General features: G+C 46.0%; 279 protein-coding genes, 3 tRNA genes, 3 rRNA genes, 7 pseudogenes and 1 riboswitch (1 of these 293 only partly in view). Of the genes and pseudogenes, 102 read left to right on the top strand and 190 right to left on the bottom strand.

Annotated features, from left to right (window positions below; all coding sequences use genetic code 11):
- Positions 1–567 precede the first annotated feature (567 nt).
- A complete protein-coding gene (locus Xsze_RS06365) occupies positions 568–870 on the top strand; it encodes a helix-turn-helix domain-containing protein (protein ID WP_038240680.1) in 303 nt (100 codons plus the stop codon).
- A gap of 100 nt (positions 871–970) precedes the next feature.
- On the opposite strand, the gene Xsze_RS06360 is transcribed toward Xsze_RS06365, so the two are convergent.
- A complete protein-coding gene (locus Xsze_RS06360) occupies positions 971–1,438 on the bottom strand; it encodes a helix-turn-helix domain-containing protein (protein WP_038240679.1) in 468 nt (155 codons plus the stop codon).
- Between the two features lie 22 nt (positions 1,439–1,460).
- Positions 1,461–1,610, bottom strand: a complete 150-nt coding sequence (locus Xsze_RS22085; RefSeq protein ID WP_156935903.1) for a hypothetical protein — start codon at positions 1,608–1,610, stop codon at positions 1,461–1,463.
- 42 nt (positions 1,611–1,652) lie between these two features.
- Between Xsze_RS22085 and Xsze_RS06355 the strand changes: the two genes are divergently transcribed.
- Entirely contained in the window at positions 1,653–2,840 is a 1,188-nt protein-coding gene (locus tag Xsze_RS06355; RefSeq protein ID WP_244431842.1) for an MFS transporter, read from the top strand.
- A 54-nt stretch (positions 2,841–2,894) separates the two neighbouring features.
- Here the strand turns inward: Xsze_RS06355 and Xsze_RS06350 are convergent, their stop codons facing one another.
- The 5 genes from Xsze_RS06350 to ftsY all read right to left on the bottom strand — a co-directional run bounded on the left by Xsze_RS06350 (position 2,895) and on the right by ftsY (position 8,616).
- Complete coding sequence (locus tag Xsze_RS06350) at positions 2,895–4,031, bottom strand: glycerate kinase (RefSeq protein ID WP_038240678.1); 1,137 nt, start codon at positions 4,029–4,031, stop codon at positions 2,895–2,897.
- Positions 4,032–4,207: 176 nt separating this feature from the next.
- Positions 4,208–5,065 (bottom strand): RNA polymerase sigma factor RpoH, encoded by an 858-nt coding sequence (gene rpoH, locus Xsze_RS06345; protein ID WP_038240677.1) that lies wholly within the window; start codon positions 5,063–5,065, stop codon positions 4,208–4,210.
- 202 nt (positions 5,066–5,267) lie between these two features.
- Positions 5,268–6,242 carry a permease-like cell division protein FtsX gene (gene ftsX / locus Xsze_RS06340; RefSeq protein ID WP_038240676.1) on the bottom strand — a complete coding sequence of 325 codons (975 nt, stop codon included), beginning with the start codon at positions 6,240–6,242 and terminating at the stop codon, positions 5,268–5,270.
- Positions 6,235–6,900: a cell division ATP-binding protein FtsE gene (gene ftsE / locus Xsze_RS06335; RefSeq protein ID WP_038240675.1), complete on the bottom strand. Its 666-nt coding sequence runs from the start codon at positions 6,898–6,900 to the stop codon at positions 6,235–6,237. The genes ftsX and ftsE overlap by 8 nt, the downstream gene beginning before the upstream one ends.
- A gap of 6 nt (positions 6,901–6,906) precedes the next feature.
- Positions 6,907–8,616 carry a signal recognition particle-docking protein FtsY gene (gene ftsY / locus Xsze_RS06330; protein ID WP_099138731.1) on the bottom strand — a complete coding sequence of 570 codons (1,710 nt, stop codon included), beginning with the start codon at positions 8,614–8,616 and terminating at the stop codon, positions 6,907–6,909.
- 175 nt (positions 8,617–8,791) lie between these two features.
- Between ftsY and rsmD the strand changes: the two genes are divergently transcribed.
- From rsmD to Xsze_RS06310, 4 genes are all read left to right on the top strand, one after another.
- Positions 8,792–9,382, top strand: a complete 591-nt coding sequence (gene rsmD, locus Xsze_RS06325; protein ID WP_038240730.1) for a 16S rRNA (guanine(966)-N(2))-methyltransferase — start codon at positions 8,792–8,794, stop codon at positions 9,380–9,382.
- Positions 9,383–9,411: 29 nt separating this feature from the next.
- Positions 9,412–9,690, top strand: a complete 279-nt coding sequence (locus Xsze_RS06320; RefSeq protein ID WP_038240731.1) for a DUF1145 family protein — start codon at positions 9,412–9,414, stop codon at positions 9,688–9,690.
- A gap of 217 nt (positions 9,691–9,907) precedes the next feature.
- The gene (locus Xsze_RS06315; RefSeq protein ID WP_038240732.1) at positions 9,908–10,534 is read left to right on the top strand and encodes a lysoplasmalogenase; all 627 of its coding nucleotides are present in this window, start codon (positions 9,908–9,910) and stop codon (positions 10,532–10,534) included.
- Between the two features lie 186 nt (positions 10,535–10,720).
- Entirely contained in the window at positions 10,721–13,099 is a 2,379-nt protein-coding gene (locus Xsze_RS06310) for a zinc/cadmium/mercury/lead-transporting ATPase (protein ID WP_038240733.1), read from the top strand.
- A 222-nt stretch (positions 13,100–13,321) separates the two neighbouring features.
- Here the strand turns inward: Xsze_RS06310 and tusA are convergent, their stop codons facing one another.
- Complete coding sequence (gene tusA, locus Xsze_RS06305; protein WP_038240734.1) at positions 13,322–13,567, bottom strand: sulfurtransferase TusA; 246 nt, start codon at positions 13,565–13,567, stop codon at positions 13,322–13,324.
- A gap of 172 nt (positions 13,568–13,739) precedes the next feature.
- Between tusA and Xsze_RS06300 the strand changes: the two genes are divergently transcribed.
- Both Xsze_RS06300 and Xsze_RS06295 read left to right on the top strand, forming a co-directional pair.
- Positions 13,740–14,405, top strand: a complete 666-nt coding sequence (locus tag Xsze_RS06300) for a 7-cyano-7-deazaguanine/7-aminomethyl-7-deazaguanine transporter (protein ID WP_038240735.1) — start codon at positions 13,740–13,742, stop codon at positions 14,403–14,405.
- A 278-nt stretch (positions 14,406–14,683) separates the two neighbouring features.
- Positions 14,684–15,784 carry a glycerol dehydrogenase gene (locus Xsze_RS06295; protein ID WP_038240736.1) on the top strand — a complete coding sequence of 367 codons (1,101 nt, stop codon included), beginning with the start codon at positions 14,684–14,686 and terminating at the stop codon, positions 15,782–15,784.
- 72 nt (positions 15,785–15,856) lie between these two features.
- Here the strand turns inward: Xsze_RS06295 and Xsze_RS06290 are convergent.
- The 3 genes and pseudogenes from Xsze_RS06290 to Xsze_RS06280 all read right to left on the bottom strand — a co-directional run bounded on the left by Xsze_RS06290 (position 15,857) and on the right by Xsze_RS06280 (position 20,411).
- Positions 15,857–16,791, bottom strand: a pseudogene (locus tag Xsze_RS06290) (Fic family protein).
- Between the two features lie 267 nt (positions 16,792–17,058).
- On the bottom strand, positions 17,059–17,256 hold the full coding sequence (locus Xsze_RS06285; protein WP_038240737.1) for an MbtH family NRPS accessory protein: 198 nt from the start codon (positions 17,254–17,256) through the stop codon (positions 17,059–17,061).
- Positions 17,253–20,411: a thioester reductase domain-containing protein gene (locus Xsze_RS06280; RefSeq protein WP_038240738.1), complete on the bottom strand. Its 3,159-nt coding sequence runs from the start codon at positions 20,409–20,411 to the stop codon at positions 17,253–17,255. Before Xsze_RS06280 ends, Xsze_RS06285 begins: the two co-directional genes overlap by 4 nt.
- Before the next feature lie 964 nt (positions 20,412–21,375).
- Between Xsze_RS06280 and glpT the strand changes: the two genes are divergently transcribed.
- Both glpT and glpQ read left to right on the top strand, forming a co-directional pair.
- The gene (glpT, locus tag Xsze_RS06275; RefSeq protein ID WP_038240739.1) at positions 21,376–22,731 is read left to right on the top strand and encodes a glycerol-3-phosphate transporter; all 1,356 of its coding nucleotides are present in this window, start codon (positions 21,376–21,378) and stop codon (positions 22,729–22,731) included.
- Positions 22,732–23,239: 508 nt separating this feature from the next.
- Positions 23,240–24,316, top strand: coding sequence for a glycerophosphodiester phosphodiesterase (gene glpQ / locus Xsze_RS06270; protein ID WP_038240740.1), 1,077 nt, complete (start codon positions 23,240–23,242; stop codon positions 24,314–24,316).
- 45 nt (positions 24,317–24,361) lie between these two features.
- On the opposite strand, the gene epmA is transcribed toward glpQ, so the two are convergent.
- The 4 genes from epmA to Xsze_RS06250 form a co-directional block, all read right to left on the bottom strand.
- Complete coding sequence (gene epmA / locus Xsze_RS06265) at positions 24,362–25,339, bottom strand: elongation factor P--(R)-beta-lysine ligase (RefSeq protein WP_038240741.1); 978 nt, start codon at positions 25,337–25,339, stop codon at positions 24,362–24,364.
- 421 nt (positions 25,340–25,760) lie between these two features.
- Positions 25,761–26,111, bottom strand: a complete 351-nt coding sequence (locus tag Xsze_RS06260; protein WP_038240742.1) for a hypothetical protein — start codon at positions 26,109–26,111, stop codon at positions 25,761–25,763.
- 42 nt (positions 26,112–26,153) lie between these two features.
- Entirely contained in the window at positions 26,154–26,489 is a 336-nt protein-coding gene (locus Xsze_RS06255) for a hypothetical protein (RefSeq protein ID WP_099138730.1), read from the bottom strand.
- Positions 26,490–26,609: 120 nt separating this feature from the next.
- Complete coding sequence (locus Xsze_RS06250) at positions 26,610–26,951, bottom strand: hypothetical protein (RefSeq protein WP_099138729.1); 342 nt, start codon at positions 26,949–26,951, stop codon at positions 26,610–26,612.
- Positions 26,952–27,648: 697 nt separating this feature from the next.
- Here Xsze_RS06250 and frdA point away from each other — a divergent pair.
- Genes frdA through Xsze_RS06225 form a run of 5 tightly spaced genes read left to right on the top strand, consistent with a single transcriptional unit; the run spans position 27,649 to position 31,335 of the window.
- Positions 27,649–29,445, top strand: a complete 1,797-nt coding sequence (gene frdA, locus Xsze_RS06245) for a fumarate reductase (quinol) flavoprotein subunit (protein WP_038241203.1) — start codon at positions 27,649–27,651, stop codon at positions 29,443–29,445.
- On the top strand, positions 29,438–30,172 hold the full coding sequence (locus tag Xsze_RS06240) for a succinate dehydrogenase/fumarate reductase iron-sulfur subunit (RefSeq protein ID WP_038241204.1): 735 nt from the start codon (positions 29,438–29,440) through the stop codon (positions 30,170–30,172). Before frdA ends, Xsze_RS06240 begins: the two co-directional genes overlap by 8 nt.
- 14 nt (positions 30,173–30,186) lie before the next feature.
- Entirely contained in the window at positions 30,187–30,582 is a 396-nt protein-coding gene (gene frdC, locus Xsze_RS06235) for a fumarate reductase subunit FrdC (protein ID WP_038241206.1), read from the top strand.
- A gap of 17 nt (positions 30,583–30,599) precedes the next feature.
- Positions 30,600–30,953 carry a fumarate reductase subunit FrdD gene (gene frdD / locus Xsze_RS06230; RefSeq protein ID WP_038241207.1) on the top strand — a complete coding sequence of 118 codons (354 nt, stop codon included), beginning with the start codon at positions 30,600–30,602 and terminating at the stop codon, positions 30,951–30,953.
- Positions 30,954–31,011: 58 nt separating this feature from the next.
- Positions 31,012–31,335 (top strand): MFS transporter, encoded by a 324-nt coding sequence (locus Xsze_RS06225; RefSeq protein ID WP_038241208.1) that lies wholly within the window; start codon positions 31,012–31,014, stop codon positions 31,333–31,335.
- A 266-nt stretch (positions 31,336–31,601) separates the two neighbouring features.
- On the opposite strand, the gene Xsze_RS06220 is transcribed toward Xsze_RS06225, so the two are convergent.
- The gene (locus Xsze_RS06220) at positions 31,602–33,662 is read right to left on the bottom strand and encodes a TonB-dependent receptor domain-containing protein (RefSeq protein WP_038241210.1); all 2,061 of its coding nucleotides are present in this window, start codon (positions 33,660–33,662) and stop codon (positions 31,602–31,604) included.
- Between the two features lie 295 nt (positions 33,663–33,957).
- Positions 33,958–34,277 (bottom strand): annotated as a pseudogene (locus Xsze_RS22375) (helix-turn-helix domain-containing protein); the annotation flags it as partial.
- A 77-nt stretch (positions 34,278–34,354) separates the two neighbouring features.
- Here Xsze_RS22375 and tnpA point away from each other — a divergent pair.
- A pseudogene (gene tnpA / locus Xsze_RS06205) lies at positions 34,355–34,760 on the top strand (IS200/IS605 family transposase).
- A gap of 93 nt (positions 34,761–34,853) precedes the next feature.
- On the opposite strand, the gene Xsze_RS06200 reads toward tnpA, so the two are convergent.
- Genes Xsze_RS06200 through Xsze_RS06185 form a run of 4 tightly spaced genes read right to left on the bottom strand, consistent with a single transcriptional unit; the run spans position 34,854 to position 40,364 of the window.
- Positions 34,854–36,701: an ATP-binding protein gene (locus Xsze_RS06200; RefSeq protein WP_084616370.1), complete on the bottom strand. Its 1,848-nt coding sequence runs from the start codon at positions 36,699–36,701 to the stop codon at positions 34,854–34,856.
- Positions 36,698–38,296, bottom strand: a complete 1,599-nt coding sequence (locus tag Xsze_RS06195) for a 5-oxoprolinase subunit B/C family protein (RefSeq protein WP_038241215.1) — start codon at positions 38,294–38,296, stop codon at positions 36,698–36,700. The genes Xsze_RS06200 and Xsze_RS06195 overlap by 4 nt, the downstream gene beginning before the upstream one ends.
- Before the next feature lie 18 nt (positions 38,297–38,314).
- Positions 38,315–39,103: a LamB/YcsF family protein gene (locus Xsze_RS06190; protein ID WP_038241217.1), complete on the bottom strand. Its 789-nt coding sequence runs from the start codon at positions 39,101–39,103 to the stop codon at positions 38,315–38,317.
- A gap of 10 nt (positions 39,104–39,113) precedes the next feature.
- Positions 39,114–40,364, bottom strand: coding sequence for an NRAMP family divalent metal transporter (locus tag Xsze_RS06185; protein ID WP_038241219.1), 1,251 nt, complete (start codon positions 40,362–40,364; stop codon positions 39,114–39,116).
- A 389-nt stretch (positions 40,365–40,753) separates the two neighbouring features.
- On the opposite strand from Xsze_RS06185, the gene Xsze_RS06180 reads away from it, so the two are divergent.
- Positions 40,754–41,410, top strand: coding sequence for a GntR family transcriptional regulator (locus Xsze_RS06180; RefSeq protein WP_038241222.1), 657 nt, complete (start codon positions 40,754–40,756; stop codon positions 41,408–41,410).
- A 158-nt stretch (positions 41,411–41,568) separates the two neighbouring features.
- On the opposite strand, the gene rrf is transcribed toward Xsze_RS06180, so the two are convergent.
- The 5 genes from rrf to Xsze_RS06155 form a co-directional block, all read right to left on the bottom strand.
- A 5S ribosomal RNA gene (gene rrf, locus Xsze_RS06175) occupies positions 41,569–41,684 on the bottom strand.
- An 89-nt stretch (positions 41,685–41,773) separates the two neighbouring features.
- Positions 41,774–44,683, bottom strand: a 23S ribosomal RNA gene (locus tag Xsze_RS06170).
- A 178-nt stretch (positions 44,684–44,861) separates the two neighbouring features.
- Positions 44,862–44,937 (bottom strand) — tRNA-Ala (locus Xsze_RS06165).
- 106 nt (positions 44,938–45,043) lie between these two features.
- A tRNA-Ile gene (locus Xsze_RS06160) sits at positions 45,044–45,120 on the bottom strand.
- A 73-nt stretch (positions 45,121–45,193) separates the two neighbouring features.
- Positions 45,194–46,736, bottom strand: a 16S ribosomal RNA gene (locus tag Xsze_RS06155).
- The 16S, 23S and 5S rRNA genes sit together here with 2 tRNA genes alongside, the layout of an rRNA operon.
- A 590-nt stretch (positions 46,737–47,326) precedes the next feature.
- On the opposite strand from Xsze_RS06155, the gene purH reads away from it, so the two are divergent.
- Together purH and purD are read left to right on the top strand one after the other, a co-directional pair.
- Positions 47,327–48,916, top strand: coding sequence for a bifunctional phosphoribosylaminoimidazolecarboxamide formyltransferase/IMP cyclohydrolase (purH, locus tag Xsze_RS06145; RefSeq protein ID WP_038237937.1), 1,590 nt, complete (start codon positions 47,327–47,329; stop codon positions 48,914–48,916).
- 28 nt (positions 48,917–48,944) lie between these two features.
- Positions 48,945–50,228, top strand: coding sequence for a phosphoribosylamine--glycine ligase (purD, locus tag Xsze_RS06140; RefSeq protein ID WP_038237832.1), 1,284 nt, complete (start codon positions 48,945–48,947; stop codon positions 50,226–50,228).
- A 44-nt stretch (positions 50,229–50,272) separates the two neighbouring features.
- Here purD and Xsze_RS06135 read toward each other — a convergent pair whose 3' ends face one another.
- The 5 genes from Xsze_RS06135 to hemE all read right to left on the bottom strand — a co-directional run bounded on the left by Xsze_RS06135 (position 50,273) and on the right by hemE (position 53,848).
- On the bottom strand, positions 50,273–50,932 hold the full coding sequence (locus Xsze_RS06135) for a DUF1481 domain-containing protein (RefSeq protein ID WP_244431792.1): 660 nt from the start codon (positions 50,930–50,932) through the stop codon (positions 50,273–50,275).
- A 44-nt stretch (positions 50,933–50,976) separates the two neighbouring features.
- Positions 50,977–51,249, bottom strand: coding sequence for a nucleoid-associated protein HU-alpha (hupA, locus tag Xsze_RS06130; RefSeq protein ID WP_010848914.1), 273 nt, complete (start codon positions 51,247–51,249; stop codon positions 50,977–50,979).
- A gap of 185 nt (positions 51,250–51,434) precedes the next feature.
- Positions 51,435–52,025, bottom strand: coding sequence for a YjaG family protein (locus Xsze_RS06125; RefSeq protein WP_038237835.1), 591 nt, complete (start codon positions 52,023–52,025; stop codon positions 51,435–51,437).
- 76 nt (positions 52,026–52,101) lie between these two features.
- Complete coding sequence (gene nfi, locus Xsze_RS06120) at positions 52,102–52,779, bottom strand: deoxyribonuclease V (protein WP_038237837.1); 678 nt, start codon at positions 52,777–52,779, stop codon at positions 52,102–52,104.
- A gap of 4 nt (positions 52,780–52,783) precedes the next feature.
- A complete protein-coding gene (hemE, locus tag Xsze_RS06115; protein WP_038237840.1) occupies positions 52,784–53,848 on the bottom strand; it encodes a uroporphyrinogen decarboxylase in 1,065 nt (354 codons plus the stop codon).
- A 281-nt stretch (positions 53,849–54,129) separates the two neighbouring features.
- Here hemE and dcp point away from each other — a divergent pair, with 281 nt between their 5' ends.
- Positions 54,130–56,322 (top strand): peptidyl-dipeptidase Dcp, encoded by a 2,193-nt coding sequence (gene dcp / locus Xsze_RS06110; RefSeq protein WP_038237842.1) that lies wholly within the window; start codon positions 54,130–54,132, stop codon positions 56,320–56,322.
- Between the two features lie 117 nt (positions 56,323–56,439).
- On the opposite strand, the gene nudC is transcribed toward dcp, so the two are convergent.
- Positions 56,440–57,210 carry an NAD(+) diphosphatase gene (gene nudC, locus Xsze_RS06105; RefSeq protein WP_038237844.1) on the bottom strand — a complete coding sequence of 257 codons (771 nt, stop codon included), beginning with the start codon at positions 57,208–57,210 and terminating at the stop codon, positions 56,440–56,442.
- 138 nt (positions 57,211–57,348) lie between these two features.
- Here nudC and Xsze_RS06100 point away from each other — a divergent pair, with 138 nt between their 5' ends.
- A complete protein-coding gene (locus Xsze_RS06100) occupies positions 57,349–58,062 on the top strand; it encodes an HAD family hydrolase (RefSeq protein ID WP_051462389.1) in 714 nt (237 codons plus the stop codon).
- Between the two features lie 189 nt (positions 58,063–58,251).
- Here Xsze_RS06100 and cspG read toward each other — a convergent pair whose 3' ends face one another.
- The 11 genes from cspG to Xsze_RS06045 all read right to left on the bottom strand — a co-directional run bounded on the left by cspG (position 58,252) and on the right by Xsze_RS06045 (position 67,004).
- A complete protein-coding gene (cspG, locus tag Xsze_RS06095; RefSeq protein ID WP_038237847.1) occupies positions 58,252–58,470 on the bottom strand; it encodes a cold shock protein CspG in 219 nt (72 codons plus the stop codon).
- 365 nt (positions 58,471–58,835) lie between these two features.
- Entirely contained in the window at positions 58,836–60,074 is a 1,239-nt protein-coding gene (gene bcmE, locus Xsze_RS06090) for a thiamine pyridinylase (protein ID WP_141557235.1), read from the bottom strand.
- A gap of 26 nt (positions 60,075–60,100) precedes the next feature.
- A complete protein-coding gene (locus Xsze_RS06085) occupies positions 60,101–61,084 on the bottom strand; it encodes a DMT family transporter (protein WP_051462390.1) in 984 nt (327 codons plus the stop codon).
- Positions 61,085–61,147: 63 nt separating this feature from the next.
- The gene (locus tag Xsze_RS06080) at positions 61,148–61,867 is read right to left on the bottom strand and encodes a class I SAM-dependent methyltransferase (protein WP_038237856.1); all 720 of its coding nucleotides are present in this window, start codon (positions 61,865–61,867) and stop codon (positions 61,148–61,150) included.
- Between the two features lie 56 nt (positions 61,868–61,923).
- Positions 61,924–62,889, bottom strand: a complete 966-nt coding sequence (locus Xsze_RS06075) for a thymidylate synthase (RefSeq protein ID WP_038237859.1) — start codon at positions 62,887–62,889, stop codon at positions 61,924–61,926.
- A complete protein-coding gene (locus Xsze_RS06070; RefSeq protein ID WP_038237862.1) occupies positions 62,876–63,343 on the bottom strand; it encodes a nucleoside 2-deoxyribosyltransferase in 468 nt (155 codons plus the stop codon). The genes Xsze_RS06075 and Xsze_RS06070 overlap by 14 nt, the downstream gene beginning before the upstream one ends.
- Before the next feature lie 14 nt (positions 63,344–63,357).
- Complete coding sequence (locus Xsze_RS06065; protein ID WP_038237865.1) at positions 63,358–63,819, bottom strand: NUDIX hydrolase; 462 nt, start codon at positions 63,817–63,819, stop codon at positions 63,358–63,360.
- A gap of 63 nt (positions 63,820–63,882) precedes the next feature.
- Positions 63,883–64,866, bottom strand: coding sequence for a HesA/MoeB/ThiF family protein (locus Xsze_RS06060; protein ID WP_038237868.1), 984 nt, complete (start codon positions 64,864–64,866; stop codon positions 63,883–63,885).
- Between the two features lie 168 nt (positions 64,867–65,034).
- A complete protein-coding gene (locus Xsze_RS06055; protein ID WP_038237870.1) occupies positions 65,035–65,808 on the bottom strand; it encodes a thiazole synthase in 774 nt (257 codons plus the stop codon).
- Position 65,809: 1 nt separating this feature from the next.
- On the bottom strand, positions 65,810–66,007 hold the full coding sequence (gene thiS, locus Xsze_RS06050; protein WP_038237871.1) for a sulfur carrier protein ThiS: 198 nt from the start codon (positions 66,005–66,007) through the stop codon (positions 65,810–65,812).
- On the bottom strand, positions 65,991–67,004 hold the full coding sequence (locus Xsze_RS06045; RefSeq protein WP_209435278.1) for an FAD-dependent oxidoreductase: 1,014 nt from the start codon (positions 67,002–67,004) through the stop codon (positions 65,991–65,993). Before Xsze_RS06045 ends, thiS (Xsze_RS06050) begins: the two co-directional genes overlap by 17 nt.
- Positions 67,005–68,050: 1,046 nt before the next feature.
- A riboswitch (TPP riboswitch) is annotated at positions 68,051–68,175 on the top strand.
- A gap of 115 nt (positions 68,176–68,290) precedes the next feature.
- Between Xsze_RS06045 and thiC the strand changes: the two genes are divergently transcribed.
- From thiC to thiH, 6 genes are read left to right on the top strand one after another with little or no spacing between them, the layout of a single operon-like run.
- Positions 68,291–70,348 (top strand): phosphomethylpyrimidine synthase ThiC, encoded by a 2,058-nt coding sequence (gene thiC, locus Xsze_RS06040; protein WP_051462391.1) that lies wholly within the window; start codon positions 68,291–68,293, stop codon positions 70,346–70,348.
- Positions 70,332–71,009 (top strand): thiamine phosphate synthase, encoded by a 678-nt coding sequence (thiE, locus tag Xsze_RS06035; protein ID WP_038237874.1) that lies wholly within the window; start codon positions 70,332–70,334, stop codon positions 71,007–71,009. The genes thiC and thiE overlap by 17 nt, the downstream gene beginning before the upstream one ends.
- On the top strand, positions 71,003–71,827 hold the full coding sequence (locus Xsze_RS06030) for a HesA/MoeB/ThiF family protein (RefSeq protein WP_038237876.1): 825 nt from the start codon (positions 71,003–71,005) through the stop codon (positions 71,825–71,827). Before thiE ends, Xsze_RS06030 begins: the two co-directional genes overlap by 7 nt.
- Positions 71,824–72,024, top strand: coding sequence for a sulfur carrier protein ThiS (thiS, locus tag Xsze_RS06025; RefSeq protein WP_038237883.1), 201 nt, complete (start codon positions 71,824–71,826; stop codon positions 72,022–72,024). The genes Xsze_RS06030 and thiS (Xsze_RS06025) overlap by 4 nt, the downstream gene beginning before the upstream one ends.
- Positions 72,025–72,042: 18 nt before the next feature.
- Positions 72,043–72,810, top strand: a complete 768-nt coding sequence (locus tag Xsze_RS06020; protein WP_038237886.1) for a thiazole synthase — start codon at positions 72,043–72,045, stop codon at positions 72,808–72,810.
- Positions 72,807–73,931: a 2-iminoacetate synthase ThiH gene (gene thiH, locus Xsze_RS06015; RefSeq protein WP_038237887.1), complete on the top strand. Its 1,125-nt coding sequence runs from the start codon at positions 72,807–72,809 to the stop codon at positions 73,929–73,931. Before Xsze_RS06020 ends, thiH begins: the two co-directional genes overlap by 4 nt.
- A gap of 77 nt (positions 73,932–74,008) precedes the next feature.
- Here the strand turns inward: thiH and Xsze_RS06010 are convergent, their stop codons facing one another.
- The 5 genes from Xsze_RS06010 to malT form a co-directional block, all read right to left on the bottom strand.
- Positions 74,009–74,797: an enterotoxin A family protein gene (locus tag Xsze_RS06010; RefSeq protein ID WP_038237889.1), complete on the bottom strand. Its 789-nt coding sequence runs from the start codon at positions 74,795–74,797 to the stop codon at positions 74,009–74,011.
- A 58-nt stretch (positions 74,798–74,855) separates the two neighbouring features.
- Positions 74,856–75,389, bottom strand: a complete 534-nt coding sequence (locus tag Xsze_RS06005) for a hypothetical protein (RefSeq protein WP_038237891.1) — start codon at positions 75,387–75,389, stop codon at positions 74,856–74,858.
- Between the two features lie 329 nt (positions 75,390–75,718).
- Positions 75,719–76,783, bottom strand: a complete 1,065-nt coding sequence (locus Xsze_RS06000; protein WP_038237893.1) for a hypothetical protein — start codon at positions 76,781–76,783, stop codon at positions 75,719–75,721.
- Positions 76,784–77,345: 562 nt separating this feature from the next.
- A complete protein-coding gene (locus Xsze_RS05995) occupies positions 77,346–77,945 on the bottom strand; it encodes a DUF1349 domain-containing protein (RefSeq protein WP_038237895.1) in 600 nt (199 codons plus the stop codon).
- A gap of 81 nt (positions 77,946–78,026) precedes the next feature.
- Positions 78,027–80,741, bottom strand: a complete 2,715-nt coding sequence (gene malT, locus Xsze_RS05990) for an HTH-type transcriptional regulator MalT (protein ID WP_038237898.1) — start codon at positions 80,739–80,741, stop codon at positions 78,027–78,029.
- A 355-nt stretch (positions 80,742–81,096) separates the two neighbouring features.
- Here malT and malP point away from each other — a divergent pair, with 355 nt between their 5' ends.
- Positions 81,097–83,532 carry a maltodextrin phosphorylase gene (gene malP, locus Xsze_RS05985; protein WP_038237900.1) on the top strand — a complete coding sequence of 812 codons (2,436 nt, stop codon included), beginning with the start codon at positions 81,097–81,099 and terminating at the stop codon, positions 83,530–83,532.
- 25 nt (positions 83,533–83,557) lie between these two features.
- Complete coding sequence (gene malQ, locus Xsze_RS05980; RefSeq protein ID WP_038237902.1) at positions 83,558–85,744, top strand: 4-alpha-glucanotransferase; 2,187 nt, start codon at positions 83,558–83,560, stop codon at positions 85,742–85,744.
- A 401-nt stretch (positions 85,745–86,145) separates the two neighbouring features.
- Here the strand turns inward: malQ and malG are convergent, their stop codons facing one another.
- The 3 genes from malG to malE all read right to left on the bottom strand — a co-directional run bounded on the left by malG (position 86,146) and on the right by malE (position 89,923).
- Positions 86,146–87,036, bottom strand: coding sequence for a maltose ABC transporter permease MalG (gene malG, locus Xsze_RS05975; protein WP_038237904.1), 891 nt, complete (start codon positions 87,034–87,036; stop codon positions 86,146–86,148).
- Between the two features lie 12 nt (positions 87,037–87,048).
- Positions 87,049–88,614 carry a maltose ABC transporter permease MalF gene (gene malF / locus Xsze_RS05970; RefSeq protein WP_038237906.1) on the bottom strand — a complete coding sequence of 522 codons (1,566 nt, stop codon included), beginning with the start codon at positions 88,612–88,614 and terminating at the stop codon, positions 87,049–87,051.
- 109 nt (positions 88,615–88,723) lie between these two features.
- Positions 88,724–89,923: a maltose/maltodextrin ABC transporter substrate-binding protein MalE gene (gene malE / locus Xsze_RS05965; protein WP_038237951.1), complete on the bottom strand. Its 1,200-nt coding sequence runs from the start codon at positions 89,921–89,923 to the stop codon at positions 88,724–88,726.
- 518 nt (positions 89,924–90,441) lie between these two features.
- Between malE and malK the strand changes: the two genes are divergently transcribed.
- From malK to malM, 3 genes are read left to right on the top strand one after another with little or no spacing between them, the layout of a single operon-like run.
- Complete coding sequence (gene malK / locus Xsze_RS05960; RefSeq protein WP_038237908.1) at positions 90,442–91,551, top strand: maltose/maltodextrin ABC transporter ATP-binding protein MalK; 1,110 nt, start codon at positions 90,442–90,444, stop codon at positions 91,549–91,551.
- Positions 91,552–91,585: 34 nt separating this feature from the next.
- The gene (locus Xsze_RS05955; RefSeq protein WP_038237910.1) at positions 91,586–92,848 is read left to right on the top strand and encodes a maltoporin; all 1,263 of its coding nucleotides are present in this window, start codon (positions 91,586–91,588) and stop codon (positions 92,846–92,848) included.
- Positions 92,848–93,879 carry a maltose operon protein MalM gene (gene malM / locus Xsze_RS05950; protein WP_038237912.1) on the top strand — a complete coding sequence of 344 codons (1,032 nt, stop codon included), beginning with the start codon at positions 92,848–92,850 and terminating at the stop codon, positions 93,877–93,879. Before Xsze_RS05955 ends, malM begins: the two co-directional genes overlap by 1 nt.
- A gap of 114 nt (positions 93,880–93,993) precedes the next feature.
- Here the strand turns inward: malM and Xsze_RS05945 are convergent, their stop codons facing one another.
- From Xsze_RS05945 to fkpA, 19 genes are all read right to left on the bottom strand, one after another.
- Positions 93,994–94,272 carry a hypothetical protein gene (locus tag Xsze_RS05945; protein ID WP_141557234.1) on the bottom strand — a complete coding sequence of 93 codons (279 nt, stop codon included), beginning with the start codon at positions 94,270–94,272 and terminating at the stop codon, positions 93,994–93,996.
- Positions 94,273–94,464: 192 nt separating this feature from the next.
- The gene (locus Xsze_RS05940) at positions 94,465–95,760 is read right to left on the bottom strand and encodes a polysaccharide deacetylase family protein (RefSeq protein ID WP_038237916.1); all 1,296 of its coding nucleotides are present in this window, start codon (positions 95,758–95,760) and stop codon (positions 94,465–94,467) included.
- A 90-nt stretch (positions 95,761–95,850) separates the two neighbouring features.
- The gene (gene rpoC, locus Xsze_RS05935; protein ID WP_038237918.1) at positions 95,851–100,077 is read right to left on the bottom strand and encodes a DNA-directed RNA polymerase subunit beta'; all 4,227 of its coding nucleotides are present in this window, start codon (positions 100,075–100,077) and stop codon (positions 95,851–95,853) included.
- Positions 100,078–100,229: 152 nt separating this feature from the next.
- Entirely contained in the window at positions 100,230–104,258 is a 4,029-nt protein-coding gene (rpoB, locus tag Xsze_RS05930; protein WP_038237920.1) for a DNA-directed RNA polymerase subunit beta, read from the bottom strand.
- Positions 104,259–104,665: 407 nt separating this feature from the next.
- Positions 104,666–105,031 (bottom strand): 50S ribosomal protein L7/L12, encoded by a 366-nt coding sequence (rplL, locus tag Xsze_RS05925; RefSeq protein WP_038237923.1) that lies wholly within the window; start codon positions 105,029–105,031, stop codon positions 104,666–104,668.
- A gap of 63 nt (positions 105,032–105,094) precedes the next feature.
- The gene (gene rplJ, locus Xsze_RS05920) at positions 105,095–105,592 is read right to left on the bottom strand and encodes a 50S ribosomal protein L10 (protein WP_038237926.1); all 498 of its coding nucleotides are present in this window, start codon (positions 105,590–105,592) and stop codon (positions 105,095–105,097) included.
- Between the two features lie 346 nt (positions 105,593–105,938).
- On the bottom strand, positions 105,939–106,643 hold the full coding sequence (rplA, locus tag Xsze_RS05915; RefSeq protein ID WP_038237929.1) for a 50S ribosomal protein L1: 705 nt from the start codon (positions 106,641–106,643) through the stop codon (positions 105,939–105,941).
- A 3-nt stretch (positions 106,644–106,646) separates the two neighbouring features.
- Positions 106,647–107,075 (bottom strand): 50S ribosomal protein L11, encoded by a 429-nt coding sequence (gene rplK / locus Xsze_RS05910; protein WP_038237931.1) that lies wholly within the window; start codon positions 107,073–107,075, stop codon positions 106,647–106,649.
- A gap of 264 nt (positions 107,076–107,339) precedes the next feature.
- Positions 107,340–107,885: a transcription termination/antitermination protein NusG gene (gene nusG / locus Xsze_RS05905; RefSeq protein WP_038237933.1), complete on the bottom strand. Its 546-nt coding sequence runs from the start codon at positions 107,883–107,885 to the stop codon at positions 107,340–107,342.
- 3 nt (positions 107,886–107,888) lie between these two features.
- Positions 107,889–108,272, bottom strand: a complete 384-nt coding sequence (gene secE / locus Xsze_RS05900) for a preprotein translocase subunit SecE (protein ID WP_038237935.1) — start codon at positions 108,270–108,272, stop codon at positions 107,889–107,891.
- A gap of 385 nt (positions 108,273–108,657) precedes the next feature.
- Positions 108,658–109,842, bottom strand: a complete 1,185-nt coding sequence (gene tuf, locus Xsze_RS05895; protein WP_099138574.1) for an elongation factor Tu — start codon at positions 109,840–109,842, stop codon at positions 108,658–108,660.
- Positions 109,843–109,912: 70 nt separating this feature from the next.
- Complete coding sequence (gene fusA, locus Xsze_RS05890) at positions 109,913–112,021, bottom strand: elongation factor G (protein ID WP_038238820.1); 2,109 nt, start codon at positions 112,019–112,021, stop codon at positions 109,913–109,915.
- A gap of 93 nt (positions 112,022–112,114) precedes the next feature.
- Complete coding sequence (gene rpsG, locus Xsze_RS05885; RefSeq protein ID WP_038238822.1) at positions 112,115–112,585, bottom strand: 30S ribosomal protein S7; 471 nt, start codon at positions 112,583–112,585, stop codon at positions 112,115–112,117.
- Between the two features lie 97 nt (positions 112,586–112,682).
- Positions 112,683–113,057: a 30S ribosomal protein S12 gene (gene rpsL, locus Xsze_RS05880; protein WP_010848548.1), complete on the bottom strand. Its 375-nt coding sequence runs from the start codon at positions 113,055–113,057 to the stop codon at positions 112,683–112,685.
- Between the two features lie 190 nt (positions 113,058–113,247).
- Positions 113,248–113,535, bottom strand: coding sequence for a sulfurtransferase complex subunit TusB (gene tusB / locus Xsze_RS05875; protein WP_038238824.1), 288 nt, complete (start codon positions 113,533–113,535; stop codon positions 113,248–113,250).
- A 19-nt stretch (positions 113,536–113,554) separates the two neighbouring features.
- Positions 113,555–113,914, bottom strand: a complete 360-nt coding sequence (gene tusC, locus Xsze_RS05870; RefSeq protein ID WP_038238826.1) for a sulfurtransferase complex subunit TusC — start codon at positions 113,912–113,914, stop codon at positions 113,555–113,557.
- A gap of 14 nt (positions 113,915–113,928) precedes the next feature.
- On the bottom strand, positions 113,929–114,324 hold the full coding sequence (gene tusD, locus Xsze_RS05865; RefSeq protein WP_038238828.1) for a sulfurtransferase complex subunit TusD: 396 nt from the start codon (positions 114,322–114,324) through the stop codon (positions 113,929–113,931).
- 7 nt (positions 114,325–114,331) lie between these two features.
- On the bottom strand, positions 114,332–115,054 hold the full coding sequence (locus Xsze_RS05860; RefSeq protein ID WP_038238830.1) for a helix-turn-helix transcriptional regulator: 723 nt from the start codon (positions 115,052–115,054) through the stop codon (positions 114,332–114,334).
- A gap of 559 nt (positions 115,055–115,613) precedes the next feature.
- Entirely contained in the window at positions 115,614–116,396 is a 783-nt protein-coding gene (gene fkpA / locus Xsze_RS05855) for an FKBP-type peptidyl-prolyl cis-trans isomerase (RefSeq protein WP_038238832.1), read from the bottom strand.
- Between the two features lie 252 nt (positions 116,397–116,648).
- Here fkpA and Xsze_RS05850 point away from each other — a divergent pair, with 252 nt between their 5' ends.
- A complete protein-coding gene (locus Xsze_RS05850) occupies positions 116,649–116,867 on the top strand; it encodes a SlyX family protein (RefSeq protein ID WP_038238834.1) in 219 nt (72 codons plus the stop codon).
- Positions 116,868–117,081: 214 nt separating this feature from the next.
- Here the strand turns inward: Xsze_RS05850 and slyD are convergent, their stop codons facing one another.
- The 4 genes from slyD to kefG form a co-directional block, all read right to left on the bottom strand.
- Complete coding sequence (gene slyD / locus Xsze_RS05845) at positions 117,082–117,612, bottom strand: peptidylprolyl isomerase (RefSeq protein WP_038238836.1); 531 nt, start codon at positions 117,610–117,612, stop codon at positions 117,082–117,084.
- A gap of 143 nt (positions 117,613–117,755) precedes the next feature.
- Positions 117,756–117,959 carry a YheV family putative zinc ribbon protein gene (locus Xsze_RS05840; RefSeq protein WP_038238838.1) on the bottom strand — a complete coding sequence of 68 codons (204 nt, stop codon included), beginning with the start codon at positions 117,957–117,959 and terminating at the stop codon, positions 117,756–117,758.
- Positions 117,960–118,033: 74 nt separating this feature from the next.
- Entirely contained in the window at positions 118,034–119,839 is a 1,806-nt protein-coding gene (kefB, locus tag Xsze_RS05835) for a glutathione-regulated potassium-efflux system protein KefB (RefSeq protein ID WP_038238840.1), read from the bottom strand.
- 2 nt (positions 119,840–119,841) lie between these two features.
- Positions 119,842–120,405: a glutathione-regulated potassium-efflux system ancillary protein KefG gene (gene kefG / locus Xsze_RS05830; protein WP_038238843.1), complete on the bottom strand. Its 564-nt coding sequence runs from the start codon at positions 120,403–120,405 to the stop codon at positions 119,842–119,844.
- Between the two features lie 111 nt (positions 120,406–120,516).
- Between kefG and Xsze_RS05825 the strand changes: the two genes are divergently transcribed.
- Positions 120,517–122,460: an ABC transporter ATP-binding protein gene (locus tag Xsze_RS05825; protein ID WP_038238846.1), complete on the top strand. Its 1,944-nt coding sequence runs from the start codon at positions 120,517–120,519 to the stop codon at positions 122,458–122,460.
- Positions 122,461–122,805: 345 nt separating this feature from the next.
- Here Xsze_RS05825 and Xsze_RS05820 read toward each other — a convergent pair whose 3' ends face one another.
- Complete coding sequence (locus Xsze_RS05820) at positions 122,806–123,696, bottom strand: LysR family transcriptional regulator (protein WP_038238849.1); 891 nt, start codon at positions 123,694–123,696, stop codon at positions 122,806–122,808.
- A gap of 1,102 nt (positions 123,697–124,798) precedes the next feature.
- Entirely contained in the window at positions 124,799–125,218 is a 420-nt protein-coding gene (locus Xsze_RS05815) for a hypothetical protein (protein ID WP_038238852.1), read from the bottom strand.
- A gap of 805 nt (positions 125,219–126,023) precedes the next feature.
- Here Xsze_RS05815 and murQ point away from each other — a divergent pair.
- Together murQ and murP are read left to right on the top strand one after the other, a co-directional pair.
- Complete coding sequence (gene murQ / locus Xsze_RS05810) at positions 126,024–126,929, top strand: N-acetylmuramic acid 6-phosphate etherase (protein WP_038238854.1); 906 nt, start codon at positions 126,024–126,026, stop codon at positions 126,927–126,929.
- A gap of 26 nt (positions 126,930–126,955) precedes the next feature.
- A complete protein-coding gene (gene murP, locus Xsze_RS05805; RefSeq protein ID WP_038238856.1) occupies positions 126,956–128,404 on the top strand; it encodes a PTS N-acetylmuramic acid transporter subunit IIBC in 1,449 nt (482 codons plus the stop codon).
- Between the two features lie 18 nt (positions 128,405–128,422).
- Here the strand turns inward: murP and Xsze_RS05800 are convergent, their stop codons facing one another.
- Positions 128,423–129,028 (bottom strand): LysE family translocator, encoded by a 606-nt coding sequence (locus Xsze_RS05800; protein ID WP_038238858.1) that lies wholly within the window; start codon positions 129,026–129,028, stop codon positions 128,423–128,425.
- Positions 129,029–129,128: 100 nt separating this feature from the next.
- On the opposite strand from Xsze_RS05800, the gene Xsze_RS05795 reads away from it, so the two are divergent.
- The 4 genes from Xsze_RS05795 (at position 129,129) to crp (ending at position 132,413) form a co-directional block, all read left to right on the top strand.
- The gene (locus Xsze_RS05795) at positions 129,129–130,160 is read left to right on the top strand and encodes a hydrolase (RefSeq protein ID WP_051462410.1); all 1,032 of its coding nucleotides are present in this window, start codon (positions 129,129–129,131) and stop codon (positions 130,158–130,160) included.
- 61 nt (positions 130,161–130,221) lie between these two features.
- Positions 130,222–130,440 (top strand): YheU family protein, encoded by a 219-nt coding sequence (locus tag Xsze_RS05790; RefSeq protein WP_038238861.1) that lies wholly within the window; start codon positions 130,222–130,224, stop codon positions 130,438–130,440.
- Positions 130,441–130,519: 79 nt separating this feature from the next.
- On the top strand, positions 130,520–131,389 hold the full coding sequence (locus Xsze_RS05785; protein WP_038238863.1) for a phosphoribulokinase: 870 nt from the start codon (positions 130,520–130,522) through the stop codon (positions 131,387–131,389).
- Between the two features lie 391 nt (positions 131,390–131,780).
- The gene (gene crp / locus Xsze_RS05780) at positions 131,781–132,413 is read left to right on the top strand and encodes a cAMP-activated global transcriptional regulator CRP (RefSeq protein WP_038238865.1); all 633 of its coding nucleotides are present in this window, start codon (positions 131,781–131,783) and stop codon (positions 132,411–132,413) included.
- 304 nt (positions 132,414–132,717) lie between these two features.
- Here crp and Xsze_RS05775 read toward each other — a convergent pair whose 3' ends face one another.
- The 3 genes from Xsze_RS05775 to Xsze_RS05765 form a co-directional block, all read right to left on the bottom strand.
- Positions 132,718–133,293: an aminodeoxychorismate synthase component II gene (locus Xsze_RS05775; RefSeq protein WP_038238867.1), complete on the bottom strand. Its 576-nt coding sequence runs from the start codon at positions 133,291–133,293 to the stop codon at positions 132,718–132,720.
- Positions 133,294–133,755: 462 nt separating this feature from the next.
- Positions 133,756–134,322, bottom strand: a complete 567-nt coding sequence (gene ppiA, locus Xsze_RS05770; protein WP_038238920.1) for a peptidylprolyl isomerase A — start codon at positions 134,320–134,322, stop codon at positions 133,756–133,758.
- A 259-nt stretch (positions 134,323–134,581) separates the two neighbouring features.
- A complete protein-coding gene (locus Xsze_RS05765; RefSeq protein ID WP_038238869.1) occupies positions 134,582–135,541 on the bottom strand; it encodes an AEC family transporter in 960 nt (319 codons plus the stop codon).
- A 182-nt stretch (positions 135,542–135,723) separates the two neighbouring features.
- Here Xsze_RS05765 and Xsze_RS05760 point away from each other — a divergent pair, with 182 nt between their 5' ends.
- Both Xsze_RS05760 and yihA read left to right on the top strand, forming a co-directional pair.
- Complete coding sequence (locus Xsze_RS05760) at positions 135,724–136,617, top strand: LysR family transcriptional regulator (protein ID WP_038238871.1); 894 nt, start codon at positions 135,724–135,726, stop codon at positions 136,615–136,617.
- 129 nt (positions 136,618–136,746) lie between these two features.
- Positions 136,747–137,376 carry a ribosome biogenesis GTP-binding protein YihA/YsxC gene (yihA, locus tag Xsze_RS05755; RefSeq protein ID WP_038238873.1) on the top strand — a complete coding sequence of 210 codons (630 nt, stop codon included), beginning with the start codon at positions 136,747–136,749 and terminating at the stop codon, positions 137,374–137,376.
- A 53-nt stretch (positions 137,377–137,429) separates the two neighbouring features.
- On the opposite strand, the gene spfP is transcribed toward yihA, so the two are convergent.
- The 5 genes from spfP to Xsze_RS05735 all read right to left on the bottom strand — a co-directional run bounded on the left by spfP (position 137,430) and on the right by Xsze_RS05735 (position 143,074).
- Positions 137,430–137,477, bottom strand: a complete 48-nt coding sequence (gene spfP, locus Xsze_RS23465; RefSeq protein ID WP_438361642.1) for a small protein SpfP — start codon at positions 137,475–137,477, stop codon at positions 137,430–137,432.
- Between the two features lie 429 nt (positions 137,478–137,906).
- On the bottom strand, positions 137,907–140,699 hold the full coding sequence (gene polA / locus Xsze_RS05750; RefSeq protein WP_038238874.1) for a DNA polymerase I: 2,793 nt from the start codon (positions 140,697–140,699) through the stop codon (positions 137,907–137,909).
- A gap of 441 nt (positions 140,700–141,140) precedes the next feature.
- On the bottom strand, positions 141,141–141,764 hold the full coding sequence (gene dsbA / locus Xsze_RS05745) for a thiol:disulfide interchange protein DsbA (RefSeq protein ID WP_038238877.1): 624 nt from the start codon (positions 141,762–141,764) through the stop codon (positions 141,141–141,143).
- A 17-nt stretch (positions 141,765–141,781) separates the two neighbouring features.
- The gene (locus Xsze_RS05740) at positions 141,782–142,786 is read right to left on the bottom strand and encodes a serine/threonine protein kinase (RefSeq protein WP_038238879.1); all 1,005 of its coding nucleotides are present in this window, start codon (positions 142,784–142,786) and stop codon (positions 141,782–141,784) included.
- An 18-nt stretch (positions 142,787–142,804) separates the two neighbouring features.
- Positions 142,805–143,074 carry a YihD family protein gene (locus tag Xsze_RS05735; RefSeq protein ID WP_038238882.1) on the bottom strand — a complete coding sequence of 90 codons (270 nt, stop codon included), beginning with the start codon at positions 143,072–143,074 and terminating at the stop codon, positions 142,805–142,807.
- Between the two features lie 315 nt (positions 143,075–143,389).
- On the opposite strand from Xsze_RS05735, the gene mobA reads away from it, so the two are divergent.
- The 4 genes from mobA to Xsze_RS05710 all read left to right on the top strand — a co-directional run bounded on the left by mobA (position 143,390) and on the right by Xsze_RS05710 (position 148,380).
- Entirely contained in the window at positions 143,390–143,992 is a 603-nt protein-coding gene (gene mobA, locus Xsze_RS05730) for a molybdenum cofactor guanylyltransferase MobA (protein WP_038238885.1), read from the top strand.
- The gene (gene mobB, locus Xsze_RS05725) at positions 143,989–144,552 is read left to right on the top strand and encodes a molybdopterin-guanine dinucleotide biosynthesis protein MobB (RefSeq protein WP_051462411.1); all 564 of its coding nucleotides are present in this window, start codon (positions 143,989–143,991) and stop codon (positions 144,550–144,552) included. The genes mobA and mobB overlap by 4 nt, the downstream gene beginning before the upstream one ends.
- Before the next feature lie 508 nt (positions 144,553–145,060).
- Positions 145,061–146,446 carry a pyridoxal phosphate-dependent decarboxylase family protein gene (locus tag Xsze_RS05715; RefSeq protein ID WP_038238890.1) on the top strand — a complete coding sequence of 462 codons (1,386 nt, stop codon included), beginning with the start codon at positions 145,061–145,063 and terminating at the stop codon, positions 146,444–146,446.
- A gap of 506 nt (positions 146,447–146,952) precedes the next feature.
- Entirely contained in the window at positions 146,953–148,380 is a 1,428-nt protein-coding gene (locus Xsze_RS05710) for a pyridoxal phosphate-dependent decarboxylase family protein (protein ID WP_051462412.1), read from the top strand.
- 68 nt (positions 148,381–148,448) lie between these two features.
- On the opposite strand, the gene lsrG is transcribed toward Xsze_RS05710, so the two are convergent.
- Positions 148,449–148,748: a (4S)-4-hydroxy-5-phosphonooxypentane-2,3-dione isomerase gene (gene lsrG, locus Xsze_RS05705; RefSeq protein WP_038238892.1), complete on the bottom strand. Its 300-nt coding sequence runs from the start codon at positions 148,746–148,748 to the stop codon at positions 148,449–148,451.
- A gap of 1 nt (position 148,749) precedes the next feature.
- Positions 148,750–149,637, bottom strand: coding sequence for a 3-hydroxy-5-phosphonooxypentane-2,4-dione thiolase (gene lsrF, locus Xsze_RS05700; RefSeq protein ID WP_038238894.1), 888 nt, complete (start codon positions 149,635–149,637; stop codon positions 148,750–148,752).
- A 441-nt stretch (positions 149,638–150,078) separates the two neighbouring features.
- Here lsrF and lsrR point away from each other — a divergent pair, with 441 nt between their 5' ends.
- Both lsrR and lsrK read left to right on the top strand, forming a co-directional pair.
- A complete protein-coding gene (gene lsrR, locus Xsze_RS05695) occupies positions 150,079–151,050 on the top strand; it encodes a transcriptional regulator LsrR (protein ID WP_280113406.1) in 972 nt (323 codons plus the stop codon).
- 70 nt (positions 151,051–151,120) lie between these two features.
- The gene (gene lsrK / locus Xsze_RS05690; protein WP_038238899.1) at positions 151,121–152,713 is read left to right on the top strand and encodes an autoinducer-2 kinase; all 1,593 of its coding nucleotides are present in this window, start codon (positions 151,121–151,123) and stop codon (positions 152,711–152,713) included.
- A 258-nt stretch (positions 152,714–152,971) separates the two neighbouring features.
- On the opposite strand, the gene Xsze_RS05685 is transcribed toward lsrK, so the two are convergent.
- Complete coding sequence (locus Xsze_RS05685) at positions 152,972–153,880, bottom strand: LysR family transcriptional regulator (RefSeq protein WP_038238901.1); 909 nt, start codon at positions 153,878–153,880, stop codon at positions 152,972–152,974.
- Positions 153,881–153,962: 82 nt separating this feature from the next.
- Here Xsze_RS05685 and Xsze_RS05680 point away from each other — a divergent pair, with 82 nt between their 5' ends.
- Complete coding sequence (locus Xsze_RS05680; RefSeq protein WP_143707573.1) at positions 153,963–154,277, top strand: hypothetical protein; 315 nt, start codon at positions 153,963–153,965, stop codon at positions 154,275–154,277.
- A gap of 75 nt (positions 154,278–154,352) precedes the next feature.
- Positions 154,353–155,069: a hypothetical protein gene (locus Xsze_RS05675; protein ID WP_038238903.1), complete on the top strand. Its 717-nt coding sequence runs from the start codon at positions 154,353–154,355 to the stop codon at positions 155,067–155,069.
- A 248-nt stretch (positions 155,070–155,317) separates the two neighbouring features.
- Here Xsze_RS05675 and gorA read toward each other — a convergent pair whose 3' ends face one another.
- Complete coding sequence (gene gorA, locus Xsze_RS05670) at positions 155,318–156,670, bottom strand: glutathione-disulfide reductase (RefSeq protein ID WP_038238906.1); 1,353 nt, start codon at positions 156,668–156,670, stop codon at positions 155,318–155,320.
- Between the two features lie 155 nt (positions 156,671–156,825).
- The gene (locus Xsze_RS05665) at positions 156,826–157,668 is read right to left on the bottom strand and encodes a 23S rRNA (adenine(2030)-N(6))-methyltransferase RlmJ (protein WP_038238908.1); all 843 of its coding nucleotides are present in this window, start codon (positions 157,666–157,668) and stop codon (positions 156,826–156,828) included.
- 209 nt (positions 157,669–157,877) lie between these two features.
- Between Xsze_RS05665 and Xsze_RS05660 the strand changes: the two genes are divergently transcribed.
- Positions 157,878–158,171, top strand: coding sequence for a DUF1090 family protein (locus tag Xsze_RS05660; RefSeq protein ID WP_051462414.1), 294 nt, complete (start codon positions 157,878–157,880; stop codon positions 158,169–158,171).
- Between the two features lie 111 nt (positions 158,172–158,282).
- On the opposite strand, the gene Xsze_RS05655 is transcribed toward Xsze_RS05660, so the two are convergent.
- The 9 genes and pseudogenes from Xsze_RS05655 to Xsze_RS05615 all read right to left on the bottom strand — a co-directional run bounded on the left by Xsze_RS05655 (position 158,283) and on the right by Xsze_RS05615 (position 166,922).
- Positions 158,283–158,786: a hypothetical protein gene (locus Xsze_RS05655; RefSeq protein WP_244590063.1), complete on the bottom strand. Its 504-nt coding sequence runs from the start codon at positions 158,784–158,786 to the stop codon at positions 158,283–158,285.
- Between the two features lie 827 nt (positions 158,787–159,613).
- On the bottom strand, positions 159,614–159,766 hold the full coding sequence (locus tag Xsze_RS22080) for a hypothetical protein (protein ID WP_156935887.1): 153 nt from the start codon (positions 159,764–159,766) through the stop codon (positions 159,614–159,616).
- A gap of 243 nt (positions 159,767–160,009) precedes the next feature.
- Positions 160,010–160,207: a hypothetical protein gene (locus tag Xsze_RS05645; protein WP_051462415.1), complete on the bottom strand. Its 198-nt coding sequence runs from the start codon at positions 160,205–160,207 to the stop codon at positions 160,010–160,012.
- Between the two features lie 213 nt (positions 160,208–160,420).
- On the bottom strand, positions 160,421–160,723 hold the full coding sequence (locus Xsze_RS05640; protein WP_051462416.1) for a hypothetical protein: 303 nt from the start codon (positions 160,721–160,723) through the stop codon (positions 160,421–160,423).
- A 165-nt stretch (positions 160,724–160,888) separates the two neighbouring features.
- The gene (locus tag Xsze_RS05635) at positions 160,889–161,584 is read right to left on the bottom strand and encodes a barstar family protein (RefSeq protein ID WP_038238913.1); all 696 of its coding nucleotides are present in this window, start codon (positions 161,582–161,584) and stop codon (positions 160,889–160,891) included.
- A 21-nt stretch (positions 161,585–161,605) separates the two neighbouring features.
- Entirely contained in the window at positions 161,606–162,163 is a 558-nt protein-coding gene (locus tag Xsze_RS23305; protein WP_422645795.1) for a hypothetical protein, read from the bottom strand.
- A gap of 331 nt (positions 162,164–162,494) precedes the next feature.
- Entirely contained in the window at positions 162,495–162,743 is a 249-nt protein-coding gene (locus tag Xsze_RS22370) for a hypothetical protein (RefSeq protein WP_038235221.1), read from the bottom strand.
- Between the two features lie 157 nt (positions 162,744–162,900).
- A pseudogene (gene xerC / locus Xsze_RS05620) lies at positions 162,901–163,998 on the bottom strand (site-specific tyrosine recombinase XerC).
- Between the two features lie 227 nt (positions 163,999–164,225).
- The gene (locus tag Xsze_RS05615) at positions 164,226–166,922 is read right to left on the bottom strand and encodes a CHC2 zinc finger domain-containing protein (protein ID WP_099139107.1); all 2,697 of its coding nucleotides are present in this window, start codon (positions 166,920–166,922) and stop codon (positions 164,226–164,228) included.
- A 130-nt stretch (positions 166,923–167,052) separates the two neighbouring features.
- On the opposite strand from Xsze_RS05615, the gene Xsze_RS05610 reads away from it, so the two are divergent.
- Positions 167,053–167,394, top strand: coding sequence for an RstR family transcriptional repressor (locus tag Xsze_RS05610; protein ID WP_038234427.1), 342 nt, complete (start codon positions 167,053–167,055; stop codon positions 167,392–167,394).
- Positions 167,395–167,481: 87 nt separating this feature from the next.
- Positions 167,482–167,802: a SymE family type I addiction module toxin gene (locus tag Xsze_RS05605; RefSeq protein ID WP_099139106.1), complete on the top strand. Its 321-nt coding sequence runs from the start codon at positions 167,482–167,484 to the stop codon at positions 167,800–167,802.
- A gap of 108 nt (positions 167,803–167,910) precedes the next feature.
- On the opposite strand, the gene Xsze_RS05600 is transcribed toward Xsze_RS05605, so the two are convergent.
- The 19 genes and pseudogenes from Xsze_RS05600 to tssB form a co-directional block, all read right to left on the bottom strand.
- Positions 167,911–168,366, bottom strand: a complete 456-nt coding sequence (locus Xsze_RS05600; RefSeq protein WP_038241830.1) for an SUKH-3 domain-containing protein — start codon at positions 168,364–168,366, stop codon at positions 167,911–167,913.
- A gap of 3 nt (positions 168,367–168,369) precedes the next feature.
- Positions 168,370–172,719, bottom strand: a complete 4,350-nt coding sequence (locus Xsze_RS05595; protein ID WP_244590062.1) for an RHS repeat-associated core domain-containing protein — start codon at positions 172,717–172,719, stop codon at positions 168,370–168,372.
- 12 nt (positions 172,720–172,731) lie between these two features.
- Positions 172,732–173,151: a DUF1795 domain-containing protein gene (locus tag Xsze_RS05590; protein ID WP_038241827.1), complete on the bottom strand. Its 420-nt coding sequence runs from the start codon at positions 173,149–173,151 to the stop codon at positions 172,732–172,734.
- A 97-nt stretch (positions 173,152–173,248) separates the two neighbouring features.
- On the bottom strand, positions 173,249–175,666 hold the full coding sequence (locus tag Xsze_RS05585; RefSeq protein WP_422645794.1) for a type VI secretion system Vgr family protein: 2,418 nt from the start codon (positions 175,664–175,666) through the stop codon (positions 173,249–173,251).
- 47 nt (positions 175,667–175,713) lie between these two features.
- A complete protein-coding gene (locus tag Xsze_RS05580; RefSeq protein ID WP_099139105.1) occupies positions 175,714–177,051 on the bottom strand; it encodes a VasL domain-containing protein in 1,338 nt (445 codons plus the stop codon).
- Between the two features lie 99 nt (positions 177,052–177,150).
- Positions 177,151–180,717 (bottom strand): type VI secretion system membrane subunit TssM, encoded by a 3,567-nt coding sequence (gene tssM / locus Xsze_RS05575; RefSeq protein ID WP_038241116.1) that lies wholly within the window; start codon positions 180,715–180,717, stop codon positions 177,151–177,153.
- Positions 180,714–182,165 (bottom strand): type VI secretion system protein TssA, encoded by a 1,452-nt coding sequence (tssA, locus tag Xsze_RS05570; protein WP_038241114.1) that lies wholly within the window; start codon positions 182,163–182,165, stop codon positions 180,714–180,716. Before tssA ends, tssM begins: the two co-directional genes overlap by 4 nt.
- Before the next feature lie 5 nt (positions 182,166–182,170).
- Positions 182,171–182,842, bottom strand: a complete 672-nt coding sequence (gene vasI, locus Xsze_RS05565) for a type VI secretion system-associated protein VasI (protein ID WP_038241113.1) — start codon at positions 182,840–182,842, stop codon at positions 182,171–182,173.
- Positions 182,839–183,648, bottom strand: coding sequence for a hypothetical protein (locus tag Xsze_RS05560; RefSeq protein ID WP_038241112.1), 810 nt, complete (start codon positions 183,646–183,648; stop codon positions 182,839–182,841). The genes vasI and Xsze_RS05560 overlap by 4 nt, the downstream gene beginning before the upstream one ends.
- A 5-nt stretch (positions 183,649–183,653) precedes the next feature.
- Positions 183,654–186,392 (bottom strand): annotated as a pseudogene (tssH, locus tag Xsze_RS05555) (type VI secretion system ATPase TssH); the annotation flags it as partial.
- 9 nt (positions 186,393–186,401) lie between these two features.
- The gene (icmH, locus tag Xsze_RS05550) at positions 186,402–187,169 is read right to left on the bottom strand and encodes a type IVB secretion system protein IcmH/DotU (RefSeq protein WP_038241110.1); all 768 of its coding nucleotides are present in this window, start codon (positions 187,167–187,169) and stop codon (positions 186,402–186,404) included.
- A 2-nt stretch (positions 187,170–187,171) separates the two neighbouring features.
- Complete coding sequence (gene tssK / locus Xsze_RS05545) at positions 187,172–188,524, bottom strand: type VI secretion system baseplate subunit TssK (protein WP_038241108.1); 1,353 nt, start codon at positions 188,522–188,524, stop codon at positions 187,172–187,174.
- A 2-nt stretch (positions 188,525–188,526) separates the two neighbouring features.
- The gene (gene tssJ / locus Xsze_RS05540) at positions 188,527–189,081 is read right to left on the bottom strand and encodes a type VI secretion system lipoprotein TssJ (RefSeq protein WP_038241106.1); all 555 of its coding nucleotides are present in this window, start codon (positions 189,079–189,081) and stop codon (positions 188,527–188,529) included.
- On the bottom strand, positions 189,065–190,360 hold the full coding sequence (gene tagH, locus Xsze_RS05535; protein WP_038241104.1) for a type VI secretion system-associated FHA domain protein TagH: 1,296 nt from the start codon (positions 190,358–190,360) through the stop codon (positions 189,065–189,067). Before tagH ends, tssJ begins: the two co-directional genes overlap by 17 nt.
- Before the next feature lie 6 nt (positions 190,361–190,366).
- Entirely contained in the window at positions 190,367–191,419 is a 1,053-nt protein-coding gene (gene tssG / locus Xsze_RS05530) for a type VI secretion system baseplate subunit TssG (RefSeq protein WP_038241102.1), read from the bottom strand.
- Positions 191,383–193,215 carry a type VI secretion system baseplate subunit TssF gene (gene tssF, locus Xsze_RS05525; protein ID WP_038241100.1) on the bottom strand — a complete coding sequence of 611 codons (1,833 nt, stop codon included), beginning with the start codon at positions 193,213–193,215 and terminating at the stop codon, positions 191,383–191,385. Before tssF ends, tssG begins: the two co-directional genes overlap by 37 nt.
- The gene (gene tssE, locus Xsze_RS05520) at positions 193,216–193,656 is read right to left on the bottom strand and encodes a type VI secretion system baseplate subunit TssE (protein WP_038241097.1); all 441 of its coding nucleotides are present in this window, start codon (positions 193,654–193,656) and stop codon (positions 193,216–193,218) included.
- Positions 193,657–193,658: 2 nt separating this feature from the next.
- On the bottom strand, positions 193,659–195,137 hold the full coding sequence (tssC, locus tag Xsze_RS05515; protein WP_038241094.1) for a type VI secretion system contractile sheath large subunit: 1,479 nt from the start codon (positions 195,135–195,137) through the stop codon (positions 193,659–193,661).
- A gap of 20 nt (positions 195,138–195,157) precedes the next feature.
- On the bottom strand, positions 195,158–195,655 hold the full coding sequence (tssB, locus tag Xsze_RS05510) for a type VI secretion system contractile sheath small subunit (protein WP_038241093.1): 498 nt from the start codon (positions 195,653–195,655) through the stop codon (positions 195,158–195,160).
- A 922-nt stretch (positions 195,656–196,577) separates the two neighbouring features.
- Here tssB and Xsze_RS05505 point away from each other — a divergent pair.
- From Xsze_RS05505 to alkB, 6 genes and pseudogenes are all read left to right on the top strand, one after another.
- Positions 196,578–197,096, top strand: coding sequence for an Hcp family type VI secretion system effector (locus tag Xsze_RS05505; RefSeq protein WP_038241092.1), 519 nt, complete (start codon positions 196,578–196,580; stop codon positions 197,094–197,096).
- An 839-nt stretch (positions 197,097–197,935) separates the two neighbouring features.
- Positions 197,936–199,606 (top strand): ShlB/FhaC/HecB family hemolysin secretion/activation protein, encoded by a 1,671-nt coding sequence (locus Xsze_RS05500; RefSeq protein ID WP_038241091.1) that lies wholly within the window; start codon positions 197,936–197,938, stop codon positions 199,604–199,606.
- Positions 199,607–199,727: 121 nt separating this feature from the next.
- Complete coding sequence (locus Xsze_RS05495; protein ID WP_038241088.1) at positions 199,728–204,107, top strand: hemagglutinin repeat-containing protein; 4,380 nt, start codon at positions 199,728–199,730, stop codon at positions 204,105–204,107.
- Between the two features lie 236 nt (positions 204,108–204,343).
- Positions 204,344–205,327: an inner membrane protein YhjD gene (gene yhjD, locus Xsze_RS05490; protein WP_038241086.1), complete on the top strand. Its 984-nt coding sequence runs from the start codon at positions 204,344–204,346 to the stop codon at positions 205,325–205,327.
- Between the two features lie 567 nt (positions 205,328–205,894).
- A pseudogene (locus Xsze_RS05485) lies at positions 205,895–206,554 on the top strand (methylated-DNA--[protein]-cysteine S-methyltransferase); the annotation flags it as partial.
- On the top strand, positions 206,551–207,219 hold the full coding sequence (gene alkB, locus Xsze_RS05480; protein ID WP_422645798.1) for a DNA oxidative demethylase AlkB: 669 nt from the start codon (positions 206,551–206,553) through the stop codon (positions 207,217–207,219). The pseudogene Xsze_RS05485 and the gene alkB, both read left to right, overlap by 4 nt.
- A gap of 7 nt (positions 207,220–207,226) precedes the next feature.
- Here the strand turns inward: alkB and Xsze_RS05475 are convergent, their stop codons facing one another.
- From Xsze_RS05475 to Xsze_RS05440, 8 genes are all read right to left on the bottom strand, one after another.
- On the bottom strand, positions 207,227–208,705 hold the full coding sequence (locus Xsze_RS05475; protein ID WP_038241076.1) for an insulinase family protein: 1,479 nt from the start codon (positions 208,703–208,705) through the stop codon (positions 207,227–207,229).
- A gap of 92 nt (positions 208,706–208,797) precedes the next feature.
- Positions 208,798–209,505, bottom strand: a complete 708-nt coding sequence (locus Xsze_RS05470) for a HAMP domain-containing protein (RefSeq protein ID WP_038241073.1) — start codon at positions 209,503–209,505, stop codon at positions 208,798–208,800.
- Positions 209,506–209,686: 181 nt separating this feature from the next.
- Complete coding sequence (gene dppF, locus Xsze_RS05465) at positions 209,687–210,703, bottom strand: dipeptide ABC transporter ATP-binding subunit DppF (RefSeq protein WP_038241069.1); 1,017 nt, start codon at positions 210,701–210,703, stop codon at positions 209,687–209,689.
- Positions 210,700–211,680 (bottom strand): dipeptide ABC transporter ATP-binding protein, encoded by a 981-nt coding sequence (dppD, locus tag Xsze_RS05460; protein ID WP_038241068.1) that lies wholly within the window; start codon positions 211,678–211,680, stop codon positions 210,700–210,702. Before dppD ends, dppF begins: the two co-directional genes overlap by 4 nt.
- 12 nt (positions 211,681–211,692) lie before the next feature.
- Positions 211,693–212,595: a dipeptide ABC transporter permease DppC gene (gene dppC, locus Xsze_RS05455; RefSeq protein ID WP_038241067.1), complete on the bottom strand. Its 903-nt coding sequence runs from the start codon at positions 212,593–212,595 to the stop codon at positions 211,693–211,695.
- A gap of 10 nt (positions 212,596–212,605) precedes the next feature.
- The gene (gene dppB / locus Xsze_RS05450) at positions 212,606–213,625 is read right to left on the bottom strand and encodes a dipeptide ABC transporter permease DppB (RefSeq protein WP_038241066.1); all 1,020 of its coding nucleotides are present in this window, start codon (positions 213,623–213,625) and stop codon (positions 212,606–212,608) included.
- Positions 213,626–213,769: 144 nt separating this feature from the next.
- Positions 213,770–215,380, bottom strand: a complete 1,611-nt coding sequence (gene dppA, locus Xsze_RS05445; RefSeq protein ID WP_038241065.1) for a dipeptide ABC transporter periplasmic-binding protein DppA — start codon at positions 215,378–215,380, stop codon at positions 213,770–213,772.
- 608 nt (positions 215,381–215,988) lie between these two features.
- Positions 215,989–216,065 (bottom strand) — tRNA-Pro (locus Xsze_RS05440).
- On the opposite strand from Xsze_RS05440, the gene Xsze_RS05435 reads away from it, so the two are divergent.
- The 6 genes from Xsze_RS05435 (at position 216,038) to Xsze_RS05410 (ending at position 223,134) form a co-directional block, all read left to right on the top strand.
- The gene (locus Xsze_RS05435; protein WP_071991837.1) at positions 216,038–216,286 is read left to right on the top strand and encodes a hypothetical protein; all 249 of its coding nucleotides are present in this window, start codon (positions 216,038–216,040) and stop codon (positions 216,284–216,286) included. The two genes, Xsze_RS05440 and Xsze_RS05435, sit on opposite strands and share 28 nt — an antisense overlap.
- A gap of 448 nt (positions 216,287–216,734) precedes the next feature.
- Positions 216,735–218,015, top strand: coding sequence for a type III PLP-dependent enzyme domain-containing protein (locus tag Xsze_RS05430; RefSeq protein ID WP_038241060.1), 1,281 nt, complete (start codon positions 216,735–216,737; stop codon positions 218,013–218,015).
- A gap of 148 nt (positions 218,016–218,163) precedes the next feature.
- Positions 218,164–219,195, top strand: coding sequence for a fatty acid desaturase family protein (locus Xsze_RS05425; RefSeq protein ID WP_051462543.1), 1,032 nt, complete (start codon positions 218,164–218,166; stop codon positions 219,193–219,195).
- A 149-nt stretch (positions 219,196–219,344) separates the two neighbouring features.
- The gene (asd, locus tag Xsze_RS05420) at positions 219,345–220,463 is read left to right on the top strand and encodes an aspartate-semialdehyde dehydrogenase (RefSeq protein WP_038241059.1); all 1,119 of its coding nucleotides are present in this window, start codon (positions 219,345–219,347) and stop codon (positions 220,461–220,463) included.
- A 62-nt stretch (positions 220,464–220,525) separates the two neighbouring features.
- Positions 220,526–221,431 carry a hypothetical protein gene (locus tag Xsze_RS05415; RefSeq protein ID WP_038241056.1) on the top strand — a complete coding sequence of 302 codons (906 nt, stop codon included), beginning with the start codon at positions 220,526–220,528 and terminating at the stop codon, positions 221,429–221,431.
- 122 nt (positions 221,432–221,553) lie between these two features.
- The gene (locus Xsze_RS05410) at positions 221,554–223,134 is read left to right on the top strand and encodes an MBL fold metallo-hydrolase (protein ID WP_038241052.1); all 1,581 of its coding nucleotides are present in this window, start codon (positions 221,554–221,556) and stop codon (positions 223,132–223,134) included.
- 399 nt (positions 223,135–223,533) lie between these two features.
- On the opposite strand, the gene Xsze_RS05405 is transcribed toward Xsze_RS05410, so the two are convergent.
- A complete protein-coding gene (locus Xsze_RS05405) occupies positions 223,534–224,796 on the bottom strand; it encodes an ATP-grasp domain-containing protein (RefSeq protein WP_038241051.1) in 1,263 nt (420 codons plus the stop codon).
- A 483-nt stretch (positions 224,797–225,279) separates the two neighbouring features.
- On the opposite strand from Xsze_RS05405, the gene sstT reads away from it, so the two are divergent.
- The gene (sstT, locus tag Xsze_RS05400; protein ID WP_038241153.1) at positions 225,280–226,500 is read left to right on the top strand and encodes a serine/threonine transporter SstT; all 1,221 of its coding nucleotides are present in this window, start codon (positions 225,280–225,282) and stop codon (positions 226,498–226,500) included.
- Between the two features lie 214 nt (positions 226,501–226,714).
- On the opposite strand, the gene glyS is transcribed toward sstT, so the two are convergent.
- Together glyS and glyQ are read right to left on the bottom strand one after the other, a co-directional pair.
- Positions 226,715–228,784, bottom strand: a complete 2,070-nt coding sequence (gene glyS, locus Xsze_RS05395) for a glycine--tRNA ligase subunit beta (protein WP_038241050.1) — start codon at positions 228,782–228,784, stop codon at positions 226,715–226,717.
- Positions 228,785–228,793: 9 nt separating this feature from the next.
- Complete coding sequence (gene glyQ, locus Xsze_RS05390; RefSeq protein WP_038241049.1) at positions 228,794–229,714, bottom strand: glycine--tRNA ligase subunit alpha; 921 nt, start codon at positions 229,712–229,714, stop codon at positions 228,794–228,796.
- A gap of 195 nt (positions 229,715–229,909) precedes the next feature.
- On the opposite strand from glyQ, the gene Xsze_RS05385 reads away from it, so the two are divergent.
- Together Xsze_RS05385 and Xsze_RS05380 are read left to right on the top strand one after the other, a co-directional pair.
- Positions 229,910–230,473 carry a DNA-3-methyladenine glycosylase I gene (locus Xsze_RS05385; protein WP_038241048.1) on the top strand — a complete coding sequence of 188 codons (564 nt, stop codon included), beginning with the start codon at positions 229,910–229,912 and terminating at the stop codon, positions 230,471–230,473.
- Positions 230,474–230,717: 244 nt separating this feature from the next.
- Positions 230,718–231,974: a valine--pyruvate transaminase gene (locus Xsze_RS05380; RefSeq protein ID WP_038241152.1), complete on the top strand. Its 1,257-nt coding sequence runs from the start codon at positions 230,718–230,720 to the stop codon at positions 231,972–231,974.
- A 266-nt stretch (positions 231,975–232,240) separates the two neighbouring features.
- Here Xsze_RS05380 and Xsze_RS05375 read toward each other — a convergent pair whose 3' ends face one another.
- Both Xsze_RS05375 and Xsze_RS05370 read right to left on the bottom strand, forming a co-directional pair.
- Positions 232,241–232,552, bottom strand: coding sequence for an AzlD domain-containing protein (locus Xsze_RS05375; RefSeq protein ID WP_038241047.1), 312 nt, complete (start codon positions 232,550–232,552; stop codon positions 232,241–232,243).
- Positions 232,549–233,283, bottom strand: coding sequence for an AzlC family ABC transporter permease (locus tag Xsze_RS05370; protein ID WP_038241150.1), 735 nt, complete (start codon positions 233,281–233,283; stop codon positions 232,549–232,551). Before Xsze_RS05370 ends, Xsze_RS05375 begins: the two co-directional genes overlap by 4 nt.
- 1,124 nt (positions 233,284–234,407) lie before the next feature.
- On the opposite strand from Xsze_RS05370, the gene Xsze_RS05365 reads away from it, so the two are divergent.
- The gene (locus tag Xsze_RS05365) at positions 234,408–234,776 is read left to right on the top strand and encodes a YceK/YidQ family lipoprotein (RefSeq protein WP_244431856.1); all 369 of its coding nucleotides are present in this window, start codon (positions 234,408–234,410) and stop codon (positions 234,774–234,776) included.
- Positions 234,777–234,894: 118 nt separating this feature from the next.
- Here Xsze_RS05365 and Xsze_RS05360 read toward each other — a convergent pair whose 3' ends face one another.
- Positions 234,895–236,184 (bottom strand): YidR family protein, encoded by a 1,290-nt coding sequence (locus Xsze_RS05360; protein WP_038241045.1) that lies wholly within the window; start codon positions 236,182–236,184, stop codon positions 234,895–234,897.
- 134 nt (positions 236,185–236,318) lie between these two features.
- Here Xsze_RS05360 and Xsze_RS05355 point away from each other — a divergent pair, with 134 nt between their 5' ends.
- Positions 236,319–236,936: a trimeric intracellular cation channel family protein gene (locus tag Xsze_RS05355; protein WP_038241043.1), complete on the top strand. Its 618-nt coding sequence runs from the start codon at positions 236,319–236,321 to the stop codon at positions 236,934–236,936.
- A gap of 165 nt (positions 236,937–237,101) precedes the next feature.
- Here the strand turns inward: Xsze_RS05355 and ligB are convergent, their stop codons facing one another.
- A complete protein-coding gene (gene ligB / locus Xsze_RS05350) occupies positions 237,102–238,820 on the bottom strand; it encodes an NAD-dependent DNA ligase LigB (RefSeq protein ID WP_038241041.1) in 1,719 nt (572 codons plus the stop codon).
- A gap of 306 nt (positions 238,821–239,126) precedes the next feature.
- Between ligB and gmk the strand changes: the two genes are divergently transcribed.
- The 5 genes from gmk to recG are packed head-to-tail and all read left to right on the top strand — an operon-like array spanning position 239,127 to position 245,038.
- Positions 239,127–239,750, top strand: coding sequence for a guanylate kinase (gmk, locus tag Xsze_RS05345; RefSeq protein ID WP_038241038.1), 624 nt, complete (start codon positions 239,127–239,129; stop codon positions 239,748–239,750).
- Between the two features lie 54 nt (positions 239,751–239,804).
- Positions 239,805–240,080 carry a DNA-directed RNA polymerase subunit omega gene (gene rpoZ, locus Xsze_RS05340; RefSeq protein ID WP_013185697.1) on the top strand — a complete coding sequence of 92 codons (276 nt, stop codon included), beginning with the start codon at positions 239,805–239,807 and terminating at the stop codon, positions 240,078–240,080.
- An 18-nt stretch (positions 240,081–240,098) separates the two neighbouring features.
- The gene (gene spoT, locus Xsze_RS05335; protein WP_038241036.1) at positions 240,099–242,222 is read left to right on the top strand and encodes a bifunctional GTP diphosphokinase/guanosine-3',5'-bis pyrophosphate 3'-pyrophosphohydrolase; all 2,124 of its coding nucleotides are present in this window, start codon (positions 240,099–240,101) and stop codon (positions 242,220–242,222) included.
- 5 nt (positions 242,223–242,227) lie between these two features.
- Positions 242,228–242,935, top strand: a complete 708-nt coding sequence (trmH, locus tag Xsze_RS05330) for a tRNA (guanosine(18)-2'-O)-methyltransferase TrmH (protein ID WP_038241035.1) — start codon at positions 242,228–242,230, stop codon at positions 242,933–242,935.
- A 21-nt stretch (positions 242,936–242,956) separates the two neighbouring features.
- Positions 242,957–245,038: an ATP-dependent DNA helicase RecG gene (recG, locus tag Xsze_RS05325; RefSeq protein WP_038241032.1), complete on the top strand. Its 2,082-nt coding sequence runs from the start codon at positions 242,957–242,959 to the stop codon at positions 245,036–245,038.
- 116 nt (positions 245,039–245,154) lie between these two features.
- Here the strand turns inward: recG and gltS are convergent, their stop codons facing one another.
- On the bottom strand, positions 245,155–246,369 hold the full coding sequence (gltS, locus tag Xsze_RS05320) for a sodium/glutamate symporter (RefSeq protein ID WP_038241030.1): 1,215 nt from the start codon (positions 246,367–246,369) through the stop codon (positions 245,155–245,157).
- 209 nt (positions 246,370–246,578) lie between these two features.
- Between gltS and Xsze_RS05315 the strand changes: the two genes are divergently transcribed.
- Complete coding sequence (locus tag Xsze_RS05315; protein ID WP_408673095.1) at positions 246,579–247,997, top strand: uracil-xanthine permease family protein; 1,419 nt, start codon at positions 246,579–246,581, stop codon at positions 247,995–247,997.
- Positions 247,998–248,189: 192 nt separating this feature from the next.
- Entirely contained in the window at positions 248,190–249,914 is a 1,725-nt protein-coding gene (locus tag Xsze_RS05310) for an AsmA family protein (RefSeq protein ID WP_051462542.1), read from the top strand.
- A 130-nt stretch (positions 249,915–250,044) separates the two neighbouring features.
- Here Xsze_RS05310 and fabY read toward each other — a convergent pair whose 3' ends face one another.
- The 4 genes from fabY to typA form a co-directional block, all read right to left on the bottom strand.
- A complete protein-coding gene (fabY, locus tag Xsze_RS05305) occupies positions 250,045–250,968 on the bottom strand; it encodes a fatty acid biosynthesis protein FabY (protein ID WP_038241027.1) in 924 nt (307 codons plus the stop codon).
- Positions 250,969–251,164: 196 nt separating this feature from the next.
- Complete coding sequence (dtd, locus tag Xsze_RS05300) at positions 251,165–251,602, bottom strand: D-aminoacyl-tRNA deacylase (protein ID WP_038241025.1); 438 nt, start codon at positions 251,600–251,602, stop codon at positions 251,165–251,167.
- 77 nt (positions 251,603–251,679) lie between these two features.
- The gene (gene yihX, locus Xsze_RS05295) at positions 251,680–252,297 is read right to left on the bottom strand and encodes a glucose-1-phosphatase (protein WP_038241023.1); all 618 of its coding nucleotides are present in this window, start codon (positions 252,295–252,297) and stop codon (positions 251,680–251,682) included.
- Between the two features lie 299 nt (positions 252,298–252,596).
- On the bottom strand, positions 252,597–254,420 hold the full coding sequence (typA, locus tag Xsze_RS05290) for a ribosome-dependent GTPase TypA (protein ID WP_038241021.1): 1,824 nt from the start codon (positions 254,418–254,420) through the stop codon (positions 252,597–252,599).
- Positions 254,421–255,565: 1,145 nt separating this feature from the next.
- On the opposite strand from typA, the gene Xsze_RS05285 reads away from it, so the two are divergent.
- Genes Xsze_RS05285 through Xsze_RS05260 form a run of 6 tightly spaced genes read left to right on the top strand, consistent with a single transcriptional unit; the run spans position 255,566 to position 260,870 of the window.
- The gene (locus Xsze_RS05285; protein WP_038241019.1) at positions 255,566–256,564 is read left to right on the top strand and encodes a 3-oxoacyl-[acyl-carrier-protein] synthase III C-terminal domain-containing protein; all 999 of its coding nucleotides are present in this window, start codon (positions 255,566–255,568) and stop codon (positions 256,562–256,564) included.
- The gene (locus Xsze_RS05280) at positions 256,561–257,580 is read left to right on the top strand and encodes an NAD-dependent epimerase/dehydratase family protein (RefSeq protein ID WP_038241017.1); all 1,020 of its coding nucleotides are present in this window, start codon (positions 256,561–256,563) and stop codon (positions 257,578–257,580) included. Before Xsze_RS05285 ends, Xsze_RS05280 begins: the two co-directional genes overlap by 4 nt.
- A complete protein-coding gene (locus Xsze_RS05275) occupies positions 257,573–258,379 on the top strand; it encodes an MBL fold metallo-hydrolase (RefSeq protein ID WP_038241015.1) in 807 nt (268 codons plus the stop codon). The genes Xsze_RS05280 and Xsze_RS05275 overlap by 8 nt, the downstream gene beginning before the upstream one ends.
- A complete protein-coding gene (locus Xsze_RS05270; protein ID WP_038241013.1) occupies positions 258,376–259,653 on the top strand; it encodes a F390 synthetase-related protein in 1,278 nt (425 codons plus the stop codon). Before Xsze_RS05275 ends, Xsze_RS05270 begins: the two co-directional genes overlap by 4 nt.
- 59 nt (positions 259,654–259,712) lie before the next feature.
- Positions 259,713–260,264 (top strand): cytochrome b, encoded by a 552-nt coding sequence (locus tag Xsze_RS05265; protein WP_038241012.1) that lies wholly within the window; start codon positions 259,713–259,715, stop codon positions 260,262–260,264.
- 24 nt (positions 260,265–260,288) lie between these two features.
- Positions 260,289–260,870 (top strand): YceI family protein, encoded by a 582-nt coding sequence (locus Xsze_RS05260; RefSeq protein ID WP_038241011.1) that lies wholly within the window; start codon positions 260,289–260,291, stop codon positions 260,868–260,870.
- 80 nt (positions 260,871–260,950) lie between these two features.
- Here the strand turns inward: Xsze_RS05260 and Xsze_RS05255 are convergent, their stop codons facing one another.
- The 22 genes from Xsze_RS05255 to paaA form a co-directional block, all read right to left on the bottom strand.
- Entirely contained in the window at positions 260,951–262,078 is a 1,128-nt protein-coding gene (locus Xsze_RS05255) for a DgaE family pyridoxal phosphate-dependent ammonia lyase (protein WP_038241009.1), read from the bottom strand.
- The gene (locus Xsze_RS05250; RefSeq protein WP_051462541.1) at positions 262,062–263,246 is read right to left on the bottom strand and encodes an amidohydrolase/deacetylase family metallohydrolase; all 1,185 of its coding nucleotides are present in this window, start codon (positions 263,244–263,246) and stop codon (positions 262,062–262,064) included. The genes Xsze_RS05255 and Xsze_RS05250 overlap by 17 nt, the downstream gene beginning before the upstream one ends.
- A gap of 22 nt (positions 263,247–263,268) precedes the next feature.
- Positions 263,269–263,913 carry a DUF4310 family protein gene (locus Xsze_RS05245; RefSeq protein ID WP_176553694.1) on the bottom strand — a complete coding sequence of 215 codons (645 nt, stop codon included), beginning with the start codon at positions 263,911–263,913 and terminating at the stop codon, positions 263,269–263,271.
- A gap of 8 nt (positions 263,914–263,921) precedes the next feature.
- Positions 263,922–264,713 carry a DUF4311 domain-containing protein gene (locus tag Xsze_RS05240; protein ID WP_038241005.1) on the bottom strand — a complete coding sequence of 264 codons (792 nt, stop codon included), beginning with the start codon at positions 264,711–264,713 and terminating at the stop codon, positions 263,922–263,924.
- Between the two features lie 10 nt (positions 264,714–264,723).
- On the bottom strand, positions 264,724–265,146 hold the full coding sequence (locus tag Xsze_RS22615) for a DUF4312 family protein (protein ID WP_071991835.1): 423 nt from the start codon (positions 265,144–265,146) through the stop codon (positions 264,724–264,726).
- The gene (locus Xsze_RS05230) at positions 265,143–265,520 is read right to left on the bottom strand and encodes an SFCGS family glycine-rich protein (RefSeq protein WP_038241002.1); all 378 of its coding nucleotides are present in this window, start codon (positions 265,518–265,520) and stop codon (positions 265,143–265,145) included. The genes Xsze_RS22615 and Xsze_RS05230 overlap by 4 nt, the downstream gene beginning before the upstream one ends.
- 18 nt (positions 265,521–265,538) lie before the next feature.
- Complete coding sequence (locus Xsze_RS05225; RefSeq protein WP_038240999.1) at positions 265,539–265,877, bottom strand: PRD domain-containing protein; 339 nt, start codon at positions 265,875–265,877, stop codon at positions 265,539–265,541.
- Between the two features lie 273 nt (positions 265,878–266,150).
- Complete coding sequence (locus Xsze_RS05220; RefSeq protein ID WP_038240996.1) at positions 266,151–268,076, bottom strand: BglG family transcription antiterminator; 1,926 nt, start codon at positions 268,074–268,076, stop codon at positions 266,151–266,153.
- Positions 268,077–268,093: 17 nt separating this feature from the next.
- Entirely contained in the window at positions 268,094–268,225 is a 132-nt protein-coding gene (locus tag Xsze_RS23095) for a hypothetical protein (RefSeq protein ID WP_255296601.1), read from the bottom strand.
- 1,004 nt (positions 268,226–269,229) lie between these two features.
- A complete protein-coding gene (gene paaY / locus Xsze_RS05215; RefSeq protein WP_038240993.1) occupies positions 269,230–269,826 on the bottom strand; it encodes a phenylacetic acid degradation protein PaaY in 597 nt (198 codons plus the stop codon).
- The gene (gene paaX, locus Xsze_RS05210; RefSeq protein WP_038240990.1) at positions 269,807–270,748 is read right to left on the bottom strand and encodes a phenylacetic acid degradation operon negative regulatory protein PaaX; all 942 of its coding nucleotides are present in this window, start codon (positions 270,746–270,748) and stop codon (positions 269,807–269,809) included. Before paaX ends, paaY begins: the two co-directional genes overlap by 20 nt.
- Before the next feature lie 212 nt (positions 270,749–270,960).
- Positions 270,961–272,307, bottom strand: coding sequence for a phenylacetate--CoA ligase PaaK (paaK, locus tag Xsze_RS05205; RefSeq protein ID WP_051462540.1), 1,347 nt, complete (start codon positions 272,305–272,307; stop codon positions 270,961–270,963).
- 120 nt (positions 272,308–272,427) lie between these two features.
- On the bottom strand, positions 272,428–273,642 hold the full coding sequence (pcaF, locus tag Xsze_RS05200) for a 3-oxoadipyl-CoA thiolase (protein WP_038240986.1): 1,215 nt from the start codon (positions 273,640–273,642) through the stop codon (positions 272,428–272,430).
- Positions 273,639–274,106 carry a hydroxyphenylacetyl-CoA thioesterase PaaI gene (gene paaI, locus Xsze_RS05195; protein WP_038240983.1) on the bottom strand — a complete coding sequence of 156 codons (468 nt, stop codon included), beginning with the start codon at positions 274,104–274,106 and terminating at the stop codon, positions 273,639–273,641. Before paaI ends, pcaF begins: the two co-directional genes overlap by 4 nt.
- A complete protein-coding gene (locus Xsze_RS05190; RefSeq protein WP_038240981.1) occupies positions 274,096–275,721 on the bottom strand; it encodes a 3-hydroxyacyl-CoA dehydrogenase in 1,626 nt (541 codons plus the stop codon). Before Xsze_RS05190 ends, paaI begins: the two co-directional genes overlap by 11 nt.
- Before the next feature lie 2 nt (positions 275,722–275,723).
- Positions 275,724–276,521: a 2-(1,2-epoxy-1,2-dihydrophenyl)acetyl-CoA isomerase PaaG gene (paaG, locus tag Xsze_RS05185; protein WP_038240978.1), complete on the bottom strand. Its 798-nt coding sequence runs from the start codon at positions 276,519–276,521 to the stop codon at positions 275,724–275,726.
- Positions 276,522–276,524: 3 nt separating this feature from the next.
- Complete coding sequence (gene paaF, locus Xsze_RS05180) at positions 276,525–277,298, bottom strand: 2,3-dehydroadipyl-CoA hydratase PaaF (RefSeq protein WP_038240975.1); 774 nt, start codon at positions 277,296–277,298, stop codon at positions 276,525–276,527.
- A gap of 38 nt (positions 277,299–277,336) precedes the next feature.
- Entirely contained in the window at positions 277,337–278,554 is a 1,218-nt protein-coding gene (gene paaE, locus Xsze_RS05175; RefSeq protein ID WP_244431855.1) for a 1,2-phenylacetyl-CoA epoxidase subunit PaaE, read from the bottom strand.
- Positions 278,555–278,567: 13 nt separating this feature from the next.
- Complete coding sequence (gene paaD / locus Xsze_RS05170) at positions 278,568–279,086, bottom strand: 1,2-phenylacetyl-CoA epoxidase subunit PaaD (protein ID WP_038240974.1); 519 nt, start codon at positions 279,084–279,086, stop codon at positions 278,568–278,570.
- Between the two features lie 45 nt (positions 279,087–279,131).
- The gene (paaC, locus tag Xsze_RS05165; RefSeq protein WP_038240970.1) at positions 279,132–279,908 is read right to left on the bottom strand and encodes a 1,2-phenylacetyl-CoA epoxidase subunit PaaC; all 777 of its coding nucleotides are present in this window, start codon (positions 279,906–279,908) and stop codon (positions 279,132–279,134) included.
- A gap of 11 nt (positions 279,909–279,919) precedes the next feature.
- Positions 279,920–280,207, bottom strand: coding sequence for a 1,2-phenylacetyl-CoA epoxidase subunit PaaB (gene paaB / locus Xsze_RS05160; protein WP_038240968.1), 288 nt, complete (start codon positions 280,205–280,207; stop codon positions 279,920–279,922).
- 53 nt (positions 280,208–280,260) lie between these two features.
- Positions 280,261–281,202: a 1,2-phenylacetyl-CoA epoxidase subunit PaaA gene (gene paaA / locus Xsze_RS05155; protein ID WP_038240966.1), complete on the bottom strand. Its 942-nt coding sequence runs from the start codon at positions 281,200–281,202 to the stop codon at positions 280,261–280,263.
- Between the two features lie 329 nt (positions 281,203–281,531).
- Between paaA and paaZ the strand changes: the two genes are divergently transcribed.
- A complete protein-coding gene (paaZ, locus tag Xsze_RS05150; protein ID WP_038240964.1) occupies positions 281,532–283,604 on the top strand; it encodes a phenylacetic acid degradation bifunctional protein PaaZ in 2,073 nt (690 codons plus the stop codon).
- A 239-nt stretch (positions 283,605–283,843) separates the two neighbouring features.
- Here paaZ and Xsze_RS05145 read toward each other — a convergent pair whose 3' ends face one another.
- The 8 genes from Xsze_RS05145 to yhfZ all read right to left on the bottom strand — a co-directional run bounded on the left by Xsze_RS05145 (position 283,844) and on the right by yhfZ (position 291,697).
- The gene (locus Xsze_RS05145) at positions 283,844–284,122 is read right to left on the bottom strand and encodes a gp53-like domain-containing protein (protein WP_038240962.1); all 279 of its coding nucleotides are present in this window, start codon (positions 284,120–284,122) and stop codon (positions 283,844–283,846) included.
- A gap of 899 nt (positions 284,123–285,021) precedes the next feature.
- Positions 285,022–286,104: an aminotransferase class V-fold PLP-dependent enzyme gene (locus tag Xsze_RS05140; protein ID WP_038240960.1), complete on the bottom strand. Its 1,083-nt coding sequence runs from the start codon at positions 286,102–286,104 to the stop codon at positions 285,022–285,024.
- Between the two features lie 4 nt (positions 286,105–286,108).
- Positions 286,109–287,458: a YhfT family protein gene (locus Xsze_RS05135; protein WP_038240959.1), complete on the bottom strand. Its 1,350-nt coding sequence runs from the start codon at positions 287,456–287,458 to the stop codon at positions 286,109–286,111.
- Between the two features lie 13 nt (positions 287,459–287,471).
- Positions 287,472–287,831, bottom strand: coding sequence for a DUF2620 domain-containing protein (locus tag Xsze_RS05130; RefSeq protein WP_038240957.1), 360 nt, complete (start codon positions 287,829–287,831; stop codon positions 287,472–287,474).
- A gap of 54 nt (positions 287,832–287,885) precedes the next feature.
- Positions 287,886–288,755 (bottom strand): phosphotriesterase family protein, encoded by an 870-nt coding sequence (locus tag Xsze_RS05125; RefSeq protein ID WP_244431854.1) that lies wholly within the window; start codon positions 288,753–288,755, stop codon positions 287,886–287,888.
- Positions 288,756–289,068: 313 nt separating this feature from the next.
- Entirely contained in the window at positions 289,069–290,268 is a 1,200-nt protein-coding gene (locus Xsze_RS05120; protein ID WP_038240954.1) for a YhfX family PLP-dependent enzyme, read from the bottom strand.
- 90 nt (positions 290,269–290,358) lie between these two features.
- Entirely contained in the window at positions 290,359–290,739 is a 381-nt protein-coding gene (locus Xsze_RS05115; RefSeq protein WP_038240953.1) for a hypothetical protein, read from the bottom strand.
- 52 nt (positions 290,740–290,791) lie between these two features.
- Positions 290,792–291,697 carry a GntR family transcriptional regulator YhfZ gene (gene yhfZ, locus Xsze_RS05110; RefSeq protein WP_244431857.1) on the bottom strand — a complete coding sequence of 302 codons (906 nt, stop codon included), beginning with the start codon at positions 291,695–291,697 and terminating at the stop codon, positions 290,792–290,794.
- A gap of 307 nt (positions 291,698–292,004) precedes the next feature.
- On the opposite strand from yhfZ, the gene Xsze_RS05105 reads away from it, so the two are divergent.
- Positions 292,005–292,901, top strand: coding sequence for an alpha/beta fold hydrolase (locus Xsze_RS05105; protein ID WP_038240951.1), 897 nt, complete (start codon positions 292,005–292,007; stop codon positions 292,899–292,901).
- Here the strand turns inward: Xsze_RS05105 and Xsze_RS05100 are convergent.
- The 8 genes and pseudogenes from Xsze_RS05100 to gntX all read right to left on the bottom strand — a co-directional run bounded on the left by Xsze_RS05100 (position 292,864) and on the right by gntX (position 299,188).
- The gene (locus Xsze_RS05100) at positions 292,864–293,436 is read right to left on the bottom strand and encodes a GNAT family N-acetyltransferase (protein ID WP_038240950.1); all 573 of its coding nucleotides are present in this window, start codon (positions 293,434–293,436) and stop codon (positions 292,864–292,866) included. The two genes, Xsze_RS05105 and Xsze_RS05100, sit on opposite strands and share 38 nt — an antisense overlap.
- A gap of 47 nt (positions 293,437–293,483) precedes the next feature.
- Positions 293,484–293,681: pseudogene (locus Xsze_RS05095) on the bottom strand (alpha/beta hydrolase); the annotation flags it as partial.
- A 230-nt stretch (positions 293,682–293,911) separates the two neighbouring features.
- Positions 293,912–295,408: a glycerol-3-phosphate dehydrogenase gene (glpD, locus tag Xsze_RS05090; RefSeq protein WP_038240948.1), complete on the bottom strand. Its 1,497-nt coding sequence runs from the start codon at positions 295,406–295,408 to the stop codon at positions 293,912–293,914.
- Positions 295,409–295,655: 247 nt separating this feature from the next.
- On the bottom strand, positions 295,656–296,414 hold the full coding sequence (locus Xsze_RS05085; protein ID WP_038240947.1) for a DeoR/GlpR family transcriptional regulator: 759 nt from the start codon (positions 296,412–296,414) through the stop codon (positions 295,656–295,658).
- Positions 296,415–296,452: 38 nt separating this feature from the next.
- Positions 296,453–297,274: a rhomboid family intramembrane serine protease GlpG gene (gene glpG / locus Xsze_RS05080; protein ID WP_038240946.1), complete on the bottom strand. Its 822-nt coding sequence runs from the start codon at positions 297,272–297,274 to the stop codon at positions 296,453–296,455.
- Between the two features lie 75 nt (positions 297,275–297,349).
- Entirely contained in the window at positions 297,350–297,673 is a 324-nt protein-coding gene (gene glpE, locus Xsze_RS05075; RefSeq protein ID WP_038240944.1) for a thiosulfate sulfurtransferase GlpE, read from the bottom strand.
- Between the two features lie 196 nt (positions 297,674–297,869).
- Complete coding sequence (nfuA, locus tag Xsze_RS05065) at positions 297,870–298,445, bottom strand: Fe-S biogenesis protein NfuA (RefSeq protein WP_038240942.1); 576 nt, start codon at positions 298,443–298,445, stop codon at positions 297,870–297,872.
- Between the two features lie 59 nt (positions 298,446–298,504).
- Entirely contained in the window at positions 298,505–299,188 is a 684-nt protein-coding gene (gene gntX / locus Xsze_RS05060; RefSeq protein ID WP_038240940.1) for a DNA utilization protein GntX, read from the bottom strand.
- Positions 299,189–299,226: 38 nt separating this feature from the next.
- Here gntX and bioH point away from each other — a divergent pair, with 38 nt between their 5' ends.
- Positions 299,227–300,003: a pimeloyl-ACP methyl ester esterase BioH gene (bioH, locus tag Xsze_RS05055; RefSeq protein ID WP_038240938.1), complete on the top strand. Its 777-nt coding sequence runs from the start codon at positions 299,227–299,229 to the stop codon at positions 300,001–300,003.
- 59 nt (positions 300,004–300,062) lie between these two features.
- On the opposite strand, the gene Xsze_RS05050 is transcribed toward bioH, so the two are convergent.
- A complete protein-coding gene (locus tag Xsze_RS05050) occupies positions 300,063–300,506 on the bottom strand; it encodes an OsmC family protein (RefSeq protein WP_038240937.1) in 444 nt (147 codons plus the stop codon).
- A 212-nt stretch (positions 300,507–300,718) separates the two neighbouring features.
- On the opposite strand from Xsze_RS05050, the gene Xsze_RS05045 reads away from it, so the two are divergent.
- Positions 300,719–301,894 carry an MFS transporter gene (locus Xsze_RS05045; RefSeq protein ID WP_051462539.1) on the top strand — a complete coding sequence of 392 codons (1,176 nt, stop codon included), beginning with the start codon at positions 300,719–300,721 and terminating at the stop codon, positions 301,892–301,894.
- Here the strand turns inward: Xsze_RS05045 and Xsze_RS05040 are convergent.
- The 7 genes from Xsze_RS05040 to Xsze_RS05010 all read right to left on the bottom strand — a co-directional run bounded on the left by Xsze_RS05040 (position 301,876) and on the right by Xsze_RS05010 (position 309,560).
- Positions 301,876–302,337, bottom strand: a complete 462-nt coding sequence (locus Xsze_RS05040) for an RES family NAD+ phosphorylase (protein ID WP_038240934.1) — start codon at positions 302,335–302,337, stop codon at positions 301,876–301,878. The two genes, Xsze_RS05045 and Xsze_RS05040, sit on opposite strands and share 19 nt — an antisense overlap.
- Positions 302,334–302,780, bottom strand: coding sequence for a type II RES/Xre toxin-antitoxin system antitoxin (gene parS, locus Xsze_RS05035; RefSeq protein WP_038240931.1), 447 nt, complete (start codon positions 302,778–302,780; stop codon positions 302,334–302,336). The genes Xsze_RS05040 and parS overlap by 4 nt, the downstream gene beginning before the upstream one ends.
- Positions 302,781–302,879: 99 nt before the next feature.
- Entirely contained in the window at positions 302,880–303,119 is a 240-nt protein-coding gene (locus tag Xsze_RS05030; protein ID WP_038240929.1) for a FeoC-like transcriptional regulator, read from the bottom strand.
- Positions 303,120–303,134: 15 nt separating this feature from the next.
- Positions 303,135–305,447, bottom strand: a complete 2,313-nt coding sequence (feoB, locus tag Xsze_RS05025) for a Fe(2+) transporter permease subunit FeoB (protein WP_038240927.1) — start codon at positions 305,445–305,447, stop codon at positions 303,135–303,137.
- A 52-nt stretch (positions 305,448–305,499) separates the two neighbouring features.
- Positions 305,500–305,724: a ferrous iron transporter A gene (gene feoA / locus Xsze_RS05020; RefSeq protein WP_038240925.1), complete on the bottom strand. Its 225-nt coding sequence runs from the start codon at positions 305,722–305,724 to the stop codon at positions 305,500–305,502.
- Positions 305,725–306,148: 424 nt separating this feature from the next.
- A complete protein-coding gene (locus tag Xsze_RS05015) occupies positions 306,149–306,679 on the bottom strand; it encodes a pyridoxamine 5'-phosphate oxidase family protein (protein WP_038240923.1) in 531 nt (176 codons plus the stop codon).
- Between the two features lie 517 nt (positions 306,680–307,196).
- A complete protein-coding gene (locus tag Xsze_RS05010) occupies positions 307,197–309,560 on the bottom strand; it encodes a Tex family protein (protein WP_038240921.1) in 2,364 nt (787 codons plus the stop codon).
- A 298-nt stretch (positions 309,561–309,858) separates the two neighbouring features.
- Here Xsze_RS05010 and greB point away from each other — a divergent pair, with 298 nt between their 5' ends.
- The 11 genes from greB to Xsze_RS04955 all read left to right on the top strand — a co-directional run bounded on the left by greB (position 309,859) and on the right by Xsze_RS04955 (position 319,916).
- Positions 309,859–310,341, top strand: a complete 483-nt coding sequence (greB, locus tag Xsze_RS05005; protein WP_038240919.1) for a transcription elongation factor GreB — start codon at positions 309,859–309,861, stop codon at positions 310,339–310,341.
- Positions 310,342–310,515: 174 nt separating this feature from the next.
- Positions 310,516–311,235 carry an osmolarity response regulator transcription factor OmpR gene (ompR, locus tag Xsze_RS05000; protein WP_038240918.1) on the top strand — a complete coding sequence of 240 codons (720 nt, stop codon included), beginning with the start codon at positions 310,516–310,518 and terminating at the stop codon, positions 311,233–311,235.
- On the top strand, positions 311,232–312,341 hold the full coding sequence (locus Xsze_RS04995) for an ATP-binding protein (protein WP_071991832.1): 1,110 nt from the start codon (positions 311,232–311,234) through the stop codon (positions 312,339–312,341). Before ompR ends, Xsze_RS04995 begins: the two co-directional genes overlap by 4 nt.
- Before the next feature lie 246 nt (positions 312,342–312,587).
- Positions 312,588–313,631: a phosphate ABC transporter substrate-binding protein PstS gene (gene pstS, locus Xsze_RS04990; RefSeq protein WP_038240916.1), complete on the top strand. Its 1,044-nt coding sequence runs from the start codon at positions 312,588–312,590 to the stop codon at positions 313,629–313,631.
- A 100-nt stretch (positions 313,632–313,731) separates the two neighbouring features.
- Positions 313,732–314,688, top strand: a complete 957-nt coding sequence (gene pstC, locus Xsze_RS04985) for a phosphate ABC transporter permease PstC (RefSeq protein WP_038241128.1) — start codon at positions 313,732–313,734, stop codon at positions 314,686–314,688.
- Between the two features lie 3 nt (positions 314,689–314,691).
- A complete protein-coding gene (gene pstA, locus Xsze_RS04980) occupies positions 314,692–315,597 on the top strand; it encodes a phosphate ABC transporter permease PstA (protein WP_038240914.1) in 906 nt (301 codons plus the stop codon).
- 54 nt (positions 315,598–315,651) lie between these two features.
- Positions 315,652–316,443: a phosphate ABC transporter ATP-binding protein PstB gene (pstB, locus tag Xsze_RS04975; RefSeq protein ID WP_038240912.1), complete on the top strand. Its 792-nt coding sequence runs from the start codon at positions 315,652–315,654 to the stop codon at positions 316,441–316,443.
- Positions 316,444–316,602: 159 nt separating this feature from the next.
- Positions 316,603–317,319, top strand: coding sequence for a phosphate signaling complex protein PhoU (gene phoU / locus Xsze_RS04970; protein WP_038240910.1), 717 nt, complete (start codon positions 316,603–316,605; stop codon positions 317,317–317,319).
- A gap of 155 nt (positions 317,320–317,474) precedes the next feature.
- The gene (locus Xsze_RS04965; RefSeq protein ID WP_038240908.1) at positions 317,475–318,323 is read left to right on the top strand and encodes an ABC transporter substrate-binding protein; all 849 of its coding nucleotides are present in this window, start codon (positions 317,475–317,477) and stop codon (positions 318,321–318,323) included.
- A gap of 110 nt (positions 318,324–318,433) precedes the next feature.
- A complete protein-coding gene (locus Xsze_RS04960; RefSeq protein ID WP_038240906.1) occupies positions 318,434–319,171 on the top strand; it encodes an amino acid ABC transporter permease in 738 nt (245 codons plus the stop codon).
- Position 319,172: 1 nt separating this feature from the next.
- Positions 319,173–319,916 carry an amino acid ABC transporter permease gene (locus Xsze_RS04955; RefSeq protein ID WP_038240904.1) on the top strand — a complete coding sequence of 248 codons (744 nt, stop codon included), beginning with the start codon at positions 319,173–319,175 and terminating at the stop codon, positions 319,914–319,916.
- Positions 319,917–320,187: 271 nt separating this feature from the next.
- Here Xsze_RS04955 and Xsze_RS04950 read toward each other — a convergent pair whose 3' ends face one another.
- Positions 320,188–321,669: an MFS transporter gene (locus Xsze_RS04950; protein WP_038240901.1), complete on the bottom strand. Its 1,482-nt coding sequence runs from the start codon at positions 321,667–321,669 to the stop codon at positions 320,188–320,190.
- A 106-nt stretch (positions 321,670–321,775) separates the two neighbouring features.
- On the opposite strand from Xsze_RS04950, the gene Xsze_RS04945 reads away from it, so the two are divergent.
- Both Xsze_RS04945 and Xsze_RS04940 read left to right on the top strand, forming a co-directional pair.
- Positions 321,776–322,351 carry a TetR/AcrR family transcriptional regulator gene (locus Xsze_RS04945; RefSeq protein WP_038240900.1) on the top strand — a complete coding sequence of 192 codons (576 nt, stop codon included), beginning with the start codon at positions 321,776–321,778 and terminating at the stop codon, positions 322,349–322,351.
- A 95-nt stretch (positions 322,352–322,446) separates the two neighbouring features.
- Positions 322,447–323,784 carry an NCS2 family permease gene (locus tag Xsze_RS04940; protein WP_038240898.1) on the top strand — a complete coding sequence of 446 codons (1,338 nt, stop codon included), beginning with the start codon at positions 322,447–322,449 and terminating at the stop codon, positions 323,782–323,784.
- A gap of 104 nt (positions 323,785–323,888) precedes the next feature.
- On the opposite strand, the gene Xsze_RS04935 is transcribed toward Xsze_RS04940, so the two are convergent.
- A complete protein-coding gene (locus Xsze_RS04935; RefSeq protein WP_038240896.1) occupies positions 323,889–325,358 on the bottom strand; it encodes a glycosyltransferase family 39 protein in 1,470 nt (489 codons plus the stop codon).
- A gap of 146 nt (positions 325,359–325,504) precedes the next feature.
- Here Xsze_RS04935 and yihI point away from each other — a divergent pair, with 146 nt between their 5' ends.
- On the top strand, positions 325,505–326,032 hold the full coding sequence (gene yihI / locus Xsze_RS04930) for a Der GTPase-activating protein YihI (RefSeq protein ID WP_038240894.1): 528 nt from the start codon (positions 325,505–325,507) through the stop codon (positions 326,030–326,032).
- A gap of 217 nt (positions 326,033–326,249) precedes the next feature.
- Entirely contained in the window at positions 326,250–327,623 is a 1,374-nt protein-coding gene (gene hemN / locus Xsze_RS04920) for an oxygen-independent coproporphyrinogen III oxidase (protein WP_038240892.1), read from the top strand.
- 343 nt (positions 327,624–327,966) lie between these two features.
- On the opposite strand, the gene Xsze_RS04915 is transcribed toward hemN, so the two are convergent.
- The 4 genes from Xsze_RS04915 to glnA all read right to left on the bottom strand — a co-directional run.
- Positions 327,967–328,485, bottom strand: coding sequence for a hypothetical protein (locus Xsze_RS04915; protein ID WP_038240890.1), 519 nt, complete (start codon positions 328,483–328,485; stop codon positions 327,967–327,969).
- A gap of 355 nt (positions 328,486–328,840) precedes the next feature.
- Positions 328,841–330,274 (bottom strand): nitrogen regulation protein NR(I), encoded by a 1,434-nt coding sequence (gene glnG / locus Xsze_RS04910; protein WP_209435307.1) that lies wholly within the window; start codon positions 330,272–330,274, stop codon positions 328,841–328,843.
- Between the two features lie 24 nt (positions 330,275–330,298).
- Positions 330,299–331,348, bottom strand: a complete 1,050-nt coding sequence (gene glnL, locus Xsze_RS04905; protein WP_038240885.1) for a nitrogen regulation protein NR(II) — start codon at positions 331,346–331,348, stop codon at positions 330,299–330,301.
- 222 nt (positions 331,349–331,570) lie between these two features.
- Positions 331,571–332,713 carry the 3' portion of a glutamate--ammonia ligase gene (gene glnA, locus Xsze_RS04900; RefSeq protein WP_038240883.1) on the bottom strand. 267 nt of this gene lie beyond the right edge of the window, so only the last 1,143 of its 1,410 coding nucleotides appear in the window; the start codon falls outside the window, past its right edge; its stop codon occupies positions 331,571–331,573.

The following is a 332,713-nucleotide window of genomic DNA, read 5'->3' as shown; positions in this document are numbered from 1 at the left end:
ATGTTTACAGTTTGGTATATTTTGTCCGGTTTATAACCTCAGTAAAGGGAATAGTAAGAGTAAAAATGCAAACTAATATAAGTTTAGTATATAAAATTTTTATTTCCTGCCTATTTACCTTACTTATTACAAGCAAAACCATTTAATATCAATTAATTATATGTAATTAAAATTACATAAAGCAAAAGTTAGGAGCGTGTTAGTTATCTCTTTCAAAAAGAGAGAAGAAATGCTGTCGGTATACGGCAGAAGTGCCCAGGAAGTGGCAGAGATGGTCACAAAACAGAGTCATGTCATTCATATCATGGAAGAGCACACCTTACTACGATAAGGGGCTGTTTTTTTTACAACACGTTAATAAAAAAGTCATGTCATTAAAAAACAAGGTGCATATCGGAAAACACAAGGCACATCAAATGTAACAATAGGTATACCGTGCACGGTCGTGAATCCGTCAAGGGAGGATCTATTTTACAAGTAGATGTCAGAGCGAAAATAAAACATTTTTCAGGCTCTGGGGAAACATCCTTGATGATGCCATAACTTACTGATTAAAAAGGATAAGATATGGAAGAGGCGAATCTATTAGTCGGACAGCGTATTCAGGCCAAAAGGAAAGAGTTAGGTATGACAGCGACAGCTTTGGCAAAAAAGATTGGTATTAGCCAACAACAACTTTCACGTTATGAAAGGGGGACAAACAGGATTAATCTGACTCATCTCGTTCGTATATCAAAATTATTAAATACCGATATCTCTTGGTTTTTCCAAGATTGTTTTATAGATGACGAAGAAGAAGAAAGTATCAATAAACTTACCGATCAATATATTCCCATTGCAGAAACAATTATTGGAAAAAATGGTTGTTGAATGAGGCCAAAAACGTGTCAGGAGCCTGTTGTTAAGCCGGTTTTATTCAAAAAGTTAAGGCTTCTGACGCCTTGGGTCCTATCACTGGGTTATTTCATCGTTATCGGGAATGTTCCACAGCTCCACTCACATCGGTAATAAAACGTTTGATGACCATCAGTTCTTCCTCAGAATAATTTGCCAGCACCTTCATCCACTTTTCCTCTGCCAGCTTGTGCAGTTTTTCATGTTCAGAAAAAACCTTTTTTCCTTCAATGGATAAACTAAAATGAGTCTCTTTTTGGTTACCGGACATTTTCGATTTTTCAAGAACTGAACGGAGCAACAATTTCGCACAAATTTTTGAGATAGCTCCCCTCGTCATTTGCATCCTCTGGCTAATGGCCGTGACATTTAATAATCCCGATACTCCAATATGTTGGATAACATGTAATTCAGACAGTGAGTAACCACCAAGCCCATGCTTATGAAGTGTTTTTTCATCATATCCTTGCCTGGCCCCACTTCTTAAGTGCATTAAGTGGTTAATTGCGGCAAGGAGCTCTCGTTGACGGGTTGTACTAGTCATTATTGATGGCAATTTCCGGTAGTTATTCCTTTTTCTCTTTCACTCCGCAGTCTTGCCAGAGACGCTGTAATACGAAAGATAAAAGAATGTGTTTCAACGCATTTCCATAAAAACTATTTTCAGCATATTGGCAAAAAGAAGCAAAAAAATCTTTACAAAATGCCGTAATCATTTAATCTCCTTTTGTTTCCATGGAAACAAAAGGAGATTAAATATGTTAAATATGAATAGCGCGACGCCAATCCACAACATAAAAGTGATCTTTTATTTGGTGTGCTTCAGTGCCTTTTTTGGCTCTCTGGCACAAAATATCTATGCTCCGGTTATCCCTATGATCAAAACGCTATTCAGCACTTCCTTACCTTTGGTCAATCTCACTGTCTCAGCATTTACTTTTATTTTGGCAATCATGCAGATTGTGTATGGACCACTCGCCGATAGAAAAGGTCGCAAAGCCGTCCTGTTACCCGCCCTGATTATCTCCGTTATGGGTTCAATCGGGTGTGCCATGGTTTCCGATATTTATTGGCTGATTTTTTTTCGCATTGTTCAAGCAATGGGCATTGCAGCAATTCCAGTGATTGCAGCGACAATCATTGGTGATCTGTATAGTGAACAAGAACGGGCAAAAGCTATCAGTACCTATCAAATGTTATTGACTCTCGCTCCGGCATCTGGCCCGCTGCTGGGTGGATATTTAGCTGAAATCAATGGATATGTCGCCATTTTCGTATTCATTGCCGTTATAGGCGGGTTATTGTTTATCGGAAATTGGTTTTGGTTGCCAGAAACCAAACCTGAGCCGTCAATACATCCTCAGAGAATGTCGCTTCATTTCTTCTCAATTTTGTCAGATCGTACTGCCCAATCCGTTTTTTATATCAGCTTTATGCTGTTTTACTGCTACTTCTGCTTCCTGACTTTTTTACCCATCATATTAAATCATGAATACGATTTCAGCCCTGCCGATATAGGCTGGATGTACATTCCCATGTCACTCGCCATGATTGCCGGCAGTTATTGCTATCGCCTGATCCACCCCTATTTTTCGCCCAGAAATGGCATGATTTTTAGCTGCTTACTTAATCTTGGGATAATCCTATTATTTTCCATGACATATCATCAGGGGATCGCCATATTGATTATGGTGACTGCGTTATATGGCTTTACTTTAGGGCTATCAACACCCACCCACGCAACTTTGCTGTTAACCCAATTTATGAAGGAGCGTGCAACTGTGATTGGGCTTTATAATTTCATCAGATATACCGGTATGGCCACAGGGCCCATGGTAGGTAGCATTTTGCTGTTCAATAACGATTATGGAGGCGTGTTTTGGGTGGGGGCTTTGTTATTTGCGTTGTCTATTGTCTTCACTATCATCATGACTCAACAATGCTGAGGGACAGACATCTGTTTTGTAGCGTAAGCCTCATTTTTCAGGGCCAAAAAAAAGCTAAGTGTGGGACATAGCCCAAACAGCAGCAATATTGCGGGCAGTTACTCGTAGGTTATCAGCACCATTGCCCAAGGCTTCTGACAGGGAACAAACGCCCGGCACAATGGAAAATACTGCGTCCAGCCCATGTTGGTGAACGATATCGTAGTCCTTGCTCATTCCGCCCACCAGCGCAATGGTCGGAATAGAAAATTTTTTGGCAACGCGGGCAACACCAATGGGGGTTTTTCCATGTATGGTTTGCCCATCAATGCGACCTTCTCCCGTAATGACCAGATCTGCTCCCTGAACAATTTCTTCCAAGCTCAATGTGTCAATAACAATCTCAACCCCCGATTGCAATTTAGCCCCTAAACACCCGAATAAAGAAGCCCCCATTCCTCCGGCCGCACCTGCTCCTGCTGCATTCAGAATGCTTTTGCCGGTCAAGGATTCAAGTTTCATTCCGTAGTGGCACAGTGCAGCATCCAGTATTTTAACCATCTCCGGTGTTGCCCCTTTTTGAGGGCCAAAAACAGCCGATGCCCCCCATTCACCACACAACGGGTTATTAACATCACAAGCAACAATAAAATCGAGTTCTTTAAGGCGGGGATCAAGGGCAGCCAGATCTATACTTTCCAACCGCGTTAACGCGATGCCACCAAATGGCAGAATACGACCATCACCATCCAATAAATTTGCCCCGAGTGCCTGCATCATGCCTGCACCACCATCGTTGGTCGCACTGCCTCCAATACCCAAAATGATTTTCTCGACACCCTGTTCTAACGCCGCCAGAATCAGTTCACCTGTACCATAACTTGTTGTTATCAATGGATTACGCTGCTCCATTGGCACCAAGTGCAAACCAGATGCCGCAGACATCTCAATCACGGCGGTTTTTCCATCACCCAACAGGCCAAAAAATGCTTCAACAACCTCACCCAAGGGAGAGGTAGCCTGACATGAAATACGTTTTCCTCCCGTCGCAACCACCAGTGACTCAACTGTTCCTTCTCCGCCATCGGCCATCGGCACTTTGACATAATCCGCCTGTGGGAAAATCTCCCTGAATCCCTGTTCTATCGCTTGTGCGACTTGCAGGGCATTTAAACTTTCTTTAAATGAATCAGGGGCAATGACAATTTTCATGGCAAATTTCTCCGTTCTTTGGTGCTTGCTTTTCAATGCGATCAGCTCACGAAATTCAATACACCAAAGATAAAGATTAAGGCAATAAAAAAAGCGATAAATGAATTATCGCTTTTTTATGAAGAAAACACCTGTGCCCTTTCAAGCTACTGCTTAGAATCCATTGGCAGATATAGCTATGCTTCAATAGCCAGCCGCAATTTTTTCATTGCATTTTTTTCTAGCTGTCGGACACGTTCAGCAGATACGCCATATTTATCTGCCAGTTCCTGCAAGGTGGTTTTATTGTCATCATCTAACCAACGGGCACGGATGATGTCTTGGCTACGCTCATCCAGTCCTTCCATTGCTACTGAAAGTTTTTCTGCTGCGTGATGTTCCCAATTATCTTCTTCAATACCATCGGCGAAGTCAGACGCTTTATCTTGCAAATACAGCACCGGGGCTGCTGCCTGACTATCATGATTGTCATCATCAGAAGACATATCAAATGCCATATCCTGCGCTGACATACGTGATTCCATCTCGCGGACATCTTTGCTGGTTACACCCAATTCTTGGGCAACCAGATCAACTTCGTCCTGACTGAACCACCCCAGACGTTGTTTAGCCTTACGCAAATTAAAGAACAGCTTGCGCTGGGCTTTTGTCGTTGCGACTTTCACAATTCGCCAGTTACGCAATACATATTCATGGATTTCTGCCTTAATCCAATGAACAGCAAAAGAAACCAGACGTACACCGACTTCCGGATTAAATCGACGAACCGCTTTCATCAGGCCAATATTGCCTTCCTGAATTAAATCCGCCTGTGGCAGGCCATAACCAGCATAACTGCGGGCAACATGAACAACGAAGCGCAGGTGAGAAAGAATCAGCTTTTTCGCTGCATCCAGATCTCCCTGGTAATGCAGCCTTTCTGCCAGTTCCTTTTCTTCCTCTGCGGAAAGCATAGGATAAGCGTTGGAAGCACGAATGTACCCTTCCAAACTGCCCTGTGGAACTAATGCTAAAGTTTGCATTTCTTTTGTCATTCAAATTCTCTCAAAATCAGATCCAAATTGACGGTCTTTTAAGTTTAGCTCAATCTACCGATTCAGGTTTATTCAAGCCAGAGATATGTCTACTTTAACACCGTTAAGATCATATTTAAATCGTCTAATTTGTCTGTGTGTCAATACAAATTCATAACGGTGATTTCGACTGCAATTAAGCACCAAAGTTCACTTAAATCTTTTACTCTGGCCTAAAACGCCTTAAATGCTGAATTGTCGCAAACCATGCGGCGATCCACCCAATCATACCTGCAATGAGTACCAACAATAGTGATTCATCCCACCCTAAGCCATTCAGCTCAAAACTCGTTCCAAAGACACTCGCCACTTCGGTGACAACCGTGGACAGTTTCCATACCAACAAAGCTGAGAGCAGAAGAGAAAAGAGAGCGCCCAGAAAACCGAGCAAAGCCCCGCCATTGAGGAAAGGGCGCAGAATAAAACCGTCTGTCGCCCCAATCAACTTCATGACATTAATCGTTTCACGGCGGCTAAATATACTCAGGCGGACGCTGTTGCCAATGACCAAAAGCAATGCAACCACCATCAGGATGCCAACCACCGCCACGATACGGCCAATAAGCAACGTCAATGCATTCAAACGGGCGAACCAGCTATCATCCATTCTGACTTCTTCAATGCCTTTAATCTGGGCAACCTGATCACGTAATGCCATTAAGGCTTGTTCTCCCTGAAAGCTCAATTTAGGGGAGACAATCGCCACCGCTGGCAAAGGGTTTTCTTCCAATAAATCCAGGGCACTGGAAAAACCAGACCAGGCACGAAATTCATTGACCGAATCTTCACGGGAAAGGTAGTTCACCGATTTTACGCTATCCATGCTTTTTAGCTGATAAATCACCTGATTAACGCCATTGTCACTGAGTGATTTATCCAGATAAACCGTGAGTTGTGGAATGGGGTCCCACTGAATCACTGCCTGATTGACGTTTTTCCAGACAATATAAAATACACTCGGCAAGGTGAGAGAAATAGCAATCACCATGATGGTCAACAGCGTCGCCAATGGCTGACGCAGCATATCTGACAAGGTACTTTTCCACGCATAGCGTGATTGAACGCGCCATCCGCCTTTCAGCGACCTGGATTTTGCTGATTGTGTTTTTTTCGCAGGATGACGGACATTCTTAGCCATGATGCCCTCCTTGCACACGCCCCTGATTCAGGGTCAGGATACGGTGATTTCTTCGTTCAATAAGCGCAGTATCATGGGTAGCCATAAGCACAGTGACACCAACCCGGTTAAACTCCTCGAACAGACGCATGATCCCCTCAGACAATTCGCCATCCAGATTCCCTGTGGGTTCATCTGCCAGTAAGACCGTAGGTTTATTCACCACCGCGCGGGCAATGCCCACGCGCTGTTGTTCCCCGCCAGAAAGTTGGATGGGGAAGTTTTTCGCTTTGTCCAGCAGACCGACTTTATCCAGTGCCGCAGATACTCGTCGGCGGATATCTTCAGTACTCGCCCCGGAGATAATCAATGGCATAGCAACGTTTTCATATACCGTGCGATCCAGCAGCAAATGGTGATCCTGAAAAATCATGCCGATCTGACGACGCAGAAAAGGAATTTCACGGGATTTTAACCGGCTGATGTCATGACCTGAAAACCAAATATGCCCCGCGCTCGGACGTTCAATGCCACAGATGAGTTTTAAAAGTGTACTTTTACCGGCACCTGAATGGCCGGTTAAAAATGCCATTTCTCCCGGAAGCAGGTGAAAATCCACCCCTTGCAGCGCTTGCCGCCCTCCCAGATAAGCTTTACTGACCTGTTCAAAGCGAATCATTAATGATTAATCCTCTCGGGCAAAAAGAGCTTCAATAAAATCGTCAGCCTTAAATGGACGGAGATCTTCAATGCCTTCCCCTACACCAATGTAGCGAATCGGGATTTCGAATTGGTCGGCAATCGCAAAGATAACACCGCCTTTCGCTGTACCATCCAGCTTGGTCAGTGAAATCCCCGTCAATCCTACAGCTTCATTGAATAGTTTAGCCTGACTTACTGCATTTTGACCTGTGCTGGCATCCAATGTCAGCATAATTTCATGTGGCGCTTCTTCATCCAGTTTTTTCATTACCCGGACAATTTTTTTCAACTCTTCCATCAGGTGGGATTTGTTCTGCAAGCGCCCTGCTGTATCTGCGATCAGAACATCAATGCCTTTGGCCTTCGCGGATTGAATAGCATCAAAAATCACAGATGCAGGATCAGCCCCGGAGTGTTGGGCAACAACCGGGATTTTGTTCCGTTCTCCCCAAACCTGTAACTGTTCTACTGCGGCTGCACGGAAAGTATCTCCTGCGGCCAGCATGACTGATTTACCCTGAGACTGATATTGGCGGGCCAACTTACCAATTGTTGTCGTTTTACCGACACCATTGACACCCACCATCAGAATGACGTAAGGCATTTTGCCTTCTATTTCCAGAGGCTTGTCCACTTTTGCCAGAATGTCTGACATTTCTTCTTTTAGTTTAGAATAAAGTGCTTCCGCATCTTTCAATTCCTTGCGGCTGGCATGCACAGTCAGGCTAGTGATGATTTTACGGGTAGTCTCTACTCCCACATCTGCAATCAGCAACTGTTCTTCCAGCTCTTCAAACAGCTCATCATCAATTTTTTTGCCGCGGAACAAACCCAAGAAGCCTGAGCCAAAATTCTGACGGGTTTTAACCAGACTGCGTTTCAAACGGGCAAAGAACCCTTCTTTCGCCGGACGCTCTTGTTCTTTAGGTAATGCTGTTTTTTCTTCAGCTTGGCGGGCAGCTTCTTCCGCCAGCAAACGCTGTTTTTCAACTTCCTCTTCCGCTACACGGCGGGCCGCTTCTTCCGCCAGCAAACGTTGTTTTTCAGCTTCCTCTTCCGCTGCGCGGCGGGCTGCTTCTTCTGCCAGCAAACGCTGTTTCTCAGCTTCCTCTTCCGCTGCACGGCGAGCCACTTCTTCCGCCAGCAAACGTTGTTTTTCAGCTTCCTCTTCTGCTGCGCGGCGGGCTGTTTCCTCTGCCAGCAAACGCTGTTTTTCAACTTCCTCTTCCGCTACACGGCGGGCCACTTCCTCTGCCAGCAAACGCTGTTTTTCAGCTTCCTCTTCCGCTGCACGGCGAGCCACTTCTTCCGCCAGCAAACGTTGTTTTTCAACTTCCTCTTCTGCTGCGCGGCGGGCCACTTCCTCTGCCAGCAAACGCTGTTTTTCAGCTTCCTCTTCCGCTGCACGGCGGGCGGCTTCTTCTGCCAGCAAACGCTGTTTTTCAACTTCCTCTTCCGCTGCACGGCGAGCCGCTTCTTCTGCCAGCAAACGCTGTTTTTCAACTTCCTCTTCCGCTGCACGGCGGGCCGCTTCTTCCGCCAGCAAACGCTGTTTTTCAGCTTCCTCTTCCGCTACACGGCGGGCGGCTTCCTCTGCTGCCAATTTTTCTTTTTCAGCCTGCTCTTGTTGTTGCTTATCTTGTCGGCCAAGTCCGAACCAAGATAAGAAACCTCTTTTTTTCTCTTTTGCCATCTGCCACTACACTCCTCGCGGTTAATTATGGCGTTATCAATAAATATGCCCACTGAGATAGAATCTAACGGTGATAAAATCCAGTCTAACATTTTCATCACACCACAACACATATCTATCGAGGATTTCGTGGTAAATTAATCAATGAGTTTCTCCATTTCACGTATTTTAAATTATGACAAAAAAAGCACAGCGCGCACCTTTGGGGCAAATCCGCATTATTGGCGGAAAGTGGCGCGGAAGAAAATTACCCGTTCCAGACAGTGACGGGCTACGTCCAACAACGGATCGTGTCCGTGAAACACTCTTTAACTGGCTTATGCCGATAATTCAGGAAGCACGTTGTTTGGATTGTTTTGCAGGCAGCGGCGCTCTCGGCTTTGAAGCTTTATCGCGCTATGCAGATCATGCGACCCTGATTGAATATGACCGCCATGTTGCGAAGCAGCTATCAGACAATCTGGCCTTATTGAAAGCTGAAAATGCAACAGTAGTGCAGGGCAATACCTTGCAATATCTCAATGGAACCGGAATGCCGTTTAACGTGGTCTTTCTTGATCCCCCATTTCGCAAGGGCATGTTAGCGGAAACAATCCATTTATTGGAAACCAATGGCTGGCTGGCAGAAGAAAGCTGGATTTATGTTGAAGCAGAATCAGAAACTGCGGCAACAGAAGTTCCTGCAAACTGGCAGTTACACCGGGAAAAAGTTGCCGGCCAAGTTGCTTATCGATTATATATTCGCCACCAGCCTTCTGGTATCTGACCCGCTTAATCACAATCTTGGAGTTGATGATGTTTATCCAATTAGGAAGAGTTCTCATGATTTTTGTTTGGGGGATCATGATCTTTAATTTCTTTCAGCCCTTCCCTAAGCCATTGAAGTATTTCATGGATATCGCCATGGTATTCACGGTGGTCATGCATGCATTTCAGTTACTGCTGCTGAAACATACCCAACCTAAGGGCCAGAAGCTGTCTGCTTTTCTTCAAACCAAAATTTTCTTTTTCGGCGTCTTTGAACTATTAAACTGGCAGAAAAAAGAACGGAAAAAGGAACAAGAAAAAAAATAATTTCCCCCTCCCTTTGTTCACTTCCGGTAATTAACGGGAATAAATAACGTCAATGAATGTTCAGCCCAATTACTCATTGACGTTATTTGCATTTGATAATAAAACGTTATCCATTCGTTAATAATAATTAAACGTTGTATTCTCCGCACCACCCACCATAAATAGTCATGTCTGTTCATGCAGATATTGGACGTTGAACATTAAGGAAAGGAAAAATATGAGTTGGCCATTTCTTGCTGTGTTTTTCTCCGGATGGTTATACATTGATGCAGCTTATCGTGATTTACGTTGGCAACAGTGGCTTTTCCGCCCTGTCACAATGTTGCTTTTGTTGTTGTGGGCATGCCAGGCGCCCGGGCTTGAGATTTCTGGTTACCTGATTATTGCGGGCCTTCTCACCGCCTTACTCTCTGATACAATCCGCATGCTCCCTAGTAAGTACTTACTCTTATCATTTATCACACTCTTCCTGAGCTATTTGTTGTACACAATCAGTTTTGCCTTGCACAATGGTTTCAGTTTCTTCTTCCCGCTTCCTCTGATCATACTGGCTGTGGGTGTTGCCGTCATACTCATCATCTGGACTCGTCTTGATAATATGCGTTGGCGTGTCATAGATAACTTCGTTATGGCACTGATTATGGTTTGGGTCGCTTGCGAACAATATTTTTCACTCAGCAATGAAAACCGCTTTTCTCTTATGGCTGGCGCACTCTTATTGCTTCTTGGTCACTGTATCAGAATCATTGACCATTACCGCTTCCCTTTTAAGGTTTCAAAAGCCATCGTTGCGGTTTGTGGTTTTGTCGGGCATTTTTTAATTATTCGATCACTATTTTTATAATTAATTTCGTTATCTGACGGTTATTGAAAAAATAACATTTCAAAGAGGGAAGCTTTGATAATGAGATTTCATCTCAGACAGCACAAATTATCAAAAAATCCCTCTTAATGGATTTGACTCTGGAGTTAGCTCCAGAGTGTAGAGTTAATATATTCACCTAAATTAACTCTAGTTGAGAGGTTGCCGATGTTCTCCAACACCAAACAACATAAACAATCAGAGCACAATCCATCTCCTACACACAAACAAAAGCATCATGATGATACCGATAATGTAAGTAATCACTTACATGACTTGAACAATAAAAAACACGCTCACTCCCACGGCTCTCATTGTCATGATCATGGGCACGATCACAGCCATGACCACGGACATAGCCATGATCATGGGCATAAACATGAAAAAACAGGGGCAAATTGCTTGCATGATCACGCACATGCCGTACAAGACAACGCTCCCTTAAAGTTAATCGCCAATAAACGTTTTAACTGGATTATTCAGGGAATGGATTGTCCAAGTTGCGCAGGAAAAATCGAAAACGCCGTAAAAAAACTGCCAGAAGCAAAACAAGTCAAGGTACTGTTTACAACAGAAAAATTGGTTGTCGATTCTGATATTGATATTAGAGCTTCCGTTGAACAAGCCGTAAAACAAGCAGGCTTTGAAATTAAAGAAACCGGCTCAACCACCCAGTTGCCTCCTGCCACAAGCCACTGGAAAACATTTTCTCCCATCCTGATCCTTACCGCCTTAATGCTCATCAGTTGGGGTATATCGGCAGTCAGTGCCCCCACCGGCAAAATTGCGTTCATCATCACCACGCTGTTCGGGTTATATCCGGTTGCCACTAAAGCAATCAAATTAATGCGCTCCGGTACGCCTTTTGCCATTGAAACCTTAATGAGTGTTGCCGCGATTGGGGCTTTGTTCATTGATGCCACCTCAGAAGCGGCAATGGTTATTTTACTGTTCAAGTTGGGGGAAGTTCTGGAATCCTATGCCGCCGGACGTGCTCGACGCGGTGTCAGTGCTCTGATGGCATTAGTACCTGACCAAGCTTTATTGGTTAAAGACGGCAAAAAGGAAACCGTATCAGCCGCTGAGCTACGTCCCGGCGATATCATTGAAATTGCGCCGGGCGGGCGTTTGCCCAGTGACGCTGAGTTGCTCAGCCCGTTTGCCAGTTTTGATGAAAGTGCCCTGACCGGTGAATCCATCCCAATTGAACGGCAGCAAGGTGAAAAAATTTCCGCCGGCTGTCTTTCTGTTGATAGCGCAGTGCAAATGAAGGTGATCTCTGAGCCCGGGCACAATGCCATTGACCGTATTCTCCAATTGATCGAAGAAGCAGAAGAGCGCCGTGCCCCCATTGAGCGTTTTATCGATCGCTTCAGTCGTATCTATACTCCATTGATTATTGCATTCTCCGTACTGATGGTCCTGCTCCCACCGCTGCTCTTTGGCGGCTCATGGGAAACCTGGCTTTACCGTGGGTTAACCCTGTTGCTCATTGGTTGTCCCTGCGCATTGGTTATCTCTACCCCTGCGGCAATTACTTCCGCACTGGCAGCAGCAACACGACGTGGTGCTTTGATTAAGGGAGGAGCAGCATTAGAGCAACTGGGTTCAGTCACAACCATCGCGCTGGATAAAACAGGCACGCTGACTGAAGGTAAACCACGGGTTACGGAAATTGTCCCTGTTGAACAGGTCGGAATCGATACCTTATTGGCATTGGCAGGCTCAGTAGAAAGTGGCTCTCATCATCCACTGGCAAAAGCCATTCTTAATGCGGCGGAAGAGAGAGGTGTAACCATCGTTGAGGCTGAACAACGCAAGGCATTGGCCGGGATCGGCGTCGAAGGGCAATTATCGGGGCAAAGAATTCTGGTTTCGTCCCCGGAAAGATTACCGCAGGATGTTTTGTCAGCAGAATGGCAGCAAAAGGTCGCAGAATTGGAAAACGGCGGCAAAACCGCCGTTGCTATCATGCAAGGTGAGCAATTTATGGGGCTGATTGCCATGCAGGATACTTTACGTCAGGATGCCGTTGATGCTATCCGTGCCCTGAAAAGGCAAGGTGTTGAGGCGGTCATGCTAACGGGGGACAATCCACGTGCGGCGGCTGCCATTGCAAATCAGCTAGGCATTGATTATCGCGCAAGCTTGCTGCCTGAAGATAAAGTCAGGGCAGTCACTGAGTTGAATCAAAAACACAATACCATGATGGTCGGTGACGGCATCAACGATGCTCCGGCCATGAAAGCAGCCAGCATTGGGATAGCCATGGGCAGCGGTACAGACGTGGCGCTGGAAACAGCTGATGCCGCGCTAACCCATAACCGTCTGACGGGTTTGCCTGAAATGATCGCGTTATCCCGTACAACCCATTACAACATCCGCCAAAACATCACCATTGCGTTGGGATTAAAGGCAATATTTCTCATCACCAGCCTATTGGGGATCACTGGATTGTGGATGGCGGTTCTGGCTGATTCGGGGGCGACAGCTTTAGTCACGGCAAATGCGATTCGGTTATTAAGAATAAAATCCCAGAAGTTATAGCAGGAAAGCTAAAAGCAGGAAAATACGACCAGAAAAAACAACAAATTGAAAAGGTGCAACCAACGCACCTTTTCAAAATTACCAAAACTCAAGATTGCTATTAAGGAAAAAGAAACCACAGCATTCAGCGAGGTGATAAATACATCCAAATGCCACTATTAAAGCCTAGCACGACTCTCTTTTTCTGCCACTCATTGATGCCCGAATTTTTATTTTCACCACTTATTCGCTTTTTCTGAGCAGATACCGATAAGGCGTATTTTCCGTTTCCTGAGCAATCAGAGAATGATCCATAAAACGACAAAATCCCGGAATATCGCGAGTTGTCGCGGGATCATCAGCAATGATCAGTAACGTTTGGCCCGCTGTCATATGGCGGACTGTTTTGCGGACCATCATTACCGGCTCTGGGCAACGTAATCCCAATGTATCAAGTGTTTTATCGGGATTGGCAAAAACATCGGACATAACAATCTCTGTAATTTAAAACAATCTATGGCGGTGGATTATATTACAAAATATCGACAACTGCCGTACTTTACTTTTATTGTTCAATTTGCGTATGATCCGCATTCAGTCTGATTTTTCAGGCTTATTTATTTTTTTGGGTTCCCTCACCCCACCATCAAAAAGGTACAATATGTTCCAATTAACCGCACAACAACGGATCACCGCACTGTTCTGGCTTTCGTTGTTTCATGTCCTCATCATTACTTCCAGTAACTATCTGGTGCAATTGCCAATCACTATTTTTGGATTTCATACCACTTGGGGAGCATTTACATTCCCTTTTATCTTTTTAGCGACTGATCTCACCGTGCGTATTTATGGAGCGCCTTTGGCTCGCCGGATTATCATCGCGGTCATGATGCCAGCATTACTGATCTCTTATCTGATATCGGTGCTATTTTTCCAGGGAACTTGGCAAGGGTTCGAAACATTGGGAACGTTTAATTTATTTGTCGCCCGCATTGCCGCTGCAAGTTTCATGGCTTATGCACTTGGGCAAATATTAGATGTCGGGGTATTCAACCGTCTGCGCCAGAAGCGCCGATGGTGGATAGCGCCTGCCGCAGCCATGTTTTTCGGTAATATGCTGGATACGCTGGCCTTTTTCTTCATCGCATTTTACCGCAGCACCGATGCCTTTATGGCCACACACTGGGTCGAAATTGCGTTGATCGATTATGCATTCAAGCTATTTATCTGCATGCTTTTCTTTTTGCCAGCCTACGGCATTCTGCTGAATTTAATCCTGAAATATTTTTTCACTCAAACAGACGCAAAAACGCCGGCCCAAGCCTGATATCATGGCTCCCTCCTCATATCGGAGGGAGCTTTCCACATCAAAATCACCAACGCCCAATCACGGTTCTGGAATAATTTTCCACTTTATTTCCACTTTAAATACTTCATTTCCTGTCTTTACTCATAACTTCTCTGGATATTTTGCCGTATAGTGTTGTTGGGCAGGTCAATACGCACTTTGGTAGAAGCCGTGGGCAACCCGCTCCAGACCGGTATAGTAACTCTCCATAACTCGTTCTCATTGAACTCGTTTCCAGTGAAGAAGGAATATTTCTTATGCTGAAAGTGATCCAGTCTCCATCCAAATATATTCAAGGGCCAGATGCCTTATCCCACATCGGTCAATACACCAAAATCCTGGCTGACCATGTTTTCGTGATTGCCGATAATTTCGTGATGAGTCTTATTGGGGATGCCGTCGACAATAGTCTCAAAGAACATGATGTCACCAGCCATTTTGAGCTTTTTCATGGCGAGTGCAGCCAGAACGAAATCCTACGTTTGTCTGCCATTTTAGTTGAAAATCAATGTCAGGCAGTGATTGGGATTGGCGGAGGAAAAACGCTTGATACTGCCAAAGCGGTTGCGTATGAATCCCAAATACCCGTGGTTATTTCGCCAACCCTTGTCTCTACCGATGCACCAACCAGCGCGCTTTCCGTCTTGTATACTGAATTGGGTGAGTTCGACAGATATCAGGTATATCCGCAAAATCCCAACATTGTGTTGGTGGATACCACTATCATCTCCAAAGCACCTGTTCGTCTGTTTGTTGCCGGAATGGGAGACGCTCTGGCCACCTATTTTGAAGCCCGGGCAAGTAGTGCCGCCCATAAACCAACAATGGCAGGGGGTCTGGCATCCAAAACAGGGCTGGCTCTGGCAAAACTGTGCTATGAAACTTTATTGGAAGACGGTTACAAGGCAAAACTCGCGATAGAAGCAGGGGTCAGCACACCGGCGGTTGAAAATATTATTGAGGCGAACACCTATCTCAGTGGTGTCGGTTTTGAAAGCTCAGGGCTGGCTGCCGCCCATGCCATCCACAATGGTTTCACCCTATTGGAAGAGTGCCATCATCTCTATCACGGTGAAAAAGTCGCATTTGGTACTCTAACGCAATTAGTACTGGAAAATAGCCCCAATGAAGAGTTGGAGACCGTTCTCGATTTCTGCACGCAAATGGGGCTGCCGATCACACTGGAACAGTTAGGACTGCGTGATAACGAAAAATTGCACAAAAAAATTATGCAGGTCGCTATTGCAAGCTGTGCTGAGGGTGAAACTATCCACAATATGCCTTTCACAGTGACACCTGAGCAGGTTTATGCCGCCATTCTGGCAGCAGACCGAATAGGGCAGGATTGGCTTTATTGAACGCAGCAAAAAAGAGTTGATCGTTTCAGAGCGGGCCATCCCGCTCTGAAGAAGAGTTATTTTCAGTCAGATTCAACAATGATGGATCACATAGCGTGTACTACGACCACCTGCATCTGTTTTTTTCAAGCATCCAAGTTCCATGAGGTGATTTAAATGGCGAGTCGCTGTTGCACGACTGACTTGAGCCATTTTTTGATATTGACTGCTATTAATACCCTGCTGAAAGTCATCATTGAGCATTTTGTTAAGGACCTTGGTTTGTTCCAATATTTCATAATATTGTTTACGCCGTTCGCAAATACTCACTGACATGGCATAAAACCGGATTGAACGGCTTTCTCCTTGTGCCAATACTAAGTCTGTCAACGGGTAATGCGCCCATTGCCATCTTCCATGGGATGAAATGTGACAAACCATAAATGTACGATTGCAGCCCGCAAGATTGAGTCAAGACTAGGTTCATTGCGGGATTGATTGAACCAAACGATAAATTTTGCCATTTCTCCCCGCAACCTTTCGGCAGGAGGTGCTTCAAAATGCACAACGGGCTTATCTATTCTGCCGGAGACAACTTGCATACTCCCATGCCGTAATTGCCCGCCCTTGATGGGATTAAATAAAGTATAACCGTCAGGAAACATCAAGTTATGCCATTGCAAAATACGTTCGAGCGACAACGGTTCGTCACATTTCTCTATGACATCCAAGGCAATTTCAGCCATGCCATCGGACAGCTTATTGGTGGGATAAGGATTAATGTCATTAATACCCAATCTATTTGCCAAAGATGAACGCACTGACGCTGCATTCAACTTTTCACCTTCTATTTCACAGGAATAGAGGATATTGGCCAGAAGATTATCCAGGGCCGCTTGCTCTACACTTTCAACTTCGACTCTTCCTGACAATAGCCTCTGGTTAAAATGAATCTCCCGCAATATAGGGCTCAGGATATGCACATCCCATTGGAAATTAGGCCAATGTTCCTGTTCCCAAATCCACATTTCATTCCACCCTATAGCACCAATAATTGAGGCATTCTACTCACAGAATGAGGCGAATAGCACTTCGATTTGACTCACTATTAAAATGTATTCCTCTGGATCTACCGATCACACCAGTAAACTTATCAGGCATTCTCATTTCTTGCATGGTGGGTATGTCAATCTGCCATTGACAGATTTCGCGATGTGTAAGCACCAAAAATGGGCATCCCCCTGAGGGATATGCCCATGTGATGATTAACGATAATTGATAACGATGATTAATAATTAGTTTATGGCCTGTTGCTTTGTTGGTTCAGGCCAAATTACTGCAATGTGGTTCAAACATTCTTCCTTTGAACCCATCCTGCCAATTGCCATCCATCCCATAGGAATTTCATATTCAGAAGGCCAAACTGAATACTGTTTTTTAGCATTGATGACAACCATCCAATTCATAGCGTCATTTTTAGTGAGGGATTTCATGCTACGGCCTCCTCTTTGAAACTTTCTGGGATAACAGCAGGCAAGAAGCCTGTACTAATCAGATAATTCAGTACCTGATGGACATATTCAGCTGTAATTGTCGGACAACGGATATCACTGCCATTCAATCCTGCCAACGTATTTTTCAATTCGAGTTCAGGGCGGATCTCATTGATATAAGCAGGATCCAATGCCCGATAAGGTCTTTCTGTCATATCCCTGATCAGCGGGATCAAGGGGTACAGCGGATGTGAATCTTCTAACGCAAGGATCTTTTCTTTCCCTTCATCAAACGGTACAGGACTAAGAATGTAACCAAAGTCTTGTACCCAGTCGAAAAACTGCCGGATAGAAACTTGCTCAGGATTGAACAAGTTAAAGAATTTCCCATTTGAATCCGGTTTCTTGGAAAGATGTACCAACGATGCCGCCACATAATCAACGGGGGTAATATCAAGCAATAACGCATGATCCGGATAGAAGCCCATTGCCAGATAACCTTTCAGGGATGCGACAAGATAATCATTTCCTTGTGCCGCCCCGGTACGGGTGTGACCAAGGATTAAGCCTGGCCGATAGATGCTGACTGGCATTCCCCGTTTGCGGGCGATATTAATAATGCCTTCCGACACCCATTTGCTGCCTGAATAACCGGAAGGATCACGCACCGATTCACTCATGGCACGGTCATCTTCCATGTAGGGACGAGGAGATTCGGTTGCAAACAGCGCATTGACGGAAGAAACATAGTGGAAATGTTTCAAACGTGCAGTACTGGCAAGCTCCAATGCCGTTCTGGTGCCATCCACATTGATGCTTTTCAGTGCGCTATATGGATAAATGAAATTAACCAGAGCACCATTGTGGTAAATCACATCGACATTTTCGGCAAGTAGCTCCCACACTTCCGGCAGCAAACCAAAACGGGGCTGACCCAAATCACCGATCACAAAGTCTACCCGGGCAAGCCCATTCCCCACATCAATCTGATAATTATCAAACCCTGCCTTGATCCTGTCACGTGCATGCTCAGCATCTGATGCTCGGCATAAGCAGATAATTCTGGCTGAGGTCTGCTTCAATAATTCTTCCAGCAAATGCAAGCCAAGATATCCTGTTGCACCCGTCAACAATACCGTATCAGGTTGATACCAATTTGCATGAACGAGTCCATCAGGGCGAATGCTCTCCTTCAGATAAACATCATTTCTCAGCGTTTCAGCATGCTGACGGATTAACGCTTCACTATGATAATTTCCGATGACCTGAGCCGGATTTTCCTGATTCATGGCTATCATTTCATCCAGAATGGAGGAGATTCTGGCAATCGTCGGTTCAACATAAATGCCGGAAGTGGGTATCCTCACCGAAAAGACTTTTTCAATATTCTCTACCATGCGGGCAACCAGGATGGAATGCCCGCCAATCTGGAAGAAGTCATCAGTAATGCCAAACGAATCCGTTGCCAGCAAATCCTGCCAGATGGCATAGACACGCTGTTCTGTTTCTGTTTGCGGCTGTATCGCGTTATTACTTGCATTCAAGCGTTCCGCAACGTCTTCCAGCCGTTTTTTATCTCTTTTACCACTGCTTGTCAGCGGAATAAAAGGAATGCGGAAATATTCAGTCGGTATCCACGCTTCATGCAGCACTTCACGGAGCGACACTTGAGTTTCCTGTACCCAATCCTCTGCAACAACCATATTCTGGTGGAACAGGACAAATGCTTGGATTTTGGCAAAATCCCCACTGCCCGTTACGCGGATAATGGCATCCTGCACACCTTCTTGTTTTCTTAATGCGGTTTCAATCTCCCCCAACTCAATCCGAAATCCCCGCACTTTCACCTGATCATCCTGTCTTCCCATATAGATGAGAGAACCATCTTCAAGCATGCGCGCCATGTCCCCTGTCAAATAGGCCCTTTTGCCTTTTTGGGTCATATCAGGAACGTATCTTTTGGCCGTTTCAGTCGGATTATTGCGATACCCCGCTGTTACCCCTAACCCTCCGATGAGGATTTCACCCACAGTACCTTTAGGGACCGGGCGCAGGAAGTTATCTACAATCGTAATGCTGGTTCCGGGAATAGGGCCTCCCAATTGGACCTTATCCCCTTTTTTCATGCGAAACGCTGTTGACCAAATCGTGGTTTCCGTTGGGCCATAAACGTTCCACAGTGTACCGCCGGTTGCCGTTAATTGATCAGCGAGATCTTGTGATAACGCTTCTCCACCACACAGCATGCCCATTTCAGGGCGAGGTTTCCAACCGGCATTCAATGCCATCGACCAAGTGACAGGTGTTGCCTGAGCGAAGGTAAACCGTGGGTCTGACAATGTTTCAGATAACGCCATCGCATCACGTTGAGTGTCAATTGAAGCAATATAGATACTGCCACCATGAACAACCGTCAGCAACAATTCCAGGACTGAGATATCAAAAGAGAAAGTCGTCAGTGCCAACATATGGTCACGTTGGCTGACTGAGAGCAATTTACCAAAACCACATAAACAAGCCGTCAGATTTTCATGTTGTACTTGTACTGCTTTTGGCAATCCGGTAGAGCCTGAAGTGAACATAACATAAGCCGGGTGATCCCCTAACTCCGGAACATACACAACCTCTGGTGATTCGGTTGTCTCATTGATGTTTTGTGAGATAACTTTCATCGGAATTAAGGTTGATGCCTTAAGACCTGCCGACACGGTATCATCAGAAACCAGAATACTGTCAGGCAGACTGGCAAGAATATCATTCAGACGTTTTTCCGGCATCATGGTATTCAGAGGGATATACACTGCCCCAACCCGCCAAATGGCCTGCATGGTGACAAACCATAAGATCCCCCTTTGGGCCGCAACTGCAACATTGCTTCCCATTTTGACACCGTAACTGCGCAAAATATGTGAGGCACTCTCAATCCGTTGATTTAATTCACTAAATGTCAGCATTTCATATGAATCAGAAATCGCAATGTCATTTGGTAGAATTCTGGCTAATTCAGCTAACCGAGAGGGTACATTTTTAAACCATGGTTCTAGCTCTGCTGTCATATAACTGATCTTGCCCTCCATTTCAGATGGGCCAGCAGGGGAAAATTTTTGTCCAGTAAATGCTGTGTGTAATATTGCCTTGTGTGTGTAAGTATTCATAATGATGTTCTCATTCTGAGCTCCACCGGACTCATCACTTTTTATGATGAATGGAGCATCTGTGCTGGTAGTCTTTATCTTTCAGCGTTGGCCTACACTCAGTATTTATAAACACCTCGTGTTGACGTTAACTGAATCGTAAAAAAATAAAATAAAAAAAATATTTATAATTTAATGAATATATTAATTAGTATTATTTTGTAATCTTTTATCAATTTTAAAATCAACTTATATAAGGATGGTTATTTGTCGTGAAGCAGACCGTATTACGCCTATACCGCCTGAATCACACCACCCAATGTACTGATATTGTTATAATTTACTGAAAAAACAGTTACCAAGCATTGTACGGAAACTACGACCACAAGCATGAGTAACTATTTGTAGTAATATCCATTATTTTGAATTTAAATTTCAAACTCTTTATTTGTAATCCTATGCATAAAAAACGCAAAACATGTAAATAAAAAAGAATCACAATAGACAAATAAAGATATTATTCGATTTATAGTATCCGATAAACAACAATATTTGTTAAGACGTGAAAATAACAGCCACATTAGTTTATTAAATTAAATTTATACAGTGTTATATCTCTTTGAAATATATTTAGAAAAATTGATGCTTATACTGCACACTAAATAATTCCCTTAATAATAATAGGCCTTTGTGCGATAAAGAAAAAAAACGAACTTAAAATAGACAAAAATAAAAAATAAAGCTGTTTATTGTGACTCTCATCACAATAATGCAAAAAATTTGTATTTAAAAAAGAAAATAAATCGCTCAAAATCACATTTTCACGAAATTATCCCCATGTGTTAGCGATACCTCACAATTATATAAGATTGTTTTAGCTAATATTATCTTCGATATGGAAAATAATTAGTATAAATGTTTCGTTTAATAACATCGCTGTTCAACAGTGATAAAGTGCTCATACAAAAGTCGTGTGGAGACAAACATGTTAAGTATTTTTAAACCAGCGCCTCATAAAGCCCGGGTAGCAGATCAACAGATAGATCCACTCTATCAGCGCCTACGCTGGCAAATTTTTATGGGGATTTTCTTTGGTTATGCTGCCTATTATCTGGTAAGGAAAAACTTTACCTTGGCAATGCCCTACTTAATAGAGCAAGGTTTTACCAAAGGCGAACTCGGCACAGCACTGTCAGCGATTTCAATTGCATACGGATTCTCAAAATTCATTATGGGTTCCGTTTCAGACCGTTCAAACCCAAGATATTTCTTACCTGCGGGTCTGATACTGGCCGCAGCCGTTATGCTGTTTATGGGTTTCGTTCCGTGGGCAACTTCCAGCATCGCAGTCATGTTTGTCCTGCTATTCCTCTGTGGCTGGTTCCAGGGTATGGGTTGGCCTCCTTGTGGGCGCACCATGGTTCACTGGTGGTCGCAAAAAGAGCGTGGCAAGATAGTATCTGTCTGGAACTGCGCCCATAACGTCGGAGGTGGCTTACCTCCATTGCTGTTCCTACTGGGTATGGCTTGGTTCAATGACTGGAAAGCCGCACTATATATGCCTGCATTAGCAGCTATTTTAGTCGCCCTGATAGTCTTTGCTTTGATGCGTGATACACCACAATCCTGTGGTTTACCTACTATCGAAGAATATAAAAACGATTATCCAACTGATTATACGGAAAAAGATGAAAAAGAGCTGACTGCAAAAGAAATTTTCATGCAGTATGTTCTACCTAATAAATTGCTGTGGTTGATCGCATTTGCCAACATATTCGTCTACTTGCTGCGTTACGGCATTCTTGATTGGTCACCGACTTATCTACAAGAAGTGAAGCATTTTGACGTGAAGTCATATGCTTGGGCCTATTTCTTATACGAATACGCAGGCATACCAGGTACTCTGCTGTGTGGTTGGATGTCTGACAAAGTGTTTAACGGCAACCGTGGCGCAACTGGTGTCTTCTTTATGATATTAGTGACTATCGCCACTGTCGTATTTTGGTTGAACCCAGCAGGCAACCCAATTATTGACATGGCCTGCATGATTATTATCGGTTTCCTGATTTATGGTCCGGTAATGTTAATTGGTTTGCATGCTCTTGAACTGGCACCTAAAAAAGCAGCAGGAACCGCCGCTGGTTTTACTGGTTTGTTTGGTTATTTGGGTGGTTCAGTGTCGGCCGGTGCCATCGTTGGTTTCACCGTTGACCTCGTAGGCTGGAATGGCGGCTTTATTGTCATGATTTCTGGTTGTGTTCTTTCTATTCTGCTGTTGGCAATCGTTATGTTCGGTGAGAAAAAACATAAAGAAGAAATGTCCAACGCACTCGTGAAGTAACATGCTCAACACGGATTAAGCGTTATGGTAATCGCAGCATAATCAATAAGGTTATGCTGCGATTTTAATAATCGAACGTCTTAACTTATTGAATAACGCAATCATCCTGAAAAATTTCCCACTCATCCATATACCAATATCCTATTTGCCATTGATATCAAAGATATTAAAGTCTTATCCAATTTATTGTCATTCATATAAGCTGTTCTTATTAACCACAATTAAATTAGGAATAAATAATTCGTTTCTAATCTTATCACTCTGGTTAATTGACCATAAAAAAACAAAAACGAAAAATAAACTGTACGAAAAAGAAAATTTTTCTGTCATAAAACTGTGACATGATACGGGTAAAATCAATATCACTGATTGTGTTATGAAATTATTTTCTATAAAAAGCGAACTGAGTGATTAATCTATTTTTTTGGCTGTTGACAAAAAGTCGACCATGCAAAACATAACATCATTTTTGTTTAAGATTTTTATTAAAAAATAATGGAGAATCCTGATGCAAACCCCGATCAAGACAATTATGGCTGGCATTCTGTTGGCATCGTCAATATCAGGCATTGCACATGCAGCAGATAAAATTGTCATCGCACACCGTGGTGCCAGTGGCTATTTACCTGAACACACATTGCCAGCCAAAGCCATGGCTTATGCTCAGGGTGCTGATTATCTGGAACAAGATCTGGTTATGACCAAAGATAATGAACTTATCGTACTGCACGACCATTATCTTGACCGCGTAACGGATGTCGCAGAGCGTTTTCCTGATCGTGCCCGCGCTGACGGCCGCTATTACGCCATCGACTTTACCCTGCCAGAAATCAGGTCATTGAAATTCACCGAAGGTTTTGACATTCAGGATGGCAAAAAAATCCAAAGCTATCCCAACCGTTTTCCGATGGGAAAATCTGACTTCCACATCCATACTTTTCAGGAAGAATTGGAGTTTATTCAGGGTCTGAATAAATCAACCGGCAAGAATATTGGTATCTACCCTGAAATAAAAGCACCATGGTTCCATCGTCAGGAAGGCAAGGATATCACCACCAAGGTGCTGGAAGTTCTGAAACAATATGGCTATACCAAAAAAAGCGATAACGTTTATTTGCAATGCTTTGATGCCAATGAGCTGAAACGCATCAAAAATGAGCTGGAGCCAAAACTGGGCATGGATCTGAAACTGGTTCAGCTTATCGCCTATACTGACTGGAATGAAACTTACGAACAAAAACCTGATGGCACTTGGCAAAACTATAGCTATGAGTGGATGTTTAAACCGGGAGCCATGAAAGAAGTGGCAAAATATGCCGATGGGATTGGCCCTGATTACCACATGCTTATCGACGGTAACTCAACGCCAAACAACATCAAATTAACCGGGATGGTCAAAGAGGCGCACGCCAGCCATCTGGTCGTCCACCCTTATACTATCCGCATCGACCAATTGCCAAAATATGCCGCCAGCGGCAATCAGTTGTTTGATATCGTTTTCGACAAAGCCAATGTCGACGGTGCATTCACTGATTTCCCTGATTTAGCGGTGAAATTTTTGGAAAAACAGCACGAACACAAATAATCAGAAAGCATTGTCAAGGGCAGCCCAAAGCTGCCCTGATCATCATTACGAGATCCCCACAGGAAATGCAATCACCTCACTAATCCGCTCAGCACCCAGTGCCAGCATAATCAGGCGATCCACACCGAGTGCAACACCAGAACAATCTGGCAGACCGTGTGCAAGTGCTTCCAGCAGGTATTCATCTATTGGCTGAACAGGCAGCCCCATGGCTTCACGTTTACGGTTGTCCTGATCGAAACGCAAACGCTGTTCGTGGCTATCGGTCAGTTCATGAAAACCGTTCGCCAATTCCATGCCTTTAAAATAGACTTCAAAACGTTCCGCAACACGGTGATCTTCTTTGCTGATTTTGGCCAATGCCGCCTGTGAAGCAGGAAAGTGGTAAATAAACGTCGGTTTTTCAATGCCGATTTGCGGTTCCACGCCCATCACAAAAAGCAATTGCAGCAGGGTATCCCGATCCTCTTCTTGATCTGCGATATTACTGAGATCGAGTTTCGCCGCGACTTCTCGCAATTTCTCTTTACTGGCTGTCAGCGGATCAGTATTCAGATAACGGATGAATGCTTGTTGGTAGGAAAGCGATTCGGCACTTTCACAATCCAAAACTTGTTGCAACAGATCATCAACTTCATTCATCAAGCGGTACATATCGTAATGCGGGCGATACCATTCCAGCATCGTGAACTCTGGGTTGTGATGGCGACCCGCCTCTTCATTGCGGAAACTTTTTCCCATCTGATAGATGGAGCCACTGCCCGCCGCCAATAAGCGCTTCATATGGTATTCGGGGCTAGTCATTAAGTACAAGGTCAAGCCATCTGCCGCTCCCGGCCCGACAAATTCAGTCTGGAAAGGAACCAGATGAACGTCGGTGACAGTAGCCTGACTCATCGCAGGTGTTTCAATCTCCAACACCCCACGATCTGCGAAGAAGCGCCGTATTTCTGCCAGAATTTCTGCCCTTTTCAATAAATTAGCGATAGGGGCACTTGGCTGCCAATTCGCGACTTCGTTCATGTTCCTGCGACTCCAAAATAAAACAAAACGTGCAGTTTACCCGTATCAAGGCCACCAGACAAATTTTCAACACTCAATGGGCGAACGCATTCACTCCTGCCATTTTCTGCAATGCAAGTAGACAGAGTATCCTTTATCTCTATATGGAAAATCATAAGACATAAAATATAAAGTTTTGTTAAACATTTTTCTGATTTTGTTAGAGACAAATTATTAAATGTCAGCATGAGAATAAAAAGGAATTATAAAAATTAGATTAATTTAATATTTATAGAGGGACTGTAAGAATTCCGTCGTAGTTCCATTAATTAACATGGGCCTCCGTGCCCAAGTACCAAAAGGTACGATCTGGAATCAAAGATAATAGATGTAATAAACAAGAGAAAAGCTAACCTCATCTTAAACCCAAATAAGATATTGATCACCAGGGAGGGTGTGGATCGGGTGGTGTACCTTTTACCTCAATCATAATACCTGAAATGTAACCTACTGCAGGTGTAGGTGGATTACCTCCAACTCTTAATGACGTAATATACCTATTTCTATTTTTTAGCGCTTCCAATAATGCGAGATATATTCCAGTTCCACTTATACTATAATCCGCATATGCCAAAATATATACGCGCATTCCAGAGAATGCTGGACTTGTAACTTCCACAAAAAGATTATTATTTAAATAATCAGTTCTAAGTCGGTTAATTTTTACATTACGAAGAACTGTAATCTTATTTTGTGCCATATCATTTGACATTGATTTATCATTATTGTTCATATGATTATTCCTATAATAAATAAGTGAGCTATGAACTCAAAACTAATAGATGTCAACGCCTGAAATATAGCCGACGAAGGGAGTACCTTGATAGGCATCGGCAAATAATGATACTGGTTTACCTGTGGCTAAAGAGTCCAGTAACCCTTCATATGTTGCAAGTCCCCTCATCTGCTCAGAAGGATACTTAAATTCAAAAAAAATATACCCATGTACTGAATCATTAAGAGTGACCCTAATCTGATCATTTCTAGCCTGATCCTGAATCTGATAAATCTGCAACCTGTAAATTTTTACACTGCTATAAGTTGCTTCAACTTCATTTTTATCATTTAGTTTTGATGTATCAACTAAATCTGATTTATCTTTAATATTCATATAGTCACCTGTTAAATAACAATAAACTTTAATCATTTTTTATGGTGGTAATACGCTATATAAAAAAGATATAAAAATATTTATCTGTGATTATCTTAATATATATTTTTTTAAACCCTCTTATTTATAATAGATGTCAACGCCTGAAATATAACCAACAAAGGGAGTACCATGATAGGCATCGGCAAATAATGATACTGATTTACCTGTGGCTAAAGAGTCCAGTAACCCTGCATATGTTGCAAGTCCCCTCATCTGCTCAGAAGGATACTTAAATTCAAAAAAAATATACCCATGTCTTGAATCATTAAGCGTGACCCTAATCTGATCATTCCTAGCCTGATCCTGAATCTGATAAATCTGCAACCTGTAAATTTTTACACTGTTATAAGTTACTTCAACTTCATTTTTGTCATTCAATTTTGATGTATCAACTAAATCTGATTTATCTTTAATATTCATATAGTCACCTGTTAAATAACAATAAACTTTAATCATTTTTTATGGTGGGTAATACGCTATATAAAAAAGATATAAAAACATTTATTTATGATTATCTTAAAATATATGTTTTTTTAAAACCCCCTTTATTTATTTTAGGGGAATCATACATCAAGCAGATCAAAAAATCACCAATGCCATTAATCAAAAAACAAACATATAATCAAAATATATATAATTTTTCTTGTTGTCTTTACACGCAAAAATAACCCAACCACCTGATTAATAACATCTATTAAAACCATTAAATCAAACCATTATTATATATATTGATATATTTATTCAAAAAAATTCATGCAATATATTCAACTTAAACATATCACAAAGGTATATGACATTATTAATTTAATAAGTACCTTAAATTTTATATTAATTGTGGATGTTTGCTCCAATAACATCACGTCCATTAATCACAATAATATGTTTGCATTTTACATTAAAAAATTTGATAAGTAACTTTTCACTCAAAAGGTGAAATACATAAAAACATGCCTCAGATCAACTTTTACCAGCAAAACCCTACAAAACCCACATTCAGATCAAATTTAACCGCCATATTATTAGCTACAATGAAACAATATAACCAGTAAGAGATAGTCAACTTAACATTTTATTTTTATTTATTTTTTTATCCTCACTTGAACAACGGAGAAGCGCAGTGCAAACCATCAATGTCGACCTAGCGATTATCGGAGCTGGTGGCGCAGGGCTACGAGCAGCCATTGCTGCTGCTGAAGCTAATCCCCAGCTCAAGATTGCTTTGATCTCAAAAGTGTATCCTATGCGCAGCCACACTGTGGCCGCAGAAGGCGGATCAGCCGCAGTCACCCAGTCCCAAGATTCTTATGATTTTCACTTTAACGATACCGTGTCTGGCGGGGACTGGCTGTGTGAACAAGATGTGGTTGAGTATTTCGTCAAGCATTGCCCGACCGAAATGATCCAACTGGAACAATGGGGTTGCCCATGGAGCCGCAAAGAAGATGGTTCCATCAATGTCCGTCGTTTTGGAGGCATGAAAATTGAACGCACCTGGTTTGCCGCGGATAAGACCGGCTTTCATATGCTGCATACATTGTTCCAGACTTCCCTGAAATACCCCCAGATCCAGCGTTTTGATGAACATTTTGTGCTCGATATTTTAGTTGATGAAGGGCAAGCCCGTGGTTTGGTGGCATTGAATATGATGGAAGGAACGAAAGTTCAGATCCGTGCCAATGCCGTGATTATGGCCACCGGCGGTGCCGGGCGTGTCTATCGTTACAATACCAACGGTGGTATTGTCACCGGTGATGGAATGGGCATGGCATTCCGCCACGGTGTACCATTGCGTGATATGGAATTTGTGCAATATCACCCAACCGGTCTTCCCGGCTCCGGTATTTTGATGACTGAAGGCTGCCGCGGTGAAGGCGGTATTTTGGTGAATAAAGATGGCTATCGCTATCTGCAAGATTATGGCTTAGGGCCAGAAACACCTCTCGGACACCCTGAAAACAAATACATGGAATTAGGCCCACGCGATAAAGTTTCTCAGGCTTTCTGGCATGAATGGCGCGCCGGACGTACCATCGCCACCCCACGGGGTGATGTTGTGCATCTGGATTTACGTCATTTGGGCGAGAAAAAACTCCTCGAACGCCTGCCCTTTATTTGTGAGCTGGCAAAAGCCTATGTGGGAGTTGATCCTGTCAAAGAACCCATTCCCGTCCGTCCGACCGCACATTACACCATGGGCGGAATCGAAACCGATCAGCAATGTGAAACTCGCATCAAAGGGTTATTCGCTATCGGGGAATGTTCTTCTGTCGGACTGCATGGCGCAAATCGCCTCGGTTCCAACTCTCTGGCAGAGCTGGTTGTCTTTGGTCGTCTGGCGGGTGAAGAAGCCGTCAGGCATATTCAGGAAGCTACCCCTGCCAATGATAGCACCCTGAATGCCCAAACCCGCGATATCGAGGAGAAGCTCAATAATCTCTTGAACCAGAAAGGCGGTGAAAGCTGGGCCAAAATCCGTGATGAGCTGGGAACGTCCATGGAAGAAGGCTGCGGTATTTACCGTACACCAGAACTGATGCAGAAAACCATCGACAAAATTGCCGAATTAAAAGAACGCTTCAAACATATCGGAATCAGCGACCGCTCCAGTGTATTCAATACTGACCTGCTTTACACTATTGAGCTGGGCTTTGGTTTGGATGTTGCTGAGTGTATGGCCCATTCAGCGCTCAACCGCAGAGAATCACGTGGTGCCCACCAGCGCCTTGATGAAGGTTGTACCGAACGTGACGATGAGAATTTCTTGAAGCATACACTGGCTTTTTACACGCCTGAAGGTGCCCCCCGTCTGGAATACAGTGATGTGAAGATCACTAAATCTCAACCAGCGAAGCGCGTATACGGCGGTGAAGCGGCAGCGCAAGAGAAAAAACAGAAGGAGAAAGCGAATGACTGAGATGAAAAACCTGAAAATGGAAGTCATGCGCTATAACCCCGAAGTGGATAGTGAGCCTTATTTCACCACTTATGAAGTTCCTTACGATGAGCAAACTTCACTGTTGGATGCATTGGGCTACATTAAGGATAACTTGGCGCCTGATCTTTCTTACCGCTGGTCGTGCCGAATGGCTATCTGTGGCTCCTGCGGCATGATGGTGAACCGCGTCCCTAAACTGGCCTGTAAAACCTTTCTGCGGGAATATCCACAAGGCATGAAAGTTGAAGCGCTGGGCAATTTCCCGATTGAACGGGATTTGGTTGTCGACATGACGCACTTCATTGAGAGCCTGGAAGCCATCAAGCCTTACATCATCGGCAATGATCGCAAACCGGTTGATGGCCCGAACGTGCAGACCCCTGCCCAAATGGCGAAATATCATCAATTCTCGGGGTGTATCAATTGTGGCCTCTGTTATGCCGCTTGCCCCCAATTTGGCCTGAATCCTGAATTCATCGGGCCTGCAGCGATCACTCTGGCACATCGTTACAACCTTGATAACCGCGATAATGGCAAGAAAGAGCGTATGCCACAAATCAACAGCGATAACGGGGTTTGGTCTTGTACTTTCGTGGGTTATTGCTCTGAAGTCTGCCCGAAACATGTTGACCCGGCCGGTGCCATCCAGCAAAGCAAAGCTGAAAGCGCCAAAGATTTCCTTATCTCTATGCTGAAACCACAATAAGGGAGGAAAAATCAATGACAACCAAACGCAAACCCTATGTGCGCGGCATGGAAACCAATTGGTGGCGTAAACTGGGTTTTTATCGCTTTTATATGCTGCGTGAAGGGACATCTGTTCCGACGGTGTGGTTCAGCCTGCTGGTACTTTACGGTCTGTTTGCCCTGAAAAATGGCCCTGAAAGCTGGGCGGGTTTTGTCTCTTTCCTGCAAAACCCGGCTGTACTGCTGATAAATATCATTACCCTGCTGGCGGCTTTGCTGCACACGAAAACTTGGTTTGAACTGGCACCCAAAGCACTCAATATCATTGTCAAAAATGAAAAAATGGCACCCGGGCCAATTATCAAGCTATTGTGGGCTGTCACAATTATCGCGACTGCCGCGATTCTCGGCGTTGCACTATGTCTATAACCCCCAAGGAGGATCTGATGAATCAAGTACCTAAACGTTCCGACGAACCAATTTTCTGGGGGCTGTTTGGTGCCGGTGGCATGTGGAGCGCCATTGTTGGCCCTGCCATTATTTTGTTGCTGGGAATTTTGCTGCCGCTCGGTCTGGCACCAGAAGCGCTTTCTTATGAGCGGATTTTGACATTCTGCCAAAGTTTTGTCGGCCGCATCTTTTTGTTGTTGATGATAAGCCTGCCATTATGGTGTGGATTGCACCGCATCCACCACGGGATGCACGATCTGCAAGTTCATATCCCTGCCAGTAAGTGGGTATTTTATGGTGCGGCGGCTATTTTGAGTGTTGTTGCTGTTATTGGGGTATTTACGTTGTAATTGCGGTATGCCTGCTGTCTTTCAAGATGCGGCCTTATTGGCTGCATCTTGAAAATCATTGGATATCAATATTGTTTTTGTCGCATTACCTGAAATTGGCAAAGGTCTTGGTTTTTCAGAACAAACATTACAATGGGTTGTGAGTGCATACACCGTATTTTGTGGTGGATTTCTACTTTTTGGTGGCCGGGCAACCGACCTGTTAGGCCAGAGGAGAATGTTCATTACGGCTCTCTGGCTATATGCGATTTCATCCTTGATAGGTGGGCTTGACTGGCGCCCAGAAGTCATTATTGCGGCTCAGGCAGTACAGGTGATCGGCGGTGCGTTTCTATTCCCTGCAACATTATTTTCAATAAGCACAAAAATATCATACTGTTAGAGTGAAACGCATACTGATGTTATTTCGCATCCGTAGAACGGCGTCTATCATTTCTTTCCGCCGTTTATGAACGTTTTTACCCCACAGCTCAAACTAATTTCTCTGGCAGGAGGAACAAGTATTCTTTCTTAACACGGTGGCACGCGCCGTCTGCTGAACGGAATTTGATTAAAGCAAAGTGCCGGATAAAAAAACCAGCACTTTGTCAGTAACCTGAAGTCTGCGGTCGAACCGCAGACTTTTTACTAAAAATTAAAGCAAGTTCCTTAGAATTTATAAGAAATAGTGGCTTTATAAGCGCGTCCTTTCTCTTCTTGTCCCTTATAAGTATTCAGGTAATAAGACTGCTCGTTGTAACGTTTATCAAAGATATTATCGATACCAAGCTGAATTTCTGTATTTTTCCATGAACCAGATTTCGGTGCCCAGGAAATATATGCATCACTGATGCCATAGCCAGGTTTATGTATAGTTACAATTTTACCGCTATCAGTCCCTTTTGCGTCTGTAGCGCGGATAAACCGGGAGTTCCAACCAAGTTCAATATCAATTTTATCAAATAAATAACTTCCACCGATAGTGAAGGAATCACCTATAGTCGGGGTAAATTCTCGTCTTTTGTCAAACAACTCATTACCTTTAAGGATCTTATTGTCCGCTTTGGCATAAGTCGCCCTTAAAGACAGGTTATTCAATTGATATTTGGTTGATAATTCAAACCCTTCCAATCTAGATTTAGGAATATTATGAAGTTCACTCTTGGCTAACGTGGTAGCCAGATTTTTGAAATTGGTCTGGAATACTTTACCAATGACAGTAAATGAGTCATTTTCAGCAAAAACATTAGGATATGTTCCCGCCGCACCCGTTTCTATGTTGTAACCCGTTGTGGCTGTTAAGTTGGCATTTTGGTTGCTTGGCCCCATACCAATCTCTTTACCCAATGGGCCTCTGAAAAGTTCAGTATAGTTGGTAAATAATGTTGTTGACGCACCAAGTTCGTATTTCAAACCAAGGGCTTTTGAAAAGTGGGAATATGTTCTCTCAAAAGGCTCATTCTTTTTATTAATCGTATTGTATTGGTAGTGATCCCATCTGACGCCCGGAATAATATGGAAATCAGCTAACTGAATGTCATCTTCCAGATAAATAGATGATGATTTCCCTGCTTCCACTGCTTTTTTGCGTATATTTTCTGCTTCATCAGTGTACGCCATTCGGGTATCAAAATACTCATATCCATAAGTTAAGGTATGGAAAAGCTTCTGAGTGTCAAATCTAGAAACATTGCGCGCCCTGATCCCCTGGGTTTCAACAATACTGTCAAATCCCTTACCTGGACCATTAACTTCTTTCATATGAGTGAAGCTTTGTTCTGTATGATAAGCAGAAATTTTTAAATCAATTAAGTCATTATCGACAGGTACATATCGATAAGAAATATTGTAAGCATCGCGCTCTGAAGCGTACTTCGCTTTTTTTCCTTTATTTACATCAGGGCCAAAATTCAATCTGAAATTCGTATCTGCATCATTTTTATAATGCTCTTTTGATACATTGATATATTGCTCATCAGTCAGATTAAACTTTGATTTTACTAAGTAGTTAACCAATTTCCCATCGGTAGGAATTGATTCTCTCCCGAGATTATCTCTGCCCGTTTTAGCATCACCCATATTGCGATGGTTAAAGTAACCCAATAAATCAACTGCCCCCAATCTTCCATAGGCAGCTAAAGATTGCTGGAATTCAGAGCCATTACTGACGTAGCTTAATTTGCCTTTTGCGCCAAATAATTGATCCGCTTCTAATAAATCACTGGCATCAACGGTCTCAAATTTTAATGCTCCACCAAGGGCACCAGTATCATAGGTAATACTGTTTGTACCAACATTAATATCAACTTGCTTGAGCATTTCAGGATCTATGCTGTAGTTTCCAGCATGATGGAAGTGATAACCCTCTTGTCTTGCACCATCAACTGTTACGTTGATGAATTGATCATCCATGCCCCGGATTTTGAAACGCTGTCCCAAAGCGCTAGGATGGCCGGCTTGTACGCCCGGTACATTCTTTAAAATTTCGCCGACACTTTGTGCCTGTCTGACTTTGATTTCGTTACGGCCAATTTTCCCACCATCTTGTTCTGCATTGTTACTTGCAATAACAACAATGGTGTCGCCAGTCGTATTCGATTTTTGGATTTTGTTTTCTGTGGTTGCTAGTGCGTTGCTGGAAATAAGAGCAGTCAACATAGATGCTGACATCAAAGGAGCACACAAGCCATTTTTGGCCAGCGTTGCGTAAATTTTAGTGATTTTTGTCATTTTTTTCGGAGATAGATATTATTGAGACGCATTATTATTTACATTTAGATTGTAAATGCAATTAACTTTAACGGTTCATAGCGAAAAAATTTTTCAAATCAATCTTATCAACCCAAATTCACCAGTGCTTAGTTACCTATGTCCCAAGGATTGGCTTCCCCTCTGTCACGCTGGATCTCGAAATTTCTTGGGTATAAAAACAGTACGCATTTTATTGCAAATTGGCCGATTGATACCCTTCCTTTTGTTTATCGCGTCTAAACACTTTTACCCCAACGCAATGGTAGCTCGACTGTTTACTTTTGAATGTAGGAAAACCGGCTTTCAGTTTTGGGTTGAAGAAGTAGGAAAAAGCCACATCAAGATGGATCACCGCTTGTTGCAACGCGATGGGATCATATTCTTTTAGCCACCCGTATTGGCGGGATTTTTTAACTACAGATAGCAGAGGTTTGAGATCTTTGCGGGACTTAAACTCATTCCATTGTGTTTGTAAATGTGTTTTTTAATGTGCAGAGCCTTGTTGTACGCGAAACGTACTGCACCGAACTGGGCATTCAGATATTCTGCCTGTTCCGGTGTCGGATATAGGCGTACTTTTGTGGCTCTTAACATAGTCAGCGCTCATGGGTAGAGTTCATTTATTTTAACCGGTTAAAAGGATATATCCATTGCGTCATCAACATGGATGACTGGCAGGTTTTCTCCGAAAAAAACACAGCGTCAGCAAGCGGGTTGTGCATCTGATTCTTACGGCAAAGTCCCGCAGGAAGCGCTTTGACGGACGAATGATAGCGCAATGACATGAGGCATTCGGTTCTGCTGCAGCAAAACTTGAGTGCGAAATACCGGAGATGGAGGGAGAATCAGACCCTGTACACCTTTTGGTGGCTTATCCGCCAAAGCTGGCAGTCAGGCGTGATGGTCAATAATTTAAAATCCGTCTCGTCGCGTCTGCTGCGCCAGCAACATACTCAGCTTCGGATGCAAAGCAAAACAGGTCTGTTCGGGTCGAGATCTTACTTCGTCTGTAGCGCCGGAGGAGCCACAATTGAAACGCTGAGAGCTTACGTTCAGAGTCAGTCAGTGCCTGATTGATCTTTAAAGCCCTTCGGACTTTTCACCTGATATCCCCGCCCGCACTGGACGAGGGTTTACGGCGGATTTTGCTAATTATTCAAAAAATTTTTGCTACTCAATATTAGCCAGTATGCTTTCTGCTTCCAGATAATCTCCCGCTTGCGCACAAAATGTGATTTTTCCCGAACAATGAGCGCTGATTTGTATTTCCATTTTCATCGCTTCCATCACCGCAATAACATCACCGTTATTCACTTGCTTGCCTTCATCAATTAACCATGAATGCAATATGCCGGAAATAGGTGCTTTTACCCGACGAGGATCTGTCAGTTCACCTTCCTTTGCCACTGGCTGCGTCTGGGAAAGTGAGTGCTCACTTGAAGGAACAAGCTGTGTTAACCCCGCCAATAAATCCGACGGCAACCCCAATTCATGCCTTCGGCCGTCGATCTCAATAAATGTACGGGTGATACTTTTATCTGCCGTGGCAGGCTGGCGAGGCAAGCTTTGTAGTTCATTAGCAAAATCTGTTTCTATCCAACGGGTATGGACATGAAATTCATCGCTGGAAATAAAATCATCGTGTTCCATCACAGCTTGATGAAACGGTAGCACCGATGCCACCCCCTGAATTTTGAATTCCTGCAATGCCCGACGGGCGCGGGAAATAGCTTGTTCGCGCGTTGCTCCTGTAACGATTAATTTCGCCATCAATGAGTCAAATGTAGCCGGAACAGTAGAACCCGTTATCACGCCTGAATCCAATCGAATACCAGGGCCTGAAGGCGGAATAAATTCATTGATAGTGCCAGATGTTGGTAAAAAGCCTTTACCGGCATCTTCCGCATTAATGCGGAATTCAAAGGAATGTCCCCTAGGCTTCGGTGTTTCTTGAATACTCAGCGGATAACCTTCTGCTATTCGTAATTGTTCGATCACCAAGTCAATGCCTGTGGTTTCTTCCGTGACCGGATGCTCAACTTGCAAGCGAGTATTTACTTCCAAAAAAGAGAGCGTGCCATCAGCACTTAGCAAAAATTCTACCGTGCCTGCTCCCACATAATTAGCTTCTGCGCAAATAGCTTTTGCAGACTGATAAATGCGTTCTGTTTGCTCCTGCGTTAGGAATGGAGCCGGAGCTTCTTCCACCAGTTTCTGATTGCGACGCTGCAAAGAGCAATCACGGGTTCCAAGTACAACTACGTGGCCCTGTTTATCTGCAATCACTTGTGCTTCTATGTGACGGGGTTTATCCAAAAATTGTTCAATAAAGCATTCTCCTCGCCCGAATGCTGCCGTCGCTTCGCGTACTGCCGAGTGATAAAGTTCGATAACTTCATCCTGTCGCCAAGCCACTTTCAAACCTCGGCCACCTCCGCCAAATGCGGCTTTAATGGCGATCGGCAAACCATGTTTTTCCGCAAAATCGACAACTTCCTGTACATCGTTTACAGGTTCTGCCGTGCCAACCACCAAAGGTGCACCCACTTTCTGGGCAAGTTTACGCGCCTTTACCTTATCGCCAAGCTCATCAATCGTGTCAGGATTCGGCCCAATCCAAATTATCCCCGCCTCAATGACAGCTCGGGCAAATTCTGACCTTTCAGACAGAAAACCATAGCCGGGGTGTATCATCGTTGCCCCTGACTGCTGCGCTATCGTCAGTATGCGAGGAATATTGAGGTAAGTTTCGGTGGGGCTATTTCCTCCCAAACTATACGCTTCATCAGCCAATTGCACATGCTGGGCATGAATATCAGCATCCGCATAAACGGCTATTGTCTGTATTCCATAATCACGGCAAGCACGAATAATACGGACAGCGATTTCACCACGGTTAGCGATCAACACTTTCTTGGTTTTATTTGAGGATGCCTGCTTAAGCTCATTCTTTTCTGTATCGTCTGCAATATTCGCAGTAGTGCCCGTAGAAATAGTACTTATAGGAATGGTATTCATAGGAAATATTTGCTCCCTTGAATTTCATGGAATTGGCTGATGGGATTAAAGCGAATTTTGGCGTTAACAGGGATCTGGCCTGCCAGATCAAGGTGATAATCTGCCACTGAAGCGATAACTGGGTATCCTCCCGTCAGTGGGTGGTCAGCCAAAAATAATACAGGCTGCCCGCTGGCCAGAATTTGAATTGCCCCCGCACAAGTGCCTTCGCTAGGTAGCTCCTGTGTCTTAATCCGAGAGAGTGAACACTCACCATTTAATCGAAGCCCAATGCGGTTGGATTGAGGTGTCACTTGCCAAACCTGCTTGCTCAATAATTCGATGGCTTCTTGCGTAAACCAATCAGTACGAGGCCCAAGTATCACGTCTAATTCCACAATGGCATCTTTATTCGGCATATCAAACACTGCTGTTTCAGAACAAGATACCGCAGTACTGTGCAATGGATGGCGAATTCCCAGTTTGTCATGTACCTTCAACGGCGCAGGCCCAATATTGGACAAAGTATCGAATGAATGGCTGGATAAGACAGCAGGAATAGCAAAACCGCCACGTACAGACAAATAAGAACGCATACCGGCAGCAGGAGTACCAAGTGATATTTCGTCGCCATCGTTCAAATCGATGGGTTGGTAAGTATTTACATTGATAATGTCCCCTGGTGGGGTCTTTATCTCTATTGGACAAGGCGCACCTGTTATTGCAACCAACATCTGCCCGTGCGCTTGTGTTTTGAATCCGCCCTGTACGATTTCCAGACAAGCTTGATCGGTTGGATTACCAACAATGCGATTTGCACTGCGCAAAGCACTTTTGTCCATCGCCCCAGATCCTGAAACCCCTGCTCCTGATTGCCCAATACGCCCCAAATCTTGAAATAAAGTTTGCAATCCAACAGACAAAATTTCTAAATGGCAACAATCCTCGGGCAACGAGGTTCTATTTTCGGGCGTATGTTTCGGTAAACTCACCGTTGCAGGAAGATGACCAGCATCCCGAAAATTAACGCGATAGCCTGGTTGCAATAAAGCCGGTGATGGACGCGAAAGATCCCACATTCGCTCGGTTGTTATACCGATAAGTTGCCAGCCACCAGGGCTTGCCTGCGGATAAACACTGCTAAACTCCCCAGCAAGCGCAACAGCTCCAGCCGGAATTCGTGTCCTTGGCGTTTTCCTACGGGGAATATCCCACTGAGAAGTTTCCGACACCATGTAAGCAAAACCGGGAGCAAATCCGGTAAAAGCCACGGTATATTCATTTTCGGTGTGGCAGAGGATCACTTCCTGAACAGAAATGCCTAATGTTTCAGCAACAACAGCAAGATCGTCACCATTGTAATGCACGGGGATCTCTACCTGTTTTCCCGCCACATAGCGACGTTCCTGCAAGTCACGGCTACCAATTTCTGCTGCCAATTGCTGGGCTGATATTTTTATCGGCCTAAAGCGGATCATCAGCGTCCTTGCGGCCGGGATAACTTCTTCAATCCCCAAGACTGGCTCCACATTCAATGAATCCAGCAATGCCAGTGTTTCTGCCAATCCATTTAGTTCAACCATCATGGTATTGAAGTTTACGGGTAAAAAACGCAAAGCTATCTCCCTAAGTCATCAACAATATCTATGGGATTCTTTTTCATGAATAAATGAACGGATAGTGATCCCTGCCTGCTGCAAAACAGATTTAACCTGTCTTGCCATGTCTACCGCCCCCGGGCTGTCACCATGAACACAAATAGAATCCGCTTGAATCGGCGTGAATTTACCATCAATGGATTCAACACCTCCCTCTGTCACAAGCTGCAACATGCGCTTAGCGACCAGATCAGCATCGTATAAGACTGCCCCCGCTTCACGACGGGAAACCAATTCACCCTTCGAGGTATAGGCGCGATCCGCAAATGCTTCCGCTATGGTTTTTAACCCTCTTTCCTTTGCCCACTTGAGAATGTTTGATCCCGCCAAGCCAACCAATGCAAGAGAGGGATCAATTGCCAGAATGCCTTCAATAACAGCAGTCGCCTGATATTCATCATTGGCAATTGTGTTGTACAGCGCGCCATGGGGTTTGACATAATTCAGTGTAGTTCCTGCCGCAACAGCCAATCCTTGCAAGGCACCAATCTGGTAAATGACATCTGCGCTCAGTTCATGGCTGGCAATATCCATTTTACGGCGCCCAAAACCGACTAAATCGGGATAAGAAACATGAGCACCAACCACGACATTGTTTTCTTTAGCTGATTTTAATGTTCGCAAGATCCCTACAGGATCCCCGGCATGGAAACCACACGCAACATTAGCACTACTGACAACCTCCAATATTGCATCATCGTCCCCCATGCGCCATTGCCCAAAACTTTCACCCAAGTCACTATTTAAATCGATTGTTTTTATCATGATAATTTCCTTAAGATAATTTCAAAAACTCAAAGATTGAATCGATAGACATCGCTCCCATGTACCACGTCAGCACACATGTAATCGCACCTGACCACAGCAACCAGCGGGGATAAACGTATCCTCCCATCAAATCAGCACGTTTCCAGCCAACATAAACAAAGATAGTCAAACCAAGGGGAAGAATAAGCCCATTGAAACCACCGGCAAAAACCAGTAAAGCAGCCGGAGGGGTTCCCATTAACAGATAAACAACCAACGATATGGCAATAAAGGATAACGTTGCAATATTGCGTCGACGCTCAGTCAAGTGCTGGCGGAACACACTAAAAAAAGAAATCGAGGTATAGGCAGCACCAATAATGCTGCTAATTGCCGCAGCCCAAACGATCAGGCCAAAAATACGTAATCCAAATTCGCCCGCCGCAGCCTGAAAAGCTTGTGAGGCAGGGTTGGCTGTTTTACTTGCAATATCAAGTGTCACGCCGCTGGCAACAACACCCAATATGGCAAGAAATAGTAGATATCGCATCAAACCAACAACCAGAATGCCTTTGGTTGCCGCACTGGAAACGACTTTGAGATTTTCAGGGCCAACCGCGCCTTTATCCAGCAAACGGTGAGCGCCTGCGTAACAAATGTAACCACCAACAGTTCCGCCAACAATGGTTGTGATGGTGGCGAAATTGATTTCATCCGGCAGTACTGTTTGCCGCAAAGCCTCTCCCACCGGTGGATTAGAGACTATTGCCACAAACAACGTCATAACTATCATGATAAGTCCCAATATCACAATAATGCGATCAATGGCGACGCCCGCTTTACGGGAGGCAAAAATGTAAATCGCTATCAAAGCACTCAACAACCCTCCCCATTTTGGATCCAAGCCCATCAGGGCATTAAGCCCCAACCCAGCTCCCGCGATATTTCCGATGTTAAATACCAATCCACCGAAAATGACTAATGCTGCCAGTACATAACCACTTCCCGGAATAGCGGCATTCGCAATATCAGCGGATTGCATTTTGGTTAATATGACAACCCGCCAAATATTCTGTTGCACCACAAAATCGATCAAAATAGAGGCTAAAATGCCAAAGGCAAAAGCAGCTCCCATCGTCGCAGTAAATGTAGCCGTTTGGGTTATAAACCCCGGCCCAATCGCTGATGTTGCCATAAGAAAAACAGCAGCAATCAAAGATGAACGCCGATTCGATGCAAAATTTATCGTTTCTTGTTTTACTGTTTCTTGCATAGCCATAAGCCATCTTCCCCTGTCATCAATATCTTACTTTATTCTTTCCTAAGCAATATCCATACCATTGTGGAACCAAAACTTATAATTGTTTAATTAAAGTGACTTTATTGTTGAACAATAAATAGAACTTGGCGAGAAAATAGGCAAATGAAATTGTGTTATTGATCTCCAAAGCTAGATAGAGATCACTTTATTGATTTGTGATGCTAAGACTATGATCAAAATGCACATTTTTAGTGCATAAAGTCATTTCATGTTGCCCCATATTGGTTCAAGGATGGCTACTTGCTGGCTATCAGGGAATATGTGAAGATTCACCTTGATGTAAACGTTGAAGGTGCTCTTTGAAAGTATCTACTATTGGCATTGGACATTAAATCTAACGGATGACTATGACAAAAGACCATTCTCCCCAGATTTTGAGTAAAAGGATCGCCGAAACTATAAGAAATAAGTTGGTTGTTGGGGAGTTATTGCCAGGGCAACGACTATCAGAAGCCACCTTGAGTAAACAACTTGAAATTTCACGCAATACATTACGCGAAGTGTTCCGACTTCTTACACAGGAAGGCCTGCTCAAGCATGAACCTAATCGTGGTGTATTTGTCGCTACTCCCGATATTGCTTCAATTATTGATATCTATCGAGTTCGGCAGCTGGTTGAGTGTCAGGCTCTGGCTCAGTCTTACCCAATGCACCCCAGTGTTGCCAAAATGAAACAAGCTGTTGATAGCGCGCAGCAATGTCGTGATAAACAAGATTGGATTGGTGCCGGCACAGCAAATATGCATTTTCATGCCGCGATTGTAGAGTTAACAGATAGTGAAAGATTGATCGCGTTCTATCGCAACATCTCCGCAGAACTTCGACTGGCTTTTGGTGTTTTGAACGACCCCGAGCTTTTATATGCGCCCTATATTGATAAGAATGCCCATATTCTAGAGTTGATTAATTCCGACCAAAATAAATTGGCTGCAAACAAGATGAAAGAATATTTGGAATTATCGGAAAGAACTGTATTGGCAGCTTATACGCGAAAAAGTAGTTAATTGTTACGAAAAGACCCGATAAACACTCGAATATTCAAAATACGGAGCGTTATTTTTGTCCTATTTTAAGTTTGTGCTAAAGCGTTTTGGGACTATTTTTAAAAGTGCCAGACGCAAAAAAGCCATCCGGTGAAGGATGGCTTTTCTGGCTAATTGATGTCTGGCAGTGTCCTACTCTCACATGGGGAGACCCCACACTACCATCGGCGCTACGGCGTTTCACTGCTGAGTTCGGCATGGGGTCAGGTGGGACCACCGCGCTATTGCCGCCAGACAAATCCTGTTTTCAATCCCGAACAAGCTGTTTTCTCTCATCTGAAACCCGTCTCTTCTTTATACTCCACAAAACACCTTCGGTGTTGTCAGGTTAAGCCGCACGGTTCATTAGTACTGGTTAGCTCAACGTCTCGCAACGCTTACACACCCAGCCTATCCACGTCCTCGTCTCGAACGTTCCTTTAGGACTCTCAAGGAGTCAGGGAAGACTCATCTCAAGGCAAGTTTCCCGCTTAGATGCTTTCAGCGGTTATCTCTTCCGCACGTAGCTACCGGGCAATGCCATTGGCATGACAACCCGAACACCAGTGGTGCGTCCACTCCGGTCCTCTCGTACTAGGAGCAGCCCCTTTCAATCTTCCAACGCCCACGGCAGATAGGGACCGAACTGTCTCACGACGTTCTAAACCCAGCTCGCGTACCACTTTAAACGGCGAACAGCCGTACCCTTGGGACCTACTTCAGCCCCAGGATGTGATGAGCCGACATCGAGGTGCCAAACACCGCCGTCGATATGAACTCTTGGGCGGTATCAGCCTGTTATCCCCGGAGTACCTTTTATCCGTTGAGCGATGGCCCTTCCATTCAGAACCACCGGATCACTAAGACCTACTTTCGTACCTGCTCGAGCCGTCACTCTCGCAGTCAAGCTAGCTTATGCCTTTGCACTAACCTCACGATGTCCGACCGTGATTAGCTAACCTTCGTGCTCCTCCGTTACGCTTTGGGAGGAGACCGCCCCAGTCAAACTACCCACCAGACACTGTCCGCGACCCGGATAACGGGCCGACGTTAGAACATCAAACATTCAAGGGTGGTATTTCAAGGATGGCTCCATGCAGACTGGCGTCCGCACTTCCGGGCCTCCCACCTATCCTACACATCAAGGCTCAAGGTTCAGTGTCAAGCTATAGTAAAGGTTCACGGGGTCTTTCCGTCTTGCCGCGGGTACACTGCATCTTCACAGCGAGTTCAATTTCACTGAGTCTCGGGTGGAGACAGCCTGGCCATCATTACGCCATTCGTGCAGGTCGGAACTTACCCGACAAGGAATTTCGCTACCTTAGGACCGTTATAGTTACGGCCGCCGTTTACTGGGGCTTCGATCAAGAGCGTCGCGTTGCCGCTAACCCCATCAATTAACCTTCCAGCACCGGGCAGGCGTCACACCGTATACGTCCACTTTCGTGTTTGCACAGTGCTGTGTTTTTATTAAACAGTTGCAGCCAGCTGGTATCTGCGACTGGCCTCGGCTCCGGGAGCAAGTCCCTTCACCTGACGCCAGCGTGCCTTCTCCCGAAGTTACGGCACCATTTTGCCTAGTTCCTTCACCCGAGTTCTCTCAAGCGCCTGAGTATTCTCTACCTGACCACCTGTGTCGGTTTGGGGTACGATTCAATGTTACCTGGAGCTTAGAGGCTTTTCCTGGAAGCAGGGCATCAACCACTTCAGCACCGTAGTGCCTCGTCATCACGCCTCAGTGTTATTGGCCGTCCGGATTTACCAAGACGCCCCACCTACACGCTTAAACCGGGACAAACCGTCGCCCGGCTGGCCTAGCCTTCTCCGTCCCCCCTTCGCAGTAACACCGAGTACAGGAATATTAACCTGTTTCCCATCGACTACGCCTTTCGGCCTCGCCTTAGGGGTCGACTCACCCTGCCCCGATTAACGTTGGACAGGAACCCTTGGTCTTCCGGCGAGCGGGTTTTTCACCCGCTTTATCGTTACTTATGTCAGCATTCGCACTTCTGATACCTCCAGCGGCCCTCACAGGCCACCTTCAACGGCTTACAGAACGCTCCCCTACCCAACAACACAAACGTGTCGCTGCCGCAGCTTCGGTGCATGGTTTAGCCCCGTTACATCTTCCGCGCAGGCCGACTCGACCAGTGAGCTATTACGCTTTCTTTAAATGATGGCTGCTTCTAAGCCAACATCCTGGCTGTCTGAGCCTTCCCACTTCGTTTCCCACTTAACCATGACTTGGGGACCTTAGCTGGCGGTCTGGGTTGTTTCCCTCTTCACGACGGACGTTAGCACCCGCCGTGTGTCTCCCGTGATAACATTCTTCGGTATTCGCAGTTTGCATCGGGTTGGTAAGTCGGGATGACCCCCTAGCCGAAACAGTGCTCTACCCCCGAAGATGAATTCACGAGGCGCTACCTAAATAGCTTTCGGGGAGAACCAGCTATCTCCCGGTTTGATTGGCCTTTCACCCCCAGCCACAAGTCATCCGCTAATTTTTCAACATTAGTCGGTTCGGTCCTCCAGTTAGTGTTACCCAACCTTCAACCTGCCCATGGCTAGATCACCGGGTTTCGGGTCTATACCCTGCAACTTAACGCCCAGTTAAGACTCGGTTTCCCTGCGGCTCCCCTATGCGGTTAACCTTGCTACAGAATATAAGTCGCTGACCCATTATACAAAAGGTACGCAGTCACACCCACAAGGGGTGCTCCCACTGCTTGTACGTACACGGTTTCAGGTTCTCTTTCACTCCCCTCGCCGGGGTTCTTTTCGCCTTTCCCTCACGGTACTGGTTCACTATCGGTCAGTCAGGAGTATTTAGCCTTGGAGGATGGTCCCCCCATGTTCAGACAGGATACCACGTGTCCCGCCCTACTCATCGAACTCCCGGCCTGTGCATCTTCGTGTACGGGGCTATCACCCTTTACTGCACGCCTTTCCAGGCGTTTCCACTGACACACAAGCCGTTGCTGGTTCTGGGCTCCTCCCCGTTCGCTCGCCGCTACTGGGGGAATCTCGGTTGATTTCTTTTCCTCGGGGTACTGAGATGTTTCAGTTCCCCCGGTTCGCCTCGCTTGACTATGAATTCATCAAACGATAGTGCAACGGATTGCACTGGGTTTCCCCATTCGGACATCGCCGGCTATAGCGGTTCATATCACCTTACCGGCGCTTTTCGCAGATTAGCACGTCCTTCATCGCCTCTGACTGCCTAGGCATCCACCGTGTACGCTTAGTCGCTTAACCTCACAACCCGAAGGTGTCTTCAGGTTGGAGTCTATTGAGAGACTCATCAGTCTTACCGTCGCTGACGATAAGCTGATTGTTTCAAATTTTCAGCTTGTTCCAGATTGTTAAAGAGCAAATATGTCACAACACACTCATGTCAATGTGTTCTGAGATACGTTATTGCAGACGAAGAGTATGGTGGAGCTAAGCGGGATCGAACCGCTGACCTCCTGCGTGCAAGGCAGGCGCTCTCCCAGCTGAGCTATAGCCCCATAAATTCCGTATCGTGATGCACAGCAATCTTATTTAGACCAGGCATAAACGGGCGACGCTTATTGAAATAAGCGAGTCTGTTTATAACGCCGGATAAATGAGATTTGGTAGGCCTGAGTGGACTTGAACCACCGACCTCACCCTTATCAGGGGTGCGCTCTAACCACCTGAGCTACAAGCCTATGCCGATACCGTCTCTTCATTCTTTCATCAGACAATCTGTGTGGGCACTGCACAAAATCCACTATCTTTAGGTAAGGAGGTGATCCAACCGCAGGTTCCCCTACGGTTACCTTGTTACGACTTCACCCCAGTCATGAATCACAAAGTGGTAAGCGCCCTCCCGAAGGTTAAGCTACCTACTTCTTTTGCAACCCACTCCCATGGTGTGACGGGCGGTGTGTACAAGGCCCGGGAACGTATTCACCGTAGCATTCTGATCTACGATTACTAGCGATTCCGACTTCATGGAGTCGAGTTGCAGACTCCAATCCGGACTACGACAGACTTTATGAGTTCCGCTTGCTCTCGCGAGGTCGCTTCTCTTTGTATCTGCCATTGTAGCACGTGTGTAGCCCTACTCGTAAGGGCCATGATGACTTGACGTCATCCCCACCTTCCTCCGGTTTATCACCGGCAGTCTCCCTTGAGTTCCCACCATCACGTGCTGGCAACAAAGGATAAGGGTTGCGCTCGTTGCGGGACTTAACCCAACATTTCACAACACGAGCTGACGACAGCCATGCAGCACCTGTCTCACGGTTCCCGAAGGCACTTCAGCATCTCTGCCAAATTCCGTGGATGTCAAGAGTAGGTAAGGTTCTTCGCGTTGCATCGAATTAAACCACATGCTCCACCGCTTGTGCGGGCCCCCGTCAATTCATTTGAGTTTTAATCTTGCGACCGTACTCCCCAGGCGGTCGATTTAACGCGTTAGCTCCGGAAGCCACGCCTCAGGGGCACAACCTCCAAATCGACATCGTTTACAGCGTGGACTACCAGGGTATCTAATCCTGTTTGCTCCCCACGCTTTCGCACCTGAGCGTCAGTCTTCGTCCAGGGGGCCGCCTTCGCCACCGGTATTCCTCCACATCTCTACGCATTTCACCGCTACACGTGGAATTCTACCCCCCTCTACGAGACTCTAGCCAACCAGTCTTAGATGCCGTTCCCGGGTTAAGCCCGGGGATTTCACATCTAACTTAATTGACCGCCTGCGTGCGCTTTACGCCCAGTAATTCCGATTAACGCTTGCACCCTCCGTATTACCGCGGCTGCTGGCACGGAGTTAGCCGGTGCTTCTTCTGCGGGTAACGTCAATCGTAAGCCGTATTCAGACAAACGCCTTCCTCCCCGCTGAAAGTACTTTACAACCCGAAGGCCTTCTTCATACACGCGGCATGGCTGCATCAGGCTTGCGCCCATTGTGCAATATTCCCCACTGCTGCCTCCCGTAGGAGTCTGGGCCGTGTCTCAGTCCCAGTGTGGCTGGTCATCCTCTCAGACCAGCTAGGGATCGTCGCCTAGGTGGGCCGTTACCCCGCCTACTAGCTAATCCCATCTGGGTTCATCCGATGGCGTGAGGCCCGAAGGTCCCCCACTTTGCTCCCAAGAGGTCATGCGGTATTAGCCACCGTTTCCAGTGGTTATCCCCCTCCATCGGGCAGATCCCCAGACATTACTCACCCGTCCGCCGCTCGCCGGCAAAGAAGCACGCTTCTTCCCGCTGCCGCTCGACTTGCATGTGTTAGGCCTGCCGCCAGCGTTCAATCTGAGCCATGATCAAACTCTTCAATTAAAAGTGTTTGATGCTCAAAGAATTATACTGTTAGTTCGTAATGAATTAACTGTTGTTCACTCTTCAAGACTTTAATCTTTTCGCCTTTCGGCGTTTGATAGTGTCCTGCGAGTGCCCACACAGATTGTCTGATTCAGTTGTTAAAGAGCGGGGCAACCGGGAAGGCTCTTCCGGGTTGCGAGGCTGCGTATCTTACGCTTTTCGCCTCCAGAGTCAAGCGTTTATTTTCGCTTTTCTCTCACTTCCCTCAGCGGCATGTCTCAGCTCAGCGTCGGTCAGTGGTGGCGCATTATAGGGAGTTTTACGGATGTGACAATAGTTTTTTTCAAAAAAAATTACTGTTTGCTGCATTACACAGCAAAACCCCTATTTATACCATGTTAAACACAGAGTTATTCACAATTTGATATTTCGACAAAATTTGTCGAGCATCGCGCAAACGTTTGCGCTACAATCAGCGAGGTAAAAATCACCACATGATTTTTTTAGATTGTTTTGAAATGTTATTGCAGAAGCTATTTTTTTCCTCCCAATGGGCGGTTTTTCTCAATAACACATTCTTGTTTTATGAAATTCAAGGGATCACACCAATGCAACAGCTTCGTCCAATCCGTCGTGCCCTGCTGAGTGTTTCTGACAAAGCGGGGGTTGTTGAATTTGCCAAGGCTTTATCCAGTCGTGGTGTTGAACTACTTTCAACAGGTGGCACTGCTCGCCTGCTGTCTGAAGCCGGGCTAAATGTCACCGAAGTTTCGGACCATACAGGATTCCCTGAAATGATGGATGGACGAGTGAAAACGCTGCATCCCAAAATTCATGGTGGCATTTTGGGCCGTCGTGGACTCGATGATGAAGTGATGATGCAACATCAGATTGCACCAATAGATATGGTCGTCGTTAACCTTTATCCTTTTGCCCAAACCGTCGCAAAACCAGGTTGCACTCTGGAGGATGCCATCGAGAACATTGATATCGGTGGCCCGACAATGGTTCGCTCTGCGGCAAAAAACCACAAGGACGTCACAATTGTTGTCAACAACCGGGATTACGCCAAAATCATTGAAGAGATGGATAGCCATCAAAACTCACTGACACACGCCACTCGCTTTGATCTGGCCATCAAGGCATTTGAACATACCGCAGCTTACGACAGCATGATCGCCAATTACTTTGGCAAATTGGTTGCACCTTATCATGGTGAGACGGATCAACCATCAGGGCGTTTCCCCCGCACCCTGAATTTGAACTTCATTAAAAAGCAAGATATGCGTTATGGTGAAAACAGCCATCAAGATGCCGCTTTCTATATAGAAGAAGAAATTACTGAGGCATCAGTTGCGACAGCTACTCAGTTACAAGGCAAAGCGCTTTCTTATAATAATATCGCCGATACTGATGCTGCATTGGAATGTGTAAAAGCCTTTTCTGAACCGGCCTGCGTGATTGTTAAACACGCCAACCCTTGCGGTGTTGCGGTCAGTACTGATATTCATGCAGCTTATAATCAGGCATTCAAAACCGATCCTACCTCTGCATTTGGCGGCATCATTGCGTTTAACCGTGCTCTGGATGCAGAAACGGCCAAGGCCATCATTGAGCGTCAGTTTGTTGAAGTCATTATCGCGCCTTCTATTAATGAAGCTGCCCTGCCGATTCTGGCATCCAAGCAAAATGTCCGTGTTCTGGCGTGTGGCGAATGGCATTCCCCGGTTGCAGGGCTCGACTTCAAACGTGTCAATGGTGGATTGCTGGTACAAGACCGTGATTTAGGTATGGCCGCCGAGGATGACCTACGGGTCGTAACCCAACGTCAGCCAACAGCACAGGAAATGAAGGATGCACTGTTCTGCTGGAAAGTAGCGAAGTTCGTTAAATCCAATGCTATTGTTTATGCCAAAGATAATATGACCGTAGGCATTGGTGCAGGGCAAATGAGCCGTGTTTACTCCGCCAAAATAGCAGGCATTAAAGCAGCAGATGAAGGATTAGACGTTCAGGGATGTGCCATGGCTTCCGATGCCTTCTTCCCATTCCGCGATGGTATTGATGCCGCGGCGGCGGTGGGAGTGAGTTGTGTGATCCAACCGGGAGGTTCCATTCGTGATGATGAAGTTATCGCTGCTGCTGATGAGCACGGTATTGCTATGATCTTCACAGGCATGCGCCATTTCCGCCATTAATATCTTCTGCTTTATATAGGAGTCTTAGATGAACATATTGATTATTGGCAGTGGCGGGAGAGAGCATGCATTGGCATGGAAAGCGGCACAATCCCCTCTGGCAAGTCAGGTTTATGTCGCCCCGGGTAATGCAGGCACTGCATTGGAAACAAATTTAGAAAATGTGGATATTGCCGCAACAGATATTGAGGGCTTGCTGGCATTTGCCCAGAGTCACGATATTGGGCTGACCATTGTGGGGCCTGAAGCGCCACTGGTTATCGGTGTGGTTGATGCTTTTCAGCGGGCGGGACTGACCATCTTTGGCCCGACACAAGCAGCAGCTCAATTGGAAGGCTCCAAAGCCTTCACCAAAGATTTTCTGGCTCGCCACCATATTCCTACTGCGGCCTATCAAAATTTCACTGAGATCAAACCTGCACTGGCTTATTTAGAAAAGACAGGGGTTCCCATTGTCATTAAAGCGGATGGTTTGGCTGCGGGAAAAGGTGTTGTCGTCGCAATGACAATGGAAGAAGCCCAAAGTGCCATCAGCGATATGCTGGCGGGTAATGCATTTGGTGATGCAGGGCATCGCATTGTCATTGAAGAATTTCTGGATGGCGAAGAAGCCAGCTTTATTGTCATGGTGGATGGTAAAAATGTGGTTCCCATGGCGACCAGTCAGGATCATAAACGTGTAGGCGATGGTGATACGGGGCCAAACACCGGAGGCATGGGAGCTTACTCTCCGGCTCCGGTCGTCACGGATGAGATCCACCAGCGAGTCATGGAGAAAATCATTTATCCCACTGTCGAAGGAATGGCGGCTGAAGGCCATACTTATGTTGGCTTTCTCTATGCCGGTCTAATGATTGATAAACAAGGCGAGCCCAAAGTGATCGAGTTTAACTGCCGCTTTGGTGATCCTGAAACCCAACCTATTATGATGCGTCTGCGTTCTGATTTAGTGGAGCTCTGCCTTGCCGGGGCAAAAGGCCAGCTGAACGGAAGAACATCCTCATGGGATCCCCGCCCGGCATTAGGTCTTGTACTGGCAGCGGGAGGATATCCGGCGAATTACGCCAAAGGAGACGTTATCAGGGGATTAACGCGAGAGACAGATACTGATGAAAAGGTCTTTCATGCCGGAACAACCTTTAAGGACGAAGACGTTGTTACTGCGGGCGGGCGTGTTTTATGTGTGACGGCACTGGGTAACGATATTGCGGATGCACAGAAAAAAGCATATTCCGGGGCGGAACACATCAGTTGGGAAGGATGCTTTTACCGTAAGGACATAGGCTACCGGGCAATCGCACGTTTGAAATAGCACAAACCTGAACTGACGAAAGCTAAATACTGTCATTTTCTCTATCAGAGTTTGTCTTTCGTCGGTTCCCAGCGACAAAAATCATCATTTGCGACTAACAGCAGCTGTTTTCCTTCTGGCGAATCCAGCCATGCGATAGTCAACGACCTTGTACTGTTCTTTTGCCTTTCTTTTAGCCAATTCTGGGCTTCAGGTTCAAAATTAATGGAGAGCTGTGCTCCCGCACAAGTCGTTATTTTTCCGCCATGCCACTGCCCTTGAAATAATTTAACGTGCCCGGTTATTAAGGCGCTGCTTATTTTTTCTATTTGTTTGGCATCAAACTGTAAGCGCATGACATCGTTATCCGAAAGCAACTCATTATGCGTTTTTAATTTCCGCAGTTTAAAAATGACTTCGTTATTTTGACCAAAACGTAAAGTTTCTGTCATTGAAGGGCTAACAAATACATCGCGACGAATTTGCCACAAACGGCCGTGCCGGTATTCATAGAAAGTCACTGTGGTATTGTTATTACGGTAGGGGCTGTAAACGCTCATAATAACCTGAGGCTTACTGTTTTGTGAATCCAGGCGCCACAGGCGCACAATGCCGCCATCGGTGACAAAACCACTGGCATTGAAAAGTGGCATTGTTGTTTTAGTCGAACAGGCGCTGAGCAAAGAGATAAACCCTACTGCTAACAGCCCCTGTAGAACCAACAAAAGGGGTTTTCTATTCCCCCTCTCATTTTTTTTTCGCAATTCGATTACTTAACTGCGTCTTTCAAAGCTTTACCAGCGGAGAAAGCAGGTACGTTTGCTGCTGCAATTTTAATTTCTTTACCAGTCTGTGGGTTACGACCAGTACGTTCTGCACGGTGGTTAACTTTGAAAGTACCAAAGCCGACCAACTGAACTGCATCACCATTTTTCAGAGATTCAGTGATTGCATTCAGAGTTGATTCCAAAGCAGCTTTAGCCTGAGTTTTAGTCAGATCTGCGCCTGCTGCGATTGCATCAACTAATTCTGTCTTATTCATAGATTATCCTTACAGTGTGTTTATCGTTTGCAAAGCATCGAGTGCGACGGATATGCCGATTTGACAGCACCCCTGCATACACGCACCGATAGCCACTTCTTTTCGCCCCCCAATGTAGAACAGAGTGAGGGCAAATGTGAAGACTTTAAATTCGGCAAATAAAGCATTAAGTCACGTTTTAAGCGTTACTGCTCCAAATTTATGCCGATATTGCTGACTCCCGCATCACGGAGGTCGGCTTTTAATCCTTTAATCAATTCGATATCCCGTTCTTCGCTGTTCGCCAATAAACGGAAAATTTCCCATTGAATATCCCATTCCTCTTCAATGGCTGGCAATACTTTTAACTCATCTTCAGTCATTTCCCTGCCGGCCTGTGTCATCTCCAGCATGGCGACGGTACGGATGGATATTTCACTCACGGCAATTGCATGTTCTAACGTTGAGCCGCTCAGACGAGAATGCACGACTTCACCCAATGCAATACACGCATCAATCGCTGGATACACACCATAGATATCATAATCTTCTGATGAAGGAATAATGGCTTCTAGTTTTTCCAGCTGATTATCAAAATTCACTTTCGCATCTTTGACGACCAATACTTCCCATACCAGTTCCAAGATGCGGCGATACTGCGCGGGGTCAGTAAACCCACTTTGGCGACAAAACACCTGATAATTTGGATACATCCGCTCACATAGACTAGCCATAAAAGTCAGATGTTGCCAACTTTCAAGCTTCTCCAGTCTCAGGTGGATCGGGTTTCTTAACATTGGTCGTTACTCATAATGCCTAATTTGCGCCGAAGTTTACCTGAAAATCAAGAATATCCACACATTTCCGCCGCAATTATAGAATTTTCTGCATTGTTTGCCTAAAAAACAGCCTATTTGAGGCGATAGCGTCCGCCCAACGGGTCGGTTCAGGTAACTTATAACCCCTCATGCATTGCTCAACCCAAAACAGGGCACTGCGAATACTCACCTTATGGCCCACAGAAATATAGAGTGGATTACATCTCTTTTTGCTTCGCAATACGATCCCGATTTGTTCGCCATGATCCATCAAGGGTTGATGGCTTCCTACCACCTCTCCTACAGGCTCATGCTCCCCACATAAACGACTTTTAGCCACACCAATTGTCGGAACATCCACCAGCAAGCCAAAATGGCTGGCTATCCCAAAACGTCGGGGATGTGCAATTCCCTGACCATCAACCATGAGCAAATCCGGCTGCAAGCTTAACTTTTGCCAAGCCGCCATCAAAGCAGGATATTCACGAAATGAGAGTAAGCCCGGAATATAAGGAAGGACTGTTTCCATTTTGGCAAGTTGATACTCAGCCAACTCAAGGGTGGGGTAATGCAATACAGCAATAGCGGCACGGGTTACCGTGCCACTGTTTTCAAACCCAACATCAGCACCCGCAATAAACTTTGGCGTAAAAGACGCAGGAAAAGCATCTTGGCGGATAACCTGCCCAGCTTTCTCTCTCTGTTCTTGGCGTAATGCTTTTGTATCAATCATAAAGTCACTGATGATATTTTACTGAAAGCCTATGTACCGCTTCGACGAACGCACCGGCATGTTCTGGCGGAACATCTTGGTGAATACCATGCCCGAGATTGAAGACATGCCCGCTGCCTGCACCAAAATCCTGCAAAATCGTCGAAACTTCTTGTTCAATGCGCGCCGGCTGAGCATATAGCATGGAAGGGTCCATATTACCCTGCAAAGCCACCTTATCACCAACACGACGGCGAGCATCGGCAATATTCGTTGTCCAATCCAAACCTAGTGCATCGCATCCTGTTGCTGCCATCGCTTCAAGCCATTGCCCACCGCCTTTGGTAAACAGAGTGACAGGAACACGGCGTCCTTCATGCTCACGGATCAACCCATCCACGATTTTATGCATATAATGCAAAGAGAATTCCAGATAATCGCGATGGGACAACACACCACCCCACGTGTCAAAAATCATGACAGACTGGGCACCCGCCTTTATTTGCGCATTCAAATATAGAATAACGCTGTTTGCCAATTTATCCAGCATTAGATGCAATGTGGCAGGCTCGGCATACATCATGGCCTTAATTTTGGTGAACGCTTTGCTGCTTCCGCCTTCCACCATATACGTTGCCAGTGTCCACGGGCTGCCTGAAAAACCGATCAAAGGAACCTGACCTGCCAGCGCCTTGCGAATAGCCCGGACTGCATCCATAACATATCCCAGTTCCTGTTCTGGATCAGGCACGGGTAATTTTTCCACATCTGCATGATTCAAGATTGGGGAATGGAAACGTGGCCCTTCGCCCGCTTCAAAATAAAGCCCCAATCCCATGGCGTCAGGAATGGTCAGGATATCGGAAAACAGAATGGCGGCATCCAGCGGAAAACGACGCAAAGGTTGAAGCGTCACTTCACAGGCTAATTCCGTGTTTTTGCACAACGAGATGAAATCTCCCGCCTCCTGACGTGTCGCTTTATATTCTGGTAAATATCGACCGGCCTGACGCATCATCCATACGGGCGTGATATCAACAGGCTGACGCAATAAGGCACGCAAATAGCGGTCGTTGTTCAACTCATTCATGACAAGCTCCCTTGATTATCGACAAAAATCGCGCGCATGATAACACGCCGGAAGCTGAACTTCCGTCCTGACCGCCAAGACTCCGGGAAATAAACGCTCAAGCTCCCATTCAAGCACCCATAATGAAAGGCATTGACGAAAAAAATTTATGTGTATAGTCACAAAAACCAGAACAAAATCTATGCACATTACTTCATCACTTTCATTATGCTTCACAAATGTTAATTAAGTGTTGTACTGAGACAATCACCTATCAGAGCTGCATGGAGGAATTTCAACAAATGCGTTTATCCATTTTAGTATTGTCTATTGGCTTGGCACTCGGTACTCAAGTGCAGGCCGAAGAAAATAAACTGGGATCTGACCACAAAAATACATCAAGTGGTCAAGCAAAGGAGTTAAATGTGACTGATCAAACTCAAGAACAATACAAACATAAAAATCCTTTCTTCTCGCCAAGTAAACTTCCATTTCAAGCACCACCGTTCGATAAGATAAAAGAATCGGACTATGCACCTGCCATTACTGCCGGTATTAAACAGAAGCTGGAAGAAGTGAAGAAGATCGCCAATAACCCGGCCAAACCCAGCTTTGAAAATACCTTTGTCGCGCTGGAGAAATCGGGGGCAATGCTGACACGGGTAATGAACGTATTTGGGGCAATGACGTCATCTAACTCCACTCAAAAACTGCAAGACTTGGATGAGAAAATGTCACCCAAGCTGGCAGCGATGGATGATGAAATTATGCTGAACAGTAAACTATTCAGCCGAATCAAAACGATTTATCAGCAACGCGGGACATTGAAGCTGGACCCCGAATCACTCCGATTGGTGGAAGTGACTTATCTACGTTTCGAGCTGGCGGGAGCCAACTTATCTGATGCAGATAAGGTCAAATTAAAGGCGTTGAATCAGGAAGCCGCCACACTCAGTACACAATTTTCCAACAAACTGCTGCTGGCAACCCGAAATGGTGCATTGGCGATTAAAGATAAAATCAAGCTGGATGGGCTGTCCGACAGTGAAATCGCTGCGGCTGCGCAGGCTGCCAGTGAACGTAATCTGGATAAGCAATGGTTGTTAGTCTTGCAAAACACCACCCAACAACCGAATCTGCAAGATCTGAAAGATCGTGATACACGTAAGGCGTTATTTGAAGCATCGTGGACCCGTGCTGAAAAAGGGGATGATAATGACACACGCCAAACCCTGACCCGATTAGCGCAGATCCGTGCTGAACAGGCTAAACTACTGGGTTTTCCGGATTATGCATCCTGGAAGCTGCAAAATCAGATGGCAAAAACCCCCAAAGCTGCGTTGAAATTTTTACGTGATATTGTCCCCGCAGCCACTGAACGCGCTAAACGCGAGGCCAAAGACATTCAGGCAGTGATTGACCAGCAACAAGGCGGCTTCAAGCTGGAAGCTTGGGATTGGCCGCTGTATGCCGAGCAGGTACGCAAAGCGAAATACGACTTGGATGAATCACAAATTAAGCCTTATTTCGAGCTGAATAACGTCCTGAACAATGGCGTGTTCTATGCCGCCAATTTACTGTATGGCATTACTTTCAAAGAGCGTAAAGACATTCCGGTTTATCACCCCGATGTCCACGTATATGAAATTTTCGATAACAACAAAAAACCGTTGGCGTTGTTTTATACCGATTACTTTAAGCGTGACAACAAAAGTGGTGGCGCCTGGATGAGCAATTTTGTCGATCAATCAAAGCTCACCGGCACCAAACCCGTGATCTACAACGTCACAAACTTTACTAAGCCTGCACCAGGCCAGGCCGCTCTCTTGTCATATGATGATGTGATAACCCTGTTCCATGAGTTTGGTCATGCCTTGCACGGTATGTTTGCCTCCCAGGAATACCCGAGCCTGTCCGGTACGAATACCGCCCGTGATTTTGTGGAATTCCCATCACAGTTGAATGAGTATTGGGCACAGGACACAAAAATATTTGCCCATTACGCCAAGCATTACCAAACGGGTGAACCAATGCCACAGGCATTGGTGGATAAAATCAAGAAAGCTGACAAATTCAACAAAGGGTATCAGATGACAGAACTGCTGTCCGCGGCATTGCTGGATATGCACTGGCATATGCTGGGGGCAGATCAACCGCGGCAGGACGTGGATAAATTTGAAGCCAACGCTCTGAAGCAAGATAACATTGACCTCAGCTACGTACCGCCGCGTTATCGTTCCAGCTATTTCAGCCACATTTGGGGCGGTGGTTATGCGGCAGGTTATTATGCTTACCTGTGGACTGAAATGCTGGCAGACGACGCTTTTGCCTGGTTTACCGAACATGGGGGTTTAACGCCAGAGAATGGTCAACGCTTCCGGGACAAAATACTGTCACGGGGAAACAGTGAAGACTTGGAAAAACTCTATGTTGACTGGCGCGGTAAGCCACCGAGCATCAAGCACATGCTGAAAAACCGGGGGCTGGAGGAATAAAATCAAAAAAGCCCATTGTTTTGGCTGAAAGACCATCCCTCGCCTAATGCTGGCGAGGGAACATAATATTAAGAGCCGCGCCTTAAAAAAACAGCACAACACATCAGACAATGAGCGTCACTGCTGACGGCATAATGCCACTGTATCTTCAATTAAGCGGCGGGAAATCGTATCAGAAGAGGGAATTAAAGGCAGGTTGTCGTAGTGATACCAATCAGCGCAGATAAGTTCAACCGGATCAACGACGATTTCGCCACTGTCATAATCAGCCAGAAACCCCACCATCATTGAATTCGGGAAAGGCCACGGCTGGGAAGCGACATAACGCAGGTTACGGATCTTAATTCCGCTCTCTTCCATCACTTCACGGTGCACCGCTTCTTCCAATGTTTCACCCACCTCAACAAATCCGGCAAGCACACTGTACATGCCGTTTTTATTGCGCTGGTGCTGCGCCAGCAAAATATGGTCATCGCGGCGAATGCCAACAATAATGCTGGGAGCGATCTGTGGATAGTAACGCTCTTCGCAGTGGCCGCACAAACAGGCCCATTCATACTGACTATGCTCCATTTCATGGCCACAATAACCGCAAAAATGATGTGAGCGATAAAATTCAGCCAACTGAACACCGCGTCCTACTAATTGAAACAATTTAGTATCCCGATCTGCGAGCAGACGAGGAGAAGACATCCCTGACGCCATTTTCTGACGGATCAACCAAACGGTTTCTCCCTCCCATTCGCCAATAGGTTGCGCGATATGCCCTTGCAATGACCATTGACTGGCAGTACCTAACGGCAGCTCACCTTGTGGCAGCCAAACACGATTCTCAAGACTGACAATCCACCAGCCTCGTTCTATACCGGTTAATTTCTGTTGCATCATCTGTAATCTGTTCCATCATGGGTTATGCCATCGTCTTTGTGACATCTATTCAAATTCAGCATACCCTTTTCATTATCTCCCGTCTGCCATCTGTTAAATTAACCGAATTCATAAATATTCATCGAAGGAATAGCCGATATGTCACCGCGAATTGCTGTATTTGATCTGGACGAGACTCTGATTTGTGGAGACTCCAGTCAGCTATGGACCCAATATTTATGGGAGAAAAAAATCATTACTGACCCCTGTTTCATTGAAGCCGATCAGCAGATGATGACTGATTACCATGCAGGTAAGCTGGATATGCACAAATATCTGGCATTCAGCTTACAAGCCCTGCATCAAGTTCCCCATGAACAGGTAGACATCTGGCTCAGTGATTTTGTCGACAATAAAATCCGCCCCCTGCTTTATCCCGCCGCCCGGCGGCAACTGGAAATTTACCGACAACAACACGTTCCCATCATTATTATTTCCGCCACCGTTGCATTTGTCGTGAAAAAAATTGCGGCGGCATTTGGCGTACAAACCGCGCTGGGGATTGATATGATAATGGAAAATGGTTGTTATACCGGCAAGATTCAGGGAACCCCAACCTTCCGTGACGGAAAAGTCATTCGCTTACAACAATGGCTGACAGAACAGAATTTATTGCCGCAACACATCCTTTTCTATACCGATTCCGCGAATGATTTACCGATGTGCTTATTTGCCAATGAAATCTTTACCGTAAATCCGGATAAACACCTGCAAACAATAGCCAGTACACATGGCTGGAAACAGCTAAATTGGACATTAGAACAGTCATTGTTTGAAATTGAGGGCAACCGTTCAGACAAAGTTCAGAATTGATAATGCAATCAGAGTGAAATGTTTTAGCAAATGGAAGGGATTGTGCGCTGCTGACTTATTATATTGATTTCAGTGGCCGATCGGTTTTATCCATATCGGCCACTGAAAATATTCTGACATTCCTTCACCCTGTCCACTCGGGCCGGAGGCCGTTTTCGTTATCGCAAGGGAAGGAATTCAGGAAAGATTTTACGCTGTAACAGGTACAACGTTTGCTGCTGCCGGGCCTTTGGCGCCTTTCTCGATAGTGAACTCGACTTTCTGACCTTCATCCAAAGTGCGATATTCATTACTCTGAATCGCAGAGAAGTGTACAAACACATCTTTGCTCCCGTCAGAAGGGGAAATGAAGCCAAAACCTTTATCCGCATTAAACCATTTTACTAAACCAGTCATTTTATTAGACATGTGATATTACCTTTAATTGAGCCTTTTTAGGCGAACATGGCCTGTTTTACAGAAACTACTTAGCACTTAATGGAGGTACTCAAAAGAAAGGGATATCTGGGATAACGCCTGAGGATGAGAACTGCTTTAATAAACTGCTTTGTATGAGGTCTGTCTTTCAAACCGACGCCGCTATTAACTCATGAGTTCAAATATTAATCAAGATATATTTTAGCCATCCAGATGGATATCTTGACTGAACGACATGTTCAACAGGCATTCAGAATGTGAATCAACTGCCTTACTCCCCGCATTCACAGGGAGTAAAGCACTGTCATGAACTCAATACCCGATGACGACAAAACAGGGCAACTGCGCAAGAATATCTAGGGCAATATTTCACAGGAAAAATCATTCCTTATGGCTGATGTCAGGTGTGTGTGTATTTGATTTATCCAAGTCTTACTTTGAGCATTCATGGTAAAAAGTACCGGGGAACTGTTTTCAACCAGCATTTGCATTTTGTGATAAATGGGGTATTCATTTCCCAATGCAACGAAAGTTGATTTCCGAACGGGCATCAGATATTGGGGATTGGATTCAGGGCCTTGCAACGCACCTGAAACAGGCTTTGAGGCTGACACCATATAATCTTTTGATGCCATCACATTTGCGAGTTCTTTAATTTTTGAGAGTTCGTTGTCCGTTCTGTTTTTTTTCGGGTAAATTCCGATAATATCCGCGTAAAATAGCGTGTTTCTTTCAGTATTATCTGAGAACGGCATGGCCTTGAAAGCAATATTATCCAGAGTTGAATGGCTCAGGACAGCCAGTGATTCCGTGAAACCAACAAACGCTCTGCCATGACCTTCTTCAAACCATTTACCATGCTGGTAACTCGCCGTTTTCTTGGTCGAATTCTCATGGCTGGACATTTCCATAATGGATCTTAAATTTGTTATTGCTTCAGCATGTAACTCAGCCGGGCTGGAGGGCAAATTGATCGGCATTTGATTATAGAGGCTATAAACAGCCTGTAAATACAGACTTGCATTTGTCGTTGAACTTCTCATGCTAATCATTAACCCCGTTCTGTCGGGTGGAATTTGCCCTGTATATTGGCAGGACTTTAATGCCGTTTTTAATTGGGTCAGTGTTTGAGCCTTATGTATATCGGTATCATTAACATCATAAAATAACATATGGGCACACCCCAATTGAGGAATTCCCCAATAAGATCCCGCATCTGCGACTTTAATTCCCTTTACTGCATAATCAAAGTAATCGTCGAAATCATCAATATCCGATTTTCCAAGAGGCAATAGCCAACCACGACTGGCGAAATAATTTGTATGAATTGCATCAAAAATATAAACGTCTAATTGTTCTGATGGAAGGGTATCATAACCGCCATCCCAAACTTTTTCAGAAACAAAAATGAGATGATCATCCGGATATTTTTGTTTCCAAATTTTAGTCAGTTCAGTCTGGAACTGCTCTACGCGCGGCACCCAAGGATACAAGCCGACATGAATATCTTGAGCAAATGCGGCGCCAATCATCACAAAAGAAACAAACCAAGATACAATAAAATATTTAATTTGGTTGGGTTTTAAAACATTCATATTTGTTTCCTTACAATTGAAAGTCATTAATCTTTTATGTCATTCAATGTTGTTTTTATAAGATTCACTAAAAATGGCCAGCTTGCTGACAGAACAACTAAAGCCATCCCTGAAAAATGATAATGACTGAATGGCTCTGACAATATGACAACTGCCATTACCGCTGTAGCAACAGGGCCAAATGCTCCCATGACGGCAACCTGATTAGCACCAATATAATCAATGGCTTTACTCAGGATAAAAGAAGGGGCGACAGTACAAGCTAAAGCGAGCGTCAAAGAAAGTAATAATACCTGTGGAGTTAACTTGATGTTTTTCCATTCTCCTTCTGCTAAAAAATGAATAAAAACACAAATACTTGCAGCTCCCATTGCAATACTCGTGAACATGGCACTCGGCATCTGAGATATCTGCTGTTTACTAAAAACCATATAACAGGCAAAAGCCAAAGAACTGCCTACGGCGTATGCTGAGCCAAATAAAACGCCGGAAGTGTCTCCTAAATTGAGTTCATAGGATAAAAGCAAAATTATCCCGCTATAACTTAAAGAAAGCGTTAACCACATCCCTTTTTTGAACGTTTCCTTAAATAAAAGCCAGTTTATAAAACAAACAAACATGGGATAAGTAAATGACACTAAGCCGGAAAGTTGTGCGCTGATATAATGCAGGCTTTGCAGATCAAAAAAGCTCGATAAATAGTAACCAATGACACCGATAAAACAGCATAAATACCAATTAGATTTAATGGAATGCGTCTGTTCAGACGTGAGCTTTGTATAAATCATGATTCCAATGAGGATGTAAATTGGCAATATAAAGAATATCCTGAGAGCCATGACACTGATACTATCAATACCCTGTTGGTACATGATTTTCACGAGGATGCCTTTAAGGGAATATAAACATGTTGCTATTACGGCGAGTAATAAACCGAAAACATATCGGTTGGATTTCAATTTATTTAAACTCACTAACGCCATCTTACAATTACCTTCAAAACGGATCATGTGGAATTCCTCACTGGCATTTTAATGACAAGTCAGGAATTCCATGGGCCAGATAGGGAACATCTAGCATTTTATTGCTTTGAACATGACGAAAGGCGGGTGATTTTGTGCATCACCAATATCCTTATCACTTTCATTATCACAGTGTTCAAAAAGTTCAATATTTTTGAATCCTGCCTCATTCAAAATCGCATAATAAGTCTCTTTATGCCAACATGTATCTAAAATTTTAAAAACACTTCCGCCAGGCATATTTAAATAAACAGGTTTTGATTCTCCATCACTGTACTGCTTACCTTGTTCTCCATTAATAAAAGAACTGAATTTAATTCCCGATGAGTCCGGGTTAGTGTCTAATATATAAAAAATGCCATTATTTTTCAGTGTCCGGTAAATTTCCTTGGCAATGTTTAAAAGCATCGATTTTTCAGTGACATTAATCAAAACATAACAGCTTATCGCTGCATCGAAAGTCCCATCACTGAAATCAAGGACCCCGCTTCTGATTTGATGATAAGAACTATTGCCACGATCAATGTGGCTGGAAGCCTTATCCACCATCGTTTGTGAAATATCAACCCCCGTCACTTTTCTTATTCCTTTAGCCACTAATCGGCGAGAAACTTTTCCACCTCCGCAACCGTAATCAAGAACAGATATATCTTGTCCCAGACTCTCTTTCATGTTTTCAATTAATGGAGTGTAGCCAAGTCGTTCTTCTAAGTAATCATCATATTGATCAAATAAATGTGAAACTTCCTTTTTCATCCAATTAGTATTCATTTATCACCTCTCATTAATATATATGTGTCATAATCACTAAAAAGGATAAAGCGTACCTAACTTATTTTATTCAGTAAAAAAGAACGGTGAAATGGAAGAATACTTTCAATTAATCTATCCGGAACACTCTTTTCATTTTTTAAATAATCATTCACTTTAAAAAGACGGAGGATCTCTATCCAGTATTCATCTAATGGAAGCTGATTTATATCATCCAAAGAAAATTCAGAGTGATGAATTTTCTTTTCGTATTCTAATACCTTGGAGATCACTGAAAAGTCTGACTTAGGCATGACCGGCGGTGGATAAGTTGTCTCAAATGTTTCGAATCGATTATCCAATATAGATTGAACTTTCTTTTGATTGTGCTGATATATATGAATTGAACCTACATTATGGGTATATTGGCCTACTTCACAATCGAGCATAGATGCAATGAATTCCTGGATGAATGTGAATGAAAAGATGTCACCCAACATTCCTATATAGGCATCATTGGCCCTCATATAGGCAACCATATGTAATTTTCCTGCGCGCAAGAGTAATTGCAGCCCCAAGGTGCATGAGACATCTATATTGGTTTTATAAATATCTTCGTCTGCACTGAATATTTGAAGAAAGACTCTTTTGCTATCCGCATCGTCATTTTTGATAATATCAACAGCCCTGGAAATTTGGTTAAGGTCACTCTCTCCAAAATGCAATAACTTAAGACCATAACCAGTACCAGGCAGCGTTTTTCCATCAGCAGAATACTTGGCTATAGAAGGGGCATAACGGGATATAAATTCAAGATCATTCTTCCCTGAGAGATACCATAACGCTTCAGCATAGTTGAAAATAATGTTTTGCTTTCTCATCGGGTGAAAGCAATATCTTGATAATGGATTCGTCAGTTTACAACTGAAACCAATAATTTCGCGTTCAAAATATCCACGAGGGCTATTTTCAAATTCGTAATGATGATTAACCCGCTCCAGTGTTGAGAGATATAATTCATCAAATGTATCAAACCGGCTCATGAATACCCTCGGATTCTTCAATTAACGCTTCTATTTGAGGGATATCGACGCCTGCGTTCTTATTGTAACGCAGAGTCTTAACCGAAGTGATTTCACCCAGCCCTTGCACTAAAAACGCGTATTCTTCGTTTTCTTCAAGCAAAAGTATGACAGGCTTTTTCATGCTTGATGCCCAACCCATTTCAATGTGCGTGCCTGGTGAAGCCGGGACACCAGGAAAAGCAACGAAATAGTCACACTGACTGATTTCTTCATAATCAATAAATGTGCATTCAGCCGGTGTCATAAACTCACGCCCCCATTTTTCGCGTTTATGGGCGCAGTGTACTGACCATCCTCTCTCTTCAAAGTATTCGATAATATTCTGGAATTGATTGATATATTGATGCGGCATGACATGAGTATCGGGGTCCACTAATGATTTAAATGGCCCTGCTAGAAACATTTTTTTCATCTATAAAGCCTTATTCAAAAGTTAATGGGTCTGTTTTTTATTACAGCTTCAGCTTGCTGAGCAACAGTTGCAACATGATCAATCAGAGTTTCTGACTGGTTATAAATATCGATGAAACTTATCCATCGGCATTCCAGCGCATCATCTCCGGCAACAGGTATTCCCGATAAATAACGGCAGAGAAGTGGAACTAATATGAAATGATGGTGGATACCATCACTATCAAATTCATTAACCTCAACGACAGGAAGCGTTGTTTCTACCGTAGCAACTAATTGTGTTTCTTCTTTAAGCTCTCGTAAGGCTCCGTCATGTAAACTTTCACCGGGCAGTACAGAGCCGCCAGGAAACCCCCAACCCAATCTCTGGGGTTGTTTTTTCCTTTTCACCAATAAGAGCTGGTCATCACGATATACAATGGCCAACGTAGCAACTTTAGGCTCAGAAAGCTTTTTTTGGCCTTCATTTGCTTTCATAACTAACTCCACCTTTATGGCTGTCTTTTAATGACTGTCATTATGACACTTCAGTTTTTATTCTTATTTGAGTCCGACACTTGCCAGCGCGATGAGTGCGATATCTCCATCCCAATAATTGCGAAGATTTTTTGCTGCATTCCATGCACGCAAGCCAGATCGGCATGCAAAAACAGTTCGTTTCCCTGCTGCGGGAGTGAATCTCCCATCACAGAACATATCAACTGACATCCTCAGGGCATCAGGATGAACGGGATCAGGTGCTTCATCTTCACCCCGAAGATCGATAATCACATCTTCGGAATTGAGCGATGATGCAGAAATAAAATGAAACAGGGCAGATTTTGGTTCTTCCGCATTATCAAAGCGAAAACTTGAAAATGAGTACTTTTCTAAATCAATGGAGATCATTTGCCCTAAAGGTGATGGAGATAAATGCAGTAAAACCCCGATACTCATTTGCGCTTGTAAAATTCCCATCATGGCGACAACAGGCCCCAGAATACCCGCAGTCGCACAAGTCGCCATATTATTGGGAATATCCGGAAAAACAGCCCTGAGAGAAGGAGCAGAAGCACAAAACCCGCCGACATAACCACTAAGAGCCAGTGCCGATGCAGAGATAAGCGGTTTCCCTAACTGTGAGCAAGCATCTGACAGCATATAACTTACCGCATAGTTATCAGCACAATCCAAAGCAATATCGGCTTGGCCCACTAACAAATGAGCATTGTCCGGATTTAATGTCGCCACATGTGGAATAACCTGGATATCCGCATTAAGTGCTTCCAGCACTTTTTTTGCTGCATCAACTTTTGTCAGGCCAACCAAATTCTCATTGTAAAGCGGTTGTCGATGTAAGTTGGTCAGTTCCACCGTGTCAGGATCAACGATAACTAAAGTACCAACGCCAGCACTGCATAAATATTGAAGTACCGGTGAACCAAGACCACCGGCTCCAACCACTAAAACCGTCGCGCCAGAAAGCTTTGCTTGCCCGCTTTTTCCTACTTGTGGCAATATTTGTTGCCTCTCATAACGATTCAATATGCTGCCCCCTTGTTATCGTGAGCCACGCTGATCTGATTTCGCTTTTTCTGATTTTTCCTGCCCAAGGCGTGTAAAGTCACCCCTGCCTCAATAACGATTGTCCCATCCGGCCCTCACTATCAACAGTGAAAGACAGTGCAACAATGAGGCACAATGGCGCGGGTTTCATACTAAATAAGCCTTACCGAATACCGGTGTAGAAGGTGCCGCCATATCTCTCTTCTCAATGGGTTTAGCCAGATAACAAAGCCGGCCGGCTTCAACGGCATTGGCAAAAGCCTGAGCCATCATGACTGGATCACCAGCACGCGCTACCGCTGTATTCAACAACACCATGTCATAGCCAAGTTCTATGGCCGCTGCGGCATGCGAAGGCAAGCCTATTCCCGCATCGACAACTAAAGGAATGTCAGGGAAATGCGCGCGAAGCGTTTTCAGCCCATAGATATTATTGAGCCCCCGTCCCGATCCGATAGGTGCTCCCCAAGGCATCAGAATCTCGCAACCCACTTGTAACAATTTTTCTGCAACAGAGAGATCTTCTGTACAATAGGGAAAAACTTTAAAGCCATCGGAACACAAGATCTTTGCCGCTTCAGCAAGCGCGTAAACATCAGGTTGTAACGTGTCTTCGTTAGCAATAACTTCTAACTTTATCCAATCTGTACCAAAAATTTCTCTTGCCATAGCTGCCGTTGTCACGGCTTCTTTTACGGTATGGCAGCCCGCTGTGTTGGGGAGCACCCGGACATTTAATTCCTTAATTAATGACCAAAAGCTTTGTCCGGACCGGTTTTTCCCAGATTCACGGCGAAGGGATACCGTGACAATGTCAACCTTAGAGGCCTTAACCGCTTCTGATAAGATAGCCAACGATGGGTATTGGGATGTTCCAAGCATCAAGCGGCTATTAAGTTCTGTATCGTATATTTTTAGCACATCAGCCTCCTTGCATTGGCGCTAAAACTTCAATCTTATCTGAATCTTTTATTGCAAATTCATCACGCTTTTCAGTACTTACAAAATTGCCGTTGACGGCGGTAACCAAAACCATATTGTCATACCCAAGCTCTGTAAGAATTTGCCCTAATCGGGTAGTTGATACGGAGGCTTCTAAGCCATTAACGAAGATATTCATCAATTGACTCCGGAATATGAGATCCTTCAAAAACAACGTTTGCAGCCATTTGTGCCATTGAAGGAGACAATAAAAACCCGTGACGATAGAGACCATTCACGCAAAGAACCTGATCTTTCCAATAAACACGGGGAGTGTTATCTGGGAATGCCGGTCTCGCATCGACGCCTATTTCTACAATTTCAGCTTCACTAAAACCGGGATGAAGGGCGAATGTTGAGCCAAGCAGTTCGAACACAGATCGCGCTGAAATTCGCTCGCGCTCTTCATTTTCAATCATGGTGGCACCAACCATGTAAAGCCCGTCACCACGCGGAACTAAGTACAACGGTATTCTGGGATGCAGCAGTCGAATGGATCTATTGATTTTTACGTCATTACTGTGAATCAAGAGCATTTCACCTTTGACTCCACGTAATGTTTTTAAGATATCGCGCGCTTCCAAACCCCGGCAATCGACAACTAAATCTGTGCCTTTCACATGATTAATCTTCACTTCGCTGTTGAATACAAATTCAACACCGAGCCTCTCCAATTCTTGCGATAATTGTATGATTGCCTTACGGGGGTTGAGGAAGGCTTCATCTTTAAAAAAAAGCCCCTTATGAAAATGATCGGCAAGATCTGGCTCAAGTGCTGCAATGTGTTCCGCATTAACGTGCTCGTAATTTTCAGTTTTGTTAGCAAATGTTTTCAGCTCAGAAACATCACGCCCTAAAGCAAGCACAAGAGTGCCAGATGAAATTACGGTATCGGTATGATTTTTCCACCAATCGATGGCGCGTTGCCCTAATTTTACGACCGCAGGCTCTGCACTCTCACCTTCACACCATGGCGCCAACATACCGCCTGCCCACCAAGAACATGCCTTGTCGCCTATCTTAGACCCACGTTCAAGAATTCGGACATTTGCTCCCCTTGCAACGAACTCAGCAGCGCAAGTCAGACCCGCAACCCCAGCCCCTATGATTGTAATATGCATAGCTTTCCATTCCATTAGAGGTTTCAATTAAGCGTGTATTTCTAGGTATATATACCTGTCGTCTTTCAAGTTGCCTCTTTGTTGGCTGCGTTCCTTCACTCCGGTCACCGTTTTTATAAACATACGGTTATCTATGCGCCCGGAGATGATGAGAGGCCCCTGCCTCTTGATCTTTGGCCAGCCTTTGGCTGTTCAAATTCGTTCCCGGCGAATTTGTCATTCCCTTGCCGCCGCGACGCATCTTGAAATACATAGGGTATAGTCATATCCTTAAAACGTTAGTTTCGACAAGCAACGATCCTTTCGATTCTAATTCTGGGAAACATTTTAAAACATGTTATGGAGATAAATAAAAACGAAAACAACTAATCAGATATTTTAAATACCTATTGAGTGTTTATTAATTTTATTTTCACCTGAATGGAACTGGAGTTTCTAAATGGATTTTCATAATAGTAATGCATGCAGATAATACATCCTATATATACCACCCTGCACAATATATGAAAACGAATTACATTTTTTAATATTCTTTATCACCTGAGCATACAGCAAATTGAATATAACCATGGCATAAACCAATCCATATGTATATGGGAATTGTCTATATATTGATTTCAGTCACAGTATTTATTTTTCAGCCATTACAATAACGTGTTTAACTTATTATGCGAATAAAAAACTTTCAATGTATACACCAATAATTTTTCATTCATGATCTGCCGTTGAAATTATTTCAACCTGATTACATCACTATTTTTATATATCACAAGAATCAAACAACCCGTTATTTAACGATGACAATGATGATTGCACAATACGTCAATAGTGATAGATAGATAAACTCCATTCATCAGCAGAATAATTTACAAAACTTTCTGCCAACAAAATCTGATACAGGTATGCTGACTGCCAGAATAGGCGGTAACTTCACTTTCATTGATTAATGTAAAAACAACAGGTTAATCACTCATTCAAAGAAAAACCAGACAAAAATCCCCAAAAAATCCCCCGATTTTTAATGAGAGATTTATATCGGAAAAATGGCTATACTCTGGGGTGCTTTCTTGTCGGAGTGCCTAGTGTTCAGCGTATATCAAGGTGAACACGGGCTGAGACCGTTTATTCGGGATCCGCAGAACCTGATCGGGTTAATACCCGCGAAGGGAACAAGAGTAATCACTTCGCTGCCAGTATCACGTACATCTGTAGCCAGTACAAATACTCATCAGCATCAAACATTACTCCCTGCGAGCTCCAGACAAGCAATTTTCTCAACTCATTACAGTCAGGAATTTGCTATGTCTCATGCTATTAACAAAAACCGTACTACCTCCAACAGCACCCTCTCCACTGCTGATGTCATCCCTGCCACGGATCTTTCCCCTAACGCCCATCCAGCCCGGACTCGTAAAGCCCAGCGGGATGCTGCACAAGAATTTATCAATTCGATCCAAGGTGTCGCATTTCCCAATTCACGCCGTATTTATCTGGAAGGGTCACATAAGGACATTCAGGTTCCGATGCGTGAGATCCAACTCTCTCCGACACTCATCGGTGGCACAAAAGAGAACCCTCTATTTGGGGAAAATGAACCTGTGCCTGTTTATGACACCTCCGGCCCTTATGGTGATCCTGAATCCATACTGAATATACACGTTGGCTTGCAAAAACGCCGCCAGACATGGATTGATGAGCGTAATGATACCGAACCCGTTGCCGTCCTCAGTTCTGATTTCACCCAACAGCGCCTTGCGGACGCCGGGCTGGATCACCTGCGCTTCCACCATCGTTCACACCCGCTGAAAGCCAGACAAGGCAAGCGTGTCACCCAATTGCATTATGCGCGCCAGGGCATCATCACACCAGAAATGGAATTTATTGCACTGCGCGAAAATATGGGTCGCGAACGCATTCGCAGTGAAGTCCTGCTCCAACAACATCCGGGGCAAAATTTTGGGGCCAATTTGCCGGAAAACATCACGCCAGAGTTTGTCCGCCAAGAAGTTGCCGCCGGCCGTGCGATTATCCCCGCCAATATCAACCATCCCGAATCAGAACCCATGATTATCGGCCGCAATTTTCTGGTGAAGGTGAACGCCAATATTGGTAACTCCTCCGTCACATCCTCCATTGAGGAAGAAATCGAAAAACTGATTTGGTCTACCCGCTGGGGTGCAGATACCGTCATGGATCTCTCGACCGGGCGCTACATCCACGAAACCCGTGAATGGATACTGCGCAATAGCCCGGTCCCCATCGGAACCGTCCCGATTTACCAGGCACTGGAAAAAGTCAACGGTGTAGCAGAAAACCTGACATGGGAAATGTTCCGCGATACATTACTGGAACAGGCCGAACAAGGGGTGGATTATTTCACCATCCATGCCGGCGTACTGCTGCGTTATGTTCCGATGACGGCCAGGCGCCTGACCGGGATTGTTTCCCGTGGTGGTTCCATCATGGCGAAATGGTGTCTCTCTCATCATCAGGAAAATTTCCTCTACACCCACTTCCGTGAAATCTGTGAAATCTGTGCCGCTTATGATGTTTCCCTTTCTCTGGGTGATGGCTTGCGTCCGGGCTCCATTCAGGATGCCAACGATGAAGCGCAATTTTCCGAGCTGCATACCCTCGGTGAACTGACCAAAATCGCTTGGGAATACGATGTTCAGGTTATGATTGAAGGGCCGGGACATATCCCGATGCAATTAATCCGCCGCAATATGACAGAAGAGCTGGAGCATTGCCACGAAGCCCCGTTCTATACTTTAGGGCCGCTTACGACAGATATCGCTCCCGGTTATGACCACTTCACCTCCGGCATCGGCGCTGCCATGATCGGCTGGTTTGGCTGTGCTATGCTGTGCTACGTCACTCCCAAAGAACACCTTGGCTTGCCTAACAAAGAAGATGTCAAGCAGGGGCTGATTACTTATAAGATCGCAGCCCATGCGGCAGATCTTGCCAAAGGTCATCCCGGCGCCCAAATCCGCGACAATGCCATGTCAAAAGCCCGTTTTGAGTTCCGTTGGGAAGACCAGTTCAATCTGGCACTTGATCCTGAAACAGCCCGTTCTTATCACGATGAAAGCCTGCCTCAGGAATCCGGTAAAGTCGCCCATTTCTGTTCTATGTGTGGCCCCAAATTCTGCTCCATGAAAATCACGCAAGATGTGCGGGATTACGCAGCAAAACTGGAGAAAGAAACAGGAATGGAACAGATGTCAGAAGAGTTTCGTGCACGTGGCAGTGAACTTTATCACTCTTATCCTGATGACCAAAACGATCACAGTGTCCATAACGATCACAATGCAGAAAAAAGTGCGGATGAGGTAACTCATGAAAAATCAGCCTGACGCATCAAAAACACACCAGCTTGCTCCTTTTGCCCCAACCGCACACCGATTGGGGCTTTATCCCGTCGTGGATTCCCTGATATGGATTGAGCGATTATTGGAAGCAGGCGTAAGAACCCTGCAACTGCGCATCAAAGATAAACCGGAGGAGCAGGTAGAGAAAGACATTCAATCTGCCATTGCACTCGGCCGACACTACCATGCCCGCTTGTTCATTAACGATTATTGGCGTCTGGCTATCAAGCACCACGCCTACGGTGTTCATTTAGGGCAGGAAGATTTGGATATCGCCGACCTAAATGCCATTCAGCAAGCAGGGCTGCGTCTGGGAATTTCCACCCATGACCAGAATGAACTGGCACGGGCGAAAACGTTACGCCCTTCTTATATTGCTCTGGGGCATATTTTTCCTACTACAACGAAAGAAATGCCGTCACCACCACAGGGGCTTGACTCACTCAAACATCAAGTGGAGATCACACCGGAATATCCCACTGTCGCCATTGGCGGCATCTCACTGGAGCGAGTACCGGATGTGGTTGCAACAGGTGTCGGCGGCGTGGCATTGGTCACGGCCATCACAAAAGCAAAAGACTGGCGTCAGGCCACGGCCAGATTACTTCATTTGATTGAAGGTCAAGATCGGGGGCTTTTATGTTAAGTGATCAAGAATTTATGCGTTACAGCCGCCAACTGCTATTGGAAGACATTGGCCCGGAGGGACAGAAAAAATTAAAAACCAGTCGGGTGCTGATCATCGGACTCGGTGGATTAGGCGCACCTGCGGCACTTTATCTTGCGGCAGCAGGCGTAGGAAATCTTTATCTTGCCGATGACGACGAATTACATATTTCAAATCTGCAACGCCAAATCCTCTATCGGACAGCGGATATTCCTGCCAATAAAGTGCAATTGGCGGCTAAAAAACTGGCTGATTTAAACCCGCTGGTTACGATAACAAAACTCACGGAGCGGCAAGATCACGCATCTTTGATGCACATCATCAATCAGGTCGATTTAGTGCTGGATTGCACTGATAATATGTCAACCCGCCATGCAATCAATTCAGCCTGCATCGCGGCAAACAAACCGCTCATCAGTGGCAGTGCCGTTGGTTTCAGCGGGCAACTCATGGTCATCGAACCGCCTTACCAGCATGGCTGCTATGCCTGCCTTTATCCCGACGACGAAGAACCTCAGCGCAATTGCCGGACGGCCGGAGTATTAGGCCCCATTGTGGGTGTCATTGGCACATTGCAATCATTGGAGGCAATCAAAATGCTGGCCGGGCTTCCTTCTCCTTTAAGTGGGAAACTCCGGCTATTTGATGGCAAACAGCAGAGTTGGAGCACATTGCAGCTCACCCGTTCATCACAATGCCCGATTTGCCGGTCTGTTGCCGAAAAAGCCACCGTCATACAAGACGATATCAACACGGTGGCAACCGGAATAAATAAGGCAGGAAAAGAAGTCGCATGAAGATTATTGTCAACGATCAACCGATCACACTCAGTGCGCCCCTCACCATCCAGCAGTTGCTTGAGCATATACAGCGCACGCAATCAGGCACCGCTTTGGCCGTTAATCAGACTATTATTCCGCGCTCAGAGTGGCATATCCATCAGATTAATGACGGGGACAATATTTTGCTGTTTCAGGCCATCGCGGGTGGCTGATATCGTTAAAGGCTAATTATGTTAAAGATTGCTGATACTCACTTTCACTCTCGCCTGTTCACCGGAACAGGCAAATTCGCCAATGCAGAATTAATGATCGAAGCGATCCGTGCCTCTGGCAGCCAATTAGTCACCATGGCGATGAAGCGCATCGATCTGCATGGCAATGACGATGGCATTCTTGCGCCATTGCAACAGTTAGGCGTCAGGCTACTGCCCAATACCTCTGGCGCCAAAACTGCCGAAGAAGCCATATTCGCCGCCCGCCTCGCCCGGGAAGCGCTGGGCACTAACTGGGTTAAACTTGAGATCCATCCCGACGTCAAATACCTGTTGCCCGATCCGGTTGAAACGCTGAAAGCGGCGGAGCAATTAGTGAAAGAAGGCTTTATCGTCCTGCCTTACTGCGGTGCTGACCCTGTCCTGTGCCGACGGCTGGAAGACATTGGCTGCGCGGCTGTCATGCCATTGGGAGCCCCCATCGGCTCCAATAAAGGATTGCTGACCCGGGACTTTCTGCAAATTATCATTGAACAGGCCAGTGTACCCGTTGTTATTGATGCCGGAATCGGTGCGCCGAGTCACGCATTGGCGGCCATCGAAATGGGGGCGGATGCCGTACTGGTCAACACGGCCATTGCGGTTGCCCGTCATCCGGTCAAAATGGCTCAGGCGTTCAAAGCCGCCATTGAAGCCGGAGAACTTTCACATCAGGCCGGCGTAGCAAGCCAGAAATCCTATGCAGAAGCCTCCAGTCCGCTGACCAATTTTCTGGAGGCATTATGACAAGCAACACATTTCGTCAGCACTGGGAACAACTGGATTGGGATGACATATCCTTAAGCATCAACAGCAGAACACCCCGGGATGTTGAACATGCCCTGACCCGTGATCGCCTGACACCTGACGATTTTATGGCTTTGCTCTCACCCGCTGCATTGCCTTATCTTGAACCGCTTGCACAACGCGCCCAGCAGCTGACCCGTCAACGTTTTGGTAATACCGTGGGATTTTTTATCCCACTCTACCTTTCCAATTTATGTGCCAACGACTGCACTTATTGTGGCTTCTCCATGAGTAACCACATTAAACGCAAGACACTGAATGAACAGGAAATCGAAGCGGAGTGCCTGGCACTGAAAAAACAAGGATTTGAACATATTCTGCTGGTAACCGGAGAGCACCAGAATAAAGTCGGCATGGATTACTTTCGCCGCTATTTACCCCTGATACACCGTCACTTCAGCTCCGTTTCAATGGAAGTCCAACCGCTGGCGCAAGAAGAATATGCAGAGCTGAAAACACTGGGACTGGATGGCGTGATGGTTTACCAAGAAACCTATCATCAACCCAGCTATCAATTGCATCATTTGAAAGGGAAAAAACAGGATTTTCACTGGCGGCTGGAAACACCAGAACGCCTTGGGCGAGCCGGAATTGATAAAATTGGGCTGGGTGCACTGATAGGGCTTTCCCACAATTGGCGCACCGATTGTTATATGGTGGCAGAGCATCTGCTGTTCCTGCAAAAACAGTTCTGGAAAAGCCGCTACTCCATTTCTTTCCCGCGGCTACGCCCCTGCGCGGGCGGCATTGAACCGGCTTCGATGATGAATGAAGCTGAATTGGTGCAACTGATTTGTGCTTTCCGCCTGTTGGCACCGGATGTGGAACTTTCCCTCTCCACCCGTGAGTCCCCCTTTTTCCGGGATAACGTTGTGCCCCTGGCCATCAATAACATCAGCGCAGGCTCCAAGACCCAACCGGGTGGTTATGCCGATGACCACCATGAATTAGAGCAATTTGCTCCCCATGATAATCGCTCCGTTTCTCAGGTTGCCAACGCCTTGGTTAAATCCGGCTTACAGCCGGTCTGGAAAGATTGGGATAATTATTTGGGACGGTAATCCCCCTATTTCCACCAGAATGATACTTAACCTCCCTCCACGTGTTCAATGGTAGAGAGAGGTTAAGTAGAAAATTATTAGAGATAAATTTCGTTTAAGAAAGCATTTAACAATAAGCTGTTGTGACATGCCTTTAATTCTTTCAAAAATGAATACTTATCCATTTTATCACTCATTCTGATCATCATATGGTCAAAATGGAATTTATCCAGATTAAGGGCGCAGGACGTTACAGGTTCGATAATGTGACTTGTACTTGGTGCCTGAGATACCGGTATATAAGGGTCGGGATTAACTGTTGTATCCTCCTCCTCATAATCCTGGTTTACACGAAGCTCACCTTCAACGTATCTATAAGTATTCGGATCATAAACAAACTCCCGAGCATTCACAATTTGCGTAACAGCAATACCTTCGCGTGCTGCATATTCTTCCTGCTCTTCATAAGCTCTAATTAAAGTCAAATACTCTCTATTGCCTGTTTGGTTATAAAGTGCCTGTAATGACGACATTGCATTATAAAAATTGGAAGTTGGCCGTATTTCATAAACATAAAATGTCTCTCCATGCAGAAAATCGGATCCCCAATGAATTGCAAAATCTCGGGAGGCACTCGTTGAAACAAATATTGAAGCCTCTTCGGGTGGTCCTGGGTTTGGAAAACTGGCTACCTGAACATGCTCAGCAATATTGTCATTCGTTCCAGCGGGAGAAAATCCGCCCTCTACGGGACGGAAGATAACATTTGGATTACGTGTATCCATTCGGTAAACGCGAGTAACAGCGCTTGGCGGTGTCTGGGCATAAGACTGCGCTGTGTATAAAAATAAAAGACAAAATAGGGAAAGAAGCGTTTTAATTTTCATTAAATGTTCCTTCTAAAATTTTATACATGTTCAGAGAACCCAAAAAAATGACTCTTGATTATGGAAACCAAATTTCTACCGAGTTGAATTGTGGGCCATTCATATTGTCGGATGATGTTGTCCAAATCTGACTCTTTGCACAGTGAGTAGTTTCTGTTGTTATATCAGAAAGTAATACCTCCTGCCCACTAGCTTGAGCTGCTAAAATACTTGCGTAAGCTCTTTTCCCCAACTCACTATTAGTGACTAATTCACCGTAAGCCCAGTAAATTTGAACATCCTTATTTTTCCAACTTGATCCTGTTTTTGATAACCAAACTGCCCACCCTTGCGTTGGAACATTCATGTTTGTAAATAGTCCAACCACATACCCTCTTCCACACTCATATTGAATTGTTTTTTTAGCCGTAGCGTTATTCACACTGAACTTCATATTACGTTGATTACTCTTATAATTATGGAGATCTGGTGTCTTTAAGGTATTATGTTCAGGTTTTGGAGAAACTGTTGCCTGTGTTATTTCCTTGTCACTTGAATAAGCTGAAAAACTCAGCATCATCATTATTGCTAGAAATAATTTATATTTTTTCATAATCTTTATTTCACCTCAAAAAAGATAACAATTTGCAAGAAAAATCCTTACTATCATAATTTCAAATAAAATTATTTATTTTATTATTTTTACATTCACATAAGCAGCACCTCATATTTTTTTAAAATTAAAAATAGGTATATCTACCGAACGATTTTTATTAAATAAACATATGCATTTTAATTTTTGGTAAAATTAAAAAATGAAATAATAGACCTGCCTAAATGAGATAAATAAAAAATAACTTGCTGAAACATTTAAATTTATACATGATTTTTTACTCAAAATAAAAGTTACTGATTTATTTCTTATGATAATTTGAGACTCTGTCAGTCGGATAACACCATTTGATAGACGGGTGTCATCATTTCACCAATTGGAAAAACAGTTCTAAGTTCTGAACAGTCAGGTGATTGCTCTTCAACAAAACGTGAATGATGTGGAATGGCTTGAGTCAGAACTGTTCGAGCTTGTATTCCTGAAAAAGAACACTCATCACCCAGAAAACGTGCCAATAAGCGTGTTTCATTTGGGGATGCAACAATATCTTCCCTAGTAATGAAACGGTCACGGTGCAACAACCGGAGTAAAGATAAATAATCCATTTGATCTGAAAGCATAATTGGCGCAACATTATCGTTATTCCCTCTGACTATAATGAATCGCCTGGTACGGTAAAAAACATCATAGTAAGCACCTGACTGAAGAGGTATATTATTAGCTCTAGTCCCCCACGCTATTTCTGGATGTGCTAAACCCAATGCATGCCCAAATTCATGAAGGATCATGGAGTAAGTCATATCCGCAAAAGACGTATCTAGATTATTGCCAAAAATAATACCAATACGTCTGCGAGTCTCCGGCGATATATCTCGGTTTTCTGTTATATACATACCCGGCTCAGAAAGAATATCAGGCAAAATAGTTCGGCCAGCTGCCAATCCCACTGAATTTGGAGCTGCCGTGAATGCCAGAGGAATTACTGAATCTCCAACACGTAAATGCTGTGCCTGTGTGTTTGGTATTGTACGGATAATAAAATTTGATCGCCCCCCTGTATATGCACGACGAATTTGAAAACCACGGACGCTTAAAAAGCGATTCCAATATCGAGCAGCCTCTTCAACCAAGGGAGTGACATTTACTCTATAAGTTTGTCGGTCGTAAGTATAGAATATATATAAATCATCAGGAATTTGATACAAAAGCTCAGTGCCATAATTTCTAATTGCACTATAACGCCTATTGTCTCTATCAACACCGAATACAACAAAGTTTAATATAACATTTAACTGTTCCTGAATAGGACTGGGCGTTGGGGTTTGTGCTAAAGAATAAGGAATAAAATATGCTGATAACAAAAACAACATTAACATCTTCATATAATTGTACATATATTTCCCTTCTTTTATATTATATATTTCCTATATGAATAACAATCCAAAATCATAGATTACCGCCTGACACCTCGCAGTGCGGGTGTAATAATAAGAGTAGAATATTTACCCCATTATTCAACTCATGCAAATAAAAAATAACATTAGTGCGACTCTGAATCCAAAAAATCCGTTATCATTCCAAAGAGTTGGAATGATGTTTTTAATATATAAAAAAATATGACTTTAACATTCCAAAGAATAATAACCTTGCTCCCCATTACTTCATTCTTATTGCCCATAAAAAATGCCTTAACGAAAGCATAAGGAAATATATTTCCATTTAATTTCAAAGTGCAGCCAACAAATCTGCGGCTTGAAAGACAAAAGGCATGCAGATATACAGAACCATAATTTCCTATTTTGGCAATGAAATAGGAAATAGGAAATAGGAAATAGGAAATATTTGACTCAGGGTAAGAGTATAAGTGTTTAAAAGAAGAAGAAAATTTTCCAACAACAAAACCTAGCGGGAGCGACCTGCTCCCTTTTGAGTGCTTATGTTTTAACTATTTATGTTTTAACTCAAATCATGCAGATGCTTGTTCAGAGAAGGTGTCAATCTGAAATCAGAAAATTTCACCTGCAATCCTTCACGTTCTGGTGAACAGCACATAGCCCCGATAAAAATACGCCGCTGATCGCTAACCACAAAAGGAGACAATCGCAGCAACGGCCATGTCACACCATCAACGGAATACTGCAATCTGATGGCATTATCACGATAAGTGAGACGTAACCAGAACTTATCCGGCTCGCCCGGGAAAATACCCATCGCCCAGTCAGATCCCCCGTTCGTCAATACACTATCAATCGTTGCCCGCCCGTCAGAGTGCTCAATTCCGGCTTTCAGCCAATGCTGTTCATCCACCAGCAACATGATGCCAGCCTGATCGTATAAATGCTCAAACTGCCCTTCAATACAACATTGAAAAGTAAAGCCATCCTGAAGCTGAAAATCACCGGTGTAGCCACCAAATACATGGCCACTATGACGCTGAAACCCATACCATGTATCACGCCAAAAATTGGTTTTATTATCAGTTGAGACATAAAGTTCATTTTCCTGGCACCGCCATACAGCGGGTTCATTCAACCACTGACATTCCTGTAAATTCATTGATATTTACCCTGTTATGTTTAGTCTGAATTGAGCAATCAACGCACCTTAAACAGCCCCATGCCCAGTGAACCACTGCCATTAAACTCCCAATCCCATCATTTTCAATAAGTTCTGGGCTTGCTGAATAGCATCTTGTCGATGTGTAATGCCCATTTTTTGGTACAAATTCCGTATATGCGTTTTAATCGTGGTTGCTGCTACATCCAATTCTCCAGCGATTTGATCATTGCTATAACCAGAATAAATCAAACCCAATACCTGCCATTCACGCTGGGTTAACGGACTATTGCGAATAAGCTCGGGGACATCAGGATGCGTGAGTAATTGCTCGACAAAGCTCTCATCAAAATGGGCAAACTTATGCCGGTGCTGGCGGTTAATTTCCCGCAGGATACGTTCTGCACGATACTGTTCCATTCCCGGCAAGATGTTGAGTTGAATGAGTTGGCGCAACTGCAAAGCCATCAACTCCCCTTCAATCACAAAATGGCTGATAAACCCAGTGCAATTAGCCAAACTCAGTGCTGCCATCAAAACATCCTGAGCATCAGCTTTACGCTCTAATTTCCAGTACAGTAGATTGCACAACAGAAGATTACGGTTCAAGTCACTGACCAATGCCAATTTTTTTGCATGCTCGTTTAACTTATTCAAGATCGATTCGGCCGCTTCATACTGACCTAACAAGATTTGTGCACGGGCAATATTGCGCCATTGATTTTGATTGAAGTGATTACAGAAGCTTTCTGGCCGCTCCGCCTGTAATAGCCATTGGGTTGCCGAATGACTGTCTTCTGAACTCTGCCAGATGATGACACGAAGTTTATCGATATTTGTTCGCCAATCGCGATGATAATGCCCATTGTTCAGTAAGTTCTCACAACGGGATAAATGACGGCGGGCATTGTCAATATCACCGCGGATCAACGAACATTTTGCCAATTGAGTCAGACACTGCAATTGCTGTTGGGGCTGGAAATTGGATAATACGCCCAACCCTTGGCGCGCCGCCTCCTCAGATTCATCAATACGTGCCCAGCACCACAAAAGTTGCGAACGAATCCTCAGCAAAAACTCATGCATCGGCAATTGTTCTAGATGTTGCTCACGGATCAAATTAAACGCCTGAGTTTGCGTATCATAGGCAGTCTGTAAATACCCCTGAGCCAGTAAAATCTCGCTTTGCTGCAACAATGCCCATAAAGCATAGTGGTAAACATGACAAAGCCGGGCCAGTTGTTCTGTTTGCTTCATCAGCGCCAATGCACTGACCAGCTGCCCATTGCAATGCAATACCTCCCCTTTCACTGACATCGCGACAATCCGGCCATATTGATTGTCAGGAAGCAATGTCGCCAATGCCTTTTCAGCCAACATTTCTGCCTCATCCGGTCGCCCGTCATTGATAGCCACTTGGGCCCGGAGGGCATCAAATTCCCCTGACAATTCCGGCTCAATGTCTATCTTTTTTTGCTGCAGGGATTGCTCAGCCTGATTCAATAGCGCATTCACCTCATAATGGCGATGCTGGCTCTGCGCTAACCACGCTTGTAAAAGTACCAAACGAGGGCTTTCCAACAATTGCTCATGTGGCAGAGCATTCATGCACTCTTCCAATAAGGATAATTTACTGTGATTAAACAACGCCCAAGCATGTTGCAGCAAAATATCCCGCAACAATTCCGTATCTCCGGCGGCAAGGGCATGATGAATGGCTTCCCCCGGATACCCCTGCATTAACCACCCTTTCACCGCCGCCCGGTGTAATTCTGGTAATTTTGCCGCCATTTCCCACTGGCAACGCTGGCGTAAAAATGAAGCAAATAAGGGATGAAAACAAAACCATTCGCCGGAATCATCCATGCGCTGGATAAACAACCCCTGACGCTCAATATCTTCAAGCCGGTGCTGACCATTCTCCTCTCCCGTCAGACAGACAATCAAGCCATCATTCATGGATCGAAGGATGGAACTGTGCAGCAATAAATCCCGCGTAGCCTGATCCACCTGATTTAATACTTCATCCACCAAATAATCCGCCAGATGGCCGGCATTCATCCCTGAAAGATGCTTTGCTGATATTTTAGCTTCACTGCCTGATTGCCGGGCCGAAAGTGCAATAAGCTGTAATGCCGTCGCCCAGCCAGCAACGTCTTCACACAATTGCTTGCAATTATCAACATCCAACGGATTGACTAACCGGTTGGCAAAAAATTGCTGGGTTTCCTGATAATTGAAGGCCAGTTGCTGGCTATCAATCTCCAGTAACTGCTCACGCACTCGCAAATTTGCCACTCCCAAAGAAGGCAAATGGCGCGATAAAATCAGCAATGTCAAATTTTCAGGTTGATGACGAAGAAAAAACCGCATCGCTTCATGAATAACAGGATTAGCGATCAGGTGATAATCATCAATGACCAGAAAAATCGGCTGCGACCAGTCACTGAGCTCAATAAATAGTTGGGAAAACAGTGCCAATAAATTGGCATATTGATGTTTCTGGGCCAACACTTCACTTTTTATACAATGTCTTTGTGTGGCTTGCTGAATGGCAGCAATCAAATAACTGGCAAAACGCTCAGGCTGATCATCACTTTCATCAAGGGAATACCATCCCAGATTGTCCCGATCGGCAGCCCATTGTGACATCAGTGTTGTTTTTCCATATCCAGCAGGACTGGTTACCAGCACCAGCCGATGATCCTGTGCTTCATTGAGCTTTTCTAACAAACGTTCCCGCATGACCATATTATTCAGGCGAAGGGGACGACTGAGTTTCGATGGGATAAACATGAATTTCCTTCCCTATAAGTGATACAGAAAACAAAAATCTGAGTTTTGTCTGACGCTATTGAGCCACCACGTCACCGCCATTCATCAATGTCCACCAAATTTAGAGAAACCCCGATCTTTTGCAAACAAGTTGATTGATTTCATTGTGTTAAATTGCACCTTGTCACATTCTTTGTTTGCAACCTTTCTATTTCCTGATGAAATTGCGAGAAGATTCGAAATAAATCGCTACGCCTTCACACTCCTCCCCGCGAATATTTTTACAGGATGATGTTCCTTCCCTTCCTAACCGTCAGCATATTCCCCTAAATAATCTACCGGGCTTTCTTTAAATCAGTCACAGGATAACGATGCCATGCAACTATCTGAGTTAGATTCCAATAAAAAAATCCCATTGAATAAAGCTGCCTTTCAGGCTGCCATAACACGCCAATGGCAACGCTTCGGTCTGAGCTCCGCTCAAGAAATGACATCCCGCCAATGGTGGCAGGCCATGAGTCGGGCACTTTCTGAATCATTGCCTTTTTCCACGGGAAAAAATCAGGCTGAACCACCACAAAATGGTCAACGCCACGTGAACTATATTTCAATGGAATTTCTGATAGGCCGACTAACCGCCAACAATTTATTGAATCTTGGCTGGTATGACGATGTGCAAGCTTACTTGGCAGAAGATGGCATCATTCTGAGTGACATATTGGAAGAAGAAACTGATCCCGCGTTAGGCAATGGGGGGTTAGGCAGATTAGCTGCTTGTTTTCTTGATTCGATGGCAACACTCAACCAACCTGCCACTGGGTATGGCCTGAATTATCAGTACGGTCTGTTCCGCCAATCTTTTAAAGACAACCAGCAAATTGAAACACCTGACGACTGGGCGCGCGAGTCCTACCCTTGGTTTCACCATAATGCACAGCTAAACGTCAACGTTAATTTTGGCGGTAAAATCGTAACAAACGCTGATGGTCATGAAATCTGGCATCCTTCCCTGACACTGATCGGCGAAGCATGGGATTTACCCGTAATAGGGTATAGAAATGGTGTCAGTCAGCCACTGCGCCTTTGGCAAGCAACATTCGATAAACCTTTTGATTTATCACTCTTCAATGATGGGCAGTGTTTGTATGCCGAACAGCAAGGTATTGAAGCAGCCAGCCTGACCAAAGTACTCTACCCGAATGATAATCATCATGCAGGTAAACGGCTGCGCCTGATGCAACAATACTTTCAGTGTGCCTGCGCTGTAACAGATATTTTGCGCCGCCATCAACAAGCAGGACGTAGAATAGAAGAGCTGCCGCGCTACGAAGTGATCCAACTCAACGATACTCATCCGACTATCGCCATCCCTGAAATGATGCGTCTTTTACTTGATGAACACCAGTTGGATTGGGAAACCGCATGGGAAATTACGGGAAAAACTTTCGCGTATACCAACCATACTTTACTACCAGAAGGTTTGGAACGTTGGGATGAACCACTGTTCAATGAATTGCTTCCGCGCCACCTTCACATTATTAAGGAAATCAACCGCCGTTTTAAACATACCGTGGAACAAACCTGGCCCGGTAACCAACAAATCTGGGAGAAATTGGCGGTTATTCATGATAATCAAGTCAGGATGGCCAATCTCTGCGTTGTGGCCTGTTTTGCTGTTAATGGGGTTGCTGCCCTGCATTCATCCTTGATAGTGACCGATCTATTTCCTGAATATCATCAACTATGGCCAACAAAATTCCATAACGTAACCAATGGGGTCACTCCACGCCGGTGGATAAGACAGTGCAATCCTGCACTTTCCTCATTAATTGACCAGACATTAAACGACGAATGGATTCATGATCTTAACACCCTCAAACAACTTGAGCCGTATGCCGACGATCCCGCATTTTGCAGCACTTACCGCAACATTAAACAGGACAATAAAATCCGCCTGTCCAATTATGTGAATAAGGTGATGGGGCTTAAACTTGATCCTCATGCCATCTTTGATGTGCAGATAAAACGTCTGCATGAATATAAACGTCAACATCTGAACCTGCTCCATATTTTGTCTCTTTACCGGCAAATTCAGGAAAATCCTTCTTTGGATATTCATCCACGCGTCTTCCTGTTTGGCGCTAAAGCAGCTCCCGGCTACTATTTGGCTAAAAATATCATTTCTGCCATCAACCATGCGGCCGAAAAAATCAATCATGATCCGATTGTTCGCGATCGGATAAAAATTGCCTTTATCCCTGATTATAATGTTTCCGTTGCAGAGTTGATGATCCCCGCAACCGATGTATCAGAACAAATTTCCACCGCCGGAAAAGAGGCTTCTGGAACAGGTAACATGAAACTAGCTCTAAATGGCGCACTCACCATTGGAACACTGGATGGGGCGAATGTTGAAATAGCAGAACAAGTCGGCAATGAACATATCTTTATCTTCGGGAAGACAGTCGAAGAAGCCAAGGCCTTACTCAGCAATGGATACAATCCACAAGAGATACTGCAACAAGATCCTCATCTGAAAGGCATACTGGGTTCTCTTGCCAATGGCGAATTCAGCCACGGGGATACACATGCATTTGAACTTATGTTGCACAGCCTTACCGATGGTGGTGATCCTTATTTAGTTCTGGCTGACTTTGCTTCCTACTGCCAGGCTCATGGGCAAATTGATGCCCTGTATCGTAATACTCAAAGCTGGACGCACAGCACCATACTCAATACCGCTCGAATGGGTAAATTCAGCGCTGATCGCACCATTCAAGATTACCAACAACGTATTTGGCAAGCCCAATAGAAACCGAACGATAGAGGGATTGAGTATGGAAAACAAATGTCTTGATGATTTAGCTACTGAAGCTGGTATTGCCAGCGAATATATTAACGCCTATGGTAAACCACAGGTGATCCCGGCTGAAATCAGACATCAGATATTGGAAATCATGCATACTGAAATACCGGTCAACAGACCGGTTTCTCACACACTGGCATCCTCTGTACCCAACGTTAAAGTGATTATTCAAGGACAGGCAATAACATTGCCTCTTGATGATTCAGACAATTATCAATGGCAGTTACACACTGAACAAGGGGAAATCTTTCAGGGCCAATGCCAATACCAGCTCACGCTGCCTTCGCACCTCCCCTTGGGGTATCACACACTGACGCTAAGCCGTACAACATGTCGCCCAGCATGTTGTACAACAAGAGAAAACATCTCTGCTCAACAACAATCTATGCAACTCATTGTTGCTCCTGAACGTTGCTATGAACCAGAAATGTTAATAAATGGCGAAAAACTCTGGGGCGCTTGCATTCAGCTTTATACCCTGCGCTCAGAAAATAATTGGGGGATAGGTGATTTCGGTGATCTGAAATACATGCTGCAAGAACTGGCTCTGCGGGGCGGCGCGTTTGTTGGTTTGAATCCCCTGCATGCCATTTACCCTGCAATGCCGGAAAATGCCAGTCCTTATAGCCCATCTTCCCGCCACTGGCTTAATGTTATTTATATTGCAGTCAATCAAGTGGAAGATTTTAAGCACAGTGTGGCAGCACAAACATGGTGGCAGTTACCAGAGACACAACGAAAACTCCGGCAAGCCCGTGAAGCTGAATGGGTTGATTACACCACTGTAATGGCACTCAAAATAGTTGCATTACGTATGGCACATACACAGTTTCAGCTCCGCTCTGATAATGATCCCCAATACATTGCGTTCCAGCAGTTCGTGAACAATGGAGGTAAAAACCTTTACTCTCAGGCTGCCTACGACGCACTCCACAATGAGCTACATGGCGAAAATAACACTTATTGGGGCTGGCCTGTATGGCCGGAGGAATACCGTGCATTTGATAGTGATGCAGTTAAAGAGTTTTGCCTCTCACATCCACAGGACATCGATTTTTTCCTGTGGTTGCAATGGTTGGCGGATATTCAACTCGCCGAATGTTTCACTGTCAGTCAAACCAACCCTATGCCAATTGGTATTTACCGTGACCTCGCTGTCGGTGTAGCACAAGGAGGGTCAGAAACATGGTGTAACCGACACATTTATTGCACCAAAGCATCGGTAGGAGCCCCCCCTGATATTCTTGGGCCTTTGGGGCAGAATTGGGGGCTTCCGCCAATAAATCCCCATGAATTAAAAGCTCAAGCCTATCAGCCTTTCATTGAATTACTGCGCAGCAATATGCGCCATTGCGGAGCATTGCGCATTGATCATGTCATGTCTCTACTCAGGCTTTGGTGGATACCACAGGGCAAAACTGCGGATAAAGGTGTCTATGTCCACTATCCGGTTGATGATTTACTGGCAATACTGGCATTGGAAAGTCAACGCAATCAGTGTTTGGTCATTGGCGAAGATTTAGGAATTGTACCGGCGGAAATTGTCGATAAATTACGGACCCGGGGTGTTTATTCCTACAAGGTATTTTATTTTGAACGCAATGAGCGAAGCGAATATCGTTCCCCAACTGAATACCCCATACAAGCTATGGCAACTATTACTACTCATGATTTGCCTACGTTACGCGGTTTCTGGCAAAACAGGGACCTGGCATTAGGTGAATCCATCGGCTTGTATCCTGATAAAACGCTGCTGAGGGAATTATATGCTGAGCGAGAACGCTGTCGACAAGCCTTAACCGCTAGTTTAATCCGCCATAATTATTTAAGTTCGGAAATAAGCCTGACCGAGGATACTCAGCTTTTATTGCCGCAAATAACACAACAGGCAGCCGTGCCAGATCAATCTGAATTAACCATGCCATCCTCTGTGAATCACGCAGTTCACCGCTATATAGCCCATAGCAACTGTGCCTTATTAGGATTACAACCTGAAGACTGGCTTGATATGCTACAACCTGTCAATATTCCAGGGACAACCGAGGAATATCCCAATTGGCGACGTAAACTCACCATGACTTTGGAGGTGATGTTTGCGGATAACCATATCAACGAACTGCTACAAACTGTAAGCGAATACCGGAAACAAAGTTTATAGCTGATCGTATCTAATCCACAGAACCGGCTCCCTGAATTCTCCCCGTTCACATTGACGAGCGGGGGTCTTATGACGTGCAGGATAAAATCACTCACAATAAAAAATATTGTGAGTGATTTTCTTTACGACTAGCTTTGCTGGTCTTCCCTCATACAGTCGTCCATATTCCATATATAGCCAACCCTATAATTCATATAATCGAAGCCAAACTTCACTCCCAGCATGTCAGTCTAAGATTTGCCCCAATAGAATAATGATGGTTTTTGTAAACTTCGTCGCGGCACTGTAATAGGGATATTGTAGTGACGACATAGTAGTGACGACATAGTAATAGCAATCTTGTAGTCACGATATTGTAACAGTGTGCCGGGATATCTTGCCGCAACGAAGTTCGCCAATCATTATCCTTTCACTCCCCCTGATGTTAACCCCCCAACTAACCAACGTTGGGCCAGTAAGAAAACGACAGTGATGGGAATGGCTGAAAGCACAGCCGCTGCGGCAAAATCCCCCCAAAGATAATTTTGCGGATGAAGGTATTGCTGCATTCCAACAGCCAGCGTGTAATTATCTACGTCCCGCAGCAGCAAAGAAGCAATCGGTACTTCGGTAATCACACCAATAAAAGATAGGATAAATACAACAGCCAGTATTGGCACAGAAAGCGGCAACAATATCAGACGGAAAACTTGCCACGGTGTTGCTCCATCCAGCATGGCGGCTTCTTCCAGCGAGCGATCTATCGTTTCAAAATAACCTTTGATAGTCCATACATGCAGGGCGATCCCTCCCAAATAGGCAAAAACCACTCCACCGTGGGTATTAAGGCCAAGGAAAGGAATGTATTCTCCAAGCCGATCAAATAAGGCATATAATGCCACCAATGAAAGTACCGCTGGAAACATCTGAAAAATCAGCATGCTTTTAAGCAAAATACTTTTTCCGCGAAAACGCATACGGGCAAAAGCATAGGCACAGGTTGTTGATAGCACGACGATCCCCGTGGCCGTTATCAGTGCGATTTTTACGGAATTCCATAACCACAACAACACAGGGAACGGTGGTACGGTGATCCGCCCATCCGGGGATTCGATGCTGTAACCCAATGCCAACTTCCAGTGTTCCCACGAAATAGTATCCGGAATTAAACTACCAGTAGCAAAGTTTCCCGGCCGTAAAGAAATGGCAACCACCATTAGCATCGGAAACAGAATCAAGGCAATAAAACTCAGAATCAAAGCATGCGTTGCCCATACTCGCCACCGCTGCGATTTGGATTGCACCATCGCCATATCCTTATCTCCTCAGTCAAATTTAATGCGGGTCGTTTTCAGGTTAATGATGGCTAATGCTCCCACGAGCAAGAAAATCAGCGTCGCAATGGCCGCAGCCAATCCAAAATCCTGCCCACCTCCTCCTTCAAAAGCGATGCGGTAGGTATAACTGACCAACAGATCGGTATAACCCGCCGGAGTTGTCGTACCAATGTAGTCAGGCCGTCCAGCAGTGAGTAATTGAATTAAAACGAAGTTATTGAAGTTAAAAGCAAAGCTGGCAATCATCAACGGAGTTAATGGCTTAATCAGCAATGGAAAGGTAATTTTAATAAAGTTCTGCCATGGCCCAGCACCATCAATTGCCGATGCCTCATAAAGATCATCCGGGATTGCTTTTAACAACCCCATACAAAGGATCATCATATAAGGATAACCCAGCCATGTATTCACGATAATCAGCATGGTGCGCGCTAATGTGGGGTCTGTAAACCACTCTGGCTTCAGGCCAAACAGCCCATTAAGCACTAAATTAATTTCACCAAAACTCTGGTTAAACAAGCCCTTAAAAATCAGAATGGAGATAAATGCAGGAACTGCGTAAGGTAGAATTAACAGCATCCGGTAAATGGCTCTTCCTTTAATGGCTTCCCACTGCACAATACAAGCAAGCACCATACCTAATACAACGGTCAAGATCACTGTCAACAGCGAAAACACCACCGTCCAGACAAAAATCGACAAAAAGGGTTTTTGAATCCCCTCATCTTGTATCACCCGCAAAAAGTTTTTCCAGCCAATGGAAACGGTAAAACCCGGGCTTAATGTTTCCTTAGTCCATTCCCCTGCGGCATTAATGGATTGATAGAACCCTATCTCCATATTCGGTCGGTAGTGTATTCCGGTTTGTTCATTCGTCAGCGTGACCCCATCTTCCCCGAGTGAATAAAGAGGATGTATAGCCGAAAACTGCCGCAGAGAGCTCATTCTCAATTTACTGCCATCGGGAAGCATTGCCACCAATTGGCCTAGCGCCTGTCTGTGTTGGGTAATAGTACGTAATGTCGCAGCATCACTTTCAATATTTTCGTTCTGCACCTGCAAAGGCAGAATAATGTCTTCTTTAACAGCCTGTTCAGGAAAAGCAAAAGGTTCTGAAACCAATAGTTGATCACTCTCGGTAGTATTCAACACCAACATCCATTTTTCAGAAACAGGATAAAGCTTGAAATTAACAGGCTGCCCTGCCTGATATTGCCGGCTCATTAACACGGTTTGGGCTCGTTCAAACGTTAACTGATTAGTATTGCTATAGTTCGTAAAAGCAATGGCAATAGTACAAATCAACGGAAACAGTATAAATAACCCTATCCCGGCCATTCCCGGATAGGTATAGCGCCAAACATAGGCATTTCGGTTGGCAAAAACATAAATACCGCTTCCCAGTAATACCAGCGTCAACATAGCAAACAGGTATTCTCCCTGTGCATACATCAACACAACCAGATAACCGGTAAAAAGCAGGCATAAACCTACAGCAAACCATTTCAGGGCAGGATGTTGCCACCATGCGGTTTTTTCTAATGTCGCGGACATCTTGTACTTCCTGTTATGATTTCTCGTGATGAAATTCCCGTGATTCAATTTTCGTACTTCAATTCCCGTACTATTGAGGCTTCTTTAAATTCAGAAGCCTGTCATTCAATTATTTCGTCATCCTCGTTTCAGCATCATTAAGAGCGGCATCTACCGTCTGACGACCACTGATAGTATTGAGAACAGCACTGCGCATGGCATACCAGAAACTGCTCATTTGAGATATATTTGGCATAATTTCTCCTTTCTGAGCGTTCTCCATCGTGGCAGCAATACGAGGATCTTTTGCCAGTATCTCTTGGTAGGATTTCAATGCCACCGCTCCCAATGGCTTGTCTTTATCCATCATGGCCAGACCGTCATTAGTCAGCAGATAGTTTTCCAGAAACTCCTTCGCCAATTCTTTATTGGGACTGGCAGCATTAATGCCCGCAGTTAAGATACCGACAAAAGGCTTGGAGGGTTTTCCTTTGAAGGTGGGCAATGATGTAACCGCATAGTTAATGTTGCTTTTATCGATATTTGCCCATGCCCACGGGCCGTTGATTGTCATTGCTGTTTTACCTTTATTAAAAGCCGCTTCAGCAATGGAGTAATCAATGTCTGCACTAAGGTGTTTATTTTTGACTAAATCGACCAAAAACTGCATCCCGGCTTTGGAACCCACATTATTAACTCCGCTGTCTTTAACGTTATAAGTCCCATTTTCTGCCTTAAAGGCATAACCGCCGTCAGCTGCAATCAACGGCCAAGTAAAATACGGCTCCTGCAAATTGAACATGATCGCGTTTTTATTTTGCTTTTTCAGTTCATTATCCAACGCCGGAATTTCCTCCCATGTCTTTGGAGGAGATTTAATCAGATCTTTATTGTAGATAAGGGAAAGAGCTTCAACTGCAACGGGATAGCCCATTAATTTCCCATCATAGCTCACCGCCTCCCACGTAAAGGGGAACAACTTATCAATGAAAGCGTTATCGGGTGTGATTTCAGCAACCAGCCCTGATTGGGCATAACCACCAAAACGATCATGTGCCCAGAAAATAATATCCGGCCCATCTCCGGTCGCCGCGATTTGGGTATATTTCTCTTCCAGTTTATCTGGATGCTCAACAACTACAGGAATGCCCGTTTCTTTTGCAAATTTCTCACCAACCTGAGCAAGCCCGTTGTAACCTTTATCCCCATTGATCCAAATCACCAGCTTACCTTCCTCCAGCTTTGCAAAAGCGGGGGCAGATAATATTCCTGCCGTTAAAACGGAAAGCATCAAGGTACAGCTACCTATTTTCAAAAATTTTTTTGTCATCATTCCGCCCTTTTTATCATTTGTCAGTCCAGGATGCGTTTCTTCACGACCAATTTCTTCGCCATCAATTTTTCCACTATCAACTTCTTCACTATCAATTTTTTTCACTATCAATTTTTTCACTACATCAGCTCAATAATAAGAAATAAGCTAAATAGCGAGAAATAGTTCCCAGTGTGCAATCAACATGAAAAAGACTCATCATCCCCCGTTCTACGCCTCAGCTAAAATGAATGTGAACTAGTTTACAAAAATAATTAAAATCATAGCGTTAACTTCAATATGACATCTTTTTTTGTGACTTAATTCACATCTTATCTGACCATTTATCCCTCCTTTCCCTAACCGCTTTAATCTCGTCATCCTAATTCCTCCCCCATAAAAAACTCTGGGATGGAGGATTTTTATACCTGTTGTTTTGTACACAATCCTGCCATCAGTTTTTCACACAGCTTCTCATTGCAATGAATTAGGGAGCGAACAGAAAGCTGAGGCGACAAATCCGAGGGAGGGAATAAATGTCCAGTGTCACATTCCGCAATATATCTAAATCATACGGTGAAACCGTCATCTCCAAAGATCTTAATCTTGATATTCAGGAAGGAGAGTTCGTCGTATTCGTTGGCCCGTCAGGATGCGGGAAATCAACGCTATTGAGGATGATTGCGGGATTGGAAGACATTACTTCTGGTGAGTTACTGATGGCAGGAAAACGCATGAATGAAGTTCCGCCAGCAAAACGCAGTGTTGGAATGGTTTTTCAATCTTATGCACTGTATCCCCACCTTTCTGTTGCAGACAATATGTCATTCGGCATGAAGCTGGCAGGCGTAAAAAAAAGTGATACCCAAAAGCGAGTGAAGCAGGTTGCAGAAACACTCCAGCTTGCTCATTTACTGGAACGGCGTCCCAAAGCATTATCCGGTGGTCAACGCCAACGTGTCGCAATTGGCCGGACTCTCGTTGCCGAACCCAATATTTTTCTGCTGGATGAGCCTCTTTCCAATCTGGATGCAGCACTTAGGGTACAGATGCGAATCGAAATTTCACGTCTGCACAAGCGGCTTCAACGCACAATGATCTATGTGACCCATGATCAAACCGAAGCCATGACATTGGCAGATAAAATTGTTGTGCTTGATGCCGGCAATATTGCTCAAGTCGGTAAGCCATTGGAGATTTATCACTATCCCGCCAACCGTTTTGTTGCAGGTTTCATTGGCTCACCAAAAATGAATTTCCTGCCTGTCAAAGTATCCGCAACCGCTGTCGACCAAGTACAAATTATCTTACCCAATGGGCAACGTGTCTGGTTACCTGTTGAAAGCAAAGGCGTCGCTGTTGGCAGCAATGTTTCTTTAGGGATCCGTCCTGAGCACCTTTTGCCTAATGACGTAGCGGATGTTACGTTAGAGGGGACAGTACAGATAGTGGAACAGCTGGGGAATGAAACCCAGATTCACATCCGCATACCTGCCATTCATCAAAACTTGGTTTATCGCCAACCTGATATTGTTCTCGTGGAAGAAGGCGCTAATTTCACTATTGGATTAGCGCCCCACCGTTGTCACCTTTTCCGCGAAGACGGAACCTCATGTCAGCGTCTACACAAAGAGCCCGGAGTCTAAATCTGTGGCCATCGAAAATAACAGGAGAATCACTATGCGTATATTGTCTCTCTCATTGGCCATGATAACTGGCCTGTTATCCATGCAAGCAGTTGCCGTCGACTTTCACGGCTATGCCCGTTCAGGCATCGGCTGGACAGGAAGCGGCGGTGAGCAAAAATGTGCTCAGGCGACAGGTGCTCAAAGCAAGTATCGCCTTGGTAACGAATGTGAAACCTATGCGGAACTCAAACTGGGACAAGAATTATGGAAGGATGGCAACAAACGTTTCTACTTTGATACAAATTTGGCCTATGCCGTATCCCAGCAAAAAGACTGGGAAGATACCAAACCCGGTGTTCGCGAAGTCAACGTAACAGCAGACAATATTATTGATTGGTTACCCGGCTCAAAAATGTGGGCGGGTAAACGTTTCTATCAGCGGCACGATGTACACATGATCGATTTCTATTACTGGGATATTTCCGGCCCCGGTGCAGGGTTGGAAAATATCGATCTTGGATTTGGTAAATTATCCCTTGCTGTAACCCGCAATACCGAGGAAGGCGGTGCGTTCGGTTGGATTGCGGGCGATCGGAAAGAAGTCCCGACCCCGACCTCCAATGATGTTTTCGACATACGGTTAGCTAACTTGCCTGTCAATGCAGGGGGAACGCTGGAGTTCGGTCTTGATTATGGCCGCGCTAATGCACGAAAAGGGTATCAGCTTGATAAAAAAGCATCCAAAGACGGAATCATGCTGACGACCGAACATACCCAAAGCATGTTGGGTGGCTTTAACAAATTTGTTTTACAGTATGCAACTGATGCAATGGCTTCCAGTAATAATGGGCGTGCCGAAGGGGCCAGTGTTAATAATGACGGGCATATGCTGCGTGTTCTGAATCACGGTGCCATCAGCCTGACAAATAAATGGGATCTCATGTACGTCGCCATGTATCAGAATATTGACCGTGATAATAACAACGGCAGCACATGGTATACTGTGGGTATCCGTCCAATGTATAAATGGACACCGATAATGAGTACATTGTTGGAGGTGGGTTATGACAATGTGAAATCTCAACTCACCAAGGAAACCAATAATCAGTACAAAATTACCCTAGCCCAACAATGGCAAGCCGGAGATAGCATCTGGTCACGTCCTGCAATTCGCTTATTTACCACTTACGCAAAATGGGATGAAAAGTGGGGCTATGAAAACGGCGTAGCTTACCGTGATACACCTGCACACCAATTCAGTCGTGGCAATAGTGATGACTTTATATTTGGTGCCCAATTTGAGGCTTGGTGGTAATGAAAATAAAATTGCTTTCACTCTGTCTCAGCGCTCTGCTGTGCAATATGCTTCCTGCTGTAAGTTATGCCACATCAGAGAATTTATTGCCTGACACAATACCGTCTGTAGTATCCAATGATGTAGTACCCAAGGACATAGCACCCAAAGACATAGCACCCAATGCTGTGGCACCTGATTTATCTCAATCAGCCTTGCAAACATTACAATGGCAACCTATTAATACTCACGCTACTCAAACTGTTGTCCTCAATAGTACGTCACAAAAACTCAATAACGGGGATATTCATGGAGCGGTTGCTGCATTTACCCTGCCAGCGAACCAAGGTTCATTGGAAATTACGCTGAATAGTATGATCAAGGATAAACAAGTCTATGCGCCGAATGTTTTGGTGCTGGATGAACAACTCCGTCCTGCTGCTTTTTACCCTAGTCACTACTTTCGTTATCAGCAGCCGGGGATCATGTCCACTGACAGGATTGAAGGAGTCTTAAAATTAACTCCTGCCTTAGGACAGCAAAAGATTTATTTACTGGTTTATACTACTGATGCCGATTTACAAGCCTCGACGAAAATGGTTAACCCAGCCAAAGCTTATGCTCAAGGCGTAGGTAACGCCGTTCCAAATATCCCGGACCCAATCGCCCGCCATACAGAAACAGGAACATTAACCTTAAAAGTAAAATCCGAACGTGATGCAGGGAATGTTCTGATTGGCCAGATATTTTCTACACCAGCACAATCGTCTGCCACAGTACAGCAACCAGTCACTGTCGGTTCTACGATCGACTCTAGACCAGCAGCATCAATATTACCGACAAAAACTACCCCAAAGACTCCCCCTCAACCAACCACAGTGGCTAAAAAACCTGTATTAAACGATACCGAGCAGTACTTCAATGACGCAATCAAAAAAGCCATTCGCAATGGTGATATTGATAAGGCATTGAAATTGTTGGATGAAGCTGAGCACCTTGGTTCACCGACGGCAAGAGAGACTTTTATCAAGATGATAAAAAATAAAGGATAATAATCATCCATATCAAGTGTTCGGTAAAATTTCATATTTCTTTTAAGAGCCTAAAGGAATAGGCTCTTAATATAACCCAACAATATTTTATTACATTAAATTCCAACTCTAAGCTCACTTGAAGTAATTCATAATTCCTTTTTTATTAAGATAATCTTTTATCTTTTTTCGATATTTATAGAACAAACAACCTAATATTACTAAAAATATTATACTTAATATAATTTTAGGTAATGTTGCAGAAAGCAAAAAAAAGAAAATAACCATTAAAAACAAAGAAACAACGATATTACTCACTATCTTCTTAAATATCCACACTAAAAATTCAATAGTGTATTTTATGAGTTTATACAATACCTCAAGTATCTCAAGTATCATACCAAGCGCTTCCATTAATATCTCCATCAACATCATCCTATAAAGATTTATTTTTTATTAAATCCGTTTAACCATATCAAAAAATTCCTTTTAAAAAAATTCACATCCCTTTAATTATTTAGATGAGTTTTAATTTTAGCTCTATATTTAGAGTAAAAATAAAAACATTACTATCAATAAAAGATTAAAAACGAATTATTTTACATCCTATATATGATTATCAATCGATTGCAAAGGCATTAGATCTGGCTTATTAGCGATTAATCTCGCCATTTTTTCAATCGGATCTGTCCGTAAAATATATAATCGCTTCAACGAGAAAGGATTATCTCCCAGCTTTACTTTTCCCTGTTTCGTAGTAACAGCCAAGTGAAACCCGGATTTTTTCGCGGCTTTCATTGATTTTGGGTTATACCCACCAAAAGGATAAGAAAGATAAAAAACATGGGGATTAAGTTCTGTCAGAGAACGTCTGGACCGCTTGAAATCATACAAAATGGTATGATACGTTCGATTGAATAATATAGGTTGCTTATTCTTTCCCAGCCGATGCAGAAAGTGAGTGTGCGATTGGAAATCAAATGAATTCTGCATAGAATACAATTCAGAAAGGCTCAAAAATTGCAGACTGTTCGGATCCCATTTCTGTGGATGACGTTTAATCCGGGATGAAATAATAAACAATGTTGCTTTCAGGCCATTCTCTTTCAAAGTAGGATAGGCATAGCGATAGACGGATTTTAGCCCATCATCAAAGGTCAAACCAACCACTTTAGCCGGTAAGTTGATACTGCCATTGAGATAGCCTTCCAATTCATATAATGAAATTGTGGTGTAGCCCGTTTGTTTCAGGTATCTCATCTGATTGCGAAAAGCAGTCAGAGAGGTTGTTGTTGAGGTATGGAGAAAACGCTTATTCTCTTTGTCCTGAAGGATATGGTGATAGGTTAACAAAGGTATTCCATTATCCAATTCAACATCTTGACCATGAATATAACCTAACCGCTCACCTATATTAATTTCATACCAAGTTTGGTGTAAGTGATTTTGTAGTTTATCCAACATCGGATAACGGAGATTTCCCGCCAAAATGGCAATAGGTTTGCTGCCTATGTCAGGTGTGCTATAGACTTTAATCGCCTTAAATATCATCAAATTTTGGGTGATTTTTTTATGAAGTGTATTAAAAGGGTCTTCAGAAAATGCAGATTGTTTAATGCCCCTTAAATTCTCTTTTTCGATATAGCCCGTTCCATTACCGAAGTGAAATTCATAATAAGCACTTTTTTCATCTTCTTCTTTAGCAATCTTTAATGTCTGCCCTTTCTTTACGATCCCTACTTCAGTGACATGCTCGCCAATCCAAGAATAGATTTCACTATCTCGGAGCACTTCCATATTGCGATAGTTTGCAAAATCCTGATGCAGTGCTAATACCGGATAGGAAAAACAGATCAAAAATGATAAGAAGAATATGGAAATAACATAAATGAACCATCTCATTTTCATTTTCCATCTAATAAAAAATGCCCTCTACCAAGAGAGGGCATTTCGCGATTAACCATACTGGTTCAGTATGCTATACATCAGGTATTACTCGTTACCGCTACTGTTACCAAAACCTGCATTCAGTAATTCAGCAAGGTTTGCAGTTGCTTCGTCAACGCTAACTTGTGGTGCTTCAACCACTTCGTTTTCGTGACGACGACGGATACGATCCTGATGGTAGGCATAACCTGTACCCGCAGGGATCAAGCGACCAACAATAACGTTCTCTTTCAGGCCACGCAGTTCATCACGTTTACCTGCAACAGCAGCTTCAGTCAGTACGCGGGTTGTTTCCTGGAACGACGCCGCAGAAATGAAGGACTCTGTTGCCAGTGATGCTTTGGTGATACCCAGCAAGTCACGGTGGAAAGTCGCTGGTACTTTGCCATCCAGCTCCAGTTTACGGTTTGCAACTTTAACGCGCGCGTATTCAACCTGCTCACCTTCAAGGAATTCAGAGCTGCCTGCATTTGCGATAGTCGCTTTACGCAACATCTGACGTACGATAACTTCAATGTGTTTATCGTTAATCTTAACGCCTTGCAGACGGTAAACTTCCTGCACTTCGTTGGTGATGTAACGAGCAACCGCATGAACACCACGCAGACGCAGAATGTCATGTGGAGATTCTGGGCCATCGGAGATCACGTCACCGCGTTCAACAACCTCACCTTCGAATACGTTGAGCTGACGCCATTTAGGGATCATCTCTTCGTAAGCATCGCTGCCATCCAGTGGGCTGATTACCAGACGACGTTTACCTTTGGTTTCTTTACCGAAGGAAACAATACCGCTGATTTCTGCCAGAATTGCAGGCTCTTTCGGACGACGCGCTTCGAACAGATCCGCAACGCGTGGCAGACCACCGGTAATATCCTTAGTACCGCCAGATTCCTGAGGAATACGTGCCAGCGTATCACCCGCAGAGATAGAGATGCCATCTTCCAGCTGAACAATCGCTTTACCCGGCAGGAAGTACTGAGCAGACATATCTGTACCCGGGATCAGAACATCGTTGCCTTGAGCATCGACGATTTTCAGTGCTGGACGCAGGTCTTTACCACTACCGGTACGCTCTGCACTATCCAGAACAACCAGTGAAGACAGGCCGGTCAATTCGTCCGTCTGACGGGTAATGGTCTGGCCATCTACCATGTCATAGAACTGGATGATACCGGAAACCTCACTCACGACTGGCATGGTATGTGGGTCCCAGTTCGCAACGGTTTCGCCGCCGGTTACCTTCTCTCCATCACCTTTTGCCAATACCGAGCCGTAAGGCACTTTATAGCTTTCTTTAGTACGGCCGAAATCGTCAATCAGGCGCAATTCGGTATTACGGGAAGTAATAACCAGTTTGCCCGCTGAGTTTGTAACGAATTTCGCGTTGGACAGTTTCAACTGACCTTTGTTACGTACCTGAATGCTGGATTCTGCTGCCGCACGAGATGCCGCACCACCGATGTGGAACGTACGCATCGTCAGCTGTGTACCCGGCTCACCGATTGACTGTGCCGCGATAACACCAACAGCTTCACCTTTGTTGATGATATGACCACGAGCAAGGTCACGACCATAACACTTAGCACAAACACCGAAGTCAGTTTCACAACTTACTACGGAACGTACTTTGACGCTGTCAACGGAGTTTTCTTCTAACAGGTCACACCATTTTTCATTCAGCAGAGTATTACGCTCTACCAGAATGTCAGCAGTACCCGGTTTCAGAACATCTTCAGCCGTTACACGGCCCAGTACGCGCTCACGCAGTGGTTCTTTAACATCACCACCTTCGATAACCGGAGTCATCAGGATACCGTCATGAGTGCCACAGTCATCTTCAGTCACAACCAAGTCTTGGGCAACGTCAACCAGACGACGAGTCAGGTAACCGGAGTTCGCCGTTTTCAATGCGGTATCCGCAAGACCTTTACGAGCACCGTGGGTTGAGATGAAGTACTGGAGTACGTTCAGACCTTCACGGAAGTTCGCGGTGATTGGGGTTTCGATGATCGAACCATCTGGAGTCGCCATCAGACCACGCATACCCGCCAACTGACGGATCTGAGCAGCAGAACCACGAGCACCGGAGTCCGCCATCATAAAGATGTTGTTGAAAGAAACCTGTTGTTCTTCTTCACCGTTACGGTTAACAACCGTTTCAGTAGACAGGTTTTCCATCATCGCCTTAGCAACACGTTCGTTTGCCGCGGCCCAGATATCGATAACTTTGTTATAGCGTTCGCCAGCAGTTACCAGACCTGACTGGAACTGTTCCTGAATTTCGGCCACTTCCGCTTCCGCTTCCGCGATGATGCCTTCTTTCTTCTCAGGAATGACCATGTCGTCGATACCTACGGATACCCCTGAACGGGCAGCGTAAGCAAAACCGGTATACATGGTCTGGTCAGCCAGGATAACTGTTGGTTTCAGGCCCAGTACGCGATAACAGGTATTCAGCATTCTGGAGATTGCTTTTTTACCCAACGCCTGGTTAATCAGTGAATATGGCAGACCTTTCGGTACGATCATCCACAGGATGGCACGGCCTACAGTGGTATCAACCAGACCTGTATTGACAGTGACATTGCCTTCGCCATCTCTCACTTCTTCAGTGATACGAACTTTAACGCGAGCGTGCAGAGAAGCCAGACCTGCGCGGTAAACACGCTCTGCTTCTTTAGGCCCGCTCAGAACCATGCCTTCGCCTTTCGCGTTAACACAGTCACGGGTCATGTAGTACAGACCCAATACAACGTCCTGAGATGGAACGATGATAGGCTCACCGCTCGCTGGAGACAGGATGTTGTTGGTAGACATCATCAGCGCACGTGCTTCCAGCTGGGCTTCCAGTGTCAGCGGTACGTGAACAGCCATCTGGTCACCATCGAAGTCGGCGTTATATGCCGCACACACCAATGGGTGCAACTGAATCGCTTTACCTTCGATCAGAACAGGTTCAAATGCCTGAATACCCAAGCGGTGAAGGGTCGGTGCACGGTTCAGCAGAACCGGGTGCTCACGGATCACTTCATCCAGGATATCCCACACAACCGCTTCTTCACGCTCAACCATTTTCTTGGCTGCTTTGATGGTCGTCGCCAGACCACGCAATTCCAGCTTGCCGTAAATAAATGGTTTGAACAGCTCCAGCGCCATCTTCTTAGGAAGACCACACTGATGCAGACGCAGGTATGGACCTACGGTGATTACAGAACGGCCGGAGTAGTCAACACGTTTACCCAACAGGTTCTGACGGAAACGACCTTGTTTACCCTTGATCATGTCGGCCAGGGATTTCAGAGGACGTTTGTTGGAACCAGTAATGGCACGACCGCGGCGGCCGTTATCCAGCAACGCATCAACCGCTTCCTGCAACATACGTTTTTCGTTACGTACGATGATGTCTGGCGCAGCCAGATCCAGCAGGCGTTTCAGACGGTTGTTACGGTTAATAACACGGCGATACAGATCATTCAGGTCTGAAGTCGCGAAACGACCACCATCCAGTGGAACCAATGGACGCAGATCCGGTGGCAGAACTGGCAGAACGGTCAGAACCATCCACTCTGGTTTGTTACCAGACTGAATGAAAGCTTCCAGCAGTTTGATGCGCTTGGTCAGCTTTTTGCGTTTGGTTTCAGAGTTGGTTTCATTCAGCTCTTCACGCAAGGTTTCGCATTCGTTTTCCAGATCCATGTTTTTCAGCAAAGCCTGGATTGCTTCTGCACCCATTTTTGCGTCAAACTCATCACCGAACTCTTCCAATGCATCCAGATACTGTTCTTCAGTCAGGATTTGGCTACGCTCAAGGCTGGTCATGCCGCCTTCGATAACCACATAAGATTCAAAGTACAGTACGCGCTCAATGTCGCGCAAAGGCATATCCAGCAGCAAACCGATGCGGGATGGCAGAGATTTCAGGAACCAGATGTGAGCGGTAGGAGATGCCAGCTCGATGTGACCCATGCGTTCACGACGCACTTTGGTCTGGGTTACTTCAACGCCACACTTCTCACAAATCACACCACGGTGTTTCAAACGCTTGTATTTACCACACAAGCATTCGTAATCTTTTACTGGCCCGAAAATACGTGCACAGAAAAGGCCGTCACGCTCAGGCTTGAACGTACGGTAGTTAATAGTTTCCGGCTTTTTTACTTCCCCGAATGACCACGAACGGATCATATCTGGAGAGGCCAGAGCAATTTTGATCGCATCAAACTCTTCGGTCTTAGTTTGCGCTTTCAGAAACTTTAATAAGTCTTTCACGAAATGGCTCCTGTCGGAGTTAGACCTGTCAGGTGAATGGCCCATGCCACTCACCTTCTGTAACCAGTATAACCACTGGGATCAGTGTAACCACTGGCTGGTAAACCGCCCGGCACATTTATTATGCCGGACGATACCAGCGGGAAAACGATTTATTCGTCTTCCAGCTCGATGTTGATACCCAACGAACGGATCTCTTTCAGCAATACGTTGAAAGATTCCGGCATACCGGGTTCCATCTGGTGGTTACCATCCACGATGTTTTTATACATCTTGGTACGACCGTTCACATCGTCGGATTTAACGGTGAGCATTTCTTGCAGGGTGTACGCAGCACCGTATGCTTCCAATGCCCACACTTCCATCTCACCGAAGCGCTGGCCACCGAACTGTGCCTTACCACCCAGCGGCTGCTGAGTAACCAGGCTGTAAGAACCGGTAGAACGGGCGTGCATCTTGTCATCAACCAAGTGGTTCAATTTCAGCATGTACATGTAACCAACAGTTACCTGACGCTCAAATTGTTCACCAGTACGGCCGTCGAACAGGGTGATCTGACCGGAAGTCGGCAAGCCACCCAGTTTCAGCAGCTCTTTGATTTCAGTCTCTTTTGCACCGTCAAAGACTGGTGTTGCAATTGGCATACCTTTTCTCAGGTTTTCAGCCAAACGCATCACTTCATCGTCGGAGAAGGTGTTCAGGTCAACTTTCTGACGAGTATCGTCACCCAGATCATACGCTTTCTGGATAAATTCACGCAGTTTGGCAACTTCTTGCTGCTGTTTCAGCATCGCATTGATCTTGTCACCAATGCCTTTCGCCGCCATGCCCAAGTGAGTTTCCAGGATCTGACCGATGTTCATACGTGATGGTACGCCCAGCGGGTTCAGTACGATGTCAACCGCTGTACCGTTTTCATCGTAAGGCATGTCTTCAATCGGGTTGATCTTGGAGATAACACCCTTGTTACCGTGACGACCTGCCATCTTGTCACCAGGCTGGATCTGACGTTTCACTGCCAGATACACTTTGACAATTTTCAGTACGCCCGGAGCCAGATCGTCGCCTTGTGTAATCTTACGGCGTTTGGCATCCAGTTTTTTCTCGAACTCTGCTTTCAGTTCGTCATACTGCTCTGCCAACTGTTCCAGCTGATTTTGTTTTTCTTCATCAGCCAGGCCCAGTTCCAACCAACGCTCACGAGGCAGTTTGTTGAGTTTTTCTGCTTCAACACCACCGGCAACCAGCACGGAATGGATACGGGCAAACAGGCCGGCTTCGAAAATTTGCAGTTCTTCCGTCAGGTCTTTTTTCGCCTCACGCAACTGCATTTCTTCAATTTCCAACGCACGCTTGTCTTTCTCTACGCCATCGCGGGTAAAGACCTGTACGTCGATAACAGTACCGGATACACCGTTTGGTACGCGCAGTGAGGAGTCTTTAACATCAGACGCTTTCTCACCAAAGATAGCACGCAACAGTTTTTCTTCTGGTGTCAGCTGAGTCTCACCTTTTGGTGTTACTTTACCAACCAGAATGTCGCCGCCTTTCACTTCCGCACCGATATAAACGATACCGGATTCATCCAGTTTAGACAGCGCAGCTTCACCCACGTTAGGGATGTCGGCAGTAATTTCTTCAGGCCCCAGTTTGGTGTCACGGGACACACAAGCCAGTTCTTGAATGTGAATAGTTGTGAAACGGTCTTCCTGAACAACACGTTCAGATACGAGAATGGAGTCCTCGAAGTTATAACCATTCCATGGCATGAACGCCACGCGCATGTTCTGGCCCAGAGCCAGTTCACCCAAGTCAGTGGACGGACCGTCAGCCAACACGTCACCACGTTCAACCATTTCACCCAGAGAAACACATGGCATCTGGTTGATACAGGTATTTTGGTTAGAACGGGTATATTTGGTCAGGTTATAGATATCGATGCCCGCTTCACCCGCGTACATTTCATCTTCGTTAACCTTGATGACGATACGGGATGCGTCAACGTACTGAACCAAACCACCGCGTTTAGCAACAGAAGTTACACCGGAGTCAACCGCTACCGCACGTTCCATACCTGTTCCGACCAGCGGCTTATCAGCACGCAGAGTTGGAACAGCCTGACGTTGCATGTTCGCACCCATCAATGCACGGTTGGCGTCATCGTGTTCAAGGAATGGGATCAGGGAAGCACCGACGGACACGATCTGTTGTGTCGAAACGTCCATGTACTGAACCTGATCACGGTTGAACAAGCTGGATTCATCGTAATGGCGGCAAGTAACTAATTCTTCAACGAAGTGGCCTTCTTCATCCAATACGGTGTTTGCCTGTGCAATAACGTAGTTACCTTCTTCGATCGCAGACAGGTAATGGATTTCATCAGTTACTACGCCATCACGAACTAAACGGTAAGGGGTTTCAAGGAAACCATACTCATTGGTACGTGCATAAACGGACAATGAGTTAATCAGACCGATGTTTGGACCTTCAGGAGTTTCGATTGGACATACACGGCCATAGTGAGTCGGATGTACGTCTCGAACTTCAAAGCCTGCACGCTCACGAGTTAGACCGCCTGGACCCAACGCAGAAATACGGCGTTTATGGGTAATTTCAGACAGTGGGTTGTTCTGATCCATGAACTGAGAAAGCTGGCTGGAACCAAAGAACTCTTTCACCGCCGCCGAAATTGGCTTGGCGTTGATCATGTCCTGTGGCATCAGAGTATCCAGATCGCCCAGAGACAGACGCTCTTTCACTGCACGTTCTACGCGAACCAGACCAACACGGAACTGGTTTTCAGCCATTTCACCAACGGAACGGATACGACGGTTGCCCAAGTGGTCGATATCATCGACTTCACCCTTACCGTTACGGATATCAATGAGCTTTTTCATCACATCAATGATGTCTTCTTTGCTCAGGATACCGGAACCTTCAATCTCGTTGCGATCCAGTGAACGGTTGAACTTCATGCGGCCTACCGCAGACAGATCATAACGATCTTCAGAGAAGAACAGGTTCTCAAACAGGTTCTCTGCGGCTTCACGTGTTGGTGGCTCACCAGGACGCATCATGCGATAGATTTCAACCAGTGCGCTCAGGCGATCATTGGTTGGGTCAATGCGCAATGTTTCGGAGATGTATGCACCATGGTCCAGATCATTGGTAAACAGCGTCTCGATAGATTTGTGGCCAGACTGACTCAGACGTGCCAACAGATCCAAAGAGAGTTCCATGTTAGCAGCACAGATGATTTCGCCTGTGTGCTGATCAATGTAATCTCTTGCAACAACTTTACCCGCGATGTATTCAACAGGAACCTCAATGCGGTCTACCTGATCTTTTTCTAACTGGCGGATATGGCGAGCAGTGATGCGGCGGCCTTTTTCAACATAAAGCTTACCGTTGGCTTCAATATCAAATGAAGCAGTCTCACCACGCAGACGTTCTGGAACCAGAGTCATCTGCAATTTGTTGTCACGAATTTCGAAAACAGTTTTATTGAAGAACAGGTTCAGGATGTCTTCGCTGGTGTAATTCATCGCACGCAAAATAATCGAAGCCGGTAATTTACGACGGCGGTCGATACGCACAAACAGATTATCTTTTGGATCAAACTCGAAATCCAGCCATGAACCACGGTAAGGAATGATACGTGCATTATACAGTACCTTACCGGATGAATGGGTTTTACCCTTATCGCTGTCAAAGAAAACGCCTGGGCTACGATGTAACTGAGATACGATAACACGCTCAGTACCGTTGATAACGAAAGTCCCGTTATCAGTCATGAGTGGAATTTCACCCATGTAGACTTCTTGTTCTTTGATATCTTTGACTGTGCCTTCTGGCGCTTCGCGCTCATAGATTACCAGACGCAATTTAACGCGCAGCGGTGCGGAATAAGTCACACCACGGATCTGACACTCTTTAACATCAAAGACAGGCTCACCAAGACGGTAGCTTACATATTGCAGCTCGGAATTGCCGCTGTAGCTCTGAATTGGGAACACAGAACGGAAGGCCGCTTCCAGTCCATTCTGGCCTTCAGGATCTTGCTCGATAAACTTCTGGAACGAGTCAAGTTGAATAGAAAGAAGGTATGGAACATCCAAAACTTGTGGACGTTTACCAAAATCCTTACGAATACGTTTTTTCTCGGTATAGGAGTAAACCATAGGGTTCCTCAGCTCGCTGATAAGTGACCCACTCTGTCCGCCCTTAAGGACAGCACTCGGCAACACTATTTTTTCGAACAGAAAATAGAATATTTTCCGTAATACTCATTACTATTACTCTTAAATCATTTCATTGCGTTACATGACTACCGAGCTACCCGAGTGGATCGTAGCTGAGAACGCAGTATATTAAGTCGTCAATAGGAAGAAGTATTCTGGGCTAATTAGCAGCTAAACAGTGTGAAATGCTACTAATCCCCGATTCAATGCCCATAAGATAATGTTGTTAAAGCAAGGTGTTCGATGCCACCTTAACAAACAATACCCTTACAGCGCAAAAAGGCTGGCGATTAAATAATCGCCAGCCGCCAGCCTTAAAAAATCAGGCTGCGAACTTCAAACTGATCTTACTTGATCTCAACAGAAGCACCTGCTTCTTCCAGAGATTTTTTCAGAGCTTCAGCGTCGTCTTTGCTGATGCCTTCTTTCAGTGCTGCTGGTGCGCTTTCAACCAGGTCTTTAGCTTCTTTCAGACCCAGGCCAGTTGCGCCACGTACTGCTTTGATTACAGCAACTTTGTTAGCGCCAACGCCAGTCAGGATTACGTCGAATTCAGTTTTTTCTTCAACTGCTTCAGCAGCACCACCAACTACAGCTACAGCTGCAGCAGCAGAAACGCCGAATTTCTCTTCCATCATGCTGATCAGTTCAACAACGTCCATTACAGACATTTCTGCAACTGCGTCCAGAATTTGTTCTTTAGTGATAGACATAACAAGTGTTCCTAAAATTCAGAAAAAGTTTATACGTTAAAAAGCAACGAAGGAAATAGGCTATTAAGCTGCTTCTTTCTGATCGCGTAGTGCAGCCAGAGTGCGAACCAGTTTGCCAGCAGAGGCTTCTTTCATGGTTGCCATCAGGCGTGCGATTGCTTCATCGTAAGTTGGGAGTGTTGCCAGACGATCGATGTTTGATCCTGGGATAAACTCACCTTCAAAGGCTGCCGCTTTAATCTCGAATGCTGGGTTCGCTTTAGCGAACTCTTTGAACAGGCGAGCAGCTGCGCCCGGATGTTCAGAAGAGAAAGCAATCAAGGTTGGACCAACAAACGCTTCTTTCAGGCACTCATACTCAGTACCTTCAACAGCACGACGCAGCAGGGTGTTACGTACAACGCGTACGCTAACGCCAGCTTCACGACATGCTTTGCGCAGTTCAGTCATTTTATCTACGGTAACGCCACGAGAATCCGCAACAACCGCAGACAGCGCGCCTTTGGCTACTTCGCTGACTTCAGCAACAATCGCTTGTTTGTCTTGAAGATTTAGTGCCATTAGCTTCTTGCTCCTGGATTAACCGGGAAAACCCGGAACTCACTTCACTCAAAGCACAGGATGTGCCTGAGCGCTAAAACACGGTGAGCAGAATCCAGAAAATAAATTTCATTTGGCTCTCTCACCGTCTACGCAGGAAATTAAGTAAGTAATTTATTTCTACGTACTTACGCCTGCGGTCTTGGACGGGGCTTGGATAAGGCCAAGCTCCAACCGAAAATTCTTTATTTGCTGATGCTGCCTTATTTTTCTAAGGCTGTATGTCACTAAACATACTATCAGGCAAATTTGAAGCGTCAGATTTTAGACAAATCTGACGCTCAGGTAAAGCTTTATTCAGCTTAAATTATGAAGCTGATGCGTTCAGACCAGACTGGTCGATCGCAACACCTGCACCCATGGTAGTAGACAGGCTAACTTTCTTAACGTAAACGCCTTTAGCAGAAGATGGTTTAGCTTTTTTCAGCGCAACCAGCAGAGCTTCCAGGTTTTCTTTCAGTTTGTCAGCGTCGAAGTCAACTTTACCGATAGTGGTGTGGATGATACCGTTCTTGTCGTTACGGTAACGAACCTGACCCGCTTTAGCGTTCTGTACCGCTTCAGCAACGTTAGGAGTTACAGTACCCACTTTCGGGTTTGGCATCAGACCACGTGGACCCAGGATTTGACCCAGTTGGCCAACAACGCGCATTGCATCTGGAGATGCGATAACTACGTCGAAATTCATCTCACCTTTTTTGATCTGTTCAGCCAGATCTTCCATACCTACCAGTTCTGCGCCAGCAGCTTTAGCCGCTTCAGCGTTTGCACCCTGGGTAAATACAGCAACACGTACTGAACGACCAGTACCGTGTGGCAGAACAGTTGCACCACGGACGTTTTGGTCAGATTTACGGGCATCGATGCCAAGATTAACAGCTACGTCAATGCTTTCTACGAACTTAGCAGTAGCCAGTTCTTTCAGCAGAGCAACGGCTTCATTGATGTCATACTGTTTAGTTGCATCAACTTTTTCACGGATAGTGCGCATGCGCTTGGTCAGTTTAGCCATTGATTAACCCTCCACTACCAGGCCCATGGAACGAGCAGTACCTTCGATTGAACGCATCATCGCGTCAACGTCAGCACCAGTCATGTCCGCAGCTTTAGTTTCAGCAATCTCACGGATCTGAGCGCTGGTCACTTTACCAACTTTGTCTTTGTTCGGCTTACCAGAACCAGACTTAACGCCAGCTGCTTTTTTCAGCAGAACTGCCGCAGGTGGAGTTTTGGTCACGAAAGTGAAAGAACGGTCTGCATAAACAGTGATAACAACTGGAATTGGCAGGCCTTTCTCAATGCTTTCAGTTTTAGCATTGAACGCTTTACAGAATTCCATGATGTTCACACCTTGCTGACCCAGAGCTGGACCAACTGGTGGGCTTGGGTTAGCCATGCCAGCTGCAACTTGCAGCTTAACGTAGGCTTGTACTTTCTTAGCCATCTAAATTTCCTCTATATGGGTATTATCGCCTCAACGATGAGGCTCCCCTAACGATTGGGACCCCGTCTAAAAGACCAGGCCACTTAAAACATTATTCTGCTTTTGTTTGCTTAAGGCATTTACAAGACATCAATTCTGAAACGCAATCTAAATAAACCAGAAGCGCCCTAAAATAATGCCTGATAAAAAACAAAAGGCGCGAAATTGTATGCTAATTCCACACCTTTTGCAAGCAAAACCGCTTACTTAAACATCAACATCAGATCAAGCTTTTTCTACCTGACTGAAATCCAGCTCAACAGGTGTAGGACGACCAAAGATAGAAACCGACACAATCAGGCGGCTCTTCTCATAATCAACTTCTTCTACCACACCATTGAAGTCTGCAAACGGCCCTTCGTTGACCCGAACCATCTCGCCCGGTTCAAACAGTGTTTTCGGCCGTGGTTTATCACCAACCTGCTGAAGACGATTCATAATCGCATCAACTTCTTTATCACTGATTGGTGCTGGGCGATCAGATGTACCGCCGATAAAACCCATTACGCGAGGTACATTACGAACCAGATGCCAAGTTGCATCGTTCATTACCATCTGTACCAAAACATAACCTGGGAAGAATTTTCGCTCGCTTTTACGACGCTGCCCACTGCGGATTTCAACCACTTCTTCTGTCGGCACCATTACTTCGCCGAAAGAATCTTCCATCTCTTGCAATTTGATATGTTCACGCAGAGATTGTGCGACGCGACTTTCAAACCCAGAAAATGCCTGTATGACATACCAACGCTTTTTTGGGGATTCAGACATTCTTTAAAACCTCAGGCCTGTAATAAATGAAACTAAACGCACTAGAATACCATCAAGTCCCCATAAGATGAGAGACATGACTGCCGTCACTGCTGCAACAATCAGCGTTGTATGCAGCGCTTCCTGACGAGTCGGCCAAATGACTTTACGCATTTCAGTGCGGGCTTCACGGGCAAATGCTAACGCAGCTTTACCTTTTGCAGTCCACAATGCAACTGCTCCTGCAAGGGCAACAATAGCAACAACGGCTATCGCGCGCAGAGGCAGGTTATATTCCCGGTAATAGTAATTACCCACAATAGCAGCCACTAGCAACACTGCTACCAATAGCCATTTTGCTATATCAAGACTACGCCCGCTTTCTTGAGCATCGCTATTCGCACTCATAAACCAACCTGTAACTCTATGTAAGTAACTATGATGTAAATAGATAGCCAGATTGCCTCGCAAGAGCAAAACAAATCAGACCGAACCCAAAAATGATTGTAATTGTATCTGACTCGGCGCCATAATTCAGCAGGACTTTTATATCCAAGTGATACCAAAAGCCCATCCGTTGTATCAGAGCCTATCTCACCAATAATTAAGAATAACCATCTAACGGCAGTTTGTCTGCATTGAGCAACAACTCATAAATAAACAGCTATTAACTCATAAACAACTATTGATGAGATAGGTTCTTATTAAGGTAATTGTTTTTAAGCAATATCCTAAGACAACGTATAAAAAGGGCATCTGTCGATGCCCTTCCAAAATGAACACATTAAAAAAATTATGCGATCACTTTAGCAACAACACCAGCACCAACAGTACGGCCGCCTTCACGGATTGCGAAACGCAGACCTTCGTCCATTGCGATTGGAGCAATCAGAGTAACGATCATGTTGATGTTGTCACCTGGCATTACCATCTCAACGCCTTCTGGCAGTTCGATAGTACCGGTTACGTCAGTTGTACGGAAGTAGAACTGTGGACGGTAACCTTTGAAGAATGGAGTATGACGGCCACCTTCATCTTTGCTCAGGATATACACTTCAGATTCGAACTGGGTGTGTGGTTTGATTGAACCTGGTTTAGCCAGAACCTGACCACGTTCGATTTCGTCACGCTTAGTACCACGCAGCAGAACACCAACGTTCTCACCCGCACGGCCTTCGTCCAGCAGTTTGCGGAACATTTCAACGCCAGTACAAGTGGTTTTAGTGGTTTCTCTGATACCAACGATTTCAACTTCGTCACCAACTTTAACGATACCGCGCTCAACACGACCGGTAACTACAGTACCACGGCCGGAGATGGAGAATACGTCTTCAATTGGCAGCAGGAATGGCTTGTCAATGTCACGCTCTGGTTCTGGGATGTAAGAATCCAGTGCGTCAGCCAGTTCGATGATTTTCGCTTCCCACTCAGCTTCGCCTTCCAGCGCTTTCAGAGCAGAACCACGGATGATTGGAGTGTCGTCGCCTGGGAAATCGTACTGAGACAGCAGCTCACGTACTTCCATTTCTACCAGTTCCAGCAGCTCTTCATCATCAACCATGTCACATTTGTTCAGGAACACGATGATGTATGGAACGCCTACCTGACGACCCAGCAGGATGTGCTCACGAGTCTGTGGCATTGGGCCATCAGTTGCAGCAACAACCAGGATCGCACCGTCCATCTGAGCAGCACCAGTGATCATGTTTTTAACATAGTCGGCGTGGCCTGGGCAGTCTACGTGTGCGTAGTGGCGAGTTGGGGTATCGTATTCTACGTGAGAAGTAGAGATGGTGATACCACGCGCTTTTTCTTCTGGTGCGTTATCGATCTGATCGAATGCACGAGCGCTACCGCCGTAGGTTTTTGCCAGAACGGTGGTGATTGCAGCAGTCAGGGTAGTTTTACCGTGGTCAACGTGGCCGATAGTACCAACGTTAACGTGCGGTTTTGAACGTTCAAACTTTTCTTTAGACACGACTCTATTCCTTAATACTGCTCCCCCGTCACTGAGATGAGGGAGCTAAAAAGATAGTAAACCCGAAAACTTATCTAGCTTTGCGAGCTTCAATAATAGCCTGAGCGACGTTGCTAGGCGCTTCGTTGTACTTCAAGAACTCCATGGAGTAAGAAGCACGACCTTGGGTCTGAGAACGCAGGTCAGTAGCATAACCGAACATTTCAGACAATGGTACTTGAGCACGAACAACTTTGCCCGTAGCCACATCATCCATACCATCGATCATACCACGGCGACGGTTCAAGTCACCGATGACGTCACCCATGTAGTCTTCTGGCGTTTCCACTTCAACTTTCATGATTGGCTCCAGCAGAACTGGTTTAGCTTTCATGAAGCCTTCTTTAAATGCCATGGACGCAGCAATTTTAAAGGCGATTTCTGAAGAGTCAACGTCATGGTAAGAACCATCAAACAGAGCAACTTTAACGTCAACGATTGGATAACCAGCCAGAACACCGCTCTTCAGCTGTTCCTGAACGCCTTTATCGACGCCTGGGATGTATTCTTTAGGAACAACACCACCAACGATTTCGTTCGCGAATTCGTAACCAGCACCGCCAGCTTCCAGAGGCTCGATACGTAGCCATACGTGACCATACTGACCACGACCACCGGACTGTTTAGCGTGTTTACCTTCCTGCTCAACAGAAGCACGGATAGTTTCACGGTAAGCAACCTGAGGTTTACCTACGTTCGCTTCAACGTTGAATTCACGACGCATACGGTCAACCAGTACGTCGAGGTGAAGTTCACCCATACCTGCGATGATAGTCTGACCAGTTTCTTCGTCACTGCTCACGCGGAATGATGGGTCTTCTTGAGCCAGACGGCCTAAAGCGATACCCATTTTTTCTTGGTCAGCTTTAGTTTTTGGCTCAATAGCAACAGAGATAACTGGCTCTGGGAATTCCATGCGCTCCAGAATGATTGGAGAGTTCATGTCACAGAGAGTATCACCTGTAGTCACATCTTTCAGACCGATTGCAGCTGCGATATCGCCTGCACGGACTTCTTTGATTTCTTCACGTTTGTTAGCGTGCATCTGTACGATACGGCCAAAACGTTCTTTTTTGTCTTTAACTGGGTTCAGTACGGTATCACCGGAGTTAACCACACCGGAGTAAACACGGAAGAACGTCAGGTTACCCACGAATGGGTCGGTTGCGATTTTGAACGCCAGTGCAGAGAATGGCTCTTCATCGCTGGAGTGACGTTCTGCTGGTGTATCTTTACCGTCTGGCAGCATACCTTTGATGGATTCAACATCAGTAGGCGCTGGCAGGTATTCAATAACTGCATCCAGCATTGCCTGAACACCTTTGTTCTTAAATGCAGAACCACAGGTAACCAGGATAATTTCGTTAGCCAGAACGCGCTTACGCAGAGCTGTCTTGATCTCTTCTTCAGTCAGCTCTTCACCGCTCAGATATTTGTCCATCAGGTCTTCTGATGCTTCTGCTGCGGATTCGATCAGGTTCTGATGCCATTCCTGAGCCAGTTCAACCATGTCTGCTGGGATATCTTCATAACTGAAGGTAGTACCCTGATCAGCTTCGTTCCAGTTGATTGCTTTCATTTTCAACAGGTCAACAACACCGGTGAAGGTATCTTCAGCACCAATAGCCAGTTGAAGTGGAACTGGGTTAGCAGCCAGACGAGTTTTGATCTGCTCAACAACGCGCAGGAAGTTCGCACCCATACGGTCCATTTTGTTAACGAACGCGATACGTGGAACGTTATATTTGTTAGCCTGACGCCATACAGTTTCAGACTGAGGCTGAACACCACCAACCGCACAGTAAACCATTACTGCACCGTCAAGAACACGCATGGAACGCTCTACTTCGATGGTGAAGTCAACGTGGCCCGGGGTGTCGATGATGTTGACGCGGTGCGGCTCAAACTGTTTAGCCATACCAGACCAGAATGCAGTAGTCGCAGCAGACGTGATGGTAATACCACGTTCCTGTTCCTGCTCCATCCAGTCCATTGTTGCTGAACCTTCGTGAGTTTCACCAATCTTATGGTTTACACCTGTGTAAAACAGAATACGTTCAGTTGTCGTGGTTTTACCGGCGTCGATGTGAGCACTGATACCGATATTGCGGTAACGCGCTATAGGTGTTTTACGAGCCATTTTTTCCTCTCTCGTGGGCGTTCAATTCAAAGAGCGGGTAGCTGAGTCGCTACCCAGAACATATTCACTGCCGATAACTTACCTAAAAAGGGATTACCAACGGTAGTGTGCGAACGCCTTGTTAGCTTCTGCCATGCGGTGAACGTCTTCACGTTTCTTCACAGCAGCGCCTTTGTTTTCAGCCGCATCAGATAATTCATTCGCCAGGCGCAGAGCCATCGACTTATCACCGCGTTTACGAGCAGCATCAACGATCCAACGCATTGCCAGAGCATTACGACGAACCGGACGAACTTCAACTGGAACCTGATAAGTGGAACCACCAACACGGCGGGACTTAACTTCCACAGTCGGGCGCACGTTATCCAGTGCCAGCTCGAATGCTTCCAGATGATCTTTATTAGAACGCTGAGCCAGGGTCTCAAGCGCGCTATATACGATTGCTTCTGCGGTAGATTTTTTACCATCTACCATCAGGATGTTAACAAATTTGGCCAGCAGTTCAGATCCGAACTTTGGATCTGGCAGAATTTTACGTTGACCAATTACACGACGACGTGGCATGGAAATACTCCGTTTCGAATTCAGGGTTGTCCAAAACTCTACGAGTTTATTTTGACATTAAAGTGAAAAATGTTTGGCCTTACTTAACGGAGAACCATTAAGCCTTTGGCTTCTTCACACCGTACTTAGAACGACCTTGTTTACGGTCTTTAACACCGGCACAGTCCAGTGCACCGCGAACAGTGTGGTAACGCACACCTGGCAAGTCTTTAACACGACCGCCACGGATCAGGATAACGGAGTGTTCCTGCAAGTTGTGGCCTTCACCACCGATGTAGGAAGAAACTTCGTAACCGTTAGTCAAACGTACACGGCATACTTTACGCAGTGCGGAGTTTGGTTTTTTAGGGGTGGTAGTATATACACGAGTACATACGCCACGTTTTTGCGGGCAAGCTTCCAGAGCAGGAACGTTGCTTTTCACAACTTTCGAGCTACGGGATTTGCGAACCAGCTGGTTAATAGTTGCCATTATTAAAAAAGCTCCTGGTTTTTTGCTTCGTAAACACGGATTTTACCCTCCGTCAGCCATGATGACAAAACGAGAGGACGCGGAATTTTATTGCTGACTTGACGAGGTGTCAAGAAATATACAGTTTTTCTATAGTGGTAAAACACAGGGTAAAGTGAATCGCGAGGCAGTCGAAAAACGAAGTGCCCATTTACCATGCAAAATTTTGTTGATGTTTTACTGTTAAGCCAACAAAACCCTTGTAATCAATTACCTGTATAGAGTTTGAAATTCGCACACCCAATCCCCTGGCATTCAGATCTTCCTGCAATGCATAGATCTTTGCCCCGGTGCGGATGAGTTCATTCAAATAACGGTTATCATTGACACCCAACAACACACCATTTTGAATCAGTAAAACATCATCGGCATCAGATACAAGGCCAAGCATTGCATTGAAGTCATCATGGTAAGGTGAACGGCTCACAGTATATAACATGTTACCTTCCGGCAATAGATTAAAATTTCAGCACAACATCGTAGCCTGCCAATAATTCCCGTATTGCTGTAGCAGACAGAAATTCAGCTTCCAACACAAAATCACCGGCCGGCGAGCCTCCCCTGACAACTAAATCATCAAGGCAAATGTAGCATTTCTCAATGTCATAGAGAGGCAAAACCTTAAACGTTGAAATATAGTCGCGCGCCAAAACCTTATCCGGCTGTTGGTTGGGCAGCAATTGGAATACGCCGTCAGAAATAAAGAATACACCTATCTGATCTGTCAGTGCCGAGGCGGCCAACAATGCATCCAGACCTTCCCGGCCGGCAGAGGAGCCGTGGGGGGCTTCAGTAAAAACAAAAGCGATTTTTTTCATTACCCACGTCATCCTTAAAATTGTACAACACGATCACATAACATCATTGCTTCAGCCAGCGATCCCAATCCACTGAGTTCAAATCCCTCTGCCAGATTTGCGGTTGGAAGATTCATTTCACTGGCCTGCTGATGATCGACCACCCCACGCCGCAAGGCTGCCGCAATGCAAACAAAAAGACTGCACGAATGCTGGCTTGCCAATCCCTGCCATGCTCTGACCAAATCAAACTCATCATTGGCGGGCGCCACCAACTGATTCGCATTTTGGATCCCGTCACGATAAAAAAACACGCTATGCAGTTTATGGCCTGACGCGATGAGTGCCTGAGCAAATTGATAGGCCGTGCTGGCTTGCTGGGTTCCGTAAGCTGGCCCGGTGACCAGCAGGCAATAAGACAGTGACGACATGACTTAATTACTTCTCCGGAGTCGCGCATTCACCATGTTTAAACTGGCGAATATAGAGGTATACCGTATGCTTAGAGATATTCAAACGATCAGCAACCTGATTAATCGCATCCTTAATATCAAAAATCCCTTTCTCATAAAGGTTCAATACAACTTGCCGGTTTTTCGCATTATTGGATACATTGCGATCAGCATTCACTTCTTCAATCGTGAATTCCAGCGTCTGGGCAACCAGATCATCCACGGAAGAAGCAAAGTTAACATTCGAAGCAACCTCATGCGTTTTCTCTGGAATAAACGTTTGAATAATCTCAGAAAAAGGAACATCAAGATTGATATTGATACACAAAAGCCCGATAACCCGCCGCTGACGATTACGAATAGCAATAGTCACTGATTTCATCAACGAACCACTTTTTGCCCGCGTGAAATATGCCTTGGAAACACTACTGTCTTCATCCGTGATATCGTGCAGCATCCGCAAAGCCAAATCTGTGATAGGAGAACCAATTTTACGGCCGGTATGTTCTCCGTTTGCTATTCTGACTGCTGAACATTTCAGATCTTCCAGTGAATGAAGGACTATTTCACAATGCCCACCAATTAACATAGCCAGACCATCAACAGCTGCTTCGTAAGATTTTAAAATTTCGTGATCCGTTTCACTAAACGGTTGGTTTTCCAGTAAATCAATATCACTATTGTCACCAGATAATAGCGGGGTAGACATGTAATACACCATCCTTCAAGCTCAGACTTGCCTCACCGAAAACATCAAGGCGAGATTGATTATAAAATCACATATTGCAACTAAGAATCCACTTCAGCAGATAACTACTATTGCAGGTAAACACTCTATACCCTATTTCTTTCAAGTAGTTGCTTTACAAGTGCTACCATTCTCCTTTTAGTCACATAGCTATTTATGTTTTTTTGAGAACAGTTTTTCACTATTCACTGCAACTTAAGATCTATTAGGTATATATTTTATTCGGAATAACGATATTAAACTGCATTACTGACGTTAAAACTACATTGAATTGCCGTCAAGCCCTTGCAACACATACCGTGGGTATTTATCACAACCTTTGTGCCTGATACTTCCGAAATATGAAAAAGATATCTCAATTAATATCGAAGAAAATAATGAGCAGGCGAATTCATTTTTTTATTTATGCTTATTGCTCAACAGGGCTGAAGTAAATATCAGCAGCAGCTTGAAACATAAAGAATAGACATAACCAAATAGGGGCCGGCAGCCCCTTGTGTTATTTATTCATTATCCAAGCTTATTTGGCCTTGGTATCCTTTGCCTTGGTATCAGCAGGTTTAATATCCAGCAATTCAACATTGAAAACTAACGTAGAATTAGCCGGAATTTTTGGCAGGCTTGCCTGACCATAAGCTAACTCAGGTGGAATGACCAATGTGATTTTTCCGCCTTTCTTAATATGCTGCAAGCCTTCTGTCCAGCCAGGGATAACGCTGTCTAGGCGGATAGAGAGAGGTTCTTTGCGATCATAAGAACTATCAAAAACCTGACCATCAATCAAAGCGCCTGTGTAGTTGACCACCACAGTATCGCTCTCTTTAGGCGTTTTTCCAGTACCTTCTTTGTCTATCTTATAAAGAAGTCCTGTTTTGGTTTTCACGACCTTGGCTTGCTTGGCAAATTTCTCACGGTATTTTTCGCCTTCTTTACCATTTTCGCTGGCTTCTTTCTGTGCCTTAGCCTGCGCTGCATCTCTTACTTTGGATTCAAAAACCATCAAAGTCTCTTTGATTTCCTGATCCGTCAGTTTACTTTTCTGGTTCAACGCGTCATTCACGCCGGATAGCAGTTGATTTTTATCGATATTGATACCAAGCTCTTTCTGATCATTCAACGAGCCTGCCATATAACTCCCCAAAGAAGCGCCCAGAGCATAAGAATCCTGCTGTTCTACAGTCTTAAACGCGCTATTTAGTTTCACTTCGCTTTTAGTTTCTGTATTGGCAGCAAACGTTTGAGGTACACTAAACGCCAACGACAATGTTGTTACCAGCAAAGTTGTTTTAAACAATGATTTCATCCTATTCTCCAATCAATTTGGGTGGGTCACCATTAGTACATGTCACGTTTTACTATAACTGCCTACGGAAACCAATGACAATTATCACTACGTCCCTATCTAACAACTATTAAGACAATATTAAAATAAGGCAGCTTCGTATAACTTTTTATTTCTGAATATGTTGAATATCGTGCATAACAATTCAACTAGAAAAAATTTTAAAATAAAACTTATTGACCAGATAATCGACTATATTGTGGAGGTAAGATAATGGAATTATCCGAATTTGAACAACGATTTGAACAATTAGAGACTAAGATTGCATATCAGGAAGCGACGATTGAAGCGTTAAATCAAGAGGTAAGAAAGCAACAAATAGAAACCGACAAATTGAAAGAACAACTACGATTAATGACAGAGCGCCTGAAGACTCATCAAACATCAATCATTGCTCCACTTTCGGAAGAAACACCGCCCCCTCATTACTGAAATCGCCCATTAAGGGCAGTTGCCAGGGAAGGCCCGATTTGACGCCCTCTGAAAGACGGGGTCTTGTGGTGCATTGGATGAAAAATTGGATAATAATTGGATAAAAAAAGAGAAGCCCATTATGCGCGCTTCCCTTTTACTGCTGGCTTACTGTTTTTATCCCCCGACACCGGCCGGGGCTTACAGTTCGTTAGCCGGAAGTTCGTCTGCCGGATTAGTGGCAGCTTCCACCGCAGCATCCATGTTCTTCATGCTCATGATGATGATCACCACAACCACCCTGACCATGTACATGCCCGTGAGCCAGTTCTTCTTCAGTCGCTTCACGAATTGCCACGATTTCAACATTAAATTTCAGATTTTGGCCAGCCAGCATGTGGTTAGCGTCAACCACAACTTCATCACCTTCAATTGCAGTGATTTCAACCGGGATAGGACCTTGGTCTGTATCAGCCAGAAAACGCATGCCAACTTCGATGTCATCAACACCAACGAATACTTCTTTTGGCGCACGCTGAACCAAATTGTCATCATACTGACCGTATGCGTCGTTCGCTTCCACGCTAACATCAAAACGCTCACCTGCCTCACGACCTTCTAATGCTTTCTCCAATCCACTGATCAGAGAACCACGGCCATGCAGATAGTCCAACGGTGCACTCACCGGAGATTCATCAACTAAAACACCGTCTTCTGTTCTTACTTGATAAGCCAGGCTGACCACCAAGTCTTTTGCTACTTTCATGACAACTCCTACATACCCGAGGGAAAACCCCGTGAGGGAAAATTTTTTTACAGCCAAAAAATGCGGCTAATTGTAACGGAATTCTACGTCCCTGTACCTAGTGATGGCAAAATTTATCCACAATTTATTGTGGAGATATTGATTTACTGCGGTGTAAAAATACCAATGACCTGTTCTTGCTCCCTGACATGAGCATTCACCGCTTCATCTGTTTGCCTCTGCGTATGACCACAGCGGGCACATTCGACGATATCAACCTGATTTTCCTGCCACATGGCCAGTGTGTCCTGCGACTGGCATTTCGGACAAACGGCCCCGGCAATAAAACGCTTACGACTGACTGACATAACTCACCCCGATACGATATTCAAATACACTATTCGCCAATATTATATTTGCCCAAGATTATTTATATTCGTCTCTATTCATATTCATCCCACCCTTCCGGCTGGCGACGCTCATTCATCATTTCTCGTTCAACCAATTCTTCCAGCTCTCTGCGAGCTTCTTTTACGCGGGATATGTGAGCCACATCGCCATTCAAATGAGGCATCAATTCACGCAGCATACGCATATCCAACCGCTGGAAATGCTGTTTCGCACGATGGGCTTGATGCGGGTGCATCCCTAACTTGACCAGTACCTTGCTCCCTAAACTCAACGCACTGAGAAACGTTTCCCGATTAAAATCTTTCACGCCATTCTGTAACAATTCGTGGGCTTCCAGACGCCCTCTTGCTCGGGCAAGAATATTCAGATGAGGGAAATGTTTCTGGCACAAATGCACTATCGCCATGATATCTTCCGGCCCATCGCAGGTAATGACGATCGCCTTGGCTTTCATCGCACCGGCAGAACGCAACAATTCCAGTTCACTCGCATCGCCATAATACACCTTATAGCCGTAACGCCGCATGGTGCTAATCACACTCACATCGCGCTCCAGCACCGTAATGCGGATTTTATTTGCCATGAGTAAACGTCCGATCACCTGACCAAATCGACCGAAACCGACTAAAATCACCTGCGGATCATTATCTTCTACAAATGGCTGCTCATGGTTTTCTTCCTGTGCGTTATAGCGGCGCGCTAACAGGCCTTCAATCAATTTCATCACCAAGGGCGTTGTCATCATAGACAATGTCACCACAACCAACAAAAGTGACATTTGATTCTGGTCCAAAACGCCCTGTCCTAACGCGGCAGAAAATAAAACAAAAGCAAACTCCCCTCCCTGACTCAACACGCCGGAAAACTGTAGACACGATGCATTTCGTAACGCGGAGATCCTGCCAATAACATACAATGTCAGGAACTTTATCAGTACCAGTCCGACAACACTCAGCAAAACACTCGACCAATGGGTAAGTAGCACGCCTATATCCAAGGACATACCCACAGAAATAAAAAATAACCCCAACAGCAATCCCTTGAATGGCTCAATGGAGATCTCCAGTTCGTGACGATATTCACTGTCGGCCAACAGCACACCCGCAATAAAAGTCCCCAGAGCCATTGAGAAACCGAGAGTTTCCATGAAAATCGCAGCGCCCAGCACAATCAACAATGCAGCTGCCGTAAACACTTCCCGGACACCTGATTTCACTACAATACGAAACAGGGGACGCAGCAAATACCGCCCGCCCAACAGCATACCTGCAAAAGCGATAACCTTCAGTCCGATGCGACACCAATCACTGGAGCCTGCCCCGCCAGCCAGCAGGGGGATCATGGCTAATGCCGGGATTACCGCCATATCCTGAAATAAAAGAATAGAAAAACCGAGTTGCCCGCCCTCATTGCTCATCATTCCTTTTTCTTTCATCAATTGCAGCGCCATTGCGGTCGATGACATCGCAAATCCAATGCCACCGATAACTGCCGCTTGCCATGAAAAGTTCACTAAGAAAAGAAATAAAGCCAGAACCAGCGCCGTGAATACCACTTGTGCCATACCTGCGCCGAAGATTAATCGCCTGAGTTGCCAAAGCTTTGTTGGATCTAACTCAAGGCCGATGATAAACATCAGGAAAACAACGCCGAGTTCAGAAAAATGCAGAATTTCATCGACGCCTTTGATAAAAGCCAGCCCCCACGGGCCAAGCGCAACACCGGCGATAAGATAGCCCAATACCGCGCCAATATTAAACTTTTGGGCAAGGGGAACTGCGACAACCGCCGCAAATAAAAACAGTATCACGGCACTTAACAGTGCTGAAGTCTCCATGATCATAATCCTCCCAAAGACAAGGGCGCCTGCAACCATGCCTGATAGGCATCCGCATGATTTGCCAGCTCTTCAGGCTGTTGACGTCTGGCCCAATAAATGATCATCGGCGACAACCAATGCATTTGGCACATTGATGCCGTCAATTCGAAAGGCCGGAGAATTTCCTCCATCGGATAGCGATTATCCCCGCCCCTCCGATACGCTCCCTCAGGCTCTCCAGTCGTAATGACCGAACGCCAATATTTTCCTCTCAGCGCCTGTTTCGTACCGCTGACAAAATCACGGCTTAACACGCGATCCATCCATTCTTTCAATAGAGCCGGACAACTATAGGTATATAAAGGGTGCTGGAAGACAATAACGTCATGCTCTCTCAGCAGTTTCTGCTCAAGGGGCACATCAATAAAAAAATCAGGATAATTGCCATAGAGATCGTGAACCATCACATGTTCTAATTCCTGCACGGGGCGCAGCAACACTTTATTGGCCACTGAACTCAAGGGCTCAGGATGGGTATATAACAATAACACTTTAGGTGGCGGTATATTAGGCGATAATAACATCAATCCCCCTAAGACGTGTCAGGACACATATTTTCCGCTACCATGCACGCCAAGCTTTCAAATACATACAACTGAATTATTAACTTAACACATTTTAAGTAGACAACATCTATGATTGTTTTCTCTTCACTGCAAATTCGCCGTGGCATTCGTGTCCTGCTGGACAATGCCAGCGCTACTATTAATCCCGGCCAAAAAGTGGGCTTAGTTGGCAAGAATGGCTGTGGCAAATCTACCTTACTCGCATTACTGAAAGATGAACTTCAGGCAGAAAATGGCTCTGTTACATTTCCCAATAACTGGTCCCTGTCATGGGTAAATCAGGAAACACCTGCGCTGGATACATCGGCACTGGAATACGTGATCGATGGTGACCGCGAATTCCGGCAACTGGAACAGAAGCTAAAGATCGCCAACGAACAAAACGATGGTCATGCCATAGCCCATCTCCATGGCCTGCTGGATACGATCCAGGCATGGACAATCCGTTCCCGGGCGTCCAGCCTGCTACATGGTTTGGGATTCTCTCAGGCCCAGTTGGAACAACCCGTGCGTTCATTTTCCGGTGGGTGGCGAATGCGCCTTAACCTTGCTCAGGCGCTGATTTGCCGTTCTGATTTGCTGTTGCTTGACGAACCGACCAACCACCTTGATCTGGACGCCGTTATCTGGCTCGAAAAATGGCTGAAGAGCTACACCGGCACGCTGATCCTGATTTCCCATGATCGGGATTTCCTCGACCCTATCATTGATAAAGTACTGCACATTGAGCAACAGGCTCTCTACGAATACACAGGCAACTACTCGTCTTTCGAACGGCAGCGTGCAGCCAAACTCGCCCAGCAACAAGCGCTATACCAAAACCAGCAAGAAAAAGTGGCGCACTTGCAAAGCTATATTGATCGCTTTCGTGCCAAAGCTTCCAAGGCCAAACAAGCACAAAGCCGCATCAAAATGCTGGAACGCATGGAGCTTATCGCCCCTGCCCATGTCGATAATCCTTTCCATTTCAGTTTCCGCCAGCCAGACAACTTACCCAATCCACTTTTGAACATGGAAAAAGTCAGTGCGGGATATGGTGATAAAACGGTGCTGGATTCGATTAAATTAAACTTAGTACCGGGTTCACGAATCGGTTTACTGGGGCGCAATGGTGCGGGTAAATCAACGCTGATCAAGCTGCTGGCAGGAGAACTTGCGCCACAGCAAGGGGAAATTGCCTTATCGAAAGGCATTAAACTGGGATACTTCGCCCAGCATCAATTGGAATTCCTGCGGGCGAATGAATCCCCTTTACAGCATTTGGTCCGCATAGCGCCACAAGAGACAGAACAACAACTGCGTGATTATCTGGGTGGATTTGGTTTTAAAGGCGATCAGGTCACCGACCCAAGCGGCCGTTTTTCAGGGGGTGAAAAGGCCCGGCTAGTCTTGGCCCTGATTGTTTGGCAACGTCCAAATCTTCTGCTGCTTGATGAACCCACCAACCACCTTGACCTCGATATGAGACAGGCTTTAACTGAAGCTCTGATTGATTTCGAGGGTGCTCTGGTTGTGGTATCACATGACAGGCACTTACTTCGTTCGACAACGGATGAACTTTATCTGGTGCATGACGGCAAAGTAGAACCTTTCAAAGGGGATTTGGACGATTACCAGCAATGGTTGACCGAACTACAACGCCAGCAAGCCCGTGACAGTCAGGAAAAAGAGAAAGCCAATTCTGACCCTGCGGCAAACACGGCACAAAATTACAGTGCGCAAGAGCGTAAAGACCAAAAGCGGCGTGAAGCAGAATTCCGCCAACAAACACAACCCTTGCGTAAGCAGCTTTCATCCCTTGAAAAACAAATGGAGAAATGGGGAGCCGAATTAGCCCTTCTGGAGGACAAGCTATCCGATAACACACTCTACGAGAATGAGCGAAAGGCAGAATTAACTGAATGCTTACATCAACAGACTCAAACCAAATCCAAGCTGGAAGAGGTTGAAATGGAATGGCTCGACATTCAGGAGCAACTCGAGAAAATGACAGAAGCATTTAATGCGGATTAGAAAACGTATTGCCTGATTGAATCGGGCATTATTACACAATAATGCCCGACTTATTCCTGCTGTTTTATCTCGTCACGGGCTAAGGTATTGAAAATATTGCTCCCAGTTTACATAGTAAAATAATAACGCACTATAAACAGCGGATTTACTCGCCATAAAAATGACAATTCATTTATGCCGGAGGATTATTTATCATAATGAGAAAATACTCGGCTCCCTATTCTCATTTTTCTCTCCTGGCTCATTACTGCGGATCATTTTTATACTTTGCTCGCCAAACTCTAGCCTTGAGTGATGAGTTCTGATGACCACATATTTCATAGAGAACAGGCTTTATTCATTGAGCTAAATATTGGCAACCAATGCGGAGAAATGCTCTGCATCATCAAACAGGTAACTATCCATTGTATTTCCCCAAAACACGCCCAGCTCAATTTTTTTATCTGTCTCAATAATTTCCAAATTATTCATATAACACTCGGGAATAGAACTAATAATCCGCTTAGGGACACATGTATAAGCACTATTTTTTACAATCATTTCGACAATTAACATAATATCATTTGTCTTTAACAACAAATTCATATTTTCATCCGTATAAATAGGGAAAACACTTAAACAATCAGTTAACTCTAACACCTCTTTTTTTTCTGATGAAATTGCCGGAACATCTCCATGTTCTAATGTATTTAATGTCGTTCTAAATTTAGATATCAAATGACTCCTTTTTTTAAATATATACACTAGATTTTCTGTGAACACCTTTTTCGGTTCTACCTGAACAATTGAGGCCAATGGCATGACTGCCACATGTAACATTCCCGAATTCAATAAATTGATTTGCTGTTCAATAGACAATCCTGTTACCAGCGCCAGAACAACATTCCCTTTTTTCGCTGTAACCTGTTTCTCTATCTGAGCGTAGTTATGAATGGGGAAACTGGAGCCGACATATAAATGCCTGACTATTTTTTCTTTTGAATCAAAATGAACCTGACTTTTAAACTGTTCATAATGCGTTAAGAACTTTTTGGTATTCTCCAACGTCTTATGCCCGAAATCTGTCAATCTTGTTCCATTTGGCCCCCTTGTAAATAGTGAAGCACCAAGAATATCTTCCAACCCATGTATTTTTTTCGTTAAAGCAGGCTGAGAAAGATAAAGCCTCTCCGAAGCCTTATGATAATTCAAGGTCTCAGCCAAAACGATAAAAGCTTCAAGATTGCGTATATCCATGTTCTTTCGCCCAATGATTGTTAAGAACTACAAAACATTACAGATTCATGGTGATAGCATTTTAACTTAGTGTTTTGCCAAAGATTTTGTCAGGTCAACCGGTCAAAATGTTAACTAATAAAATGTTAGTTAATAAGGGGACAATTAGCAAAAGATTTATTAATATTGTGATTTAATTACAAAAATAAATAATTTCAATAACGACTAATACTGGATACACATCTTTGATTATGCAGAAAACAATGAACCTCTCGATTATTCATGCCAGATATTTCCCCTCCTCCTTCCAATCGTGGCTTTGGCTTACCAGACAACAACCTGAAACGAATAAAAAATACATCATACAAATAACATCACTTTTAATGATTTTATCTTCCTTATCTTTCAGATTACCACTCCGGAAACGCGACCCTGAAATCCATCAGGTATATATGTCATACAATAAAAGACAATCCAACCTTCAGCCATAATTATCAGTATCGGTTAAATAAGACACCAAAAATATAAAAATCAAAACATCATATTACGAAACAGTTGTATTAATGATTTAATTAATAAAAACAAAGTAACTCATATCTGCTTTATTCATATAAAGGAATATTCCGCAGATATATCACATAAACTATATTACATATAAATAAGCAATTCTTCACTTTTTGAATCATTACCAAATTACTCTTTTTACGTGTGAATAAAGTCATTGGATTTAATATATTGCATCAAATACAACAATCATGGCAGCAACCGTCATAAAACGAGTAAAACACCGCAAAATCCAAAAAAATAATAGCATATAGCCAAGATAAATTATATCATGCTTTGTTATTGGTGAAATATAACTACTCTTATTTCAATTTTTGGATCTTTTTTATATCGGAATATTCCGCTTTACTCTGTTATTTTATGAGTGACGCCTACTGTTTTTTATCGCCGACAAAAATAAACGACATCAAACTATGAACTTAAAAAAAAGTCCACTTTAATGTGTTGGGGTTTTTCTTTAACCACAAATGGCTCAACGATGACAAACATTTCCGTTGCTCTGGATTGCCTGCCACTCTCTTCTTCCGCCACGGCATAAATCGGATAGCGGTTTATGCCGCTATGGATATATTTTGGCAGTGCCAAATTGAGATAGCCATTTTTGAGCTGCACTGGAAACCGTTCCATTCAAGGTTCCCAACGCGTAGGATTTGGCTTGTTCTGTTAGCCGGGATGAAGAAGATGACAATACCATTGCCGCTATTTGAATATTCCTTGTGAAAGTATCTTGAGTATTCAATTCAAGGGAATTACCGCTGCCCAAAGCTGTATTACTTTCATCATGATTAATCTCTGAAATATTTTCATTGGATTTATCACTCCATGCATTCACCTTCCCAAAGTCATTTCTATTTTTAATATGAGCTTCTGCCTTTTTGACAGGCTCATTTGCATGGGTATTTGTTATCAGAAAAGAGAAAAGAAAGACGAGAATTGAAACAACTAAAAAACGAGTATATTTTAAATAATATAAAGTCATATACTGGCACCTTAAAAATCCTACCCTGCTTTAGTGGCATAAAACCGGAAGATACATGCCGTTCAATAGAATACTTCCAAAGCATAAATCAAATTCTTGCTTTTACCGGAATCGCCCCATAATGATTTTCAGTTTTCATTGTGTGAAAAAAACCTTCTTTCATTTTTCAATACCTTATAAAAAATACACCATTGACGCTATATCGCCAGCGATGCTCCACTCGCCGTATACCCAATGGATTTCAGGTTTCACCACAGTGGCAAAGGCCTCCCCAAAAAATAACTGGAGTACAGTAATAAAGAATAAAATCGCATCCCCAGCAGAACTGCAACTTGTAATAACCTGAATATAAATTATATCTGTGTATTTTTATTCAACATGAAAAAAATAAAAATGAAATCATATTCAAGACATATTAGAAAGTTTTTTATTGGCTTATATAATGAAAGATTGCTATCATATGATAATAAAAGAAATTTCTTTTTTTTAATATTCTTTTATTTAACCGATCTGTTGATGATAATTTCAATCAGGAAGTGAGACAAGCATAATAAAAAATATAAAAAGAATAATTTTCATCACATAAAGCCATTAAGAATTTTCTATTTTATTATTAACCAAAATGGCTCCTATCTCTGCATTCATAAATCCCGGAGATAGAATATTTCAATCTCTCTGTTTATTGGGCTGAAAATAAAAACCATTTGTCAGCATTTAAACCTACACAAAATTGAATCCATTGATATATTTTATAACCAGCATACATAATTGATTTATTGACTTCCCATAACATACGGCAAAAATGATGAGCATAAACTTAAGTAACATGGTGACGGAAAGTCGCAATCCCGCCAGCGCCAGCATTGATCAATTATCAACATTGGATATGCTGCAAGTGATCAATGCCGAAGATAAAAAAGTCGCTGTTGCTGTTGAAAAAACCATCCCATACATTGCAAAGCTCGTTGATAAAGTGGCTGAGGCATTTCAGCAGGGTGGGCGTTTAATTTATAGCGGAGCGGGAACATCCGGGCGTTTAGGTATTCTGGATGCCAGCGAATGCCCTCCCACGTATGGCACAAAACCAGAACAAGTGATCGGTTTAATTGCCGGTGGACATCAGGCAATACTAAAAGCGGTCGAAAATGCAGAAGATAATCGGGAATTAGGCGCAGACGATCTTAAGAGACTACACTTTAATCAGCAGGATGTTCTGGTGGGGATCGCCGCCAGTGGCCGGACGCCCTACGTTTTAGGGGCAATGGAATATGCAAAATCAGTTGGCGCTACCGTAGCCGGCATCAGTTGTAATCCAGTCAGCCCGATGACGCAATTGGCAGATATCGCTATCACGCCCATGGTAGGGCCAGAAGTCATGACGGGCTCTTCCCGCATGAAAGCAGGAACAGCACAGAAACTGGTCTTGAATATGATCACAACCGGCGCCATGATCCGCATTGGCAAGGTATACAGCAACTTAATGGTGGACGTGGAAGCCACTAACGCCAAATTAATTGAACGTCAGAAAAATATTGTTATGGCCGCGACTGAATGCAACAGGGAAACCGCAGAAAAAGCCCTGAACGCCTGTGGGGGTCATTGCAAAACGGCAATCGTGATGATTTTATCGGATATCAGCGCCGAAGAAGCCAAAATGTTATTAGAAGAGCATCAAGGGTTTATCCGGCCGGCTATCGCAAAAGACCGATAATCATTACCTCTTTGAAGGGGTTATCAGTGGCTAAGATCAGTCAGGAAATGTTGGTTGAAATGCTCAGTGCCATTGGCGGGGCAAATAACGTGACACACTGCGGTAATTGCATAACTCGCCTTCGGTTAACGTTGGCTGATCATTTACTTGTCGATCAAGCAAGGTTGAAAAAAATGCCGGGGGTGTTAGGTGTCATAGAAAGTGACGATCAACTCCAGATTGTCCTTGGCCCAGGTATAGCCCAGACAGCTGCGGATATGATGAAAGCGCGATTAAACGGGCCAGAGCCAGCTGCCACTGAACCCCATTCTGATAACCTGAAAGAGGCGGCAGCTTCTCTCAAAACACAGTTAAAAGCAAAACAAACGAGCTCAGTTCATCAGTTTCTCACTAAATTTGCCACCATATTCACCCCCCTTATTCCCGGATTCATCGCGGTTGGCCTATTATTGGGCTTCGCTACCCTGCTGGAGCAGATTTTTGTCCAAGGTACGGTAAATCCCAACACCATTCTGGTCGAGATGATCGGCTATATGAAAATTTTCAGTAAGGGCATGTTTAGCTTTTTAAGCATCCTGATTGGTCACAACGCACAAAAAGCATTTGGGGGATCAGGGGTTAATGGTGCGATCATCGCATCTTTATTTGTACTGGGTTATAACGCCGAAGCCACCAGCGGGTTCTATTCCGGCATCAATGATTTCTTTGGATTCGCCATCGATCCCCGGGGCAATATTATTGGTGTTCTCATTGCTTGTATCCTTGGTGCATGGGTGGAAAAACAAGTCCGAAAAATCATGCCATCCAACCTTGATATGATCCTGACTTCTGTCATAACTCTGCTTATCATGGGTGCCGTTGCGTTCATCATCATTATGCCCATCGGAAGTTATTTATTTACCGCAATGTCGTGGCTGTTCATAAACTTAAATGGCAACCCGTTCGGTACCGCCATTCTGGCGGGATTGTTTTTAATCGCGGTGATGTTTGGTGTGCACCAAGGCCTTATTCCCGTCTATTTTGCCTTGATGGATGCACAAGGCTTCAATTCTTTATTCCCCATTCTCGCCATGGGTGGCGCGGGCCAGGTCGGCGCTGCACTGGCGTTATATGTAAAAGCTAAAAAAGATTCCCTGCTGCGTACTCAAATCAAAGGTGCCATTATTCCGGGTTTTCTGGGAATAGGGGAACCCTTGATTTATGGTGTCACCCTGCCTCGCGTAAAACCTTTTGTCACCGCCTGCCTTGGTGGCGCAATGGGCGGTTTTTTTATCGGATTGGTTGCTTGGTGGGGCCTGCCGATTGGTTTAAACAGCATTTTCGGCCCCGCCGGTTTGGTCGCCTTACCGCTGATGACGTCCAACAGCGGTATTTTTACGGCCATGGCCGTATACGGTGCCGGATTGATCGTCGCTTACCTTTCTGGTTTTGTGCTGACATTACTCTTTGGAAGTAAAAATATTGATCTGGAGTGATTTAATAATGATGTCCCTTTAGTTAATCCAAATTAAGGGGACACATGCCGCAGTCAAAACGCCCATGACAATATTAAAAATGAACCATGAATTCCGTTTTTTTAATAAGCGGCCAATCAGCGAACCGAGCATTAGCCAAATTGTGCCGGCAATGACACTGGAGATTAACATCACAATGCCAATAGCTAATATTGAATAGTTATATAATGCTCCTGGCAGACTATAACTGCCGACAGCCCCCAAGCCCATTAACCATGTTTTGGGGTTCAAAAACTGCAATAACCAGCCTTGGTGTATTTTCATCGGCGCTCTTGCTGACCGTCCGGTATCCAATTGCTTATAATGAGAAGTCCCCGTTTTCCACGCCAGCCATAACAAATATAAGCTACCGAGTATTCTCAAACCGGTATGCATTGCAGGATAGATCATTAACAGTGCAGCAACACCGAATGCTGACAGCACTAAAATTGTCTGCATTCCCAAAATGATCCCCACGCAAAGTGCCATAGAACGACGAATACCAAAATTAGCACCTGATGATGTCAATAGCAGATTATTTGGGCCCGGAGTGACAGCGGAAATAAAAATAAACAGACTAAGTGAAAATATTAAAGTTACAGTCATGGGTAGATTTTCCTCACCCTAGTGGCCAACATTTCCTTTCGAGAAAAATAACAGTATGTTATTCCACATACAAGATAACCAATCATGAAATCAATTCATTATGAGCAAGCATTTTTCCCCCTTAAATGGCGCAAGTAATCCACATCTGCAAACACTTTTACCCCGCCTGCTCCGGCGGCATCCTAAACTGCAACCTTATTGGCAACGACTCAATTTACCCGACGACGATTTTGTGGATTTGGCGTGGAGTGAAGATCCCGCAACCGCATCCCACAAACCACGGTTAGTCATTTTTCATGGACTGGAAGGTGGATTTAACAGCCCTTATGCCCACGGCCTTATCAGCGCATGTAAAGAAAAAGGCTGGCTGGGTGTCGTAATGCATTTTCGCGGATGCAGCGGTGAACCAAACCGCCAACAACGTATTTACCATTCCGGAGAAACCAGCGATGCACGTTATTTTCTGGACTGGTTAACCTCAACTTATGGCAATGTACCGACTGCTGCTGTGGGTTATTCCCTTGGCGGAAATATGCTGGCATGTTATCTGGCGGAAGAACGAGAAAACGCCCGATTGGATGCTGCGGTTATCGTCTCGGCACCCTTTATGCTCGAAGCCTGCTCCAAGCGGATAGAACAAGGATTCTCTCAGGTGTATCAACATTATTTACTCAGCAAGCTGAAAAATAATGCCACCCGCAAGTTACTGCATTATCCCAATTCTCTGCCTTTAAGCCTTGCCCAGCTCAATTCAATGAAAAAATTGCGGGAGTTTGATAACGCCATCACGGCAAAAATCCACGGTTTTAAAGATGCAGATGACTATTATCGTCAATGCAGTGCATTACCTCACCTGCCCAATATCACTAAGCCTTTGTTGATCATCCACGCAAAAGATGATCCTTTTATGGCGCCGGAAGTCATTCCTGAGTTGGCACTGTTACCGCCTAATATTGAATATCAGCTAACAGAACATGGCGGCCATGTCGGTTTTGTCGGAGGTTCGCTGAAAAAACCAGAAATGTGGCTGGAGAAGCGCATTCCCGGTTGGTTAACGCCTTATCTGGAACATTCATCGACCAAAAAATTATCTTCAGTGCCACCGTTATCACATACAATCGTTCCGACATAATCGTTCTGACATACTCGTTCTCATATAATGCATTTTCACCTAATGATCAGGAGCAATCACAATGATGATCCCGTGGCAGCAATTGGAAGCCGACACCCTTTACAACTTGATAGAAAGCTTTGTCTTGCGGGAAGGCACTGATTATGGAGAACAAGAAAAAACACTTGAACAAAAAGTACAGGATGTTAAACGCCAACTTGAACGGGGTGAGGTTCTGCTGGTATGGTCTGAATTACATGAAACGGTCAATATTGTGCCTAAGGAAATGTTCCGGCCATAAAATCTGATTTGTTTTCGTTATCCAAAATAACTGATTAAGCGATAAACAATCCCATATTTCATTGATAAGGAGTCTGTTAATGTCTGCCAAACATCCTGTTATTGCAATTACTGGTTCCAGCGGAGCAGGTACTACCACCACAAGTGTCGCTTTTCGCAAAATTTTCCAGCAATTGGGGGCTACTGCTGCGCTTATTGAAGGGGATAGTTTCCATCGTTATACCCGCCCTGAAATGGATGCCGAGATCCGCAAAGCCAAAGAACAAGGGAGACACATCAGTTATTTCGGGCCGGAAGCCAATGATTTTAACATGCTGGAAAAAACGTTTTCTGATTATGGCCAAATAGGCAATGGCCACTGCCGGAAATACCTCCATACCTATGATGAGGCTGTGCCCTATAACCAAGTTCCGGGCACCTTCACTCCCTGGGAGCCTTTGCCGTCAAACACGGATATTCTGTTTTATGAAGGGCTGCATGGTGGGGTTGTCACGCCACAACACAATGTTGCCAGCCATGTGGATTTATTGGTGGGCGTCGTTCCGATAGTCAATCTGGAATGGATACAGAAGTTGATCCGTGATACCAGTGAACGCGGGCACTCCAGAGAAGCGGTTATGGATTCGGTGGTACGTTCTATGGATGACTATATCCGCTATATCACACCACAATTCTCACGTACTCACATCAACTTCCAACGCGTTCCCACGGTCGATACATCCAATCCTTTTTCCGCCAAAGCCATCCCTTCCCTGGATGAAAGTTTCATCGTCATCCGCTTCCGTGGCCTGACCCAAATTGATTTTCCCTATTTACTGGCAATGCTTCAGGGCTCATTTATTTCCAGCATAAATACTATCGTCGTCCCGGGTGGAAAAATGGGACTCGCCATGGAATTAATTATGGCTCCCCTTGTTAAACAATTATTGGCAGGCAAAAAAATTTCATAAATTAAGCCTGAGTTAACTTTTAATTTAATATAGGTAACAAAAAAATATTACTATCTATTTTTATTTAATCGGGTGATTCGTATCATAATAAAACCGACCCATTAGATGGATTTATGGTAATCTGGCAACCTGTTTAACATGCTGAAGCGATACAGGGGAAGACAGAAACGTTTTCCTGTGTTACAAACAAGGTTACAAACGAGATAGGCAAGGTAAATAGTATAAGAATATGCATCAGCACCTCGTTATTCTTATCATCTATATAAAATTCTCGCTTGTCAGTTTTTCAGCAAGTTAATATGTTAATCTATTAACTTTGTAAAGCCAGCCTGAAGAGAAACTTCCTGTTTCTCAAATCATAAGGCAGAAATAACAACAGAGGATAAAGCGAATGGTTCTCGGCAAGCCACAAACAGACCCTACTCTTGAATGGTTTTTGTCACACTGCCATATTCACAAATATCCATCCAAGAGCACACTCATTCATCAAGGCGAGAAAGCAGAAACGCTTTACTACATTGTTAAAGGCTCAGTTGCTGTTTTAATAAAAGATGAAGAAGGCAAAGAAATGATCCTCTCTTATTTAAATCAGGGGGATTTCATTGGTGAGCTTGGATTGTTTGAAGAAGGGCAAGAACGCACGGCATGGGTGCGAGCGAAAAGTGCTTGTGAAGTGGCTGAAATTTCCTACAAGAAATTTCGCCAGCTCATTCAGGTTAACCCAGATATTCTGATGCGTTTATCTGCTCAGATGGCAGTTCGCCTGCAAACCACTTCCGAGAAAGTGGGGAACTTAGCCTTTCTGGATGTCACAGGCCGCATAGCCCAAACACTACTCAATCTCGCTAAACAGCCTGATGCAATGACTCACCCTGATGGGATGCAGATTAAAATCACACGTCAGGAAATTGGGCAGATTGTCGGTTGTTCCCGCGAAACAGTTGGTCGTATTTTGAAGATGCTGGAAGATCAAAACTTGATCTCTGCACATGGCAAAACCATTGTCGTTTATGGAACACGTTAGTTCCTGAAGAAACTGAAATTAAGCCAGTGTTGTCATTGATGCCCCACACTGGCTTTTTTGTTGCCTCACCCCATTCCCCTTTGCGGCTTGCGATATGCCAGAATACTGCATTTCGGGATTTTAAGGGAATGGGTAATATAATCCGATTGTGACTATCCCGATTTATTGCCATTTTCTCTGTTATTCCCCCACCTTGTTTTTATATTTGCTATATCAAAGTGAAATAATAATCACCAAATATGAATAAAACACTAAATCAAAGCAAATAAAAAAAGCCGAGTGAGGGATTATCAATAGTCTCTGATTAATATTTGAGAAAATTGTTTAACAGCTCGTGCCCCTGTTCACTCAAGATACTTTCCGGATGGAACTGCACACCTTCCAGCGGCAAAGTACGGTGACGTATCCCCATGATTTCATCGACATCGCCATTGCGCTGACTCCACGCAGTCACTTCAAACGATGCGGGGAGCGTTTCAGCGGCAATAACCAGAGAGTGATACCGAGTGACGGTCAACGGGTGATCCAACCCCTTGAATACACCTTGCTGGCTATGGTGAAGCAGGCTGGTCTTTCCATGCATAACCTCACGGGCTTTAACCACGCTGGCCCCAAAAGCCTGGCCTATCGCCTGATGCCCCAAACACACACCCAGGATCGGCAACTTACCAGCAAAATACGAAATGGCTTCCAGTGAAATCCCAGCTTCATCAGGAGTACAAGGCCCCGGCGAAATCACTAAATGTGTGGGCGCCAACTTTTCAATATCTTCAAGTTGAAGCTCATCATTACGCTTGACTAAAACCTCTGTCCCTAATTCGCAAAAATATTGATATAAATTGAATGTAAAAGAATCGTAGTTATCTATTATTAATAACATAGGAGTATATCCTACTGATTTTTATAGTATTACACCCATCACCTTTCAAGTTGCTGCTTTATTGGCTTCACACGCCCCAGCCTTATCACTCTCTGTGCTTCCTATGCTTCAGGGGATGAATGAAAAACGCTTGTCTCTCGCGAAGGCCAGCCTTTGGCTGGGCAAATTCGTTCCCTGACCAGCGTGCTGCATCTTGAAATTCATTGGGTATATAAGTTGTCCTACCCCATTGAGGTATTCTGTATTACAGTAAAATCAGGTAAATCAGTATCAACAGGGGAACTCATCATACCACAGAAGCATTTTTAAAATAGGGGCGGGCGGAGAGAAGAGAAGAGGCCAAAGGCAGCCAGAAGTACTCAAATAACTCATTCTGATTATTCAAATACTTCCTTCAATGCCTTTTATTTTTCAGGCCATGAATCGGCTGGCTACGTCAAATCAATGATCGGAATGCGCCAATTAAGGCTCAACTTTGGCCGACAAGATCATAACTGGCTGCACGGGGACATTTTGGTACGGACCCACATTTTCTGTTTTGACCTGAGAAATTTTATCAACGATATCCATGCCTTTTACCACTTTCCCAAAGACAGCATAGCCATAATCACGCTGATAGTGGTCCAAAAACGCATTATCAGTCACATTGATAAAAAACTGGCTGGTTGCACTGTCTTTATCTGCGGTACGCGCCATGGCGATCGTGCCACGAAGATTACGTAACCCGTTATCGGCTTCATTCTTGATTGGGGCTTTGGTTGTTTTTTGCTTCATGTCTTTTGTGAAGCCCCCTCCCTGGATCATAAAGCCGGGAATAACACGGTGAAAAATGGTGTTGTCATAAAATCCCTCATTGACATATTCAACGAAATTCTTGGTGCTGATCGGTGCCTTGTCACCATCCAACAGCAGTTCGATTTCTCCGGCTGACGTGACAAGCTTCACGTGGGTTTCGGCAGCCAATGCTGGAACAGCTATCGCCCCGATAGCACATGCAGTCATAAACGACACAAGAATACGTTTAAACATTGATGGTTCCTTTATTTTTTTGAGGTCAATTATAAGATTCATAACAACAAAACCCATTAAGTGTAATTCTCAATAGGGATAACTTCCAAAGATTTACCTACATTTACGGGTACTTTCGATAAATAGCAGTAAATTCCCGCAATCGAGATTTTAGATTCTCATATTTTTAATAAAAGTTATTTTAGGAATAAGCTTAAAAATGATGCTTTGTCTACATCAGAAATAGACTGATATCCTATTATCTGACTCAGTAAGGAGATTAAATAGGAAATAATGGCAAAATAATAGGCATGGTGACCAAAGCAATAATCAGGGAAGCAATAATGGACAGAGAAATAACTTCCTGTTTGAAGCCATACTGATTGGCAAAAACATATACCCCGGCACCGATAGGTTGTGCAGCCATGACAATGGCAACTATCAGCCAAATATTATCCCATTGCTGCATCCCGAATAAGTAATAAGCCGCGATAAAGGTCACCAGTGGCTGTATACCCAGTTTGAGCAATAACATCGGGATCACCAGTTTTAACGTTTCGCCATGAATATGTTCGGTGACTTTGAGCCGAGACAGTCCCAATCCCAGCGCAAACAACGCTGTTGGGCCAGCGGCACTGCCAAGAAAACCCGCAAACGACTGTAGAAATTCCGGAACAGGAATACCAAGCCCGACAAAGAGCAACCCCACCATCACCGAAACAGTCAGCGGATTAGTCATTGTGGTTTTCAATGCCTTGCCCAGACTTTGACTAACCGATATCTTGCCACTCGTTTGACGCATAGAAAAAATGTCATAAGTAATGATAACCGCCATGATGGCCGGAACATTATGCAAAATAGTGGCAACGGCGGCAGGAAGAGCAGCGGATTCCCCATAGACAGAAATCAGGATCGGGACTCCCATATATCCGGTTGTACCGAAACAGGCCCCTATACTTAAAATCGATGATTGAGGAAGGTCAATCTTCATCATTTTCGCGATTAACGTTCCCAGAACATATGTAACACCAATACCAATCAGAGTGGCATAGATAAATCCCCACTGTTTCAGCTCGCTCGTATCTGCCCGGGCAATGGCGAGAAACAATAAAGCGGGCAGTGCAATATAAAGAACGTAGTCATTGATTAACTTATCAGACTGCCCACTTTCGGGACGCAATCGCCCAAAAACATACCCGACCAATATAACCAAAAATACTGGCGCTACAATCATTGTCATATGAGAGATCTTATAGAAAATTTTATGTGGAGTTATGCAAATTCCCTGGTGGATTCGCCTTAATATAGTTATTAAAAAACGGCTAACTCATAAATGATATTGAAGTAATTATTTAATTTTGTTAAATAAATAATTTCTTTCTTATCATTGAATTTATCAATGATGGCAGCAAGGGAGACTCTATGAACTTGGATATTCGAACCAATCGTTTTGATGGTCGGGGGATCACACTTGAACAATTACGTGCATTTGTATCCGTTGCCAAACATAGCGGGTTTGCTAAAGCAGGTGAAGAATTGGGACGTACGCAATCAACACTGAGTCTTAGCATCAAACGCCTTGAGGAAGTGATTGGTTGCCGGCTCATCGACCGACGTCCGGGTTATATTGTCGGTTTGACTGATGAGGGAAAGCAGCTGTTACCTGCGGCAAAAGATATTCTTTTTCGCATGACCCAAGCGCTTCAGTCCGTGAAAAAACACTATCTGAGAGGCAACATAAGGCTTGGCATTCCCAATGATTTCAACATTGAAAACCTGCATGAAATCATCTCCCAATTTTTGGCCAAACATCCTGAACTAAAGATAGAAATTGCAGCCGCCTCCTCTCCGGTACTTTCTTCCCTGCTGGAAGAGCAGCAACTGGATATAGCCATTATCAAGGAAATGGCGGGGCAGCCGAACAATACCCACAATAAAAAAGTTCTGTCCATTGAACAATTGTATTGGGTGGCCTCAAAACCAGAATATTTCAACAACATTGAAGAAATTCCACTGGTTACCTTTCCCGAGGGCTATGCTATTCGCGAATGTGCCATAACCGGGCTGGAACATGTCGACAAGCCCTATTTTTTTTCCTACGTCAGTGCCTCATTGGAAAACATAAAAAGTGCAGTGAAGCATAATTTTGGGATTACATTATTGCCCTATAATGAACTGTCCGGTGACCTGTATGTATTATCTACTGAACATGACATTCCCAGCCTGCCAGATATTCAGATTGCCTTGCATGTGGTGGCTCACGGTGAACTCTATACCCGGTTTGCTGACCATCTTCATTATTCGTTATCCGAATAAATTACCTGAATAAATGGCACTATTAATGTTACTTAGATGCAGGAATAAAGTTACGCCTGTCCACAAGCCATTGCTCCCGGTATAATCACCCCGCTATTTTTTTGTGTATTCCTCTGGGAGATAACCATTTTGACCATCAAAAACTACAACTATCACATGACCCATTTTGTCACGAGTGCACCTGACATTCGCCACCTGCCTCAGGATGTGGGCATTGAGGTCGCGTTTGCCGGTCGGTCAAATGCGGGTAAATCCAGCGCCCTGAATGCACTGACTCGCCAAAAGAGCCTTGCGCGTACCAGTAAAACCCCCGGGCGTACCCAATTAATTAACTTGTTCGAAGTGGAAGACGGTATTCGTCTGGTGGATTTGCCGGGTTATGGTTATGCAGAAGTCCCGGAAGAGATGAAGCGTAAATGGCAGAAAGCCTTGGGGGAATATCTCCAGAAGCGCGAATGTCTATTAGGCTTGGTGGTTCTGATGGATATCCGTCATCCGCTGAAAGATCTCGATATGCAAATGATTGAATGGGCCGTTGTGATGCAAGTTCCTGTCATGGTTTTGCTGACCAAAGCGGATAAGCTGGCATCGGGTGCCCGCAAGAGCCAGTTGGCTAAAGTCCGTCAGGAACTGGCCTCTCTGGATGGGGATGTTCAGATCGAATACTTCTCGGCCCTGAAAAAAATCGGCATTGATAAACTCGAACAGAAACTTGACCTTTGGTTCAACCAACCTGCCATTGAAATTGAATCTGAGTAAATCGGGCATAAAAAAACGCCCCAGTCAAAAGAAATGACTGGGGCAGCTAATATTCAGCTAAATCCGATTACGTGAAGTAAAAGGTCTGAAAGATAGAACATCTTACCTCTGTACCCTACGCCGACAACTCTACCCTATTCTTCTCATCAAAAAAAGACTTTTTTGTAATTAATTTTCACTCATTGTCTCGAGTCAGCTTCTATTATTTAACCAAATCAGATTAAATCATCATCTTTTATGTAGTTTAATTACATATTTGTGAGATCTAGATCTAGTCTTAAACCTAACCTAAATTGTTATGGTAAGCCTCTTCACGATACGATAAACGTACATGCAGATCATTAATCAATCAGCTATTTCATAAAAATCATTCAATATAATTTACCCACCAGCGTGCAAGTTGCCGTATTGTTGACTGAAAATCCATCGGGCATAAAACTCAGCCTGAAAAAATCACAGATAAAAAAAGAGCCGCATGCCTGCGACTCCTGAATTTATTCCACAGATCCTGAAATTAGCACCATACGGGCTTAATGGGCCTGATCCCAATTATCACCTGTCCCCACATCCACTTTCAGCGGTACATCAAGCTCCATGCTTTGTTCCATCAATGCCCTGATTTTCTGCTCTGCCACCTCCAGCTCCGATTTGTGCACTTCAAACACCAATTCATCGTGAACCTGCATGATCATGCGTACATTCGGCTGTTCATTGACAATCCAATCATCCACCGCAATCATGGCTAACTTGATGATATCCGCCGCAGTCCCCTGCATCGGGGCATTGATGGCCTCACGTTCGGCCGCTTTACGGCGCATGGCATTGCGTGACTTGATATCTGGCAGGTACAGGCGACGGCCTTTCAATGTTTCAACAAAACCGTTCTCCGCCGTTTCCTGACGGGTACGTTCCATATACGCCCAAACGCCCGGATAACGTTCGAAATAGAGATCCATATAGCGCTGTGCTTCACCACGAGGAATGCCTAACTGACGGGACAGACCAAACGCGCTCATGCCATAAATCAGGCCAAAGTTAATCGCCTTGGCGCTGCGGCGCTGTTCGCTGGTAACCTGTTCCAATGGCACCCCAAAGACTTCCGCTGCTGTCGCGCGGTGGATATCCTTGCCCTGTGCAAATGCATCCAACAATCCTTTATCCTGTGATAAATGCGCCATAATCCGCAATTCAATCTGCGAATAGTCTGCCGCCATAATGAGATAATCTTCCGGGGCAATAAATGCCTGACGGATACGCCGCCCTTCCTCATTGCGGACAGGGATATTTTGCAGGTTCGGATCGCGGGAAGAGAGGCGCCCCGTCGCGGTTACCGCCTGATGGTATGAAGTATGGACACGATTTGTCAGCGGATTCACCATCTGGGGCAATTTGTCGGTATAGGTGGATTTTAATTTTGCCAAACCACGGTGTTCTAAAATGACGCGGGGTAATTCATGTTGTTCAGCCAGCTCTTCCAGCACTTCTTCATTCGTTGATGGCGCACCGTTCGGTGTTTTTTTCAGCACAGGCAATTTCATCTTTTCAAACAAAATAACTTGTAACTGTTTTGGTGAAGCCAGATTAAATTCTTCACCCGCCAGTGCATAGGCGGATTTTTCCAGCTCCTCCAGGCGGGCAGTGATTTCCCGTGAATGTTCCGCCAGCGTCGGAGCATCAATCAATACTCCCGTGCGCTCAATGCGGGAAAGCACAGGCACTAACGGCATTTCGATTTCCTGGAAAACCTGTTGCAGCGTCGGCACTTTTTCTAACTGTGGATACATGGCCTGATGCAACCGCAAAGTGACATCCGCATCCTCAGCCGCATATTTTGATGCTTCTTCCAACGGGATTTGATTGAAAGTCAGCTGTTTCTTGCCCTTTCCTGCGATTTCTTCAAACGTCGTGGTTTTATAACCAAGATGACGTTCCGCCAGACTATCCATGTCATGCCGCCCTACCACGCTGTTCAAAACATATGACTCAAGCATGGTATCAAAGCCGATGCCATTTAAAGCAATGCCATGACGTTCCAGGACCCCACGATCAAATTTCAAGTTCTGACCAATTTTAGGCAGGCTGGCATCTTCCAACAATGGCTTGAGTGCCGGGAGAACCTCCCTCAAATCCAGCTGTTGCGGTGCATCCAGATAATCATGCCCTAATGGCAGATAAGCGGCCTCAACCTCTGATTCACCAATGGCAATAGCAAAAGACATTCCCACCAGATTAGCCGTCAACGTATCCAGGCCATCAGTTTCGGTATCAAAAGAAAATGCAGGGGCCTGTTTTAGTTTTTCAATCCACTCATCAAGGGATTGACGATCAAGGATCGTTTGATAGCGGTCCGGTGAAATATTGACTGCCGTAGGAGCAACGGCTGCGGAGTCTGATTTTGTGCTGGTATTTGCGGGTTTTTGACCATTCCCGTCCAGCCATGTGCCATTCTGTACGTCGTTGATCCAGCGTTTGAACTCATAATGGCTGAACAGCGCCAATAATTCATCCGCATCAGGTGGTGAAACAGACAGCTCCAGACAGGTCATATCCAGCTCAACATCCGTCTTAATCGTCGCTAATTTATATGAAAGATAAGCAACTTCTTTATGTTGCTCCATTTTCCCGCCCAGCGTTTTGGCGCCACGGAAACTGAGGGTAGCAATGTCATCAAGTCTCGCATAAATTTCATCCAGCCCACCAAGGCCTTGCAACAATCCTAATGCTGTTTTCTCCCCAACGCCGGGAACGCCGGGAATATTGTCAGAAGAATCCCCCATCAGAGCGAGAAAATCGACGATCAGTTCAGGTGGGATACCATACTTTTCCGTCACGCCCTCAGGCCCCAGAATAGTATTGGTCATGGTATTAATCAGCGTAATATTCGGGGTAACCAGCTGAGCCATATCCTTATCCCCGGTGCTGATAAGCACAGAACGGCCTTCTTTTTCAGCCTGCAATGCCAATGTTCCTATCACATCATCAGCTTCAACGCCTGAAATGACCAAGATGGGCAATCCCATTGCCTTAACCATTTTGTGCAATGGCTCGATCTGCGCACGTAAATCATCCGGCATCGGTGGCCGGTGAGATTTATATTCAGCAAACAGCTCATCACGGAACGTTTTGCCCTTGGCATCAAATACAACCGCCACATGGCTGGGTTTATACTGCATGATTAAACTACGCAGCATGTTCAGTACACCATACATGGCGCCTGTCGGTTCTCCTGCACTGTTCGTCAAGGGAGGAAACGCATGGTACGCACGATAAAGGTATGAAGAGCCATCAACCAAAATCAAGGGATTGTCTGCTATCTGTGCCATAAAATCTTCTTAGTCGTTCGGTGAGATAAATAAAGAATAGAATGCCATACTGTGCCGATATAGACGAATTTTGCGAGAATTTTCTCGGACTGGCTTGCATCTTATGACAAATATTCTGATGAATGTTCTGTGGATAACTTTGTGCACAAAAAATTGGCACATAAAACAGATTTATGTTTCTCACCCTAAAGAGTGAATAAGTGAGGGGAAAAATCAATGAATTACGAGAAACATTAAGAAAATATTGCAATTACTTAAAAATCACTGACTTGTGGATATTACCGGAGTTTATATTATGAAAGGCGCTTTTCAGCAAGTATTGTGCCAGCTTTATCGTGACCGGCCCGATGCCTGTATTATTTTATGTTAATACCATGGTTCTTATTTCCGTGGCTGTCATGAACATGATGACAGCCACGGCGCCCTGCATCATTATCCGGCTTATTTTTTATTGACCAGATAATTCACCACGTCAGAGAATTTCTTACCATATTCCAGCGCAGAATTCGCATCAATTCCACTATTGTTAATCAGATATTTTCCATTAACAAAAACCGCCGGAACACCACGTAATTCCAAATTTTGAGCAGCCTGACGCTCTTTAGCTGCAATCGATTGAACAATAAAGCTGTTCAATGCTGCATCATAATCCTCTCCAGAAACACCGGCTTTGATAAACGCTTTGCGAATATCATCCTTGCTGCTGATAGTACGGCTTTTCTGAATGCCCTCAAACAAGATAGGAGTGACTTTATCTTCAATCTTCATCACGATGGCAACCGCCCAGGCATCAGTCAATTCTTTGCCTAAAGGCCCTAAAAAATCAACATGATAACGTTCACTATCCACACCTTTCGGCAGGTTTTTCTCAATGGTAGCAGGCACGTGATAAATATTTTCAAACTGATAACAATGCGGGCAATAAAAAGAGAAAAACTCTAAAACCTGTGGTTGGCCCGCAACCGGTTTTTTTAATTCAATATACTGTTTCCCTTCAGAAAAACCCGCAGCAGACACATTAAATGCCATCAACGCGCCTACCAAAGCCAGCCAAAATTTTTTCATCATGGTCTCCAAGAAAGTTAATACATCGGACTGAGTTGTAAAGGAGGTTCCTGTAACAGCCGAATCTGTTCAGAAAAAAGGCCTATTTGCTTAAACCAAAAATCACTGTCGGCCATCCATGGAAATACTTTCGGAAAAGCAGGATCTTGCCAGCGACGGGCGACCCAGGCCAAATAATAGACCATTCGCATCGCACGCAGTGGTTCAATCAAAGCCAAAGTTTTTGGATCAAAATCCATAAACTGATTATAGGACTCCAGCAAGATATCCAATTGAATCAGGCGTTCTTGCCGCGAGCCATTCAATAACATCCACAAATCCTGCACAGCAGGGCCATTTCGGGCGTCATCGAGATCAACAAACCAGGCTTCATCACGCCACAAAATATTACCAGCATGGCAATCACCATGAAGCCTCAGAGCTTGCCAACTATTATGCCCATTATGCCCATTCCATTGTTCTGCCACTGCCTTGTTCAATTCCTCCAGCACAGCCAGAAAAGCGGCTTTATGCTTAGCGGGAATGAGCTCACATTCTGCCAGACACTGATAGGGCTGATATAAATATTCATCCAAACTAAGCGTCGGACGGTCAGAGAATGTTTTTTTGCGGCCAATCTGATGCATTTTGCCCAGCAACTGCCCGACATTTTCCAACTGATCAAAATTGTCAGATTCGTACTGGCGTCCCCCAATGCTTGGGAAAATAGCGAAAAAGAACCCGCCATGATTGAGTACTGTTTGCCCGTCAAACATCAGTGGCGCCGCAACCGGCAAATCGGCCTGCTTCAATTCGTGCGCAAAATCGTGTTCTTCTTGGATCTGCTGCTGGCTCCAGCGCAAGGGACGATAGAATTTCACGACATAACGCTTACGATCTTCATCCATGAACTGATAAACACGATTTTCGTAACTGTTCAGTTCAGTCAGACCAGAATCAATATACAGCCCGGACTGCACCAATGCATCCATGATTAAATCAGGTGTAATATTCTGGAAATTAAACGCCTTCGGTTCTGTCACAACTTCATTCTCTCTCTATCAATCTTTAATAATACCCCGGGCACGCAGCAATGCGGTTTTAAAATCTTCTTCAAAATCTTTTTTCAGACCGGGGATTTCTTCATGACTGTCCGAACCGCGCATTTTCAGGTGATAGATCAGGATATCATCCGTTAATTCAGACAACGCCCCTTTGAAGCCCGCTTCATCAGCCAGCTTTTGCAGGAGTTCCAGTAAATTTAAATCCGGCTCATTCTCCCATACCGGATGTAAAAGTTCGATGACTTCATTCAGACGCTGACACTTCATTTTATATTCCTTTTGACATCTTCCCGCCCTACAGAAAGGTTTCACGGCGCATTGAATTTTTACGGTGCATTGATTTTTTACGGTCATTGAATAAATGGCCCTGACACGTTAGCAAGGTTAACGACATTGAGAAAGAGTTAGTCTGTCAATCCGTGCAAAGGTTATACTCATTCTTCAAATCTGCATCGTTGTATATTGATTTCCAATGGTTATGTACCCAATAAACCTCAGCGCACAGCCGGCAAAGCTGCCAGTTGAAAGAGGAAGGGTATGATATTCAATAAAATTTCCTTGCCCAATATCAGGTGATTTGACATGACGCATACAAAAATCAGTGGCGCAATTCTGGCAGGCGGCCTATCCACTCGGATGAGGGGAAATGACAAAGGATTGATACATTTTGATGGCTCCCCTTTGTACCAACATATCGCTGCCAAATTGCAACCACAGGTTCATGAATTGTTAATCAACGCTAATCGCAATCTGGAAGTTTATCAGCAAAGTGGTTATCCCATTATACCCGATATCATTACCGACTTTTCCGGGCCGCTGGCCGGCATGCTGTCGGTTCTCAAAAAAGCCATCAACGAATGGGTCATATTCGTTCCCTGCGATGTACCTGATTTCCCTGACGATCTCGTGGCAAAGCTGTGGCAGTACAAACAGCATGCCTGGGCGGTTTATGCCCATGACTGCGAACGCGCCCATCCGACATTAACCCTGATGCACCGTAGCCTGATCCCCCGGCTGGAGAGCTATCTCGCACTGGGCGAAAGAAAACTCATGTTTTTTATGCAGATGATTAAAGCAAAAGCCGTCTATTTTCCTGATCCCAAAGCCTTCACCAATTTAAATACACCAGAAGAATGCCATCACTGGGAATACCAACACTGGGACAATTTTCAGGAATCAGCATGAATTACCACACTAACGACATCCCCTTGCCCATACTGGGTATCACCGCTCATAGCGGAACAGGGAAAACGACGCTATTGAAACAGCTCATTCCCTTATTGCGCCAGCAGCATAATATCCGCATTGGTCTAATCAAACATACACACCACAATATAGATGTTGATACGCCGGGCAAAGACAGTTATGAGCTGCGCAAAGCAGGGGCAGCCCAAACGTTGGTTGCCAGCCAGAAACGCTGGGCGCTGATGACCGAAACACCTGAATTGCCGGAACTGGATCTGCAATATCTCGCCAGCCAATTCGATAAAGAGTCATTGGATCTGATACTGGTTGAGGGGTTCAAACAAGAGCCGATCCCCAAAATCGCCTTGTATCGGAATGGGTTGGGGCAGGCCGTAGATGATATTCTCGATCCCTATGTGATTGCCATTGCCAGCGATATCACGTTATCAACCTCCCATCTTCAACTTGATATTAATCAACCCGGGCAAATCGCCATTTTTATCGCTGAGTGGTTATATACCCAATGGATTTCAAGTTGCATCGCGGCGGCAAGAGAGTGACAAATTCGTCGGGAACGAATTTGCTCAGCCAAAGGCTGGCCAAAGGTCGAGAGGCAGGAGCCTCTCATTAATCCCCGGGAGCATAGATAACCGTCTATTTATAAAAACGGTGACTGGGGTGAATGAACGCAGCCAACAAAGAGGCAACTTAAAAGACGAAGGGTATACCAACAAAAAACAATATAGCAGGATATTCATCATGATAACGCGGTGGGATGTCGGCAATAATAATGGCAATAATGGCAACATAAAAAATTATTCTCTGATATCAGGCGGATTAATTTAAGCACTCTCCATGTGCCTTTCCCAAACAAATATTCCAAATGTCACCTCCCCGACAATGGCAATTAACCCGCCACAAAAGGAAAAACCCTATTTTAAAGGTTGTTCAATCCAACGGATTGAATTCTATGATACAAATCATGCTTGCCAGCGCTACAACCAAGAAGCCAAAAAAGCCATCTATGGATGGCATAAAAAATAAAACAACAATGATGAGGACCTCACAATGAAAGATCCCCTCCGTGATATTTCACTGTCCGCAGTTAAAGTTGCCAGCGAAATCGCATATGACTATGTCAGCAACATCAGAAACCAGCGGGTATTTCCTGATGCCAATGCATTATCGGATTTAAAACATTTCGACAAACCGCTTCCCCAACACGGAAATGACAGCCAGCAAATACTCAAACAACTCCACACATACGGCTCACCCGCAACAGTCGCCACAACAGGAGGGCGATATTTTGGCCTGGTTGTCGGTGGTTCAACCCCCACCTCGCTGGGAGCTAACATCATCACCAGCGCTTGGGATCAGACTGCATTGATGGAGTCATCTTCACCGGTCGCCCATCAATTGGAAAAAATTGCAGGGCGCTGGGTGTTGGAGCTTCTGAAGTTGCCGTCAGATGCGTTTGTCGGCTTTGTGACGGGGACAACGATGGCCCATGTCAGCGCCTTGTCTGCTGCACGAAATTACCTGTACCAAAAACAAGGTTATGATATTGCCGAAAAAGGGTTGCACTCTGCACCGGAATTGCACGTTGTTTTGCCTGAAGAGGCCCATATTACCGTGTTGAAAGCGTTAAAATTACTCGGTTTCGGGCGTTCACAATTCACCTTTGTGCCATGCGATAGGCAGGGGCGGATTATTGAAAGTGCTGTTCCGGAACTTTCAGATAACACCATCCTGGTGTTACAGGCGGGTAATGTTAACTCTGGCAGCTCAGATAATTTCAGCAGTCTCATTCCCAAAGCCAAAAAAGCAGGAAGTTGGGTACATATCGATGGTGCTTTCGGTCTTTGGGCACGGGCCTCAAAGGAAAAATCTGCACTGGTCGAAGGGGCTGAAGCCGCGGATTCCTGGTCTGTGGATGCCCACAAATGGCTGAATACACCATATGACTGTGGTATGTGCATCGTTCGCCATCCGCAATCACTGAGAGAAGTGATGACCACTTCAGCCGCTTATGTAGAGACTCAGGATAAATGGCAGGCAAAAGATATGTTGCCGGAATTCTCCCGCCGGGCCAGAGCGGTTGAGGTTTGGGCAGCAATTTCGGAACTCGGGGTCCAAGGCATTGAAGATTTAATTGAACGTTGTTGCTTATACGCCCGAATGCTGGCAGAAGGATTGGAGTCTCTGGGTTTCAATATCCTCAATGATGTTGTTCTGAATCAAGTTGTGGCTTGTTTGCCTGATCTTGACTTGCAGCGCGCAATGCTGAAAGCCGTTCAGCAATCGGGGGAATGCTGGTTTGGTCAAACAACATGGCAGGGTCAGGAAGCGATTCGCCTGAGCGTCAGCTCTTGGGCAACCACTGAAGCTGACATTCAGCGCAGCCTGCTGGCAATAGCTTCTGCCATTAATGAAGTTAAAAAACAGATAATTTAAAAAGTTATCTCTTTTATTAAGGATAGGCGTTAATTAATTAACGGCATTTATCCAAAAAAAATAAAATGCCCTGACAATCATATCAAGGGCATTATTTAACACCTGAAGCATATAATGAAAAAATTACACATATAATTAAATTTATATTACCCAATATTATTTCAAAAGCGCTAAAGTCACCGCGTTAGAGAACACTGAAATAAAACCTTATACAGCGCCACTGAAAACCTCATGCTTAATGAAAGCATCCAAAAAAATCACACCCATTACAATACTACCAACAATTAATCTAACGATAATTTAGATTACAATGCAAAAAATACAAAACGAATGTAACGTTAAATTACATAGTAAATTAAGGTTATGTTTTTAATAACTCAGACAATAAAAATCACATTCTCTTATTTAAGGACAAAAGTAACACTCAATTTCTGTTGCCTGAACAGGCAGGAAATATGAAAAATAACAACTTTAAAAATTAAAAAAATATCATTGGAATAAACAGCATGAAAAATTCTATTCGTGAAGCTTCTCTATCCGCCGTTAAAACTGCCGCTGAGATTGCATACAGCTATGTCAGTGAAGTAAGAAACCAACGGGTATTTCCCGATAGTGAAGCCTTATCAGCAATGAAAAATCTTGACGGGCCGTTACCCAGACACGGAACCGATTGCCAGCAAGTACTTGAACGGCTCCATACATACGGTTCACCTGCAACTGTCGCCACTACCGGAGGGCGCTATTTTGGTTTAGTGATAGGAGGATCAACGCCGGCCTCTTTGGGGGCAAATATCGTGAGCAGTGCTTGGGATCAAGTTGCTGTGACAGAATTATCTTCCCCCATCTCCGATCAACTGGAAAAAACGGCAGGACGTTGGATTTTGGAACTTTTAAAGTTACCACCGGAAGCCTTCATTGGCTTTGTGACAGGGACAACAATGGCCCATGTCAGCGCTCTGGCTGCTGCACGGCAATACCTATATAAAAAACAAGGTTATGATGTCACAGAGTACGGTTTACAAAATGCCCCGGAATTAAAAGTTGTCTTATCCAGCGAGATTCACATTTCTGTTTTTAAGGCTTTGAAATTACTTGGATTTGGCCGCTCACAATTCATATCTGTGCCATGCGATCATCAAGGGCGGATTATTGAAAGTGCCATTCCTGAATTGTCAGACAATATGATCCTGATTTTACAAGCGGGAAATATTAACTCTGGTCATTCAGATAATTTCAGTACACTCATTCCGCAAGCCAAAAAAGCAGGCAGTTGGGTTCATGTGGATGGCGCTTTTGGGCTTTGGGCCAGGGCATCCACAGAAAAAGCCCATTTAGTCAAAGGTGTTGAAGGCGCTGATTCCTGGTCTGTAGATGCCCATAAGTGGCTGAATACGCCATACGACTGCGGTATGTGCATCGTCCGCCATAAACAATCCCTGAAAGAAGTCATGCGATCGTCATCGTCTTATCTTGAAACCCAAGATGAATGGCAAACAAAAGACATGCTACCCGAGCTTTCCCGCAGAGCCAGATCCATTCCGGTATGGGCGGCCATTTCAGAACTGGGTTCGCAGGGCATCGAGGCATTGATTGAGCGTTGCTGTTTATACGCAGAAATGCTGGCAGATGGGTTAAAATCACTCGGCTTTGACATCCTGAATGAGGTTGTCATCAATCAGGTTGTTGCTTGTTTGCCGGATACCGACTTGCAGCGCGCTATGCTGAAAGCCGTTCAGCAATCAGGGGAATGCTGGTTTGGTCAAACAATCTGGCAAGGGAAAGAGGCCATCAGGTTCAGTGTCAACTCTTGGGCAACAACAGAAGAGGATATCCAGCGCTGCTTGCAGGCAATCGCCACGGCGATTGAAGATTTAAAACAACACGCGGTTTTAACGCAACCCCTCCACCGACACAATCACCATTCTTTAAAATGACGTTGCCAGAACACAAACGCCCTGACAGCAATATCAAGGGCGTTTATTCGCATTTCAAACAACGGCGACTATTTCCCTTCCGGCATTAAACCAATAAAAGTCGTTTTTTTCCGTGGGCCTGTCATCAGCATTTCTAATTTTTCGACACAACGCAGGTAGTGCGGTGTTTTCTTATGTGCCGCAACGGCGGCTTCATCAATATATGCTTCATAGATATAGAAACGGGTCGGAATAATGTCATCACGCAACACATCGAATCTCAAATTTCCCGGTTCCTGAACCGAACCGAGGTGATTATCCCTGAATACTTCAATAAATTCGTCAATCTTGTCAGCCATGACATTAATTTCAACTAGCGTAACATGCATGTTATTCTCCTCTTAGAGCCTTTTCCGTCCGGAACAATTCATAGGCCTGAGAAGGCTTCTCATTTTGATGTACCACAGCCTGTACTGCTTTTAGCATCGCAACCGGAGATTCGGACTGGAAGATATTGCGCCCCATATCGACCCCTGATGCCCCCTGATCAATCGCCTGATAGCACATTTCAAGCGCTTCCAGCTCCGGCAGCTTTTTGCCGCCCGCGATCACAATCGGTACAGGGCAACCCGCCGCAATCCGCTCAAAACCCGAATCGACATAGTAAGTTTTGATAATGTTTGCCCCCATTTCCGCTGCAATGCGCGTTGCCAGCGAGAAATAACGTTGATCACGGGCCATATCTTTACCAACACCTGTCACTGCCATTGTCGGCATGCCATAACGCATCCCCTGATCCACCAGCTTAATAATGTTCTTGATGGATTGATGCTCATGCTCTGAACCAATGTAAACCTGCGCCGCAACCGCACAAACATTGAGCCGGAGGGCATCTTCCATCGCTACCGCGACAGCTTCATTAGAAAGTTCAGTCAGAATTGAGTTGGCACCGGAGGCACGCAGGACGACAGGCTTATTGGTTGCAGGGGGAACCTGACTGCGCAAAATACCGCGGGTACACATCAGCACATCAGTATGTTCAAACAGCGGGGCAATATTAATATCAATACGCTCTAATCCCGTTGTTGGCCCCTGAAAATAACCGTGGTCAAACGCCAGCATGACCGTTTTATTGGTGGCGGGATTAAAAATCCGGGACAAGCGGGATTGCATTCCCCAATCCAGTGCACCACAGCCTTTCAGAGAAAATAACGTATTCTTTTGCGGTGTATCAATGCCAAAATCTTTACCATCTTTGATATCATCTAAATCTGCCATTTCTCCCTCCAGAAAGGTGTCAGAATCAGGCCACACATCAGCCCTACGAATCAGAAATTACCTTGGTCAAAAATCATATTGGTGAATATTGTCTTTGGTGAACGCCACCCGCCCCTGCATGACAATCATGCCATGCCTGTTCCAACACCAACCCAGAAGCTTGTGTTTCTGATACCGATGCCAAACGTGAACATTTATTTATACAAAAAACATTTGCTCAAAACTCTAATTCAAAACATCAGTGTTTTTTAATGTTTTGATCACAATTTGTGAAAATATAAGCAACCATGTAAAAACATGTTCAAATTTTTGTGAGCTTTCTCTAGCACATCTGCCGTTTTGATGCTTATCCTCTGACAGTGGATAAAAATTGTTATGTCGATCAGATCAGCCATGAACGATCAACACCAGAGATAGGCGCATTTGTCCGAGAACTTTTGTCTGAGAACATTTGCCCGAAAAATTGACTGTTCCGCTCACAACTATCCGGGAAATAGCATGAGTGAAGAAGAACTAATGGCCCGCATTGCCTGGTTTTACTATCACGATGGTCTGACTCAGGGCGACATCGGTGAATTGCTCGGCTTAAGCCGGCTCAAAGTCTCCCGACTATTGGAGAAAGGCCGGCAGTCCGGTGTCATCCGCGTTCAAATCAATTCACGCTATAAAGGATGCCTTGAACTGGAAGACACCTTACGAGAACGTTTTCACCTCAAACAGGTTCGCGTCTTGCCCGCCCTTGATAGCATAAACCAGAATGTTCGCCTCGGTATCGGCGCAGCCCATCTATTAATGACGCTGATTAAATTTGATCAACTTCTGGCGATTGGATTTGGTGAAACCCCCATGTGCACTTTGCAATACCTGAGCGGTTTTATTTCATCCCAAAAAATTCGTCTGGTGACGCTCTCTGGCGGAGTCGGGCCTTATATGACAGGCATCTGCCAGCTTGATGCCGGATGCCCCATTAATATCATCCCCGCCCCCCTGCGCGCCTCCAGCCACCAAGTCGCAGCAATCTTCCGGGAAGAGCGCAGCGTCCAAGACGTGATTCTGGCGGCCCGTGCTGCGGATATCGCAATTGTCGGCATTGGCGCCATCAATCAGAAACAACAGGCTACCATCATGCGCTCCGGTTATATCAGCAATGGAGAGCAATTGATGTTTGGTCGCCAAGGGGCGGTCGGCGATATTCTGGGTTATTTCTTCAATCCAGAAGGCGAGCTTATCAGCGGTATTGATATCCACCATGAACTGATCGGCATTTCTCTGCCTGAGATAAAAACCATTCCGAATGTCATTGGCGTAGCAGGAGGCATCGAAAAAGCCGATGCCATCGTTGCTGCACTAAAAGGAGGTTATATCAATTCACTGGTGACAGAAGAGCAGACGGCCAGAGCCATGCTGGTTTAATCGGCTCACAATTTTTCTCCATCCCCTGTGCCATATCAAAGAAAAAATAACGACAGATAAGGATAGCATCATGAATCAACAGGCCCATGCTCACCCATCAAAGCAGTATCTGATGGCGCTTGATGCAGGAACAGGCAGTATCCGTGCAGTTATATTTGATCTCGAAGGGAACCAGGTTGCAGTCGGGCAGGCTGAATGGCTTCATCACGCTGTGCCGAATGTTGCAGGTTCAATGGAGTTTGATCTGAAAAACAACTGGCAACTGGCGTGCCAATGTATCAAACAGGCGCTGCAAAAAGCAGAATTGCCCGCCAGTGCGATTCAGGGCGTTGCCGCCTGTTCCATGCGGGAAGGCATCGTTCTGTATAACCGCAATGGTGATCCCATCTGGGCATGTGCTAACGTTGATGCCCGCTCCAGCCATGAAGTGAGCGAACTCAAAGAGCTTTACAACAATACCTTTGAATATGATGTCTATCGCTACTCTGGCCAGACACTGGCACTGGGGGCCATGCCCCGCCTGCTTTGGCTGGCACATCATCGCCCTGATATCTACCGGCAGGCCAGTACACTGACGATGATCAGTGATTGGCTGGCCTATATGCTCAGCGGTGAATTGGCGGTTGACCCCTCTAACGCAGGCACAACAGGCATGCTGGACTTAGTCAGCCGCAACTGGCGGCCAAGCCTGCTGGAAATGGCCGGGCTGCGTTCCAATATCCTCTCGCCGGTCAAAGAGACGGGCACATTGCTCGGTTGTATTACGGAAAAAGCGGCAGCGGAAAGTGGCCTGAGCAGCGGCACACCGGTGATTATGGGAGGGGGGGATGTCCAACTTGGCTGCCTTGGCATCGGAGTGGTAAAACCCGCCCAAACGGCAGTACTCGGAGGAACATTCTGGCAGCAAGTCGTTAATTTGCCTGAACCGATGACTGATCCGAACATGAATATCCGCATTAATCCCCATGTCATCCCCGGCATGGCCCAAGCTGAATCCATCAGCTTTTTTACCGGCCTGACCATGCGTTGGTTCCGCGATGCTTTCTGTGCAGAAGAAAAACTACTGGCAGAACGTCTGGGTGTTGATGCCTACAGCCTGCTGGAAGACATGGCTGCACGCGTTCCCGCAGGAGCACACGGCGTCATGCCGATTTTCTCCGACGTGATGCGCTTTAAATCGTGGTATCACGCAGCACCTTCCTTCCTCAATCTTTCCATTGATCCGGAAAAATGCAACAAAACAACGCTATTCCGGGCGCTGGAAGAGAATGCGGCCATCGTTTCGGCCTGTAACCTCGATATGGTTTCAACCTTCTCTGGGGTCAAACTGGACTCCTTGGTTTTCGCGGGGGGCGGCTCAAAAGGTAAGCTCTGGAGCCAAATATTGGCTGACGTGACCGGGCTAGAAGTCAGGGTTCCCGTAGTGAAAGAAGCAACCGCGCTGGGTTGCGCAATCGCAGCGGGTGTGGGGGTTGGGTTATATGACTCCCTGCCTGCGACGGGCGAAAAATTAGTTCGCTGGGAACGGGTATATCAACCGAATTTAAGCCACCGTGAGATTTACCAAAAAGCGAAGAAAGATTGGCAGGCGGTATATGCTGATCAATTGCATCTGGTGGATGATGGGCTAACGACGTCATTGTGGAAAGCACCGGGACTGTAACGGCCTTAGTTTCCAGAAAGTTATCAATTCCATTGGGTCGGCACTGGTGATGATTTCATCGCCGATATGTACAGCGTCCGACTCAGTGAAAAGAGCCACAGAAAAAGATCTTCAATGACAGCCGGGAGAACATTACCCATCACTGTTATTGAGATCTTAAGGGCGGGCAAATCCCGAAGTGAGAATGCTGCCCCGTATTGTTTTGCTAATTTACGGGGATTCCTCAGCACTATCGCGGGGTTAAGATGCTATGCTATTTTACCTGAAAGACTCACAGCTCATCATAATCGCGCTCCGTAACCACTCATGTGCTGGATCAGTGTTTTTCCTTATATGCCAGGCCTGTTCATAATTGAAACCTGATAGCTGCAATGGTGGCTCGAACCGGCAAAGCGCTTCATGGTAGCGCTCAGGCGTCACTGAACGGCTGGCAACGGTCAGCACTAGGTCTGTACCGGGAAGCAGGCTCACCGCTGCGCTCCAATGAGGAAGTGCCACGCAGATATGTCGTTTCAGTCCCCTGGCAATCAGGGCTTTTTCAATTTCATCGACCGCATCCGGCAACATTCCCAGCATTACATGTGGTTTTGCCAGCCATTCATCAAAAGACAACTTTCCGTTCTCAGGCAGAAAACGTCTATCAGCAAGGCAGATAAACTCTTCCGGGAAAAGCGTTTCCTTCTGAATTTTGCCCGCTGCGCCGGGGAAAATTCCCAGCGCCAGATCCACTTCGCCATTTTCCAACTGCTCCAGCATCATTTCCCTGCTGGCCTGACTGATTGCCAGATCAAACCCTGGGGCGTGTTCCCTCAGATAAACAAGCAAAGAGGGCAGCACAATCCGGGCTGCATAGTCTGACATGGCGATCCGGAAGCGCCGTTTTGCGTCAGACGGGTCAAACACCGGCGAACCAACCAAGTTATTCAGCCCGTAAAGCGAGGCTTCAAGTGGGGGAAGAAGCGTGTGCGCTCTGGCAGACAGCATCATTTTTCCACTCTTACGTATCAGCAGGGGATCGTCAAAATGATCCCGCAGCTGAGCCAGTGCATGGCTGACCGCCGGCTGACTACGGTGAAGCCTGAGCGCGGCCCGGGTGACGTGTTTCTCCGTGAGCAACGCGTGTAATGTCAGGAGCAGGTTGAGATCAATCTTCCTCAGTTCATCCATTTCGTGCATATCCTGCATGCGTATAAACGATTTCAATAAATATAAATGATAGTGAAGAATACCTCCATCGAATCATCCACGTATGCAGAGGCATCACATGTTAAGTAAGGCAATGGTTTTGTCGCTCATCCCGGCAGTAATGGCATTTCTCGCCGGCGCCGTGCTGCCATTTCAGACAACCAGTAACGGTACGGTAGGAATGCCTTGGGTCATCCGTTCTGGGGAGCTATCGTCTCGCTTGCGGTCAGCACGATCATTCTGCCGCCTCTTCTATGGTTTCTCAAAGACCGGCACGCTCGCCCACTTCACCGGTGCGGCACTGATTCTTATCGGGGCGGTTTTAATCCAGCACACCGGAAGTACCGGAGGGGAAACAAAAGTGATGGTTTCCGGCTAGGCCAGACCCTGAATTCAGAAAGCGCAGCCTGTCTGCACGCAATTTAAAACAAAAGAAAATCTGAGGAATACCTGCATGAATATCGTAAAAATTCAGTTCAGTGATGGCCGCCCGGATATTACTGATCTGGAAGGTGTCAATAAGGTCCTGAATACTGTCGGCGTCCGCGCAAGCACCATCCCTGTGCCAGCTGAAGCTCGTCCGCTGCTGAAAGCTTACCGGAATCGCGCCATTACCGAAGGGGAAGAGCGCCAGCTGATCTCCATCTTCAACCTGACACGGCCAGAGTTGATGGATCAGATTCGCCTGGCGGGTCGCGTCCCGGTTGTTGACGGCGGCGGGGAATTCACTACCGAAGGCGGTCAGTCTTATTATCCGAAAGTGTATGACATGAAAGCCATGTCAGAAGAAATGCAGAAATTTGTTCTGAACAAATACGGCCGACTGCATGTGAATACCTCCGATACCGGAGTGGGCATCGACGAAGTGATGACCATAATCACCGGTGGTCCGTTTACCTGGATGTACCTGCTGCCTGATGGCGTTCTGGCTCGCCTGACCGTGGCATTTGTCGGTGAACATGATGACGCCGTGCGTCTGAGCTATCCGGGGATTCGTATGCACGCTGGTTATATGGGTGCGAAAGAAGGTCTGATTGTGGCATTTGCCCACGGTCCGGATAACTTCGAAATCCGCTACGAAGCGAATATCGCGCATTCCCATCTGCTCGGTGATAACCCGTGGGTGGACTTCAGCGGCGATATGCCTTCCCTGCACGAAAAACTGGCTTAATTGCCTGAAAAGCTGGCCCTGGGGCTGGCTTTTTTCATTATCCGACTTCATCTGGATATCATTACTTTAAAATTGGAGAATTCGACAATTTTAGCGCTCAGGAAGAGATATATTCAGCAATGTTCAGGCTGCGCTAATCAACCACTCAATCGACTGTGAAACTTTGCATTAACCATATTCACTCAAATATGAAAACTGGCCTTTACGGCCAGCTTTCCAGAGCTTAGAACGTGTGCAGATGCATAATACTAACGCATAGTCACGAACTCTTCCGCCGCTGTCGGATGGATTGCCACCGTATTGTCAAAATCTTTTTTCGTTGCGCCCATTTTCAACGCAACCGCAAAACCTTGCAGGATCTCATCCATACCAAAACCGATACCGTGGATACCCACAATTTTTTCATCCTCTCCGACACAAACCAGCTTCATCCGGCATGGTTGGCGATGCTGTGTCACAGCGGTATACATTGCCGTAAATGATGACGTATAAACCTTGACCTTATCATCACCATATTGTGCTTTTGCCTGTGGCTCCGTCAGGCCCACAGTCCCAATCGGCGGGTGACTGAACACCACCGTTGGCACATTGGAATAATCCAAATGCTCTTCAGGCTTGTTATTAAACAGGCGTTCTGACAAACGACGCCCTGCCGCAACAGCGACTGGCGTCAGCTCCACGGCGCCCGTATTATCACCGACAGCGTAAATGCCATTAACACTGGTATTCTGATACTTATCAACCTGAATATAACCTTTCTCGTTCAGCTCAACACCTGTTGCGGCCAGATTAAGATTATCGGTCATCGGCTCACGCCCAATTGCCCAAATCAACGAATCCACCGTCTGCTCTCTGCCATCTTGCAACTGAATGGTCAGACTGCCATCACTATTCTTAATCACGGACTTTAATATTGCGTCCGTATGTAATGTCGGCCCTTCCGTGTTGATGACTTCCAACAACGTATCTACGATCAATGGATCAAAGTTACGTAACGGTGCATGTTTACGGACAAACAGGTGAGTCTCACTGCCCAGCGCATTCAAAACACCTGCAAGTTCAACCGCGATATAGCCCGCACCAACGACAGCAACACGTTTTGGCATCTCATCCAGTTCAAAGAAACCATCTGAATCAATACCATATTCCGCGCCGGGGATCTCAGGATGCACAGGACGACCGCCCGTTGCGATCAAAATATGGTCCGCCGTTATTTTTTCGCCATTCACTTCAATGGTCCTGGCATCAATAAAACGGGCAAATCCCTGAATGACATCGACTTTATTATTGCCTAATACACGCTCATAGGATTGATGGATACGGTCAATATAAGCCGTGCGGCTGGCAATCAGCTTTTTCCAGTCAAAACAATTGACCGTTGTATCAAAACCATAGTCGGGACCATATTGATGAATAGATTCCGCAATCTGTGCAGCATGCCACATCACTTTTTTCGGTACACAGCCCACATTGACACAAGTGCCGCCCAACGTTTTTGCTTCAATCAAGGCGCATTTCTGTCCATGCATAGCCGCTCGGTTAATGGAAGCAATGCCACCACTGCCGCCACCAATTGCAATATAATCGTAATGTTTACTCATCTTAGGTCACTTCCGTCTCATCAATTAAATTACTGGCTACAGTTCAACCTGACGTTTATTATTACAAAAAGTTACCACATGCAGTGGACAATTCCAGCTCTCATTGCCATAGGCCACGGCTATTAAACGGTAACGCGCCACGCTGAATGCTTACCTTATTCAGGCACAATCCATTCCACCAGGGTATGCCCAGTCCCTTCAGGAACCAGTACCTGATGCAACCACGGCAGCACAGACTTCATCTGCTGCTCCAACTTCCATGGCGGATTAATGACTATCATGCCCGATGCAGTCATACCACGCTGATCACTGTCAGGACGAACACCAAGCTCAATCTGCAAAATTTTTCGAATACCGGTTGCTTCCAGATCTTTTACCAGCCGTTTGATTTTCTGGCGCAACACAACGGGATACCACAACGCATACGTACCTGTTGCGAAGCGTTTAACACCATCCTCAATTCCCCGAACGACATTCTGATAGTCTGATTTCAGCTCATAAGATGGGTCGATCAACACAAACCCACGGCGAAATTTTGGCGGCAGTTTTGATTTCAATTGCTGGAAACCATCTTCCCGCAGAACACGAGCACGTCTGTCACGGGAAAATTCAGTACGCAGTAGCGGAAAATCACTGGAGTGCAACTCACTCAGGTTAAGTTCATCCTGTTCCCGCAATAAATGGCGGGCTACCAATGGAGATCCCGGATAATAGCGCAGAACGCCATTTTGGTTCAGCGCCTTCACAACCTTCATATACGCTGCCAATTCTTCGGGAATATCATCACGCAGCCAAATGCGACTAATGCCTTCCAGATACTCTCCCGTACGCTCTGCATGTTCACCACTCAATTGATAACGACCTGAACCAGAATGAGTATCCAAATACAGGAAAGGCTTTTCCTTAGTCTTAAATGCTTCAATGATCAGGCTTTGCACCGTGTGCTTCAATACATCAGCATGGTTGCCGGCATGGAAGCTGTGACGATAACTTAACATTCGATTTAACCCCGAGAGCAGAATAATGATAACTTGCCTGATGCCCTACCAGACAACTGAAGGGGCATTATAGCCTCATTCTGATCAAAAAAGATAAAAGGTCTACTAAAGCCCCTATTCCTCCATAAGCCCAGTTGGATTTTCAGGATAAAACTAAGATCAGCGTATAAAATCTTGAATAAGCGCCCTAATAACCTTAGGAATAGTTCATGATGTCGAAAACTGTGCTGTTGTCTGTTTTGACCGTTTTCAGTATGAGTGTTGCCTATGCCAACCAAGATAATTCAGGATGTGAAATCAAGAGAAAAACACTGGAAAAACAACTTGAATATGCGAAAGCAGATAAAGATAACCACATGGTGGCCGGGCTAACACGAACATTAAAAACCATAAAGATCCTATGCTATCCGGAAAAACATTGGCAAACCCAAATCAATAATACAGAGACGGTAAAACATGACATGGCCGCTTCTGCTCCCCCCAAAGAAAAAGAAAAAAAATAAGAAGACAAATCGTCAACGTCGCTTTACCGTACCCAAACAACCAACTAAAAAAAGAACACCTGAATAATCGCCCGTTTTTTGACTTATTCCAATCAAAGAAACGAGATAAATTTACAGATTTTTGTGCCTGACCTGTAAATCATTAGAAGGGGAAATCTTGTAATACACCTTATCACTGACCAGCGGTTCATTTTCTATTTTAACCGAGAGAATAGAATTATTTTTAGAAATCGCATAGTGACTAAAATAACCTTCTTCATTTTCATTGGCATAGTAAAAATCAGGCATAATAAATTTTTTCTTATAAGACTCATCCGAAGAGTGGTACTCATCGGAATAAACCACTTTTTTATTCCTGACAAAAATAATTTTATAAAAAAGACTGTCTTTATCATTAAATTTCGCACCGGTAATATCCTCGATATCCTGGCGCCCCATGTTCTTATTGATAATGTACATCTTGTCCCAATCAAAAGGAGCGACTTTATTCATATCAATAAAACAGGTTATATTCTTCTGGCAATGCTTATCGGCGTAATCAATAATTCCTATCCGACTGTTGTCAAAGAAAAAAAACAGAATGGCAACACCCAATATTAACACTAAAATAATCATGTTATTTTTGTTGACGATATGAAAAAACATCATTCCCCCCCTTCATAATCAAATCTGACATGAGAAAACGGTTTTGGCATTTTAATATTTACAATCAACACATTAAGATCATGTTTTGCGATGTCGGATATACACAGCCCCTCCTATCATGATTATTGAGAAAACAGCCAACCACAGGCAGACTGTTTCCCAACAGCAGCCAGAGCAGCTCGATAATCGATAATATGCCATGAGAATATACCCGTCGTCTTTCAAGTTGCCTCTTTGTTGGCTACGTTCATTCACCCCGGTCACCGTTTTTATAAGCATACGGTTATCTATGCTCCCGGAGATTATGAGAGGCTCCTGCCTCTCGACCTTTGGCTACTCAAATTCGCTCCCGATGAATTTGTCATTCCCTTGCCGCCGCAACGCATCTTGAAATACATAGGATATAGATCTTGAATTGTGGACCTATTTCCACATCACTTATCAGCGACTGTTCATGCAATTGCTATCTTAAGTGCGGATTACAAAACCTCTGTTCGGCTTTTCAGACATCAAGAGCAATCTATCAGGATGCTCTAGAATGTGAAAAAGTATAGTAATTGTAATCACGGTTTTTTTTATTTCAAATAGAAAAATATGGTTAACAAATAATAAATGAAGAAAATGATTGCTAACGTGATTTAATGATAATTTTTAGAAAAATTAAATAAGTAAAATCTAAGGTTACCACCAAAAATACTGTTAATTTATACAGATTGGTGTTTTTTTCTGTCTATCAATTTCTTACCGGAAAAGCAGGCATAAAGACTTATCCTTCATATGACTTATCACAAAATCATTTAATTAGGGTCAAGAAATGGAAATAATGTAATTCCTTTCATACCCTTCATTTTCTGCATATCTGCACCTTTTAAAATTAAATAATCAACCGCTTCCTCCAGGGAACAAAACTCTGTCATTTCTTCATTGCCATAATCTTCATAAACAGCCATTTTTGACTCATCAATAAAAAAGATATAGACAAAGTACTTTCCATTTATTTTCTTAGTGGCTGTCTGGTATTGATCCCCAACAGTGGCGAGGCGAACAACCCCAAGATGCAATACCAGCGCTAACAGGTATAAATCAGTGAAATTAAGCTGAGAATGCAGGAATTAATTGGAGATTACAAGACGGGATAAAAACAGTAATTAATTGCCCGTCAAGATGAATTAGCCAGATAATTCTATTTATTTCTAATCAATTATTTCATCTGCATTAATATCATAAAAAGTAAATTTTGCATTATTTATAAAAATTAAGATTTCTAAAATTCTAGCATCGTAATGTTGTTCACTAAGACAATTTTTCTCCAATTTGTTTAGCATTAATAAGTGTTTTTCATCTTGATTATCCATTGCGTCATATGCTTCATCAGTACATAGATCCAGCATGCTTAGTAAAAATCCGTTGAAAAAATGGCTATTAGTCGAGCTAGAGTAACCAACTATATTTTCAATCGCATTGAATAATAAAAAACCGATATAATTACAATTTTTATCTAATATAAAATAAATATCATCAGAGATTTTTACTTTATAAAAAGCAGATGATAAATCAGATGATACTATTAATTGATTTATTTTTATCGAAAAAAAATATTTCTCTTACATTGTAATTTTATCGATAAAATAACCCATTGAATCAACCAAGTAAATCTCATTCAGCTCTTCAGGGTTAAATAAGTTAAATTCTGGATCGTTATTAAAAAATGACGATGGGACACTAAGCAATAAAAAAGATAGTTTATTGTTGTTTTTATTAAACAAAAACCAATCCAATGAATCTAATTCACTGAAATTACTGCTGCCATATAGTGAACAAAAGTCTTCTTCCAAATCATATATTTTAGTATGTTGACTTTTCATAAAAACATTGAATCCAGATAAATCCCAACAAATTCCACCCATTGAATTATCCTTATAGGTTAATATGATGCCCGCTAAGAGCAATGATTGAACAGTCCTCAAAAATATAGCTGGAAGGCCATATGGTTCATTCCGGGTTTATTTAAGTTAATAAATTAATAGCACCAGTAAGCCCTAAGGAGATTTTTTACATTAAAAATTATAGATTCACTTTAATTCTATATTGAAATAATCTTCTAATAACGATAGTATATCTTCAGATGAAGATTGACAATATCCTTCTGGGACGCTATTATCAATAGATTTAAATGATAATTCGCTATCGTTCCAAATAATATTTTTATTTTCTTCAACCAAATCATTTAGTAAATCACGTACCGCATTAAGGTTATTACCTATATATCCATAATCTCCAAAGAGAGCATATCCTAATTCACAATAAAATGAATAATAATCTTGGATGCATTTACCTTCGATAATTATTTTTTCATTTTTAATCTCTCTTGTGAATCCATTTTTTATATAACATGCTGATATATATTTTCTTTTCAAACTTCCTTTCATATCTAACCAAATTCTTTTTTCATCCTCCTTTTGAAATTCCAAAATAGATAATGCACCCACCTCATACATTCCAGATGAAATATTTAGATTTAGAAAAAAATTGTTTTCACATGCATTAAACTTATTGATTCTAAAATCAAAATCCAGTCTACCTTCAAAATCCTCACATTGAAGTGAATAAGATTCATTTTTGCATAAGTCAAGGTATTTTATATCTACACCACAAAATACAAAAGAATAAGCTCCTTCTGGTCCATTATAATCATAAAATTCAACCAGTTTATTAAATGAAAGCACTAATTCTTCAGAAGTGTTGAATATTTTATATTTACTGCTCATTTTCAGGACCTTTTTATCATATTAATCTAATTCTTTAATTACTATATCAAAAATTCGTTTGTAATGCTCATGAGTGAAGCCAATCATTTTTTTATCATTACCTAAATCTTTCGTTAATATTCTCATATCGTTATCATCTGGAACTACCTGCCATTCCAACGCTCCCTTCCATCTTTGATTGGGCAGCCTCTCCATGACCTTGAAAAACAGTTTGCTGATCTTTTGTATTATGTTTAATACGAAGAATCCCGTTACCATTAAAATATCCTTTATTGCTTTTTCCATTGCTTCAAGCTGATATGATTTAGGTAGGTTGTCTTTAGGTATCTTTTTGAGAAAGGCTTTCAAAGTCTTATCACAATCTTCACCCCCAGCAGCCCTATCGGGTCTGCTGAGATATACTGTGCGGTCTCCGGCGAGTAATAGCGGTGCCGATTGTAGTACAGCCCCGATTCCGCATCCGCATACTGCCCACAGAAGGGGCATCATCTCCGACGCCATCATACTCGCAGGGCGACGGCAATCCGTGCAGGGCAAGGCTTTCAGGATAGCAGAGAAGGCCCATTTTACCTCGATCACTTTTTTGACCCCGACGTGCACTTTCTGATTGTTTTCATCGGCAACGGGCGAACGTCGTCCGGTTTACCGGACGGCGGGCGGCCGTTCTGCGGGTGCGGGCGGCATAGAGCCTGCAATCGGCGCCCCTGCGACGCTCGGGATCGCCGAAGTTTCAGAGACAACTCCGTGTTTGCATGACAACGTGTTTTGTTCAAGGGAAGCCCCCTCAGGGGGCTGCACGGGGCGGAGATGGCGAGCACGGGAACGAGCAACGCAGTGCGAGCCGCGCGCAGCCAGTGCAGCGGGGTCGGGGCGGGGGAGGTAAAACCGGAGGCCGCAGGCCGACCCGCCTTCAGGGGGATTGGCCGGACGCTGCAAGGCGGTTAAAGTCGAAGTCGGATTGGCCGAACGCGAGCCCGGTGTTCAGATTCAGCGCGGTGTTGGCCGAGGACGGGCTCAGCGGCTGACAGCAGAAGGCGCAGCCTTGTGCGCCACGCCCTGCGGCGCTGATGAGCGGGGGCCTGACATAATGTGTATTATGCGATGTGAGCCGCTGCACGGTATTCAGGTGAACTGCGTAGCTGAACGGCGAATTTCGCATAATTCCCCCACATTATGTTGAATAGGCTTTGGGCGGCCACGCCAGACTGAACGGGGACACTGTGGCCCCGGCCGGCCATTGCCTATTTACCCCCGCCGGCGCCGGGACTGACGGGCAGTCCGGTCACGGTCTGCCCTCGCGCCGCCCCCTGCCCAGCTCAACGGGGACGCCCGGGTTGTCCGCCCTGTCGGGGTTGGCAGTTCGATGCGGCACTGGCCGCCACACCGTGCCCTGCCTGATTCGCCGGCGGTTCGGTGTCAGCGTCTGGCGGCAGCCTGTCCGGGTGTCCATCGCCGGCCCGTTCGGCCGGATGCGTCTGCTGATGCACTTTCTTAAGCTGGCCTATGGCAACCCGCGTGTAGAGTTGCGTGGTGTCCAGCTTCTCATGCCCCAGCATCGCCTGGATATGACGGATATCCGCCCCGTTATCCAACATCTGCGTCGCCATCGAGTGCCGGAACAGGTGACACGCCCCCGGTTTGTTAAGTCTGGCCTGCTGCCGGATGGTTTGGCCGGCTATCTGGGTCAGATGCCCCAGACTCAGTGGCCGGCCTTTTTACGAGATAAACAGGTAGCCGCTGTCATGCTGCGCCGCCAGTTCGGGACGCACCGACGTCAGATAGCGCGCCAGCCAGCCCAGCGCCCGCTCACCGATAGGGACCATCCGGTCTTTATTGCCTTTGCCCTGCCGGATAACCACGGCACCCCGTTCAACGTCAATATCCCCGAGCTTAAGCTGGCGCAGTTCCATGCGCCGGATACCACTGCTCCAGAGCACTTCCAGCATCACCCGGTTACGCAGCCCCAGCACACTCCCGTCCGCCAGACTGTCCAGCACCTGCACCGTTTCCCGTTCACTCAGTATCTGGGCAGGCAGTCGCTTCTCTTCCTTCGGCAACACCAGCTGCTCGACCGGATTGTAAAGGATACGATGGCGTTGCAGCAGCCAGCGGAACCATAACCGCAGGGTGCTCAGGCGTTCACGCTGCCCATTCATCGTGTAAGTCTGGCCGTCGGCCTTGCGGTACGCCCGCAGGTAACGTTGCCAGCTTTCCAGCAGGACCAGCGTCACCTGGGCGGCATAACCCACGCTGCGCTGTTCGCACCAGTCCACGAACGGCAACAGCCGTTCCCGGTAGCTGTCCAGTGTGCGCGGGCTTTTTCCCTGCGCGGCCTGCGTATCGAGGTAAGCTTCCAGTTGCTGGCGTAAGGTGGGCAGCGCGGGATTGGGGGGATTATTGTGTGTGTCAGTCATTCGGATTGTCCTTATTGTCGTGGGGCTATCCGGCAGTATGTTATGATTGGCTTTGTTTATATTGCCGGAACAGTGATTTTTATCTCAGGCCGACCGCTTCACCCTGAAGCCTTGCTATACCTGCCTTAGCTGGGATTCGGCTGACCCGACAGCCTGCCGATGGGAGGCCGACCGACAGGCGACCGCTGATTACCTTACCCCGACCGGAGAGCATCATACTGTCCTTGTCAGGGAGCTATCAGACCGCACAGGTGCGCCACCGCGTTGTCTTCACCGTCGAACAGCAGCTCATAAGCGAACGTCAGCCCCCGGCGGTGCAGCAACAGGTATTCCATTTCAACCAGCCGCGACAGGTGCACTTTCAGTTGCGTATCGCCCCATTGCACCGTATCCCGCAGCTGTTTGCGGGTAAAAATCATCTCATGGCGGGGCTGGCCGCTGTCCCTGACCCACGACTGTATCAGCATCAGTAACTTGCGCGTCTGTGGCGGCATCTCGTCGAGCGTCCGGCCTAAGATTTCATGGGCGAGCCGGTTCGCCAGTGTGATATCGTCCTTGGTGACTTCTATATATTCCAGCCGTTTGCCACGATGTTCGGCCGCCTTCACTTCCCGCTGGTACTGGTGCAGCAGGGCGATGCTCTGGATAAGCGTCAGGTATTTCATGTGGTCACGGCGGGGGCGGGTTTTGTCGGACATAAAAGTCAGCTGGCTGGCATAGGGATTGACCACATTCAACGGACGCAATAAACGCTGGGCGTTCTGGTGCAACTGCGTCAGATAGTCACGCTCGTTCTCGGCCAGCAACCCTTCAAGGGTCTGCTTATGCCGCTGCAACGCATGGATGGCTTCGGTTTGTTCACGGGATTCATTCACCGTCAGCACCAGACAGCGATTCAATAACTCTTCATCAACATCAATGGCGGTCGTGGTCAGCATCAGCATCACCGGGCCTTTCACGGTGTAGCTTTTGGTGACCAGTGTCCCCGTGGTTTCATCCTTGCCGGTGCTCGCCATGGTTAACTCGCCGTCACTCTGCAACAGCTTCAACGCATAGGCCGCCTGCCGCACCCCTTCTTCTTCGGCGATAGCCAGTATCTTATGTTGCAGGTTGGTTTCGCCCAGATAGAACAGGCTTTGCCCGGTCATGGCGCTGTACTGGATGCGTTCCTCTTCGGGGATGAGGTTCAGCACGGCGTCCATCAGCGACGATTTGCCCGCCGCGCTGCTGCTTTGTATCAGGACGGCTAACGGTTTGGGCAGTTTGCGGCTCACCGCCGCCAGATAGCCCGCCAACAGGTTGGTTGATTCACCGACAATCCCGCAAGCGGCCAGGTCAGCCGTAATACGCGCCGTTAAATACGGGTCTTGCAGCAACACCAGTGCCGCTTCCCGTTCGCTCAGGCTCATTTCTGGTGCTTTATGCTCAATGCCCGTGGCTGCCTGTTGTTGCCACTGCTCAACCGCCAGTAACACCTGCCCCAGCACTCGGCGCAGGTCGGCTTCCCCCAACCCGAGTTCGGTCGCAGCCAGCCTCGCGTAGCTGTTGCGACTGCGGGCGCTCATCAGGTCAACCCCGTCGGCGAACAGCACCCCGCTTTTCGTATCCAGCACCTGCGCATTGAGTTTCATCATGGCCGCACCGGCTTTAACTGAACCCAGCCCCCGCAGGCACCAACGTAATGTCCCCACGGAGACCAGCAGCTCGCCATTATCACCGGATTCACAGACCACGCCCGGGGCCACACTGGGCGCGGGGTCAGCAGCTAAAGAAGAAGCTATTTCTGGCACCGTGGATGATTCAACCGTTTGATGCTCAACCATTTCCATACCCGCAACATCCTGCATTGGCACCGCCCCGTCAATCAACAACGCGAAGGCGGTTTCCGGCTCAGCCAGCTGACACAGATAGCCGTTTGCATCCATCTCCGGCGGGAACACCACACGCAACGGGGTGATGCCTTTGCCCAGCAGCGCCGCCGCCAGTTTCACCGCTGCCTCATTGCCCGCATGGTCATTGTCGAAGGCAATCAGGATTTGCTTAATGCCATGCTGTTCAAACGCCTGCCAGTGGTCATCTGTCACCCCGTTCACGCCATAGGCGGCGGTGACATTGCGATGCCCCGCGACCCAGAACGACATCGCATCAATCAGCGATTCACACAGGATCAACGATTTTGATGCGCTCAGTGCGGCGGCATTCCAGACCCCGGCATGTTTACCCGGTAAATAGAGGTGTTTTGCCGCACCCCGGCTGAGATCATCACTGATTTTGCGCCCGTACAGCTCGTGTACCTGCCCTTGATTATCGATAACCGGGACAACCAGTGAACCACGCAGGTGTTCATGGCCGTTTTCCCGCAGTACCCCGATAGACTGCAACCGATGGCGGATCTCTGCCCCGGCTTTTAACTTTTTCGCCGGCAGGCGATACCCTAGCGTGCGGTTGGCAAAGCCCAGCTTGAACTGCGCCACTAACTCAGGATGATTGAGCCGTCGCTTGGCCAGATAGGCTTGCGCTTCCGGCGCATTGAGTAAGGTATGGTGATAAAACTCAACCACCCGGGACAACAGCGCGGGCTGCCCGACCGCCTCCCCGGCCAGCTCCGTCGGGGCAACCAGTGGCTCGACCGAGGGATTGACACCCAGCACGGCACGCAACCGTTCCACGGCATGGCGCAGGCTCAACCCTTCGGTTTTCATCACCCAGTCGAGCACCGAGCCGCCGGCATCGCAACCAAAGCAGTGATAGAGATTTTTTGACGGTGTGATCACCATTGAGGGCGTTTTCTCCTCATGGAACGGACACAGCACGATCATATCCTTACCGCGCTTAAACAACTGCCGCCCCTGTTGCTCGATAACGGCAACTAACGGGACGGCGGTTTTCAGGTGTTGCAACTCTGCATCGGGAATGCGTGCCATGTCTAATCCTTTAAAACTGCGTCAAGATTCATATTGATGATATATATAGTCCCTGATATGATATTTTCAGTCAAGCGATAAAAAAGGGAGCCGTATAGTAATGTCAGTTACAGCAACTTTGGAATTTCCTATGAGCTTTTCTGATAAATTGGCGGCTTCCCGTAAAGAGCTGGGTTTCACTCAACAACAGATGGCTGACAAGATTGGCATGCATGTTTCACAGTACAAGCGCTATGAGGCGGGTACGTCTCAACCGACGATTGATGTTTTTAGGCGGATTGCATTAGCGTTGAATGTGAGTGCGGATATGCTTCTTTTCGAGCCAGATGAACGTGGCCCCGATGAACGGTTAAAACTCCAGTTCGAAGCGGTTTCACAGTTAGACGAGAAAGAGCGGGAGACCGTGGAGACCGTGATTAGCAGTATTTTGCATATGCATGATGCGAAGCGCTGGACAACAAAGGGCAGCTAAAGAGAAGGGTTAACATTGACACGGTGCTGAGATGCTGGACACATCCCGACACCGCTGACCACAACCAACTATATGAGGTAGTTAATGATGGCTAAGGCGCATTCTAAGCAAAACCGCGCGGTAAATAAAGCCGTGAAAACAGAACGTTATTACACCGTGGGATACGTCCCGCAAAACGACAAGGCGAAAGCACCGCCGGCAATACACCTTAAGGGGCAATGGCTTAAGGCCGCCGGGTTTGAGATTGGCGGCTCGGTCACGGTAAAGATCATGGATGGCTGTTTGGTACTGATCCCCGACAGCGACGAGACCAATAGCCTTAAACAGCAATACCAACGCCAGCGGGCGCAAATCAGTGAAATTAAGCTGCGGATGCGGGAGTTGATTGGGGATTATAAGGCAGGATAAGGATAAAAAACCGGAAGATCACAGGGATCTTTCCGGCTTTTTTACAAATTTAAACCAAATAAAAAATATCCAAACAATCTGTAGCCATATGCGATGTAAGAATGAGATTTATTTTTCTAGCTGAGAAAAATCATGCACAAAAAATAAATTCTGTAGCGCCGATTCAACATCATTTCCTATTAAACAAAAATAATCATCATATCCACCATAAAAACCACCGGATTCAGATAAGAAAAATGTCATGTGTTCAGAAAAACCGATACCTATTGGACATAACCTATTTTCAATTATGTTTTCATAGTGCTCTACCCACAATGGATCTAACCAATCAGCTGGTTTAGTAGGTGTAAAATCGCTTACATCTATATCTGTAGGGTCAGCGTAAGCTTCATGTTCAACCTTTATTCCGCCTAAATTATGAAAAAACTTCATGGCATTATGGTGAACATAATAGCCTTTGTCCTCTAGTGCAGATAAATATTTATCAATATTTATTGACCTATTTGGATACCAGCCATTTATAAGTAGCCTTTCCTTTATTACATCATTAAATGAATAACACATGCTTTATCCTGTTAATACTTTGATACCTAATCGTTTAAATGTATATATACAGTTTTTACATTTTGGAAATGCATTTCCATCACCAGTGCGTACTGTCGCCATTTCTAAATCATGGAGAGAAGAGCCGCCTTTTAATGCCTTATTTACCGCATCAATCTCACCACAGTTATTCACAGACCAAGGCTCCAGACTCTTCAAAGGCATTTCAACACCAAGCCTCGCTGAGATATTTTGCGGTTTAGTACCACTAAAACCATAAAAAACATCTCCTGTTCTGACATTTTTAACAACAGTCGTAGCTGTTGGTCTTCTAATGCCATTAGCCTTACATAATTCTCTGGTTTCTCTGGCCTTCCTTTGAGCCAACTCAAAGGCATTCAGGCTTGATAAACCTAGTGGATCAACCCAACTTGTCGGATTTTTAACGTAAGAGTAAGGGTTAAGACCGCCATGTAGCCCAATGGGATCAGGCGTCAAATACTGCCCCGCGACCGGCGAGTAATACCGGAACCGATTGTAGACCAGCCCGCTTTCCTCATCCAGCCACTGGCCGGCGAACATTAAGCCCGGGTTCAGTTCCGCGTTTTCCCCCAACGCCCCCAGACGCAGCCCGTACAGGCTCTGCGGCGGCTGGCGCCAGACCCGATGCCCGGCGGTATCAAACAGCGCCAGCGGCTCGCCGGTCGGGGCACACACCGCGTACTGGGTCTGGATTTCACCCGCAATCAGCTCCTGCCGGTTGTCCGGGTTCAGGGTAAAAAACTGCACCTGTTGCGCCAGCAACTGCCAGCCATCAAACACTAAATGGCTGATGTTGTACAAGCGGTTATGCCGGTATTCGCGGATTTCCGCCGGCACATCGCCGTCCCACAGGTAGGTGGTGCGGCTGCCCGCCTGTTCGCACACTTTTTCCGTGCGCCGCCCGAACGCATCGTAGCGATAGTCCCAGTGCTGGCCGCCCGGCGTCTGCACGCCGATAAGCTGGTTCTGGCTGTTCCAGCGGAACTTGGTCAGTTGCGGCCGGTGGCCGTCCTGCCACAGTTGCATCGCCGTCATGCGCCCGGCATCGTCATACTCAAACAGATGTTGCCCGAGCTGGCGCAACCGGTGCCCTTTCTGGTACAGCCGCTCGCCGTCCGCCTCGTTGACGCCATCGAAACGGCGGGCGGGGTAACCGCAGGCATCATACTGATAATGCTCCCGCAGCTGGTCACCGTCACTGACCGAGGTCACCTGGCCGTTACCGTTGACGACATAGCGCAACCATTGCCGTTCATCATTGGCCGCCACCAGATTCAGTGCCGCATCGTAGCGATATTCCCGGTCCAGTCCCGCCAGTGTCGGTTGGGGAATATCCGCCACTTCATGGGCCGCAAAAAACTCGGTGTTGCGGCCGGCACGCTGCGCCGTCAGTTGCCCCATCAGGGCATGTTCCTGGCGCAGGATAAAGCCCTTGTCTGACTGACGGTGCCATTCGTGCCCGTCCTCATCCCGCTCAAGCGTAAGCTGATGCTCACCGCTGATACTGAGCAGGCTCAGTTCCCCTACTTTATTGACCTGCGTATTTGCTTTCCAGCTCCGGCCATCAGGCGTGTGAAGGGTGCGTTCTGCCGTGGCGTTATCGGGATACTCACGTTGGATTTCACCATACGGCTGAACTTCTTTGACAAGGCGGCCTTTGTCATCGTATTCAAAGGTCAGCGGCTCCGCCTCTGGTGCCGTCACCGCAAGCAGACGCCCCAGAATATCGTAAGTGTAAGTGGTGGTGCCTTCCGGCGTGTGCATGGCGGTCATCTGCCCGGCGGCATTGTAGTCATAGCGGGTGACGTTATTCAGTGCATCCCGTTTTTCCGTGCAGTTGCCATTGCCGTCATAGGCATAATGCCATTGGGTGCCGGCGTAATCGGTCTCGGTTATCACTCGCCCGTCGGCATCCAGCTGATAACGGTAGCTTTCTCCTTGCGGATTAATGACTTCGAGGAGTTGCAGGCTATCGGGATCATAACGGTACTGCCAGCGGTGACCTTCACCGTCAATCCGACTGACCGGCAGGTCAAACGGCCCGTATTCAATTTGCCATTCCACACCCCGGGCATCGGTCCATCGGGTCAGGTTGCCGTGGCGGTCATGCCGGAAGCGCTCCAGACTGTTGTTGGGGCGATCACTTAAGGCGATGCGGTGATGGCGGTCGTATTCCCACAACCATAAAGCCCCGCCGCCCGATGACAGCCGCTGCAACCGATCATGACTGTCATAACCGAGCCGCAGGCTACGGTTTTCTTCATCAAACAGCCGGGTCAGCCGCTGATGATCATCGTATTCCCAAGTCCGCTGGTTGCCTTCGTCATCCTCAGCCTTCGTCACCAACCCGAACGCATTGCGGGTCAGGGTAGTTTTGCTGCCGTCAGGCGCAATAAAGCATTCGACATGACCGTTATCATCGTATTGCTGCCACCAAATCTGTCCCAGCGGGTCGGTCATGCTGGCCAGCCGATCGTCGTCGTCATAGTGATACTGCCACACGGCGCCGCCGGCATCAGTAAATGTTGTGACCAGTCCGGTATCCGCCAGATAATCCAGCTGCAAGACTTGCCCTTCCGGCAGGATTTGCCGTTGCAGGTTGCCCCAGTCATCGTATTCATACCGGGTGACATGGCCGCACGGGGTTTCAACCTGAGTGACCTGTTGCTCGGCGTTATAATGCCAGGTGGTAGTATGGCCCTGTGGCGTGGTGGAGCGGGTGATACCGGGTTCATAGGTCAGCCGGACGGGGTAATAGCCGCCGCTGCCGACGCTTTCAACGCAGCGCCCTTGCGCATCATACACATAGTCCACGGCGGTCTGGTCACCGTCCGACCAGCGTTTAATCCATCCCTGTGCATTGTATTCATAGAACAGGTGGAAGTGTTGGGCACTGTCGGCTTCCGCCAGCCAGCCATTGTCGTGATAACCATAGCGCACCATCACGTCATTGAGACCATTGTCGCTGCGGCGAATGTCGGTCAGCAACCCGTCCTCACGATACAGTAAGACCAGTTCCGGGCCGTCGCTGTGGGTGACCCGGTTTAGCTGGCCTTGCCCGTTGTAATGAAAATCAATGCTGTTATCGTTGCGGTCACGCAGGGCCGACAATTGCCAGCGCTGGGTGTCGGCAGTTTCTGAAATGCTCGGTTGGGTAAAGTATTTTCTGACCGGCTGATTGCGCTCAGTCAGCATAAAGCCCTGTTGATGGCGGCTCAGCGTAAATTCCGGGTGCGCTGGGTTAATACTGTGGTCAACGCTCCGGGGCAAGGCGAAGTGCAGGGAAGCCCCTTCCAGCGTCAGGACTTCTATCCGGTCACCGGTGACAATAACTGCCTCAGAAAAGTTATCCAGCCAGTTTTCACCCAACAGGCCCCGCAATCCCGGTGACCAGCTGCGGGTGAAGGTCAGGGGTATCGTCTGCCCCAGTTCAAATTCGGTACGCTGGTCAAACAGGCTGCCGGTGGTCACGTCTATCGGGTCGCCTGTAAAGAATTTTTTGGTGGCCTGAGTAAAACGTTTCACCCCTTTATTGGCTTTAAAGGCCGCTTTGGCGCACATCACTCTGCCTTTCAGGGCATGAGCGGCTTTTTTGGCCCCCAGTTTTGCCCCGGCCAGTATCGCCTGCCGGCCGGTTTTGGTCATCAGCTTACCGATGCCTTTTACCAACCCGCGTGTCGGGGGCACCAGAAATTCCACCGCTACCAGTAACGCCCGTTGCCAGCCGGAAAACTCTTCTTCAATTTTGAGATACGTCCCCTGACCGGAGCCGATAAAGACGGTGCTCGCACCGCTCTTGATGGCAGCACCACACACCAGTTTATCACCAACCCGCGCCGCCGGTTGGCCGTTGATAAACACCGACTCACTGCCTTGCGCTATCAGGGGGGGAGCCGGGTGTTTGCTGCATGCCGCCATATCAACAGTAACGCGTGCGGCGGGCATGCCTTCAATGATGACGTTACCGGAACCACTGCTCAACATCCCGTCCGGCGAGCCGAAGCTGTCAACAAAGTTCGAGACGGCCGAACTGGCTGCGGCAATGGCATCGCTGGCCAGATAGGTTAGTCCGCCGCCGGCCGCGATAAACAAGGCCGCCCCTAACCCCCCGGTGCCGGCCACAAATAACCCGACTGCCCCGAAAATCGCAGCACCAATCAGGGCACCGGCCACCGCCCCCATCAGGGCACCAAAGAAACTCTTATGTTGGATGGGGTCACCTTGGCGTGCCGCCGCCGGCCCTCGGGCACCGCCTCCGGGCGGCAAGGGCGGTCGGGCATGGGTGGCCCCGACCCGGGCAATCCGGGTAATTATTTCATCACCTAATCCCATATCGGCTTCTCCTTATGCCGCTTGAAAACTGCTCACCACGGCGAGTAAGGCGTCCCGTTGACCGCTGTTCATGGGCTGGGGGGACGTCAGGTTAAACGCCAGTAATTGGTTGCCCCGGATTTGCAGTACCACCGTCTGGTGCATTTCCCCTTCCGGGCTTTGCCATTGGTAATCCAGTCGCCACGCCATGTCACCGCTGAGTTCCATTTGCAGCCGCTGATGCTCCTGATACCCCGGCAGGTGAGTCACAAATTGAGTCAGTGTCTGTTCATAATAGGTCTCTCTGTCAGTGCCTGCCGGCACTGGGGTGCGGTTAATCACCAGATTGACGCCGCTGTCATCCGGCAGCACAAAGACGTGCATTGATTCATCGCGCCAACCGGCGGGAATGTTTAAGCTACCTTCGTTCATCTGGTAAGGTTGTGTACTCATCAAGTTTCCTTTTCGCTCTTAGTTATCGTCGATATTCAGTCTGTGACCGAAAAATCCGCTTTAATTGGCTTCAATTTTGTTACTGTTTTGTCCGCTATCAGTTCAGGGTGATGACATCTTTCCCGTTCACAATGACGGTCTTACCGGTAATATGGATATTGCCGTCTGCATCAATCGAAATACTGCCTTTGGTGTTGCCGATAGTGATGCCGCTCTCAGTGGACTGAATGGTGATTTGTCCTTTGACACTGAGGACACTGGTTTTTTCCACGGTGACCTGCCGTGTTCCGATGCTGCTCACTTCCATGCCGATAACTTCTTTATGGCGGTCAGCCCGCACGCTGATGGCCTGATTGTGTCCGACACTTTCGATATGGTCGTGCATCACGCGGGTACTGCGGTCGTTGAGCACGGTGGTATCCATATCCTTCTGCGCGTGCATTGACAGTTTTTCACTGCCTTTTGCATCCTCAAACAGCAGTTCGTTGTAGCCTTCCCCTTTATGGGTCTTGGAGCGGAACGCCATCTGGGTTTTGCTGCCGGGCAGGCCGCCCGGCGGAATGTTGCTGGCGTGATAGGTGCGTCCGGTGACAATGGGCTGATCCGGATCGCCGTGCAGGAAATCCACCACCACTTCCTGACCGATGCGCGGGATGGCGAGCATCCCCCAGCCCTGACCGGCCCACGGTTGGCTGACACGTATCCAGCAGGAGCTTTGATCGTCGCTTTTGCCATACCTGTCCCACGGAAATTGCAGGCGGACACGGCCGTACTGGTCACAGAAAATTTCTTCCCCCGCTGGCCCCACGACTTTGGCAATTTGCGGGCCATCCACAACCGGTTTAGGCAAGGGTGATGGGCGCCAGTTCTGGTTATGCTGGATAAAGCTGAAATCACTGTGCAGCGTGGTGCCCCCCTCACCGCTGCCGGTTTCCCGTGCCTGCGGTTGGCTGCCGGAGTGGCTGGCACTCACGACCTGCCACGGCTGGTTAAGGTCGGCACGCGGGTGGTTGGTCAGGGTGAATAATTTACCCGGTTGCACGGCAATGGCGTTGCCGCTGCCCTGTCCCGTCATCGCATCGTTGCGCAGGGCCTCAAGGCGGTAGCGGGTGAAGGCTTTACCGTGCACCTCATCCTTGAACCGGCCCGGATAGTCGTAGTGCTCGTAGTACATTTCCTGCAAGGTGTCTTCTTTCATTTTCTCCTTGAATTCTGCTGACCAGGCCGGATTTTTGAAGGTATAGTCCTTCAATTCGACCTGCGCCGGACGTACCTGAGCACTGGACGTCATGTGGCTCACGGCGGGCTCACCTATCGTGCTGGTGTCACCCGGCTGATACGGCAGCACAATCCCCAGCGGCACTGAGCCGGAATCATCGGCAAAGACCACGGTATTGCGCCCGTTGCTGCATTCAAAGAAGTAGAAGATCCCCTCTTCTGCCGTCAGGCGTTGCAGGAAGGCAAAGTCACTTTCCTGATATTGCACACAGAATTCCCGCTCGGGGTGGGGATGGCGCAGACTGAAAACGACATCACGGATATTGTGCTCTTTCAGGATAGTCGTGATGATGGTTTCGATATCCTGCTGCTGGAAGATGCGCGAGTTCTGCCGCAGGGTGGTACGCCATAAATCCGGCCGGATGGTCATCTGGTAGGTGGTCTGGTGCAAGCCGGTGTCGCCTTGCTCAAAGCGGGCAACCACGCCGGTGATACTGCGTTGCTCAACACCATCCTGCAAGATGGTCAGGGTGGCGCTGCGATCCAGTACCAACGGAAAATCAATGGCCGGATCAGCGCTGGCCAGACCGACGTGCACGCTGAACGGCATGGAAAGCCCTTCAGTCAAGTTGAAACCGGTCACCACAAAGGTGTGGGGAAGCAGGCTGCCCGCCGTCAGGGTAAATTGCAGGCCACTCGGGGTAGGAGCGCCGCCTCCCAGCATTTGCAACATGCTATTCATCACATCCTGACCGCCCATGCCACCGCTGCCGATGACACCACCGGCAAAACCACCAACGCCAACCTTGCCTAAACCGCCTGCACCACCTAAGCCACCCGCGCCTTTTAATCTCCCGCCGGCAAAACCGCCAACACCAACTTTGCCTAAACCACCTGCACCACCTAAGCCGCCCGCGCCTTTCAGGCCACCTGTAATACCACCGCCGCTGATCAAGTCACTCGAGGAAAGAGAGCCGCCCAAGGCACCTCCTTTTTTCAGGCCGCCGGTAAAACCGCCACCGCTGATCAGGTCACTCGGTGAAAGAGAGCCGCCCAAGGCACCTCCTTTTTTCAGGCCGCCGGTAAAACCGCCACCGCTGATCAGGTCGCCCGGAGAAAGAGAGCCACTCAAGGCACCTTCCTTTTTCAGGCCCCCCGTAATGCCGCCGCCGCTAATCAAGTCGCTGGGGTTGCGCACCAAGTCGGTGGCTTGCTTAACCTGTCCGGCTGCCTTTTTCCCCTGCTGGAGAAGGGCTTTTCCTTTCTTGAGTTTCGCCATGCGCTTCTTCATTGACATACTTTTATCTCCCTGATTAATACCCACCGTCCGATGTGACGGTTTTTTCATGGTTTCGGATCTTCAGTCGCTTGACGCAATCGGTCATAACGACCAAGCAAGGCGTTAAAACGGTCATCGATGGTTTTCAGCAGTACCGGCGGCGCGTTCTCACCTTTTGCCGCATGGGTGCTTAACTGACGCAGCAGTTCCTCCAGCGGGACTTCGCTGCCGTGGCTACGCTGGATGTCATAAATCGCGGTTTTCAGGTAGGACAAGGTGAAGCTGCCCCGGGAACGCTCCTGTAACAGAATTTTGTCCGCCAGCTGTTGAAGCTGATCTCGGGTGGTGTGCCAGCTGCCTTTGAGCGGCACGCTGTCAATGCGGGCGGAAACGAGTTGATCCCATTGGCGGGTTACCTGCCGTTGGAGGGGGGATTCCGGCCATTGTTCTCCGGCGGTTTCCGTCAACCGACGGGCTGCCTCCCACGTTATCCGTGGTGAGCTTTCCGCCAGTCGTTCAAGCTGGTGCTGGTAGCTTTCCAGTTCCGGCTTATACAGCCAGTTCAGCCATGCCCCCGAGGACTGGGCCGTGACGGTTTCCAGCTGTTGTTGCAGTGGTTTATAGAACAGCAACCAACTGCCCACCAATGTCAGTGCTCCCAGCAAAATCCCCAGCCCAAAGCCCTGCCATGCACTGAGTCCCTTTACCGGCGGTTCAGTAAACTGCACCCGGACACGTTGCTGTGTCTCGACTTTCTGGGGAACCTCATGGTGCGGGATGGGCGGCGGGGGCGGTGTTTCCGGTTCAGTTTCCGATTGAGACAAATATACCAGTGGTGGCATCTGCACAGGGGCGGGCGTTGGTTTTGCCGCCTGACGCGGTTTCTCCAGTTTTTTCGCCGCATTCTGGAAAAACCACAACAGATTTTCCACACGCGGCAATCGTTTCAGATCGGATTGCTGCAATCGGTCGATAATTAACTGTAACGCCCGTTCAGCACGGTAAATCATCCTGAGGTCACTTGCGCTAAAATCCTGCTGGCGCAATATGTTGCCCGTTCGGGAATGAAACCATTCCAGCAGGTCAGTCCGCACCTGTGGTTGTGGTGGCCACAACGTATCCCATTCACTGACGATCACCCCCGCCAACAGTTCGCAGCCTTCGGTGAATCCCGCCAGACCACTCAGTTTCATGCGGGCCAGTGTGTAGTAAATGGCGGTTTGCAAATCCACGCCGTTTGTTTTGAATAGCGTCAGGGACAGTGATTCCACCAGCAACCAGTTCACCTCGGGTTGCGACGGATGGCTGGTTTTGTTGATTTCATCCCGGATAACGGAAAATTCCGGCAGGTCCGTTGGGCTGCCACCCGCGCGGATGATGAGGTTTTCAGAATGCCCGCTCATATTCTTGCTTTTCTCCTTAAAAAACCCCCGCCCAAAGGCTTTGGGGGGGGATTTTGCTTTCAAGATCTATCTCGCCTTCCTTAATCGAAAGCTGTCGCTTCAATAGAGGGTATCCGGCAGTTTGAACTTACTGAACATGCCTCCTGCAAACGGATTGTCTGATTCGTCCACGTAGATGCGGTAGGTCATCTCACCGCCTTCTACGCTGAAGCGAACGTCAAAGAATCCCGGCTGAATATGGGTCAGCTTGCCGCTGTTAATCAGCCTCAACTGTGCCCATGGCCCCGTGAAGCTGATAGAGCGTGGCGCCTGATTGCTTCTGTCCGGCATCAGGGTCAGTTTGCTTTCGGTACCGGTGCGCATGGAGTTCGGCCACACCAGACGGGCGACATTGCTGCGTCCGTGTGAGTAATCCACCAGTTGGCCATCCAGGTTCAGCAGGGCGCGGCGTTTATTGCCAGTCAGGCTGACAGGTTCGATGGCAAACTGTGTCCCGAGGCCATTTTGGGGCGTAAAGAAGGTGTTGCGGATACGCTCCGCCAGTTCCAGCTGTTTCACTACGTCTGAACGAATAAGTGTCTTGCCGTCAGTGCCCATGGTCATGTTGTATTCCACAAACGGCCGCAGGTTTTGTTTATAGAATGCATCCAATGTGCCATTCGGGCGGAAGAAGCGGTCGAATTCACTGAGCGGCACTTCTTCTTTGGCATTCGGGTTAAACGGATAACGGCCTGCCAGATAAGTCTTATACTGTTTGACCACCGTGTTGTTCCATTCCACCTCCAGCGAGTGGACCGCTTCCATCACCACAACACGCCATGCCTCTTCAGCCAGACTGTTGATCCAACGTTTCAGAGGCTCCGGCAGGCTTTTTGCCATTTGCTGCACTTCCAGAATGGCATCACTGTTGTTCTTGTCCATGCGCATTTGTACGGCTTGCAATGCGGCTTTGCCTGGGACCGGGGAGTTCTGGATCATCAACAGGTAGCGATGCAGCTCCATCAGCTTCTGGTCGACGCTTTGCAATGTACTGCCTTTATCCCCGTGCTCACGCAGTACGCTGGTTTCCGAGGCAAAGTCACGGCTAATGTCAGTCAGCAGCCTATAGTCCGGTTGTGCCAGCAAGGCGCTCTTTTCCTTGCTGTTCAGTGAACTGTCTATCTGTGGCGGAGTGGTGTTCTCACTCATGATTTGCAGCGCCCGGCGGATGGGCTGATCACCGCTGATGATCTGCTCGATGGCATCGATGGCCTGTGGCAAATCATCAAAGTTGCGCACTTCAAGGTTATTCATCGCGGCACGCCAATTGGCGGTGTAGTCAGACAAATACAGTTTATTGATTTCTTTCAGGATCTCATTCTTATCGTCCTGACTGTACTGAGTATTATTTTTGGCAATGTTCAGTACCCAGCTGTCCATTTCGATCAGTTTCGTCAGTTCATCTTCCTGACGGACGAAATAACTCGTCAAACCCTGTCGGGTCAATAATTGCGGGATCACCAAACGTTTTTCATTGCTGGCAACAAAGATGCTGTCAAAACTCGGGCCAATCTGGTCACGCAGGTTGATGGGCGCAGGCAGAATTTCCTGTGCCCGGATGCGCAGGTTCTGATAAACCCGTTGTTTCACGGTCAGGGTTTTCAGCTCTTGCTGTGCCTGCCTGATCGGGGCAACAAACGGTGTGAAGCTTTCAATCGCTTCTTTGTCACCGTCATCGCGTTTCTTTTTCCAGTCGGTTCTATCCAATGCGTAGCTCAGATGGGTCAGCAATGCTTCCTGCACATCGCGGCGCCCGTAAAATGCCTGACTCCAGCGTTCGCGCATGTATTGCTCGACCAGACTATTATTGCGTTTGCTTTGGTCTTCCATCATGCGGATGACACGCAAGATCTCGAGTTTTTCTTCGCTGTTTGCGGGCGCCTGTTTCAGGTCATCCAATAGTCCCGCCATCAGGGAAGGCAGGAAACGTTTCTCCAGCAGTTTCAGGTAAGTGGTTGCCACATAAGGCCCGACGCGGCCACCCTGGTACAGCGCCATGTCTGTCAGGAAGGAGGTGTTATGGTCATTGCCGTAGGCCAGCGTCGCGTCCCGGATCGGGTCAAGCTGCGACAACTGGAGGTTACCGTGGCGGTCATCCCCTGTCGGAGGCGGCACGGAAAGGAATTTTTTCGTCTGGGCAAGAACTTCTTCACCCGCACGGTAGTTTTTCAGGTAGAAGTGATGCCAGCCACCCCACATCGCCACAATGACCAGGGCACTGATGGTGGAGAAGGTAAACAGCTGACGGCGGTTGCGGCTCAGCCAGATCCGGTTTTCGGCCGCCAGATTGGGTTCTGCCAGCAGCACGTTTTCAAACAGCGCTTGGGTAAAGTAAGGCAGGGTATCTCCCGCAGGCCATGTCGGGTAAGCCTGTGAACCCAAGTGATACTGGGCCGATGCGGATTGCGTGAACAGGTCATCCATTTGCCCTACCTGACGTGCCGAGGTCAGGTAAACCCCCCGCAGGGTCGGACGATGATGCTCATCGTTATACAGGATATCTTCCAGCATTTGGACAATGTAACTGTGCAATCCCTGAATCTGGCGGGTGAAGCTGAACAGGGCGCTGCGCTGGTTGGCATCCACATTATTCAGCATCATGTCCGGCATCGCTGTGTTCAGGTTGCTCATCCACTGCGTCCAAAACTGCGCCAGCTCACTGCGCCAGGCTTTTTCATCCCGGTTGTTGAGGCTGAAAGTGACCCCGAGGATCTGGTCGCGCAGTTTGCGATCCAATGACTGGTACATGGCGTCAAAACCATGCAGCAAGTCGATTTTGGTCATGACCAGATAAAGCGGCAACTGGCTGTGGAAAGTCAGGCGAATGTCCTGTAAGCGCTGGTGGATTTCCCTGACGTAGCGCTCACGTTGCTCACGGCTGTCGCTCAACAAACGCAATGTATCCACGGTCAGGATAATGCCGTTGAGGGGCTGGCGCTGACGGTTCTCCGACAGCCAGTTCAGCAGGGCTTCCCACAAGCGGCTGTTGATTTGGGGTTTGTCGCTGTTGAGCGGTACAGGCTGGTCAATCAATTGGCCTTTCGGATCGATAATGACCGCCTTTTCCCCCAGCCAGCAATGCAGCATCAGGGACATTTCTCCGTTCTGACGCAAATATTCCGGTGCCGCGATTTCAGATAACTTATACCCTTCTTCAATCAGGGCGGTCTTGCCGCTGTTCTGGCTTCCCACCACCATATACCAGGGGCGTTCATACAAATAATTATAGGTATCCAGATGGCGTTGCAGCTGGGATTTCCAATGTTCGAGATAGCGATCCTGATGTTCAATATCCACCCGAACCGGATCGACCACTTTCAGTTCAACATCAAGGTTGAGTTTTTCCAGCGTCCGTAAGCGTCGCCATGCTTTCATGCCAACCCACAACAGCACCACCATAACAATGAGGGCGGTAGCCAGCCAGCGTGCCGCCAGACTTTCCAGCGGGTAATCATTGCGGATGTTCCATTGCGGCCCAAACCACCAAACGGCAATCAGGAGCAAGCAGGGGAGCAACGCCAGAACCACCGCCATCACAGCCTTGAGACGAGGCAGGGACTTAAATTTTCCCAATATCGGCAACGCCGATTTCAAAGTTGCCAAAGAGGACAAAGAGGGCCATTTCATGGGTTAACGCTCCTGTTTGAAGCCGGTTCCGAAGATGAAGACAGGTTTTCAGCCAGCAAAGCCAGCAAGCTGGGTTCCCATTGAGTGAGTAACATGTGTTGTCCCGTATGTAACAAGTTCCGGTAATGCTGTTGTGCCAATGACGCCATGCCTGCCTCTTCCAGTAATTGGGCATTGAGCAATTGGCCGTAGAATTGATCGCGCGGCTCAGTCAGCTGTTGCTGGTGTTCTTCCAGCATTTTCAGGGCTGCTTCTAACCCCTGCTGCGCAAAGCATTGCCAAATGGCTTCCTGATCAGCGGAAACCGCCCCCTTGCTGGTTGTGGCAGGTTCAGGCTTGAGCCCCTCAAGATTCTCTGGCGAAATAAACGGGCTCATATCGGAAAAGCTCAGTGTTTTCAGTACAGGTAACCGTGTCAGAAAAGCATTCAGCTCATGGCGGATGGCTTGGGCGACCTCTTTGTAACCCAGTTGCAATGCAGCCTTGGCCGCTATTTCATGCCCATCCAGCCAATAAGGGGCCAGAGTCAGGCTCTGCTCAATTTGCTGGAGTAATTTGTTATCCGCTGTCGGTAATCTCGCCAGGTAATCCGCTGTACGATCTGCTGAAATCGGGGCCAGCGGTGTTTTACCCGTTGCGTTCGCCATGGGTGCCGTGGTGATGGTATGCCAGACGGCATGGCGCCTCAGGGAATAACCAAGGGGCGATTCAGGGTGGCGTTCACAAAGCAAATCCGCCACGGTCAGAAGAGTCTGCTTCCACGCTTTTTCGCTCGAGCTATTCACATCCACGTTTGGCATTGGCACTGAATTTTGGCCTTGGGAGGTTTGCGCCAACGTTTCTGTTGCAGATGAATCTGATGACGGGCCTGCCGCCACCGAAGCCGGCTTCGTTTCCGTCGGTGCGGTTTCTGGCTGGCGGTTGTAACGGGTACGCAATTGATCGACTTCTTTGGCCAGATCAGGCTCAAGGCTGTGCCAGCATTGGGCGAGATGTGCCAATGCACCTTGCGCGTCATCCCGTTCACTTGGGCTTGCCTGTTCGGTGAAACTGCCCTGGGCCGAATCAAAGCGCTTGAGGACTTGCTGCGCCAACCGGCGTTTCATCACGGGCTTGGTTGGCCACGCCTTGTCCCAGTAGTTTTTGACATACTCGGTCAACAACTCCATGGCGAGGACTAATTCAGCAGAGTAACCCGCATGTTGCAGGGTCCGCAGCAAATGAACCATGAGCCTGAAGTCTTTGCTGGTTTCCCTCAGCAACTGCAATGCCTGTCGCCGGATCTCTTCCAGATCTAACGAATCATGCGACAGCGAGCCAAATTTGATCATTTCGCTGTCAATGTATTCCCATGCCGGTTCATTATCTCCCAGCACCTTGCCAATCTGTTCGTCGGACAGGGGGGTCAGCAGGGAGCCGAACCAGTCAAATTGTGTTCTGATGTCCATGTCGATTACCAACGGCAAGCAGCCCGCAATGGTTTAGCTGCTTGCTCCAACTGAGAAATATTAAAAGTTATCTGGCTACCCTGGCTGCCTGTGATGGTCATGCGTTCGCTGTTCATCAGGCGCTTGATTTCTTCAATGCCCGGCAAGCCGCGGCTGGATTCCCACAAATAACCGTGTTCCCGCGCAAACCATTCCGTGCGGTATTGGGTTTTGTCCGTCGTGACCATGACCGCACCTGATTCCACCTCTTTGGGCAGCGCCACCTGCAAGCGGGTGATACTGTCGATGCAGCTCAGCATCAATACGGGACGGGGGGGAGGAACACCAATCGCAGGCGTGGTCAGGATAATTGGCGCTGCTCCATTTTTTCCCTGCGATACAATGAAGTTGGTGGAGTGATCCGTGCGTGTCATCTCCTGCTCCATCGCCTGCCGCCATGAAGGGCCCATTTCTTCAATCGGAATTTGGATAGTTTTGAACCTGAGGCGATTCAACGTACTGTCATAGCATTCCAGCCGGATAAGCGGGGATGGCTCAAAACGGCATTTTTGCAATGCATCTAAATGTTGTTTTTCCTTTACTACTGAGGCAACATCCTTTGGTGCAATAACCTCCGCAAGCTTAGGGTCCCCTGTCAATGAAACAAGCAATGAACTGATAATTAAAACAATATTCATAATCTACACCCGTATTTAGCCAGTTTGTAAACCAACGTCCGTTGGGGAATTCCCAAACTTTGGGCAATCAATTTGGTGTCATTGCCAAGTTGACGCTGACGTTGAACCAACACGGCGCTTTCAAATTCTTCTATGGCCTTTGGCAGATTATCGATATGACTGTAATCCACGGAGATACTGCTGGCCGCCGCTGACGTTTTCGATTCACTCAGGGAAGCCAGCAACTCATCCAGTTGTCTTTCTTTTTGACGCTGAACCTGAAATACCTGGCGGATCTGGCGTAACTGTCCGCGCAGTTGTTCGAGTTCCTGCAATTTTTTCAGACGGTGCTGCATCACATGGCAATAGATGCCGAACATGTTTTCGTTGTTGGTAAAATGGTGGATTTCTTCGGCAAAAATGGCGATCACGCCGCACGCTTGCCCATTGCAATCAAACAGCGGGATACCGCATAACCCACAGTTATGCGGTAACTCTGCGATAAACGTCCGGAAATGGGGATCGTCAATGCGTACCCCGTGATTGAGGGAATCCCAGACGATCGGGGTTCCCTTGCGCAATATCTGAATCAGCGGGTTATTGACGTCATTGATGTCCACATGCAACCGGCGTGAATGGGTTTGCTGGCGCTCAGGCTGGAAATCGGGCAAGTTGTAGCATTCCAGCCTGTTTTCTGTGATGTTAAGCAGGAAAACCAACAGGGCATCAAAACGCGAGCTATGGCTGACCTGTAAAAAATGGTCAACCAGTTGTTCTACAGTGTCATCTTCTAATAACGCTAACGCGCTTTTCAGCCGCTGTTTCATTATTCCGCCTCCTCAACCTCTGCACAGAACTCATGTTCAGCGACCGTCAGGCGGATCGCCCGAATCGCAATTCCCGCAGCCATTTTCTGCAACAGCAGTAATGAAACCGGGGGCAACAGCGCACCATCAATGATGGATTCCAGCATGCGGGCACCGTTTTCCGCACGGGTGGCACGTTGCAGGATTTCTTCGGATACCGCATCACTGATGGTGACTTCGGCATTGAAACGTTGGGTCAGCAATGTGTCCAATCGCGCCAATTTGCCCTGAATAATCGTTTTCAAGGTTTCATGGCCCAGCGGCAGATAAGGGATGACTTCCATACGCGCCAGCAATGCAGGTTTGAAAAATGCCGCCAGTTCCGGGTAGAGCAAATCGTTGATCTGGTCGGTCTGCCCTGCATTGTCTACGATGGTCTGATAGCCCAGGTTAGAGGTCAGGAAGAACACCACGTTTTTGCAGTCAATGATCCGCCCTTCGCCATCGGCCAGCTCGCCTTTATCGAAAGCCTGATAGAACAGGTTCAAGACATCGGGGTGCGCTTTTTCCACTTCATCCAGCAAGACAACGGAGTAAGGTTTCTGGCGAATGGCTTCGGTCAGCACGCCACCTTCGCCATATCCCACATAGCCCGGAGGTGAACCAATAAGACGGGAAACGGTGTGTTTCTCCTGAAACTCAGACATGTTGATGGTGGTGAGGTACTGGCGGCCGCCAAACATCAGTTCCGCAATTTGCAGGACCGTTTCCGTTTTCCCCACACCACTTGGCCCCACCAGCAAGAATGCCCCCAGAGGACGCCCCGGCCGGCGCAAATCTGCACGCGCGGTCAACAGGTGTTTATGCAGGCACTGAATGGCGGTTTCCTGTCCTTTGATACTTTGGCCCAAATGGGTCGGCAGCTCGGTAACGATGGACAATTCACTCTGTGATAAACGATTCAGTGGCACGCCAGTCCATTCCGCAATGACGGCGGCAATCTGGGTTTTGTCCACATGCGGGGAAACCAGTGTTTGCTTCTGCTGGAGTTCAGCCAGTTGTGCGTTAAGCCCGGCCAGCTTTTCAATCAGGGAGTGTTCGTCAGTGGCGACGGCTACCGTGTGTTCAATGACATCACTCTGTTCTGCAAGCCCATGCTCTGCTTCATTTGCTTCGACAGGCTGCTCTGCCACATCTTCCGCGATCGCTGCGACTTCTTCTTCAACTGTTTGAGCTTCATCTTCAAGCCCTTTATCAGACAGCAATTGGCTGCGCAATTCGATAATCTGCCTGACCAATTCCTGTTGCTGTTTCCAGCTGCTTTCCAGCGCAGCCAATTGTTCCCTGACGTCTGCCTGCTGATTTTGCAGCTCTTCCAGTCGCTCAGCATGAACGTTTAATCCCATGCGCTGCTCTCTCTCCAGCACATCAATTTCCATTTGCATCTGGTGCAATTCAGTGGTCAGCGAGGAGATCTGACGTGGCGGTGAAGTCAGGTTAATGGCAACACGGGCACATGCGGTGTCCAGTACATCAATCGCTTTATCCGGCAACTGGCGGCCAGAAAGGTAACGGTCACTCAGCACCGCTGACGCTTTCAGCGCCTCATCATCAATCAGTACACCATGCGCCTGCTCATAAATGGCACGCAGGCCACGCATGATGACGGTCGCTTCATCCGCTGTCGGCTCAGAAACTTTCACCAGTTGGAAACGGCGCGACAGCGCGGCGTCTTTTTCGAAATACTTTTTGTATTCGCTCCAGGTGGTCGCCGCAATGGTTTTCAGTTCACCGCGTGCCAGGGCCGGTTTCAGCAGGTTGGAAATATCCAGCCCGCCGGCTTGGTTGCCTGCCCCGATTAATGTATGGGCTTCATCAATAAACAGGATGATGGGTTTGGATGACTGGCTGATTTCGGCCATGATGCCTTTGAAACGCTTTTCAAATTCACCTTTAACCGCGGCTCCCGCCTGCAATGCCCCCAGATCCAAAGTCATCAATTCACTGTTGCGCAATTTATCCGGCACACGATCATGAATGATGCGCAGCGCCAGACCTTCAATCAGGGCACTTTTACCGACGCCGGCTTCACCAACGACAATGGGGTTGTTTTTCCGGCGACGGCAAAGGATGTCGATCATCAGATCGATTTCGTTATCGCGGCACAAAACGGGATCAAGTTTGCCCTTGCGCGCCTGTTCGGTCATATTCTGGGTAAAACGCGCCAGCAGACTGTCACTGTTTGCCGGATGTACTCCTTGTCCCGCATTATCATCTGCCGCCATCGGCTGCTCAGCAGAGCCATTCGTCCACTCTGCAAAATGCTGGCGCAATAATTCACGGTTGATGCCTGCCAGCAAACGCGCGGTTTGTGGGGCCAGATAACGCAGCGGGCTAAACAACAGCGCAATCAGCATCACGCCGCCGCGCAGTTCACTGTGCTGCATCTCGGTCGAGGCCAGCAACCAGCTGTCCTGCAACCATTCCACCAGCATGGGGGAAAAATTCGGGTAAGCTTGTGCAATCGACTGATGATGAACCATCACCTGATCGAGTTGTTCTTTCAACAGGTCCTTATCGATACCGACTTTATTTAAGATCAGGCGCACATCACTGAGCGGTGTATCGATCATTTGGAGCAGCAGCTGTGCTACCGTGATTTCAGGTTGTTGCTGACTGACGCAAGATGCCGCCGCCGCTTCCAGTGCGTGGCGGGTCATCGGGTTTAAACGATTTACAAGGGTGGGTAAATCAATCTGGATCATGACGACGTCCTATCTCAATAATTTACTTAGCTGCTCTAATATGTCTTGGGTTTGATCACCGAGGCGAATGGCATAAAAACTGTAAATGGCCACCAACAAACCCACGCTGATCGCGAGCAGTTGTTTGATGGTCCATCGTTTGCTCAGACGGTAACGCGCATCACTCTCGTTGATATTGACATACAGCGTGGTTGGCGGAGTTTCTCCCCGCAGTGCGTGAAGCTGTTGCTGCAAGCGACGGAACAGGCGCTCAAAATCGTCACTTTTCTGGGTGCTGACTTTGTAACGCCCGCGATATCCCAGACAGAGGCAAAGGTAGATGAATTCCAGCAGGTGCTGGTAACGCTGGGCTTCTCCCATCAAGCGCTCAAGCAGTACGAAGACCTTCTCGCCTCCCCAGGTTTCATTGTGGAAATGCACTAACAGTGATTGTTTCAACCAGCCATTCTGGCTGTTCCAGCCGTGCCCCAACGCGGTTTCATCAATGAAGGTGCACAGTACGTAACGGAATGAAACAATTGCCCCCGGCTCATAGCCTTTGGTTTGCAGATGCTGCTCAATAACGCGAATGTCAGTCACAACCTGTTGGTAAAGTTTGTCTGGCAGCGCCTGATCATTCATGTCCTGCAAACGCAAAACCATCCCCAATAAGGGGGTGGCTGCATCAATCATCGGGTTGAGGCTTTCACCACGCAACGGTAGCTGGTACTGGCGCTGAAATGTTTTCAGCGTTTCAGATTTGTCCAGCGACAGACTGTCAACATTGATATCGCTCATGATTATTCCTTACCGCTCCTGATAGCCCAGAGCTGCATATCTAAGTCAGGGAAATCCCCTGATACGTGGAATGCGATGGAATTTCCCTGCTGGATCTCTTTCCACGCCGGGCTCTTCTGATCCAGACGGAAATAGGTGTAGCCAGAGTGATATGGCAACTGGCGAGGGGCGGCAGACAACGCAATCAGTGGTACGCCCGGCAGCTGAACACTGACCAAATCACGGATTTTTTCCATCGACGTAACTTTGGTTTGCTGGACGAACTGACGACGCAACTGCTCCTGCGGGGTACTCGCACTGATTGCCAGTACAAATTCAGCTTTGTGCAGCAAATCGCTGTCATGGAGCGTCGCCACACGAATGCCGCCTTCGTTCTGTCTCAGTGCAATCGAGGTAGCCCGTGGTGTCAGAACGACATTCAATGCATCACGGATGGAGTGCATCGCATTGTGGAAAGTATCTGTCAGATTGTTGTGGTCATAAGCCAGCATATTTCCCGGCAGACGGCTCGCATCGGTGAATGTTCTCAGTTCGCCGCAGGTCTGGAGCAATTCGGTATATAAATGCAGCGGGTGCAGAACGGTCTGTTTTGCATAGTGGTTGAACAGGGGCTGAACGCGGTTCAGCAATTGCAGCATCATAAACTCTGCCACATCCGCCACGCCTTGCTGACCCGGTGAACCAATCCGCTTGGCCAATGTTCTGGATCGCTCGGTCAGCAGGCCATCAATTTCCACCATGAAACGCTTGAGTTTGTCAGCCACGAAGATAGACACGCATGTCGGGATAAAATCGTTATCCAGTACAATCACACCATCTTTTTGTTTTTCCTTAATGCGGCACAACGGGATTGCGGTGTATGCGCTCATGTCTTCGGAACCCTGCATCAGGACCGGAGCCAGTTGAGCCAGCTTAAGAATGAAAGAATCGCCCCCTTTGGTATGCAGGTCACGCACATCCGCAGGCAGTTCACGATAACGCACGGCACTTTTCGTTTCTGAACCCGCCTCTGCAACTTCCTGAATGGTATCGCTGGAGATCGGCAGGGCGAGATAAATATCCTTGCTTTTCAGGTCATTGATATTTTCGATATCCAATGGTTTTGGCAATTGATCCTGACTGGGTGTAGAGAAAATCGTCCCGTCAGGCATAATGCCGCTGGCTTCACTAATCCCGATGCGCCCCAGCTTAAGCAGGTCATCGTTGATGCGCAGGGAACTGAATCCATGAGCATAAGGCGTCAACGCAGAAACAAAACTGTGTATCAAATAATCAATATGTTTTTGTTGTTGCTGAAAATGTTGTGGCTTGATGAATAATCCTTCGTGCCAAATCACCCGATTTTTACCTGACATGATTACTCCTCCTCTTTTCTAAGTTCTACGTCGTTATTTCTGACATGCACCAAGATGTGGTAATGGCGGCCGATGTCTTTTACTCGGATGATCTTTTTCCATTCAGATTGGTTGACATCTGCATAGTGAACGATGACACCGATATAACGGTTTTTCTTTTCCAATGTGATAGCTTCCAGGGGCTTGTACTGCCCCGGCAACAAGGTGTAATCCTGATGATCGATATAATTTTTCCCCAGCGCTTTTTCGAGTTTGTCGCTTTCAAATTGGTCATAGTCAGCCGCAAGAAAACGCGAATCTTCACTGAGGTAAACCAGATGCATTTCAACAGGGGCCGCTTCACCACTTTCATTGGGATTGATGTCGGATTCCGCCAGCAATGTAATATTGGCAATAGAGGCCTGATCATTGGGCTCACCAACCGGCGTGGAAGGGTCCCAAATGACCTGGCCGACTTTCTTTGTGGCATTCCATGCACTGCCACAGCCGTTCAGCAGCATCACTGACAGCAATAAAATCCCTACAACCCATATCCGGTGACTAGCGGAATGTGTCATTGCCGGATTCCTCCAAGCCCTGACGCAGCGCGCGGTCATAAGCTTGCTCATACACCTCACGGAATAACTTTTCGAATCCCTGCTGACGGCTGGAGGCCAATTCACGGTAATAATTGGTATACATTTCCCATGCCCAGGACGCATCTTTGCTCCCGGTTTCGCTGCTGCGACGGTAATGTGAGAAACGACGGAGCAGCTGTTCCGGGGAAAAGGCTTCCAGCATGGTGTCCAGTGCAGCAGAAATAGCCGCGCGGTTGGCCTGATAATGCAATTGCAAATTGTGCAGGCTTTCCGCTACTGCCGCAGGTGCAGATAAATGCACAGGGCTTTTCTGATCTGAGAACATCACCTGCATGGTCGTGTCATAATCCATGTTCAGGCGCAATGGGTTATCTTCAATGGGGCGAAGTTGTTTATCACGCAGTCCGTGCTGCTCACGCTGAAGCAGCAGCAATCCTTCAATCGCGGCTTTCATGGTTTTGCCCATCTCTTGCAGGAAATCATTCGCTTGCTGGCTGTCGTGCAAAGGCAGCCGCGCTTCTAATCCCCGCATGAGCGGTGTAATGGCAACATGATCAACATCCCTATTTTCATACGACAGATCGGATGCAATATTGGGTAAATCAAGGAACTCCTGTTCCATAGCACTGCCTCGGTTATCAGAAATAGGATTAGCAAATGGGGGTTCTTGGTAATGATCCGGCGGTAACAGCTGTTCTGTGTCATTCGCCTCCATCTCCGCTTTCAGTGTGGTCAGGCTTTCACTGTCAAGTACGCGAAGTGGATCATCACTGAAACGGTGCATCACGGTCGGCGCAATACTTTCATCAGCAGCAAACACCGATTTTTGCATTGGCGAGCCTTCCATCATGGCATCCATTGGATTGCTGTAACTGGACACCAATGATTCAGGAGATACCGTTGAAGGATCGATGCGGTCTGAGTCAGAAAAACTAATGTGGGCCTTGATCAACAAATCCCCTATTTTAATTTGATCGCTTTGCTGCAAACGAACCAAACCTGACCGGGGCGTTAAATCAGCATTGTTGATCTGTATCGCTTCTGCCAGCAATTGCAGGCAGAATGCCCCATCCTGCCACTTAACGGAGAACTGTGACGGGAGAATGCTTCCCTTCTGATCCTGTACAGACCAAAGGTGGCTTTCACTGCTGCCGACGGTGCCACCTTGGGTTGAGAACTGGCAATTGGCGGCTCTGCCACTTTCCAACTGTTCGCTGTTGAGAACCCGTAATGAAAGGGTTGGTTGATGTTTTTCCATAAGTCGTTATTCCATAACTGAAATTGTGACAGAAGGTTTCTTTTCCGGCTCGCCGAGAAAACTGGTCCATCCCAGATGGTTATTCTGCTTCGCCCCCAATCCCATACCGCTGACCTGATTCTCTGCCAGATCAAGACGCAGTTCCCAGGCAAACTGGCTACGCATGACAAAAGAGATAAACATCACCAAGGGGAAGTAGTTCTTTCCGTCGGGAAGGAATGACAAAAACTGTTCACGGGTCAGGTTATTGATACTGAGCAGAAATTTTCCGCTGTAATCACCAACCCACGACCCTATGGTGAAGTTGCGCCCCAATACTGACAGCTTGCTGTCACCGGTTTTCAGCCCCTTATTTGTCCCGCCCAGACGGTTCTGCTGATATTCCGGGATCATGACCTTTCTGTATTGCCAGCCGTGCAAGGTGACATCCTGCAAATCAAAACAGTGGGACACGAGACTGCATATCACTTCCGGTGAACGTCCCGGACTTGCCAGCAATCCGGCATAGGCCAGCATTTTGCTGTGATTGATATTCAGCATCCGGCGGTTGATGTCACTGCCCAGACCAACAAGCGAGAACATGCGTTGGGAAAAGCTGTCTTCTCCCCCTTGCTTGAAACAGATGGAATAGCGGTATTTCCGCCAAATCTGATGCAGGAGCGTGATTAAACGATGGTTGAAAATATTGAGAAAATCCGTCAGGCGGTTTTCTCCCTGAGCATCTTCCCATGCCAGCGAATCCAGATAGTAGCCCGGCATTGGGGACTGGCTGCCATGCAAGCCCATGAAAGACACTTCCAACTCAAAGTATCCCTTAGCGGACTGTTCGAGCGAGATGACATCACGGGTCGGAAACGCCAGGCTGGCGCTGGATCGGAAACGAACAGACTCCCGGTCAGGACGATCGGTTTCCCCGGTTTTTTCCCATGCAACAGCCAGTTGGTTGATCACCTCAACCAACTGATAAAAGTTGTATCGCGAGACATCCAGTGCCAACGGAGTGGCAGGCTTCTGCTCAATGGTTACATCAACGAGTGTTGACCTATCTGTACCGGCCATTCGTAACATTCCTGATTATCTAAATTGATTACCTTCAACATATGGAAAGCATTGACGCTGGCATACAATGAGAAAAACCGCGAAAGGATCGTGCTGAACAGATAAAGCTCGCCTTCTGAACTGAATGCCTGCTGCCGGATATACAATGTTGAGCGCAATCCACGCACGGGTTGCCCACGGAACAGACGGTCTGTCGGTTCTGTTTCAATCTTTTCAATGGCATCAAGCCGCTTCTGCGATGAGCGTTTGGATTGCCGATTGTGGATACTCGGGAAGTCATAGGTGCGCAACACCTGTTTCAGGGCATCCTTATCCAGCAACGACATATAATTCAGAGACATATTTGACAGCAATGACCAATGCAACCCTCCGTCCAGCAAAGGATAAAGCGGCACTGAGGGACGCGTGATATTGCGGAATGTCGCAAATGACGGGCTGCCGATTGAAGGGTGATTGATGTCGCCAACATGCAGTTCCAACGGCAATTCACGGTTGGTGCAGGTCAATCTGATGGAGACATTCTCTTTCAGCCTGAACATGAGCAGTTCTGCCTCATCTCCCCGTACAAATGAGATGAAGTGTTCCAATCCACTGCGGAAAGGCGATTCTTTTACCCGAAGCCGGTAATAACGCATTGAACGCGCATCATCGTTATCACTTTGATGATTGAAACTCTCAAACGGCGTATAAATGCGTTCACCAATACGCGCGCGGCTGCGGTCACCGTTTTCACCTGTCAGCCAGCTTTCCACACTGTCTACGGAGAAAATGTCGTAGTTATCCGGAAAACTGTAACTGGCCTTCAGCGGATATTCAGCCTGACTGCCATTTAGCTCAATCGCTTCGCTGTCCATGGGAAACAGGTTGATTGCCGGTGTGCAATGCAGGCGCAACGTGTCATTGCGGATCTTGGCTTCAGGGGGGAGCGCCTGAGAAAAATGCAAATTCAGCCTGAAGTTTTTAGTCTTGAGATCGTCAGGCAGTTCCGGAAAACCTTTTACGTCAAAGAACAGGAAGCTTTCTGCAAAACAGAAATATTCCTGCAAAATGCGATACCCCATGTAAGCATTTTTCGGATAAGGCAACAGGGCATCTTCCCGATCAAATCCCACCGGGACAAAATCAAAATCAGGCATGGGGATCACCGTATCCCCCACAACCAGTTCCGCTTTTCTGAAGTAGTAACAGATCCAGAAATAAAGCTGGGAAGTGGTATAGTCATCGCCACTCAGGTAAAAGCGCAGCTTATTCAAATCCAGTTCATTCAGGTTCAGATCGGTTTTCGACACAAAATCCAGGCCGATAATGCCGTTCTCATTACTGTTATTGACGGAAATATCACGGACAGAGAGCGGAAACAGCCAGACATCACGGCAAAGCGTGAAGGTACAGCGGCTATGCTCGTCTTTTTTCCCACCGGATTTTTCATTCGAATAAATATCATCCTGGGATGACAGCGAGTGGCTCATAATCTGTGTGCCACGCTTGACCTGCGTTGCTTTCGTCACAACACTCTCATCGGGAGTGTACTCGATGATCGTCATGCTGGGCGTCGGGCGCAGATAATTCGGCCAAAGCATATTAAGCAAGCCGTGAGTCAGTTCAGGGAACTGATCATCAATCTTTGCCCGCAAATTGCCTGTCAGAAATGCAAAACCTTCAAGCAAACGCTCAACGTCGGGATCAGAACCTTGTTCTGACAAAAATGAGGCAAGATGAGGGCGTTCAACTGCGGCTTCTTTCCCCAGTTGCCGTAAGTAGTTCAACTCATCCCTGAAATATTTTTCAAATGACATTTATTGAGTTCGCTCCAGACTATAGCGCCGGTTGTTATCCAACTGGATGCTGAATTCCACAAAGTCGTTGATATCATCCAGAGAGATGACTGCACTGATATGAAAGCTCAGCATCAACGGATCAAAATCATCATTGATGGCACTGACAGAAACCGCAGCTATTCTTGGTTCATAATTTCTGATGCACGTTTCAATCGCCCATTCGATACTTTGTTTGAAATCCACTGATGTTGCGGTCGCGTCATTAAGATCAATCACTCCTAACTCAACAGCACTTTGGCAAGCACCGGGGCGGGAGTTCAGAACTTCATTCAAATGCTTCTTGATAGAATCAAGCAGTGCACGCATCCTTGACTGACGGGAAGAGCCGGAGCTCTTCCCTTGAATGCGCTCGAACAGACTGGCAGAGCTGCCTCTGTTCCAACTGTACAGCGCAGCCATGATTAATCCTTATCTAAACGCCCAACCAGAGACAGTTCGAAACTTGCCCCCATGTATTTGAAATGCGGGCAAACGTGGATGGCAACCTTATACCAGCCCGGATCACCCTCAACATCCAGAACCTGAATTTCAGCAGCACGCAAAGGACGGCGGCTACGAACGTCTGTTGGTGGGTTTTCCTGATCCGCAATGTATTGTTTCAGCCACATGTTCAGTTCACGCTCCAGATCCTGACGCTCTTTCCAGGCACCGATCTGTTCACGCTGCAACACTTTGATGTAGTGAGCTAGGCGGTTGATGATGAACATGTATGGAAGCTGTGTACCCAGCTTGTAGTTGGTTTCTGCGTTTTTGCCTTCACGGGTATTCGGGAAATTTTTTGGCTTCTGCACGGAGTTTGCAGAGAAAAACGCGGCATTGTCACTGCCCTTGCGCATGGTCAGCGTGATGAAGCCTTCTTCCGCCAGTTCAAATTCACGACGATCGGTAATCAGAACTTCCGTTGGGATCTTCGCCTGAATTTCACCCATGGCTTCATACAGATGCACAGGCAAATCATTCACTGCACCACCGCTTTGCGGGCCGATGATATTCGGGCACCAGCGATATTTAGCAAAACTGTCAGTCAGACAACTTGCCAATAAATACGCGGTGTTACCCCACAGGAAATGTTCATGGTCACGGCTGACATTTTCCTGATAGTTGAAGTTCTTGATTGGATTCTCAACAGTGGAATAAGGCAGGCGCAACAAGAAACGCGGAGTCGTCAGCCCCAGATAACGCGCATCTTCTGATTCACGCAGCATACGCCATTTCGTGTGTGTCGGGCCTTCAAAAGCAGATTTCAGATCTTTGATGGCAGGCAGTTCAGTAAAGCTGTTGATGCCGAAAAAGTCCGGTGCAACCGAAGAGAGGAACGGAGCATGCGCCATCGCCCCGACTGAACTGACATACTTCATGAGTTTCATGTCAGGCGCTGTATTGTTGAACGCATAGTTACCGATGACCGCGGCCACAGGTTCACCACCGAACTGACCGTACCCCGTAGAATAAACGTGTTTGTAGAAACCGGACTGAATGATTTCAGGGGAAAATTCAAAATCTTCCAGCAACTCACCTTTCGTTGCATGGATCACGTTGATTTTGATGTTTTCACGGAAATCCGTGCGATCCACCAGAATTTTCAGTGAACGCCAAGAAGATTCCAGCTCCTGGAATGGCTTGGCATGCATGATTTCATCCATCTGCTCGCTGAGTTTTTTATCCAACTCAACAATCATCTTATCAACAAGCAGTTTATTGATGGGTTCTTCGTTAGAGCCTGTGTCCAAGATACTGCCAATAAATGCGGCGACACCTTGTTTCGCGATGTAATAGCCATCATTTTCCGGTGTCATTCTCGTTTGAGACATAATCTCATCAAGCAAAGTCGTCGTGGCGCCAGAAGCCGTAGCTATGCTGTGTTCTTCATGCTGAGACATGTAAAAATTCCTTTAACCAGTTATTTTTTATTAACGATTTCAAGTTCTTTCAGGAGTTGCTCTCGGACGGATTCATCATCCAGCAATGACTGCATGCGAGCACGAAATGCAGGGATATTTCCCAATGGGCCTTTCAATGCAACCAACGCTTCACGAAGTTCGAGGAGTTTATTTAATTCAGGGACACTTTTAGCGATATTATCTGGCGAGAAATCATTCAGTGAATTGATGTCAAGATTAACGGCTAGCTCTTCGTCGCTGTCTTCTTCGAGACGGTTAGGAACATGAAAATTCAGGCTGATGTTCGCCTCGTTCATAACAGAATTAAAATTGTTCTTATTAATAGAAACCGTCTGGCGTTCTTCAATTGGTGTATCTTCAGCTTTTCCTTTTAAATCACCAATAACGAGAAGATTCAGAGGCAATTCAACTTCTGCGGTTTGATCACCGGTATTCGGAACATATTTAATATTGATTCTTTCTTTCGGAGCTACACTACCTGGACTATTCTTACTCATATTTTAATCCTTTGGCTAATACAACCATCAACTGTCTAAAAATCCATTATTGGTGAGAAAATGGTTTAAATGTTTACCCATATAACAAATACAGAAATCCCACCTGAAAAACAGGTTAAGAAGAGTTCTGCATTTACTAAAACACGAATAGTTTCATATCAGAATATAGTTAAACAATCATATATGCCCTATCCAATATGGAGATAACATTGTTATAAAAAACCGTCGGGTTCGAGTTTTACATTTTATTTTTTTTATGTAAAGTCGAAACAAAACTGGATAACACCCTCTATTTGATCTTTTGATTTGTCTATATGCGCTTATGGTGAGTTATAAACTTATTGACCAAACAAAAGAAGAAAATTTTCCTTATCCTCATTTTAAAGCATCTAAATCCACCGTTAATCAATTCTATAGAAATAAATAAACCCAATATTTAAACTGGTGAAGTATAGCATTGGAAAACACCCTAAAAAAGTGCTGCATGATGTTTCTTTATGACGCCCTGTTTAATTTAACGCCATATCATCTATATACCCACTTTATTTTGTGATATATATCACACCTTTGGAATGATCATGAATAAATAAGATACATAAATAAAAAATACAATATAAATCAAATTGTTAATAAAAATTAAAAAACAAAAAGCTCTTAAAAAGAAAGATTAAAAAGCAACTTTTTATAAAAAATCAACATTTAATATTGCAACAGCAATAATTATAAAATTTTTATTTGCCATTGAATAAAAATGCATATTGCTATTTCAAAATAATTTTGCATTGACCAATTTCAGCCTTATTATTCGGTCCAAGTGTTTGGGACGCGAAAATTTCATTTGATGTTTAAATTGAATAATAACGCAAGGAAACAAACGAACACTTTCACTCATTTATTGGTAATAATTTTATAGGATATTCATATGCCAACTCCATGTTATATTTCTATCAAAGGTAAAACTCAGGGCCATATTACTGCAAGTTCATTCACTGCTGAATCTGTAGGTAATATTTTTGTGGAAGGCCACGAAGATGAAATGCTGGTTCAAGAATTTGACCACATTGTTACTGTCCCGACTGATCCACAATCTGGACAGCCTTCAGGCCAGCGTGCTCATAAACCATTCCGCTTCACCGTTGCATTAAATAAAGCCGTTCCTTTGATGTACAACGCGCTGGCTTCTGGTGAAATGCTGACAGAAGTAGAATTGAAATGGTACCGTACTTCTATTGAAGGTAAACAAGAGCATTTCTTCACAACTCGTCTGGTAGACGCAACAATCGTTGATATCGATTGCAAAATGCCACACTGCCAAGACCCAGCAAAATCAGAGTTTACTCAATTAATTCGTGTTTCTCTTTCTTACCGTAAGATTGAGTGGGAACACACTGTTGCAGGCACTTCTGGTGCTGACGACTGGCGCGCGCCAATTTCTGCTTAATATTGTCTTCCTTAAATATTAAGTAGTCATATTTCAGCCAATGGATATTTATTCATTGGCTGAATAAATAGCACATTGATTTAATCTGCTTTTATTTACGTTCATTATTTTTACGTTCATTATTATATTGATTTCTTATTTTTCTTTTATATTCTATTTTCAAATATTTATTTATATTTGAAATTTATATACTTATTATTTATATAATAGATAAATTATCATTTAAGTGATTAACTCGCTCAACGAATCGATAAAGTTGTTCGATATTTATACACTGCCATTTTCTGCCCTAGAAAACCCATAAAAAACATCCATGCTTACTGACGGGGGATTTTACAAAACCACGCCCATTTAAGTAGCCATACTCAAAGTCAGCCATTTTACGCTCCCCTGAGTGAGTTCCCTGCCAAAAAGCGACACGCCTTTACCATTTGGCGCAAAATGATGTTGTTCCTATTTCAAATTCCCCCTCCTCTTACCATGAGTATCATGCCTGTAATAGGATTTAATTTCCTTTAAATTAATTTTTTCATTCATTCATAAAAAGCACTTTTCATCCATAAAGTTTATCCACACATTAATAAAGTCTATTTTTCATTAACCCCCAATAAAATTTGATTTAACTCCTTATAATTAAAAAAGAATTAAGTAAAACGACTTATAATAAATCACTAACGTAAATATATAACTACAAAAAACAATTCAGTGATGAAACTGAATGCTAATCAGAACAACATAAAATATTTTCTATGCTCTAATGCTTAATTAATAACTCAGGAGGTTTATTCCTAAGCCAATACGAACACTTTACCATCAATTATTGTCATTCGGGCACTCCTATGATTAAAAGGACGGCAACTTTTATCTTACTATGTACCTCGTTTCAGGTAATCGCCTCACCTGAAGAACTTAACTCTATTTCTTCCATTAATGAAACAAAAAGAATCTGGCAAGACAATTCAAGAGAAATAGAGCAATTAATTGAAGAGCGCCGTCATCAGGGATTAATCAATCGGTCAGAGAGTATTTCCCCTCAAGCCGTTTCACCCAAGCTGGAGGATGCCCCGCCATGCCTGACCATCAACGGGGTTTATATTCAGGGCATTACCCTGCTCTCCATGACTGAGCTAAAAACACTCAGTGCGTTGCCCGATCACTGTATCACCAGCAATAACATCAATACCTTATCAGCGGAAATCACGAATCTTTATATTGATAAAGGTTATATTACGGCACGAGTACAATTTATTCCCCCCAATGCCGATGGTGAATTGGGAATAAATGTTATTGAAGGTTTTGTCGAAGCAATAGAAGGAGAAGATCGCTGGGTCAACAGCCGGACATTATTTCCGAACCTGCTCAATAATCCACTGAACCTGGACCAATTGGATCAGGGATTAGATCAAGCCAACCGTCTGCAATCAAACAAGACAACGCTGGATATTTTGCCGGGTTCCGTCAATGGGGCTTCGATCATCAGGCTGCACAATAAGCATTCCACCCCATGGAGAATAACAACCACAACCGATAATTATGGTCAGAAAAGCACAGGGAAATGGATCACCCGACTGAATGCCAGCGTTGACAGCCCATTGGGATTGTCTGATTTCATCAATCTCAGTGGCAGCACAACCGTTGATAAACCAGATACTCAGTACAGTCGCGCCTATACCCTGTTCTATTCCCTGCCTTATGGGGCGCTGACTTTCAGTGGATTCAACAGCTACTCCCAATATACCAGCCATCCACGGTTAAAACTGCATACCATCAAGTTACACGGGAATGCCCAGCAGACAGGAATGCGCATTGACTGGGGATTTCACCGCAATCAGACCCAGATTGATACTTTATACACTCAGTGGATTTACAAGAGTTACAACAACTACTTTGAGAATTCCAAAATCTTTATCAGCAGCCAGACATTCAGCCTGTTTGAACTGGGTTTTAACCATTTGCAACTCATCTCCCACGGGTTGATTTCGGTCGATCTGAGTGCTGAGCACAGAATGCCTTGGTTTAACGACCAAGCCAGCACCGGCAATCTGAACAAACGGTTTACCAAAGGTAAGTTTTCAGCGAATTACCAACAATATTTCGCACTCTTTGGCCAGACTTATCAATTCAGTAGCCAATTTTATGCGCAATACAGCCCACAAAGCTTACCGGGAGTTGAATGGCTGAATCTGACCGATCGGAATACCGTGCGGGGGTTCAGCAAAAATGTCCTGTCGGGCGATAACGGCTGGTCTTTGAGAAACACACTGTCCCATTCAATTCCCATTGCCAAAGGCTCGCTGTCTTTGCGCGGTGGTGTTGATATCGGGCAAACCAAAAGCCACTACCTTTCTGAGGGTTGGGGAAGTAGTGCCGGATTAAGCGCGGGCCTGACACTGCGTTATCAGCCATTTTTAGCAGATATTGAGATAAGCAGAGGCCGGATTTTGTCCCGTCAGTACCGGTATGCCAATGAGCCGACACAACTGCTAGCCCGATTTTCTTACACGTTTTAGTTTTTTGAACCACTTGGCATTTTTAACCGCAGCCAATTGGGGAGTTGTGCCCTTATAGGACGACAGGCATATACCAAAAAAGCTGCACACAGCGAAAAAGAAAGTAGATAAAGGTAATAACATGAGAAAAAAAATATTCAGATTATCTCCTACGGGAAAACTCTCAGCATCTCTGGCAATCATACTGGCAACCTGCTCCACCAGTTTTGCCAACGGCATTACTCCGGCAGGTGATGCCGCACATCGTCCCGATGTTAACCTCTCCGATAACGGGCCAGCAGTGATAAACATTGTTGCCCCATCCAACTCAGGCCTGTCACATAACCAATATCAGGATTTCAATGTTAACCAGATGGGCGCAGTATTAAATAACTCCCTGGTTAACGGGCAATCACAATTGGCCGGGCAACTCTCCGCCAACAGCAACCTGAATGGTCAGGCTGCAAGCGTGATCCTCAATGAAGTCATCAGCCGCAACCCTTCACTGTTGCTGGGCAAACAGGAAATCTTCGGCATGGCTGCTGATTATGTTCTGGCTAACCCCAACGGCATCACGTGTAACGGTTGTGGTTTTATCAATACCAATCAAGCCTCACTGGTTGTCGGCAATCCGTTAGTTGAAAATGGGATCTTGCAAGGATTTAACACGTTCAATAACCAAAACGCGTTGAGTATCAGAAACAATGGGCTTCACCATACTGATGTCCTGAATCTGATTGCCCCCAAAATCGATAATTATGGTCAGATTATCACGCCTAAAAATCTTAACATTACCACGGGCAACAACCAGATTTCCGCAGATGGCCAGATTCTGGCGTCACAACAGCCGGCAATGGGATCACTCGACAGCTACTATTTTGGCAGTATGCAAGCAGGCCGTATCCGCCTGATGAACACAGCAGAAGGAAGCGGCGTTAACCTACAGGGCCAAATGACCGCCAATAATGGCATTGATATTGAATCCCTCGGCGATGTGAAGCTGGAAGCCGCAACACTGAAAGGCGGTGATATTTCGCTGAAAGGCAATAATGTGTTGTCTCAGGGCCGGCTGTATCAATCTTCATCCGAAAATACGGGTACGGGTAACCACCAAAGCACGTTTAGTGGTGTGTATACCCAACAGGCACAAACCAGTGAATCTATCGCCCGAACAGAGTTGAAAGGCAAAAACATCACGCTGGTTGCCAAACAAAACAATCAAGTCATGGCAACCAACATAGACGGAGATAATGTCAAATTAGCCGGCGCTGACCTGAAAGTCGACGGACAGCAACTGCACCAACTCGACAGCAATACCAATAATGAATGGAAAATGAGCTGGCAATATGACATCACTAACCGGAATGAACAATATCAGTATGAGGGCAGTACGATAAATGCCCGGGAAAATGCTCACCTGTCCGCCACTGAAGGCAACGCTGAGGTATTTGGCAGTAAGGTGAGCGCAGGCAACCAGTTATCTGTTTCGGCCAAAAAAGATATCAAACTGGCCGGATTGGTGGAGTCAGAAATAACCACGGAAAACGGTTATAAAAAGAACCATAAAGCATCACTGCAAACCGGGCACTGGAGCAAAATCAACACCACCCAAAAAAGTACCGGCAATGAACTTCGTTCAGGCGGAGACATCGGCATCAACGCCGGAGAACATGTTGACATTAGAGGAACTCAGATCCATTCAGACAAAAATCTGATCGTTTCTGCGGGCCAGCAAACCAACATTACCGTTCAGTCCCTGATTGATGATCAAAACCTTATCAAGGATAAAACGTATTGGGGCGGAATTGCCGGCGGCAGCAAGAAAGGCAACCGGGATAAATCCGAAGAACACCATATTTCGGAAATCACGGCAGGCGGGCATTTACTGCTGTCAGGCGAGAATGGTGTCACCATTACGGGCAGTACAGTCAAAGCTCACAAAGGGGCGTATGTTGAAGCCAATGATGGGCAACTGACCATTGATAACGCCGTCCGCCATATTCATACAGAAGTGGATGAGAGAAAAGGCACGATCTTCAACATCACCAAAAACACACAGCAAGAGCAGAATAAACAGCAAAAATCATCCGGCAGCTCGTTGATTTCCGATACCGACCTGAAATTGCTCAGCAATAAAGATATCAATGTGATTGGCAGTCTGGTGAAAAGTGCCGGAGAGATGCAATTAAACACCTCTGGCAATATCAATGTCCTGAACTACGGTGAACAAAACCAGTCTCAGAAAGAAAACACCAATCTTGACTGGCATTACTACGCAAAAGATGTCAAAGACAATCAATACCGTGCCGGTGTTGGTTTTGAGCACACCTACAACAAGCAGAGGGATGAAGGGACAACACAACATGCATCAGAACTGAACGGAGGCTCTATCTCCGTCAATGCAGGCCAGAATGTTACCGTTACAGGTTCAAATCTGTTGACGACACAGGGTGATGCCAAAATAACCGGCAACAATATTGCTCTGTTGGCAGGAGAAAACAGCACATCAACAGCCACGTCACAAGAAAAACTCCGTAGCAGCGTGTTTATTACCGGCGGCATGGATAAACTCGGTGGAGGTGTAGAAGGGGTTTACAACCACGACCAACAATCTCAAGGCCAGACGACAGCCGCAGTGACAAAAACGCAGGTTACCGGCAATCTTGAACTGAACGCGAGGGGAGAGCTGAAACAGCAAGGGACTGACCATCAGGTAAAAGGCCATTATCAGGCCAACGCAGGCAACATTAAAAACATCGCGGCAGCCAATACACAAACCCACTCAACCAATCAATTGCAGGTGGGTGGTGAAATCAGCGGCACCGCGGATTACAGTGCAACTACCCGCCCTGTGGAAAAAACAGTCAAAGCCGCCGCAGACAAGAAAGTGGATGGTGCTATCGTCAAAACCGGTTTACCCGACGTCGGCATTGAACTGGAGATGAACGGCAAGAGCCATTACAGCAATAACCACCAATCCAATGCTGTGGTGACGACGGTTACAGCGGGCGACATCAATATCACCGCAAATGGCGATGTCTATGACCAAGGCACGCAATACCAAGCCAATCAAGGCAGCGTATCTTTAGCGTCAGGCAGCCACACCAGCGAAGCCGCATTCAACAGCCAAAACAGCCGTACCGCTGACACCACCGGAGCTGCCCGTTTGCGGGTTTATACCACAACCGGTGCAGATATTTCCGTCAATGGCAAAGGCAGTGGCAGCTATCAGGAAAAATCCAACAACGATACCAACGCAGTCACCGGCAGCATTAATGCCCAAAACGGCATTGATGTCCGGGTTAATAGAGATGCCCGTTACCAAGGCACATCCATGAACGCCGGTACAGGCTCTGCTCATGTTGATGCCGGCGGAAATATTCGTTTCAATCAGGCCACCAACCGCAGCGAGCAAACAAGCAACGGTTACAATGGTGAAATGTCTCTGACCGCAGGAACCAAGCCTGACGGGAAAAACTTCAGCGGCAGCTTGGGTGCCGGTTACAACACTCATCACCAGAACAACACCACCGCTCAAACCAGCACATTGACAGGCAAGCAAGGGGTCAACCTGAACGCAGGTAACCATTTGGCATTACAGGGTGCCAATGTTTCCGGTAAACAAGTCGATTTCACCGCACAACGTGGAAAGATTGACCTGACCTCAGCACAAGACACAGCCAACACCAATGGCTGGAATGTGGGTGCCAAAGCCAAAGGAGGAATGTCCTCCAATGCCCGGGACAATGAAGCGGGCGGCAATACAGCCACAAACAATCCGGCTGACAAGATCATTGACAATAAATACAACATCGGGGGTGAATTGAAATTCGGCGTCGACCGCCTCCAGCAAACCACTCACCGCAATACCCAAGTTTCCGGTGGCAATGTCACACTGACCAGTGCGGGTGATACCTCCCTCAAAGGCGCAAACGTCTCTGCGGATCAAGTCACGGGTAAAGTCGGTGGTAACCTCAATCTCGAAAGCCTCAAAGATAGCACCCACAGCCTGAATATTGGTCTGGATGCCGGCGTGGGTTACAGCAGAACCGTTAAAGGAGATGCTCCAACAGCACCGGTAGCAAAAGATGAGCAGGCTAAAACCGATGGCAAGCCTCAGGGCCTGAAAGAGCAGTTGGCAGCAACATTCAAAGGGTACAATGGCAAATTCAAAGGAAACTACGATGCCCTTAACCGCGAAGCCGTGGGTACGCAAACAACACTGACCGGCAATCAGGGTGCGGATCTCAATATCGCCAACAACACCTTTTTAACGGGCAGCAAAATTGACAGTACACAAGGCGCTGTGGCATTGAACACCCAACAGATCCATCAGAAATCTGTCACGGGATATGACAATGGCAGAAATCTGGGTGCAAATGTGCCTGATTCCATTGCAGGCCTGGCTAACTCAGCTCAAAAAGATATCCTTTCCGGTAAAGTACCTTTTATGAAAAATGAAAGTCACGATACTGAGCTTCCAACGATCAACAGTGGAGTCAAAGGTCGTCAATTAGATTGATCCCCATAATTCACATATGATCTTTCTCCGGTAGCCAATCATCTGGCTACCGGACTTCTTGCCATACTTTCCTCTGTTGCCTTTTCCATTTTGCCTGTTACTCTTTTTCTCCATGCACTGTAACTAATCAGCATAATAAATAGTCATATTCGCCTATACCCAATGGGTATTCATGACCAGATACTCATGGTATTGCCATGAGTAAAATTAGGCACAATCAGATTTAAGGGGATGTAATGCCAAGTGACCATGAAAACAGGGAACAACCCAACCGCACACCGTTAGAAAAAGGATTGCACCACAGCAAAAAAGCACTTTCTATGACGATCAGGATTGGAAATGCCCTCCGCCGAATTCCTTTTATCGCCCATTTCATCCGGGCTGTACAACGTTTCGATGACCGGATGGGGAGCCAATTTGGTGCGGCAATTACCTATTTTTCATTTTTATCCCTGATCCCCATTCTGATGCTCTCTTTTGCCATTGCGGGGTTCGTGCTGGCCTCAAACCCGGATTTACTGGCACGCCTGATCAATGGCATCGCTAACAGCATCAGTGATCCCTCTCTCGCCAACACTCTGAAAAACAGTGTTGATACCGCCGTTAACCAGAGAACAACCGTAGGATTGACCGGTCTGGCCATTGCACTTTATTCAGGGATGAACTGGGTGGGTAACCTGCGTAAAGCCATCCTCGCCCAATCCCGTGATGTCTGGGAACGGGACCATGAAGATAAAGAAAAAATCCATTCTCAATATATCCGCGATTTCTTCTCTTTATTTGGGCTGCTCTTTGCGTTGGTCGTTACACTTTCACTGACTTCCATTGCGGGTTCAGCCCAGGCCACTATCGTCCGAGCCCTTGGATTGGAAGGCATTGAATGGCTTCACCCTGCGTGGACATCCATTGGCATGGCGATTTCCGTTTCAGCCAACTACTTGTTATTCCTGTGGATATTATGGATACTGCCGCGTCATCGGCCGGAAAGAAAAGCCTTGTTCAAAGGCACGTTAATGGCTGCCATCGGCTTTGAAGTCATCAAATATATTATGACCATGATGCTGCCACGCCTTGCCAGCTCTCCTTCAGGCGCGGCGTTTGGTTCAGTGATTGGCTTGATGGCATTCTTTTATTTCTTCGCCCGTCTGACACTATTTTGTGCAGCATGGATAGCCACGGCGAAAGAAACAAAACCGGAGTCACTTACCCGCGAAAAATAACTCACTGAATTGAGAGCCACAGCCAAAAAATATCATGACAGGGTCAACATCAAGGCGGTTTATACCGCCCTTTTTGAGCAATCACCAAAATAAAATATCCGGAAAAGATATTGTTGGGTATTCCAATAAAAAACCTATGTCATTGCTTCCTGATTAAGATATTGGATAAAAAACGCCATCAATATCAATAACCCAGAAAATCATCGTGATATTCAAATCTATTTTATGATATAAAAATATTTATAAACCCCAAAAACACCTGAAATAAAAATATGTTTTTATTTTGCCATAAACATAAAATCCCACATATTTTCCCTGTTTCCAAACAGGTTGCTCAATGGGTTTCCAACGGGGAGGAAATAAAAGGGAATATCCGATACATTTATATTGAATCAACAGAAGAGATTCGCAAAACTATTATAGATAATGCCCTATTTGAAAAATACTTCCCCGGTATCAAGGAGAACAGTGTCACTATCAAAGATAGAAATAAACCACTCCGGGAAATGAATGACAGGTTACTCGTCAGAAAAATCACTCAAGAATTATCTTCGGTTTGCAGGCAGTGCCTACCGAGGCCAGCGATTACGGGATAATTTAGGGCAAACTGACAATGTCACTCATGCTATTTTAGATGCCGGTTTCAATTCCAGCAGCCGATTCTATGAAATATCATCTGATTTATTGGGCATGACACCCAAAATATGGCGAACAGGCGGGAAAGGAATGCAAATTTACTTTGCTTTAGGGGTCTGTTTGCTGGGGTACATTTTAGTCGCCCAAAGCAAAAAAGGCATTTGTGCCATTTTATTGGGAGATGATCCAAGTAAACTCCTGCAAGATCTCCAAGACCAATTCCCGCAAGCTGAGCTTATTGGTGGTGATCATCACTTTGAACAACTCATCGCGCAAGTTGTCGGATTTATCGAAACACCAGAAATCGGCCTGGATCTGCCTCTGGATATTCGCGGAACCGCTTTTCAACAGCGGGTTTGGCTTGCCTTACGGGAAATACCGGTGGGAACGACGGTCAGTTATGCTGAAATTGCCAGACGCATTGGTTCGCCCAAAGCCATTCGCGCCGTTGCCAACGCATGTGCGGCCAATATACTGGCAGTCGCGATTCCATGCCACCGTGTAGTGAGGAGCGATGGCACTTTATCCGGATACCGTTGGGGGATTGAAAGAAAACGTAGTCTGCTAACCCGGGAAGCCAAAAAATGCTGATAGACTCTCTATTTGCCAACGATGATAGCATCTCTCGCCAATGGCAAGAGCCGCTGGCAAAAGATTCCGTTGTCCTGCGGGGGTTTGCTTATCGTGAAGCCCATACTTTATTGCATCACATCATGAATGTCGCAAAGCAAGCGCCCTTTTACCATTTTGTCACACCAAGCGGGCATGTTATGTCAATCGCGATAACCAATTGTGGCTCTTTGGGTTGGACTAGCAGCCAACAAGGGTATCTTTATACCAGAACAGACCCACTGTCGGGGCAAGCATGGCCCTCGATGCCAGCAATATTCCGGCAGATAGCCCAACAGGCTGCCAGCGACGCCGGATACTCAGATTTCTTGCCGGACGCTTGCCTAATCAATCGATATTATCCAGGCTCGCGTTTATCGTTGCATCAGGACAAAGACGAAGACGATTTATCCCAGCCTATCGTCTCTGTCTCTTTAGGATTAACCGCCACGTTTTTATTCGGCGGGCTGCAAAGGGAACACCCGAAGCAGCGAATAACGCTGACCCATGGTGATATTGTCGTGTGGGGAGGGGATTCCCGCTTAAACTATCACGGTATTTTGCCGCTTAAAAATGGGATTGCCCCCGAGCCACTGCAAGAGCAGGTTCGTTATAACCTCACATTTCGACGAGTGACTCGGGCCTGAGATAGTTTTATTTTGTCTCTTTTGCCTTTTTTACCTCTTCAGGTACTTTCAGCGTGTCCAATACCGACTCTGGCCGCATTATCTGGTTGAAGCTATCTTTAATGCGATTCACATCAACCTTTGCCTCACCTTTTGGTTGTATCAAAATAAAAGAGATTTCTTGAGATAACATCTCTTTCAGTTTTTTATTCAAAATTTGTGGGGTCAGAGAAGATAAAAATGACTGCCTCAGCCGTTGAAATTGTTCTGGGGCAATATCTATTACGTTATTTTGTTGGGATAACAAACGTTGGCTGATCAAGACATCCGTTTCTGTTCGAGCATACATAGCAAATAACTGTTGAAGATGCGCTTTTTTCTGGGCATAAAGCGCATCAAACTGTTCCTGCGGTAATCCGTTTTCACGCAATGATGACAACTGAGCAGCCAGCTGCAAGGTGGATTCCATCAGTTTGTCCGAAGGTGTATCCAAATTGAGTGAGCAGCTCGCACGTTGGTAAAGTACGCGGCAATCCAAGCCCAATTTCATATCATCCTGCTTCCCTTTCAGGCCCAATTGCAGGTAGCGATAAAGCGCCTCGCGTGTCAGATCATTCAACCAATACTGAAGCAAAGTCTGCGAGTCATTGATGGGCAACCAGTTCACATTCCAGGTTAAGGACAAATGATCTTGCTGAGCTTTATCGCTTTCCACACCAATCGTTGCTACTTTCAATGGCAGAAGTACCGGCACGGAAACAGGCGTTTGCCGTTTTCCTTCCAGTGTGCCGAATTCCTGATTAATCCGCTCTGAGATCAATCGATTGTCAACATGCCCTGCTATATACAGCGTCATCGCATCCGGCGTGTACCATTGCCGATAAAATTTCTCGACTTTCTTTATGTCCACTGGCTCTGATACCTGCATGCCAGGATCGTGGTCAATCAGCGTTGAGCCTTGCAACCGCATATGCCATACGGGATCTTGCACATCCAGTGGAAAAGTCGTGACAGGATACTCTGCTTTCTTCATGGCCTGAGCCAGTGTCTCCTCCGTGAATACAGCATCACCCGCAATATTTGACAACCATGTCAGGGCATCTTTCAATAAGTCAGGGCGATTATTCGGTAAGCTCAGGCTATAAAGGGTAAAATCGTAGGAAACAATGGCTGGAGGGAAAGGGTTTTTGGTATCAACCGCATTGTGCCACAGATTTTCAAGTTTTTGAGATGATAAACCCTTACTACTGGATAAAACAATTTTGGGAATAAGGTAGGTATAACCTTTTTGTTGAGTTTTCTCAGCCAGAGATCCTGTTTTCACTAATAACCGAAGCTGTATCCGGTCATTCGGCCTCTGTGGTGTCTGTAAGATTTGCCAACTGAAACCATTATCAAGTTTACCTTGTTGCCAAGCCGGATCAGGCTGCAAAGTTTCTGCTTGAACCAGGCAAGTTGTTGCCAGAATCACGCCACCAATAAGATATCCGATTTTGTTACTCTGCATTCTTACATACCCCTACCTGTTTAGTTTTATCCTTCAAAATCTAAGATAATTAGAACGACCAAGGATTAGACCATTATTTATCTGGTAATGTTTCATTTTGATTGTACTTTCTGCTTATTGCTCTGACGATTGTAGCCTTTTATCAACAATCCTAACTCATCATCCTGATGACTTTCAGGGCAAGGTAAGGGGGCCGGTGATTGCTCTCCATTCAGTTCCCGCGCAATATCACGTAATGGATGTATGATAATACGATTTATGCACCAGCTTATTGATATCGTAAGGATGAGTGCGAGTAATAAATAGGTAGTCAACATTAACGCAAGTGTACTCAAGGCAAAACGGTATACTCGATTAGAATCGACCTGCAAGATAAGGTGACCCTGCGGCTGTGCATCTTTTGGTGATATCCCATAAAAGTAAAGGGGGATATTAACTTCAACGGGAATGCCAAAAAGCTGTTTTGCCAGCTTAGGGATTGGGTGGTGATCTGCAAAATTCAGGCTCATCACCCTAACATTATTGGGTAAAACAATATCCGCTCGTCCCAGAATACCCGAGGTTTTTAGCCCAACCACCAGCGTTTTTGCTTTATTGAGATCTGAGCTTAATAACGCCTCCGCCAAAGGCGACTGGATCTGTGCTGCCGCGTTGTTAAGCTGGCTGATATAATCATCTTTCCGTTGCTGCAATAAATGCGATAACTGGATAATGATGAAAATAGCAATGGTTACCAAAGTGACACCTGTCACTGCGGCCATTTGTTTAATAGTTAATGAACGTTTAACACGCAACTTCATCTTATCCAAACCGATAATTATAAAAATACTGAATAGCACACCTTAACAATGCGGGTGAGTATACTTGATTTTCTCTACGGTCGTCTTATTTTGATGAGTTCAATGAATAAAATGACCGGGGTATATTGAGTGACATGTCGAGTGACCAGCATCATCACTGTTATACCACGGCCAGACGCGATTATGTGGATCGATTTTCATCCTGTTCAACCGCGAAACATGAAATTAGCTGTTCACCATATTGCTGCAACTTCGGCTGAAACTGAGTACATGAACTCAATGCACGCCGGCAACGAGCGGCAAAAGCACACCCCGGAGGAGGATTCATCGGGCTCGGCAACTCTCCCGTCAGCTTAATGCGCTCACGGCGAAGTTCAGGATTCAGGCGAGGCGTTGCAGACAATAATGCCTGAGTATAAGGATGTCGTGGATTATTAAAAATGACTTCCTTGCTGCCTTTCTCAACACAGCGCCCTAAATACATGACCATGACTTCATCAGCAATGTGTTCAACAACCGAGAGATCATGGGATATAAAGACATAAGACAGCCCCAAGTCCTGCTGTAAGTCCATCATCAAATTCAAAACCTGCGCCCGCACCGAAACATCCAGAGCAGAAACCGGTTCATCAGCAACGACGATATCAGGGTTTAGCATCAAGCCACGGGCAATGGCAATACGTTGACGTTGCCCACCAGAAAACATGTGCGGATAACGTGGGTAGTGTTCAGATTTCAGCCCCACTTTCGCCATCATCTGCAAGACCTGCTCCTTGCGTTCCGCCGCTGTCAGTGAAGTATTAATCAACAATGGCTCTTCCAGAATCTGCCCTATTTTTTTACGGGGATTCAAGGATGCATAAGGGTTCTGAAAGACAATCTGAATTTTCTGACGGCGAAGTTTTTCGGCTTCTTTATTGGGTACTAATAAATCTTGCCCCAAATAATAAAGCTCACCCTCAGTTGGCTTCTCAATCATGGTCAGAAGGCGGCCCAAGGTGGATTTTCCACAACCTGATTCCCCCACAACGGCCAACGTCTTGCCTTTTTCTAATTCAAATGAAACCCCGTCCAATGCCTTAACCATGCGCTCAGGTGAAAACATACCTGTTTTCACTGGGTAGTATTTTTTTAAATCCGTGGCTTTCAGTAAAATCGGCTTGGCCTTTTCCTGATCACGATTTTGTTGGATGCTCATACTGTCGGCCTCCCCTCATCATCCAATGGCATATGACATTTAACCTGACGCCCTCCCAAGGTTTTCAACGGCGGCTCTGCCTGACGGCACTGTTCATTGGCATAAGGGCAGCGTGGATTGAGCAAACACCCCATCGGACGGTCATATTTTCCGGGCACAACACCCGGCAGTGATGCCAAACGGGACTTGTCCACGGCAAATTCAGGCAAAGCCCGCAATAATGCCTGTGTATAAGGATGCCTCGGCGCACGGAAGATTTCTGTTGCCTTGCCGATTTCCACAACCTGACCCGCATACATCACGATAATGTGATGCGCCGCTTCCGCAACCAGCGCCAGGTCGTGCGTGATCAGCAGCAATGCCATGTTTTCTTGCTGTTGTAACTCCAGCAGCAATTCGATGATTTGCGCCTGAATGGTGACGTCCAGTGCTGTCGTCGGTTCATCCGCGATCAGGAGTTTAGGCCGGCAGGCGATAGCCATGGCGATCATGACACGCTGACTCATCCCTCCCGATAATTGGTGCGGATAAACGTCCAAACGTGAAGCCGGATCGGGGATACCGACCTGAGTCAGGAGATCGATAGCCCTTTGATGCCGGGTTTTCCGATTTCCACCCTGATGCACTTTCAGGGCTTCCATGATCTGATAGCCCACGGTATAACACGGATTCAGGCTCGTCATGGGGTCCTGAAAAATCATCGCGACTTCCGCCCCAACCAGCTGACGGCGCTCTTTTTCTGAAATTTTATTCAGGTCACAGCCATCAAATTCCAGCTTTTCCGCCATGACCTTGCCCGGATAATCAATCAACCCCATTATTGCCAGTGAGCTGACCGATTTGCCTGATCCGGATTCTCCGACAATGCCGACAACCTCTCCCTGCTCAACACTGTAGCTGATACGGTCAACGGCGCGGAAAGGTGTCCCTTCGTCGCCGAAGTGCACCGATAATTGATCTACATTCAACAATGCCATTTCACAATACCCCTACTGCTTGAGCTTAGGATCGAGCGCATCACGCAACCCGTCCCCCATTAGGTTAAACGCCAATACCGTCAACAGGATGGCCAGCCCGGGGAAGGTCACAACCCACCATGCACTCTGGGTAAATTGCAGAACATCTGCCAGCATGGTTCCCCATTCTGGGGTCGGTGGCTGTGCCCCCATTCCCAGAAACCCTAAGGCTGCCATATCGAGAATGGCATTCGAAAAGCCCAATGACGCCTGCACAATCAGCGGTGCAAGACAGTTTGGCAGGATATTGATGAACATCTGGCGCATAGCGCCTGCCCCCGCGACCTGAGAGGCCGTAACGTAATCACGGTTCACTTCAACCAGCACCGCCGCCCTGGTCAGGCGGATATAGTGAGGCAGGGCGACAAAAGTCAGCGCCAACGATGCATTGACAATGGACGGGCCAAAGATGGCCACCAGCACCAATGCCAGCAACAGGCTTGGCAGGGCCAGCATAATATCGACGACACGCATGACAATGATATCCACGATGCCGCCAAAATAGCCCGCCAACACCCCCAGGGCAATGCCCATTATCAGTGACATCAGGACGACCAGACAGCCAACCAGCAATGAAAGGCGTGCGCCATACATCAGGCGGGACAAAATATCGCGCCCAACGTCATCTGTCCCGAGGATAAACTGCCAGCTTCCGCCTTCTTGCCATGCCGGCGGTGTCAACAACGCATCCCGAAACTGCTCCGCAGGCCCATGGGGGGCCAATATACCGGCCAATAGCGCCACCAGCAGCATCAGGATGATGTAGATAAGGCCAATGACAGCCCCTTTATTGCGTTTGAAGTAGTACCAGAATTCCTGCATCGGTGTCATTAATTTTGGTGCACCTGATACCGCTGCCTCAGTTGTTTGAGTCATCATGTGCCCCTTATTTTTTATGGCGGATACGTGGATTGACGATGCCATACAGCAAATCGACCACGAGATTGACTAAAATGATCATGGTTGCCACCAACAGCACACCACCCTGTACAACCGGGTAATCACGGCGTTGCAGCGCATCAACCAGCCAACGCCCCAAACCCGGCCATGAAAAAATCGTTTCTGTCAGGATTGCCCCCGCCAGCATGATACCGACTTGCAGGCCGATGACCGTGACGACCGGTAAAAGAGCATTGCGCAGAGCATGAACGATGATGACCCGAACACGGCTCAACCCCTTTGCCCGCGCAGTACGAATATAATCTTCACCCAGCACTTCCAACATGGCAGAACGGGTCATGCGAACAATGACCGCCAATGGGATTGTACCCAGAACAATGGCAGGCAAAAGCATGTGCATCACGGCATCAACAAAATCGCCGTCTTCTCCCCAAAACAGCGTATCAATCAGCATAAATCCCGTCAGGGGATAGCTGTCATCAAGGAACACACTATCACTGATACGGCCGGAAACAGGCGTCAGATCCCATTGGACGGAAACCAGCATGATTAACATGATCCCCCACCAGAAAATTGGCATGGAATAACCTGTTAATGACAAACCGATGGATGTGTGATCAAAGATGGAACCACGCTTAACGGCTGCCAATACCCCTACCGGAATACCGACGGATATAGCGAGTAACATCGCGCAGAAGCCTAATTCTAAAGTCGCTTTGAAGCGCGGAACAAATTCATCCCACACAGGAATGCGGCTCTTCAGGGAGAGACCTAAATCACCATGCATTACGCCATTGATATAATGAAAATATTGCTCCCAGAGAGGTTTATCCAACCCCATTTCAGCCATCAGTTGAGCATAGCGTTCAGCAGAAACACCACGTTCTCCCGCCATAATCAGCACCGGGTCGCCGGGGATCATATGCACAAAAGCGAAAGTCAGCAGCGTGATACCAATAAACGTCGGGATGACTAACCCCAGACGTCGGAGGATAAATTGCAGCATATCCTGAATTCTCTTTTTAAATACCAGTCACGGCTCTTGAGGCCGTTTGGTGTCATTCCAGATTTGACTTGCCCATTAAAGAAGCGAAACCATCCCACAGAAAAATCTGCGGGATGGGCAATCACAACAGCTCAACAGCAAGCGTTATTTGAGATCAACATTGTAAAAATGGTGTTTCCCAAAAGAATCGACCACATAACCTTTCACTTCTTTGCGAATAGGTTCGTAAACCGTTGAGTGAGCAATGATCACTGCGGGTACTTGTTCATGCATCACAACCTGAGCCTGTTTATAAAGCTCTGTGCGTTTGTTGACATCAGAGGATTCGCGCGCTGCTTTGAGGATATCTTCAAAGGGTTTGTAACACCATTTGCCATAGTTAGAACCGTTATCCCGGGCTGAGCAACTAAACTGCGTCGTGAAGAAGTTATCAGGATCACCGTTATCCCCTGTCCACCCCATCATCACGGTTTTCGGTTCACCATCTCTGGCACGTTTCAGGTATTCCCCCCATTCATAACTGACAATTTTGGCCTTAACGCCAATTTTTGCCCAGTCAGCCTGAATCATTTCCGCCATGCGGCGGGCGTTCGGGTTATAAGGACGTTGGATTGGCATGGCCCACAAATCGGTTTCAAAACCATTCGGGAAGCCGGCTTCTTTCAGCAGTTCCTTAGCCTTGGCGGGATCATAGCTGTAATCTTTAATATCGTTGTTGTAACCCCACATGGTAGGAGGAAGCAGGTTTTTCGCTTTTTGTCCTGCCCCCTGATACACAGCATCAATGATGGCGTCTTTATTGATGGCCATTGCCAGAGCCTGACGCACTTTCAGATTATCCAGCGGCGGCTTAGTCACATTGAAAGCAAGATAACCGGCGTTCAAACCAGCCTGCTCTTTCACCACAATGTCTTTATCCTTCTTCATGCGGGATATATCTGCCGGGTTGGGGTATGGCATGATTTGACATTCGTTTTTCTGTAATTTTGCATAGCGGACGGAAGCATCAGGCGTGATGGAAAAGACCAGACGGTCAATTTTCGCCTTGCCAGCCCAATAATCCTTGAATGCTTTATAAAGAATGCGGGAGTCTTTCTGATACTGCTGTAGTTGGAACGGGCCTGTTCCGATTGGGTTCAGGTCAACTTTCTCCGGTGTACCTGCCTTCATCATCACATCGGCATATTCTTGAGACAAGATAGACGCGAAATCCATCGCCAGATTAGCGATGAACGGTGCTTCAGGGTGTGAAAGTTCAAAGCGAATGGTGTAATCATCAATTTTGTCTACTTTGCTGATGATATTCCCCATATCCATGCCAATGAAATATTCATAGCTGCCTCCCGACACCTTATGGTACGGGTGGTTTGCATCCTTCTGACGCATAAAGGTAAAAATCACGTCATCGGCATTGAAATCACGGGTTGGCTTGAAATCCTTACTGCTTTGCCATTTTACGCCCTTGCGCAAATGGAAAGTATATGTCTTGCCATCTTCGCTCACATCCCAGCTCTCAGCTAAACTCGGGATGATCTCTGTTGTACCTAATTTAAAATCCACCAAACGGTTATAAATGGTCGTAGAACTGGCATCATAAGTTGTCCCTGTGGTGTATAACTGCGGATTGAAGCCCTCAGGGGAACCTTCAGAACAGTAAACCAGTGTCTTGGCTTGAATGCTGGCCGTTACCGCCAGTGCAACAAGGCCAACACCCAGTTTTAACAAACCGGACTGTTTTTTCTTGGAGATGATCATGACTTAAGCTCCATTTGTGATGTTTATTGTGTCTAGCCAGCCCAGCGTTCGTTTCCTGTAATGCCACTGTCCCAGCTTGTTTTGTTATTTTTCGTTTATCAATTAATCAATTGTTAAGCATGACGTCAATATAAACACACTTAACAAAAGAAACATAATAAAAACACAAAAGAAAACATTTATTAACATACGTGGTCAAAAAATATGACATTTACCACATTAACCAGATAAATAAGCCAAAATTTCACCGATTGACAAGAATTAATCTCTAGTGATGATAATTTTGAATTTGTGACCAATTACTTAAATAATGAGCAATTCAGCTTCCGAGAAAAAACAAGGGATATGAGATAGGAACGAAGTGAATATGAATAAAATAATTAGAATATAAACGGTTAAAGGAAGATTAATCACATTCCTTGTTAAAATCATAGTTTTGTTATGAATTCAGCTTACTGATACAGGTTGCATGAGGAGGTTGCACCTTGAATATTTCACTCAGCATTGAATGTCGAATAGCCTTAGATGATTTAGTGAAGGGAGAAAAGAACAGGTGGAAAGATGAGTATATAAAAAAACCCGCTCATATGAGCGGGGTTTCAGAATGCTGGTCGGCGAGAGAGGATTCGAACCTCCGACCCACTGGTCCCAAACCAGTTGCGCTACCAAGCTGCGCTACTCGCCGAAAACGAAGCGCATCTTACTGCCTGTCCCCTGACCCGTCAATACCTTTTTAAAGATAAGTGTTTAATTGATGAAAATACAACCATGACACCGGTTATGGCATCCCTTTATGAACTAAAAATCATCACCACCAACAATAAAAACCGCCAACTATTTCAGGCACACACCCTCATTGCATTGTTACCACGACTTTATTGCCACGACTTTGTTGCCACCACCTGAAATTAAATTAAAAAAATTTATATTTAAACCGACATTGTCAGATATTACCCAAACTTAAACCTGATGTCAGAAAAACTCAATATTATGATATTTAAGTTTATTTAAGAAAAAAACCTTTTAATGCACTAAATAAAATCCGATGAATGCAATCACTTCATTTCAATAAAAGTAAAAATATTTGAATATTCACTGATGGTATCACCCTGAGTTCACAAGCATAAGAAATGATACTTATGGGATATAAATTATTAGCATTAATCATCTTCTAAAAACAAAATAAACAGATAATATCAACAATCATCAAACAAAAATTAAACAACCATAGAGCATTTATTTAACACAAAAACAACAAATCCGAGTATTAAGGTTTCCACTTTAGGCCTGCCATCAGTATGGATGTAGGTAATGACTCTCTATTGTCTAAAAATGTTAATCTAAGGAAAACATTGTGAATAATATTGAAACATTGAAATTTCTGGAACCTGATGAAATTCCTCATTTAGTCGAGAAGTATGGGACTCCTCTGTTTGTGTATGATCTGCCAACTATCAAAAAACATTATGATTATTTCTGCCAGATCCCAAACCCATACGGCTTGACCGTGCGTTATTCCGTCAAAGCAAACCCAACACGGGCTATTTTGGCTCAGTTCAATAAATTGGGTGCCTCGTTTGACGTGAGCTCTGTCTGGGAAGCCCGCCGCTGCATCAACGCAGGTATTGATGCAAACAAAATTCTCATTACTGCCCAGGAAATTTCAGAAGGCTGGGAAACACTGTGTAAGGCAGGAATGGAATTTGATGCCGGTTCACTGCAACAGCTGAAAACCTATGGCGAAAAATTCCCCAACACTCAAGTCTCAATACGTATTAACCCGGGTTTTGGTTCCGGATTGGTGAAAAAACTCACCAGTGGGGGTAACCACTCAAGTTTTGGTCTGTGGTTCGAACAGTTTGATGAAGCGATTACTTTGGCCAAACACTATTCTCTCACCATCAAACGGGTTCATCTGCATATTGGCTCAGGGCATGATTCAGCGGTATTGGAAAAAACCGTAAACCGTGCATTGGAACTGTGCGCCAAAGTGCCGAGTGTGACTCATCTGAACTTAGGAGGTGGTTACAAAATCACCGCACTCAATAGTGACCCTCATTACGATCATCATGCCATGGGCAGTCGTGTAAGTGCTTCGCTGGAGCAATTCCAACGAGAAACAGGCCGCAAGTTACATCTGGAAGTCGAGCCGGGCACTTTTTCCATGGCCTTGTCAGGATCGTTGATCACCCGTGTCATTGACGTCGTCAATACCGGAGACAACGGTTACCGTTTTATCAAGATTGATGGAGGACTGACCGAAATTATGCGGCCTTCCTACTACGGCGCACTGCATCCTCTCGTCGTCGTAAAGCATGACGGCACACTAGAAACCAACGATATAGATGAACAGATGGTCTGCGGACATTGCTGCATCGCTGGTGACAGTCTGACGCCAGTTGCTGGTAATACCGAAGATTTTACGCCAGTTCTTCTGGCTCGCGCTGAAATCAATGACTACTTGGTCGTTGAACGTACAGGTGGTTATGCCGCCAGCATGAGTGTGAAGAACTTCAATTCCTACCCAGAAGCAGCAGAAGTGTGCCGCGTAAGCAAAGGGGCTTACCACATCATACGTGAACGACAAACTCTGGAACAAATGACACAAAACGAACGCGATCTACCGTTAATTTGAAACCGTTCTGAACTTCCCAACACGATAGAACATAACAAGTTAATCCGATGCAAGGATATTTCCTTGCAATGGCCTCCCATGGGCTAAATGCAGAGTTGTTGGTTGTAAATCTCTTTGGTTAACATTACTTTTCATTTAAGGAAGCAACATGAACTCTAAAGATTCCCTTGTGCCTGATTTACTTGCGGGCGATCTGGAAGGTAGTACTGACGTCCAATTGGCTCCGATTAAAGGCAACGACTTACGCCGCAGCTTACCACGAGAATATTTCGTCAAAAAGCCTGCGGTATTTCTCGGTAAAATGCTCTTCGCTTTTGCACTGATTGCGCTGAGTTGGTTCGGTATCTGGTATGCACTCAATACACCGGCAACCCCCGTCTCCATATTAGCGGCACTTGCCGGCATGCTAGTCAGCGGATTGATCTATGCCCATCTCATTGAACTGCAACATGAGTGCCTGCATTTCCACGCGTTCAAATCAGCCAAACTCAATCGCTTTTTCGGTGTGTTAGCGGGATTATTCATGTTCAGCTCTCATTCACACTACCGTTACGACCATTTGCGCCATCATGCCTATCTCGGCACGGAGCGCAATCAGGAACACTTTGATTACCGCTTTAATAATCTGGATTCTATAAAAGGTTTTACCATCGCTTTTTTCGACCTCAACCGTTATCGCCGAGTGTTTAGTATCCTGGGTGCTGCATTTACGGGTAAGCCCATTTCAGGAGTCAACAAAGAAGAAACTCAGGGCCAAATCAAGCATGAGTATATGATCTATGCCGTTATATTCTTCTTGAGTGTCATCGCTTCAGTGTATTTCCAAACCTGGCTGTTCGCACTGGCTTGGTGGATACCCACACTCGTGATTGCTGAAGGTGCACATTTCATGATTGAAATGCCGGAACACTATGGCCTGAATACTCAGACTGAACCAGATGTACTGGGAAATACCCGGACAATCCGCACCAACAAGCTCATCGCCTGGTACGTAAATGGTAACCATACCCATACTGCGCACCATTTTCATCAGGGTGTGCCTATGTGCAATGTAGGCAAGCTTAATGAATTAATTAAACAAGAGTTGCAAGTCGTAGAAACGTCTTACTTTACTTTCTATTGCGATGTTATCCGTGGACGAATTAGTCACCGCTTAGATGCAACCTGCATGATCCGTTGATTTAATTAACATTGTTATAATTAATATATTGGAATTTGTTTTCGTTAAATAACACCGCCCGATCTTTGATGACTTCAATCGGGCGGTGATGTATAACAAATTCGGTGCAAGTTATTAACAATGTCTAACTTAAATATAGGTTGATGAATATGAAACAAGTAGGCTTAGTCGGTTGGCGGGGAATGGTGGGTTCAGTCTTGCTGGAACGCATGTTGGAAGAAAATGATTTCCAGGGCATTGCCCCGCATTTTTACAGTACGTCCAGCGTGGGTGCTATCGGGCCAACCATTAATGGCATCACTTATCAGTTAAAGGATGCCAATGATATTCAAGCGTTGGCAGAAATGGATATCATCATTACCTGTCAGGGTGGCGATTACACCAAAGCGATTTACCCAGCGTTGAAGGAGAGTGGCTGGCAAGGCTATTGGATTGACGCCGCCTCGGCGCTGCGTATGGATAAAGATTCTTGCATTATCCTTGATCCGGTCAATCGTACTCAAATCGACAAAGCGATCAATGATGGCCTCAAGCTGTTCGTGGGGGGGAACTGTTCTATTACCCTGAGCTTAATCGGCCTCGCAGGATTAATCAAAGCCGATTTGATTGAATGGATGAGCCTGATGACCTATCAATCCGCTTCGGGTGCAGGGGCCAAACAAGTACGTGAATTAATCACCCAGAGTGCTTACGTCAGCCAGCACCTTAGTGCGGAAGAACTCACCAGTAAATCACCAATACTGCCGTTGGTGAAAAAAGTCAGCACATTGATCGGCGGTTCGGAAATACCAACTGACGCCTTGGGCGCTCCATTAATGGGTAGCATCATTCCTTGGATAGATAGCGATCTCGGTGATGGAAACAGCCGGGAAGAATGGAAAGGTGAAGTGGAAACCAACAAAATCCTGGGGCTACAGCCCGGTACTATCCCTGTTAACGGTCTGTGCGTTCGCGTTGGGGTCATACGCTGCCACAGCGCTGCCATTACAATGAAACTGAAACGTGAAGTGAGTGAGCAAGAGTTTGCCAGCTTAGTGCAAGATGCGCATCCGTGGGTGAATTATGTTCCAAACAATAAGGAAGACAGCGTTAGCAAGTTAACCCCTGCCGCCATCAGTGGTTCACTCAAAGTTGGCATAGGCCGTTACAAAAAAATGTCACTTAACAATGAGCCTATCTATTCCGTATTCACCGTGGGTGACCAGCTACTTTGGGGAGCGGCAGAGCCACTGCGACGGATGCTAAATATCCTTCTCGGCCGTGCGTGATAAGCCAATGATGAAAAATAGGGTAATAGCATAACCTCCGTTCCTCCATTAAAGGAAATATTATGCGTCAGTATCTCGGTTACATTGCTGCTTATAGTTGGTGCTTTATCACCGCCTTTTCAATGTTACTGACTAGTGAAGTGAGTCAACGCCTGAGTCCTTTCATTGTCTGCTTTTTTACCTTTTCCCTGACGACTGTGGTTTTTGTATCCTGGAATATCCGCCATATTGGTGCGCTGTGGCGCCGTATCCGAGAAAAATGCGTTATTGGCCCAGTACTGGGCCTCAATGCCAGCAGTTTCGTCAGTTGGGGATTATTGATCTACCCGCTCACTTATCTCCAGCCAACGTTGGTCGCGACACTCACCCTCGGGATCAATCCGATTGCGACAGCGGTGATTTCCCGTTTGTTCCAGAAACAAGTGTTATCGGTCAAATTACTGGGTATCAGCCTGGCACTGTTTCTTATTATTGTCTTTCTCAGCATTCGGGCTTGGTATGGTGAAGGCATTATCGCCGGCACACCGCCCCTGCAAATTGCGCTGTCGTTAATGTGTTGTTATCTTTCCGGTATTGCGACTTCGGTGAACAATATCCTGACTAAAAAAATCATGGTAAATGGTTTTGGTATTGTGGATGTCATGTGTCTTCGCTTTTATCTCACCATCATCCTTTCCGGGATTATTGGTTTCTCCACTCACAAGGTCGTGCTCAATCAGGATCTGGCCTTGTCCATCCTGCAAACGACCTTAATCTTTGTGATAATACCGATGGTATTGATACAGCTGGCCCTGAAAACGCTCGACCCGCTCAGAGTGGCAATTGTCTCTCCGTTAATGCCGGTGTTGGTTGTGCTCATGCAGTTGTATGGCAATGCCAGCATACTTTCACAAGCAACGATCAGCGCCACCATGATGACTTGGCTGTTAGTCTCTGTGGGCACGTACTGGGCCATGAAAAAGGTTTAACTCGCTACACGACAGGTATGCCCGCGCTCTTTGCCGGCTACCTATCTCTATATGTTAAGTAGGCAGGTGCAACAGATTTTCTTTACGATATTTTTTACTACTGATTAAGGATGGATACTGCAATGTCGTCGAAATTATATCTGAAACCTAATACCATTCTCGAACCCCTACTGTGGAACTGGCACGCCTGGTCCCATCTGATGAGTCCACTGACTGCATCCATGCATATCAAGAACCGCCATTTACGCGTCATGAAACGCTTTATTGAAGCTGGCAACAAACCCAAGGTTAAAAACCAAAAGTTTGAAGGAGGCCCAGTAGTGCAATTGGATGGCACTTTTGTCAAAGACGTAGAAAAGCTCCTCAACAAAACATTGGATGAATGTCAGGATCTGATCGCACTGGCAGAAGGCATTGAAGATGCTTCCCTGCAAGTGCTTGAACCCGCGGGTAAAACGCTGGAACCTCTGTATGATTCACTGCAACCGGCAATAAAAGGCCTGATCGAGTTAGTCTACAATTTAAATTTCCAGCCCGGATTAAAATTTTATGAGTCGCTGGTGTGGCAGGATTATTATTCCACGGAGCCACAATCGATTGCTTTCTCACAAATTAACTCTGATCAACGCCCATTCATCCTTGGGACACCCGTGCTGCAAACCGATAAAAATCTGGTTGTGAAGTTGCCATTCGCCTCATCCATCATTGATGATATTCAGCGCTCTACTTATGTTGGCATTGACCAGCAACTGTTGATGGAGCAACTGCAATTGGCACCGGCCCAGCTGGATTCTTTGCTGAAATTCTTCAGTACCCAGCCCATTGCTACGCGCAATCAGAGCTATGACGGTGATGGTGTCCGGGTACGCTATTATGGTCATGCCTGCCTGTTGATAGAAAGCAAAGATACATCAATACTCATCGATCCACTTATCAGCTACGATTACCCTTCCGATATTGAACGTTTTACTTACAGTGACTTACCGGAGCAGATTGACTATGTACTCATTACCCATGCCCATCAGGATCACTTTTCCATTGAAACGCTGCTCAAAATTCGCCATCGCGTAAAACACATTGTCGTACCGCGTAATGACCGGGGTGAACTTGCTGATCCTTCCTTGAAGCGCATTCTGGAACAACTCAACTTTAAAAACGTAATTGAACTGGAAGAGATGGATCAAATTCCACTGCCAGGAGGCGAAATCACAGCCATTCCGTTCATTGGTGAACATGCTGAGTTAGATATCCAAACTAAGCTGGTTTACAACGTGCGCCTCCATGGTCGTTCTTACTTCGCAGGCGCAGATCTCAACAATTTCGATGGTGATGTCTACCGCCGCGCATTTCGTTCATTGGGTGATATTGAGGTTGTATTTATCGGTATGGAATGTGACGGCGGGCCAATCCATTGGTTATATGGGCCTCTGATTACCCGCGACTACGACAAAGAAGCGACTCGCACCCGCACATTGTCCGGCTCCGATTGCGCCAAAGCGACTGCACTTATCGAACATATTAACGCCAAACATGCCTATGTTTACTCAATGGGAGAAGAGCCTTGGCTGAATTACATCATGAACATCGATTATTCACCGGAAGCGTTACAAATCATTGAATCAGATCGTTTCATTCAGCAGAACCAACAGAAAGGCCTGTTTTCACGCCGGCTATTTGGTAAGGATGAATGGATTTTTTCCTAATTAACGCTGTAAAGTGATTATCCTTTTTATAAAAAGGTAACCCTCCGGTTATTTACGATTGTGCTGTTGTTAATTCATTATTAATCTGCTGCGCACTTAGATTGCCATCTAATTAAATGAGTAGATTAAAGGAAACAGCAACAGCATATTTCAATCATTCCTGTTTTTACCCACGAATAAAATTGAAATCATCTTATTATTCCAATGCGATATATTTTATCAATATAACTATAAATGTAAAATTAATATAATGGTTAGAAATTAAAACATACCCGTGAAGTGATAAAAAAACAGAATTAGAATAATGCCGCACAAGGAATGAGGACTATATTAAAATGCTCACCAAGCAGCCAAAAGCATTATCAATCCAGCGCTAGCACAACACGGGATGAAAAAGTATCAGGCAACTTGAACGTGTTCTTCGAATAATTGTTGAATAAGCTGATAATCCGCCAATAAGGTCGATTCATCGTCAGCTGCTAAATTCACCATTCCGGGTGAACTACTGAGGTCAAACGTTTTGACTAACATATCACCAACCTTGGGCTTAAGATTGTAGTTAACCACACTGGAGATTTTATCCAATTGAGCGGGGAAATCGAGAGCTGTGATCTTTCCCGCCTTGCGGGATGAAAGCATAATCTGTAATCCTCGTTTTTTAATGTGGTAGTGCTGCCCAATGTGCTGTAGAAACTTTTGTGGTTCCAAATAGCTTTCTAACGTCAGCGTGATTTGGTCATGACCCAGACAAACCTGATTATATAATGGATCAACAACCCCACTGATACGCGAAGCGATCTCCACCAGCTTTGGACCACTTGGCGTAATAATCACTTCAGCATGGGCTGGGCCGTATTTAATGCCCAAGGCATCCAGTACCTGAAAAACATAATCTCGCAGCAACGTATATTCTTCACTTTGACTCTCTACCAGATGGTTCTTATTGTAAATCTGTGCATATCCCTCAATACGCGTTTTGTCTGCATACCAAATATCCGCCATATAGTGCTGGCCATCATGGCTCACCGTATTAACCATATATTCTTTGCCCTGAAGGAAGCTTTGGAGCAATACCGACTGGTTTATTGTTCCCATATTATTTTCAGCCCCCATCACCTGATGGAATGCATCAGCCAATTCCTGCTCAGAATGACAAAAATGCACACCATTAGTACCGGCACTGTCTAATGGTTTAAGTACGATTGGCCATTCCTGACTGCGGGCAAAGGCTTGTGCTTCTTGCAGACTCTCCACCCGGCAATAGCTCGGGATAGGTATTCCAGCAGCGGACAGTACATCAGCCATCGCATTCTTATCACGTCTCGCCAGACTTTTTTCAATCCCGTTGCTGTGCAATTTAAAATGGTGGCTGAGCTTATCAGCCATAAGCACCCCAGGCTCAACGCCGGGTAGAACTTCACATAATTCGGCATCTAAGTCCCGCAGCAGGTTTTCAATATTTTTCACCGTGGCAGTGAAATCACCACCGTGAATTAGAGTTCCATCGTAATGTTCCAGTTCAGAAAGTGTCAGACGCGGTAACGGTTGTAATGTACTGAGCAAATGGACACAAAGGTAACCCTGCTCCTGAAGATAGTGGCGAAAGTACCGGCCCGGACCATAAGCATCAACGATAATAAAAAGTTTGTTACATGAAGACATAACCCGTTTCCTATTTTATTGTATGCAGTGAATTTAAATTAACCATGACGACAAGCTGACTAAAAAAATAAAGATATTAAATTTATGAACCAAACCCCAAGAAAGCACAATACTTATAAAAGAAATTGTGACATTGCCCGAAAACAAATAGCCCTGACGATAAGTGAACAAACTATAGAATCAATATTATTGATTCTATTTAGTTACTAAGCTCATATTTCAGTAATGATAAAATCATTGGCCTTGATATTACCGAAGATATTTTCCAATGGATAGCGCCTAAAACCGCAGGATGCCTGCATCTGCATGGTGCCAAAAAATTCAATGGAAAAATTGCCGTTTAGGTCACACATGCGTTAATTTAAAGTTATTCCCATAACTTGTAAATGGTAAATTAATTGCGTTTCTTATTTTATGGCCTTTCTTTTATTTTAAACCAAAACACAAATAAATTAATTAATTCACAAAATGAAAATAATAATGATGAAAAGAAAACAAAAAAGATTTTTTCAATACATTGCTCAGGGAAATCAGGTTACACAAATTATTATTGGATTAATCGCCGGGATACTGATGGCAGGGTTATTTCCCAATGCCGCAAAATCTGTCAGTTTGCTTGGCACGTTTTTTATTGGTGCCCTGAAAGCCACCGCCCCTGCATTAGTGTTAATCCTTGTCATGTCCTCAATTGCCAATCATAAAATAGGACAAAAAACTGATATCAGCCCGATTATATCACTCTACTTTATTGGCACCTTTCTTGCTGCCTGTGTCGCTGTTGTCGGCAGCATGATGTTCCCTTCAACATTGCGTTTAGTCGTCAGTGAAGTACACCTCCCCTCCCCGGAGAATATTCTCGACGTCTTGCAAGGCGTACTGATGAATATGGTGACAAACCCTATTAGCGCCCTTCAAAATGCCAACTACATCGGTATTCTGACATGGGCAGTCATTTTGGGAATTTCCCTGCGTTACAGCAAGACATCAACAAAATTAGCCCTTCAGGATATGGCAGGGGCAGTAACACAAGTTATTCGTGTCATTATTCGTTTTTCTCCCATTGGAATTTTCGGTCTGGTATCTTCAACTATAGCAACAACAGGTTTCGATGCCTTATTAAGTTATGCGCACTTACTATCCGTGTTAATTGGCTGCATGTTTTTTGTTGCTTTCGTCGTTAATCCATTGATTGTTTATTTAAAAATTCGTCGCAACCCTTACCCGCTTGTCCTTGTTTGTTTACGGGAGAGTGCCATAACGGCATTTTTTACCCGCAGTTCTACAGCGAATATTCCCATTAATATGGCAATATGCCGCCGGATGAATTTAAACGAAGATACTTATTCTATCTCCATCCCCTTGGGGGCGATTATCAACGCAGGGGGGGCGGCAGTCACAATCACGGTATTAACACTCGCTACCGTGAATACTTTGGGTATCAATGTTGACCTTCCAACAATATTTTTACTGAGTGTTATCTCCGCAATTGCTGCGTGTGGGGCTTCTGGCGTTGTCGGCGGTTCTTTACTGTTAATCCCGGTGGGATGCAGCATGTTTGGTATTTCAAATGAAATATCCATGCAAGTTGTTGCGATTGGCATGATTATCGGTGTTTTGCAGGATTCCGTTGAAACAGCATTAAACTCTTCTACGGATGTACTGTTTACTGCGGCAGTTTGCCAGACAAAATCTGATAGCCAATGAGAATCAAAAACCTCTCATTAATTCCCGTTGCATAAAAACGGTAACCGGGAAAAGTGAGTGCCGCCAACCAGCGACAACGCGAAAGAACAGGGAATCCTTCCTGATTTAACGCAAAAAAAACCGCTCACTGTTAAGCGAGCGGTTCTACGGCAAACAGTCAAATGACATTCGCCGGTTAATGCTTACTCCGAATAATGCTTACTCCGGATAATGCTTACTGAAGCAATGAAATATCCGCGACACGCAAGAACAAGTCACGTAGTTCACTTAATAGTGTCAGGCGGTTGATTCTCACTTCGTGGTCTTCATCCATCACCATCACATTGTCGAAGAACGCATCCACAACTTCACGCAGGGAAGCCAGTTCAACCAGTGCATCCTGATAGTTGCCTTCAGCAAACAGAGGGGTCAGTTTTTCCTTCAACACAACCAGGTGCGTTGCCAGTTGGATCTCTTCTGCCGCTTTCAGGACGGAAGCCTGAACGCTGTCATTCAGTTTTTCTTCTGATTTTGCCAGAATGTTGGAAACACGCTTATTCGCCGCAGCCAGAGAAACGGCCTCATCCAGAGTACGGAAATGCGTTACCGCTTTCATGCGGGCATCAAAATCAGCGGGTTGAGTCGGGCGGCGTGCCAGTACAGCCTGAATAGTATCAACGCTGTAACCCAGCTCCTGATACCAGGCACGGAAACGGCCAAGCATAAACTCAACCACATCATCCACGGCTTTCTCATTGGTCAGCTTGTCACCGTATAAACGAACCGCTTCCTCTACCAGAGTCTGGAGATCAAGGGGCAGTTTTTTCTCAACGATGATACGCAGAATACCCAATGCCGCACGGCGTAGCGCAAACGGGTCTTTATCCCCTTTCGGATGTTGGCCAATCCCGAAGATCCCTGCCAATGTATCCATTTTATCGGCAATGGCGACAGCACAGGAAACGCCGGTTGATGGCAATTCATCCCCCGAGAAGCGTGGCTGGTACTGTTCGTTCAATGCCAACGCCACATCTTCGGCCTCACCATCGTGACGGGCATAGTGCATACCCATGACACCCTGCGTATCGGTGAATTCAAACACCATGTTGGTCATCAGGTCACATTTGGACAACAGGCCCGCGCGAGCCGCATGTTCCACATCTGCGCCGATTTGTTCCGCAATCCAGCCAGACAGGGCCTGAATGCGGTCTGTTTTATCGCGCAGTGTACCCAGCTGTTTCTGGAACAGAACGGTTTCCAAACGTGGCAAATTATCTTCCAGACGCTGTTTGCGGTCTGTTTTGAAGAAGAATTCCGCATCTGCCAAACGCGGACGCACCACTTTTTCGTTACCGGAAATAATTTGCTGTGGATCAGAAGATTCGATATTGCTGACGAAAATAAAGTTCGCCATCAATTTTCCTGACTTATCGTAAACAGGGAAATATTTTTGGTCGCCTTTCATGGTATAAACCAGTGCTTCGGCAGGAACATCAAGGAATTTTTCTTCGAATTTCGCTGTCAGAACGACAGGATATTCCACCAGAGAGGTCACTTCTTCCAACAAGCTGTCATTCAGATCAGCCACACCACCAAGCTGTGCGGCAGCCTGTTCTGCATCATGTTTGATAGTCGCTTTACGCGCTTCATAATCCGCGATAACACGGCCACGCTCCTGCAAAATGGCCGGATACTGTTCAGCATTCTCAATGGTGAATTCGGCCTCACCCATAAAACGGTGACCACGGATAACGCGATCCGATTTAACACCCAGAATTCCGCCATCAATCACTTCACTACCCAGCAGCAAAGTCACTGTATGCACAGGGCGGACAAATTGGGTTTCTTTATCACCCCAGCGCATTAATTTAGGAATGGGCAATTTCCCCAGAGAGCTGCTCACCATATCAGCCAGCAGTTCTTTTGCTGCACGGCCTTTGACCTGAGCACGATAGAGCAGCCACTCGCCTTTGTCCGTGACCATGCGCTCAGCCTGAGAGACGGTAATACCGCAACCCCGTGCCCAGCCTTCCGCCGCTTTGGTCGGTTTGCCTTCGGCATCAAATGCCTGAGCAATGGCAGGACCCCGTTTTTCCACTTCACGATCTGCCTGTGCCGCCGCCAGATTTGTCACTTTCAACGCCAAACGACGAGGAGCAGCAAACCAGGTGACTTCACCATGACCCAGATTAGCGTTGTTCAATTCCGCTTCAAAATTAGCCGCGAAGGATTCCGCCAGCGAGCGCAACGCCTTTGGTGGCAACTCTTCTGTGCCGATTTCCACAAGGAAAGTCTGTTGAGTCATGATGGCCTCTCAGTCCTTATTTATAGTCTTGTTACACATAGGGAAGCCAAGCGCCTCGCGGGAGGCATAATAAGCTTCAGCAACTGATTTGGTCAGGGTGCGGATACGCAGGATATAACGCTGACGTTCAGTCACGGAAATCGCTTTACGGGCATCCAGCAAGTTGAAAGTATGGCCCGCTTTCAGAATACGTTCGTAAGCTGGCAGTGGCAGAGGAACTTCCAGTGCCAGCAGCTCCTGTGCTTCTTTTTCATATTGTTCAAAACAGGTGAACAAGAAATCGACATCGGCGTGCTCGAAGTTATAAGTGGACTGCTCAACTTCATTCTGGTGATAAATATCACCATACGTGGTTTTACCCAGCGGGCCATCGCTCCATACCAGATCGTAAACGCTGTCCACACCTTGAATGTACATCGCAAGACGTTCCAGGCCGTAAGTGATCTCGCCGGTTACCGGCTTGCACTCAAGTCCGCCAACCTGCTGGAAATAAGTGAACTGAGTCACTTCCATGCCATTCAGCCAAACTTCCCAGCCCAGTCCCCAGGCACCCAATGTCGGGTTTTCCCAGTTATCTTCAACAAAACGGATATCGTGAACGGTAGGATCAAGCCCTAACTCTTTCAAGGAACCAAGGTACAGCTCCTGAATGTTATCCGGAGATGGCTTGATGATGACCTGAAATTGGTAATAGTGCTGGAGGCGGTTTGGGTTTTCGCCATAACGACCGTCAGTCGGACGACGAGAAGGTTGCACATAAGCCGCTGCAATGGGCTCAGGCCCTAAAGCTCGCAAGCAGGTTATAGGATGAGAGGTTCCCGCGCCGACTTCCATATCCAGTGGTTGGACAATGGTACAGCCTTGACGCGCCCAGTAATCCTGTAATGTCAGGATGAGCCCTTGAAAGGTTTTGGTATCAAACTTTTGCATGTTGAATCCGCACGCGATACATAAGAATTAAACGAAAGAGGCCAGTATACCCTTTGACCGTAAGATATACAGCACTGATCTCCCCTCAATTTTGCCGCAGTATAAAAAAATCTTATTCAAGTTCCTTTACTTGTATATTTATACAGTTAAAATTAGTGTAATTATTCATCGTTATCTGCGGAGAAGGATCGCTTCATGAATAAAGAAATAACGCGTTGCGCTTGGGTCACATCCGATCCGGAGTATCAGGCCTATCATGACCATGAGTGGGGAAGGCCATTAAAAGACAGCCAAAAGCTGTTTGAGCTGATTTGCCTGGAAGGGCAGCAGGCTGGCTTGTCATGGCTCACTATCCTGAAGAAACGCGAAGGGTACAGAAAATGTTTTTATCAATTCGATCCCGTTAAAATAGCCCAAATGGATGAAGCTGATGTTGAAAAACTGATGAAAGAACCCGCTATTGTGCGTAATCGGGCCAAAATAAATGCCATTATTCATAATGCCCGTGCTTATTTGCGAATGATGGAACAAGGTGAAGATTTCAGTACATTTATCTGGCGCTTTGTGGATAACACCCCTCAAATTAACCATTGGAAAACACGGACAGATGTTCCTGCTCAGACAGCTACCTCTGATGCGCTTTCCTCCGCACTAAAAAAACAGGGGATTAAGTTTATTGGCAGCACCACTTGTTATGCTTTTATGCAAGCATCCGGCTTGGTCAACGACCATCTTGTCAGCTGTTTATGCCGCCGTTAATACCCTATTAATAACAAGGTTTTGTAGCGCATTGAATAAATAAAAAATTAGTGCATAAAAATAAAAAAAATATCACGTTAAAATATAAAGCTAGTCAGGTTTGAAATATCCAGTTTTAAAACTCGCAAAGAAATCACTATGCGATATATAAAAATATAGAATTCCGATTATTCCCCATTGCACCCTAATAATGGGCGGAGTATTGTATTTTATTCCCATCCCAAAAACAGACGTAAATATCGTTATGAAATTCTCGCAGTTCGGAAACAAGTTTACAAAAGATTCAGGCATTACCCGCCTGATGAATGATCTCAACCAAGGCCTGAGAACACCTGGTGCGATTATGCTTGGTGGCGGTAATCCTGCACATATTCCTGAAATGGATGATTATTTCCAGCAGATATTGACTGATATGACGTTAAGCGGCCAGTTGAACGAAACCCTCTGCAATTATGATGGTCCCCAAGGGAAAAATACGTTAATCAACGCACTGGCCCAAGAATTGCGGGAAAAGCTGGGTTGGGAGATCCAACCACAAAATATTGCCCTGACCAATGGCAGCCAAAGTGCTTTTTTCTATCTGTTCAACTTGTTGGCGGGCCGTACTGAGGATGGTTCAATTAAGCGCGTTCTGTTTCCTCTTGCCCCGGAATATATCGGCTACTCAGATTCGGGGCTGGATGAAGGACTTTTTGTTGCCAATAAGCCGACAATCGAACTGCTGCCCAACGGGCAATTCAAATATCACGTTGATTTTGATCACCTGAACATTTCTGAAGATATCAACCTGATTTGTGTCTCCCGACCGACTAACCCAACAGGCAATGTTATCACTGACGAAGAATTACTGCGCTTAGACGGGTTAGCCCAGCAGCATAATATTCCGTTGCTGATCGATAATGCTTACGGCGTCCCCTTCCCCGGTATTATCTTCAGCGAAGCAACCCCGCTATGGAACCCGAACATTATTCTGTGCATGAGTTTATCCAAACTTGGCCTGCCGGGTTCTCGCTGTGGGATCATCATTGCCAATGAAAAAATCATCAATGCTGTCAGTAACATGAATGGCATTATCAGTCTGGCCCCGGGGGGTGTCGGGCCGGCTATTGCACTAGAGATGATTCGACGTGATGACCTGTTCCGCTTATCGCAGAATGTCATCCAACCGTTTTATAAAAAACGGGTAAACCGCGTAATTGAGATTATCCGCCGCCATATGTCGGAAGATCGCTGCCTTATCCATAAACCGGAAGGGGCGATATTCCTCTGGCTCTGGTTCAAAAATCTGCCAATTACAACAGAGGTACTTTATCAACGCTTGAAAAAACGGAAGGTATTGATGGTCCCGGGTCATTTTTTCTTTCCGGGACTGGAGCATGATTGGCCCCATGCCCACCAATGTATGCGCATAAACTATATCCCTGATGAGGAAAAAATCGAAGAAGGCATTCGTATTCTGTCTGAAGAAATTGAAATAGCGCATCGGGAAGCAGAATACTGATTGGCGAGCTCATTCTGGCTCAGTTCATCGTCAGAATTGCAAAAACTGTCTGAGTATTGTTTCTGCTTCAATACTCAGTGGCACATTCAGTTACAAAATATTATTCAAGTTAAAAAATGCTACTCAAGTTAAAAAACGCCCGTAACAGGCGTTTTTTAACCATTCAATATTTTTTAACCATTCGATATTTTTTAATTAGCAGATATTTTTTAATTAGCAGATATTTTTTAACTGCCGATGCCATAACAGGAAATACACTTTTCCTATCATAAAACAGCTAATAAAATATAAAACATTATCAAGCTCAGAATAACGCAAATAACAAGGTTACGAATAAAGAAAGCAAACAATGCCGTAAATAATGCTCCCCACAAATAGGGATTGCTTGGAAACTCCCGTAACTCACCATTTTCCATTAAAATAATGGGCCCACAAATGGCGATAAGTAAACAAGGTGCTGAATACTTCAAAGATTCATTAATTATTTTGGGCAGTTTTACTGGCATCTTGGGCTCAAGGAAAACATAACGGTTAAAGAATATAACACCACCTAAAACAAAAATCAGAACCCAACTCATACCGACTCCTTCATTACTCTAGCGATAAACACTGAGAAAAACATTCCGCTGACGCCTGCAATAATAATAGCACCTTCAATATGAAAATAAGATAATACCATCGATAAAACCAAAGAGAAGCAAACACCACATAACACACTCATTTTCTTTATCATGGGTATGATGATCGTAATAAATGTTGCAATGATAGAGAAGTCAAGGTGATATTTATCCAGATCAGGAATGGATGATGCCATGAATATTCCAAACAGACTAAATAAATTCCAGCAGAAATAAAAACAAAACCCAGCACCAATTAAATAACTGGCTGTTAAACTTTTTTTATCTTGTTGGGCACAACTTAATGCGAATAGTTCATCAGTCAGTAAAAAACCGATGGGAATTCTATAGCGGGCTTTCAGGTTTGCGACATATTCACGCAGTGTTAACCCGTAAAGAAAGTGCTGAGAAGTAATGAAAAAAATAGAAATAATAATCGTGGCAATACTGGCCCCTGATGTCAACAAACCCAATGTAACTAATTGAGCAGCACCGGCAAACAGAATTAAAGACATGCCAATACTTTGCCCGATGGTTAAACCCGATTGAACAGCCATTGAACCCGCCAATATTCCCCAAGGAATAACCGATAAACAAAGTGGTAACATCTTATACATGCCAAGCCCAAATTCCCGCCAGGGAGAATTCTTTTGTTCGGCTGTTGCCTTTTTCATACTAAAATGGTTTTCCATTTCCGATATATTACTTTCATTTTTCATATAGTCATGCCTAATGATTAACTATTAGTTATATTACTAATTTCATACTTTATTATTAGTGATATTGAAGTGTTAGCGTGCAGTACTCACTCTTTAATGGCGATGTGATTTTGATATGTATTGCATGAGCCATCATAGCGATTTTCAAAGTTAATGAAAATGAAAAGATTTTACAGCTATCGATTTGTCAGCAAATGAGCAGGGAGGAAAAATGAAGAAATATTTTTAATATTAAGAATGTCTTAACTAATCATATCACTTTATTTGGCTGGAATGAGCCGCGGATTCAAATCATTCAGTGAATTTTAATTGGCCGGAAATGAACATAGCCCTATGCACTACAATAAAAAAGCTCCCTTAGTTAGGGGAGCAAGATGATAACGAGGACTTTTACCTGCGAACAGGACAGTAGTTATTAGAATCCTAAAAGAATTCTTCACACACAATAGGAAAGGAAAACAATCCTTGTTTATATACCTTCCCTGAACTGTGTATATTTAATCATAAAAAATATTATGTAATAGTTTGAATAAGATATGTTTTTTTACCTTAAACTTCCTCTACTATCTCAAATTCAGGTAATTCCGGCATATTTTGTGATCTAAAGCACATTTAATGTTTATTGCGTTTTTTGCTAAAAAAATGCCTGATTATCAACATTTCCCTATCTTCATATATGTCTTCGCAAGATCCCCTGAAAAATAAAAAAACATCAGGCCATATCACAGGTTCTTTTTTACACCACAAATCGATATTGATTGGCCTCATGCTATGCCTGACTAACGAACTTAATATGTGCTTAGTTAGCGCAAGTCAAAAATCTCATTTTATCTACCATCAATCAGCTGAATAGATAAACATTTCCGAAATTACCTTAAAAAGTAAACCTAAAGACAAAATTAAAGTTCCCATCACAAAAATTATTAAATTTAGCGATAAGTGCTATAGCAAACTGGATACTACCTGACTATAGTAGATAGTATTAAAAAATAAACAGCATTACAGATTTACACCTTCACACTTTGGAAAAAGTGGTGTTAAAAAGCAAATAAAGTATCTGAACATTGGCAAATTAACTCAGTGAGATCATGGAAACGATGAAAAACCGTAAAGTACTTCTATTACTGTGTACTATATTGGGGTGGTCACTTGTCACTGGTTGTTCTAGCATCATGACACACAGTGGCCCTTATCAAGGCTATTACTCTGGTGCAAGAGCCAATATTGATATGCTAAAAGATGATCAGACAGGGTGGGTCATGAAACCTATTCTTGCCGTCGACCTTCCATTCTCTGCCTTTCTGGATACACTTCTGCTCCCTTATGATTATTCTCGGGCCAATAAGAATAACGCAGAACAATCCCCTAAACATCGTATCGATATGCTGAAAAAAACCGATACAGTGCAAGCGGATCAATACCATGATGAACAAAATGCACATAACAATTATGCATCTCTTCCATGAGTGCTCATTATTCCATAACAATACTGTATTTCGATGACCTTGTATTTCGATAACACAGCATTTCACTTGTATCTCCTTGGGCATCGCTTTTAATCAGCGATACCCAATAAAACTTATTTCAATCAATCCCGGTTTCGACAACAAATACCTGCCGGTAACCCTCAACATCACGCATAAAAGCAACATAGCGATCATCCGGTGATATAACGATTGCATCTGCACAAGGGGCTTCTTCTGTACGCTGTGTTAAACGCCGGATTTCACCATTTTGACTATCACAAAGTACCACACTGTTGTCACAAACACAGGCAATAAACCGACCACGGCTATCCCAACTAAATGCAGATTGTACACCGGCATTGCCATCAGTGAGCTGTTTTGGTTCTCCTCCGTTGGGAGAAATGAACCACAACTGAACAATCCCATTGTCATCTTTCATTAAGAAACAGATTTTGCTGCCATCTGGCGAAGTCCTCAACCAATGCCGGGGAAGATTCACTATTCCCGGCCAACGATTGGCATGTGTAAACGTTAAGCGCCTCTGCGCCACTCCTGCCGGAGGCGCTGGCAATGTTGTTTCAGTGCCGGCCAAAGGATAATTGCCTGCAACAGCGTAATCGTCATCGCTTTCCGGTAAATCAACGAGATAAATTTCAGGTATCTTTTCACCGTTTTCATTGCGGGTATCCCCAATAAAAGCCAACGCCCAACGCTGCCACTGACCATTATCTTTGAGATAACCCCGTTGCCCGACCCATCCTTCTTCATAAGCCCGATTGATGTCATCACTGCCGGGACGGGGATGTTCGGTTGTTTGGCTGACAACAACAGAAAAATAGCTGCCATCGTATTCTCTCGGATGTTTTTTCGCGGATATCACTGGTTTTAATGGGACAGCCACAGCGACATTGCGTAAGTCGCGTGCAGGATCAAGCTCATGCATAACATGATCGTTATAGGTGAAACTTAAACGACTGCCATCAGGACTGAAAACATGGACATGAGTGCCTCCACGTAAAGCGCCTGCGGTATAGGGAGGGGTAATATCCATTGCATCAATGTTAACCGCCACATTTGGCCGCTCCTCGGAAACAGTGACTCCCCGACGATGGTGGAAATCATACTGCCACTGGGCATCTGGTTTTTCCGGGCCATGAATGAAGGCATAACGAACCGGATCTTTCTGGCTCACCGTCACAACACCAACATGAGCCCCTTCTCCGGCCAAATGGACAACTTCAATTTGCCCGTTATCAACATGAATTTTTTCTATCGTTAAACCAGTAAAAGATGTCCCATCAGGACGAACATCGTATACCAACCATTGGCTGTCAGGTGTCCAGACATTTATATTGGTTATCTGATGGCTACGATTATCAAATGTAATCTGACGTTCTTTAAAGGCCATTTTCTCCACCTTATATTCAGAGGTTTCGGATAATAAAATCTAATTTTATTGAAATTTAACTAAAAAAATTCAGTCGAGACGTTATTATTTCAACAGTACTCTTTACCTCTACGTTATTCCATTTGGCTAAACTTATGCTACTCAGTGTCCTTTATATCATTGGTATTACAGCCGAAGCCATGACCGGCGCCCTAGCCGCAGGCCGTCGGAAAATGGATGTATTCGGTGTCATCATTATTGCTTCCGTGACCGCCATCGGTGGTGGCACAGTCCGCGATATTATTCTCGGCCATTATCCTCTTGGTTGGGTAAAAAACCCAGAATACATCGTGACTGTTGCTTGCGCTGCCGTGCTCACAATCTGGGTTGCTCCAATGATGAAACATCTACGTCGCTTATTTCTTATCCTTGATGCTATTGGTTTAATTGTCTTCTCTATTATTGGTGCACAAATCGCATTAGAAATGCATTACAGCCCTATCATCGCAGCGATTGCTGCTGTCATTACCGGCGTTTTTGGCGGAGTGTTGCGCGATATGTTTTGTAATACCATTCCCTTGGTATTCCAAAAAGAGATTTATGCGGGTGTCTCCTTTGCCGCAGCCTGGCTCTATATCGCTTTATTGAACACGCCCTTGCACCCGAACAGTGTCGTTCTAATCACTCTGATTGCCGGACTCACTGCCCGATTGATCGCTATTCGTTATCGCCTCGGCCTGCCTATCTTTAATTATGATGGTATGGATCACTGATAGCACCATCGTCTTTCAGGTTGCAGCTTTACTGCCTGCAACTTGAAAACCATCAGGTATAAACTTTAAGAATTTCTCCGCTTAAACCACATCATTTATATATCCACATCATTTATGCGTAAGCTAACTGTCTGTATACCGAATAAAAATTAGTGAGAATCATCCCTATATCTCATTAATCCCATAGATAATTAAAGTACGAATAACCGCCTCAATATCAGGATGTTGCAAGAAAGCCACAACCTTTTCTTTTTGTTTCACTGTCCATGAATTTGACTTTTTCTCATCCGTATCTGAAAAATATTCTTCCCACTGCCATCCTTTTTTATCCTTGTAACGGCTGGCATAAGGAAGGCCGATGGCTTCGCGCCACAAGGGCAAGGGCTGTAATTTTGCTTGCTGGAATTGAGAAAAAATCAACCCGGCACGCTTGCTCCCGATATTTGCCACTGTAGAAAGTTGCTCTTTATCCAATGACAGCCAATCCGTTAAATTCGTTACCAAGCCATTCGTGACTAAAGCGGACCATGTGCCCTGCCCAATACCTTTCATTTTCAATTTTTCCCCCTGCCATGTCAGGCGGGCAATAAATTGCTGGCGGCAATGAGAATTTAAATGATGTGCATCATCTGTCTGGTTCAGTGACAAGCAGCTGAGAAAATGATAATCGCGCTCGTCCGGTAACTGGATATTTGAACGCTCAGCAATACGCCACACCACTTTATCGAGTTTAGGTATTCCATGCCCGGCCAAAGCGACAGTAATTTTATCGCCGGGATAAACATTCCATTGTTTCCAACGTCTGATTGAACCAATATTAATGTGGCTAACCTGACGATCATCTACCTTCACTTTCTCCAGTGCTAAGACAACGGATATTCTTCCCGTTCTCCCTACCGTGAAATTAACATTTTTTACGGTCGTCACTTGCTGTCGCAGCGGATATTTCCATGCAACGGCCCAACTGTTTGAACCGGAGCGCCATTGCCGGCCGGCCGGTTCAATTTCCTGCCGCAATACAATGCCATCGCTAGCAAAAGGAAGAGGTTGAGTAAAATATTCCTTCCATTTTTTCTCTGCATCTTCTGCACTCTCGATAGGGTGACTGTATTGCTGAACAATGGGAAAGCCCATCAACGCCAATTGTTCCAGTTTATTGGTCATCTCATCTGGCCCATCCGGCCAACTCCAGATGAAAATACCTACGTGCTCAAGCTCTGGCACAGGTGAATTACGCATCATCAACCCTGCAACTTTACTGCGCAAACCCTGACTGCCGGCAACAGATTGCTGGTGAAGTGCCTGTTGCCAGAACAGCTCACCCTGCAATACCAAACGTTCCGGCGCATTTTTTATCTGTTTGGGAATACTGGGAATAAACGGGCTTTTATCCATCCAGTCTGTTCCTTCCTTGCTATCACCACGGCTAATCAGCTGTACCAACTGGCCTTTTTCATAAACCAATGTGACTGCGACACCATCAATTTTAGGTTGCAACCAAACCTTCTCTCGTCCCTGTAGCCACTGCCTGACTTCCTTTATATCTTTCAGTTTATGCAACCCTGTGTGTTGGACGGGATGCTGTTGTTTTCCCTCTTCTGCAATCGTAACGGTAAAGGGATGACTGGATTTCTGCTTTAAACACCCCTGCCAGAGCGCCAAAGTTTCCAATAATTGGTCATAAATCTCATCATCTATTTCACTGATACCCTGCTGGCGATAAAGGTGATTCCATTTCACCACTTGCGTTGTCAATTGAGTAATTTCATGCTGAAGCTTATCTTGTGGCCATACAGCGCAATCGGTTTTATTGGCAAATACAGCGGGCACGCCAGCCAGCAATATCCAGAAAGTGATAAAAAAATGAATGAAAAAGTTAAGCATCCTTGCTCCATCGGCTCCTAAAACACGGGCAAAGAATAGAAAAAGGAATGACTTTTACCAATATGGAAATGAAGGGTTTGCGAAGCATTTCGAAAAATAAACTGACAATTTCTGCAACCATTTATTTTTTCTGAAAATGTTTTGCAAAATATTCCTTTATTCTCAGTTTGTTTAGAAAAAATTTTGTTGAAATGTTCGTTGCCATGTATTGTAACGCTGCATGGATTAACGTATCCGTGTATACTATGTGGGATTTTATATTCCTGCGCTTGCATTTATTTATACCCAATCAGTCAAGAAATCATCATGAACCAAGGAACGTTATATATTGTTTCTGCGCCGAGTGGAGCAGGTAAATCAAGCCTCATTCAGGCTTTATTAAAAACTCAGCCGTTGTATGACACGCAGGTTTCTGTTTCGCATACAACACGCCAAGCTCGTTCGGGCGAAAATCATGGTGAACATTATTTTTTCGTCACAGTAGACGAATTTCAGAATATGATCAGCCATGATGAATTTTTGGAATATGCCTGTGTTTTTGGTAACTATTACGGCACATCCCGAAAAGTCATCGAAGATACACTCGCCAGTGGCGTTGATGTTTTTCTTGATATTGACTGGCAAGGTGCGCAGCAAATCCGTCAGAAAATGCCGGCAGCCCACAGTATTTTCATTCTTCCGCCATCCAGGGAAGAGTTACTCCGCCGCCTGCGCGGACGCGGGCAAGATAGCGAAGAAACCATTGCTAAACGCATGGCTCAGGCTGTCGCGGAGATGGAACATTACAACGAATATGATTACATCATCATCAACGATGATTTCAATACGGCACTGGCCGATTTACAATCTGTTATTCGTTCAGAGCGTCTGCGATTAGATCGTCAGACTCAGCGGCATGATGCCTTAATCAGCAAATTATTGGCAGACTGAACCAAGTTTCAGTATTATGCCCAGTCATTTATTTATCTGTGGAGTAGCACACATATGGCACGCGTAACTGTTCAAGACGCAGTAGAAAAAATTGGTAACCGTTTTGACCTGGTGTTGGTCGCTGCTCGCCGAGCACGCCAACTGCAATCCGGTGGCAAAGATCCTCTCGTTCCGGAAGAAAACGATAAGATGACTGTTATCGCTCTGCGTGAAATCGAGCAAGGCCTCATCAACAACAAAATTCTTGATGTTCGTGAACGTCAGGAACAGCAAGAACAAGAAGCAGCAGAAATCAAAGCCGTTTCTGCTATCGCTGAAGGTCGTCGTTAATTTTACGGTAGGTCTGCCTTGTACCTGTTTGAAAGCCTGAATCAGCTAGTTCTGAAATATTTGCCTGAAGATCAAATCGATCTGCTTAAACAGGCCTATGTGGTTGCGCGGGATGCCCACGAAGGGCAGGCCCGCTCTAGTGGTGAGCCTTATATTACTCACCCTGTTGCTGTTTCTTGTATCCTGGCCGAAATGCGTCTTGACCATGAAACACTGATGGCAGCACTTCTGCATGACGTGATTGAAGATACTCCGACGACCTTTCAGGACATAGAACAGTTATTTGGCACGGCCGTTGCGGGTTTAGTAGAAGGTGTCTCTAAACTGGATAAGCTGAACTTCCGTGACAAAAAGGAAGCACAGGCTGAAAACTTCCGCAAAATGATCATGGCAATGGTGCAGGATATTCGCGTCATTTTGATCAAACTGGCAGACCGAACACACAATATGCGAACCCTTGGCTCCTTGCGCCCTGATAAACGGCGGCGCATTGCCAGGGAGACGCTGGAAATTTATAGCCCTCTGGCTCACCGTCTGGGTATTCATCATCTAAAAACAGAGCTGGAAGAGCTTGGGTTTGAAGCCCTGTATCCTAACCGTTACCGCGTAATTAAAGAGGTTGTGAAAGCCGCCCGTGGTAACCGGAAAGAGATGATCCAGAAAATTCTATCTGAGATCGAAGGCAGATTGACGGATGCAGGCATTCAGTGTGCCGTCAACGGCCGGGAAAAACACCTCTACTCTATCTATCGCAAGATGCACCTGAAAGAGCAGCGTTTTCATTCCATCATGGATATTTACGCCTTTCGGGTCATCGTTGATAATCTTGATACCTGCTATCGCGTACTGGGGCAAATGCACAGTTTATATAAACCGCGCCCCGGCAGAGTAAAAGATTATATTGCCATTCCCAAAGCCAACGGCTATCAATCCTTGCATACCTCTCTTATCGGCCCGCATGGCGTACCCGTTGAAGTTCAGATCCGTACCGAAGATATGGATCAAATGGCTGAAATGGGGGTTGCAGCACACTGGGCTTATAAAGAGCAGGGAGAATCGGGCACAACCGCGCAGGTTCGTGCTCAACGCTGGATGCAGAGCCTGTTGGAACTCCAGCAAAGTGCCGGTAGTTCATTTGAATTTATTGAAAGCGTAAAATCCGATCTGTTTCCTGATGAGATTTACGTATTCACACCTGAGGGGCGTATTGTTGAATTACCCGCAGGGGCAACACCTGTCGATTTTGCCTACGCCGTCCATACGGATATCGGCCACGCCTGTGTGGGTGCTCGTGTTGATCGTCTGCCTTATCCTCTCTCACAAACACTCAGCAGTGGGCAAACTGTCGAAATAATCACAGCACCAGGGGCTCGCCCTAATGCTGCATGGCTGAATTTTGTCGTCAGCTCCAAAGCAAGGGCTAAAATCCGTCAATTACTGAAAAACCTAAAACGGGATGATTCTGTCGGATTGGGGCGTCGCCTACTCAACCATGCCCTTGGCAATGGAACCAAAATTACCGATATTCCACAGAAAAACATCAACAAAGAACTGGCAAGGATGAAACTCGCCACATTGGATGATTTGCTGGCGGAAATCGGCCTTGGCAATGCCATGAGCGTGGTCGTTGCCCGTAATTTATTACTGGGTGCAGAAGATGCTGAAGAAAAAACCCCTAATGGCAACAACAACATAAATCGCAAACTGCCCATCAAAGGGGCTGATGGTATTTTAATCACGTTTGCCAAGTGCTGCCGCCCAATTCCGGGCGACCCCATTATTGCCCACATCAGCCCAGGAAAAGGGTTGGTCATCCATCACGAATCCTGCCGTAATATTCGTGGCTACCAGAAAGAACCTGAAAAATTCATGCCCGTAGAGTGGGATAAAGATATCAATAGCGATTTTATCGCCGAAATTAAGGTTGATATGTTTAACCATCAGGGTGCACTGGCAAATCTGACCGCAGCCATTAACGATGCAAACTCCAGCATTCAAGGTATGAATACGGAGGAAAAAGATGGCCGTGTTTATTGTGCTTTCATCAGGCTGACCACCAAAAACCGTATCCAACTGGCAAATATCATGCGCAAGATACGTGTCATGCCAGATGTTATGCGAGTCAGCCGTAACCGAAATTAGAGGTTATGAATCCTAAACGTTACGCACGTATTTGCCAGATGATGGCAATGCGCCAATCTGACCTGACAATTTGTTTAGAAGAAGTCCATAAACCCCATAACGTATCCGCCGTCATTCGTACAGCGGATGCCGTGGGTATCCACCAAATCCATACCGTCTGGCCCAACGAGCAATTAAGAACCCAACTCTCTTCTGCTGCCGGCAGCAATAGCTGGGTTAGTGTGAAAACGCACACTACGATTGAGCAGGCTGTCCAGCAATTTAAATCCAATGGAATGCAAGTTCTGGCAACCCACCTTTCTGATAAGGCCATTGATTTCCGCCAAATTGATTATACTAAACCGACATGCATTATCATGGGGCAGGAAAAAAAGGGAATTTCAAAACAGGCCATCGCGTTGGCAGATCAAGACATCATCATTCCAATGGCGGGTATGGTGCAATCACTGAATGTTTCGGTTGCTTCTGCACTGATCCTGTATGAAGCACAGCGACAGCGTCAATTGGCGGGAATGTATCAACGAGAAGAAAGCTCTCTGTCCAAAGAAGAACAACAAAAGTTGCTTTTCGAGGGAGGCTATCCCGTTTTGGCTGCCGTTTCTCGCCGTAAGGGGCTGGAACAACCATTAATTGATCAACAAGGGCAGATCATAGCAAGTGAATCTTGGTGGGCAGCCATGCAAGCAACAACGGCGCCATCAAAAAGGAAATAAATCACACTAACGGAGATTTGTATGAAAGGCCAATTACTTGATGCCATCCCTTTAACAACCCTGCGCGGTGTCGGAGAGAGTCAGGTGACTAAACTTGCCAAATTAGGGTTGGTCAATCTACAGGATTTGTTGCTGCATCTGCCTCTCCGTTATGAAGACCAGACACGATTGTATACTATCAATGAACTGTTGCCCGGCACATATGCAACAGTCACTGGTGAAGTATTGCGAACCCATGTGATCTTTGGCCGCCGGCGCACGATGACCTGCCAGATAAGTGATGGTACAGGTATATTGACCCTGCGTTTTTTCAATTTCACAGCTGCCATGAAAAATAATTTGGCCGAAGGAAAACACGTTGTTGCTTATGGGGAGATTCGTCGGGGAAATCAGGGGCCGGAAATCATTCATCCTGAATATAAGGTCCAGCAACACGCTGACCGTATTCAGTTGCAAGATACGCTAACACCTATCTATCCCACTACGGAGGGCGTGCGCCAAACAACGCTGCGCAAGCTGATTGAACAAGCATTGGAGATACTGGACGCCTGTGCCATCAACGAATTATTGCCCGAAGAATTCAGCCGCAAAATAATCAGCCTGCCCAATGCCCTGCATACATTGCACCGCCCCCCTCCGGATATCTCACTGATTGACTTAGAGAAAGGCCGTCACCCTGCCCAAAACCGGCTGATTCTTGAAGAGTTGCTGGCACACCATTTAAGTATGCTGGCTGTCAGGGCCGGGGCACAGCGCTTTCACGCTCAACCACTTACTGCAAACAATACATTGAAGCAGCAACTTCTCGCCCAGTTGCCATTCTCACCAACAAATGCCCAAAATCGGGTCGTTGCCGAAATAGAATGTGATTTGGAAAAAAATGTTCCCATGATGCGCCTGATACAGGGCGATGTGGGATCAGGCAAAACACTGGTGGCAGCTCTTGCCGCAGTGCGTGCCATTGTTCATGGTAAACAGGTTGCATTAATGGCCCCCACAGAATTGCTGGCGGAACAACATGCCAATACTTTTCGCAACTGGCTGGAGCCACTCGGTTTTCAGGTCGGCTGGCTTGCAGGCAAGCAGAAAGGCAAAGCACGTCAGGCACAGCAAGAAGCCATTGCGGGTGGTCAAGTGAGCATGGTCGTCGGTACTCATGCGATGTTTCAAGAGCAGGTCAAATTTGCAGGATTGGCACTGGTTATCATTGATGAACAACACCGCTTTGGGGTTCATCAACGTTTGGCATTATGGGAAAAAGGCCGCGAACAAGGTTTCCATCCCCATCAGTTAATCATGACAGCAACCCCCATTCCGCGCACACTGGCAATGACTGCCTATGCGGATTTAGACACATCCATCATTGATGAATTACCTCCGGGGCGGACCCCGGTAACCACTGTTGCCATCCCTGACACTCGCCGGAACGATATTATCCAGCGCATCAAAAGTGCCTGTTTGGATGAAGGACGCCAAGCTTACTGGGTGTGCACTCTGATTGAAGATTCTGATGTATTGGAAGCTCAGGCAGCGCAGGCAACCAGTGAAGAATTGGCACTGGCATTGCCGGAACTGAAAATCGGTTTGGTTCATGGCAGAATGAAACCCGCAGAAAAGCAGGCCATCATGGAGGCTTTCAAACAAGGTGAATTGCAATTGTTGGTCGCCACCACGGTCATTGAAGTTGGCGTAGATGTTCCAAATGCCAGCCTGATGATCATTGATAACCCTGAGCGATTAGGATTAGCACAGTTGCATCAGCTTCGCGGGCGTGTTGGCCGTGGTGCTATTGCTTCACATTGTGTTCTGCTCTATAAAACACCGCTGACCAATACGGCCAAAATACGTCTGCAAGTTTTGCGTGACAGTAATGATGGTTTTGTCATTGCCCAGAAAGATCTGGAAATTCGCGGGCCGGGGGAATTATTGGGTACACGCCAAACGGGTAACGCAGAATTCAAAATTGCGGATTTATTGCGGGATCAAAGTATGCTGCCTGAAGTGCAACGCATCGCTCGCTACATCCACCAACACTATCCAGAACATGCCAAGGCTCTGATTGAGCGTTGGCTGCCGGATCGCTCGCAATATAGTCATGCCTGAATACCGGCAAGAGTCTCAATAATAAAAATGGTCATGATAAATAAGTAAAAAAATGCCGCTGAATTCACAGCGGCACATACAACCCATAACTTCAGGCAAGTTGAAAATAGTTCAATTTAACCTGCAACAGATGGGAATATCGGTAACAGCAGGTAGAGCTTGATAACCGCTGCGTTAACGATATCAATAAAGAATGCCCCAACCATTGGCACCAGAAGAAATGCCACATGGGATGGTCCGAAACGGTCAGTAATCGCTTGCATATTCGCGATAGCTGTTGGTGTTGCTCCTAAACCAAAACCACAGTGCCCAGCGGAGAGTACTGCCGCATCAAAATTTTTGCCCATAACCCGATAAGTGACGAAAATGGCATATAGAGCCATAACCACTGCTTGTACAGAGAGAATGATCAACATTGGCAATGCAAGGGAAGCTAATTGCCACAATTTGAGACTCATCAATGCCATCGCAAGGAACAGTGACAAACTGACATTACCCAATACGGAAACGGCTCGGTCAAATACCCGATAGAAACCCAGTAACGACAGACCATTGCTGAGAACTACCCCGACAAACAGAACACACACAAAATTAGGTAATTCAAAAAGACTACCTTTTAATGCGTCCTGAATATATTTACCAGCCAACAGACAGACAGAGATCATGGCAATGGTTTCCAACATGACCAATGGCGTTATCAACCTGCCAGTATACGGTTTCTCAAATGCAGTCGGGAGCTCTGCGTCATCCGCGCTCAAACCTGGTGTTTTGGTATTTTTCACTAAAAAACGTGCGACCGGGCCACCAATCAGGCCACCTAAAACCAATCCAAACGTCGCACAAGCCATTGCGACTTCTGTCGCACTCGTAAATCCATATTTTTCAGTGAATATTTGCCCCCATGCAGCCCCCGTTCCATGACCGCCTGAAAGTGTTATGGTACCAGCCAACAGCCCCATCAACGGATCGAGGCCCAGCATTTTCGCCAGTGCGATGCCCACAGTGTTCTGCACCAGCAGTAAGCCAACAACCGCAATGATAAAAAAGATCAGGGATTTTCCGCCTGCTTTCAGGCTGGCAAGGTTCGCGTTCAAGCCAATTGTGGCAAAGAACGTCAACATAAGGGGATCTTTGAGGGATAAATCGAAATCGATTTCCCAATTGATGAATTGTTTTACTGCCAACAGTACAAAAGCGATTAATAGTCCGCCTGCAACGGGTTCAGGGATCGTATATTTCTCAAGAAATGAGACTGATTTTACAAGTTTTCTTCCTAGTAGCAAAACAAGTGTGGCAGCAACGAGCGTGCCATAAATATCCAGATGATACATTTATGTACCCCATCTATTGTTAATATTATGTAAATTTAATGTGACGTTATAATCATCCTGTAAAAACGCCAAGAGCAGGTAAGGGGTGGATTAGAAAGAAAATCATTAATAAACACAAGTTAAAACATTTAAAAATGTGACGGAATTAAGTCGTTTTCCATAAACAAAACTTTACGCAAACGATTGCTTTAATGGCGTAGATCATTAAAATGTTTCTTTTTGTTCATCTGGAATGTCACAACATGGTAAACCTAGCCAGTGAGTCCAATTCAGCCGCCGTCTCCGATAAATCACACAATGAATTAATTTATCGTCTCGAAGATAAGCCTCCCTTTCCACAAGCTTTATTTGCCGCATTCCAACATTTACTTGCGATGTTCGTTGCGGTTATTACTCCGGCGATGTTGATTTGCCAAGCTCTCGGGCTTCCCAAACAAGATACTCAGCACATCATCAGCATGTCCCTGTTTGCTTCAGGACTGGCATCACTCATTCAAATTCGATCCTGGGGGCCTGTCGGCTCTGGTTTACTTTCAATTCAGGGAACCAGTTTTAATTTCGTCGCCCCATTGATCATGGGAGGATTGGCATTAAAAAATGGGGGAGCAGATACGCCAACAATGATGGCCGCCCTGTTTGGTACGCTGATGCTGGCTTCTGTAACCGAAATTTTGCTGTCCCGCGTACTTCATCTGGCCAGGAGAGTCATCACACCACTGGTATCCGGTATTGTTGTCATGATTATTGGACTTTCTCTGATTCAGGTCGGGTTAACTTCAATCGGCGGAGGCTATTCAGCTATTCAAAATGGTACATTTGGGGCGCCCAAAAGTCTGTTGTTAGCGGGCATTGTACTTGCCGTCATCGTATTGCTGAACCGTCAGAAAAACCCTTATTTACGCATTGCATCTTTAGTTATTGCCATGGGCGTTGGCTATTTGGTGGCTTGGTATATGGACATGCTGCCTGCCCCGACACAAAAAGAAGAGACGCCAGTCATCACCATCCCCTTACCTTTTTATTATGGGCTTTCATTTGACTGGAACCTGCTTATCCCGCTTATTCTGATCTTTATGGTGACATCGCTGGAAACGATTGGCGATATCACGGCAACCTCTGATGTATCAGGGCAGCCAGTCAGTGGTCCGCTGTATATGAAGCGCATCAAGGGTGGAGTATTGGCAAATGGCCTGAATTCGATGGTTTCTGCGGTGTTCAATACGTTTCCCAATTCCTGCTTCGGCCAGAATAATGGCGTTATCCAGTTGACCGGCGTTGCCAGTCGCTATGTCGGTTATCTGATTGCCTCTATGCTTATTCTGTTAGGGCTGTTTCCTGATGTTGCCGGCTTTGTACAGAAAATTCCTGAACCTGTTTTAGGCGGAGCAACAATTGTCATGTTTGGCACTATCGCCGCTTCGGGCATCAGAATTGTTTCCCGTGAACCACTTAATCGTCGTGCAATCATGATCATTGCGCTGTCGTTATCTGTCGGTTTAGGTATCTCTCAACAGCCGTCAATATTGCAGTTTGCCCCTGATTGGGTGAGAAATTTACTCTCTTCCGGGATTGCCGCAGGCGGGCTGACCGCAATTCTGCTTAATTTGATTTTTCCTCAAGAAAAATAACGGAAAGGCCTCCTTCATACTCCCGTTTGCCCTGCGGGAGTTTTTGCATTTATTTTGCGTAGCCATTCGCAATATCGAGACGAATTTCCCTAAAAATACCCTAATTGATACTTTTAATAGAATCTCCTATTGAGTGCCTATTCGTTTTGCGGCATAAAAGAGTGACTGTTGGGGCCATGCGGAGATGAAATCATGAAGTGGTTAAGAAAATGTTTTGCTACTCTTCTACTGTTGTTTATCTTGGCAGTGATTACTCTCTATATTGTTCTCCAAACACATTGGGGAGCAAAACAATTAAGCCAATGGCTAAGCAAACAAGGGCATTATCAGGTCAGTATTGAAAGCATCAGCCACAGCTGGTTGCAACCTGCCACTCTGGCATTCAGCCATGTTGACATCCGGGATAAACAAAGTGATTTTTCACTCAGTGCCAATACCATCAATCTCGATTTCAAATGGCAACATCTGCTGACGCTGCAAAATTTCCATCGCCTGATATTACAACAAGGAACGTTAGTTCTCTCGGAAAGACAATTGCCGCCTCCCTTGCAGGCAGATATTTTGCAACTGAACCAAATGGATATTCAGTTAAACACCCCAAACATTCATGTTGAAGGAAAAAATATCACTGGTGGCATTACTCCTTGGTCACCTACGGCAAGTTCCCCATTCGGAAATGGGCAATACCAGTTCAGCGCCAATACCCTCCACTTGAACGGCGTTCCTATTGAGAATATCATGATGCAAGGCCGTTACCACGATAAATCCCTCATTATTGATACTTTTGGCGCCACTTTTTTACAAGGGGCTATCTCCGGGGATGGGCAATGGTTACCCAATGGCGGCTGGCAGTGGAACAATTTCCTGATCAATGATATTCGCTGGCAATCCCCCATGACGTTAAATGCATTGAAGGAAAAAATTACCCATCTTCCTCCAATACACGTTAAAGACCTCAATATCACCAATGCCAAGCTACAAGGAAAAAATTGGTCGATTGATTATTTAAACAGCACCATAAAAAATCTCGGGCTGGTCAATGGAAGCTGGGATGCTGAAGATGGGCTGGTTGATTTCAATGTCATGAATATGGTGTTCAATAACGCAGAGTTCAGCGATACGCTCGGAAAACTCCATTTTTCTGGTAATACGTTGGCAGTTTCCAACCTGACGACCCGCTATCAAAAAGGGTTTTTCAATATCCAATCTGAATGGGATCGCCAAAACCGCCAACTGACCATCAAAGACAGCTCAGTGACCGGCCTGTTTTATATTTTGCCTTCAACATGGCTCAATGACTTAACACAAGCTGCACCAGAATGGATTTCCGCCCTGAAACTACAAGATATTACCTTCAATAACACCTTGTTGATTGATACCAATCCCCGCTTTCCATTTCAGCTCACCACCCTTTCAGGCCATATTGATACCATGAATATCCTGAAAAACGGCCATTGGGGTTTGTGGAATGGTCAGGCCTCTTTGCAAGCCACAGGGGGAACATTCAACAAAATTGAACTCAGGCATCCTTATATCCAATTACACGCGACTGATGACAAAATAACCATTGATAAACTCAATGCATTCACAGGCGACGGGCTATTAAAAGCAACAGGGACGGCAGAGCAACAAACGGCCCATACGCCTTTTAAGCTTGCTTTCAGGGGCATGAATGTGGATTTAAGCCTATTGCCACACTGGGGCTGGCAGCCGCTTAATATCCAAGGGGAAGGGAATTTTTCACTCTCTGTCACAGGTGACCTTTCTGCTGATGATATTGAGCAAACCATCAACGGCACTCTGGACGCTGACAATAAATCATCTGACAAAGAGTCACAATCGATTAAACAAGGTTTGATTTCAACGAGTCACAGCTCACCAACTGCGGACTCTGCGGGTACACCTTCCACTGAATGACCACACAGTAGGGCAGCCGATAAAAACACAAAATCAGGGCTGCCCCGGTTCAAACCATATACTCAATGGATTCCAAATTGTCGCCCCTGCATCTTGCAATCCATTGAGTATAGCCTCTTTCAATCAACAGTCAGTCGACAGTTGCAGCAAAACGTTCGGGAGGCAGGACCATATAAGTACCGGTAAACACACTGCCTATGCCATGCTCACCACTCAATTCTACTTCAAGTTTAACGCGTGCTTTACTTCCCCGGGCAAGACGAGCCAGATCACCACTCATATTATTAAAATTTGCGGTTGCACTGGGACGCCCTGTAATCGGTTGCCGGTAACGGATATTGGCATCTACCAGAATAATATCTCCCCCCAGCTGACGCTCCTGTAACAACAACCAAATCAGCCCCCATGCCGTGAGTGTGGCCTGCGAAAAGAGACTGCCTGCAAAAATAGTATTATGTGGATTTTGGTTTCCAGCTTCTGGCATTGTTGTCATAAAACTCTGGCCAGTATATTGAGTGATCCGCAGCCCCATCTTTTCACTCAAAGGAATATGTTTATACCAGGCTTGCTGCAATTCGGCACACCAGTCCGGGCGATGCAGGATATCATCAAGGCTCATGATCGGTTTGATCATCAGGAAATGGTTAATCGGTGTCGTCTTGGCTCCATTGATTAACCCCCGGTTTTGGAAACCCAATTTATTGAAGAAATCAACTGAGTCTTCCCGCGCACTGCATACAACCCTTTTTACCCCTTCCTGTCTGGCGACTGACTCCAGCGCCATCGCAATCAGTGTGCCCAAACCTTTCCGTTGCACACTGGGGTGTACCGCCAGAAAACGGATAGCGCCTTCACTGTCCGCGTTGATGTATAAGCGCCCGACCGCGACAGGATGACCGTGTTCATCCACCACCATTTGATGATGAGCTATAGAATCATAACCATCTTTCTCTGAACCAATGGGCTGGTGAAGCGGCTTGCGCAACATTTCCCAACGGAATTGGTAATAGGATTCCAACTCTTGTTCTGTTTGAGGTACTCTCAGGTGGTACATAGAAACAGCCCCTTATCTTGTGTGATGTCATGTATATACCCTTCGTCTTTCAAGTTGCCTCTTTGTTGTCTGCGCTCATTCACTCCGGTCACATAGTTATCTATGCTCCCGGAGATTCATTCCCTTGCCGCCGAGATGCAACTTGAAATCCATTGGGTATAGTCAGGGAAATATATGCAGCACACGGTGGGTTATTTTACACTTGCAACCAAAAAGTCACGGGTCCGTCATTTGTCAGACTGACCTCCATATCCGCAGCAAATTTCCCCGTTTCTGTTTTTACACCAGTTTTACGGCATTGTTCAACAAAATAGCGATATAACTCATTTGCTTTTTTAGGTTCAGCCCCACTAGAAAAGCTTGGTCTCAAACCTTTTTGGGTGTCCGCAGCCAAGGTAAATTGGGACACCACCAGTAAATTGCCCTGAGCCTGCTGAACATTCAGGTTCATTTTGCCTTGTTCATCACTGAATACCCGATATCCCATGACTTTTTCGCATAAACGTTGTGCTTTCTGCTCGTTGTCATCTTTCTCAACGCCAAGTAACACCAGTAATCCCTGTCCGATTTCCCCAATAGTTTCATTTTCAACAACAACTTTTGCCTGTGTTACGCGCTGTATTAATGCAATCATTTTTCTTACCTGAAAACCTTGCTCTGCTTAAGTAAAGGGATAAAAAGGAAAACCCCTTCCGTGATGAACAGGAGACATTATTGTTCTGTAGGAAGCGAAAAATCATGAACCTTAAAATAATCAGGAATAACATTCCTGTCAGCCACATGAACAGCATGGATACCTGATTTTTTCGCAGCTTCAACATGCTCTAAAACATCATCAAAGAATATGGCCTGATCTGGCGCTATATTTTCTTTTTCAAGGACATATTTAAAAATATCGGTATCGGGTTTACGCATCCCCAATTCCTGAGATAAATAAAGACAATCGGCAGCAGTTGCGATCTCAGGATAATGGATTGGCCAATAATCAAAGTGCAGACGGTTTGTATTTGACAGAACCACTACGCGATGCCCCTGTTCACGCAAGTTTTTCATCAACTCAATGACTTCCTGCCTGACGCCAATGAAAATTGCCTGCCAACCCTCCGCAAACTGCTCAAAACTGAGTGAAACCTCCATTTCATCACACATGATTTCAGCAAATTCGCGATCACTGATTTGGCCGCATTCATGTTTCTCAACAGCGTCTCCCGATGAAAATTTCGGGGTCAATGTTGCCAAAGGTGTTCCACTCAACGTACTCCAGACAGCTAATGCTCTTTTAAAATCAATATCAATAATGACATTACCCATATCGAAAATGTACAGCATAACGCCTCCTGATTGATGCTCACCGTTTGCTACTTTTAGCATAATTCTATTAAGAAAAAAGGATAAGTTGACAAAAAAACAAGAGAATGACTTTTTGGTGAGTTGTTGTTGAGGAGGCGCTGATGGAACATTACTGATGATAAATTGCAAGTAAAGGGGGCCGGCAACACATCATGAATAGCTTATTGAAACTGAGCGGGAAGAAAATGAGAGAGATGAAAAAAATTAAAAACTCAGGGTGCCGGAACACCCTAAGCTATTCATGTTCAACTTGCCATTACGCAATGCGTATTAAGCAATTAAGCGTCTTTGCTACGACTCGCACGGCGACGATCGTTTTCAGTCAAATGACGTTTACGCAGGCGAATTGACTGCGGAGTCACTTCAACCAGTTCGTCGTCATCGATGAATTCCAGCGCCTGCTCCAGTGATTTCTTAATATGTGGAGTCAGTGTTGTCGCTTCATCAGTACCTGACGCACGCATGTTAGTCAGTTTCTTACCGGTCAGACAGTTAACGGTCAGGTCGTTAGAACGTGAGTGAATACCGATGAGCTGGCCTTCATACACTTCAGTACCGTGACCCAGCAGCAATTTACCACGCTCCTGAAGGCTGTACAGTGCGTAAGCAACCGCTTTACCCTGACCATTGGAGATCAGTACACCGTTTTGACGACGGCCAATCTCACCCGGACGGACATCATCATAATGGCTGAATGTTGCATACAGCAGACCAGTACCGGAAGTCATGGTCATGAATTCAGTACGGAAGCCGATCAGACCACGGCTTGGGATCACGTAGTCAAGACGAACGCGGCCTTTTCCATCCGGCAGCATGTCACGCATTTCACCTTTACGCTCACCCAGCGCCTGCATCACATCGCCCTGATGCTGTTCTTCGATATCCAGGGTCACCTGCTCGAAAGGCTCTTGCTTACGGCCATCAATTTCACGGAAGATAACTTTTGGACGGGAAACACCCAGCTCAAAACCTTCACGGCGCATGTTTTCAATCAGAACGGACAAGTGCAGTTCGCCACGGCCTGAAACACGGAATGCATCCGGATCTTCTGTTTCTTCAACACGCAGTGCCACGTTGTGAACCAGCTCTTTCTTCAGGCGGTCAAGGATCTGACGAGAAGTCACATATTTGCCTTCACGGCCACAGAATGGAGAGGTATTGACGCAGAAGTACATGCTGACGGTAGGCTCATCAACCGCCAGTGCAGGCAATGCTTCAACCGCATTCACTTCACACAGGGTATCAGAAATGTTCAGATCGCCCAGACCGGTAATTGCGATGATATCACCCGCTTCCACCATGTCAGATTCAATGCGATCCAGCCCCAGGTGGCTGTAAACTTTACCCACTTTACCGTTGCGCGTTTTGCCTTCGCTATCGATAAGGGTGATGTTCTGGTTTGGTTTTACTGAGCCACGTTTGATACGGCCGATACCGATAACGCCAACATAGTTGTTGTAATCCAGCTGAGAAATCTGCATCTGGAACGGGCCGTCAAGGTCAACCTTCGGAGGTTCAACATGATCAACGATTGCCTGATACAGCGGAGTCATATCTTCAGCCATATCAGTATGGTCGTTGCCTGCAATTCCCATCAGCGCAGAAGCATACACGATAGGGAAATCCAGTTGCTCATCAGTCGCGCCAAGGTTAACGAACAGGTCAAATACCTGATCCACAACCCAATCAGGACGTGCTCCCGGGCGGTCAACTTTGTTGATGACCACGATAGGCTTCAGGCCATGGGCAAACGCTTTCTGAGTCACGAAGCGAGTCTGTGGCATCGGGCCATCCATCGCATCAACCAGCAGCAACACACTGTCTACCATCGACATTACACGCTCAACCTCACCACCAAAATCGGCGTGGCCCGGGGTGTCTACGATATTGATACGGTAATCATTCCACTGAATAGCAGTATTTTTCGCGAGGATGGTAATGCCACGTTCTTTTTCCAGATCATTGGAATCCATCACACGCTCAGTTGTTGCGACACGCTCACCGAAAGTACCAGACTGTTGCAGGAGTTTATCAACCAGCGTCGTTTTGCCATGGTCGACGTGAGCGATGATGGCAATATTTCTTAAATTATTAATTGACAAGTATTTTTACCGTTTTATCTATTTGAGGAATTGCCAAGATAAATGCGCATGGCAAAACACCACGACACACATCCGACACAAATATGCTGCTATTTTACACGTTATGGCTACAGAGTGAAATAAATGTGAGATGTATCACCCTAAAAGTTGTTCTACCGCCAATGAACCCAATGTACAGCCAACGGTACAGCCGGCAAAATGGCAGCCTGAATGAAAAAAATATAAATTTTCCCCCGAAATTTATACCTCATCCATTAATCTCATTTTTCCCTCCGGTTCATAATCAATGCGATGAGAGATGCACTCCCTAACCCCCACACTCATTGTCATCAGGTGTATGAATTTACCGGGTAAATCTATTTAATAGGTTAAGAGCGGGAGCCAATTTCCCTTTCTATCTGTCATATTACTGCCATTTTATTTTTTAATTGTCGTGATAACCGATAAAAAATCAGCTTAACCATTTTTCATATAAAGCCCTGTCATTATTTCAATAAAGAATGACAATGAAATAACATGCTTTATTAAATGACTTTAAAGAGCCGCTATTCTCAACGAACTTCAAGCCATAACCAACAAATCGATAATTAGATAAATCGGTAAACTGAAAGAAAAAAGAAATAATAAAATTATCGACACCAGAATAACAAACGCCATTTTTCATTTTCGAGATCTCAATGAGTTTACCCATAAACTTGATATTTTATTTAATTATAAGATAGATAAAAAAAGGAATTAAAAATTCAATTGATGATTTATTATTCTACAACCTAAAATAGTTAATTTTTTAAATTAAAACTCAAATGAATTATTCAAAATAATTAAATAACATATGTTAACTTGTTAATTAATATTGTTTTTAATTTCACATAAATTCAACAAATGCGATAATTAAATCTCATGATGCTTATTTCGTATTAAAAAAAATTTATAATCCTGAAATGATGAGATGGTAAAAATTATTATTTTTCATAAGATTGTATGCAGCGTTTCATTTTACTAATATGATGTATCATAAATATTGACTTCCTGTTTAACAAACTATCTGATAAATACTGATTTGATCTTACCTTATATTCAGAACTCACTTCATATTCTGATAATACATTTAAACAAAAATTTAACACTCGGAAGTAATAAAAAAAATGAAAAAACCAAATGAATTGATCCCATTAAAGATCATTGCCTCTGGTACGGCTTTGCCTGAATCCAGAGTATATTCATCCGATTTAGACCTGAAATTTAATAAGCCAAACGGTTTTGTGCAAAAACGCTCAGGCATTGAATATCGCTATCACTCTGACTACGAGGCTTCTCCCGCTAAATTGGCCGCCCAGGCACTACATAACACTTTAGAAAATAATCAAATTCCCCCCAATTCTATTGACCTTCTGATTTCAGCTTCTGCAGTTCCCATTCAGGCTTTACCTTTTTCAGCCGCACATATTTTAAAAGAGAGCCAATTAAAAGCAGGGATCGCCTGTTTTGATATTAACTCAAGTTGTGTCAGCTTTATTTCAGCATTGAATGTTGCAAGTGGCTTATTGGCGATTAATCAATATCGACGCATTGCCATTGTCTCGTCGGAGATGGCCTCCCGGGGCATCGACTGGTCACATCAGGAATCCTCCCTGATTTTTGGTGATGGTGCTGCTTGCATGATTGTTGAAAAAGGAGACGGGCAGAGCGGGATTGTCACTTATCAGCATGAAACCTACCCGGAAGGTCTCGAATTATGTGAAATCCGTGCTGGCGGGACACGCAAAAACCTTCGCACCGGAATGGAAGATAGTGACTTTCTGTTCCAGATGCAGGGTAAGCCTCTTTTTAAATTGACGGCGTCATTAATTGAAGATTTTACGGAGCGTGTACTTGCCAGTGCCAATCTGACCATGCCTGAGATAGATACCGTTATCCCTCATCAGGCCAGCCATCTGGGGCTTGAACACATCCGCAAGCGTTTGAATATAAAAGATGAGCGATTTGTGAATATTTACCGCCATCGTGGTAATCAGGTTGCCGCCTCCATTCCGAGTGCTCTGCATGAGGCAATTATGACCAATCGCTATTATGGCCGTGATTACGTGATGTTACTCGGCACCGCCGCAGGACTTTCATTAAGTGAGATGATTTTGAAACCATGAAGATTCTTGTAACAGGTGCAACAAGTGGTTTGGGGCGTAATGCCGTAGATTATCTGCTATCACAGGGGAAAACTGTGGTGGCAACCGGTCGCGATAAACGTATGGGAGAAATGTTGACGCAATTGGGCGCTGAATTTCGTTGTGCTGAATTAGCGACGCTAACCGTGGATGAGGCAGTTAAACTGATGTCAGGTTGTGATGCAGTCTGGCATTGTGCTGCGAAATCTTCGCCTTGGGGAGCTCCCGAGGAATTTGAAAGCATCAATCTGACCGCGACGGACAGATTGGCGCAGGCTGCGGGGATCAGCGGCATCCAGCGGTTTATCCATGTTTCCACTCCGGCAGTCTATTTTAACTTTTCGCACCAACAGCGCATTACTGAAAATCAACGCAGCCAGCGTTTTGCCAATGATTACGCACGAACGAAATTCTTGGCGGAAAAGTGCATACTCCAGCGCATTGATGACTACCCTAAAACGACTTATATCATCCTGCGCCCCCGTGGATTATTCGGCCCGCATGACAGAGTATTATTGCCGCGTTTAATGGCGCAGGTTAAAGCCCGCAAAGGCACAATCGCGTTGCCTGCCGGGGGGAAAAATGTATTGGATCTGACTTATGTGATGAATGTCGTTCATGCCATGTCATTGGCGACATACCGCAAAAAACTGCAAAGTGGGGCGATATATAACATCACTAACCAACAACCCCAGCCACTGGCGAAAACATTAGGGCAATTATTTGACGAAATGCAATTTGGTTACCGCATTAAATCATTGCCTTACCCACTGTTATATGGGATAGCAGCCGTATTGGAAGGGATTGCCATGATGACCCGAAAAGAACCCTTATTAACCCGTTACGGTATTGGGGCGGCTTATTATTCCATGACTCTGGATAACACAAAGGCTCGGGAAGAACTGGGTTATACGCCGATTTATACCATGAAGGAAGGCATTCATTTAACGGCGAACTGGCTAAAGCAACCAGATGAAGGGATTGATTCGCATGGTTAAGATGCGTGTATTTGAAGTGGGGTATTGCATCCATCCCAGCTGTGTGGCGTTGAAAGGCGCAAGCCTGCGCGTGTGTAAATTCCCCGCACGGGCATGGTTGCTGGAGTGCAACGACAAACGTTGGTTACTCGATACCGGTTATGCCAGCCATTTTTACGATCACACCCGCAGTGGGATCATTCGTCTGTACCGCACGGTGACGCCCGTCTATTTTGACACCAAGGATTCATTGGTGATGCAACTGAAAGAAGAGGGCATCCGTTCTCGTGATATTGATGGCATCATTATTTCTCACTTTCATGGTGACCATATCGCAGGGTTACGGGATTTTCCGCAGGCCAAATTTATCTGTTCAGGTGAAGGCTGGCAGCAAACACGCAATTTGCGCGGCATTGCTGCGTTGAAACAGGCATTTGTGCGGGGATTGATCCCTGAGGATTTCGAATCCAGAGCCATTTTTTACGAAGGATTTGAAACATCATCCCTGCCAGAAGAGTTAGCCATACTGGGTTGCGGCCATGAAGTGCCGGGCAGCCAAAAACAGATATTCATTGTTCCCTTGCCCGGCCATGCGGCGGGGCATATCGGCCTTTGCGTATTAACCGAACAGGGATGGGTCTTGTTGGCCGGCGATGCTGCATGGTCTCCCAGCAATTATCGTGAATTGCGGGGGCCTGCAAAGCTCGCGAATATCATTATGGATGACAGCCGGGCCTATTATGAAACATTGAATAAGCTGCACCAGATTGATCAAAAGCACATTCCTATCCAGCTATGCCATGAGGGCGATTTGGCATGATATTCAGAACACTTTGGTATTATTGGCGAGCCAAAAAACAGTGGAAATTTACCCACCGACAACAGCTTGAACAACATCAATCAAGGGAGCTAGCGGCATTTCAGCGTAATATCCTGTCGAAAAGCCCTTATTTTTCTGCTTATGGTGATTTACCGCTGACAGCATATCCGTTGATGAATAAAGCGATCATGATGGAAAATTTTGATCAGATGAATACAGCGGGGATTAAGCGTGATGAACTTCTGGAATGTGCGCGGTTAAGCGAGCAATCACGGAATTTCAAGCCAACCGTCGGTAAATTCAGTGTTGGCATGTCGTCAGGCACATCCGGCCAGCGCGGTATTTTTGTTATCAGCCCTAAAGAGCGGAGCATTTGGGCAGGAACAATGCTTGCCAAGATGCTGCCAAACGGCTTATTTCATGGTGAACGGGTCGCTCTCTTTTTACGGGCGGGAAACAATCTGTACGACAGTGTGCAGAACCGTTGGATATCGTTCCGTTTTTTTGATTTGTTTGCTGATTTCAATCAACAGGTACAAGCGCTGGTGGAATACCAGCCAACGATTATTGTTGCCCCAGCCCAGGTATTGCGAGGGTTGGCACTGAAGATCCAACAAGGTGAAGCATTATTGTCGCCGGATAAAGTGATTTCAGTGGCAGAAGTACTGGAGCCGCAAGACCGCCAATTATTGAAAGGCGTGTTCAAAGAAGTCGGTGAAATCTATCAGGCGACAGAAGGGTTTTTGGCATGTACTTGCCCGTATGGAACGTTGCACCTTAATGAAGAATTCCTCCATATTGAACCCAAATGGCTCGATGAATCGCGCTTTAACCCGATCATTACCGATTTTACGCGGGAAACTCAGCCTATTGTACGTTATCAGCTTGATGACATCCTGGTGGTCAAAAAAACACCCTGTCCCTGTGGTAACCCCGCATTGGCAATAGAGCGTATTGAAGGGCGCAGCGACGATCAGCTGGTTTTACCTGCACATGACGGAAGCAGTGTGAGTATTTTTGCTGATCCCTGCTCACGGATTATTGCCAATACCTTACCGCTGACAAGTGATTATCGTCTGACGCAAACGGACTTATTACTGCGTTTGGAAGGCGATTGCGATCTTGCGATTTTGCAACAATGCCAGTCAGCATTGAGTGAATATTTTTCAAAACAAGGTGTTAACGTTAATAAAATAGAATGGCAATGTGTATCACAACCTTTGGTTTCAGATTTGTTTAATAAACGCCGTCGGATTATTAGAAAAAAGAAGTGATTTGATAAAGGAAAGGGAGTTATTGTACAGGCGTCCTATGATCATAATAAGGCAATAATATGTTACTTAAAAACACTTCCACTGAATTTGGTCATATCTCTATTTTAATTCATTGGCTGGTCGCACTTGCTGTTTACGGCATGTTTGGGCTTGGATTATGGATGGTAACACTCGGTTATTACGATACTTGGTATCATCGCGCCCCCGAACTCCATAAAAGCATAGGCTGTCTGTTATTCATTATTATGGTGATCCGTGTCGTATGGCGATTGATATCACCACCCCCCAAACCCTTGGCAAGCCACAGTTATTTTATACGCATCATGTCACGATTGATGCAATTTACACTTTATATCGTCTTATTTGGCATTCTGTGTTCCGGATACCTGATTTCTACCGCAGAGGGGCAGCCTATTTATGTTTTTGGCTGGGTTGAGATCCCTGCTATATTCACAGGGCAGGGAATGCAGGCTGATATGGCGGGCATCATTCATCTTTATCTTGCATGGATTGTTGTCGTGCTCTCCTTATTACATGGGCTTGCTTCACTGAAGCACCATTTTATTGATCATGATTCGACCTTAAAGAGAATATTGGGCTTTAAACCCTAATAAAGTGACCTTCGGAGAATACTTATGTTAAACAAGAAACTAATCTCCCTGATTGTTGGGGGGTTACTCATGAGTACGGGAAATGCAAAAGCAGCTGACTATGCATTTGATAAAGTCGGTCAACATGCTTTCATTGAATTTCGTATCCAGCACTTGGGATTCAGTTGGCTTTATGGTGGTTTTAGAGATTTTGATGGTCACTTTACTTTTGATCCCCAGAATCCTGCCAAAGACAAAGTTAATGTAGTCATTAAAACAGGAAGTGTTGATACCAATCATGCTGAACGAGATAAGCATTTGCGCGGGCCTGATTTTTTAAACACGTCGAAGTACCCTGAAGCGAAATTCTCGTCTACCCATGTTAAGAAAGAAGGTGGGCATTATTTTATTACAGGGGATCTCACTTTAAATGGTGTCACTAAACCTGTCACATTAAATTCCAAATTCATCAATCAAGGCAATGACCCGTGGGGTGGATATCGTGCAGGCTTTGAAGCAGCAGGTAAAATCAAACTGAAAGATTTTAATATCACAAAAGATCTGGGGCCAAACTCTCAAGAGGTTGAGCTGATGATTTCAGTTGAGGGTGTGAAAGAAAAAGCCTAACAACACAAGAACACGGTAGATTTAATCCCCCTGAATGACCGGGTCTTCGGGTGTAAAACATACCGTGTTCTCATCAAAGATTACTGTTTATCCGCAACCACCCTCATAATCTCTGTGGCAATCGTATTAAGTTGCGCTGACGTGACACTGCGGATATCCACTTCGATTTTGCCCTCATTGGCTTTGTATTCCCGGAAGTAGATCGCTGTATTGCCTTGTCGGAGCTGCGCCAGAATTTCAGCCGTATTTTTGCCAATCCGTGATTCATCGAACGAGATCCCAGCCCGGGCAATATCACGGCCCGCACTGTCCCAAATCACTTTGGCTGAGACACCGATAATCCGGTTCAGTGCCTCGATGAACGGCATCATTCTTGTCACCATTTCAGCACCTGTTTCTTTTGTTCCATTGAGATACTGTTCAATGGCCAATGTCAGGCCGAGGACCCCCTCTTTGCCAATTTTCATCGCACGCCCGATACCATAGCGTTGCTGCTTGACCCACTCCAGATAAGGCTGTTTACCGATGACCAAACCACTGGTTGGTCCTTCAATGGCTTTGGCACCACTGTAAATCACCAAATCAGCCCCTTGCTGATAGTAAAGTGTTAAATCTTCCTCGGCGGCAGCATCCACAATCAGAGGAAGATTGTGTGCATGAGCGACAAGGGCGGCATCTTCCACGGTAAGCATCCTTTTCTGTACAGTATGGTGTGATTTTATATAGAAAATGGCGGCAGTTCGTGGCGTGATTTTATCCGCGATTTGTGCTGCGCTGCATTCGTTGGCGAAGCCAGCTTCAATCACTTTTCCGCCTCCCAATGCAATCATGGTTTCAACGGGAGCACCGAAATTCACGTTATGCCCTTTGGGCAGAATGATTTCACGAGGGGTTGATTTATCAGATGAAACATCAGAGCAATGCAGGTTAAGTCGCAGATCATTGTCATCTTTGGCAATGGCGGCTGCCACGGATTGTGCAATGCCCGCAGCAGCGCAAGAAACAATAACACTGCTTTCTACGTTCAGTAGTCTGGCGATGTAATCACCGGTTTTATCGACTAAATCATCCATCTCAAAATAGTGTTTCAAACCCGCCGTGATCTGTGCAATGACATAATCAGAAGGCGTAGACACCCCCAAGGCGGTCATCCGACCGGCAGCATTGATCACTTCGCGCAACTGATATTTCTCATAGAGGGATATCATTATTTATGCTCCTTCTTAACGTGACCCGATCTTTCACAGAGATACCTGACGTTGTGTTTTCTGGCACGATGACATGCGTACCGGCAACAATGGCGGCGACAGGAATAAATTGCTGTTTGCCGATCCGGCTATGTCCGTCGGCATCCATCAGCTCGATGGACTGATTTTTGAATTCAAAAATGGTGATATCACCATCATAGCCACGCTCCAGCCGGCCTTTCCGTGGTAAATGAAGTGAATTGGCGGCGTTGATTGTCACACAATCAAGAACGCATTGGGCAGGCAGCCCCAGAGTAAGAAATTTGGTCATCACCGTCGCAAGGCTGTAGACAGGGCCACCAATGCGGTTTCTTTGGTAGATATCAGAACTGATCATGTGGGGATATGCCCCAAACCGGATAGCCTGTTCGGCAACCGGGAAGCTCAGGCTTTCCGAACCATGCCCGACATCAAAAATAACCCCCCGTGCCAGCGCCCGTTGAATGGTTGGTTTCAGGTTACCCGCGTCATCAATAATGTGGTTGGGTTTGCCATTAAAACAGTGAGTGATGATATCCCCTTTAGTCAGCAAATCGGCAATTTCTGCCAGTTCAGGGGGGGAATTCCCGATATGCACCATCAGTGGCAATCCGCTCATTTTCTGCATGGTCTTGGCTTTTATGAGCGGCAAAAGACCATTTTTACCCACCACGCTTTTACTCATCCGCGCTTTCAATCCAATGACAAACCCTTTGTGGCGCCTGATGGCACTTTGCAGATGCTCATTGTCGATATAGGACATATCGGCAAGCTCATTTTGGTTGCAAATACCTGTCCGGGCAATATTCAGAAAGGCATAAACATGCGTTTTCACCCTGCGCGTGACTGAATAAAAATGGTCGATATCATCAGCACCTGTGCTTCCCGCATCGACAACAGTGGTGACACCGCCGGCAACCCCCACGAGATCAGGCTCATCAAAATAGAGGGGAGATTGTGGATAGCAATGAGTGTGGGCATCAATCCAACCTGCACTGATGCAGTAATGTCCATGCAGGTGAATTTCTCGGATAGCCACCCGTTCTGCTGCTGCATCAGGGCCAAGGGCACTGATTTTGCCATCATTGATCACGATATCAATGACATTGCCGTTGATCAATTTACCTTGCCTGATAATTAAATCATTCATGGGATACCTGCCTCTTGGGTCATTAGGTTGCGACAGGGAAGAAATAGCCAAGTACCATTGCTCCCAGAATTGCACCGCCAGCGACAGGTTTTTTCCACAGATAAAACAGCAATGCCCCTATCAGTGAACCCAGACCAATGGGAACAGAAGCGGCCATTGCCGCCAGAATGATGAGGGGGCCAAGAAAACGCCCGGATGCATTGCCCGCCCCCATCATGACATCGGCACCGAAGGTCGAATTTCCCTGTGCAACCGTGAATTTGCGGGCAAGGATAATCACCAGACCGATAGCAACACCCAACAACATGCCGGTGATCAGCGATGCCCAGAAATTAGTCACAAAAAAATCAAAACCACCTGCCAGCAATAGTGCCGGAACCCCCAAACCAATCCCTGTTTGCAGCGCACCGCCAATATCCAAGATCCCAACCAATGAGCCTTCAATGATACGGGCAAACAGAAAGCTGGCCCCAAACGCAGCAACAGCCCCATAAACACCGGTATCAATGCCGGAACGCAGCATTGCGACAAACGCCACTTCATTGAAAGCCCCAAAACCGTACACCACATACATATGCGTACCGGCAAAAATACCTGCTGACAGCAAACCGACAAAGAGAGGAAACGTCCATTCTGCGTACCAAAAATCATTTTTGTTCGGCTCAATATTCATGATTATTTCCCCCCCAGAAGTTGATGGAAATGATGCAGCCAGTCCGGAACACCCAGCATGAAAGACTGCAAGAGTTTCAGATCGAATTCACGGAATAACGCACTGATAGCGAACAATAAAACAACAGCAATCAGCATAGTCCGGGTGATTTTATTCCAACCGCTGTCATCGACGCCCTTGCCGATCAAAATCCCCAGCACCAAACCCGGGATCGCATTGCCCATAATAAGTTGCGCACAACCACCGAATAGCGTGGCCCAGAAACCGGCGCGCCGGCCGGCATCAATTGCAGCGAGCCAAAACAGAACGGGCATGACAGTATTGACGAGTAAATTCGCCGCAGGGACAAGGACATTAACGGCTGTCGTCTGCAACGCAGCAGGAATGGCAGAAGCCGTAGTATTCAGGAAAGCCACCAACAGCGCCCCGATAATGCCGCAGGAAATCGCCATTTTTTTCGGATTATGCAGGGTTTCCGCTACATTGCGATTTTTGAGCATCAAGGCGGCGGCTCCCCAATTGGGAATGATGCGGTGATCCACATCCTGCGTGAATGCCCCCACCGCAACCGATGAAGCCCAGGCGTTAAAAAAGAAACCAAGACCAAACGAGAAATGAGACGCGGGATCACCTTCGCAGGCATTCAGTTCCCCTAACGTGCGAAATGCCCCCATCCCCTGCACAGTGGGGGCATGAAACATCCTTGCTGCGCCGGCACCAAGGCCGAAACCGCACAGCCCGCCAATAATCAGTGACATCCCCAATATTTCGATAAAAGAAGCATGAGCACCCATCGGTTTCTCCTTACATCGTTTTTTTTCTCCTATCATGTTTTGCCGGGATGCGACTTTTTGCGGCATCACATTGATGGGTTGAAATGGATTGTTTGAATGAAACGGGTTGCTTGGATGAAACGGATTGTTTGGATGAAATAGATCGTTTGAAATCGATCGCCTGAACATCCAGCAACGTGACATTGACGGTGACATCCAGCACTACGGAATAAAGCTCGCGTTGACGGGGCAGGAAAAAGAACAGGAATTTTTCTTCGGTCATTTTGCTGGTGGCACTGACGACGGAGATATTTTTGGGTTCAATGCGCAAGATAATATGGGACGTGCCTTGCAATACCGTGCGTTGTACGGCATTCAAGGCATCCGCGATGGCTTTCCGCCGTGTATCACCCGCTCCTCTGACGCGAACCATGGTTTCAATTTGCTCTTTCATGGTTTTCCGCCCTGTTTTTTCCTAACAGCCTGAACAAGACGCTCACCTAACTCAGCTTTGTCCATAAAACCAAAACCCAGCACAGTGCAGCCTTCACGCACTGCGGTTTCCCCTTCTTCAATAGAACGCATCCCATGGCGCGCTGAGTAACCATATTTGTTCTGGGCCGTGATCGCTCCAGCCCCTCCACTGCCACAAAACGAAATCCCGATATCGGCTTGTTCCCGGTGCATCACATCACCCAGTTTCATATCGGCTGCCATGCCCGGGATCACAATGGCTTTTCCGCCTGCGGCCTCAATGCCGATGGCAACGTTCTGCCCTTTACCTAAACGATCACCTATAACCACAATGATTTGCTTGTTAGTTCCCATGGTTCTGCCTCCGCATAATCAAGGATTGGAACGTGCAATTTCAAAATGCACTGATAGCAGATAAACCTCTTCGACAGCCAGATTAGGCAGGGTTTCGACGATTTTCGCCGCCATATTTATCGAGTCCGGGGAAACCTCATCAAACAGTGAAATATCCACTTCTGGCAAAGGTTCTCCTGTCTGGGCTCTTTTCACCATTGCTTTTACATGGGATGCCAACATCTGCTGTTGGACATCCGTGGTGTAAGCATCTTCTGCCGCCAGTACTTTCCCAATCATGGCCAGTAATTTTTGGCTGACCGTTTCAGTATCAATAACGTCTTCCAACCTATTGAAACGTAATGGAGAAATATTCATAAAAAGCGTCTCAGTCAAATCAATCAGGACAAATCGCTGCCTTATCACAAACAGTTGTCATTTTGTTTACTGAAATGACCTTATCGGCTTTATTTATCTCTTTGGAGTGGATTAATTTCCGTTTCAAAGTGGAAATTAATTAACAATGAGGGAAAAACACGCTGTATTGTGGACTTTTCAAATCAGAAAAGGCGTAAAAGTAGAACAAAATGATTTTCTTATCCTTTGAGAACGGTCACATTATAAACAACCCTATTGCGATGATCAGAGCAACTAGATAGCCCTGCCAAGGCTGTCTTTGGCAATTAACTTAAAATCGTCAAAATTCCGACTATGCAGCAATCTTTTCGTCGCTTTTTCTCTCACGAACGTGACAAACAAATCATAAATGGACATGGCTTCTTCATAATCTTCTTCGCTGATGGCAAGCAAGAAAATAACATTCGCCCGTTCTCTGGTGTCCTTGTGCCATTCAATGCCCTTGGGTGCAAGGATAGTCACAATGACCGTCTTGAGCGCCAGTAACCCCAGCGCATGTGGCAGGGCAATATTTTCACCCAGCAGTGTGGAAATAATGGATTCCCGCTCAACTAACGAAGAGTAGAAACCGTCGTTGACATACCCCTCCGCATGCAATTTTCGACAAACTTTTTTAAACAGGGCTTCCTGCGTCACCTCTTCCTTGATCACCATAAAATAACGCCTTTCAAAGAAACGTTCCAAAACATAAAAACGCGTTTGATCGACCCTCGTTAACCGCCTGATCATCTCTGTCTGATGGGGAGTGATAAAAGGAGATATTTTGACGAGCGGCTTATTTTTCTCGTTCAGGCGCAAGGTAGTCACGACGAAATTTTCCTCCACATAATCCAGTGAATGATATTCATGATATGACAGCGTTCTTTGGATCTTGAGTTGTGAAAATTCGCGGATCATTTTCGCCTCAATCATGCGCTGTATTGCGTTGTCTGCATCCGTGACAAGCAAAACCGGGATCGGACGGCGATAACCCGCACCATAATGGCGCTCCAGCCCGACACCAATATGCACCGCCAAATATCCCAAATCATCTTCACTGATGGGGCAAGGAAACTGGCCCTCAAGTCGAGTCAAGGCATTGACAACCACATCATAAGCAAAAGGATAATGCTGCTTAATCTCTGCCAGCAAAGGATTCTTTGTACTAACCCGGTGCTGCAATCGGCTGACCAGTAAACGCAAATGGTCTGCTAAATCGCATTTCAGCCTGCTGTCGTGAAGCAAATCATAGTGATAGGTTTCATTAATATCATTGAGGATATCATCAGCCCAGCGCTGGCTTTCAGACAGGCTGCAAACGGGATCATCATGTTGTGGCATGCGCAATGCCGTGATCTGCTGACCAAGATAACAGATCTCCGAATAAGGCATGGCATGACCTAAAAATAGGGAAAATGAGGCTGAAATTTCTTCGGCGGCATCTTGTACCGAACTTTCCAATGGATGAATTTTGTGATGCGCAATGGGATAACGAATGCGCAGCAGGGAGGCGATACAATTGAATAACAGGTATCGACGGCTTTCATGGGTCAATGGGATATTAAATCGATTGAGGCTATTTTGCAGCGTTTCTGCCATTCCAATCAAGTCAATATGTGCCGGTACATCCATGTTAAACTGGCTGAGTGACAGCACCGTGTCCGATGAAAACCGGTGCAGCAATGTTTCCGTTAAACAGGCCCGAATTAAGTATTCATCACCTTTTAGCCTGATCCCCAGACGAGAAATGCTTTCCAGTTGCAGGGGATATCTTCCCAGCACTTCGCGTACTGCACTCATATCATATTGCAGCGTACCGCGACTGATGCACCATGCTTCAGCAATATCATCCAGTTTGACAGGATGGGAAGTCAGCAGCAATTTCATCAGCAACGCATTCACACGATCACGGGCAGTCCGGGGGATCGCCTGAATCATATGTTGCTTTTTATGCAAGGTGGAAAATAGCGTTTGATCTTCAACATGGAGATCGTAGCCGAGAACGCGTTTATAAACGATTTTCGCGCCATAATGCCGCAAAATATCATTAAGCTCATTAATATCCGTGCGGATCGTGCGACTGGAAACCCGAAAACGCTTTGCCAGCTCCGCTTGCGGTAATCTTTCTGCTTGAATCACCTCAAAGAGATGGGCAAGACGTGAATAGGGAAACAGAGCCATCGCGATAAACCCTGCACTTACAATTGAATGTCCATGACGGTTTCCATAGCCCCACTGCGCAGCACACGCTGTTTATTCGGGGTGGCATGATCTGCGGTAGCAATATAACCATCTATTGTTGCTGCGACATAATAGACAAGCTTCGACATGGACTTTCCTTTTTTTATATGTGAATGTAATGGCTCAGAACAACACGAAAGTATCTGATTAGCTCAACAAGAAAGATAAGTAAACCTATTACTGTAGCAGGCTGATAAAAAATCATTTATCTTTTTGAGTGATGTTGAAAGGAATTTTGTTATAACGATAGGATTGTTAAAACTATTCTGGTTTAAAATGCATTACAAGATAATCTGTTGCGGCAGTGGATAGATTTTCGGAAAAGCGAAATAGACAAATATGAAGCATAAAAAAATTTATTATTACATGACAATAGCCCCATCAGTATTGTTTTTTTTACCTTACTTTGATGATTTCATCGATAGATATCGATTTGAGCTATAAAACCTTAACCACATTAGGAAACAGTGAGCGTTATCATTATCATGATATTTTAATGAATGCGTTTGATAAAGTTTATTTATTTTCTGGTATTGGGTTTTTAATAAGTACAGTGTGCATACTTATTGCGAATAAATTAATCAGGTAGCTATTCCAATATCAAAAGTAAATTTCTCGATTATAAGGAGGTGAAATCAAGATTATTTGGATTAGACTAAACAAAAGTCATTTAAAAGAAAGGCTATCAATTGCTAAAAATTGAGAGACAGAATTTACTTTTTCAACCTTAATCTTGGGGATATAAATAATAGCACAGTATCGCAACTAAAGCTGGCCGACTAAAATCAGTGGTTTTAACCTCTTATATGTAAAAATAAATCTTTCCGATTATCCGCAGATAAAACCAAAGGCACTGCCTTTTTCAGTGAAATCTGATAAAGCCTATTTTTATGATGAGAAATATCATCCAACTCACGCTTTTCTCGTTCAAAATGACAAAATTTCTCTCGTATCCACCAGCCATGATTTCCAATGGTGCAATATCGAGTATTGGACGAAAAGTAATAAGCGGATAGATGGCATGATGAGGTGTTCTGATCTTGATGTCGCGTTTAGTGAAACACCTCAATGAGTGACGTTATTGAACCGTCAGTTACAGTTGGTTTTTAGGCACAAAATCAGGGCTGAACACCATGCGCTTGCGATCAGGCTCGACTTCGGTCAGTGGCTCCGCTTCTTGCAATGTCTCTTTGCAACGTGTCACGAGCGTCTGGTATTCCAGGGTACTGATCCGTTTCCATTCCAGCTCTTGTTCTGTCAGATCACGCAAGGCGCGGGCAGGAGAGCCGATAATCAGCTGGTTGGCACTGAAGGTTGCATCGGCTTTGATAAAGGCCATTGCACCCACAATGCAGTTTTCGCCAATTTCCGCCCCATCCATAATGACGGAGTTCATGCCAATCAGGACGTTGCGGCGGATCTGGCAGGCGTGCAGAATCGCGCCGTGCCCGATATGCCCGTTCTCTTCAACCACCGTGTCTTGCTGGGGATAGCCATGTATGACGCAGTTGTCCTGAATGTTTGAGCCGTCTTTGATTATCAGGCGTCCGAAATCGCCACGCAGGCTGGCGTTGGGGCCGATATAAACGTTTTTGCCAATGATGACGTCTCCAATCAGAACTGCTGTGGGATGGACATAGCTACTGGGATCAATAACAGGTGTTAAGCCATCAATTTGATAGACTGGCATGGTTTGTTCCTCCAAAGCGTCGGTAATACGCCGCAGCGGGCTGGGGTAATTGACCAATAGTCGTTTCACACTGTTCAGTAACGTAGCGTGTCGCGGCAAGGTCAATGCGTTGATAAATGTTAATACATAAATTACGGGCGATTTGTCCTTCCCACTGCGCAGGTAGCAAGGCATCCGGCAGTAGCGGATCACGCAGGACAACACGACGGTAAAAGTGGATCAGCAGCAGGCGCAGCTGGAAGCAGCGTTCCGGTGTCAGGTCGTCTTCATCACAATCCCGCAACAGGGCCATCAGCGGGCGGAAGGAGACGATAAATTCGTGATAGTGTTGCGATACTTGATCCAGCGACCAACTGACAGAAACGCGCTCTTTCAGGCTTTGTTCTGAACGCGGGTAAGGATAATCAGCACGAAAATAGATGACCGAATCGCTGGCGTTGAGTTCTCCCAGCAAGGCAGGAATATCACTTTGCGCGCTGCTTGGCGTCGCCATCAGGGTACTGTTGAGTTGCCCGAATCCCAGCCAGCTTAGCTCTTTTTTCAGTCGGTTACGTTCGTTTTTGGCCACGCTTTCCAGTAGCAGCAGATCCCATTTGCCATCCCATTCCGGTTGCTCACCCAAATAGATTTTACTCTCCGCGTGGCGAAATTGGTTTATGCCCCGCTCAGTAATGCGGTAGTAACTGCGGCGCCCCATTTTTTCGACTTCGAGCCAGCCCTCTTTTTGCAGGCGAAATACTGATGTCCTTACGAAGCGATCACTGAATCCCATCGGTTCCAGCAGGAGACTTAAACTGCCAAGCCAAACCTCACCGCCACGGTGACTGAGTGCATCTCCAAACAAAGAGATGATCAACGATGTTCCGCTGATAGGTTGGGCATCAAGGGCGTGCCGGATAAAGTCGTCGAGTCTGTGTGCCATATTTTTATGTGATCTGCTCAAAAGTGTGTCATGACATTAACATAACGATATAAATACGCTTTGGAAGTATACACCCTGTTTTGAAATTCATGTGGGATCAGCAAAAGAAAACAGAAAGCCACCGCAACGCTATGCTGCTGACATTCCCTTGGTGGCTTCACGAATGCCATGAGGTAGGCTATCGGCATCATAACGTTTGCGGTGGCATAAGATTATTCATGAGGTCGATTGTCGATTACCCTCACGGCCTTGCCTTCTGAGCGCGGTATAACACCACAGCTGACGATGCTGATTTCCGTACTGATCCCTACCATTGATTTTATATGATGGCGCAGTTGATGACAGAGAGCACAGCATTGCTCATGGTTGAGTGCATCAGGTTCTTTCAGTTCAACTTTGACTGACAGGCAGTCATGGTTACCTTTACGGTTAACTTCCAACTGATAATGGGGCGAAAGCACCTTAAAGCGGACGATTTGTTCTTCGATTTGTGACGGAAAGACATTGATGCCACGGATGATCAGCATGTCATCAGAGCGGCCGGTGATCTTGTCCATGCGGCGCATATTGCGTGATGTAGCCGGCAATAAACGTGTCAGGTCGCGGGTTCGGTAACGGATCACGGGCATGGCTTCTCTCATCAGGGTGGTGAGCACTAATTCGCCCATTTCACCATCCGGCAGACTATTCAGTCTGTCAGTATGAATGATTTCCGGATAGAAATGATCTTCCCAAATGGTAAGGCCGTCGGCGTATTCCAGTGATTCCATTGCCACACCCGGCCCCATGACTTCAGATAAGCCGTAGACATCCAATGCCTTGATGCCCATGCGGGTTTCAATTTCGGTGCGCAGGGAATAAGTCCACGGTTCTGCACCAAATATCCCCACGCGCGCGGAGCATTGGCTGGCATCCCCGCCCATTCGCCGTTCCAGTTCATCCAGCAGCGTCAGGCAGTATGACGGGGTCATCAGGATGACGTCCGGCTTGAAATCCATCACCAATTGCGCTTGTTTTTCGGTATTGCCCCCTGATACGGGGATCACTGCCGCCCCCAGCCGCTCAGCCCCGTAGTGTGCTCCCAAACCGCCGGTAAACAGGCCATAACCGTAAGCGATATGTACCTTATCTTTGGCGCTCACGCCCGCAAAGCGCAGACTGCGGGCAATGAGTTCTGACCAGTTGTCGATATCCCGCCGGGTATACCCTACGACAGTCGGGCATCCCGTTGTGCCGGATGAAGCATGGATACGTACAATTTGCTCCATCGGAACGGCAAAGGCATCAAAAGGATAGTGTTCCCGCAGATCTTGTTTGGTGGTGTACGGAAATTTACGGATATCTTCAAGCCGCTTGAAATCACTGGGATGGACATCCGCGGCATCAAATTTACGGCGGTACATGGGAACATTGTTGTAGGCGTGGTTGAGCGTCCATTTTATTTGCTTGACTTGCTGGGCCTGAATTTCGTCATGTGAAGCAAACTCAAGGGAGCCCAGATGATTATCCTGATGCTTTTTGAGGTATTTTTCTCTAAAAAATTGTCCGTAGTTGCTCATCTTTCCTGTCCTTATTGTTGATTTGTTTATAACAGGTTCTTTTTGTGAACGATCGATTTTGTCATCGACCGTGTTGTGACTATGTGCAGGTGTTGTGCAGGTGCCTGAGAAATCAGATGATTACGAAATACGTTCAATAATCATGGCGATGCCTTGCCCTACGCCAATGCACATCGTGCATAAGGCATAACGCCCCTGACGTCGCTCCAGTTCAAGCATGGCGGTCAGGGCCAGACGGGCACCACTCATCCCCAGCGGATGCCCCAGAGCAATGGCGCCACCATTCGGGTTAACATGTCCGGCATCGTCCGGTAATCCCAGTTGGCGCATGACCGCCAGTGATTGGGCGGCAAAGGCTTCATTCAGTTCGATAACATCCATGTGGTGCAGGCTGAGGCCCGCCAGTTCCAGTACTTTACGGGTGGCAGGCAGTGGCCCGATCCCCATGATCCGGGGTTCAACACCACAGGTTGCGGTAGCAACGATGCGGGCCCGTGGAGTTAGCCCCTGACGCATCGCCGCCGTTTCTGAAGCAACGATAAGCGCTACCGAACCGTCATTGATGCCGGATGCGTTTCCGGCTGTCACGGTGCCATTCGAACGGAATGGGGTTTTGAGCCGCTGGAGTTGTTCAAATGTCGTTTCTGGCCGGGGGTGCTCGTCTCGCGTGATCACCGTTTCTGTACCGATTTTTTTGGTTGGGACCAACGTGACGGGAAGGATTTCTTCCTCCAATATTCCCTGTTGCTGGGCTTTGGCGGTGCGTTGCTGGCTGCGCAAGGCAAAGGCATCCTGAGCTTCACGGCTAATCTGAAACTGGGCAGCAACGTTTTCTGCTGTCTCAGGCATGGAGTCTGTACCAAACTGCTGTTGCATCAAGGGATTGATAAAACGCCAGCCAAGGGTCGTATCAAAGATTTCTGCCTGACGGCTGAATGAACTCTCCGCTTTCCCCATCACAAAAGGGGCACGGGTCATGGATTCAACACCTCCCGCCAGAATTAAGTGGGCCTCTTCTGCTTTGATACTGCGGGCAGCGAACGCCAGCGCATCCAGCCCGGAGCCACACAGCCGGTTAACCGCCGTGCCGGATACTGAAACGGGCAGGCCTGCCAGCAGTGCGGCCATGCGGGCGACATTGCGGTTGTCTTCTCCCGCCTGATTGGCACAGCCGAGGATCACATCATCGATTTGTTCCCAATCTAATGCAGGGTAACGCGCCATCAATGCCTTCAGCGGCAGGGCCGCCAGATCATCTGCCCGCAAACTGGATAGCGCACCACCGTAACGCCCAATGGGTGTGCGAATTCCGTCACAAATAAACGCGTGGGTCATGATGGCTCTCCTTGCACATTATCCTGAAGGGAATTATCCGGAAGGGAACTGCCAAGACGATGGGCACGACCACGGAACAGTGCCACGATTTTATTGTCTTGGTTTTTGATTTCGACATCATATAAGCCGGTGGTTTTGCCCTGATGTTGCACAGACGCAGTCGCGGTGAGGCAATCTCCCGCCAATGCCGGGCGAATGAAATCAATCGAGCCACCCGCAGCCACAGTTGCCGGCCCTTCGCCATTGCAGGCATAAGCGAAAGCGGTATCCGCCAGACTGAATAAAATGCCACCGTGGCAACGTTGATGGCCATTGAGCATGTCAGGGGTGATGGTCATGCTGAGCCGGGCGACACCGATATCAATATATTCAATACGCATCCCCATGCTCTGGGCACAGATGTCTTTGGCATACAGAGCCTCTATGCAGTGTCGGGCCTGTTGGCCGGGAGTGTTATCCTGCATGGAAACTCTCCTTATCTTGGTGGCTGTGTTGTCGGGAAAATGGCAATTTTTCATGCCCCGCAGCCAGCGAACGCAGCAAAGGTGCAGGGCGGTAACGCGTCTCGCCATAGAATTTTTGCAGGTTTTCCAATGTACTGAGGATATGTTTCCAGCCCAATTGTTCTCCCCAGGCCAACGGGCCAATGGGATAATTCACGCCATAACGCATCGCCAAATCGATATCGTCCGCACTGGCAATTCCTTTATTCACCGCATCCAGCGCTTCGTTGCACAGCATGGCAACAGTACGCATTGTCAGCAAACCGGGGTAATCCGGCAGGAGGATCACTTGCTTGCCGAGGGATTGCAGGAAACTAATCACTTTTGCCGTCTGTCCGGGCGCATTCCGTCCCGCACGACTGAGTGTCATCATGGAAGCGGATTGATAATTGGCGGAAAGATCAAATTGCATCACCGGTGCTCTGATTTCATCAGCAATCTGGGCGCAGGTTCTCCCTTTTGCCAGCGTCAGGATAACGTCATCAATCTGCAACGAGGGAGAGTGCAGGCGATCATTCTTACTTTCTTCAAAGGCAATACTGCAGTGCGGTAACTTAGACTGTTTCAGCAGCGTGGCAAAATGAGGTAAGGCATGCCAGTTTCCCGTCGCTTTAATCCGTACAGATTGTTTCTTCTCTTTGTTGGGCTGTCTGGGTTCGATATTGGGTTGAGGCCAGCTCTCTTTATTGACTTGATTTTCTTTGTAGGGCCCTTTGTAGAAATAGAAACCGCGCCCGCGCTTACGCCCGAGGTGACCGGCATCGACCAGCTCTTTCTGGTGTAGCGAAGGTTGGAAGCGTGAGTCACCGTAGAAAGCATGGAACAAGGATTCAGTCACGGTGTAGTTAATGTCATGGCCGATCAAATCCATCAGTTGCATTGGCCCCATCATGAATCCGCCGGATTCTTTCATAACGGCATCCAGAGTGGCGGGGGTTGCGATGTGTTCTTCCAAGGCCCGCAGGGACTCCGCATAAAAGGGGCGGGCAATGCGATTGACAATAAAGCCCGGCGTCGAGCGACAGGTTACGGGCTGTTTTTTCCAATGGGTAATCAGAGAGCTGAGGGTTGCTACCGTTTGGGCAGAAGTTTCCAGGCCCTGAACAATTTCCACCAGCTTCATCAACGGTGCGGGGTTGAAAAAATGCAAACCCGCCATGCGTTGTGGTGAAGACAAAACACGGGCAATCGCCGTAATTGATAATGATGAAGTATTGCTGACAAAGAGGGTGTTGGCGGAACAAATGGATTCTAATTGGTGAAATAGATGTTGTTTGGCTTCCAGTTGTTCAACGATAGCTTCAATGACCAGTGCACATGGTGCGAGTGATTGCAGTGAATCAACGGGATTGATGCGTTGCAACAGAGCTTGTATTGCATCTGCTTCAGCTTTGCCCGCCTCTACCCTTTGACTCAGGCGAATACGCAGGTTATCCAGAGCATGATGTGTCGCGGCATGATCAACATCAAACAACAGGACGGAATGCCCGGCCTGAGCAGCAACCTGAGCGATGCCGATCCCCATTGTACCCGCCCCGATGACAGCAATGGGGCCATGGAGCAGAGGCGTGGTCATGATTATTTCCCCTTGAATACAGGCTGACGTTTTTCAATGAACGCACTGATCCCTTCCCGGAAATCATCACTGTGCCCGCAAATACGTTGTAAATCGCGTTCAAGATCGAGTTGTTGCTCCAGAGTATTGGCAGCAGCGGCGTAAGTCGCCTGCTTAATCCCACCCAACGCCACGGTAGGTTGCATGGCTAAACGTTGAGCCAATCCATGTGTTTTTTCTTCCAGCTCTTCAGGCTCAACAACCTGCCAGATCATGCCCCATGCCAGCGCCTGTTCTGCGCTGATTTTATCACCCAATAAAGCCATTCCCATGGCGCGGGCATGACCGATTTTATGAGGCAGGAACCAACTGCCGCCAGAATCCGGCACCAGACCGATGCGGCAGAAGGCCTGAATAAAGCTGGCCGTACGGGCAGCGATCACAATGTCACAGGCCAGGGCAAGCGAAACCCCCGCTCCCGCAGCAACACCATTGACGGCACAAATAATGGGTTTGGGCAACGACGTCATACGCCGGATCAATGGGTTGTAATAACGCTCAACGGACTGGCCGAGATCAGGAATATTTCCATCCGAAATAATGGCATTCCGATCTGTTAAATCTTGTCCTGAGCAGAAGCCACGACCTGCTCCGGTGAGTAAAACGCAACGTACTGATTCATCTTGTTCTGCAATATCCATTGCCTTGCTTAACTGTTGGTGCAATCCCTCATTGAAACTGTTCAGGCTCTCCGGACGGTTGAGTGTGATGCTGAGAACACCCGCTTTAATATCCGTGAGTACCATTGATGTATTTTTCATCTATCAGGACCCTTTAAAGTTTGGTTTACGTTTTTCCAGAAAAGCAGCGATGCCTTCCTGACGATCAACGGTTCCCGCCAGCGCGACAAATTGTTGGCGTTCGGCGAGTAATCCTTGTGACAGAGCAGTTTCTTGTGCAGTCTTGAGTGCTGCTTTGGCTGCCCGTAAAGCCAATAGTGAAAATTCACTGATGCGTTGTGCAATTTGCTCCGCACGTTCTACTGTCAGGGCATCAGTGCAAACTTCGCTGACCAGACCGGCTTGTTGTGCCCGTTGGGCATCAATGGCTTCGCCGGTCAGTACCATTTGGCAGGCCAGTGATTTTCCGACGGAACGTATGAGTCGCTGTGTCCCCCCTGCTCCCGGTATCAGACCCAGTGTGACTTCCGGCAAACCGAAACGGGCGGTTTCGCCACAAATCACCAAATCACAAGCCAAGGCCAATTCACAACCCGCACCCAATGCATAGCCATTCACGGCAGCGATCAGCGGTTTGTTGATATTATTCAGGCGTTGCCAGAGTTGGGGGCGGCGATCGGTCATGGCCCTGGCGACGGTTTGCTGTTGCAGCTCTTTCAAATCAGCGCCTGCCGCGAAACAGCGGGACGAGCCGGTAATCACAATGGCCCCGGTTCCATCATCTGAGTCTGCTTGCTCCAGTTGCCAAACGAGCTGTTCAAGGCAATCATTGCTCAGGGCATTGCGCACTTCCGGACGATTGAGGGTCAGGGTGCGCACTCTTTGCTGCTGGTGGCATAAAACCCATTCCTGATTCATGGCAGTTCCTCATTGATGGTTTTTATTCGTGAAAAGCCCTAGACATCAAAGTCCACGACCACATCATTCCCTTTCGGCCATGACTGACAGCTTAAGATGTAACCGGCAGCCAGTTGGTCAGGCTCGAGGCTATAATTAATTCTCATGTCCACTTCACCGGATTTAAGCTGACATTTGCAGGTTGCACAGACGCCGCCTTTACAGGCGTAGGGCAAATCCGCCCCCTGCCGCAATGCGGCATCGAGTATGCTGTCATCTTCGGCATTCATGGTGATGTTGAAGGTTCGTCCATCCAGATGAATTTCAACACGGGTTTCGCTGCGCTCAGCGAGATCGCCTGACCGCAAGCGCATCGCCGCTTTTTGGGCCAGACCGGTATTAAAACGCTCACTGTGGATGTGCTGAGCGGGGATACCTGATCGCACCAGTGCTGAGTGAGCCTCGTCCAGCATGGTTTCTGGCCCGCAGAGAAACGCTTCATCGAATTGGGCAAAATGAAGCAGGGTTTTCCCGATGCGGTGCAGGTGTTCATCATCAATGCGCCCATTGAATAACGGGCTGTCAGTAGGTTCCTGACTGAACAGGTACAGCACCTGAAAACGGCTCAGATAACGATTTTTCAGGTCGGCCAGCGCTTCCTTGAACATGACCGAACGGCTGGTGCGATTGCCATAAATCAACGTGAAGGTACTGTCAGCTTCCAGTGCCAGCGTGCTTTTGACAATGGAAAGAATGGGGGTGATCCCCGAACCGGCCGCGATCGCCAGATAATGCCCTTGTTGCGCCGCATCAGGGTGATGGCCGAAGTGACCTTGTGGCAGCATGACTTCCAGTTCATCCCCGACTTTCAACTGTTGGTTGATAAAAGTCGAAAAACGGCCCTGATCAATGGCCTTGACTCCAATTTGCAATACGTTATCCGACGGTGAGCTGCAAATGGAATAACAGCGGCGCAGCTCTTCACCATTCACCCGGGCTTTGAGGGTCAGATGCTGGCCGGGGTGGTAGCAGAAATCGTCTTTTAGCTCGTCAGGGACGTGCAATGTTACGGCCACCGCATCGGGTGTTTCTCGTTCAATCGCCGCAATTTTCAGCCAATGAAAACCATATCGGTGAGGGCCTTTTTTTTGAGAAGCATGTTGTTCAGAATCCTGCGGTTGGGAATTATCGGCTATCATCCGTTGTGGCGGCAAATTCAGTGACTGTGAATTCTGTAATTGAGAATTCTGTGATTGCATGCGATGTAACGTATCCATTTCTGCTCCCTCATTAAATACATTTAAAATAATCAAAGGGTTCCAGACACTGCCGGCAACGATAAAGGGCTTTGCAGGCCGTGGAGCCGAATTCGCTGATCTTTTCTGTTTCATGGCTACCGCAGCGCGGGCAGATAATGGAAGGGATATCCGCAGGTTTTTCACAAGCCAATCCCTGAGGCGGTGCAATGCCAGACTCGCGCAGGCGTTGTTTGGCTTGCGCATTCATCCAGTCAGTTGTCCATGCCGGGGTCAGACTGACCTCAATGAATACCGGAGCAAAGCCCGCTTGTGCCAATGTTTCCTGAATCGCATTGAGCAAGTATTCCGTTGCAGGGCAGCCGGAATAGGTTGGTGTGAATGTCACCAGCCAACCTTCGTTCAGGGGGGAGACAGCTCTTATCATGCCAAGATCGGTAATGGAAAGCGCAGGTAATTCCGGATCGGCAATCTGATGCAGGCATTGCCAGATTTGATGGATTTCCGGCGGCTGCATGCCCGCACGAAAGAAGGTATCGCATTGTTGTCCCATCATTTCCTCCCGTTGCTGTCCGTTTTGAAGGCCCGCCAGTTTCCGTTACCACTGGCAGCCGGGATAACTGCGTTGCAGGCATTGCATCTCTGTTAGCATGTATCCCAGATATTCTGTATGCAGCCCTTGTTTTCCACCTTGCCGGTAAGGCAGCTCCGCCGGTATTTCCAATGTCGCTTCCGCAAATGTTTCACGAATGATCTCCTGCCACGGTCCATGCAAAGTCCGGGGATCGACGGCAATGCCCTCTTCCGCCAGCCGCTGTTCTATTTCGTCGCAGAAGAACAACTCCCCCGTAAAGCGCCACAATTGGTTGATCGATCGCTGGATTTTCTGGTGGCTTTGTTCCGTGCCATCCCCCAGGCGGATCATCCAGCCCCGGCTGAATCGCAGGTGATATGTAACTTCTTTCAAGGACTTATTACTGATGGCCGACAATTGGGCATTGCGGCTTTGTCCCAGCGCCTGATGCAGCAAAAAGTGGTAAGCATCAATGAAAAACTGGCGTACCAGCGTGTCATTGAACCCTCCGTTAGGTTGTTCTGCCAGCAGCAGGTTGAGGTATTCACGTTCACCACGCCCGAATGCCAGTCGATCTTCATCCTGCTCTGTTTCTGAAAGCGTCGCTGCATAACTGAGAAAATGGCGCGCTTGCCCCAGTAAATCGAGGCCAATATTGGACAGAGCGAGGTCAATCTCCAGCTCTGGAGCATACCCGCACCATTCGCAAAGACGCTGTGCCAGAATGAGCGGTGTATCCCCCTGACGTAATGCATAGTGAAACAGGTCATGCTGAGGGGATGAAAGGCTGCCTATATCCATATTCACGTCTCCTACATATTCTTGATGCCGTCAGGAATGGTGTAGAACGTCGGATGACGGTAAATTTTGTCTTCCGAAGGGTCAAAAAAAGCGTCGCGATCTTCCGGCTGGGAAGCAACCACATGAATGGATTTTACTATCCAGATAGAGCAGCCTTCATTGCGACGGGTGTAAGCATCACGCGCATTTTCCAAGGCCATTTGATCATCTGCCGCATGGAGGCTGCCGACATGACGGTGAACCAATCCTTGTTTACTGCGGATAAAGACTTCATACAATGGCCAATCGGTTTCGTTCATAGTTTACTCTCCCTGCTCTGATTCTATTCAGGACTGTTCAGGCCAGCGGCAGATCACGCGGCACGATTTTTGGCGGCTATTTTCCTGGCATGCTCCGATGCCGCTTCACGCACCCAGCTTCCGCTCTCCCAAGCCCGGCGTTTGGCCTCCAGACGCTCGTGGTTGCACACGCCTTGTCCTTTCAATACCTGATAGAATTCATTCCAATTGATCTCACCAAAACGGTAATGCCCCGCTGCCTCATCCCAAACCAATTCCGGATCGGGAGCGGTCATGCCCAGTGCTTCCAACTGTGGAACTGTGTTGTCGATGAATTTCTGCCGGAGTTCATCATTGCTGAATCGCTTGATCTTCCACGCCATGCTCTGGGCGCTATTGGGGGAATTGCTGTCATTGGGCCCAAACATCATCAATGTCGGCCACCAGAAACGGTTAATCGCATCCTGTAACATGGCGCGCTGGGCTTCATTGCCATTGGCCAGCGCCATGACCGCTTCATAGCCTTGCCGTTGATGGAAGCTCTCTTCTTTGCAAATTTTCACCATTGCACGGGCATAGGGGCCATAGGAAGCACGGCATAAAGCAACCTGATTCACAATCGCTGCACCATCCACCAGCCAGCCGATGACACCGACATCAGCCCAGCTGAGCGTGGGGTAATTAAATATGGAAGAGTATTTCATCTTGCCATCCAATAAGTTCTGGTAGATGTCCTGACGGGAACAACCCAATGTTTCAGCGGCACTATAAAGATAAAGCCCATGCCCTGCTTCATCCTGTACTTTGGCGAGCAAAACCGCTTTGCGGCGTAGTGTCGGCGCCCGGGTGATCCAATTGGCTTCAGGCAACATGCCAACCACTTCCGAGTGTGCGTGTTGACCTATCTGACGTATCAAATTCTGGCGATAGGCTTCTGGCATCCAGTCTTTTGCTTCAATGGACAAATCTGCTGCAATTCTGGCATCAAACTGTGCCTGAAGTTGATCTGCATTCATTTCAAAGCTCCTTTTATGATTCTTTTTTTTATAAAAAAATATAAAAACGAATCACTTTAAGTCACCATAAATCTACAAATCAGTAACAAAAATATCAAATGGTTAAGTTGTATATTTGTCGTCCACATCACAATGTTATTTTTTATTCGTTTAAAAACAATTGGTTGATTTTTTTGAGTGAAATGATGGAAATCAGCCTGATTATAAGTTGAGCGTGAATGTTTTTATTTTGTTAACCGTGAGGGTGGTTTTGTTAATCATATTTGTGATACATAAATGGCATAATATTAATCAATTATTGATTCACTAATGAGATTGATGGAGAAAAAATGCAACAGTTAAAAAGTTACATTTGTGGCGCTTGGGTTCATGGTCAAGGCAACACCAGAACCATTCATCATGCGATCAGCGGTGAGGCCTTGTATCAGGTCACTTCAGAAGGTTTACCATTGGCAGACAGTTTAGATTATGCCCGCAACAAAGGGGGAAAAGCACTGGCCGCAATGACTTTCCAGCAACGAGCACAGATGATGAAAGCCGTTGCAAAACACCTGCTTGCCAACAAAGAAGCGCTGTATGCCATTTCTACCGAGACGGGGGCGACCCGTTCAGATAGTTGGGTGGATATTGAAGGCGGGGTGGCGACACTCTTTTCTTATGCCGGATTGGCAGGGCGTGAGTTGCCGGATGATACCCTGTGGCCGGAAGATGAGATGATCCCGCTGTCTAAGCAATCCCAGTTTGTGGCCCGCCATGTACTGACTTCCCGTCCCGGCGTTGCTTTGCACATTAACGCCTTTAATTTCCCCTGCTGGGGGATGCTGGAAAAATTAGCCCCAACGTGGATGGCAGGTATGCCGGCAATTATTAAACCTGCAACGGCCTCTGCCCAATTAACACAAGCGATGGTGAAAATGATCATCGACAGCGGTCTGGTGCCGGAAGGGGCATTGCAGTTGATCTGCGGAAGCATTGGCGACTTGTTCGATCATCTTGATTATCAGGATGCCGTCACTTTTACAGGGTCAGCTCAAACGGGACAGAAATTGCGTGCCCATCCCCGCCTGATAGAAAAATCCATTCCTTTTACCATGGAAGCAGATTCGCTCAACTGTTGCATTTTAGGTGAGGATGTTACCCCTGAAATGCCGGAGTTTGGTGTATTCATCAAGGAAGTTGTTCGCGAAATGACAGTCAAGGCAGGGCAAAAATGTACGGCTATCCGGCGGATTATTGTCCCTGCCGCTCAGATGGAGCTGGTCAGAGAAGCATTGCTCAAACGGTTATCTGGTGTGGCCGTCGGTGATCCCACGTTGCCGGAAGTACGCATGGGCGCATTGATTAATCTGGAACAGCGTGATGAGGTCCAGTCGAAGGTCAATGAATTGCTAAACAGCGGTTGTGAACTATTGTGCGGGGGTTCACTGGATAAACTGGTGCTGGCCGGCAACAGCAACAGTGCAGGGGCATTCTACCCACCCACTTTGCTCTATTGCGCTGACCCAGTGGAAAATCAGCAGGTACACAGTACGGAAGCCTTTGGGCCGGTTGCAACCTTAATGGCATATCAGGATACGGAACAAGCCATCACATTGGCCATGATGGGGCAAGGGAGCTTGGTAGGTTCATTGGTGACAGCGGATGAACATGTGGCAAGTCAGGTGATTCGCGCAACAGCATGTGCTCATGGCCGCATGCTCGTGTTGGATGAGACGGCTGCCGCGGAATCCACGGGGCATGGCTCTCCACTGCCCATACTGGTACATGGCGGCCCGGGACGTGCGGGAGGCGGAGAAGAATTGGGGGGATTACGCGCCGTAAAACACTACATGCAACGTACTGCGATCCAAGGCAGCCCAAGCATGCTGACTGCGATTGGCCGTGAATGGGTTCGTGGTGCGAAAGTCAAAGAAGATCCCGTCCATCCGTTCCGTAAATATTTCGAACAAGTTGAAATTGGTGAAAGCTTGCTGACTGCCCGTCGCACCGTTACCGAAGCCGATATCGTGAATTTTGCCTGCCTGAGCGGGGATCATTTTTATGCCCACATGGATAAGATTGGTGCAGCAGAATCCCTGTTTGGGGAACGTGTCGCGCACGGTTATTTTGTTGTGTCGGCGGCGGCAGGCTTGTTCGTTGATGGCGCAGTCGGTCCTGTTCTTGCCAACTACGGCATGGAAAACCTGCGTTTCATTGAGCCGGTCAAAATTGGCGATACAATCCAAGTTCGCCTGACTTGCAAGAAGAAGATAAAGAAAGCCCAGAAAACGGTAGAAGATAAACCGCATGGTGTCGTGATGTGGGATGTACAGGTTCTGAATCAGGAACAACAACCTGTGGCGCTTTACAGTATTCTCACATTAGTGGAACGTCAAAAAGGGGATTTTTCGGCATCAGCGTAAAGACTGTTAGCATAAGTGGAACAAGGATGGGCTAAATCAAGGGGTAAAATAGCCTGAGGTTATCTATCAGTAACAGAATGCATGGCGTACCTCAGGCTGTTTTCTAAGCTTAAATGAGGACGCCATTAAATACTTATTTAAATCACTGGATAACAGTGTCAGGGGCTGAATTAAATCCCCTTTTTTATTAGGCCAAAAAGTATTCTGGCTTTTTTTCAATTTTAGAATAAATTTTTATATTAATAACCTGTCGCAAACCAATAAGCGGCGGCCTCCCCACCATGAGCATAATATGTAAATCCTGACGTTGATAAACTCTTGGCAACGATGTTATCGTCACTTCCTCCACTAATTCTGGATAAAGTCAATTGCACATTAAAACAAGCATGAGAAAATAACATTGGAAAATAAACACGAGTTTCATCAGAGACTCTATCTATTACTCCCCATTGATGGATTATTCCTGTAGAGCCGCATTTCCACCAGCCATCTTGAAGTTTTAACGCCGTGTTATCCATAATGACCTCTAAATATGTATGATTGGAATATGATAAAAATAACTTAATGTCGTTCGATGCGGTTTATATAACATCATGGAAAATAATGAGCCGCAATATCTATTATTTATAAGTCATTGAGGAAAACCCGCTGATATTTAACGTGAGTAGCCTGATGCAAATTAATATAATTGAAATTCATGATAGTAAATAAACATGGGATTAAAGAAAGTCAGGTTATTTATTTCTGAGGATTTTTGTTATCTGAAATAATCTGTATAGATTTTTTGTTTTCCTGCAAACCTATCTCATTTTATGATATTGATATAAATGATGGATGCGGAAAATAGAATTCCGACTCTTTAGCATTAAATGCCATTTCACTCTCAATGAATAGGAATAGATTAAGCAGAACAGCTTATGACAAGAGGTATACTCTGGATGCCCAGCAATCTTTTGGGGTTACGACACATCAGGTAAATGAGGAGTGTTATCATAACGGATAAAGTCATAACTAAAAATATGATGAAAATGTTATTAATTAAAAATTTTGTCTGTTGACCAAAGAAAAATTAGGTGTTAAAAATAGACATTCAATAAGTTTGAATATTCAGCAAGAAACCTATCTTTTGTGTTACTTTGTAATTATCAATATTTATTGAAATATCAGTATATTGATAGAAATACGCAGACTCAATTCAGTTACTAGCGCCTGATAATATTTTCTGTTTTGGTATCATCGCTCTAAAATTTCGGGTAGATAATAAAAACAGATGAAATACCTTATATGATGCAGTAACACAATGTAATGGTTCTTCTGGTTTTTCAATTAAATTATAATCAGGCGTTATTTTTACTTTAATAAAATAATTTCAACATACAAATAAAGCCTACAATGGGCATTGATTATAATTGAAATATTAGGGCTGACAACTTTCCCGTAAAATTCGCATGACCGTATCTGCACCGCTACGATTGGGATTGATGCGGATCATGCGTTGTTCCAGTGAAGGATCTGCTTGGCGGAATGTCCCCGAAATACGGTAAAACAGAGGGGGGATCTCAAACTTTGATTCAGCCCCGACCGGATAAGGCAATGCCCCGAGTGTATGGGAGACAGCAAGCACGCTGTCTGCAATGGGTTCATGAAATTCCACCAATAAGACCTTTGATTGCGCATTGGCAAGAAAGGCTTTTTTTACCTGTGGCAATTCCCCCTGATTTAAGCGCATCACCAATTCGTTGTTAACTTCAGCTTGCACGGCGTGCATCACTGGCGCAAAAACCATGCCACGCAAAGCTTCCATTGCCTGATAACCTTGTATCTGACACCCTCCGGAATACATATTGTGGCGCAAAGTATCCACGGCTGATTGCCTGCCAACAACCACGCCCACACCTTGCGGCCCCAATAATTTAAAGCAAGAAAACGCGGAAAGCGTTGAGCCATATTCACAGCCAATCTGTGCCACTTTCATGGCGGCATAGTTATCATCCACCAATGAAGGAATACGATGCTGGTTTAAGGTTTCAATCACCTCTTGCAGAGAATAACGATCAGAGATCCGTTGACGAGTATGCTGAATCAGGCAGGCTGTTGGTTGGTATTGCAGAATAGCCGCTGCAATCTGTTCCGTGTGATTGAAATCTGCACGGACGACATGCAGGCCCATTTGTTCAACCGAGAATTTCGTGGTGGGATAAATCGGTGCACTGTGCACCAGTAATGTCGTGTTAGGGCTGACTAAAGCAGCCAGCCCTGCACGCAGTGCCCCCGTTCCTGCACCATTGACAAAAGCAGCCGCTTCAGCGCTAAAAAATTCAGCAATGACCGCTTCAATGCGTCGGGTCATCCGTGGTTGGTTAAATTCAGGGACTAAGCCCAGATCACCCTGAGAAAGAAAATCAGCTCCCGGAAAATGACGACAGATAATATCCACCAGCCTGAATTGTTGCTGTTGTGCCTGCGCCATCGTCATACTTTGTAACGGATAGGTTTCCATTTTCTTATCTGATTCCCAGCAAAAAGAGCAGGTTTGCAAGAATACCCACCACAATTGTTGCGATCGGACCAATAGCCATTTCCACTAAAGGTCGTTTCGAGGTCCGGTTGAGCAAATAAATGCCCGCCACGATCATAAATCCCGTTCCCGGTAAAATAGCATTGGAAGCAACCATCGCACCAACCAACAGGGTCATTTCAAGCATTTTGGTGATCGCGGTACGGATATGCCCGCTACAGGCTTGTACACCCGGATACTTGTCCAGCCAGATTGCAATTTTCCCCAACAATTGGATTTCGATGAACATCGTGAGTCCTCCCGCGATAAAGGCAATCCACGGGTTATTGATCGCCAGCCCCACGACAAACACAAATTTCATGCCATTAGGGCTATAAATGCCTGTCGCAATTGCCGTTGTACCCACCAAGGGAACAAAACTGATGGCACGGGCCAGCGTGGCCAATAAAGCGCTGGTTTGTTCTCCCTGCGCCATCAGGGGTTGGGAAACAGGGCCTTCCGCCAGGAGGCTCAAAGAGATGGTCGCTGCACTGGCCGTCAGCCCGCCACACAAAAGCAGTAACCATTTGTTTTTCTGGATGCGCTCTATCCGGGGTGAAAACATGGCAACCAATGTTTCATTGGTTCTGATTTGATCCTTTGACTCGGCGGTGGAACCCCGTATCGCAAAGTAAAACATGGCTATCATTGATAACAGAAGGGCGATACCGTTAGGATCGATACTGATGGGGTTTTCGAGGATATGCCCAAAACTCAATGGACTGATGGCGTGGGTTGCCACATAGCCCATCAGGGCCGCAAGCATCACCAGCAGCCCCTTGCGATAGCCATATTGATAGCCAACAACGATGCCGGGGAACAGGGCAAAGCAAGCGACAATGGGATCACTGACTTTTTTGAGTTCATTGGTGAAATTTACCGGCAACATGGTAAATAATTCTACCATCGAACTTAGCCCTGCCAATAAAGCAATGGCATACAGCCCCCCGATAATGCCTGAAGCGATCAGCCCCCTTCGGTTACTGGAACACCAGATGCCGATGATATCCGTGCCGAGCAGCAGGCTATGCACCAGCACAATGGGCGCAGTAAGAGAAAAAGGAATGCCGAAACCCACAATCAAACTGGTATTCAGTGCAAGGCTGGTTGCCACAAGCTCTTTACGGCTCATTCTGCCTTCAAGGTATTCCGGGACCAGCGAGCGCAGGCCATCATGGAAAACGGCAATGCCACGGTTTGCCATCATCGCAGTAATTGCACCAATCGCGGCCAGTAAACTGGCCCGAAAAGGAGCCACTTCCATCAACCTTATCAGGAAATCATGAAGATATTGCATGACAAGCGGCTTACTATGGGAAGATGGTATTGATGATGATGGGAAGGATGATATCAATATCCTGCCCAGTGAAACCAAAGGCTTTTTTGCCTGATTTCACATGGGCCACAATCTCGTCTTCGGACAAAATCTTACCTGGCATACTGAGCGTGACACACTTGTCCAAGCCGATAAGAGCAATTGCAATGGCCAGCGCTCCACCGCCACCCGTATTGCAGGCACCAAAGTAGTAATCAGCCTCACCATTCTTTATTGCCATCGCAGCTTCAATATCACTCATGATGGTAACAGAAGTGATTCTACTCCTTGTCAATTGACGGAGTCCTTCCGCTATCGCTTCTTTTTCTATGTGTCCACCAACAACAAACTTCATGTTGTCATACCTCTTCTGGTATCTAATATATTATTGTTTTTAATGAATTAATTTTTATTTGGAAAAATATGGTGCGTTCCGGAAAAAAAGTGCGGGGTTATCCCGTAGCAGTTGATCTACCTGCATTTGGGAAAAGCCCGCTTCCAGTAACATGGGGATGAATGTGGTCAATAAGTAACCAAATCCATTTCCCCCATTTTTTTTCAGATGAGATCGACGAGTAATATCCTGAGAAAGCATCACCCGGCCAAGCAATCCACGCCGGGCAACTTCCTGCAACATGGCAATGCGCCCGCCATCCGGGTAATAGTTGTTTTTGCCTATCGTATCAAATTGAACCCACGCCCCATCCTCCAGAAGCGCAATGATGTTATCGAGGTTATCCTGCAAGTCACAATGACCGATAGCGATATGCCCGGGAGGTACACCCAATTTCGTCAATAGCGCCAATTGCTCACGTCCCATTGTGCTCAACGTGGTATGGGTAGAAATAGGGCAGCCGGTCATTTGATGTGCCAAAGCAGCGGCGGTAAATACTTTGTGTTCATCTTCCGTGATTTCCCCAAAACTGGAGCCGATTTCAGCAATCACTCCCGCTTTTAGTTCTGTACCATCAATGCCGGTTTCAATTTCAGTAATCATCTCATCCGCAATTTCTTGTACACTCAACCCACTCAAATGGGCCGGAAAGAAGGATTGCTTATAGTAACCTGTTGAGGCAATGATGTTGATATCGGTATCATGCATTAAATCTAACAAAAAAGCTGCATTGCGTCCCATATAGCGATTGGTCACCTCCACAATGTTTCTGACGCCGAGGGAATAGAGATGGCGAAGCTCATCTGCGATCAGATCATATTGATCCAACCGATAATCAAGGGTGCCTTTCGTTGCAGAGAGGTCGATGTGCAGGTGTTCGTGCACGTAGGTATAGCCAGATGCGTCAATGCTGCGATTATTTAACTTTGCGACCAGATGATGACTCGTCTGGTTTATTGATGATGATTGCAGTGTATCCCCCGATGCTCAACTTGATATCTTTAATATCCCGCAGTCGCATGTGCCTTCGACGCTATCAACGCTGAAAGGGAATACAAAGCGGAATATTGGGTAATATTCTCAATCTTTTTTAGTATTCCATAAAATAGTTGCACAGCAATATGCGGGAAATTCCACTATAACGGAATAATATTATTATTGTTTAATAATGTAATAATATTATATGCAATACCTTCAGTTAGTGATTGTCAATAGTTGATGATCGCAAGAAGTAACCGCCGTTTTTCCAGTTTCCCTGACTGTCGTAAATGCCTTCAAGTTTCGGTGAGCCAGAGCGAGCACCAGAAACAAAGGCAACGTCACTGCGGGTCACGAAAATCTGAGTACGGAAACACATGACAACGGGGCTACCGATAGAGTGTTTGCCCGACAATGGGATATGGTAGTCAATATAAGGATCGCCTAAGCGAAGTATCCGCACTTTTTTGGGTGAAAGGGCGCTCTCAGGGAAGACCAGCGCATGTTTCATGTAATTACGTTTATAGTAACCGCCACCGTAGCAGTAACTATTGCCGTCGTGATGGTGCGACACCTCTGTCAGATAGACCATTGCGATATGTTCTGGTTCTTGCCCGCTAATATTGGCAGGGATCGTACCAGTGAGGGCATGCCCGGGTTCAAGATGGGTAGCCCCATATTTGGTGAGCAACGGAATGGTGCTACAGCTTGAGGCTGAGGGGGCATTAATTTGTGAAAGTATGATACCGAGTTGCTTGAGTCGGTTGCGAGCCCGAATGAGGGTGAGTAAATTCGTCGTAGGCAAAGTCGTCTGATATCGGGAATCCCACGATAAGCAAGGGAAATGGGTCAGCCCACTGAGTTTCACTCCCGGCATATGCTTTAGCGCGCTCACTGTATCATCGAGTTCACTAAAAGGGATCCCCGCTTCCTGACCAACAAAAACCGTATCGCGCTTATCATACACTTTCAACATGATGGGCTGAACGCGCCCCAGTTTTTCCGCTGCATCTGAAATGGCTTGTGCTTTCTCAAGAGAAAATACCGTGACGATATCCGGATTATGCCTGAGCATGGTTTCTATCAGGTGGGCAGGCATTTGTACCAAGTGCCCGATGTGGCAGAGCGGTATACCATGCTGGCTCAGGGTATAGGCTTCCTTAAAATCAACAGCAACAACACCGCGATAGCCGATTTCAATCAGTTTTTTGATAAGCCATGGATTACGGCCAATCTGTTTGGTCATCAAATAGAGTTCAATGCCATATTGTTTTGCAGTCTGCAATAAGCGCCGGCCATTCTCTAAAACCTGATCAACATCAATGACGTAAGTATCTGGCAATATTGTACCTTGTTGCCAAAGCGTTTTTGCAACTTCAATCAATTTAGGGTTTTGCTTTTTCAATGCATCAATAAACATAGGCCTCCCTTCATGTCTGCAAAGCAGCAAGGCTGTATAAAAAAATAGAAACGTTTTCTGAACAAAAAAAATCTTCATTTTTTTGAATATTTATGGAGTATCCGAAAACGAATGATTTTCTAATGAAAACATTAAACCATATAAATTTACTAACAGGTAGCCTTCTTCATTGGGGTGCAATATAACGGTGAATTTTTTAAGTAAGGCTCGAAGGATCGTGGTTAATTGCTCATAGTGTTCACATTGCTCAATGCTTGCCAGTATTTCTCCATCCAGTGGAGCAATTTCTTCACCCCGTCGTGAACGCATGAGAGCAACCGCCATATGAGTAAGCGCCATTTCTCCTTGCGGGTGATGGACAGGTATCAGCCAGATATCTTCCAGATCATGCACAACACTCAGCATATCCTTGTAAATATCCTGATCGATAACACCACCCTGTAATAAAATAGCTAATCGTTGTTCCAACATCGATTTTGTTATACACCGGAGTTAATCAATGGGTTATTGGGTTTTTCCGGATTCAATAAGCCGGTTCGGCGATACCTGCTATGACATTTTTCTGATGCGCCAGCAATGCATCTCTGTCAACGATAGTCCGCAGGAATTGCTGGATGGGAATATTGTCTTTTCGGGTGAGAATAACGGCTTCGGACGCTTTAGTAAAGCACTCGCTATCCTCAGGCAATTCGGTCGTCAGACCTTGTGCGAGTAGTTCATGGCCTTGTCCGACGTTCCAGATAGTCGCATCAATATGACCTTTTATGATCTGATTCAGACACTCATGGTAGGAGATCTCGACCAGTTCAATCTCTTTCCCGGCAAAGTACTGACTTGTCATTATTTTTTGATCTGCTGAGGCACTGTCCAATCCGACACGGCGAATCGTTTCTTTTTCCCCCTGGCGGAAAATCAACCGATGCCTGTCGGTATAGCTTCGGGTTCCGAGTGACAGCGCAATATATAAATCTTTGTGCTCTGGATGCTGCTCAGCGGCAAGCCTTGACGTGACAGCCAAATCATAAATACCATTCAGCAAACACTCAATGCGGATATCCGATCCCCGCATGTGCGCAAAATAGAAAGGAACGCCGGCACACAGTGCTTTTAACCCACTTGCCAGCCCTTCATAGGTACGAGTGTAAGGAAGTGGCATTGCACAAACCACATTGCCGATATTGGCATATTCCAGCAGCAATTTGTGGTTTATCTGGGAAAGGTAGCTGCCATTGCGGCCACGACGCTTAATTCCAATCGCTTGTGCCTGTTCCAGCGATTTCAATGCAGCTTGCATCAAACCTACAGATAACTCACATTCTTTGGCCAATAATTCTATGGTTTTCAATCGATTGCCACATTGCTCCGAAAGAAGATAACGAGCCAAGAACGCTTGTGCAATTCCCTCTTTTTTAATGAATGTCTGACTTATCATTGCAAGTTTTCATCCCTATTTATGTTCTGCATTTTATTATTTAATAAGTAATTTCAACTAAGCCAATTTACTATGTTACAGAATACATGAGTCAATGAAATATTTTTATTGCAACTTTTTTGCTTAAAAATATTAATAATTGGTTTTTTCTATCATTATATTCAATAATAAAATTTAATTATTTTGTATTTATTGATTTATACCCAATGAGTTTCGAATTGCATCACGCAACTCAAAAAACGATAGGTATCTCTCTTCGATCATGATTTGAACATATTGAATACATACCAAAAGGTGGGATCGTATGAAAGTGACTGCCAATCATATTTCCATTGAAGTTGAAGATAGCGGTGAAAAATCACATCCGGTTATATTGCTTATTATGGGATTGGGGATGCAGCTCATTGATTGGCCGGATGAAATAATCAATCAGTTAGTTACCGCCGGGTTTCGCGTTATCCGCTATGATAATCGTGATGCGGGGCTAAGCCAGCGCTTTGATCATATCCAACAACGCAATTTTCTTTGGCAAAAACTCCGTTTCAGTTTGGGATTGCCGGTTCGCCCACCTTACAGCCTACAGGATATGGCTGATGATGCCTTGGGGATACTTGATGCATTGGGTATTTCACATGCCCATATTATTGGTGCATCCATGGGGGGAATGATTGCCCAGAGGCTTGCCGCCACTTACCCTGAACGGGCGAAAAGTTTAGTGAGCATCATGAGTTCAAGCGGCGCTCCCCGCTTGCCTCATCCCAAGCCAGAAGTCATGGCTGCATTATTGTCGAAACCTGCTGGTCCCCATGAAGATGAGCTGATTGCTCATCAACTTAGAATGGTTCAAGCCGTGGTTTCCCCCGCTGAGTCGTTGGATAAGGAAGCACTGACCCGACATCTCAGAATAGCTTTGCGTCGTGGTGGATATCACCCCGATAGCCCAAGGCGGCAGACTCTGGCGATAATGGCGGATTCCCATCGCACTGCGCTATTGGCACAAATTGGCTGCCCAACATTGGTTGTGCACGGTGAAGATGATCCTTTGATCCCGATTGCCTGTGGAGAAGATACCGCCAGACGAATTACCGGGGCTGAATTTGTGCCAGTACAAAAAATGGGGCACAGTTTCCCGCCCACATTTATGCAAGCACTGGCAGAAAAAATCATTCCATTTTTATCAGGGATAAGTTCTTCGCCATGATATGCATTGTGCTTTGCTGGGTTTCACTGGAAAAAATAATATCTTTTTGCCACTCCATGCCTTTTCTGGCATAGAATCTGATGGCCTTGGGATTTTTTTCCAGTACTTCCAGCCAAAGCCATTTTTGCCCCCTCTCCTGGCCAAACGCAACAATATGATCAAATAACTGATCCCCATATTTTTTTCCGGTCAAATGAGGCGTCAGATAAAGTTTATGTAAATAAATACCGGTGAAATCTTTGTCAGGAATCAATTGATTGAGAACGATTTTACTGAAACCGATGATATTGCCGGGGATGATGTCATGGCCCGTTGCAGCAACATTGATATCTTGATGGGATTCGGCAATAAACCAATGGTGATCCGGTGTTTCAAGTGAAGCCACGATATTCTCTATTGAACTCTCTTCGGAAATATAAGTTTTTAACTCATCTTTATTATTCCATAGTTCGGAAAAGTAAAAACGGTAACTTGTTTCAAGTAATTGAGATAATAATCTGGCATCTTGTATTTTCGCTTTCCGAATGGTTAACACAAATATTCCCTCACATTATTTATAATTGTGATTATATGATGAATAAATCAATTGTGATTGGGGATCAGCCCGTTATCTGACCGTTCGTTGATGAGCTTCTCGCCTTCTTTCCATTCACCATAGCCAGCGGCAGTATGAATATGACCGGCTCCGGGTAACATAATTAAATCTGACTTCCAACAATTGGCAAAAATATGCGCTTTTTCCAAAGATAAAAATTCATCATTGTCACTACACACCAAAGTGGAAGGAAAATTTTCAGAATACTATCACAACCATGAAAAACTTCATGTTGAATAGCCAGTGCAATCCAATGAAAAATAAGAGAATTCAAATAAAAATAAGAATGATTGATTCCGAAAATTTATGAACATCGAAAGGAAAGCAGTGGGCGGGAAGAAACATAAATACTAAAATGACAATTAAACTAAAATGGCGATAAAAAATTATCGCCATTTTTACTTGGATCAGTGTGCTATTGAACTGATTTGGTATTCTGCACTAACCAATCAGCGACACGCTGTTTTTGTTCATCAGTGAGCCACATTCCCAGTTTGGTCCGACGCCAGATAGCATCATCCAACTGTGTTACCCACTCTTGTTCAACTAAATAACGCAATTCCGTTTCATACAGGCCATGTCCAAAGGATTCGCCAAGATTAGCCAGGCTTTCTGCACCTTTCAGGATCATCTGGCTATTGCTGCCGTAAGTGCGGGCATAACGAAGCGCAACGCCTTCCGGTAACCAATTATGACGCTGACGGAGCAGGCGCGCGTAACCATCGCGGTCATGGCCTTCCAGCTCACCACCCGGCAACTGACCATTTTTGGTCCATGCACCACCGGCGTTTGGATAATACTTCACCAATTTTTCCATCGCGTGTTCAGCCAGCTTACGATAAGTCGTCAACTTGCCGCCAAATACTGAAAGCAATGGTGTCTGGCCTTGGTCATCTTGTATATCCAGCGTGTAGTCACGCGTGATTGCCTGCGGTGAATCGGATTCATCATCACACAATGGGCGAACACCTGAATAAGTCCAGACGACATCATTACGCATCAACTGTTTTTTGAAGTGAGCATTATAGACTTTCAGCAAATAATCGATTTCTGTCTCATCAATTTTAACGTCTTTTGGATCGCCTTTATATTCAACATCAGTCGTACCGATGATAGAAAAATCATCGTTCCACGGAATGACAAACACGATGCGGTTATCTTCGTTTTGCAGAATATAAGATTGCGGCTCATCATGGACACGAGGAACAACGATATGACTGCCTTTGATCAGGCGAATGCCATACGGTGACTTCAGTTTCAGGCCATTATCAAAGAAGCTCTTCACCCACGGGCCGGTTGCATTAACTAAACCCTTCGCACGCCATGTGCGCGCTTCGCCAGTGATGAGATCGGTGGCTTCAACCATCCAATAACCATTTTCACGCCATGCGCGGGTCACTTTAGTGCGGGTCCGCACTTCACCGCCACGCTTTTGTACTTCTTGCGCGTTCAGGACAACCAGACGAGCGTCATCAACCCAGCAGTCAGAATACTCAAAGCCACGGGTGATAGAGGGTTTCAGTACTGAATTTGCACCAAATTTCAGCCCCTTACTGCCGGGTAAACTCACGCGCTTGCCCAGATTGTCATACAGGAAAAGACCTATGCGGATCATCCAGGCTGGGCGCAAATGGGGCTGGTGCGGTAAACGAAAACGCATAGGGAATGCAATGTGTGGCGCCAGTTTCAGGAGCACTTCACGCTCTGCCAGTGCTTCACTGACCAAACGGAATTCATAATGCTCCAGATAACGCAAGCCACCGTGGATCAGCTTGGAGCTGGCAGATGACGTCGCACTGGCCAAGTCTTGACCTTCCAACAGCAGGACTGAAAGCCCCCGTCCAGCCGCATCTGCCGCAATACCTGCGCCGTTAATTCCACCGCCGATTACTATCAAGTCTTTGGTTTCCATTGCACACCCTCTGAAATGTTCGAAATAGTTCTTTAATGCTCGTTTTCGATCAGGCGATTGTAATCAAAATTTCATCAATCGCCAACCACTAACTTATAAAAAACATATTCGCGTGATACAGCTAACAGATCTTGATCTTATAGATAAGATTAATGAGGAATGTGCGGGATACAAATTTGGGAAGGGGATTTGTCGGTATCCCCACCAGAACATGAGGTGGGGAAAAATATCAGTCAGTAAGCGTTTATCAGCACAGCTCTAACTTGACGCTGTGTTGCTCAACGATTTTCTGGATACTGGGGGGCGGGGCTTTGTCTGTGAACAAAAAATCAATCAGATTCATGTTGCCAAGGTTTACCATGGCACTGCGACCAAATTTCGAGTGATCCGCAACCAGCATGACACAACGAGAATTTTCGATAATGGCGCGTTTGGTTCTGACTTCGTGGTAATCAAACTCAAGCAGGGAGCCATCATTATCAATACCGCTGATCCCGAGAATGCCGAAATCAAGACGAAATTGAGAAATGAAATCCAATGTGGCTTCACCAATGATGCCACCATCGCGGGAACGGACTTCCCCTCCCGCCAGAATCAGGCGGAAGTCTTCTTTTCCCATAAACAGGGTAGCGACATTGAGATTGTTGGTTACAATCCTTAAATCCCGGTGATTGAGCAGCGCATGTGCAACCGCTTCCGGCGTCGTGCCAATATCAATGAAGAGTGTTGCACCATTCGGGATTTGGGTAGCAACTTGCTGAGCGATACGGGCTTTCTCTTCTGACCACAAAATCTTGCGGTCATGATAGGCCGTATTGACGGAGCTGGAAGGCAATGCCGCCCCGCCGTGATGACGCTGGATCTTATTTTTATCTGCCAGATCGTTTAAATCGCGCCGAATGGTTTGCGGGCTGACATCAAAATATTCAACCAGCTCTTCCGTACTGACATAACCCTGAAGACGCACCAACTCTATTATTGCATCATGCCGCTGAGTTTGCTTCACAACATTCCCCTAATAGTTGACCAAGAGTATTCGGAATATTATTGATTTTTTTGTTTACGTAAATTATCCCACAACCCCATTAATAACCCGATGATTAAGCCTGAAATATGGGCAGCGCTACCGTGGCTGGGCGATGAAAAGAACAGTAAAATAGCCGTAATCACGATAAGCCCTCTGGGAGCACTGATACCACGATGGGGTGATATTTCACCGGTCAACCAAACATAGCCAAGCAGGGCATAAATCACACCTGAAAGCCCCCCGAAATGCGATGCACTGTACAATGATTGCGCCCAACCACTGAAAAATGCAGATACAATTGTGATCTCGAAAAGTTTCCCTGTATTGATGTTCCGCTCTACCTGACTACCGAGATACCACCAAAGAACCAAATTAAACAGGATGTGTGTCAGTGAAAAATGCATCAGGGCATAACTGACCCAGCGCCATAATTCCAGATATTGTGTGCTGTTGGGCCATGCGAGCCAGAGCATGATTTGCTCGCCCCCGATGATATTCATCCCGAGGTAAACAAGGATGCAAAGTGCCAGCACAGTAATCGTCATGGGACCGGACTGTGTTTTCAGGGCATTCCAGTCCAGATGGGTACGGTATTTGAAAGGTGAGTCCGATTTACCCGTCTGCCAGCTGGCCGCCTGATAACGGGCGTTGAGTGGATCACGGACAAAATGTTGCAGCTCTTGTTCAACTTGCGTTAATTGATTGTCGTCTTCCAGCCATATTTCAACGACTGATGGCTCACCGGTGGGGCGCATGACTAAATGAACACCCTGTGTTGCCATGTAATCAATAAAGGCTTGAGCCAGCCGAGGATTGGATATTGAAGTTACATTGATCATTGCTCGCCTTATCTCTGCCTTAAGTTAACGTTAATCGCAAAGGAGTCCTTGCTCCTTTGCCTGTGCGTCAAAGATTTATTGGGAATGAACAGCTTGAGGATACTCTTTTTTCCAGACCTCAAATCCCCCATTAACGCTGTAAACGGTTTCAAAACCCATATTAATGAGATATTGCGCCGCGCCCTGGCTACTGTGGCCGTGATAGCACATCACCATGACCGGGCGCTCAAAATCGGCTGCTTCCAGGAAGTTATTGAGCGTTTCATTGGTCAGATGAAATGCGCCGCTGACATGTCCGGCATTGAAACTCTGCGGGTCACGGATATCAACCATAATGGCTGTTTTTTCAAGCCAGTGCTGGTAGGCCTGCTCAGGATTTATTGTTTGAAAATGGTCCATAAATGCTCAACATAGTTTCTGAAAATTTCATTTTCACTATATTTGTTTCTTCACTTGATGCGTTTCTTAACTATATCCGTTTCTTAACTATATCCGTTTCTTAATGGTCGTCTGGTACGACCTAACGGCCTTCCCAAGATTGATATTGAGAAGGCCCGGAAATATAGTGAGAAGATACTCAGAAACAGGAAAATAATCAGTAATACGAGTGTTCACCGCGTTCGTGTTCAGTCAGATCTCTGACCCCTTTCAATTCAGGGAACATCTGCAACAACTGCTTCTCAATTCCCTCCTTCAGGGTGACATCGACCATTGAACAACCGTTGCATCCACCACCGAATTGCAGAATGGCATAGCCCTCATCGGTGATCTCCATCAGGCTGACACGGCCACCGTGCCCTGCAAGCTGGGGATTGATCTGCGATTGTAAGACATATTCGACGCGTTCAATCAACGGAGCATCATCATCCACTTTGCGCATTTTGGCATTCGGCGCTTTCAGGGTCAGCTGAGATCCCAATTGATCGGTGACGAAATCAATGACGGCCTCTTCCAGAAAAGGTGCGCTGATTTCATCTACATAGGCAGAAATTTGGTCGAACTTCAGTTCGGTATCCGTGGCTTCAACAGCATCCGGCGGGCAATAGGAAACACCACATTCAGCGGTTGGCGTCCCCGGATTAATGACAAAAACACGGATCTGAGTACCCGGTTCTTGATTTGCCAGTAGCTTGGCAAAGTGCGCTTGCGCTGCTTCAGTAATATTAATCATGTCATTTGCTCAATAGTTGACTGTTCTAGTTGGTTATAATACGCCCATTCATAAAGGAACTACAAGGTTCGGCATATCGCCCAAGCCTGTACAGAGCGTGCCCCCGCACGAATTAACAACTGTGATGCCTCACGCAGCGTTGTCCCTGTGGTGATCACATCGTCGAAAATAGCAACATGTTGATCAACAAAATCGCCCCGCAATTGAAAGGCATTCTTAAGATTGGTTTTCCTCTGGGTGGCAGATAAGCCCCGTTGCGTGAGTGTAGCACGTGAGCGTTGCAAAAGATCGGGGCGATGAGTGCATTGTAACCAGTGCGACAAAGAATAAGTCATCAGCTCAATGTGGTCGAACCCTCGTTGCCAGCGCTTTTTTCTGTGCAGAGGAATGCCCAGTATGTAATCCGGTTTATGCCAGCGACCTTCCCGATAACCCTGTTGCCAATGCAACAGGAACAGGCGGGCCAATACCGGCGCAAGTTGAGGGGTTGAGTGATATTTATATCGCTGGATAAGCTGGCTCAGCGGGGGCGCGTAATCGGTCAGTGCGACCAGCTGTTGCCAGGGAGGAGGACGCTTCAGGCAGCGGCCACAGGAAATACTTTCAGCTTCAGCAGGCAGTGCACAGCGCGGGCAAACCTTTTGCAGGCGCTTGAGCTGCCGTTGGCAAATGCAACAGATTCCATGATGGGCAAAATACAAATTTTGATGGCATAGCCAACAGTATCCAACCATTGTTAGCATAGTTCCCTTCCTTGGTAATAAATAAAATGAGGATAACAATGGAACAATTGTTTTGGCAGACAATCGGTGATGCACCTCGCGATCTTGTGATGCTGCACGGATGGGGCCTGAATGCCGAAGTCTGGCGTTCAGTGGAAACACAATTAGCTTCACATTTTCGCTTGCACTTGGTGGATTTACCCGGATACGGGCGCAGCCAGTCATACTCCGCCCTGTCACTGGCGGAAATGGCAGATACCGTGTGGCAGCAGGCGCCGGAAAATGCATTGTGGCTGGGCTGGTCTTTAGGCGGGTTAGTTGCCAGCCAGATTGCCTTGGATCACCCGGAAAACATTGCAGGTTTAATCACAGTGGCTTCTTCACCAAAATTCAGTGCGGATGAAGATTGGCCGGGCATAAAACCGGAAGTATTGAATGCCTTTGAATACCAATTGAGTACTGATTTTCAAAAGACCGTCGAACGCTTTCTGGCATTGCAGACATTGGGAACAGAAAGCGCCCGTCAGGATGCCCGCATATTGAAGTCAGTCATACTGAATCAGCCGATGCCGTCGGTAGAAGTCCTTAACGCGGGTTTGGAGATCCTGCGCACGGTTGATTTAAGGGCTGAGCTATCGCAACTTCAATTGCCGTTCCTGCGACTGTATGGCTACCTTGACGGGCTTGTCCCCCGCAGAATTGCACAACGGCTTGATAACGAATGGCCGGGTACACACTCCGCTATTATACGAAACGCTGCCCATGCCCCATTTATTTCTCATCCTGATGAGTTTATTGAAGCCCTAATAAATTTTAGTGAGAGAATGTCATTGTAATTATCAATTATTGTTTGATATTACCCATAACATTAAACAGTTATGGGTAATCAGCATAATTATTTCATCGGATAAATTTCAGTGACTATTTCCGGCGCATTAACAATCGTATCAAGTACAGGGCAATGGCTTTCGACAAACTCAATAAAATCGCGAATTTCCTGCTCCGTATTATCTGCCTTGATATAAAACTTGGAGGTAATTTTGGAAAATCCCAATTTGGCGTCTTTATTTCTGCCGGTAAAGCCATCGGTATCCAACTCACCTTCCATTTTAACCTGAATATCGATCAAATTGATTTGATGCTTGCGGGCAAAACTCTTGGCTACAATGCACTGGCAGGCACCAAAAGCAGAAAGCAGCGCCTCCACTGGATTCATGGCCTCATCCGTTCCCCCCAAATTTTTGGGTTCATCAATGTGGAAAGTAAAATTCCGCGATGAACATTTCATTTTGAGACGATCCATTGACTCAACTGTCGCAGTAAATAACGCTTTAGGCATATCACTATCCTCGGGTCATTAATATTGAGAAACTGTCCGTCAGATAATAAAAAAATGCTTTTTATTTTTCAATTAGGTCATTATTAATGAAGTCATGCGTCATTAACGTTATTTTTGGGTTAATATTGAGTGAGATACTTTTTGTTACCCACTATTTTCATTGATTGACTCAAATGCAAAATATCCTATTTATTGCTAATAAGGCATTTTATATGGAAATTAAAGTAAAAAAAGAATATATAATATTTATCGCTTTCATCACGGTTTTCTTAGCGCAATTAGGTAATTCAATGTATTTACCTGCATTACCGTTGATAGCTGAGACATTATCTGCCCGGCAACAAGATATTGCGTTATCGTTCCCCGCATTTTTAATCGGTATGGCGGTATTGTTACTCCTTTGGGGAGGCTTGGGTGAAAAATATGGCAGAAAAAAAGTCCTTTCAATTGCCATACTCTTTTATTCCGCATGCAGCCTTGCCATCGCGTTGGTCAGCAATACCGATATATTTATCTTTCTCCGCTTCTTGCAGGGAATGGCAGCGGGAGGAATGACCGTACTTTCCCGCATAATAATCAAAGATTATTTTAGTGGTGACAGGTTAGCAAAAATCCTTTCCTGGTTCTCATTTTCATTTGTGGTTTCCGTGGGGATCGGGCAATTCTTGGGCGCTTCGGTGACAAAACTCTGGGGCTGGCAGACCATCTTTTTCAGCCTGACAATCACTGCGCTGGTACTGCTTTCACTATTTCTCCTGATAAAACTTCCTGATGTTCAACTCACCCCTTCTTCTCTTTCTTTTAAACAGACTTACTTCACCATCTTGCAATGTAAGCCATTTCTTTTACCGGCTTTGGCGGGAGCATTGGGTTATGGCATTGTCGTTACCTTCAACACCAACGCGCCCTTTATCTTCCAGACACACCTGCAATGGAGCGCCTATGAATATGGTTTATTGGGATGGCCCATCAGCATGGCCTATTTTTTGGGTGCGTTTATCGTTAACCGCTATGTCGTCAAAAAAGGTCGTGAACTGATTATTCTGGTGGGTTTGGGAATATTGTTGTTTGGCTGTACTGTGATGCTGCTGGGCAGCGCTTTTTATCTCGCACTGCTTTTCTGGTTACCCTACTGCATCGCCCTGATCGGACAGGCAATTATTTATCCTGTCAGTATGTCGGTATCCATTGAAAAATCCCCCATTGGAGGCGGTTATCCCGTCGCATTATGTAGCTTTATTCATCAGGTGATGGCGGCAACAATCGGTATTGCCGCAAGTATGCTGCCAAGCCAGTATCCTTGGTTGACACCGATCTTAATGCTTTGTCTTGCATTCGGCGTGGTACTTTGTGTGTTGTTTTCCCGGGATCACCCCATCAGGCGTTGATCGAAAGTAAAATCCAGTTCTTTGATTGATCCCATGAATTTGGGGAAGTCAGGATGATTCGGATTAATAATGGCATTATTTTCATGGGGAATAATGCAAGACGGAATAATAAGGGCAAGATTTTCCGTGGCACTTAGCCAACCACTACCAATGTCCATTGTGGAAATAGGAGCGGGATCGCGCCTCCAATCGTCAGGTAAGTAACGGTGTTGTAAATAATCGATGGCCTCGTCAGCTATTTCAATAGAAAAGAGCCGGTATTCTTCAAGCAGAGTTTCTTTTGGTGCATGTACATAAATTTCCAGTGCCGCCAATGCAATAGAGCCAGACACATAAACTGCTGCATTTCCTTTATGATTCCAGCGACCACCGAATTTTTTCGCTCCGTATCCCGTCCATGCTTCATTCGCATGGACGGATTTTGTCAGCCGATAAAAAATCATGAAATAACCCCGTGCTCAAGCCTGCCGATGAGATCCAGAATTTCAAGAGCCCCACTTTCTGTGGCAATCAGAGAAATCGGAGCAACATTACCCAATCCTTTAACGGGATGCTTGAGCCAGTGATAGGCGGCTTCTTTATCACCATTGAAGAAAACAATGGTTGCATCAAATACTCGAACCAAACGGGCTATACGTTCGCTTTCATCAGAAGAGAGCGGGCGACCGGCACTTTTACGGCGTGCAACATTACGCTCATTGATACCCGCAATACGCAGGATATCCGCTTTAGACAAATCTGAATTCCGATGAATATTATCCAGCACATCAAGAGGTAGGCCCATCTGTAAAACGTCGATAAGATCCTGCCCCCGGTTTGCTGGCAACCCGATAGAGCGCCATAGGGCTTTTTTGTCGGTGACATCGTTTGGTACATAGATACGCATATACCCTCCCAAAGAAAATGACAAATGTCATTATACTTATATGACATTTGTCTGGAGCATGCAAGTTTGATATTTATGATTAGCTGAAGAAGCAATGCCTTAATCTTTGGCTACCAGCCGGTACACTTTGGTATCGCATTTCTGCGTTTCCGGGCACTGCTTGCAGCCCCCGCTGAGACAGGAGGAAGCATCCACTTCCTCCAGTTTCCCCATTATGACAAGCTGCTTGAGCATGGCTTCCACCATTGGCAAAGGTGCTGAAAACTGATGGCTCAGTGATCTCGCATCAGCACGCCCATTGAGGGCAATGGCATCCCTGATCGCTGGCAAACTAATCATTCATCACTCCTGCGACTAATGGCAACTATTGTCCGAACAGGCACAGCTGCGATCAGGGGCATTGTTGAGCGTTACCGTGACTCTGCTGCGTGCACGGCGCAAGCCAATAAAAATCAGTATGTTAAACAGAACAACTGCCAGAATCGTGATGAGGCTGCTCTGAGGGTGAACGGAAAACGTCGTGATTTGGTAAAACAGCGCCGATAGCGAGTAAGCGACGTTCAAGCCCCACAAAATGGAGAAGGTCATCCAACCACGGCTGGTTTCACGGGCAATCGCCCCCATCACGGAAACACAAGGCACGTACAGCAACACAAAGATCAAATAGCTGTAAGCAGAAATAGCGGAGCCGAATTTGGCGCTCATCGTCCCCATTGAGCCGCGGTCCATATTCCCGTCCCCTTTGCTGGCCTCAATCGGGTTAGACAATGCGCTCAGAGTCAGGGTTTCTTTCAGGCTGTCCCACGTTTCATCAACCGCATCTTTCAGTTGATCCAACAAATGGAACTCATCGGGATTAAATGGTGCCTGAGTGATGTTTTCCGCGGTATATAATGTATTCAGCGTTCCCACAACAACTTCTTTTGCCATTGCTCCGGTAACAAGCCCGACAGTCGCCTGCCAGTTATCGGGATGAACACCAAGGGGTTGCAAGACTGGCGTAATCACTTTGCTGACTGACGCCAACGCGGATTCATTGATATTGTCTACGGTTTTACCTGAGAAAGAAAAACTGTTCAGCGCGCCAATAAACATACTGGCCGCGATAATCACTTTACCTGCCCGTACCACAAAACCCTTCAGCCGCTGCCAAGTCTGGAGCAACAGCGTCTTGGCATGGGGAACATGGTAGACAGGCAGCTCCATGACAAATGGCGAGGCCTCACCACGCATAATCGTGTATTTGAGCAGAAGGCCTGTGAGTATCGCGACGATAATTCCCAATATATACAGGGAGAAAACGATGCTTGCGCCGCTTTTGCCAAAGAAAGCCGCCGCAAAAACAGCGAAGATAGCCAGCCTCGCCCCGCAGGACATGAACGGTGCCATCATGATAGTAATCAGCCGTTCGCGCGGCGCATCCAGCGTCCTTGCTCCCATCACGGCAGGCACATTACAGCCAAAACCGACAATCAAAGGCACGAAAGATTTCCCCGGAAGCCCCATTGCCTGCATCAATCTATCCATGACAAACGCGGCCCGGGCCATATAACCGGAATCTTCAAGGAAGGAGAGGAACAGATACATCATGCCAATCTGGGGAACCAGCGGCAGCATGGTATTGATCCCTCCGCCGATACCCTGGGCAAGAAAAACCGTCAGCCAGTGCGGGAAATGACAGGTATAGCCCAGCCACTGCATGCCATCAATAAAAATGGCGGCGGAAGCACCATCGAATATTGGCTGCAAAGCACCACCGATATTAATGGCCAATACAAACATCAGGTACATGACGAACAGGAAGATGGGAACACCCAGCCAACGGTTCAGAATAACGGTGTCCAATGTTTTGGTCAGTTTGTTGGGGATGGCCGAGCGGGTATCAATGACGCTCAGGCAAAGTTCATTAATCGTCTGATAGCGCGCTCCCGCAATCATCAGATCCGGTTCGGTAATCTGCTTTTCTTGCAGACGGGCCTGACTTTCCGCCAGTTGCTCCTGGGTCAGTCCGGAAATCTCCCGGCTGTAAATATCCCCTTCCAGCACTTGCAAAGTAAGCCAGCGACGCTGTTGCGGATTGAACTTCTCCGTGATCCGGTCGGAAAGAACAGTAATTTCTTGCAACAGCGCGTCGGGATATTCAACCCGAACCGGAGTGGATTGTTGCGGATAATTGTCGATGGCTTTTTTCAGTGCATCGATCCCCGTGGCACGGGTAGATACCAATGGGATAACCGGACAACCGAGACGCTGCTCCAGTGCTTTGACATCAATATTGATCCGCTGGTTTTGGGCAATATCCAGCATGTTCAGCGCAACGATGCAGGGAATGCCCAGCTCAATCAATTGCAGAGAAAGATAAAGATTGCGTTCCAGATTCGAGGCGTCCACGACATTGATCAGCATATCGGCTTCGCCACTGAGAATATAGTGGCAGGCGATCTGTTCATCAATGGAGGTTTGTTCAGAAATGGTCGTCAGTGAGTAGGTCCCCGGGAGGTCGACAAGTTCGACTTTATGGTCATGGGTAATAAAGTGACCGATTTTCCTCTCTACGGTAACCCCAGCCCAGTTCCCCACACGCTGCCGGGAGCCTGTGAGTTGGTTAAAAAGGGTTGTTTTACCGGCATTGGGATTACCAATCAGGCCTATAGTTAAATGTTTCATCATACTTTCTATGTCTGCCAATCAAGCTATGTCTGCCAATCAAGGGGCGATACTAGAGATCTTCATGCAACAGGATAAATTCTAAGTCTTGCTTGCGAAGGGTCAGATTTACTCTGCGTGTTTCAATTTGTATTGGATCACCCAATGGAGCGAAACGAATAACCTGGAATGTTGAGCCGGGCAGCAAACCAAGGGACAATAATTTTTGTCGGTAGGCCGGACTGATTTCTGGAGAAAATCCCAGAATTTTATACGTACTTTCTGGAATAAGAGCCATATAACTCTCCATTAAAACTGAAAAGATAAGTGATTATAAGAATTATTATCCTCAATAAAGGGGAATTCACAAGAAAAAAAGTATCACGACCCCCTCAATTCCAATTGTTAATGATAATAATATGCAGTTGCAATACTGGTTATTTATCCTTGAATCACGGTGAAACAAATTGATATTAATCAAATTAATGGTGATTTTATTGAAAATGAATGATTGAGATAATTGTTTAATATTTTTAAAAATTTCTTTATAAGAAGATATTAACTTATAAAACAATAAGAAATAAAAAATTATATAGAAAATTAAGGAAAGATGAGTATATAGAAAGCATGATTGCAACAAGCCCTACATAATAAGCAGGGCTTGTTGATTTTTATATTTTCATTAATTTTTCGAATGATTATTTATTTTCATTCACATTTTATTATTCACTCAATGTTGGAGGGACAAGCAGCTCACTCAATGGCACCTGAACACGATCATCATCTTTATGAAGACTCCAGGCGTCCGAATCGTATACCCACCACGCCTGTATCTCCAATTCATAGAAACGGCGTTCCGCATTTCCCTGATAGTCACTGATAGGGCGCGCATTTTTCTTGCGGACATTTTCATCAGGGAAAGTTTTCAGGAAGAAGTAATCATATGTTTCCTGTAGCTGTTCATCAGGTACCTGACGAGCATAGCCAACAAATTGAGAGCCTGCCAGATCCAGCGATAAATCAGGCAGAACTTGGCTGCTGTAGATTGTACCGCTGACACGGGGGTTAATCTTCAGTTCTTGCGAATGCCGGGTATGTTGCTTTGAATACCAAATCAATTTGAGTGGGTTGTATTGCGGAATATAAAACATGGTTGATGACCAGACCGAATCCGCATCTGGGTTATGGGTAGAAAGATTGAAAAAACGAATATTGCTGAGTAAATCAAAACTGCTTTGGACATATTTGTTCATCACTTGTTCCTCAACAGTGTGAATATGTTCTTTATATCCTTTATATTTCAATCACCTATTAGAACCTTAATGCAACACATTGAAATTATAAGGGATAAAATAAGCATCATGTCATACAGACGGGATAAAGAACATGTCAGTTAGTTGTATTTCTATATTATTCAATGACTTCTTTTTACTAATGGATTTATTGCAAAACGAATTATACAGGTTATTTTCAGGAATAGTCAGAGGTTATCATTAATACTGAAATTTATAAAGCTGGAAATAAATAAAGTCATCATCATGAATTTTATGGTTTTTATCAGACAGAAAAATGATGGATTTCATTTTCCCTGTTGTGATAATTAATTTAAATTAATTATCACAAATAATTTTAAATAGTTTAAAAAGTATACTCAATGGACATAAGACTGATATGCAGATAATGACATCCCATGCCGGAATAAAGACAGAAATAGCGCCGCGAATACTGAACTGGCCCGATTGAGCCAGTTCAGTCATCAATCAATTAAGATTAACGTTTTTTGCCGAATGCGGCAGCCAATGCATCACTCATTGCGCTGTTCGCCAAAGGCGCAGAACCTGAAGAGCGGGAATGATGGCGGCCTTTTCCATTACCATTGCCATTGCCGTTGCGGTTGTTACCATGACGCTGTTCCTGACGATGCCCCCCCTGAGAACCACCGCGACGTGCCGCTGTTTCGCCGGGCTGTTCATCAAGGCGCATAGTCAATGCAATGCGTTTACGGTTCAGGTCAACATCCATGACCTTCACTTTCACGATATCGCCTGTTTTCACAATAGCGTGCGGATCTTCTACAAAGCGATCAGACAGGGAAGAGATATGCACCAAACCGTCCTGATGAACACCAATGTCAACAAATGCACCGAAATTAGTCACGTTCGTGACTGTACCTTCCAGAATCATGCCTGTTTGCAGGTCATTCATGGTTTCAACGCCATCAGTAAATGTGGCCGTCTTGAATTCAGGACGAGGATCGCGACCCGGTTTTTCCAATTCTTTCAGAATATCCGTGACGGTCGGGATACCGAATTTTTCCGTCGTGAAATCCTGAGCGTTCAGATTACGCAGGTTCGCAGGATTGCCCATTAATTCAGACAACGTTTGTTCTGTGGTTGTCAGGATCTTTTCAACAACCGGATAAGCTTCAGGGTGAACGGTTGAGGCATCCAGAGGGTTATCGCCGTGGTTGATGCGCAGGAAGCCCGCACATTGCAGGAAAGCTTTTGGCCCCAGGCGACTGACTTTCAACAATTGGCCACGATTACCGAAGCGACCATTCTCATCACGCCAGTTAACGATATTCTGGGCAACGGTGCGGCTCAGACCCGCAACACGGGTTAACAAGGCTACGGAAGCGGTGTTCAGGTCAACACCGACGCCGTTAACACAATCCTCGACAACTGCATCCAGTTTTTTCGCAAGCAGAGTCTGGCTGACATCATGCTGGTATTGGCCCACACCGATAGATTTAGGCTCAATTTTCACCAGTTCTGCCAGTGGATCTTGCAAACGGCGGGCAATGGAAACAGCGCCACGCAGGGAAACATCCAAATCAGGGAATTCCTGTGCTGCCAGTTCAGAGGCGGAATAGACAGATGCTCCCGCTTCGCTGACCACCACTTTCTGTGCAGTCACATCAGGATACTGTTTCTGGACGTTGGCAAAGAAACGTTCTGTTTCACGGGAAGCTGTACCATTGCCAATTGCAACCAGTTCTACTTGATGCTTGGTACACAAGGCAGCAACGGCGGCAGCCGCTTTATTTTCCTGTCCCGTATGTGGGTAAATGGTATCGGTAGCGATAAGTTTGCCGGTTGCATCAACAACGGCGACTTTTACCCCGGTACGCAAGCCCGGATCAAGACCCATTGTCACACGCATTCCGGCAGGCGCTGCCATCATCAGGTCGTGCAGGTTACGGGCGAATACGTTGATGGCCTCCTCTTCGGCTTTCTCGCGCAGTGTGCCCATCAACTCGGTTTCCAGATGCATCAGCACCTTGATTCGCCATGTCCAGCTCACCACTGCTTTGCGCCAGCTGTCTGCCGGTGCATTGTTCAGACGCAGATTAAGGTGGTCAGCAATAATTTGTTCGCAATGGCTCTCTTTCGGTGCTTCCTCAAATTGCGGGTCCGCATTCAGGGACAATTGCAAGATCCCTTCATTGCGGCCTCGATACATGGCAAGGGCACGGTGAGAAGGAACGGCGGTGATGGCTTCATGATGGTCGAAGTAGTCGCTGAATTTAGCACCCTCTTCTTCTTTACCTTCAATCACTTTGGATACCAAGTGGGCATTTTTCCACAGGTATTCACGTACTTTCGCCAGCAGCGTCGCATCTTCGGCAAAACGCTCCATCAGGATATAACGTGCACCATCCAGTGCCGCCTTGGTATCCGCAACGCCTTTGTCAGCGTCAACATAAGCGGCAGCCGCCAGCTCCGGCTCTTGTTGTGGTTCTTGCCACAGCAAATCAGCCAAAGGCTCCAATCCGGCTTCAATGGCCGTTTGCCCACGGGTGCGACGCTTAGGTTTATAAGGCAGATATAAGTCTTCCAGTTCCGTTTTGCTCAGCGTAGCGTTAATGGCGTTCTCGAGCTCAACAGTTAACTTCCCCTGCTCCTCAATGGATTTCAGAATAGTCTGGCGGCGACTGGAGAGTTCGCGCAGGTAACCAAGGCGATTTTCGAGCTGGCGGAGTTGGGTATCATCCAGGCCCCCCGTCACCTCTTTACGATAACGGGCAATGAAGGGAACCGTGTTTCCCTCATCAAGTAGAGTGATGGCAGCTAGGACTTGCTGTGGTTGAGCCTGTAGCTCACCGGCAATGATTCGGCTTAAAGATTCATTCATGGTTTGTTTTCTTCAACTTTCCTGGTGTCTGTAGATATCCGGAACATCATCAGACAGTGCCTGATAAGATCAAATTTCAACTGAAATAATATCGGCATGTTTCAAACTGGCTCCATTATATACGTGTTGAGCGCGATAATTTCCAGTTTAGCGCGATATTTCAGTCATGTTGCGACAGAATTCATCGAATATCTTTCTGATTAAGGCGTTTTCTGATTAAGATTCTTTCTGATTAAGATTCTTTCTGGTTAAGGTATAGTACTCCGCCATTAATTATCTTTTTTCAAGTGAGTTTTTTATGGCCAAGAGTAACTATATTACCCGGGAAGGCTGGCATGCGCTTGATCAGGAGCTGAAATACCTGTGGAAAATAGAACGCCCCCAAGTCACTCAGGCTGTTTCAGATGCTGCCGCGCTGGGTGATCGCTCAGAAAATGCCGAATACATTTATGGCAAAAAAAGATTAAGAGAAATTGACCGTCGTGTACGGTTTTTATCCAAGCGACTTGATATTCTAAAAATTGTTGATGCCGATCCACGTCAAGAGGGAAAAGTTTTTTTTGGTGCATGGGTCAAAGTCGAAAATGAAAATGCCGAAGAACACATTTTTCGTCTGGTAGGGCCGGATGAGTTCGAGCCTGCCAAAAAGTGGATCTCCATTGATTCTCCTGTGGCAAGGGCGCTACTGGGCAAGCAGGTTGATGATGAAGTTTCGGTGATGACACCCAATGGCACAGTGACTTATTGGATACTGGAAATCAGCTATCAGGCTTTGACGTAAATTTCAGTGCTGAGAAATACCGAATGAAAAACAAGGACAGAAAACTGAAACATAAGCGATGATTGTTAATTCTTCAAATAGCTTTAAAATACATGCGGTTATTCTCTATTGTATTATGGGTTTTCTGTAAGCGTAATGGATATTACAGGCATGGAGCATCTTGGGAGCTGAAACATGCAAGAGAGTTATAAGATCCTTGTTGTTGATGATGATATGCGTTTGCGGGCGCTGTTGGAACGGTATTTATCCGAGCAGGGCTTTCAAGTCCGCAGCGTTGCAAACGGAGAGCAGATGGACCGTTTGTTGGCCAGAGAAACGATCCAGCTAATTATCTTGGACTTAATGTTGCCGGGCGAAGACGGGCTATCCATTTGCCGCAGGCTGAGAAGCCAGCAAAACCCAATCCCTATCATCATGATCTCCGCAAAAGGAGAAGAAGTTGATCGCATCGTGGGCCTTGAAATCGGCGCTGATGATTACCTCGCCAAGCCATTTAACCCGCGTGAACTACTGGCACGCATTCGGGCGGTCCTCCGCCGCCAGACTTATGAGTTGCCAGGAGTGCCGACACCGGAAGATGCGGTGATCAAATTCGGAAAATTTAAACTGGATCTCGGCACGCGCGAAATGTTCCACCACGATGAATTACTGCCGCTGACCAGTGGTGAATTCTCTGTATTGAAAGTGCTGGTTTCCCATCCCCGCAAACCATTGTCACGGGATAAATTAATGAATCTGGCCCGGGGAAGGGAATATGGTGCCACGGAGCGCTCCATTGATGTACAAGTTTCCCGCTTGCGTCGCCTGATTGAAGAAGATCCGGCCCATCCCCGCTATATTCAGACAGTCTGGGGCTTGGGGTATGTTTTTGTGCCTGACGGAAATCAGGTATGAAAAAGTTTTTGTATCTGACGCTGGCAATATTATTGGGCTGCCTGCTGGTCAGTTATTTAGTGACTCAAGTATTGGTTACAGTAGAAAACCGCTCGCTCCACGTTGTGTGCCCCCCTGTCTTTATCGGGGTTTTTGCCGCAGCATGGTCAGTATTTATCGCGTTCTGTGTGTATCTCCATGTCCAGAAACGATCACTCGATGCCATACAGAAAGCCGCAATGGATATCGGTCAAGGGAAAAGAACCGCACCGCTGCCTGAAACGGGAGCACCAGCCACGCGGTCAGTGATTAATGCATTCAACCAGATATCAACAGAACTAAAAGCTCAGGAAAGTGCCCGGACAGTGTTGATTGCGGGCGTGAGTCATGATTTGCGTACCCCGCTTACCCGCATTCGGCTGGCGATGGAAATGATGGGGGAAAAAGATGATTTTCTCACGGAATCTATCTATCGGGACATTGAGGAATGCAATGCCATTATCGATCAATTCATTGACTACCAACGCGCGGGTCAGGATGTGCCAATGGTACATTGTGAGTTGAATGCGCTGCTTGATGCCGTCATTGAGAAAGAACAACACTGCGGGGCGAATGTCGAAAATCACTTATCTTCCCGCCCAATCCGGGTTCTGGCCAATAAACTGTCTGTCCAGCGTGTTCTGTCCAATATGTTCACTAATGCTTTGCGTTATGGCAATGGATGGCTCCGGATCAGCAGCGGTACAAAAGGGAAATTTGGCTGGTTTCAGGTGGAGGATAATGGGACCGGAATGACGCCAGAAGAAGCCGCTATTTTATTCCAGCCTTTTATGCAGCGAGAGCAGGCCGGCCATGCCTGCAATCATCATGTCCACAATAATAATATCCGCAATAGCATGTTCCTGAATAATCCGGGGACAGGGCTGGGGCTGGCAATCATCCAACGCATCATCGATATTCACGGAGGATATGTTGAAGCGGGCGAAAGTGAAAAACGGGGGCTGTCCCTCCGCGCCTACATTCCATTGGATGAAACGTACATGGATGAAACGTACATGAATGAAAAACAAGCGGGCGAAAAATATGCACCTTTACAAAGCACCTGTCATAAAAATGTCATAATATAGACATTGTACTGTCACTGAATTTACCTATTTTCCTTTCAAGTCCATTTCTTAGCTAAAAACCTGAACCTGATTGTCGATGTCTGACATGTGTTTGCAATTAATGAAATACCCATTGGATTTCAAGTTGCAGCACCGTGACAAATCGAAAGCCGCAACAACATAGACCGTGATGTGATGGGGCTGAATAGAGTCAATGAAGCTGCGGCCTGAAAGACGACAGGTATATGTATCCCTGTAGGAGGATGTATGAAATCAATGCGTACCACCACCGTAACAAGTATTATGGCCGCTGTATTTGCCATGGCATCCCTGTCTTCATATGCAGCTACCAGCTTGACGGGAGCAGGTGCAACATTTCCCGCACCGGTATATACCAAATGGGCAGATTCCTACCAAAAAGAAACAGGCAATAAAATCAATTACCAAGGTATCGGCTCTTCGGGTGGGGTAAAGCAAATCATTGCAAACACAGTGGATTTTGGTGCGTCAGATGCCCCATTGCCTGACGCCAAATTGGCGCAGGATGGCCTGTTTCAGTTCCCTACTGTGATCGGCGGGATTGTGCTGGCAGTGAACATTTCCGGCATTAAGTCCGGTCAGTTAATTCTGGATGGCAAAACCCTCGGCGATATCTATCTGGGCAACATTAAGAAATGGAATGCTCCCGCCATTACAAAACTGAACCCAGACCTCAAGCTCCCCGATCAAAACATTGCGGTAGTTCGCCGTGCAGACGGTTCCGGAACGTCCTACGTTTTCACCAGTTATCTGGCTAAAGTGAGCCCTGAGTGGAAAAGCAAAGTGGGCGTCGGCACTACCGTCAAATGGCCAACCGGATTGGGTGGCAAAGGCAATGATGGTATCGCCGCATTTGTCCAGCGCCTGCCGGGTTCGATTGGCTACGTTGAATATGCCTATGCGAAGCAAAATGGCCTCGCATACACCAAACTGGTTTCAGCGAATGGTGCCATCGTCGCCCCTACCGCCGAAAACTTTAGTGCCGCTGCCAACGGTGCGGACTGGAGCAAGAGTTTTGCTCAGGATCTGACAAATCAAAAAGCTGAAAATGCGTGGCCAATCACCTCCACAACATTCATTCTCATCCACAAGCAGGTGACGAATGCCACCAATGGCACTGAAGTCCTGAAATTCTTTGACTGGGCGTATGGCAACGGCAAGAAGCCGGCACAAGATCTGGATTATGCTGTTCTGCCGGAAGACGTCATCACTCAGGTGCGTGCGGCATGGAAAAACAACGTCAAAGATAGCAGTGGCAAACCGCTATATTGATGGCGTACAGCCTGTGTGCATGACGAACCGGCATGACATGTGAGCCCCTGTCAACCTCCCCCTTCCGAGGGGGAAATCACCCAAAATGAGAATTCAGCGTATGGCCGAACGTAAAACGGCATTCAAGGCACCAAACAAAAATGGCGACATTATTTTCAGCGTTCTGGTCAGACTGGCAGCGCTGCTGACTTTATTCCTGCTCGGAGGCATTATCATTTCTCTGATAATTGCGTCCTGGCCAAGTATCCAAAAATTTGGTTTTGCTTTTTTGTGGAATAAAGACTGGGATGCACCCGCAGATACGTTTGGCGCATTAGTGCCTGTTTATGGCACATTGATGACATCATTAATTGCCCTGATTATTGCGGTTCCGGTCAGTTTCGGCATTGCCTTGTTTCTGACAGAGCTGGCACCGAACTGGCTGAAGCGTCCCCTGGGTGTGGCGATCGAGCTTCTGGCAGCGATCCCCAGCATCGTTTACGGTATGTGGGGGCTGTTTGTGTTTGCCCCTTTGTTCGCCACCCATTTCCAGCAACCCGTCGGTGATGTGCTATCGAGTATTCCCATCGTCGGTGAACTGTTTTCCGGCCCTGCTTTTGGTATCGGCATACTGGCCGCAGGCATCATTCTTGCCATCATGATTATTCCCTACATCGCTTCTGTCATGCGCGATGTGTTTGAGCGGACCCCTGTCATGATGAAAGAGTCTGCCTATGGCATCGGTTGTACGACATGGGAAGTCATTTGGAATATCGTCCTGCCATACACCAGAAATGGTGTCATTGGCGGTGTCATGCTGGGGCTTGGCAGGGCGCTGGGTGAAACAATGGCCGTCACCTTCATTATCGGCAACACCTACCAACTTGACAGTCTGTCCCTGTACATGCCGGGCAACAGCATCACTTCTGCGCTGGCGAATGAATTCGCGGAAGCGGAATCCGGCCTGCATACCGCGGCATTGATGGAGTTGGGGCTTATCCTATTTGTGATTACCTTTATTGTATTGGCATTATCAAAACTGATGATTATGCGTCTGGCAAAAAATGAGGGGCGCTGAAAAATGACCATCAACAACAACCCACCGCATTTGTCGGGTTCAATCAATGCCGTGGATATGAAAAGCCGACGTCGCATGCAGTCATGGCGACGCCAGAAAAACCGCATTGCATTGATGTTATCTATGGCAACCATGGCATTTGGCCTATTCTGGTTGAGCTGCATCTTATTTTCCACCATCATCAAAGGCATTGATGGCATGTCGCTGGCGTTGTTTACCGAAATGACGCCCCCACCCAACACCGGAGGCGGAGGGCTGGCAAACGCCATTGCCGGCAGTGGCCTGCTTATTTTCTGGGCAACAGTATTCGGCACACCATTGGGAATTATGGCAGGGATTTATCTGGCGGAATATGGCCGTCGCTCATGGCTGGCAGAAACCATCCGTTTTATTAACGATATTCTGCTTTCAGCCCCTTCGATTGTGGTCGGCCTGTTTGTCTACACCGTGGTCGTGGCAAAAGTCCAGCATTTCTCTGGCTGGGCCGGCGTCATTGCACTGGCGCTGTTGCAGATCCCGATTGTTATCCGCACAACAGAAAACATGTTGAAACTGGTGCCGGATAACCTGCGTGAAGCGGCTTATGCTTTGGGGACTCCGAAATGGAAAATGATCTCGGCCATCACCCTGAAGGCATCCATATCAGGCATTATCACAGGCGTCTTGTTGGCGATTGCCCGTATCGCCGGTGAAACCGCCCCGCTGCTGTTCACATCACTTTCCAATCAGTTCTGGAGTACCGATCTCAGCCAGCCGATTGCAAATTTGCCTGTCACCATCTTCAAGTTCGCCATGAGCCCATTCACTGACTGGCAGCAACTGGCATGGGCAGGTGTCTTGCTGATAACCCTGTGTGTACTGTTAATCAATATTATGGCGCGTGTGCTGTTTACAAAGAAAAAGCACTAATATTTTCTGTGGCTATTTTGCGTAGTCATTTTATATAGGTAGAGAAAAGCACTGATGAATAAAGCTAATGGCATTGCAACAGGCAACCTTGCAGAAAGCAAAATTCAGGTACGTGATCTGAACTTCTATTACGGCAAATTTCACGCGCTGAAAAATATCACGCTGGATATTGCACAGAATAAAGTAACCGCATTCATCGGACCGTCAGGATGCGGAAAATCCACTTTGCTGCGCACATTCAACAAGATGTATGAACTGTATGCTGAACAGCGGGCAGAAGGCGAGATTATTTTGGATAACACCAATATTCTGACGGATAAGCAGGATATCGCCTTACTGCGAGCAAAGATCGGCATGGTTTTCCAGAAACCGACCCCATTCCCGATGTCAATTTACGACAATATCGCTTTCGGGGTGCGCCTGTTTGAAAAGCTGACACGGACTGAAATGGATGAGCGCGTCCAATGGGCACTGACAAAGGCCGCATTGTGGAATGAAACCAAAGATAAACTGCACCAGAGCGGATATAGTCTTTCTGGCGGGCAGCAACAGCGTTTGTGCATCGCCCGTGGCATCGCCATTCGTCCGGAAGTTTTATTGCTGGACGAGCCTTGTTCGGCACTTGACCCCATCTCTACCGGGCGCATTGAAGAATTGATCAGTGAATTAAAATCGGAATATACCGTCGTGATCGTCACCCACAACATGCAACAAGCCGCACGTTGTTCCGATTACACCGCCTTTATGTACCTCGGTGAACTGATTGAATTCAGTGATACTGACAGATTGTTCACCACCCCAAAAATGAGACAGACAGAAGATTACATTACCGGCCGTTATGGCTGATACGAGGCAGACAGGTGGTTATGGCATGAGGGCGACAGCGTGGGCGTAATGACGTGGCAATGATGAATGGCAAGAAGCAATGAAGCAATGAAGCAATGAAGCAATGAATAGTAAGCGGTGAACAACAAGCGATGAATAGCAAACGGGGAATAGCACAAGATGGACAATCTGAATCTCAGCAAACATATCTCCGGTCAGTTCAATGCTGAGCTGGGGTATATCCGCACAGAATTGATGACCATGGGCGGGTTGGTGGAAGAACAACTCAGCAAAGCCATTCTGGCGATGCACAATCAGGATGAAACGTTGGCAAGGCAAGTGATTGAGGATGATCAGAAAGTCAACATGATGGAAGTGGCAATCGATGAAGCCTGTGTCCGCATCATTGCGAAACGCCAGCCGACTGCCAGCGATTTGCGCCTTATCATGGTGATTTCCAAGACCATTGCTGAACTGGAACGCATTGGCGATGTTGCCAATAAAATCTGCCAAACTGCACTTGAAAAATTTTCTCATCAGCAACAATCTTTGCTAGTCAGTCTGGAATCCTTGGGGCGCCATACTATCCAAATGCTGCATGATGTGTTGGATGCTTTTGCCCGCATGGATCTGGAAGAAGCCATTCGTATCTACCGTGAAGATAAAAAAGTCGATCAGGAATATGAAAGTATTATTCGTCAACTGATGACCTACATGATGGAAGATCCCAGAACAATCCCCAATGTCATGACCGCACTGTTCTGTGCCCGTTCCATTGAGCGCATTGGCGATCGTTGCCAGAATATTTGTGAATTTATCTTCTATTACGTCAAGGGACAGGATTTCCGTCATATTGGCGGTGATAAGCTGGAAAAATTGCTGACCAAGGAAGAATAATGTCAGCCCTTTGAAGCGCCGATAAAAAATATCGGCGTTTTTTCTTCATATTCATTATTAATATAAATATAGCACTTTATATTATTTCAGGTGCTATAGAGGAATTGATAGCTTTTGTTGCTCATATAAAAATGATTAATCAACAGGGGTGTCAAATGGAAATTCGCAATAAATCTCGCGTAGCGGTAACTGCACTGCTGACAGGTCTGGCACTGATTTCCGGTGTCGCAAAGGCAGATAAGCTCGATGACATTAAAAAAGCAGGCACGGTACGCATTGCGGTATTTGACAGTAACCCGCCTTTTGGTTTTATCGATCCCCAAACGAAAAAACTGGCAGGTTATGATGTGGATATTGCCAATGCCATCGCCAGTGATTTGGGTGTAAAATTGGAGCTGCGCCCGACCAATCCGGCAAACCGCATTCCTCTGCTTTCTTCCAAAAAAATCGACCTCATCGCGGCTAACTTCACCGTAACAGATGAGCGCGCCAAACAAGTTGATTTCTCTATTCCTTACTTTGCAACAGGCCAGAAATTCATTGCCCGCAAAGGGGTTCTGACAACCCCTGACGACATCGCCAAACTGCGTATTGGGGCGGATAAAGGAACCGTTCAGGAAATTACCCTGCGTGAACGTTACCCGACAGCAAAAGTCATCTCTTATGACGACACCCCACTGGCATTTGCGGCATTGAGAAATGGCAATGTTCAGGCCATTACACAGGATGATGCGAAACTGGTTGGCTTATTGGCAAACGTTCCAGATGCACAGAAAGCCGATTTCGAAATTTCACCTTTCAGCATTACGCGTGAATATCAGGCAGTCGCGGCATCCAAAGGAGAAGGCCGTCTGATTGACGCGGTTAACCAAACCCTGCTGAAACTGGAAAAAGACGGTGAAGCAGAGAAAATTTATAACCGCTGGTTTGGCCCAGAAACAAAATCTGCCCAACCACGAGGCGACTTTAAATTCGCTCCACTGGCGGATCAGGCAAAACAATAATTCCCCTTTGCCTTAGTATCTTAGAAAATAACACCTGAAAACGAGCCCCGTGATTCCGGGGCTTTGCTATTTGGTTTATACCCATTGAATTTCAAGATGCGGCGAATGATATGTTTGAGCAATTTATTACCGAGCATTTACTTGCTCCTGAATACCTGCAATGGCTCTGGCAAGGTTTCCTGATTACTTTGTGGCTTTCTGCCTGTGCCATTATTTCCTCCACCTTACTGGGATTTGTGATTGCCGCTACACGGGACAGCCAAATCAAACCCTTGCGTTGGTTGATCACGGCTTACACCACCCTGTTCCGTAATACCCCGTTGTTGGTGCAGTTATTTTTCTGGTACTTCGCATCAGGTCAGATTTTGCCGCAGGCAGTGATGGTGTGGCTGAATACCCCCCATGAAATCACCCTGTTCGGGCTGACGCTGGAATGGCCCTCTTTTGAATTCTTGGCAGGATTTATTGGCCTGACCCTTTATTCCGCGCCTTTTGTCGCAGAGGAATTACGTGCCGGCATTCAGGGCGTCGGACGCGGCCAAAAGTACGCAGCCCACGCACTCGGCCTGACCGGCTGGCAGGCTATGCGCCATGTTGTCTTGCCACAGGCACTGAAAATCGCCATGCCTCCGTTGTTGGGGCAATACATGAACATCGTCAAAAATTCTTCATTGACGATGGCGATTGGCGTCTCTGAACTCTCCTATGCATCCCGACAAGTGGAAACCCAGACCCTGCAAACCTTTGAAGCGTTTGGTGTCGCAACAGTGCTTTACATCGCCATTATTGCCGTGATGGAAGGCTGGGGACAATGGCGTCAGCAGAGAACATTAGCAAGAGGGCACTGAGATGGATTTTACCGTTATTGCAGAAAACTGGCGCTATTTGCTACTGGGAACGTTTCCGGATGGACCATTGGAAGGCGCGGCCCTGACGCTGGCAATCAGCATCATGGCAGGTGTGATTTCTATCATATTGGGGATCATGGGCGGGATCGCGCTGGCAATGCTGCGGGGATTCTGGGCCAACATGCTGGCGGCAGTATTGGGATTCTTCCGGGCCATTCCGGTGATCATGCTGATTTTCTGGACGTATTTCTTATTGCCGGTGGTATTGGGAATGGAAATTCCCGAAATTACCACTGTCGTTTGCGCGCTGGCGTTAATTACATCCGCCTACCTGGCCCACGGCGTTAAAGCCGGTATTCTGGCTATCGGCGAAGGCCAATGGCGCGCCGGATTATCACTGGGATTCAACCGCTGGGAAGTTCTGTGGCATATCGTCTTACCACAGGCATTGCGCATGATGATACCTTCATTCATCAACCAATGGATTGCCTTAATCAAAGATACCTCACTGGCTTATATTGTTGGTGTATCCGAATTATCATTTCTGGCAACACAGGTGAATAACCGCAGCATGGTTTATCCGATGGAAGTCTTTTTATTCGTTGCGCTGATTTATTTTGTGATGTGTTTATCGCTGGAGCTCATTGCCAACGGCATTGCCCGTCGATTTTCGGTGAAGTGTGAAAAAACATCCCTTTTCAAATTCTGGCGTAAAAAAGAAGCGGCCGTCATAACGCAAGGTTAATTTTTATGTTCATTCCTGATCCCCTATTCCTGATGCAACGCCCTGCGGAATGAAACCGGGAGTGAAAAACAGGGAAGCCACGGACGTTACTAATGACAGTGAGTTACTAATTATAGTGTTATGACAGAGTGTTATTAATGGCGGGTATTATTAATAACAAAATGTTGCACTGCTTTTTGCATGGCATAAATGGCATAAGGTGATCCAGAAGTAATAAGTAGTCCATTTCAGAGGTACACCGCATGATAGAGTGTACCTCTGGTTGATGGGATCACCGGCGTTTTTCTTTCCCGAATACGGCAATCGCCCCGGCAGTCAATACCAGCAATGCACCAGCGGCAATAAGCACTGACAGGAATGCATGATTGAAAGCCTGTTTTGCAGCCTGAATCAACAATAGAGCCACCTCTCCTTTTAACCCTTCCGCAGCGATAAGCGCGTCATCAATGCTGCTCTTTGCCAGCTCTGAACCCCCCACATCCGCCGGAAAGGTAAATGATGCGCTGTAAACCGCCACCATCAGGCTGCCAAGAATGGCTATCCCGATTAAACTTCCCAGTTCATAGGCGATTTCTTCGATAGACGCCGCTGTACCGGCTTTTTTCTCCGGAGCATTGAGCATGATTGCCGTAGAAGCGGCAGTCATGGCAGCACCAATACCAAATCCAATGACGCTGAACGTCACAATTTGCACGAACATGCCAGTGTGTAAACCAAAGAAATAACCAAAAATGCCTAATCCGGTGAAGGCAAGCGAAAGCCACATGAGCCGCTCGGCACCAAATTTCGGTATAGCAATGCCGGTCAAGGGGCCAGCAATAAAAGAAGCGACAGAAAAGGGCAATATCAGCAGCCCCGCCCGCAAGGGAGAAAGATCCATAACAAGCTGGAATCTCTGGGTAACGGCAAGCTCTATGCCGACAAGTGCGGCCATGGACGTAAAAGCCACAATGATCCCTGTTGAAAAAGCGCGATTGCGGAACAAACTGAAATCTATCATCGGATTAGGTGAACGTAATTGCCCGCGAACAAAAAAGGATGTGAATATAAACCCGACTGTCCCCACTATCGCCGCTGTTCCCAGTGATGTTCCCTGCCTGCTGATTTCTTTGATTGCAAAAGTAAGGCCAATCAAACCTATCATGATTTGAACGGAAGCCATTAAATCAAAAGTATGGCCGGGATTGCTCCGGCTTTTGGTAATGAAAATCAGCGCAAAACCAAATGCAATAAGAACGATTGGAACATTAATCAGGAAAACGGAGCCCCACCAATAATATTCAAGCAGAAACCCGCCGATAACGGGGCCGAGTGCAGCACCTCCTGAGGCGACGGCAGACCAGATGCCGATGGCGAGTGCCCGCTCGTTGGGATTTTTAAACGTCTGACGAATGATTGCGAGTGTTGCCGGCATCATCATAGCGGCACCAAAAGCCAGAATGACACGTGCTCCAATCAACATTCCGGGATTAAGGGAAAACGCAGCCATCAGCGACGCTGCGCCAAAAACGGCTAACCCACGGGTAAACAGTTTTCTGGCACCAAAACGATCACTCAAAGCCCCCATCGCAGGAAGCAACCCGGCAATGGTTAAAGTATAGGCATTCATGATCCACAGCTTTTCAGAAGCCGAAGCACGCAAATCATGCGTCAACCGAGGCAAAGCCGTATAAAGAACAGTCACATCAATAACAATCAGGAACAACGCACTGGAAATGATGGCCAGCACCAACCAGCGAAGATTTGTTTTCATAAAAAATTCCACCAATACAGTTCGGAAACTATAAACTGCCAAACCTTGACTAAATTATTGGCGATCATTATAAATACATACGTATTTATTTGAAAGGGAGGAAAGTATGGGGCGTCGTAAAACAATTGATCGAGAGGTTCTGCTGGATGCTGCGGAACAAATCATCACAATACATGGGGCGGCGGCTCTTACCATTGATGCCGTCGCGAAAGCCGTCGGCATCACCAAAGGTGGCGTACAGTACAGTTTTAGTTCTAAAGACGCCCTCATTGAGGCCATGTTTGATCGTTGGGGGGCCAGTTACGACAAACAGTTCCACAAAATTGCCGGAGACAATCCTGATCCTCAGACCGCAGTGAGAGCGCACATTGAAGCAACCAAATGTTCGGATGAAGCATCAACGGCAAAGGCTGCGGGGCTTCTGGCCGCATTGATACAGACACCGGAGCATCTTGAATCAACCCGGATCTGGTATCGCCAGCGCTTTGCCGGTCTGGACATGACAACTGAAGAAGGGCGGCAGGCACGTTTGGCATTTCTGGCGACAGAAGGCGCATTTATTCTGCGATTTTTCGGTTTAATGGATATTAGTCCAGAAGAATGGAGGGATATGTTTGACGATATACTGGCAACCATGCCACCTGACGACATTTCTTCTGATGCTTCAACTCATGCTGAATGAGACAAGCTGCATTAAATATGTATGGAGAGATTAACGATTTTTATGGGTTTCCTGTAGGATAAGTTGAAAACTTCGTTTTTTGGGAAACTACATACATGAGCACAATCAATTCTGGCTCTGGAAATCGTCAGGGCTTGCTTCAGCGCGTGTTTAAATTAGAAGAGCATGGCACCACAGTACGCACTGAAATGGTCGCCGGGCTGACAACCTTTCTAACAATGGTCTATATCGTCTTTGTTAACCCACAAATTTTGTCAAAAGCAGGAATGGATATTGAGGCGGTATTTGTCACAACCTGCTTAATTGCTGCGGTGGGCAGTATTCTGATGGGATTGCTGGCTAATCTCCCCATTGCCGTTGCCCCAGCAATGGGACTGAATGCCCTTTTTGCCTTTGTCGTGGTAGGTGCGATGGGCATTTCATGGCAGGTTGCAATGGGCGCTATTTTCTGGGGAGCTATTGGCTTGCTGCTCTTAACGCTCTTTCGTATCCGTTACTGGATGATAGCCAATATTCCGTTGAGCCTGCGAGTGGGGATCACCAGCGGTATCGGCCTTTTCATTGCCATGATGGGGCTGAAAAACGCAGATATTATCGTCCCCAATCCAGACACCATAGTCTCAATTGGCAATTTCGCTTCCCATAACGTCCTGCTGGGAACATTAGGTTTTTTCACCATTGCCATTTTAGCAGCCCGCAATTTCCATGCCGCAGTGCTCATTTCCATTGTTGTGACGACAGGGATCGGCCTGATGATGGGAGATGTCAAATATCGCGGTATTTTTGACTTCCCCCCCAGCATCATGAGCGTGGTCGGTAATGTTGATGTGAAAGGTGCATTGGATATCACGTTGGCGGGCGTTATTTTTTCGTTCATGTTGGTGAACTTGTTTGATTCCTCCGGCACATTAATTGGCGTAACGGATAAAGCAGGGCTGGCAGACCGTGACGGTAAATTCCCGCGCATGAAACAAGCACTGTATGTAGACAGTATCAGTTCTGTTGTGGGATCTTATATTGGAACGTCTTCGGTAACGGCCTATGTTGAAAGCTCTTCCGGCGTGTCTGTCGGCGGGCGTACCGGCCTGACGGCAGTTGTAGTCGGTATCTTATTCCTGCTCGTGATATTTTTCTCTCCGCTGGCGGGAATGGTGCCAGCCTATGCCACGGCAGGCGCACTGGTTTATGTCGGCGTTCTGATGACCTCCAGCCTGACGCGGGTAAAATGGAACGACCTGACAGAATCTGTCCCGGCTTTTATTACCGCGGTGATGATGCCATTTAGTTTTTCCATTACTGAAGGCATCGCGCTGGGCTTTGTTGCTTACTGCGTGATGAAATTAGGCACGGGAAAATGGCGTGATATCAGCTTATGTGTTGTGGTCGTCACACTGCTTTTCATATTGAAAATGGTGTTTGTTGATGCCCATTAAAACCGGCTGACATCATCCCCAAAAGCCTGACAAAGACTTTCCTGTCAGGCTTTTGTTGGGCTTTTATTGTATCGGGAAAATGGGCAATTCACTGTTGTCGATTTTTATTGATGAGTTTCTGGGGCGACAAAACCAATGCAGACAATATCTGATTTAGCACTGGGCTGAGACTGAAATGAAAACGCTTCTTTGTGGCTGATAGTCAATGCCGGCCAATCCTGAAAAATATGCCGGAAATTTTCTTCCTGACAGCTTTTTCCTCGTTCTCCTACCAGCAATGCGCCATATTCAACAATCTCTTTTTCTTTAACATGGCTGTTGTAGATATTCGGCGGCATCTCCGCATTTAATGTCCAGGGCTGTATCGTTTCTGGGCGATAACGGCTATAGAACGTTAACCACTGGTGTAGGTATTCTCCCCCAACATAACGCAAGGGGGTGGAATAAAGCGCATTCCAGCGTTGATCAAGTTGGCCGGTAAACGTTTTGATGCCGACAAATTTTTGCCCCGCATCACGGACATTTGCCATCATCACGCCAGTATAGCCAACCAGCACCAAGACACCGAACAAGGCCAATCCCCTTAACGCACCCCGCAGGGATTTCTGCGGATAAACCGTTATTGAACCAACCAATAAAGCGGGGGCAACCGTCATAAAAGGCTGAACCCACTCCGTCATGCGTCCCCCCTGATTAAATGAAAACCAGCCATAAATAATCAGCAGTGGTAAAAGGATAACAATATCGACCAACGCATTGGATTGTTGCTCAGGCCAACCAATCCGGCCTCCCAGCAGATAAATCATCACACTGACGATAATCAACGGATAGAACACAGAGAGCACAGCACGCGTGGTATGCAGGTTAAATCCCTGCTGAATTTGGGAATCAACCCACTTAAACGCAACAAAATCATTCTGCACTAACCACCCTAAATTGGGTAAGACCAATGCCAGCCATAGGGTAATGGCGAGATAAAACAAAGGTTCCCGGTAATGGCGGCGTACTTTGGGCACAAACAGAGAGAGTAAAAAGACGGAGCCAATGATGGAAAGAGAAGAATATTTTCCCATCGTTGCCAATCCAGTCGTCAATGCGAATGCCAGCCACCATTTTGGACTATCATCAATGGCATGCAGAAAAAACAACAAAGACCACGGCCAGAGCATGACCAAAAGGTAATTATCATTATAAGGAATGATATCAAAATTAATGATGCCGGATAAATTCAGCGTTAACATGGCAAGCCATGCCAATGTAACCTTGCCTGTCAGCCGGAATGCCAATTTCCAGACACCGAGCATACCGAGGGCAATGGCAACAAAGTGAGTAAAATACCAATAAAAACTGAGAGAGATATTGCTGATATGGATAGCGGGGAGCATTATAGCGCCAACTAACCACGGATTTTTGGGTGAGCCCCATTCTCCATTGATCCCCCAATTCAGGGCTTCTACAGCATCATAAGGAACGGTGGGATCGAGAGAGTAGCTAGCCATTATCCATAAAACAGCATAACCAGTGATCCAAAGACACAATGGCATGCGATAAGAAGAAGTATCAAAAAAACGCATGAGGGTTAATGATCAATTAGTTGAGTTAAGATTACTTAGATATTAGCCGAACTTTAAACCTTGAGTGAATGACATTGGATGTTATAGGTGGTTTCTGTTAGATTCCGCCGAAAATATCTTGATAAAAGCGAGTTGAGTCACAAGCTATGAGCCCGTTAAATAGAAAATCACCAGCGAAGCCTTCTGCTGGTAAGCAAAAAAGAAAAAGCCGCGCAGAACTGGATGCAGAAGGGCGCGAGCGTAAACGCGAAAAGAAACGTCGTGGTAACCCGACTGGCAGCCGCAGTCACGGTAGCAGCGGAAAGAAAAATACATCCACGACCCAGCAGAAAGCCGATCCGCGTATCGGCAGCAAAGTTCCGGTTCCTCTGATTGCCGATGACAAAGTTGCAGTTGCAAAACCCGCAACCAAACCAAAAGCGGAGAAACAAAAACCTCGTCTGTCTCCACAGGAAGAACTGGCAATGCTGGAAAATGACGAGCGTTTGGATGACTTGCTGGCACGCCTTGAGCAAGGTGAAAAACTGTCTCAGGAAGACAATGTCTATGTTGATAACATACTCGACCGCATTGATACCTTAATGGAAGAACTGGGTATCAATCTGGAAGAAGACAACAGCGAAGAAGAAGAGAAACAGCAGGAAGATATCATGCAGTTGCTGAAAGGTAAGTGACTCCTGCTGCCGTATCTTATGTACCATACCTTATGATTGTAAAAGGCGGGTTCATCCTGATAACCACAGTATTAGTGTGTTATTTACTGTGGTTATTGGGTAAACTATGGCGGCTATTGCGACGTAAACGTCGGTTGCGCAGTATCATCATGGCCCAGCATTTCAATTCCATGAAAATGTTGCGTTTTGGTGGGCGAAAACAGCGGAAGGAATAAGCATGTCAGAGCAAGCCATTGTTTGGGATCTGCCTTTGATCCAGAAATACAACTATTCAGGACCCCGTTATACTTCATATCCAACAGCATTGGAGTTCAGCCAACGATACGATGCGGATGCCTTTAAGCTGGCAGCAGCACGTTATCCCGATCGCCCACTTTCCCTTTATATCCATATCCCGTTCTGCCATAAACTGTGTTATTTCTGCGGTTGCAACAAGCTGGTCACTCGCCAAAAGCACAAGGCGGATGAATATCTCAATGTGCTGGAAAAAGAAATTATTGCCCGGGCCAAATTATTCTCCCGGCGGAAAGTCAGCCAGATGCACTGGGGCGGGGGCACGCCAACTTATCTGGATAAAACACAGATCAGCCGCCTGATGTCGATGCTGCGCAGCCACTTCCATTTTTTGCCTGACGCAGAGCTTTCCATTGAAATTGATCCCCGTGAAATTGAACTTGATGTGATTGATCACCTCCGTCATGAAGGCTTTAACCGCCTGAGCATGGGCGTACAGGATTTCAATAAAGACGTACAACGTTTGGTCAATCGTGAACAGGATGAAGAATTTATTTTTGAGCTGGCCAACCGTGCCCGTGAAACCGGTTTCACCTCCACCAGCATTGACTTGATTTATGGCTTGCCAAAGCAAACACCAGAAAGCTTTGCTTTTACATTGCAACGCGTGCTGGCATTGTCACCCGACCGCCTGAGTGTATTCAACTATGCTCATTTGCCGGATTTATTTGCAGCACAGCGCAAGATCAAAGAGCAAGACCTCCCCAGCGCAACGCAGAAACTGGATATTTTGCAGGAAACCATTTCCACCCTGACAAGCAATGACTATCAGTTTATTGGCATGGATCACTTTGCCCGCCCTGATGACGAACTCGCCATTGCCCAACGGGAAGGTATTCTGCACCGCAATTTTCAAGGATATACCACACAGGGAGAATGCGATTTACTCGGTATGGGGGTTTCTGCCATCAGCATGCTGGGAGACAGCTATGCGCAGAATCAGAAAGACCTGAAAACCTACTATGCAGAAGTGGAAGCCCAGGAACATGCATTATGGCGAGGTTTGACACTGACACAGGATGACTGTATTCGCCGCGATGTCATCAAAGATTTGATCTGCAACTTCCGTCTGAACTTTGCAGATATTGAACAACGTTACGCACTCAACTTTGCTGATTATTTCGCTGAAGACCTGCAATTATTGGCGCCATTGGCAGAAGATGGATTAGTTGAAATAACAGCATCGCAAATTCAGGTATCCCCGAAAGGGCGTTTACTGATCCGCAATATTTGTATGTGCTTTGATAGCTACTTACGCAGTCAAATGCGGCAACGGCAGTTTTCGCGGGTGATATGAATATCTGTGAATAGAGTTGAGAATACTATCGCACTGTACTAGAATTAAACAGTATTCAGCATGAGCTGCCATTACGAACAGTAGATTTTTACTGAAGTGATGCTGGTATGCCGCCAAGATCCATTGGTCCCTCAACGGGGTTAATCGTTAACCTGACAGTTACTTGGGATAACAAAGCGATTTGTGAAGAGGTGCAGCAGTTCGTTTAGTATGTTAAAGACCAGCGCTCAGTAGGGCTTTAACATATCTAGGATTTGACCAAATAATTCCAGTCATTTTTCAGTATATCCCCCAATATCAACATGAATCTCCGAGATTCTTTTTTTAATTGAGCATTAAAAAGCTAATTATTTCGGTAATGTGCTGTTTCAACATATAAAAATAGACTCTCATCTTTTGCCTTAAGCTTCATAATAATATATATGCCTTTTTGTGGATTGCTTCTGTCTTTTTCTTCTAACCTGATCACCTTTCCTTTTAATCGACTTTCTCTACATATTTTATATGATATATTCGTTATAACATCTAATAACATGAACGTGTATTTATACCTTGTTTCATCAAATATTCGTTGTTCTTTTATAACACCATTTTCATACTCGGTTACTAAAACAGTTTTTTCATCAGTATTTTGCATCGTTTTAGTATAACAATGATGACTAAATATAACTCTTACATACAATTCACCTTTTATTTTATTCTTAAAGGTATCACTATATTCATATCTAACCTTAATAGTTTTAGGCGCCATATGAGAAAGGTTAAATAACTTTTTTGTTTCAGGGTAAGTATAAGTTCTATTACGGTAAACCTGTTCATTCCACTTGTAAGTTCTATAAGTCAATGCAGAGTTCCCTTTCATTTTTTTGCTTTTGACTATAAATAATTTAATTCATATATTCAAATCATTTGTATCTTAAGTATTTCATTAAAAACAAAGAGGAAATCGACCTAATAACTTACAATAATAACTGCAATGTTTGTTTTAATATTGAGAGTAATATAACCCTCGATTACATTTTATTTTCTAGATGAAAATAAAAGGGGCTGTCCTAAATAAAAAAGATAAATTAGAAAACATTCGCATTTACCCGTTTCTGCATAGATGGGTTCTAATTAAAAACCATCTCTATAATAGAATGAGGGAAATAGTGATAAATAAGATACCATAGGCTTTTTCCCATAAAGACCTCAGCATTATTTGTTCTTGAATATCACTACTCCAACCCCAACTCCTTCAATTTCCGTGTGATTGTATTCCTGCCCCACCCCAGCAAACGAGCAGCCTCCTGTTTATGTCCATTGGTATATTTCAGTGCACAACTCAGCAAAGTGCGTTCCAGCAATGGCAAAGCGTCAGAAAGCAGATCCGTTTTTCCCTCTTTTAAGGCATGTTGAGCCCACTCAGCCAGCAATTCTGACCAATTTTCATATAATGCAGGAAGGGGCAGAGATGAATTTTCTGTTTCCCCTGATGGTTGACTTCCAATTAAGTCAGCCGGCAGGTCCTGTACCAGCACTTCTTTGCTGGCAGCCATTACCGTCAGCCAACGGCAGACATTTTCCAACTGACGGACATTACCTGACCACGGCAAACGAGCCAGGGCAAGTTCGGTGTCGGGATGCAGTACCTTAGCTTCAACGCCCAGCTCTTTGGCCGTTTGTTGCAGGAAATGGTACGCCAGACGCGGAATATCTTCTACCCTGTCCCGCAACGGAGGAAGCTGAACACGAATAACGTTCAGTCGATGGTAGAGATCCTCCCGAAACTTACCTTCTGCGACCCGCTGTTCAAGATTTTGGTGAGTGGCTGCAATAATGCGGACATCAACCTTCACCGGCGCATAACCACCGACGCGATAGAATTGCCCTTCCGCCAGCACGCGCAGTAAACGGGTTTGGATATCCAGAGGCATATCACCAATTTCATCCAAAAATAGCGAGCCGCCATTCGCTTGTTCAAAACGCCCCTGACGCACTTGATTGGCTCCCGTAAAAGCGCCTTTCTCATGACCGAACAATTCAGATTCAATCAGATCCTTCGGAATAGCAGCCATATTCAGTGCGATAAACGGTGCTGAAGCGCGTGGACTGTGGCGATGCAAGGCATGGGCAACCAACTCCTTACCGGTGCCGGATTCGCCATTGATTAACACGCTGATGGAAGAGCGGGACAGCCGGCCGATAATCCGATATACCTCCTGCATGGCAGGCGCTTCCCCGATCATATCTGACACTGACGCTGCGACCTGTGGATTAGAGGAAACCTGATGCTGTTCACGATAATGACTCAAAGCCCGTTCAACCAACGCAACGGTTTCATCAATATCGAACGGTTTCGGTAAATAATCAAATGCCCCGTGCTGATAGGCACTGACAGCAGCATCCAAATCAGAATGGGCAGTCATAATGATGATCGGAAGGTGCGGATGACTTTGTTTTATCTGGTTGAGAAGACTCAACCCGTCCACACCGGGCATGCGGATATCGGACAGAATAACTTCAGGACTGCCCTGCCGTAGTGCAGCCAATACAGCATCCGCATCTTCAAAACTGGTGCATTCAATTCCAACCCCACACAGTGCCCGCTCAAGCACCCATCGTATAGAACTATCATCATCAACAATCCAGACTTTTCCGCGTTGTGTCATTGTCATCCTCCACTTCTTGGTCTGTTATTTCTTGATAGGTAGGTAAATGGAGAATTCCGTATGCCCCGGCCAACTGGTGAACTCGATTTTTCCAGCATGCTGGTCAATAAGATTACGGGCTATAGACAGCCCAAGTCCAGTCCCTCCTTCATGCCCGCTGACCATCGGGTAAAAAAGCATGTCCTGAATATTGGGGGGAATGCCCGGCCCATTGTCTTTGATATCAATTCTGGCAGCCAAACGGTAACGTTGGCCTTGCAACGTCACCTGAAAAGCTGTCCGTGTCCTCAGAATAATCTTTCCCCCTTTATTGCCCAAGGCTTGCAGGGCATTGCGGGTAATATTCAACAATACCTGCTCAATTTGATCAGGATAATGGGCCAGTTCTGGCAAACTGGGATCATAATCTTTAACCAAGGTGACATTATTGGGCATTTCCAGAGAAACCAGCTGATAAACCCGCTCGACAACATGGTGGATACTCTGGCGGGTTTGCATTCCCGGATGCTGTGGCCCCAGTAACCGATCCACAAGCGCGCGCAGCCGGTCTGCTTGTTCAATGATCACTTGGGTATATTCCCGAAGGGATGGATCAGGCAGCGCTTTGGCAAGCAGTTGCGCAGCTCCCCTCAGCCCTCCGAGGGGATTTTTAATTTCATGTGCCAGCCCCCGAACCAATTCCCGTGCAGCCACTTGCTGTGCTTGTTGGATCTGCTCTTGGCTTAAACGGCGTTGACTGTCCATAGGCGCCATTTCCAGCAAAATAAACTGTTCGGAAATGGGTTGGGCACTGAGCGACATCACATGAGAGTGATTGTTTATTACCAGAATGACTTCGTTATCCGTAAAACTATGGCCACTGTTCAAACTGGAACGCATTAACTCTGCATCCATTGAAATATAACTGAATAGAATCGGAAGAGGCGTACCGAATAATTTATGTGTACTTTGCGCCAGAAGCTGCATGGCAGAATGATTGGCGTAACGAATAATCAGATCATTATCCAGCACAAATACGCTGTTTATCAGTGAATCGAGAATTTGTTCTGCTTTGGGCAAATCAACCATTGTCATTCAATTCCTGCACTTTTTTGGTGCATTGTAATCTATTTCAGTTTAGTCCAATGTGGCCTTCTACTCAGAATTTATTATTTACATTTAAAACCAATTGGCTGTACGCACATGCGCATTCCTGATAACGAAGAGCGTGACGAGAAAAGAGCCCATCCAAAGATGGGCCAAAGTTTCACGGCAACAAACAAGAACAACAATATTAGGTAGTTAATAAATAAGACATTACACACTGTAATACAGTTCAAACTCCAGAGGGTGAGGAGTCATCCGGACTCGTTCAATCTCCCCTTTCAATAAATTGATATAAGCATCAATTGAATCATCAGTGAAAACACCGCCACGAGTCAGGAATTCACGGTCTGCATCAAGTGCCGCCAACGCTTCTTCCAGAGAAGAAGAAACGGTTGGGATTTCCTGAGCTTCTTCTGCGGGTAAGTCATACAGATTTTTATCCATAGCATCACCTGGGTGAATTTTATTGATGATGCCATCAAGGCCTGCCATCAGCAGAGCCGAAAAAGCCAGATAGGGGTTTGCAGCCGGATCAGGGAAACGCACTTCAATGCGGCGTGCTTTTGCACTGGCAACAACAGGAATGCGAATAGACGCAGAACGGTTACGGGCAGAGTAAGCCAGCATGACCGGCGCTTCAAAGCCAGGTACAAGGCGTTTGTACGAGTTCGTTGTTGGATTAGTAAAGGCATTCAGTGCACGCGCATGCTTGATGATACCGCCGATATAATAGAGCGCCAGCTCAGACAAGCCACCGTATTTATCACCCGCAAACAAGTTAGTCCCATTTTTGGACAAAGACATATGGCAATGCATTCCAGAACCGTTATCACCGACTAACGGTTTTGGCATAAATGTGGCCGTTTTGCCAAATTTATGGGCGACATTATGCACAACATACTTATAAATCTGAGTTTCATCCGCTTTCTTCGTCATGGTATTGAAGCGGGTAGCGACTTCATTCTGTCCGGCAGTAGCCACTTCGTGATGATGGGCTTCAACAACTAATCCCATTTCCTCCATTGTCAGGCATATCGCTGAGCGCAAGTCCTGGGACGAATCGACCGGAGGAACGGGGAAATACCCGCCTTTGACTCCAGGACGGTGGCCTTTGTTACCGCCTTCATACTGTGTACCGCTATTCCATGCAGCTTCAATATCATCAATATGATAATAAGAACCCGAGATGGAACTACCGAAACGGATATCATCAAACAGGAAAAATTCAGGTTCTGGCCCAAATAAAACCGTATCGGCAATATCACTTGCCCGCAGAAAGTCTTCCGCGCGCTTTGCAATCGAGCGAGGGTCACGATCATAACCTTGCATTGTGCCGGGTTCCAGAATATCGCA

This window comes from Xenorhabdus szentirmaii DSM 16338, from assembly GCF_002632585.1.
GTDB lineage: Bacteria > Pseudomonadota > Gammaproteobacteria > Enterobacterales > Enterobacteriaceae > Xenorhabdus > Xenorhabdus szentirmaii.
The sequence above is the reverse complement of the archived record's forward strand: the minus strand, read 5'-3'. Positions and strand labels throughout refer to the sequence as shown.

Excerpts from the sequence above, each read along its gene's own strand:
- Xsze_RS06365 (WP_038240680.1), top strand. The coding sequence starts at position 568 with ATGGAAGAGGCGAATCTATTAGTCGGACAGCGTATTCAGGCCAAAAGG.
- Xsze_RS06360 (WP_038240679.1), bottom strand. The coding sequence starts at position 1,438 with ATGACTAGTACAACCCGTCAACGAGAGCTCCTTGCCGCAATTAACCAC.
- Xsze_RS22085 (WP_156935903.1), bottom strand. The coding sequence starts at position 1,610 with ATGATTACGGCATTTTGTAAAGATTTTTTTGCTTCTTTTTGCCAATAT.
- Xsze_RS06355 (WP_244431842.1), top strand. The coding sequence starts at position 1,653 with ATGTTAAATATGAATAGCGCGACGCCAATCCACAACATAAAAGTGATC.
- Xsze_RS06350 (WP_038240678.1), bottom strand. The coding sequence starts at position 4,031 with ATGAAAATTGTCATTGCCCCTGATTCATTTAAAGAAAGTTTAAATGCC.
- rpoH (WP_038240677.1), bottom strand. The coding sequence starts at position 5,065 with ATGACAAAAGAAATGCAAACTTTAGCATTAGTTCCACAGGGCAGTTTG.
- ftsX (WP_038240676.1), bottom strand. The coding sequence starts at position 6,242 with ATGGCTAAGAATGTCCGTCATCCTGCGAAAAAAACACAATCAGCAAAA.
- ftsE (WP_038240675.1), bottom strand. The coding sequence starts at position 6,900 with ATGATTCGCTTTGAACAGGTCAGTAAAGCTTATCTGGGAGGGCGGCAA.
- ftsY (WP_099138731.1), bottom strand. The coding sequence starts at position 8,616 with ATGGCAAAAGAGAAAAAAAGAGGTTTCTTATCTTGGTTCGGACTTGGC.
- rsmD (WP_038240730.1), top strand. The coding sequence starts at position 8,792 with ATGACAAAAAAAGCACAGCGCGCACCTTTGGGGCAAATCCGCATTATT.
- Xsze_RS06320 (WP_038240731.1), top strand. The coding sequence starts at position 9,412 with ATGTTTATCCAATTAGGAAGAGTTCTCATGATTTTTGTTTGGGGGATC.
- Xsze_RS06315 (WP_038240732.1), top strand. The coding sequence starts at position 9,908 with ATGAGTTGGCCATTTCTTGCTGTGTTTTTCTCCGGATGGTTATACATT.
- Xsze_RS06310 (WP_038240733.1), top strand. The coding sequence starts at position 10,721 with ATGTTCTCCAACACCAAACAACATAAACAATCAGAGCACAATCCATCT.
- tusA (WP_038240734.1), bottom strand. The coding sequence starts at position 13,567 with ATGTCCGATGTTTTTGCCAATCCCGATAAAACACTTGATACATTGGGA.
- Xsze_RS06300 (WP_038240735.1), top strand. The coding sequence starts at position 13,740 with ATGTTCCAATTAACCGCACAACAACGGATCACCGCACTGTTCTGGCTT.
- Xsze_RS06295 (WP_038240736.1), top strand. The coding sequence starts at position 14,684 with ATGCTGAAAGTGATCCAGTCTCCATCCAAATATATTCAAGGGCCAGAT.
- Xsze_RS06285 (WP_038240737.1), bottom strand. The coding sequence starts at position 17,256 with ATGAAATCCCTCACTAAAAATGACGCTATGAATTGGATGGTTGTCATC.
- Xsze_RS06280 (WP_038240738.1), bottom strand. The coding sequence starts at position 20,411 with ATGAATACTTACACACACAAGGCAATATTACACACAGCATTTACTGGA.
- glpT (WP_038240739.1), top strand. The coding sequence starts at position 21,376 with ATGTTAAGTATTTTTAAACCAGCGCCTCATAAAGCCCGGGTAGCAGAT.
- glpQ (WP_038240740.1), top strand. The coding sequence starts at position 23,240 with ATGCAAACCCCGATCAAGACAATTATGGCTGGCATTCTGTTGGCATCG.
- epmA (WP_038240741.1), bottom strand. The coding sequence starts at position 25,339 with ATGAACGAAGTCGCGAATTGGCAGCCAAGTGCCCCTATCGCTAATTTA.
- Xsze_RS06260 (WP_038240742.1), bottom strand. The coding sequence starts at position 26,111 with ATGAACAATAATGATAAATCAATGTCAAATGATATGGCACAAAATAAG.
- Xsze_RS06255 (WP_099138730.1), bottom strand. The coding sequence starts at position 26,489 with ATGAATATTAAAGATAAATCAGATTTAGTTGATACATCAAAACTAAAT.
- Xsze_RS06250 (WP_099138729.1), bottom strand. The coding sequence starts at position 26,951 with ATGAATATTAAAGATAAATCAGATTTAGTTGATACATCAAAATTGAAT.
- Xsze_RS06240 (WP_038241204.1), top strand. The coding sequence starts at position 29,438 with ATGACTGAGATGAAAAACCTGAAAATGGAAGTCATGCGCTATAACCCC.
- frdC (WP_038241206.1), top strand. The coding sequence starts at position 30,187 with ATGACAACCAAACGCAAACCCTATGTGCGCGGCATGGAAACCAATTGG.
- frdD (WP_038241207.1), top strand. The coding sequence starts at position 30,600 with ATGAATCAAGTACCTAAACGTTCCGACGAACCAATTTTCTGGGGGCTG.
- Xsze_RS06220 (WP_038241210.1), bottom strand. The coding sequence starts at position 33,662 with ATGACAAAAATCACTAAAATTTACGCAACGCTGGCCAAAAATGGCTTG.
- Xsze_RS06200 (WP_084616370.1), bottom strand. The coding sequence starts at position 36,701 with ATGAATACCATTCCTATAAGTACTATTTCTACGGGCACTACTGCGAAT.
- Xsze_RS06190 (WP_038241217.1), bottom strand. The coding sequence starts at position 39,103 with ATGATAAAAACAATCGATTTAAATAGTGACTTGGGTGAAAGTTTTGGG.
- Xsze_RS06185 (WP_038241219.1), bottom strand. The coding sequence starts at position 40,364 with ATGGCTATGCAAGAAACAGTAAAACAAGAAACGATAAATTTTGCATCG.
- Xsze_RS06180 (WP_038241222.1), top strand. The coding sequence starts at position 40,754 with ATGACAAAAGACCATTCTCCCCAGATTTTGAGTAAAAGGATCGCCGAA.
- purH (WP_038237937.1), top strand. The coding sequence starts at position 47,327 with ATGCAACAGCTTCGTCCAATCCGTCGTGCCCTGCTGAGTGTTTCTGAC.
- purD (WP_038237832.1), top strand. The coding sequence starts at position 48,945 with ATGAACATATTGATTATTGGCAGTGGCGGGAGAGAGCATGCATTGGCA.
- hupA (WP_010848914.1), bottom strand. The coding sequence starts at position 51,249 with ATGAATAAGACAGAATTAGTTGATGCAATCGCAGCAGGCGCAGATCTG.
- Xsze_RS06125 (WP_038237835.1), bottom strand. The coding sequence starts at position 52,025 with ATGTTAAGAAACCCGATCCACCTGAGACTGGAGAAGCTTGAAAGTTGG.
- nfi (WP_038237837.1), bottom strand. The coding sequence starts at position 52,779 with ATGATTGATACAAAAGCATTACGCCAAGAACAGAGAGAGAAAGCTGGG.
- hemE (WP_038237840.1), bottom strand. The coding sequence starts at position 53,848 with ATGAATGAGTTGAACAACGACCGCTATTTGCGTGCCTTATTGCGTCAG.
- dcp (WP_038237842.1), top strand. The coding sequence starts at position 54,130 with ATGCGTTTATCCATTTTAGTATTGTCTATTGGCTTGGCACTCGGTACT.
- nudC (WP_038237844.1), bottom strand. The coding sequence starts at position 57,210 with ATGATGCAACAGAAATTAACCGGTATAGAACGAGGCTGGTGGATTGTC.
- Xsze_RS06100 (WP_051462389.1), top strand. The coding sequence starts at position 57,349 with ATGTCACCGCGAATTGCTGTATTTGATCTGGACGAGACTCTGATTTGT.
- cspG (WP_038237847.1), bottom strand. The coding sequence starts at position 58,470 with ATGTCTAATAAAATGACTGGTTTAGTAAAATGGTTTAATGCGGATAAA.
- bcmE (WP_141557235.1), bottom strand. The coding sequence starts at position 60,074 with ATGAATGTTTTAAAACCCAACCAAATTAAATATTTTATTGTATCTTGG.
- Xsze_RS06085 (WP_051462390.1), bottom strand. The coding sequence starts at position 61,084 with ATGATCCGTTTTGAAGGTAATTGTAAGATGGCGTTAGTGAGTTTAAAT.
- Xsze_RS06080 (WP_038237856.1), bottom strand. The coding sequence starts at position 61,867 with ATGAATACTAATTGGATGAAAAAGGAAGTTTCACATTTATTTGATCAA.
- Xsze_RS06075 (WP_038237859.1), bottom strand. The coding sequence starts at position 62,889 with ATGAGCCGGTTTGATACATTTGATGAATTATATCTCTCAACACTGGAG.
- Xsze_RS06070 (WP_038237862.1), bottom strand. The coding sequence starts at position 63,343 with ATGAAAAAAATGTTTCTAGCAGGGCCATTTAAATCATTAGTGGACCCC.
- Xsze_RS06065 (WP_038237865.1), bottom strand. The coding sequence starts at position 63,819 with ATGAAAGCAAATGAAGGCCAAAAAAAGCTTTCTGAGCCTAAAGTTGCT.
- thiS (WP_038237871.1), bottom strand. The coding sequence starts at position 66,007 with ATGAATATCTTCGTTAATGGCTTAGAAGCCTCCGTATCAACTACCCGA.
- Xsze_RS06045 (WP_209435278.1), bottom strand. The coding sequence starts at position 67,004 with ATGGAATGGAAAGCTATGCATATTACAATCATAGGGGCTGGGGTTGCG.
- thiC (WP_051462391.1), top strand. The coding sequence starts at position 68,291 with ATGTCTCATGCTATTAACAAAAACCGTACTACCTCCAACAGCACCCTC.
- thiE (WP_038237874.1), top strand. The coding sequence starts at position 70,332 with ATGAAAAATCAGCCTGACGCATCAAAAACACACCAGCTTGCTCCTTTT.
- Xsze_RS06030 (WP_038237876.1), top strand. The coding sequence starts at position 71,003 with ATGTTAAGTGATCAAGAATTTATGCGTTACAGCCGCCAACTGCTATTG.
- thiS (WP_038237883.1), top strand. The coding sequence starts at position 71,824 with ATGAAGATTATTGTCAACGATCAACCGATCACACTCAGTGCGCCCCTC.
- Xsze_RS06020 (WP_038237886.1), top strand. The coding sequence starts at position 72,043 with ATGTTAAAGATTGCTGATACTCACTTTCACTCTCGCCTGTTCACCGGA.
- thiH (WP_038237887.1), top strand. The coding sequence starts at position 72,807 with ATGACAAGCAACACATTTCGTCAGCACTGGGAACAACTGGATTGGGAT.
- Xsze_RS06010 (WP_038237889.1), bottom strand. The coding sequence starts at position 74,797 with ATGAAAATTAAAACGCTTCTTTCCCTATTTTGTCTTTTATTTTTATAC.
- Xsze_RS06005 (WP_038237891.1), bottom strand. The coding sequence starts at position 75,389 with ATGAAAAAATATAAATTATTTCTAGCAATAATGATGATGCTGAGTTTT.
- Xsze_RS06000 (WP_038237893.1), bottom strand. The coding sequence starts at position 76,783 with ATGTACAATTATATGAAGATGTTAATGTTGTTTTTGTTATCAGCATAT.
- Xsze_RS05995 (WP_038237895.1), bottom strand. The coding sequence starts at position 77,945 with ATGAATTTACAGGAATGTCAGTGGTTGAATGAACCCGCTGTATGGCGG.
- malT (WP_038237898.1), bottom strand. The coding sequence starts at position 80,741 with ATGTTTATCCCATCGAAACTCAGTCGTCCCCTTCGCCTGAATAATATG.
- malP (WP_038237900.1), top strand. The coding sequence starts at position 81,097 with ATGCAACTATCTGAGTTAGATTCCAATAAAAAAATCCCATTGAATAAA.
- malQ (WP_038237902.1), top strand. The coding sequence starts at position 83,558 with ATGGAAAACAAATGTCTTGATGATTTAGCTACTGAAGCTGGTATTGCC.
- malG (WP_038237904.1), bottom strand. The coding sequence starts at position 87,036 with ATGGCGATGGTGCAATCCAAATCGCAGCGGTGGCGAGTATGGGCAACG.
- malF (WP_038237906.1), bottom strand. The coding sequence starts at position 88,614 with ATGTCCGCGACATTAGAAAAAACCGCATGGTGGCAACATCCTGCCCTG.
- malE (WP_038237951.1), bottom strand. The coding sequence starts at position 89,923 with ATGACAAAAAAATTTTTGAAAATAGGTAGCTGTACCTTGATGCTTTCC.
- malK (WP_038237908.1), top strand. The coding sequence starts at position 90,442 with ATGTCCAGTGTCACATTCCGCAATATATCTAAATCATACGGTGAAACC.
- Xsze_RS05955 (WP_038237910.1), top strand. The coding sequence starts at position 91,586 with ATGCGTATATTGTCTCTCTCATTGGCCATGATAACTGGCCTGTTATCC.
- malM (WP_038237912.1), top strand. The coding sequence starts at position 92,848 with ATGAAAATAAAATTGCTTTCACTCTGTCTCAGCGCTCTGCTGTGCAAT.
- Xsze_RS05945 (WP_141557234.1), bottom strand. The coding sequence starts at position 94,272 with ATGGAAGCGCTTGGTATGATACTTGAGATACTTGAGGTATTGTATAAA.
- Xsze_RS05940 (WP_038237916.1), bottom strand. The coding sequence starts at position 95,760 with ATGAGATGGTTCATTTATGTTATTTCCATATTCTTCTTATCATTTTTG.
- rpoB (WP_038237920.1), bottom strand. The coding sequence starts at position 104,258 with ATGGTTTACTCCTATACCGAGAAAAAACGTATTCGTAAGGATTTTGGT.
- rplL (WP_038237923.1), bottom strand. The coding sequence starts at position 105,031 with ATGTCTATCACTAAAGAACAAATTCTGGACGCAGTTGCAGAAATGTCT.
- rplJ (WP_038237926.1), bottom strand. The coding sequence starts at position 105,592 with ATGGCACTAAATCTTCAAGACAAACAAGCGATTGTTGCTGAAGTCAGC.
- rplA (WP_038237929.1), bottom strand. The coding sequence starts at position 106,643 with ATGGCTAAACTGACCAAGCGCATGCGCACTATCCGTGAAAAAGTTGAT.
- rplK (WP_038237931.1), bottom strand. The coding sequence starts at position 107,075 with ATGGCTAAGAAAGTACAAGCCTACGTTAAGCTGCAAGTTGCAGCTGGC.
- nusG (WP_038237933.1), bottom strand. The coding sequence starts at position 107,885 with ATGTCTGAATCCCCAAAAAAGCGTTGGTATGTCATACAGGCATTTTCT.
- secE (WP_038237935.1), bottom strand. The coding sequence starts at position 108,272 with ATGAGTGCGAATAGCGATGCTCAAGAAAGCGGGCGTAGTCTTGATATA.
- fusA (WP_038238820.1), bottom strand. The coding sequence starts at position 112,021 with ATGGCTCGTAAAACACCTATAGCGCGTTACCGCAATATCGGTATCAGT.
- rpsG (WP_038238822.1), bottom strand. The coding sequence starts at position 112,585 with ATGCCACGTCGTCGTGTAATTGGTCAACGTAAAATTCTGCCAGATCCA.
- rpsL (WP_010848548.1), bottom strand. The coding sequence starts at position 113,057 with ATGGCAACTATTAACCAGCTGGTTCGCAAATCCCGTAGCTCGAAAGTT.
- tusB (WP_038238824.1), bottom strand. The coding sequence starts at position 113,535 with ATGTTATATACTGTGAGCCGTTCACCTTACCATGATGACTTCAATGCA.
- tusC (WP_038238826.1), bottom strand. The coding sequence starts at position 113,914 with ATGAAAAAAATCGCTTTTGTTTTTACTGAAGCCCCCCACGGCTCCTCT.
- tusD (WP_038238828.1), bottom strand. The coding sequence starts at position 114,324 with ATGTCGTCACTGTCTTATTGCCTGCTGGTCACCGGGCCAGCTTACGGA.
- Xsze_RS05860 (WP_038238830.1), bottom strand. The coding sequence starts at position 115,054 with ATGTCTACCCCGCTATTATCTGGTGACAATAGTGATATTGATTTACTG.
- fkpA (WP_038238832.1), bottom strand. The coding sequence starts at position 116,396 with ATGAAATCATTGTTTAAAACAACTTTGCTGGTAACAACATTGTCGTTG.
- Xsze_RS05850 (WP_038238834.1), top strand. The coding sequence starts at position 116,649 with ATGGAATTATCCGAATTTGAACAACGATTTGAACAATTAGAGACTAAG.
- slyD (WP_038238836.1), bottom strand. The coding sequence starts at position 117,612 with ATGAAAGTAGCAAAAGACTTGGTGGTCAGCCTGGCTTATCAAGTAAGA.
- Xsze_RS05840 (WP_038238838.1), bottom strand. The coding sequence starts at position 117,959 with ATGTCAGTCAGTCGTAAGCGTTTTATTGCCGGGGCCGTTTGTCCGAAA.
- kefB (WP_038238840.1), bottom strand. The coding sequence starts at position 119,839 with ATGGAGACTTCAGCACTGTTAAGTGCCGTGATACTGTTTTTATTTGCG.
- kefG (WP_038238843.1), bottom strand. The coding sequence starts at position 120,405 with ATGTTATTATCGCCTAATATACCGCCACCTAAAGTGTTATTGTTATAT.
- Xsze_RS05825 (WP_038238846.1), top strand. The coding sequence starts at position 120,517 with ATGATTGTTTTCTCTTCACTGCAAATTCGCCGTGGCATTCGTGTCCTG.
- Xsze_RS05820 (WP_038238849.1), bottom strand. The coding sequence starts at position 123,696 with ATGGATATACGCAATCTTGAAGCTTTTATCGTTTTGGCTGAGACCTTG.
- Xsze_RS05815 (WP_038238852.1), bottom strand. The coding sequence starts at position 125,218 with ATGACTTTATATTATTTAAAATATACTCGTTTTTTAGTTGTTTCAATT.
- murQ (WP_038238854.1), top strand. The coding sequence starts at position 126,024 with ATGAGCATAAACTTAAGTAACATGGTGACGGAAAGTCGCAATCCCGCC.
- Xsze_RS05800 (WP_038238858.1), bottom strand. The coding sequence starts at position 129,028 with ATGACTGTAACTTTAATATTTTCACTTAGTCTGTTTATTTTTATTTCC.
- Xsze_RS05795 (WP_051462410.1), top strand. The coding sequence starts at position 129,129 with ATGAGCAAGCATTTTTCCCCCTTAAATGGCGCAAGTAATCCACATCTG.
- Xsze_RS05790 (WP_038238861.1), top strand. The coding sequence starts at position 130,222 with ATGATGATCCCGTGGCAGCAATTGGAAGCCGACACCCTTTACAACTTG.
- Xsze_RS05785 (WP_038238863.1), top strand. The coding sequence starts at position 130,520 with ATGTCTGCCAAACATCCTGTTATTGCAATTACTGGTTCCAGCGGAGCA.
- crp (WP_038238865.1), top strand. The coding sequence starts at position 131,781 with ATGGTTCTCGGCAAGCCACAAACAGACCCTACTCTTGAATGGTTTTTG.
- Xsze_RS05775 (WP_038238867.1), bottom strand. The coding sequence starts at position 133,293 with ATGTTATTAATAATAGATAACTACGATTCTTTTACATTCAATTTATAT.
- ppiA (WP_038238920.1), bottom strand. The coding sequence starts at position 134,322 with ATGTTTAAACGTATTCTTGTGTCGTTTATGACTGCATGTGCTATCGGG.
- Xsze_RS05765 (WP_038238869.1), bottom strand. The coding sequence starts at position 135,541 with ATGACAATGATTGTAGCGCCAGTATTTTTGGTTATATTGGTCGGGTAT.
- Xsze_RS05760 (WP_038238871.1), top strand. The coding sequence starts at position 135,724 with ATGAACTTGGATATTCGAACCAATCGTTTTGATGGTCGGGGGATCACA.
- polA (WP_038238874.1), bottom strand. The coding sequence starts at position 140,699 with ATGGCACAGATAGCAGACAATCCCTTGATTTTGGTTGATGGCTCTTCA.
- dsbA (WP_038238877.1), bottom strand. The coding sequence starts at position 141,764 with ATGAAAAAATTTTGGCTGGCTTTGGTAGGCGCGTTGATGGCATTTAAT.
- Xsze_RS05735 (WP_038238882.1), bottom strand. The coding sequence starts at position 143,074 with ATGAAGTGTCAGCGTCTGAATGAAGTCATCGAACTTTTACATCCGGTA.
- mobA (WP_038238885.1), top strand. The coding sequence starts at position 143,390 with ATGACGCATACAAAAATCAGTGGCGCAATTCTGGCAGGCGGCCTATCC.
- mobB (WP_051462411.1), top strand. The coding sequence starts at position 143,989 with ATGAATTACCACACTAACGACATCCCCTTGCCCATACTGGGTATCACC.
- Xsze_RS05715 (WP_038238890.1), top strand. The coding sequence starts at position 145,061 with ATGAAAGATCCCCTCCGTGATATTTCACTGTCCGCAGTTAAAGTTGCC.
- Xsze_RS05710 (WP_051462412.1), top strand. The coding sequence starts at position 146,953 with ATGAAAAATTCTATTCGTGAAGCTTCTCTATCCGCCGTTAAAACTGCC.
- lsrG (WP_038238892.1), bottom strand. The coding sequence starts at position 148,748 with ATGCATGTTACGCTAGTTGAAATTAATGTCATGGCTGACAAGATTGAC.
- lsrF (WP_038238894.1), bottom strand. The coding sequence starts at position 149,637 with ATGGCAGATTTAGATGATATCAAAGATGGTAAAGATTTTGGCATTGAT.
- lsrK (WP_038238899.1), top strand. The coding sequence starts at position 151,121 with ATGAATCAACAGGCCCATGCTCACCCATCAAAGCAGTATCTGATGGCG.
- Xsze_RS05685 (WP_038238901.1), bottom strand. The coding sequence starts at position 153,880 with ATGGATGAACTGAGGAAGATTGATCTCAACCTGCTCCTGACATTACAC.
- Xsze_RS05680 (WP_143707573.1), top strand. The coding sequence starts at position 153,963 with ATGCAGAGGCATCACATGTTAAGTAAGGCAATGGTTTTGTCGCTCATC.
- Xsze_RS05675 (WP_038238903.1), top strand. The coding sequence starts at position 154,353 with ATGAATATCGTAAAAATTCAGTTCAGTGATGGCCGCCCGGATATTACT.
- gorA (WP_038238906.1), bottom strand. The coding sequence starts at position 156,670 with ATGAGTAAACATTACGATTATATTGCAATTGGTGGCGGCAGTGGTGGC.
- Xsze_RS05665 (WP_038238908.1), bottom strand. The coding sequence starts at position 157,668 with ATGTTAAGTTATCGTCACAGCTTCCATGCCGGCAACCATGCTGATGTA.
- Xsze_RS05660 (WP_051462414.1), top strand. The coding sequence starts at position 157,878 with ATGATGTCGAAAACTGTGCTGTTGTCTGTTTTGACCGTTTTCAGTATG.
- Xsze_RS05655 (WP_244590063.1), bottom strand. The coding sequence starts at position 158,786 with ATGATTATTTTAGTGTTAATATTGGGTGTTGCCATTCTGTTTTTTTTC.
- Xsze_RS22080 (WP_156935887.1), bottom strand. The coding sequence starts at position 159,766 with ATGGCTGTTTATGAAGATTATGGCAATGAAGAAATGACAGAGTTTTGT.
- Xsze_RS05645 (WP_051462415.1), bottom strand. The coding sequence starts at position 160,207 with ATGCTGGATCTATGTACTGATGAAGCATATGACGCAATGGATAATCAA.
- Xsze_RS05640 (WP_051462416.1), bottom strand. The coding sequence starts at position 160,723 with ATGGGTGGAATTTGTTGGGATTTATCTGGATTCAATGTTTTTATGAAA.
- Xsze_RS05635 (WP_038238913.1), bottom strand. The coding sequence starts at position 161,584 with ATGAGCAGTAAATATAAAATATTCAACACTTCTGAAGAATTAGTGCTT.
- Xsze_RS22370 (WP_038235221.1), bottom strand. The coding sequence starts at position 162,743 with ATGCGAAATTCGCCGTTCAGCTACGCAGTTCACCTGAATACCGTGCAG.
- Xsze_RS05615 (WP_099139107.1), bottom strand. The coding sequence starts at position 166,922 with ATGGCACGCATTCCCGATGCAGAGTTGCAACACCTGAAAACCGCCGTC.
- Xsze_RS05610 (WP_038234427.1), top strand. The coding sequence starts at position 167,053 with ATGAGCTTTTCTGATAAATTGGCGGCTTCCCGTAAAGAGCTGGGTTTC.
- Xsze_RS05605 (WP_099139106.1), top strand. The coding sequence starts at position 167,482 with ATGGCTAAGGCGCATTCTAAGCAAAACCGCGCGGTAAATAAAGCCGTG.
- Xsze_RS05600 (WP_038241830.1), bottom strand. The coding sequence starts at position 168,366 with ATGTGTTATTCATTTAATGATGTAATAAAGGAAAGGCTACTTATAAAT.
- Xsze_RS05595 (WP_244590062.1), bottom strand. The coding sequence starts at position 172,719 with ATGGGATTAGGTGATGAAATAATTACCCGGATTGCCCGGGTCGGGGCC.
- Xsze_RS05590 (WP_038241827.1), bottom strand. The coding sequence starts at position 173,151 with ATGAGTACACAACCTTACCAGATGAACGAAGGTAGCTTAAACATTCCC.
- Xsze_RS05585 (WP_422645794.1), bottom strand. The coding sequence starts at position 175,666 with ATGTCAATGAAGAAGCGCATGGCGAAACTCAAGAAAGGAAAAGCCCTT.
- Xsze_RS05580 (WP_099139105.1), bottom strand. The coding sequence starts at position 177,051 with ATGAGCGGGCATTCTGAAAACCTCATCATCCGCGCGGGTGGCAGCCCA.
- tssM (WP_038241116.1), bottom strand. The coding sequence starts at position 180,717 with ATGAAATGGCCCTCTTTGTCCTCTTTGGCAACTTTGAAATCGGCGTTG.
- tssA (WP_038241114.1), bottom strand. The coding sequence starts at position 182,165 with ATGGACATCAGAACACAATTTGACTGGTTCGGCTCCCTGCTGACCCCC.
- vasI (WP_038241113.1), bottom strand. The coding sequence starts at position 182,842 with ATGAATATTGTTTTAATTATCAGTTCATTGCTTGTTTCATTGACAGGG.
- Xsze_RS05560 (WP_038241112.1), bottom strand. The coding sequence starts at position 183,648 with ATGAAACAGCGGCTGAAAAGCGCGTTAGCGTTATTAGAAGATGACACT.
- icmH (WP_038241110.1), bottom strand. The coding sequence starts at position 187,169 with ATGAGCGATATCAATGTTGACAGTCTGTCGCTGGACAAATCTGAAACG.
- tssK (WP_038241108.1), bottom strand. The coding sequence starts at position 188,524 with ATGTCAGGTAAAAATCGGGTGATTTGGCACGAAGGATTATTCATCAAG.
- tssJ (WP_038241106.1), bottom strand. The coding sequence starts at position 189,081 with ATGACACATTCCGCTAGTCACCGGATATGGGTTGTAGGGATTTTATTG.
- tagH (WP_038241104.1), bottom strand. The coding sequence starts at position 190,360 with ATGGAAAAACATCAACCAACCCTTTCATTACGGGTTCTCAACAGCGAA.
- tssG (WP_038241102.1), bottom strand. The coding sequence starts at position 191,419 with ATGGCCGGTACAGATAGGTCAACACTCGTTGATGTAACCATTGAGCAG.
- tssF (WP_038241100.1), bottom strand. The coding sequence starts at position 193,215 with ATGTCATTTGAAAAATATTTCAGGGATGAGTTGAACTACTTACGGCAA.
- tssE (WP_038241097.1), bottom strand. The coding sequence starts at position 193,656 with ATGGCTGCGCTGTACAGTTGGAACAGAGGCAGCTCTGCCAGTCTGTTC.
- tssC (WP_038241094.1), bottom strand. The coding sequence starts at position 195,137 with ATGTCTCAGCATGAAGAACACAGCATAGCTACGGCTTCTGGCGCCACG.
- tssB (WP_038241093.1), bottom strand. The coding sequence starts at position 195,655 with ATGAGTAAGAATAGTCCAGGTAGTGTAGCTCCGAAAGAAAGAATCAAT.
- Xsze_RS05505 (WP_038241092.1), top strand. The coding sequence starts at position 196,578 with ATGCCAACTCCATGTTATATTTCTATCAAAGGTAAAACTCAGGGCCAT.
- Xsze_RS05500 (WP_038241091.1), top strand. The coding sequence starts at position 197,936 with ATGATTAAAAGGACGGCAACTTTTATCTTACTATGTACCTCGTTTCAG.
- Xsze_RS05495 (WP_038241088.1), top strand. The coding sequence starts at position 199,728 with ATGAGAAAAAAAATATTCAGATTATCTCCTACGGGAAAACTCTCAGCA.
- yhjD (WP_038241086.1), top strand. The coding sequence starts at position 204,344 with ATGCCAAGTGACCATGAAAACAGGGAACAACCCAACCGCACACCGTTA.
- Xsze_RS05475 (WP_038241076.1), bottom strand. The coding sequence starts at position 208,705 with ATGCAGAGTAACAAAATCGGATATCTTATTGGTGGCGTGATTCTGGCA.
- Xsze_RS05470 (WP_038241073.1), bottom strand. The coding sequence starts at position 209,505 with ATGAAGTTGCGTGTTAAACGTTCATTAACTATTAAACAAATGGCCGCA.
- dppF (WP_038241069.1), bottom strand. The coding sequence starts at position 210,703 with ATGAGCATCCAACAAAATCGTGATCAGGAAAAGGCCAAGCCGATTTTA.
- dppD (WP_038241068.1), bottom strand. The coding sequence starts at position 211,680 with ATGGCATTGTTGAATGTAGATCAATTATCGGTGCACTTCGGCGACGAA.
- dppC (WP_038241067.1), bottom strand. The coding sequence starts at position 212,595 with ATGACTCAAACAACTGAGGCAGCGGTATCAGGTGCACCAAAATTAATG.
- dppB (WP_038241066.1), bottom strand. The coding sequence starts at position 213,625 with ATGCTGCAATTTATCCTCCGACGTCTGGGGTTAGTCATCCCGACGTTT.
- dppA (WP_038241065.1), bottom strand. The coding sequence starts at position 215,380 with ATGATCATCTCCAAGAAAAAACAGTCCGGTTTGTTAAAACTGGGTGTT.
- Xsze_RS05425 (WP_051462543.1), top strand. The coding sequence starts at position 218,164 with ATGAACTCTAAAGATTCCCTTGTGCCTGATTTACTTGCGGGCGATCTG.
- asd (WP_038241059.1), top strand. The coding sequence starts at position 219,345 with ATGAAACAAGTAGGCTTAGTCGGTTGGCGGGGAATGGTGGGTTCAGTC.
- Xsze_RS05415 (WP_038241056.1), top strand. The coding sequence starts at position 220,526 with ATGCGTCAGTATCTCGGTTACATTGCTGCTTATAGTTGGTGCTTTATC.
- Xsze_RS05410 (WP_038241052.1), top strand. The coding sequence starts at position 221,554 with ATGTCGTCGAAATTATATCTGAAACCTAATACCATTCTCGAACCCCTA.
- Xsze_RS05405 (WP_038241051.1), bottom strand. The coding sequence starts at position 224,796 with ATGTCTTCATGTAACAAACTTTTTATTATCGTTGATGCTTATGGTCCG.
- sstT (WP_038241153.1), top strand. The coding sequence starts at position 225,280 with ATGAAAAGAAAACAAAAAAGATTTTTTCAATACATTGCTCAGGGAAAT.
- glyS (WP_038241050.1), bottom strand. The coding sequence starts at position 228,784 with ATGACTCAACAGACTTTCCTTGTGGAAATCGGCACAGAAGAGTTGCCA.
- glyQ (WP_038241049.1), bottom strand. The coding sequence starts at position 229,714 with ATGCAAAAGTTTGATACCAAAACCTTTCAAGGGCTCATCCTGACATTA.
- Xsze_RS05385 (WP_038241048.1), top strand. The coding sequence starts at position 229,910 with ATGAATAAAGAAATAACGCGTTGCGCTTGGGTCACATCCGATCCGGAG.
- Xsze_RS05380 (WP_038241152.1), top strand. The coding sequence starts at position 230,718 with ATGAAATTCTCGCAGTTCGGAAACAAGTTTACAAAAGATTCAGGCATT.
- Xsze_RS05375 (WP_038241047.1), bottom strand. The coding sequence starts at position 232,552 with ATGAGTTGGGTTCTGATTTTTGTTTTAGGTGGTGTTATATTCTTTAAC.
- Xsze_RS05370 (WP_038241150.1), bottom strand. The coding sequence starts at position 233,283 with ATGGAAAACCATTTTAGTATGAAAAAGGCAACAGCCGAACAAAAGAAT.
- Xsze_RS05365 (WP_244431856.1), top strand. The coding sequence starts at position 234,408 with ATGAAAAACCGTAAAGTACTTCTATTACTGTGTACTATATTGGGGTGG.
- Xsze_RS05360 (WP_038241045.1), bottom strand. The coding sequence starts at position 236,184 with ATGGCCTTTAAAGAACGTCAGATTACATTTGATAATCGTAGCCATCAG.
- Xsze_RS05355 (WP_038241043.1), top strand. The coding sequence starts at position 236,319 with ATGCTACTCAGTGTCCTTTATATCATTGGTATTACAGCCGAAGCCATG.
- ligB (WP_038241041.1), bottom strand. The coding sequence starts at position 238,820 with ATGCTTAACTTTTTCATTCATTTTTTTATCACTTTCTGGATATTGCTG.
- gmk (WP_038241038.1), top strand. The coding sequence starts at position 239,127 with ATGAACCAAGGAACGTTATATATTGTTTCTGCGCCGAGTGGAGCAGGT.
- rpoZ (WP_013185697.1), top strand. The coding sequence starts at position 239,805 with ATGGCACGCGTAACTGTTCAAGACGCAGTAGAAAAAATTGGTAACCGT.
- trmH (WP_038241035.1), top strand. The coding sequence starts at position 242,228 with ATGAATCCTAAACGTTACGCACGTATTTGCCAGATGATGGCAATGCGC.
- recG (WP_038241032.1), top strand. The coding sequence starts at position 242,957 with ATGAAAGGCCAATTACTTGATGCCATCCCTTTAACAACCCTGCGCGGT.
- gltS (WP_038241030.1), bottom strand. The coding sequence starts at position 246,369 with ATGTATCATCTGGATATTTATGGCACGCTCGTTGCTGCCACACTTGTT.
- Xsze_RS05315 (WP_408673095.1), top strand. The coding sequence starts at position 246,579 with ATGTTTCTTTTTGTTCATCTGGAATGTCACAACATGGTAAACCTAGCC.
- Xsze_RS05310 (WP_051462542.1), top strand. The coding sequence starts at position 248,190 with ATGAAGTGGTTAAGAAAATGTTTTGCTACTCTTCTACTGTTGTTTATC.
- fabY (WP_038241027.1), bottom strand. The coding sequence starts at position 250,968 with ATGTACCACCTGAGAGTACCTCAAACAGAACAAGAGTTGGAATCCTAT.
- dtd (WP_038241025.1), bottom strand. The coding sequence starts at position 251,602 with ATGATTGCATTAATACAGCGCGTAACACAGGCAAAAGTTGTTGTTGAA.
- yihX (WP_038241023.1), bottom strand. The coding sequence starts at position 252,297 with ATGCTGTACATTTTCGATATGGGTAATGTCATTATTGATATTGATTTT.
- Xsze_RS05285 (WP_038241019.1), top strand. The coding sequence starts at position 255,566 with ATGAAAAAACCAAATGAATTGATCCCATTAAAGATCATTGCCTCTGGT.
- Xsze_RS05280 (WP_038241017.1), top strand. The coding sequence starts at position 256,561 with ATGAAGATTCTTGTAACAGGTGCAACAAGTGGTTTGGGGCGTAATGCC.
- Xsze_RS05275 (WP_038241015.1), top strand. The coding sequence starts at position 257,573 with ATGGTTAAGATGCGTGTATTTGAAGTGGGGTATTGCATCCATCCCAGC.
- Xsze_RS05270 (WP_038241013.1), top strand. The coding sequence starts at position 258,376 with ATGATATTCAGAACACTTTGGTATTATTGGCGAGCCAAAAAACAGTGG.
- Xsze_RS05265 (WP_038241012.1), top strand. The coding sequence starts at position 259,713 with ATGTTACTTAAAAACACTTCCACTGAATTTGGTCATATCTCTATTTTA.
- Xsze_RS05260 (WP_038241011.1), top strand. The coding sequence starts at position 260,289 with ATGTTAAACAAGAAACTAATCTCCCTGATTGTTGGGGGGTTACTCATG.
- Xsze_RS05255 (WP_038241009.1), bottom strand. The coding sequence starts at position 262,078 with ATGATATCCCTCTATGAGAAATATCAGTTGCGCGAAGTGATCAATGCT.
- Xsze_RS05250 (WP_051462541.1), bottom strand. The coding sequence starts at position 263,246 with ATGAATGATTTAATTATCAGGCAAGGTAAATTGATCAACGGCAATGTC.
- Xsze_RS05240 (WP_038241005.1), bottom strand. The coding sequence starts at position 264,713 with ATGGGTGCTCATGCTTCTTTTATCGAAATATTGGGGATGTCACTGATT.
- Xsze_RS22615 (WP_071991835.1), bottom strand. The coding sequence starts at position 265,146 with ATGAAAGAGCAAATTGAAACCATGGTTCGCGTCAGAGGAGCGGGTGAT.
- Xsze_RS05230 (WP_038241002.1), bottom strand. The coding sequence starts at position 265,520 with ATGGGAACTAACAAGCAAATCATTGTGGTTATAGGTGATCGTTTAGGT.
- Xsze_RS05225 (WP_038240999.1), bottom strand. The coding sequence starts at position 265,877 with ATGAATATTTCTCCATTACGTTTCAATAGGTTGGAAGACGTTATTGAT.
- Xsze_RS05220 (WP_038240996.1), bottom strand. The coding sequence starts at position 268,076 with ATGGCTCTGTTTCCCTATTCACGTCTTGCCCATCTCTTTGAGGTGATT.
- Xsze_RS23095 (WP_255296601.1), bottom strand. The coding sequence starts at position 268,225 with ATGTCGAAGCTTGTCTATTATGTCGCAGCAACAATAGATGGTTATATT.
- paaY (WP_038240993.1), bottom strand. The coding sequence starts at position 269,826 with ATGCCAGTCTATCAAATTGATGGCTTAACACCTGTTATTGATCCCAGT.
- paaX (WP_038240990.1), bottom strand. The coding sequence starts at position 270,748 with ATGGCACACAGACTCGACGACTTTATCCGGCACGCCCTTGATGCCCAA.
- paaK (WP_051462540.1), bottom strand. The coding sequence starts at position 272,307 with ATGAGCAACTACGGACAATTTTTTAGAGAAAAATACCTCAAAAAGCAT.
- pcaF (WP_038240986.1), bottom strand. The coding sequence starts at position 273,642 with ATGACCCACGCGTTTATTTGTGACGGAATTCGCACACCCATTGGGCGT.
- paaI (WP_038240983.1), bottom strand. The coding sequence starts at position 274,106 with ATGCAGGATAACACTCCCGGCCAACAGGCCCGACACTGCATAGAGGCT.
- Xsze_RS05190 (WP_038240981.1), bottom strand. The coding sequence starts at position 275,721 with ATGACCACGCCTCTGCTCCATGGCCCCATTGCTGTCATCGGGGCGGGT.
- paaG (WP_038240978.1), bottom strand. The coding sequence starts at position 276,521 with ATGAAAAATACATCAATGGTACTCACGGATATTAAAGCGGGTGTTCTC.
- paaF (WP_038240975.1), bottom strand. The coding sequence starts at position 277,298 with ATGAATCAGGAATGGGTTTTATGCCACCAGCAGCAAAGAGTGCGCACC.
- paaE (WP_244431855.1), bottom strand. The coding sequence starts at position 278,554 with ATGGATACGTTACATCGCATGCAATCACAGAATTCTCAATTACAGAAT.
- paaD (WP_038240974.1), bottom strand. The coding sequence starts at position 279,086 with ATGGGACAACAATGCGATACCTTCTTTCGTGCGGGCATGCAGCCGCCG.
- paaC (WP_038240970.1), bottom strand. The coding sequence starts at position 279,908 with ATGGATATAGGCAGCCTTTCATCCCCTCAGCATGACCTGTTTCACTAT.
- paaB (WP_038240968.1), bottom strand. The coding sequence starts at position 280,207 with ATGAACGAAACCGATTGGCCATTGTATGAAGTCTTTATCCGCAGTAAA.
- paaA (WP_038240966.1), bottom strand. The coding sequence starts at position 281,202 with ATGAATGCAGATCAACTTCAGGCACAGTTTGATGCCAGAATTGCAGCA.
- paaZ (WP_038240964.1), top strand. The coding sequence starts at position 281,532 with ATGCAACAGTTAAAAAGTTACATTTGTGGCGCTTGGGTTCATGGTCAA.
- Xsze_RS05145 (WP_038240962.1), bottom strand. The coding sequence starts at position 284,122 with ATGGATAACACGGCGTTAAAACTTCAAGATGGCTGGTGGAAATGCGGC.
- Xsze_RS05140 (WP_038240960.1), bottom strand. The coding sequence starts at position 286,104 with ATGGAAACCTATCCGTTACAAAGTATGACGATGGCGCAGGCACAACAG.
- Xsze_RS05135 (WP_038240959.1), bottom strand. The coding sequence starts at position 287,458 with ATGCAATATCTTCATGATTTCCTGATAAGGTTGATGGAAGTGGCTCCT.
- Xsze_RS05130 (WP_038240957.1), bottom strand. The coding sequence starts at position 287,831 with ATGAAGTTTGTTGTTGGTGGACACATAGAAAAAGAAGCGATAGCGGAA.
- Xsze_RS05120 (WP_038240954.1), bottom strand. The coding sequence starts at position 290,268 with ATGTTTATTGATGCATTGAAAAAGCAAAACCCTAAATTGATTGAAGTT.
- Xsze_RS05115 (WP_038240953.1), bottom strand. The coding sequence starts at position 290,739 with ATGTTGGAACAACGATTAGCTATTTTATTACAGGGTGGTGTTATCGAT.
- Xsze_RS05105 (WP_038240951.1), top strand. The coding sequence starts at position 292,005 with ATGAAAGTGACTGCCAATCATATTTCCATTGAAGTTGAAGATAGCGGT.
- glpD (WP_038240948.1), bottom strand. The coding sequence starts at position 295,408 with ATGGAAACCAAAGACTTGATAGTAATCGGCGGTGGAATTAACGGCGCA.
- glpG (WP_038240946.1), bottom strand. The coding sequence starts at position 297,274 with ATGATCAATGTAACTTCAATATCCAATCCTCGGCTGGCTCAAGCCTTT.
- glpE (WP_038240944.1), bottom strand. The coding sequence starts at position 297,673 with ATGGACCATTTTCAAACAATAAATCCTGAGCAGGCCTACCAGCACTGG.
- nfuA (WP_038240942.1), bottom strand. The coding sequence starts at position 298,445 with ATGATTAATATTACTGAAGCAGCGCAAGCGCACTTTGCCAAGCTACTG.
- gntX (WP_038240940.1), bottom strand. The coding sequence starts at position 299,188 with ATGCTAACAATGGTTGGATACTGTTGGCTATGCCATCAAAATTTGTAT.
- bioH (WP_038240938.1), top strand. The coding sequence starts at position 299,227 with ATGGAACAATTGTTTTGGCAGACAATCGGTGATGCACCTCGCGATCTT.
- Xsze_RS05050 (WP_038240937.1), bottom strand. The coding sequence starts at position 300,506 with ATGCCTAAAGCGTTATTTACTGCGACAGTTGAGTCAATGGATCGTCTC.
- Xsze_RS05045 (WP_051462539.1), top strand. The coding sequence starts at position 300,719 with ATGGAAATTAAAGTAAAAAAAGAATATATAATATTTATCGCTTTCATC.
- Xsze_RS05040 (WP_038240934.1), bottom strand. The coding sequence starts at position 302,337 with ATGATTTTTTATCGGCTGACAAAATCCGTCCATGCGAATGAAGCATGG.
- parS (WP_038240931.1), bottom strand. The coding sequence starts at position 302,780 with ATGCGTATCTATGTACCAAACGATGTCACCGACAAAAAAGCCCTATGG.
- Xsze_RS05030 (WP_038240929.1), bottom strand. The coding sequence starts at position 303,119 with ATGATTAGTTTGCCAGCGATCAGGGATGCCATTGCCCTCAATGGGCGT.
- feoB (WP_038240927.1), bottom strand. The coding sequence starts at position 305,447 with ATGAAACATTTAACTATAGGCCTGATTGGTAATCCCAATGCCGGTAAA.
- feoA (WP_038240925.1), bottom strand. The coding sequence starts at position 305,724 with ATGGCTCTTATTCCAGAAAGTACGTATAAAATTCTGGGATTTTCTCCA.
- Xsze_RS05015 (WP_038240923.1), bottom strand. The coding sequence starts at position 306,679 with ATGAACAAATATGTCCAAAGCAGTTTTGATTTACTCAGCAATATTCGT.
- Xsze_RS05010 (WP_038240921.1), bottom strand. The coding sequence starts at position 309,560 with ATGAATGAATCTTTAAGCCGAATCATTGCCGGTGAGCTACAGGCTCAA.
- greB (WP_038240919.1), top strand. The coding sequence starts at position 309,859 with ATGGCCAAGAGTAACTATATTACCCGGGAAGGCTGGCATGCGCTTGAT.
- ompR (WP_038240918.1), top strand. The coding sequence starts at position 310,516 with ATGCAAGAGAGTTATAAGATCCTTGTTGTTGATGATGATATGCGTTTG.
- Xsze_RS04995 (WP_071991832.1), top strand. The coding sequence starts at position 311,232 with ATGAAAAAGTTTTTGTATCTGACGCTGGCAATATTATTGGGCTGCCTG.
- pstS (WP_038240916.1), top strand. The coding sequence starts at position 312,588 with ATGAAATCAATGCGTACCACCACCGTAACAAGTATTATGGCCGCTGTA.
- pstC (WP_038241128.1), top strand. The coding sequence starts at position 313,732 with ATGGCCGAACGTAAAACGGCATTCAAGGCACCAAACAAAAATGGCGAC.
- pstA (WP_038240914.1), top strand. The coding sequence starts at position 314,692 with ATGACCATCAACAACAACCCACCGCATTTGTCGGGTTCAATCAATGCC.
- pstB (WP_038240912.1), top strand. The coding sequence starts at position 315,652 with ATGAATAAAGCTAATGGCATTGCAACAGGCAACCTTGCAGAAAGCAAA.
- phoU (WP_038240910.1), top strand. The coding sequence starts at position 316,603 with ATGGACAATCTGAATCTCAGCAAACATATCTCCGGTCAGTTCAATGCT.
- Xsze_RS04965 (WP_038240908.1), top strand. The coding sequence starts at position 317,475 with ATGGAAATTCGCAATAAATCTCGCGTAGCGGTAACTGCACTGCTGACA.
- Xsze_RS04960 (WP_038240906.1), top strand. The coding sequence starts at position 318,434 with ATGTTTGAGCAATTTATTACCGAGCATTTACTTGCTCCTGAATACCTG.
- Xsze_RS04955 (WP_038240904.1), top strand. The coding sequence starts at position 319,173 with ATGGATTTTACCGTTATTGCAGAAAACTGGCGCTATTTGCTACTGGGA.
- Xsze_RS04950 (WP_038240901.1), bottom strand. The coding sequence starts at position 321,669 with ATGAAAACAAATCTTCGCTGGTTGGTGCTGGCCATCATTTCCAGTGCG.
- Xsze_RS04945 (WP_038240900.1), top strand. The coding sequence starts at position 321,776 with ATGGGGCGTCGTAAAACAATTGATCGAGAGGTTCTGCTGGATGCTGCG.
- Xsze_RS04940 (WP_038240898.1), top strand. The coding sequence starts at position 322,447 with ATGAGCACAATCAATTCTGGCTCTGGAAATCGTCAGGGCTTGCTTCAG.
- Xsze_RS04935 (WP_038240896.1), bottom strand. The coding sequence starts at position 325,358 with ATGCGTTTTTTTGATACTTCTTCTTATCGCATGCCATTGTGTCTTTGG.
- yihI (WP_038240894.1), top strand. The coding sequence starts at position 325,505 with ATGAGCCCGTTAAATAGAAAATCACCAGCGAAGCCTTCTGCTGGTAAG.
- hemN (WP_038240892.1), top strand. The coding sequence starts at position 326,250 with ATGTCAGAGCAAGCCATTGTTTGGGATCTGCCTTTGATCCAGAAATAC.
- Xsze_RS04915 (WP_038240890.1), bottom strand. The coding sequence starts at position 328,485 with ATGAAAGGGAACTCTGCATTGACTTATAGAACTTACAAGTGGAATGAA.
- glnG (WP_209435307.1), bottom strand. The coding sequence starts at position 330,274 with ATGACACAACGCGGAAAAGTCTGGATTGTTGATGATGATAGTTCTATA.
- glnL (WP_038240885.1), bottom strand. The coding sequence starts at position 331,348 with ATGACAATGGTTGATTTGCCCAAAGCAGAACAAATTCTCGATTCACTG.